Annotated in this window: 297 protein-coding genes, 4 tRNA genes, 1 other RNA gene, 8 pseudogenes and 2 riboswitches; of the genes and pseudogenes, 159 read left to right on the top strand and 151 right to left on the bottom strand. The window is 73.8% G+C overall.

Annotated elements, in window-relative coordinates:
• Nucleotides 1-144 precede the first annotated feature (144 nt).
• The 3 genes from ACZ4K2_RS23470 to ACZ4K2_RS23460 all read right to left on the bottom strand — a co-directional run bounded on the left by ACZ4K2_RS23470 (nt 145) and on the right by ACZ4K2_RS23460 (nt 2,190).
• Nucleotides 145-510, bottom strand: a complete 366-nt coding sequence (locus ACZ4K2_RS23470) for an Rv2175c family DNA-binding protein (RefSeq protein WP_467469380.1) — start codon at nt 508-510, stop codon at nt 145-147.
• Between the two features lie 64 nt (nt 511-574).
• Nucleotides 575-1,807 (bottom strand): NAD(P)/FAD-dependent oxidoreductase, encoded by a 1,233-nt coding sequence (locus tag ACZ4K2_RS23465; RefSeq protein ID WP_467469378.1) that lies wholly within the window; start codon nt 1,805-1,807, stop codon nt 575-577.
• Nucleotides 1,808-1,839: 32 nt separating this feature from the next.
• Nucleotides 1,840-2,190 carry an avidin-fold protein gene (locus ACZ4K2_RS23460; RefSeq protein WP_467469376.1) on the bottom strand — a complete coding sequence of 117 codons (351 nt, stop codon included), beginning with the start codon at nt 2,188-2,190 and terminating at the stop codon, nt 1,840-1,842.
• Nucleotides 2,191-2,243: 53 nt separating this feature from the next.
• Nucleotides 2,244-2,355, top strand: a riboswitch (TPP riboswitch).
• On the opposite strand from ACZ4K2_RS23460, the gene thiO reads away from it, so the two are divergent.
• From thiO to ACZ4K2_RS23430, 6 genes are all read left to right on the top strand, one after another.
• Nucleotides 2,353-3,522, top strand: a complete 1,170-nt coding sequence (thiO, locus tag ACZ4K2_RS23455) for a glycine oxidase ThiO (RefSeq protein WP_467469374.1) — start codon at nt 2,353-2,355, stop codon at nt 3,520-3,522. Its footprint overlaps the riboswitch before it by 3 nt.
• On the top strand, nt 3,519-3,731 hold the full coding sequence (gene thiS / locus ACZ4K2_RS23450) for a sulfur carrier protein ThiS (protein ID WP_467469372.1): 213 nt from the start codon (nt 3,519-3,521) through the stop codon (nt 3,729-3,731). Before thiO ends, thiS begins: the two co-directional genes overlap by 4 nt.
• Nucleotides 3,732-3,734: 3 nt before the next feature.
• Entirely contained in the window at nt 3,735-4,529 is a 795-nt protein-coding gene (locus ACZ4K2_RS23445) for a thiazole synthase (protein ID WP_467469370.1), read from the top strand.
• A 122-nt stretch (nt 4,530-4,651) separates the two neighbouring features.
• The gene (gene pknB / locus ACZ4K2_RS23440) at nt 4,652-6,589 is read left to right on the top strand and encodes a Stk1 family PASTA domain-containing Ser/Thr kinase (protein ID WP_467469368.1); all 1,938 of its coding nucleotides are present in this window, start codon (nt 4,652-4,654) and stop codon (nt 6,587-6,589) included.
• 57 nt (nt 6,590-6,646) lie between these two features.
• Complete coding sequence (locus ACZ4K2_RS23435) at nt 6,647-7,525, top strand: deoxyribonuclease IV (RefSeq protein WP_467469366.1); 879 nt, start codon at nt 6,647-6,649, stop codon at nt 7,523-7,525.
• A gap of 76 nt (nt 7,526-7,601) precedes the next feature.
• Complete coding sequence (locus ACZ4K2_RS23430) at nt 7,602-8,132, top strand: DUF4396 domain-containing protein (RefSeq protein ID WP_467469724.1); 531 nt, start codon at nt 7,602-7,604, stop codon at nt 8,130-8,132.
• Nucleotides 8,133-8,144: 12 nt separating this feature from the next.
• Here ACZ4K2_RS23430 and ACZ4K2_RS23425 read toward each other — a convergent pair whose 3' ends face one another.
• On the bottom strand, nt 8,145-8,777 hold the full coding sequence (locus ACZ4K2_RS23425; protein WP_467469364.1) for a sulfite oxidase-like oxidoreductase: 633 nt from the start codon (nt 8,775-8,777) through the stop codon (nt 8,145-8,147).
• 172 nt (nt 8,778-8,949) lie between these two features.
• Here ACZ4K2_RS23425 and bfr point away from each other — a divergent pair, with 172 nt between their 5' ends.
• Nucleotides 8,950-9,468, top strand: a complete 519-nt coding sequence (gene bfr, locus ACZ4K2_RS23420) for a bacterioferritin (protein ID WP_467469362.1) — start codon at nt 8,950-8,952, stop codon at nt 9,466-9,468.
• A 13-nt stretch (nt 9,469-9,481) separates the two neighbouring features.
• Here the strand turns inward: bfr and ACZ4K2_RS23415 are convergent, their stop codons facing one another.
• Both ACZ4K2_RS23415 and ACZ4K2_RS23410 read right to left on the bottom strand, forming a co-directional pair.
• Nucleotides 9,482-9,706: a (2Fe-2S)-binding protein gene (locus tag ACZ4K2_RS23415; protein ID WP_467469360.1), complete on the bottom strand. Its 225-nt coding sequence runs from the start codon at nt 9,704-9,706 to the stop codon at nt 9,482-9,484.
• A gap of 146 nt (nt 9,707-9,852) precedes the next feature.
• A complete protein-coding gene (locus ACZ4K2_RS23410) occupies nt 9,853-11,205 on the bottom strand; it encodes a class II 3-deoxy-7-phosphoheptulonate synthase (protein WP_467469358.1) in 1,353 nt (450 codons plus the stop codon).
• 106 nt (nt 11,206-11,311) lie between these two features.
• Here ACZ4K2_RS23410 and ACZ4K2_RS23405 point away from each other — a divergent pair, with 106 nt between their 5' ends.
• Nucleotides 11,312-11,368, top strand: coding sequence for a trp operon leader peptide (locus ACZ4K2_RS23405; RefSeq protein ID WP_361354747.1), 57 nt, complete (start codon nt 11,312-11,314; stop codon nt 11,366-11,368).
• Nucleotides 11,369-11,455: 87 nt separating this feature from the next.
• Nucleotides 11,456-13,318: an anthranilate synthase family protein gene (locus ACZ4K2_RS23400; RefSeq protein ID WP_467469356.1), complete on the top strand. Its 1,863-nt coding sequence runs from the start codon at nt 11,456-11,458 to the stop codon at nt 13,316-13,318.
• A 44-nt stretch (nt 13,319-13,362) separates the two neighbouring features.
• On the opposite strand, the gene ACZ4K2_RS23395 is transcribed toward ACZ4K2_RS23400, so the two are convergent.
• The 4 genes from ACZ4K2_RS23395 to ACZ4K2_RS23380 form a co-directional block, all read right to left on the bottom strand.
• Nucleotides 13,363-14,391 carry a 6-phosphofructokinase gene (locus tag ACZ4K2_RS23395; RefSeq protein WP_467469354.1) on the bottom strand — a complete coding sequence of 343 codons (1,029 nt, stop codon included), beginning with the start codon at nt 14,389-14,391 and terminating at the stop codon, nt 13,363-13,365.
• A gap of 108 nt (nt 14,392-14,499) precedes the next feature.
• Entirely contained in the window at nt 14,500-15,177 is a 678-nt protein-coding gene (locus ACZ4K2_RS23390) for a response regulator (RefSeq protein ID WP_467469352.1), read from the bottom strand.
• Complete coding sequence (macS, locus tag ACZ4K2_RS23385) at nt 15,174-16,409, bottom strand: MacS family sensor histidine kinase (RefSeq protein WP_467469350.1); 1,236 nt, start codon at nt 16,407-16,409, stop codon at nt 15,174-15,176. Before macS ends, ACZ4K2_RS23390 begins: the two co-directional genes overlap by 4 nt.
• 39 nt (nt 16,410-16,448) lie before the next feature.
• Nucleotides 16,449-17,198, bottom strand: a complete 750-nt coding sequence (locus ACZ4K2_RS23380; RefSeq protein WP_467469722.1) for a lysophospholipid acyltransferase family protein — start codon at nt 17,196-17,198, stop codon at nt 16,449-16,451.
• Nucleotides 17,199-17,315: 117 nt separating this feature from the next.
• Between ACZ4K2_RS23380 and ACZ4K2_RS23375 the strand changes: the two genes are divergently transcribed.
• Both ACZ4K2_RS23375 and ACZ4K2_RS23370 read left to right on the top strand, forming a co-directional pair.
• A complete protein-coding gene (locus ACZ4K2_RS23375) occupies nt 17,316-18,095 on the top strand; it encodes an alpha/beta hydrolase (RefSeq protein WP_467469348.1) in 780 nt (259 codons plus the stop codon).
• Nucleotides 18,088-18,714 carry a hypothetical protein gene (locus ACZ4K2_RS23370; RefSeq protein WP_467469346.1) on the top strand — a complete coding sequence of 209 codons (627 nt, stop codon included), beginning with the start codon at nt 18,088-18,090 and terminating at the stop codon, nt 18,712-18,714. The genes ACZ4K2_RS23375 and ACZ4K2_RS23370 overlap by 8 nt, the downstream gene beginning before the upstream one ends.
• A gap of 57 nt (nt 18,715-18,771) precedes the next feature.
• Here the strand turns inward: ACZ4K2_RS23370 and ACZ4K2_RS23365 are convergent, their stop codons facing one another.
• From ACZ4K2_RS23365 to ACZ4K2_RS23340, 6 genes are all read right to left on the bottom strand, one after another.
• Nucleotides 18,772-19,554 carry an endonuclease/exonuclease/phosphatase family protein gene (locus ACZ4K2_RS23365; RefSeq protein WP_467469344.1) on the bottom strand — a complete coding sequence of 261 codons (783 nt, stop codon included), beginning with the start codon at nt 19,552-19,554 and terminating at the stop codon, nt 18,772-18,774.
• A 125-nt stretch (nt 19,555-19,679) separates the two neighbouring features.
• Complete coding sequence (locus tag ACZ4K2_RS23360; RefSeq protein ID WP_467469342.1) at nt 19,680-20,633, bottom strand: ROK family glucokinase; 954 nt, start codon at nt 20,631-20,633, stop codon at nt 19,680-19,682.
• Between the two features lie 66 nt (nt 20,634-20,699).
• Nucleotides 20,700-21,179: a DUF5304 domain-containing protein gene (locus ACZ4K2_RS23355; protein ID WP_467469340.1), complete on the bottom strand. Its 480-nt coding sequence runs from the start codon at nt 21,177-21,179 to the stop codon at nt 20,700-20,702.
• A gap of 57 nt (nt 21,180-21,236) precedes the next feature.
• The gene (locus ACZ4K2_RS23350; protein ID WP_467469338.1) at nt 21,237-22,409 is read right to left on the bottom strand and encodes an ArsA family ATPase; all 1,173 of its coding nucleotides are present in this window, start codon (nt 22,407-22,409) and stop codon (nt 21,237-21,239) included.
• A 45-nt stretch (nt 22,410-22,454) separates the two neighbouring features.
• Entirely contained in the window at nt 22,455-22,898 is a 444-nt protein-coding gene (locus ACZ4K2_RS23345; protein WP_467469336.1) for an SRPBCC family protein, read from the bottom strand.
• A 121-nt stretch (nt 22,899-23,019) separates the two neighbouring features.
• The gene (locus tag ACZ4K2_RS23340) at nt 23,020-23,817 is read right to left on the bottom strand and encodes a metallophosphoesterase family protein (protein WP_467469334.1); all 798 of its coding nucleotides are present in this window, start codon (nt 23,815-23,817) and stop codon (nt 23,020-23,022) included.
• A gap of 297 nt (nt 23,818-24,114) precedes the next feature.
• On the opposite strand from ACZ4K2_RS23340, the gene ACZ4K2_RS23335 reads away from it, so the two are divergent.
• Nucleotides 24,115-25,911 (top strand): AMP-dependent synthetase/ligase, encoded by a 1,797-nt coding sequence (locus ACZ4K2_RS23335; RefSeq protein WP_467469333.1) that lies wholly within the window; start codon nt 24,115-24,117, stop codon nt 25,909-25,911.
• Nucleotides 25,912-25,974: 63 nt separating this feature from the next.
• Here ACZ4K2_RS23335 and ACZ4K2_RS23330 read toward each other — a convergent pair whose 3' ends face one another.
• On the bottom strand, nt 25,975-27,117 hold the full coding sequence (locus tag ACZ4K2_RS23330) for a glycosyltransferase family 4 protein (protein ID WP_467469331.1): 1,143 nt from the start codon (nt 27,115-27,117) through the stop codon (nt 25,975-25,977).
• Between the two features lie 137 nt (nt 27,118-27,254).
• On the opposite strand from ACZ4K2_RS23330, the gene ACZ4K2_RS23325 reads away from it, so the two are divergent.
• A complete protein-coding gene (locus ACZ4K2_RS23325) occupies nt 27,255-28,490 on the top strand; it encodes a glycosyltransferase 87 family protein (RefSeq protein ID WP_467469329.1) in 1,236 nt (411 codons plus the stop codon).
• A 4-nt stretch (nt 28,491-28,494) separates the two neighbouring features.
• Here ACZ4K2_RS23325 and ACZ4K2_RS23320 read toward each other — a convergent pair whose 3' ends face one another.
• The 5 genes from ACZ4K2_RS23320 to ACZ4K2_RS23300 form a co-directional block, all read right to left on the bottom strand.
• Nucleotides 28,495-29,682 (bottom strand): hypothetical protein, encoded by a 1,188-nt coding sequence (locus ACZ4K2_RS23320; RefSeq protein ID WP_467469327.1) that lies wholly within the window; start codon nt 29,680-29,682, stop codon nt 28,495-28,497.
• Between the two features lie 27 nt (nt 29,683-29,709).
• The gene (locus ACZ4K2_RS23315) at nt 29,710-30,723 is read right to left on the bottom strand and encodes a C40 family peptidase (protein ID WP_467469325.1); all 1,014 of its coding nucleotides are present in this window, start codon (nt 30,721-30,723) and stop codon (nt 29,710-29,712) included.
• A 239-nt stretch (nt 30,724-30,962) separates the two neighbouring features.
• On the bottom strand, nt 30,963-32,051 hold the full coding sequence (locus tag ACZ4K2_RS23310; RefSeq protein WP_467469323.1) for a C40 family peptidase: 1,089 nt from the start codon (nt 32,049-32,051) through the stop codon (nt 30,963-30,965).
• Between the two features lie 211 nt (nt 32,052-32,262).
• Nucleotides 32,263-33,606 carry an NYN domain-containing protein gene (locus tag ACZ4K2_RS23305; RefSeq protein ID WP_467469321.1) on the bottom strand — a complete coding sequence of 448 codons (1,344 nt, stop codon included), beginning with the start codon at nt 33,604-33,606 and terminating at the stop codon, nt 32,263-32,265.
• A gap of 45 nt (nt 33,607-33,651) precedes the next feature.
• Nucleotides 33,652-33,891, bottom strand: a complete 240-nt coding sequence (locus ACZ4K2_RS23300) for a hypothetical protein (RefSeq protein WP_225096775.1) — start codon at nt 33,889-33,891, stop codon at nt 33,652-33,654.
• Nucleotides 33,892-34,044: 153 nt separating this feature from the next.
• On the opposite strand from ACZ4K2_RS23300, the gene ACZ4K2_RS23295 reads away from it, so the two are divergent.
• Together ACZ4K2_RS23295 and ACZ4K2_RS23290 are read left to right on the top strand one after the other, a co-directional pair.
• Nucleotides 34,045-34,827 (top strand): rhomboid family intramembrane serine protease, encoded by a 783-nt coding sequence (locus ACZ4K2_RS23295; protein WP_467469319.1) that lies wholly within the window; start codon nt 34,045-34,047, stop codon nt 34,825-34,827.
• Nucleotides 34,824-35,105, top strand: a complete 282-nt coding sequence (locus ACZ4K2_RS23290; RefSeq protein WP_361251867.1) for an Lrp/AsnC family transcriptional regulator — start codon at nt 34,824-34,826, stop codon at nt 35,103-35,105. The genes ACZ4K2_RS23295 and ACZ4K2_RS23290 overlap by 4 nt, the downstream gene beginning before the upstream one ends.
• A 140-nt stretch (nt 35,106-35,245) precedes the next feature.
• Here the strand turns inward: ACZ4K2_RS23290 and ACZ4K2_RS23285 are convergent, their stop codons facing one another.
• From ACZ4K2_RS23285 to ctaE, 6 genes are all read right to left on the bottom strand, one after another.
• Nucleotides 35,246-36,607, bottom strand: a complete 1,362-nt coding sequence (locus tag ACZ4K2_RS23285) for an aminotransferase class V-fold PLP-dependent enzyme (protein ID WP_467469316.1) — start codon at nt 36,605-36,607, stop codon at nt 35,246-35,248.
• A 160-nt stretch (nt 36,608-36,767) separates the two neighbouring features.
• A riboswitch (SAM riboswitch) is annotated at nt 36,768-36,884 on the bottom strand.
• 74 nt (nt 36,885-36,958) lie between these two features.
• Entirely contained in the window at nt 36,959-38,023 is a 1,065-nt protein-coding gene (trpD, locus tag ACZ4K2_RS23280; RefSeq protein ID WP_467469314.1) for an anthranilate phosphoribosyltransferase, read from the bottom strand.
• A gap of 121 nt (nt 38,024-38,144) precedes the next feature.
• The gene (qcrB, locus tag ACZ4K2_RS23275) at nt 38,145-39,782 is read right to left on the bottom strand and encodes a cytochrome bc1 complex cytochrome b subunit (RefSeq protein WP_467469312.1); all 1,638 of its coding nucleotides are present in this window, start codon (nt 39,780-39,782) and stop codon (nt 38,145-38,147) included.
• Complete coding sequence (gene qcrA / locus ACZ4K2_RS23270; RefSeq protein WP_467469310.1) at nt 39,779-40,837, bottom strand: cytochrome bc1 complex Rieske iron-sulfur subunit; 1,059 nt, start codon at nt 40,835-40,837, stop codon at nt 39,779-39,781. Before qcrA ends, qcrB begins: the two co-directional genes overlap by 4 nt.
• Nucleotides 40,834-41,646: a cytochrome bc1 complex diheme cytochrome c subunit gene (qcrC, locus tag ACZ4K2_RS23265; RefSeq protein ID WP_467469308.1), complete on the bottom strand. Its 813-nt coding sequence runs from the start codon at nt 41,644-41,646 to the stop codon at nt 40,834-40,836. Before qcrC ends, qcrA begins: the two co-directional genes overlap by 4 nt.
• A 61-nt stretch (nt 41,647-41,707) precedes the next feature.
• On the bottom strand, nt 41,708-42,328 hold the full coding sequence (gene ctaE, locus ACZ4K2_RS23260; RefSeq protein ID WP_467469306.1) for an aa3-type cytochrome oxidase subunit III: 621 nt from the start codon (nt 42,326-42,328) through the stop codon (nt 41,708-41,710).
• A gap of 154 nt (nt 42,329-42,482) precedes the next feature.
• Between ctaE and ACZ4K2_RS23255 the strand changes: the two genes are divergently transcribed.
• The gene (locus ACZ4K2_RS23255) at nt 42,483-42,884 is read left to right on the top strand and encodes a response regulator (protein ID WP_467469304.1); all 402 of its coding nucleotides are present in this window, start codon (nt 42,483-42,485) and stop codon (nt 42,882-42,884) included.
• 107 nt (nt 42,885-42,991) lie between these two features.
• On the opposite strand, the gene ACZ4K2_RS23250 is transcribed toward ACZ4K2_RS23255, so the two are convergent.
• The 4 genes from ACZ4K2_RS23250 to ctaC all read right to left on the bottom strand — a co-directional run bounded on the left by ACZ4K2_RS23250 (nt 42,992) and on the right by ctaC (nt 47,502).
• Nucleotides 42,992-44,251, bottom strand: a complete 1,260-nt coding sequence (locus ACZ4K2_RS23250) for a L,D-transpeptidase (RefSeq protein WP_467469303.1) — start codon at nt 44,249-44,251, stop codon at nt 42,992-42,994.
• A 163-nt stretch (nt 44,252-44,414) separates the two neighbouring features.
• Nucleotides 44,415-44,813 (bottom strand): cytochrome c oxidase subunit 4, encoded by a 399-nt coding sequence (locus tag ACZ4K2_RS23245; RefSeq protein WP_467469301.1) that lies wholly within the window; start codon nt 44,811-44,813, stop codon nt 44,415-44,417.
• Nucleotides 44,810-46,543 (bottom strand): aa3-type cytochrome oxidase subunit I, encoded by a 1,734-nt coding sequence (ctaD, locus tag ACZ4K2_RS23240; protein ID WP_467469299.1) that lies wholly within the window; start codon nt 46,541-46,543, stop codon nt 44,810-44,812. The genes ACZ4K2_RS23245 and ctaD overlap by 4 nt, the downstream gene beginning before the upstream one ends.
• Nucleotides 46,540-47,502 (bottom strand): aa3-type cytochrome oxidase subunit II, encoded by a 963-nt coding sequence (ctaC, locus tag ACZ4K2_RS23235; RefSeq protein WP_467469297.1) that lies wholly within the window; start codon nt 47,500-47,502, stop codon nt 46,540-46,542. The genes ctaD and ctaC overlap by 4 nt, the downstream gene beginning before the upstream one ends.
• A gap of 305 nt (nt 47,503-47,807) precedes the next feature.
• Between ctaC and ACZ4K2_RS23230 the strand changes: the two genes are divergently transcribed.
• Entirely contained in the window at nt 47,808-49,184 is a 1,377-nt protein-coding gene (locus tag ACZ4K2_RS23230) for an aminotransferase class V-fold PLP-dependent enzyme (protein ID WP_467469295.1), read from the top strand.
• Nucleotides 49,185-49,207: 23 nt separating this feature from the next.
• On the opposite strand, the gene ACZ4K2_RS23225 is transcribed toward ACZ4K2_RS23230, so the two are convergent.
• Nucleotides 49,208-50,185 (bottom strand): carbohydrate kinase family protein, encoded by a 978-nt coding sequence (locus ACZ4K2_RS23225; RefSeq protein WP_467469293.1) that lies wholly within the window; start codon nt 50,183-50,185, stop codon nt 49,208-49,210.
• A gap of 129 nt (nt 50,186-50,314) precedes the next feature.
• Between ACZ4K2_RS23225 and ACZ4K2_RS23220 the strand changes: the two genes are divergently transcribed.
• Together ACZ4K2_RS23220 and ACZ4K2_RS23215 are read left to right on the top strand one after the other, a co-directional pair.
• Nucleotides 50,315-50,524, top strand: coding sequence for a hypothetical protein (locus ACZ4K2_RS23220; RefSeq protein ID WP_467469291.1), 210 nt, complete (start codon nt 50,315-50,317; stop codon nt 50,522-50,524).
• A 100-nt stretch (nt 50,525-50,624) separates the two neighbouring features.
• The gene (locus tag ACZ4K2_RS23215; RefSeq protein ID WP_467469289.1) at nt 50,625-52,148 is read left to right on the top strand and encodes a hypothetical protein; all 1,524 of its coding nucleotides are present in this window, start codon (nt 50,625-50,627) and stop codon (nt 52,146-52,148) included.
• A 121-nt stretch (nt 52,149-52,269) separates the two neighbouring features.
• Here ACZ4K2_RS23215 and ACZ4K2_RS23210 read toward each other — a convergent pair whose 3' ends face one another.
• Entirely contained in the window at nt 52,270-52,626 is a 357-nt protein-coding gene (locus tag ACZ4K2_RS23210; RefSeq protein ID WP_030951236.1) for an iron-sulfur cluster assembly accessory protein, read from the bottom strand.
• 264 nt (nt 52,627-52,890) lie between these two features.
• Between ACZ4K2_RS23210 and nadA the strand changes: the two genes are divergently transcribed.
• The gene (gene nadA / locus ACZ4K2_RS23205; RefSeq protein ID WP_467469287.1) at nt 52,891-54,075 is read left to right on the top strand and encodes a quinolinate synthase NadA; all 1,185 of its coding nucleotides are present in this window, start codon (nt 52,891-52,893) and stop codon (nt 54,073-54,075) included.
• Between the two features lie 223 nt (nt 54,076-54,298).
• On the opposite strand, the gene ACZ4K2_RS23200 is transcribed toward nadA, so the two are convergent.
• A complete protein-coding gene (locus ACZ4K2_RS23200; RefSeq protein WP_467469285.1) occupies nt 54,299-54,979 on the bottom strand; it encodes a response regulator in 681 nt (226 codons plus the stop codon).
• Nucleotides 54,976-56,193, bottom strand: a complete 1,218-nt coding sequence (locus ACZ4K2_RS23195) for a sensor histidine kinase (protein WP_467469284.1) — start codon at nt 56,191-56,193, stop codon at nt 54,976-54,978. The genes ACZ4K2_RS23200 and ACZ4K2_RS23195 overlap by 4 nt, the downstream gene beginning before the upstream one ends.
• A 233-nt stretch (nt 56,194-56,426) precedes the next feature.
• Between ACZ4K2_RS23195 and ACZ4K2_RS23190 the strand changes: the two genes are divergently transcribed.
• Entirely contained in the window at nt 56,427-57,797 is a 1,371-nt protein-coding gene (locus ACZ4K2_RS23190; protein WP_467469282.1) for a DUF3616 domain-containing protein, read from the top strand.
• Nucleotides 57,798-57,809: 12 nt separating this feature from the next.
• Here the strand turns inward: ACZ4K2_RS23190 and pspAA are convergent, their stop codons facing one another.
• Nucleotides 57,810-58,088: a PspA-associated protein PspAA gene (gene pspAA / locus ACZ4K2_RS23185; RefSeq protein ID WP_467469280.1), complete on the bottom strand. Its 279-nt coding sequence runs from the start codon at nt 58,086-58,088 to the stop codon at nt 57,810-57,812.
• Nucleotides 58,089-58,120: 32 nt separating this feature from the next.
• On the bottom strand, nt 58,121-58,900 hold the full coding sequence (locus ACZ4K2_RS23180; protein WP_467469278.1) for a PspA/IM30 family protein: 780 nt from the start codon (nt 58,898-58,900) through the stop codon (nt 58,121-58,123).
• A gap of 256 nt (nt 58,901-59,156) precedes the next feature.
• Between ACZ4K2_RS23180 and ACZ4K2_RS23175 the strand changes: the two genes are divergently transcribed.
• The 3 genes from ACZ4K2_RS23175 to ACZ4K2_RS23165 all read left to right on the top strand — a co-directional run bounded on the left by ACZ4K2_RS23175 (nt 59,157) and on the right by ACZ4K2_RS23165 (nt 61,731).
• Entirely contained in the window at nt 59,157-59,786 is a 630-nt protein-coding gene (locus tag ACZ4K2_RS23175) for a DUF3043 domain-containing protein (protein ID WP_467469276.1), read from the top strand.
• 83 nt (nt 59,787-59,869) lie between these two features.
• Nucleotides 59,870-60,604, top strand: coding sequence for a class I SAM-dependent methyltransferase (locus ACZ4K2_RS23170; protein WP_467469721.1), 735 nt, complete (start codon nt 59,870-59,872; stop codon nt 60,602-60,604).
• 56 nt (nt 60,605-60,660) lie between these two features.
• Nucleotides 60,661-61,731, top strand: a complete 1,071-nt coding sequence (locus ACZ4K2_RS23165) for a S1C family serine protease (protein WP_467469274.1) — start codon at nt 60,661-60,663, stop codon at nt 61,729-61,731.
• A gap of 33 nt (nt 61,732-61,764) precedes the next feature.
• Here ACZ4K2_RS23165 and ACZ4K2_RS23160 read toward each other — a convergent pair whose 3' ends face one another.
• Nucleotides 61,765-61,974 carry a hypothetical protein gene (locus ACZ4K2_RS23160; protein ID WP_467469272.1) on the bottom strand — a complete coding sequence of 70 codons (210 nt, stop codon included), beginning with the start codon at nt 61,972-61,974 and terminating at the stop codon, nt 61,765-61,767.
• An 80-nt stretch (nt 61,975-62,054) separates the two neighbouring features.
• Here ACZ4K2_RS23160 and ACZ4K2_RS23155 point away from each other — a divergent pair, with 80 nt between their 5' ends.
• On the top strand, nt 62,055-63,257 hold the full coding sequence (locus ACZ4K2_RS23155; RefSeq protein WP_467469270.1) for a bifunctional adenosylcobinamide kinase/adenosylcobinamide-phosphate guanylyltransferase: 1,203 nt from the start codon (nt 62,055-62,057) through the stop codon (nt 63,255-63,257).
• Nucleotides 63,258-63,281: 24 nt separating this feature from the next.
• Here the strand turns inward: ACZ4K2_RS23155 and ACZ4K2_RS23150 are convergent, their stop codons facing one another.
• The gene (locus ACZ4K2_RS23150; RefSeq protein ID WP_467469268.1) at nt 63,282-64,265 is read right to left on the bottom strand and encodes a class I SAM-dependent methyltransferase; all 984 of its coding nucleotides are present in this window, start codon (nt 64,263-64,265) and stop codon (nt 63,282-63,284) included.
• Nucleotides 64,266-64,398: 133 nt separating this feature from the next.
• Here ACZ4K2_RS23150 and cobT point away from each other — a divergent pair, with 133 nt between their 5' ends.
• The 3 genes from cobT (at nt 64,399) to ACZ4K2_RS23135 (ending at nt 68,187) form a co-directional block, all read left to right on the top strand.
• Nucleotides 64,399-65,511, top strand: coding sequence for a nicotinate-nucleotide--dimethylbenzimidazole phosphoribosyltransferase (cobT, locus tag ACZ4K2_RS23145; RefSeq protein ID WP_467469266.1), 1,113 nt, complete (start codon nt 64,399-64,401; stop codon nt 65,509-65,511).
• A 108-nt stretch (nt 65,512-65,619) separates the two neighbouring features.
• Nucleotides 65,620-67,428 (top strand): phosphatidylglycerol lysyltransferase domain-containing protein, encoded by a 1,809-nt coding sequence (locus tag ACZ4K2_RS23140; protein ID WP_467469264.1) that lies wholly within the window; start codon nt 65,620-65,622, stop codon nt 67,426-67,428.
• Between the two features lie 24 nt (nt 67,429-67,452).
• Complete coding sequence (locus ACZ4K2_RS23135; RefSeq protein WP_467469262.1) at nt 67,453-68,187, top strand: hypothetical protein; 735 nt, start codon at nt 67,453-67,455, stop codon at nt 68,185-68,187.
• Here the strand turns inward: ACZ4K2_RS23135 and ACZ4K2_RS23130 are convergent.
• Nucleotides 68,127-68,891: a hypothetical protein gene (locus tag ACZ4K2_RS23130; RefSeq protein WP_467469260.1), complete on the bottom strand. Its 765-nt coding sequence runs from the start codon at nt 68,889-68,891 to the stop codon at nt 68,127-68,129. The two genes, ACZ4K2_RS23135 and ACZ4K2_RS23130, sit on opposite strands and share 61 nt — an antisense overlap.
• A 60-nt stretch (nt 68,892-68,951) precedes the next feature.
• Between ACZ4K2_RS23130 and ACZ4K2_RS23125 the strand changes: the two genes are divergently transcribed.
• The 8 genes from ACZ4K2_RS23125 (at nt 68,952) to ACZ4K2_RS23090 (ending at nt 80,743) form a co-directional block, all read left to right on the top strand.
• The gene (locus ACZ4K2_RS23125) at nt 68,952-69,737 is read left to right on the top strand and encodes an adenosylcobinamide-GDP ribazoletransferase (RefSeq protein ID WP_467469258.1); all 786 of its coding nucleotides are present in this window, start codon (nt 68,952-68,954) and stop codon (nt 69,735-69,737) included.
• Nucleotides 69,738-70,086: 349 nt separating this feature from the next.
• Nucleotides 70,087-71,622: a leucyl aminopeptidase gene (locus ACZ4K2_RS23120; RefSeq protein ID WP_467469256.1), complete on the top strand. Its 1,536-nt coding sequence runs from the start codon at nt 70,087-70,089 to the stop codon at nt 71,620-71,622.
• A gap of 334 nt (nt 71,623-71,956) precedes the next feature.
• Nucleotides 71,957-73,345: a dihydrolipoyl dehydrogenase gene (lpdA, locus tag ACZ4K2_RS23115; RefSeq protein WP_467469254.1), complete on the top strand. Its 1,389-nt coding sequence runs from the start codon at nt 71,957-71,959 to the stop codon at nt 73,343-73,345.
• A 63-nt stretch (nt 73,346-73,408) separates the two neighbouring features.
• Entirely contained in the window at nt 73,409-75,271 is a 1,863-nt protein-coding gene (sucB, locus tag ACZ4K2_RS23110; RefSeq protein WP_467469253.1) for a 2-oxoglutarate dehydrogenase, E2 component, dihydrolipoamide succinyltransferase, read from the top strand.
• 207 nt (nt 75,272-75,478) lie between these two features.
• Nucleotides 75,479-76,102: a GntR family transcriptional regulator gene (locus tag ACZ4K2_RS23105; RefSeq protein ID WP_467469251.1), complete on the top strand. Its 624-nt coding sequence runs from the start codon at nt 75,479-75,481 to the stop codon at nt 76,100-76,102.
• A gap of 271 nt (nt 76,103-76,373) precedes the next feature.
• The gene (gene aceE / locus ACZ4K2_RS23100; RefSeq protein ID WP_467469249.1) at nt 76,374-79,076 is read left to right on the top strand and encodes a pyruvate dehydrogenase (acetyl-transferring), homodimeric type; all 2,703 of its coding nucleotides are present in this window, start codon (nt 76,374-76,376) and stop codon (nt 79,074-79,076) included.
• A 106-nt stretch (nt 79,077-79,182) separates the two neighbouring features.
• Entirely contained in the window at nt 79,183-80,166 is a 984-nt protein-coding gene (locus ACZ4K2_RS23095) for a helix-turn-helix transcriptional regulator (protein WP_467469247.1), read from the top strand.
• A gap of 58 nt (nt 80,167-80,224) precedes the next feature.
• On the top strand, nt 80,225-80,743 hold the full coding sequence (locus ACZ4K2_RS23090; protein ID WP_467469245.1) for a DUF4240 domain-containing protein: 519 nt from the start codon (nt 80,225-80,227) through the stop codon (nt 80,741-80,743).
• A 36-nt stretch (nt 80,744-80,779) separates the two neighbouring features.
• Here ACZ4K2_RS23090 and ACZ4K2_RS23085 read toward each other — a convergent pair whose 3' ends face one another.
• Nucleotides 80,780-81,100 carry a hypothetical protein gene (locus tag ACZ4K2_RS23085; protein WP_467469243.1) on the bottom strand — a complete coding sequence of 107 codons (321 nt, stop codon included), beginning with the start codon at nt 81,098-81,100 and terminating at the stop codon, nt 80,780-80,782.
• Nucleotides 81,101-81,327: 227 nt separating this feature from the next.
• Here ACZ4K2_RS23085 and ACZ4K2_RS23080 point away from each other — a divergent pair, with 227 nt between their 5' ends.
• Complete coding sequence (locus ACZ4K2_RS23080) at nt 81,328-82,053, top strand: dienelactone hydrolase family protein (RefSeq protein WP_467469241.1); 726 nt, start codon at nt 81,328-81,330, stop codon at nt 82,051-82,053.
• Between the two features lie 265 nt (nt 82,054-82,318).
• Here ACZ4K2_RS23080 and ACZ4K2_RS23075 read toward each other — a convergent pair.
• A pseudogene (locus ACZ4K2_RS23075) lies at nt 82,319-83,059 on the bottom strand (peptidoglycan recognition protein family protein); the annotation flags it as partial.
• Between the two features lie 301 nt (nt 83,060-83,360).
• Here ACZ4K2_RS23075 and ACZ4K2_RS23070 point away from each other — a divergent pair.
• On the top strand, nt 83,361-84,545 hold the full coding sequence (locus ACZ4K2_RS23070; protein ID WP_467469239.1) for a MarP family serine protease: 1,185 nt from the start codon (nt 83,361-83,363) through the stop codon (nt 84,543-84,545).
• Nucleotides 84,546-84,548: 3 nt separating this feature from the next.
• On the opposite strand, the gene ACZ4K2_RS23065 is transcribed toward ACZ4K2_RS23070, so the two are convergent.
• Nucleotides 84,549-85,037 (bottom strand): GNAT family N-acetyltransferase, encoded by a 489-nt coding sequence (locus ACZ4K2_RS23065; RefSeq protein ID WP_467469237.1) that lies wholly within the window; start codon nt 85,035-85,037, stop codon nt 84,549-84,551.
• Between the two features lie 66 nt (nt 85,038-85,103).
• Here ACZ4K2_RS23065 and ACZ4K2_RS23060 point away from each other — a divergent pair, with 66 nt between their 5' ends.
• Both ACZ4K2_RS23060 and ACZ4K2_RS23055 read left to right on the top strand, forming a co-directional pair.
• Nucleotides 85,104-86,000: a TIGR01777 family oxidoreductase gene (locus ACZ4K2_RS23060; RefSeq protein ID WP_467469235.1), complete on the top strand. Its 897-nt coding sequence runs from the start codon at nt 85,104-85,106 to the stop codon at nt 85,998-86,000.
• Nucleotides 86,001-86,179: 179 nt separating this feature from the next.
• Nucleotides 86,180-87,553 carry an NAD(P)/FAD-dependent oxidoreductase gene (locus ACZ4K2_RS23055; protein ID WP_467469233.1) on the top strand — a complete coding sequence of 458 codons (1,374 nt, stop codon included), beginning with the start codon at nt 86,180-86,182 and terminating at the stop codon, nt 87,551-87,553.
• 373 nt (nt 87,554-87,926) lie between these two features.
• On the opposite strand, the gene ACZ4K2_RS23050 is transcribed toward ACZ4K2_RS23055, so the two are convergent.
• Entirely contained in the window at nt 87,927-89,396 is a 1,470-nt protein-coding gene (locus ACZ4K2_RS23050; protein ID WP_467469231.1) for a regulator, read from the bottom strand.
• Nucleotides 89,397-89,636: 240 nt separating this feature from the next.
• Here ACZ4K2_RS23050 and lipB point away from each other — a divergent pair, with 240 nt between their 5' ends.
• The 6 genes from lipB to ACZ4K2_RS23020 all read left to right on the top strand — a co-directional run bounded on the left by lipB (nt 89,637) and on the right by ACZ4K2_RS23020 (nt 95,096).
• On the top strand, nt 89,637-90,434 hold the full coding sequence (gene lipB / locus ACZ4K2_RS23045) for a lipoyl(octanoyl) transferase LipB (RefSeq protein ID WP_467469230.1): 798 nt from the start codon (nt 89,637-89,639) through the stop codon (nt 90,432-90,434).
• Between the two features lie 116 nt (nt 90,435-90,550).
• Nucleotides 90,551-91,516 (top strand): lipoyl synthase, encoded by a 966-nt coding sequence (gene lipA / locus ACZ4K2_RS23040; protein WP_467469228.1) that lies wholly within the window; start codon nt 90,551-90,553, stop codon nt 91,514-91,516.
• A gap of 228 nt (nt 91,517-91,744) precedes the next feature.
• A complete protein-coding gene (locus ACZ4K2_RS23035) occupies nt 91,745-91,966 on the top strand; it encodes an SCO2195 family GlnR-regulated protein (RefSeq protein WP_467469226.1) in 222 nt (73 codons plus the stop codon).
• A 60-nt stretch (nt 91,967-92,026) separates the two neighbouring features.
• The gene (locus ACZ4K2_RS23030; protein WP_467469225.1) at nt 92,027-92,728 is read left to right on the top strand and encodes a DUF4191 domain-containing protein; all 702 of its coding nucleotides are present in this window, start codon (nt 92,027-92,029) and stop codon (nt 92,726-92,728) included.
• Nucleotides 92,729-92,852: 124 nt separating this feature from the next.
• Nucleotides 92,853-93,971 carry a right-handed parallel beta-helix repeat-containing protein gene (locus tag ACZ4K2_RS23025; RefSeq protein WP_467469223.1) on the top strand — a complete coding sequence of 373 codons (1,119 nt, stop codon included), beginning with the start codon at nt 92,853-92,855 and terminating at the stop codon, nt 93,969-93,971.
• Between the two features lie 129 nt (nt 93,972-94,100).
• A complete protein-coding gene (locus tag ACZ4K2_RS23020) occupies nt 94,101-95,096 on the top strand; it encodes a methyltransferase (protein ID WP_467469719.1) in 996 nt (331 codons plus the stop codon).
• A gap of 73 nt (nt 95,097-95,169) precedes the next feature.
• Here ACZ4K2_RS23020 and ACZ4K2_RS23015 read toward each other — a convergent pair whose 3' ends face one another.
• The 7 genes from ACZ4K2_RS23015 to ACZ4K2_RS22985 all read right to left on the bottom strand — a co-directional run bounded on the left by ACZ4K2_RS23015 (nt 95,170) and on the right by ACZ4K2_RS22985 (nt 100,396).
• A complete protein-coding gene (locus tag ACZ4K2_RS23015) occupies nt 95,170-95,502 on the bottom strand; it encodes a TcmI family type II polyketide cyclase (protein WP_467469221.1) in 333 nt (110 codons plus the stop codon).
• 19 nt (nt 95,503-95,521) lie between these two features.
• Nucleotides 95,522-96,001 carry an SRPBCC family protein gene (locus tag ACZ4K2_RS23010; RefSeq protein WP_467469219.1) on the bottom strand — a complete coding sequence of 160 codons (480 nt, stop codon included), beginning with the start codon at nt 95,999-96,001 and terminating at the stop codon, nt 95,522-95,524.
• 1 nt (nt 96,002) lies between these two features.
• On the bottom strand, nt 96,003-96,257 hold the full coding sequence (locus tag ACZ4K2_RS23005; RefSeq protein WP_161297628.1) for an acyl carrier protein: 255 nt from the start codon (nt 96,255-96,257) through the stop codon (nt 96,003-96,005).
• Nucleotides 96,258-96,348: 91 nt separating this feature from the next.
• Entirely contained in the window at nt 96,349-97,593 is a 1,245-nt protein-coding gene (locus tag ACZ4K2_RS23000; RefSeq protein ID WP_467469217.1) for a beta-ketoacyl synthase N-terminal-like domain-containing protein, read from the bottom strand.
• Between the two features lie 7 nt (nt 97,594-97,600).
• Entirely contained in the window at nt 97,601-98,860 is a 1,260-nt protein-coding gene (locus tag ACZ4K2_RS22995; RefSeq protein ID WP_467469215.1) for a beta-ketoacyl-[acyl-carrier-protein] synthase family protein, read from the bottom strand.
• A complete protein-coding gene (locus tag ACZ4K2_RS22990) occupies nt 98,857-99,270 on the bottom strand; it encodes a cupin domain-containing protein (protein WP_467469717.1) in 414 nt (137 codons plus the stop codon). The genes ACZ4K2_RS22995 and ACZ4K2_RS22990 overlap by 4 nt, the downstream gene beginning before the upstream one ends.
• Before the next feature lie 52 nt (nt 99,271-99,322).
• On the bottom strand, nt 99,323-100,396 hold the full coding sequence (locus ACZ4K2_RS22985; RefSeq protein ID WP_467469213.1) for a SchA/CurD-like domain-containing protein: 1,074 nt from the start codon (nt 100,394-100,396) through the stop codon (nt 99,323-99,325).
• A gap of 204 nt (nt 100,397-100,600) precedes the next feature.
• Here ACZ4K2_RS22985 and ACZ4K2_RS22980 point away from each other — a divergent pair, with 204 nt between their 5' ends.
• Nucleotides 100,601-102,256, top strand: coding sequence for an FAD-dependent oxidoreductase (locus ACZ4K2_RS22980; RefSeq protein WP_467469211.1), 1,656 nt, complete (start codon nt 100,601-100,603; stop codon nt 102,254-102,256).
• A gap of 82 nt (nt 102,257-102,338) precedes the next feature.
• On the opposite strand, the gene ACZ4K2_RS22975 is transcribed toward ACZ4K2_RS22980, so the two are convergent.
• On the bottom strand, nt 102,339-102,806 hold the full coding sequence (locus ACZ4K2_RS22975; RefSeq protein ID WP_467469209.1) for an RDD family protein: 468 nt from the start codon (nt 102,804-102,806) through the stop codon (nt 102,339-102,341).
• 209 nt (nt 102,807-103,015) lie between these two features.
• Here ACZ4K2_RS22975 and glnA (ACZ4K2_RS22970) point away from each other — a divergent pair, with 209 nt between their 5' ends.
• The 6 genes from glnA (ACZ4K2_RS22970) (at nt 103,016) to ACZ4K2_RS22945 (ending at nt 108,477) form a co-directional block, all read left to right on the top strand.
• A complete protein-coding gene (glnA, locus tag ACZ4K2_RS22970) occupies nt 103,016-104,425 on the top strand; it encodes a type I glutamate--ammonia ligase (RefSeq protein WP_467469208.1) in 1,410 nt (469 codons plus the stop codon).
• A gap of 175 nt (nt 104,426-104,600) precedes the next feature.
• A complete protein-coding gene (locus tag ACZ4K2_RS22965) occupies nt 104,601-105,590 on the top strand; it encodes a GlxA family transcriptional regulator (RefSeq protein WP_467469206.1) in 990 nt (329 codons plus the stop codon).
• A gap of 108 nt (nt 105,591-105,698) precedes the next feature.
• Nucleotides 105,699-105,956 (top strand): SCO2583/SCO2584 N-terminal domain-containing protein, encoded by a 258-nt coding sequence (locus tag ACZ4K2_RS22960; protein ID WP_467469204.1) that lies wholly within the window; start codon nt 105,699-105,701, stop codon nt 105,954-105,956.
• 167 nt (nt 105,957-106,123) lie between these two features.
• Nucleotides 106,124-107,044, top strand: coding sequence for a zinc metalloprotease HtpX (gene htpX, locus ACZ4K2_RS22955; protein WP_467469202.1), 921 nt, complete (start codon nt 106,124-106,126; stop codon nt 107,042-107,044).
• Nucleotides 107,045-107,047: 3 nt separating this feature from the next.
• Complete coding sequence (gene pspAB, locus ACZ4K2_RS22950; protein WP_467469201.1) at nt 107,048-107,632, top strand: PspA-associated protein PspAB; 585 nt, start codon at nt 107,048-107,050, stop codon at nt 107,630-107,632.
• A 62-nt stretch (nt 107,633-107,694) separates the two neighbouring features.
• On the top strand, nt 107,695-108,477 hold the full coding sequence (locus ACZ4K2_RS22945) for an alpha/beta hydrolase (protein ID WP_467469199.1): 783 nt from the start codon (nt 107,695-107,697) through the stop codon (nt 108,475-108,477).
• Between the two features lie 208 nt (nt 108,478-108,685).
• Here the strand turns inward: ACZ4K2_RS22945 and ACZ4K2_RS22940 are convergent, their stop codons facing one another.
• Nucleotides 108,686-109,000 carry a hypothetical protein gene (locus ACZ4K2_RS22940; RefSeq protein ID WP_467469197.1) on the bottom strand — a complete coding sequence of 105 codons (315 nt, stop codon included), beginning with the start codon at nt 108,998-109,000 and terminating at the stop codon, nt 108,686-108,688.
• 221 nt (nt 109,001-109,221) lie between these two features.
• Between ACZ4K2_RS22940 and ACZ4K2_RS22935 the strand changes: the two genes are divergently transcribed.
• The 11 genes from ACZ4K2_RS22935 to ACZ4K2_RS22885 all read left to right on the top strand — a co-directional run bounded on the left by ACZ4K2_RS22935 (nt 109,222) and on the right by ACZ4K2_RS22885 (nt 119,866).
• Nucleotides 109,222-109,590: an arsenate reductase family protein gene (locus tag ACZ4K2_RS22935; protein ID WP_467469195.1), complete on the top strand. Its 369-nt coding sequence runs from the start codon at nt 109,222-109,224 to the stop codon at nt 109,588-109,590.
• A 238-nt stretch (nt 109,591-109,828) separates the two neighbouring features.
• Nucleotides 109,829-110,860, top strand: coding sequence for a glutamine synthetase (glnII, locus tag ACZ4K2_RS22930; protein ID WP_467469193.1), 1,032 nt, complete (start codon nt 109,829-109,831; stop codon nt 110,858-110,860).
• 307 nt (nt 110,861-111,167) lie between these two features.
• The gene (locus ACZ4K2_RS22925) at nt 111,168-111,290 is read left to right on the top strand and encodes a hypothetical protein (protein ID WP_467469191.1); all 123 of its coding nucleotides are present in this window, start codon (nt 111,168-111,170) and stop codon (nt 111,288-111,290) included.
• A 119-nt stretch (nt 111,291-111,409) separates the two neighbouring features.
• Entirely contained in the window at nt 111,410-112,024 is a 615-nt protein-coding gene (locus ACZ4K2_RS22920; protein ID WP_467469189.1) for a winged helix-turn-helix domain-containing protein, read from the top strand.
• 60 nt (nt 112,025-112,084) lie between these two features.
• On the top strand, nt 112,085-113,128 hold the full coding sequence (locus tag ACZ4K2_RS22915; RefSeq protein ID WP_467469187.1) for an NAD-dependent epimerase/dehydratase family protein: 1,044 nt from the start codon (nt 112,085-112,087) through the stop codon (nt 113,126-113,128).
• 31 nt (nt 113,129-113,159) lie between these two features.
• Nucleotides 113,160-114,434 (top strand): sensor histidine kinase, encoded by a 1,275-nt coding sequence (locus ACZ4K2_RS22910; protein WP_467469185.1) that lies wholly within the window; start codon nt 113,160-113,162, stop codon nt 114,432-114,434.
• Entirely contained in the window at nt 114,419-115,072 is a 654-nt protein-coding gene (locus ACZ4K2_RS22905; RefSeq protein ID WP_467469183.1) for a LuxR C-terminal-related transcriptional regulator, read from the top strand. Before ACZ4K2_RS22910 ends, ACZ4K2_RS22905 begins: the two co-directional genes overlap by 16 nt.
• Before the next feature lie 115 nt (nt 115,073-115,187).
• On the top strand, nt 115,188-117,089 hold the full coding sequence (locus ACZ4K2_RS22900) for a hypothetical protein (RefSeq protein ID WP_467469181.1): 1,902 nt from the start codon (nt 115,188-115,190) through the stop codon (nt 117,087-117,089).
• A 75-nt stretch (nt 117,090-117,164) separates the two neighbouring features.
• Nucleotides 117,165-118,064 carry a metal-dependent hydrolase gene (locus ACZ4K2_RS22895; protein WP_467469180.1) on the top strand — a complete coding sequence of 300 codons (900 nt, stop codon included), beginning with the start codon at nt 117,165-117,167 and terminating at the stop codon, nt 118,062-118,064.
• Complete coding sequence (locus ACZ4K2_RS22890; RefSeq protein ID WP_467469178.1) at nt 118,064-119,113, top strand: PDR/VanB family oxidoreductase; 1,050 nt, start codon at nt 118,064-118,066, stop codon at nt 119,111-119,113. Before ACZ4K2_RS22895 ends, ACZ4K2_RS22890 begins: the two co-directional genes overlap by 1 nt.
• Before the next feature lie 36 nt (nt 119,114-119,149).
• A complete protein-coding gene (locus tag ACZ4K2_RS22885; RefSeq protein WP_467469176.1) occupies nt 119,150-119,866 on the top strand; it encodes a TetR/AcrR family transcriptional regulator in 717 nt (238 codons plus the stop codon).
• On the opposite strand, the gene ACZ4K2_RS22880 is transcribed toward ACZ4K2_RS22885, so the two are convergent.
• The 7 genes from ACZ4K2_RS22880 to ACZ4K2_RS22850 all read right to left on the bottom strand — a co-directional run bounded on the left by ACZ4K2_RS22880 (nt 119,863) and on the right by ACZ4K2_RS22850 (nt 131,310).
• Entirely contained in the window at nt 119,863-120,228 is a 366-nt protein-coding gene (locus ACZ4K2_RS22880; RefSeq protein WP_467469175.1) for a 5-carboxymethyl-2-hydroxymuconate Delta-isomerase, read from the bottom strand. The two genes, ACZ4K2_RS22885 and ACZ4K2_RS22880, sit on opposite strands and share 4 nt — an antisense overlap.
• A gap of 32 nt (nt 120,229-120,260) precedes the next feature.
• On the bottom strand, nt 120,261-125,672 hold the full coding sequence (gene pulA / locus ACZ4K2_RS22875; RefSeq protein ID WP_467469173.1) for a pullulanase-type alpha-1,6-glucosidase: 5,412 nt from the start codon (nt 125,670-125,672) through the stop codon (nt 120,261-120,263).
• A 156-nt stretch (nt 125,673-125,828) separates the two neighbouring features.
• Nucleotides 125,829-125,960, bottom strand: coding sequence for a hypothetical protein (locus ACZ4K2_RS22870; protein ID WP_467469738.1), 132 nt, complete (start codon nt 125,958-125,960; stop codon nt 125,829-125,831).
• A 147-nt stretch (nt 125,961-126,107) separates the two neighbouring features.
• Nucleotides 126,108-127,841 (bottom strand): glycoside hydrolase family 13 protein, encoded by a 1,734-nt coding sequence (locus ACZ4K2_RS22865; RefSeq protein ID WP_467469171.1) that lies wholly within the window; start codon nt 127,839-127,841, stop codon nt 126,108-126,110.
• Between the two features lie 159 nt (nt 127,842-128,000).
• Nucleotides 128,001-128,912: a sugar ABC transporter permease gene (locus ACZ4K2_RS22860; protein WP_467469169.1), complete on the bottom strand. Its 912-nt coding sequence runs from the start codon at nt 128,910-128,912 to the stop codon at nt 128,001-128,003.
• A gap of 19 nt (nt 128,913-128,931) precedes the next feature.
• Nucleotides 128,932-129,936, bottom strand: coding sequence for a carbohydrate ABC transporter permease (locus ACZ4K2_RS22855; RefSeq protein WP_467469167.1), 1,005 nt, complete (start codon nt 129,934-129,936; stop codon nt 128,932-128,934).
• 99 nt (nt 129,937-130,035) lie between these two features.
• On the bottom strand, nt 130,036-131,310 hold the full coding sequence (locus ACZ4K2_RS22850) for an extracellular solute-binding protein (protein ID WP_467469166.1): 1,275 nt from the start codon (nt 131,308-131,310) through the stop codon (nt 130,036-130,038).
• A gap of 378 nt (nt 131,311-131,688) precedes the next feature.
• Here ACZ4K2_RS22850 and ACZ4K2_RS22845 point away from each other — a divergent pair, with 378 nt between their 5' ends.
• Nucleotides 131,689-132,723: a LacI family DNA-binding transcriptional regulator gene (locus tag ACZ4K2_RS22845; protein WP_467469164.1), complete on the top strand. Its 1,035-nt coding sequence runs from the start codon at nt 131,689-131,691 to the stop codon at nt 132,721-132,723.
• A gap of 68 nt (nt 132,724-132,791) precedes the next feature.
• The gene (locus ACZ4K2_RS22840) at nt 132,792-133,622 is read left to right on the top strand and encodes a phosphatase PAP2 family protein (protein WP_467469162.1); all 831 of its coding nucleotides are present in this window, start codon (nt 132,792-132,794) and stop codon (nt 133,620-133,622) included.
• Here ACZ4K2_RS22840 and ACZ4K2_RS22835 read toward each other — a convergent pair.
• Nucleotides 133,610-136,624, bottom strand: a complete 3,015-nt coding sequence (locus ACZ4K2_RS22835; protein ID WP_467469160.1) for a bifunctional [glutamine synthetase] adenylyltransferase/[glutamine synthetase]-adenylyl-L-tyrosine phosphorylase — start codon at nt 136,622-136,624, stop codon at nt 133,610-133,612. The two genes, ACZ4K2_RS22840 and ACZ4K2_RS22835, sit on opposite strands and share 13 nt — an antisense overlap.
• Before the next feature lie 258 nt (nt 136,625-136,882).
• Nucleotides 136,883-137,773 (bottom strand): DUF72 domain-containing protein, encoded by an 891-nt coding sequence (locus tag ACZ4K2_RS22830; protein WP_467469158.1) that lies wholly within the window; start codon nt 137,771-137,773, stop codon nt 136,883-136,885.
• A 127-nt stretch (nt 137,774-137,900) separates the two neighbouring features.
• On the opposite strand from ACZ4K2_RS22830, the gene ACZ4K2_RS22825 reads away from it, so the two are divergent.
• Genes ACZ4K2_RS22825 through ACZ4K2_RS22815 form a run of 3 tightly spaced genes read left to right on the top strand, consistent with a single transcriptional unit; the run spans nt 137,901 to nt 141,059 of the window.
• Nucleotides 137,901-138,788 (top strand): alkaline phosphatase family protein, encoded by an 888-nt coding sequence (locus tag ACZ4K2_RS22825; protein ID WP_467469156.1) that lies wholly within the window; start codon nt 137,901-137,903, stop codon nt 138,786-138,788.
• 1 nt (nt 138,789) lies between these two features.
• On the top strand, nt 138,790-140,043 hold the full coding sequence (locus ACZ4K2_RS22820) for an MFS transporter (protein ID WP_467469155.1): 1,254 nt from the start codon (nt 138,790-138,792) through the stop codon (nt 140,041-140,043).
• Nucleotides 140,040-141,059 (top strand): TolB family protein, encoded by a 1,020-nt coding sequence (locus tag ACZ4K2_RS22815; RefSeq protein WP_467469153.1) that lies wholly within the window; start codon nt 140,040-140,042, stop codon nt 141,057-141,059. The genes ACZ4K2_RS22820 and ACZ4K2_RS22815 overlap by 4 nt, the downstream gene beginning before the upstream one ends.
• A 209-nt stretch (nt 141,060-141,268) precedes the next feature.
• On the opposite strand, the pseudogene ACZ4K2_RS22810 reads toward ACZ4K2_RS22815, so the two are convergent.
• Both ACZ4K2_RS22810 and ACZ4K2_RS22805 read right to left on the bottom strand, forming a co-directional pair.
• Nucleotides 141,269-141,755 (bottom strand): annotated as a pseudogene (locus ACZ4K2_RS22810) (GNAT family N-acetyltransferase).
• Between the two features lie 69 nt (nt 141,756-141,824).
• A complete protein-coding gene (locus ACZ4K2_RS22805) occupies nt 141,825-142,139 on the bottom strand; it encodes a hypothetical protein (RefSeq protein WP_467469151.1) in 315 nt (104 codons plus the stop codon).
• Between the two features lie 126 nt (nt 142,140-142,265).
• Between ACZ4K2_RS22805 and ACZ4K2_RS22800 the strand changes: the two are divergent.
• Nucleotides 142,266-142,430 (top strand): annotated as a pseudogene (locus tag ACZ4K2_RS22800) (carboxymuconolactone decarboxylase family protein); the annotation flags it as partial.
• Between the two features lie 127 nt (nt 142,431-142,557).
• On the opposite strand, the gene ACZ4K2_RS22795 reads toward ACZ4K2_RS22800, so the two are convergent.
• Nucleotides 142,558-143,460, bottom strand: coding sequence for a hypothetical protein (locus ACZ4K2_RS22795; protein ID WP_467469149.1), 903 nt, complete (start codon nt 143,458-143,460; stop codon nt 142,558-142,560).
• A gap of 541 nt (nt 143,461-144,001) precedes the next feature.
• Complete coding sequence (gene glnA / locus ACZ4K2_RS22790) at nt 144,002-145,363, bottom strand: type I glutamate--ammonia ligase (RefSeq protein ID WP_467469147.1); 1,362 nt, start codon at nt 145,361-145,363, stop codon at nt 144,002-144,004.
• 308 nt (nt 145,364-145,671) lie between these two features.
• Here glnA (ACZ4K2_RS22790) and ACZ4K2_RS22785 point away from each other — a divergent pair, with 308 nt between their 5' ends.
• Entirely contained in the window at nt 145,672-146,856 is a 1,185-nt protein-coding gene (locus tag ACZ4K2_RS22785) for a globin domain-containing protein (RefSeq protein ID WP_467469715.1), read from the top strand.
• 112 nt (nt 146,857-146,968) lie between these two features.
• Here ACZ4K2_RS22785 and ACZ4K2_RS22780 read toward each other — a convergent pair whose 3' ends face one another.
• On the bottom strand, nt 146,969-147,415 hold the full coding sequence (locus ACZ4K2_RS22780) for an RrF2 family transcriptional regulator (RefSeq protein WP_467469145.1): 447 nt from the start codon (nt 147,413-147,415) through the stop codon (nt 146,969-146,971).
• A 138-nt stretch (nt 147,416-147,553) separates the two neighbouring features.
• Here ACZ4K2_RS22780 and ACZ4K2_RS22775 point away from each other — a divergent pair, with 138 nt between their 5' ends.
• The 3 genes from ACZ4K2_RS22775 to ACZ4K2_RS22765 all read left to right on the top strand — a co-directional run bounded on the left by ACZ4K2_RS22775 (nt 147,554) and on the right by ACZ4K2_RS22765 (nt 151,041).
• Nucleotides 147,554-148,231, top strand: a complete 678-nt coding sequence (locus tag ACZ4K2_RS22775) for a DUF3105 domain-containing protein (RefSeq protein WP_467469143.1) — start codon at nt 147,554-147,556, stop codon at nt 148,229-148,231.
• A gap of 11 nt (nt 148,232-148,242) precedes the next feature.
• A complete protein-coding gene (locus ACZ4K2_RS22770) occupies nt 148,243-148,860 on the top strand; it encodes a DUF305 domain-containing protein (protein WP_467469713.1) in 618 nt (205 codons plus the stop codon).
• Between the two features lie 234 nt (nt 148,861-149,094).
• Nucleotides 149,095-151,041, top strand: a complete 1,947-nt coding sequence (locus tag ACZ4K2_RS22765) for a S53 family peptidase (protein ID WP_467469141.1) — start codon at nt 149,095-149,097, stop codon at nt 151,039-151,041.
• A gap of 74 nt (nt 151,042-151,115) precedes the next feature.
• On the opposite strand, the gene ACZ4K2_RS22760 is transcribed toward ACZ4K2_RS22765, so the two are convergent.
• Both ACZ4K2_RS22760 and ACZ4K2_RS22755 read right to left on the bottom strand, forming a co-directional pair.
• The gene (locus ACZ4K2_RS22760; RefSeq protein WP_467469139.1) at nt 151,116-151,397 is read right to left on the bottom strand and encodes a DUF397 domain-containing protein; all 282 of its coding nucleotides are present in this window, start codon (nt 151,395-151,397) and stop codon (nt 151,116-151,118) included.
• Complete coding sequence (locus tag ACZ4K2_RS22755; RefSeq protein ID WP_467469711.1) at nt 151,369-152,202, bottom strand: helix-turn-helix domain-containing protein; 834 nt, start codon at nt 152,200-152,202, stop codon at nt 151,369-151,371. Before ACZ4K2_RS22755 ends, ACZ4K2_RS22760 begins: the two co-directional genes overlap by 29 nt.
• Before the next feature lie 162 nt (nt 152,203-152,364).
• On the opposite strand from ACZ4K2_RS22755, the gene ACZ4K2_RS22750 reads away from it, so the two are divergent.
• The gene (locus tag ACZ4K2_RS22750; protein WP_467469137.1) at nt 152,365-152,586 is read left to right on the top strand and encodes a hypothetical protein; all 222 of its coding nucleotides are present in this window, start codon (nt 152,365-152,367) and stop codon (nt 152,584-152,586) included.
• Nucleotides 152,583-152,969, top strand: a complete 387-nt coding sequence (locus tag ACZ4K2_RS22745; RefSeq protein ID WP_467469135.1) for an ATP-binding protein — start codon at nt 152,583-152,585, stop codon at nt 152,967-152,969. The genes ACZ4K2_RS22750 and ACZ4K2_RS22745 overlap by 4 nt, the downstream gene beginning before the upstream one ends.
• Before the next feature lie 92 nt (nt 152,970-153,061).
• Here ACZ4K2_RS22745 and ACZ4K2_RS22740 read toward each other — a convergent pair whose 3' ends face one another.
• From ACZ4K2_RS22740 to ACZ4K2_RS22700, 9 genes and pseudogenes are all read right to left on the bottom strand, one after another.
• Entirely contained in the window at nt 153,062-154,588 is a 1,527-nt protein-coding gene (locus tag ACZ4K2_RS22740; protein ID WP_467469133.1) for a chitinase, read from the bottom strand.
• A gap of 270 nt (nt 154,589-154,858) precedes the next feature.
• Nucleotides 154,859-156,013 (bottom strand): MFS transporter, encoded by a 1,155-nt coding sequence (locus tag ACZ4K2_RS22735; protein ID WP_467469709.1) that lies wholly within the window; start codon nt 156,011-156,013, stop codon nt 154,859-154,861.
• Nucleotides 156,013-158,082, bottom strand: coding sequence for a recombinase family protein (locus tag ACZ4K2_RS22730; RefSeq protein WP_467469131.1), 2,070 nt, complete (start codon nt 158,080-158,082; stop codon nt 156,013-156,015). The genes ACZ4K2_RS22735 and ACZ4K2_RS22730 overlap by 1 nt, the downstream gene beginning before the upstream one ends.
• Nucleotides 158,083-158,517: 435 nt before the next feature.
• Nucleotides 158,518-159,273 (bottom strand): EamA family transporter, encoded by a 756-nt coding sequence (locus ACZ4K2_RS22725; RefSeq protein ID WP_467469129.1) that lies wholly within the window; start codon nt 159,271-159,273, stop codon nt 158,518-158,520.
• Between the two features lie 158 nt (nt 159,274-159,431).
• Nucleotides 159,432-159,566, bottom strand: a pseudogene (locus tag ACZ4K2_RS22720) (IS256 family transposase); the annotation flags it as partial.
• A gap of 374 nt (nt 159,567-159,940) precedes the next feature.
• Entirely contained in the window at nt 159,941-160,177 is a 237-nt protein-coding gene (locus tag ACZ4K2_RS22715) for a hypothetical protein (protein ID WP_467469127.1), read from the bottom strand.
• A 165-nt stretch (nt 160,178-160,342) separates the two neighbouring features.
• Entirely contained in the window at nt 160,343-161,401 is a 1,059-nt protein-coding gene (locus ACZ4K2_RS22710; protein WP_467469125.1) for an endonuclease/exonuclease/phosphatase family protein, read from the bottom strand.
• 182 nt (nt 161,402-161,583) lie between these two features.
• Nucleotides 161,584-162,219 carry a TetR/AcrR family transcriptional regulator gene (locus ACZ4K2_RS22705; RefSeq protein ID WP_467469123.1) on the bottom strand — a complete coding sequence of 212 codons (636 nt, stop codon included), beginning with the start codon at nt 162,217-162,219 and terminating at the stop codon, nt 161,584-161,586.
• A 75-nt stretch (nt 162,220-162,294) separates the two neighbouring features.
• Nucleotides 162,295-163,881, bottom strand: coding sequence for an MFS transporter (locus ACZ4K2_RS22700; protein WP_467469121.1), 1,587 nt, complete (start codon nt 163,879-163,881; stop codon nt 162,295-162,297).
• A 225-nt stretch (nt 163,882-164,106) separates the two neighbouring features.
• On the opposite strand from ACZ4K2_RS22700, the gene panB reads away from it, so the two are divergent.
• The 6 genes from panB (at nt 164,107) to ACZ4K2_RS22670 (ending at nt 169,895) form a co-directional block, all read left to right on the top strand.
• On the top strand, nt 164,107-164,973 hold the full coding sequence (panB, locus tag ACZ4K2_RS22695; protein WP_467469119.1) for a 3-methyl-2-oxobutanoate hydroxymethyltransferase: 867 nt from the start codon (nt 164,107-164,109) through the stop codon (nt 164,971-164,973).
• Between the two features lie 252 nt (nt 164,974-165,225).
• Nucleotides 165,226-166,761, top strand: coding sequence for a zinc ribbon domain-containing protein (locus tag ACZ4K2_RS22690; RefSeq protein ID WP_467469117.1), 1,536 nt, complete (start codon nt 165,226-165,228; stop codon nt 166,759-166,761).
• A gap of 34 nt (nt 166,762-166,795) precedes the next feature.
• On the top strand, nt 166,796-167,176 hold the full coding sequence (locus tag ACZ4K2_RS22685; RefSeq protein ID WP_467469116.1) for a hypothetical protein: 381 nt from the start codon (nt 166,796-166,798) through the stop codon (nt 167,174-167,176).
• Between the two features lie 15 nt (nt 167,177-167,191).
• Nucleotides 167,192-167,944 (top strand): zinc ribbon domain-containing protein, encoded by a 753-nt coding sequence (locus ACZ4K2_RS22680; RefSeq protein ID WP_467469114.1) that lies wholly within the window; start codon nt 167,192-167,194, stop codon nt 167,942-167,944.
• Nucleotides 167,945-168,051: 107 nt separating this feature from the next.
• Complete coding sequence (locus ACZ4K2_RS22675) at nt 168,052-169,077, top strand: ATP-binding cassette domain-containing protein (RefSeq protein WP_467469112.1); 1,026 nt, start codon at nt 168,052-168,054, stop codon at nt 169,075-169,077.
• Nucleotides 169,074-169,895, top strand: coding sequence for an ABC transporter permease (locus ACZ4K2_RS22670; protein ID WP_467469110.1), 822 nt, complete (start codon nt 169,074-169,076; stop codon nt 169,893-169,895). Before ACZ4K2_RS22675 ends, ACZ4K2_RS22670 begins: the two co-directional genes overlap by 4 nt.
• Before the next feature lie 13 nt (nt 169,896-169,908).
• Here ACZ4K2_RS22670 and ACZ4K2_RS22665 read toward each other — a convergent pair whose 3' ends face one another.
• Together ACZ4K2_RS22665 and ACZ4K2_RS22660 are read right to left on the bottom strand one after the other, a co-directional pair.
• Nucleotides 169,909-173,151 carry an ATP-binding protein gene (locus tag ACZ4K2_RS22665; protein WP_467469108.1) on the bottom strand — a complete coding sequence of 1,081 codons (3,243 nt, stop codon included), beginning with the start codon at nt 173,149-173,151 and terminating at the stop codon, nt 169,909-169,911.
• Nucleotides 173,152-173,163: 12 nt separating this feature from the next.
• Complete coding sequence (locus ACZ4K2_RS22660) at nt 173,164-173,577, bottom strand: DUF6578 domain-containing protein (protein ID WP_467469107.1); 414 nt, start codon at nt 173,575-173,577, stop codon at nt 173,164-173,166.
• A gap of 108 nt (nt 173,578-173,685) precedes the next feature.
• On the opposite strand from ACZ4K2_RS22660, the gene ACZ4K2_RS22655 reads away from it, so the two are divergent.
• On the top strand, nt 173,686-174,489 hold the full coding sequence (locus tag ACZ4K2_RS22655) for a site-2 protease family protein (RefSeq protein WP_467469105.1): 804 nt from the start codon (nt 173,686-173,688) through the stop codon (nt 174,487-174,489).
• Here ACZ4K2_RS22655 and ACZ4K2_RS22650 read toward each other — a convergent pair.
• The 3 genes from ACZ4K2_RS22650 to ACZ4K2_RS22640 all read right to left on the bottom strand — a co-directional run bounded on the left by ACZ4K2_RS22650 (nt 174,479) and on the right by ACZ4K2_RS22640 (nt 176,554).
• On the bottom strand, nt 174,479-174,664 hold the full coding sequence (locus ACZ4K2_RS22650; protein WP_467469103.1) for a hypothetical protein: 186 nt from the start codon (nt 174,662-174,664) through the stop codon (nt 174,479-174,481). The genes ACZ4K2_RS22655 and ACZ4K2_RS22650 overlap by 11 nt on opposite strands.
• A gap of 74 nt (nt 174,665-174,738) precedes the next feature.
• On the bottom strand, nt 174,739-175,443 hold the full coding sequence (gene npdG, locus ACZ4K2_RS22645) for an NADPH-dependent F420 reductase (protein WP_467469102.1): 705 nt from the start codon (nt 175,441-175,443) through the stop codon (nt 174,739-174,741).
• Nucleotides 175,444-175,480: 37 nt separating this feature from the next.
• Entirely contained in the window at nt 175,481-176,554 is a 1,074-nt protein-coding gene (locus ACZ4K2_RS22640; RefSeq protein WP_467469101.1) for a sialidase family protein, read from the bottom strand.
• A gap of 107 nt (nt 176,555-176,661) precedes the next feature.
• Between ACZ4K2_RS22640 and ACZ4K2_RS22635 the strand changes: the two genes are divergently transcribed.
• Nucleotides 176,662-177,258: a hypothetical protein gene (locus ACZ4K2_RS22635; protein ID WP_467469100.1), complete on the top strand. Its 597-nt coding sequence runs from the start codon at nt 176,662-176,664 to the stop codon at nt 177,256-177,258.
• 103 nt (nt 177,259-177,361) lie between these two features.
• On the opposite strand, the gene ACZ4K2_RS22630 is transcribed toward ACZ4K2_RS22635, so the two are convergent.
• The gene (locus ACZ4K2_RS22630) at nt 177,362-177,595 is read right to left on the bottom strand and encodes a hypothetical protein (RefSeq protein WP_467469099.1); all 234 of its coding nucleotides are present in this window, start codon (nt 177,593-177,595) and stop codon (nt 177,362-177,364) included.
• 58 nt (nt 177,596-177,653) lie between these two features.
• On the opposite strand from ACZ4K2_RS22630, the gene map reads away from it, so the two are divergent.
• Complete coding sequence (gene map / locus ACZ4K2_RS22625) at nt 177,654-178,511, top strand: type I methionyl aminopeptidase (RefSeq protein ID WP_467469098.1); 858 nt, start codon at nt 177,654-177,656, stop codon at nt 178,509-178,511.
• Between the two features lie 150 nt (nt 178,512-178,661).
• On the top strand, nt 178,662-179,309 hold the full coding sequence (locus tag ACZ4K2_RS22620; RefSeq protein WP_467469096.1) for a biliverdin-producing heme oxygenase: 648 nt from the start codon (nt 178,662-178,664) through the stop codon (nt 179,307-179,309).
• A 22-nt stretch (nt 179,310-179,331) separates the two neighbouring features.
• Here ACZ4K2_RS22620 and ACZ4K2_RS22615 read toward each other — a convergent pair whose 3' ends face one another.
• Nucleotides 179,332-180,021 (bottom strand): PhzF family phenazine biosynthesis protein, encoded by a 690-nt coding sequence (locus ACZ4K2_RS22615; RefSeq protein WP_467469094.1) that lies wholly within the window; start codon nt 180,019-180,021, stop codon nt 179,332-179,334.
• A gap of 211 nt (nt 180,022-180,232) precedes the next feature.
• Here ACZ4K2_RS22615 and efeO point away from each other — a divergent pair, with 211 nt between their 5' ends.
• The 4 genes from efeO to ACZ4K2_RS22595 are packed head-to-tail and all read left to right on the top strand — an operon-like array spanning nt 180,233 to nt 184,470.
• The gene (gene efeO / locus ACZ4K2_RS22610) at nt 180,233-181,366 is read left to right on the top strand and encodes an iron uptake system protein EfeO (protein ID WP_467469092.1); all 1,134 of its coding nucleotides are present in this window, start codon (nt 180,233-180,235) and stop codon (nt 181,364-181,366) included.
• Between the two features lie 16 nt (nt 181,367-181,382).
• Nucleotides 181,383-182,642, top strand: a complete 1,260-nt coding sequence (gene efeB, locus ACZ4K2_RS22605; RefSeq protein WP_467469090.1) for an iron uptake transporter deferrochelatase/peroxidase subunit — start codon at nt 181,383-181,385, stop codon at nt 182,640-182,642.
• Between the two features lie 3 nt (nt 182,643-182,645).
• Entirely contained in the window at nt 182,646-183,518 is an 873-nt protein-coding gene (gene efeU / locus ACZ4K2_RS22600; RefSeq protein WP_467469088.1) for an iron uptake transporter permease EfeU, read from the top strand.
• Entirely contained in the window at nt 183,478-184,470 is a 993-nt protein-coding gene (locus ACZ4K2_RS22595; protein WP_467469086.1) for an SCO2278 family lipoprotein, read from the top strand. The genes efeU and ACZ4K2_RS22595 overlap by 41 nt, the downstream gene beginning before the upstream one ends.
• A gap of 71 nt (nt 184,471-184,541) precedes the next feature.
• Here ACZ4K2_RS22595 and ACZ4K2_RS22590 read toward each other — a convergent pair whose 3' ends face one another.
• The 5 genes from ACZ4K2_RS22590 to ACZ4K2_RS22570 form a co-directional block, all read right to left on the bottom strand.
• Nucleotides 184,542-185,279 (bottom strand): bifunctional DNA primase/polymerase, encoded by a 738-nt coding sequence (locus tag ACZ4K2_RS22590; protein WP_467469084.1) that lies wholly within the window; start codon nt 185,277-185,279, stop codon nt 184,542-184,544.
• Nucleotides 185,280-185,444: 165 nt separating this feature from the next.
• On the bottom strand, nt 185,445-186,059 hold the full coding sequence (locus tag ACZ4K2_RS22585; RefSeq protein ID WP_467469082.1) for a TetR/AcrR family transcriptional regulator: 615 nt from the start codon (nt 186,057-186,059) through the stop codon (nt 185,445-185,447).
• A gap of 30 nt (nt 186,060-186,089) precedes the next feature.
• Nucleotides 186,090-187,067 carry a small ribosomal subunit Rsm22 family protein gene (locus tag ACZ4K2_RS22580; protein ID WP_467469080.1) on the bottom strand — a complete coding sequence of 326 codons (978 nt, stop codon included), beginning with the start codon at nt 187,065-187,067 and terminating at the stop codon, nt 186,090-186,092.
• 73 nt (nt 187,068-187,140) lie between these two features.
• Nucleotides 187,141-188,322 (bottom strand): serine hydrolase domain-containing protein, encoded by a 1,182-nt coding sequence (locus ACZ4K2_RS22575; RefSeq protein WP_467469078.1) that lies wholly within the window; start codon nt 188,320-188,322, stop codon nt 187,141-187,143.
• On the bottom strand, nt 188,262-189,563 hold the full coding sequence (locus tag ACZ4K2_RS22570) for a multidrug effflux MFS transporter (protein ID WP_467469076.1): 1,302 nt from the start codon (nt 189,561-189,563) through the stop codon (nt 188,262-188,264). Before ACZ4K2_RS22570 ends, ACZ4K2_RS22575 begins: the two co-directional genes overlap by 61 nt.
• Before the next feature lie 209 nt (nt 189,564-189,772).
• On the opposite strand from ACZ4K2_RS22570, the gene ACZ4K2_RS22565 reads away from it, so the two are divergent.
• Complete coding sequence (locus ACZ4K2_RS22565) at nt 189,773-190,531, top strand: SDR family oxidoreductase (protein ID WP_467469075.1); 759 nt, start codon at nt 189,773-189,775, stop codon at nt 190,529-190,531.
• Between the two features lie 247 nt (nt 190,532-190,778).
• Here ACZ4K2_RS22565 and ACZ4K2_RS22560 read toward each other — a convergent pair whose 3' ends face one another.
• Together ACZ4K2_RS22560 and ACZ4K2_RS22555 are read right to left on the bottom strand one after the other, a co-directional pair.
• Nucleotides 190,779-191,975: a D-alanyl-D-alanine carboxypeptidase family protein gene (locus tag ACZ4K2_RS22560; protein WP_467469073.1), complete on the bottom strand. Its 1,197-nt coding sequence runs from the start codon at nt 191,973-191,975 to the stop codon at nt 190,779-190,781.
• 151 nt (nt 191,976-192,126) lie between these two features.
• Nucleotides 192,127-192,216, bottom strand: a pseudogene (locus tag ACZ4K2_RS22555) (nuclear transport factor 2 family protein); the annotation flags it as partial.
• Between the two features lie 194 nt (nt 192,217-192,410).
• On the opposite strand from ACZ4K2_RS22555, the gene ACZ4K2_RS22550 reads away from it, so the two are divergent.
• Nucleotides 192,411-192,956, top strand: coding sequence for a DoxX family membrane protein (locus ACZ4K2_RS22550; protein WP_467469071.1), 546 nt, complete (start codon nt 192,411-192,413; stop codon nt 192,954-192,956).
• A gap of 90 nt (nt 192,957-193,046) precedes the next feature.
• On the opposite strand, the gene ACZ4K2_RS22545 is transcribed toward ACZ4K2_RS22550, so the two are convergent.
• The 4 genes and pseudogenes from ACZ4K2_RS22545 to ACZ4K2_RS22530 all read right to left on the bottom strand — a co-directional run bounded on the left by ACZ4K2_RS22545 (nt 193,047) and on the right by ACZ4K2_RS22530 (nt 195,869).
• Entirely contained in the window at nt 193,047-193,604 is a 558-nt protein-coding gene (locus ACZ4K2_RS22545; RefSeq protein ID WP_467469069.1) for an NADPH-dependent FMN reductase, read from the bottom strand.
• A 117-nt stretch (nt 193,605-193,721) separates the two neighbouring features.
• An RNA gene (gene rnpB, locus ACZ4K2_RS22540) (RNase P RNA component class A) lies at nt 193,722-194,126 on the bottom strand.
• A 118-nt stretch (nt 194,127-194,244) separates the two neighbouring features.
• Nucleotides 194,245-194,991: pseudogene (locus ACZ4K2_RS22535) on the bottom strand (DMT family transporter); the annotation flags it as partial.
• Nucleotides 194,992-195,047: 56 nt separating this feature from the next.
• Nucleotides 195,048-195,869 (bottom strand): AraC family transcriptional regulator, encoded by an 822-nt coding sequence (locus ACZ4K2_RS22530; RefSeq protein ID WP_467469067.1) that lies wholly within the window; start codon nt 195,867-195,869, stop codon nt 195,048-195,050.
• Between the two features lie 177 nt (nt 195,870-196,046).
• Between ACZ4K2_RS22530 and yaaA the strand changes: the two genes are divergently transcribed.
• Nucleotides 196,047-196,829: a peroxide stress protein YaaA gene (gene yaaA / locus ACZ4K2_RS22525; RefSeq protein WP_467469707.1), complete on the top strand. Its 783-nt coding sequence runs from the start codon at nt 196,047-196,049 to the stop codon at nt 196,827-196,829.
• A 95-nt stretch (nt 196,830-196,924) separates the two neighbouring features.
• Nucleotides 196,925-197,587 carry a bifunctional 4-hydroxy-2-oxoglutarate aldolase/2-dehydro-3-deoxy-phosphogluconate aldolase gene (locus ACZ4K2_RS22520; RefSeq protein WP_467469065.1) on the top strand — a complete coding sequence of 221 codons (663 nt, stop codon included), beginning with the start codon at nt 196,925-196,927 and terminating at the stop codon, nt 197,585-197,587.
• Here ACZ4K2_RS22520 and ACZ4K2_RS22515 read toward each other — a convergent pair.
• The 3 genes from ACZ4K2_RS22515 to ACZ4K2_RS22505 are packed head-to-tail and all read right to left on the bottom strand — an operon-like array spanning nt 197,559 to nt 200,530.
• A complete protein-coding gene (locus ACZ4K2_RS22515) occupies nt 197,559-198,881 on the bottom strand; it encodes a bifunctional RNase H/acid phosphatase (RefSeq protein ID WP_467469063.1) in 1,323 nt (440 codons plus the stop codon). The two genes, ACZ4K2_RS22520 and ACZ4K2_RS22515, sit on opposite strands and share 29 nt — an antisense overlap.
• A 21-nt stretch (nt 198,882-198,902) precedes the next feature.
• Entirely contained in the window at nt 198,903-199,646 is a 744-nt protein-coding gene (locus ACZ4K2_RS22510; protein WP_467469705.1) for a zinc ribbon domain-containing protein, read from the bottom strand.
• Entirely contained in the window at nt 199,643-200,530 is an 888-nt protein-coding gene (locus ACZ4K2_RS22505; RefSeq protein WP_467469061.1) for a Nif3-like dinuclear metal center hexameric protein, read from the bottom strand. The genes ACZ4K2_RS22510 and ACZ4K2_RS22505 overlap by 4 nt, the downstream gene beginning before the upstream one ends.
• Nucleotides 200,531-200,717: 187 nt before the next feature.
• On the opposite strand from ACZ4K2_RS22505, the gene ACZ4K2_RS22500 reads away from it, so the two are divergent.
• Together ACZ4K2_RS22500 and ACZ4K2_RS22495 are read left to right on the top strand one after the other, a co-directional pair.
• Complete coding sequence (locus ACZ4K2_RS22500; protein ID WP_467469060.1) at nt 200,718-201,911, top strand: hypothetical protein; 1,194 nt, start codon at nt 200,718-200,720, stop codon at nt 201,909-201,911.
• Nucleotides 201,912-202,007: 96 nt separating this feature from the next.
• Nucleotides 202,008-202,166 carry a hypothetical protein gene (locus ACZ4K2_RS22495; protein ID WP_467469058.1) on the top strand — a complete coding sequence of 53 codons (159 nt, stop codon included), beginning with the start codon at nt 202,008-202,010 and terminating at the stop codon, nt 202,164-202,166.
• Nucleotides 202,167-202,592: 426 nt separating this feature from the next.
• Here ACZ4K2_RS22495 and ACZ4K2_RS22490 read toward each other — a convergent pair whose 3' ends face one another.
• From ACZ4K2_RS22490 to ACZ4K2_RS22480, 3 genes are all read right to left on the bottom strand, one after another.
• On the bottom strand, nt 202,593-203,450 hold the full coding sequence (locus ACZ4K2_RS22490; RefSeq protein WP_467469056.1) for a MaoC/PaaZ C-terminal domain-containing protein: 858 nt from the start codon (nt 203,448-203,450) through the stop codon (nt 202,593-202,595).
• Nucleotides 203,451-203,771: 321 nt separating this feature from the next.
• Nucleotides 203,772-204,590: a hypothetical protein gene (locus ACZ4K2_RS22485; RefSeq protein WP_467469054.1), complete on the bottom strand. Its 819-nt coding sequence runs from the start codon at nt 204,588-204,590 to the stop codon at nt 203,772-203,774.
• The gene (locus ACZ4K2_RS22480) at nt 204,590-205,129 is read right to left on the bottom strand and encodes a SigE family RNA polymerase sigma factor (RefSeq protein ID WP_467469053.1); all 540 of its coding nucleotides are present in this window, start codon (nt 205,127-205,129) and stop codon (nt 204,590-204,592) included. The genes ACZ4K2_RS22485 and ACZ4K2_RS22480 overlap by 1 nt, the downstream gene beginning before the upstream one ends.
• A 284-nt stretch (nt 205,130-205,413) precedes the next feature.
• Here ACZ4K2_RS22480 and ACZ4K2_RS22475 point away from each other — a divergent pair, with 284 nt between their 5' ends.
• The 4 genes from ACZ4K2_RS22475 (at nt 205,414) to ACZ4K2_RS22460 (ending at nt 209,744) form a co-directional block, all read left to right on the top strand.
• Nucleotides 205,414-207,156 (top strand): MFS transporter, encoded by a 1,743-nt coding sequence (locus tag ACZ4K2_RS22475; protein WP_467469051.1) that lies wholly within the window; start codon nt 205,414-205,416, stop codon nt 207,154-207,156.
• 89 nt (nt 207,157-207,245) lie between these two features.
• Nucleotides 207,246-207,896: a class I SAM-dependent methyltransferase gene (locus ACZ4K2_RS22470; protein ID WP_467469046.1), complete on the top strand. Its 651-nt coding sequence runs from the start codon at nt 207,246-207,248 to the stop codon at nt 207,894-207,896.
• Between the two features lie 22 nt (nt 207,897-207,918).
• On the top strand, nt 207,919-208,839 hold the full coding sequence (locus ACZ4K2_RS22465; protein WP_467469044.1) for an N-acetylmuramoyl-L-alanine amidase: 921 nt from the start codon (nt 207,919-207,921) through the stop codon (nt 208,837-208,839).
• Between the two features lie 83 nt (nt 208,840-208,922).
• Nucleotides 208,923-209,744, top strand: a complete 822-nt coding sequence (locus ACZ4K2_RS22460) for a hypothetical protein (RefSeq protein ID WP_467469042.1) — start codon at nt 208,923-208,925, stop codon at nt 209,742-209,744.
• Nucleotides 209,745-209,860: 116 nt separating this feature from the next.
• Here ACZ4K2_RS22460 and ACZ4K2_RS22455 read toward each other — a convergent pair whose 3' ends face one another.
• Entirely contained in the window at nt 209,861-210,424 is a 564-nt protein-coding gene (locus tag ACZ4K2_RS22455; RefSeq protein WP_467469040.1) for a hypothetical protein, read from the bottom strand.
• A gap of 141 nt (nt 210,425-210,565) precedes the next feature.
• Between ACZ4K2_RS22455 and ACZ4K2_RS22450 the strand changes: the two genes are divergently transcribed.
• Nucleotides 210,566-210,856: a hypothetical protein gene (locus ACZ4K2_RS22450; RefSeq protein ID WP_467469039.1), complete on the top strand. Its 291-nt coding sequence runs from the start codon at nt 210,566-210,568 to the stop codon at nt 210,854-210,856.
• Between the two features lie 70 nt (nt 210,857-210,926).
• Here ACZ4K2_RS22450 and ACZ4K2_RS22445 read toward each other — a convergent pair whose 3' ends face one another.
• From ACZ4K2_RS22445 to ACZ4K2_RS22435, 3 genes are read right to left on the bottom strand one after another with little or no spacing between them, the layout of a single operon-like run.
• Nucleotides 210,927-211,994 carry a prenyltransferase/squalene oxidase repeat-containing protein gene (locus ACZ4K2_RS22445; protein WP_467469037.1) on the bottom strand — a complete coding sequence of 356 codons (1,068 nt, stop codon included), beginning with the start codon at nt 211,992-211,994 and terminating at the stop codon, nt 210,927-210,929.
• Nucleotides 211,991-212,737 (bottom strand): class I SAM-dependent methyltransferase, encoded by a 747-nt coding sequence (locus ACZ4K2_RS22440; RefSeq protein ID WP_467469035.1) that lies wholly within the window; start codon nt 212,735-212,737, stop codon nt 211,991-211,993. Before ACZ4K2_RS22440 ends, ACZ4K2_RS22445 begins: the two co-directional genes overlap by 4 nt.
• On the bottom strand, nt 212,731-214,161 hold the full coding sequence (locus ACZ4K2_RS22435; protein ID WP_467469033.1) for a glycosyltransferase family 4 protein: 1,431 nt from the start codon (nt 214,159-214,161) through the stop codon (nt 212,731-212,733). The genes ACZ4K2_RS22440 and ACZ4K2_RS22435 overlap by 7 nt, the downstream gene beginning before the upstream one ends.
• A 217-nt stretch (nt 214,162-214,378) precedes the next feature.
• Between ACZ4K2_RS22435 and ACZ4K2_RS22430 the strand changes: the two genes are divergently transcribed.
• Entirely contained in the window at nt 214,379-214,999 is a 621-nt protein-coding gene (locus tag ACZ4K2_RS22430) for a TetR family transcriptional regulator (RefSeq protein ID WP_467469031.1), read from the top strand.
• Between the two features lie 328 nt (nt 215,000-215,327).
• Here the strand turns inward: ACZ4K2_RS22430 and ACZ4K2_RS22425 are convergent, their stop codons facing one another.
• From ACZ4K2_RS22425 to ACZ4K2_RS22410, 4 genes are all read right to left on the bottom strand, one after another.
• The gene (locus ACZ4K2_RS22425) at nt 215,328-215,714 is read right to left on the bottom strand and encodes a hypothetical protein (RefSeq protein ID WP_467469029.1); all 387 of its coding nucleotides are present in this window, start codon (nt 215,712-215,714) and stop codon (nt 215,328-215,330) included.
• Between the two features lie 25 nt (nt 215,715-215,739).
• A complete protein-coding gene (locus tag ACZ4K2_RS22420) occupies nt 215,740-216,252 on the bottom strand; it encodes a hypothetical protein (RefSeq protein WP_467469028.1) in 513 nt (170 codons plus the stop codon).
• Nucleotides 216,253-216,284: 32 nt separating this feature from the next.
• Entirely contained in the window at nt 216,285-216,659 is a 375-nt protein-coding gene (locus ACZ4K2_RS22415) for a hypothetical protein (RefSeq protein WP_467469026.1), read from the bottom strand.
• A 351-nt stretch (nt 216,660-217,010) separates the two neighbouring features.
• A complete protein-coding gene (locus ACZ4K2_RS22410; protein ID WP_467469024.1) occupies nt 217,011-217,604 on the bottom strand; it encodes a helix-turn-helix domain-containing protein in 594 nt (197 codons plus the stop codon).
• Nucleotides 217,605-217,850: 246 nt separating this feature from the next.
• Between ACZ4K2_RS22410 and ACZ4K2_RS22405 the strand changes: the two genes are divergently transcribed.
• From ACZ4K2_RS22405 to ACZ4K2_RS22360, 10 genes are all read left to right on the top strand, one after another.
• Entirely contained in the window at nt 217,851-218,906 is a 1,056-nt protein-coding gene (locus ACZ4K2_RS22405; protein WP_467469022.1) for a hypothetical protein, read from the top strand.
• A 542-nt stretch (nt 218,907-219,448) separates the two neighbouring features.
• Nucleotides 219,449-220,654 (top strand): prenyltransferase/squalene oxidase repeat-containing protein, encoded by a 1,206-nt coding sequence (locus ACZ4K2_RS22400; protein WP_467469703.1) that lies wholly within the window; start codon nt 219,449-219,451, stop codon nt 220,652-220,654.
• On the top strand, nt 220,651-221,301 hold the full coding sequence (locus ACZ4K2_RS22395; RefSeq protein ID WP_467469020.1) for an SCO2322 family protein: 651 nt from the start codon (nt 220,651-220,653) through the stop codon (nt 221,299-221,301). The genes ACZ4K2_RS22400 and ACZ4K2_RS22395 overlap by 4 nt, the downstream gene beginning before the upstream one ends.
• A gap of 412 nt (nt 221,302-221,713) precedes the next feature.
• A complete protein-coding gene (locus tag ACZ4K2_RS22390) occupies nt 221,714-222,883 on the top strand; it encodes a CbiQ family ECF transporter T component (protein ID WP_467469701.1) in 1,170 nt (389 codons plus the stop codon).
• On the top strand, nt 222,880-224,649 hold the full coding sequence (locus ACZ4K2_RS22385) for an ABC transporter ATP-binding protein (RefSeq protein WP_467469018.1): 1,770 nt from the start codon (nt 222,880-222,882) through the stop codon (nt 224,647-224,649). Before ACZ4K2_RS22390 ends, ACZ4K2_RS22385 begins: the two co-directional genes overlap by 4 nt.
• On the top strand, nt 224,646-225,503 hold the full coding sequence (locus tag ACZ4K2_RS22380) for an ECF transporter S component (RefSeq protein ID WP_467469016.1): 858 nt from the start codon (nt 224,646-224,648) through the stop codon (nt 225,501-225,503). Before ACZ4K2_RS22385 ends, ACZ4K2_RS22380 begins: the two co-directional genes overlap by 4 nt.
• A 332-nt stretch (nt 225,504-225,835) precedes the next feature.
• A complete protein-coding gene (locus ACZ4K2_RS22375; protein ID WP_467469014.1) occupies nt 225,836-226,240 on the top strand; it encodes a lytic transglycosylase domain-containing protein in 405 nt (134 codons plus the stop codon).
• A 362-nt stretch (nt 226,241-226,602) separates the two neighbouring features.
• Nucleotides 226,603-227,295 (top strand): YoaK family protein, encoded by a 693-nt coding sequence (locus ACZ4K2_RS22370; protein ID WP_467469012.1) that lies wholly within the window; start codon nt 226,603-226,605, stop codon nt 227,293-227,295.
• A 386-nt stretch (nt 227,296-227,681) separates the two neighbouring features.
• Nucleotides 227,682-229,052, top strand: a complete 1,371-nt coding sequence (gene proP / locus ACZ4K2_RS22365) for a glycine betaine/L-proline transporter ProP (RefSeq protein WP_467469010.1) — start codon at nt 227,682-227,684, stop codon at nt 229,050-229,052.
• A gap of 516 nt (nt 229,053-229,568) precedes the next feature.
• Complete coding sequence (locus ACZ4K2_RS22360; protein ID WP_467469008.1) at nt 229,569-230,240, top strand: O-methyltransferase; 672 nt, start codon at nt 229,569-229,571, stop codon at nt 230,238-230,240.
• Between the two features lie 31 nt (nt 230,241-230,271).
• Here the strand turns inward: ACZ4K2_RS22360 and ACZ4K2_RS22355 are convergent, their stop codons facing one another.
• The 3 genes from ACZ4K2_RS22355 to ACZ4K2_RS22345 all read right to left on the bottom strand — a co-directional run bounded on the left by ACZ4K2_RS22355 (nt 230,272) and on the right by ACZ4K2_RS22345 (nt 232,357).
• Nucleotides 230,272-230,673, bottom strand: a complete 402-nt coding sequence (locus ACZ4K2_RS22355) for a hypothetical protein (RefSeq protein WP_467469006.1) — start codon at nt 230,671-230,673, stop codon at nt 230,272-230,274.
• Nucleotides 230,674-230,876: 203 nt separating this feature from the next.
• Nucleotides 230,877-231,671 carry a hypothetical protein gene (locus ACZ4K2_RS22350; protein WP_467469004.1) on the bottom strand — a complete coding sequence of 265 codons (795 nt, stop codon included), beginning with the start codon at nt 231,669-231,671 and terminating at the stop codon, nt 230,877-230,879.
• A 5-nt stretch (nt 231,672-231,676) separates the two neighbouring features.
• Nucleotides 231,677-232,357, bottom strand: coding sequence for a hypothetical protein (locus ACZ4K2_RS22345; RefSeq protein ID WP_467469002.1), 681 nt, complete (start codon nt 232,355-232,357; stop codon nt 231,677-231,679).
• A gap of 161 nt (nt 232,358-232,518) precedes the next feature.
• Between ACZ4K2_RS22345 and ACZ4K2_RS22340 the strand changes: the two genes are divergently transcribed.
• A complete protein-coding gene (locus ACZ4K2_RS22340; RefSeq protein WP_467469000.1) occupies nt 232,519-233,040 on the top strand; it encodes a GNAT family N-acetyltransferase in 522 nt (173 codons plus the stop codon).
• On the opposite strand, the gene ACZ4K2_RS22335 is transcribed toward ACZ4K2_RS22340, so the two are convergent.
• Nucleotides 233,027-235,069 carry an MFS transporter gene (locus ACZ4K2_RS22335; RefSeq protein WP_467468998.1) on the bottom strand — a complete coding sequence of 681 codons (2,043 nt, stop codon included), beginning with the start codon at nt 235,067-235,069 and terminating at the stop codon, nt 233,027-233,029. The genes ACZ4K2_RS22340 and ACZ4K2_RS22335 overlap by 14 nt on opposite strands.
• Nucleotides 235,070-235,199: 130 nt before the next feature.
• Between ACZ4K2_RS22335 and ACZ4K2_RS22330 the strand changes: the two genes are divergently transcribed.
• Nucleotides 235,200-236,222, top strand: coding sequence for a peptidoglycan-binding domain-containing protein (locus ACZ4K2_RS22330; protein ID WP_467468996.1), 1,023 nt, complete (start codon nt 235,200-235,202; stop codon nt 236,220-236,222).
• Nucleotides 236,223-236,244: 22 nt separating this feature from the next.
• On the opposite strand, the gene ACZ4K2_RS22325 is transcribed toward ACZ4K2_RS22330, so the two are convergent.
• Both ACZ4K2_RS22325 and ACZ4K2_RS22320 read right to left on the bottom strand, forming a co-directional pair.
• Entirely contained in the window at nt 236,245-236,913 is a 669-nt protein-coding gene (locus tag ACZ4K2_RS22325) for an HAD-IA family hydrolase (RefSeq protein WP_467468994.1), read from the bottom strand.
• A gap of 334 nt (nt 236,914-237,247) precedes the next feature.
• Nucleotides 237,248-237,829 carry a TMEM165/GDT1 family protein gene (locus tag ACZ4K2_RS22320; protein WP_467468992.1) on the bottom strand — a complete coding sequence of 194 codons (582 nt, stop codon included), beginning with the start codon at nt 237,827-237,829 and terminating at the stop codon, nt 237,248-237,250.
• Between the two features lie 389 nt (nt 237,830-238,218).
• Between ACZ4K2_RS22320 and ACZ4K2_RS22315 the strand changes: the two genes are divergently transcribed.
• Nucleotides 238,219-238,863 carry an HNH endonuclease family protein gene (locus tag ACZ4K2_RS22315; protein WP_467468990.1) on the top strand — a complete coding sequence of 215 codons (645 nt, stop codon included), beginning with the start codon at nt 238,219-238,221 and terminating at the stop codon, nt 238,861-238,863.
• Nucleotides 238,864-238,939: 76 nt separating this feature from the next.
• Here the strand turns inward: ACZ4K2_RS22315 and ACZ4K2_RS22310 are convergent, their stop codons facing one another.
• The 3 genes from ACZ4K2_RS22310 to ACZ4K2_RS22300 all read right to left on the bottom strand — a co-directional run bounded on the left by ACZ4K2_RS22310 (nt 238,940) and on the right by ACZ4K2_RS22300 (nt 240,662).
• Nucleotides 238,940-239,554, bottom strand: a complete 615-nt coding sequence (locus ACZ4K2_RS22310) for a DedA family protein (RefSeq protein WP_467469699.1) — start codon at nt 239,552-239,554, stop codon at nt 238,940-238,942.
• A 128-nt stretch (nt 239,555-239,682) separates the two neighbouring features.
• Complete coding sequence (locus ACZ4K2_RS22305; protein WP_467468988.1) at nt 239,683-240,138, bottom strand: DoxX family protein; 456 nt, start codon at nt 240,136-240,138, stop codon at nt 239,683-239,685.
• A 260-nt stretch (nt 240,139-240,398) separates the two neighbouring features.
• Nucleotides 240,399-240,662 carry a DUF2277 family protein gene (locus ACZ4K2_RS22300; protein ID WP_467468986.1) on the bottom strand — a complete coding sequence of 88 codons (264 nt, stop codon included), beginning with the start codon at nt 240,660-240,662 and terminating at the stop codon, nt 240,399-240,401.
• Between the two features lie 92 nt (nt 240,663-240,754).
• Between ACZ4K2_RS22300 and ACZ4K2_RS22295 the strand changes: the two genes are divergently transcribed.
• A complete protein-coding gene (locus ACZ4K2_RS22295; protein WP_467468984.1) occupies nt 240,755-241,654 on the top strand; it encodes a ketopantoate reductase family protein in 900 nt (299 codons plus the stop codon).
• A gap of 87 nt (nt 241,655-241,741) precedes the next feature.
• On the top strand, nt 241,742-242,077 hold the full coding sequence (locus ACZ4K2_RS22290; RefSeq protein ID WP_467468982.1) for a hypothetical protein: 336 nt from the start codon (nt 241,742-241,744) through the stop codon (nt 242,075-242,077).
• Nucleotides 242,078-242,153: 76 nt separating this feature from the next.
• Here the strand turns inward: ACZ4K2_RS22290 and ACZ4K2_RS22285 are convergent.
• A tRNA-Val gene (locus tag ACZ4K2_RS22285) sits at nt 242,154-242,225 on the bottom strand.
• Between the two features lie 160 nt (nt 242,226-242,385).
• Here ACZ4K2_RS22285 and ACZ4K2_RS22280 point away from each other — a divergent pair.
• Both ACZ4K2_RS22280 and ACZ4K2_RS22275 read left to right on the top strand, forming a co-directional pair.
• Nucleotides 242,386-243,780, top strand: a complete 1,395-nt coding sequence (locus ACZ4K2_RS22280; protein ID WP_467468980.1) for a hypothetical protein — start codon at nt 242,386-242,388, stop codon at nt 243,778-243,780.
• Between the two features lie 81 nt (nt 243,781-243,861).
• Nucleotides 243,862-244,452 (top strand): DUF4383 domain-containing protein, encoded by a 591-nt coding sequence (locus ACZ4K2_RS22275; protein WP_467468978.1) that lies wholly within the window; start codon nt 243,862-243,864, stop codon nt 244,450-244,452.
• A gap of 35 nt (nt 244,453-244,487) precedes the next feature.
• Here ACZ4K2_RS22275 and ACZ4K2_RS22270 read toward each other — a convergent pair whose 3' ends face one another.
• From ACZ4K2_RS22270 to ACZ4K2_RS22260, 3 genes are all read right to left on the bottom strand, one after another.
• The gene (locus ACZ4K2_RS22270; RefSeq protein WP_467469697.1) at nt 244,488-245,585 is read right to left on the bottom strand and encodes an amidase domain-containing protein; all 1,098 of its coding nucleotides are present in this window, start codon (nt 245,583-245,585) and stop codon (nt 244,488-244,490) included.
• A 186-nt stretch (nt 245,586-245,771) separates the two neighbouring features.
• Entirely contained in the window at nt 245,772-247,070 is a 1,299-nt protein-coding gene (locus ACZ4K2_RS22265; RefSeq protein ID WP_467468976.1) for a polysaccharide deacetylase family protein, read from the bottom strand.
• Between the two features lie 43 nt (nt 247,071-247,113).
• Nucleotides 247,114-249,198: a transglycosylase domain-containing protein gene (locus ACZ4K2_RS22260; protein ID WP_467469695.1), complete on the bottom strand. Its 2,085-nt coding sequence runs from the start codon at nt 249,196-249,198 to the stop codon at nt 247,114-247,116.
• 293 nt (nt 249,199-249,491) lie between these two features.
• On the opposite strand from ACZ4K2_RS22260, the gene ACZ4K2_RS22255 reads away from it, so the two are divergent.
• Nucleotides 249,492-249,710 (top strand): FmdB family zinc ribbon protein, encoded by a 219-nt coding sequence (locus ACZ4K2_RS22255; RefSeq protein ID WP_467468974.1) that lies wholly within the window; start codon nt 249,492-249,494, stop codon nt 249,708-249,710.
• Here the strand turns inward: ACZ4K2_RS22255 and ACZ4K2_RS22250 are convergent.
• Genes ACZ4K2_RS22250 through ACZ4K2_RS22240 form a run of 3 tightly spaced genes read right to left on the bottom strand, consistent with a single transcriptional unit; the run spans nt 249,707 to nt 254,158 of the window.
• Nucleotides 249,707-250,519 carry an HAD family hydrolase gene (locus ACZ4K2_RS22250; RefSeq protein ID WP_467468972.1) on the bottom strand — a complete coding sequence of 271 codons (813 nt, stop codon included), beginning with the start codon at nt 250,517-250,519 and terminating at the stop codon, nt 249,707-249,709. The two genes, ACZ4K2_RS22255 and ACZ4K2_RS22250, sit on opposite strands and share 4 nt — an antisense overlap.
• Nucleotides 250,519-252,963, bottom strand: a complete 2,445-nt coding sequence (locus ACZ4K2_RS22245; RefSeq protein ID WP_467468971.1) for a phosphoribosyltransferase — start codon at nt 252,961-252,963, stop codon at nt 250,519-250,521. Before ACZ4K2_RS22245 ends, ACZ4K2_RS22250 begins: the two co-directional genes overlap by 1 nt.
• 28 nt (nt 252,964-252,991) lie before the next feature.
• Nucleotides 252,992-254,158 carry an HpcH/HpaI aldolase/citrate lyase family protein gene (locus ACZ4K2_RS22240; protein WP_467468970.1) on the bottom strand — a complete coding sequence of 389 codons (1,167 nt, stop codon included), beginning with the start codon at nt 254,156-254,158 and terminating at the stop codon, nt 252,992-252,994.
• Nucleotides 254,159-254,332: 174 nt separating this feature from the next.
• On the opposite strand from ACZ4K2_RS22240, the gene ACZ4K2_RS22235 reads away from it, so the two are divergent.
• Entirely contained in the window at nt 254,333-255,139 is an 807-nt protein-coding gene (locus tag ACZ4K2_RS22235; RefSeq protein WP_467468968.1) for a TerD family protein, read from the top strand.
• A 51-nt stretch (nt 255,140-255,190) separates the two neighbouring features.
• On the opposite strand, the gene ACZ4K2_RS22230 is transcribed toward ACZ4K2_RS22235, so the two are convergent.
• From ACZ4K2_RS22230 to ACZ4K2_RS22205, 6 genes are all read right to left on the bottom strand, one after another.
• Nucleotides 255,191-255,925, bottom strand: coding sequence for a TerD family protein (locus ACZ4K2_RS22230; protein ID WP_467468966.1), 735 nt, complete (start codon nt 255,923-255,925; stop codon nt 255,191-255,193).
• Nucleotides 255,926-256,013: 88 nt separating this feature from the next.
• Nucleotides 256,014-257,153, bottom strand: a complete 1,140-nt coding sequence (locus ACZ4K2_RS22225; protein ID WP_467468964.1) for a DUF475 domain-containing protein — start codon at nt 257,151-257,153, stop codon at nt 256,014-256,016.
• 72 nt (nt 257,154-257,225) lie between these two features.
• Nucleotides 257,226-257,804, bottom strand: coding sequence for a TerD family protein (locus tag ACZ4K2_RS22220; protein ID WP_467468962.1), 579 nt, complete (start codon nt 257,802-257,804; stop codon nt 257,226-257,228).
• 95 nt (nt 257,805-257,899) lie between these two features.
• The gene (locus ACZ4K2_RS22215; protein WP_467468960.1) at nt 257,900-258,475 is read right to left on the bottom strand and encodes a calcium homeostasis/redox stress adaptation protein; all 576 of its coding nucleotides are present in this window, start codon (nt 258,473-258,475) and stop codon (nt 257,900-257,902) included.
• A gap of 136 nt (nt 258,476-258,611) precedes the next feature.
• The gene (locus ACZ4K2_RS22210) at nt 258,612-259,070 is read right to left on the bottom strand and encodes a peroxiredoxin (protein ID WP_467468958.1); all 459 of its coding nucleotides are present in this window, start codon (nt 259,068-259,070) and stop codon (nt 258,612-258,614) included.
• 130 nt (nt 259,071-259,200) lie between these two features.
• Nucleotides 259,201-259,638 (bottom strand): DUF3052 domain-containing protein, encoded by a 438-nt coding sequence (locus ACZ4K2_RS22205; RefSeq protein ID WP_467468956.1) that lies wholly within the window; start codon nt 259,636-259,638, stop codon nt 259,201-259,203.
• 406 nt (nt 259,639-260,044) lie between these two features.
• Between ACZ4K2_RS22205 and aceE (ACZ4K2_RS22200) the strand changes: the two genes are divergently transcribed.
• Nucleotides 260,045-262,792 (top strand): pyruvate dehydrogenase (acetyl-transferring), homodimeric type, encoded by a 2,748-nt coding sequence (aceE, locus tag ACZ4K2_RS22200; RefSeq protein ID WP_467468954.1) that lies wholly within the window; start codon nt 260,045-260,047, stop codon nt 262,790-262,792.
• A gap of 177 nt (nt 262,793-262,969) precedes the next feature.
• Nucleotides 262,970-263,845 (top strand): potassium channel family protein, encoded by an 876-nt coding sequence (locus ACZ4K2_RS22195; protein ID WP_467468953.1) that lies wholly within the window; start codon nt 262,970-262,972, stop codon nt 263,843-263,845.
• Here ACZ4K2_RS22195 and ACZ4K2_RS22190 read toward each other — a convergent pair.
• Both ACZ4K2_RS22190 and ACZ4K2_RS22185 read right to left on the bottom strand, forming a co-directional pair.
• Nucleotides 263,842-264,147 carry a small hydrophobic protein gene (locus ACZ4K2_RS22190; protein WP_467468951.1) on the bottom strand — a complete coding sequence of 102 codons (306 nt, stop codon included), beginning with the start codon at nt 264,145-264,147 and terminating at the stop codon, nt 263,842-263,844. The two genes, ACZ4K2_RS22195 and ACZ4K2_RS22190, sit on opposite strands and share 4 nt — an antisense overlap.
• 258 nt (nt 264,148-264,405) lie before the next feature.
• Nucleotides 264,406-266,025 (bottom strand): MFS transporter, encoded by a 1,620-nt coding sequence (locus tag ACZ4K2_RS22185; protein WP_467468949.1) that lies wholly within the window; start codon nt 266,023-266,025, stop codon nt 264,406-264,408.
• A gap of 114 nt (nt 266,026-266,139) precedes the next feature.
• Between ACZ4K2_RS22185 and ACZ4K2_RS22180 the strand changes: the two genes are divergently transcribed.
• The 3 genes from ACZ4K2_RS22180 to ACZ4K2_RS22170 all read left to right on the top strand — a co-directional run bounded on the left by ACZ4K2_RS22180 (nt 266,140) and on the right by ACZ4K2_RS22170 (nt 269,060).
• Entirely contained in the window at nt 266,140-266,775 is a 636-nt protein-coding gene (locus ACZ4K2_RS22180) for a TetR family transcriptional regulator (RefSeq protein ID WP_467468947.1), read from the top strand.
• Between the two features lie 152 nt (nt 266,776-266,927).
• Entirely contained in the window at nt 266,928-268,145 is a 1,218-nt protein-coding gene (locus ACZ4K2_RS22175) for an alpha/beta hydrolase (RefSeq protein WP_467468945.1), read from the top strand.
• A gap of 66 nt (nt 268,146-268,211) precedes the next feature.
• Entirely contained in the window at nt 268,212-269,060 is an 849-nt protein-coding gene (locus ACZ4K2_RS22170; protein WP_467468943.1) for a DUF4429 domain-containing protein, read from the top strand.
• A gap of 39 nt (nt 269,061-269,099) precedes the next feature.
• Here ACZ4K2_RS22170 and ACZ4K2_RS22165 read toward each other — a convergent pair whose 3' ends face one another.
• Entirely contained in the window at nt 269,100-269,564 is a 465-nt protein-coding gene (locus tag ACZ4K2_RS22165; RefSeq protein ID WP_467468941.1) for a MerR family transcriptional regulator, read from the bottom strand.
• Nucleotides 269,565-269,657: 93 nt separating this feature from the next.
• Between ACZ4K2_RS22165 and ACZ4K2_RS22160 the strand changes: the two are divergent.
• Nucleotides 269,658-269,998: pseudogene (locus ACZ4K2_RS22160) on the top strand (GNAT family N-acetyltransferase).
• A gap of 19 nt (nt 269,999-270,017) precedes the next feature.
• Nucleotides 270,018-270,839 (top strand): serine hydrolase domain-containing protein, encoded by an 822-nt coding sequence (locus tag ACZ4K2_RS22155; RefSeq protein ID WP_467468939.1) that lies wholly within the window; start codon nt 270,018-270,020, stop codon nt 270,837-270,839.
• 18 nt (nt 270,840-270,857) lie between these two features.
• Here the strand turns inward: ACZ4K2_RS22155 and ACZ4K2_RS22150 are convergent, their stop codons facing one another.
• Nucleotides 270,858-271,514 (bottom strand): pirin family protein, encoded by a 657-nt coding sequence (locus tag ACZ4K2_RS22150; protein ID WP_467468937.1) that lies wholly within the window; start codon nt 271,512-271,514, stop codon nt 270,858-270,860.
• 141 nt (nt 271,515-271,655) lie between these two features.
• Here ACZ4K2_RS22150 and ACZ4K2_RS22145 point away from each other — a divergent pair, with 141 nt between their 5' ends.
• The 5 genes from ACZ4K2_RS22145 to fabF all read left to right on the top strand — a co-directional run bounded on the left by ACZ4K2_RS22145 (nt 271,656) and on the right by fabF (nt 276,656).
• Entirely contained in the window at nt 271,656-272,861 is a 1,206-nt protein-coding gene (locus ACZ4K2_RS22145; protein WP_467468935.1) for a PucR family transcriptional regulator, read from the top strand.
• A gap of 89 nt (nt 272,862-272,950) precedes the next feature.
• Nucleotides 272,951-273,898, top strand: coding sequence for an ACP S-malonyltransferase (locus ACZ4K2_RS22140; protein ID WP_467468933.1), 948 nt, complete (start codon nt 272,951-272,953; stop codon nt 273,896-273,898).
• A 16-nt stretch (nt 273,899-273,914) separates the two neighbouring features.
• Nucleotides 273,915-274,979, top strand: coding sequence for a beta-ketoacyl-ACP synthase 3 (locus ACZ4K2_RS22135; RefSeq protein WP_467468931.1), 1,065 nt, complete (start codon nt 273,915-273,917; stop codon nt 274,977-274,979).
• A gap of 80 nt (nt 274,980-275,059) precedes the next feature.
• Nucleotides 275,060-275,308, top strand: coding sequence for an acyl carrier protein (locus ACZ4K2_RS22130; protein ID WP_467468929.1), 249 nt, complete (start codon nt 275,060-275,062; stop codon nt 275,306-275,308).
• Between the two features lie 85 nt (nt 275,309-275,393).
• The gene (gene fabF, locus ACZ4K2_RS22125) at nt 275,394-276,656 is read left to right on the top strand and encodes a beta-ketoacyl-ACP synthase II (protein ID WP_467468928.1); all 1,263 of its coding nucleotides are present in this window, start codon (nt 275,394-275,396) and stop codon (nt 276,654-276,656) included.
• Between the two features lie 79 nt (nt 276,657-276,735).
• Here the strand turns inward: fabF and ACZ4K2_RS22120 are convergent, their stop codons facing one another.
• A complete protein-coding gene (locus ACZ4K2_RS22120) occupies nt 276,736-277,230 on the bottom strand; it encodes a DUF3145 domain-containing protein (protein ID WP_467468926.1) in 495 nt (164 codons plus the stop codon).
• A 255-nt stretch (nt 277,231-277,485) separates the two neighbouring features.
• Between ACZ4K2_RS22120 and ACZ4K2_RS22115 the strand changes: the two genes are divergently transcribed.
• Together ACZ4K2_RS22115 and ACZ4K2_RS22110 are read left to right on the top strand one after the other, a co-directional pair.
• Entirely contained in the window at nt 277,486-278,370 is an 885-nt protein-coding gene (locus tag ACZ4K2_RS22115) for an SGNH/GDSL hydrolase family protein (protein ID WP_467468925.1), read from the top strand.
• Nucleotides 278,371-278,781: 411 nt separating this feature from the next.
• The gene (locus ACZ4K2_RS22110) at nt 278,782-280,026 is read left to right on the top strand and encodes a pyroglutamyl-peptidase I (protein ID WP_467468923.1); all 1,245 of its coding nucleotides are present in this window, start codon (nt 278,782-278,784) and stop codon (nt 280,024-280,026) included.
• Here the strand turns inward: ACZ4K2_RS22110 and ACZ4K2_RS22105 are convergent.
• The gene (locus ACZ4K2_RS22105; protein ID WP_467468922.1) at nt 280,016-280,804 is read right to left on the bottom strand and encodes an EI24 domain-containing protein; all 789 of its coding nucleotides are present in this window, start codon (nt 280,802-280,804) and stop codon (nt 280,016-280,018) included. The two genes, ACZ4K2_RS22110 and ACZ4K2_RS22105, sit on opposite strands and share 11 nt — an antisense overlap.
• A gap of 39 nt (nt 280,805-280,843) precedes the next feature.
• Nucleotides 280,844-281,281 (bottom strand): MarR family winged helix-turn-helix transcriptional regulator, encoded by a 438-nt coding sequence (locus ACZ4K2_RS22100; RefSeq protein WP_467468921.1) that lies wholly within the window; start codon nt 281,279-281,281, stop codon nt 280,844-280,846.
• Nucleotides 281,282-281,369: 88 nt separating this feature from the next.
• Here ACZ4K2_RS22100 and ACZ4K2_RS22095 point away from each other — a divergent pair, with 88 nt between their 5' ends.
• Nucleotides 281,370-282,368 (top strand): NADP-dependent oxidoreductase, encoded by a 999-nt coding sequence (locus ACZ4K2_RS22095; RefSeq protein WP_467468920.1) that lies wholly within the window; start codon nt 281,370-281,372, stop codon nt 282,366-282,368.
• Nucleotides 282,369-282,461: 93 nt separating this feature from the next.
• Entirely contained in the window at nt 282,462-282,881 is a 420-nt protein-coding gene (locus ACZ4K2_RS22090; protein WP_467468918.1) for an organic hydroperoxide resistance protein, read from the top strand.
• A gap of 146 nt (nt 282,882-283,027) precedes the next feature.
• Here ACZ4K2_RS22090 and ACZ4K2_RS22085 read toward each other — a convergent pair whose 3' ends face one another.
• Nucleotides 283,028-283,486 (bottom strand): RrF2 family transcriptional regulator, encoded by a 459-nt coding sequence (locus ACZ4K2_RS22085; protein WP_467468916.1) that lies wholly within the window; start codon nt 283,484-283,486, stop codon nt 283,028-283,030.
• A gap of 73 nt (nt 283,487-283,559) precedes the next feature.
• Here ACZ4K2_RS22085 and ACZ4K2_RS22080 point away from each other — a divergent pair, with 73 nt between their 5' ends.
• From ACZ4K2_RS22080 to ACZ4K2_RS22055, 6 genes are all read left to right on the top strand, one after another.
• The gene (locus ACZ4K2_RS22080) at nt 283,560-286,514 is read left to right on the top strand and encodes a beta-galactosidase (RefSeq protein WP_467468914.1); all 2,955 of its coding nucleotides are present in this window, start codon (nt 283,560-283,562) and stop codon (nt 286,512-286,514) included.
• Nucleotides 286,515-286,674: 160 nt separating this feature from the next.
• The gene (locus tag ACZ4K2_RS22075) at nt 286,675-287,304 is read left to right on the top strand and encodes a toxin-antitoxin system, toxin component family protein (protein ID WP_467468912.1); all 630 of its coding nucleotides are present in this window, start codon (nt 286,675-286,677) and stop codon (nt 287,302-287,304) included.
• The gene (locus ACZ4K2_RS22070; RefSeq protein ID WP_467468911.1) at nt 287,301-288,575 is read left to right on the top strand and encodes an MAB_1171c family putative transporter; all 1,275 of its coding nucleotides are present in this window, start codon (nt 287,301-287,303) and stop codon (nt 288,573-288,575) included. The genes ACZ4K2_RS22075 and ACZ4K2_RS22070 overlap by 4 nt, the downstream gene beginning before the upstream one ends.
• A gap of 367 nt (nt 288,576-288,942) precedes the next feature.
• The gene (locus tag ACZ4K2_RS22065; protein WP_467468909.1) at nt 288,943-289,539 is read left to right on the top strand and encodes a hypothetical protein; all 597 of its coding nucleotides are present in this window, start codon (nt 288,943-288,945) and stop codon (nt 289,537-289,539) included.
• 59 nt (nt 289,540-289,598) lie between these two features.
• Nucleotides 289,599-290,660: a MerR family transcriptional regulator gene (locus ACZ4K2_RS22060; protein WP_467468907.1), complete on the top strand. Its 1,062-nt coding sequence runs from the start codon at nt 289,599-289,601 to the stop codon at nt 290,658-290,660.
• A gap of 136 nt (nt 290,661-290,796) precedes the next feature.
• The gene (locus ACZ4K2_RS22055) at nt 290,797-292,242 is read left to right on the top strand and encodes an acyl-CoA synthetase (RefSeq protein ID WP_467468905.1); all 1,446 of its coding nucleotides are present in this window, start codon (nt 290,797-290,799) and stop codon (nt 292,240-292,242) included.
• Nucleotides 292,243-292,314: 72 nt separating this feature from the next.
• Here the strand turns inward: ACZ4K2_RS22055 and ACZ4K2_RS22050 are convergent, their stop codons facing one another.
• On the bottom strand, nt 292,315-295,920 hold the full coding sequence (locus ACZ4K2_RS22050; RefSeq protein ID WP_467468903.1) for a S8 family serine peptidase: 3,606 nt from the start codon (nt 295,918-295,920) through the stop codon (nt 292,315-292,317).
• Between the two features lie 224 nt (nt 295,921-296,144).
• On the opposite strand from ACZ4K2_RS22050, the gene ACZ4K2_RS22045 reads away from it, so the two are divergent.
• From ACZ4K2_RS22045 to ACZ4K2_RS22020, 6 genes are all read left to right on the top strand, one after another.
• On the top strand, nt 296,145-296,558 hold the full coding sequence (locus tag ACZ4K2_RS22045; RefSeq protein ID WP_467468901.1) for a CU044_2847 family protein: 414 nt from the start codon (nt 296,145-296,147) through the stop codon (nt 296,556-296,558).
• Nucleotides 296,555-298,297, top strand: a complete 1,743-nt coding sequence (locus tag ACZ4K2_RS22040) for a VMAP-C domain-containing protein (RefSeq protein ID WP_467468899.1) — start codon at nt 296,555-296,557, stop codon at nt 298,295-298,297. Before ACZ4K2_RS22045 ends, ACZ4K2_RS22040 begins: the two co-directional genes overlap by 4 nt.
• 28 nt (nt 298,298-298,325) lie before the next feature.
• Nucleotides 298,326-299,357, top strand: coding sequence for an AAA family ATPase (locus ACZ4K2_RS22035; RefSeq protein WP_467468897.1), 1,032 nt, complete (start codon nt 298,326-298,328; stop codon nt 299,355-299,357).
• Entirely contained in the window at nt 299,347-303,330 is a 3,984-nt protein-coding gene (locus tag ACZ4K2_RS22030) for an SAV_2336 N-terminal domain-related protein (protein WP_467468895.1), read from the top strand. Before ACZ4K2_RS22035 ends, ACZ4K2_RS22030 begins: the two co-directional genes overlap by 11 nt.
• 161 nt (nt 303,331-303,491) lie before the next feature.
• Complete coding sequence (locus ACZ4K2_RS22025) at nt 303,492-304,529, top strand: rod shape-determining protein (RefSeq protein ID WP_467468893.1); 1,038 nt, start codon at nt 303,492-303,494, stop codon at nt 304,527-304,529.
• Between the two features lie 184 nt (nt 304,530-304,713).
• Nucleotides 304,714-305,469: an ANTAR domain-containing response regulator gene (locus ACZ4K2_RS22020; RefSeq protein ID WP_467468891.1), complete on the top strand. Its 756-nt coding sequence runs from the start codon at nt 304,714-304,716 to the stop codon at nt 305,467-305,469.
• A gap of 147 nt (nt 305,470-305,616) precedes the next feature.
• Here ACZ4K2_RS22020 and ACZ4K2_RS22015 read toward each other — a convergent pair whose 3' ends face one another.
• The 4 genes from ACZ4K2_RS22015 to ACZ4K2_RS22000 all read right to left on the bottom strand — a co-directional run bounded on the left by ACZ4K2_RS22015 (nt 305,617) and on the right by ACZ4K2_RS22000 (nt 307,538).
• On the bottom strand, nt 305,617-306,906 hold the full coding sequence (locus tag ACZ4K2_RS22015; RefSeq protein ID WP_467468889.1) for a serine/threonine-protein kinase: 1,290 nt from the start codon (nt 306,904-306,906) through the stop codon (nt 305,617-305,619).
• A gap of 231 nt (nt 306,907-307,137) precedes the next feature.
• Nucleotides 307,138-307,211, bottom strand: a tRNA-Ile gene (locus tag ACZ4K2_RS22010).
• A gap of 175 nt (nt 307,212-307,386) precedes the next feature.
• Nucleotides 307,387-307,459 (bottom strand) — tRNA-Asn (locus tag ACZ4K2_RS22005).
• A gap of 6 nt (nt 307,460-307,465) precedes the next feature.
• A tRNA-Asn gene (locus ACZ4K2_RS22000) sits at nt 307,466-307,538 on the bottom strand.
• Nucleotides 307,539-307,697: 159 nt separating this feature from the next.
• Here ACZ4K2_RS22000 and ACZ4K2_RS21995 point away from each other — a divergent pair.
• The 4 genes from ACZ4K2_RS21995 (at nt 307,698) to ACZ4K2_RS21980 (ending at nt 313,434) form a co-directional block, all read left to right on the top strand.
• On the top strand, nt 307,698-308,003 hold the full coding sequence (locus tag ACZ4K2_RS21995; RefSeq protein ID WP_467468887.1) for a YtxH domain-containing protein: 306 nt from the start codon (nt 307,698-307,700) through the stop codon (nt 308,001-308,003).
• Between the two features lie 160 nt (nt 308,004-308,163).
• Entirely contained in the window at nt 308,164-309,615 is a 1,452-nt protein-coding gene (locus tag ACZ4K2_RS21990) for an FGGY family carbohydrate kinase (protein ID WP_467468885.1), read from the top strand.
• A 160-nt stretch (nt 309,616-309,775) separates the two neighbouring features.
• On the top strand, nt 309,776-311,509 hold the full coding sequence (locus ACZ4K2_RS21985; protein ID WP_467468883.1) for an ABC transporter ATP-binding protein: 1,734 nt from the start codon (nt 309,776-309,778) through the stop codon (nt 311,507-311,509).
• Nucleotides 311,509-313,434, top strand: coding sequence for an ABC transporter ATP-binding protein (locus ACZ4K2_RS21980; RefSeq protein ID WP_467468881.1), 1,926 nt, complete (start codon nt 311,509-311,511; stop codon nt 313,432-313,434). Before ACZ4K2_RS21985 ends, ACZ4K2_RS21980 begins: the two co-directional genes overlap by 1 nt.
• 38 nt (nt 313,435-313,472) lie before the next feature.
• Here the strand turns inward: ACZ4K2_RS21980 and ACZ4K2_RS21975 are convergent, their stop codons facing one another.
• The 4 genes from ACZ4K2_RS21975 to ACZ4K2_RS21960 all read right to left on the bottom strand — a co-directional run bounded on the left by ACZ4K2_RS21975 (nt 313,473) and on the right by ACZ4K2_RS21960 (nt 319,462).
• Nucleotides 313,473-314,654: an RNA polymerase sigma factor gene (locus ACZ4K2_RS21975; RefSeq protein WP_467468879.1), complete on the bottom strand. Its 1,182-nt coding sequence runs from the start codon at nt 314,652-314,654 to the stop codon at nt 313,473-313,475.
• A 205-nt stretch (nt 314,655-314,859) separates the two neighbouring features.
• Complete coding sequence (gene dnaG, locus ACZ4K2_RS21970) at nt 314,860-316,770, bottom strand: DNA primase (RefSeq protein ID WP_467468877.1); 1,911 nt, start codon at nt 316,768-316,770, stop codon at nt 314,860-314,862.
• Nucleotides 316,771-316,817: 47 nt separating this feature from the next.
• The gene (locus ACZ4K2_RS21965; RefSeq protein ID WP_467468876.1) at nt 316,818-318,083 is read right to left on the bottom strand and encodes an NAD(P)/FAD-dependent oxidoreductase; all 1,266 of its coding nucleotides are present in this window, start codon (nt 318,081-318,083) and stop codon (nt 316,818-316,820) included.
• A gap of 104 nt (nt 318,084-318,187) precedes the next feature.
• Nucleotides 318,188-319,462, bottom strand: coding sequence for a deoxyguanosinetriphosphate triphosphohydrolase (locus tag ACZ4K2_RS21960; protein ID WP_467468874.1), 1,275 nt, complete (start codon nt 319,460-319,462; stop codon nt 318,188-318,190).
• Between the two features lie 159 nt (nt 319,463-319,621).
• Here ACZ4K2_RS21960 and ACZ4K2_RS21955 point away from each other — a divergent pair, with 159 nt between their 5' ends.
• From ACZ4K2_RS21955 to ACZ4K2_RS21935, 5 genes are all read left to right on the top strand, one after another.
• Entirely contained in the window at nt 319,622-320,305 is a 684-nt protein-coding gene (locus tag ACZ4K2_RS21955) for a SanA/YdcF family protein (protein ID WP_467468872.1), read from the top strand.
• Nucleotides 320,306-320,407: 102 nt separating this feature from the next.
• Entirely contained in the window at nt 320,408-321,238 is an 831-nt protein-coding gene (locus ACZ4K2_RS21950; RefSeq protein ID WP_467468870.1) for an arylamine N-acetyltransferase family protein, read from the top strand.
• Nucleotides 321,239-321,389: 151 nt separating this feature from the next.
• A complete protein-coding gene (locus tag ACZ4K2_RS21945) occupies nt 321,390-323,039 on the top strand; it encodes a M4 family metallopeptidase (RefSeq protein ID WP_467468868.1) in 1,650 nt (549 codons plus the stop codon).
• Between the two features lie 364 nt (nt 323,040-323,403).
• Nucleotides 323,404-323,952: a hypothetical protein gene (locus tag ACZ4K2_RS21940; RefSeq protein WP_467468867.1), complete on the top strand. Its 549-nt coding sequence runs from the start codon at nt 323,404-323,406 to the stop codon at nt 323,950-323,952.
• A 121-nt stretch (nt 323,953-324,073) separates the two neighbouring features.
• Entirely contained in the window at nt 324,074-324,727 is a 654-nt protein-coding gene (locus ACZ4K2_RS21935; protein ID WP_467468865.1) for a class F sortase, read from the top strand.
• A 3-nt stretch (nt 324,728-324,730) separates the two neighbouring features.
• Here ACZ4K2_RS21935 and ACZ4K2_RS21930 read toward each other — a convergent pair whose 3' ends face one another.
• Entirely contained in the window at nt 324,731-325,075 is a 345-nt protein-coding gene (locus tag ACZ4K2_RS21930) for a winged helix-turn-helix transcriptional regulator (RefSeq protein WP_467468863.1), read from the bottom strand.
• Nucleotides 325,076-325,174: 99 nt separating this feature from the next.
• Between ACZ4K2_RS21930 and ACZ4K2_RS21925 the strand changes: the two are divergent.
• Nucleotides 325,175-326,050 (top strand): annotated as a pseudogene (locus ACZ4K2_RS21925) (NAD(P)-dependent oxidoreductase); the annotation flags it as partial.
• Between the last annotated feature and the right edge of the window lie 122 nt (nt 326,051-326,172).

Below are 326,172 nucleotides of genomic sequence, written 5' to 3'. Positions count from 1 at the left end.
GGGCAGTGTTTGGGGGGGGGGGTGTGGTGGGGGGGGGGGGGGGTGGGGGGGGGGGGGGGCCCCCGGGGGGGGGGGGGCCGGGGGGGTGGGGGGGGGGGGGGGGGGGGGGCGCGCCCCCCCCGCCACCCCCTGCCGCGGATCGGCTCAGACGGCGAGCGCCTGGGCCCGGCGCTTCACCTCCGTGCCGCGATTCTCGCTCAGGGCCTGCGCGGGCGTGCCCGGCAGGGTCGGGTCGGCGGTGAAGAGCCACTCGATCATCTCTTCATCCGTGAAGCCGTCGTCCCGCAGGAGCGTCAGGGTGCCGGACAGGCCCTTGACGACCTTGTCCCCGTCGATGAAGGCGGCGGGGACGTGCAGCGCCCGGTTCTCACCACGGCGTACGGCGATGAGCTGGCCGTCCTTGACCAGCTGCCGCACACGTGTCACCTCGACGCCGAACTGTTCGGCGATGTCGGGGAGGGTGAGCCAGGCGGGGACGAGAGCATCGATCTTTGCGTCAATCTCGGTCACGGGAACAAGCCTGCCATCCCCCACCGGCAGTCGGAAGCCAGGCGGGTCCACCTGGGAGGACAAGCTAGTCGGTGGTGGCGTCCTTGAGGGGGCGCGCGGGGTCCGCCAGGGCCTCGGGGTCCAGGTGCCGGCCCGCCTCGATCAGGCGGCGCCCCTGGGTCAGGTCGCGCGGGCGGCCGACGGCCAGCAGGGCGACCAGGCGGGGCCCGCGCAGCCAGCACACCGACCAGGCGGGGCCCGCCGGGTCGCCGCGCCACACCGTGCGGTCGGCCGCGCGGTGGTGCCCGGCGTACTGCACGAACCGGCCGAACTGCTCGGACCAGAAGTACGGCACCGGGTCGTAGCGGGCCGGGGTCTCGCCGAGGATGTTCGCCGCGACCGTGCGCGGCCCCTGGAGGGCGTTGTCCCAGTGGTGGACGACGAGCCGTTCGCCGTAGCGGGCCGAGGGGAAGGACGCGCAGTCGCCGACGGCGTACACGTCCGGCAGGGACGTGCGCAGCCGGGCGTCGGCGAGCACCTCGCCGTGCGCGCCCAGCTCGATGCCGGAACCCGCCAGCCAGCCGGTGGCGGGACGGGCGCCGATGCCGACGACGACCGCGCCCGCGGGCAGCCGGGTGCCGTCGGCGAGCACGACCGCGCCGGGCTCGACGCGCTCCACGCGCGCGCCGGTGAGCAGTTCCGTGCCGCTGTCGGCGTACCAGGCGGCCATGGGCGCGGCGACCTCGGCGGGCAGGGCGCCGGCCAGCGGCCGGTCCGCGGCCTCCACGACGGTCACCGCGCAGCCGGCCTCGCGGGCGGCGGTGGCGAACTCGGCGCCGATCCAGCCGGCGCCGACGACCACGATGTCGTGCTGCCGGGCGAGCACCGGCCGCAGCCGCTCCGCGTCGTCCAGGGTGCGCAGCAGGTGCACCCCGGGCACGCCCTCGGTGCCGGGCAGGGTGACGGGTTCGGCGCCGGTGGCGACGACCAGGACGTCGTAGGACACCGGGCCCGCCTCGGTGTCCAGTTCGCGCGCCCCGGCCCGCAGGGCCCGCACCTCGCAGCCGAGCCGCAGCTCGACCCGGAGGGACTCGAAGTCCACGTCGAAGGCGGATCCCTCGGCCTTGCCGAGCAGGACCGCCTTCGACAGCGGCGGCCGGTCGTAGGGCTGGTGCGGCTCGGCGCCGATGACGGTCACGCGGCCGTCGAAGCCCTGTTCCCGCAGGGCGACCGCGGTCTGCACCCCGGCCACGCCCGCGCCGACGACGACCACGTGCCGCCCTGGTGACGTGCGCTCTTCCGCTGTCTGCTCGCTCACCGGATCACCTTAGACACATGACGTTCCGTCAGTCAGGGGGCGGGCTCGGTGACCTGCTCCACAACGCTCGTGCCGGAGCCCGGCCCGGACTCCCACTCCCAGCTCTCCGCCAGCCGCACCCGCCCGTCCGGCAGCTCCTCGACCGTGGACACGCAGTGCCCCGAGGCGGTCGTCCCGTCGGTCCTGAGCTGCACGTACCGGAAGTCCAGCCGGTCGCCCTCGCGGGTGCCCACCAGATGGCCGCGCACGACGTCGCCGCCCGCGTACTCGGCCCAGACGGCGCCGGCCTCCTCGTGGTAGACGAACCGGGTGCCGGTGCCCACCTGGCCCGGGGCCTGGTCCGACACGGGGGCGAAGTGCAGTCCGTCGAGCGACCGGGTCATGCGGTGGGGCTCCCTTACGGGTGAGGAGGGGTCCGGGCTAGGGTGGCCACCGTACAAGCACTCGCGGGAGCCCGGACGCACCGGGCTGAGAGGGAGGCTGGCGGCCTCCGACCGTACGAACCTGATCCGGGTCATGCCGGCGAAGGGAGGGGCTGGACGCCCATGTCGTCACGTACGTCCGACGTCCTCGTCATCGGGGGCGGGATCATCGGCCTGGTCACGGCCTGGCGCGCGGCGCAGCGCGGGCTCGCCACGACCGTGCTGGACCCCGAGCCCGGGGGCGGTGCCGCGCAGGTGGCGGCCGGGATGCTGGCCGCGGTCACCGAACTGCACTACGGCGAGGAGACCCTGCTCGCCCTGAACCTGGAGTCGGCCCGCCGCTACCCGGCGTTCGCCGCCGAGCTGACCGAGCTGACCGGGCACGACCTCGGCTACCGCCGCTGCGGCACCCTGGCGGTCGCGCTCGACGCCGATGACCGCGCCCACCTGCGCGAGCTGCACGCGCTCCAGCAGCGCTCGGGCCTGGCGGCCGAGTGGCTGAGCGGGCGGGAGTGCCGGCGGCTGGAGCCGATGCTCGCCTCCGGGGTGCGCGGGGGGCTGCGGGTCGACGGCGACCACCAGATCGACCCGCGGCGGCTGGCGGCGGCCCTGGTGGCCGCGTGCGAGCGGGCCGGCGTGGTCCTCCACCGCGGCTGGGCCGAGCGGCTGGACGTGGTGCGGGACCGGGCCGCGGGGGTCACCGCGGCGGACGGCACGGTGCTGCGGGCGGAGCAGGTGGTGCTCGCCGCCGGCAGCCTGAGCGGACGCCTCGCCGGTGTGCCGGAGGAACTGCTGCCCCCGGTGCGGCCGGTCAAGGGGCAGGTGTTGCGGCTGACCGTGCCGCGCCGGTACGCGCCGTTCCTGAGCCGGACCGTGCGCGCCGTGGTGCGCGGCGGCCACGTCTACCTGGTGCCCCGGGAGAACGGGGAGCTGGTCGTCGGCGCCACCAGCGAGGAACTGGGCTGGGACACCACGGTGACGGCCGGCGGGGTGTACGAGCTGCTGCGCGACGCCCACGAGCTGGTGCCCGGCATCACCGAGCTGCCGCTCACCGAGACCCGGGCCGGGCTGCGCCCCTGCTCCCCGGACAACGCGCCGCTGCTCGGGCCGTCCGGCCTGCCCGGGCTGCTGCTGGCCACCGGCCACCACCGCAACGGTGTCCTGCTCACCCCGGTCACCGGGGACGTGCTGGCACACACCCTGGCCTCCGGGGAGCTGCCCGAGGAGGCCCGCCCGTTCACCCCGCGCCGGTTCGGCCGCGCGCCGATGGCACCGCTGGAGCAGCCCGCATGAACCCTTCCGTCACGATCTCCGTCAACGGCGCGCCTCGCCGGGTCGCCGCCGGCACCGCGCTGGACACCCTGGTGCGGACGCTCACCGCGGCGCCGCGCGGAGTGGCCGCCGCCGTCAACGAGACCGTCGTCCCGCGCGCGCAGTGGGCGGCGACCGCCCTCGCCGAAGGCGACCGCGTCGAGGTCCTCACCGCCGTGCAGGGGGGCTGAGCCATGGCCGACGATCCCCTGGTCCTCGGTGGACTGACCCTCGCGTCCCGGCTGATCATGGGCACCGGCGGGGCGCCCAGCCTGGAGGTGCTGGAGCGGTCGCTGATCGCGTCCGGCACGGAGCTGACGACCGTGGCCATGCGCCGGACGGACCCCTCCGTGCACGGCTCGGTGCTGTCGGTGCTGGAGCGGCTCGGGATCCGGGTGCTGCCGAACACCGCGGGCTGCTTCACCGCGGGCGAGGCCGTGCTGACCGCCCGGCTGGCCCGGGAGGCGCTGGGCACGGACCTGGTCAAGCTGGAGGTCATCGCGGACGAGCGGACCCTGCTGCCGGATCCGGTGGAGCTGCTGGAGGCGGCGGAGACGCTGGTCGACGACGGGTTCACGGTGCTGCCGTACACCAGTGACGATCCCGTGCTGGCACGGCGACTGGAGGACGTCGGCTGCGCGGCGGTCATGCCGCTGGGCTCGCCGATCGGCTCCGGGCTCGGCATCCGCAACCCGCACAACTTCCAGCTGATCGTGGAGCAGGCCCGCGTGCCGGTGATCCTGGACGCGGGGGCCGGTACGGCCTCCGACGCGGCGCTGGCGATGGAGCTGGGCTGCGCGGGGGTGATGCTGGCGTCGGCGGTGACGCGGGCGCAGGAGCCGGAGCGGATGGCGGCGGCGATGCGGCTCGCCGTGGAGGGGGGCCGGCTGGCCCGGCTGGCGGGGCGCATCCCGCGGCGGTACCTCGCGCAGGCGTCGTCCCCCGCGGCGGGCCTGGCCGCGCTGGACCCGGAGCGGCCCGCGTTCTGACCGGCGGCGCCCCCGCCCGCGGGCGGGGGCGGCGTGTGCCGCGTCACAGGTCGGCTTCAGTCCTGCCCCGATGCCGGTGGGCGGGGCCGGCCCGGCGGCGCCCCCTCGTAGACTCGCCTCTCGTGGATACGACCCTTCAGGACCCCCTCGTCGGGCAGGTGCTCGACGGCCGGTACCGCGTCGACGCGCGGATCGCGGCCGGCGGGATGGCCACGGTCTACCGGGCCCTGGACACCCGCCTGGACCGTGTGCTCGCGCTGAAGGTGATGCACCCGGCGCTCGCGTCCGACGGGGGCTTCGTCGACCGGTTCATCCGGGAGGCGAAGTCCGTCGCCCGGCTCGACCACCCGAACGTGGTGCAGGTCTTCGACCAGGGCACCGACGGGTCGTACGTCTACCTGGCGATGGAGTACATAGCCGGGTGCACCCTGCGGGACGTGCTGCGCGAGCGCGGCGCCGTGCAGCCGCGGGCCGCGCTGGACGTCCTGGAGCCGGTGCTCGCCGCGCTGGGCGCCGCGCACCGGGCGGGGTTCGTGCACCGCGACATGAAGCCGGAGAACGTGCTGATCGGCGACGACGGCCGGGTCAAGGTCGCCGACTTCGGGCTGGTGCGCTCCGTGGACTCGGTGACCAGCACGACCGGCGCGGTGCTCGGGACCGTCTCCTATCTCGCGCCCGAGCAGATAGAGCAGGGCACCACGGACCCGCGCGTCGACGTGTACGCGTGCGGTGTGGTCCTGTACGAGATGCTCACGGGCGCGAAGCCGCACTCCGGGGACTCCCCGGCCCAGGTGCTCTACAAGCACCTCCACGAGGACGTGCCGCCGCCCTCGGACCTCGTGCCCGGGCTGGCCCCGGAGCTGGACGGGCTGGTCGCGTCCGCCGCCGCGCGCGTCCCGGACGACCGGCCGCGCGACGCCGTGGCGCTCCTCGCCCTGACCCGCGGGGCCCGCGCCACGCTGACCGACGCGCAGTTGGACGCGCTGCCGCCGCGGTCCCTGACCGCGGCGCACGACAACGCCGAGGACCGCACGAGCGTGATCCCGCGCGCGCTGACCGTGCCCCGGCCGCTGCCGGTGCACGAGGACGTGCCCGGGGGCGGCGCCGGGGACGGCATCGACCGCACGGCCCGCTTCGGGAGCCCGCCCGTGCCGCCGCGCTACAGGCCGGCCCGGCCCCGGCACGCGCTGCTGGCGCTGATCACGGCCGTGCTGGTGGTCCTCGGTGTGGGCACCGGGATCTGGTACATCAACTCCGGCCAGTTCACCAAGGTCCCGCCGCTGCTGACGAAGACCGAGGCGCAGGCGCGGGACCGGCTGAAGTCGGCGGGTCTCGACGTCGGCCGGGTCAGGCGCGCCTACAGCGACACCGTCGAACGGGGCACGGTGATCGGCAGCGACCCGGCGCCGGGCGCCCGCATCCGCGGCCACGACTCGGTGACGCTGACGGTGTCGCTGGGGCCGGAGACGGTGAACGTGCCGAACGTCGAGGGCCGGCCGCTCGCCGAGGCGCGGGCACGGCTGAAGGCGGACGGGCTGGAGCCGGGCATGGTCACCCGCGAGTTCAGCGACGACGTCGAGCGGGGCGCGGTGATCCGCACGGCGCCGGACGCGGGCACCCGGCGGCACGCCGGCTCGGCGATCGCCCTGGTCGTCGGCAAGGGCAGCCCCATCGACCTGCCGGACGTCACCGGTGACGACCTGGCGGACGCGAAGGCGGAGCTGACGGACCTCGGGCTGAAGGTGCGGGTCGCCGGCCGGCGGGTCAACTCGGAGTTCGACGCGGGCCGGGTCGCCGTGCAGGCCCCGGGCGAGGGCGGCCGGGCCGCCGAGGGCGACACCGTGACGCTGACGGTGTCCAAGGGCCCGGAGATGGTCGAGGTCCCGGACGTGGTCGGGGACAGCGTGGACGACGCGCACCAGGCGCTGGAGGACGCGGGCTTCGACGTGGACGAGGACCGCGGACTGCTCGGGCTGTTCGGCGACACCGTGAAGAAGCAGTCGGTGGACGGCGGCGACGAGGCGCCCAAGGGGTCCACGATCAAGATCACCATCCGGTGACCGGGGTCACCGGGGACCGCGGTCCGGGCGCGGGGGCGGGCGTGACACCCTGAACGGGTGAGTTCCGTCCAGTCCCCCCTCCCCCGCAATCCCGTCGGCGGCCATGTGCCCGTGGCCGGCGGTCTGCACTCCGTCGGGCTGTCCTATGCCCGGGAACTGAAGGCGGAGACCGTGCAGGTCTTCGTCGCCAACCCGCGCGGCTGGGCCACGCCCGCCGGGAACCCGCGGCAGGACGAGGCGTTCCGCGCGGCCTGCGCCGAGGAGTCGGTCCCGGCGTACGTGCACGCCCCGTACCTGATCAACTTCGGCTCGCACACCGAGGCGACCGTGGAGCGGTCGGTCGGGTCGCTGCGGCACTCGCTGCGGCGGGGCCGGGAGATCGGCGCGCTGGGTGTGGTGGTGCACACCGGGAGCGCGACCGGCGGCCGCCCCCGGGAGGTGGCGCTGAAGCAGGTGCGCGAGCACCTGCTGCCGCTGCTGGACGAGCTGACCCACGACGACGATCCGTTCCTGCTGCTGGAGTCGACGGCCGGCCAGGGTGCCTCGCTGTGCTCGCGCACCTGGGACTTCGGGCCGTACTTCGAGGCGCTGGACGCCCATCCGAGGCTGGGCGTGTGCCTGGACACCTGCCACATCTTCGCCGCGGGGCACGACCTGGCCGGGCCGGGCGGCATGCACGAGACCCTGGACCTGCTGGTGGACACCGTGGGTGCGGGGCGGCTCAAGCTGATCCACGCCAACGACTCCAAGGACGTGGTGGGCGCGCACAAGGACCGGCACGAGAACATCGGCTCCGGCCACATCGGCGAGGACGCGTTCCGGGCACTCATGACCCACCCCGCGACCGAGGGCGTCCCGCTGGTCATCGAGACGCCCGGCGGCAAGGAGGGGCACGCGGCGGACGTGGCGCGGCTGAAGGCACTGCGCGCTTCCTGACCCGTTGAGGAATACCCCCAGGGGGTATACGGTTCCTGTGGACGACAGGAACCGCCACTCGGCATGGGGGAAGACCATGGACCACTCCGCGCACACCCATGAGCACCACGAGGCGCACGGGCACCACGAGACGCACGGCGGACACGGGCGGCACCACGGCCACGCGCCCGCGGCCACCTGGCAGGCGGCCGCCCAGGCCACCCTGCACTGCCTCACCGGCTGCGCCATCGGCGAGGTGCTCGGCATGATCGTGGGCACGGCCCTCGACTGGGGCAACCTGCCGACGATGGTGCTGGCGATCGCCCTGGCCTTCGTCTTCGGCTACTCGCTCACCCTGCGCGGGGTCCTGCGCGCCGGCGTCGGCTTCCGCACGGCCTTCCGGGTGGCCCTGGCCGCCGACACCCTGTCCATCGCCGTGATGGAGCTGATCGACAACGGGGTGATCGCCGTCTGGCCGTCCGCCATGGACGCCACGCTCGGCGACCCGCTGTTCTGGATCTCGCTGGCGATCTCGCTCGTGCTCGCCTTCGTGCTGACCACCCCGGTCAACAAGTGGATGATCGGCCGGGGCAAGGGCCACGCGGTGGTGCACGCCTACCACCACTGAACCGGCCGGGGATCAGAGCTCGGGGCCCTCCCCGGGCTCCTCCTGGTAGGAGTAGCGCTGCTCCTTCCAGGGGTCGCCGACGTTGTGGTAGCCGCGCTCCTCCCAGAAGCCGCGGCGGTCGGCGGTCATGTACTCCACGCCCCGGACCCACTTGGGGCCCTTCCAGGCGTACAGGTGCGGCACGACCAGCCGGACCGGGAAGCCGTGCTCGGCGGTGAGCAGTTCCCCGTCCTTGTGGGTGGCGAAGATCGCCCGGTCGGAGGAGAAGTCCGACAGCCGCAGGTTCGAGCTGAAGCCGTACTCCGCCCAGACCATCACATGGGTGACGTCCGGCGCCGGCGGGGCCAGGTCCAGGACGGCGCGGGCCGGCACGCCACCCCACTCCGCGCCGACCATGCTGAACTTGGTCACGCAGTGCAGATCGGCCACCACGGTGGTGTACGGCAGGGCGGTGAACCCGTCGTGGTCCCAGGTGCGCTTGCCGCCGTCGGCGGTGGCGCCGAAGACCCGGAACCCCCAGCGCTCGGGCCGGAACTTCGGGACGGGCCCGTAGTGCGTGACCGGCCAGCCGCGCTGGAGCCGCTGACCCGGCGGAAGCTCGGCGCCCGCCCCCGCCCCCGTCCCTCGCTCCACCGGATGACCCATGTATCCATCCTGACAGACCCCGGGCGGTGCCCCCGACCACCATCCGGCGAATGGGATATACGGCAACATAAGCCGCTTGTGCACTAAGTATGTACTTACTGGACGATCTTCGCTGGCAGTGCCATCATGCGGCGCTATCGACTGCCACAGTTGTCCGGAAGGAGCCCGACGCATGCAAGGCGACCCCGAGGTCATCGAACTGCTGAACGAACAGCTGACCGCCGAGCTGACCGCGATCAACCAGTACTTCCTGCACTCCAAGCTCCAGGACCACCGGGGATGGACGAAGCTCGCCGAGTACACCCGGGCCGAGTCGTTCGACGAGATGCGCCACGCCGAGCTGCTCACCGACCGCATCCTGCTCCTGGACGGCCTGCCGAACTACCAGCGGCTGGGCCACCTCCGGCTCGGGCAGAGCGTGACCGAGATGTTCCAGGCCGACCGGCAGATCGAGGCCGAGGCCATCGACCGGCTGCGCCGGGGCGTCCAGGTGATGCGCGAGAAGGACGACATCACGTCGGCGAACGTCTTCGAGGCGATCCTGGCCGACGAGGAGCACCACATCGACTACCTCGACACCCAGCTGGAGCTCGTGGAGAAACTGGGCGAGGCGCTCTACCTGTCGACCGTGATCGAGCAGAGCCAGCCGGACGCCTCGGGACCGGGCACCGGCGGCTTCTCGACCCACTGAGCGGCCCCGGACGCTAGGCGGCGTCGTCCAGCGGTGTGAGCGCCGGGGCGCGCCGCTCGATCAGCTCCCGGCGGGGGCAGGCGCCCCGGCCGAGCACGGCCTGGATGCGGCGCACGCACGAGCCGCAGTCGGTTCCGGCCTTGCAGGCGCCGGCGATCTGGCGCGGGGTGCCGGCGCCGTTCTCCGCATGCTGCAGGACCTGCTGCTCGGTGATTCCGAAGCAACTGCAGACGTACACGCGGTTCACCTCCCGACGGGATCGCTGTGGTGCCGTCCCGGTTTCTCGGTGAGGCAAACCTAACCTTACCTACCCCGCCGCTCCCGTGAAAGGCCGGGGGCGCGGATCCGATGTGATCCGCGCCCCAGGTGTTCACCCGTTCCGGGTCACTGGTCCCGGTACATCTCCGCCACGAGGAACGCGAGGTCCAGCGACTGGCTGCGGTTCAGCCGCGGGTCGCAGGCCGTCTCGTAGCGCTGGTGCAGGTCGTCGACGAAGATCTCGTCGCCGCCACCCACGCACTCGGTGACGTCGTCGCCGGTCAGCTCCACGTGGATGCCGCCCGGGTGGGTGCCGAGCTCCTTGTGGACCTCGAAGAAGCCCTTGACCTCGTCGAGCACGTCGTCGAAGCGGCGGGTCTTGTGCCCGGAGGCCGCCTCGAAGGTGTTGCCGTGCATCGGGTCGGTCACCCAGGCGACCGTGGCGCCGGACGCCGTCACCTTCTCGACCAGCTCGGGAAGCCGGTCGCGGATCTTGTCGGCGCCCATCCGGACGATGAAGGTCAGCCGGCCCGGCTCCCGCTCGGGGTCGAGGCGGTCGACGTAGCGCAGCGCCTCCTCGGCCGTGGTGGTCGGGCCGAGCTTGATGCCGATCGGGTTGCTGATCCGCGAGGCGAACTCGATGTGCGCGTGGTCGAGCTGCCGGGTGCGCTCACCGATCCACACCATGTGCCCGGAGACGTCGTACAGCTTGCCGGTGCGGGAGTCGACCCGGGTCAGGGCGGACTCGTAGTCCAGCAGCAGCGCCTCGTGGGAGGCGAAGAACTCGACGGTCTTGAACTCCTCCGGGTCCGTCCCGCAGGCCCGCATGAAGTTCAGCGCGTTGTCGATCTCCCGCGCGAGCTGCTCGTAGCGCTGGCCCGACGGCGAGGTCTTCACGAAGTCCTGGTTCCAGGCGTGCACCTGGCGCAGGTCCGCGTAGCCGCCGGTGGTGAAGGCGCGCACCAGGTTCAGCGTGGACGCCGACGCGTGGTACATGCGCTTCAGGCGCTCGGGGTTCGGGATGCGGCTGGACTCGGTGAAGTCGAAGCCGTTGACGGAGTCGCCCCGGTACACCGGGAGCGTCACGCCGTCGCGGGTCTCGGTCGGCTTGGAGCGGGGCTTGGAGTACTGCCCGGCGATCCGGCCGACCTTCACCACGGGCACGGAGGCCGCGTAGGTCAGGACGGCGCCCATCTGGAGCAGCGTCTTCAGCTTGTTGCGGATGTGGTCCGCGGACACCCCGTCGAACGCCTCGGCGCAGTCGCCGCCCTGGAGGAGGAACGCCTCTCCCTTGGCGACGGCCGCCAACCGGGCGCGCAGCTGGTCGCACTCGCCCGCGAAGACGAGCGGCGGATACGACTCGAGGTCCGCGATCACTGCGCGCAGAGCCTCGGGGTCGGGGTACTCGGGCTGCTGCGCCGCGGGCAGGTCTCGCCAGGTGTTGCCAGCGCTCGCGCTGGTCTTAGCGTTCACGGTCACCCCGTAAACACTACGGGGTCGTGTCGAATGTTTTTCCCTCCGGCTCGAAGGGTGAGACGGGGTGATTGACGGGTGGACGACATGCGGGTGCGGTAGGGTTCCCGGCATGTTCGCGCTTTCGACCCGTAACTGGTGGTGGACCGCTTCTCCGGCGGCCCGCTGATCGCGCGTACCAAGACTTCGCGAAGGCCGCCCGAGGGGCGGCCTTCGGTGTTTTCCGGGGTCGTTCCTCCGCATCGGAAGAGGAACCATGGACCTGGCACGACTGCTGCACGACCCCCGCCCCTTCGCCCTGCTCCGCCGTCGCGCCCCGGGCCGCGAGGAGCACCCGGTGGAGGTGCTGATCGGCCCGGTGACCAGCCGGGAGCGGCTCGCCGACCTGCCCGGCGAGGGGCTCGCCCTCGTGCCGTTCCGGCAGCTGCGCGAGCGCGGCTTCGACGTCCGCGACGACGGCACCCCGCTGCTGGTGCTGACCCCCGAGGAGTCGTACGAGGTCCCGCTCGACACCGCGCTCGCCGCGCTGCCGGCGCACGAGGTGCGGGTGGAGGGCGGCGGCTTCGACGTCGGCGACGAGGAGTACGGCGAGATCGTCGGCCGGGTGCTGCGCGAGGAGATCGGCCGGGGCGAGGGCGCGAACTTCGTGATCCGGCGCACCTACGAGGGCGCGATCCCCGGGTTCGGCCGCGCCGACGCGCTGGCGCTGTTCCGCCGGCTGCTGGCGGGCGAGCGGGGCGCCTACTGGACGTTCGTGGTGCACACCGGGGACCGGACGCTGGTGGGCGCCAGTCCCGAGGTGCACGTGCGGATGTCCGGCGGCACCGTCGTGATGAACCCGATCAGCGGGACGTACCGCTATCCCGCCGAGGGGCCGACCCCCGAGCACCTGCTCTCCTTCCTGGCCGACGGCAAGGAGATCGAGGAGCTGTCGATGGTCGTCGACGAGGAGCTGAAGATGATGTGCACCGTCGGCGACATGGGCGGGGTCGTCGTCGGGCCGCGGCTGAAGGAGATGGCGCACCTCGCGCACACCGAGTACGAGCTGCGCGGGAAGTCCTCGCTGGACGTGCGGGAGGTGCTGCGGGAGACCATGTTCGCGGCGACGGTGACCGGATCGCCGGTGCAGAACGCGTGCCGGGTGATCGAGCGGCACGAGTCCGGGGGGCGCGGCTACTACGCCGGCGCGCTCGCCCTGCTCGGGCGGGACCCCGGCGGCGCGCAGACCCTGGACTCCCCCATCCTGATCCGCACCGCCGACATCGGCGCCGACGGCCGGCTGCGCGTTCCGGTCGGGGCGACCCTGGTGCGCGGCTCCGACCCGGCGGGTGAGGTGGCGGAGACCCACGCGAAGGCGGCCGGCGTGCTGGCCGCCCTCGGGGTGCGGCCGGCCCGGCCGCGCCGGGAGCGGGACCGGCCCCGGCTGGCCGACGACCCGCGGGTGCGGGCCGCCCTGGACGGCCGGCGCGCCGCGCTCGCGCCGTTCTGGCTGCGGATGCAGGAGCGGTCCGGCTCCCTCACCGGCCACGCCCTCGTCGTCGACGCCGAGGACACCTTCACCGCGATGCTCGCCCACGTGCTGCGTTCGGCCGGGCTCGACGTGACCGTCCGGCGGTTCGACGAGCCGGGGCTGCGCGAGGCGGTGCTCGCGCACGAGGGGCCGCTGGTCCTCGGGCCCGGGCCGGGCGACCCCGGCGACCTCGCCGACGCCCGGATGCGGGGGCTGCGGGGCCTGACCGCGGAGGTGCTCGGGGCGCACCGGCACGGTGTGCTCGGCGTCTGCCTCGGGCACGAGCTGATCGCGGCGGAGCTGGGCCTGGAGATCGTGCGCAAGGACGTGCCGTACCAGGGCGCGCAGACCGGGATCGACCTGTTCGGGCGCCGGGAGACCGTCGGCTTCTACAACAGCTTCGCCGCCCGCTGCGACGACGAGGCGGCGCGGGAACTGGCCGCGCACGGCGTCGAGGTGAGCCGCGCGGAGAACGGCGAGGTGCACGCGCTGCGCGGGCCCGGCTTCGCGGGCGTGCAGTTCCATCCGGAGTCGGTCCTCACCCTGAACGGCGCGGCCGTCGTGGGGGAGCTGATCGGCGGGCTGCGCGGGGCGGACACGGTGCGGTGAGGCGGGGGCCCGGGGACCGCGCGGTCCCCGGGCCCGGGCCGGGGTCAGCCGAAGAACACCCCGGCCTCCTCGTACAGCTTCGGGTCCACCGTCTTCAGCTTCGCCGTGGCCTCCGCGATCGGGACGCGCACGATGTCGGTGCCGCGCAGGGCGACCATCTTGCCGAAGTCGCCGTCGTGGACGCAGTCGACGGCGTGCAGGCCGAAGCGGGTGGCGAGCCAGCGGTCGAAGGCGCTGGGGGTGCCGCCGCGCTGGATGTGCCCGAGGACGGTGGTGCGGGCCTCCTTGCCGGTGCGCCTCTCGATCTCCTTGGCGAGCCACTCGCCGACCCCGGACAGCCGCACGTGCCCGAAGGAGTCCTGCGACTGGTCCTTGAGCACCACCTCGCCGTCCTTGGGCATGGCGCCCTCGGCGACGACGACGATCGGGGCGTACGACGCCCTGAAGCGCGAGGTGACCCAGGCGCACACCTGGTCGAGGTCGAAGCGCTGCTCGGGGACGAGGATGACGTTGGCGCCGCCCGCGAGCCCGGAGTGCAGCGCGATCCAGCCGGCGTGCCGCCCCATCACCTCGCAGACCAGCACCCGCATGTGGGACTCGGCGGTGGTGTGCAGCCGGTCGATGGCCTCGGTGGCGATGTTGACGGCCGTGTCGAAGCCGAAGGTGTAGTCGGTGGCGGACAGGTCGTTGTCGATGGTCTTCGGCACGCCGACGCAGGGCACGCCGTACTCGCCGGACAGACGCGCGGCGACCCCCAGCGTGTCCTCGCCGCCGATCGCGACGAGGGCCTCGACCTCCTGCTTGGCGAGGTTGTCCTTGATGCGGCGGATTCCGCCCTCCACCTTGAGCGGGTTGGTCCGCGAGGAACCGAGGACGGTGCCGCCGCGCGGCAGGATGCCGCGCACCGCCGGGATGTCGAGGCGGACCGTGTCGTTCTCCAGTGGACCCCGCCAGCCGTCCCGGAAGCCGACGAAGTCGTAGCCGTACTCCTGCACGCCCTTGCGCACGATGCCCCGGATGACGGCGTTGAGCCCGGGGCAGTCGCCGCCTCCGGTCAGTACTCCGACTCGCATGAAACGTCCCTTCGCCGCGCTTGTCTGACGCCTGGTCACGCTAATGGTGATGCGCGTCACACCGGGAGGGGCAGGAAGGGTGAATCGGGCGCGCTGCCGTAATCCGGACTACTCGTCGTCGAGTCCGCGTTCGATCGCGTACCGCACCAGTTCCACCCGGTTGTGGAGCTGGAGCTTGCCCAGGGTGTTCTGGACGTGGTTCTGCACCGTGCGGTGGGAGATGACGAGGCGTTCGGCGATCTGCTTGTAGCTCAGGCCCTTCGCCACCAGCCGCAGCACCTCGGTCTCCCGGTCCGTCAGCCGGGGCGCGCCCGGCTCCCCGGCGTCCGGGGCGGGCGCGGGCTCGGCGGCCAGCCGCCGGTACTCGCCGAGGACGAGCCCGGCGAGGCCGGGCGTGAACACCGCGTCGCCGACGGCGGTCCGGCGCACCGCGTCCAGGAGTTCCCCGGTGGAGGCCGACTTCAGCAGGTAGCCGGTCGCGCCCGACTTCACGGCCTCCAGCACGTCCGCGTGCTCACCGCTCGCCGAGAGGACGAGCACGCGCAACGCCGGGTTGTGGCCGACCAGTTCCTTGCAGACCTGGACACCGGGCTTGGCGGGCAGGTTGAGGTCCAGCACGAGGACATCGGGCGCGGCGGCCCGGGCGCGGCGGACCGCCTGCTCGCCGTCGCCGGCGGTGGCGACCACCTCGAAGCCGGCCTCCGCCAGGTCGCGGGCGACCGCGTCACGCCACATGGGGTGGTCGTCCACCACCATGACCCGGATCGGCTCCTGCTGCTGTGTCATCGCTGCTCCGCCTTCCTCCCCCGCGCCCGCTCGGCGCCCCTGGGTACCGACAGTTCGACTTCCGTGCCCTGCCCCGGCACCGAGACGATCTCGGCGCTGCCCCCGAGGTCGCGCAGCCGGCCCCGGATCGACAGGGCCACCCCGAGCCGGCCCTCGCCCTCGGCCTGCGCGAGCCGGCCCTCGGGGATGCCGGGGCCGTCGTCCCGGACGGTGACGACGATCCCGTCCGGCTCGTCCTCCACCAGGATCCAGGCGCGGGCCCCCTCCCCCGCGTGCCGGCGCACGTTGTCCAGGGCGGCCCCGACCGCGGCGGCCACCTCGCGGGCCGCGGCCGGCGGCAGCAGCACCGGGGCGCCGGGCTCGGCCAGGCTGACCCGGGCGCCGGCGCAGGGGGCGAGCAGCGCGCGCAGGTCGACGGGAGCGCCCTCCCCGTCCTCGGCCGGCTCCTCCACCATCCGCACGACGGCGCCCTCGGCCAGGTCCTCCGAGAGCCGGGACACCGGCACCAGGCCGCCCGACACCAGCGTCCGCAGGGCCACTTCCTGCTCCCCGGCGAGCCGGCCCAGCTCGGCCGCCTCCCCGCCGAGGGCCGTGCCCCGGCGCTTCACCATCGCCAGCACCTGGAGCACGCCGTCGTGGATGTCCCGGGCCAGCCGCTCCCGCTCCCGGGTCGCGGCCTCGATCTCCAGCGCGCGGGCGAGCGTGCGCTCGGAGGCACGGGCCACCTCCACGACGTAGCCGATGGCGATGGAGGCGACCCAGACGAGGAGCACGTTGTGCACGGTGTCCCGCGCGGGGTGGCCGCGCTCGACCAGGTTGACCACGGCCACGGCCGTGGAGGCGACCGCCGCCCAGCGCCAGCCGCCCTTGAGGGCGTAGGCCAGCACCGCGCCGGCGGTCCATATCGACGGCAGGGTGGGGCCGCCGCCCGCGATCCGCGCGGGGTTGTCGGCGACCGGCGTGAGCAGGATGCCGGCGAGGGCGACCGTCAGGTCGGCGGCCAGGAAGCGCCGGGTGCAGCTCGCCGCGCCCGCGAGCCTGGGCAGGGTGGCGAGGGTCCACACGGCGAGGACGGCGTAGTAGCCGACGGCGACCCAGGGCCGCACGAAGTGGTCGTACGCGGTGGCGCACAGGCCGATCGCGTACAGCATGGTCAGGACGCGGTAGGCGGCGAGCGCGCGCCACAGCGGCAGCTCGACCGACATCCGCATGACGCGCTCGCGCTTGGGCATGTCCCCCGGCCCCCCGGTCCTCCCGGTCCTCGGTCCCGCCTAGGAGCCGGCCTGCTTCTTCCCGGACCGCTCCGCCCGCTCGGCCTTCTCCGCCTTCTCGGCTTCCCTGGCCGCCTTGGCCGCGTCCGTGAGCTGCCGCTTGGCCGCGGTGGCGTACATGTCGACGTACTCCTGGCCGGAGAGCTTCATGATCTCGTACATGACCTCGTCGGTCAGGGCCCGCAGCACGAACCGGTCGTGCTCCATGCCCTGGTAGCGGCTGAAGTCCAGGGGCTTGCCGATGCGGATGCCGGGCCGCATCAGCTTCGGCATCACCTTGCCGGGCGGCTGGATCTTCTCCGTGTCGATCATGGCGACCGGGATGACCGGCGCGCCGGTGGCGAGCGCCACGCGCGCCAGGCCGCCGGGCTTGCCCCGGTACAGCCGGCCGTCGGGCGAGCGGGTGCCCTCCGGGTAGATGCCGAACAGCTCGCCGCGTTCCAGCACCTCTATGCCGCTCTTCACCGCCGCCTCACCGGCACCGCGCGCCCCCGAGCGGTCCACCGGGAGCTGGCCGACGCCCTTGAAGAAGGCCGCGGTGAGGCGGCCCTTCACGCCGGGGGTGGTGAAGTACTCGGCCTTGGCGATGAAGGTGACCTTGCGGTCCAGCATCGTCGGGAGGAAGAACGAGTCCGAGAAGGACAGGTGGTTGCTGGCCAGGATGGCCGGGCCGGTGGCCGGAATGTTCTCCAGGCCCTCCACCCAGGGCCGGAAAGCGACCTTCAGCGGTCCGCCGATGGCGACCTTCATCGTGCCGTACAACACCCGTGTGCCTCCTGATTGCGTCGAGGAGACCTTAACCCGCAGGACCGTCAATGAGCCCGACGGCCCTGGTCGGTGTCCGTGCGGTCGCGTACGGTGAAGCACATGCCAGTTCTCCCCGGAGCAGAGCCGTACCGCCACGAGGGCGTAGAGGTGGGGGTCCTCCTCTGTCACGGCTTCACCGGCTCTCCCCAGTCGCTGCGCCCCTGGGCGGAGCACCACGCGGCGCACGGCCTGAGCGTCTCCCTGCCGCTGCTGCCCGGGCACGGCACCCGCTGGGAAGATATGCAGCTCACGACCTGGCAGGACTGGTACGCCGAGGTGGACCGGGAGCTGCGGGCGCTGACCGCGCGCTGTTCCCGGGTGTTCGTCGCGGGCCTGTCGATGGGCGGGGCGCTGGCCCTGCGGCTGGCCGCCCGGCACGGCGAGCGGGTCGCGGGCACGGTGGTGGTCAATCCGGCGAACAAGGTGCACGGCCTGTCCGCGTACGCCCTTCCGGTCGTCCGGCACCTCGTCCCCTCGACGCGGGGGATCACCAGCGACATCGCGCGCAAGGACGCGGAGGAGCTGGGGTACGACCGGGTGCCGCTGCACGCGGCCCACTCGCTGCGGAGCTTCCTGCGCCGGCTGGACGGCGAGCTGCCCCGGGTCACCCAGCCCTTGCTGCTGCTGCGCAGCGCCCGGGACCACGTCGTCCCGGCGGCCGACTCGGCGCGGGTGCTGAGCCGCGTGTCGTCCTCGGACGTCACGGAGATCGTGCTGGAACACAGCTACCACGTCGCGACGTTGGACGTGGACGCGGACCGGGTCTTCGAGGAGAGCCTCGCCTTCATCGGCCGGCTCGCACCCGGTGTCGGCAAGGAAGGGACGGCCGCAGTTGGCTGAGCACGACTCCGACCGCGAGGACCATCGCGAGGACCGCGAGGGACGCGAGCCGGACAAGCAGGAGGTGCCGTTCGACGAGGACGCCGCCTGGCGGGCCATCGTCGCCGGGTACGGCCAGGAGCCGCCGGATCCGCCGGGTGCCCGGCCGTTCCGGTCGGTGGAGGACCTCGCCCTGCCGGAACCGGAGCCCGCGAAGGAGACGGTGAAGGACGCGGTGAAGGACCAGGAGGACGAGTCGCGGCGCGATCAGGACGACTCCGCCGGCCGGCGGCCCCCCAGCCCGCTGGGCGGTTCGGTCTCCTTCGCGCCCGGTGTCGGCCCGCGCGACTTCTCGCTCGCCGAGCCCTCAGACGACGACTTCGACGAGAGCGACGAGGGCCACTTCGTACCGCCGGAGCCGCCGCCGCTGCCGGCCGCGGACACGACCGCCAGGTTCGCCTGGCTCGGGGTGGTCGGCGGTCCCGTGCTGCTCCTGCTCGCGGTCGTGTTCGGCTGGGAGATGACGTGGTGGCTGGCGACCGCCGGCATCGGCGGCTTCCTCGGCGGCTTCGTGACGCTGGTGACGCGGATGCGGACGGACGACGAGGACGGCGACCCGGGCCGCGGGGCCGTGGTCTGACGACAGGCGCGGTCCGGGCCCCGCGGGGGTCCCCCGGGGTCCGCGCCACCGCACCGCTCAGGCGGCCGGGACGCGCAGGGCCGCCAGCACCGGGAGGTGGTCCGTGGCCGCGATCAGGTCGGCCCGGGCGACTCCCGGCCGGTCCCCGCCGTCCTTGCGCCCGGACGGGTCCGGGAGGGCCGGGGGGACGCCGCAGCCGAGCACCTCGATGCCCTGGGTGGCGAAGATCGCGTCGATCCGCTGACGGGGGTCGGCCGGGGTGGAGGTGAACTCGCCGCCCCAGGGCGCGGTGGCCCGGCAGTCCTGGAGCTCGGTGGCGAGGCGGCGGAAGGTGCGCCCGTCGGGGCGTTCGTTCAGGTCGCCGCCGACGACGGCGTGCCGGACGCCGAGTCCCGCGAGCCGGTCCAGGAGCAGGCCGCCCTGCGCGTGGCGCTCGTTCCCCTCCAGGCCGAGGTGGCAGCTCACCACACCGAGCCGGGCGGCGCCGAAGCGGACCACCGCGGTGGCGAGGCCGCGGCGGTGCAGGCCGGGGGTGAGCGGGAGGAGCACGTCCTCCGTGCGTTCGACGGTGGCGCGCAGCCCGCACAGGACGGCCGGTCCGGCCGCCGTACCGCCACCGGTGAGGATCACCTGGCCGGAGGCGGCGGCGAGCCGGGCGAGTCTCTTGCGCCAGCGGAAGAACCGCGGGGCCTCCTGGAGCAGCACCAGATCGGGGGCGCAGGCGGTGATGACGCGGGCCAGGGCGTCCGTGTCGTCCCGCATCGAGCGGATGTTGTAGCTCAGCACCCGGATGACGGCCGAACCGTCGGGTTCTGTCGTGGAGTTGGGGAGCAGCGCCATGTGGATCAATGTACGCCCCGCCGCTCGGGCCGCGCGGCGGGTGCGCGGCCGGCGGTGCGCCGCGGCCGGTCGCGCGGCTCCCCGCTCCCCGGGCGGCCGGTGCGGCGCGGCCCGGGGAGCGGACGTCACATGATCGGGTCCGGCTCCCGGGCCAGGTCCGCCGCGCCCACCAGGCCGGCCTTGTTGCCGAGCCGGGCCGCGATCACGTCGGCCACCGGGCGCCAGTTGCCGCCCACCAGCCAGCGCTTGTACGACTTGCGGATCGGGTCGAGGACCAGGTCGCCCTCGTCGGAGAGCCCGCCGCCGACGATGAACGCCGACGGGTCGAAGAGGGAGGCCAGGTCGGCGAGGCCGGCGCCGGCCCAGCGGGCCAGCTCGCGGTAGGAGTCGACGGCCACCGGGCAGCCCTGGCGGGCGGCCATGGAGATGTGCTTGCCCTCGATGCCGTCGGGGGTGCCGTCGCCGAGCCCGAGCAGCACCTCGGCGCGCTCGGGGGTGGCGTTGGCGCGCTGCTTCGCGTAGCGGACGAGGGCGCGGCCCGAGGCGTACTGCTCCCAGCAGCCCTGCGAGCCGCAGCCGCACAGCAGGCCGTCCGGGACCATCCGGATGTGGCCGAACTCCGCGGCCACGCCGAAGTGACCGCGGCGCAGCTTGTTGCCGATGATGATGCCGCCGCCGAGGCCGGTGCCGAGCGTGATGCAGATGACGTTGCGGTGCCCCTTGCCCGCACCGAACCGGTACTCGCCCCACGCGGCCGCGTTGGCGTCGTTCTCGACCACCACCGGCAGGCCGGTACGGGCCTCGACCTTCTCCTTGAGCGGCTCGTTGCGCCAGTCGATGTTGGGCGCGAAGTACACCGTGGAGCGCTGCCGGTTGACGTAACCGGCGGCGCCGATGCCCACCCCGACGATCTCGTGCCCCGCACGCGCGCCCGCCACCGCAGAGGCGATGGCGTCTACGATGGCCTCGGGCGTCGTGGGAGTCGGCACCTTGAAGGTCGAGAGGATGTTGCCTTCCTCGTCGACCACGCCGGCCGCGATCTTCGTGCCGCCGATGTCGACGCCGATGGTGAGTCCCATGAATCCCTCAGTTCGGTCGAGCTCCGATACGGCCCACCGTACCGGAGGCCCCGCCGGGCGAGGGCTTCAGTCCAGGTCGATGCGTTCCCCGGGACCGGTGCCCTCGCCGCCGTCGGGCCGGTCGGGCCGGCCGGCCTCCGGGTCGGCCGTGCGGGCGGTCCAGCGCTGCTCCTGGCCCTGGACGGCGGAGCGGTAGGCGGCGAGCAGTTCGCCGCCGGCCGCGGCCAGGTGGTCGAAGACGTCCGGGTTGCGCTCCACGACCGGCTCCACGACGGCCTTCGCCTGCTGGACGACCTGCCGCACCACCTGCTCGGCGGCGGGTCCGGCGAGGCCCCCGAGGAGCGGTGACCGCAGGCCGGACAGCTTGTCGGCCACCGTGTCCATCAGCCTTCTCAGTTCCTCCGCCGCCGAGCCGGGCGGCGGGCCGTGCTCGGTGTGCCGGCGGGCCTTCTCGGCGGCGAGGTCCTCGGCGCAGGCCGTGGCCCAGGCGTCGGAGTCGGCCGCCCGCGCCTCGTCCGGTTCGGGTGCGGGACGCTCTTCGCTCATGGCGGGCTCCTGACTACGGTTCGCCTTTACGACGGTACCCGAACGGGGGTCTTCCGTTCACCGTCCGGCGCCGGGCCACAGGTCCGGGTCCGGGGCGAAGCGGACGCGCAGTTCGCCCTCGCGCAGTCCGGCGCCTGCGACGGTGCAGCGGCGCAGGACGGAGGGCAGCGGAACGATCCGGCGGAACGGGCCCGCCGTGATCAGGAGCTCGTCGCCGCGCCGGACGAGGTCCAGTCCGTCCCGGGTGGCGCCGGGCAGCGGCAGGTGCCAGACCAGCACGCCGTCCTCGGCGATGCGGTCGGTGACGGGCCACTCGACCGGGCCGGGCGCCGGATCGACGGCGGGCACGGCGAGGGCGGTGAGGTCGTCGGGCCCGTGCGGGTCCCGGCCGAGATGCGGGACGGGGTGGACGCCGTGGGACTCCTCCCAGTCGGCGAGCGTCTTGCGCTGCTGGGCGAGGAGCCCGGCCAGCCAGCCGTCGGGGGCGGCCTCGGGCAGGGTCCGGTTGGCGATCAGGGCCTCGGTGCGCAGGCCGCGCAGGGCCAGGCCGAGGGCGGCGCTGCGGACGGCGTCGGCGCCGGCCGGGCCGGGTTCGGCCACCAGGCGCACGGCGGTGCCCCGGTCGGTGAGGACGGCCTCCACGGCGGCCAGTTCGACGTCCCAGCGGGCCGCGGTCTCGTAGAGCCAGTCGGCGGGCATGGGGACGCCGGCCAGCCGGCCGAGCACCGGGCGCAGGGCGCGGGCCGCCTGCCGTTCGGGCGGCAGGAGGCGGCGCAGGTAGCGGCGGAGCTCTTCGGGCAGGCCGAGCAGGGCGAGGGCCTGCGGGAGGGGCGGCAGGTCGACGACGAGGAGGTCGTACCGGTCGCAGAGGGCCGCGTCCCGCAGCGCGCGCAGGAGGGAGAGTTCCTCGGCGCCGGGCAACGGGGTGACCTCCTCGGCGTCCAGCCGTGCGGCGCCGAGCAGGTCGAGCACGCTCGCGGCGCGGTCCTGGAAGGCGGTGAGGTCCTGCCGGAAGCGCTCGGTGGCGTCGGGCCGCCAGACCGTGAGGCGGGGGGCGGCCTCGGCCGGGGCCGGTCCTGTTCCGGTGCCCAGTGCCGCGCCCGGGGTGTCGGTGCGGTCGGCGCTGAGGAGGAGAGTGCGGGCGCCGTCGGCCGCGGCGCGCTGTGCGGTGGCGGCGGCGATCGTGGTTCGTCCGCTGCCGCCCGGGCCCGTGATCAGGATGGTGCGCATGACGGTGAACGCTACCGCCGCGCGGGGAGGGCGGGCCGGGGGCGGTTACTTCCCGCCCGTCTCGACCCTCTTCTTCAGGCCGGCCAGCGCCCGGTCGATGACGACCTTCTCCGCCTTGCGCTTGATCATGCCGAGCATGGGGATCTTGACGTCGACGGTGAGGGAGTAGGTGACCCGCGTCCCGCCCGCGCCCACCGGCTCCAGGAGGTAGGAGCCGTCCAGGGAGCGGAGCATCTGGGACTTGACGAGGGTCCAGGAGACCTCGCGCTCGCCGGTCCAGGTGTAGGCGAGGGTCTGGTCGTCCTTGATGGCGCCGGCGTCCATGACGAGGCGGACCCGCTCGGCGCGGCCCCGCTCGTCGGCGGCGAGGACCTCCGCCTCCTTCACCTCGCCGGTCCAGTCCGGGTAGCGCCCGAAGTCGGCGATCACCGCCATGACGTCGGCCGGGGCCGCCTCGATCGTGATGCTCGAACTGGTGTGTTCCGCCATCGCCGTGGCTCCTCCGGATGCGGCCGTGTTGCGAGGTCCGTGCGCGCCGGGCTGCGCACGTGTGTGCAGCGTGAAGGCTACCGCGCCGCCGACCTGCCGCCTTCACCCCGTCCGCGGGGCCTCACCATTCGAGCCGCCAGGGGGTGCCGGTGGCGGCGAAGTGGCCCACGTTCACGCACTCGGTGGCGCCGATCCGCATCCGGCGCGCCAGCGGCTGGTGCACGTGCCCGAACAGGGCGTAGCGCGGCCGGGTGCGGCGGATGGCGTCGAGCAGGGCCAGGCTGCCCCGCTCGAAGCGGCGGGCCACGGTGTCGTAGACCAGTTCGGGCACCTCCGGCGGGATGTGGGTGCACAGCACGTCGACCTCGCCGACGGCCTCGATCTTCGCCGCGTACTCCTCGTCGTCGATCTCGTACGGCGTGCGCATCGGGGTGCGCAGGCCGCCGCCGACGAAGCCGAAGGTCCACCCGCCGATCTCCACCCGCCGGCCGTCGAGGACCGTGGTGCCGGGGCGGGCGTACTCCGGCCACAGCGCCGGCATGTCGACGTTGCCGTAGGTGGCGTACGTCGGTGCGGGGAAGGCGGCGAACAGCTCGGCGTACTGCCTGCGCACCGCCCGCTCCACGGCCGTGGCCCGGTCGGCGCCGATCCCCGCCCACAGCCGGGCGCCGAACTCGCGGGCCTCGGCGAAGCGCCGGGCGGTGCGCAGTTCCACGATGCGGTCGGCGTTCTCCGTGCCGAAGAGGTCCGGGAAGATGCCGCGGGAGTGGTCGGCGTAGTCGAGGAAGAGGACGAGGTCGCCCAGGCAGATCAGCGCGTCGGCGCCCTCGCCGGCCCGGGCCAGGTCACGGGCGTTGCCGTGCACGTCGCTGACCACGTGTACCCGGGTCCGCCGTCCGGCGGCGCGTGAGGATGCCATGGCGATCAAGGGTAGGCGTGTGCGACCAGGGTGAACAGTGCCGGTCGGACCTGCGGTTACTGGCCGGTCCGTTCGGCCGTGGACTACTGTGCGCGAAGGAGAGCCCACGCATGTGACGCAGCGAACATCTGACCGGGACCCCCTGTCGTAGACGCCATACCGGCGGGTAACGTCCGGGCAGTCCAGTCGTGCTCTGGATTTCAGCCACCGAAGTACCCGAGCACTTGCCCGAGCCTTGGACCGCACCGTCGCATCGCACAACGTCGTGGCGCCGGCGCCCTATGAGGAGCAGCAGTCTTGCGCGAGTTCAGCCTTCCGGCTTTGTACGAGGTCCCCGCGGACGGCAACCTGACCGACATCGTCCGGAGAAACGCCGCGCAGCACCCCGACGTCGCCGTCATCGCCCGCAAGTCGGGCGGTGCCTGGCTGGATGTGACGGCCCGGGAGTTCCTGGCCGAGGTCCGCGCCGCCGCCAAGGGCCTCATCGCCACCGGGGTGCGGCCGGGCGACCGGGTGGGTCTGATGTCCCGCACGCGCTACGAGTGGACGCTCCTCGACTTCGCGATCTGGAGCGCGGGCGCGGTCACCGTGCCGGTGTACGAGACCAGTTCCCCGGAGCAGGTGCAGTGGATCCTGTCCGACTCGGGCGCGACCGCCTGCGTGGTGGAGCTGGACACGCACGCGGCGGCCGTGGAGTCGGTGCGCGAGTCGCTGCCCGCGCTGGAGCACGTCTGGCAGATCGAGGCCGGGGGCCTGGCCGAACTGGACCGGCTCGGCCGGGACGTGCCGGACGAGACGGTGGAGGAGCGCGGTTCGCTCGCCCGGGCCGACGATCCGGCGACCATCGTGTACACGAGCGGCACGACCGGGCGGCCCAAGGGCTGCGTGCTCACCCACCGCAGCTTCTTCGCCGAGTGCGGCAACATCGTGGAGCGGCTGCGCCCGCTGTTCCGCACGGGCGAGTGCTCGGTGCTGCTCTTCCTGCCGCTCGCGCACGTCTTCGGGCGGCTGGTGCAGATCGCGCCGATGATGGCGCCGATCAAGCTGGGCTGCGTCCCGGACATCAAGAACCTCACGGACGAACTGGCCTCGTTCCGGCCGACCCTGGTCCTCGGCGTGCCCCGGGTCTTCGAGAAGGTCTACAACTCGGCGCGGGCGAAGGCTCAGGCGGACGGCAAGGGCCGGATCTTCGACCGGGCGGCGGACACCGCGATCGCCTACAGCAAGGCACTGGACAGCCCCTCGGGCCCGTCGTTCGGCCTGAAGGTCAAGCACCGGATCTTCGACAGGCTGGTCTACGGCAAGCTGCGCGCGGTCCTCGGCGGCCGGGGCGAGTACGCCATCTCGGGCGGCGCCCCGCTGGGCGAGCGGCTCGGCCACTTCTTCCGCGGCATCGGCTTCACGGTGCTGGAGGGCTACGGCCTGACCGAGTCCTGTGCGGCGACCGCGTTCAACCCCTGGGACCGGCAGAAGATCGGCACGGTCGGGCAGCCGCTGCCCGGCTCGGTGGTGCGGATCGCGGACGACGGCGAGGTGCTGCTGCACGGCGAGCACCTGTTCAAGGAGTACTGGAACAACCCGGGCGCGACGGCGGAGGCGCTGGCCGACGGCTGGTTCCACACCGGTGACATCGGCACCCTCGACGAGGACGGCTACCTGCGGATCACCGGCCGGAAGAAGGAGCTCATCGTCACGGCGGGCGGCAAGAACGTCGCCCCGGCCGTGATCGAGGACCGGATCCGGGCGCACGCGCTGGTCGCGGAGTGCATGGTGGTGGGCGACGGGCGGCCGTTCGTGGGCGCGCTGGTCACCCTCGACGAGGAGTTCCTGGGCCGGTGGGCCGCCGAGCACGGCAAGCCGGCGGGCTCCACCGCGGCGTCTCTGCGGGACGACCCGGACCTGCGCACGGCGGTCCAGACGGCCGTGGACGACGGCAACGCCGCGGTGTCCAAGGCGGAATCGGTGCGGAAGTTCCGCATCCTGTCCTCCCAGTTCACGGAGGAGTCGGGCCACCTCACGCCGTCGCTCAAGCTCAAGCGGAACGTGGTGGCGAAGGACTACGCGGACGAGATCGAGGCGCTCTACGCGAGGTGACCCGGCCGCCTCGGGGGCGGCACGGGCAGACGCCCCGCTTCCGGCCGGCGGGGGAGCCGGAGTTCAGAGGAGGGTCTCCAGCTTCTCCGCCAGCAGGTCCCAGCGCCACTTCTCCTCGACCCACTCGCGGCCGCGCTCGCCCATGCGCCGGCGCAGCCCGGCGTCGCCGAGGAGGGCCGTGATGCGGTCGGCTGCCTCCGCCGGCTCGCCGCCGCGGACCACCCAGCCGGTCTCCCCGTCCAGCACCGCGTCCGGCGCGCCGCCGGAGTCGCCCGCGACGACCGGCAGGCCGGTGGCCGACGCCTCCAGGTAGACGATGCCGAGCCCCTCCACGTCCAGGCCGCCGCGCCGGGTCCGGCAGGGCATGGCGAAGACGTCCCCCGCGCCGTAGTGCGACGGCAGCTCGGACCAGGGCACGGCACCGGTGAAGCGGACCGAGCGGGCGACCCCCGTCTCGCGGGCGAGGCGGCGCAGGTCCGGTTCGTAGGGGCCGCCGCCGACGATCAGCAGCACGGCGTCGGGCTCGGCGGCGAGGATGCGGGGCATGGCCCGGATCAGGGTGTCCTGGCCCTTGCGCGGCACCAGGCGGGAGACGCAGACCACGACCGGCCGGTCGGTGAGGCCGAGCCGCTCGCGGACCTCGGCGCCGCCGGAGCCGGGGTGGAAGGTCTTCTCGTCGACGCCGGGCGGGAGCTGCACCATGCGGGCGGCCACCGCCGGGGGCAGGACGCCGGCGATCCGGGAGCGGGTGTACTCGCCGAGGTAGGTGATCGTGTCCGTGGACTCGCCGATCCGGCGCAGCAGCCCCCGGGCGGCGGGGAGCTGGGCCCAGCCGGCCTCGTGCCCGTGGGTGGTGGCCACCAGCCGGCCGGCGCCGGCCCGGCGCAGCGCGGGCGCCATCAGGCCGAGGGGGGCCGCCGCGCCGAACCACACCGAGGTGCAGCCGTGCTCGCGCAGCAGTCCGGCCGCCCGCCGGGTGGCCTGCGGGGTGGGCAGCAGCATGGTCGTGCGGTCGCGCACCACGGGGAAGGGCTGCTCGGCGTCGAAGGCCGCGGTGGCCTCGGCACCCTCCCGGCCGCGCTTCCAGGTGGAGGCGTAGACGACCAGCCTGCCGGGGTCCAGGCGGAGGGCCATGTTGTGCAGGAACGCCTGGATGCCGCCCGGCCGGGGCGGGAAGTCGTTGGTGACGATGAGGGTCTTGTGCATTTGCCGCCGACCCTACCGAACGGGCCCTTACCCGGCCGGGCGCGGCCGGGTCCGTGGCATGCGTGGCGGGCCGCAGGACAATATGGTCGCTCGAAGCGGATTCGAACGGCACGGGCGTCGGACGGCAGGGGGACCACGTGGAGACGAAGGCCACCAGGCGGCCTCCGACAGCGCTGCTCGCGGCCTGGGCCGTCACCCGCGTGCCGCTGCTGCTGTTCGTGTTCCGGGTGTACGCCTTCCCGGGCCCGGACGTCACCTCGGACGTGTCGGTGATCTACCGCGGCTGGTACGAGGTGCTGCGCCAGGGAACGTTTCCGCTGGACGACGTGACCTGGCAGTACCCGCCCGCCGCCGCCCTCGCGGTCCTCTCCCCCGCCGCCCTGCCGTTCCTGTCGTACGCGCACGCCTTCTTCGTGCTGGCCTGCCTGGCCGACGCCGTCGTGCTGGCCCTGCTGCGGTACGCCGGGCGCGGCGCCGGACGGTCGCCGCGCGGGGCCTGGCTGTGGGTGGCGGGCGTACCGCTGCTCGGGCCGACCGTGTACGCCCGCTACGACGTGCTGGTGACCGCGGTGGCCGTCGCCGCGCTGCTGGCGGGGGCCCGGCACCCGCGGGTGATGGGCGCGCTGGCCGCGTTCGGGGCGCTCCTGAAGGTCTGGCCGGCGCTGCTGCTGGCCGGCGCCGTGCGGCGGCGGGCCTGGGCGTCGGCGGCGGTGACCGCGGCCGGTGTCGTGCTGCTGTTCGCGGTGTCCATGCCGGGCGCCTTCGCGTTCCTGACCTTCCAGCGGGACCGGGGCACCGAGGTGGAGTCGCTGGGCGCCCTGGTCTTCCACGTGGCCCGGCACTTCGGCTGGGAGGGCCAGGTGCTGCTGAACTACGGCTCGATCGAGTTCCTGGGCCCGGGGGTGGACCGGGCCGGCACGGTCGCGCTGGCGCTGACCGGGGTGGCGTTCGGCTGGCTGCTGTTCTGGCGGCTGCTGGCGGGCCGCCCGGCCCCGCACGTCCTCGCCGACGCGGCGCTCACCGCGGTGCTGCTGTTCACGGTGACCAGCCGGGTGCTCAGCCCGCAGTACCTGGTGTGGCTGATCGGCGTCGCGGCCGTCTGCCTCACGCACCGGGCGAGCCGCATGACCGCACCCGCGCTGATGATCGTGCTCGCGTCCCTGCTGACGGTCCTGGAGTTCCCGGTCGGCTTCTCGCACGTGGTGGCCAGCGACTGGTACGGCATCACGTTGCTGGCCCTGCGCAACGGCCTGCTGGTCGCGGCCACGGTCACGGCGGCCCGCCGGCTGTGGCGCTCGACCGTCGCGCCGGCCGCCTCCGCGCCCTTCCCGCCGCGCTCCACCCGGACCGAGGAGACGCCGGTCTCCTCCTGACCCGTCAGCCGAGCTGCCGCGTGACGTACTCCCGCCAGCGGGCGGTGAACTCCTGCGGGGTCGTCCCGAGCACCTTCTCCAGCGCCGCCGCGACCGCGCCCGCGCGCCCGCCGTGGGCGCCGACGGCCCGGTAGAAGGCGCCGAGGCGGGCCGGGCCCCACTCGTCGGCGATCATCCGGCAGGCCAGCCAGCCGCTCTCGTAGGCCCGCGCCAGCTTCCCCGGCTCGCCGGTGAAGCCGAAGTCCGCGTCCGCGGGGAGTTCCCCGGGCACCTCGCCGTCCCGCACGGCGCGGCCGAGCTCCGGCGCAACCTCCTGCGCGCTCCGGCCGGTGCCGAGGTAGCCGATCCAGTCGGCGTACCCCTCGGACAGCCACAGCGGGGTGGCGGCGGTGGTGTCGCGCCGGGTCGCGACATGCGTGGTCTCGTGGGTGACGACGACCTGCTTGCCGACGTCCCCGAGCACGGCGTACGCCTCCGGGTTGACCACCACCCGGTCCGCGGGCGCCCGGCCCGGACCGCCCGCCTCCCCCGTGGTGACGGCCGCGATGCCCCGGTACTCGGCGGCGGGCGAGCCGAGCAGGGCCGCCATGCCCGCCAGGGTGCCCGGGACGAGGACGACGACCCGGCGGCTCCAGTCCGTGCCCCACGCCCGGGAGACGGCCGGGACCGCGCCGTCGGCCAGCCGGGCGAACTCCCTGAGCCCGGCGGCGGACCCGCCGGCGCCCAGCACCAGGCTGTGCGCGCCCCGGACCGCGGTGACCGTGCCCTGGTCCCAGAGCTGCTGCCCGGCCTTCCTCGCGGGCCGGTCGGCGGTGACGTACCAGCGGCCGTCGGCGGTGCGGCCGAGGGTCAGGGTGCGGCGGGCGTCGACGGGCGCCCGGTCGTAGCCGGCGACGCGGTAGCGCAGGTCGGCGTCGGCGGTGGCCCCCGAGGAGGTGCGGCGCACGGCGGTGACGCGGTATCTCCAGGCGGCCAGCGGGAGGGCGCGCAGCCGGACGTACTCGGTGCGGGTGCCCGTCGCGCCGTACGCCGTCTCGTCGTGGCCGAGCAGGGCCGCCGAGCGCTGGTCGAGCACGTGCTGCACCTCGGTGCGGGCCGGGTCGCCCGCGGCCCCGCCGCCGCAGCCGGCGAGGGGCAGGAGCAGGCACAGTCCCACCGCCCCGATGCTCCACACCCGTCTGCGACCAGCCACTTCCCGATCGTACGGCGAGCGGCGGGGTCAGGGCCGGGTGACCGCGGAGACCGGCATCATGCCGACCGGGTCGTAGCGGACCGGAGCGCCGGGGTAGGGCGCGTGGATGACCTGGCCGTGCCCGGCGTACATCGCGACGTGGCTGGCGTCGGCGCGGTAGACCACCAGGTCGCCGGGGCGGGCCTGGGAGAGCGGGACCCGCCGGCCGGCGAACCGCTGCTCCTGCGAGGTGCGCGGCAGGTGGACGCCGGCCCGCGCGTACGCCCACTGCATCAGGCCCGAGCAGTCGAAGCCGGAGGGGCCGCTGGCCCCCCACACGTACGGGCGGCCGAGCGCGGCACGGGCGGCCGCCAGGGCCGCGGCGGCGCGTCCCCGGGGTGCGTCGGCGCCGTCCGGGCCGGCCAGTGCGGGGCGGCTGCCGCGGGAGGCCCGCTCGTACGCGGCGCGTTCGGCGGCGGACAGCGCCTCGACGAGCTGCCGGGCCCGGGCGAGCTTGCGCTCCACGGTCCGCTTGTGGGCGGCCACGGCCCTGCGGCTGCGCTCCAGTTCGGTGAGCTTCCCGGCCGCCTCCGCGCGCTCCTGGGCCAGGTCGCGCAGCGCGGACTCCAGCTCGCGGAGCCGGCCGGCCTGCCGCTCGCCGATGCGGTCGAGGGTGGACGCCTTGTCGAGGTAGTCCTCGGGGTCGGCGGCGAACAGCAGGGCGACCGCCGGGTCGATGCCGCCGGCGCGGTACTGGGCGCCGGCCAGCGAACCCAGTTGTCCGCGCAGGTCGTTGACGCGTTGCTGCTGCCGGGCGAGGTGCTCCTGGGCCGCGCGGACCTCCCGGCGCAGCACGCCGGCGCGCTCCGCGGCCCGGTCGTACGCCTGGGTCGCCTTCTCGGCCTCCACGTACAGGCGGTCCACCTCGGCCCGGCCGCCGGTGCCCGGCGCGGCCTGCGCGGGTACGGCGCCGAGCGCGGCCGCCGCGGCCGACAGCACGCTGAGGGCGGCTGCGGCGCCGCGGTCGAATCCGGACGGTGCAAGGCGGCGATGGGACCCCACGGCAGTCCTTCTGCTGGCGGACACAGACCGTTTCCCCGGCACGCCGGGGGCGGGGAGGCGCCGGCGCCGGGGAAACGCGGCAGACAGTAGCCGTGCGGACGGGTCCGGGCCAAAGACGCGGGAGTCAACACACGCTGACGCCCCGCCGCTGACGCAGGTCACCGGCGGGGCGTGGGGTCGGTTCCGCATCCGGTGATTCACCCGTTCGGGCGCTTACCGGGTCCGGGTGCCGCGGGTCCTCAGACCCGGACGCCGAACATGAACGGGCCACCGATCGTGGTCATCGACTCGTACCGGACGACCGTGCCGGTGCGCGGGGCGTGCAGGATCTGGCCGTTGCCCGCGTAGAGGCCGACGTGGTGCAGGTCGTTGAAGAAGAAGACCAGGTCGCCGACCTTGAGGTCGCCCTGGTTGTAGATCCGCGTGCCGATGTTCGCCTGCGACTCGGAGGTGCGCGGTATCGAGACTCCGGCCTGGGCGTAGGCCCACGAGGTCAGGCCCGAGCAGTCGTAGGACGAGGGCCCGGTGGCGCCGTAGACGTACGGCGAGCCGATCTTGGTCTGGGCGGCGGAGAACGCCGCCGAGGCGCGGCCGGAGGCGGGCGGCGCGTCGGGCGTCGGCGTCGTCTCGCTGCCGCTCCCGTTCCCGCTCCCGTTCTCGTGCAGCTCGACGCGCTCGGTGGAGGAGCGGCTGGCGCGCTGCTGCTCCTCGGCGAGCTGCTGCTTCTCCTTGGCCGTCAGGGTGTTCAGGAGCCGCTGCGCCTCGGCGAGCTTGCCCTGGACTTCCTTCTTCTTGTTGCCCAGTTCGGTCCGGGTGGCCGAGAGGTCCTTGAGCTTGTCGCTCGCCTCGGCCCGCTCCTGGGCGAGTTCGCGCTGCTTGTCCTGGATCTTCTTCAGCGCGTCGACCTGCTGGCTGCTCAACTGGTCGAGCGTGGAGGCCTTGTCGAGGAAGTCGTCCGGGTCGGAGGAGAGGAAGAGCTGGACCGAGGAGTCGATCCCGCCGGAGCGGTACTGCGCGGTGGCCAGCGAACCCAGGCCGTCGCGGAGCTTGTTGAGCTCCTGCTGGCCGCGGGCGACGTTGTCCTGGATGGCGGAGACGTCCTTCTGCAGCTTCTGCTGCTTCTCCTTGGCGCCGTTGTACTTCTCGGTCGCCTGCTCGGCCTGCTCGTAGAGCTTGTCGACCTTCGCCTTGACCTCGTCCTTGCCGAGCTTCTCGCTCGGCGCGGCGTTGGCGGCGTTGGCGCTGAGCGCGACGGCAGCTGCGGCAGCGGTGGTGAGCACGGTCACGCGAGTGCGGCTCGGCTGCTTGGGTCGACGATGGGACGCCACGGAGGACGAACTCCTTCTTGTGAGTGATCACCCGTTCGGAGGTTCGAGCCCAGACCATAGTGACCCGGTTGTGATCAGTTCAAATCCTCGGGCGAAAAACCCCGTCACGCAATGCATTCTTTGCACACAACTCACCAGCGGTCACGCACGGTTGACGCTACGTTGCGTGACGTTCCGGCCGATTCGGGCCATACCCACTCCGGTCGGACGTTCAGGACAGCCGCTTCAGCAGCACCGCGGAGGCCACCGGCCGGGCCCCGGCCCGGGCGACCCCGTCGGCCACCTCCCGGTCGGTGGAGGCGACGATGACGGGACGCCCCGGCGGCTCGGCGCGCACGAGCTGGCGGATCAGCTCGTCGGCCGTGACGCCCGGCTTGGAGAACAGCACCCGCACCCCGCGCGGCGGCGCGAGGAGCACCGGCGCGGCCAGTTCGGCGCCGTCGAAGACGCACGTCACCTCGGCCCCGGTCTGCGCGGCGAGCGCCGAGAGCTGGCCCAGCAGTCTGAGCCGCTGCTTCTCCAGCGGCATCTGCGGATAGCCGGTCTTGGTCACGTTGTAGCCGTCGACCACCAGATGCGCCTGGGGCAGCGCGAGGAGCTGGTCGAGGATGGCCGGATCGTTCTCCGACAGGGCGCGCGCCGCGATGTCCTTCGGGGTCATCCGCCCCGGTTCGACCGCGTCCACCGTCTCGGCCGGGCGCACCGACACCGGCGGCAGGGCGAGTTCGCGGCGCAGCCCCTGGGTCGCGTCCAGCAGGGTGTCGAGCAGCAGGCGCACCCGCATGTCCTCCACGCTGCGGCCCTCCCGGACCGCCCGGCGGGTGGCCTCGAGGCCGGCCTCGGCCTCGCCGAGGCGGGCCTTGAGCCGCCGGGTCTCGCTCTCCGCCGCCGACACCTGGGCCTGCGCCTCGGCGCGCACGGCGTCCGTCTCCGCCCGCGCCTTGCGCAGCGCGGCCTCGCCGCGCTTGACGTCGCTGTGGGCCGCGCGCAGTTTCCGGTGCAGCGCCTCGGCTTCCCTCTTCGCCGACTCCAGCTCCCCGCGCAGCCGTTCGGTCTCGGCGCGGGTGTGGTCGCGGGCCTGCGCGAGCTGGACGCGCAGCCGCTCCAGCTCCGCCCGGCTCTCCTCGTCGGCCCGCTCGGCGTCCGCGCGCTGGGCCTCCTCGCCGGCCGCGGCGACCAGCTTCACCCAGCCCCCCGGGCGCAGTACGTAGGCCGCGGCCGCCACGTCGAGCGGGTCCGCGGCCGGGGGCGGGGAGCCGGAGTCGAGGGCGCCGGCGAGTTCCGGCTGCGCCTCTCTGAACTTCTCCCCGATCCGCTGCCGGAACAGCGGTTCGGTCTCCAGGGCCGCCGCCATCGCGTTGCCGGCGAACTTCGCCCGGCGCGTGGGGGTGAACCGGGCGTACTGCCGCAACTGGGCGGGCAGTTCCGCCAACGTCAGGCCGCCGAAGCCGTCCGCGACGATCTGCACCACCCGCCGGCGCACGCCGTCGGGCAGCGGACGGTCAAGCACCTCGGCGGTGCCGTCGCCCGGCCCCCCGCCTGCGGTCTCCACCATCCGTCACACCCCAATGTCCAAGAGCCTCTCCGGGGGCCGCTCCGCTCAGGAGTCGGCGCCCGGCCTGTCCACGAGTTCCACCTGGTCCACCGCGTTGCACCAGCGGCACCGCACCGATTCGATGGTCTCACTGACCACCTCGCGCTCCTCCACCGTCGGCTCCCCGGCGAGGTCGAGGTGGACGTACTCGACGACCTTCGACGAGCGGGTGACGTCGAACCGGGTCAGATTGCCGCACAGGGTGCAGCGCCACCGTGTCGTGGCCGTCGGCAGGGGAACCGTCATGGTGACTGTCCGCATCCTTCTCGTCTCGGTCCGCGCCGCTCCCCGACGCGTGTGGCTCGTAACCCTACGGCCTGGCGGGTACTCACCGCCCGCCCGTCCACGGCGGCGAGGCGGTCTGTGCGGTTGCGTCCGGTTACGTCATGCTCTGTAGTCATGATCAGCACCTGGAGCACGGCGGCCGGCCGGACCCTCAGAGCGGTCCGGGGCACCTCGGCGCCCGTCACGTACGGCCTCATCGCCCTGTGCTGCCTCGTCTTCGCCCTCGGCCCGGCCTCCGGGCTGGTCCCCGGGTACGGCTCCGGCGGGGCGCTGCTCGCCGCGCAGCGGGCGTACTTCCGGCACTGGGGGGTGGTCCCCGCCGAGCTGTTCGAGGGGCCGGCCGGGGCGGCGCTCACCCCGGCGACCGCGCTGTTCGTGCACGGGAGCTGGGTCCACCTGCTCGGCAACATGCTCTTCCTCCTCGTCTTCGGGGCGATGACCGAGGAACGGATGGGCCGTGTCGAGTTCACCCTGTTCTACGCCGGCTGCGGGTACCTGGCCCTGCTGGGCTACGCGGCGGCCAACGCCACGTCCGAGCAGTCGCTCGTCGGCGCCTCGGGGGCGATCTCGGCGGTCCTCGGAGCGTTCCTCTACCTGTTCCCCCGCGCACGCGTGACCAGTCTCCTGCCGTTCCTGTTCTTCCTGCCGCTGCGCTTCCCGGCATGGGTGGTGCTGCCGTTCTGGGCGGCCGTGCAGTGGCTGGCGGCGGGGCGCGCCTCCGACGGGCCCGGGGTGGCGTACCTGGCCCACCTGGTGGGGTTCGGGCTGGGCTTCGGCTACGCCTGGGCGCGGTACGGCGGGGGGCGGGGCGGCCTCGGCAGGACGGGGCCGGGGAGCGGGAGGGCTAGAGTGAAAGCCGCCCCAGCTCCGGTCACCCAGGGAGAGAGACAGCCGTGATCACCGCGATCGTTCTGATCAAGACCAGCGTGGACCGGATCCCCGAGATCGCGGAGCGGATCGCCGCGCTGGAGAGCGTCAGCGAGGTCTTCTCGGTCACGGGCACCTACGACCTCATCGCCATGGTCCGGGTCCGCCGGCACGAGGACCTCGCCGAGGTCATCCCGGGCCGCATCAGCAAGATCCCCGGCGTCGAGGGCACCGACACCCACGTGGCGTTCCGCACGTACTCGCAGCACGACCTGGAGGCCGCGTTCGCGATCGGCCTCGACAACTAGGGTCTGCTCGACCTCCGGGGTCTTCCGCCCGGCCGGGGCCGGGTCCGGGTCCGGGTCCGCGACGGCCGGCCCGGCCCGGGGGCCCGTCCGTGCCGCCGTACGGGCCGGCGGCACGGGAAGTCGGCGGGGACCGCGCGTGCTCAGACCGCCGGGACGCAGCGGCCCTCCTCCGTGCGGTACCGCCACTTGGCGCCGTCCCGGACCAGTTCCCGCACGGCGCTCACGAAGCGCTCGACGTGCTCGTCGGGGGTGCCCGCGCCGAAGCTGACCCGGATCGCGTTGAGGGACTTCTCGCCGGGCGCCGCCTCGGGGGCACCGCACTCGCCCTGGGTCTGCGGGTCGCTGCCGAGCAGGGTGCGGACCAGCGGGTGGGCGCAGAACAGGCCGTCGCGGACGCCGATGCCGTACTCGGCGGAGAGCGCGGCGGCGAAGTGGGAGCTGTTCCAGCCCTCGACGACGAAGGAGATGACCCCGACGCGCGGGGCGTCGTCGCCGAACAGGGACAGCACGCGCACCTCCGGCACCTCCGCCAGGCCGGCCCGCACCCGGGCGATCAGCTCCCGCTCGCGGCCCACCAGGCGGTCCCAGCCGGCCTCGGTGAGCGCCTTGCAGGCCGACGCGATGGAGTAGGCGCCGATGACGTTCGGCGAGCCGGCCTCGTGCCGGGCCGCGCTGTCGTGCCACTGAACGTCCACCCCGCCGTCCTGCCGCCGGGTGACGCTGCGGCTGGCGCCGCCGCCCGCGAGGTACGGCTCGGCCGCCCGGAGCCAGTCGGCCCGGCCGGCGAGGACGCCGGAGCCGAAGGGGGCGTACAGCTTGTGGCCGGAGAACGCGACCCAGTCGACGTCCAGTTCGCGGATGTCCACGGGGTGGTGCGGGGCGAGCTGGGCGGCGTCCAGGACGATCCGGGCGCCGTGCGCGTGCGCGGCGGCGGCCAGTTCGCGCACCGGCCACAGCTCGCCGGTGACGTTGGAGGCGCCGGTGACGCAGACCAGGGCGGGGCCGTGCGGGTCGCGGGCGGCCAGGGCCCGCTCCAGGGTCTGCACGGCCTGGCCGGGGGTGCGCGGGGCGTCGAGGTAGGTGACCTCCGCGTCCTGCCAGGGCAGCAGCGAGGCGTGGTGCTCGGTCTCGAAGACGAAGACCCGGCAGCCCTGCGGCAGCGCGCGGGCCAGCAGGTTGAGGGAGTCGGTGGTGGAGCGGGTGAAGACCACCTGGTCCGCCGGGCGGCAGCCGAGGAACTCCGCGACCGTCCGCCGGGCGTTCTCGAACAGGTCGGTGGAGAGCTGGGAGAGGTAGCCGGCCCCGCGGTGGACGCTGCCGTAGTAGGGGGCGTACGCGGCGACGTCGTCCCAGACGCGCTGGAGGGCGGGGGCGCTGGCCGCGTAGTCGAGGGCGGCGTAGGTGACTTCGCCCCCGGTGACCAGCGGCACGGTGACATCTCGCCCCAGAACGGGCAGAGGGGTGCAAACGGACTGGTCGGAGGCAGCGGTGGAGACAGACATGGCGGAACTCCCGTGACAGGAAAGCGAGAACGCGCGTGACGCGCGGAAGGGAAAAGGGTGCGCGGAGGCGGGGCTCTGCGGCCCTAACGCATTCGCTTGCTCACGGGAGACTCCTCGATGACCAGGATCCCTGGCCCCACACTTGCAGAAGTGTGCGAGGGATCCGCGCTTGCCGTGGACCCTGCTGTCCACGGCCTGGTCTTCACCCGGGGCACCCCGCCACGGACGGAGGGTTGCCGGACAGTCGGCCGGGGCCTCATGACTGTCACTCATGACCTGGTAGGGGAACCTACGCCAAGTGATCGCCGCCCCGCAACCCGTGTCCGGATCGCGGGACGGAGACCGGCGGCGTCACGCGTTGCTGGCCGCCACCCAGCGGTCCAGCGTGCGCCGGGCGGCACCGGAGTCGATCGACTCGGCGGCCAGCGCCATCCCCGCGCGGAGCTGCTCGGCCAGCGGCGCGTCCGTCGGCCGCAGGGCCACCAGCGCCGCCGCCGAGTTCAGCAGGACGGCGTCCCGTACGGCCCCCTGCTCGCCGTCGAGCAGCCGCCGGGCGACCTCCGCGTTGTAGGAGGCGTCGGCGCCGCGCAGGGCGTCCACGGGGACGAGGCCGATGCCGACGTCGCGCGGGTCGAAGACCTCCTCCGTGACCTTGCCGTCGCGGACCACCCACACCCGGGAGGTGCCGGTGACGGTCAGCTCGTCCAGGCCGTCGTCGCCGCGGAAGACCAGGGAGGAGTTGCCGCGTTCGGCGAGGACGCCGGCCACGATCGGCGCCATCCGGGGGTCCGCCACGCCGACGGCCTGCGACCGCACCCGGGCCGGGTTGGTCAGCGGACCGAGCACGTTGAAGGTGGTCCGGATGCCGAGCTGCGAGCGCGCCGGGGCGACGTGGCGCAGCGACGGGTGGAACCGCACAGCGAAGCAGATGGTGATGCCGGCCTCCTCGGCGACCTCGGCGACCCGCCGGGGGGTCAGGCTGAGGTTGATCCCGAGCTTCTCCAGGACGTCGGAGGAGCCGGAGGCGGAGGACGCGGCCCGGTTGCCGTGCTTGACGACCTTCGCGCCCGTGCCCGCGACCACGATCGAGGACATGGTGGAGATGTTCACCGTCTTGGCGCCGTCGCCGCCGGTGCCGACGATGTCGACGGCCGGGCCGGGCACCTCGATCACGTTCGCGTGCGCGTACATCGTCCGCACGAGCCCGCTGATCTCCTCGACCGTCTCGCCCTTGGCCCGCAGCGCCACCATGAAGGCGGCGATCTGCGCGTCCGTCGCCTCCCCGCGCATGATCAGGTCCATCGCCCAGGCGGTGTCGTCGGCGGCCAGGTCGCGGCCCTCCAGCAGGCCGTTCAGCAGGACGGGCCAGGAGCGGCCCGCCGCGGTGTCGCCTCCAGCGGGGGTCACAGCGCTCATCAGCCGCTCCTCGTAGACAGTCCTGAAACGTCGTACACCACCCTATCCAGACCGGGGCACGGGGAAGGGCCCCGTCCGGGGTACGGACGGGGCCCTTCTGCGTGGCGTGGCGACGCGGTGATCAGTGGTGGCCGTGGCCGCTGGTGATCTCCTTGTACTCGTCGACGGTCGGCTTCGGGATCTGGTTGTCCTCGCCGTAGTAGGCGTCGGACAGCCTGGCCCGCAGCTTCTCGCCGGCCGGCACCTTGCGCTCGACACCGTTCTCGTCGACCGTGGGGCCGATCTCGGCCGGCTCGTACTGGTGGTGCGCGGTGAGGGTGTGCAGCTGCTCCTGGCTGAGCGGCTCGTGGACCTCGATGAACTCACCGTGCGGCAGCCGCTTGATGATGCCGGTCTCGCGACCGTGCAGCACCTTGTCGCGGTCGCGGCGCTGCAGACCCAGGCAGATCCGCTTGGTGACGATGAACGCGATGACCGGTCCGGCGAAGAAGAAGATCCGGACGAACCAGGTGACGGCGTTGATCGACAGGTGGAAGTGCGTGGCCCACAGGTCGTTGCCGCCGCCGACCAGGGTGATCATGTAGATCGTCACCCAGGCGACACCGAACGCGGTACGGGTCGGGGCGTTGCGCGGGCGGTCCAGGATGTGGTGCTCGCGTTTGTCGCCGGTGATCCAGGACTCGATGAACGGGTAGACCGCGATCGCCGCCAGGACCAGCGGGAAGAGCACCAGCGGGATGAACACGCCGAGGACCAGCGTGTGACCCCAGAAGTCGATCTCCCAGCCCGGCATGAAGCGGATCAGACCCTCGGCGAAGCCCATGTACCAGTCGGGCTGGGCGCCGGTGGACACCTGGTCCGGACGGTAGGGGCCGATGGCCCAGATCGGGTTGATCTGGGCGACCGCCGCGATGGCCGCGATCACACCGAAGACCAGGAAGAAGAAGCCTCCGGCCTTCGCCATGTACACCGGCAGCAGCGGCATGCCGACGACGTTCTTCTCGGACTTGCCGGGACCCGCGAACTGCGTGTGCTTGTGGTAGAAGACCAGGATCAGGTGCGCCACCATCAGGCCGAGCATGATGCCCGGCAGCAGCAGGATGTGGATCGAGTAGAACCGGGCGACGAAGTCGTGGCCGGGGAACTCTCCGCCGAACAGGAAGAACGACAGGTACGTGCCGACGATCGGCACGGACAGGATCGCGCCCTCCATGAAGCGGACACCGGTGCCGGAGAGCAGGTCGTCCGGGAGCGAGTAACCGGTGAAGCCGGTGAACATGCCCAGGGCGAACAGCAGGAAGCCGAACAGCCAGTTGATCTCACGCGGCTTGCGGAACGCGCCGGTGAAGAACACGCGCATCATGTGCACGAACATGCCGGCGAGGAAGATCAGCGCGGCCCAGTGGTGGATCTGCCGGACCAGCAGACCACCGCGCACGTCGAAGGAGATGTGCAGGGTCGAGCTGAACGCCTCGGACATCAGCTGTCCCTGGAGCGGGACGTAGCTGCCGTGGTACTCCACCTCGTTCATCGACGGGTGGAAGAACAGCGTCAGGTACACACCCGTCAGGATGATGATGATGAAGCTGTACATGCACACTTCGCCCAGCATGAACGACCAGTGGTCGGGGAAGATCTTGCGCATGTTGGCCTTGGCCAGGGAGTAGATCCCGAGCCGGCCGTCGGCCCAGTCGGCGATCCGCTCGCCGGCCGGGGCCTTCCCGCGAGAGCGGGACGTCTCGTTCGCAGCAGTACTCATCCGCGCTCCCAGAATGCAGGACCGACGGGCTCCTCGAAGTCGCCGAGCGCCTGGAGGTAACCCTCGCTGTCCACACCGATGCGCAGCTGCGGCAGGGCGTGGCCGGCGGGGCCGAAGATCACTCGGGCACCGTCGGAGAGGTCGAAGGTGGACTGGTGGCACGGGCAGAGCACGTGGTGCGTCTGCTGCTCGTACAGGGAGATCGGGCAGCCGACGTGGGTGCAGATCTTCGAGAAGGCGACGATGCCCTCGTGCGACCAGTCCAGCTCGCGCTTGTCCTTGATGTTGCCCGGCTGGAGCCGGACGATCATCAGGGCGGCCTTGGCGATCTCCGTCTGGAAGTCCTCCTGGGTCTCCTCCATGCCGTCGGGCATGGCGAAGGTGAGGGAGCCGACGGCGACGTCCTCGGGACGCAGCGGCTGGTTCGTGTTCATGTTGACCAGGCGCTTGCCCTTGGCCCACAGCGTGTGCCGCAGCGAGGTGCCGGGCAGCGGGCCGAGGTCGCGCAGCAGCATGACGCCGGAGAGCGGCACCAGGGCCAGCGCGCCGAACATCGTGTTGCGGATCAGCTTGCGGCGGCCGAGCGCCGACTCCTTGGCGCCCTGCTTGAAGTCCGCGTGGACCTTCGCCCGGACCTCGGGGGAGGCCTCGATCGGGTGACGGTCGGCGGCGACCTCCACGTCGGACATCAGGGTGCGGGCCCAGTGGACCGCGCCCGCGCCGATGCAGAACAGCGCCACGCCGAGGGTCAGGCCCAGCGCGAAGTTCAGCGCGTTGATGTGACCGATCGGGAAGACGAAGACCGACTTGTCGTGCGGGATCGCCACGTAGGCGGCGATGAAGCCGATGGTGGCCAGCATCGACACCGTGAACAGCAGGGCGACCATGCGCTCGGACCGCTTGGCGGCCCGCTCGTCGATGTCCTGGATCCGGTGCTCGTGGGGCGGCAGACCGGGGTCCGCGAACGGGTTCTCCTCGTCCGCGATGCCCACCGCGCCGTGCGCGTGGTCCTGCTCAGCGGGCAGGTTCTCTTCTGGAATGTCTTGGCTACTCATGACTTCTTGGCCTTTGCGGTCCGAGCGGCGACCCAGACGGCGACCGCGATCAGCGCGCCGAGGCCGAAGATCCAGGCGAACAGACCCTCACTGACCGGCCCGAGGCCGCCCAGCTCCAGACCGCCGGGGTTCTCCGTCTTGTCGCCGTTGACCGCGTTCAGGTACGCGATGATGTCCTTCTTGTTCTTCTCCGACATCGTGGTGTCGGGGAAGGACGGCATGTTCTGCGGGCCCGTCTGCATGGCCTCGTAGATGTGCTTCGGAGCGACACCCGCGAGGTTCGGCGCGTACTTGCCCTCGGTCAGGGCGCCGCCCTTGCCGGTGAAGTTGTGGCACTGCGCGCAGTTGGAGCGGAACAGCTCGCCACCCTTGGCGATGTCCGCGCCTTCGGGACCGTACTGCTGCTTGGTCGGCACGGCCGGGCCGGCGCCCAGCGACGCCACGTACGCGGCGAGCTGGTCGATCTCCGGCTGGGTGTAGACGACCTTCTTGCGCGGGATCTGCGCCATCTGGGAGGTGGACGCCGGCATGCGGCCGGTGCCGACCTGGAAGTCGACCGCGGCGGCGCCGACACCGACCAGGCTCGGGCCGTCGGAGGAGCCCTGGCCACCGGTGCCGTGGCAGCTGGCGCAGCCGACCTGGTAGAGCTTCTTGCCCTCCTTGATGGTCAGGGACTGGGAGGATTCATCGGCCTGCGCCTTGCCCGCGGGCGCGAACGCGGCGTACAGCCCCCCAGTGGCCGCCAGCGCGAGGAGTAGGACGACGACCGCCGCCAGCGGATGGCGTCGTCGTGCGGAGAGCTTTTTCACGGATTACCCCGGTGTCAGGATCTTCTGCGTCGGTGCTTCTGGATGTGCGGGAGCGGTCCCGCTACTTGATCAGGTAGATCGTGGCGAAGAGGCCGATCCAGACCACATCGACGAAGTGCCAGTAGTAGGACACGACGATGGCGGCGGTCGCCTGCTCGTGAGTGAACCTCTTGGCCATGTAGGTACGGCCGAGGACCAGCAGGAAGGCGACGAGGCCGCCCGTCACGTGCAGGCCGTGGAAGCCGGTGGTCAGGTAGAACACCGAGCCGTACGGGTCGGAGGAGAGCGAGATGCCGTCCTTCTTCACCAGCTCGGTGTACTCGTAGATCTGACCGCCGATGAAGATCGCACCCATGATGAAGGTGAGGATGAACCAGCCACGGAGCTTCTTCACGTCGCCGCGCTCGGCCGCGAACACGCCGAGCTGGCAGGTGAGGGAGGAGAGCACCAGGATCGTGGTGTTCGTGGCGGAGAACGGCACATTCAGCGCCTCCGCCATCTCCTTCCAGTGAGCCGGTCCGGTCACCGACCGGAGGGTGAAGTACATCGCGAAAAGGGCCGCGAAGAACATCAGCTCGGAACTCAGCCAGATGATGGTTCCGACGCTGGTGAGGTTCGGCCGGTTGACCGACGGGTGCGCGTGCCCGGTATCTACTGTCGTTGCTGTCGCCACGACCGACATTATGTCGGTCGCTTATCTCGCGCTCACTCCGGGGGGTGCCGTTCGGAGTGTTGCCCCCCGCCGAACCGGTGCTGACGTGGTCTTCATGGGAGTAGCATCCGCCCGAACGGCCTTGTCCGTCCCGTCCGTACGACGCCGACGTCCCGGAGGAACAATGCAGCCGACCGCCACCGTGCTGGTCTACAGCGACGACTCCAACACCCGTGAACAGGTACGGCTGGCCACCGGGCGCCGCCCGGCCGCGGACGTGCCCCTGGTCGAGTTCGTGGAGTGCGCGACCCCCGAGGCGGTGCTGCGGGAGCTGGACAAGGGCGGTATCGACGTCTGCGTGCTGGACGGCGAGGCCGTGCCGATGGGCGGCATGGGCATGTGCCGGCAGATCAAGGACGAGGTGTTCGGCTGCCCGCCGGTGCTCCTGCTGATGGGCCGGCCGCAGGACGCCTGGCTGGCCACGTGGAGCCGGGCCGACGCGGCCGTGACGCTGCCGGCCGACCCGGTCGAGTTCGCCGCCGCCCTGGCCGCCCTGCTGCGGCGCAAGAGGCTGCTGAGCGCCTAGGGGACCGGGGCGCGCGCGCCTGCCGGCCCCCTGGGGCCGGTGGGGCCCGCCGGACGGCGGCCGCACCGCGCCCCCGGCCCCGCTCCCCTCGTGCCCCTCGCGCGCGCTCACAGGGCCGCTGGCTGGATCCTCAGCGCGTCCCCCGGCGCGGGGCCGTCCGGGGGGACGTCGGTCAGGGCGCTGCCGGTGCGCCACTTCGCCCAGCCGACGTTCCAGTCGCCGAACCCGTTGCCGAAGGGCTCCATGGGGTCGCCGTTGGAGTTGACGACCTTGACGATGTCCCCCGGGCGGATGTGCTCGAAGAACCACGAGGCGTTGGACGTGCTCATGCCGGTGCAGCCGTGGCTGACGTTCGCCGAGCCCTGGGACCCGACGGACCAGGGGGCGGCGTGGACGTACTCGCCGGACCAGGTGACCCGGGTGGCGTAGTAGACCGGCAGGTCGTAGGAGTCGGAGCTGCCCTCGGCGATGCCGACGGTGGTGCCGCGCATCCGTACGAAGTACTGCTTCTCCAGCACCACCTTGACGCCGTTGCGGGTCTCGAAGCCGGGCTTGCCGGTGGTGACCGGGATCTGCTCGACCTCCTGCCCGTTCCTGAAGTAGGTGAGCTGGTGCGTGGCGGCGTCCGTGACCGCCTCGACCCGCTCGCCCGTGGTGAACGTCAGGGCCTTGGCCGGGCCGCCCCAGAGCCGGTCGCCGACCTTCACGCCGTTCAGGTTGCTGTGCACCCGGACCGTCGTGTGGGCGGGCCAGTACTCCTTCGGGCGGAAGTGCAGCTCCTTGTCGCTCACCCAGTACCAGGAGCCGGTCACGGCCGGCACGGAGTCGACCCGCAGGGCGCGCTCCACGACGGCGCGCTGCGCCTTGCTCTTGACCCCCTGGGCGAGTTGGGCCGTGACAGGCTGTCCGACCCCGTAGGTGCCCGGGCCCGGCCCGAACGTGACGCCCAGGCGCTTCTTGCCGCCGGGCCGGCTGGTGTCGAACGTGAGGACCTTGCGGCCGGGCGCCCCGTCCTCGTCCTCGGTGCTCACGGTGAGCGTGTAGTGGGCGTCGGCGGCCAGCGGGGAGGTGCTGTGCCAGCGGCTGCCGTCCGCGGTCAGTTCGCCCGTCACGTAGCGCCCTGTGGAGTCCTGGGCGGTGACGTCCGTGATACGGCCCTCACCGCTGTTCGCGGTGACCTCCAGGGGCTTGTCCGGATCGGCCCGCTTCCCCTCGCCGGGGCCGTTGAAGGAGATCAGGTCCGCTGCGTCGTACGGCCTGGCCGACAGGGGGTTGCCGTCCGAACCGCAAGCGGTGACGCCCGCACCGAGGGCGGTCACCAGCAGGGTGCAGCTGACGACGGTGCGGGTCCGCGCAGTGTGGTTCATATGATCACGCTATGAGATGGAGAGACTACTGGCACGGTGGGTAACTCGTACGAGTGAACGGCGCTCCGGCAGAGGGCGGATCAGGGGGTGCCCGCGGGTACGACGACGGGAGCCCGGACCCTCCGTCAGGAAGGTCCGGGCTCCCGGTGTGTGCGCTGCGCTGCTACTGGGTGCGGTTCTCACCGTGGTAGTACTCGAACACCCAGCCGAACAGACCGATCACGATGAACGGGGCGGAGAAGTAGATCAGCCACCAGCCGACCGCGATGCTGAGGAAGGCGATCGCGCCGCCGAAGCCCAGCATGAGCGGCTGCCAGCTGTGCGGGCTGAAGAAGCCCAGCTCGCCCGCCTCGTCCGCGACGTCGGCCTCCTTGTCGTCCTGGGCGCCCGCGTCGACCCGCCGGGCGGTGAAGCCCAGGTAGAAGCCGATCATGACGCTCAGGCCGAAGGCCAGGAACAGCGCGGTGGTGCCGGCCGGCTCCTTCGACCACACGCCATACACGATGGCCATGATCAGGATGAAGACGCTCAGCCAGATGAACATCCGACCCTGGATCTTCACTTGCCGGCCTCCTTGCTGCCCGCGACGGCGGTGCCGTGACCGGCGTGCTCGAGCTGTTCGAGCGCGGCGATCTCAGGGTGGTGCAGGTCGAACGCCGGGGATTCGCTGCGGATCCGCGGCAGGGTGAGGAAGTTGTGCCGCGGCGGCGGGCAGGAGGTCGCCCACTCCAGCGAACGGCCGTAGCCCCACGGGTCGTCCACGCCGACCGGCTTGCCGTACTTGGCCGTCTTCCAGACGTTGTAGAGGAACGGCAGGATCGACAGGCCCAGCAGGAAGGAGCTGATGGTCGAGATCGTGTTCAGGGCGGTGAAGCCGTCGGCCGCCAGGTAGTCGGCGTAACGACGGGGCATGCCCTCGGCGCCCAGCCAGTGCTGGACCAGGAAGGTGCCGTGGAAGCCGACGAACAGCGTCCAGAAGGTGATCTTGCCGAGCCGCTCGTCCAGCATCTTGCCGGTCATCTTCGGCCACCAGAAGTGGAAGCCGGAGAACATCGCGAACACGACCGTGCCGAACACCACGTAGTGGAAGTGCGCCACCACGAAGTACGAGTCCGAGACGTGGAAGTCCATCGGCGGCGAGGCCAGGATGACACCGGTCAGACCACCGAACGTGAAGGTGATCAGGAAGCCGACCGCCCAGAGCATCGGTGTCTCGAAGGACAGCGAGCCCTTCCACATCGTGCCGATCCAGTTGAAGAACTTCACGCCGGTCGGGACCGCGATCAGGAACGTCATGAAGGAGAAGAACGGCAGCAGCACACCGCCGGTGACGTACATGTGGTGGGCCCACACGGTCACGGACAGACCGGCGATCGCGACGGTCGCGGCGATCAGACCCATGTAGCCGAACATCGGCTTGCGGGAGAAGACCGGGATGACCTCGGAGATGATGCCGAAGAACGGCAGCGCGATGATGTACACCTCTGGATGGCCGAAGAACCAGAAGAGGTGTTGCCACAGGAGCGCGCCGCCGTTGGCCGCGTCGAACACATGGGCACCGAATTTGCGGTCCGCCTCCAGGGCGAACAGCGCGGCGGCCAGGACCGGGAAGGCCAGCAGGACCAGCACGGCGGTCAGCAGCACGTTCCACACGAAGATCGGCATGCGGAACATGGTCATGCCGGGCGCGCGCATGCAGATGATCGTGGTGATGAAGTTGACCGCACCGAGGATCGTGCCGAAGCCGGAGAAGGCCAGACCCATGATCCACATGTCGGCGCCGATGCCCGGCGAGCGGACCGCGTCCGACAGCGGGGAGTAGGCGAACCAGCCGAAGTCGGCCGCGCCCTGCGGGGTGAGGAAGCCGCCGACCGCGATGGTCGAGCCGAACAGGTAGAGCCAGTAGGCGAACATGTTCAGCCGCGGGAACGCCACGTCGGGCGCGCCGATCTGGAGCGGCATGATCCAGTTGGTGAAGCCGGCGAACAGCGGCGTCGCGAACATCAGCAGCATGATCGTGCCGTGCATCGTGAACGCCTGGTTGAACTGCTCGTTCGACATGACCTGCAGGCCCGGCCGGGCCAGCTCGGCGCGCATCAGCAGCGCCATGACGCCGCCGATCAGGAAGAACGCGAACGAGGTGACCAGATACAGCGTGCCGATCGTCTTGTGGTCGGTGGTCGTCAGCCACTTCACCACGCTCTTGCCGGGCTGCTTGCGCCGTACCGGCAGCTCGCCGGAGTACGAGCCGTCAGCTGCCGCAGCACCCTGGGGTTCGTTGAGGATGCTCACAGGTTGTTCGTCTCCCGGTTCTTCTCGTGGCTCGTCTGCGCGATGCCGGCGGGAATGTAACCGGTCTGCCCCTTCTTGGCCAGGTCCTTGAGGTGCTGCTCGTAGCGCTCGGGGGAGACGACCTTCACGTTGAACAGCATCCGGGAGTGGTCGACGCCGCAGAGTTCCGCACACTTGCCGAGGAAGGTGCCCTCCTTGTTGGGGGTCACCTGGAAGGCGTTGGTGTGGCCCGGGATGACGTCCTGCTTCATGAGGAAGGGCACCACCCAGAACGAGTGGATGACGTCACGCGAGGTCAGGACGAAGCGGACCGTCTTGCCCTTGGGGAGCCAGAGCGTCGGACCGGGGTTGCCCGTCTGCGGGTTCCGCGTGCCGGGCGTGCCGACGTCGTAGACGCCGCCGGCGTTCGCCGGGAACTCCTTCTTGAACCGGTCCGGAATGGCGTCCAGGTTCTTGTCGGTCTTCGCGTCGCCGGAGGAACCGGGGACGCTCTCGACGTAGTTGAAGCCCCAGCTCCACTGGAAGCCGACCACGTTGACCGTGACGTCGGGCTTCTTGTCGGTGAGGCTGAGGAGCTTCGACTCGTCCCGGGCCGTGAAGTAGAAGAGCACCGAGATGATGATGATCGGGACCACCGTGTACAGGGCCTCGATCGGCATGTTGTACCGGGTCTGCGGAGGAACCTCGACCTTGGTGCGGCTGCGCCGGTGGAAGAAAGCACTCCACAGGATCAGGCCCCACACCAGCACGCCGACGGCGAGCGCGGCAGCCCAGGAGCCCTGCCACAGGGAGAGGATCCGCGGAGCCTCTTCCGTGGTCGGGGTGGGCATGCCAAGGCGGGGGAAGTCCTTGTATGTGCAACCGGTTGCGGTCGCCAGGACCAGGCCCGCGGTCAGTGCCTGCAGCAGCTTCCGCCGCATCGGGCGCCGCGGCGAGCGGTCGGAGCCGTTGGGACTCACGTAGCGCCTTCCCGAGAGTCTCGCCCGCGCGGTCGGCTGCGGCCTTCTCGCTGGTCGGTCGCCGCCCTGCGTCGGGCAGGGGTTTGGATGTTTATGCGGACCAAACCCTAGCCGACGCTCTCCGAGGGTTCGCGGGGAGGGGGGCATACGCGTCGCCTGTCACCCTGTTGGGGTGGGAACGGGCTCGGAGCGGGCGCCGATTAGCTCGGGTTGTCCGGTTTCGGGGCCCCGGCGCGGACCGCATCGTGGCTGGTCGCGCCGCTCCCGAGGCTCCGGCACCGGGCCGGGCGTTCTACCGTTGCCGTGTGTCCTACTTCGACGCCGCCTCCGCCGTCCCCCTCCATCCCGTGGCCCGTCAGGCGCTCCTGGCCTCCCTGGACGAGGGGTGGGCCGACCCCGCCCGTCTCCACCGGGAGGGCCGTAGGGCCCGGATGCTGCTCGACGCCGCGCGGGAGGCGGCCGCCGAGGCCGTCGGGTGCCGGGCCGACGAGGTCGTGTTCACCCCGTCCGGGACCGCGGCCGTGCACGCCGGCGTCGCGGGGGCGCTGGCCGGGCGGCGCCGGGTCGGACGCCACCTGATCGTGTCGGCGGTCGAACACTCCTCCGTACTCCGTTCGGCGGAGCTGTTCGAGGCCGAGGGCGGGACGGTCGGCCGGGTGCCGGTCGACCGGACCGGCGCCGTCGATCCGTCGGCGTACGGGGCCGCGCTCGGCCCGGGGACCGCGCTGGCCTGCCTCCAGTCGGCCAACCACGAGGTGGGCACCGTGCAGCCGGTGGCCGAGGTGGCCGAGGTGTGCCGGGCCGCCGGGGTGCCGCTGCTGGTGGACGCGGCGCAGTCGCTGGGCTGGGGGCCGGTCGAGGGCGGCTGGTCGCTGCTGGCGGCGAGCGCGCACAAGTGGGGCGGCCCCTCCGGGGTCGGGCTGCTCGCCGTCCGCAAGGGGGTGCGGTTCGCCGCCCGGGGAGCGCTGGACGAGCGGGAGTCGGGCCGGGCGCCCGGCTTCGAGAACATCCCGGCGATCGTGGCGGCCGTGGCCTCGCTGCGCGCGGTGCGGACCGGGGCGGCCCAGGAGGCGGCCCGGCTGCGGGAGCTGACGGACCGGATCCGGACGCGGGTGCCGGAGCTGGTGCCGGACACGGAGGTGGTCGGCGACGCCGGGCGCCGGCTGCCCGGGATCGTCACCTTCTCCTGCCTCTACGTCGACGGCGAGGCGCTGCTGCACGAGCTGGACCGGGCGGGCTTCTCGGTCTCCTCCGGTTCCTCCTGCACCAGCAGCACGCTGACGCCCAGCCATGTGCTGAAGGCGATGGGGGTGCTGAGCGAGGGGAACGTGCGGGTCTCCCTGCCCGCTGGTGCGGCCGGGGAGGACGTGGAGCGGTTCCTGCGGGTGCTGCCCGGTGCGGTGGCCGGGGTGCGGGAGAAGCTCGGGGCGCCGGCTCCCGCGGCGGCCGTCCGGGCCGCGGCGCTGGTCGTCGACTCGCTGGGCAAGCGGTGCCCGATCCCGGTCATCGAGCTGGCCAAGGTGATCGGGGACGTGCCGGTGGGCGGGACCGTCCGGGTCCTCTCCGACGACGGTGCGGCCCGCCTGGACATCCCGGCCTGGTGCGAGATGCGGGGGCAGGAGTACGTCGGAGAGGAACCGGCCGAGCGGGGCGCGGCGTACCTGGTGCGCCGGGTGGTCTGAGGGAGCCCGGGCGGGGCGGTCCCTCAGCCGCCGATGTGGGCGCGGACCTCCTCGCCGGCCTCGTCCCCGTACGCCTTCACGAACCGCTCCATGAAGTGCCGGCGCCGCAGGTGGTACTCCTGCGTGCCCACGGTCTCGATGACCAGCGTGGCCAGCATGCAGCCGACCTGCGCCGCGCGCTCCAGCGGGACGCCCCAGGCCAGGCCGGACAGGAAGCCGGCGCGGAAGGCGTCGCCGACGCCCGTGGGGTCGGCCTTGCGCTCCTCCTGCGCGCAGCCGACCTCGATCGGGTCCTCGCCGGTCCGCTCGATGCGCACGCCCCGCGAGCCGAGCGTGGTGACCCGGTGGCCGACCCGGTCCAGGATCTCGGCGTCGCTCCAGCCGGTCTTGGTCTCGATCAGGCCCTTCTCGTACTCGTTGGAGAAGAGGTACGTCGCGCCGTCCAGCAGGAGGCGGATCTCCTCGCCGCCCATCCGGGCGATCTGCTGGGAGAAGTCGGCGGCGAACGGGATCCGCCGGGAGCGGCACTCCTCGGTGTGGCGGAGCATGGCCTCGGGGTCGTCGGCGCCGATGAGGACCAGGTCGAGGCCGCCCACGCGGTCGGCGACGGTCTTCAGCTCGATCAGCCGGGCCTCGCTCATCGCGCCCGTGTAGAAGGAGCCGATCTGGTTGTGGTCGGCGTCGGTGGTGCACACGAAGCGGGCGGTGTGCAGGGTCTCGGAGATGCGCACCGAGTCCGTGTCCACACCGTGCCGGTCGAGCCAGGCGCGGTACTCGTCGAAGTCGAAGCCGGCGGCGCCGACCAGGACGGGCCGGGTGCCGAGCTGGCCCATGCCGAAGGCGATGTTCGCGCCCACGCCGCCCCGGCGTACGTCCAGATTGTCCACCAGGAAGGAAAGCGAGACCGTGTGCAGCTGGTCCGCGACGAACTGGTCGGCGAAACGGCCGGGAAAGGTCATGAGGTGATCGGTGGCGATGGAGCCCGTGACTGCGATGCGCACGTCGGCATTCTCCTGCGGGAGGCTGGGTTGACAGTTCACGCTACCCGCTCGGGGCCCGCCGCTGAAGCTGGCAAAACTACCCGATAGTAGATCTTTCTTCGCAGTCGGTGCCATGCCTACGGTTCGGGCATGACGAACTTCGAGATCGCCCCCTCCGCCCCGGCCGGGTCCGACGGCGGGCTCGCCGCCCTGCGCGGCGACTGCGCCCGGATGGCCCCGCACTGGGCGGTCCCGCGGAACGCGGAGTCCCGGCCCGTGCCGCCCTCGCGCATCCACGGGGTGAGCGTGCCGACGCGGTCGGCCCGGCTGCTGGACGCGATGTCCGACTACGGCGACTGACCCGCGGGCTCGTCCGCGGGGAACCGCGCGCTCCCCTCCCGCGTCCCACCGGCGTTCCCGCGCGCGGACCGCGGGACCCGAGCCGGCGAGGAGCGATGCGGTGAACACCGAGCGGTCTGGGAACCCCGGGAACCCCGGGAACGCGGAGGTTCCGGAGGCATCCGAAGGACGGGCGGGCCGGACCGGGCGGCGGCGGTCGCCCGCCGCCGTCGTGGCCGTCGCGGCGGCCGTCCTGCTGGTGGGCGGCGGTGGCGCGTACGTCGCCGCGGAGGGCGGCCCGGGCGGCGGTGCGGGCGGACCGGCCGCCTCCGGCGGGGGCGCCACTCCCCCGCCGCTCGCGCTGGACGGCTGGGTGAAGGACGGCACCGGCGGCATCGCGCCCGGTGAGCCGGACCCCTACGGCACCCGGTACGTGGCGGCGGGCGAGCTGCCGGACGGGCCCGGCTCGGCGCCGGTGTACGAGCCCGCGGCCGAGGTGGGCCGGGGCCGGGTGGCCCGGCTGGCGAAGGCGCTCGGCCTGGACGCGGCGCCGGTCGCCGAGGGCCGGAGCTGGCGGGTCGGCGGCCGGGACGGCTCCGGTCCGCGCCTCCTGGTCGACCGGGACGCGCCGGGGAACTGGACCTACAGCCGGTACCTGCCCGGCACCGACAACTGCCGCAAGGTGACCGTCTGCGCCCAGGACCCGGGCGCTCCGGCCGGTGCCCCGGTGAGCGCGGCGGAGGCCGAGCGGGTGGCGGCGCCGGTGCTGCGGGCGGCGGGCCTGGCGGACGCGCGGGTGGACGCGGGCCGGGTCCAGGGCGCCCAGCGCGTGGTCGACGCCGATCCGGTGGTCGGCGGACTGCCCACGTACGGCTGGACGACGGGGCTGACCGTCGGCCGGGACGGCGAACTGGTCGGCGGGCACGGGCTGCTGAGCGCTCCCGTGCGGGGCGGCACGTACCCCGTGGTGGGCGCCGCGAAGGCGCTGGAGCTGCTGAACGGGCCGGCGGCGGGCGGGCACCGGATGGGGATCGGCGGGTGCGCGAGCCCGGTGCCGCTGAAGGACCGGCTGGAGCGGCCGTGCGGCGCGGACACCGGGGCGCCGAAGGCGGCGCCGGAGCCGGCCGGGGACACGGTCACGGTCGAGGAGGCGGTGTTCGGGCTGGCCGCGCAGTCCGTCGGCGGGCGGCAGACGCTGGTGCCGTCCTGGCTGTTCCGGGTGCGCGGGACCGCGGCGGCGGAGGGGTTCACGGTGACGTACCCGGCGGTCGACCCGCGGTACCTGGCGTCGGCGTCCGCGCCCCCGGCCCCGGCTCCTTCCGGCTCCGCGGCGCCCGGGCGGGGCCGGGACGTCCCGGTGGCCTCGTACGCGGCCGACGGGCGGACGCTGCGCCTGGGGTTCTCCGGCGGGGTGTGCGCCGACTACCGGGCGTCGGCGCGGGAGAGCGGCGGGCGGGTGACCGTGACGGTGACCGAGACGCCCTGGCCGGACCGGGTGTGCGTGCTGGTCGCCAGGGAGTACGAGAGGACCGTGCGGCTGGACGCGCCGCTCGCGGGGCGGGCGGTGGTCGGGGCGGACGGCGCCGCGGTCCCGGAGGCGGAGCCGGGCGCGCGGCTCACGGAGTCGTCGGCGCGGCTGCGCTGATCCGCGTTCCGGGCCGGTGACACCCCCGGGCACACGAGGGCGGCGGCCCCCCGGGACAGGGGGCCGCCGCCTCGTTCGGATCCTCGGGCCGCCGGGACGTCCGCCCGGCCGGCCGAGCCCGTCAGCTGAAGGAGTCGCCGCAGGCGCAGGAACCGGTCGCGTTCGGGTTGTCGATCGTGAAGCCCTGCTTCTCGATCGTGTCCACGAAGTCGATGGACGCGCCGCCCAGGTAGGGAGCGCTCATCCGGTCGGTGACGACCTTGACGCCGCCGAAGTCCTTGACGACGTCGCCGTCGAGGGAACGCTCGTCGAAGAAGAGCTGGTAACGCAGGCCGGAGCAGCCACCGGGCTGAACGGCGACGCGCAGCGCGAGGTCGTCGCGGCCTTCCTGGTCGAGCAGTGCCTTCACCTTGGCCGCGGCGGCGTCACTCAGGATGATGCCGTCGGTGGCGGTGCTGGTCTCGTCCGATACGGACATCTACATCTCTCCCGGGTTGTACGGAGACTGCTTGCCGACGAGTGCAACCGGCTCGTCCGCGGATTCATTCCGCGCCGGGCATTCGCTTGGTCGCGTTCTTTCTTCCTTCCTCATGCTCGCACATGCCCGGTCGGCCGGACAGCGACCCGATGCGGGGCCGCGACGGGATTCACGTCACATGGACGCTATGGCCGTCGTCAAAGTGACGTGAACCGGATATGATAGATAGCGTCAGTTAGACGAAAACTAGAAAGGGTGCGTGTCGTGACCACCGCCCAGACCCCGGAGCTCGACGTGCAGCCGACTCCGCTCGCCCTGCTGCTGCTCGGCCGCGAGGCCGACCCGAAGAGCGAGCGGGGCGTCGAGTGCCCCGGTGACCTGCCGTCTCCGTCCGACCCCGACCTGGTCGAGCGTGCCCGTGCCGCCAAGGAGAAGCTCGGCGACAAGGTCTTCGTGCTCGGCCACCACTACCAGCGCGACGAGGTCATCCAGTTCGCCGACGTCACGGGTGACTCCTTCAAGCTGGCCCGGGACGCCGCCGCGCGCCCGGAGGCCGAGTACATCGTCTTCTGCGGTGTGCACTTCATGGCCGAGTCGGCGGACATCCTGACGTCCGACGCCCAGAAGGTCGTCCTGCCCGACCTCGCCGCCGGCTGCTCCATGGCCGACATGGCGACGGCCGAGCAGGTCGCCGAGTGCTGGGACGTGCTGACCGAGGCGGGCATCGCCGAGCAGGTCGTGCCGGTCTCGTACATGAACTCCTCGGCCGACATCAAGGCGTTCACCGGCAGGCACGGGGGCACCATCTGCACCTCGTCCAACGCCAAGCGGGCCCTCGACTGGGCGTTCGAGCAGGGCGAGAAGGTCCTCTTCCTGCCCGACCAGCACCTGGGCCGCAACACCGCCGTCCGCGACATGGGCATGTCCCTGGACGACTGCGTGGTCTACAACCCGCACAAGCCGAACGGCGGCCTGACCGCCGAGGAGCTGCGCGCGGCGAAGATGATCCTGTGGCGGGGCCACTGCTCGGTCCACGGGCGCTTCAGCCTGGAGTCGGTGAACGACGTCCGCGCGCGCATCCCCGGCGTGAACGTCCTGGTGCACCCCGAGTGCCGGCACGAGGTCGTGGCCGCGGCGGACCAGGTCGGCTCGACCGAGTACATCATCAAGGCGCTCGAAGCCGCCCCGGCCGGTTCCAAGTGGGCCATCGGCACCGAACTGAACCTGGTCCGGCGTCTGGCGAACCGTTTCGCCCCGGAGGGCAAGGAGATCGTCTTCCTCGACCGGACGGTCTGCTTCTGCTCGACCATGAACCGCATCGACCTGCCCCACCTGGTCTGGACCCTGGAGTCCCTGGCCGAGGGCACCCTGGTCAACCGGATCGAGGTCGACCAGGAGACCGAGGCGTTCGCCAAGCTGGCCCTGGAGCGGATGCTCGCGCTGCCGTAACGCGCCCGGCGCACGACCGAGGCCCGGTCCCCCGCGCGGGGGACCGGGCCTCGGTGCGGCCGGTGCCGTAAGACGCCGGCCGGTTCCCGTTCCCCGACAGCGGCGGGGGACGCAGGTGAGCGCCCACGCCACCACCCTGGGCCATGTCGGGCGGCCGGATCGTAGCCCCCTGGTCCATTTCCCGGCCGCCCGCTACTGCGCGCGCAGTACACGCGGGTGGAGGTCACTCCATCCTCGGACGTACCAGCCCCGACTCGTACGCGATCACCACGAGCTGCGCCCGGTCCCGCGCGCCCAGCTTGGCCATGGCCCGGTTGACGTGCGTCTTCACCGTCAGCGGGCTGACCGCGAGGCGTTCGGCGATCTCGTCGTTGGAGTGCCCGCCGGCCACCTGGACGAGGACCTCCCGCTCCCGGCCGGTGAGCGCGCCGAGCCGTCCGAAGCGGGTGGGGTCGAGGCCGTCGCCGTCGTCGCCGCGGGCCAGGAAGCGGGCGATCAGGCCCTTGGTGGCGGCCGGGGACAGCAGCGCCTCGCCGCCGGCCGCGACCCGGATGGCACTCAGCAGCTCCTCGGGCTCGCTGCCCTTGCCGAGGAAGCCGGAGGCCCCGGCGCGCAGTGCCCGGACCACGTAGTCGTCCACCTCGAAGGTGGTCAGGATGACCACGCGGACCTGCGCGAGGGAGGGGTCCGCGCTGATCAGCCGGGTGGCGGCGAGACCGTCGGTGCCCGGCATCCGGATGTCCATGAGGACGACGTCCGGGACGTGCTCCCCGGCCAGCCGGACCGCCTCGGCGCCGTCGGACGCCTCGCCCACCACCTCCATGTCGGACTCGGAGTCGACCAGCACCCGGAACGCGCTGCGCAGCAGTGCCTGGTCGTCGGCGAGCAGGACACGGATGGTCATACGGGATCCCCCTGGGCGGTCGTCGTCCTGACCGGCAGGATCGCATGGACGCGGAAACCGCCGCCGTAGCGGGGGCCGGTGGTCAGCGTGCCGCCGAGGGCGGTGACCCGCTCGCGCATCCCGAGCAGTCCGTGGCCGCCGCCGGTCTCCGGCCCGCCGGCCCCGCCGGGGCCGTCGTCCAGGACGGTGATCTCCACGTCCGCTCCGGCGCGCACCACGCTCACCTCGGCCGCGGCCCCGGAGCCCGCGTGCTTGCGCACGTTGGTCAGCGCCTCCTGGACGATCCGGTAGGCGGCCAGGTCGACGGCGGCGGGCAGCTCGGCGCCCTGGTCGGGGCGGGCGACGGAGACCGGCAGGCCCGCGCTGCGGAAGGTGCCGGCCAGCTCCTCCAGCCGGCTCAGCCCCGGGGCGGGCTCGGTCGGGGCCTCCGGGTCGCCGGACTGCCGAAGCAGGCCGACCGTGGCGCGCAGCTCGTCCAGCGCGCTGCGGCCGGCCTCGCGGACGTGCGCGAGGGCCTCCTTGGCCTGGTCGGGCCGCCGGTCCATGACGTGGGCGGCGACTCCGGCCTGCACGTTCACCAGGGCGATGTGGTGGGCGACGACGTCGTGCAGGTCGCGGGCGATGCGCAGCCGCTCCTCGGCGACCCGGCGGCGGGCCTCCTCCTCGCGGGTGCGTTCGGCGCGTTCGGCACGGTCCCGGATGGCCTGGACGACCGCGCGGCGGCTGCGTACGGCGTCGCCGGCGGTGGCGCCGATGCCGGTCCAGGCGAGGAGGCCCAGGTTCTCCTGGGCGTACCAGGGCAGCGGCCCGGCGAGCATGGCCGCGGCCGTCAGCACGGTCATGGTGAGCAGGCCGAGCCGCCAGGTGGTGGGGCGGTCGGTGGTGGCGGCGACGGTGTAGAGGGCGACCACGGCGCACATCGCGACCGGGGCGCGCGGGTCGCCGGTGACCAGCTCGACCAGGGAGACCGTGCCGGTGACGGCGAGGACCGTCCGGGGCGCGCGGCGGCGCGGGACGAGCGCCGCCGCGCCGGCCAGCATCAGCAGGAGGCTGAGGACGGCGGGGGTGTGCATGCCCCAGCTGACGCCGTGCTCGTCCCGGGGCACGGCGAAGGAACCGGCGACCATGCAGACCAGCACGCCCGCCGCGATGGCCGCGTCCAGCGCCAGCGGGTGGGCCCTGAGGCGGCACCGGGCGCGTTCGAGAGTGCTCACACCAGGAACAGTACGGCGCCCCCGCGGTGCCGGGCAGGGCCCCGAGGGGGCGCGGGAGGCCGCGCGGCCGGCCAGCGGACGCCCGCCGCGGGGGCCCGCTCCCCCGGCCGCGGCCGGCCGCGCCGCGCGCTGTTGGGCGCGCCGACGGCGAACCGACCGCCGCCCGTCGGACGCAGTTGGCCGGGCCTGCCCAGCCTCCTCCTGGACACCGTCCCGTCGACGAGAGGCACCCCATGCGCCACCGCACACCGCTCTGCGCCGTCGCCGCCCTCACCTTCCTGTCGGCCGCCGCGGCGGCCGCTCCCGCGCGGGCGGCCTCCTACGGCACCCCCACGATCAGGCTGTCGGCCGCCTACCTGTCCGGTGCGGTCGGCGGCAGCGGCGACCCGGCCGTGACGGTGACCGTCGCGCAGAGCGGCGCCGACGCCTCCGCGCTGACGGTCGCCGCGACCGCGAGCAGCCGCGGCGAGGTGGCCGGCGCCGCCGACGTGCGGGTCACGGGCACCGGCGGCAGCCGGACGGCCGCCGTCACCGCGCACGCCCGGGGCTACACCGACCTCACGCTGAAGGTGACCGGGCTCGGCGGCGGAACGGCCACCACGACCCTGCACTACGCGGCGTCCCCGGCCGTCCTGAACGGCGCCGACGCCCGCTACCTCACGGGCGCGGCGGACGCCTCCGCGGCCGTCGACGCCGGCGGCGGCCACGTCCTCGTCGCCGACGACGAGGACAACACCCTGCGGCTGTACGACGGCGCCGTCTCCGGTGCGCCGGTGCGGAGCTGGGACCTGGGCGCGGCGCTCGGCGCCGGCAAGGAGGTGGACATCGAGGGCGCGGCCCGCGTCGGGGACACGGTCTACTGGACGGGCTCGCTGGGCAACAACAAGGACGGCGAGTACAAGCCGGACCGCAACACGGTGTTCACCACGACCGTCTCGGGTTCCGGCGCCGCCACCCGGCTCACCTTCGGCACCGCCGGGCACCGGCTGCGCGACGACCTGGTGGCCTGGGACGAGGCGAACGGCGGCCGGTACGGTTTCGCCCGCGCGACGGCTCCCGGGCAGACCCCGAAGCAGGCCGACGGCTTCAACGTCGAGGGGCTGGAGTTCGCCCCCGGCTCGGCCACCACCGCCTACGTCGGCTTCCGCGCCCCGCTGGTGCCGCCGCGGGCCGGCGGCAAGGCCCTGCTCGTGCCGGTCACGAACATGGACCAGGTGGCACGCGGTACGAAGGCGGCCATCGGCACGCCGGTCGAGCTGGACCTCGGCGGGCTGTCCGTCCGGGACCTGCGCCGCGACGCGCAGGGGCGGTACCTGATCCTGGCCGGGTCCTTCGCGGCCGAGGACAACAGCGCCCCGTACGCCCTCTACTCCTGGGACGGGGTCGCCGGGCACCAGCCGGTGAAGGCGCTTGACCTGCCGACGGCGGACGCGGGCGGCTGGGAGTCCGTGGTGTCCGTGCCCGACCTGACCGCCCCCGGCGCCCGGGTGCGGCTGATCACCGACAACGGGTCCGCCGACCTCTACGGCGACGGCACCGAGGCCAAGGACCTCACGCACCCGGAGTGGCGCAAGTCCCGCAGCGCCTGGTTCACGCTGGGCTGACCGGCGCCGGGCTCAGCCCGGGATCAGCCCCTCGTCGCCGAGCAGCCTGCGGACCTCCTCCAGCGTCGCCCCGGGCGAGGGCAGGATCAGCCCGGAGGGTTCCAGCGAGTCGTCCGGCAGCGGGGTGCCGAGCCGGTGGACGGCGTCGAGGAGAGCGGTGAGCGTGCGGCGGAAGCCCTCGCCGTCGCCGCTCTCCATCTCCGCCATGAGCTCGTCGTCCAGTCTGTTCAGCTCGGCGAGGTGGGCGTCGTCCAGCCTCACCTGGCCCTCCCCCATGATCCGTACGATCACGTCGGCCTCCTCGGCTCGGGCCCCGGCGCCGGCTACTGCTTGTCGAAGCGCGGGGTGTCCTGCGGCTGCTGCTGGACCTGCCCCTGACCGGCGCCGCCCTCGATGGCCTGCTGCGGGGAGCCGCCGGCCAGCTCGGCCTTCATGCGCTGCAGTTCCAGCTCCACATCCGTACCACCGGAGAGCCGGTCCAGCTCGGCCTGGATGTCGTCCTTGTGCATGCCGGACTGGTCGTCCAGGGCGCCGGAGGCGAGCAGTTCGTCGATGGCGCCGGCCCGGGCCTGGAGCTGGGCGGTCTTGTCCTCGGCGCGCTGGATGGCGAGGCCGACGTCGCCCATCTCCTCGGAGATGCCAGAGAAGGCCTCGCCGATCCGGGTCTGGGCCTGGGCGGCGGTGTAGGTGGCCTTGATGGTCTCCTTCTTCGTGCGGAAGGCGTCCACCTTGGCCTGCAGGCGCTGGGCCGCCAGGGTGAGCTTCTCCTCCTCGCCCTGGAGCGTCGCGTGCTGGGTCTCCAGGTCGGTGACCTGCTGCTGGAGGGCGGCGCGGCGGGACAGCGCCTCGCGGGCCAGGTCCTCGCGGCCGAGGGCGAGCGCCTTGCGGCCCTGGTCCTCCAGCTTGCCGGACTGCTGCTGCAACTGGTTGAGCTGGAGCTCCAGGCGCTTGCGGCTGGTCGCCACGTCGGCGACACCGCGGCGCACCTTCTGCAGCAGCTCCAGCTGCTTCTGGTAGGAGTAATCGAGGGTCTCGCGCGGGTCCTCGGCCCGGTCAAGGGCCTTGTTCGCCTTCGCGCGGAAGATCATCCCCATACGCTTCATGACACCGCTCATGGGCTTCGCGCGCCCCCTTCTGACGGACTCCGGCTCACAGATCCTGCGACAGGACCCACAGTACGGGCCCTGCTTCCATTACCGCACTGTTCGCGGGGTGATGCGCTCATCCCCGAGGACGACTGCGGACCGCACCGCTCCGGCGTGAGGAGTAGGTGATCCCACCCGGCGTGGGTGCGCGCCCCCCTTCCCTCCTCTAGGGACGCCCGGTGTTGCCGGATCGTTCCCCACCGGGCTGGGGTCCATGCGGGTGCAGCCCGTACCCTTGGGTTTTGTGTTCCGTAGCCGTGCCAAGGAAGAGAAGGCCCCGACCGCCGACAAGGCGCAGGTGACCCTCTCCAAGCAGCCCCGTGACCCGCAGGCCCCCAAGGGTCGGCCCACGCCCAAGCGCAGTGAGGCCCAGACCCAGCGCCGCAGCGTCGCCCAGACCCCGACGAACCGCAAGGAGGCCGCGAAGCGCCAGCGCGAGGACCGGCGGCAGGCCATGGCCCGCCAGCGCCAGGCGCTGGCCAGCGGCGACGAGCGCTACCTCCCGGCCCGGGACAAGGGCCCGGTCCGCAAGTTCGCCCGGGCCTGGGTGGACTCCCGGTACAACATCGCGGAGTTCTTCCTGCCGCTCGCCGTCGTGATCCTCGTGCTCAGCGTGGTGCGGGTGCCGGCGGTCCAGAGCATCGCCCTGCTGCTGTGGCTGGTCGTGATCGTGCTGATCGTGCTGGACGCGGCGGTCAGCGGCCTGCGCCTGCGCAAGCGGCTCGCGGAGCGCTTCCCGAACGAGAACACCCGCGGCGCGGTCGCCTACGCCCTGATGCGCTCGCTCCAGATGCGCCGGCTCCGGCTGCCGAAGCCGCAGGTCAAGCGCGGGGAGCGACCCTGAGCGCAGACGCTTTCACCGGGGGTGCGGCCGGGGCCCGGACGGGCTGCGCCGGCGCTCTGCGCGAGGTCGTGGCGCAGGAGCTGGTGACCCGGCAGCTCGACGAGCAGATGGCCGGGCGGTTCCCGGTGGGCCGGCGGCTGCGGGTGCTCGACGTGGGCATGGGCCGGGGCACGCAGGCGCTGCGGCTGGCCCGGCTCGGTCACCAGGTGACCGGGGTCGAGCAGGACACCGCGCTGGTCGACGCGGCCCGCGAGGCCGTGGCCCGGGAGCCCGAGGGCATCCGGGAGCGGGTCCGGCTGGTGCAGGGCGACGGGCGGGACACCGGTGTCCACTTCCTGCCGGGCAGCTTCGACGTCGTGCTGTGCCACGGCGTCCTGATGTACGTCGAGGAGCCCGACCCGCTGGTGGCGGGTCTGGCCCGGATGCTGGCGCCGGGCGGTCTGCTCTCCCTGCTCGTCCGCAACGGCGACGCGCTCGCCATGCGGCCGGGCCTCGACGGTGACTGGGCGGCCGCCCTGGCCGCCTTCGACACCGTCCGCCTGCCGCACGCCCGGACGGACCCGGACGGCGGGGCCCCGGTCCGCCCCGGCCCCGGTGTCCGGGCGGACCGGCTGGCGGCCCTCACCGCCACGCTCGACGGCATCGCCGCCCCGCTGCACGCCTGGTACGGCGTGCGGGTCTTCACGGAGACGGCCGCGGACGACGCGCCGGTCCCGGACGACCTGGCGGCGCTGCTCGCCGCCGAGGAGCGGGCCGGACGCACGGATCCCTACCGCCGGGTGGCCGCGCTGCTGCATCTGTGCGGGGTACGCGGCTGAGCCCGTTCGGGGCAACAGCGCGGGCCGGGTGATCACGGCGCGGTGAGACTCGGGGCATGGACGCTTCCTCTCCTGCCCCCCGCGCTTCCCGTACGGCGGTCCCCGCCGCCGCGCTGCTGTGCTGCGCGGCCCTCGCCGGGGGCTGCACCGCACCCGCCGGGCGGGACGCCCCGGTCACCGAGCGGGCGGTCGCGCCGCGGGCCGCGACCGATCTCCAGGACCAGTACCTGCGGGTCATCAAGGAGGCCCTGCCGTCGGTCGTGCAGATCGAGGCGAGCCGCGACCTGGGCTCGGGGGTGGTGTACGACGACAAGGGGCACATCGTCACCAACGCGCACGTGGTCGGGACGGAGAAGACCTTCCGGGTGACCACGGCCAGCAGGCAGGAGCCGCTCACCGCGAGCCTGGTGTACTCCTACCCCGAGCAGGACCTCGCCGTGATCAAGCTGGACAAGGTGCCGGGCGGACTGAAGCCGGCGGTGTTCGGGGACTCCGACAAGGTGGAGGTCGGCCACATCGTGCTGGCCATGGGGTCGCCGCTCGGGCTGTCGTCCAGCGTGACCCAGGGCATCGTGTCGGCCACCGGGCGGACCGTCAGCGAGGGCGGCAGCGGCGGCGGCACGGGCGCGACGATCGCGAACATGGTGCAGACGTCGGCCGCGATCAACCCGGGCAACAGCGGTGGGGCCCTGGTGAACCTCGGCGGGCAGGTGATCGGCATCCCGACGCTCGCCGCGGCCGACCCGAACCTCGGGGGCAGCGCGGCGCCCGGCATCGGCTTCGCGATCCCGGCGTCGATGGTGCGCACGGTCGCCGGCCAGATCGTCCGGACCGGCAAGGTCGTCGACTCCGGGCGGGCGGCCCTCGGCATCACCGGGCGGACGGTCGTGGACGCCGGCTACCAGCCGGCCGGGGTGGCCGTGGTCAGCGTGCAGAACGGCGGCGCGGCCGACAAGGCGGGGCTGCGCCCGGGCGACATCATCACCGGGATGGGCGGCCGGCCCGTCACCACCATCACCTCGCTGTCCGAGGCGCTGGCGGGCGACCGGCCGGGCCGGCGGACCTCCGTGACGTACCGGCGCGACGGCACCGAGAAGACCGTCGAGGTGACCCTGGGCGAGCAGTGAGGAGGGAGCCCCTCCTCACCCCGCCCCGGACGGTCAGGCGTCGGCGTGCAGGCTCATCGGCCCGTAGATCTCGGCGCTCTCCTCGAACAGGCGCACCTGGTCGGCCCCGCCCTCCTGGAGGTCCTTCCAGTGCTCCCCGATCCAGGACTCGGCATCCCCCTGCGTGGTGAACTCCTCGGGCTGCACGGCGGGCTGGACCTCCGTCCCGTCGGCCTTCTCGAACCGCCACGTCCATGCCGTCATGTGGTTCCTCCTTCGACGCAACACCTGCTGGCAGCCTAGCCGGAAGCGCAAGAGCTGCCGGGACAGGCGAAAATCGGTGCGTGGAAATCACTCTGCTCGGTACCGGTGCCCCCGCGGGACTGCCTCGCCCCGACTGTTCCTGCGCCGCCTGCGCGAGCGCGCTCGGGCCGGACGCGCGGGCCGCCACCGCGGTGCTCGTCGACGGCACGCTGCTGCTCGACCTGACGCCGGGCGCGGCGTTCGCGGCGGCGCGCGCCGGGCAATCGCTGGGCGGAGTACGGCAGGTGCTGCTGTCGCACCCGCACGACGGTCCCGCGGTGGAGGTGCCGGCCGGGCTGCCGCAGCCGGGGCGGGTGCCGGACGGTCGGGAGCTGGCGCTGCTGACGGGGCATCGGGTGCGGGCGGTGGCGATGGACGCGGGCGGCACCGGGTACGCGGTGACCGGGCCGGACGGGCAGCGGCTGCTGTACCTGCCGCCGGGCGGGGCGCCGGCCGGTCTGGAGGAGACGGCGGCGGAGCCGTACGGCATGGTCCTGGCGGACGTCACGGGCCGCCCCGACGCGCTCGCCCGGCTCCGCGCGGTCGGCTCGGCGGGTCCCACGACGGACGTCCTCGCCGTCCACCTCGGCCACGACGTGCCGCCCGGCCCGGAGTTGCGGCGCCGGCTGGCCGCGGCCGGGGCGCGGGCGGTGCCGGACGGGACGACGCTGGTGGTGGGGGCGTACGAGGAGGTGCCGGACGTGCCGCGCCGGACGCTGGTGCTGGGCGGGGCGCGCTCGGGCAAGTCGGTGGAGGCCGAGCGGCGCATGGAGACGTTCCCGGACGTGCTGTACGTGGCGACCGGCGGGACGCGCGGCGGGGACACCGAGTGGGCCGCCCGGGTGGCCGTGCACCGGGAGCGGCGGCCGGGGTCGTGGCGTACGGCGGAGACGACGGACCTGGTGCCGCTGCTGGCCGGGGACGGCCCGCCGCTGCTGATCGACTGCCTGTCGCTGTGGCTGACGGACGTGATGGACGCCGTGGGGGCGTGGGACGACGCGGAGTGGGCGGGCGGCGGCGAGAAGGCGCTGCGGGAGAGGGTGCGGGAGCTGACGGAGGCGGTGCGCGGCACCCGGCGGACCGTGGTGGCCGTGTCCAACGAGGTGGGGTCGGGCATCGTCCCGGCGACCGCCTCCGGCCGCCGCTACCGGGACGAACTCGGCCGTCTGAACGCGGCGTTCGCCGGGGAGTGCGAGCAGGTGCTGCTGGTCGTGGCGGGTCAGGCGCTGGTGCTGCGGGGCTGACCGGGCCGCGGTGCGGGACGGCCGTCAGCGGCGGTCCTTGCGCGCCACGATCCGGTAGGCGTTGGCGAACGGCGTGCGGCGCAGCAGGGGGGCCAGGAGCTGGTCCAGGGCCCAGGCCAGGTCCAGCAGGGGGGTCGCCGCCCAGCGGACGAGCGGGTGGGCGTGGGCGAGGGCCAGCGCGACGGCGGCCGAGAGGTCCCAGGGGACGTGCGGTGCCGTGCGGTCGGTGACGAGGACCGTGCAGCCGAGGCCCTCCAGTTCCGCCCGCAGGTTGGCCGGGGGCGGCAGGTGCAGGTGGCGCGGCGGGCCGTACGGGAGCCACCACCTGCCCAGCAGCCGGGCGAACGCGCAGCGCGGGTCGGGTGCTTCGACGACCAGGTGGCCGCCGGGGCGCAGGACGGTGAGCGCGGCGCGGAGTTCGGCGCGCGGGTCGGGGGCGTGCTCCAGGTGGTGGAAGAGGGTGACCACGTCGTAGCGGGCGCGCAGCCGGGCCGCCGTGCCGGGGGTCGTCAGGTAGCCGCGGTGCGCCTCCTCCACGCGGCCCTCCAGGAGGGCCTGCTCGACCCGGGCCGTGGGGTCCAGCCCGTCGAAGCTGGTGTAGGGGAAGAACTCCCTGGCCGCCTCGGGGAAGCCGGCCAGGCCCGTGCCGACGTCCAGCCAGCTCTCCGGTTCGCGCAGGCCGGACAGCCGCCGTGCGGTGGCGCGCTGCCGGCGCCGGACCGCGCGGGCGGAGCGGACCTGGACGGTGAACTCCTCCCACTGCCTCTCGTAGGCGTCCCGGTGGAAGAAGGCGAACCCCTCCGCGGTGAGCCGGGGGTTCTGGAAGGCGTGGGCGCAGTCGCGGCACTCGTCGAGGGCGAAGGTGCCCGGCCGGTGCCGCAGCGGGTCGGGGGCGCGCATCCGGGTCCGCAGGTTCCGGGAGCCGCACCAGGGGCAGGTCGCGCGGCGCGGTTCCAGGAAGGGGTCGTGGGCGGTGCTGATCTGCGGGGTGAGGGTCGAGGTCGGCATGGGCGGCTCCCTGTGCGACATTCCGCTGCAAACCGGAACGTATGGGATGCCGGTCCGGGGTGCAACGACGCGGTGGGTGTGGGGTGGCGATGTGGCGCGGGAGCGTTCGTTCACGAGCGGTACTGTTCGGCGAATGAGCAGCCTGAATCTGGACGACTTCACCGATCTGATCGAGCGCCCGGACGGGGGCGTGCGCCGTGACGCCGAAGCCTGGCGGGAGCGCCGGATCGTGCCGCCCGGGGCGCTGGGCCGCCTCGACGAACTGGGCGAATGGCTGGCCGCCGCGCGGGGCGAGGTGCCCGTGCGGCCGGTCGAGCGGCCGCGGGTGGTGCTGTTCGCCGGCGACCACGGTGTCGCCGGGCTGGACGTGTCGGCGCGGCCCGCGGGCGGTGCGGAGCAGCTGGTGCGGGCGGTGCTGGAGGGCGCGAGCCCGGTGGCGGTGCTCGCGCGCCGGCTGGAGGTGCCCGTGCGGGTGGTGGACATGGCCCTGGACTGCGCGCCGGAGGCCTTCCCGAAGGACGTGGTACGGCACCGGGTGCGGCGGGGCAGCGGCCGCATCGACGTCGAGGACGCGCTCACCCCCGAGGAGGCCGAGGCCGCGCTGCTGGCCGGGATGGCGGTCGCCGACGAGGAGGCCGACTCCGGGACCGATCTCGTGGTGCTCGGCGACATCAGCGTGGGCGGGACCACCCCGGCGGCGGTGCTGATCGCCGCGCTGTGCGGCACCGACGCGTCCGTGGTGACCGGGCGGGGCGGGCTGGCGATCGACGACCTGACCTGGATGCGCAAGTGCGCGGCGATCCGGGACGCGCTGCGGCGGGCCCGGCCGGTGCTCGGGGACCAGATGCAGCTGCTGGCGGCGGTGGGCGGAGCGGACCTCGCGGCGATGACCGGGTTCCTGCTCCAGTGCTCGGTGCGGAAGCTGCCGGTGCTGCTCGACGGGGTGGTGGTGGCCGCGTGCGCGCTGGTCGCCCAGCGGATCGCGTTCCGGGCGCCGGACTGGTGGCTGGCCGGGCACGACAGCGGGGAGCCGGGGCAGGCGAAGGCACTGGACCGGATGGCCCTCGAACCGCTGCTGGAGCAGGGGGTGCGGGTCGGCGAGGGCGTGGGCGCGCTGCTGGCACTGCCGCTGGTGCGCAGCGCGGCCGCCCTGGCGGCGGAGCTGCCGGAGCGACCGGACGCCGAGGAGGAGCCGGAGGCCGCTCCGGAGCCGGGTGCCGGGACCGGCCCCGAGGAGACGGTCTGACCGACGGCACCCGCGGCCCTGCGCCGGGGGCCGAGGTTGGCCGGAGGACGATGGCGCCGGGGCGGAAAGGTGTGGTTCACCGGGATCGCGCCCATATGATCCTGCCCCATGGAAGATGCCCGAATTGCGGTGGCGCGGCGCGCGGAGGCCGAGGGGACGGGTGGGCGGCCGGACGAGCGGGCGGGGCGGTCCGCCGGGGTCTCCCGGCGGGCCGCCGCCTTCGCCGTCTGGTACCTGCGCACCGTCGCCTTCGTCAACTTCCTCAGCGCCGTGTGGGTCTCGCTCGGCCAGGACGTCCGGCGGCACAACCAGGACGACTTCTTCACGCCGTACCTGCTGACGGCGGGCTTCGCCTCCGGGGTGTTCACGGCCTTCCTGGCGATCACCATGCGGCGCCGGAAGCGGGCCTCGTGGATCCTCAACCTGGTGGTGAGCGGCCTGTTCCTGGCGCTGTTCGCGTGCGCCATGGCGTTCCCGGAGATCCGCCGGTACCCCCAGAACTGGATCTCCCTGGCGCTGACGGCCGCCTTCGTGGGCGCGCTGCTCGCCGGCCGCCGGGAGTTCTACGCCAAGGGTGACCGGTCCAACCCCCGCCTCGCGGCCACGGTGGCCGTGGTCGGCGGCCTGGCGGCCAGTCTGCTGGCCGGGCTGCTGGTCACGGTCACCGACGAGGCGCCGGACGCGTCCCGCTCGACGTTCCCCGAGCGCTGGCACTACGGCACCCTGCGGCTGATCTCCGTCGCGGCCGAGGAGTCCCGCTTCCCCGGGATCGACCCGCCCAACTGGGCCAACGTGGCCGTCAACGTGCTCAGCACGCTCCTCGTCCTCGCCGTGCTCTACGCCGCCTTCCGCTCCCGGCGGGCCGTCGACCCGCTCACCGCCGACGACGAGGAGCGGCTGCGGGCACTGCTGGAGCGGCACGGCGACCGCGACTCGCTCGGCTACTTCGCGCTGCGCCGGGAGAAGAGCGTGGTGTGGTCGCCCACCGGGAAGGCCGCCGTCGCCTACCGGGTCGTCGGCGGGGTGAGCCTGGCGTCCGGCGACCCGCTCGGCGACCCCGAGGCCTGGCCGGGGGCGATCGGGCCCTGGCTGGCCGAGGCACGGGCGCACGGGTGGATCCCGGCGGTGATGGGCGCGGGCGAGGAGGCCGGGACGGTGTACGCCCGGCACGGCCTGGACGCGCTGGAACTCGGGGACGAGGCGATCGTGGAGGTCGCCGAGTTCACCCTGGAGGGGCGGGCGATGCGCACCGTCCGGCAGGCGTACAACCGGGTGCGCCGGGCCGGGTACGAGGTGCGCGTCCGGCGCCACGAGGACGTCCCGGCGGACCGGATGGCGTACCTCGTCGCACGCGCCGACGACTGGCGGGACGGCGCCACCGAACGCGGCTTCAGCATGGCCCTCGGCCGGCTCGGCGACCCCGGGGACGGCCGGTGCGTCATGCTGGAGTGCACGGACGCCGAGGGGCGGCTGCGGGCGCTGCTGTCCTTCGTGCCGTGGGGCCCGCACGGACTGTCCCTGGACCTCATGCGGCGGGACCGCGACTCCGACAACGGGCTGATGGAGTTCATGGTCATCGAACTGCTGCGGCGGGCCCCCGAGATCGGGATCACGCAGGTGTCGCTCAACTTCGCGATGTTCAGGTCGGTCTTCGAACGCGGTGCGCGGCTCGGCGCCGGACCGGTGCTGAGGCTGTGGCGGTCGCTGCTCAGCTTCTTCTCCCGCTGGTGGCAGATCGAGTCGCTGTACCGCGCCAACGCCAAGTACCGGCCCATCTGGGAGCCGCGGTTCCTGCTCTTCGAGAAGAGCGCGGACCTGCCGCGCATCGGCCTCTCCTCGGCCCGCGCGGAGGGGTTCCTGGAGGCGCCGGGGCTGCCGAAGTGGCTGCACCGCAGGCACCTGGACACGCATCGCTGACCGCACGGGGACGAGGGACGCTCGATGGGAACGCTCGCCCGCTGGGCCCGCGCCGAATGGGGGCCGCTGTACGCCGCCGTACGCGGCCCGCTGCGCGCCCGCGGTCTGCCGGCGGCCCCGATGACGTGCGCGGCGGTCGCCCTGACGGCGTGCCTGCAGTACGCGCAGAACCAGCCGTGGGGTTACCTGCCCGTCCAGGACCTGGGCACGGTACGGGCCGCGGATCCGCTGTGGCAGGCCCTGCTGCGCACCCCCCTGTCGCTGTTCGTGCCGGCGCCGGACCTGCCGGTGTGGGGCGCGCTGGCGCAGGTCCTGCTGGTGTTCGGGATCGCCGAGGTGTGCCTGGGCCGGTGGCGCACGCTGGCCGTCGCCTACGCCGCCACGCTCGCCGGGACCCTGTACGCGCGCCTCGGGATCTCCCTCGGGCCGCACGCCCCGTTCGGGCTGCCGTGGACCGACGCGTGGGTGGTGGACACCGGCCCGTCGGCGGCGGTCGTCGGGCTCGCGGTGTTCGTGGGCTGGCGGTACGGGGCCTACGCGACGGCGGGCGCGGTGACGGCGGCCATGGTCGTCGAGGTGCTGCTGAAGGAGAACCTGGCGGGCAAGGAGCACCTGGCCGCGCTGACGGCCGTGGGCCTGCTGTGCCTGGGGACGGCCCTGCGGTACCGGCACGGGGACCGGCCGCGCCCCGCCCGCCCTCAGCGCTTGTCGGGCAGGTGCGCGGGGCGGGGGTCGGGCTTGCCGCCGATCCAGTCCTGAACGGCGCGGCGCGGCCGTTCCCAGCGGCGGTCGTGCCGGTAGGCGCGCAGGGCCGCCTTGGCGCGGGCGCGGGGGCGGCCGCCGTAGAAGCGGCGGGCCCACGGGGAGCCGGGGCGGGCGAGCCGGACCGCGCCGACGGCCGCGACCAGCGGCACGATCGCGCCGATGACCGCGATCCGGGTCTTGCCCTTGCCGAGGGCGACGAGCGCGAAGACGAAGTTCCCGGCGATGGTGGCGGTGGCGCTGCCGCGGTCCTGGAGCTCCTGCTGCGTCAGGTCGCTGACGCCGAACGGCGAGAAGCCGGCCAGCAGCAGTCCGACGAGGGCGGCGGTGAGCACGACGGCCTCGACGCTCTTGCGGCCCTCCGCGCTCCAGTAGACGTCGTCGAGGTGCAGGATCAGCGCGAACTCGTCCAGGACGAGGCCCGCCCCCGTGCCGAAGAGCACGGCCGCGACGGCACCGCCGGCGCCGTGCCGGTCGCTGGCGACCGCGCCGAAGCCGCCGACGACGGTGAGGACGACCCCGGGGACGACGTGGTGGATGTGCAGCCCGCCCGCCCTGACGTTGCCGAACGGCCCCCGGCCGGCGCGGATCAGCCGGGTGATGACGCGGGTGACGACGAAGGTCAGCACGAAGGCCCCGAGGGCCAGGAGCAGCGGGAGTTTGCCCGGCTCGATGATGTTCCGCAGCCACCAGTGCCCCATATGCGCACCTTATCCCCGGGTGCGGGCGGGGGCCCCGGAACCGCCGGGTAACCTGCGCCGGTGCTCAAGTCCTCCCCCACCGACGGTCTCCGCTTCGCCTTCGGCACGCTCACCGTGCTGCCCGTCCGGGTGCGCCGCTGGGACCGGGAGGCCGCGCGCGCCGGAATGCTGAGCGCCCCGGTGGCCGGACTGGCCGTCGGCGGCTGCGCGGCCGGGCTCGGCCTGCTGCTGCTCGCCCTCGGCGCCGGCCCGCTGCTCGCCGCGGTCGCCTCGGTGGCGGTGCCCGCCGCGCTCACCCGCGGGCTGCACCTCGACGGGCTCGCCGACACCGCCGACGGGCTGGGCAGCGGCAAGCCCGCCGAGGACGCCCTGCGGATCATGAAGCAGTCGGACATCGGGCCGTTCGGCGTACTCACCCTCGTCCTGGTGCTGCTGGCCCAGACGGCCGTGCTGGCGCAGCTCTACGGCGCCTCGTGGGCGCGGGGCGCGCTGGCGGCCGTGGTCTCGGCGGTCGCTGCCCGGATCGCGCTCACCCTGGCCGCCCGCGCCGGGGTGCCGGCCGCCCGCCCGGAGGGGCTGGGGGCGGCCGTGGCCGGGGTGGTGCCGAGGGCGGCCGCGCTGGCCGTCACGGCGGCCGGGGTGGCGGCGGCCGGGGCGGCGGGCGCCTGCCTCGGCGGGTACGACGCGCTGCGGACGGCCGCCGCGACGGCCGTCGGCGCCGCCGTCGCCGAGCTGCTGCTGCGGCGCTGCGTGCGGCGGTTCGGCGGGGTGACGGGCGATGTGTTCGGGGCGGTGGCGGAGACCGCCGCGACCGCCGCGCTCGCCCTGCTGGCGCTCGGCCGCTGACCGGCCCGGGCCCGTCGGCGGGGGTCCGCGCGGCCATCCCGGGACCGTCCCACGGGTCCGCGCGCCTCCCGCGAACCGGTGGCCGGGGTGCGGCGGAACCCGGCGGGCGCGCCCCCGGCCGCCCGGGCACAGGGGCCGGAAATGGCCGCGTCGCCACGCCTGGGTGAACACCCGAAGGAATGAGCGAACCGACGCACGCGCGTAGTCTCGTCCCGGGGGTTCGCCGACAGGGTGAAGGCCCCGGTTGCCACCTGTCCCCAGGCCTGGACCTAGGGTCGGCTCTCGGGCCCGGTCGACCCACCCCATTTCGGCCACCGCAACTTCACATCGGAAGCGAGATCTCACCACCGTGACTGCTCTGACTCTCAGCACCTCCGCGGCGCCCGGCCTGCGGGCCGACGCGATCGTGATCGGTGTCGCCAAGGGCGCCCAGGGGCCCGTCGTCGCGCCGGGCGCCGAAGCCGTGGACAAGGCGTACGACGGCAAGCTGGCCGGCACCCTGGAGACGCTCGGCGCCTCGGGTGCCGAGGGCGAACTGACGAAGCTGCCCGCGCCCGCCGGGTTCAAGGCTCCGCTCGTGATCGCCGTCGGCCTCGGCCCGGTGCCCGACGCGGACGAGGACGGCGGCTACGACGCCGAGGCGCTGCGCAAGGCCGCCGGCCTGGCCGCCCGCGCGCTCACCGGGTCCAAGAAGGCGGTGTTCGCGCTGCCCGTGGACGGTTCCGGCGCGCTCGGCGCGATCGGCGAGGGCGTCCTGCTCGGCGCGTACTCCTTCGACGCCTACAAGGGCGAGGCCGCCGGCAACGGCAAGGCCGGGAACGGCAAGGCGCCGCTCGCCGAGGCCGCGCTGCTCGGCGGCAAGCCGCGCGACGCCGCCCACAAGGGCGCGCTCGCCCGCGCGGCCGCGGTCTGCGAGGAGCTGAACCGCGCCCGCGACCTGATCAACATGCCGCCGAACGACCTCACCCCCGCCGCCTTCGCCGGCATCGCGCAGACCGCGGCCAAGGAGCACGGCGTCAAGGTCCAGGTGCTCGACGAGAAGGCCCTGGTCAAGGGCGGTTACGGCGGCATCCTCGGGGTCGGCGGCGGCTCCGAGGCCGCCCCCCGCCTGGTGAAGCTGTCGTACAAGCACCCGAAGGCGGACAAGCACCTGGCGTTCGTCGGCAAGGGCATCACCTACGACTCGGGCGGCATCTCCCTGAAGCCGGCCGGCCACAACGAGACGATGAAGTGCGACATGAGCGGTGCCGCCGCCGTGTTCGCCGCGGTCGTCGCCGCCGCCCGCCTCGGCCTGCGGGTGAACGTCACCGGCTGGCTGGCGCTCGCCGAGAACATGCCGTCCGGCTCCGCCTTGCGCCCGGGCGACGTGCTGCGCATGTACAGCGGCAAGACGGTCGAGGTCCTCAACACCGACGCCGAGGGCCGGCTGGTCCTCGGCGACGCGCTGTGGGCGGCCTCGCAGGAGAACCCGGACGCGATCGTGGACGTCGCCACGCTGACCGGCGCGATGATGCTCGCCCTCGGCAGCCGGACGTTCGGCGTCATGGCCAACGACGACGCGTTCCGCACCACGCTGCACGAGGCGGCCGAGGAGGTCGGCGAGCCGGCCTGGCCGATGCCGCTGCCGGAGCACCTGCGCAAGGGCATGGAATCGTCCGTGGCCGACATCGCGAACATGGGCGAGCGGTGGGGCGGCGGCCTGGTCGCCGGCCTGTTCCTGCGCGAGTTCGTGGGCGAGGGCATCACCTGGGCGCACCTCGACATCGCCGGCCCGGCGTTCAACGAGGGCGGCCCGTTCGGCTACACGCCCAAGGGCGGCACCGGCACCGCCGTGCGCACCCTGGTCCGGCTGGCCGAGCTGACCGCCGAGGGCGACCTGGGCTGAGCCGTCCGGCTCCCCCGGCACGGCGTCGGCGGGGGCGCGGGGACCGTTCGTACGGCTCCCCGCGCCCCCGCGCCGGCCGTCGGCGGCACCCGCGCCGCGGGCCGCGGACCGGCCGCGGCCCCGCGCCCCCGGCCCGCGCGCACCCCCGTTCCGGCGCGAACGTGGGGTGTCTCACACTCCAGCCCGGCGTCTCGTCCGCCCCGAACAAGTGCAAAGATGGAGCCCGGCAGGACAGGGCCCCCACCCAAGGGCCGAAGCATCGAGCGGCCGGACACCAGCCGCCAGCCGGTCATCGCCGACCGGCGTACGGCGCACATGCATGGAGGAACGTGACGTGGCGAACGACGCCAGCACCGTTTTCGACCTAGTGATCCTCGGCGGTGGTAGCGGTGGTTACGCCGCGGCCCTGCGCGGGGCGCAGCTGGGTCTGGACGTCGCCCTGATCGAGAAGGACAAGGTCGGCGGCACCTGCCTGCACAAGGGTTGCATCCCCACCAAGGCCCTGCTCCACGCCGGGGAGGTCGCCGACCAGGCCCGCGAGAGCGAGCAGTTCGGCATCAAGGCCACCCTGGAGGGCATCGACGTCCCGGCCGTCCACAAGTACAAGGACGAGGTCATCTCGGGCCTGTACAAGGGCCTCCAGGGTCTCATCGCCTCCCGCAAGGTGACGTACATCGAGGGTGAGGGCCGGCTGTCCTCCCCCACCTCCGTCGACGTCGACGGCCGGCGTGTCCAGGGCCGCCACGTCCTGCTGGCGACCGGCTCCGTGCCGAAGTCGCTGCCGGGCCTGGAGATCGACGGCGACCGCATCATCTCCTCCGACCACGCCCTCGTCCTGGACCGCGTGCCGAAGTCCGCGATCATCCTGGGCGGCGGCGTCATCGGCGTCGAGTTCGCCTCCGCGTGGAAGTCCTTCGGCTCGGACGTCACGGTCATCGAGGGCCTGAAGCACCTCGTCCCGGTCGAGGACGAGAACTCCTCCAAGCTCCTGGAGCGCGCGTTCCGCAAGCGCGGCATCAAGTTCAATCTGGGCACGTTCTTCCAGAAGGCCGAGTACACCCAGGACGGTGTCAAGGTCACCCTGGCGGACGGCAAGGAGTTCGAGGCCGAGATCCTGCTCGTGGCCGTCGGCCGCGGCCCGGTCTCGCAGGGCCTGGGCTACGAGGAGCAGGGCGTCGCGATGGACCGCGGCTACGTCCTGGCCGACGAGTACATGCGCACCAACGTCCCGACCATCTCCGCCGTCGGCGACCTCGTCCCGACCCTCCAGCTCGCGCACGTCGGCTTCGCCGAGGGCATCCTGGTCGCGGAGCGCCTGGCCGGCCTGAAGGTCGTCCCGATCGACTACGACGGTGTTCCGCGGGTGACGTACTGCCACCCGGAGGTCGCCTCCGTCGGCATCACGGAGGCCAAGGCCAAGGAGGTCTACGGCGCGGACAAGGTCGTCTCCGTCAAGTTCCCGCTCGGCGGCAACGGCAAGAGCCGGATCCTGAAGACCGCGGGCGAGATCAAGCTCGTCCAGGTCAAGGACGGCGCCGTGGTCGGTGTCCACATGGTCGGCGACCGCATGGGCGAGCAGGTCGGCGAGGCTCAGCTGATCTACAACTGGGAGGCCCTGCCGTCCGAGGTGGCCCAGCTCATCCACGCCCACCCGACGCAGAACGAGGCCCTCGGCGAGGCGCACCTGGCGCTGGCCGGCAAGCCCCTCCACATGCACGACTGACGCTTTCCGTCTTCGGGCGCGACGACACAGACTTCCGCAATTTCGTTAGGAGCAACCGAAACCATGGCGGTTTCCGTAACCCTTCCGGCGCTCGGCGAGAGCGTCACCGAGGGCACTGTCACCCGCTGGCTGAAGGCCGAGGGCGAGCGCGTCGAGGCCGACGAGCCGCTGCTCGAGGTCTCGACCGACAAGGTCGACACCGAGATCCCCTCCCCGGCCGCCGGTGTGCTGGCCTCCATCAAGGTCGCCGAGGACGAGACCGTCGAGGTCGGCGCCGAGCTGGCCGTCATCGACGACGGCACGGGTGCGCCCGCTGCCGCCCCGGCCGCCGAGTCCGCTCCGGCCGCCGAGCCGGCCCCGGCCGCCGAGCCGGCCCCCGCGCCTGCCGCCGAGGCCCCCGCCGCCGAGGCCCCCACCGAGGCTCCGGCGCCCGCCGCCGAGGCCGCCCCGGCCGGTGGCGCCGAGGGCACGGACGTGGTCCTGCCCGCGCTCGGCGAGTCCGTCACCGAGGGCACCGTCACCCGCTGGCTGAAGTCGGTGGGCGACTCCGTCGAGGCCGACGAGCCGCTGCTCGAGGTCTCCACGGACAAGGTCGACACCGAGATCCCGGCGCCCACCGCGGGTGTGCTGCTGGAGATCGTGGTCGGCGAGGACGAGACCGCCGAGGTCGGCGCCAAGCTCGCCGTCATCGGCGCCCCGGGTGCCGCCCCGGCCGCCGAGGCCGCCCCCGCCGCCCCGGCTCCGGCCGCCGAGGCCCCCGCGGCTCCGGCGCCCGCTCCGGCCCCGGCCGCCGAGGCCCCGGCTCCCGCCCCGGCCCCGGCTCCCGCGCCTGCTCCGGCCCCGGCTCCGGCCCCGGCTCCGGCCGCCGCCGCGCCTGCCGCCGCCCCGGCCCAGCCCGAAGTGCCGGCCCCGGCGCCCGCCCCGGCTCCGGCGCCCGCCCCGGCCCCGGCTCCGGTCACCCCGGCCACCGCGCCGACCTCCCCGACCGCCACCCAGGCGACCGACGAGGGCGCGTACGTCACCCCGCTGGTGCGCAAGCTCGCCGCCGAGAACGGCGTCGACCTGGCCGGCGTCAAGGGCACCGGCGTCGGCGGCCGCATCCGCAAGCAGGACGTCCTCGCCGCCGCCGAGGCCGCGAAGGCCGCCCCGGCTCCGGCCGCCGCCCCGGCCGCCGCGAAGAAGGCCCCCGCGCCGGAGGCCTCCCCGCTGCGCGGTCAGACCGTCAAGATGCCGCGGATCCGCAAGGTCATCGGCGACAACATGGTCAAGGCGCTGCACGAGCAGGCGCAGCTGTCGTCGGTCGTCGAGGTCGACGTCACCCGTCTGATGAAGCTGCGCGCCCGGGCGAAGGACTCCTTCGCGGCCCGCGAGGGCGTCAAGCTCTCCCCGATGCCGTTCTTCGTCAAGGCCGCCGCGCAGGCGCTGAAGGCCCACCCGGTCATCAACGCCAAGATCAACGAGGCCGAGGGCACGATCACCTACTTCGACTCCGAGAACGTCGGGATCGCGGTGGACTCCGAGAAGGGCCTGATGACCCCGGTCATCAAGCACGCCGGCGACCTCAACATCGCGGGCATCGCCAAGGCCACGGCGGAGCTGGCGGGCAAGGTCCGGGCCAGCAAGATCACCCCGGACGAGCTGTCCGGCGCGACCTTCACGATCTCCAACACCGGCTCGCGCGGCGCGCTGTTCGACACGATCATCGTGCCGCCGGGTCAGGTCGCGATCCTCGGCATCGGTGCCACGGTCAAGCGCCCGGCCGTCATCGAGACCGAGGAGGGCACGGTCATCGGCGTCCGCGACATGACCTACCTGACCCTCTCCTACGACCACCGTCTGGTGGACGGCGCCGACGCGGCCCGTTACCTGACGGCCGTCAAGGCGATCCTGGAGGCGGGCGAGTTCGAGGTCGAGCTCGGCCTCTGACCTTCCCCCTGATCGGGCAGTACGGCACCCCGTCCGGAGCTATTCCGGGCGGGGTGCTCGTGTTTGTCGGCACACTGAGCGTGTAAGGCTCGTCTCACCTGCGCAAAAGCATCCCCATGCGCCCTGCCCGCGCCACGTACCGGCCGTATTGTCTAAACGTCAAAGCCCCCGGGGGCCGCAGGCCGGCCCCTCCCTAAGGAGCCCCTCATGACCGCGCCCGTCGTCCACTCGCTGCGCGAGCAGATCCGCGAGCACATCGTGGAGGGAATCGTCAGCGGGCGCTGGCAGCCGGGTGAGCGCATCGTGGAGCGCCGGATCGCCACCGAACTGGAGGTCAGCCAGACCCCGGTCCGGGAGGCCCTGCGCGAGCTGGAGACCCTCCGCCTGATCGAGTCCGCCCCGAACAAGGGCGTACGCGTTCGCAATCTGACCGCGGCCGATCTGGAGGAGAGCTACCCGGTCCGGGCGGGCCTGGAGGCCATCGCCGCGGAGCTGGCGGCCGAACGCCTCGCGGAGGACTGCTCGGCCCTGGAACCGCACGTGGCGGCCCTGTACGAGGCCGACCGCGACGCCGACGGCACCGCCCAGGTCCGGCACACCGTCGGCTTCCACCGCGAGCTGGTCCGGGCGGCCGACAACTCGGTGCTGCTGCACACCTGGGAAGGGCTGGGCATCGAGGTCTTCACGGCGCTGTCGATCCGCTGGCTGGGCACGGTCCAGCAGTCGTACGCGGAGGAGCACGAGGAGCTGGTGCAGGCGTTCAAGCGCCGGGATCCCCGGATCGCCGAGCTGGTGAAGGCGCACGTCCTGGGCTGCGCGCCGCGCGCCTGACCCAGTCGAGCGCCCCCTCGCTCACCTGGGAAAACAGGGCGAAAGCTGATCAAATTCACGGCACCGGGTGCCTGTCGGCCAGGCACCCGGTGCCGACTTTCTCGGAATCGAGAGGTTTTGCCCCTCAACCCTTTGATCGATCATCGATCAGGGAGTTACAGTCGCCGACGGACTCCTACCGAGGTCCGCTGCCCTGTCCTGCCAAAGACACAAGGGCACCCCTGAACCCTTACCGATGAGGGAACCCCCTTCGACTGAGGAAGGCGGCGACATGACCGACCCCAACGCCATCCAGCCGAGCGCGCTCGACCAGCTCCCGGACCGCGACCCCGAGGAGACCGCCGAGTGGCGGGCCTCCCTCGACGCCGTCGCCAGGGAGGCCGGGCCGCACCGGGCCGCGTACCTGATGCGGCGGACGCTGGAGCGCGCCGAGGCGGGCGGCATCGCGCTGCCGAAGCTCCTCGAGACGGACTACGTCAACACCATCCCCACCTCCGCCGAGCCCGGCCTGCCCGGTGACCCGGAGATGGAAGCCCGCATCACCGCCTGGAACCGCTGGAACGCGGCGGCCATGGTGACCCGCGGCAGCAAGCACGGCGTCGGCGGCCACATCGCCACCTTCGCCTCCGCCGCCTGGCTGTACGAGACGGGCTTCAACCACTTCTTCAAGGGCAAGGAGGGGGACGGCTCCGGCGACCAGCTCTACATCCAGGGCCACGCCTCCCCCGGCATCTACGCCCGCGCCTTCCTCGACGGCCGTCTGAACGAGGCGCACCTGGACAACTTCCGCCAGGAGGCCGGCGGCAACGGCCTGCCGTCGTACCCGCACCCGCGCCGGCTGCCCTGGCTCTGGGAGTTCCCGACCGTCTCCATGGGCCTCGGCCCGCTGTCGGCGATCTACCAGGCGCGCTTCAACCGCTACCTCACCAACCGCTCCATCAAGGACGTCTCGGCGTCCCACGTGTGGGCGTTCCTCGGCGACGGCGAGATGGACGAGCCCGAGTCGACGGCGGCCCTCGCGCTCGCCGCCCGTGAGGAGCTGGACAACCTCACCTTCGTCATCAACTGCAACCTGCAGCGCCTCGACGGCCCGGTCCGCGCCAACTTCAAGATCGTGCAGGAGCTGGAGGCCCAGTTCCGCGGCGCCGGCTGGAACGTCATCAAGACGCTGTGGGGCACGGCCTGGGACGAGCTGTTCCAGCTCGACACCACCGGCGCGCTGGTACGCCGGCTGCGCGAGGTACCGGACGCGCAGATCCAGACGTACCAGACCCGCGGTGCCGCCTACATCCGCGAGGACTTCTTCGGCAAGGACCCGGCGCTCGCCGACATGGCGAAGCTGCTGAGCGACGACAAGATCCTCGAGTGCTTCCACCTGTCCCGCGGCGGCCACGAGGCCCGCAAGGTCTACGCCGCGTACAAGGCCGCCGTCGAGCACAAGGGCGCGCCGACCGTGATCCTGGCCCAGACGGTCAAGGGCCACACCCTCGGCGAGGGGTTCGCGTCGAAGAACGCCAACCACCAGATGAAGAAGCTGACGGTGGACGAGTTCAAGACGATGCGCGACCTGCTGGAGCTGCCGATCAAGGACAGCGACTTCACCGACGGCGTGGTGCCCTACGGCCACCCGGGCGCCGACTCCCCCGAGGTCCGCTACCTCCAGGAGCGCCGCGCGGCCCTCGGCGGTCCGGCCCCGGCCCGCCGCACGCAGCCGCTGCCCGCGCTGCCCGCCCCCGCCGAGAAGGCGTTCGCCTCCTTCGACAAGGGCTCCGGCTCGCAGAACGTGGCCACCACGATGGCCTTCGTCCGTCTGGTCAAGGACCTGGTCCGGGACAAGGAGACGGGCAAGCGCTGGGTGCCGATCGTCCCCGACGAGGCGCGCACCTTCGGCATGGAGAGCCTCTTCCCGTCCCTCGGCATCTACTCGCCCAAGGGCCAGACGTACGAGCCGGTCGACCGCGACCAGCTCATGTACTACAAGGAGGCCAAGAACGGCCAGATCCTCAACGAGGGGATCACCGAGGCCGGTTCCATGGCCGACTTCATCGCCGCGTCCAGCGCGTACGCGACGCACGGCGAGGCGATGATCCCGTTCTACATCTTCTACTCGATGTTCGGCTGGCAGCGCACCGCCGACCAGATGTGGCAGCTCGGCGACCAGCTCGGCCGCGGCTTCCTCGTCGGCGCGACGGCGGGCCGGACGACCCTCACCGGTGAGGGCCTCCAGCACGCCGACGGCCACTCCCCGGTCATCGCCGCGACCAACCCGGCCGCGCTGACGTACGACCCCGCGTTCGCCTACGAGATCGCGGTGATCGTCCGGGACGGTCTGCGCCGGATGTACGGCGAGGCGAAACCGGGCGAGGACCAGAACGTCTTCTACTACCTGACGGTCTACAACGAGCCGATGCCGCAGCCGGCGAAGCCGTCCGGGCTCGGCATCGACGAGGGCATCGTCAAGGGCCTGTACCGCTTCAACACGGCCGAGTCCGCGGGCGTGAGCGCTCCGGCCAACGCCCCGCGCATCCAGCTCCTGGGCTCCGGCACGGCGATCCACTGGACCCTGGAGGCGCAGAAGCTGCTCGCCGAGGAGTGGGGTGTGGCCGCCGACGTGTGGTCCGCGACCTCCTGGTCGGAGCTGCGCCGGGACGCGATGGAGGCCGACGCGGCGCTGCTGCGCGGCGAGGAGCGGGTGCCCTACGTCCGCCAGGCGCTCCAGGGCGCCGAGGGCCCGGTCCTCGCGGTCTCGGACTACATGCGCCAGGTCCCGGACCAGATCGCGCAGTGGGTCGAGCAGGACTGGTCCTCGCTGGGCGCCGACGGCTTCGGCCTGTCGGACACCCGTGAGGCCGCCCGCCGCCACTTCGGCGTCGACGCGCAGTCGATCGTCGTCGCGGCCCTGGCCCAGCTCGCCCGGCGCGGCGAGGTCAAGGCGACGGCGGTGAAGGAAGCCCGCGAGAAGTACGGGCTGTAGTCACCGGGTTCGGAGAAGTCGGGGAGGGGGGACGGCGGCCGCCGTCCCCCCTCCCCGACCTTCCCCGACGGTTCTTCCGGCAGTGCCTCCCGGCATGATGAGGGGCATGCGTGCCGCCCGCCTGATCAAGATGGTGCTCCTCCTCCAGTCCCGCCCGGCCATGACCGCCGCTGAGCTGGCGCGGGAGCTGGAGGTATCGGAGCGGACCGTGACGCGGGACGCGCAGGCGCTGTCGGAGGCGGGGGTGCCGGTCTACGCCGACCGGGGGCGGGCCGGCGGGTACCGGCTGGTCGGCGGGTACCGGACGCGGCTGACCGGACTGGCCAGGAGTGAGGCCGAGGCGCTGTTCCTGAGCGGGGTGCCGGGGGCGCTGCGGGAGATGGGCCTGGAGGACGCGGCGTCGGCGGCCCGGCTGAAGGTCTCCGCCGCGCTGCTGCCCTCGCTGCGGGACGCGCCGGACACGGCCGCCCGGCGGTTCCACCTGGACGCGCCCGGCTGGTTCCGGGAACCGGAGACGCCCGCGCCGCTGCCGGCGCTCGCCGAGGCGGTGTGGGACGACCGGTGCGTGACCGCGCGGTACCGGCGCACGGACGGCGAGGTGGAGCGGCGGCTGGAACCGTACGGGCTCGTGCTGAAGGCGGGCGTCTGGTACCTGTGCGCGCGGGTCGCCGGGAGCGGTGCCTTCCGTACCTACCGCATCGACCGGTTCACCGCGGTCGGCCCCGGCGGGGAGCGCTTCGACCGCGACCCGGACTTCGACCTGGCCGGGTTCTGGGCGGACCAGGCCGAGCGGTTCGCCCGGTCGATCCTGCGCGCCGAGGTCGTCGTACGGCTCTCCCCGGAAGGCGTGCGGCGCCTCCCGCACACCGTCGACCCGCTCGGCGCGCGGGAGGCGCTGGCCGGGGCGGGCGCGCCGGACGCGGCGGGCCGGGTGACGGTGACGCTGCCCGTGGAGTCCGAGGAGGTCGCGCACGCCCAGCTGACGGCACTGGGGCCGGAGGCGGAGGTGCTGGCGCCGGCCGGGCTGCGGGAGCGGTTCGCGGCGGACGCGGCCCGGACCGCCGCGCTGTACCGCCGTACGGAGGGCTGACGGTCGGGCCCGCACTCCGGGTGCGTCCCACCGGCCGAGGCCCGATGCTGGAGCCGTGATGGACGAGACGGAGTTCTGGGAGCTGATCGACGCCAGCCGCGAGGCCGCCGACGGCGACCCCGAGGAGCAGGCCGACGTGCTCGTGGCCCGGCTCCTGCGGCTGGACCCGGAGCGGGTGCTGGACTTCGGCCGTCACTTCGAGGCCCGGTACAACCGCGCCTACCGCTGGGACCTGTGGGGCGCGGCCTGGCTGCTGCTGGACGGGTGCAGCGACGACGCGTTCGACTTCTTCCGGTGCTGGCTGATCGGCCAGGGCCGGGAGGTCTTCGAGGGCGCGCTGCACGATCCGGACGCGCTGGCCGGGCTGCTCGGCGAGTTCGACGAGGAGATCGACGGCGACGGCGAGGAGCTGGGGTACGCGGCGGACGAGGCGTACGAGCAGCTGACCGGCACCGTCGCGCCCGACCTGGGCATCCCCCCGGCCCCGGCCGAGCCCGAGGGCACGGCGCTCGACCTGGAGGACGACCGCGCGCTGGCCCGGCGGTTCCCCCGCCTGTGGGAGCGCTTCGGAACCTGACCCCGGCCCCGGGCGCGTGCGGGGACGCGCCTTGCGTCAGTGCCACCTGTCGTAGGCGACGAGCACGGCCCTGATGCCGTCCTCCCAGCTCTCGAAGACCCCCCGGAGCATCGTGAGCGACACCGGCGGCTCCGTGTCCACACCGTCCATCACGAAGGGGTTGCAGAGTTCGCCCGACGTCCCGGTCCCGACCACCTGCCCCACCCTGGTGAACCCGCAGTCCCCCGGGTCCGGATCGGTGCACACGAAGACGTAGACCTCCACGTCGTCCTCGTCGGGCGAGACCAGGAACAGGCCTCGCCGCTTCACCTCGTCCCGCATGCGGCGATCGATCTTCGACACGTCCAGGGATGCCATCGCCCCACTCCGTCCGGTCTGCCGGGGCCACCCGGGCGGTGGCCGATGACAGTGTGGGCCGCGGGGAGGAACGGCGACAACAAGCCTGCGCCAAGTCGGCCGGAACGGGCCCGCGCACCGCGCGCCGGACCGCGGCGGGGTGGTCGCGGAGCACGCCGGAGGCCTGCCTTCTGCGGGCGGCAGAACACCGGCCCGACCGGGCTCGACGATCACTACAGTCCAGGCTCATGACGACGGTTACCACGCGCACGATCGCATACGCGGCCGACGGCCTGACGATGATCGGGCACCTCGCGCTCCCGGCCGGTGCCGACCGCCGGCCCGCGGTCCTGGTCGGGCCCGAGGGGATGGGGCTCAGTGACGTCGAGCGCCGCCGGGCCGACGCGCTCGCCGAACTGGGGTACGTGGCCCTGGCCTTCGACCTCCACGGCGGACGCTATCTGGGCGACCCCGAGGAGATGCTGGCCCGTTGCCTGCCGCTGCTCGCCGACCCCGACCGGATGCGGGGCATCGGCCGCGCGGCGCTCGACGTGCTCCGCGCCGAGCCGCGGACCGACCCGGCCCGGATCGCCGCCATCGGCTACGGCACCGGGGGCGCGATCGCGCTGGAACTCGGGCGCGACGGCGTCGACCTGCGCGCGATCGCGACGGTCAACGGACTGATCACGGGCCGGCCGGGCGAGACGGCGCGCATCCACTGCCCGGTGTGGGCCGGGGTCGGGTCGCAGGACCCGATCATGCCGCCCGCGCAACGGGAGGCGTTCACCGCGGAGATGCAGGCCGCGGGCGTCGACTGGCGCCTCACGGTCTACGGCGGCGCCCTGCACGCCTTCCATCACCCGCCGGTCGACCACACCGTGCTCCCCGGCGTCGGCCACCACCCGCGGCACGCGCGGCGCGCCTGGCGGGACGTCGTCGACCTGCTCGCCGAGTGCCTGCCCAGGACGGAGTGATCCCCTCGGACGGTCCCCGGGGCTAACCGGTGGCCGTCGGCTTCCCGGAGCCGCTCGCCGTACCCGTGCCCACCGGCTTCTCCTTGCCCACCGGCTTCTCCTTGCCCACGGGTTTCCCGGAGCCCGTCGGGGCCCCCGACGGCTCTCCCGATCGCGTCGGGGTTCCCGATTCCTTCGGGGTTCCCGATCCCGTCGGGGTTCCCGTGGGCGGGTGGGTTCCCGTGGGCGGACGGGTCCCCGTAGGCGGGCGGAGGCGTGTGGGGGGACGGCCCTGGAGGGCGGCGGCCCGTTCCCGGATGGCCGGGAGGAGGGCGCGGAGGGCCGCGCCGGGGCAGTCCGTCCGGAAGCCGTCCTGGTGGCCGGCGACGGCGGGCAGGGCGACGGCGGCGCCCGACCGGTAGCGGCTCAGGCCGCTGCTGGAGACGAGCCGGGTCCGGCCGCGCGGGTCGACGTCGCCCAGCCCGAGCTTCCAGGCGGTCAGGGCGACGATCGCGTCGGTCATGGCCCGGGGCACGGGGACGCCGGTAGTGAAGGTGCCGAGGGCGGCGATGCCCGCGGTGCGGCGGTTGAAGCCCTGGGCGTGCGCGCCGATGACGGCCCGGTCGACGCCCCCGGCGCGGCCCTCGTAGATGGTGCCGCAGCGGTCGACGAGGAAGTTGTAGCCGATGTCGTCCCAGCCCCGGGTGCCGGTCTGGCCGTCGTACAGGTGGCGGATGATGCTGGGCGCGTCGGCGCACGGGTAGCCGTTGGGCGAGTCGGTGTGGTGGAGGAAGACGGCGACGACCCGGTCGTCGTAGCGCGGCGGCGGCTGGGTGCGTCCGCCGGGGCGGCCCAGCCACACGGAGCGCGGCACGATCCGCGGCCGGGCCGCGCGGTGGACCGTCGGCGGCCGGGCCGCGGCGGCGGGACGGTCGGGGCGGGGCGCGACGGCCGCTCCCTCGACGGCACGGGCGCACAGCGCCAGGACGACCACGGCCAGTACTCCCGGCAGGTACCCGAGCGGCACGCGTATCGCGCGGAGTGTCCGTGCGGTACGCGTGTGCCGGGCCCCCGGGGCTTTACGGACGACACGCATGACCCCACTCTCGGGTCGCCCCGCCGCGCCCGCGATGTGCGCTGTGCCACCTGGTGGAACCATCGTCCCGGTCCGGGTCGTTTCCGGGGATACAGACCTGCGTGGCCGGATCCGCCGTCCGGTGGCCGCCCGGCCCGCGCGGGTGACCGGCGGGCCGGCGGCGTCCGGTGACGCCCCGTCGGCAGCGATCCGTACCGATCCGTGCCGAGGGGGCCGACAGAAAGGCTGCTCCGTGGACCTGCTCGATCTGGTGCTGGCGCTGGTGATCGTCCTCTACGCGGTGTCCGGGTACCGGCGCGGCCTGGTGGCCGGCTGTGTCTCGCTGGCCGGGTTCGTGGGCGGCGCGGTCGTCGGCGTGTGGGTACTGCCGTGGGTGACGGGCCAGGTGGCGCGCGGGTCGGCGACGGCGACGGTGCTCGCGGTGCTGACGGTGCTGCTGCCCGCGGCGGTGGGGCACGAGGTGGCGGGCCGGCTGGCGCTGCGGCTGCGCGGGGGGCTGGACCGGGGCCCGCTGCGGGTGGTGGACGGTGTGGGGGGCGCGGCCGCGAACGCGGTCGCGGTGCTGGTGGTGGCCTGGGTGGCGGCGAGCGTGCTGGCCGCGGCCCCGTCGGTGCCCCTGACGACGGCGATCCGGAACTCCACGCTGCTGGGCGCGGTGCAGGACGCGATGCCGCAGACCACGCCCGCGTGGTTCTCGCGGGCCACGTCCGCGCTCACCGAGGCGGGTTTCCCGCAGGTGTTCAACCCGTTCGAGAACGAGTCGACGGCGCGGGTGGCGCGGCCGGCCGGGGACAGCGTCACACCGGCCGCGACGGACGCGGCCCGGCTGAGCACGGTGAAGATCGAGGGCGCCGCGGGCACCGAGGGGCGTGAGGGCAGCGGGTTCGTCTTCGCGCTGGAGCGGGTGATGACCAACGCCCACGTGGTGGCCGGCATCGACCGGCCGGGGGTGCGCGTCGGCGGGGTCGGGCGGACGTACGGGGCCCGGGTGGTGCTCTTCGACCCGGACCGGGACGTGGCGGTGCTCTACGTGCCCGGTCTGCGCGCCCCGGTGCTGCGGTTCGACCCGGCCGCGGCGCGCGGGGACGCGGCGGTGGTGGCGGGCTATCCGCAGGACGGCGGCCTGAGCCTCCAGGCGGCGACGGTCGCGAGCCGGGTGCGGGCGACCGGCCAGAACATCTACAGCGACCGCACGGTCACCCGGGAGATCTACTCGGTCCGGTCCACGGTCCGGCCGGGCAACTCCGGCGGACCGCTGCTGACCACGGACGGCCGGGTGTTCGGGGTGGTCTTCGCCCGCTCCACCTCGGACGCCGAGACGGGGTACGCGCTGACGGCGGACGAGGTGGCGGGCGACGCCCGGCGCGCGCAGACGGCGACCGCCCCGGTGGACACCGGCCGGCTGGTCAGTTCCTGACGGTCACACGCGCCGGCCCATGGACACGTCGTCGACGTAGACGCCGTCGAGCAGGAACTCCCCGGGCTGCACCCCCTCGACGGCGAACCCCTCGGCCTCGTACAGGGCGCGGGCCGGGGCGTTGTGCCCGAGGACGCGCAGGGTCAGCCGCCGTGCCCCGCGGACCCGGGCCTCCCCGACGGCGGCCCGGAGCAGCGCGCGCCCGACTCCCCGCCCGCGCGCCTCCTCGGCGACGGCGAGGCCCTGGATCTGCAGGACGTGCGCGTTGGTGGCGAGCGGGGTGGGCCGGGCGAGGCGGACGTAGCCGACGACCCGGCCGCCCGCTTCGGCGACCAGGTAGTCCTGCGGGAGGTGGCGCTCGTCGAAGAACGACCCGTAGGGCGGCTCCGGCCGCGGGGTCACGGCGTGCAGGGTGGACCAGGTGGCCCGGTCGAGGGCGGCGAGTGCGTCCTCGTCGTCGGCCACGGCTGTGCGTATGTACGGCTCCGGCATGACGATCACCCTACGGCGGACGGCCGGCGCGTCCCATCGGGGTGCGCGCCGGGGCATGCTGGGGCCATGGAGCGTATGCGAATCGCCGTGGCCGGCGCGTCCGGGCTCATCGGCAGCGCCCTGGTGCGGTCCCTGACCGCGGACGGGCACGAGGTGGTACGGCTGGTGCGGCGGGCGAGTGAGGGACCGGGAGAGGTCTGCTGGGACCCGGAGCGGCAGTACGTCGACGCGGCCGGGCTGACCGGGTGTGCGGCGGTGGTCGATCTGGCCGGGGCCGGGATCGGGGACCGGCGCTGGACGCCGGCGTACAAGCGGCTGCTGCGGGACAGCCGGGTGCTGGGCACGGCCGCGCTGGCGGAGGCGGTGGCCGCGCTGCCGGAGCCGCCGCGGGTCTTCGTCAGCGGCAGCGCGATCGGCTTCTACGGCGACACCGGCGACCGGGTGGTGGACGAGGACGCCCCGCCGGGCGACGGCTTCCTGCCCGGGCTGTGCGTGGAGTGGGAGGAGGCGGCGGCGCCCGCGCAGGAGGCGGGGGTGCGGACGGTGTTCCTGCGCACGGGGCTGGTGGTGGCGCGGGGCGGCGGGGCTTGGGGGCGGCTGTTCCCGCTGTTCCGCGCGGGGCTCGGGGGCCGGCTGGGGGACGGGCGGCAGTACTGGTCGTACATCGCGCTGCACGACGAGGTCGCCGCGATCCGCCACCTCATCGACGGGGACGACCTCGCCGGGCCGTTCAACCTGACGGCACCGCGGCCGCTGACCAACGCGGAGATCACGGCGGCGATGGCGCGGGTGCTGCGCCGCCCGGCGCCGTTCGCGGTCCCGGCGCCGGTGCTGCGGGCGGCGCTGGGCGAGATGGCCGGGGACGTGCTGGGCAGCCAGCGGGTGGTGCCGAAGCGGCTGCTGGAGTCGGGGTTCCGGTTCGCGTTCCCGGGCATCGACGACGCGATCCGTGCGGCACAGTGAGCCGGATGACAACACCGGCGAACAGAAGTGACCGTATGCGACCTCCATGCGACCGTGCCCTGTTGATGCGCGACCCCTACTGACCGATCGCGGCCCTACTCTCGTCCCGAACTCCGGTATCCCTGGGGCCCGTCGGGGAGGGACGTCCCCAACGGCCGCGCAACCACAGGAGGGGCCTCGTGCTTGAGCCCGCGTACCAGGTGGACGTTGTCATCGTGGGAGCCGGAGTCGCCGGCCTCTCGGCGGCCCATCGGCTGACCAGCGCAGGAGTCACCACCGCGGTCCTGGAGGCCGCCCCGTACACCGGCGGCCGCATGTCGACCGAGAAGGTCGACGGCTTCCGGCTCGACCGCATCGGGCAGTTGCTGACCACGTGCCGTCCCGAACTGCGGCCGGCGCCGGGGCTGGACGCGCTGAGCGTGCGCCGGTTCGCACCGGGCGTCCTGCTGCACCGCGACGGGCGCACCCAGCGTGCGCTCCCCCCGGCGGGGGGCGGGAGCGCACGGGGCGCACGCGGCGCACTGCATGTGGTGCGCGCCCTCGCGAACGCCCCGCGAAACACGGCGGCCGTGCCGGGACGGACCGCCGCGCCGGTGGGCGGCGCGGTGGACCAGGCCAGGCTCGGCGCCGCGCTCGGCCGGATCGCGTCGACCCCGGTCGAGCGGATCCTGGCCCGCCCCGAGCTGCCGGCCGCGCAGGCGCTCGCCCGGCGGGGGCTGCCGGCGCGCACCGTCGACGGCTTCCTGCGCCCGCTGCTCGCCGCGCTGCTGTCCGACCCGGAGCTGACCACGTCCAGCCGGTGCGCGGACCTGGCGCTGCGGGCCTTCGCCGGCGGCCGGCTGTGCGTGCCGGAGGGCGGCGCGGAGATGCTGCCGGAGCTGCTGGCCCGGGCGCTGCCGCCGGGCACCGTGCACACCGGGGTGCGGGTCACCTCGGTGTCCACCACCTCGGTGGCCACCGCCGAGCACGGGGTGATCCGCTGCCGTGCGGTGCTGCTGGCCACCGACGCGCGGGCGGCGGCGGAACTGCTGCCGGGGCTGCGGGTGCCGGACTTCCACCCGGTGACCGTCCTGCACCACACCACCGACGACACCGCGGTGGCCTTCCCGACCGGCACCTCGCTGCTGCTGGACGCCGACCGGGGCGGCCCGGTGGCGCACACGGCGGTGCTCAGCAACGTGGACCCGAGCCGGGTGCCGGCCGGCCGGGTGCTGATCTCCTCCACGGTGCTGGGCCGGCCGCCGGAAGGCGTCGACACCGCCGTGCGCATCCACCTCGCGCGGCTCTACGGCACCTCGACGCGCCGCTGGGAGACGCTGGCCGTGCACCACACCCCGGAGGCGGTCCCGGTGATGCGCCCGCCGCACGACCCGCGCCGGCCGGTACGGCTGCTGGCGGGGCTGTACGTCTGCGGCGACCACCGGGACACCGGCACGGTCCAGGGCGCCCTGCACTCCGCCCGCCGGGCGGCCGCGGCGATCCTGACCGACCTGGGCGCGGCGGGCTCGATGCACGGCGCGGACCCGGCCCCCACCCTGCCCCGAGCGGCCTGAGCCCCCGTCACACGCCCGGCCAGGACCGTCCTCCGGGCACCCGACGGCCCCACGTCCGGCACCACACCGCCGCCACGGTGAACCCCCCGCGCCACCCGGTCGGGCCCCCACACTCCCCCGGGCGGCGCGAGGCCCCACCGCGCCGCCGACCACGAGAACCCTCCGGGCACCCGACGCGACACCGGCCGGTCGCTGCCGTCGCGCACCACCCGGGCCCGGGGCGGGCGTGCGGCACCCCTGGCGCGCACCGGCCCCACCAGCCCACGCCCAGACACACGACGGCCCCGAACCGGCCCCTAACCGCGACGCGCCCGCACCCCGGCCCGGCACCACCGGCGCGGGCGGAAGCCGGGGCGCGGGCGTGGACGACGGGTCAGCCCAGGGCGGCGACCTTTTCCCGGTACCCCCGTACCGGTGCCGCGTCCCGGTAGGGCTCCAGGCGGCGTTCGAAGTCCCGCACGTACTCCACCGCGCGGGCGGACCGCATCTCCGCGGCCTGTCCGGCGGCCTCCGCGGCCAGCGCGCACGCCAGGTCGAGTTCGCCGAGGCCGAGCCGGGCGGTGGCGAGGACGACCCGGCAGAACAGCCGGCTGCGGGCGTGACCGGCCCCCCGCAGCTGGAGGGCGCGCTCGGCGTGCTGCGCGGCGGCCCGGTACTGGTGGAGGTCCCGGTGGCAGTGCCCGAACTCGTCGGCGAGCTGCGCCGCGTCGAAGAACCCGGCCCAGTGCGGCACGTCGTCGCCGGGCCGGGCCGCGTCCAGGGCGCGCTCGGCCCGGACCAGCGCGGCGGTGCACGCCCGCACCTCCCCGAGGACCCCGTGCGCCCGGGCCTCGGAGGCGTGCAGCAGCGCCTGCACGACCGGCGGCGCGCCGGTGCCGACGCCCTGCTGGGCGACCCGGGTGAGCTGGACGGCCTCCCTGCCGTGGCCGAGGTAGACGGCCTGGCGGCTCATGGTGACCAGGACGTAGGAGCCGTACGCCCGGTCGCCGGCCGCCTGGGCGAGGCGCAGGGCCTGCACGAAGTAGCGCTGGGCGAGCCCGTGCGCGGCGATGTCGTACGACGTCCAGCCCGCGAGCCGCGTCAGGTCGGCGGCGGCTCCGAACAGCCGGCGGCCGGTCTGCTCGTCGTAGCTGCCGCGGAGCATCGGCTCGCACTCGTGCTCCAGGTAGCGCACCAGCGCCTGGCGGGCGTGGCCGCCGCCGAACCTGTCGTCGAGGGTGCGGAACAGCTCGCCGACCGAGCGCAGCGCGGCGATGTCCCCGCCGCCCACCCGGTGGCCGGAGGCACGCCCGGCGTTCCCGCGCACCCGGGCGGCGAGCGCGGGCCCCTGCTGCGGCTGGGACCTGGCCCCGCCGGGCCGGCCCTGCGGCGGCACCCGGGGCGCGGGCTCGCGGGCCACCCGGTCGTCGGCCTTGCCGATCAGCCAGTCCCGGCTGGGCACGACCAGCCCGGCCGGGGTGAAGGCGATCTTGCGCAGCTCGGCGTGGCTGCCGGAGTCCTTGCGCCACAGCCCGCTGACGATGTCGACGGCCTCCTCCGGGGTGGCCGCGAACTCCAGGCCCGCGTACACCGGTGCGCAGGCGTCCAGGCCCAGGTCCTGGGCGGTGAGCCGGCGCCCGAGCCGGCGGGTGAACACCTCGGCGATGAGGGCGGGGGTCGTGCCCCGCGGCTGCTGGCCGCGCAGCCAGCGGGTGACCGAGGTCTTGTCGTATCTGAGGTCCAGCCCGTGCTCCAGGCCGAGCTGGTCGACGCGACGGGCCAGACCCGCGTTGGAGAACCCCGCTTCTGCGATGAGCGCGGCGAGCTGGCGGTTGGGGGTGCGCTGCGCGGGTCGGTCCGTCATCTGCGGTGCGGTCTCCTGCCTTCCGGGCCTCTGATGTGCCCGGATTGCCTTTGAGCAGCCCTTATGGCCTCACGAACGGCGCGAATGTAGCGGAGAGTGAGCAGACGATCGCACGCTTCCCCGACCATTCATCCGATCGTGTGAGGAACGCCCTCGAAGCTGACGTACGCCGGTCGGACGTACAGTGGCGTGGGCGCGTCACGCGCCTGACACGCCGGTTCGCTGAGGGAGGCGCTTGCCGTGAGTGAGTTGCGGTTCGTCCGCATGGGGTTCGGCGCGCAGGCCGTGGACTACCAGGTGGCCTGGGACGAGCAGCGCCGGGTGCACGCGGCCCGGTTCGCCGACGAGGTCCCCGACACGGTGATCCTGCTGGAGCACCCGCCGGTGTACACGGCGGGCCGGCGCACCGCGGACAGCGAGCGCCCGCTGGACGGCACCCCCGTCGTCGACGTGGACCGCGGCGGCAAGATCACCTGGCACGGCCCGGGCCAGCTCGTGGGGTACCCGATCCAGAAGCTGCCCCGCCCGGTGGACGTGGTCGCGCACGTGCGCCGCCTGGAGGAGGCCCTCATCCGCACCTGCGCCGACTTCGGCCTGGAGACCACCCGGATCGAGGGCCGCAGCGGGGTGTGGGTGCTCGGCGACCCGGTCGAGCGGCGGCCGGCGCTCGGCGGGCTGTCCCTGGACTTCGACCCGCGGCTGGCCGACGAGGAGTTCGACCCCCGCCTCAACGGCCCCGAGTACGCCCCCTCCAACGCCGGCCAGCGCCGCGAGGACCGGAAGATCGCCGCGATCGGCATCCGGGTCGCCAAGGGCGTCACCATGCACGGCTTCGCCCTCAACGTGAACCCGGACACCAAGTGGTTCGACCGGATCATCCCGTGCGGCATCCGCGACGCGGGCGTGGCCTCCCTCGCCGACGAGCTGGGCCGGGACATCACCATCGAGGACGTCCTGCCGGTCGTCGAGCGGCACCTGGCGGACATCCTGGAGAACGCGGACCTGAGGCCGCGGGAGATCGACAGGGCGACCGCCTGACCGCGGGCCGTCCGGGAATGCGCCCCGCGTCCGCGAGGTTGGCCTGGGCGGCAGGGCGCGAAGAGCACGGGCGTACCCTGGTGTGCGCCGAGGAATCAGAGCTTAGGGAGCCGGTCGTGTCCGCAGTCGCACCCGACGGACGCAAGATGCTGCGCCTGGAGGTCCGCAACAGCCAGACCCCCATCGAGCGCAAGCCCGAGTGGATCAAGACCCGGGCGAAAATGGGCCCCGAGTACACGAAGATGCAGAGCCTCGTGAAGAGCGAGGGGCTGCACACGGTCTGCCAGGAAGCCGGCTGCCCGAACATCTACGAGTGCTGGGAGGACCGCGAGGCGACCTTCCTCATCGGCGGCGACCAGTGCACCCGGCGCTGCGACTTCTGCCAGATCGACACCGGCAAGCCCGAGGCGCTGGACCGCGACGAGCCGCGCCGCGTGGGCGAGTCCGTGACCACCATGGACCTGAACTACGCCACCATCACCGGCGTCGCCCGCGACGACCTGGCGGACGGCGGCGCCTGGCTGTACGCCGAGACGGTGCGCCAGATCCACGCCCAGACGGCGGACCGCGCGGACGGCCGTACCAAGGTCGAGCTGCTGGCCCCCGACTTCAACGCGGTCCCCGAGCAGCTCGCGGAGGTCTTCGAGTCCCGCCCCGAGGTCTTCGCGCACAACGTCGAGACGGTCCCCCGGATCTTCAAGCGGATCCGCCCCGGCTTCCGCTACGAGCGCTCCCTGAAGGTCATCACCGAGGCCCGCGACTTCGGCCTGGTGACCAAGTCGAACCTGATCCTCGGCATGGGCGAGACCCGCGAGGAGGTCGGCGAGGCGCTGCGGCAGCTGCACGAGGCCGGCTGCGAGCTGGTCACGATCACCCAGTACCTGCGCCCGTCCGTGCGGCACCACCCGGTGGAGCGCTGGGTCAAGCCGCAGGAGTTCGTGGAGCTGAAGGAGGAGGCCGAGCAGATCGGCTTCTCCGGTGTCATGTCCGGCCCGCTGGTGCGGTCCTCGTACCGCGCCGGGCGCCTGTACCGGATGGCCGTCGAGAAGCGCGGCGCGTACGTCGCGGCCCAGGCGGTCTGAGCCCAACGTGTGAATTCCCGCACAAGAACCTACCGGCCGGTAACAGCCGGCTCGACGCGGTCCTGACCGTCCTCGCTGATGAGGGCGTCCGTCAGGGCCGCGTCGGCGTTCCGGCGCCGCGCACCGGGCTTTCACCCGTGTTTGACCGGTCCGACATGTCCTGGTAACACCGATCAGTGACCCTGGTGTCACACCCCGCATCTCCACCGCTCCGAGGGGACCCCGATCATGCAGGCCGCGCCCGTCTACGACGTCTCGCCGAAGGTCACACGCGCCACCGCCATCCCGTCCTTCACCACCGCCCTCCGCGCCGTCGAGTCCCTGCTGATGAGCGGCGGCCAGCGCACCGCCCGCCGCAACGCCTGGAACTCCGTCCTGGAGGACCGCCGCCGCGCGAGGGCCCGGGTCGAGGCCCAGCAGGTCCTGGAACGGGCCGCCACCCGCTCCTGACGGCCGTCCGCCGGGCACTGCCGTCGTCCCGCGCTCCCTGGGCCACGTAGACTTCGTGGCATGGCGAGGAAGGAACCCGCGGCGGACGCCGCGAATGCCGGGCGACTGAAGCAGATCGCCCTCACGTACAAGATGACCCGGAAGGCCGACAAGACGATCGGCCTCGTACTCGCGGCCGTCGCCATCGGCACCCTCGGTGTCTTCCTCGCGATCGGCTTCCTGATCGGCCACCCGGTCTACCTGGGGATCTTCGGCCTGCTGATCGCCCTGCTGGCGGCGGCGATCGTGTTCGGCCGCCGGGCCGAGCGGGCCGCGTTCGGCCAGATGGAGGGCCAGCCGGGTGCGGCGGCGGCCGTACTGGACAACATCGGCCGCGGCTGGACGACGACTCCGGCGGTGGCGATGAACCGCAGCCAGGACGTGGTGCACCGGGCGGTCGGCAAGGCCGGCATCGTGCTGGTCGCCGAGGGCAACCCGAACCGGGTGAAGAGCCTGCTGGCCGCCGAGAAGAAGAAGATGAACCGCATCGTCGCCGACGTGCCGGTGCACGACGTGATCGTCGGCAACGGCGAGGGCCAGGTGGAGCTGAAGAAGCTCCGCACGACCATGCTGAAGTTCCCCCGTGTGCTCGCCGGCCCGCAGGTGACCGCCACCAACGACCGGCTGCGGGCCATGGGCGACCTGATGAGCAACATGCCGTTGCCGAAGGGGCCCATGCCCAAGGGCATGAGGATGCCGAAGGGCGGCCCCCGGGGCCGCTGACCGGCCCGCCCCACTCGTTCCGAGCGCCCCCACGGGGGCGCTCCGGCGTTTCCGGGCCCGCTGACACGCCGCCGGACGGAGCATCCGGCCGGTAATCAGCTCATGCGCTCCTAGCCTTCACGGTGTGACAAAACGCCAAATTACGTACCTCGCGTGCACCGCCACCCTCGTCGGTGCGTTCCTCGGCACCACCCCCGCGTCGGCCGCCCACCACACCCTCGTGGTGCGTCCGGGCCAGTCGATCCAGAAGGCGGTGGACGCCGCCCGGCCCGGCGACACCGTGATCGTGCTGGCCGGCACCTACCGCGAGAGCGTCACGGTGAAGACCTCCGGGCTGACCCTGCGCGGCGTGGGGCGGAGGACCGTGCTCCAGCCTCCCCCCGGCACCACGGCCGCGTCCGGCACCAAGGCCGCGTCCGGCACCGGGGCCTTTGCCGGCCGGGCCGTCGTCCCCACCTGCCGTGAGGCGGGCAACGGCATCTGCGTCGTCGGCGGGAAGGACCGGGCGCTCACCGACGTCACCGTCGCCGACCTGCTGGTCACCGGCTTCGCCAAGACGGGCGTGTGGGCCATGGGCACCGACCGGCTGACCGTGAAGCGGGTGACCGCCGACGGCAACGGCCAGTGGGGCATCGCCCAGGAGCACTCCACCCGCGGGGTGTTCCGCTCCAACACCGCCCGGCGCAACGGGGACGCGGGCCTCTTCCTCGCCAACAACGTGAAGGCCGAGGAAGGCGCCGCGGACAGCCGGGGCACCCGGGTCACGGGCAACCACCTGGAGGCCAACCGGATCGGCCTGACCGTCCGCCGGCTGCGGGACCTCTCCGTCACGCGCAACCACGTCACCGGCAACTGCACGGGCGTGTTCGTCGTCGGCGACGAGAACAGGCCCAAGGCGGGCGCCCTGACCGTCAGCCGCAACCTCGTCGAGCGCAACAACAAGTACTGCCCCAAGACCGCCCGGCTGCCCTACCTCCAGGGCTCCGGCATCGTCCTGACCGGCGTCGAGAACTCCCTCGTCACACGGAACACGGTCGTCGGCCACTCCGGCGCGTCCCCGCTCTCGGGCGGCATCGTCCTGTTCAAGAGCTTCGTGGGCGCCACCAGCGACCGGAACCGGATCACCGGCAACCGGCTGGCGGGCAACTCCCCCGCGGACCTCGTCAACCAGGAGGCCGCCAAGCACGGCAACGCCTTCGACGGCAACGCCTGCCGGGCCTCCCGGCCCGCGGGCCTGTGCTGACCGGACGGCCGTAACCCGACCCACGCACGGACCGACCCACGCACGGAAGGAAGGCGGCACATGACCGCACCATCCCCCTCGCTCCCGGCTCCGGCGGAGCAGGGCGCACCCCCCTCCCCCCTGCCGTCGATGCGGCTGCGCGAGCTGGTGTTCGGGGCCGCCTGCGCCGCCGCCGTCCGCGCGGCCGCCCGGCTCGGCGTCGCCGACGCGCTCGGTGACGCCCCGATGACCGTGGAGAGCCTCGCGACCGCGGTGCGCGCCGAGCCCGGGCCGCTGCGCCGGCTGCTGCGCACCCTGTCCTGCTACGGCGTCTTCGCCGAGCGGCCCGACGGGACGTTCGCGCACACCGGGATGTCCCGGCTGCTGCGCGTGGACGACCCGGACAGCCTGCGCGACATCTCCCTGTGGTGCACCGAGTCCTGGACCTGGGACGCCTGGCCGAGGCTGGACCAGGCGGTGCGCACCGGCCGCAACGTCGTCGAGGACCTGTACGGCAAGGAGTTCTTCGGCTACTTGAACGAGGACGCCCCGGAGTCGGCGGACGTCTTCAACCGGGCGATGACGACCTCCAGCGAGCAGTCGGCGCGCGACGTCGCCGCCCTGCTGGACCTGTCCGGCGCCGGCTCGGTCGCGGACCTGGGCGGCGGCCAGGGGCACGTGGTGGCCAGCCTGCTGGACAAGTACCCGGCGATGCGGGGCTACCTGCTCGACCTGCCGCGCGTGGTGGGCAACGCCCTGCCGCGGCTGCGCGAGGGCGGGGACCTGGCCGGCCGCACGACCGTCGTGCCCGGCGACATCCGCGAGGCGGTCCCGGTCGAGGCCGACGTCTACATCATCAAGAACATCCTGGAGTGGGACGACGGGTCCACCGCCCGGCTGCTGCGCAACGTGGTCGAGGCGGGCGGGCCCGGCGCCCGGGTCGTCGTCATCGAGAACCTCGTCGACGACACCCCCTCGATGCGGTTCAGCACCGCCATGGACCTGATGCTGCTGCTGAACGTCGGCGGGGCCAAGCACACCACGCGGAGCATGACGGAGCGGCTCGGGGCGGCGGGCCTGGAGGTCGGCGACGTCCGGCCGGTCAACCCCTACCTGCACGCGTTCGACTGCCGCGTCCTCGGGTAGTCCGCCCCTCTCGGCGCACCGGTGCCGGGTCCGCGTCGCACGCGGGCCCGGCACCGGTGGTCCGGACGAGGGGTCAGGCGCCGGCCTCGCGCTCCCACAGGTAGAAGCGCTGTGCCATGGCGTCCTTCGGGGACCGCCAGGTCTCCGGGTCGTACGCGCTGACGTACGCCGACAGCCGCTCGCTCACCTCCCTGAACTCGGGGTGCGAGGTGACCTGGGCGATGGCCGGGCCGGGCTCGCGCTCGGCCTCGATGAGGTGCATGTACACATCGCCGAACTGGAAGAGGCTGCGCCGGGTGACCCCGATGAGGTGCGGCAGCTCTCCCCGGTCGGACTCCGCGAACACCTTGGCGATGCCGGGGGCGGAGCCCGGGGCCATGCGGGCGACGATCAGGGCCTGGTGCACGGTCGTCTCCTCGTCCGGCTCAGTCGGCCAGGGCCGGGGCGGGCCGGTGCCCGGCCGCCGCCTGCTCGATCTTGTCCCGGATCAGGGCCAGCTGGACCTTGGAGTTCCTGTTGATGTTGTCGGTCATCCAGTCGTCGTCGACGGGGGCGTCCGGCTTCATCGCGAAGTCCTGCGTCCAGACCATGCGGGTGCCGGCGGGGACCTCCTCGTAGCGCCAGTGGATGTCCATGTGGGCGAAGGGCCCGGTCTCGACCCGGCGCGCCCTGACGGTGAGGGTGCCGCGGTCCGGCTCGCGCTCGGAGACCCAGCTCCACACGGTGCCGTTCTCGTCCGGGTGCATGGTCAGCCGGAACGTCGTCCGGTCGCCCTCGCGCTTGAGGATCTCCACCGAGGCGTACTCGCTGAAGAGCTGCGGCCAGCGCTCCAGGTCGTTGGTCATGTCCCAGACCAGGTCCAGCGGGGCGGCGATGGTGATCTCGTTCTGGGTGTGTCCTGCCATCTCAGGCTCCTGCCATCAGGGTGGTGTTGACGAGGTTGAGGAACTGCTGCGGCGTCTTGCAGCGCTCCGCGTCGACCGGCATCGGGGTGCCGTGCGTGTTCTCCAGCTCGCCGACGATGCCGAGCAGGCCCAGCGAGTCGACGCCGAGGACGTCGAACCCGGTCTCCGGCTTGTCCACGAGCTGCTGCGGGCTGACGGTGACCCCGGCGGCCTTCTTCATCAGAGCGGCGAGCTCTTCCACGGTGATCTGCGGCATGTGCCTTCCTCCTCTGCTGTTCTCACAGCCTTTTCTGTCGTTCGCCTTTTCTGTCGTTCACCCGCGGGCGCCGCTGCCGGCGCCCTCCGGTTCACCCGGCGCCGCCGCGTCGCAGCACCAGCGCCGAGTTCGACCCCATGAGCCCGCGGCTGAGGACCAGTGCCGTCCGCAGTTCGGCGACGCGGGCGGTGCCCGTCACGAGGTCGATGTCGTGGCAGACGTCGAAGACGTTCGGCGTCGGCGGGATCAGGCCGTGCTCCATCGCCAGCACGGCCGCCGCGGTGTCCAGGACGGGGGCCGCGCAGTACCCGCGGCCGGTCCCGGTCTTCGGGGCGGTGACCGGCACCCGGGTGCCGTGCCCGCCGAGGGCGTCGGCGAGGGCCAGCGCCTCGGCCCGGTCCGCCTCCGGCACCCCGAGGGCGTCGGCGAAGACGACGTCGACCTCCTCGGGGGCGCAGCCGGCCTCGCCGAGGGCCTGCCCGATGGCGTGGGCGAGGCCCTCCCGGGAGTCCGCCCAGCGGGAGGCGCCGGTGAAGGTGGCCGCGTGGCCGGCGACGACCGCGCGGATGTCGGCGCCGCGGTCCCGGGCGGCGTCCGCCGCCTCCACGACGAGCATCGCGCCGCCCTCGGCCGGCACGAAGCCGCACGCGCCCTCCGTGAACGGGCGGTAGGCCCGGGACGGGTCCTCCTCGTGGCTCAGCTCCGCATAACCGAGCTGGCAGACCATCGAGTACGGCGCGAGGGGCGCCTCGGTGGAGCCGGCGACGATGACGTCGGTACCGCGCCGCACCGCCCGTGCCGCGTGGGCGAGGGCGTCCAGGCCGCCGGCCTCGTCGGAGGCGACGACCGAGCAGGGGCCCTTGAAGCCGCGGCGGATGGAGACCTGGCCGGTGCTCGCGGCGTAGAACCAGGCGATGGACTGGTACGGCCCGACGAACCGGCTGCCCTTGCCCCACAGCCGCTGCAGTTCGCGCTGGCCGAACTCGCCGCCGCCGGACCCGGCGGCGGTGACCACGCCGATGGAGTACGGCGCGTCGGGGATGCTGCCCGGCCCCAGCCGGGCGTCGTCCAGCGCGAAGTCGGCCGCTGCCATGGCGTAGTGGGTGAAACGGTCGGTCTGGACGAGGAAGCGCTCCTCGATCGTGGCCGCCGGGTCGAAGGCGCGGACCTCACCGGCCACCTTGAGGGGAAGGTGCTCGCAGCCCTCGCGGGTGACCCGGTCGAGGACGCTGAGGCCCTCCTGGGTCGCCTTCCAGAAGGTGTCGGTGCTGGTGCCGTTGGGCGCGACCACCCCGATGCCGGTGACGGCCGCCTGCCGGTCCTTCGGTTCGCTCATCGTGTCCTCACTCCCTCGGCCGGGTCAGGATCACCGCGGACTGGAAGCCGCCGAACCCGCTGCCCACGGACAGCACGCTGTTCAGCTTCCGTTCGCGGGCCACGCGCGGGACGTAGTCCAGGTCGCACTCGGGGTCGGGGATCTCGTAGTTCGCGGTCGGCGGTACGACCTGCTTGACCAGGGCCAGTACGCAGGCGACCAGTTCGATGGCCCCGATCGCCCCGAGGGAGTGCCCCACCATGGACTTGATGGAGCTCATCGGGGTGTCGTAGGCGTGGTGGCCGAGCGCCCGCTTCACGGCGGCCGTCTCGTGCCGGTCGTTCTGCCGGGTGCCGGAGCCGTGCGCGTTGACGTAGTCGATCGCCGTCGGGTCGAGCCGCGCCTGGCCGAGGGCGGTCTCGACGGCTCGCGCCATCTCCAGGCCCTCCTTGGTCAGGCCGGTCATGTGGTAGGCGTTGCCGAAGGTGGCGTAGCCGCCGAACTCGCAGTACACGTGCGCACCGCGGGCCCGGGCGTGCTCCAGCTCCTCCAGCACGAGCACCGCGCCGCCCTCGCCCATGACGAAGCCGTCACGGTTGTTGTCGAAGGGCCGGGAGGCGTGGGCGGGGTCGTCGTTGTTCGGCGACGTGGCCTTGATCGCGTCGAAGCAGGCCATGGTGATCGGGGATATCGGGGAGTCCGAGGCGCCCGCGATGCATATGTCCGCCCGGCCCTCCTGGACGGTGTGGAAGGCGTACCCGACGGCGTCCAGGCCCGAGGTGCAGCCGGTGGACACGGTCTGCACCGGCCCCTGGGCGCCGAAACGTTCCGCCACCGCGGAGGCCACGGTGCTCGGCGAGAACGCCCGGTGCAGCTGCGGCTCGGCCTCGCCGGGGTCGACGTCCCAGCGCTGGCCGCGGTGGCTGACGAGGACGTAGTCGTGCTCCAGGCGGGTGGTGCCGCCGACGGCGGTGCCCAGGGAGACGCCGACCCGCCAGGGGTCCTCCCGGGCGAGGTCGAGACCGGAGTCCTTCACCGCCTCCGCCCCCGCGACCAGGGCGAACTGGATGTACCGGTCCGCCCCCTGGACCTGCTCGGCGTCCAGGCCGTACGCCGCGGGATCGAAGTCGCACTCGGCGGCGATCCGGGACCGGAGCCCGGCCGGGTCGAAGAACGTGATGCCCCGCGTCGCGGTACGGCCTTCGGCGAGCAGATCCCAGAACGCCGGGACGCCGATGCCGCCCGGAGCGACGACGCCTATGCCGGTGACCGCCACGCGCCGGCTCATGACCGGACCTGTTCCCGCTCGGCGGTGGCGGCGCCGGACGCCGTCTCCTCGGTCCCCTCCGTGTCGACGTGGCCGAGCTCCGGGCGCGGGGCCAGCGGGCCCAGGTGGAAGACGAGCCGCGCCTCCACCCGGCCGGTGTTGCGGAAGCGGTGGCGCATGCCGATCGGGATCAGCAGCCCCTGCTCCGGCCGCAGCGGGTGCGGCTCGCCGTCCAGGTCGACCTCCAGGTCGCCGCACACGGCGTAGACGAACTCCTCGGAGTACGGGTGGTAGTGCTCCCCGATGCGGTCACCGGGGCGGATGAGGGCGACGCCCATGAAGCCGCTGGTGGAGCCCACCGTCGCCGGGGTCAGCATGGCGCGCAGATCACCGCCGCGCCGGGTGTTGGGCGGGACCTCGCTGAGGTCCACGAACTTGGGAAGGTGCAGGGTCACGGCATTCCTCCGTTGGTGGGCTCGCCGGTCAGGCGTCGGGCGAGCGGCGGTCGGTGACGAGGTCCATGCCTACGGGCTCGCCGTCCAGCAGGGAGGCCAGCGCGGCCCGGCGCCCGGGCTCCGGCAGCGTGGCGGCCGCGCCGGGGCGTACGTCGATCAGCCGTACGACGACGTCGTCGCGGTGGAAGATCGTGCTGCGCAGGACCGGGCTGTCCGGGTCGTCCGCCGCCGCCTCGTCCTGCTGGGCGAGCAGCTCCGCCAGCCGCATCCCGGCGTCGGGCCGGGCCGGGTAGCACAGGGCCAGCCGCTCGCCCTCGGTCAGCTCGTCCGCGGTGACGTGGTGCACGGCGGGCAGCGCCGCCCGGGTGAAGAACACCCGCGCGGACTCCTGGTCGTCGAGGTCCCGGTCCTGCTCCAGGTACGGGTTGATGGCCTCCTCGACCGCCCGCACCTCGGGCTGCCGGGCGACGTGCCGGAGCGCCGCGAGCAGGTCGCCGCGCACCTCGATGGCCCGCACGACCCGGTTGCCGTGCATGAACAGGGAGGTACGGCAGAGCCGGGTGGTCTCGTCGACCTTCGCCTCGGGCGAGGCGTAGTCCGCGAGGATCCGCTTCACCTCCGCCTCGCTGCCCGGCCGCACCGTGAAGGTCAGCGCGTGCCGGATGACGCCGTCACCGATCCGGGGGGACGTCTGCAGCCGGCGGCGCGACGAGGCGGCGGCCTCCCCGCCACCCGTCTCGCGGACGATGTGGAAGCGCAGCGACCGGGTGTCCCGGACGCAGTTGTGCAGCGGCTCCACCATGTGGACGTGTTCCTCGCTGTTCACCCAGGTGAGGAACGGCGGAGCACTCTCCCACTCGCTCGTGATGAGCCATTGGGAGGGGTTCTCGATCGACTGGCACAGCTGGTCGCTGACGTGACCGGGCACCTGCGCCACCTGGTTGCACAGCTGCTCGTAGGCCTCCAGGAACTGCTGCTGGGCGCCGTCGTAGACGTCCACGAGCAGGACGACACGGAGGCGGGAGCCGTCGAACACGGACTGGGAGACCCGTTTCGACTGGCGCGTCAACTGGTCCGAGAGCTTTTCCGACATGGTGGTCATGCTGCGCACATCTCCTTCACGGGGGCAGAGGCGGACGCCGGCGGCCGAATGACGCGACGTCAGCGCTTCTTGATCCTGTGCCTCTTCCCCCGGTGCGCGCGACTCGCGTGAACCACGTGGGTGATTGCGCACGCGAAAGGCGTCCCAGAGGGCACACAAACAGCAATGCGCCCCCGCATCCCCACCCCTGTCCCTGGAGCCCTGATGCAGCAGAAAGCCGACCACCAGGTACCCGTCCTCGTCGTGGGCGGTTCCCTGGTGGGCCTGTCCCTCTCCCTGTTCCTGGGCCGTCTCGGCGTACCGCACATGCTCGTCGAGCGGCACTCGGGTACCTCGATCCACCCGCGTGGCCGAGGCAACAACCTGCGCACGATGGAGCTGTTCCGGGTGGCCGGCCTCGAACCGGACATCAAGGCGGCGGCCTCGCTGCTCGCCGGCAACCACGGCATCCTCCAGACGCCCACCCTGGCCGGGGACGCCGGCGAATGGCTGTTCCGGCACATCGACCCGGGCGGCGGGCTCGCCAGGTTCAGCCCCACGGGATGGTGCCTGTGCAGCCAGAACGACCTGGAGCCGGTGCTTCTGAAGGGGGCCCGCGCGCTCGGCGGCGACCTGCGCTACTTCCACGAGCTGGAGTCCTTCGCACAGGACCCCGAAGGAGTGACGGCGTTCGTCCGGGACCGGGACGGCGACGAGCTGTACACCGTCCGGGCGGACTACCTGGTCGCCTGCGACGGCCCGCGCAGCCCCGTCCGGCGCCGGCTCGGCATCGGGCAGAGCGGCCCCGGCGACCTCTTCGCCAACGTGAGCGTCACCTTCCGCTCCAAGCTGCTCGCCGAGACCGTCCGCGACCGGCACTTCATCTGCTGCTACCTCACCGACCCCGACGCGGACGGCGCCCTGCTGCCCGTCGACAACAAGGAGCACTGGGTCTTCCACGCCCCCTGGCACCCCGAACACGGCGAGCGGCTGGAGGACTTCACCGAGGAACGGCTCCAGCGGCACATCCGGCTGGCGGTCGGCGTCCCCGACCTCGACGTCGAGATCACCGGCAAGGCGTCGTGGCGCGCCGCGGAGCGCGTCGCCGAGCGGTACACGGCCGGCCGGGTGCTGCTCGCCGGCGACTCCGCCCACGAGATGTCCCCGACCGGGGCCTTCGGCTCCAACACCGGCATCCAGGACGCGCACAACCTGGCCTGGAAACTGGCCGCCGTCCTCGACGGCTGGGCCGGCCCCGGCCTGCTGGAGACCTACGACACCGAGCGCCGGCCCGTCGCCCTGGCCACCAGCGCCCGCGCCTCGGCCCGCTCCGTGGAGCACAGCCACCCCGGCTTCGCCCCGACCCCGGGCGTCGGGGGCGGGCCGCGCAGCGGCATCCTCCCGGTCGTCCTCGGCTACCGCTATCCGGAAGGCGCCGTCCTGGACGCCGACCCGGCCCGGCCGGTCGTACCCGACGACGTGCGGCTGACCGGGGAGCCGGGCACCCGGGCCCCGCACCTGTGGCTGCGCCGGGCGGGCGAACGGTTCTCCACGATCGACCTCTACGAGCGGGCACCGGTGCTGCTCTGCGACGCGGGTACGGCCGCGGGCGGGGCCTGGCACGCGGCAGCCCGGCGGGTCGCGGAGACGGAGGGGGTGCCGCTGGAGGCGTACCGGATCGGCACGGCAGCGGACGCCTGCCTCACCTACGACGGGGACGGGCCCGCGGGCGGCGACTGGGCGGCGGCGCACGGCACGACGGCCGACGGGGCGGTGCTGGTACGGCCGGACGGGTTCGTGGCCTGGCGCTCCGCCGGGGCGGCAGCGGACCCCGAGACCCGGCTGCGCGAGGTGCTGGCGGCGGTGCTGCGCCGGAGCTGAGCGGCGGCGCGGACACGGCGAGGGCCCCCCGCACCGGCCGGTGCGGGGGGCCCTTCGGGGCCTGCGGCGGGCGGTCCGCCCGTCAGATGCGGACCTCGACCGTCTTCGCGAGCCGGTCGTGCAGCCCGCGGCCGTCGCGGTCCCAGACCAGCGCGGGGATCGCGAGGCACAGCAGGACGGTGCGCAGCAGGGCGCGCCCGGGGCTGACGGTGCCGGTCTCCAGGGCCACCACCCGGATGCCGAGGAGGCGCTTACCGGGGGTGAAGCCGATCGTGCCGACGGTCAGGGCGCTCAGCAGGAAGAAGATGCCCAGCGCCCAGTTGCTCGTGGCCGGGCTGTAGCCGTGCGTGATCAGGCCGAGGGCGATCAGCACGCACAGCGCCCAGTCCACGGCGAGCGCGCCGAGCCGCCGTCCGGGCCCGGCGATCGAGTGGGGCCCCTCCTGCGGGAGACCGAGCTGCTCGCCCCGGTAGCCGAAGTCGGCGCCCGCCTCCTCCATGGCCGCGCGCGGTCCGGAGAGCCACGATCCGATTGCCTGCCTGTTGTCCACCCGTCCACGGTACTGCGCCCGGTTTCGGGCACTACGCGCAGGGGGGCGTCCGGGCTACGGTGGACGGGTGACCGGTTAACTTCTGCGAAACAAATGGGTCACGCCCGGGAAATCACCCGTACCTAGGGTCGGACCAGCGTGTGCCCCCGCACTGGCCGCACGAACGATCTACCACCCCGGCGCGGACGGTCGGGAGTAGGAGGAGCTGGATGTTCCAGAACGCCGACGACGCCAAGAAGTACATCGCGGACGAGGACGTCAAGTTCGTCGACGTCCGCTTCTGCGACCTGCCGGGCGTCATGCAGCACTTCACGTTGCCCGCCGAGGCGTTCGACCCCGACGACGAGCAGGCCTTCGACGGGTCGTCGATCCGCGGTTTCCAGGCCATCCACGAGTCGGACATGGCCCTGCGCCCCGACCTGTCCACCGCGCGCATCGACCCGTTCCGCCGGGACAAGACGCTCAACATCAACTTCTTCATCCACGACCCGATCACGGGTGAGCAGTACTCGCGCGACCCGCGCAACGTGGCGAAGAAGGCCGAGGCGTACCTGGCGTCGACCGGCATCGCCGACACCGCCTACTTCGGTCCCGAGGCCGAGTTCTACGTCTTCGACTCGGTCCGCTTCTCGACCGGCGCGAACGAGTCCTTCTACCACATCGACTCCGAGGCGGGCGCCTGGAACACCGGCGCCGTGGAGAACAACCGCGGGTACAAGGTCCGCTACAAGGGCGGCTACTTCCCGGTGCCGCCGGTCGACCACTTCGCCGACCTGCGCGCCGAGATCTCCCTGGAGCTGGACCGGCAGGGCCTGAAGGTCGAGCGCCAGCACCACGAGGTGGGCACCGCCGGGCAGGCGGAGATCAACTACAAGTTCAACACCCTGCTCGCCGCCGCCGACGACCTCCAGCTCTTCAAGTACATCGTGAAGAACGTGGCCTGGCGCAACGGCAAGACCGCGACCTTCATGCCGAAGCCGATCTTCGGTGACAACGGCTCGGGCATGCACGTGCACCAGTCGCTGTGGACCAACGGCGACCCGCTGTTCTACGACGAGGCCGGTTACGCGGGCCTGTCGGACACCGCCCGCTACTACATCGGCGGCATCCTCAAGCACGCCCCGTCGCTGCTGGCCTTCACCAACCCGACGGTGAACTCGTACCACCGCCTGGTGCCGGGCTTCGAGGCGCCGATCAACCTGGTGTACTCGCAGCGCAACCGCTCGGCCGCGATGCGCATCCCGATCACCGGCTCGAACCCGAAGGCCAAGCGCGTCGAGTTCCGCGCCCCGGACTCCTCCGGCAACCCGTACCTGGCCTTCTCCGCCCTGCTCCTGGCGGGTCTGGACGGCATCAAGAACAAGATCGAGCCGGCCGAGCCGATCGACAAGGACCTCTACGAGCTGGCTCCCGAGGAGCACGCCGGCGTGGCCCAGGTCCCGACCTCGCTCGGCGCCGTCCTGGACGCGCTGGAGGCCGACCACGAGTTCCTCCTCCAGGGCGACGTGTTCACGACCGACCTGATCGAGACGTGGATCGACTTCAAGCGCACCAACGAGATCGCCCCCCTCCAGCTCCGCCCGCACCCGCACGAGTTCGAGCTGTACTTCGACGTGTGACGGACGCCCCCGCGTGCCGCCGAGGCCCCGCCGCTCCCTCGGGAGTGGCGGGGCCTCGGCCCGTCGCGGGGTCCCGGACGGCCGGTGGGGCGGCCCGGGTGGTGGGGGCTCGTGTAGCTTGCGGGTCCGGATGTGTGCGGGGCGCCGGCTCCGTGCCGGACGGGGGGGAAAGCACATGGGCGGGGTCCGCCGCTTCATCGTCGTGATGCTGTTCGACGGCGTCGACCTGCTGGACGTCACCGGGCCGCCTGAGGTGTTCGCCCTGCTCCGGCGGGAGACCGGGGAGGACACCGGGTACGAGGTCGCCCTGGCCGCCGAGACCATGGACCCGGTCACCACCGCCGCCGGGGTCCGCGTGCTGCCCGACCTCACCTTCGACGAGGCGTCCCTGAGGGCGATCGACACCCTGCTGGTGCCCGGCTCGGTGGAGGTCGACGAGGAGAGCCGGGTGCACGCCCTGACCGATCCGGCCGTCGTCGCCCGGGTGCGGCAGCTCGCCGACCGGACCCGGCGCGTCACCTCCGTCTGCGTGGGCGCCCACCTGCTCGCCGCCGCCGGGCTGCTGGACGGCAGGCGGGCCACCACCCACTGGTCGACCGCGCAGCAGCTCGCCGCCGACCACCCCGAGGTGGAGGTGGACGCCGACCCGATCTTCATCCGGGACGGCGAGGTGTGGACCGGCGCGGGCATCACCGCCTGCCTGGACCTGTCCCTCGCCCTCGTCGCCGAGGACTACGGCGAGGCGATCGCCCTGCGGGTCGCCCGCCAGTTGGTCATGTACCTGAAGCGGCCGAGCGGGCAGAGCCAGTTCAGCGTGCCCGTGGAGCCCGTGTCCACCACCCGGCGCATGGCCGAGCTGCGCCACTTCGTCACCGAGCGCATCGGCGAGCCGCTGACCGTGGCCGACCTGGCCGGGCACGTCCACGTCAGCGAGCGCCAGCTCACCCGGATCTTCAAGACGGAACTCGGCATGACCCCGGCCGCCTACATCGAGGCGGCCCGCGTCGAGGTGGCCCGCAACCGGCTGGAGACCTCGGACGACACCCTGGAGCGGGTGGCGACCGCGTGCGGCTTCGGCACCTCCGACACCCTCATCCGGGCCTTCCGCCGCAAGCTCGGCACGACGCCCACGGAGTACCGGGGCCGGTTCCGCCGCTCCGGCTGACCGCCCGGCCGGTTTCGGTACCCCCGCAACCTTTCCCGCTTCCCAGACTTCCTATTGTCGGGGGATCATCCCTCCGGACTTCGTCGGACGAGAGAAGGATGAACGGGGATGGCGGAACAGGACGACTACGAGCACGAGTTCGATCACACGTGGGTGAACGCGGCCGAGCACAAGGAGCCCTCCGCCCGGGCCCGGATGCTCGCCGCCCGCTGGCGGGACAACCCGCCCGACCCGGCCCCCTTCCGCGCCGACCCCGAGTACACCGCCCCGCGCCGCTCGTCGTGGGTGTCGACTGCCGTGGTGCTGGGCTGCGTGGCCGTGGTGATCGTCCTGCTGGGCTACGCGCAGCTCCGGTCCCCCTACTAGGAGTCGCCCCGTCCCCCGGGCGGGGCGCGCCGGGCCGGCCGGCGGCGGTCCGCCGGTCACGCCCGGGGACCTTTTGCCTGGCCTGGGGCCGTTCGGCACCGCCCCATGGGAATCGGCAGGTGCACACTGGACAGCGGGACGAGTGCCTGACTGCGGGGTGATGCGAGATGCGGAGCCGGTTCCGGAGCGATCGGCGGCTGACCGTGCGGATGGGTCTCACGCTCTTCCTGCTCGGGCTGCTGTACGTGGGGTTCGTCGCCGCCCTGATCGTGCTGCTGAAGTCGTGGCTGCTGGTCGTCGTCCTGATCGGGGCGATGTTCGTGGCGCAGTTCTGGTTCTCCGACCGGATCGCCATGTTCGCGATGCACGGCCGGGTGGTGGAGCGCGAGGAGTATCCCGGGCTGCACGCGGTCGTGGACCGGCTGTGCGCGATCGCCGACATGCCCAAGCCGGTGGTCGCCGTGTCCACGTTGGACATGCCGAACGCGTTCGCGACCGGGCGCAACCCCGACCACGCCGTGGTCTGCGTGACCACCGGCCTGCTGCGGCGGCTGGAGCCGGCGGAGCTGGAGGGCGTGCTCGCGCACGAGCTGTCGCACGTGGCGCACAAGGACGTCGCCGTGATCACCGTGGCGTCCTTCCTCGGGGTGATCGCCGGGCTGGTCGTGCGGTTCGCCTTCTACTCGCAGGTGCTCGGCGGGGGCCGCCGGGACCAGAACACCGCCGCCGTCTTCGCCGCCGTCCTGGGTGTCTCGGTGGCCGTGTACGCGCTCAGCTTCCTGCTGATCCGGGCGCTGTCCCGGTACCGGGAGCTGGCGGCCGACCGCGCGGCGGCCCACCTGACCGGCCGCCCCTCGGCGCTGGCGGCGGCGCTCACCAAGGTCTCCGGGGAGATCGCCCGGATCCCGACCAAGGACCTGCGGACGGCGCAGGCGTTCAACGCGTTCTACTTCACCCCGGCGACCGGCCGGGAGCCCGGCATCGAGCGGTTCTTCTCCACCCACCCGAGCCTGGAGCAGCGGCTGGAGCAGCTCGGCCGGATCTCGGCGGAGCTGGGCGAGGCCGCCGCGCCCGGAAAGGCGGGGTGACCGGTGGGGCTGCTGGACATCCTGCTGGGCCGCACCAAGCCGGTCACGCCCGACCTCGACCGGCTGTTCGCGCTGCCGTCGGCGGCGGTGACGCTGGAGGCGGCGGCCGGCTTCACGCCGACCGGTGACGGTGCGGTGTGCTTCGCCACCGTGGAGGGGCCGGCGTTCGAGCAGACCCACCGCGAGGTGCAGGCGCTGCTGGACGCGGACACCGACCGCACCGGCCCGCCGGTGGAGCTGCGCCGGGACGGCTACGGCTACACCTGGCTGGTGTCCCGGCGCTCCCCCGACCAGCTTCCGCAGCTCGTCAACGATCTGCACGCGGTGAACAGCTCGCTGGAGGTCAACGGCTTCGGACCGCAGCTGCTGTGCTCCCTGGCCGCGTTCACGGACGGCACCGGCCGGAAGCTGGCGCTCGTGTACCTCTACAAGCGCGGCACGTTCTACCCGTTCGCCCCGCTGCCGGGTGCCGCCGAGCGCCGGGACACCCCGCTGGAGCTCCAGCTGAGGGCGGCGCTCGGCGACGACCTGCGGATCGAGCAGGACCTGAGCCGCTGGTTCCCGGTGTGGGGCGCCCCCGGCCTGTGACGACCGGGGAGGCCGGTGCGGGCGGGTTCCCGGCCCGGGGCGGCCGTGAGTGAATGACCCGCATGGACGAACTCACCGGTTTCGCTCACGCGTACGACGGCGAGCTGCTCAGCGGCGCGAGTGCCGGCCCGCCCGGCCGGGCCACGGCGGTGCTGCTGCACGGCGCGGGCAACGGCAGCAAGGAGCGGCTCCTGCCGTTCCTCGCCGACTTCGCGGGCCAGGGCTGCCGGGCGCTGGCGTTCGACTTCTCCGGGCACGGCGACAGCACGGGCGCGCTCGCGGAGCTGAGCCTGCGCCGGCGGTACGAGCAGGCGGTGGCGGTGCTGGACGCGCACGTCCCGGCGGACGAGCCGCTGGTCCTGGTCGGGTTCAGCATGAGCGGGCAGACGGTGGCGGACCTCGTCCGGCACTACGGGCGCCGGGTGGCGGCGGTCGGTCTGGGCGCGCCCGCCGTCTACGCGGCCGAGGCCTGGGAGGTCCCGTTCGGCAACGGCGACGGCCGCTTCTCGGAGCTGATCCGCACCCCGGACAGCTGGCGGGGCTCCCCCGCCCTGGCGGCGCTCCGGTCGTACGGGGGCCGGGCGGTGCTGGCGGTACCGGGCACGGACCGGGTCATCCCGCCGGAGGTGACCGGGGCCGTGCAGGAGGCGCTGTCGGCCCGGGCCCGGTTCACCCGCTTCGGGCTCCCGGCGGCGGACCACTTCCTCGGCCTGTGGTTCCGCGACCACCCCGAGGACCGGCGGGCGTTCGTGACGGCACTGCTGGACGGGCCGGCCCCGGCGGGGACACCGGCCACCGGCGGCACCGGCGGCCGTACGGGCGCAGACCCGGGGGCAGACGCGTGAAGTGAACGGGCGGGGCGGCGGCGTGACCGAACGGCGGCCCCGGCCGGCCCATGCCCGCGGCGCCCCCGGGCAGCCCCGCGCCCGCGGCCGGCACCGGGACGGACCGTGGGCGCCGGTGCCCGTGGCATGACCGCACCGGCACGGGCACCCGCGGCACGACGGTGCCGGGCGCCCCGCCCGGACGGCGGGGCGCCCGGCGGTCCGCCGCTCAGCGCGAGTAGCGCAGCAGCGCCCGCACCATGTGGCACGTGGTGTCGGACGGGGGCCGCATCCCGATCCGCTCGGCCGTGCCGCGGATCGTCTCGTTCCGGGCCTGGTTCGGCAGGTACACCCCGGAGTCGAGCAGGGCGATGGCGAGGCGCATGGCCTTCAGGCGCCGGTTGTGCGAGACGTACCACTCACGCGGCCGTCCGGCCGGCAGCGGCCTCTTCGCCACGGGCTCGTAGGGCGAGTCGAACAGCACGGAACGCTTGGCGGTGGACTGGGTCGGCGAAGGCTTCGGCTTCAGGACGGCAGCGGGCACGGGCATCCTCCTGTCGCGGTCAGGACGAGCGCCGCGAGACCCGGCGCCCATCCTCGAACACTGCTTCCATTCTACCGGCGGGCACTGACAAACGGGGGTCCCCGGACAGTGACGAACTCCCAGGTGAGATAAGGATTTGGCGCTCCGTCACGGCCGGTGAGGATGGGGCTGCCGAGGTGGCGGAAAATCGAACAGAGGGGATGCCGAGTACCGTGTCCCGCATGGAGATCTGGATCAATCCGGCCTGCTCGAAGTGCCGCAGCGCGATCAGCCTGCTCGACGCCGAGGGCGCCGAGTACACCGTCCGGCGCTACCTGGAGGACGTGCCGAGCGCGGACGAGATCAGGGAGGTGCTCGGCCGGCTGGGCCTGGAGCCGTGGGACATCACCCGCACCCAGGAGGCGGACGCCCGGGAACTGGGCCTGAAGGACTGGCCGCGGGACGAGCGGGCCCGTGACCGGTGGATCACCGCGCTCGCCGAGCACCCCCGGCTGATCCAGCGCCCGATCATCACGGCGGACGACGGGACGGCCCTGGTGGCGCGCGGCGAGGAGGCCGTGCGCGAGGCCCTCGGGCACGGCAGGGGCTGAGGCACCGTCGACCACGCCTGTGCGGACCTGGGTTCGGGCCCGGGTGCCGCCGCCCGGTCCGGCTCCCGGTCCGTGTGAGGTGCGGCACGGAAAGCCCGGGTAACACGGGGTTCACATACGGGCAACGGGCGGGAAACGGCCTGTTGACAGGCTGCGGGACAGATCGAGCGGCGCGCCGGTGCCGCAGCGCCGCAGCACCCGCAAGCGCACCCGACCCACCCCCGAAGGAAGTGGCCCCGTGACCTTCAAGGCCGAGTACATCTGGATCGACGGCACCGCACCGACGGCGAAGCTCCGTTCCAAGACGAAGATCGTCACGGGTGCGTTCGGCGGTCTCGACACGCTTCCGGCCTGGGGTTTCGACGGCTCCTCCACGAACCAGGCCGAGGGCCGCTCCTCGGACCTCGTGCTCAAGCCGGTCTTCACCTGCCCGGACCCGATCCGCGGCGGCGACGACATCCTCGTGCTGTGCGAGGTCCTGGACACCGGCATGGACCCGCACCGGTCCAACACCCGTGCCGCGCTGGCCGAGGCCGCCGGGCGGTTCGCCGCCCAGGAGCCGATCTTCGGCATCGAGCAGGAGTACACGTTCTTCGACGGCTCCCGTCCGCTCGGCTTCCCCGAGAACGGCTTCCCGGCCCCGCAGGGCGGCTACTACTGCGGTGTCGGCGCCGACGAGATCTTCGGCCGTGACGTCGTCGAGGCCCACCTCGACAACTGCCTGAAGGCCGGTCTCGGCATCTCCGGCATCAACGCCGAGGTCATGCCGGGCCAGTGGGAGTTCCAGGTCGGCCCGCTGTCCCCGCTGGAGGTCTCCGACCAGCTCTGGGTGGCCCGTTGGCTGCTGTACCGCACCGCCGAGGACTTCGGCGTCTCCGCGACCCTGGACCCGAAGCCGGTCAAGGGCGACTGGAACGGCGCGGGCGCGCACACCAACTTCTCCACCCGGGCCATGCGCGAGGGCTACGACGCGATCATCACCGCGTGCGAGTCGCTCGGCGAGGGCTCGAAGCCGCTGGACCACGTCAAGCACTACGGCGCCGGCATCGACGAGCGCCTGACGGGCCTGCACGAGACCGCCCCGTGGGACGAGTACTCGTACGGCGTCTCCGACCGCGGCGCCTCGGTGCGCATCCCGTGGCAGGTCGAGAAGGACGGCAAGGGCTACATCGAGGACCGCCGCCCGAACGCCAACGTCGACCCGTACGTGGTGACCCGCCTGCTGGTGGAGACTTGCTGCGCCGCGCTGGAGAAGGCCGGCCAGGTCTGATCCGTCCGCCACCGTGAGAGGGGCGCCCGCCGTGCGACGGCGGGCGCCCCTCCGGCGTACACGGGCGCCCCTCCGGCGTTTCCGGGGGCGCCGCCGGGGCCCGCGGCACCGCCCGGCCGCCCGCCGGCCGGGCGCGACTGTCCGGATACCGAGACGGCATTCCGGCCACGCCGAAGCCCGCTCAACTCCCTGACCAGGGCGGTAAGGCGGTGCACGGGGTGGACACGGTACCGGTTTCCGGCCAAGCCCCCGTCCAAGCAGTGAGAGGAGTCTCCTGCCCGGCGCGCGCCTCTGCTTCAATGGGCCCATGGCCGGCTTCCAGCAGATCACCGCGACGGGTCGCGACGACCTCGAGCCGTTCTGGCCTTCCCGTCAGCACCACGACTTCGACCGTGTGTGTTGCCGCGCGATCAGCGCGCGGGCCTTCTAGAGCCGTTCACCCCGGCCTCCGGCCAGCGCGAAACGACGTACGTCCCCGGCGCGCCCGACCACGAATCGCGGCCGTCGCTCCCGACCGACGATCTCCTCGCGCGAAAGAGCTGACCTCTCATGGCGACTTCCCGTCCCCTCTCCACCGCCACCCTCCCCGCCCCCGCCCCGAACGGCACCCGGCACCGGCTGCGCGCCGTCGACCGGGACGAGGACTGGGGCCGCACCGGCCCGGCCGCCGCCGAGGACCCCGGGCAGGACGTCCGGGACCTCCTGCCGCCGGGCGCCACCTGGCTGCCCGCGCCCCAGCACACCCTGCCCGTCCTGCCGGGCCGGCCGCCGATGGTCGGCTACCTGGTGCTGGTCCCGGCCGACCAGCGGCCCCCGTTCCTGCCGGTCGCGGTCCCGGACCGGCCGGAGACACCGGCGGGCCCGGGCACCGACCCGCTGGTGCGGATCGACCCCGTGCAGCGCACCGCCGGCGTCGACGGCCGCGAACTCGACCTCACCTACCTGGAGTTCGAGCTGCTCGCCCATCTGGTGGCGCACCCGCACCGGGTGCACACCCGCGACCAGCTCGTCACCACGGTGTGGGGCTACGGCCACGTCGGCGACGGCCGCACCGTCGACGTGCACATCGCCCGGCTGCGCCGCAAGCTGGGCGCCCAGCACCGCCAGGCGATCCAGACCGTGCGCCGGGTCGGCTACAAGTACACCCCGCCGACCGGCCGCTGACCGCTCTGCCCGCGGCAGAGTGTCCCTCCGCCGCGGGCCCGGACGGGCAGGATCACCGGCATGAGGCTTCTCGTGCTGGGCGGTACGGAGTTCGTGGGGCGGGCCGTCGTGGAGGCGGCCCTCGGGCGCGGCTGGGAGGTGACCGTCTTCCACCGGGGGCGGCACCGGCCGCCGCCCGGGGTGCGGGCGCTGCACGGCGACCGCACCGCGCCCGGCGGGCTCGCCGCGCTCGCGGCGGACGGCGGCGAGTGGGGCGCGGTGGCCGACACGTGGTCGGCCGCCCCGCGCGCCGTGGACGAGGCGGCCCGGCTGCTGGCCGGCCGGGCCGGACGGTACGCGTACGTCTCCAGCCGGTCGGTGTACGCCTGGCCGTGGCCGCCCGGGGCCACCGAGGACGCCCCGCTGGTCGACGGCGCCGCCGACGCCGGGGCGCGGGGCTACGCGCGCGACAAGCGCGGCGGCGAACTGGCCGCCGTCGGCGCGTTCGGCGCGGCGCGCTCGCTGCTGGTCCGGGCCGGCCTCGTCCTCGGCCCGTACGAGAACGTCGGCCGGCTGCCCTGGTGGCTGACCCGGATCGCCCGCGGCGGCCCGGTCCTGGCCCCCGGCCCGAGCGGGCTGCCGGTCCAGTACATCGACGCGCGCGACCTCGCCGACTGGCTGATCGGCGCGGTGGAGCGCGGTCTGGGCGGGCCGTACAACCTGGTGAGCCCGCCCGGCCACACCACCATGGGCGAGCTGCTCCGGGCGTGCGTGCGGGTCACCGGCGCGGACGCGGAGCTGCGCTGGACGGACCCGGAGGTGATCCTGGGCGCCGGGATCGAGCCGTGGACCCAACTGCCGGTGTGGGTGCCGCCGGACGGCGAGATGTACGACGCGGTGCACCGCGCGGACGTGTCCCGGGCGCTCGCGACGGGGCTGGTGTGCCGGCCGGCAGGCGAGACCGTCGCGGACACCTGGCGGTGGCTGACCGGGATCGGCGGTGCGGCGCCGCTGCGGCCGGACCGGACGGCCGCAGGCCTCGACCCGGAGGTGGAGGCCCGGGTGCTGGCCGCGGCCGGGGGTGTACCCGGCACCACCCCCGAAGAGGCGGCTCCGGACCACTGACGCGGCCGCGGCCGTCCACCAGACTGGCGCCATGAACACGGACCCGGACAACGTCGGCCCACGCGCCCGGACCAGGGCGGTGGTGCTGGCCGGCGTGCGGGGGCTGGTGCTGGCCCTCGCGGTGCTGCCCTGCGGTGTCGCCTTCCTCGCCCTCACCCTCGTCTCCCTCGCGCTCGTGCCGCTCGGCGTCGGCCTCGTCACCACCCCGGCGCTGCTGGCCGGCGTGCGCGCGCTGGCGGACGCCCGCAGGCGGCTCGCGGCCGAGTGGTGCGGCATCCGGATCCCGGCCGCGTACCGGCCGGTGCCGCGGGACGCCCGCCCCTGGACGCGCACCGCCGCCCTGCTGCGGGACCCGCAGGTGCGGCGGGACGCGCTCTGGCTGCCGGTGGACATGACCGCGGGTTTCGTCACCGCGCTGGCCCCGGCCGCGCTGCTGTTCTTCCCGGCCGAGGGGTTCCTGCTCGCGGCCGGGCTGTGGCGGGCGTACGTGCGCGGTCCGGGCGATGTCGTCTGGTACGCGTTCGTGCCGGTCACCGGCCAGGCCACGGCCTTCGCCGCCGCGCTGCTCGGCGCCGCGGTCCTCGTCATCGCCACGCGTTTCGCCCCGCTCCTGCTGAGCGCGCACTTCCGGCTCGTGCGGGCGGTGCTGGGCGGCGGCGCCGAACTCGCCGAACGCGTCCGGGTGCTGACCGAGACCCGGCGGGACGCGGTGGACGTCTCGGCCGCCGAACTGCGCCGCATCGAGCGGGACCTGCACGACGGCGCGCAGGCCCGGCTGGTCGCGATGGGCATGGACCTCGGCACCGTCGAGGTGCTGATCGAACGCGACCCGGCGCAGGCGAGGAAGCTGGTCGCCCAGGCCCGCCGGAACTCCGCACAGGCCCTGGAGGAACTGCGCGACCTGGTGCGCGGCATCCATCCGCCGGTCCTCGCCGAACGCGGGCTCGGCGACGCCGTACGGGCGCTGGCGCTGCGGCTGCCCCTGCCCGCGGAGGTGACCGTGGAGCTGCCCGGCCGCGCGGACGCGCCCGTCGAGTCGGCCGCCTACTTCGCCGTCGCCGAGGTGCTGACCAACGCCGCCAAGCACTCCGGCGCCGACCGGGTCCGGATCGGCCTGCGCCACGGCGAGGGCCGGCTGCGGATCGACGTCACCGACAACGGGCGGGGCGGCGCGGTGCCGGTGCCCGGTTCGGGCCTGGCCGGGATCGAACGCCGGCTCGGTACATTCGACGGCGTCCTGGCCGTCAGCAGCCCCGTCGGCGGCCCCACCATGGTGACCATGGAGATCCCGTGCGTGTTGTCCTAGCCGAAGACCTGTTCCTGCTGCGCGACGGGCTGGTGCGGATGCTGGAGGCGTTCGGCTTCGAGATCGCGGCGGCCGTCGAGTCCGGTCCCGAACTCACCCGTGCGCTGGCCGAGCTGGAGCCCGACGTCGCCGTGGTGGACGTGCGCCTGCCGCCCACGCACACCGACGAGGGACTGCAGTGCGCGCTCGCCGCCCGCCGGGCCCGGCCCGGGCTGCCGGTGCTGGTCCTGTCCCAGCACGTGGAGCAGTTGTACGCGCGCGAGCTGCTCGCCGACGGCGACGGCGGGATCGGCTACCTGCTGAAGGACCGGGTGTTCGACGCGGAGCAGTTCACCGACGCCGTACGGCGGGTGGCGGCGGGCGGTACGGCGATGGACCCGCAGGTGATCCGGCAGTTGCTGTCCCGCCGGTCCGCGGGCGACCCGCCGTACGGGCACCTCACGCCGCGCGAGCGGGAGGTGCTGGAGCTGATGGCGCAGGGCCGGTCCAACGCGGCCATCGCGGCCCAACTGGTGGTGACGGAACGGGCGATCGCCAAGCACACCTCCAACATCTTCGCCAAGCTGGGTCTCGAGGTGTCGGACGACGACAACCGGCGCGTGCTGGCGGTGCTCGCCCACCTCGACCACGGCCGCTGAGCCACCGGCCCGCCGGTTCCCGCTCCTCTCCGGTACCTCCCGTGCCCGCTCCCGGGGCCGGTGTCCGCGGGCGGGGCCGCGGTGACCAACCACCGTCCGGCTCGTTCTCGTTGACGTGCAGTCACAGGATGCAGCCCCGCGTCACGCGCCCGGCCCCGGCCCCGGCCCCGTCGACGTCGAGCGGGCCGAGGCCGCGCTCGTCGAGCACTACCCGCGGCTGGTCCGGCTCGCCTACCTGGTGCTGCCGCCGGGTCCCGACCGCGGCCGCCGGGTGCTGACCGCACACGCCCTCGTCCAGCGCGCCCTGCCCCGGGGGAGCGGGCGGGCGGCCGCGATCCCGGCCCAGTCCACCGGCCGGGACGCCGACCCCGGGTACGCGTACCTGCGCGAGCGCGTCCTGCGCGCGGCCCTGGCGGCGGCCCGCGGCCGCGGGGGCCCGCGCCGTCTGGCCCCGCTCCCCCGGGTGTGGGGCCTGCGGCTGTTCCCGCGCTCGGGCGGCGCCGACGAACTCGCCCTGGACCAGCGGCTGTCCGCCCTGTCCGGCCCGGCCCGCGCCGCCTACGTCCTGCGCGACCTGGAGCGGCTGCCCGACGGAGACGTCCGCGCGCTGCTCCGCGCCGCCGGGGCGGCCGATCCGCGCTCCGCGCTGGCCTCGGCGGACAGCGTGCCCGCGCAGCCGGGGCTGCTCGACTCGCCCGAGTTCGACCCGTGCTCGCTCCAGGCCCGGCCCACCGATCTGACGCGCCGCCGCCGGCGCACCAGGGCCGCCCTCGCCGCGGCCGCCGCGCTCGCGGTGGGCGGCGCGCTGGTCGCCCTGCCGGGCGGCGGCTGGGGCCCCGACGGCGCCGCCGCGCCCGTCAGCGCCGGGAACCCGGCCGCCGAGGCCGCCCTGGACCCCGGCAGGCTGACCCGGACCGCCCCCGGCGCCTGGCGGACCTCGGCCCGCACCGACTTCTCCGTGTGGCCCGCGCGCGGCCCGCTCACCGGCGACGACGCCCTGCTGCGCCGCGCCCTGGCCGTCTGGGCCCGCCCCGGGGAGCGGGTCCGCGTCTCGGCGACCCCCGGCACCCAGACGGGCGGCCCGGCCGGCCCGCCCCAACTGCTCTACGCGGGCCCGGTGGACGCCGCCCGTGTGGTGATCCTCCACGACGGCCTGCGCGTCGTCCGGTACGCGGAGCCGAAGGACGGCGCGCAGGGGGCGGCCCTGGACTTCGCCCGGGCCGACGGCGCCGCGGACGCCGGTGCGGGCGCCCTGGTGCTGGGCCGCTCCGACGGCAACGTCCGCTACCTGCTGGCCCCGTGGGTGACCCGGGCGGCCCAGCGGGACCTGGTGAAGCCGGACGCGGCGCCGGCCCCGCTCGCCCTCGCCGACGGTGTCACCGCGCCGCTGGCCAGCTCCGCCATGCGGCCGGGCGCCTGCACCTCCTGGAACGCGCTCGAGCTGACCGACGCCTCCGGCACCCGGCTCGTCACCGACCTCGGCGAGCTGGTCCCCGCCCACCTCACGGCCGGCCGCCCCGGCTCGCCCCGGGAGGCGTCCGGCGGCGAGGGGCTGCGCGCCTGGGCGCCGTTCGCCTGCTCCCTGGCGGCCGACCGCTCGGCCGGCGTCCGCGGCGTCAACGCCTGGACCTACGCCGAGCAGCCGCTGCCCGACGGCAGCGGGTCCGGTACCTGGGTGTGCACCCGGGCGGAGACCTGGCGCGGCTCCGGCACGGTCACCCTGGCCCAGTTCAAGACGCCCGGTGGGCCGTCCGGCACGGCCGTCGCCCGGGCCACGGACGTGCCGGCCTGCGGGGCGCGCGACCCGCACGTCCTGGCCGGGGTGCTGTGGAAGTCGGCGGCCGGCGACTGGTACCTGCTGGCGGCGGGCAGCGCCGACACCGCGTCGATCCGGGCGACCGGCGGGGTCACCGCGACCGGGCGGGGGCCGCTGCTGGCGGCCCGGGCCGAGCAGGGGGCGCGGGCCGACCTGGCGGGCACCCTGACGGACGGGCGGAGGACCGGCGGGCTGCGGTGACGCTTGTTGACACTCGCGTAAACAAGCTGCGGCCCGGGGGTTCTCAGGCGCCCTACCCGCCAGTACATTGACGCCATGTCTCACAAGCAGCCCCGGCCGGTGGCGTCCGAGCGCGTCGCGCTCAAGGCCCGCAACGTGTCCTTCTCGTGGGAGGACACGCCGCTGCACTGGGTGCCCGGCGACCCGTTCACCACGCACACCATCAACGTGCTGCACCTGCTGCTGCCGGCCGGTGAGCGCTGGTTCGTGCACGTGTACAAGCAGGCGCTGCCGCTCATCCGGGACGACCGGCTCCGCGAGGACGTCCTCGGGTTCATCGGCCAGGAGGCCATGCACTCCCAGGCGCACGACGAGGTGCTGCCGCACCTGCGCGAGCAGGGGCTCGACCCGACGCCGTACACCGCGCAGGTCGACTGGCTCTTCGAGAAGCTGCTCGGCGACCGCACCCTGCCGCCGGGCCGGGCCCGCCACTGGTGGCTGCTGGAGCGCGTGGCCCTCATCGCCGCCATCGAGCACTACACCGCGTTCCTCGGCGACTGGGTGCTCAACGCGGCCGAGCTGGACCGGCGCGGCGCCGACCCGACCATGCTGGACCTGCTGCGCTGGCACGGCGCCGAGGAGGTCGAGCACCGCTCGGTGGCCTTCGACCTGTTCCAGCACCTCGACGGCGGCTACCGGCGCCGGGCGCGAACCTGGGCGACGGCCTTCTCGGCCCTGGTGTTCCTGTGGCAGCGCGGGATCCGCTTCTTCCTGGCGAACGACCCGACGCTCACCGGCGCCAAGGCGTCCTTCCTGGACTTCCACCGGCGCGGCCGGCAGGGCATGCTGCCCGCCACCGGGGACATGCTCAGGTCCATCCCGCGCTACCTGGGGCGCTCCTACCACCCGTCCCGGGACTGCTCCACCGCCCAGGCCGTCGCCTACCTGGCCGGCTCCCCCGCCGCGCTCGCGGCCGAGAAGCGGGCGGCCGCCTGATGCCCGGGCTGCGCGCCGCCGCCCTCGTCACGGGCGCCGCCCTGCTCACCCGCCGGGCCCTGCGCCGCCGGGTCACCCGCTCCCCGCTGTGGCCGCTGCCCGCCCTGGACCCGCCGGTCTCCGGCCGGCCGCGCTCACGGTCGCTGAAGCTGCTGCTCACCGCGCACGAGACGATCGCCGACGGGGTCGTACGGCTGCGCCTGGAGGGGGCCGGGCTGCCGCGCTGGGAGCCGGGCGCCCATCTCGACCTGGTGCTGCCGTCGGGACTGGTGCGGCAGTACTCCCTGTGCGGCGACCCCGGGGACGCGTCCGCCTACACGGTCGCCGCCCGGCTCGTGGCGGACGGCCGGGGCGGCTCCCGCGAGGTGCACGAGCAGCTCGCCGAGGGCATGGAACTGGAGGTGCGCGGCCCGCGGAACCGGTTCCCGCTGGCGGACGCGCCCGCGTACGTGTTCGTGGCCGGCGGCATCGGCATCACCCCGATCCTGCCGATGCTGCGGGCCCTGCCGGCGGGCGCCGACTGGCGGCTGCTGTACGGCGGGCGGACCCGGGCCTCGATGCCGTTCCTGCGGGAGGTGCGCGCACTCGCCGGGGACCGGCTGACCGTGGTGGCCGAGGACGAGGACGGACGGCCGGACCTGGCCGCCCTGTTCGCGGACACGGCCGAGGGGACGGCGGTGTACTGCTGCGGGCCGCAGGGGCTGGCGGAGGCGGTGGAGGCGGCACTGCCCGAGGGGGCCGCGCTGCACCTGGAGCGGTTCGCGCCGCGCCCGGGCGCCGGCGGCGACACCGGGTTCGAGCTGGAACTGCGCCGCAGCGGGCGCACGCTGACCGTCCCGGCCGGCTCCAGCGTCCTGGCCGCCGTACGCGGGGAGCTGCCGGACGTCGCCTACTCCTGCGAGCAGGGGTTCTGCGGGACCTGCCGGCAGCGGGTGCTGGAGGGCGGGATCGAGCACCGGGACGAGCTGCTGACGGACGCGGAGCGGCACGACTCCATGCTGATCTGCGTGTCCCGGGCCCGGGGTGGACGTCTGGTGCTCGACATGTGAACACGGGCGGCCGAATGCGATCGGTAAGGTGTTCGCATGAGTACCGGGGTTCGCCGCAGGATGAACGTCGAGGAGCGACGGCAGCAGCTGATCGGTGTCGCCCTCGACCTGTTCAGCCGACGCTCGCCCGACGAGGTCTCCATCGACGAGATAGCGACCGCCGCGGGCATCTCCCGGCCGCTCGTCTACCACTACTTCCCGGGCAAACACAGCCTGTACGAGGCCGCGTTGAAGCGCGCGGCGGAGGATCTCGCGAGCCGGTTCACCGAGCCGCACGAGGGCCCGCTCGGCGGCCGGCTGCTGCGCGTCATGCGCCGCTTCTTCGACTTCGTGGACGACCACGGCCCCGGTTTCTCGGCACTGATGCGCGGCGGCCCGGCCGTGCCGGCGGACGGGACCGGCGCCAGGGACCGCGTCTCGGCCACCCAGGCGCTCATCGACTCCGTCCGGCAGGCCGCCTACGAGCAGGTGCTCGCGCACCTCGGGGTGGCCGAGGCGTCGCCGCGGCTGGAGCTGGTGGTCCGCTCGTGGATCTCGCTCGTCGAGGCCACGGCGCTGATCTGGCTGGACGGTCGGCGCATCCCGCGCGCCGAGCTGGAGGTCCAGCTCGTGCACGACTTCGCCGCGCTGGCCGCCGTGAGCGCCGCCCACGACGCGGGCATGGCCGCGCTGCTGCGCACCATGGCCGCGGACGAGCCGGCCGACGGCCCCTTCGCGGACCTGCTCGGCCGGCTCACCGCCCTCGCTCTCTAGGAGCGGTCGTACTTCCGGTAGGACGGGTCCAGGTCGCGGATCTCGGCGGAGGCGTGCACGGCGAACGCCGTGTCCGCCACGTGCCCGCGGAGCGATTCCAGGACCGCTTCCGTGAGCCTCGCCTTCGTCTCCTCGCTGCGGCCGGCGAGGAGCCCGATCGTCACGTGCACGACGGCGTGCCCGCGCGCCCCGGGGTCCTCGTAACCGAACGCCGTGCACCCGCTCGGCCGGAAGAGCGTCTTGCACGCCCCCGGCTTCGCTGCCGCGATCTCCACGGTCGCCTCGTGCAGCGCCCGTGCGAAGCCGGCGCGGTCGAAGGCGTTCTCCATGGTGTCGGAGTAGTCGACGGTGATCTGCGGCATGGGTGCTCCTGTTCTACGGCAACGGCCTCACCCTAGTTCTTCGCCCGGGTGAAGACCGCCACGGTCCGGGCGGGCACGGTGAAGGTGCCCGAGCCGGCCGCGTAGGCGGCGCCCTTCACGACCGGGTCGGAGCCCGCGGCCTGCACCGGGTGCAGCCGGTAGCCGGTCCCGGCGAGGTCCCCGATCCGCTGCTCCTGCCGCTGCGGGGTGGCGTTGAGGACCACCACCAGGTTGCCGAGCCGCATGGTGATCACACCGGGCGTCTCGTCCCGGCCGGAGAGCGGGAAGGACAGCTCCCGCTGCACCCGGGCGGCCGTGCCGAGCGAGAACGCCGGCTCGCTCGTGCGGATCCGCAGCAGGTCCCGGTACGCGGCCGAGGCGCCGGTGATCTGCGGGCAGCCGACCCGGACCGAGGCCAGCAGCGGCCGGGCGTACTCCCACTTGGCCCGGTTGTCGGCGGCCGGGGGCAGCCCCCGGCCGAACCCGTTGCCGTCGGCGCAGTTCCAGTGGACGGCGTTGAACCAGTCCCCGCTGTCGAAGGAGTTGCGGTCGAGGGACTTGGAGCGCAGCAGGTCGGTCCCCGCCTGGGAGAGGGCCGGCCCCTGCGACAGGGCGGCCGTGGCCATCGCCAGGACCTGCATCCGGGCCCGGTCGGACGCGGAGGTGTCCTTCGGGAGCTTGAAGGCCAGGGCGTCGAACAGCGTCTCGTTGTCGTGGGCGTCCACGTAGGCGAGCGCGTCGCCGGGCGCGTCCGCGTAACCGGCGGGCGAGCCGTTGTAGTCGACCCCGGCACCGGTCACCTCCCGGCCGTCGGTGCCGGTGAAGCGGAACCTCGCCAGGTTGCCGGTCAGGCCGACCTTGATCAGATCCTGGTAGTGCAGCAGCCGGGCCTTCTGCTCCTCGGGCGTGCCGTTCGCCGCCGACCCGTTGGGGTCGGTGTACAGGCCGGACGCGAAGCCCTGGACGCCGGGGTCCTCGTCGAAGGGGCCGCCGCCGCGCACCGCGTCCCGGGCGCGGTCGGAGAAGGTGGCGATCCGGGTGCCGGCCATGTTCTTCTGCGTGGCCTGCACGAAGCGGGCGTCGTCCGCGACCTCGCCGAAGTTCCAGCCCTCGCCGTACAGGATGATCTTCTTGCCGTCGACGCCGTCCGCGGCGGGCGTCAGCGCGTCCAGGGCCTTGCGGACGGCCAGGATGTTGGCCTTGGGGTGGTGGCCCATGAGGTCGAAGCGGAACCCGTCGACCTTGTACTGCTTCGCCCAGGTGACGACGGAGTCCACCACCAGCTTGCCCATCATCGCGTTCTCGGTGGCGGTGTTGGCGCAGCAGGTGCTGTCGGCCACCGAGCCGTCGGCGAGGAGCCGCTGGTAGTAGCCGGGCACGATCCGGTCCAGGACGGAGGTGGCCGCCTGGCCGCTCGCGGCCGTGTGGTTGTAGACGACGTCCATGACGACCCGCAGCCCGTCCTGGTTGAGCGCCTGGACCATCCTGCGGAACTCGACCGTGCGGGCCGTGCCGTCGGGGTCGGTGGCGTACGACCCCTCGGGGACCGTGTAGTGGAACGGGTCGTAGCCCCAGTTGTAGGCGTCCTCGGCGGCGATCCGCGCGACGCAGCCCTGCTGCCGGTCGGAGTCGGCCGGGTAGGAGGCCAGGTCGCAGTCGGTGGTCGCCTGGTCGGCCTTCCGCTCGGGGATGGTGGCGATGTCGAAGGCGGGCAGCAGGTGGACGTAGGAGGTGCCGGCCCCGGCCAGGGCCCGCAGGTGCTTCGAGCCGTCGCTGTCGCTGTCGGTGAAGGCCAGGTAGGTGCCCCGGTCCCGGGCCGGGACGGTCCGGTCGGCGGCCGAGAAGTCCCGGATGTGCAGCTCCTGGATCTGCGCGTCCTTCAGCGGTACGGCCTCGGGCTTGCGCAGCGCCGCCCAGCCGTTCGGGGAGAGCGACCTGTCGTTCAGGTCGACGACGAGGCTGCGCGCCGAGTTCGCGGTCAGGGCGACCGAGTAGGGGTCGGTGACCTCGTTGGTGACCACCTCGCGCACGCTGGGCGCCCAGACCTTCACGACGTACCGGTAGGGCTTGCCCTTCCAGGAGGCCGGGCCGGTGACGGACCAGACGCCGGTGGTGTCGTCACGGCGCATGGGCACCGCGGAGCCGCCCAGTTCGAGGTGGACGCTCTGCGCGGTCGGCGCCCAGACGGCGAGGGTCGGCCTGCCGCCGTGGAAGGTCGGTCCGAGGGCTGCCTTCGTCGCGCCGGGGTACAGGTCGTCCAGCACGCCGGCGATCTGCACGCCGGTCGCGGCCAGGACGGCGCCGTTCGCGGCGCGCTGGGAGGCCACGAGCTGGCCTCGCAGCGCCGCGCGCACCCGGCCGCGGTCGCGCGGGTCGACGGACCAGGCGGTGTAGTCCTTCAGGTGCGGGAACTTCGCCTTCTGGGCGTCGGTGAGCGCCGTCCTGGTCAGGCGCAGCCAGTGCTCGTCGTCGCTGGTCAGCGTCCCGTCCTTGACGGCGATGGAGCCGTCGCGGGAAGAGAGGAGCTGGGTGGAGGCGGCGCCGTCGGCGCCGTTCCAGGCGACGGTGTCCCGGTCGATCCAGACCGCCTCGGAGGTGGTCGGGTCGAGGGCGGCCGCGCTGCCCGCGGGCTGCGGCAGCAGGTGCTTCTCCTGGCCGTTCAAGAGCCACACCTCGTGTCCGTCGGCCTTGAGGTCCAGGGACCGGTCGGTCGGCAGGTCCTTGTCGTCGCCCTTGTGGACGATGTAGCCGAGACTGGTGGCACCCTCGGTGAGCGGCACCTCGAAGACCGCGCCATAGGCGTCAGTCTTCACCGGCTTCAGGGGGTCCGACCAGTCGGTGGGGTGCGCGGCGCCGGTCCAGACGTGCAGGCCCCAGCCGTCGTAGTTCCCGTCGGCGCGGTGGTAGTGGAGGACCGCCTTGCTCGTGTCCTGGCCCGGGTGGTCCGGCTTCTCGGTGAGCACGCCGTCCTCGCCCTGCTCGATCCAGACCTCACCCGTCCTGGTGACGTCGATGGACCGGTCGGCGGAGACGTCCTTGTCGCCGTCCTTGTCGACGACCAGGAAGCCGACCTCGGAGGCGCCGGGCTTGAGCCTGACGTAGGCGAACGCGCCGTAGGAGTCGCGGCCCACGAAGGGGTGGCCGGCGGGCCACTGGGTGGCCTCGCCGTCGGCGAGGTCGCCCCAGGCGTACAGGCTCCAGTCGGCGTAGTCGCCGTCGGTGCGCTTGTAGTGGACGATCGCGTAGTCCCGGGAGGAGGCCGTGGGGACCTCCGGGGCGGGCGGGGTGCCGGTGGTGCCGCCGGCCGTGGCGCTCGCGGTGCGCCCGGCCGGGTCGATCACGACGGCCTTGTAGCGCAGGGCGGTGCCCGCGGGGACGTCCTCGCCGATGGCCTGGGTGACCTTGTAGGGGGCGTGGTCGGCGGAGCCCAGCGTCCGCCACCGGCCGTTGCCGACCTGGGCGGCGAAGACGACCCGGTCGAGCCGGTCGCCGGCGACGTCGGCGGTGAGTTCCACGGTCCCGGTGGCCCCGGCGGCCGGGGCCCGGAGGGTGATCGCGGGCTTGCCCGCGGGCACCGCGAGGGCGGCGGCCGCCTTGTAGACGACGGCGGAGCCGGCCGGGACGGTGACGGTGATCCGGCGTTCCCCGTCCGAGGTGAGGGTGCCCGAGGCGCCGTGGATCCCGCGGTACGCCATGTCCGCGGACCCGGTAGCGAACGTGGCGGTCCTCGGCCCGTCCGCGTTGTTGAAGGCGACGACGTACTCCTGGCCGGACTTCGCGTCGGTGCGGGTGACGGCGTAGACGCCGGCGCCGTCGGCCGCGTACCGCTCGGTCTGCACCCCGTCCGTCAGGGCGGGGTCGGCCCGGCGGAGCCGCGCGAGGCCGGCGATCTGCCGGTAGAGCGGCGCGCCCGTGTCGTACGCGGCGCTCGCGTGGGTGCGGCCGGTGCCGATCTCGTCGTCGTCGAGGTAGTCGGCGACCCGGGAGGCGAACATGGTCTGGCGGGCGTCCTTGTCGCCGCCGGAGCCGGTGAAGCCCTGCTCGTCGCCGTAGTAGACGACCGGGTTGCCGCGGCTGAGGAACATCAGCTCGTTGGCGAGCCGGTCCTTGCGCAGCAGTTCGGCGTCGGTCGCGTGCGGGTTGTCCTGTTTCAGGAAGTACCCGATGCGGCCCATGTCGTGGTTGCCGAGGAAGGTGACCTGCTCGTAGGCGTTGGCCTTGTCGGTCGTGTACTTGTAGTCGTCACCGAAGACGTCCGCGAGCCGCCGGGCGCTGCCGCCCTGGGAGGCGTAGGCGCGGGCCGCGTCCTGGAAGGGGAAGTCGAGGGTGGCGTCGAGCCGGCCCTGGGTGACGTAGGGGGACGTGACGGAGGTGTCGGCGGAGTACACCTCGCCGAACATGAAGAAGTTCTTCCGTCCGTGCGCGGCCGCGTACCTGTCCAGCGCGGTCGCCCACTGCGTCCAGAACTCCGTGTTCACGTGCTTCACGGTGTCGATCCGGAAGCCGTCGACGGCGAAGTCCCGCACCCAGCGCTGGTAGATGCGCTCCATGCCGCGGACGACCTCGGGGCGCTCGGTCCACAGGTCGTCGAGGCCGGAGAAGTCGCCGTAGGTCGTGGACTCGCCGGCGTAGGTCGAGTCGCCCCGGTTGTGGTACATCGCCGGGTCGTTGAGCCAGGCGGGGACCTTGGTGCCCGCGGTGGCGCGCGGGGTGCGGGGGAAGGAGGCGGCGTCGACGGCGGGGAACTTCCGGCCGCCGGACGCGTAGTCGGCGTCGTCGAAGGGCCGTCCGTCCCGCGTCAGGTACGGGAAGGCGCCCTTGGAGAGGTAGTCGTAGGACTTCTCCCGGTAGTCGACGACGTCCGCGGTGTGGTTGGTGATGACGTCGAAGAAGACCTTCATGCCCTTGGCGTGGGCCCCGGAGATGAGGGTCCGCAGGTCCGCGTTGGTGCCGAAGTGCGGGTCGACCTGGGTGAAGTCGGTGATCCAGTAACCGTGGTAGCCCGCGGAGGCGTTGCCGCCGGTGCCCTGCACGGGCCGGTTCTTGAAGATCGGCGCCAGCCAGATGGCGGTGGTGCCGAGCCCCTTGATGTAGTCGAGCCCGCGGGTCAGGCCCTTGAGGTCGCCGCCCTGGTAGAAGCCCTTGTCGGTGGGGTCGTAGCCGGTGCTGAGGCGGGAGCCGGTCAGTCCGCCCCGGTTGTTGGCGGCGTCCCCGTCGGCGAAGCGGTCCGGCAGGACGAAGTAGAACTGCTCACGGGTGGCGTCGTGCCGGGCGGGCTGGGCCGCGAGGACCGCGTCGGAGGGGGGCGCGGGCGGGGCGGGGGCGGCGGCGTGCGCCGCGAGGGGCTGCACGAGGGCGGCGGCGAGGGCGGCCGCGGTCAGCGCGGCGACCCTTCTCGGGAGTGCGGTACGGCGCGTGCGGGGCGCCGGCCATCTCGGTATCACAGGCGGTAACTCCTTGCGATTACGGCTCTTTCGGGTCCGACCCCTGCGCCTCGGCGCGGCTGCGCTGCCGGGCGCCCGCGCGACCGTACCGCCCGACGAAAGGTTGCAGCAAGAGTCTTGCAATCATCGGCAAGAGCTTGCACCGGAGGGGTGCGGTCAGCGGCCGGACTTGCCCGCGTGGAAGACACCGGCGCACTCCCTGGCCACGGAGGCGTACCTCCACTCGAACAGGACGGCGGTGACGTCCTTGGTGCCGGGCGGCGAGGCCGCCGTGCTTGTTGGGTTCATGCCAACCAGGCCGGCGGCCGTGAGGGTGACCGCCGCGGAGAGGGTTCTGCGCTTGCGGAAACTTGCGGTGACGCAGATGGTAGAGGCCCGCCGCCCGAAAGGCAGCGGGCCGTGGGGAAGCCGTCGCAAGAACTCCCGGGCGGACCGTCAGACGGCCGTCGACCACCAGACCGTGGTGTCGGCCGGCAGCTTCGCCTCGCCGTCCGCCTCGGTCACCTCGTCGCTGGCGAGCAGGACGCGGCCGTGCGCCGGGATCGTCACGGACTCGCCGGTGGTGTTCGCGACGCACACGAACTCGCCCCGCCGGAAGGCCAGGACGCCCTCGGGCGCCCGCAGCCACTCCACCGCGTCACCCGCGCCCAGGTCCGGCTGGGACCGGCGCAGCCGCAGCGCCGAGCGGTACAGCTCCAGCGTCGAGCCGGGGACGCCGGTCTGCGCCTGAACGCTCAGCCCGGCCCAGGCGGACGGCTGCGGCAGCCAGCTGCCCCCGCTGCCGAAGCCGTAGGAGGAGCCCTCGCGGGTCCACGGGATCGGCACCCGGCAGCCGTCGCGGAAGCCGTCCTGGCCGGCTCCCCGGAAGTACGCCGGGTCCTGGCGCGCCTCGTCGGGCAGGTCCACGACGTCCGGCAGGCCCAGCTCCTCGCCCTGGTAGAGGTAGGCCGAGCCGGGCAGGGCCAGCATCAGCAGGGTGGCCGCCCGGGCGCGGCGCAGGCCCAGCTCGCGGTCGCCGGCCGTGCGGATCTGGGTGCCGAGGCCCGGCGGGTTGGCGAAGCGGGTGGCGTGCCGGGTGACGTCGTGGTTGGACAGCACCCAGGTGGCGGGGGCGCCGACCGGCCGCATGGCCGAGAGCGTGCGGTCGATGACCGCGCGCAGCTCCCCGGCGTCCCACTCCGTCGCCAGGTACTGGAAGTTGAACGCCTGGTGCAGCTCGTCCGGGCGGACGTAGCGGGCGGTGCGCTCCACGGTCGGGGTCCACGCCTCGGCGACGAAGATCCGCCCGCCGGTCTCCCGTCCCCGCCCTTCCGCGGCGGGCGCTGCGGGCCCCATCGCGTCCGCGTACTCGTCGAGGACGGTGCGCCACTGCCGGTAGATCGCGTGCACGCCGTCCTGGTCGAAGAACGGCATGACGTCGTTGCCCAGCAGCTTGAGCTGGTCGTGGGAGCCGAGGTCCGGCAGGCCCGCCGCCTTGACCAGGCCGTGCGCGACGTCGATGCGGAAGCCGTCCACCCCCATGTCCAGCCAGAAGCGCAGGATGGAGCGGAACTCGTCGGCGACCGCCGGGTGGTCCCAGTTGAAGTCGGGCTGCTCGGGGGCGAAGAGGTGCAGGTACCACTCGCCCGGGGTGCCGTCCGGTTCGGTCACCCGGGTCCAGGCGGGGCCGCCGAAGATGGACTCCCAGTCGTTCGGCGGGAGTTCGCCGTCCTGCCCCTTGCCGGGCCGGAAGTGGTAGCGCTCCCGGAGGGGGGAGCCGGGGCCCTCGGCGAGGGCCCGCTTGAACCACTCGTGCCGGTCGGAGGAGTGGTTGGGGACCAGGTCCACGATGACGCGCAGGCCCAGCCCGTGCGCGTCGCGGATGAGCGCGTCGGCGTCGAGCAGGTTGCCGAACATCGGGTCGACGGCCCGGTAGTCGGCGACGTCGTAGCCGGCGTCGGCCTGCGGGGAGGCGTAGAAGGGGCTGAGCCACACCGCGTCGACGCCGAGGTCGCGCAGGTGGGACAGGCGGGAGCGTACGCCTTCGAGGTCGCCCATGCCGTCACCGTTGCCGTCGGCGAAACTGCGCGGGTAGACCTGGTAGATGACCGCGTCCCGCCACCAGTCGCGGCGGTCGGCGACGGTCGCGGCGGTGTGGCGGGCCGGTGCGGCGGAGTGCTGCTGGCTCATGGCGTCCTTGGTACGTGTCTGGTTCGTGGTGGGCGGACGGTGGGCGGCGGCGCCGGGGGGACGGCTGCGGGGCGGACCGCGGTGACTGCGGGGTCGGATGGACACCGCGGCCCGCCCACCCGCGCGACGCGGCGCGCGGGGGTCCCGCTCCGGCGGGCGTCAGCCCTTGGTGCCGCCTGCGGTGAGGCCGGTGACGAGGTTCTTCTGCACGAGGTAGAAGAACACCGTCACGGGTATCGCGATCAGCACCGCGGTGGCGGCCATGTAGTTCCACTGGGCGTCGTGCTCGCTGACGAAGGTCTGCAGACCGACGGCGAACGTGTACTTGGAGTCGTCCAGCAGGAAGGTGGTCGCGAACGCGACCTCGCCGACGGCGGTGATGAAGGTGTAGAAGGCGGCCACCGCCAGGCCCGGGCGGGCCAGCGGGAGGATCAGCCGGAAGAAGGTGCCGAAGGGGCTGAGCCCGTCCACGCGCCCGGCCTCGTCGATCTCGAAGGGGATGGTGTCGAAGTACCCCTTGAGCAGCCAGGCGCTGTACGGGATGGCGGTGGAGCAGTTGACGACGATCAGCGCCCAGTAGGTGTCGATGAGGCCGAGGTCGCTGAAGATCTCGTACATCGGCACGATCAGGATGGCGATCGGGAACGCCTGGGTGAGCAGCAGGACCCACATCAGCTGCTTGTAGCCGGGAAAGCGCATGCGGGAGACCGCGTAGCCGGTGGTGGCGGCCACCAGGACGCCGATGAGCGTGGTGCCGAGGGCGACGATCATCGTCGACCTGAACCAGTCGAGAAACCCGGTGTGCCGGAGCACGAAGCCGTAGTTGGAGAAGGTCGCCTTGCCCGCGATGCCGCCCGGGTGGAGGTAGTCCTCCTTGTCCGGGCCGAGGGACAGGTAGCACAGCCAGGCCACCGGGGCCAGGGCGATGAGGCCGGCGACGGCGAGTCCGCCGTGCAGGAGGGCGGCGCCGAGCGGGCCGCGCTCGCCGCGCCGGCGCACGCGCCGCCGGGACGCGGCCTCGGGGGCGGGCTCGGGGGCGGTGGCGGTCGTGTCCAGGGTCGTGGTGCTCATGGCGGCGGCTCCTGCGGCGTCAGACGGCGAACTGGTCATTGCGCTTCAGCCAGCGGAAGTAGAAGGAGGTGAAGACGGTCAGGATCGACAGCAGCAGCACGCCGTACGCGGCCGACTGGGCGAAGTCGCGCGGCTGCTGGCCGAAGCCGAGCTGGTAGGCCCAGGTGACGAGGATCTGGGCGTCCGGGGCGGAGTTCTTGCCGAACAGCAGGAAGATGATGACGAACTGGTTGAAGGTCCAGATGACGCCGAGCAGCACGACGGTGGAGCTGACCGCGCGCAGGCCGGGCAGGGTGACGTGCCGGAAGCGCTGCCAGGCGCTCGCGCCGTCCATCTCCGCGGCCTCGTAGAGCGTGGAGTCGATGGACTGCAGGCCGCCGAGCAGGGACAGCATCATGAACGGCACACCGCACCAGGTGTTCACCATGATCGCGGCGAACCGCTGCCAGAAGGTGTCCTCCAGCCATTCCGGCTGGGGCAGGTGGAGCGCGCCGAGGAGCTGGTTGAGCACGCCGGAGTCGGCGAGCATGATCCGCCAGGAGAAGACGGTGACGAAGGTCGGCACGGCCCAGGGCAGGACGAGCAGCAGCCGGTAGGCGGTGCGGCCGCGCAGCTTCTGCTGGAGCATGAGCGCGAGGCCGAGGCCGATGGAGTAGTGCAGGGCCACGCAGGCGACCGTCCAGAACACGGTCCACAGGAAGTGCGACCAGAACCGGTCGTACGCCGTCGGGCCGAACAGGATGTCCTGGTAGTTGTCGAGGCCGATGAACTTGTAGGTGGCGTCGATGTGGTTGACGCCGATCGTGCGCGCCGAGTTCAGGCTGTCGGCGTCGGTGAGGGTGAGGTAGAAGCCCCTCGCCAGCGGGTAGCCCACGAGGACGCCGAGGACGACGACCACCGGGGCGATCATCGCGTAGGCGTACCAGTATTTCTGGAAGCCGTTGCGGATGCGCTGCCCCGGCCCGGGCCGGGGCGCGCGGTCACCGCGGCGCTCGCCGGTCGCGCGGTCGATGGCGACTGTCATGGTTCGACACCTTCAAAGGATCAAGGAGTTGGGCTGGGCACGGGGCGGTGGCCGCCGGATCCCCCGTGGGACACGGGAGGAACCGGCGGCCACCCGGGCTCACTTGCTGAACTCGGACACGAGCTTGGAGATGGCCAGCTCCGCGTTGTCCAGGCCCTTGTCCAGCAACTCCTTGCCGCTGGCGACCTTGGGCAGCTCGGAGTCGAGCGGGCCCCACAGGGAGCTGTACTCGGGCAGGGCCGGGCGCGGCTGGGCGGCGGACAGGACGCCCTGGTAGCCGGCGATGCCGGGGTCGGCCTTGACCTTGTCGGTGTAGGCGTCGGAGCGGGTGGGCAGGGTGGAGTTCTTCAGGGCGACGGCCTCCTGGGCCTGCACCGAGGTCATGAACTTCACGAACTTCAGGGCCGCTTCCTGGTGGGCCTTGTCCGAGCCGGCGTAGACCGAGAGGTTGTGGCCGCCGGTCGGGGCGCCCGCCTTGCCGCTGGAGCCGGCCGGGACGGTGGCGATGCCGAGGTTGGCCTTGTCCGCGAAGGCGCTGCCCTGGTAGAAGTTCGTGATCTCCCAGGGGCCCTGGATGATCGCGGCGACCTTGCCGTTGACGAACGCGTCCTGGATGTGGGCGTAGGCGTCGGCGGTGGCGTCGGCCTTGTGCAGGCCCTTGCCGGAGAACAGGCTCAGCCAGGTGCCGTAGCCCTTCTTCGCGGCGGCCGAGGCCACGGTGATCTTCTTGGCGGCGGCGTCGACGGTGTCGGTGCCCTCGCCGTGCAGGAAGGGCTGGGCGTAGTAGGCCTGGGTGGAGCCCCAGTAGCCGTCGACCCCGGTCCTGTCCTTGATCCTGGCGGCGTCGGCCTTCAGCTCGTCCCAGGTCTTGGGGGCCTCGGTGATGCCGGCCTTCTTGAACAGGGCCTTGTTGTAGACCAGGGCGAGGGTGTCGGTGACCAGCGGGACGCCGTAGGTCTTGCCCTCGTACTGGGCCTGCTTGATCAGGTTCGGCTCGAACTCGGCCTGGTCGGCGAGGGCCTCGGTGCCGTCCAGCGGCAGGAAGAAGCCCTTCTTGGCGAAGGCGGGGGTCCAGCCGACCTCGGAGCGCAGCACGTCCGGGGCGCCCTTGGCGCCGGCGGCGGTGTCGAACTTGTTCTGCGCCTGGTCGAAGGGCACGTCGACGTACTTGACCTTGATGTCCTTGTGGGCAGCCTCGAACCGCTGCACCAGGGCCTTGTACGTGGGCGCCTCGTTGGTGGCGTTGGAGGTGTCCCACCAGGTGATGGTGACCGGGCCGTCCGACTTCCCGCTGTCGCTGTCGCTGTCGCCGCACGCCGTCGCCGTGAGGGCGAGGGACGCCACCAGCGCGGAGGCCGCTATGCCACGCCGCATGAGTTCTCCTTGAGGGTTCAAGCCCGAGTGGTGCAGGGAGCGGTCCCGTCCGCCCCTGCGACTTGCCGACTGCGCCGTTGCCGCGGCCGGGCGACTGGGAACGTAACAGCGATGTAAGCGTTGCGAAAGACCTTGCAGAAAAAAAGTGCAAGAGGACACGGCGGTCACCCGCCCGTGACCGGTCGCCGACCCCGGTGTGGCCCGGTGATGACGGGGCTGAGCGGCGGGGACGACACTTGTGCAAGACTCTGCAAGCTCTTGCCAGCATGAATCCGAGGGAGCGCGATGACGCAGCAACCCACGGCAGGCCGCGCGCCCGCCCGTGCCCGGCGACCGGCCGGTGTGCAAGGCGAGATACGACCGGTACAGTCCAGTGGCGTGACCACACGGCTTGCCGACATCGCCGCGCAGGCGGGGGTGAGTGAAGCGACGGTCAGCCGGGTCCTGAACGGGAAGCCGGGCGTCGCCGCCACCACCCGCCAGTCCGTGCTCGCCGCCCTGGACGTACTGGGCTACGAGCGCCCGGTGCGGCTGCGGCAGCGCAGCGAGGGGCTAGTCGGCCTGATCACGCCCGAACTGGAGAACCCGATATTCCCGGCCCTGGCCCAGGTCATCGGCCAGGCGCTGACCCGCCAGGGCTACACGCCGGTGCTCGCCACGCAGACCCCGGGCGGGTCGACGGAGGACGAGCTGACCGAGATGCTGGTGGACCGCGGGGTCGCGGGGATCATCTACGTCTCCGGGCTGCACGCGGACACCACGGCGGACATGGGGCGCTACGAGCGGCTGCGGGCGCAGGGCGTGCCGTACGTGCTGGTGGACGGGTTCTCGCCGAAGGTGCAGGCGCCGTTCATCTCCCCCGACGACCGCGCGGCGATGTCGCTCGCGGTGACGCACCTGGTCTCGCTCGGGCACACCCGGGTCGGGCTGGCCCTCGGGCCCCGGCGGTTCGTGCCCGTGCAGCGCAAGATCGAGGGCTTCGTGCGGGCGGTGCAGGACCGGCTCGGGCTCGACGCCGGGACCGTGGAGACGGAGCTGGTGCAGCACTCGCTGTACACGCTGGAGGGCGGCCAGGCGGCGGCGAACGCGCTGATGGAGCGGGGCTGCACGGCGGTGGTCTGCGCCAGCGACATGATGGCGCTGGGCGCGATACGGGCGGCCCGGCAGCGGGGCCTGGAGGTCCCCCGGGACGTGTCGGTGGTCGGGTTCGACGACTCGCCGCTGATCGCCTTCACCGATCCGCCGCTGACCACGATCCGCAAGCCGGTGCCGGCCATGGGCCAGGCGGCGGTGCGCACGCTGCTGGAGGAGATCGGCGGGACCCCGGCGCCGCACAGCGAGTTCGTGTTCATGCCGGAGCTGGTGGTGCGCGGTTCGACCGCTTCCGCACCGCACGCGCACCGTATGTCGTAGAAGGTGCGCCTTCGACCCATCCTTGGGATGATCGGCCGAAGAATCCTTTTCTGGCAGACTTTGCGCCTATGAGTGACTCGACCGTGACAGCGACGGATGGTCGCGCGGAGGTGGCCGGTCCGCGGTCCGTCACGGACGAGCACGGGCCCGGCCCGTCGCGCCGGCCGCGGCTGTGGTTCGAGATCCTTCTGGTCGCGGTGAGTTACTGGACGTACTCGCTGGTCCGCAACGCCGTACCGGAGCAGCGGGCCGCCGCGCTGCGCAACGCGGAGCTGATCCGGGGCGTCGAGCACGCGCTGGGGGTCGGCGTCGAGCAGACGGTGAACCATGCCCTGAACTCGGTGACTTGGCTCATCGTGGGGATGAACTACTACTACGCGACGCTGCACTTCGTCATGACGCTCGGGGTGCTGGTGTGGCTGTACCGGTGGCACCCCGGCCGGTACGCGGCGACCCGGCTGGTGCTGTTCGCGACCACGGGCGTGGCCCTGCTCGGTTACTACCTGTTCCCGCTCGCCCCGCCCCGGCTGATGCGCGGCGGGCGGTTCGTGGACACCGTGATGGTGCACCACACGTGGGGCTCGATGGCCTCCGGCGACCTCAAGCACATGTCGAACCAGTACGCGGCGATGCCGTCGATGCACATCGGCTGGTCGCTGTGGTGCGGCCTGACGATCTTCGCGCTGGCGTCGGTGCCGTGGGTGCGGGCGCTGGGGCTGCTGTACCCGGTGACCACCCTCCTGGTGATCGTCGCCACGGCCAACCACTTCTGGCTGGACGCGGTGGGCGGGGTGCTCTGCCTCGGCGTCGGCTTCGCGGCGGCCCGGGCCTGGTACGGCAGGCTGCCGTACCCGCTGCCCCGGCCGGGCCGGCCGCCCGGCACCGCTCAGTCCGCGTAGAACAGCTCCTCCATGACCGCGCGGGCCCGGCGGGCGGTCCGGCGGTACGCGTCCAGCATGTCCCCCGCGTGCCCGGCGCCGTACCCCAGGTAGCGGCCGACGGCGGCCAGCTCGCGCGGGTCGTTCGGGAAGGTGTCCCCGGCCCGGCCGCGCACCAGCATGACCGCGTTGCGCACCCGGGTGGCCAGCACCCACGCCTCGTCCAGGATCTCCGCGTCCCCGGCCGCCAGCAGCCCGGCGTCGCGGGCGGCGGCCAGGGCCCGGCGGGTCCGGGTGGTGCGCAGGCCCGGCTCGCGGTGGGCGTGGCGGAGCTGGATCAGCTGGACGGTCCACTCGACGTCGGACAGGCCGCCGGGGCCGAGCTTGGTGTGCAGCTTGGGGTCGGCGCCGCGCGGCAGCCGCTCGGACTCCATCCGGGCCTTCAGCCGGCGGATCTCGCGGACCGACTCGTCCGAGAGGCCGGCCGCCGGGTGGCGCAGCGGATCGATCAGCTCGACGAAGCGCCGGCCCAGCTCCTCGTCGCCGGCCACCGGCTCGGCCCGCAGCAGCGCCTGGGACTCCCAGACCAGGGACCAGCGGCGGTAGTACGCCTCGTACGACTTCAGGGTGCGCACCAGCGGGCCCGACTTGCCCTCCGGGCGCAGGCCGGCGTCGATGAGCAGCGGCGGGTCGGCGCTGGGGAGCTGGAGCAGGCGGCGCATCTCGGCGACGACCTTGTGGGCGGCGGCGGACGCCTCGTGCTCGTCCACGCCGTCCTGCGGCTCGTGCACGAACAGCACGTCGGCGTCGGAGCCGTAGCCCAGCTCGTGGCCGCCGAAGCGGCCCATGCCGATGATCGCGAACCGGGTGGGCAGGGTGTCGCCCCAGCCGTCCCGGACGACGGCGCGCAGGGTGCCGGCGAGGGTGGCCCTGGTGAGGTCGGAGACGGCCGCGCCGACCCGGTCGACCAGGGCGCCCTGGTCGGCCTCGGCGGGGCTGGTCTCGGTGCCGTAGGAGCCGACGATGTCGGCGGCGGCGGTGCGGAACAGCTCGCGGCGGCGGACGCCGCGGGCGGCGGTGACGCCCTGCACGGCGTCCTCGGCGCGGCGCACGGCCGCCAGGATCTCCTGTTCGAGCTGCGTCCGGTCGCGGGGCGCGAGGCCGCCGCCCAGCGCCGCCGGGCCCACCCCGGCGCCGTCGCCGAGCAGGGCGACCGCCTCGGGGGCGCGCAGCAGCAGGTCGGGGGCGAGGCGGCCGGCCGACAGGACGCGGGCCAGGTTCTCGGCCGCCGCGCCCTCGTCGCGCAGGAGGCGCAGGTACCAGGGCGTCTTGCCGAGCGCGTCGGAGACCTTGCGGAAGTTCAGCAGGCCGGCGTCCGGGTCGGCGGAGTCGGCGAACCAGCCGAGGAGGACCGGCAGCAGGGTGCGCTGGATGGCGGCCTTGCGGGTCACGCCGGAGGCGAGGGCCTCCAGGTGGCGCAGGGCGGCGGCCGGGTCGGCGTAGCCGAGGGCCACCAGGCGTTCGCGGGCCGCCTCGGGGCGCAGCCGGGCCTCGCCCGGGGCGAGTTGGGCGACCGCGTCGAGCAGCGGGCGGTAGAACAGCTTCTCGTGCAGCCGGCGCACGACGCCGGTGTGCCGCCGCCACTCGCGGTTCAGCTCGGCCGCGGGGTCGGAGCGCAGGCCCAGGGAGCGGCCGAGCCGGCGCCGGTCCTCCTGCGACTCGGGGACGAGGTGGGTGCGGCGCAGCCGGTAGAGCTGGATGCGGTGCTCCAGCAGGCGCAGGAAGCGGTACGCCTCGTCCAGCCGGGCGGCGTCCTCGCGGCCGACGTAGCCGCCGGCGGCGAGCGCCTGGAGGGCGTCCAGGGTGCTGCCGCTGCGCAGGCCGGGGTCGGCGCGGCCGTGCACGAGCTGGAGGAGCTGGACGGCGAACTCGACGTCGCGCAGGCCGCCGGGGCCCAGCTTCAGTTCGCGGTCGATCTCGGTCACGGGGATGTTCTCGACCACGCGGCGGCGCATCTTCTGGACGTCCGCCACGAAGTTGTCGCGGTCCGCCGCCTTCCAGACCAGGGGTTCGAGCGCGTCGACGTAGGCCTGGCCGAGGTCCGCGTCGCCCGCCACCGGGCGCGCCTTGAGGAGGGCCTGGAACTCCCACGTCTTGGCCCAGCGCTGGTAGTAGGCGACGTGGCTGATGAGGGTGCGCACGAGCGGGCCGTTGCGGCCCTCGGGGCGGAGGTTGGCGTCCACCGGCCAGATGGAGCCCTCGACGGTCGTCTCGGAGCAGATCCGCATCAGGTGCGAGGCCAGTCTCGCCGCGGCCTGGAGGGCCTTGGCCTCGGGGACGCCCTCGGCCGGTTCGGCCACGAAGATCACGTCCACGTCCGAGACGTAGTTCAGCTCGTGGCCGCCGCACTTGCCCATCGCGATCACCGCGAGGCGGCAGGCGGCGGCGTCCTCCGGGGCGGCGCGGCCGGCGAGGGCCAGGGCCGTGCGGAGGGTGGCGGTGGCCAGGTCGGCGAGTTCCGCGGCGGTCTCGGCGACGCCCGTGGTGCCGCAGACGTCCCGGGCGGCGAGGGAGAGCAGGCAGCGGCGGTAGGCGACGCGCAGGGCGACCGGGTCGGCGGCCCCGGCCAGGCCGCGTTCGAACTCCGCGATGCCCGGGTGCAGGTCGTGCGGCTCGTACGTGACCAGGACCTGCCAGTCGCCGGGGTGGCGGGCCAGGTGGTCGGCGAGGGCGGCGGAGGCGCCGAGGATGCCGAGGAGGCGGTCGCGCAGGGGCTTGGCCGCGATGAGGGTGTCCAGCAGTTCGCGGTGCGCGGTGGCGTCCCGCTGGGCCTCCAGGAGGCGGGCCAGGCCGTGCAGGGCGAGGTCGGGGTCGGCGGTGGCGCCCAGGGCCTCCAGGAGGACCGGGTCGTCGCGGACGGCGCCCAGTTCGGGCCCGTCGAGGAGGCGTTCGGCGGCGGAGGGGTCGGTGAAGCCGTGCCGCAGCAGACGGGTGAAAGTGCTGCTCCTGCGCCCCGGCGTCATGTCCGCGGACTCCCCTCGGCTCGCATCGTCGTCCTTGGCCAGAGCCTAACCGGAGGGACCGGGCGCGGCCCGGTCCCCGGGGGGCGCGGTGGGGCGCGGACGCCTGCGCACGGCGCGAGAAGTCACACCGGGCGCCGCCCACCCACCGCGGCCGGCCGCACGGGGAGCGCACGGGCCCTGCGCCCGTCTGGACCCCCGGGGCCGCCGGGCCGCCGCGGGATCCGGCCGGGCACCCGCGGGCCGGCGCCGCGCCGGGTCTCAGTCCCGTTCCGGCTCCCGGGTGCCCGGCCTCTGGTGGGGGACGGTGCCGCCCAGCAGGGCCCGCAGGGTCTCGGCGGCCCTCGGTGCCGCGTCGCCGCAGCAGTTGTTGAACAGGACGTGGACCTCGTCCGCGGCCGCCGCGAGGGCCCGGACGCGCGGCAGCCACTCCATGAGTTCCGGCTCGGTGTAGGCGTGGCGGAAGCGGTCCTCCTTGCCGCCCGTGCCCCAGTGCGGGCTGCGGCCGTGGAAGCGGACCACCGAGAGGCGCGCGGTGGTGACCGGCGCGTGCGGGGGCATGGACGTCGGCAGGCCCTGGACGGTGTCGACGGCCACCGCCGTGGCGTCCAGGTCGCGGAGGAAGGCGGCCGTGCGGCCGGCCCGGCCGGGGTGCCACCAGGCGGGGTCGCGGAACTCCACCGCGAACGGCCAGCCACGGGCGCGTTCCCGGGCCGTGCGGAGGAACGCCTCGGCCGCCGGGCCGGGGGCGAGGGAGGGCGGATACTGGAAGAGGAGCGTGCCCAGGCGGCCGGCGTCGCGCAGGGGGGCGAGCGCCTCGGCGTAGCGGGCCCAGACCTCGGCGCGCAGCGACTCGTCCCGGGGCCGGCCGCGCAGGTCCGCCGGGAGCGCGGCCGGGCGGGTGGGGTGGCCGGTGAGGAGGGAGAACGCCTTGACGTCGAACCGGAAGCCGGCCGGCGTGCGCTCGGCCCAGAGGGCGGTGGTGCGGGCACTCGGCAGGGCGTAGTACGCGGAGTCCGCTTCCACCAGGGGGAAGCGGGTCGCGTAGTGGCGCAGGCGCTTCTCGGGGTCGCGGTGACCCGGTGGGTACCAGCCGCTGCGGAGCAGCGCCGGGTCGGTCCAGCCACAGGTGCCGATGAGGATGTCCGCCATGGAGGCGCAGGTACCCGCCGTTCATCCGGTCTTCACCCCCGGGGTTGGGCGTGGTGGGCTGCGGGAATGTTGGCGTGTGCATGCTCTGTCCGCACCGCCAGCCGTCCATCCCACACCGGAGGTTGATGTGTCCGGCAGTTCCGTGTACCGCCGTGCCCGTACCGTCGTGGCCGCCGCGGCCGCCCTGGCCGCGGCCGCGGTCGGGGTGTGGACCGGGGTAGGCGAGGGGTCCGCGCACGCCGCGGGCGCCGTGCCCAGCCCGGACCACGTCGTCGTCGTGGTCTTCGAGAACCACGCGTACAGCCAGGTCATCGGGTCCTCCAGCGCGCCGTACATCAACTCGCTGGCGACGGGGGGCGCCAACCTGTCCCAGGCGTACGCCGAGACCCACCCGAGCCAGCCCAACTACTTCGCGCTGTTCTCCGGCTCCACGCAGGGCGTCACCGACGACAGCTGCTACACCCCGGGCTTCTCCTCGGCGCCCAACCTCGCCTCCGAGATGATCGCCGCCGGGCGGAGCTGGGCCAGTTACAACGAGACCCTGCCGAGCCAGGGCTCCACGACGTGCAGCAGCGGCAAGTACGCGCGCAAGCACAACCCCTGGTTCGGCTTCGGCAACGTGCCGACGTCGAGCGCGAAGACCTTCGCGCAGTTCCCGACGGACTACTCGACGCTGCCGCAGCTGTCGTTCGTGGTGCCGAACCTGTGCAGCGACATGCACGACTGCTCGGTGTCCAGCGGCGACACCTGGCTGAAGAACAACCTCGGCGCCTACGCGTCCTGGGCCAGGACCCACAACAGTCTGCTCGTCGTCACCTTCGACGAGGACAACCGGCTCAGCGGCAACCGCATCCCCACCGTGCTCTACGGCCAGCCCGTCACCCCGGGGGCCGGCTCGTCCACCACGTACAACCACTACGACCTGCTGCGCACCCTGGAGGACACCCAGGGGCTGACCACGCACGCGGGCAACGCGGCCGGCGCCAAGGACATCACCGGCATCTGGGCGTCCTGACGTGTACGTAGCGGACAGCCGTGCCAGTACGTCCGCTCACGGTGCCGTCCGGCCTCCCGCCGGGCGGCGCCGTGCCGCGGTCGCGCCGACCGTGCTCGCGCTGGGGACGGTGAGCCTGGTCACCGACGTGTCGTCGGAGATGGTGACGGCGGTGCTGCCGCTGTACCTGGTGACCGGGCTCGGCCTGTCCCCGCTGGGCTTCGGCCTGCTGGACGGCATCTACAACGGGTTCTCGGCCCTCGTACGCCTGGTGGGCGGGCACTTCGCCGACCGGGGCGGCGGGCGGCACAAATGGGTCGCCGGGCTCGGCTACGGCATCTCGGCCGTGTGCAAACCGCTGCTGCTGCTCGCGCACTCGCTGACCCCGATCGGGTTCGTGCTGGCCGCCGACCGGACGGGCAAGGGGCTGCGGACGGCGCCCAGGGACGCGCTGATCTCGCTGTCCAGCACGCCGGAGACGCGGGGCCGCGCCTTCGGGGTGCACCGGGCGATGGACACGGCCGGGGCCCTGCTGGGCCCGCTGGTGGCGTTCTGGATCCTGCGGGCCACCGTGGACGGCTACGACGCGGTGTTCACCGTCAGCTTCTGCGTCGCCGTGGCCGGCCTGCTGGTGCTGGTCCTGTTCGTGCCGGGCGGGCGGGGCGGCGCGGCCCCGGCCGAACGGCCCACGCTGCGCGCGGCCCTGACCCTGCTGCGCCGCCGCGGCCTGCGCCGGATCACCGTCTGCGCGCTGCTGCTGGGCCTCGCCACGGTCAGCGACTCCTTCGTGTACCTGCTGCTCCAGCGCCGCCTCGGGGTCCCCGACCGCTGGTTCGCGCTGCTCCCGCTGGGCACGGCCGCCGCCTTCCTGCTGCTGGCGGTGCCGCTCGGCCGGCTCGCGGACCGGGCCGGCCGGTGGACGGTGTTCCTGGCCGGCCACGGCGCCCTGCTCCTCGCCTACCTCCTGCTGCTGACCTCCTGGCACGGCGCGGGCCTGCCGTACCTCGTGCTGGCCCTGCACGGCGCGTTCTACGCGGCCACCGACGGGGTGCTGATGGCGGCGGCCTCCGGCAGCGTGCCCGAGTCGCTGCGCTCCTCGGGGCTGGCCCTCGTGCAGACCGGGCAGGCGCTGACCCGGTTCGCCTGCTCGCTGCTGTTCGGCGCGGCCTGGACGGTGTGGGGCGACCGGGCGGCGCTGGCGGGCGCGGCGCTGGCCCTGGCCGGGTGCGCCGCGTTCTCCTGCACCCTGCGTCCCGAGGAGACGGTGACCGCATGACCGTACGCAACCGTGTACTGATCCTGGTCTCGGCCCTCGCCGTGCTGGCGGCGGCCGGGCTGGCCTCGGTGCTGCACGCCTCCGCGCGGGCGGACCGCCGCAACCACACCCAGGCGGGCGGACCGCGGGTGACGTCCGGGGCGGTGGCGCTCGACCGGTCCGGGCGCCTGGTGTTCCGCAACATGGCCTGGGGACCGCACCGGGACGAGCTGACGAGCGTGCCGGCCGCGGACCCGGACGGCCCGCGCACCGCCTCCGGCGTCAAGTGCTTGCGGTTCCACACCGCCGCGGGCACCGGGGTCTGCCTCCAGGCCGTGCACGGCCCGGTCTCGGACACCTACCGGGCGCTGGTCCTCGACGCGCGCCTGCACACCCTGGAGCGCTACGACGTGCCCGGCATCCCCTCCCGTGCCCGGGTCTCCCCCACCGGGCACTTCGCGGCCTGGACGGCGTTCGTGGGCGGTGACTCCTACGCCGGCACGGACTTCTCCACGCGGGCGTCCGTGGTGGACACCCGCACCGGGGAGCTGATCCCGTCCCTGGAGTCCTTCCGGATCGTCCGGGACGGGCGGCCGTACCGGGCGGCGGACGTCAACTTCTGGGGCGTGACCTTCGCCGGCGACGACCGCACGTTCTACGCGACGCTGGCGACGAAGGGCCGGACGTACCTGGTCCGCGGCGACCTGCGCGCGCGTACGGTCACCACCCTGCGCACCAACGTGGAGTGCCCGTCGCTGTCGCCCGACGGCACCCGGATCGCGTTCAAGAAGCGGGTGGCGGGGCTCCCGAAGGACGCCCCCTGGCGGCTGTACGTCCTGGACCTGCGCACGATGCGGGAGACCCCGCTGGCGGAGCCGCGGAGCGTGGACGACCAGGCGGTGTGGCGGGACGCCCGCACGGTCGTGTACGCGCTGCCCGGCGACTACGGCGCCGACCTGTACGAGGTCCCGGCCGACGGCTCGGGCGCCCCGCGGCGGATCAGCCCGGCCGCGGTGTCGCCCGCGTACGTGGGGTAGCCGGCGGGCGCGGGGCGCTCGTCGTGCGTGCGTGGCCGTCGTGCGTGGGGTGGCCCGTCGTGCGTGGGGTGACCGTCGTGCGTGGGGTGGCCCGGTACGTGGGATGGCCGGGTACGTGGGGTGGCCGGATACCGCTGCCGTCGGCGGGCCGCGCTCCGCCGGGGGCGCGGCCCGGTCACGCGGGTGCGCGGTCCGGGGCTCCGCCCGCGTCACGGCAACGAGCGCGTCAGCCACGCCACTTCACCGCTGTCCTCCACGGTGACGCGGTCCCGCTCGAACCCGAGCTTCTCCAGGACGCGGAGCGAGGGGGTGTTCCAGGTGCCGACGGTCGACCAGAGCCGTCGCCGCCCGGTCGCCGCGGCGGCGCCGAGCACCGCGGCGGCCGCCTCGGTGGCGTAGCCGCGCCCGTGCGCGTGGCCGGAACAGCTCGTAGGCGATCTCGGGCTCCTCCAGGGTGGAGCGGCCGACGACGAGCCCGCAGTAACCGATGAAGTCGCCTTCGGCGCGGCGCCGGACGGGCAGCAGGGCGATCCCCGTCGCCGCCGTCGCGGTCAGCTGCCGCGCGATGAGCGCCCGGGTGTGCTCGACCGTGGGCGTCCCGTTGCCGCGTTCGCTCTGCAGGGCGCTCAGGCCGGCGGCGTCCGACTCGGCCCACGGCCGCAGTACCAGCCGCTCGGTCCGGAGGTGGAACGCCATCGTCTCGTACGCGGAACCGTCCACGCCCCTCCTCGGCCGACGGGTCGGGCTCGGACTCCGGACGGAGCGTCAGGAGGTGCGGCCGCCCCGCCGCCTGCCGCCCGTCAACTGGCTCGCCCCCAGCAGGAGGACGCCGCCCACCAGGAGCCCGCTCCCCACGAAACTCCCGCGCGCCCGCGCGCCGGGGTCGTCGAACGCGTACAGGAGGGCCGCCTGCCAGCACAGGGCGAAGGAGACCACCACCTGGCCCCAGCCGTAGAGGCGGACCCGGCGCACCCGGCGCCGGTTCACGGGGAGCAGCCAGCCACGGCTGATCGCGGCCACCCCGGAGACGCCGATGAGCAGCCCCACCAGAACGGAGAACGCGGCGATGCCGACCCTCATGGTCCCTCCCTGCCGGGCCCTCGCCGGGCCCCACCGTGATCATGGCATCGGCGGCGGCCCGCGTCCACGCCCCGGACACCGGACACCGGGCGCCATGGCTCCCCCGGCCGCCGGTCGGCCGTGGCCGGTGAGAGGGTCTCCGACGAGCTGTACGCGCAGGCAGCCGAGCACTACGAGGCCAAGGCGTTCGCCACGCTGATGTTCGCCATCGGCCAGGTCAACTTCTTCATCCCCGTGGCGCTCATCGCCAAGCCGGTGCCCGGCAGGTCGTTCACCGACCCGTGGCAGTGAGACCCAGGTGGCCGGCCACCCCCCGCGGCCGGCCCGCCCGGCCCTACAGCACCGGCACACGGGCTCAACGCCGCCGCCGACCACGTCCAGGCAACCGAGGCTGACGGGCCCTCATGAACGATCGAGGCTAGTTGATGCGCTTGCCCACGAAGGAGTTGTCGGGGAAGGCGCCACTCCTCGTGCCGTCCCACCTGACGTTGATGGTGAAGGAGTTGGCCGTGGCGTTGACGGCCGGTGTCACCTGGGAGGGGGCCGGAGTACCCGCCGGGCGCGTCCACGGGCCGAAGTGGAGACCGCCGTCCGTGGAGAGGCTCTCCCAGACGTATCCGTCGTGCCCGATGCAGGCGATCAGCACGCGCTGCTGTTCGGTGTATCCGGGCTGACCGGGACTGACGACGGTGTTCTGGTTTCCCTGCCTGGCTGCCCCCACGCCGCTCTCGCAGACGGCGCCGCTGTCCACCTGTGTCTCGCCGGTGACCGTGCCGTTCGCGGTGCTCGTCACCCGCCACACGTGGTTGTCGGTGCCGGTGATGAAGGAGCGCATCACGGCCTCGTAGCGCTCCGTCCCGTAGACGGCGATCTGGCTGTCGCCCTCGATGTCCCGCGCGTTCGTCGAGAGCACCGCGTGGCTGCTCACGGTCCAGCCGCCCACGGGCGTCACCACGCCGTTGCGGAGGTACAGGTTCATCACGCTGATCTGGCGGTACTGGTTCGGCGCATCGATGAAGAGGCCTCCCGCGATGACCGTCGGCAGGGGGGCGCCGATGGCGTTGGCGCCGGCCGGGAGGCGAACCCAAGGGGACCAGAAGTTGGCGGATCCGCTGTTGACCTGGCTGTACCAGATCTCGCCGTCGAGTCCCCTGACGAGGACCATGGCGCGCCCGGCAGGCCATTCGACGATGCGGGGCGGGGACGTGGTCCGAGTGGACTGGTCGCCACCGAGGGGGTTCCAGCCGCCCCCGTTGTAACGGAACCACACGTTGTTGTCGGTACCTCTGGTGACCTCGTACGTGGCGCCGTTGATGATCACCGAATAGATGCCGGAGTACCCCCTCGCGCTCCCGCCGACATTCGACCAGTCCGTTTCGGCAGCCGCCGCGGAACCGGCCACGCCTATCAGGAGCACGAGGCTTCCGGCGATTGCGGCGAAAGACGCAGCCGATCTGCGGGAAAGCCACCCGAGTGAAAACAGCACGACAACTCCCTCTCACGCAAGCGGCGCGCGGAGAAGACGAGCCGGTACGGCCCGGTCACCCGGTGACGGGCGGTTCCGCGGGGCAGCTCGCCAGGCGTACAAGGAAACTTCCTGTCTGCGTACGGCAGTCACCGTAGCGACTGCGCGGCGGGACGGTTGCTCGTGCGTGCAGGTCCTCTGTTCCGAGCGTGCACACGTCGCAGAGGGGACAGAGTCGTGAGGTCCGTCATGGTCGTTGCGGGACGGTGGCGGCCGGCATGGTCAGGGCGCCGATTCGGTGTCGGACGGCTCAGGGGCACCGAGACGCGTGTGGCCGACCGCGACGAGCGGTCGGCCACACGGGGTGATCAGCGCCTGATACCGGCCTGACCTGCGCCTACAGCACCGGCAGGTTCTTGCGCAGTTCGAAGGCGGTCACCTCGGAGCGGTACTCCTCCCACTCCGACCTCTTGTTGCGGAGGAAGAAGTCGAAGACGTGCTCGCCCAGGGTTTCCGCGACCAGGTCGCTGCTCTCCATCAGGGTCAGGGCCTCGCCGAGGTTCTGCGGGAGGGGTTCGATGCCCATGGCGCGGCGCTCGGCGTTGGAGAGGGCCCAGACGTCGTCCTCGGCGCCCGGCGGAAGCTCGTAGCCCTCCTCGATGCCCTTGAGGCCGGCGGCCAGCAGGACGGCGTAGGACAGGTACGGGTTGGTGCCGGAGTCCAGGGAGCGGACCTCCACGCGCGCGGAGCCGGTCTTGCCGGGCTTGTACATGGGGACGCGGACCAGGGCGCTGCGGTTGTTGTGGCCCCAGCAGATGTACGACGGGGCCTCGCCGCCCGCGCCGGCCGTGCGCTCGGAGCCGCCCCAGATGCGCTTGTAGGAGTTCACCCACTGGTTGGTGACCGCGGAGATCTCCGCCGCGTGCCGCAGCAGGCCCGCGATGAAGGAGCGGCCGACCTTGGAGAGCTGGTACTCCGCACCCGACTCGTAGAAGGCGTTGCGGTCGCCCTCGAAGAGGGAGAGGTGGGTGTGCATGCCGGAGCCGGGGTGCTCGGAGAAGGGCTTCGGCATGAAGGTCGCGTGCACGCCCTGCTCCAGCGCCACCTGCTTCATGACCAGCCGGAAGGTCATGATGTTGTCGGCGGTGGAGAGCGCGTCGGCGTAGCGCAGGTCGATCTCCTGCTGGCCGGGGGCGCCCTCGTGGTGGGAGAACTCCACCGAGATGCCCATCGACTCCAGCATGGTGATCGCCTGGCGGCGGAAGTCCATGCCGACGTTGGTCGGGGTGTGGTCGAAGTAGCCCGAGTTGTCGGCCGGGGTGGGGCGGGAGCCGTCCAGCGGGCGGTCCTTCAGCAGGAAGAACTCGATCTCCGGGTGGGTGTAGAAGGTGAAGCCCAGGTCGGAGGTGCGGGCGAGGGCGCGCTTGAGGACGTACCTCGGGTCGGCGAAGGACGGGGAGCCGTCCGGCATGAGGATGTCGCAGAACATGCGGGCGGTGCCGGGGGTCTCCGCGCGCCACGGCAGGACCTGGAAGGTGGACGGGTCGGGCTTGGCGATCATGTCGGACTCGTACACCCGGGCGAAGCCCTCAATGGCGGAGCCGTCGAAGCCGATGCCCTCGTCGAACGCCTGCTCAAGCTCGGCGGGGGCCACGGCGACGGACTTGAGGAAACCCAGCACGTCCGTGAACCACAGACGTACGAACCGGATGTCACGCTCCTCCAGCGTCCGGAGCACGAACTCCTGCTGCTTGTCCATCTTCCGCTTCCCCATCCTTGCTGGTCAGGCCGCCTGTCCCCCGCGCCGCGGGAGGCGTTCGGGCACCTGAGCATCCCACCACAACACCGTTTCGCGCGCGTTGCGGACATTGATCGCCCGAGCGTCCCCGCCCGGAACGCCTCCCGTACGGCAGGTGTACTGCGCTCCAGCCCATCTTGCCTGCTCGCACCGCCATCCGTAACGGCCGATCGGCCCCCCGTGGTGAGCTACGCCACTCCCCTTTAATTTGCATCTCAAATGCAACTTTCCATAGCGTGCTGATCAGCCAAGTCCTCCTAGGAGTCGCGATGCTGACCGAGCAGTCCGCAGCCACCGTCCGCGCCACCCTGCCCGCCGTGGGCGCGGCCATCGGCGAGATCACCGAGCGCTTCTACGCCCGGCTCTTCGACGCCCATCCCGATCTGCTGCGGGACCTGTTCAACCGGGGCAACCAGGCCGCAGGCATCCAGAAGCAGGCCCTCGCGGGCTCCATCGCGGCCTTCGCCACGCACCTGCTGGAGCACCCGGAGCAGCGGCCGGACGCCATGCTGGGCCGGATCGCGCACAAGCACGCCTCGCTCGGCGTCGCGCCCGGGCAGTACGCGGTGGTCCACCAGCACCTCTTCGCCGCGATCGCCGAGGTCCTCGGCGAGGCCGTCACGCCGGAGGTGGCCGCCGCGTGGACCGAGGTGTACTGGCTGATGGCGAACGCGCTCATCGCCGTCGAGAAGCGGCTCTACGAGGAGAGCGGCGGCCCCGGCCCGCGCGCGTGGGAGGTCGTCGAGCGGTTCGAGGAGACGGCGGACGTCGTCACCTTCCGGGTGCGGCCCGCGGACGGCGGCCCGGTGGCCGGGTTCCGCGCCGGGCAGTACGTCTCCGTCGGCGTCACCCTGGCCGACGGGGCCCGGCAGATACGCCAGTACAGCCTGTCCGGGGCGCCGTCCGGGACGCTGCGCCAGTTCAGCGTCAAGCGCGTGCCCGGCGGCGCGACGCCCGAGGGGGAGGTCTCGAACCACCTCCACGCGCACGTGCGGCCCGGCGACGTCCTGGAGCTGTCCGAGCCGTACGGCGACCTCGTCCTGGACGCCGGCGCGGACGCCCCGCTGCTGCTCGCCTCGGCGGGCATCGGTGTGACCCCGATGGTCGCGATGCTGGCCGACCTCGCCGCCACCGGTCACCGGGGCCCGGTCACCGTCCTGCACGGCGACCGCTCGCCCGCCGACCACGCCCTGCGGACCGACCACGAGGCGTACGCCGGCAAGCTGGCGGACGCCGCCGTGCACTTCTTCTACGAGCGGGACGCCGGTCCGGAGCACCGCACCGGCCTGGTCGACCTGGCCGACGTCACCGTGCTCCCGGGCACGCGCGCGTACCTGTGCGGTCCGCTGCCCTTCATGCGCGCGGTCCGCGGCATGCTGATCGAACGGGGCGTGGCCCCGGCCGACATCCACTACGAGGTGTTCGGCCCGGACCTGTGGCTGGCCCGGGGCTGAGCCCGCCTGCCTGCCGATACGAAGGGGCGCCCCCGTGGCCGGACGGCTGCGGGGGCGCCCCTTCGTGTCGCGGGCGGCGGGGGCAAGGGTGCCGGACCCGCCCCCGTGGCGGTCAGGCGGTGCCGGGCGGGTGGCGGGAGATGCCCAGCAGCAGCGGGCCGGTCGGGTCGTCGACGATCTCGGAGACCGTGATCGGGTCCAGCGCCGCGTAGAACGCCTGCTGGGCCCGGCGCAGGGCGCCGCGCAGACGGCAGGCGGAGCGCAGCGGGCAGGGGGTGGCGCCCTCGCACTCGACCACGTCGCCGTCGCCCTCGAAGGTGCGGACCACCGCGCCGACGGACGCCGTGCGGCCCCGCTGGGTCAGCGACAGGCCGCCGCCCCGGCCGCGGCGGGCGTCGACCAGGCCCAGGTGCTGGAGTTCGGCGACGATCTTGGCCGTGTGCGTGTAGGGCACGCTCATGTCGGCGGCGACCTGGCGGGTCGTGGGCGTGGCGTCGGCGGTCACGGCCAGGCGCATCAGGACGCGCAGGGCCAGGTCGGTGGAGCGCAGCAGACGCATACCCCCGAGGGTAAATAATGCGCATGCCGGCTTCAAATTATCCGTGGCCGTGCCCTGTCTACGGCGGCACGCCCTTCGCGCACTACGATCAGCGGGCGCCACCGTCCCCGTCCGTTCCCTTCCCGAAGGACACGTCTCATGGGTTCCGGCAAGAACAGCAGCACCGCGGCGCGCTCGGCGCGCATAGAGGAGATGCGGCGCGCCGAGCGCGCGCGCGACCGCCGTAACCGGATCCTCTCCATCACGGCCGCCGTGGTGGTCGTCGCCGGCCTCGTCGTCGGCGGAGTGGTCCTGGTGGACTCGCAGAAGGACAAGACGGACTCGGCCGCGAGCGGCGACGGCAAGGGCTCCGGCGACTCCGGGCACTTCACCACCGGTGCGGACGGGGTCAAGACCTGGTCGGGCAAGCTGTCCCGGACCCATGTGACCAGCAAGGTGACGTACCCGATGCACCCGCCGGTCGGCGGCAACCACAACCCGGTCTGGCTGAACTGCAACGGCGACGTCTACACCGAGGCGGTGCCGGACGAGAACGCCGTGCACGCGCTGGAGCACGGCGCGGTCTGGGTGACGTACACCGGCAAGGTGCCGAAGGCCGACGTCGACGCGCTCGCGGCGAAGGTGAAGAAGACGCCGTACTCGCTGATGAGCCCGTACGAGAACCAGGGCGCCCCGCTGCTGCTGTCGGCCTGGGGCCACCAGGTGGCGGTGAAGAGCGCGAAGGACCCGGAGGTGGACAAGTTCTTCGCCACCTACGTGCAGGGGCAGCAGACGCCCGAGCCGGGCGCCTCCTGCACCGGTGGGGTCATGAAGTGAGCCGGCGCCACATGGGCTGGGTCGCCGGGACCGCGGCGGCGGCGCTCGTCGCGGCCGGCGCGATCACCTACGCGGTCGCCGAGGACGGCGGCTCGTCCGCCGCGAGCGCGCCGGCCGCGGACTCGGCCGACGCCGGCTTCGCGCGGGACATGTCCGTCCACCACCAGCAGGCCGTCGAGATGTCGTACATCGTGCGGGACCGCACGAAGAACGAGGAGGTGCGGCGGCTCGCGTACGACATCGCGCAGACGCAGGCCAACCAGCGCGGGATGATGCTGGGCTGGCTGGACTTGTGGGGGCTGCCGAAGGTGTCGGCCGATCCGCCGATGACCTGGATGGGCATGGGCGACATGCCCGCCGGCCAGGACGGCGCGCTGATGCCGGGCATGGCGACGAACGCCGAGATGAAGAGGCTCCAGTCGCTCGACGGCAGGCGGGCGGAGGTGCTCTACCTCCAGCTCATGACCGACCACCACAAGGGCGGTGTCCACATGGCGGAGGGCTGTGTCGCCAAGTGCGCCGTCGGCGTGGAGAAACGGCTCGCGCAGGGCATGGTCGAGGCGCAGCAGTCGGAGATCGAGCTGATGGCGGGGATGCTGAAGGAGCGGGGTGCGCGGCCGCGTCCGTGAACAGGCGGCAGGCCGTTCCGTTACGCGACCGTAAGGGACGAAAGGCGCAATTCGCCCCGATCGACGGCTACTTGAGCTTCTCTTGACTTCCGCGTTCCCCTGGCATGAACGGTTCATCGCCAGAGTGGCCCCCATCGTGTGATCCATTCGCCGGCCACCGCCGCCGCGGGCCGGCCCGCGGAGCCGCGACGTACCAGCCACTACGTGCATGCGAACCGCATCGCAGGGGGTTCTATGAGATCCAACCGCGCCACCGTGCGCGCCGGCGTGAGCATGGCAGCGACACTGCCCATGATCGCCGGCGCGCTGGCGATGGGCATACCCGCGGCGCACGCCGCGGACGGCCCGTCCCGTGACGTGCTGAAGGGCACCAGGCCGCTCTGGGCCACGGCCCGGGCGGACAAGGGCGCCACGGCGGACGACGCCCGGGTCGAGGCCCGTGTCTACCTGGCCGGCAAGGACGCGGCCGGACTGGCCGCCTACGCCAGGGCCGTGTCCGACCCCGCCTCGCCGCTCTACGGCAAGTACCTGAGCGCCGGCAAGGCGCAGGCCCGCTTCGGCGCCACCGGGGCGCAGGTCGCCGCGGTCACGTCCTGGCTGAAGTCGGCCGGTCTGACCGTCACCGCGGTAACCCCGCACTACGTCGCCGTCTCCGGTGACGTGGCCGCCGCCGAGAAGGCGTTCGCCACCCAGCTCCACAACTTCGGCAAGGGCTCGAAGACCTACCGGGCCCCGGTGCGGGCGGCTTCCGTCCCGGCCGGTCTGAAGGGCGCCGTCCTCACCGTCACCGGCCTGGACAGCGCGCCGCACATCGCCCACCACGACGACCAGCTCCCGCCGCCGGACGCCGTGTTCAAGAACGCCGGGCCGTTCTCCTCGTACTACGGCCAGCGGATCGCGACCACGCTGCCGGACGCGTACGGCCGGAAGATCCCTTACGCGGTCCGGGGCTACAACGGCAGGCAGCTCCGCGCCGCCTACGGCGCGGGCGCGTACACCGGCAAGAAGGTCCGGATCGCGATCACGGACGCCTACGCCTCGCCGACCATCGCCTTCGACGCGGGCACCTACGCGAAGAAGAACGGTGACGCGGCCTGGAAGACCGGCCGGCTCCACCAGGTGCTGCCGAAGAACTACACGAAGACCGAGGAGTGCGGCGCGGCGGGCTGGTACGGCGAGGAGACCCTCGACGTCGAGGCCGTGCACGCGGTCGCGCCGGCCGCGGACGTCACCTACGTGGGCGCGGCCTCCTGCTACGACGACGACCTGCTCGACTCGCTGAGCAAAATCGTCGACAAGCACCTGACCGACATCGTCTCCAACTCCTGGGGCGACGTCGAGGCCAACCAGACGCCGGACCTCGCGGCCGCCTACGACCAGGTCTTCCAGCTCGGCGCGGTGCAGGGCATCGGCTTCTACTTCTCCTCCGGTGACGACGGCGACCAGGTCGCCAACACCAAGGTCAAGCAGGTCGACACCCCGGCCAACTCGGCGTGGGTGACCGCCGTCGGCGGCACCTCGCTGGCCGTCGGCAAGGGCGACGGCTACCTGTGGGAGACCGGCTGGGGCACCGAGAAGGCCACGCTGTCGGCCGACGGCAAGAGCTGGGCCGGCTTCCCCGGCACGTTCACCTCGGGCGCGGGCGGCGGCACCAGCAGGACCGTGCCGCAGCCGTACTACCAGAAGGGCGTCGTGCCGAAGGCGCTGGCCACGGCCAACAGCGCCGCCGGCAACCGCGTCGTCCCGGACATCGCGGCCGTCGCCGACCCGAACACGGGCTTCCTGGTCGGCCAGACCCAGACCTTCCCCGACGGCACGGAGCGGTACAGCGAGTACCGCATCGGCGGCACCTCGCTGGCCGCGCCGGTGATCGCGGCGGTCCAGGCCCTGGCCCAGGAGGCGCGCGGCGGCAAGGCGCTCGGCTTCGCCAACCCGGCGATCTACTCGCTGTACGGCAAGAAGGGCGTCTTCCACGACGTCACGGACAACCCGGTCGGCCACGGCCTGGCGGTCGCCCGCGTGGACTTCGCCAACGGCCTGAACGCCAAGGACGGCCTGCTGTACTCGGCCCGCAGCCTGGGCAAGGACAGCTCGCTGTCGGCGGTCAAGGGCTACGACGACGTGACGGGCGTGGGCTCGCCGTCGACCGGCTACGTGAAGTCGTACGCCGCGAAGCGGTGACGCTCCGCTGAGTGGCGGGGGGGGCGTGGGGTCCTGGTGACCCCACGCCCCCTTCGCGTGGCCCGCGTGGTCCGCTACGCCGACTTGACCGAGTCGAGGAAGGGGAGCCAGGCGGCGGGGGTGAGCAGGAGGACCGGCCCCCGGGGCGCCTTGGAGTCGCGTACGGGTATGACACCGGGGACACCGGAGGCGACCTCCAGACAGTTGCCGCCGTCCCCATTGCTGTGGCTCGACTTTCGCCAGAGGGCGGCGCCGGGGAAGTCGCCTGCTACTTCGACGCATTCCCCGCCGTCGCCGTTGCTGTAGCTGCTCTTGAACCAGAGAGCGTCACTCAAGTCGATTCGGGTGCTTACCATTTCGGAAGTCCTCTGCCGCTGATTCGATCAAGGCGAGGGACCTGTCCGGTGACAACGCGACGGCCCTGAGCCGATCGTATGCCTTGCGGTACTGCTTCACGAGGGCCGGATCATCGATGGTGTCCCCGCTGTAGGACGCCTCGGTGTAGACCAGCGGGGGTGCGTCCGGGAACGTCATGACCATGATGGATGCGGCCATCAAAGGATACGCCCCGCACGTCCGCGGGAGGATCTGCGGAGTGATCCGTCGCCGCTCGGCCAACGTCACGATCCGGTCGATCTGCTCGGCCATTTCCAGGGGCGGGAGGAGCGGGTCCGTGATGAGCGACTCGTGCAGGATCGCCCAGTACTCCGGGACGGAGTGCTCCTCATCGAAGATGTGCGCGCGGGCCAGTCGGGCCACGACCTTCGCCTCGACCCACTCGTCCGAAGCCGCCGGATGGGCCGCCCGGACCAGCCCCCGCGCGTACGGAGCGGTCTGCAGCAGCCCGGGCAGAGCGGCGGGGGACCACAACTCGATGGACTCCGCGTACTTCTCCGCCTCCAGTACCTTCTCGAAGTAGGCCGCATGCGGCCCCCGGCGCGCCCTCCGCACATCCTCGCAGTGCCGTTCGAAGAAGCCGTCCGTGCCCAGGACCCGGTCCGCGTGCCGGGCCAGGTCGAGCGGCATCCTGCGCTCACCGCGCTCGATGTCGCTGAGGTAGGTCTTGCCGTAGAAGCTGCCTTCGAGGAACGCCTCCAGCGACAGGCCCGCCGCCTCCCGCTGCCACCGCAGCTCCTTGCCGTAGAAGGTCGGGACACTCATCGAGCCGTCGATGTCCTTGCCCTTGGCCACGTACTCACCGCCGTAACTCACCGTGCCGATTCCACTGTTCGCGCCGCGGACGCGAACCGTCTTCCACGGTAGCGACGCGGACGACATTCTGTGAGGTGTTCGTCACACACAGCACAGAAGGTTGCCCCCGCCATGCCGGACCACTCCCCCACCGCCCACGACGTCGTCCGCTGCGTCGAGGAACTCCGCGCCGCCCTCGCCCGGCACGGCATCACGCTGCCGTCCCTCACGGCGGACCTGCCGAGCTTCGCGGGCTCGTACACGCCGCCCGCCGGGCTCGTCGCGCTCGGGAACTGCAACACGGCCACCGCCCGCGCCCTGACCGCCGTGCTGCGCGAGGCGGCCGCCGAGTGACCACGCCGCTGGAGTTCCGCCTGCTCGCCACGCCCGAGGCCGCGCCGGACCTGCGCCGCCGCCTGCGCGACCACTGCTTCGACGTACGGCTGTGCGCCACGGAGCTGCTGACCAACGTCATCGACCACGTCGGCGAGGGCACCCCGGTGACCGTGCGGGTCACCGGTACGGCCGCGGGGCCCGGACGCACCCGCATCGAGGTGACCGACCCCGGAACGCACGCGCTGCCCGTCCTGCTGCCCGCCACGCGGACGCGGGAGTCGGGCAGGGGGCTGGCCCTCGTGGACGCGCTCGCCGAGCGGTGGGGCGTGGAACGGGGGCCGGACCGCAAGACGGTGTGGTGCGAGCTGGCCACCGGGGGCGAGGCGCCGGCACATGGGTGAGCGGCCCGGAGCCGCGCCCTCGGGGGCGGGTTCCGGGCCGCTCGGCGGCCGGGTCGGCGGTGGGGTCGGGACCCGGCCTTCAGTGGGGTGGGTCAGCAGGCCCCGAGGTCCTGCCAGACGCCCCACTGGCCGGTGCTGCCGGGCTCCTCGCCCTGCGTCCACCACTTGGCCTTCCAGTTGTGGCCCTTGTAGGAGACCTGCTGGCCTCCGGTGTACACCGTCTCCTTGGCCCACGCGGCGGACGTGCACTGGTTGCCGGAGCCGCCCGTGACGGTCAGGGAGTAGGTCGCCGAGTGGCTGCCGGCGGCGCCCGTGCCGGTCACGGTGACCGTGTAGGTGCCCGAGGCCGCGGCCGAGGTGGTGGCCAGGGTGAGCGTGGAGCTGCCGCCCGCGGTGACCGAGGTCGGGCTGAGGGAGGCGGTGACGCCCGCCGGGGCACCGCTGACGCTGAGCTGGACGCTCTGGGCGTCACCCTGCGTCACCGCCGTCTTCACGGTGGCGGTGGCGGACTGACCGGCCGTCACGGTCCCGGAGGCCGGGGTGAGCGAGACGGAGAAGTCGTTGGTCGGGTTGGTGGTGCCGCCACCGGTGAACGGGGCGAAGATGTGCGAGAAGTCCCAGGTGTTCTGCGCGATGCCGGAGCAGTTGTCCGCCGCCGCTCCGCCCGGGCAGCCGCCGTTGTCCCGCTGGAGCGCCCAGAAGGACAGCGTGTTGATGCCCTTGGCGACCGCCCAGTTGTACACGGTACGGGCGTTGTCCAGGGTGAACGTCTCCGCCGGGCCGAAGTCGTCGACGCCCGGCATCTCGGTGACGCCGACCATGTTCCAGAGCTGCGCCGGGGTCTTGCTCGGGTAGATCTGCGCGAGGAAGTCGTACAGGCCCTGGGCGGCGGTCTGGGTGTCCTTCGCCATGTCGTGGGCCTGGTTGTCGTAGTAGTCGAACGTCATGAGGTTGACGACGTCTACCCGGGTGCCGTTGCTCACCGCGTTGCGCAGCAGCGCCTTGCCGTTGTCGGCGAGGCCGCGGGTGGTGGTGGGCAGGGTGTAGGAGATCTCCACCTTGCGCCCGTTGGCCGCCGCCCAGTCCTGGACGATCTTGATGGCCTTGTTGCGGCGGTCGATGCCGGCGGTGTTGTCGAGCGAGTCGATCTCGATGTCCATGTCGAGCCGCGAGATGTCGTAGGTCGTGATGACCTTCTCGTACGCGGCGGCGATCTGCTGGACGTCGGTGCAGCTGTCGGCGATCTCGGTGCCGGTGGTGTCGGCCGTGTAGCCGCCGAACGACGGGATGACGTCGCCGCCCTTGGACTGGATCGTCTTGATGTCCGCGCCGAAGGTCGAGGCGGCGATCGGCATGCTCGTGTCGCCGTTCCAGTACGGCGTGCAGGAGCCCTTGGTCGCGGTCTGCAGGAACGCCATCGTCAGGTGCTTGGCGCCCGACGCGGCGGAGAGGGCGGCGGGGCTCTCGCCGGTCCACGCTTCGAAGTAGGGGGCGAAGACGTGGCTGGGGAGGGGCGTGGCGGCCTGGGCGGTGCCGGTTCCCGTGAGGGCGAGGCCCACCGCGGCCGCCGTGGTGGCGGCCGCGGTGACGGCCGCGCGAATGGAACGCACGAGTCTCATGTCAGTCCCGGTGTGTGGAGGGATGGAGCAAAATCCTTGAGCGGGGAGGGTGTTGCCGACTAGAGGGATACGCCCGCCACAGCCCTGGGTCAATGGTCTGGACCAAGAAGGGACTAGACCAATTCGGGGCGCTCGGACGCCCTGTGCCTGCACAGGGCACCGAACGGTGGACTAGACCACCCGTGAACGCCCCGCCAGGTCACCACACCGGTGCCGCGGCTCGACCCCCGCCGCGGCAGCGTCCTGACGCCCCCTCGGGTGCCCCCCGCCTCAGCGGTGCAGCGCCCCGGAGTCCTGCGGCACGTGGGACGTGACCACCCGGCCCGCCGACGGGGCCTCCCGGCGGCGGTCGACCGCGTACGCCACGCCCGCCACCCCGAGGCCCAGCACGGCCAGGGCGGCGCCCGCGAGGGCGGGGGAGGTCGCGCCGAATCCGGCCGCCAGGGCCAGGCCGCCGATCCAGGCGCCCCCGGCGTTGGCCAGGTTGAAGGCCGCCTGGTTGGCCGAGGAGGCCAGGGAGGGGGCCGCCGCGGCCTTCTCCATCACCATGAGCTGGAGCGGGGACCCGGTGACGAACGCCGCCATGCCGAGCAGGGCCACCGCCGGCGCCGCGCTCCCCTGGGCCCGCATCAGGAGCGGGAAGAGGGCCAGGACCGCCGCGAGGGAGGCCAGGCCGCCGAAGAGAGTGGCGCGCAGGGAGTGGTCCGCGAGCCGGCCGCCCAGCAGGTTGCCGGCCGTCGCCCCGACCCCGAACAGGGCCAGCAGCAGCGTCACGTTCGCCTCCGCGAAGCCGGCCGCGTCCGTCAGCATGGGTGTCACGTAGCTGTAGGCCGCGAAGAGCGCGCCGAAGCCCGCCACCGTCGTGCCGAGGGCCAGCCAGACCGGCAGGGAGGTCAGGGCGGCCAGTTCGCCGCGCAGGCCGGCCGCGGTGGCCGCGTGCTCCCGGTCGCGCGGGACGAGCAGGGCCAGCGAGGCGATCGCCGCCAGGCCGATCGCGCTCACCGCGAGGAACGTGGCGCGCCAGCCGAAGTGCTGGCCCATGAGGGTGGCGGCGGGCACACCGGCGACGTTGGCGACGGTCAGGCCGAGGAACATCAGCGACACCGAGCGGGCCTTGCGCTCCGGCGGGACCATCGCCGTGGCGACGACCGCGCCGACACCGAAGAAGGCGCCGTGCGGCAGGCCGCTGACGAAGCGGGCGGCCAGCAGGGAGCCGTTGCCGGGGGCGAGGGCGGAGAGCGCGTTGCCCACCACGAACAGCGCCATGAGGGCCATCAGGACCGTGCGGCGCGGCATGCGCGCCGTCAGCGCGGCCAGCAGCGGGGCGCCGATCACGACGCCCAGCGCGTACGCCGACACCAGGTGCCCGGCGGCGGGGATCGAGATGCCCAGGTCGTCCGCGACATCGGGCAGCAGCCCCATCATCACGAACTCGGTCGTGCCGATGCCGAACGATATCCCAGCTTCGAGCGTCGCTCGGGGTCTAGGACCAACTCCGGAATCAGCTCGCCCTTGATCTTCAAGGGCGGGACCTTGCTCGCCTCTTCGAAAATGGGCCCGCCCGGCTCATCGGCCAGACGCTCCATGATCCGCTCCCAGATGCCGGCCTTGTCCCAGCGCTTCCAGTACGTCTTGACGGACTCGTGAGCCCCGTACTCCTCAGGGAGTTCGGGCCAGCGGCACCCAGTGCGGGCCTTGTAGAGCAACCCGGACAGGATCTGCCGGGCCGTGAGCTTGCGGTAGGCGCGGTCCTCTGCGATGTCCTTGACCTTCACCCAAGCCTCATCGGTCAGGTGCGGCACCACACGGCCGGTGTCGGCGAACCACTTCATCAGGGAGCACGGAGACCCGGCCCGGCCGCTGGCCGGGTTGGCCTTGACTGTGACCTTGATGTCCAGCACCGCCAGGAAAGTAGCCCGCTGGGCGGCGGTCAGGTGACTCAGCCGGTCCTCGGCCGCCTCGGCCAGGGCTCGCAGGCCCTGCACTCGCTGATCAAGCGCCTGAGCCTCCCTCTGCCATGCTTCGGCTTCCGAGCGCAACCGCTGCAACTCGATCAGCTCAGCCTCAAGCGGAGCCACGGCCTTCTCCGCGGCCTTCTGCGCCTCAGTTTTGGACAGGCCACGGCGGATGGCGCGGGCCACTGCCGTGGCCTCCGTCGCCTCAATGATGTCGTCCTGCTCCTGGATCTGCTGGTCCAGGCCCGCAATCCGCGCCGCATAGTCGACCTTTTGGGCGGCTGTGGCGCCCACCCAGCGGCGGGCAAGATCCTCAAGGCGCTCGGCATCCCCCAAGAAGGCGGAGACCTCACTCCATACACGCTCTTCGATGGCCTCCGCATCGATCACCGAGCAGGAGCAGACGGGAGCGCCCGGATAAGCGGGTTCCTTGCCCTTGCAGCGGTAGTAACGGGCCGTCTTGCTCTTCCAGCCCTGCCCCGTGTACGCGGCCCCGCAGGGGCCCGTGAGGCGGTTAGAGAGGGTGTACACGGCGACCTGAGTCGCCGGCGCCCGCTTGACCCTGGCCCGCTCCGCCACATTCCGCAGCTCCACCACTTCTTCAGAGGTGAAGATCGGCGGAAGGTCGATCACGACCGTATCGCCGTAGATGGGCTGGCCGTCTGGCCCGACCTTTGCGCTCTTCCCTCCGCGGCTGGTGTTGCGCCAGACGACTTGGGCATTCAGTCGGTCCTCGTCCAGCAGCATGGAGAAGAAGACCCGGACGTTCCACGGGCTGCCTTCGCGGTTGAACAGCTTCTCGGCGTTGAGCTTGGTGACCGTCTTCTGACGGTCACCGTTGAAGTCGATGAACAGATCACGGCCGCGGCGCAGCACCGCCGCCTCATGTACCGTCGTGCACGACTCGGGAGAATCGCACTCGTCCACGATCAGGCGGGACTCACCCTTCTTGCCTTGGTTTTCAATGCGGTATCCGTAGCGAACCTTGCCGCCGGTGTACCCGCCATCCTCGGCCTTTTCTTGGATGCCGCCCTGTGTGCGATCCCGGATCGTGATCAGTTCGTCTTCAGCTCGGTCGGCAGCCTTGCGCATGCGCGACCGGCCTTCATCGGTGGTGTTGTCGTAGTCGCCCTTGACTACGGCTGTGAAGACCCCGAGGTCTTCCAGCTCCCACACCCAAGGCCAGAAGGCCCTTCGCTTACGGCCGATGGCACGGTCTTCGTAGACGCAGACAAGATCGAAGGGGCGCGGCGTCTGGCGCGCGAGCCCCATCAGGTTCCGAAGGTCAGGCCGGCGGTCGGCCTCCAGGCTTCCGCTGTACCCCTCATCGGCGAAGACGCCGACCAGGGCCCAGCCCTTCTTGCTGATGTGCTTGACTACGCGCTTGCCCGTATAGGCGATGCCGTAGCCCTTCTTCTGGTCCTCCGTGGACACTCGGAGATAAGTAACGGCTCGTAGTTGGCCGGGCTCAGCCGCCTTGATCACAGCCTCGATGGACAGCAGCAGCCGCTGCCGCTCGTCTGTGAGAATCTGGTTCACGTCAGCCCCTTCGCGACTGGCCATGTGATCCAGGGAGGGCCTGCAAAACGTTCCCGGGATCACCCATGTGGCGGCATAATGCCGTCTGGTCGTCCGGCCGGGGCGCGAAGAGCGTGTCCAACACCCATGCGAGTGCAGCCGGGTTGGGCTTGTCGCTCACTGTCCAAGTGATGTCGACCTTCGGTTCCGGCTTGTCCTCGACCATCTCGCACAACTGCTCGCCGGCTGCGGCGGCGCGTGCCAGCCTCTTCCCGTCCTGCTCGGCTGCTCCCTACTGACCCGCCGGGTGCGCGTGACAGACGATGTCGTCACGGAGGCAAGCAGGTAGCCGAGAGAGACGCCGCGGTGCGGCGCCTGGCCGCGATCGGCCAGATCTCCTACGGGCCCCAGGAGCCGACCCGTACGGTCGTCCTGGGGCCGTTCTTCGCCCCGCGGTTAGTAGCCACGGAGAAGCACCGAGGGCCTGAAGAAGGCCCCGCCCAAGCTGATCAAACCCACCTGCTCGCCGCCCTGGTCCTGAAGGAGATGTACGACCCGGCCGTCACCACGGCCAAGGCCGAGATCAGGGCAGAGACCAGATCCGGAGGTTGCTTTCCCGGTGTGGCGGGCGTGCGGAGTGTCGGCGCTGTAGCCGATGGCGGAGAGCAGGGCCAGCGCGATGCCCATATAGGGGCGGGGCCCGGAGACTGGGTGCGCGATCAGGAGCAGCAGGCCGAGCAGCGCGGTTCCGATCGCGGCGGTGCCGCGCTTGGTGAGCCGCTCTTTCAGAAGGGCGTGGGCTCCGGCGCTGACCAGGATCGGGCTCGCGCCGAGGGTGACCATGGTGCCGAGGGCGAGCCCGGCGTTGTGGACGGCGCCGAAGTAGGCCGTCTGATAGGCCGCCAGGGCGACGCCGGTGAAGACGGCGGTGCGTCGGCATGGCGTGGGCCGGACGTCGGCAGGTTGCCGGAAGCGGTGGGCGGTCAGGACGGCGGCCGCGATGGCGAAGCGCCAGAACGACACGGCGATGGGGCCGAGGCCGCTGGTGCGGAAGAGTTCGGCTGCTGCCGCGCCGCCTGCGCCCAGGCGATGGCGGCGGCGGAAACGGAGAGCAGGCCACGCCGAAGCGGCGTGAGGGCGTGCGTGATCATGTGGTGCGTCTCCACGATGGATGGCCGGAGGGGGTCCGCTTGGTGTGCGGGCGGCATCCATCGCCCCGGCGGCTGTGCGGCCGGGGTCAGGACTGGTGTGCGCCGCCCGCTAGCGGACGGGCGGCGGCGAGATCGTGAAGCGCATGCGGGAACCCTGGCGTGGCCGCTTCGGCGGGTGCGACGGCTTTCCGTGGTGGACGGGCTGGGGCAGCGTCTTCGTCAGGCTGCTGCGGCCTCGGGGCGTTCGACGAGGTGGCCGTTCTCGAAGCGGGCCCCGGCGCGGACCAGGGGAAAGAGAGGGGCTCCGGTGATCGCGCGCCAGCGGGCCTGGCCGGACTCGACGAGCTTGAACACTGCATCTTGACCGGGCAGAGATCGCATCCTTGGCCCGGTCCCATCGGCGCTGCGTGGCAGCCGACGGGCTGGGCCGGCAGACCGACGAGGGCGCCCATCGCGCCTTCGGCCAGAGCCAGCCGATCCGCGCTCTGTTCCTCTTGATCGCCCTCAGGGGGTGCTTGATCAGTTCAACCAGTACGGCACCGCTGACATGACGAAGGCGGCCAGGATGATCAGCTTCTGTGGTCGGGCCGCGACGCCGACCCGTCGGGCGACTCACCCGCAGATGCACCGGACTCGGTGGCACCGATGGCAGACGGGCACGATGAGCATGCGGTCGCTCCGTCGCTCTCGCGGCGGGCCAGCTTCAACTCCCGCCGCAGTCGTTCGTTCTACTGGACCAGGCGGTAGCGGGCCCGGCTGGAGCCGGCCTCGTGGCCGCGCTTGTACGCGGCTTCGATGTGTTCCGCAAAACTGTCGCACGCGATCTGCTCCAGGTGCGGGCTCTGCTGGGTGACCGCCTGGACGGTCCGACGTAACTCCTGCCTCCAGTGCGGCTCGGGCACGGTTCCTCCCATGACGAAGGCCCCCGCCGAAGCAGGAGCCTTGGTGTTGTGCTGGTCAGGCAACCAGATCCATCTAGAACTCAATCCTCACGTGCGCAGGCACCCACGGCGAGGGCGAGCAGGGCCAGGGGCATGAGGGGCCTTTCGGAGCGGAGTGCGTGACGGGTTCGGATCCCGCAGTAAGTTCCCGAACGGAACAAAAGCTCCCAGGCCCGGTATTCCGGCAGGTTACGACTCTGTGTCCAGCTTCACACGGGCCGCCACCGGCAGGTGGTCGCTGTCCGTGCGCGGCAGCGTCCAGGAGCTCTCCGGCTCGACCCCCCGGACCAGGATCTGGTCGATGCGCGCCATCGGGAACGACGCGGGCCAGCTGAAGCCGAAGCCGTTGCCCGCCGCGCCCTGCGTGGAGCGCAGCTGCGAGGTGACGGCGTTGAGCGAGCGGTCGTTCATCGTACCGTTGAGGTCGCCGAGCAGGATCACCCGCGCCTGGCTCTCGCGCTTTATCGCCTCACCGAGCGCGTCGGCGCTCTTGTCCCGCTGCCGGGCGGTGAAGCCGGCCTCCACCTTCACCCGCACCGAGGGCATGTGGGCGACGTACACGGCCACCGGGCCCTCGGGGGTGGCCACGGTCGCGCGCATCGCACGCTTCCAGCCGAGCCGGATGTCCACGGCCCGCACGTCCGTCATCGGGTACTTGCTCCACAGGCCGACCGTGCCCACCACCGCGTGGTGCCGGTACGTCGGCGCGAGCGCCTTCTCGTACACCGGGACGGCGGAGGCGGGCAGCTCCTCCAGGGCCAGCACGTCGGCGCCGGAGGCGGCCACCTCGGTGGCGGTCTCGGCCGGGGCCGGGTTGCCGGCGTTCACGTTGTGGGTGGCCACCATGAGGTCGTCGGCGGCGCCGGCGCCGCCCGACTTGTCGGTCAGCAGGCCGCCGAAGGTGTTCAGCCACACGATCCCGGGCAGCACCGCCGCCACCAGCGCGGTCGCCGACTTCCGGACGAGGCCGAGCACCAGCAGCACCGGGACCGCGAGGCCCAGCCAGGGCAGGAACGTCTCGGTGAGACTGCCGAGGTTGCCGACCCGGTTGGGGATGTGCGAGTGCACCAGCATCACCAGGGCGAGCAGCAGGGCCAGCGCGGCGAGGACGGCGCCGCGGCGCCAGACGCCCGGATCGCCCCGCCAGCCGGCGGACAGGCGGCCCGCGAGGCGCCGGAACCGGGTTCCCGGTCGCCCGGGGCCCGAACCGCCGTCCGCCGTCTCCGTCATGTACGCCTGCTGCGCCATACCGTCTGCCTCACTGCCCGCCGTGCACACCGTTCGCCCCCCGTTCACTTCCGACCCTAGGGGATGATCGGTCCCGTTCCCGCCGTCCCGTGACGGCCGTACGGAAGACGAGGACGAGCGAGCCGGTGGATGAGGTTCCGGTCAGCCCCGGGACGGGCGCCGTCTGTGACGAAACACGCACATCACCGCGGCGCGGCCGTCGGGCTGACGGGCCGTAGGCCGGCCAGGACGGTGTCGACGATGTGTTCGGCGAGGCCCTCGGGCAGGCGGGTGTCGGGGCGCAGCACCGAACGGACCACCATCGGGCCGACGAACAGGTCGTTCGCCAGGTCCACGTCGACGTCCGGCCGGAGTTCGCCGTCGCGCTGCCCGCGGCGCAGCACTTCCAGGACGAGGGCGCGCCGGGGCGCTATGACGTTCTCGTGGTAGGCGTCCCAGACCCTGGGGTTGGACTTCATCTGGGCGTACACGTTGTGCAGCAGCGCCGAGGAGCGGCTGGCCAGTCCGCGCCGGCGCAGGTTCTCCAGCAGGACGACGAGGTCGTCGCGCATGGAGGTGCCGGGGAGTTCGGGTTCGGGCGGCTCGGCCGCGCGGACCACGTCGACGAACAGCTCCTCCTTGCCGCTCCAGCGGCGGTAGATGGTGGCCTTGCCGACCCCGGCGGTGCGGGCGATCCGCTCGATGGACAGCTCGGCGAGGGGCACGCCCTCCTCCAGGAGCCGCATCACGCCGTCCAGGATGGCGCGCTCCGCGGCTTCGCTGCGCGGCCGTCCCCGCGCCGGGGTGTCCGGCCGCTGCCGGCTGCCGGCAAGGCTCACGTCGTCTCCGTCCTCTCGCCGGGCCGTGGGAACCGTCCCGCGGCACCCGTCCCGCCCGCGCACCGCCGCGCGGGCTCAGTCCGCCGCGGCCACCAGGTGCTGCTCCTTCTCCCCTGCCCGGCCGGTCGGCGGCCTACCCGGCAGGAAGAGGGCGGTCACCAGGGCGCCGACCAGCGCGACGCCCGTCCCGCACAGGGCGGTGACGTGCATGGCGTGCAGGAAGGCGTCGTTGGCGGGGCCGATCAGGGCCTCGCCCCGCGGGCCGAGCTTCTCGGCGACGCCGAGCGTGGCCTCGATGGACTCGGCGGCGGTGTCCCGCAGGCCCGGCGGCAGCAGCCCGAGCCGCCCCTCGATGCCGTTGCGGTACGAGGCGGCGAGGACCGAGCCGAGGACGGCGATGCCGAGGGCGCCGCCGACCTGGCGGAAGGTGTTGCTGAGCGCGGAGGCGGAACCGGCCTTCTCCCGGGGCAGCGCCTGCATGATCACGACCGAGGTCGGGGTCATGATGTGTGCCATGCCGGTGCCCATGACGAAGAAGACGACCTCCAGCAGCCAGATCGGGGTGTCGGTGTCGAAGATGGTGAACGTGGCGAGCGTGGCGGCGATCAGCAGCAGTCCGCCGGTGGTGGTGGCCTTGTTGCCGAACCGGTCGACCAGCAGCCGGGCCCGGGGCGCGAAGACGAGCTGGGCGACGGCGAGGGGCAGCATCAGCACGCCGGACTCCAGCGGGGAGTAGCCGCGCACGCTCTGGGTGTAGAAGACGCCGAAGAAGGTGACGCCCATGAGCGCGAAGAAGACCAGGGCGATGGCGCTCATGGCGGCCGAGAAGACCTTGTCGCGGAAGTAGCCGACGTCGAGCGACGGGTGGTCGCTGCGCTTCTCGAAGACGACGAAGGCGACCAGCACGGCGAGGCCGGCGACGATCGTCCCCAGCACCTTCGCGTCGGTGAAGTCGGCCAGCTCGCCGCCCTTGATGATGCCGTAGACCAGCAGCACGAGGCCGACGACGGACAGGACCACGCCGACGGGGTCGAGGCGGCCGGGCCGCGGGTCGCGCGAGTCGGGCACCAGCCAGACCATCAGCACCAGCGCGACGATCACGATGGGCACGTTGACGAGGAAGACCGAGCCCCACCAGAAGTGGTCCAGGAGCGCCCCGCCGGTGATCGGTCCGATGGCGATGGCGAGGCCGACGCCGCCGGCCCAGATGCCGATGGCCTTGGGCTGCTCCTCGCGCTCGAAGACGTTCATGAGGACGGCGAGGGTGGCGGGCATCACGAAGGCGGCGCCGAGGGCCATCAGCGCGCGGTAGGCGATGAGCTGGCCCGGCGAGCCGGACTCGGCGGCGAGCGCGGAGCCGATGCCGAACACGGCGATGCCGCCGAGCAGCACCTTCTTGCGGCCGAGGCGGTCGCCGATGAGGCCGGCGGTGAACAGCAGGCCGGCGAAGACGAGGGTGTAGGAGTTGATCGCCCACTCGATCTGGCTCTGGCTGGCGCCGAGGCCGGTCGGCGCCGGGGTGGCGATGGTCTTGATCGCGACGTTCAGGATCGAGTTGTCGAGCACCACGATGAGCAGGCTCAGCATCAGGACGCCGAGGATGGCCCAGCGGCGCCCGTGTATCGCTTCCGGTACACGGGAGGCGGGGACGGTACGTGTCATGTCTCCGAGCGTATGAGCCTTTCGATACGACACCGTCTCGTATCTGGTTCCTTTACCAAGCCCTTACGCGGCGCCCGGTTGCGCGAGGGCCCCGGAAGGGTGTTCCGGGTGCCGGGCGGGGAACAGGGGGGAGCCCCTCTGGCCCTGGATGGCACGAGGTGCCACCATGGAGGTGATCCGGGGACGCCGTCAGGGTGCCTCGAGATGACTGAAGGAGCCGTTGCCATGACGCAGCTTTCGGCTGCCCAGAACAAGCCCTCCGACGGCAGCAAGGCGCTGTACGGGGGGAAGGGCACCCGCCGCATCACCGTCCGCGACATCGCCCTCGCCAAGGAGCGGGGCGAGAAGTGGCCCATGCTCACCGCCTACGACGCGATGACCGCGTCCGTGTTCGACGAGGCCGGGATCCCGGTCATGCTGGTCGGCGACTCGGCGGGCAACTGCCACCTCGGGTACGAGACCACCGTGCCCGTCACCCTCGACGAGATGACCATGCTGGCGGCGGCCGTCGTACGCGGCACGCAGCGCGCCCTGATCGTCGGCGACCTCCCGTTCGGCTCCTACCAGGAGGGCCCGGTGCAGGCGCTGCGCTCGGCGACCCGGCTGGTGAAGGAGGCCGGGGTCGGCGCGGTCAAGCTGGAGGGCGGCGAGCGCTCGCACGAGCAGATCCGGCTGCTGGTGGAGTCCGGCATCCCGGTGATGGCCCACATCGGCCTGACCCCGCAGTCCGTCAACGCCATGGGCTACCGGGTGCAGGGCCGCGGCGAGGAGGCGGCCCAGCAGCTCCTGCGCGACGCGAAGGCCGTGCAGGACGCGGGCGCGTTCGCCGTGGTGCTGGAACTGGTGCCGGCGGAACTGGCGGCCGAGGTGACCCGGGTGCTGCACATCCCCACGGTCGGCATCGGCGCCGGGCCGCAGACGGACGCGCAGGTGCTCGTCTGGACCGACATGCTGGGACTGACGGCGGGCCGGGTGCCGAAGTTCGTCAAGCAGTACGCCGACCTGCGCGAGGTCATGGCCGGCGCGGCCAGGGCGTTCGCCGAGGACGTCGTCGGCGGCGCGTTCCCGACGGAGCAGCACTCCGTCCACTGAGCCACGGCCGCACCACGGACAGCCCGCCGATCCTCCCCCGTCGGCGGGCTGTCCGCCGTCCGGCGGCCCGCCCGCCGGGACCGCGCCCGGCGACCCCGCACAGTCAAGCCGTGGCCACAACTCCCGTCCTTGGCAACGGATTTGAGGGAGATCATGTAACGGAGTGGCGTCGAAACCCCCCTGGGACCAGCCGTCCCCCCGCACCGGTGGTGCACTGAACGGTGTGGGGCGTCTCACACCGGGGGAGCCACGATGACCCAGACGCAGACGATCTGTTCCGGCTGTTCCACCGCCACCGTGCCCGGGGCGGCCTTCTGCGGCACGTGCGGGGCCGCGGTGGCCGCCGCGGACCGGGTGGACACGGCACGCACCGCCCGCCGCCTCGCCGTCCCCCGCTGGACCGGCGGCCGGGACCTCACCCGGTACATGTGCGCGGCCGCCTTCCTGGACCGGCAGTACGCCGACTCCCTCATCCGGGACGTCGCCGCCGAGCCGCACCTGGGCGTGGCCCCGGCCCCCGGGTGCGACGTGTCCGTGGTGCTGCGGTACGCCTACGAGGCCAACGCCCGCCGGCACGCCCGGGACCTGGTCCTGGCGGCCGAGTTCCTGATGCTGGCGATCGGGCTGCTGGCGCTGGGCAGCGGCCTGACCGTGTTCCTCATGCTCGTGCTCGCCTGGCTGACGACGCTGGTGTTCGCGCTCTCCACCCACTACGGCGAACGCCTCCAGCAGCTCAGACCGGACCGGTTCGACCCCCAGCGCGCGCCGCTGCCGCCGAACGAGTCCGCCGCGCGGCGGCTGCGCCAGATCGAGGAGTACGCGCAGGGCGACCTCACCGTCTACAGCGGCTTCTCCCCGTTCACCGGCTACGGCCAGCAGCTCGACTCCTGGTCGCTGACCTTCGACGTGACCACCTCGGGGCGCGAGGGCGTGCGGCCGCGGGAGTTCGACGTCGCGGACCTGTACGCCCACATCGCCCGCCGGGTGGGCGAACTGTCGTTGCCCTGCCTGGAACTGGAGGAGCGGGTGTTCGTGGAGGGGTCGGCGCTGCTCGGCGACACCCGCTTCCTGCCCGACCCGCTCGGCCGTCCGCTCCCCCGGCTCGCGCCCGGCGTCCTCGACGCGCTGAAGCGGTCCCCGGAGGAGACCGCCCGCGCCTACCTCGTCACGCACTCCTCGGGCTGGGGCGGGGAGCTGGTCACCTCGGTGTTCCTGCGGCTCGTGCGCTCGGACTCCAACCTGTTCGTGGAGGCACTGCCCACCGTGCTCTGCCCGTTGCAGGACCGCTACCGGACCATCGACTCCCTCATGCCCCACCCCTCGCCGCGCGAGTTCCTCGCACTGCTGCTCCAGACCCTCGCCAGCACGCCGTTCGTGCTGCTCGCCTCGCCGGCGCGGGCGGTCTCGGGCTTCTTCCCGGACTTCCGGATGCGCGGCCGGCTGAAGAAGCAGCGCCGGCAGATCACCCGGCTGGGGATGTTCGACTACGGGGCGCGCCAGAGCGTGCGGCAGCTCGCCTCCGCAACGGACCACCGGCGGTACTTCCAGAAGGTCGACTCCGGCATGGTGCTCAAGACCGTCGACCGGCGGATCCTGGACGCGCTGGTGGAGTTCGCCGAGGAGCACGACATCGACGCGGGCGATCTGATCAAGCGTCAGGAGACCATCATCAACAACGGGATCATCGCCTCCGCGGGGGCGAGGGTCGAGTCGAGCGCGGTGGCCTCCGGCGACCGGTCGCGCATCTCGACCGTCCTGAAGAGGATCCCGCGGCCCAACACGGACTGACAGCGACGGCGAACGAGGACGAACGGGGACCGACATGGACGGACGCGTCAACAAGGGCGTCATCGCCACGGGGAACGCCCGGGTCGGCAACGCGGCGGTGGCGAGCGGCGACAACGCGCGCGTCGACTTCCGCGCCACCGGGCGGGAGGAGGAGCAGGCCGCAGGCCGCCCGGCCACGCCCGAGGAGATCAGCGACCTGCTGGCCCGCTTCATCGAGGAACTGCGCCGGTCGGAACACCCGGAACGGGACGACCTGGCGGAGTTCGCGCAGGACGCGCGCGAGGAGCTGGCCGCGCCCGAACCCCGCGCGGGGAAGCTGCGCCGGGTCGCGACGGCGCTCGTGGACGCCGTGCCCGGCTTCGCCGCGCTGGCCTCCCTGGCCGTGACCATCGAAGAAGCCGTCCGCGGGCTGTAGGCGGAGGGCGGGGCCATGCACTTCTGCGTTCACTGCGGCGTGCGCGTCGAGGACGCCACGCAGCCGGCCTGCCCGAACTGCGGGGCACCACGCGCCCCCGGGCAGCCGGCCGGGACCGGCGACCGGGGCGCGTACGTGCGCGTCGGCGCCACCCGCCTGCCGCCCTGGCTGCCCTGGGCCCTGGTGGCCGTCCTGGCGGCCGGGGGCGTGTCGATCGGGGTGGCCGTCGCCGGCGGCTCCGACGACTCCACCTCCGGCGGCCCTCCCGCCGGACTGGTGTCCACCGAGGCCACGTACGACGGCACGGGCGGCACCCCGTCCTCCGACGGCGGGGCCGACCCGGCGCAGACCTACCCCGGCGACGACACCTCGTACGACGACGGCTCGTACGGGGGCGGCTCCTCCGACGGCGGTTCCTCCGGCGGCGGTTCCTACGACGGCTCGGACACCGGGACGAGCGAGACCCCGTCGGCCACCCCGGAGGCGAGCGAGGTCGTCACGGACTACTACGACCACATCAACGCCGGGAACTACTCGGCGGCCTGGGACATGGGCGGCTCCCGCCTCTTCAACGGCGCCTACTCGGACTGGGTGGCCGGCTTCTCCTCCACCGCGCACGTCGACGTCACCGCCACCGACAGCGGCTACGGACAGGTGAGCGCCGAGATCCGGGCCACCCAGACCGACGGCACCGTGCGCGTGTTCCGGGGCACCTACAGCGTGTCGGACGGGGAGATCACCGGCGCCGACATCCGGCAGGTGTCGTAGCGGCCCGTCCGCGCCCCGGCCGCCGCACGGGCCGCCGACACGGACCGCGCGGACCCTGTAGGCGGTCTGTCGGTGGTTTGTCGGCCGGGGCTGGCACCTTTCTCGGCATGACGCGAAACGACAAGAACCCCGCCGGCGGACGCTCCGCCGTGACCGTACGGGGGCTGGTCAAGCACTACGGCGAGACCAAGGCGCTGGACGGTGTCGACCTGGACGTGCGCGAGGGCACCGTGATGGGTGTGCTCGGGCCGAACGGCGCCGGCAAGACCACCCTCGTACGGATCCTGTCCACCCTGATCACGCCGGACGCCGGGCAGGCCACGGTGGCCGGGTACGACGTGGTGCGCCAGCCCCGCCAGCTCCGCCGGGTCATCGGGCTCACCGGCCAGTACGCGTCGGTCGACGAGAAGATCCCGGGCTGGGAGAACCTGTACCTGATCGGCCGGCTGCTGGACCTGTCCCGCAAGGACGCCCGCGCCCGCGCCGACGAGCTGCTGGAGCGGTTCTCGCTCACCGAGGCCGCCCGGCGCCCGGCCGGCACCTACTCCGGCGGCATGCGGCGCCGGCTGGACCTGGCCGCCTCCATGATCGGCCGGCCCGCCGTGCTGTACCTGGACGAGCCCACCACCGGTCTCGACCCCCGCACCCGCAACGAGGTGTGGGACGAGGTGAAGGCGATGGTCGGCGACGGCGTCACCGTGCTGCTCACCACCCAGTACATGGAGGAGGCCGAGCAGCTCGCCTCCGAGCTGACCGTGGTGGACCGGGGCAAGGTCATCGCCAAGGGCGGCATCGAGGAGCTGAAGGCCCGCGTCGGCGGCCGCACCCTGCGGGTACGCCCGGTCGACCCGCGGGAGCTGCGCCCGCTCGCCGGGATGCTGGACGAGCTGGGCATCACCGGGCTCGCCAGCACCACCGTGGACCCGGTGACCGGCACCCTGCTGGTGCCGATCCTCAGCGACGAGCAGCTCACCGCCGTGGTCGGCGCGGTCACCGCGCGCGGCATCACGGTCTCCTCCGTCACCACCGAACTGCCCAGCCTGGACGAGGTGTTCCTGTCCCTCACCGGCCACCGCGCCAGTGCCCCGCAGGACCCCGCGCCCGCCGACGACCGCCAGGAGGTCGCCGTATGAGTTCCGCCACCCTCTCCCCCGCCGCCGCGAAGGCCGACGCGCCGATCCCGCTCCGGGCCCACCTGCGGCACACCGGCGCGCTGGTCCGCCGCAACCTGCTGTGGATCCGGCAGGACCCGGAGTCGATGTTCGACGCCATCCTGTTCCCGGTCGTCTTCACCCTGCTGTTCGTGTACGTCTTCGGCGGCTCCATCGGGCAGTCGCTGGGCGGCGGGCAGGACCAGTACGTCCAGTACGTGGTGCCCGGCCTGATGGCCATGATGGGCATGAACATGGCCCAGGGCGTGGGCACCGGCTTCAACCAGGACTTCAACTCCGGCGTCATGGACCGCTTCCGCTCGCTGCCCATCGGGCGCGGCTCCGTGCTCTTCGCGAAGATCGCGGTGGAGCTGATGCGGATGCTGTTCGCGACGCTGGTCCTGCTGGTGGTCGCCCTGCTGGTGGGCTACGACGTGCACAGCTGGAGCGGTCTGCTGGGCTCCGTGGCGCTGTCCGCGCTCTTCGGCTCGGCGCTGATGTGGGTGTTCCTGACCCTCGGCGTGATGATGAAGAGCGCCCAGTCGGTGCAGGCGATGGGCTTCCTGGTGCTGATGCCGCTCCAGTTCGGCTCCTCCATCTTCGCGCCGACCTCGTCGATGCCGGGCTGGCTCCAGGCGTTCACCGACTACAACCCGCTGTCCGCGCTGGCCGACTGCGCGCGCGGGCTGATGGAGGGCGGCGCGATCACGCGCCCGCTGTGGGTGACGCTGATCTGGTCGGTGGGCCTGACCGCGATCATGGCGCCGGTCGCCGTCCACAAGTTCCGCACCAAGAGCTGACGTCCGCCGTTCGTCACACCAGGGCGGTGGCCTCCACGAGGGAGAGGCCACCGCCCTCGGCGTACGCGGCGCGGTACGCCGGGGCGTCGAGGGTCTCCCGGATGCGGGCCTCGGTCATGGCGTGGCTGCGCCGGTCCGTCCCGGTGGCCACGTGGCCGGGCGGCAGCAGCGCGTGCGCGGCGGCCAGGCAGCGGGCGGCGTCGGCGGCGCGGTCGCGGGCGAGGGCCATCGCGGCCACGGCCAGGCAGCTCGAATTGAGCTGCGGGGAGATGGCCTCGGACAGCGGGTCGGTGGCGAGCGCGAGCGCCCTGCGGGCCCCGGCGAGCGCCTCCTCGGTCCGTCCGTCCAGGGCGTCCAGCCACGCCTCCTGGCACAGGAGCATGGCGTCGAAGACGACGACGAAGTGGGCGATGGGCAGTTCCTCGCGCAGCAGCCGCAGGTGCTCGCGCGCCTCCGCGGTGCGGCCGGTCAGGCCGAGCCAGCCGGCGAGGAAGAGGCGCGCCATCGGCATCGCCTCCTGCGGGGTGCCGTCCTGGCTGGCGATGACGTCCCGGAGCATCCGCTCGCCGCGTTCGGGCTCGCCGGCCTCCACCAGCACGCCGCCGAACCGGGAGCGGAGCACGGCCACCTGGGCGCGCGCGCCGAGGCGTTCGGCGTGCTCGACGGCGGCCTGGTAGTCGGCGGCGGCCTCCTGGTAGGCGCCCTGGCGCTCGTGGGCCTCGCCGCGGGCGGACAGGGCCTCGGTGACGCCCCAGTCGTCGCCGAGGCGGCGGTAGATCTCCAGGGACTCGTCGGCGTCGCGGGTGGCGTCGCCCGCCCAGTCGGTGCGGTTGGCCCGGAAGTTGGCACGCAACTGGAGCACGCCCGCCAGCTCCCACTCGAAGCCCGGGGTCTGACGGCAGGTGCGCACGCAGGCGTCCACGATGGCGTGCAGCCGGTCGACGCCGCCGGTCAGCAGGACGGCGAAGAACCACAGCAGGCCCGGGGCCCGGCAGGTCTGCGGCATGCCGGGCTCGTAGACCCGGGTGACCACGCGCAGCTTCTCCCGCGCCCCGGGGGCGTGCCAGCTGTCGATCTCGGTGTCCGTGCAGGCCAGGTGGGCCAGGTGGACGCCGCGCCGGGCCTCGGCGAGGATCTCGCCGGTGTAGGGGGGCGGGTCGTCGGTGCAGCGCCGCCACACCGGCTGCGCGCGGCGCACCGGTTCGGCGAACGGGTCGGGGCCGAGCGCCATCACCTCCCGGCACCAGGTGCGGGTCTCCACCCGCTGGTCGCGCATCTGCCAGAACCAGAGCAGGGAGAGGATCAGGCACAGCGCCTCCTGCTCGTCACCGAGGGCGACGGCGTGCCGGAGCGCGGTGCGCAGGTTCTCGTACTCCGTCTGGAACCGGTCGATGGCGGCGCGCTGCCCGGGTCCGCGCAGCAACGGGTCGGTGGTGCGGGCGAGTTCGCGGAAGTACGTCAGGTGGGCGCGCTCGGCGGCGGTGCGGTGCCCGGTCTCGGCGAGCCGCTCGGCGGCGTACTCGGCGACGGTCTCCAGCAGCCGGTAGCGCATCCCGCCGTCGGCGGCGGGGGCGGCCACCACCAGGGACTTGTCGACCAGCGAGCCGAGCGCGTCCAGCGCGGCCGGTCCGCACACGGCCTCGGCGGCGGCCAGGTCGCAGCCGCCGGCGAAGACCGACAGCCGGGCGAGGACGTCCCGTTCCCCGGCGTCCAGGAGGTCCCAGGACCAGTCCACCACGGCCCTGAGGGTCTGCTGGCGGGGCAGCACGGTCCGGCTGCCGGAGGTGAGCAGCCGGAAGCGGTCGTCGAGCCGGTCGGCTATCTGGCGGGGGGACAGCATCCGCAGCCGGGCCGCGGCCAGCTCGATGGCGAGCGGCAGCCCGTCCAGGCGGCGGCAGATCTCGGCGCACGCGCCGGGGTCGTCAACGGTGCGGAAGCCGGGGCGGGCCGCCGCACCCCGGTCGGCGAGCAGCCGCAGCGCGACCGGCTCGGGCAGCGGCTCCACGGGCCGTACCAGCTCCCCCGGTACGCCGAGGGGCTCGCGGCTGGTGGCGAGGACGGTGAGCTCCGGGCAGCGGGCCAGCAGGCCCTCGGTGAGCCGGGCGGCGGCGTCGACGACGTGCTCGCAGTTGTCCAGGATGATCAGCATCCGGCGGCGGCCGCAGTGCTCGACGAGCCGTTCCAGGGGGTCGCGGCGCCGGTCGGCGACCGCGCGCATGCCCTCCACCCCGGCGCTGTGCAGCACGGTCTCGCGGGCGCCGATCGCGGTGAGCACGGCCTCCGGTACGGCCCCGGGGTCGTCCACGGGGGCCAGCTCGGCGAGCCACACCCCGTCCCGGACGGTGTGCCGCACCGCCTCGGCGGCCTCCTGGGACAGCCGGGTCTTCCCGGCGCCGCCGGGTCCGAGCAGGGTGACCAGGCGGGCGCGGGCGAGGTCGGCGCCGATGGCCCGGATGTCGCTCTCCCGGCCGACGAAGGAGGTGAGCCGGGCGGGCAGGTTGCCCGGACCGGGCCCGGCGTCCGCCGGTTCCTCGCGCAGCAGCTCGGCGTGGAGGGCGCGCAGTTCGGCGCCGGGGTCGGAGCCGAGCCGGTCGGCGAGCAGGCGTCGTACGTCCGCGTAGGCGGCGAGGGCCTGGGCCGGGCGGCCGGCGTCGCGCAGGGCGCGCAGCCGCAGCGCCTGGAGCGGTTCGTCCAGCGGGTGGTCGTCGCACAGGGCGGTCAGTTCGGGCAGCGACTCCTCGGCCCGGCCGAGGGCGAGGGCGGCGGCGTGCCGGGCGCGCCGGGCGTCGAGGCGGCGGCTCTCCCAGCGGGCCGCCTCGGCGGTGCGGTCGGGCAGGTCGGCGAGGGCGGGCCCCTGCCACAGGGCGAGGGCCTCGTCGAGGAAGGCGGCGGCCTTGGCCGGGTCGCCGTCGGCGAGGGCGGTGAGGCCGTCGCCGGTCAGCCGGTCGAAGCGGGTCAGGTCGACGTCGTCGGGCGCGGCGGTGAGCCGGTAGCCGCCGTCGGCTGAGGCGACGGCGGCGGCGCCGAGGGCCCGCCGGAGCCGGCCGACGAGCGCCTGGAGCGCACCGGCGGCGTCGGCGGGCGGGTCGGCGCCCCACACCTCGTCCACCAGCACGCCCGCCGGGACGGTGCGGCCGGCCCGCAGGGCGAGCACGGTCAGCAGGGCGCGCAGCCGCGCCCCGCCGGCCGGGACGGCCGTGCCGTCGGGGCGGATTGCCTGGGTGGTGCCGAGCAGCCGATAACGCACGGGCTCCATTGTCCCCGAGGCTCAGCGGGGGTCACGGGCGGTGGGGACCTCCAGGGTGACGAGCACGCCGGCCTGCTCGCTGCCGCGCCGCGGCCCGGCCCCCGGGGGTCTCTCCGCACCGCCGAACCACCGGGGGCAGCGGTCGACCGGCTCCAGCGACCACGCGCCCGGGACCGGTGCGTAGTCACGCGAGTCCGGTGCGGTCCCGGCGTACTCCTGGGTCACCAGCTCGATGGCGCGGACGCGGCCGGCCGTCCGGGGCGTGCGGTCGCCGTGCAGCTCCACCCACGCCCCGGCGCCGTACCGCCCCGGGCCGGCGCCGTCCGCGGCCCCGGCCACGGAGACCAGCGGCCAGACGGCCTCGTCGCCCACGCCGAACGGCCGGCCGCAGCACTCCATCTGCCAGCTCTCGTAGAACACCCTCAGCAATGCCATCCCCCCAGCCTCCGGGAACCGATCGGCCACCGCGAGGCGTTTTCCCCTCGTGTCGGCGGCCGGTACGGTCGCAGTTCCCGACCGTCCCGGCCGTACAGGAGTCCGACCATGACCACCGCCACCACCCGTCACGGCGACCGGCAGGTCAGTCCCGTGTTCCTCGGCATCCTCGCCGTGACGGCGGTGACCGGCTGGGCGACCTGGACCGGGTTCGCCGCGCAGCCGGGCATCGCGGTCTTCCTGTTCGTGACCGCGGCCTGGATCGTCTCCCTGTGCCTGCACGAGTACGCGCACGCGCGCACCGCCCTGCACGGCGGGGACATCACGGTCGGCGCGAAGGGCTACCTGACGCTGAACCCGCTGAAGTACACGCACGCGCTGCTGAGCATCGTGCTGCCGGTGCTGTTCGTGATCATGGGCGGGATCGGCCTGCCCGGCGGCGCCGTGTTCATCGAGCGGGACCGGATCCGGGGCCGCTGGCGGCACAGCCTGATCTCGGCGGCGGGCCCGCTGACGAACGTGCTGTTCGCGGCGGTGTGCACGGCCCCCTTCTGGCTGCACGCCCTGGACGGCGTGCCCGCGGACTTCCGGTTCGCGCTGGCGTTCCTGGCACTGCTCCAGGTGACCGCGGCCCTGCTGAACTTCCTGCCGGTGCCGGGCCTGGACGGCTACGGGGTGATCGAGCCGTGGCTGTCGTACAAGCTGAAGCGGCAGGTGGAGCCGTTCGCCCCGTTCGGGCTGCTGTTCGTGTTCGCGCTGCTGTGGCTGCCGTCGGTCAACGCGGCCTTCTTCGACGTGGTCGACTCGATCCTGCGCGCGCTGAACGTGGACGACTTCTCGCAGTACTGCGGTCAGGACCTGTACCGGTTCTGGCAGGACGGCAACGAGTACTGCTCCGCGGTCAGCTCGTGACGGACGGGCCGCGGGCGGCCTTCGCGCGCTTGACGTAGTACCACGTCATGTTGGAGGACAGGCCGGCCAGCAGCACCCAGACCACGCCCAGCCAGCTGCCCTGGGCGAAGGAGACGACCGCCGCGGCGACGGCGAGGACGCAGACGACGAGGGTGTAGAGGGCGATGCGGGGCATGGTCGGTCGGCTCCTGTCGGGGACACTGTTCGGAACTGCTTCGCCGACCAGTGTCCCCCATCGCCCCGGGCGGCTCACACGTCGGTGACGCGGAGCCCGGCGTGCGCCTTGTACCGGCGGTTGACGGAGATCAGGTTCGCCACCAGGGACTCGACCTGGTGGGCGTTGCGCAGCCGGCCCGCGAAGACGCCCCGCATGCCGGGGATGCGGCCGGCCAGCGCCTGCACGATCTCCACGTCGGCGCGCTCCTCGCCGAGCACCATCACGTCGGTGTCGATCCGCTCGGTCCGCGGGTCCTGGAGCAGCACGGCCGACAGGTGGTGGAAAGCGGCGGTGACCCGCGAGTCCGGCAGCAGCGCGGCGGCCTGCTCGGCGGCGCTGCCCTCCTCCGGCTTGAGGGCGTAGGCGCCCTTCTTGTCGAAGCCGAGCGGGTTGACGCAGTCCACGACGAGCTTTCCGGCCAGTTCCTCGCGCAGGGACCGGAGCGTCTCGCCGTGGCCGTCCCACGGGACGGCCACGATCACGATGTCGCTGCGGCGCGCGGTCTCGGCGTTGTCGGCGCCCTCGACGCCGTGGCCGAGTTCCGCGGCGGCGGCCCGGGCGCGCTCGGCGGAGCGGGAGCCGATGATCACCTTCTGGCCCGCCCCGGCGAGCCGCCGGGCCAGTCCCTTGCCCTGCGGGCCGGTACCGCCGAGCACGCCGACGACGTGGCCGGAGACGTCGGGCAGGTCCCAGGGGTCCTTGGCGGGGGCCTTCTGTGCGCTGTCGCTAGAGGTCATGGCCCGACTCTACGTGCGCGTCCGGGAGGGTACCGGGTCAGGTCAGCCGGTGCACGGGGACCCGGCGGAAGGTGATCGTCTCGTAGGTGCCGAAGTCGCCCGTCTCGTACAGCAGCCCGAGCGTGTCCTCGTCGACGCGGACCAGGTCGGAGTAGGCGGCGGGCAGCCCGTCCACGGTGAACGCGGTGCGCCAGGTGGTGCCGCCGTCGTCCGAGGCGCGGATCGTCATCAGGGCGCGGGCGGCGGGGTCGGCCGGGCCGGAGAACAGCAGCAGGTCGGGGGCGCGGAGCTGGAGCACGGAGCCCTCGCAGACCGGTGCGGTGAGCCCGGCCTGCGGCCGGAAGGGCTTCACGAGGGTCCGCCCGCCGTCCCGGGAGTGGGCGTCGGCGCGGTTGCCCGGGGACGGCGAGTCGTTGCGGGTGTTCAGGTAGACGCGTCCGTCGGGCAGTTGTGCGGCGGTGGTCTCGTTGACGTTGACGTAGCCGTCGGTGTTCTCGTCCAGGTAGCCGAGGTACCAGCGCTCGCCGCGGTCGTCGCTCAGCAGGCAGTGCCCGCTGTTGTACCGGGCCTCGGCGCCGGTGTCGGTGCCGGTGGGCGGCACGGTGTGGTTGGCCGGGACGAGGACGCGGCCGGAGGCGAGCTGGAGGGCGTGCCCGGGGGCGGTGGCGTACCAGCGCCAGCCGGGCCTGCGCACCTGTGCGGTGATCTCCCTCGGCGCGGACCAGCCGGCGCCGTCGTCGTCGCTGTGCTGCACCCACACCCGGCGGCCGTCGGCGTCCGGGACCCGCCCGCGCAGCACGGCCGCCTCGGTGGCGGAGGCGGCGGCCCGCATGTGCACGAGGAGGACGCGGCCGGTGTCGAGGACGACGGGGGCGGGGTTGCCGGCGAGGTCCGTGCCGTTGCGGGCGGCGACCTGGAGCGGGCCCCAGGTGCGGCCGCCGTCCGTGGAACGTTTCAGCACGATGTGGATGTGCCCGTGGTCGGCCGCGGAGGCGACCCGGCCCTCGCAGAAGGCGAGCAGGGTGCCGGCTCTCGTGGCGACGACCGCGGGGATGCGGAAGCTCGCGTAGCCCTCGTGGCCCGCGCGGAACGGGACGGTCACCTCGGTCATCGGGCGGCTCCTCACGACCTGTGGCTGGGCCGCCACCTTCCCCAGGTCGGGCGAATTCGGGGTGAACTCCGGGTCACGGGTGTCCGGTTGCGGCAGGATGCGGGCGCATGGACGCCGTACGGGTCGCATGGCTGCGGGAAGTGCTCGCCGGGACGGAGTGGCTGGGGGCCACCCGGAGATTCGCGGGCGTGCTGCGTGGCTCGGTGGTGGCCCACGGCGGCGGGCTGCTGCTGGCGGGCACGCCGGAGTACGAGCCCTGGCACCTGGCGGCGCACCTGGTGGACGAGGCGGCCTGGTCCGGGACGCCCGAGCTGGCGCCGACGCTGGTACGGCACCACGCGCGCCCGTCCGATCCCGCGCACCTGGCGGTCGGGCCGGGCCGGATCGCGGCGGCGCGGCGCGGGGAGACCCTGCTGGTCGTGGCGCCCGAGGAGCCGGCGCCGCTGCTGGAGCGCGTCCACTCGGCCCGGCGGGCCGGGGTCACGGTGCTGACCCTGGGCGCGGGCGGGGGCGAGCTGGCCGCGATGGCGCACGAGGCGCTGGCGGTGCCGGCGGGGGCCGAGCTGGACCTGGACACCGTCCAGCACCTGGTGAGCGCGGCGGCGGGCGAGAACGCGGGCCCGCCGGGGCCCCGGCGGGGCTTCCGGGACCGCCTGTCCCGCCTGGCGGAAGCCCTGATGGCACCCCCGCCGTCCCCTTGGTGACCCGGTTCCCCCGGACCCGCGGGCCTTCCCGCGAGCCGCGTGCCCGCCGGGGCCCGCGGGTGTCCACCAAGAACAGGCCGGGGTCCGCCGGGCGGGCCGGGGGTCAGCCCTCGTCGGGTTTTCCGCCGGACTGCGCGTCGTGCCAGCGCGGGTCGTTCTCCCACTGGAGGTTGCGCTCGGCGGCGGTCTCCATCGCGTGCCGGGCCTCCTCCGGGGAGGCGTACGGCCCGAACCGGTCCTTGGCCGGGCAGTCCGGGCCCTCCTCGACCTTCTTGTGCTCCAGGCAGTAGTACCACTCGCCCGGCTTGCCGGCGGTGTGCTTCTTGAACAGGGCCATGGGCAGCTCCTCTCGCCACCGACATGTTCCCCCATGTCCGCTCGATAGACTCGCCGGCATGTCTGGCCAGTCGCTGCTCGTCCCAGGGGAGCTGTCCCCCACCCGTCCGGTCCCCGGAAACATCCGCCGCCCCGAGTACGTCGGCAAGCCCGCGCCGGCGCCGTACACCGGGCCCGAGGTGCAGACCCCCGAGACCATCGAGGCGATGCGGACCGCCGGCCGCATCGCCGCGCAGGCCATGGCGGAGGCCGCGAAGATCATCGCGCCCGGAGTCACCACGGACCGGCTCGACAAGGTGGCCCACGACTTCATGTGCGACCACGGGGCCTACCCGTCCACGCTCGGCTACCGGGGCTTCCCGAAGTCGCTGTGCACCTCGGTCAACGAGGTCATCTGCCACGGCATCCCGGACTCGACGGTGCTGCGGGACGGCGACATCGTCAACCTGGACGTGACGGCGTACATCGGCGGGGTGCACGGCGACAACAACGCCACCTACCTGGTCGGGGACGTGGACGAGGAGTCCCGGCTGCTGGTGGAGCGCACCCGCGAGTGCCTCGACCGCGCGATCCGGGCCGTGAAGCCCGGCCGGCAGATCAACATCATCGGCCGCGTCATCGAGTCGTACGCCAAGCGCTTCGGCTACGGCGTCGTCCGCGACTTCACCGGGCACGGCATCAGCTCGTCGTTCCACTCCGGGCTGATCGTCCCGCACTACGACAGCCCGCACGCGACGACGGTCATGCAGCCGGGGATGACGTTCACGATCGAGCCGATGCTGACGCTGGGCACCCACGAGTACGACATGTGGGACGACGGCTGGACGGTCGTGACGAAGGACCGCAAGCGGACCGCGCAGTTCGAGCACACGCTGGTCGTGACGGACCGCGGCGCGGAGATCCTCACCCTGCCCTGACCCCGCTCCCGGTCACCGCCCGAGGCCCGCTCCCGGACGGGAGCGGGCTTTCTCCGGTACGGTTTTACCGACAGACTGTCGGGAAGGTTGCCGACACATGGTCGGCAAGGACCATTGACTTAGGTAAGCCTTACCTTAGAGGATGCGCGCATGGACCCCTTCTCGTCCCTCATCCGCACCGCGTCGCACGCCCAGCACGTGGAGGCGGAGACCTCGACGTTCATGAGCGACCTGCTCGGCGGCCGGCTCGGCGTCGACGCCTACGCGCGCTACACCGAACAGCTCTGGTTCGTCTACGAAGCGCTGGAGAGCACGGCCGGACGGCTGGCGGCGGATCCGGTGGCCGGCCCGTTCGTCCGCCCGGAGCTGTTCCGGCTGCCCGCGCTGGAACGCGACCTGGCGCACCTGCGGGGACCCGGCTGGCGGACGGAACTGGCCGCCCTGCCCGCGACCCGGGCGTACGCGGACCGGGTGCGGGAGTGCGCCGAGCGCTGGCCCGGCGGCTACGTCGCCCACCACTACACCCGCTACCTCGGCGACCTCTCCGGCGGCCAGATCATCCGGGACCGGGCCGAGCGGACGTGGGGCTTCGCGCGCAAGGGCGACGGCGTCCGTTTCTACGTCTTCGAGCGGATCACCAACCCGGCCGCGTTCAAGCGGGACTACCGGGACCTGCTGGACGCGATAGCGGCGGACGACCTGGAGAGGCAGCGGATCGTGGCCGAGTGCAAGGCCGCGTTCGCCCTGAACACCGGGGTCTTCCGCGCGCTCGAAGAGGAGTTCCCGCTCTCGGCCTGAGCCGGGCCGGGACGCGGGGCGCTCAGCGCTCCAAGGACACCCGGCCGCCGACCTCCACCCACCCGTGCGGCTGCGGCGCGGTGAGGATCTGCGAGCCCCGGCCCTGGACGACGTTGAGGGCCCGGCCGAGCCGGTCGGTGAGGAGCAGGGCCGCCGCGCCGGTCGCCTCGTCCTCGCCGGCGCCGGCGCCGTCACCGCGGCCGGGGAAGGCGCGGGCGCGGACGCGGCCGGCCGCCTCGTCCTCCCAGGCCCAGGCGAACAGGCTGCCCGGCACCCCGTCCGGGCAGGCCCCCGCCCCGTCCCGCCCGTCCGGCGGCGGCACGTCCGGCGCGTCCACCTCGGCGGCGCTCCCGTACCGGCGCAGGGTGCGCGGCGGCACCCACTCCGCGCGGGCCTCGATCCAGCTGAACTCGCCGTCCAGCCGGGCCCCGACGACTCCGGCGGGCGTGAGCAGTTCCGGCACGTCGAGCAGCCAGGCCGCGCCCACGCAGGGGTGGCAGGCGAAGGGCAGGCGCCGGGCCGGCGTGTAGATGTCGATCACCCCGCGCTCGGGGTCGTCCACGAACACGGTCTCGCCGAAGCCCAGTTTGGCCGCCAGTTCCTGCCGCTCGCCCCGTCCGGGCAGCGCCGAGCCGTCGCGGACGACGGCCAGCTCGTTGCCGTAGCCGCCGTTCGGTCCGCAGAAGACACGGAGTACGTCGTAGTCGGTCACCGGGAGAGGATCAGCCCACGCTCGGGACGAAACGGGCACTTTTGCCGTTCTTTGCCATGCCGTGACACCCGTGTCGGGACACCGTGATCAAGCCGTTTCCGGGACTCGACGCTGAGAGCTGAATCACGGACCCGGCCGGCATCGGTGAGGTAAGCCTCATGTAAGTTAGGGCAGCCTCACTAGAACTAGACCAGATCCGCTGGGAGCCCGCATGCGAGCCGTCCGACTGACCGTCACCGCCGTCGCCACCGCGGCTGCTCTGACCGCCCTCTCGGCCTGCACCGCGAAGAGCGACGCCGAGGACGGCAACGCCATCCGGGTCACGGCCGCCGACTCGACGTGCGACACCTCGGCGAAGTCGGTGCCGGCCGGCCAGGTCACCCTGAAGATCGAGAACAAGGGGTCGAAGGCCACCGAGGTCGAGATTCTGTTCCCGGACGACCGGATCGTCTCCGAGAAGGAGAACATCGGCCCCGGCACCAAGTACACGCTCACCGCCGAGGTGAAGGCCGGCGCGTACGAGATAGCCTGCCGGCCCGGCATGAAGGGCCACGGCGTCCGGCAGAAGCTGACCGTCACCGGCGGCGGCACCGCCCGGCGCGACCCCGGGCTCGACCGGGCCGTCGCCGACTACCGCCAGTACGCCCAGGACCAGGCCGACGAGACGCTGCCGAAGGCCGCCGCCTTCGCCAAGGCCGTCCAGGCCGGCGACCTGGCCGCCGCGAAGAAGGCCTACGCCCTCTCCCGCCTCGGCTGGGAGCGCACCGAGCCGGTCGCCGAGTCCTTCGGCGACATCGACCCGAAGGTCGACGTCCGCGAGGACGGCCTGGAGGACGGCCAGAAGTGGACCGGCTGGCACCGGCTGGAGAAGGCCCTCTGGCACGACAAGAAGATCGGTGCCGAGGAGAAGGCCCTCGCCGGCCGGCTGGTGACCGACCTGAAGGACTGGCAGAAGCGGGTCGGCACGGCGGAGATCACCCCGACCTCCATGGCCAACGGCGCCAAGGAGCTGCTGGACGAGGTCGCCACCGGCAAGGTCACCGGTGAGGAGGACCGCTACGCGCACACCGACCTGGTCGACTTCAAGGGCAACGTCGAGGGCGCCCAGAAGGCGTACGAGCTGCTGAAGCCGGTCGCCGCGAAGAACGACCCGGCGCTGGCCGAGGAGCTGGACAAGCAGTTCGCGGCGCTGGACGCGCTGCTGGACAAGTACCGCTCCGACAAGACGTCGTACGACTTCGTCTCCTACGACAAGGTCACCCCGGACCAGCGCAAGGAGCTGTCGGACGCGGTGAACGCGCTCGCCGAGCCGCTGTCCAAGCTGGCCGCCGCGGTCGTCAAGTAGGCAGGGGGCACGATCGATGACCGAGACCCAGCGGAGCAACCCGTCGCGCCGGGCGCTGATCGGCTGGGGCGGCGCCGGGCTCGCGCTCGGGGCCGCCGCGGCCGGCGGGGCCGTGGCGATGACCCGCACGGGCGACGACGTGGACCCGGTGGCCGCCGAGACCGGCGGCGCGGTGGAGTTCCACGGCGTCCACCAGGCCGGCATCGCCACGCCCGTCCAGGACCGGCTGCACTTCGCCGCGTTCGACGTGAAGACCGAGGACCGCGACGCGTTCGTCCGGATGCTGAAGGACTGGACGCAGGCGGCCCGCCGGATGACCGCGGGCAAGGCGGTCGGCGAGGGCGCCTACGGCGGGCTCGCCGAGGCCCCGCCGGACGACACCGGTGAGGCGCTCGGGCTCGCCCCGTCCCGGCTGACGCTGACCATCGGGTTCGGGCCCTCGCTGTTCGACCGGTTCGGACTGGCGGACCGGCGGCCCGCCGCCCTGGTCGACCTGCCCCGGTTCCCCGGCGACAACCTGGACCGCTCCCGCACCGGGGGCGACCTGTGCGTGCAGGCGTGCGCCGACGACCCGCAGGTCGCCGTGCACGCCATCCGCAACCTGGCCCGGATCGGGTTCGGCAAGGTCGCCATCCGCTGGTCCCAGCTCGGCTTCGGCAAGACCTCCTCGACCACCCCGGGCGCGCAGACGCCGCGCAACCTCATGGGCTTCAAGGACGGCACCCGCAACATCGCCGACACCGAGACCGACCGGCTGGACCGGTTCGTGTGGGCCGGCGACGGCGACGGCGGCCCGAAGGCGGCCTGGATGACCGGGGGTTCGTACCTGGTCGCCCGGCGCATCCGGATGAACATCGAGACCTGGGACCGGGCCTCGCTCCAGGAGCAGGAGGACGTGTTCGGCCGCGACAAGCGCGAGGGCGCGCCGGTCGGCAAGGCCAAGGAGCACGACGAGCCGTTCCTGAAGGCGATGAAGCCCGACGCGCACGTGCGGCTCGCGCACCCCGACTCCAACGACGGGGCCACGATCCTGCGCCGCGGCTACTCGTTCACCGACGGCACCGACGGCCTCGGCCGGCTCGACGCCGGCCTGTTCTTCCTCGCCTACCAGCGGGACGTGCGCAAGGGCTTCATCCCGCTGCAACGCAGGCTGTCGGTCCACGACGCACTCAACGAGTACATCCAGCACGTCGGTTCGGCGGTCTTCGCGGTGCCGCCCGGAGTCCGCGACGCGGACGACTGGTGGGGCCGCACCCTGTTCTCCAAGGAGGCGTAGCCCGTGTTCTCCAACTACCTGATCGGCCTGCGTGAAGGGCTGGAGGCGTCGCTCGTCGTCTGCATCCTGATCGCGTACCTGGTCAAGACCGGCCGCAGGGACGCCCTGAAGCCGATCTGGATCGGCATCGGCATCGCCATCGCGATCGCCATGGGCTTCGGCTGCGCCCTGGAGTTCGGCTCGCAGGAGCTGACGTTCCAGGCGCAGGAGGCGCTCGGCGGTTCGCTGTCCGTCATCGCCGTGGGCCTGGTGACCTGGATGGTGTTCTGGATGCGGCGCACCGCCCGGCACCTGAAGTCGGAGCTGCACGGCAAGCTGGACGCCGCCCTCGCCCTGGGTACGGGCGCGCTGGTCGCCACCGCGTTCCTCGCCGTCGGCCGGGAGGGCCTGGAGACCGCGCTGTTCGTGTGGGCGTCGGTGCACGCCGCCTCCGACGGCACCCCGCGCCCGCTGGTCGGCGTCGCGCTCGGCCTGGCCACGGCCGTGTTCCTCGGCTGGCTGTTCTACCGGGGCGCGTTGAAGATCAACCTGGCCAAGTTCTTCACCTGGACCGGCGGCATGCTGGTCGTGGTCGCGGCGGGCGTGCTGGCGTACGGCTTCCACGACCTCCAGGAGGCCGACTGGGTCCCGGGCCTGACCGACCTGGCGTTCGACATCAGCGGCGTCATCCCGCCGGACAGCTGGTACGGCACGCTGCTGAAGGGCGTGTTCAACTTCCAGCCGGACCCGACGGTCGTCCAGGTCACGGTGTGGGCGCTGTATCTGGTCCCGGTGCTCGCGGTGTTCCTCTCCCCGGTAGGGTTCGCCTCCGGGAAGGGGAAGGTGAAGGAGCCCGATGACCAGGGAACGCGGCCGTCGACGGCCTCGCAGGCGTGACCGCACCGTACTCGTGGCGGCCTCGCTGGCCGCTCTCTCGCTGACGCTGGGCGGCTGCGTGGTGGTGCACGGGGAGCGGGTGGTGCTCCCCGGTGCCACCCGTGCCGAGGCCGCCGCGGCGGTCGGCGCGTTCACCGCCGCCTACAACAGGGCCGACAAGGGCTACGACAGCTCCGCGGACGCGCCCTACGTCACCGGAGCCCTCTCCGACATCGACGCCGCCCGGCTGAAGGCCGGCCGCCGCAACAGCCCGTCGGGGAACGCGCGGCACACCCCGCTGAAGCTGACGGACGTGCGGATCACCATCCCGAAGAAGGCCGGCTGGCCCCGCTGGTTCGTCGCCGACGCCGAGGCCAACAAGGGCGGCGACTCCCGCTGGGTGCTGGTGTTCACCCGCGGCGGCCTCGACGAGCGCTGGCAGGCTGCCTACCTGACGCTCATGGCGCCCGGGACCGTGCCCCGGTTCAGGACGGACGAGGACGGCTGGGCCGAGGCCGTACCGGCCGGCACCACACGGCTGGCCGTCCGCCCGGACCGGCTGAGCAGGACCTACACGGATTACCTGCGGGACGGCGGGAGCGCCTTCGCCGAGGGCCGCGACACCAGCGGGCTGCGCGCGGACCGCGCGAAGGCCGCCAGCAAGCCGGGGCTGGTCCGGCAGTTCATCGACGAACCGCTCACCCACGGCGACTACGCGCCGCTCGCGCTGCGCACGGCGGACGGCGGGGCCCTGGTCTTCTTCGCCACGCACCACTACGAGAAGCAGACCGCCTACAAGGGCGCCACCGTGCCGATCCCGAACGACGGTGTGCGGGCCCTGATCAAGGGCGAGGTGAAGCAGTCCCTGACGCTGGAGTCGGTCGCGGGCGAGGCCGCGCTGGACCCGGCGGGCGGCGGCCCGGTCCGCATGCTGGGGCGGGTCCAGGGCCTGACGTCCGCGCAGGGCGGCTGAGCCGCCGGAGCGCGGTGCGCGGACGCGGCCCGGCCGCGCAGCCGGACCGGCCGTCAGGTGCTGCGGGGGCCTCAGTGCCGCAGGGGCCAGGCCGGGCCCTGGGGGCCGCTCCCGGTGCCCGCGTGCCGGGCGCAGGCGTCGGTGAGCACCTCCAGCAGGCTCAGCGGGTCGGGCAGCGGATGCTCGGGCCCGCGCACCCAGCGCACCCGGCGGTCGTCGTCGCCGGGCAGCCGGGCGGGCGGCACGAGGACGTAGGAGCCCCGGCAGTGCCAGCGCAGGCCGGGGTGCTCGTCCATCGTCTCGGGGTGGCAGTCCAGCTCGCAGGGCCACCACTCGTCCTCGTCCTCGGGGGTGCCCCGGGTGAGGGTGAAGAACAGCGCGCGGCCGTCGTCGCTCTCGGCGACCGGGCCGACCTCGACGCCGGAGCCGAGCAGCCGGTCCAGGGCCTCCCGGCCGGCCTGGAGGGGGACGTCCAGGACGTCGTGCACCATGCCGGTGGCGGTGATGAAGTTCGCCTGCGGCTGGTGCCGGGCCCAGTGCTCGATCTGGGCGCGGTCGGTGGTGGACTGCGTCTGCCAGGCGAAGGACACCGGGTGCCGGGCCGGGGTGGGGCAGCCGACGCGGTCGCAGGAGCAGCGGTAGCCCGGCGCGGGGTGCGCGGCGGGGGCGAGCGGCAGGCCCGCGCCCGCGGCGGCGAGCAGCAGGGGCTCACGGTCGCCGTCGTCGGCGGCCTCCTTCGGGCGGCGTCCGCGCAGCCATTGGGAGAGTTTGCCCTGCCGGCCGGCCCGGCCGCCGAACGTCGCGCTCATCTATCGCCTCAGTCTGGTGGTCGCTCCGCGGAAGTACGGACAGCATGCCTCATCGTCGCACCTTCCCGTGCCCCGGGGGGCGGGGAGGACGGGTCGGGCGGAATCGGGCGAGACGCCGCTCACACCCGCCGGCCGCCGCCCGCCGGGCCTCGGCCGGCGGTGCGCTCAGCGCGCCGCGATGCCGTGCAGGGCGTACTCCACCAGGGTGTCGGTGTAGTCGTGGGAGATCGGCCCGGTGTGCTGGAGCCAGCGCTGGGCGAGGGGCGAGACGAAGAGTTCGAGGGCGATGCGGGGGTCCACCTCCCGGCGTACGGCCCCGGCGTCCTGGGCCGCGCGCAGCCGGTCGACGTAGAGCTGGAGCTGCGGTTCGAGGAGCTTGGCCACGAAGGCGCGGCCGAGCTTCTCGTTGACCAGACCCTCCGCGGCCAGGGCCCGCGCGGGGGCTTCGAAGCGCGGGTCGAGCAGCTCGTCCACCGTGGCGCGCAGCACCTCCTTGAGGTCGGCGGCCAGGTCGCCGGTGTCCGGGATGGCGTACGGCTCCTGCCCGGCGTCCCGGGCCGCCTGCTCGCCGAGGTCGAGGAAGGCCTCCAGCAGCACGTCGGCCTTGGACGACCACCAGCGGTAGATGGTCTGCTTGCCGACCCCGGCCCGGGCGGCGATGCCCTCGACGGTGGTCCTGGGGTAGCCGTTCTCGCCGACCAGGGAGAGGGCGGCGGCGTAGATCGCCCGGCGGGACTTCTCGCTGCGGCGGGTGGCGTCGGGGGTGGGCTTGTCGACCATGGGGACGAAAGTAACAAGCGGCCGGGGCGGCTACCGCACGGAGTCGGGCGGCGGCCACGCATCGCCCCAGTCGGCGTCCCGGGCCGCCTTGTACAGGTCGCCGTGGCGCTTGGTGACCGTGGCCCGGCGCAGCCGCTCCTCGGCCTCGCACAGGTCCAGGAGCACCTGGCCCTTGCGGATCTGCGGGCGCCGGACGACCCGGGCGGGGGCCGGTTCGGCGGGCAGCCGGGTGGCGGCGACGTAGGAGAACTTCTCGTCCTCGTAGGCGAGCGAGCCGCCCTTGACCCGGCGGTGCAGGGAGGAGCGGCCGACCCGGGCGGAGAAGTGGCACCAGTCGGTGCCGGGCACGATGGGGCAGGCTGCGCTGTGCGGGCAGGGGGCGGCGATCCGGAACCCGGCCCGGACCAGCCGGTCGCGGGCCTCGATGACGCGCTCGTACCCGGCCGGGGTGCCGGCCTCGACGATCACGACGGTCCGGGCGGCGCCGGCGGCGGCGTCGACGAGGGCCGTCCGGTCGGCCGCGGAGAGTTCGTTGAGGACGTACGACACGGTGACCAGGTCGGTGTCGTCCAGGGTGAGGCCGGCGCCGATCCGGGCGCGCTGCCAGCGGGCGCCGCGCAGGCCGGGGTGGGCGGCGGCGAGCTCGCGGCCGAGGGCGAGGGCGGGCTCGGCCCAGTCCAGCACGGTGACGGCACGCTCGCCCGGCCAGGTCTCCGCGACCGCCCAGGTGGCGGCGCCGGTGCCGCCGCCGATGTCGACGTGCCCGCCCGGCGTCCAGCCGGGGACGGCGTCGGCGAACGCCGCCAGCGCGGAGGCGACCGCCTCGAAGGTGGCGGGCATGCGGTAGGCGGCGTACGCGGCGACGTCGGCGCGGTCGCGGAGGATCGGCGCGTGGGTGGGGGTGTCACCGCGGTAGTTGGCGATCAGCCGGTCGACCGCTCCGGCCGCCTGCCGGGGCGGAATGCCGTCGAGCAGCTCCGCGAGGGCGCTACGGAGGGTGTCGTTCACCTGCCGATTGTATGGCCGCGGGGATGGGTGGTGGGCCGGGCTGTCCCGGTCGGACCGGCCGGGCCGGCCCGGGTCAGACCACCGCTCGGGCCAGGAGCGTCGCCAGGCGGGCTCTGGGGGTGTTGTCCGGGGGGCGGCGCCTGGGGTGGACGGTGTTGGCCAGCAGGACCAGGAAGGTGTCCGTCGCCGGGTCGACGACCAGGGAGGTGCCGGTGAAGCCGGTGTGGCCCGCCGCGCCGCGGCCCGCCAGCTCGCCCATGAACGACGGCTGGTCCAGGGCGAAGCCCAGCCCGGGCGGGGAGAGCAGCAGCTCGGTGAAGTCGGGCCCGAGGATGCGCGCGGGGCCGTAGGAGCCGCCGCAGAGCAGGGCGCGGCAGAAGGCGGCGAGGTCGGGGGCGGTGGAGAACAGGCCCGCGTGACCGGCGATGCCGCCGAGGGCCCAGGCGTTCTCGTCGTGCACGACCCCCCGCAGCATGCCCCGGTCGGCCTTGGCCCACGGCAGGCGCTGGTCCTCGGTGGCCGCGGCCCCGGGGCGCGGTCCGAAGGCGGTGGCGGTCATGCCGAGCGGCCGGGTGATGCCCTCCTGCACAAGGACGTCGAGGGTGCGGCCGGTGATGCGTTCCAGCACGGACTGGAGCAGGAGCATGTTCAGGTCGGAGTACACGTACCGTCCCGGCGGGCCCACCGGCGCCTCGGCGCGCAGCAGGTCCAGCCGGCCGGCGTCGTCCGCGCAGCCGTACAGGGGGAGTTCGGGGCGCAGCCCGGAGGTGTGGGTGAGCAGTTGCCGGACGGTCACGCCGTACACGGCGGCGGCGTGGAAGTCGGGCAGGTAGTCGCCGACGCGGGCGTCGATGCCGAGGGTGCCGCGCTCGATCTGCTGCACGGCGGCGACCGAGGTGAACAGCTTGGTGAGGGAGGCGAGGTCGAACGGCGTGCCGACGGTGGCCGGCACCCGGGCGGCGGGCGGCAGTTCGACGCCGGTGTCGGTCACGGGGTCATGGGCGGCGTAGCGCACCGCCCAGCCCGCGGCCGCGGCCACGGCGATCACCGGTCCGCGTCCGGCCAGCACGACGGCGCCGGCCGCCCAGGGGCGCGGACCGGTGGTGAGGGCGTGCACCTCGGCGACGATCCGGTCCAGCCCGACGGGGTCGAGGCCGGCCCGCTCCGGTGTGCCGACGCGCAGTCTCGGTGCGCTCAGTTCCCGTCTCCCTCCGACCCCGCACGGGTGGTGTCCCGTGTCGCCCAGGGACGGCACATTCCCACGAAGCAGGCCGCCGCGACCAGTGCCCCGGCGAGCTGGACCACGGCCATGGGCACGGCGGTGCGCTCCCCGGCGACGCCGACGAGCGGCGAGGCGACCGCGCCGACGAGGAACGAGGTGGTGCCGAGCAGCGCGGAGGCGGAGCCGGCGGCGTGCCGGGTGCGCATCAGGGCGAGGGACTGGGCGTTGGGCAGGGTGACGCCCATGGCCGACATCAGCACGAACAGGGCGACGGCGACCGGGACGAGGCCGGCCTCGCCGAAGACGCCCGCGGCCAGCAGCAGCAGCGCGGTCGCGGCGAGCACGATGACCGCCAGGCCGGCCGCGAGGACCTTGTCCAGGCTGACCCGGCCCACCAGCACCTTGCCGTTGACCTGCCCGGCGATCATCAGGCCGATCGAGTTGACGCCGAAGAGCAGGCTGAAGGTCTGCGGGGAGGCGCCGTAGATCTCCTGGACGACGAACGGCGAGGCGGATATGTAGGCGAAGAGCGCGGCGAAGGCGAAGCCGCCGGCCAGCATGTAGCCGGTGAAGGGCAGGTCGGCGAGGAGGCCGCGCATGGCGTGCAGGGCCTGGCCGACCCCGCCCTCGTGCCGGTCGGCGGGGGGCAGGGTCTCGGGCAGCCGCCGCCAGACGACGGCGGCGAGCAGCACGCCGACGACCGTGAGGACCACGAACACGCCCCGCCAGTCCGTCACCCGGAGGATCTGCCCGCCGATCAGCGGGGCCGCGATCGGGGCGACCCCGGAGATCAGCATGAGGGTGGAGAAGAAGCGGGCCATGGCCACGCCGTCGTAGAGGTCGCGGACGACGGCCCGGGCGATGACGATGCCGGCCGCCCCGGCGAGCCCCTGCGCGAGGCGGAAGGCCACCAGGGTCTCGACGTCGGGCGCGACGGCGCACAGGGCGGTGGCGAGGACGTAGACGGCGAGGCCGGCCAGGAGCGGGCGGCGGCGGCCCCAGCGGTCGCTCATCGGGCCCACGACGAGCTGGCCCAGTGCCATGCCGGCCAGGCAGGCGGTCAGGGTGAGCTGGACGGTGGCGGCGGAGGCGTGCAGGGAGCGGGTGACCTCCGGCAGGGACGGGAGGTACATGTCCATCGCGAGCGGGGGCGTGGCGGTGAGGCCGGCGAGGAGGAGGGTGACGAGCAGGCCGGTGCGGCGGGTGGCGGCCGTCGGTGGGGCGGTGGACGTGTGCTCCGCCCCCGGTGTCGGCGCCGCCGCGTGCTCGGGCATGTGTTCCTCCTGCTCGTTCCGGGCGAACACCCATGCTCTCAGCTCGTACACGCCGCCGAGGCACACACGGGCGAGGACGGCGGGCGGGGGCCGCCCGCGGCGGACGGGGCCGCCGGCGCCGGGTGCGCGGACGCGTCCCGCCCGGCCCGGTAACCGTATGGCGGACATGTGATTCCGTATCCCGGACTCCGCGCCTAGGCTGCGGAACCATGACTGACAGGCAGACGAAGATCGCGGTGGTCACCGGGGCCGGTTCCGGCATCGGCCGGGCCGTCGCCGCGGAGCTGCTGGGCCACGGCTGGTCGGTGGCGCTGGCGGGCCGGCGGACCGGGGCGCTGGAGGAGACGGCGGCGCTGGTCCCCGGGGCCGCCGCGCTCGCCGTGCGCACCGACGTGACCCGGCCCGAGGACGTGGCGGCGCTGTTCGCGGCGGCCGTGGAGCGGTTCGGCCGGGTGGACCTGCTGTTCAACAACGCGGGCACGTTCGGCCCGGGCGGGGTGCCCGTGGAGGACCTGGACCACGACGCCTGGCGGCACGTGGTGGACACCAACCTCACCGGGGCCTTCCTGTGCGCCCAGGCGGCGTACCGGCAGATGAAGGAGCAGGAGCCGCAGGGCGGCCGGATCATCAACAACGGCTCCGTCTCGGCGCACGCGCCCCGGCCGCACTCGGTCGCCTACACGGCGACCAAGCACGCGCTGACCGGTCTGACCAAGTCGCTGTCGCTGGACGGGCGGCCGTACCGGATCGCGGTCGGCCAGCTCGACATCGGCAACGCGGCGACCGACATGACGACCCGGATGCAGGCCGGTGTGCTCCAGGCGAACGGGGAGGTAACCCCGGAACCGGTGATGGACGTGGCCGACGTGGCGCGCACGGTACGCCACATGGCCGAACTGCCGCTGGAGGCGAACGTGCAGTTCGCGACGGTGATGGCGACGACGATGCCCTACATCGGGCGCGGCTGACCGGGCTCCGCCCGCGCGCACAAGCGGAGGTGGGACATCCGCGGTATTGCGACCGCTCCCGGCCGTGTGCTCAACTCTCCTCCACACGAGCTTCACAGTTGGAGCACGGAAGTTCCGCAGCCACTCCGAGGGGGGAGGCGGCGGCCGTTCCACCGGACCGGTGTCGGGGGCCGGATCCCGCGGCGACGCCCGCGGGCCGCACTCCGGTGGGTGGAACGGCCGCCGCGCACATCCACCGCCCGGCCGGTCAACTCCCCCGCGTGCCCTCGCCGTCGGCCGTTCCGCCGCCCGTGCCGTCGGCCGTCGTGCGCGCCCGGCGCCGGCGCAGGGCCCAGGTCCAGGCCCCGGCGCCCAGCAGGGCGACCGCCCCGGCCGTGCCCCCGGCCAGGTACCCTGCCGAGCCGCCGCCGCCCGCGGAGCCGGGCGCACCGGCCGCCGGCCTCGCGGTCTTCGGCCCGGCCGCGGGGGTCGCGCCCGCCCCGCCCTCGCCGAGCGGTTCGACGAGCGTGCCCACGGCCCGCGCCGAACGCCCGTGCGTGAAGCCCCAGTCGAGCAGCGCGGCGGTCTGCTCGTAGACGGCGTTGCCGCCGGCCCGCGGGTGCATCACGGTGACCAGGAGGGTGCGCCCGCCGCGGGTGGCCGCACCGGTGAAGGTGTTGCCGGCGTGGCTGGTGTAGCCGTTCTTCACACCGATCAGGCCGTCGTACGCCTTCAGGCCCCATGACCCGGTCAGCAGCCGGTCGGTGTTCTGGATCTGGAAGGTCTTCCTGCCGCCCGCCGGGAAGTCGGCGGTCCGGGTGCCGCAGTAGCCGCGGAAGCCGGCGTCCCGCAGGCCGTGGCGGGCGAAGAGCGTGAGGTCGTACGCCGAGGAGAGCTGCCCCTTGTGGTCGAAGCCGTCGGGACTGACCACATGAGTGTCCAGGGCCTGCAGCCGCGCCGCCCTGGCCTGCATCTCGGCGACCGTCCGCGCGAGGCCGCCGTTCATGCGGGACAGCACGTGCACGGCGTCGTTGCCGGAGCGCAGGAACACGCCCTGCCACAACTGCTCGACGGTGTACGTGATACCGGGCTTGATGCCGACCAGGCTGGAGCCGGCCGGGACGTCGGCGAGGTCGGCCTCGGTGACCCGGTACCGCCGGGCGCGGTCGAACTTCCCCAGCACGGTGTCCGCGAACAGCATCTTCAGGGTGGAGGCGGGCGCGAGCCGCCGGTGGGCGCCGAACGAGGCGAGGACCTCACCGCTCGCGCAGTCGGCGACGAGCCACGAGCGGGCGGTCAGCTTCGTGGGCAGGCCGGTGGCACCGCGCACCTGGACGCCGGCGCGGGCCAGCCGCGCGCCGCCGACGACCGTGGCCGCGGCGGCCTCGGTGGCCGTGGACAAGGGGAGGGCCGCTGCCGTCAGACCGAGGAGGGCACGCCGGCCGAGCCAGGAGGATTCACGCACCCGGGGACCGTACACCGCGGCGGGCGGGCGGACCGCGCGCCGGGGGCGGCACGGCTCGGAATGCGGCGAGTGCGGGAAACTTCCCTGGTCAGCCCGGTTGCCCCGGTCCGCGCCCGACCGGCCGGCCGCCCGTCACCCGCGTGGGTCCGGCTCACGCCTGACCGGTCTCGAACCGGAGGATCCGCCCGTCACCGCCGACCGTGAAGCTGCACTTGGTGCGCGGCTCGCCCCAGGTGTCACCCTGACCGCCGGGTCGCTGAGCCTGGCCGGCCGAATCGTCATGGCGTCAGGTTCACACCGCCTCCCCCGGCCCGCCACCCGAACGGCGGCCAGGACGCGCCGGACGGCGCCGCCGGTGCGAGGGTGGAGCCGCGGGAGCGACCCGCCCGCGCCGTCCGCCCGTGTGCCTGTGCGCCTGTCTGCCGGGGAGCCGCCGTGAGCTGTTACGACCGACGTGATCTGGGACTGCTGCTGCTCCGGCTGGGCACCGGCGGGGTGCTGGCGGCCCACGGCGCGCAGAAGCTGTTCGGCTGGTTCGGCGGGCACGGCCTGGAGGGCACGGGCAGGTTCATGGAGTCCGTCGGCTACACGCCGGGCAAGCTGAGCGCCACGGCGGCGGGGCTCGCGGAGGCGGGCGGCGGCGCCCTGCTGGCACTGGGCCTGGCGACTCCGGCGGCGGGCGCGACGGCGGCCGGGGCGATGGCCGGGGCGGCGGCGGTGCACACGCCCAACGGCTTCTTCGCCCAGGAGGGCGGGTACGAGCACGCGGCGAGCCTGGGTCTCGCGGCAGCCGCGCTCGCCGTCGCCGGTCCCGGCCGGCTCTCCCTCGACCACGCCCTCTGGCACGTCCTCGACCGCGGCTGGATGGTCCCGGCCGCCCTCGGCGCGGCGGCGGCGGGGACGGCCGTGGTGGTGGGGGCGCGCGCCTGCCGGGTGCGGCGCGACGCGGAGGGCGAACAGGAGACCCTCTTCGAGGAGTGAGGCGGCGGGACGCCCGCCGGCACCTCGCCGCCGACGCGTCCCGTCCCGCGCTCGTCCCGCCGGCACCGGGTCGCGGACCCGGGGCGCCGGTCAGGGGGCCAGGCTGCCGTCGGCCTCGCGGGCCCCGGCGACGGCGGCGGCGAGGTCGTCCAGGAGACCGGCCAGGGCCGCCCGGGTCGCCTCGTCGGTGACCCGGCCGTCCGTGATCTTCAGGGTCGCCTGGGCGACGCCCAGTTCCCGCGGGATCACCCGGGCCCCCATCATGGCGAGCGTCTCGGCCAGCCACGCTCGGGCCCGGGCGCCGCCGGTCACCGCGGGGGACGCGCTCGCCAGGGCCACCGGCTTGCCGTCGACCTCGCCGCCGCCGACCAGCCACTCCAGGGCGTTCTTCAGCACGCCCGAGGTGCCGTGGGCGTACTCCGGGGTCACGATCAGCAGGCCGTCCGCCGCGCCGACCGCGGCCCGCAGTCCGGCCACGACGCCGGGCAGCGCGGTCATCTCGACGTCGGCGTCGAAGAAGGGCAGGCGGCCCAGGCCCGGGTCGAGGGTGAGTTCACGCGGGGGCAGCGTCAGTTCCGCCGCCGCGCGCAGCACGGCCGCGTTGAGCGACCCGGAGCGCAGGCTTCCGCACAGACCGAGGATCTTCATACCGGTCAGCCTATGTTTCCCGAGGACCCCGGCAGGACGGAATGCGCCCCGCAGGGGGCGTCGGGACGGCGGCCTCGACCACCGTGGGCGACGGCGAACCGGAGGAGCGGGGAGCGGCAGACGAGTCGGGCTGTACGCCGGGTTCTGTTCCCCGGGGTCCTCGCGGGCCCCGGGGCGACGGCCATCCATCTAGGGCCGGCGTTGCCGCCGGCCTCGTGCGGTCTACCCGCGGACTCGGGCGGGCAGCCCTCGATCGTCCGCGCAGGGCGCTTTTCACGGCGCCCCTCTTGACCTTGCTCCGGGTGGGGTTTACCTAGCTGCCCAGGTCACCCTGGGCACTGGTGGTCTCTTACACCACCGTTTCACCCTTACCGAGGACCGAGGTCCCCGGCGGTCTGCTTTCTGTGGCACTGTCCCGCGGGTCACCCCGGGTGGCCGTTAGCCACCACCCTGCCCTGTGGAGCCCGGACGTTCCTCGGGAAGCCCCCTAGGGGGACTCCACGCGGCCGCCCGCCCGGCTCGTCTGCCGTGCCGACCATGGTACCGGGCGCCCGGGGCGGCGCGGACCGGCGGCGGCCGTCGCCAGGACCGACCCGGCCAGGATGAGCGCGAAGGCGGCCAGCACGGGGAGCGTGAGCGGCTCGGAGAGGAACGCGGCTCCCGCGGCGACCGCCACCGCCGGGTTGACGTAGGTGATCACCGTGGCCCGGGTCGGACCGGCCTCCCTGATCAGTTCCAGGAAGGCCACGAAGGCCACGGCGGTGCAGATCACGCCCAGCGCGGCCAGTGCCGCCAGCACGGTCGGCGCGGGCAGGGCGGCGGGGCGGGTCAGGGCGGCGGCGGGGGCGTAGACCAGGGCGGCCAGGGTGAGGCAGGCGGCCGTCAGGTGCAGGGACGGGACGTCCTTGAGGTGGCGGGCGGCGATCAGCGGGGCGATGGCGTAGCCGAGGACCGTCAGCAGGACCTCCGCCAGGGAGCGGGCGTCGCCGCCGGTGAGGTGCGGGAGGGTCAGGACGGCCACGCCGGCCAGCCCCAGGGCCAGGCCCGTCACGCGGCGGGCCCCGAGGTGTTCGGTGTCCCCGAGCAGCCGGGCCACCAGGACGCCCACGATCGGCACGCCCGCGACCAGCAGACCCGCCGTCGAGCTGGACAGGTGCCGTTCGGCGTCGGTGAGGGTGAACCAGGGGCCCATGATCTCCAGGCAGGCGAAGGCCAACAGGGGGCGCCAGTGGGCGCGCAGCACGGCGGCGAAACCGGCCCGGCGCAGCGCGAGGGGCAGCAGCAGGGCCGCACCGACCGCGCAGCGCGTGAACACCACCACCGGCGGGGACACCGCGTCCACCGCCACCTTGATCAGCAGATAGGGGATGCCCCAGACCACTCCCATGAGGGAGAACAGCAACCAGCCGCGTGCGCTCATGGGGGTGAGTCTCGGCCGCGCGGTCACCCGGCGTCTTGAACGCTGTTGCGGTAGGCCGCCGGGGTGACGCCGAGCACCCGGCGGAACCAGCGGGTCAGGTGGGCCTGGTCGGCGAAGCCGACGAGGGGCGCCACCTCGGCGGGGCGCAGGCCGCTCTCCAGCAGTGCGCGCGCCTTGGCCACCCGGTGCTGGGCGAGCCAGGCGTAGGGGGGTATGCCCATCGTCGTGCGGAAGGCGCGCAGCAACTGGTACCGGGACAGGCCGAGGTCGGTGGCGAGCAGGGCCAGGGAGGGCGGGTCGGCCGCCTCGTCGGCGAGGCGGTCGCGGACCGTGCGGGCTATGGCGTGGGCGCCGGGCACGCGGCCGGGGGCCGGTCGCGCCGTGGAGTGGCGGTGGGCCAGGGCGGTCAGCAGCCAGGGCAGGACCGACTCGGCCTGGAGGGGGTCGGGGCGGACGCTGAGTTCGGTGTGGGCGGTGCGCAGGGCCGCGGCCAGCGCGGGGTCGTCGACGAGGGGTTCGCGGAAGTGCGGCAGGCCGTCGAGGGTGCCGTCGGCGAGCAGGGCCGGGGCGGCGTACAGGGCGCGGTAGGCGTAGCCGCCGGCGGGGTCGCCGGGGCCGCCGGTGTGCACCTCGCCGGGTTCCAGCACGACGATCGTGCCCGGGCCGGTGCGCAGGTGCCCGCCCCGGTAGTCGATGACCTCCAGGCCGCCGACGCAGACCCCGATCGTGTACTCGTCGTGGGCGTGCGGGGCGTACACGTGCCGGCGGAAGCTCGCCGTGAGCAGGTCGAGCGGGGGTCCGCAGCGGCCCAGCCGGGCCCGCGTCCACCGTGCCAGTTCCCCCATGAGCCGTCTCCCTCCGTCGTGCCGGCCGCCGTGCCGCCCGCTCGCGGTGCAACGCCGCCGGGCCCCGCTTCCATGCCGCGCCCCGGGGCCGGGGCGGCCGTGGGCCGGTGAGACGGCCGGCCGCCGCCCCGCCGGTGCGCCGTACCCTGGCGCAGAGGTCTACGTGAGGAGTACGTGTTGCTGGTCCTGCTGCCGCCCTCCGAAGGCAAGGCGAACCCGGGCGAGGGCGCCCCGCTGGAGCTTCGGTCGCTGTCCCTGCCCGGGCTCACCGCCGCGCGGGAGGCCGCGCTCGGAGAACTGGTGGAGCTGTGCTCCGGCGACGAGGAGAAGGCCCGCGAGGTGCTCGGGCTGAGCGAGGGACTGCGCGGCGAGGTCGCGAAGAACGCCGGGCTGCGCACGGCAGGCGCCCGCCCCGCCGGGGAGATCTACACCGGGGTCCTCTACGACGCCCTCGGCCTGGCCACGCTGGACGCGGCCGCGGCGCGGCGCGCGGCCGGGTCGCTGCTCGTCTTCTCGGGCCTGTGGGGCGCCGTGCGGGTCACGGACCCGATCCCCTCCTACCGCTGCTCGATGGGGGTGAAGCTGCCGGGGCTCGGCGCGCTGGCCGGGCACTGGCGGGCGCCGATGGCCGAGGTGCTGCCCGAGGCGGCCGGGGACGGCCTGGTGCTGGACCTGCGGTCCGCCGCGTACGCGGCGGCCTGGCGCCCCAAGGGCGGGGTCGCGGGGCGGACGGCGACCGTGCGGGTGCTGCACGCCCCGACGCGGAAGGTCGTCAGCCACTTCAACAAGGCGACGAAGGGCCGGATCGTGCGCGGCCTGCTGACCGCGGAGGCGGTGCCGCGGGACCCGGCCGAGCTGGTGGAGGCGCTGCGCGAGCTGGGGTACGCGGTGGAGGCGGAGGCCCCCGGCAAGGCCGCCAAGGCGTGGTCGCTGGACGTGCTGGTGGACGAGATCCACTGACGGCCGGGGCACCTGGGCCTGCCTGGACGCCCTAGCGCATTGCAACATGCGCAACGGTCGTTGCGAGTGTTGCGGTCGCTGGGCACGATGTGGACATGACCTCGCCGGTGCCCTCCCCGTCCGCCGCCTCCGTGCTGGATCTCGCCCCCGTGCTGCCCGTGGTGGTGCTCGCCGACGCCGCCGACGCCGTGCCGCTCGCGCGGGCACTGGTGGCGGGCGGGCTGCCCGCGATCGAGGTGACGCTGCGGACCCCGGCCGCGCTGGACGCGATCCGGGCGATCGCCGCCGAGGTCCCCGGGGCCGTGGTCGGGGCCGGCACGGTGATCACGCCGGAGCAGGTGGCCGCGTGCACGGCGGCCGGGGCGCGGTTCCTGGTCAGCCCGGGCTGGACCGAGGCGCTGCTGGACGCGATGCGCGGGTCCGGGGTGCCGTTCCTGCCGGGGGTGTCGACCGCCTCGGAGGTGGTGGCGCTGCTGGAGCGCGGGGTGCGGGAGATGAAGTTCTTCCCGGCGCAGGCGGCGGGCGGCACGCCCTACCTGCGGTCGCTGGCGGGGCCGTTGCCGCAGGCCCGGTTCTGCCCGACCGGCGGCATCGGCCCGGCCACCGCCCCGGAGTACCTGTCCCTGCCCAACGTCGGCTGCGTCGGCGGCAGTTGGATGGTCCCGGCGGACGCGGTGGCCGCCGGGGACTGGGGCCGGATCGAGGAGCTGGCGCGGGCCGCGGCCGGGCTCAGGGACGCAGGTGGGACGTGTCGTTGAAGAGCCGTACGCTCGCGTTGCCGTCCGCGTAGTACGCCACCGCCGACAGGGAGGCCGCCGAGAGTTCCATCCGGAACAGCGACTCGGGCGGGGCGCCGAGGGCGAGCCGTACGAAGGTCTTGATCGGCGTGACGTGGGTGACCAGCAGGACCGTGCGGCCCGCGTGGGCGGCGACCAGTTCGTCCCGGGCGGCGGCTATCCGGACGGCGGTCTCGGTGAAGCTCTCGCCGCCGCCGCTGGGGCGGGCCTCCGGGTCGGCGAGCCAGGCGTCCAGGTCCTCCGGGTGACGCTCGCGGACCTCGCCGAAGGTCAGGCCCTCCCAGGCGCCGAAGTCCGTCTCGCGCAGTCCGTCGTCGACCGTGACGTCCAGCCCCAGGCGGGCGGCGACGATCCCCGCGGTCTCACGGGTGCGGGCGAGGGGGCTGCTGACGACGGCCTGGATCGTGCCGCGCCGCGCCAGGGACTCGGCGACGCGGCGGGCCTGCTCCCGGCCGGTGTCGGAGAGGGAGGGGTCGGTGCCGCCGCTGCCGGAGAAGCGTTTCTGGGGGGTGAGCGCGGTCTCGCCGTGGCGCAGCAGGACGAGGGTGGCGGGGGCGCCGAGGTCGGGCGCGGCGCCCCAGCCGGGCGTCGAGACGCGCGGCTCGGCGGTGGAGTCCGCGCCGCCGGCGGCGGACCCCTCCCCGCCCGTACCGGAAGCCCGCCGCTCGGCGGGGACCGTGCCGTGGGGTTCGGCGGGGGCCGGTGCGGCCGCCGCCCGGCGTCCCGCGAGCGCCGCCCGGGCCTTCGCCGCGCCCGCGGTGGCATCGCCGGGCGGGCCCGCGGGCTCCGGGACGGCCGGCGGGGTGTCCAGCGCGGCACGCGAGTCGGACGGCGACCACTGCCCGCCCTTGGCGCCCGCGTCCATCGCCTCGTTGGCCAGCCGGTCCGCGTGCTTGTTGCGCTCCCGGGGCATCCACTCGTAGCTGACCTGGTCCGGCGGGAAGACCGCCCTGGCCTGGGCCGCCAGCGGCTTCATGTCGGGGTGCTTGATCTTCCAGCGGCCCGACATCTGCTCGACGACGAGCTTGGAGTCCATCCGGACCCGGACGGTCGCGGTGGGATCCAGGGCGTGGGCGGCGCGCAGGCCCGCGAGGAGGCCCCGGTACTCGGCGACGTTGTTCGTGGCGACGCCGATGTACTCGGCCGCCTCCGTCAGGGTCTCCCCGGTCTCCGGGTCCAGCACCACGGCCCCGTAACCGGCGGGCCCGGGATTCCCCCGTGACCCGCCGTCGGCCTCGACAACGAACTCCCTCACCCCGACAGCCCTCCCCTTGTCCTAAAGGCCCGACTCCGCCGTACGCACCAGGATGCGGCGGCAGTTCTCGCAGCGGACCACCGTGTCCGGCGCCGCCGCGCGGATCTCGCTCAGCTCGGTGATGGCCAGCTCCTGCCGGCAGCCCTGGCAGGTGCGGGCGTACAGCTTGGCCGCGCCGATGCCGCCCTGCTGCTGACGCAGCTTGTCGTACAGCTTCAGCAGGTCGGCGGGGACGGAGGCGGCGACGACCTCGCGCTCCTTCGTCACCGCCGCGGCCTCGGCGTCGAGTTCCCCGAAGGCGGCGTCCCGGCGCCCCGTGGCGTCGTCGATCCTCGACTGCACCGAGGCGACCCGCTCGGTCAGCTCGGCCACCCGCTCCTGCGCGCTCTCGCGGCGCTCCATGACCTCCAGGACCACGTCCTCCAGGTCACCCTGGCGCTTGGCGAGGGAGGCGATCTCGTGCTGGAGGTTGGACAGGTCCTTCGGCGAGGAGACCGCGCCGGAGTCCAGGCGCTTCTGGTCGCGGGCGGCGCGCTGGCGCACCTGGTCGACGTCCTGCTCGGCCTTGGTCTGCTCGCGGGCGCAGTCGCTCTCCTCGGTCTGCGCGGCCACCAGCAGGTCGCGCAGCTGCGTGAGGTCCTTCGTCAGCGCCTCGATCTCGGCGTGCTCGGGCAGGGACTTCCGCTTGTGCGCGAGCTGCTGGAGGCGGACGTCGAGGGCCTGGACGTCGAGGAGGCGGATCTGGTCGGCGGGCGCGGCGTTCAGTTGGGGGCTCCCGTGGTATCGGAAGAGGCGCGCGAGGCGCTCGTGGGCAGGATGGGGGTGCTGGACGCCGCGTGGGCGGTCCAGGGGTCGGTGACCGTCTTGGAGACGTGGACGCGCAGGTCCCAGCCGTGACGGTCGGAGATCTCGTCGAGCTGGCTCGCGGCCAGCTCGCACCAGGGCCACTCGGTGGCCCAGTGGGCCGCGTCGAGCAGCACGAGGGAGCCGTGGGCCACCGCCTCGGAGGCGGGGTGGTGGCGCAGGTCGGCGGTGAGAAAGGCGTCGGCACCGGCCGCGCGGACCTGGTCGAACAGGCTGTCGCCGGAACCGCCGCTGACGGCGACCGTGCGGACGACGGCCTCCGGGTCGCCGGCCACCCGGATGCCCTGCGCGGTGGCGGGCAGCCGCTCGGCGGCGCGTTCGGCCAGCTCGCGGACGGTGAGCGGGTGGTCGAGTTCGCACACCCGGCCGAGGCCCCGGCGCCCGCTCGGGTCGGTCGGGTCCGGCACGAGGGGCCGTACGACCCGCAGGTCCAGCGCGCCGGCGAGGGCGTCGGAGACTCCCGGATCGGCGGTGTCGGCGTTGGTGTGGGCGACGTGCAGCGCGATGTCGTTCTTGATCAGCGTGTGCACGACGCGGCCCTTGAAGTGCGTGGCCGCCACCGTCGTCGTCCCGCGCAGGTACAGCGGGTGGTGGGTGACCAGCAGGTCGGCGCCGAGCCGCACCGCCTCGTCGACGGTCTCCCGCACGGGGTCGACGGCGAACAGGACCCGGGTGACCTCCTGGTCGGGGTCGCCCACGACGGTGCCGACCGCGTCCCAGGACTCGGCCCGCTCGGCGGGCCACAGGTTCTCCAGAGCGGCGATGACTTCAGACAGACGGGGCACGGGGAAAGGCTACCTGGCCGTTCGGCGGGGCTGTACCGCATGCGTCCGCTTCGCCCCCGCTCAGCACACACGCCCCGGTTTCCTCGGGTGAATCGCTTCTGCGCCATCCTTATGTGTGAAGCCGCCGTCAGCCGATCCCCCGCCCCCGTGTCCGAAAACTAGCTTCGTCGCCGGAGGTGACCGAACGATGACGGCCTGTGCGATCGAACCCGCGCCGACCGGTACGGCGAGCGGTGGGGCGGGGTGCGCCATCACGGCGGACGGCGCGTACGCCGCCCGGCTCGCGCCGGCGGACGGCTGCTGGTTCCCGGAGCGCTGGACCCTGGACGGACCGGAGCCGTACGCGGTGCCGCTGCGCGGCAGCCAGCCGGAGGAGCCCGGGACCGGGCTCCAGCCGATGGGCGACGGCCGGGTGCTGATCCACCGGCCGGTGGACGGCCGGCACGCCTTCTCGCTGCTGTACCCGACCGGGCCCGGCACCGGTGAGCTGCCGCTGGGCGCGGTGCGGTGCCCCGAGCCCGGCACCCGGCTCACCCTGCTGCCGCCGGCCCCGGGGGGTGTGCGGGCGTACGCACTCGCCGCCGGGCCGCGCTCCGGCACGGTGTGGCTGGTGGCGGGCGGGGCGGGCGGCCCGGAGCGGCTCGCCGAGGTGCCGGGGCGCTGCTCGGGCGGGGTCTGGCTGGACCGCGACGGACGGCTGCTGGCGCTCGACCGGGAGCTGGGCGGGCGCACCAAGACGGTCGTGGTGGACCTGGAGCGCGGCGGCGCGGTCTCGCCGCTGCTCCAGATCGCGGACGGCAGCGACGACCGGCTGCTGCTCGCCGACCCCGACAGCGGGCTGCTGCTGATCTCCTCCGACGCGCCCTCGCCCGGGCGGGAACGGTTGGGCTGGGGGGTGCTGGGCAGTTCCCTGCCGGTGCGGTTCCCGCGGTCCCTGCGGCTGCCGGAGTGCGCGGTGACGCCGTTCGCGATCCAGCCGGGGCAGGTGCTGACGCCCGAGCACTGCGCGGTGGCGCTGCGTCTGGAGGGGGCCTTCGGCACCTGGGTGGGCTCCTGGCGGCCCGCCGAGCGGCGGGTCCTGCACCTGCCGGCACCCGAGGGCTGGCTGGCGGGGTGCGGACGGTGGACGGAGGACGGGGTGCTGCGGCTGCCGTACGCGACGCGCGCGACCCCGTGCGGCGTGGCGGACCTGACGCCACCGCGGGCCCGGCCGCCCGAGCCCGCCGGGCGGCCGGCGGAGCCGCGGCCACCGGTGACGGAACCGGTTCCCCCGATGACGGAAGCGGTCCTTCCGGTGACGGAACCCGGTCCTCCGGCACCGGCCGCGCCCCGTCCGGTACCGCTGCAACAGGCACCCCTGGGGCGTCTTGTAACGAAGTAGTGCCAGCCGGCGTGTGCGCCTTTATCCGGCCCGTGGTGCGCCGGTTACACTCGCCCGGCTGTACGAATGATCATGTTGACGGGGTGAAAACATCCGATGAGCGACACCAGCACCACTGAATCGCTGTCTGCCGACTCTTCCAAGACCGCCGGCCACGGCCGGCACCGGGGCCCGGTCGCGGCCCAGGAGGGCGAGTCGTCTCCGCACGGCCGGCACCGCAAGCCGGTCCAGGAGACCGCCGAGGCGGCTGCCTGACGGCAGTGCGGAAGTCCGAGCGAGGGGGCGCCCACCCGGGTGTCCCCTCTTTCCGCCTTCCCCGGTCTCTCGTTTCCGTCTTCCCCGGTCTCTCGCCCTCCCGGCCGCGTGCCTCCCGGCCGCGTGCCTCCCAGTCGGGCCGCCTCCCCGGCCGGGTCGCCTCCCCGGCCGCTTGCGTCGGCCGCGGGGTGCCGGTCGTCAGCCACGAGGCCCCGGTGTGCCCGCCCGCGCGTCGGCCACGGGTGCGGTGGGCCCGGCGGGGCGTCGGCCGCGGGTGCAGGTGGGCCCACGGGTGCCGGGGGGTTCGCCGCGCCGGCCGATCTTCGTGCGGTTCGGCTGCGCGCATGGTGCGGCTCCTCTCGGGAGGCGGCGGTTTCCGGCGTGCTGCCGGAAGCGCCGGCCGGAAGTGACGGTCAGGCGTGACGGTCAGGCGTGCTCGACGACGGTGTCGGTGAGCACCGGGGCGTCGTCCCGGTCCACGGCGCCCACCGCGACCCGTACCCGCCCCGGCGCGCGCCACATGCGGATGCGCAGGGTCTCGCCGGGGAACACCACCCCGGCGAACCGGGTGCCGTAGCCGCGCACCCGGGTGACGTCACCGCCGAGCAGCGTGTCCACGACCGCCTTGAGCGTGATGCCGTAGGTGCACAGCCCGTGCAGGATGGGCCGGTCGAAGCCGGCGCGTTCGGCGAAGCCGGGGTCGGCGTGCAGCGGGTTCCAGTCGCCGGAGAGCCGGTAGAGCAGGGCCTGGTCCTCCCGGGTCCGGCGCTCGACGGTCCGGTCGGGGTCGCCGGCGGGCGGGCCGAGCCGGGTGGAGGGGCCGCGGTCGCCGCCCCAGCCGCCTTCCCCGCGCACGAAGATCCGGGCGTCGGCGGTCCACAGCGGGCCGTCGGCGTCGGCCGCCTCGGTGCGCATGACCAGGACGGCCGCCGTGCCCTTGTCGTAGACGGCGGCGATCCGGCCGGTGGTGGTGGCGCCGCCCCGCGCCGGGACCGGGCGGTGCAGGGTGAGGCTCTGCCCGCCGTGCAGAACGCGTGCCAGGTCGACGTCGACGCCCGGCACCGACAGCCCGCTGATCACCCCGGGCGAGCCGTTCCCCGCGACGGTGGCGAAGCTCGGCAGGACGTGCAGCCGGGACTCCAGGACGTAGCGCAGTTCGCCGGGGTCGGTGGCGGGCCGGCCGGCTCCGATGCCGAGGTGGTAGAGCAGGACGTCCTTGTGGTCCCAGGTGATCTCGCCGGTCCGGGGTTCGGCCGCGAGGGCCTTCGCTGCGTCGATGGGCATGGGGCTCCTGAGACGGTGACGGCGGAAGACCCCGGCGCGGACGTCCGCACCGTCGGCCGCACCGGGGTCGCTGCGGATCGTTCTAGAACGCGTTCCAGTCCGGCGCCCCTTGTATAACCCAGCGCTCCGCACTTGTGAAGGCTCCTGCCGCCACGTCAGCCGAGGGGCCCGCGCCGCGACACCCCGGCACCTTCCGGCCACGAGCGGGCGGCAGGCAGGCCGGGGGCCGAGGGCTTGCCCAAGGCCGGTGCCCCCGACCGGGCGGAGGCCGTACGGGCGGGCCTACGGCAGGACCGGCTGCCAACACCCCTCCGCCACGCGTCACTTCGTCACCTTCGCGTCCTGGTAGGCGGTCCCCTCGGGCGCGAGGCAGACGAACCAGTTGCCTCCCGGGTATCCGGCCACCGGGCGGATCAGCGCGTTGCCGTCCGGGGTGGCGTTCGCGGCGCCCGCCGGTCTGGCCATGGTGATGGTGCCGTCCTTCCAGCGGCACGTGACCTCCTGGGCGGTCTTCGCCACATGGCCGATCACCAGCCGGTCCGGGGCGGTGGGGCCGGGCTCCCCCAGGGGGGCCGCGGCCGCCTGGAGATCGGCGCCCGAGAGGCGGTCGGCGCGCCGGGCCGTGTCGAACATGGTCATCAGCGCGGGGCCCTCCCCGTAGGACCGGAACGAGTAGTACGACGCCTTGCCGATCAGGTCGTCCTTATCCACGTACGGCAGGTAGCCCATCCGCTTCATCGCGTCGTACTGCCCGTCCGCCTCGTGCGCGTCCCGCGGCGCGCCCCACACCTGGACCCAGACCCGCCACCGCTTCCCGTGCTCGGTGCCGCGCGCCAGCTCCGTCTGCCGCGGCGCGTACACGTGCCGCTCCTCGGCGGAGGCCGGCCCCGTCGCCGCCGGCGCCACCCGGTCCCGCCGCTCCCCGGGCAGCCCGGCGAAGGCCAGCGTCGCCCCGGTCGAGCCCGCCAGCACCAGCGCCGTGGCGGCCCCCACCGCCCAGCGCCGCGCCCTGCGCCGCCGGCCGCCGCGGATGACCGCCTGGACCGGGGCTATGCCGATCTCGACCTCGTCCGCCGCGTCCGCGAGCAGGAAGGCGATGTCCGTCTGCGTCATGTCGTGGTTCTCCCGGTCCCCGCTCATCACTTGCGCCCTCCCTGCATCACCGTCTGCGCCAGTTCCGGTATGGCCCGCAGTTTCGCGATCCCCTTGGCCGCGTTGCTCTTGACCGTGCCGACCGAACAGCCCATCGCCTGCGCCGTCTGGGTCTCCGTCAGGTCCTCCCAGTAGCGCAGGACGACGGCCTCCCGCTGCCGCGCGGGCAGCCGGGCGAGCGCCGTGAGCAGCGCCCCGCGGTCGTCGGCCTGGGCGATCCGGTCGCCCGTGTCGGCCACTTCGCGCACCAGGCCGGAGTCGTCCCGGGGCGCCAGGAACTCCCGCAGTTTCCTGCGGTGTCTGCGCGCGTGTGCGTTGATCATCACGCGCCGCACGTACGCGTCCGGATCGTCGGCCGCGCCGACCCTGCGCCAGGCCACGAAGACCTGTTCGAGTGTCGACTGCACCAAGTCCTCCGCGGCGTGCTGCTCCCCCGTGAGAAGAAATGCCGTACGCATCAACCGCGGCCAGCGGCCGACCACGAAGCTCTGGAACTCCTCGTCCCGGTTCTGCCTGCCGTCCCCCATGGGCACCTCCTAGATGTCAAAAGGAGTCCACGGACCGCCCGAACCGTTGCCCCGTCCGGCGCGACTCGTCGAATCGTCCCGCGCCCACACCGCTCGCGGCAGCGCCCCCACCGGTACCGCCGACCGGCCGACCCACCGGTTCCGCCGACCGGCCGGCCCGCTGACGCCACGTCAGTAACCCATGGATGGGTCAAGACTTCATTAGGGACCCGAAGCAACGGAATAGTTGCCTGTGCATACGAGGTTTACCCGGCACTCATCACACGGGGAAGGCCTCACACTCCATGACAGACACGTCGACCGACCAGTCCGCCCGCGCGGCGGGCGGCGCGGTGGTGCCGGTGCTCGCCTTCGCGGGCATCACCGTCGCGGTGATGCAGACACTGCTCGTGCCGGTCATCAAGGACCTGCCGCAACTGCTGGGCACCGCCCCGAGCAACGCCACCTGGGTCCTGACCTCGACCCTGCTGTCCGGTGCCGTGGCCACTCCGATCATGGGCCGGCTCGGCGACCTCTACGGCAAGCGGCGCATGCTCGTCCTGAGCCTCGCCGTGATGGTGGCCGGCGCCCTGGTCAGCGCGCTCACCAGCCAGCTCCTCACCATGATCGTGGGCCGGGCCCTCCAGGGCTTCGCCATGGGCGCGATCCCCCTCGGCATCGGCCTGATGCGGGACATGCTGCCGCGCGAACGGCTCGGCTCGGCCATGGCCCTGATGAGCTCCTCGATCGGCGTCGGCGGCGGCCTCGCCCTGCCCGCCGCGGCCCTCGTCGCCCAGCACTCCGACTGGCACACCCTGTTCTACGGCGCCGCCGGCCTCGGCGCGCTCGCCATCGCCCTCACCCTGCTCGTCGTCCCCGAGTCGCCGATGCGCGCCGCGGGCACCTTCGACCTGACCGGCGCCCTGGGCCTGTCCACCGGTCTGGTGCTGCTCCTGCTGCCCGTCACCAAGGGCAGCGACTGGGGCTGGTCCTCCGGCACCACGCTCGGCCTGTTCGCCGCGTCCGTCACCGTGCTCGTCCTGTGGGGCCTGTTCGAACTGCGCGTCCAGGCGCCCCTGGTCGACCTGCGCACCACCGCCCGCCCGGCCGTCCTCTTCACCAACCTCGCCTCGATCATGGTCGGCGTGGCGTTCTACGTCGTCTCGCTCGTCCTGCCCCAGCTCCTCCAGCTGCCCGCCGCGACCGGGTACGGCCTGGGCCAGTCGATGGTCGTCGCGGGCCTGTGCGTGGCCCCGCTGGGTCTGACGATGATGTTCACGGCGCCGGTCTACGCCCGCCTGTCGGCCCGCTACGGCCCCAAGGTCACCCTGATCATCGGCCTGCTGATCATCGCGGTCGGCTACGGCGGCGGCCTCGGGCTGATGGACGCGGCCTGGCAGACGATCGTCACCTCCGTGGTCCTCGGCGCAGGTATCGGCCTCGCCTACTCCTCGCTGCCCGCGCTCATCATCGGCGCGGTCCCGGCCTCGGAGACCGGCGCGGCCAACGGCCTGAACACCCTGATGCGGTCCATCGGCACCTCGGTGTCGAGCGCCGTCATCGGCATGGTGCTGGCCAACACGGCGAACGACGTGGGCGGCGTAGCGATCCCGACCATGCACGGTTTCCGCGTCTCCTTCCTGATCGCCACCGCCGCGGTCGCCGCCGGCCTGCTGCTGGCGCTCTGCCTGCCGAAGGCCCCGCGCCCGGCCCGGCACACTCAGCTCCGGGCGAGCAGCGAGGAGGACGCGGTGCTGGAGCGGGCCGAGGAGGCGCTGCGCGGCTTCCGCGGCCGGGTCCTCGACGCCGGCGGCGCCCCGGTCGCCCGGGCCAAGGTCACCCTGATCGACCGGCACGGACGGCAGGCGGGCGCGACCGTCTCCGGCGAGGACGGCGGCTACGCGCTCGCCGTGCCGGCCCGGGGCGCGTACGTGCTGGCCGCGCGGGCGTCCGGCCACGGCCCGCTGGCCTCCTCGGCCTCGCACCCCGGTGAGGAGCGCGCCGTGGACCTGGACCTCTCGCTGCCCGGGGAGAGTGTGAGCGCCTAGGTGTACTGACCCGCACCCCCTGTCCCCGCGCGGCCGGGGCGTGCGGCAGCATGGGCGGCCGGACTGTCGTACGACCTGGAAGGCCGCCCATGCCCACCGCCCCCAAGCCCGAGATCCTGGCCGCGTTCGAGGCGGCCAAGGGGTTCATGCCCGTGGACGAGGGGCTGGCGCTGTACGCGGCGGCGGTGGAGGCCGGCGCCCTGGGGCTGCCCCTGCTGGAGGTCGGCACCTACTGCGGGCGCTCCACGATCCTGCTCGCCGACGCGGCCCGCGCCGCCGGGGTCACCGCGCTGACCGTCGACCACCACCGGGGCAGCGAGGAGCAGCAGCCCGGCTGGGACTACCACGACCCGGAGACGGTCGACCCGGCGACCGGCCTCATGGACACGCTCCCCTCGTTCCGCCGCACCCTGTTCCGGGCGGGCCTGGAGGAGCACGTGGTCGCCGTCGTCGGCCGTTCCCCGCAGATCGCCCGGATCTGGAACGCGCCGCTCGGCCTCGTGTTCGTCGACGGCGGCCACACCGACGAGCACGCGGGTGCCGACTACGAGGGCTGGGCGCCGCACGTGGCCGGGGGCGGCCTGCTGGTCATCCACGACGTCTTCCCGCATCCCGAGGACGAGTTCACGGGCCAGGCGCCGTACCGCGTCTACCTGCGGGCCCTCGGATCCGGGGCGTTCACGGAGGTCTCGGCGACCGGCTCGCTGCGGGTCCTGCGGCGCACCGGAGCGGGTATCTGAGGCCCCGGTTAGAGTCGCAGACGTGTCCCCCACAGACCCCGACCTCGATCCCCCGCGCGCCCGCAGGTCCCGGCGCGGCCCGCTGACCGTCGCCCTCGCCGTGCTGGTGCCCGGCGCGCTGCTCGGCTGGACGGTGTACCAGACGGCGGGCGGCGACGGGCCCGGCGGCGCGGACCGGGCGGCCGCCCCCGGCGCGTCCGCGGCGGTCTCCGCCCCGGCGGTCCCCCGCGACGACGGCAAGGCGTCCGCGCCGGGCGCCGCCGGGCCGCTCGCGGGCAAGGTCGTCGTCGTCGACCCGGGCCACAACCCGGGCAACTTCCGGCACCCGGCCGAGATCGACCGCTCCGTGGACATCGGCACCCACCGCAAGGAGTGCGACACCACCGGGACGTCCACCGACGACGGTTACAGCGAGGCCCGTTTCACCCTCGACCTGGCGCACCGGCTGCGCACGCTGCTGCAACGGCAGGGCGCCACGGTGCGGTTGACCCACGACGGGGACAGCCCGTCCTGGGGGCCGTGCGTGGACGAGCGGGCCCGGATCGGCAACACCGCGCACGCGGACGCGGCGATCTCGCTGCACGCCGACGGCTCCGCCGCGGGCAACCGGGGCTTCCACGTCATCCTGCCGGGGGCCGTGCACTCCGGCGCCGCGGACACCCGCGGGATCGTCGCCCCGTCCCGCGCCCTCGGGACGCGCGTCGCGGGCGGTTACCTGCGCGAGACGGGCGAACCGGCCTCCAACTACCTGGGCGGGGGCACCGGCCTCGTCACGCGCACGGATCTCGGTGGTCTCAATCTGTCAACGGTTCCCAAGGTGTTCATCGAGTGCGGCAACATGCGCGATAGCAAGGACGCGGCACTGCTGACCAGCGGCGCCTGGCGGCAGCGGGCCGCGCAGGGGATCTCCGAGGGAATCGTGAGTTTCCTGCGCGGTTCCTGAACGGGCGCGGAACCGGCCGGACAGCCGGATCTTGCGGACGATAGTGTCCTACCGACGACGAGACGACCTACGAAGGACCTGAAGTGAATATCCGCTCCCTCACTAGAGGCGACGGCGTGGTGATCGGAGCAGCGGTGGTGCTGTTCATCGCGTCGTTCCTCAGCACGTTCGACAGCGACGGCAAGGACGTCCCCAACGCCTGGGACAACCTGGGCCTCCTGATGAGCATGTACGTCGGTGGCATCATCGGCGCGGTCCTGATCGTCCTCGCTCGTGCCCTTCCGCAGCCGCGCAAGGTCCTCGGCCTGGAGCTCGGCCAGGCGGGTGTCGCCCTGTCGGTCTTCGCCGTGTGGACGGCGTTCTGGACGATCGTCGACCCGCTGGGCTCCTTCGACCAGTTCGACCAGTTCGACGTCGGCGCCGGGGGCGGTCTGATCCTGGGTCTCGTCGGCGCGCTGCTGCTGGCCGCCGGCGCCGTCGCCACGCCGCTCGTCCCCGCGCTCCAGGCGCCGCTGCTCCCGGCTCCCAAGCCGGCCGCCCCGCAGCCCTACGGCGCCCAGCCGTCCGGCGGTTACGGCTACCCGGGCGCCCAGCCGCAGCAGCCGTACGGCGCCCAGCCGCAGCCGGGCCAGCCGTTCGGCCAGCAGCAGCCGGCCGGGCCGGGTGCGCCGACGCCGGGTCCCGCGGCGACGCCGGCCCCGGCCGGGGACTTCTCGCCGTTCTGGTTCGCCGTGCCGATGGCCCGCCCGCTGTTCGGGGAGGACGGCTCGCCGAACCCGATCGCCGAACTGACGCCGGGCACCTGGTACCTGGCCGTCGAGCAGCGCGGTGGCGCGCTGGTCGCGCAGACCCAGGACGGCCGCCGCGGCGTGCTGCAGGACACCTCCGGCATCCAGCGCGGCTGAGCCCGCACGGCGCCGAACCGGCCCCTCGCCCTCGCGGGCGGGGGGCCGTTGCCGTGCGGGCTTCTCTTCCACGGGAGTTGACCGGGCGTCAGGCGGCGGCGAGGGACTGACGGACCCTAACCCTTGGTGAGCTGGGAGCCCGAGGGCACCTGGTCCTTGACCGGGGCGCCGGCGTCCTTCCCCGCGTCCTTGACCTTGCCGATGACGTCGTCGAACATGCCCGCCGCGTTCCCGTCGCCCTGCCGCAGCTTGGCCGGCAGGTCCTTCAGGGCGGCGATGCCGCTGCCGAGCGGCGCCAGGGCCTTGGCCAGCGCCGGGTCGCCCTCGGCGTTGCGCTTGGCGGCCTTGAGCCGGTTGTAGGTGAAGGCGCCGGCGAGACCGGCCTTGACCAGCGCCGTCTTGCGGCCCTTGGCGCCCTTCTTGAACTTGCCGGCCTTCCAGGGCTTGACGATCCACTGGTAGGTGGCGCCGGCGGCGAGCCCGGCGTTCGCCACGAACCGGGTCTTGGCGAGCTTCTGGCGCTCGACGGACGTGGTCGGGCTGGGCGAGGCGGCGGCCTGCTGGGGCTGCGCCGCGCTCTCCTTCGTACTGCTCTTCTCGCTGCCGCAGGCCGTGGCACCGGCCACCAGGGCGCAGCACAGGGTGAGCGCCACGAAGAGGCGCCGTATCGGTACGGGCACGAGGTCCTCCGAACGTGTCCTCCCCGAGCGGTCTGTTTCCTCCCGGCAGCCTCGCGCACGGCGGCCGTGTGCGCCACTCGGGGGACGCCGTCCGGGCGCCCGGCCTTGTTTCACCGCCCCGGAAGCGGCAATCCGAAGGGCATGTCTCGATATCGCACTGGCGCGAATCAGGCCGGCACGGTCATCGCGGTCGTCGCCGACGTCATGGCCTTCATACTCGGCCTGTGGATCCTGATGTACCTGCTGGACGCGAACCCGGCCAACAGCCTGGTCCAGTTCGTCCACGACGCGGCCTCCTGGCTGGCCGGCTGGTCCCACGACCTCTTCACGTTCGACGAGGCGTGGGCGCGGGTCGTCGCCGGTTACGGCCTCGCCGCCGTGGTGTACCTGTTCATCGGCCACGCCATCGCCAACCGGATGCAACGGCACTGAACCGCCGGCGGCGCGCGCCGGTACACGCGCGCCGCCGGGCGGCCGTGGCCCGGCTCCCCGCCGAGAGGCCTCAGCAGCAGTCGGGGTCGAGGCCGACGGGCAGGTGCTCGCCGCCGAAGACCGCGCACGTGGCCTCGTGGCCGCCCAGCGCGGCCACGGCCAGCAGCAGGGAGCCCGCCGTCCAGGTGGTCAGTTCGCGGGGCCAGACCGCGTCGTCCTCGAAGACGTAGCCCGTCCAGTACAGACCCGTCCCGGGGTCGCGCAGGTGCTGGATGGACTGGAGGATCTCCAGGGCCCGGTCCGACTCGCCCATCGCCCACAGGGCCAGGGCGAGTTCGCTGGACTCGCCGCCAGTCACCCAGGGGTTGGGGACCACGCACCGCACGCCGAGTCCGGGGACGACGAACCGGTCCCAGTCCTCCTCGATGCGGGCCTTGGCCTCCGCTCCGGTGAGGGCGCCGCCGAGGACCGGGTAGTACCAGTCCATCGAGTAGCGGCCCTTGTCGAGGAAGCGCTCGGGGTGCCGGCGGATCGCGTGCCGCAGCGCCCCGGTGGCCAGCTCCCAGTCGGGCTGCGCCTCCTCCCGCTGCTCGGCGATCGCGAGCGCGCAGCGCAGCGCGTGGTGGATCGAGGAGCTGCCGGTCAGCAGGGCGTCGGCCGAAGGGGTGCCGTCGTCCTCGCGGCGCCAGCCGATCTGGCCGCCGGGCAACTGGAGCCGCAGCACCCACTCCACGGCCGCGTAGACGTACGGCCACATGCGGTCCAAAAACGTGTCGTCGCCCGTGGACAGGTAGTGGTGCCAGACGCCGACGGCCAGGTAGGCGACGAAGTTGGACTCGCGGGCGCGGTCGGTGACGTCGTCGTGGGCGCCGTCGGCGTAGGCGGCGTACCAGGAGCCGTCCTCGTTCTGGTGCCGGGCGAGCCAGGTGTACGCCCGCTCGGCCGCCTCGTGCTCGCCGGCCGCGTCCAGGGCCATGGCGGCCTCGGTGTGGTCCCAGGGGTCCAGGTGGTGTCCGCGGAACCACGGGATCGCCCCGTCCTCACGCTGCACGGCGAGGATGCCGGCGACGGTCGCGGCGGCCTGCCCGGCGGTGAGGACCCCGGGCAGGACGAGGTGTTCTGTCCGGGGGGTGGTCACTCGCTGCCCGCCCCTCCGGTCGGCGACGGCAGGTGCGGCTTGGTCGCGTAGACCACGAAGCTCTTGCCGATCAGCGGGTTGAGCGCCTGTTCGGCGACCCGCGTGGCGAGCGGCTTCTTCATGATGTCCCAGACCAGCAGCTTGTGGTACGCCCGCACCGGCAGCGCCTTGTCGTTGTCGACGCCGAAGGCGCACTTCAGCCACCAGTAGGGCGAGTGCAGGGCGTGCGCGTGGTGGCTGCCGTACGGCTTCAGGCCGGCCTCGCGGACCTTCGCGACCAGTTCGTCCGCCTTGTAGATGCGGATGTGGCCGCCCTCGACCTCGTGGTAGGCGTCGGACAGCGCCCAGCAGACCTTCTCGGGGCCGTAGCGCGGCACGGTGACGGCGATGCGCCCGCCCGGCTTGAGCACGCGCACCATCTCCGCGAGGACGCCCTTGTCGTCGGGGATGTGCTCCATCACCTCGGAGATGACGACGACGTCGAAGGACTCGTCGGGGAACGGCAGGGCGAGGGCGTCGCCCTCCATGGCGGTGGCGGTGGCGCCCGCGGGGGCCTCCCCGGCCTCCTCCATCGCCGCGAACCACCGGGCGACCTCGCGGATCTCCTCGGCGTTGCGGTCCAGGGCCACGACCCGGGCGCCGCGCCGGTAGCACTCGAAGGCGTGCCGGCCGGCCCCGCAGCCGAGGTCCAGGACGCGGTCGCCCGGGGCGAGCGGGAACCGGGAGAAGTCGACGGTCAGCACGTGGCCCTGCTTTCGGAGGAGACGCCTGCAACACTTGCCGGGGACGCGGCGCGGCCGGGGGCCGGGGCCGCGGCCCGGCGGGGGCCCGCCGCGCGGGCGATGGCCTCGCGGTAGTGGGCCACCGTCCCTTCCGCGGCGCGGGCCCAGGTGAACTTCCGCAGCACCCGCTCGCGGCCGGCCCGGCCGAGCCGGGTGCGCAGCTCCGGGTCGTCCAGCAGCCGGACCAGGGCGGCGGCCAGCGCGCCCGCGTCGCCGGGGGGTACGGCCAGACAGGTCTCGCCGTCGCGGCCGGCGACCTCGGGGATCGCGCCGCCCGTGGTGGCCACGAGCGGGGTGGCGGTGGCCATGGCCTCGGCGGCGGGCAGCGAGAAGCCCTCGTAGAGGGAGGGCACGCAGGCCACCTCGGCGGAGCGGATCAGGTCGACCAGTTCGGCGTCGGAGATGCCCTTGACGAATTCGACGGCGCCGTGGAGGCCGTACCGCTCGACCGCCTGGGCGACCGGGCCCTCCTCGGGGCGCTTGCCGACGACGACGAGGTGGGCGCCCGGGTACTCGGTGCGCACCTTGGCGAGCGCCTCGACGAGGTACACGAGGCCCTTGAGCGGCACGTCCGCGCTGGAGGTGGTGACGATGCGGCCCGGCACCACGGGGACGGCGGGATCCGGCGCGAACAGGTCGGTGTCCGCGCCGATGTGGACGACGTGGACGCGGTCGTCGCGGACGCCGAGGTGATCCACGATCTCCTGGCGGGAGCTGCCGGAGACGGTGAGGACCGAGGGCAGCCGGCGGGCGACGCGCTTCTGCATGCGGGTGAAGGCGTACCAGCGGCGCACCGAGCAGCGGCGCTGCCAGGTGCCGGCCGCGTCCAGCTCCAGCCGCCGGTCCACGGTGATCGGGTGGTGGACCGTGGTGACCAGGGGCGCGCCGACGTCACCGAGCAGGCCGTAGCCCAGGGTCTGGTTGTCGTGCACGACGTCGAACCGGCCGCGCCGCGCCCGCAGGTACCGGCGGGCGCGCAGGGAGAAGGTCAGCGGCTCGGGGAAGCCTCCGGTCCACATGGTGGAGACTTCCAGGGCGTCGATCCAGTCCCGGTACTCGTCCCGCTTCGGGGTGCGGAAGGGGTCGGGCTGGCGGTAGAGGTCGAGGCTCGGCAGCTCGGTCAGGGTGAGGCCGGGGAGGCCCTCGTCGAGTACGGGGTACGGCTGGGAGCCGATGACCTCCACCCGGTGCCCGAGGCGGGCCAGCTCGCGTGAGAGGTGCCGTACGTAGACGCCCTGGCCCCCGCAGAACGGGTTCCCCTTGTAGGTGAGGAGCGCGATGTCGAGCGGCCGCTCGTCCCCGCTCTCGGCCGCGCTCGGGCGGGAGGGACCCCCACCGGACGCGGGTTCCTCCTGGGCACCCGCTTCCCGGGCCTCAGCGGTCACTCCGTGCCCCCTTCTGCCTGCACTCCCGCGAGACTACGACGGGACGCTAATCTAGAACAAGTTTCAGACTTGATCGTCCAGAAGCTCTGAATCTACCGGCAGGTAGGGATGCTGTGAGCAGTGGGTCGGGTGATTCGCGCCACGACGGGCGGCCCTGCCGGGCCGGGTGATCACGAGCCCTGTGGACACCCTCACCGACTGTCACGGAACGGGACCCATGCCTGCGGAAGCCAGTACCTCGCGCCCGGCCGCCCCGCCCCGCACCGCGCGGCAGGAGGCCCGCCGCCGCCGGATCCTGCGCGCCAGCGCGGAGCTGGCGAGCCGGGGCGGGTTCGACGCCGTGCAGATGCGCGAGGTCGCCGAGTCCTCCCAGGTGGCCCTCGGCACGCTGTACCGCTACTTCCCGTCGAAGGTGCACCTGCTGGTCGCCACCATGCAGGACCAGTTGGAGCGCATGCACGGCACGCTGCGCAGGAAGCCGCCCGCGGGGGACACGGCCGCCGAACGGGTCGCGGAGACCCTGATGCGCGCGTTCCGGGCGTTGCAGCGGGAGCCCCACCTGGCCGACGCGATGGTCCGGGCGTTCACCTTCGCCGACCGCGGCGTCTCGCCGGAGGTCGACCGGGTCTCCCGCCAGACGACGGCGATCATCCTGGACGCGGCGGGATGGGAGCACCCCGGCGCCGAGCAGCTCTCGGCGGTCCGGGTCATCGAGCACACCTGGCACTCGGCCCTCGTCACCTGGCTCTCCGGCCGGGCCTCCATCGCCCAGGTGCGGACCGACATCGAGACGGTGTGCCGCCTGATCGACCTGCCGGCCCGGCCCGGCTCGGTCTGACCGGCGCCGCGCTCCGGGCGGTCGCGGGCACGGAGAAGACCTACGAGACGGGTTCCCTTCGCCGGTATGGTCCGGATCAGGTGCTGGGGGTCGCCGTCCGGCCCTGCTGCTGCCTTCCGGCCTCTCAGCCCTACCGTCGCCGTCGGCCCCGGCGGATGCTCGCGCGTCTCGCCCGAGTCGGCTACTCCGGTCGGACTCCCTCACTCGCCTCGTAGGCTGCTTCCAGAATAAACCCGGACATCCCTGACAGAACCCCCCAGTTCCGACCATTTCCCACCGCCGACCAGAAGGACCCGGGTCACTCAGCCGTGGACACGTGGCCAAGAGCTCATCGAGCTGGATCGCGCGCCGCTCCCCAGGGGAGCGACAACTCCTCGAGAGGGAGTCGGGAGAGCGTGAGCGCGAGATCTTCCCGGCGAAACTCGAGTCCGGCCGTGAGGAGGATGCGCGTATGCCTGTCCAGCGCCTCGATCAATGCGTCCGGGAATCCCAGGCGTTGCGGGACGGCCCAGGCGTCGCCCGGAAGGATCTTGTCCAGGTCGTCTTCCCGCACGCTCCGCTGCACGTGCACGGACAGCGGCTTGTGCGCCCCGAGTGGTCCTCTCGCGGACCGCTCCACCCGTCGGATGATGCGACTCCCCGCGAGTTCGAGAGCATGCAGTACCGCCATTTCCGCGACAGCGGTGCACAGGATCCGGTGGTCTTCGTCCCGCATGGCCCCTCCGATCACGATCCGGCCCTCACCGACGTGTGACTTCGACGGGGTGTGCGCCCGACTCCGCCCAGGCCTTCACGAACCACTGCCCGATGTCGGTCAGCCGCCACGAGTCCATGGGCGTCCCCTCGCCGGCGGCATGCGGTTCCTCGGTGACCTCTATGTAGCCGTCCGCCTCCAGAAACCGCAGACACGCGCGTTCCGAGGCCGGATGCTTGAAATGCGCGCCTCCGTACAGCATGAAGACCTGCAGCCAGAAACGCTCCGCCCGCGTGTACCTGTCATTGGCCCAGGCAAGACGAGCCTTCAGCACACGCAGGTCATGGGAGGGGATGAGCCCGACGGTGTGCTGATGATGATGCGCCGCGCAAGCCCGGAGCAGGTTGCCGAAGACATCGGGCCCTCCCTTCGCGCGGTCCCAGATGTGGCAGTCCTCCTGGGCCGGCATACGGCACTGGGCAAAAGGGCAGACCCCGCCCACTTCCAGTCGGAGATCGCGCTTCAACGCGGCGGGCAGGTCGGGACGAGAGGTGTTCATTCCAGTTACCAAGGACCTTGAAATAGACGTCTCTACGCTGATTCCAGCATCCGCCTGCCCTGGATGACGGCCGCCCTGGGCCAGGAACAGGCACCGCAGCGCTCCAGCCAGTTGTACGGTGACGCGTCCTTGGCCGCCTGCTCACTCATGCGCCTGAAGTTCCGGCGATCGCGAACACGTCCGCACGGCGCGTCGGCCGAATGGTAAATGGTCAGCTCGGGTCCGGGCGTCCACCGCACCAAGCAGGGCATTCTCTTGCCGTCCCGCGCGGCCTTGGCCGCCTTCCGGACGATCTCCTGCAATTTCTCGTCCGCCTCGGCGTGCAGGCGCACCACCGCCCTGTGGGTCTCGTCCAGGATCTTCTCCCGCTCCTTCTTCAGGCTCTTTAACAACTCGTCATCGGCCACAACTGCCCCTAACAGCCCGGGATCGCCTCGATGAATTATTACCTCGCCCGGCGGTCACCACGGGGCCGGATGACCGACTTCGATCTCTTCCGAAAGATTCACCTCATATATTTGCGTCCACGGCCTGTTTTGGAGCGCTCCAGGATCACATCGCCCTCCTACGGGTCGCGCGCGGCGCGGCAGGCGGGCGGTCAGGCCGGCGAGTCGGGATTCTGGCGGCCCGGCGCGGCTCCGGCCGGAGGGCGGCCCGGCCGACCCGGCCGGTCGCGGTGCCGCGCACCGGCCGGTCGAGGAAGCGCCTGGGGCAGTCCCGACGGGCGTGCGGCACCGGCCGCGAGGTCCGCGGGCCGCTCAGGCGCGGCCGGCGTCCCCCACCCGCTCCGACTCGATGATCATCTCGGCCAGGTCGGCCAGGGTGGCGAGCTGCCGGGCGTTCATCCGCGGGGCCCGGGCGGCCAGCCGTACCAGTCCGCTCTCGCGCAGCCGCCGCAACGGGTCCGCCTCGGCCTCCAGGCCCTGGAGCACCGGCTGGAGCGCCTCGTGCAGCGCCTCCGGTTCGTCGGCGGTGAAGAAGCCCGCGGGCAGGCCGAAGAACCGGCGCAGCCGGTCGACGTGTTCCAGGCTCGGCATCCCGCTCTTGCGCCACTCGCTCAGCCACTGCCGGCTGGTGCCGGCGATCCTGGCCAGCTCGTCCAGCGAGTACCGCTTGCCGTCCGGCCGGCGCCGGCTCTCCCGGACGAAGTCCAGGCGCTGGCGCACGCGCTGGGCGAGGCAGGTCTCGGTGGCCCGGCCGCCGGAGAGCAGTTCGACGACGGTGCCGACGGGGATGCCGGTGCGGTACGACAGGCCCGAGACGTCCAGGGCCTCCGGCAGCCGACCGGGACGACCGGTCAACTCGCCGAGCCGGTCCAGGACATCGGCCAGCGCGGCGTGGGCGTCACTCACCGAGGTCCCCCTGGGCGTGTCATCCGTTCGGCGGCTGGGCGCGAGGCTACCCGCTCCCCCCTGCGGCGACCAGACGCGACAAGGGCTCCTGCACAAATGCGCAGCTATCGTTGACAGTTGACGGTGCGGTGGGTGAGGATCACGGTACGGAGAGCAAGATCCGACCCGCCTCGGGTGCCGCCTATGGGGGAGCGGCACCGGGGGCGTTCTCGTCCTCCGTCCCTCCGAGGGAAGGTCCAGGCATCCATGGCGCAGCCCGTCGTCCTGCTCGGGGCCGGCCCCCGGGACGGCTGCGGAGAGTTCCCGCTGGCGCGGCTCGCCGCGGTCCGGCCGGTGCTCCTCATCGATCCGGATCCGCCCGCCTGGACGCACCCGTACCTGGCCGGCCGGCTCGCGGTCGACCCGGCCGGGGAGGTTCCGACGGCCGAGGCGGTGCTGCGGTACACGGCCGGGGAGGCCGTCGGCGGGGTGCTGACCTGGTCCCCGGAGCACCTGGTGACCGCCGCGTGGGTGGCCGGCCGGCTGGGTCTGCCGGGTCTGCCGCCCGAGACGGCCAGGGCCTGCGCGGACCCCGTCGCGCTGCGGGCGCTGCTGGCCCGCCACCGGGTGCCGGCGGCCGGGGACGAGGACACCGAGGAGGAGGCGGGGCCGCTGGTGTCCGCCGAGGCCGTCGTGCTGGACGACGAGGTCCGGATCGTCGCGCTGACCCGGACGACCCCGGGGCCGGCGCCCGCCCGGAGCCCGCTGCGGCACTGCGTCCACGCCCACGACGGGCTGCTGCACAACCGGTTCCTGCGCAGCTGCGTCGAGCGGGCCGTGCGCGTCCTCGGCCTGAGCCACACGGTCGCGCACCTCACCCTGCGGCTGACCTCCCGCGGCCCCCGCGTCCTGGGCGTCGCCCCGCACCTGCCCGGCGACCTGATCCCGCTGCTGGTGGAGCGGGCCACCGGGGTGGACCTGGTGGGGGCCGCGGTCGCCCTGGCCGCCGGCCACCTCCCGGACCTGACGCCGACCCGCCAGCGGGCCGCCGCCGTGCAGTTCGCCTACCCGGCCGCGACCGGTCTGCTGACCGACCTGCGGCTGGACCCGGCCGTCGAGCACGAGCCGGCCGCCGAGCGCATGGTGCTCACCCGGCGCTCCGGCGACGCGGTGACCGCGGCCCCGCGGGCGGGCCTCACCGACCGCCTCGCGCACTGGGTGGCGACCGGCGAGGACGCCGCGGAGTGCGAGCGGTCCCTGCGCCGCATGGCCCGCCACCTGACGGCCGCGGTGGCCCCGACGGCGGACACGTTCGCGGCCTGACCGCCCCGGGAAGTGCACCACGCCCGGCCCGCCTTCGTACCGCGCGCCGCCGGCCGGCCTCCGTACTCCACGTCGTCACCCGCCTCCGCGCCGCACGCCGTCCCCCCGCCTTCGTGCCACCCGCCGCCGGATCCCGTCCCTGCCGCCCGCCGCCGGGCCCCGTCCGCGCCACGTGCCGGCGGCCCCGTCCGTGCCGGTGCGGCCGACGGCCGTCGGCCGCGGGGTCGGGGGGGCGTGGTTCCGGTCACCGGGTGCGTGTGCCCACGGCCACCCCCCGGGCCGCGGGGGGCGGCCGGTAAGGTGGCGGAGTCGTCATCACACCCGTACGGGGGAAAGCCGGTGCAATTCCGGCGCTGACCCGCAACCGTGAAGCCGTCCCAGGACCTCCGGGGCGGTGAGCCGGACCGCCCCGGGCGGGACGTTGACCGGCTCGCGTGCGCAGGCGGCCCGCCGCGCACGGCACCGTCGAGGTTTATGGGGCCGAGCCGCGCGGGGTGTCCCGTGCGCTGCCCGGCTCCCCGCAGGAGAGGCAGTCGCCGACCATGAACGTCCGCCGCAGTGCCGCGGTTCTCGCCGCCGTAGGCGTGCTGGCCGCCGCCGCGCCCGCCACGGCCGCCGGCCCGTCCCCGTCCCCGAAGGCGACGGCCCCCTCGGGGCTGTACGGCAAGGGGGACCCGACGTACGACGGCGTGTGGCGGCAGTCGCTGACCCTGGTCGCCCAGCGGACGCTCGGCTACCGGCCGGCCGCCGAGGCCGTGGACTGGCTCACCGGGCAGCAGTGCGCCGACGGCGCCTTCGCCGCCTTCCGCGCCGCCCCCGAGACGCCCTGCGACGCCAAGGTCCAGGTCGACAGCAACAGCACGGCCGCCGCCGTACAGGCCCTGGCCGCGACCGGCGGACGGGGCGGCGCCGTGGCCAAGGCCGTGGACTGGCTGAAGTCCGTGCAGAACGCGGACGGCGGCTGGAGCTACTACCCGGGCGCCCCCAGCGACGCCAACTCCACCTCGGTCGTCATCGGCGCGCTGGCCGCGGCCGGCACGGACCCGGCGGGCGTCCGCAAGTCCGGCAAGTCCCCGTACGACGCGCTGCCCGCCTGGTCCATCCCCTGCGACCGTGACGGCGGCGGCGCCCTCGCCTACCAGCCGGACAAGAAGGGCACGTTGACCGCCAACGCGGACGCGACCGCGGCCGGTCTGCTCGGCGCGCTCGGCAAGGGCTTCGTGGCCGAGGCCGGCAAGGCCCCGGCGCAGGACGCCTGTGTCAAGGCCGGCCACCCGACCCGGGAGCAGGTCGCGGACAACGCCGGCGCGTACCTGGCGGCGGCCGTCACGAAGTCCGGGCACCTGGTGTCCACCCTGCCCGGCGCCAAGGACCAGCCCGACTTCGGCAACACCGCGGACGCCGTGGTCGCGCTCGCCGCGAACGGCCGGACCGAGCCGGCGAAGAAGGCGTACGCCTGGCTGGAGAAGAACGCCGGCCAGTGGGCGCCGCAGAGCGGACCGGCCGCGTACGCGCAGCTCATCCTCGCCGCGCACGCGATCGGGGAGCAGCCGGGCGACTTCGGCGGCACCAGCCTGGTCAGCTCCCTGAACGCGCTGGGCCCGGCCCCGCGGATGTCCTCCGAGCACCCGGACGAGGCGAAGGAGAAGGACTCCAAGACGGGCGTCTGGTGGACCGTCGGCGTCTGCCTCGTCGCCGGCATCGGCATCGGCTTCCTGCTCAGCGGCCGGAAGAAGCACCAGCGGTGACCGCCGTCCGCCGTGCCGTGCCCGCGCTCCTCGCCGCGCTGCTGCTCCTCGGCTCCGCCGGGCGGGCGGACGCCACCGGTTACCGCTACTGGTCGTTCTGGGACCGCACCGGCGGCCACTGGACGTACGCCACCCTGGGCCCGTCGTCCGCGCGGCCCGACGACGGCGCGGTGCAGGGCTTCCGGTTCGCGGTGAGCGAGGACTCCGCGCGGGCGAGCCGGCCGCGCGGCACGGCGGACTTCGGCACGATCTGCGCGGACACGCCCGCGCGGCCCGGGGCGAAGCGGGTGGCGCTGGTCCTCGACTTCGGCACGGACGCGGACGCGCCGTCCGGCGAGCGGCCGCCCGGCCGCCGCACGGTGTGCGCGCGGGTGCCGTCCGACGCCTCGACCGCGGACGCGCTGGCCGCCGTGGCCGGGCCGCTCCGGTACGACGCCAACGCCCTGCTGTGCGCGATCGCCGAGTACCCGCGGCAGGGGTGCGGCGAGCAGGTCGCGGCGGGGGGCGCCGCCGAGAAGGCGCCGGAGCAGTCCGGTTCGGACGGCGGCGGTCCCTCGCTGGGGCTGCCGATCGGCGCGGCGGCCGTCGCCCTGCTGGCGGGCGCGGCGGTGTGGCAGGCCAGGCGGCGGCGCGATGCGTCCGGGTGAGCACGGCCGGCCGGCCGACGGCGCACCGGACGGCGGGGAGAGCGGGCACGCGTGCCCCGGCGCACCGGACGGCGGGGCGGCCGGGCCGTCCCGCGGCTGCCGGGCCGCCGTGGCCGCCCGCGTTCCCGGCCCCGCGAAGCCGCCGGTTCCGGTGCGCCCCGGCGGCGGACCGACGAGCCTCGCCCGGCGCCTCAGGGGTGCCGGGGCGCTCCCGGGCGACAACGGCGGCGCGGCGGCGGGCGGTCCGGCAGCGGGCGGCGCGGACGAGTCCGTCGGCACCCCGCGGTCCGGAACAGGCGGTCCGGGCAGGTCCGTCGGCACCCCGCGGTCCGGAACGGGCGGTCCGGGCAGGTCCGTCGGCGCCCCGGGGCCGGACGCGGGCGGCCTCGCGCGCGCCGGGCGCCGGGCCGCCGTGCACCCCGGTGCCTGGTGGCTGTGGGCCCTCGCGCTCGGGACGGCCGCCACCCGCACCACCAACCCCCTCCTGCTCGCCCTCCTCATGGCCGCCTCCGCCTACGTCGTGGCGACGCACCGCTCCGCCGCCCCCTGGGCCCGTTCCTACGGCGCCTTCGCCCGGCTCGCCCTCGCCGTCGTCCTCGTCCGCGTCCTGTTCGCGGTGGCCCTCGGCTCCCCCATCCCCGGCACGCACACCCTGCTCACCCTGCCCGAAGTCCCGCTGCCGCACTGGGCGCAGGGCATCCGCCTCGGCGGCCGGGTGACCGCCGAGGCGGTCGTCTTCGCCGCCTACGACGGCCTCAAGCTCGCCACCCTCCTCGTCTGCGTCGGGGCGGCCAACGCCCTGGCCGCCCCGAGCCGCCTGCTGAAGTCCCTGCCCGGCGCGCTGTACGAGACGGGCGTGGCCGTGGTCGTCGCCCTCACCTTCGCGCCGCACCTGATCGCCGACGTCCGGCGGCTGCGCGCCGCCCGCCGGCTGCGCGGCCGTCCCGACCGGGGCGTACGGGGCCTGCTCCAGGTCGGACTGCCGGTCCTGGAGGGCGCGCTCGAACGCTCGGTGGCACTGGCCGCCGCGATGGAGGCCCGCGGGTACGGCCGGACCGCCGAGGTCCCCGCCCCGGTCCGCCGTACGACGGCCGCGCTCACCCTCGGGGGTCTGCTCGGCGTGTGCGCCGGGACGTACGGGCTGCTGACGGCCGAAGGGGGCGTGTACGGCCTGCCGCTGCTGCTCGCCGGGGTGGCCGCCGCGCTCGCGGGGCTGCGGCTGGGCGGCCGGCGCTCGCTGCGGACGCGGTACCGCCCGGACCCGTGGGACGCGCGCGCCTGGCTGGTCACCGGCTCGGGCGTGGCGGTGGCCGCGCTGCTGACGCTGGCCTCGGTGCGCGACTCGCGGGGGCTGCACCCCGGTGTCGTCCCCCTCGTCTCCCCCGCGCTCCCGCTCTGGCCCGCCGCGGCCGTCCTGCTCGGCCTGCTGCCCGCCTTCGCCGTCCCCCGGCCGGCCGCGGAGTCCGTCCCCCGGGCAACCACCGGGTCCGCCGCCCGGCCCACCACCGGGTCCGCCGCCCGATCCGCCGCCGGGTCCGTCCACCAGTCCGTCGCCCGGTCCGCGCCGAGGGAGCACCCGTGATCCGCTTCGAGGATGTCAGCGTGACGTACGAGGGCGCCGCCGGGCCCACCGTCACCGGTGTCGACCTGGAGGTGGCCGAGGGCGAACTGGTGCTGCTGGCGGGGCCGTCCGGGGTCGGCAAGTCGACCGTGCTGGGCGCGGTCAGCGGACTGGTCCCGCACTTCACCGGCGGCACCCTGCGCGGGCGCGTGACGGTGGCCGGCCGGGACACCCGTACCCACCAGCCGCGCGAACTCGCCGACGTGGTCGGCACGGTGGGCCAGGACCCGCTCGCGCACTTCGTGACGGACACGGTGGAGGACGAACTCGCCTACGGCATGGAGTCGCTGGGGCTCGCCCCCGAGGTGATGCGGCGCCGGGTGGAGGAGACCCTCGACCTGCTGGGCCTCGCCGGGCTGCGCGACCGTCCGATCGCCACCCTCTCCGGCGGGCAGCGGCAGCGGGTCGCGATCGGCTCGGTCCTGACCCCGCACCCGCGGGTGCTGGTCCTGGACGAGCCGACCTCGGCGCTGGACCCGGCCGCCGCGGAGGAGGTCCTGGCGGTGCTGCAACGGCTGGTGCACGACCTGGGCACGACGGTGCTGATGGCCGAGCACCGGCTGGAACGGGTGGTCCAGTACGCCGACCGCGTCGTCCTGCTGCCCGCCCCCGGCGCCGCCCCGGTCGCGGGCACCCCGCCGGAGGTGATGGCGGTCTCCCCGGTGTACCCGCCGGTGGTGGCCCTGGGCCGGCTGGCCGGCTGGTCCCCGCTGCCGCTGACGGTCCGGGACGCCCGCCGCCGCGCCGGTGACCTGAGGGAACGGCTGGCCGGCCGGGCCCCCGGGGACGCCTCCCCGGCCGCGGACGGCCACCCGAGCACACCCGTCGACGACCCGAGCACACCCGCGGGCCGCCCGAGCGCACCCGCCGGCGGGCCGGGGTCCGTTCCGGCGGCCGGGTCCTCCGCGGCCGGTACCGGGCGGGGGCTCCGGTTCCGCCTGCGCCGCCGTCCCGCCCCCGGCGCCGGGCCCGCGGCGGCCGTCGCCGAGGTCCGAGCCCTGTCCGTGCGCCGCGACGGCGTCCAGGCCCTCCGCCAGGTGGACCTGACGGTGACGCCCGGCGAGACGGTCGCGCTCATGGGCCGCAACGGCGCCGGGAAGTCGACCCTGCTCGGCTCGCTCGTCGGGCTGGTGGAGCCGTCGGCCGGGACCGTCCGGGCCGGTGGGCTGGTCCCCCACCGCACCCCGTCCGAGGACCTCGTGCGCCGGGTCGGACTCGTCCCCCAGGACCCCCGCGACCTCCTGTACGCGGACACGGTCGCCGCCGAGTGCGCCGCCGCCGACCGGGACGCGGGCGCCGCGCCCGGCACCTGCCGGGCCCTGGTGACCCGGCTGCTGCCGGACATCACGGACGGCACCCATCCCCGGGACCTGTCCGAGGGGCAGTGCCTGACGCTGGCCCTGGCCGTGATCCTGACCGCCCGCCCGCCCCTGCTGCTCCTCGACGAGCCGACCCGCGGCCTGGACTACGCGGCCAAGGCCCGCCTGGTCGGCGTCCTGCGCGAACTCGCGGCCGAGGGGCACGCGATCGTGCTGGCCACGCACGACGTGGAGCTGGCGGCGGAGCTGGCCCACCGGGTGGTGCTGCTCGCCGAGGGCGAGGTGATAGCCGACGGCCCGACCGCCGGGATCGTGGTGTCCTCGCCGTCGTTCGCGCCGCAGGTGACGAAGATCCTGGCCCCGCAGCGGTGGCTGACCGTGACCGAGGTGCGGGAGGCACTGGCGTGAACCGCCGCACCCCCCGGGTACACACTCCCCGGGTACGCACCCCCCGGGTACGCGCCGTCCGGCTCGGCCCCCGCTCGCTCGCCGCGCTGGCACTCACCAGCGCGGTGGGGGTGATGTCCTTCTGCTGGCCCTTCCTCGCGCCGCCCGCCTCGCGGCTCAGCGCCCACGCCCAGGACGCGCCCTGGCTCTTCGCCGGACTGCTGGTGCTGCTCGTGGCGGTGGTGGCGGCGACGATCTCGGAGTCGGCGCTCGGACCGAAGGCCGTGGCCATGCTCGGCGTACTGGCCGCGACGGGCGCCGCCCTGCGGCCGATCGGCGCGGGCACGGCGGGGATCGAGCCGATGTTCTTCCTCATGGTGCTCAGCGGCCGGGTGCTCGGCCCCGGCTTCGGGTTCGCGCTGGGCTCGGTGACCATGTTCGCGTCCGCGCTGCTCACCGGCGGGGTCGGGCCGTGGCTGCCGTTCCAGATGCTGTCCATGGGCTGGTTCACCATGGGCGCCGGGCTGCTGCCGGGCGCGCAGTGGCTGCGCGGCCGCGCCGAGCTGCTGGTGCTCGCCGGGTACGGGTTCCTCGCGGCGTTCGCCTACGGCACGGTCATGAACCTGGCCGGCTGGCCGTTCCTGGGCGGCTCGGCCTCCAACATCTCCTTCCACGCGGGGGCCCCGGTCGCCGCCAACCTCGCCCGCTTCGTCGCGTACTGCGTGGCCACCTCGCTCGGCTGGGACCTGGGCCGGGCCGTCTGCACGGTCGTGCTGACCCTGGCCGCCGGCCCAGCGGTGCTGCGGGCCCTGCGCCGGGCCACGCGGCGGGCCGCGTTCGAGACCGCGGTCACGTTCGACGCTCCCGCGGGGTGAGGCGGCGTGCGCGCGGGGTGAGCGGGCCGGTGAAGCACCCCACATGACGCACGTCACCTACGATCCGGGGCCGTAGCGGGAAATGCCCGGACCGCCCGCTCGTGCACCCCTGCTGACCTGGGCATTGAGACCCACGCCACAGAGCGGGCGTTTCTCGCCGATCCGGCCACAACTAGTAAAGGGGGGCATTGCGGACAGATTTCCGGCCTGCTTCTCTGGACGACGTCGCCAGGCGCCACGAGCCCATCCGGGCCGCGGCGCCGACGCATACGGCCGCAGCGCGCGGCCCGCCCCTGCGAGCGACCCCCCGTCCCCGACGCAAGAGGTTCTCCGTGTCCGTGTCCTTCATCAGCCGCATCGCCTCCCCGAAGAAGGTCCTCACCACCGCCGCCATGGCCGCCGCCGCCGGTCTGGCCCTGACCGCGGCGCCCGCCCAGGCGGCGCCGGCCTCCTCCGCCCAGGCGATCGCGCACCAGATGATCCCGGACGCCGCGCAGTACACCGCGTTCAGCAAGATCGTCCAGCACGAGAGCGGCTGGAACCCCTCCGCCACCAACAGCTCCTCCGGCGCCTACGGCCTGGTCCAGGCGCTGCCGGGCGCGAAGATGGCCTCCGCGGGCGCCGACTGGAAGACCAACCCGGCCACCCAGATCAAGTGGGGCCTGGACTACATGAACTCCCGCTACGGCAGCCCGGTGAAGGCCTGGAGCTTCTGGCAGGCCAACGGCTGGTACTGAGCCGGCCCCGGCAGGCCGCACCCGGCCGTCGCCACATCCCCACCCGCACCCTCGCCCCGCACCGGGCGAGGGTGCGCGCGCATGTCCGGACGGCGGCACCCGCCGACCGGACCGAGGGCCGCCGCGCGCGTACGACCGCCGAGGGGCGCCGCGCGCGTACGACCGCCGAGGACCGCCGAGGGCGTACGACCGCCGAGGACCGCCGAGGGCGTCCGCAGCCGGGCCGAGAGCCACCGCGCCGGGGCCCGAAGGTGCCGCCGCCGCTGGGCCGACCGGGCCGCTTTCCGCCGTTCCGGGCGTGTCCCGGGGCGCGCCCCGCCCGGTCCGGACGCAGGCTGCGCCGGGACACCCTCGGAGGAGCGATGACGACGCCGACGCCGACGCCCCCGGCGCGGGACCCGGAGACGCGCGGACTGCGGCTGGTGGCCGTACTGCTGGCGCTGACCGTGGTCAGCGGCCTGATCGACGCCGTCAGCTATCTGGGCCTCGGCCGGGTCTTCACCGCCAACATGACCGGCAACGTCGTCGTCCTGGGCTTCGCCGCGGCCGGCGCCCCAGGCTTCTCCGTACCCCACACGGCCACCTCCCTCGGCTGCTTCCTGCTGGGCGCGGCGACCGGCGGCCGGGTGGCGGCCCACCGCCGCCGGGGCCACCGCCGCACCTGGGCCCGGCTGGTGCTGGCGGCGGAGACGGCCCTGGTCGGCGCGTCGGCGGCGGTGGCGTTCGCCTGGCCGGGTGCCCCCGGCACCCGGTACGCCCTGATCGCCCTCACGGCCTTCGCGATGGGCCTGCGCAACGCCACGGTCCGCGGACTGCGCGTGCCCGACCTCACCACGACGGTGCTGACCATGACCCTGACCGGCCTGGCCGCGGAGTCCCGGCTCGGCGACCGCTCGGGCCACCGCTCCGCCCGCCGCACGGCCGCGGTGCTCGCGATGGCGGGCGGCGCCTGCCTGGGCGGGTGGCTGGTACCGCACTACGGGCTGGGCCTCCCGCTGCTGGTCGCGGCGCTGGCGTCCGGGGCGCTGGCGGTGGTGGCCTCCGGGAGGGAGTGACGTGGATGACGGCGGGCGGATCCGGCGGGCCGTCACCGGGACGGGCGGGAACCGGACAGCACGCGCCCGCCGGCGCGGGACCCGGCGCCGGCTCCGCCCCCCGGCCCGGCGCGACGTATGCACCTTTTCAACGGAAAGATGGGGGCCGGACAGGCGCGCGGTTGCACGCCGGGAGCGCGATAAGGGTCACATCAACCGGCAGGCATGACCCGGCGCGAATGGGCAGACGTACCTGCGTATCCGCTATTTAACTGCAGAGTGCACGCAAGTGCATACGGTATGTAAGGGGCAAGGGTCCCCCTATGGTCGTTTTTCGGCCCGGCGCACGTCACAGCCGCCGTCTCGGGCCCGTCCCTGTCCCCGTCGAAAGGTAGGCGAGCCCCGTTTTGGCGACCGCCGCTGTCACCCCGCATCTGAAGACCCGCCGGGCCGCCAAGGCCCGCGACGTCACCGTCACCGACCCCGCACTGGTCAAACGCGCCGTCAAGGCGGCCGCGCTCGGCAACGCGATGGAATGGTTCGACTTCGGCGTCTACAGCTACATCGCGGTCACCCTGGGCAAGGTCTTCTTCCCCTCGGGCAACCCGACCGCGCAGTTGCTGTCGACGTTCGGCGCCTTCGCGGCAGCCTTCCTGGTCCGGCCGCTCGGCGGCATGGTCTTCGGCCCGCTGGGCGACCGCGTGGGCCGCCAGAAGGTCCTCGCCGTCACCATGATCATGATGGCGGCGGGCACGTTCGCCATCGGCCTGATCCCGTCGTACGCGACGATCGGCGTCGGCGCCCCGATCATGCTGCTGGCCGCCCGCCTGGTGCAGGGCTTCTCCACCGGCGGCGAGTACGCGGGCGCGTCCACCTTCATCGCCGAGTACGCCCCGGACAAGAAGCGCGGCTTCTTCGGAAGCTGGCTGGAGTTCGGCACGCTCGCCGGCTACATCGGCGGCGCGGGCCTGGTCACGCTGATGACGGCCCTGCTGTCCTCGGACGACCTCACGTCCTGGGGCTGGCGCATCCCGTTCCTGATCGCCGGTCCGATGGGCATCATCGGCCTGTACCTGCGGATGCGGCTGGAGGAGACCCCGGCGTTCGCGGCGGAAGTCGAGAAGGCCGAGGCCGCCCGCCCCAAGGTGCCGCTGCGCGAGATGGTCGCGGGCCAGTGGAAGTCGCTCATGCTGTGCGTGGGCCTGGTGCTGGTCTTCAACGTCACCGACTACATGCTGCTGTCGTACATGCCGAGCTACCTCACCAGTGAGCTGAAGTACGACGAGACGCACGGGCTGCTGGTCGTGCTCGCCGTGATGGCGCTGATGATGATCGTCCAGCCGTTCGCGGGCGCCCTGACCGACCGGATCGGCCGCCGTCCGGTGATCGCGGCGGGCTGCGCGGGCTTCCTGTTCCTGTCCGTCCCGGCCCTGCTGATGATCCGCGAGGGCAGTCTGCTGGCGGTGGGCCTGGGCATGGGCGCGCTGGGCCTGCTCCTGGTGTGCTTCACGGCCGCCATGCCGGCCGCGCTGCCCGCGCTCTTCCCGACCCGGGTGCGGTACGGCTCCCTGTCGATCGGCTTCAACGTCTCGGTGTCCCTGTTCGGCGGTACGACCCCGCTGGTGGTCACCGCGCTGATCGGGGCCACGGGCAACATGATGATGCCCGCCTACTACATGATGGGCGCGGCCGTGATCGGCGGGTTTGCGGTGTGGCGGATGTCGGAGTCGGCGGGCCGCCCGCTGCCGGGTTCCGCGCCGTCGGTCGAGGGCCGATAGTCCCCTCCCGAACAACCCCTGATCGGCCCCGCGCCCCCTCCGGGCGCGGGGCCGATCGCATGCCCTGGTCCCCCGCCGGCGCCGGTGCCGCGGCCCCGCACCGCCGCAGGGTGGACGAGCGCCCGGCCCGCCGAGCCGGGGTGCCGGCCACCGGCGCCTCCCCCTGACGGCCCACGGCTGCCGGCCACCGGCGCCCGCGCCCGGCGACCCCCACCCGCCCCGCCCCCGGGAATGCCGACCGCGCGCACCCGCACCCGAACAGCCCCCGCCCGGAGTCCCCGGCCCCTGCCGCCCCACGGGCCTCCCCGCCCTCCCCCGGTGGCCACGAGCCGCGGCGGAGCGCCCAGGTTCCGTGCGGCCGTCGCGGTCGGCGAGGCCGGTCGCCGTACCGTTGCCCACGTCCGCCCGGGACTCCCTCGCCGCCTATCGCCCCGCCCGAGCCGCCCGGCTGAGACCATCGAACCGGGCAGGGCGATACAGCCTCCGGAAAGACTCTCGGGAAAGGCAGCAGACGCTATGAGTGGGCCGCAGCTCTGGGACGACGTGGACGACTACTTCACCAGCCATCTCTCACCGGACGACGACGCGCTGCGGGCGGCCCTGCGGGACAGTGAGGCCGCCGGGCTGCCCGCCATCGCCGTCACGGCCGCGCAGGGCAAGTTCCTCCAGCTCCTCGCCCAGGCGCAGGGCGCCCGGCACATCCTGGAGATCGGCACGCTCGGCGGGTACAGCACCATCTGGCTGGGGCGCGCCCTGCCCGAGGACGGCAGGCTGGTCTCGCTGGAGTACAGCGGCAAGCACGCCGACGTGGCCGTCCGCAACATCGCCCGCGCCGGACTGGAGCGGGTCGTGGAGGTACGCGTCGGACCGGCCCTGGAGACGCTGCCGAAGCTCGCCGACGAGAACCCGGCCCCCTTCGACGTGGTCTTCATCGACGCGGACAAGGCGAACAACGCGCACTATGTGGAGTGGGCGCTGCGGCTCGGCCGGGCGGGCAGCCTGATCGTCGTGGACAACGTGGTGCGCGGCGGGCTGGTGGCCGACGCGGGCAGCACCGACCCGGACGTGCTCGGCACCCGTGCCGCGATCGAGCTGATCGCCGGGCACCCGCGGCTGACCGGTACGGTCCTCCAGACGGTCAGCGGCAAGGGCCACGACGGCTTCGCGCTGGCCCGCGTGCTGGGCTGAGCCCGGAGCGGGCCACGGGTACGGGTGCCGTTCAGACCTCGTGGTAGAAGCCGACGTTCACGCTGCGCGGCGCGGTGCGGTCCTGCACGACGATCTCGCCGGACCCGCCGCGGGGCAGCCGGACGGTTCCGCCGTAGCCGACGGGCCGCGGGCCCTGCGGGTGCTGCCCGGAGACGATCCGGACCTCGGACGCCGGGTCCGGCTGCGAGCCGCGCAGCCAGGTGAGCTGCCAGGTGCCGTCCGGGCCGCAGCGGAACTCCAGGTGGACGCGGGAGACGAACAGCCAGTCCTCGGGGGTGACCAGCCGGCACGCCGCCGCGTCGCGGCCGACCCGCAGCACGGCGCCGGGCTCGCTGGGCGCCTCGGCCATGGTCATGCCGGCCGTGGCCCCCGCGTCCTCCCCGGAGACGGTGGCCATGGTGAGTTCGAGCACGAGCGTTCCCCCTGAACGTCCTGGTGCGGTGGGCGGATCGCCCTACCGCCGCCGCATGATAAAACGCCCGGCACGGTCCCGTCCGGCACAATGGCTCTCACGGCCGAACGAAAGCCGCCGGGCGTGCCGTCCGAGGGCCGTTGCCGGGGCATGCGAGTGGCGGCAGCGCGGGGCTGCCGCCACGGGCGGAGGGGGCGCCGGGGTCAGCCGTGCAGCAGGCGTCCGGCGAGTTCCCGGTAGTCGCGCAGGGCGAGCCGCAGTTGCTCCGTGTCGGTGCCGGGACCGCCGCCCTCGCTCTCCTCCCAGGACGTCCGCAGGGTGCGGCGGCGGCGCGTCACGGCCTCGGTGAACCGGGCCGCGATCTCCTCCAGCGTCCGGTCGGCCTGTTCGACGGCCGCCCTGGGCTCGTCCACGAAGCCGCCGACCAGCTCCCGCATCTGCCGCTCCCAGCGCTCGGTCTCCTCCTGCGCCAGCAGCGGTACGCCGGTGGACGCGGTGCCACCGGGGGCCGACGGCCAGGTGTCCCGGGCCGGGGAGTCGGTGGCGCCGGCCTCGCGCTGCCCGGTGCCGCCGGGGGCGGGCGCGGCGAGCCCGTTGTCGGGCATGACGCCCTCCTCCGCGGCCGCCACCCGCTCCGAGCGGTGGCTCGCGCCGAACCCGGCGCCGGTGCCCGTGCCGAGGTCCTCGGTGCCGGGGCTCAGTCCCTCGGTGCCGTGCCGCTGCCCGGCGTCCAGACCGTCCGCGCTCCCGGGCGCGGGGGCGCCCGCCGGTCCCACCGGCGGGCGGAGGGTGTCCCCGGGGACGCGGTCGTCACCGGTGAGGCCCGCCCGGCCCGCCGGGGGCTCTCCCGGCAGCCGTTGCGCGAACCCGGGCTCACGGGGCGTGTCCCGCCCCGGCGCCGCGTCCTCGGTCGTCCATGCCTCGCCCGGCGCGGCCTCGCCGGCCGGCCGCTGCGTGTGGCGCCGGGCGTCGTCCGGGCCGCCAATGCTGTCAGCCATGGCGCTCAGCTCTCCTTCGGTCGGCTGCGGTGCGTGGCCCACGGCGCGTGCGAGCGGGCGTGGGAGTGGTTGCCGGTCCCCTCGGCGGGGGCCGCGGCGCGGCCGGGGGCGCGGTGCCGCCCGGAGTCGGTGCTGGTCAGGTCGTCGAAGAGGGCACGCGCGCCGAGCAGCACCGAGCGCATCTCCTCAGTTCCGGTGCCGATCGCGCTCGTCCCGTCACCGCCGCCCGTGCGGGCCACCCGGTGCACCTGGCGGTAGCCGTCGACGTGGTGGGCGTGGTGCACGGAGAGCGCGTCGAGCTGCTCCTCGTACCGTCCGCCGTCGGGGTAGCCGCGCACCGCGGCCACCTCCGCGATCAGCCGGTCGGCCTCGGCCACCGCCTCCCGCGGGGAGTCGACGAAGCGCTCCTGGAGGGCCGTCCAGCGGTCCTCGTACCGCTGCCGCTCGGCGCCCTGCAGCGGGCGTTCGCGCAGTTCGCCGTGGCGCTCGACGCGTGCGGCCAGTTCGCGTTCGGCGGCCTTGGTGTCCCCGTCGTGCAGGGCCACCGCCCGCTCGTACTCGGGCCCGAAGCGACGCTTCAGGCCGGGCCCGCCGTGCCCTCCGCGACCGCGCAGCACCAGGGCGGCCGCGCCGAGGACCACGACCGCCGCGATCACGATCAAAAGAATGATCAGCCCTGTGGACATGGTTGCCTTCCGATTCGGACCGGCCCAGCCGGCCGGTTCTCCCTTCGGGTGACCCGGAAAACACCGCACAAACGGTCGCCGCGGGCAGCCCGGTGAGGACGCCGGCCGCACCCGCGGCCCGCCCGAATACGGTTGCGCGCGGCGGGGGCCGGCTCCCGACAATGACCGGCATGACATGGACGATCAGCGCCGAGCCGTACGACTCGCCCGCCGCCGCCGCGTTGTGGCGGGCGTACTACACGGAGGTCAGCGACCGCTGGTACCTGCTGCACGAGGGGCGGCGGACCGCGCCGGACGACCTGGAACGGGAGATCGCCGCCCACACCGGTGCCGAACTCGCCGCCCCCACCGGCCGGTTGCTGATCGGGCGGTACGACGGCAGGCCGGCCGGGTCGGCGGGCGTACGGCTGCTCGACCCGCGCACCGCCGAGCTGACCCGGGTGTTCGTGCTGCCGGGGATGCGCGGCCGCGGCGGGGCCCCGCGCCTCGTGGCCGCGGCCGAGGCGGCCGCCCGGGAGCTGGGCGCCCGCCGGATCGTCCTCGACACCCGCGGCGACCTCGTCGAGGCCCGCGCCCTGTACGCGCGCCTCGGCTACACCGAGACCGGCCCGCACAACACCGACCCGTACGCCGAGCACTGGTTCCGCAAGGAGCTGGGGTCCCGGGAGGTCAGCCGGGCCTGACGGCCCCGGCGCCGTTGCGCGGGCGTTCCCGCTCGGCGCCGCACAGCTCTCCGGTCAACTCGCGCACCAGCAGGGTGAGGTCGGCCGGCCGGTCCGGCCGCCACCAGTCGCCGAGCAGCTCGGCGAGGGACTCCTCACGGGCCTTGGCGAGCCGCTCGGCGACGGTCCGGCCGGTGTCGGTCAGGGTCAGGTCCAGGCCCTGCCGTTCGGCGAGGCGCCGCTCCTCGACCTGGCGGACGGCGGCCATCACCGCCTGGAGCGGGACCCCGCTGCGCTCGGCCAGCATCCCGGGTTCGACGGAGCCGTAGCGGCGGATGCGCAGCAGCATCCAGCCGGCGGCGGGCAGCAGGTCGTACCCGGCCCGTGCGGTGATGTCCCGGTAGACCTCGCGGCGGCCCTCGCGGGTGCCGAGCACGGACAGGGCCCGGCAGCACTCGTCGTGGGAGGAGCGCTGCACCGGGTTGGGCGGGATGGTCTCGGAGGCGTCCGGCGCGGTGACCGAGCCGCGCAGCGGGTCCTCCTTCAGGAACCAGGCCAGCAGGAAGCCGAGGAGGGCGACCGGCGCGGCGTACAGGAACACGTCGGTGATGGCGGAGGCGTACGCGTGCAGGGCCGCCGGGCGCAGCGCGGGCGGCAGGGCCGCGATGCCCCGCGGATCGGACGTCAGCGTGCCGGCGGTGACGCCGGGCGGCAGGCGCACGCCCCGGAAGGCGGCGGCGAGTTGGTCGGCGAGGCGGCTCGCGAAGACCGCGCCGAAGACGGCCACGCCGAAGGAGGCGCCGATGGAGCGGAAGAAGGTCGCGCCGGAGGTGGCGACCCCCAGGTCCTCGTAGGCGACGGCGTTCTGCACGATGAGCACCAGGACCTGCATGACCAGGCCGAGGCCCAGGCCGAGGACGAAGAAGGACGCGCCCATCGCGGCGGTGGGGCTGTGCTCGTCGAGCCGGTGCAGCAGGAGCAGGCCGAGGGCGGTGACGGCGGTGCCGGTCACGGGGAAGACCTTCCAGCGGCCGGTGCGGCTGACGATCTGCCCGGACACCGTGGAGGACAGCAGCAGCCCGGCCACCATGGGCAGCATGTACACGCCGGACAGGGTCGGGGAGATGCCGTGCACGACCTGGAGGAAGGTCGGCAGGTAGGTCATCGCGCCGAACATGGCGAAGCCGACGATGAAGCTGATCACGGCGGCGAGCGTGAAGGTGCGGATGCCGAACAGCTTCAGCGGCAGCACCGGCTCCGCGGCCCGCCGCTCCACGGCGACGAACGCCGCGGCGAGCAGGACGCCCAGCACGGACAGCCCGGTGACCTGTGCCGAGCCCCAGGCCCAGGTCGTCCCGCCGAGCGAGGCGACGAGGACCAGGCAGGTGGCGACCGCGGCGATCAGGAAGGTGCCGGGGTAGTCGATGACGTGGTGGGCGGAGCGGCGCGGCAGGTGCAGGGCGCCGGCGATCACCGCGAGCGCGACGATCCCGAGGGGCAGGTTGACGTAGAACACCCAGCGCCAGCCCAGGTGCTGGGTGAACACCCCGCCCAGCAGCGGCCCGAGCACGCTGGTCGTCCCGAACACCGCGCCGAACAGCCCCTGGTAGCGGCCCCGTTCGCGGGGCGGCACGATGTCCCCGACGATCGCCATGGACAGCACGATCAGCCCGCCGCCGCCCAGGCCCTGGAGCGCCCGGAAGGCGATGAGCTGGGGCATGTCCCGCGCCGTGCCGCACAGGGCCGAGCCGATCAGGAAGATCACGATGGCGGCCTGGAACAGCCGCTTGCGGCCGTACTGGTCGCCCAGCTTGCCCCACAGCGGGGTCGCGGCGGTCGACGCCAGCAGATAGGCGGTGACGACCCAGGAGAGGTGTTCGAGGCCGCCGAGGTCGCTCACGATGGTGGGCAGCGCGGTCGCCACGATGGTCTGGTCGAGGGCGGCGAGCAGCAGCCCCAGCAGCAGGGCGCCGATCGGGACCAGTACGCCGCCCGGCACGCGTTCGCCGCTCCTCGCGTCCTGTGCGGTGCCGTGCGTGTCCAGGGCCATGGAGACCTCCCGGGGCTCGGGTGCGTCCCTCCCATCGTGGTCGCTGTCACGGCATGCGGCCTGCCGAAGCCTTCGGGTGTGGCGGAGATGCGCATATTCTCTGAAGCTCCCGAGGGGGAGGGGGCCGAACGTGACTGCCGGACAGGGGGCCGCGTGCCCGGAGTGCGGGGCGCCGCGGGGCCGGGACCGCTCCCCGTCGTGCGCGTGCACGGCGCGGGCGGCCGAGGCGCTGCACGCGGCGCGTACGGCCGAGGCGGCAGCGGCGGAGGACTTCGATCCGCTGCGGATACGGCCGTACGTGGAGGTCCCGGACGCCTCCACGGCGTCGCCCCCGGACCGGGCCCCGGCGGCGGGAACGGGAGCACCGGGAGACCCGGCGGCGGACGCCGGACCGCCGGCCCCGCCCGGCCCCGCCACCGCCCCGCCGACGGACGTGACGGGGGCGCGGTCCGGCGGGACGGCCGGAACGAAGGAGACCGCCGGGACCGGCGAGGCCGACGAGACCACCGGGACGGAGTCCGCGCGGATCGGGCGGCGTGGGTCCCGTACCGTGCCGGCCGTCGCCGGGGGCGTGGGGGTGGCGGCCGTCGCGGCGGCCTGTCTCGCGCTGTTCTCCTACCACGAGCCCGCCCGGGGCCAAGCGGCCCAGGAGGTGCGGGCGAGCGTCCCGGCGGCGCCCACCCGGGCGTCCGCTCCGGCCACGGCACCGGCCCGGCCCGACGCGCCCGGCCCGCCGGTCCCCTCCCCCTCGGCGTCGCCGGACCCGGGCCCCTCCACGAGCACCGCGTCCGTGTCCGCCTCCCCGTCCGCGTCCGCGTCCGCTTCGGCGACGGTGCCGACCCCCACGGCCTCGCGCTGCGCCTCCGGCCCCGCCTCCCCCGGCCCGTCCGTGCCGGCGTCCGGCACCCCGCGCGCCACGCCCGCCGCGGCACCGGTGCTGCGGCGCGGGGACACCGGCTTGGAGGTGGCCGAACTGGAGCGGCGGCTGCGGCAGCTCAACCTCTACGGCGGCCGGATCGACGGCGTCTTCACCCGCCCGGTGGAGGACTCCGTACGCATCTACCAGCTCGCCCGGGGCGTCGTGGCCGACCCGCCCGGCGAGTACGGCCAGGCGACCCGCAAGAGCCTGGAGCAGGAGACCACGGACCCCTGAGCCCTCGGCGCCCGGGGCGCCGTCAGCCGAGGTGCAGCCGTACCGTGCCGTCGGCCCGTGCCTCGACCCGTACCCGGGTGAGGTCCGGCACGGCCACGTCCGGGTCGTGCCGGACGGCGCGCGGGCCGACGCCCACGACCCGCATCCCCGCGGCGCGCCCCGCCGCGATCCCGGCTCCGGAGTCCTCGAAGACGACGCAGTCGGCGGGGTCGACGCCCAGTTCGGCCGCGCCCTTGAGGAAGCCCTCGGGGTCGGGCTTGCTCGCGCCCACAGACTCGGCGGTGACGCGGACCGCGGGCAGCGGCAGCGCGGCGGCGCGCATGCGGGCGGTGGACAGGGCGACGTCGGCGGAGGTCACGAGGGCGTGCGGGAGCCCGGCCAGGGAGGCGAGGAAGGCCGTGGCGCCGGGGATCTCGATCACGCCGTCGGTGTCGGCGGTCTCCTCGGCGAGCATCCGGGCGTTGTCGGCGAGGTTCTGCTCCATGGGCCGCTCGGGCAGCAGGACGGCCATCGAGGCGTGGCCCTGCCGGCCGTGCACGACCTTCATCACCTCGTCGCCGTCCAGCCCGTTCCGCTCGGCCCAGCGCCGCCAGATGCGCTCGACCACGGCGTCCGAGTTGACGAGGGTGCCGTCCATGTCGAGCAGGAGGGCGCGGGCGGTGAGGACGGCGGGGGTGGCGGTGGCCGGCATCGGGCAGCTCCAGGAACGAGAGGGTCCCGTGTCGGGAGGGACGGCGGGAGGGACGCTGGGTGGGTGGTGGGAGGAACGCCGGGTGGGTGGTGGGAGGAACGCCGGGTGGGTGGTGGGAGGAACGCCGGGTGGGGTGGTCGGAGGGGCGGCGGGAGGGACCGTCGTGCCGGGTGGCGGGAGGGACAAGGCGGCCCCGCCCGCCGGTCAGGGAGAACGGGCGGGAGCCACTTTGTTTCCCCACGGTACAAAACGGGGGCCGGTCCCGCCACCACCCAGCGGCGAGGATTCATCCGCCGTTCAGCGCCGGTCCTCCCGCGACCGCGCACGGCACCCCTCAGCCGCGCACGGCCTCCCACAGGCTCCACACGCCGAGCGCCAGCATCACCAGGGCCGCGATCTGCGTGATCAGCCGCAGCGGCACCCGCTTCATCAGCGCCTTCCCGCCGACGATGCCGAGTCCGGCGACGGCCCACAGACCGAGCACGGCGCCGAGGCCGACGGAGAAGGGGTCGTCGTAGCGGGCGGCGAGGTTGGCGGTCATGATCTGCGTCAGATCGCCGAACTCGGCGACGAGGATGAGCATGAAGCCGGTGCCCGCCACCTTCCAGAAGGACTGGTCGGCGGGCTTCTGGACCTCCTCCTCGCCGTCGTCCTTCTTCAGCAGCAGCATCGCGGCACCGCCGAGGAAGAGGACGCCGGTGACGGCGTGCACGATCTGCTGGGGCAGCAGGGTGAGCACGCTGCCGGCCGCCACGGCGAGCACGACGTGCAGCAGGAAGGCGGCGGCGACGCCCGCGAACACGTACGAGGCGCGGTAGCGGGTGCCGAGGACCAGGCCGGCCAGCGCGGTCTTGTCCGGCAGTTCGGCGAGGAAGACGACGCCGAAGACGAGCGCCGTCACGGTGATGCTGATCAAGATTCCCTCAATCGGTCGGGCTGCCCCGCCGAGAGTGCGGTACGTCACGCGATGACACCTCGGCGCGGCAGCACACGTTCCGCCCGCGCCTTGGGGCACGGGCGTGCACTGCTTGCCGAAGGTCTCGCCGGCGGACTCGGTCGCGAGGTCCGCCTCCGGGCGCCGGCTCAGGCTCGCTGAGCAGTATGTCGACGGTCCGGCGAGGGGCTACTCCCCTTCTGCGCCTCCCATCGTACGGGATGTGAAAGTTCGGTCGTGAAACGCCCGTACGCCTTGTCGTGACATGAACGCGTCACTATTTTCTCACCGAGCGCTCACCCCCCGGCCACGCGGCCCCGCGAGCATTCCCTCGCTCGCGCCCACCATCCCCACCCCGCAAGGGAGTTCGCATGTCCAGGTTCTACGCGCGTCGACGGGTGAGCGTACTCGCGGCCCTCACCGGTCTCATCGCCTCCGCCGCCCTGTTCAACCCGCCGACCGCCTCCGCCGCCCTGCCCACGCCGGTCAGCGGCGCCACCGCCCGCGGCTACCTCGCCCAGCTCACCGTGGCCACCGAGAACCGCACCGGCTACCAGCGCGACCTCTTCCCGACCTGGATCACCATCTCCGGCACCTGCAACACCCGCGAGTGGATCCTCAAGCGGGACGGTTCGAACGTCGTCACCGACTCCGCCTGCGCCGCCACCAGCGGCACCTGGTACTCCCCCTACGACGGCGCCACCTGGAGCGCCGCCTCCGACGTCGACATCGACCACCTCGTGCCGCTCGCCGAGGCCTGGGACTCCGGGGCGGGCAAGTGGACCACCGCCCAGCGCCAGGCCTTCGCCAACGACGTCACCCGCCCCCAGCTCCTCGCGGTGACCGACAACGTCAACCAGGCCAAGGGCGACCAGGACCCCGCCACCTGGATGCCGTCCCGCACCGCGTACCGCTGCACCTACGCCCGCGCCTGGGTCCAGGTGAAGTACTACTACGGCCTCTCGGTCGACTCCGCCGAGAAGAGCGCGCTGACGAACTACCTGGCCGCCTGCTGAGGCCCGCGCCCCGCAGACGGCACCGAAGGGCCCGCGGCCGGCGTACGGCCGCGGGCCCCCGCCGCGTCCCGGTCCGTCAGGAGGCCGGTCTGCGGCGCATCAGGAAACCCGCCGCCGCGCCCGCCCCGAACAGCGCGGCCACCGAGACCCCGGTGGCCAGCCAGGTGGCGCCGAGCCACTGGGCGCCGTAGTAGCCGAGGGCCACGCTGTACGCGGCCCAGGACAGACCGGCCAGGGCCGACCACGGCACGAAGTCGCGGGCGCGGTGGTGGGCGGCGCCCGCGCAGAACGAGACGACCGAACGGCCGGCGGGGGCGAAGCGGGCGAGGACGACCAGTGCGCCGCCGCCCCGGGCGAGCGCGTCGCCGAGGCGCTCCTGCGCGGAGCTCAGCCGCCGGGAGCGGGCTATCGCCCGGTCCAGCCGCTCCCCGCCGCGCCAGGCCAGCCGGTAGGCCACCAGGTCACCGAGGAGCGAGGCGGTCGCCGCGGACAGGATCAGGGCCAGGATGTCCGGCACCTCGTGCGGGACCCGGCCCGTCGCCGCGCCGGAGCCTGCGGCGGCCGCCGTGGCCGCGGTGATGACCAGCACACCGCTGGGCAGGACCGGCAGGAACACGTCGAGCAGCACCGACACGGCGACCACTGCGTAGATCCAGGGTCCGCCGGCCAGCGCACCCACGGTTTCGAACACCACGACTCCCGTCACTCCCCCGTTGACAGCCATACAGCGTACGCCGGGGGTGCGACAGGAGGTTCGCGGGGGTGCGCCCGGCGATCACCCGGCGTCCGCGGGGTGACCGCCGGCGCGGGCCGGTGCGGTCAGGCCGCCATGAGGGGCTGCTCCGCCGCGGGCTCGCCGCCGGCCTTCGTCCGCCGGCCGATCAGCCCGTCCAGGGCGAAGGCGCCGGAGCCGGTGAAGACCAGCAGCAGGAACCCCCAGCAGAACAGCACCGGCAGTTCCCCGCCGTTCTCGATGGGCCACAGGGCGGCCCGCTGGTGGACGTCGAAGTAGGCGTACGCCATCGAGCCGGAGCAGATCAGCGCCGCCCCGCGGGTGCCGAGGCCGACCAGGACCAGGGCTCCGGCCACCACCTGGATCACGGCGGCGTACCAGCCGGGCCAGGTGCCGGCCGGAATGGTGCCGCCGTGGGTGCCCTCCGCGCCGCCGAGGACGCCGAACAGGGAGGCGATGCCGTGCGCGAAGAACAGCAGGGCGAGGACGGCCCGGAAGCCACCGAGGGCGTACGGCCGGGCGGCGTCGAGGTGAGCGGACATGAAGGGAGGACTCCTCTTCGGTCTTTGACGGACCGGCCGGGGACAGGGCCGGTCGCGGGGACGGCGGTACCGAACGGAGGCCCAGGTTAGGCGTCCCTAATGAGTACTTGCAAGTTCAACATTCAGCCGAGTGGGGAGATCCGGACGCACGACGTCCCGGGCACGCGGTGGCGCGCACCCGGGACGCAACTGTCCCTGCTGGTCGTCGAGTTGGGGTCACGGAGGTCCGGCGGTGACGGCCGTGCCCCCCGGCGGGGCGGTCAGTCCGACGGCACCTTTCGGCCGTCCGCGGCCACCGCGCCGCCCCGCGCGCGACGGCCCCGCACCTCCAGGGCGCCGAGCAGTTCCGCCGTGGCGCGGGCCACGGCGTCCACGGCGGCGTCGAACGCCTCGCGGTTGTGGGCGGCGGGGGCCCGGAAGCCCGAGACCTTCCGTACGTACTGCAGCGCGGCCGCGCGGATGTCGTCGTCCGTGGCCTCTTCGGGCAGCGCGGGTGGTCGCAGCGTCTTGATACTCCGGCACATGCCCCCAGTCTGGCGCGCGCCTGCGGCGCCTGCGAAGATCACCGCGAAGGCGGCCACCGACCTCCGGGGCCGACCGTCGAAGGGACAATTCCATGACGCACCGCTCCACCGTGGCCGTCCTCGGCCCCGGCGGCACCGGCGGCCTGCTCGCCGCGCTGCTCTCCCGCTCGGGCCACCGCGTGATCTGCCTGGCCCGGGAGTCCACCGCCGACGCCCTGCGCCGCACCGGCATCACGGTCCGCAGCGCGCAGTTCGGCGAGTTCACCGCCGCCGTCGAGGCGGACACCGAGCTGCGCGAGCCGGTCGACGCCTGCCTGGTCACCGTCAAGCACACCGCGCTCGGCGCCGCCCTCACCCGGATCCCGCCGGCCGTCCTCGGCGACGCCCTGGTCGTGCCGCTCCTCAACGGCGTCGAGCACCCGGCCGCCCTCCGCGCCGGCCACCGCCCCGACCGGGTCGCCCCGGCCGTGATCCGCGTGGAGTCGACCAGGACCGCCCCGGGCGTGATCGAACACGGCAGCCCCTTCACCGAGATCGACCTGGCCGGGGACGCCGTGCCCCGGGCCCGCCTCGACGCGCTGGCCGGCCTGCTCACCGCCTGCGGGGTGAGCACACGCGTGGCCGGGGACGAGACGGCGGCCCTGTGGGCCAAGATGGCGTTCCTCGCGCCGTTCGCCCTGCTCACCACCCGGTACGGCATCCCGCTCGGCGAGGCCCGCACACGGCACCGGGCGGAGCTGGAGGCGCTGGTCGCCGAGACCGCGCAGGTCGGCCGCGCCTGCGGCGCCCCGGTCGATCCGGCCCGGGCCCTCGCCCGGTACGACGCCTTCCCGCCGGCCGCCCGGTCCTCCATGCAGCGCGACGCCGAGGCGGGCCGCCCGCTCGAACTGGACGCGATCGGCGGTGCGCTGCTCCGCGCGGCGGCGCGGCACGGCATACCGGTACCGGTGACGGAACGACTGGTGCGCGAGCTGCGGGAGGCCGGGCACTGACCCCGCGGCCGTCCGTGCGGCCGGAACACCACGTCGGCCGCACGGACGAACTCGCCACCCAAAATCGAACAGGCGTACCATTGCCGGGTGGCTACGACCTCTGACTTCCCCAGTGACCTCCTCGCCGGCCAGGAGGAGCTGCATCAGGTCCGGGCCGAACTGTCGGCCCTGCTCAAGCGCTTGCCCTGGTCGGTCGAGCCGATGGACGGCTTCAGTGACGACACCGGCTGGCGGAAGGTGGAGCGGCCCGCCTCCCCCGGCTGGACGGAGGACGAGCAGGCCGAGGTGGAGAAGCTGCGGCGGCGCGAGCACGAGCTGGCGGTGTTCGTCACCACGCACCGCCACTGGGCCGAGGTCACGGCGGGTGAGCAGGTGGCGGCCCGGTCCCGGCTGAAGCACGCCCACGGGACGGCGGCCGGGTAACAGGAGAAGCGGGGGAACGGGAGAACAGGGGAGGGAAAACGCGCCGGCCCCCGGAGGACTCCGGGGGCCGGACCTGTGGGCGCGGACGGTTTCGAACCGCCGACATCCTGCTTGTAAGGCAGGCGCTCTACCCCTGAGCTACGCACCCGGGACAGGCCGACAGCCTACATGGCCCGGCGGGCCGCACCGCAAACCCTCCGCGCCGGAACTCCGGCACCGCGTACGGCGAACTGACCGGCCCGTGTGTTCGTCTACACCGGGTGGGAGAATGACACCACCCAGGGCGCACCACAGCACGGGAGAAGGATGTGACGGCCACACCGGGCACGCCAGCGACACCGCCGTATCCGAGGTCGTCCGCCGCCGGGGCCCGGGCCGGCCGCTCCGCGGTGCGTGACGTGGTCGCCCTGCTGGCCCTGCCGCTGTTGGCCGCGCCGGTGCTGGCCGGGTCGTTCGCGGGGGGCGGCACCCGGCGCTGGTTCGGCGGCCGGGCGGAGAACCAGCGGGCCGAGGCCCAGGCGGCGAAGGACGCGGCCGCGAGCGCCTTCTACGAACTCGACACCGCCCAGCGGGACCTGCGGATCTCGGTGGAGACGATCTCGGCGGTGGACGACTCCCCCGCCGCGCGGCGGGCCGTCGCCGGCTTCGAGGCGCTAGGGCAGCGGATCGACGAGGTGAGCCGGCAGTACATCGAGGCCGTCGACGCCCACGACCTGGACCGGGACGGGCTGGAGGCCGGCGCCGCCTCCCGGGCCCGCGCCGAGCTGACCGCGGCCAAGGACGAGCTGCTGCGGGCCCGGGAGGAGCTGGACCGGTTCGCCGGGTCGCTCGGGCCGCTGCTGGACAAGGCGGAGACCCGGCTCGCCCGGCTGGCGCCCGCCGTGGAGCGGGCCCGGCAGTCGCTGGTGGCCGCCGGCAACGCCCTGGACGCCGTACGGGAGCGGAACCTGCGGGCCGACGGGCTGGCCGCGCGGCTGGCGGCCCTGGCCCCGGAGCTGACCAAGCTGAACCAGGGTGCCGGGCAGCACGGGGCGCAGGCGACGCTGGAGCGGGCCGAGCGGGTGCAGCGGGAGGCCGGGGCGATCCGGGCGGAGGCCGAGCGGCTGCCGGAGCGGGCCGCCGAGATCGATCACCGGCTGGTGTCCCTGCGGACCCGGGCCCAGGCGCTGACCACCCGGGCCGGGCAGGTGGAGCCGGTGCTGAGCGAGCTGCGGCGCCGGTTCACCGCGGCCTGCTGGCAGGACCTCCAGCAGGTGCCCGGGCAGGCCGCGGAGAACGTGCGGCAGGCCGAGCTGAAACTGGGCCAGGCGCGGGAGGCGCGCGACGCCCAGCGGTGGCCGGACGCCACCGCGCTGCTGTCGACCGCACGGGCGCTGCTGGACGCCACCGACGACGCCGTGTCGGCCGCCGGTTCCAGGCTGACCAGCCTGAACGCGGTGCAGAAGGACCCGCAGGCGGAGATCGAGCGCACCCGGTTCGCGATCCGGGACGCGCAGCGGCTGGCCATGGCCGGCCGGACGACCCCCGATCCGCGGCACGCCCGGCCGCTGGACGACGCGGTGGCCCGGCTGGAGCGGGCGGTCGCCGCGCTGGAGGGGCGCCACCCCGACTACTGGCACTTCCTGACCGAGACGGACGGGGTGCGGCGGACGGTGGCGCGGGTGGTGGCGCAGATCCGCGACGAGCGGGGCGCCGGGCACTGATCCCGTGCGTGTTGCCGGTGGGCCCGGACAGGCGGATATTGAAGGGACGGACGGCCTCCACCAACGCCCGAGGGAGGCGACATGGCCGCACACGCGGTGCACACGCGACCACGCCGGCGGATGCAGCTCGACGAGCACCTGCCCGTCGACCACCGGCTGAACACGGTCTACCGGATCGGAGCGGGCCTGATCGGCGCCTTCCTGATCGCCTTCGGCATCCTCGGCCTGATCAACCGCATCGGCTTCTTCGACACCGGCGGCAACATGGTCGTCGGGCTGAACAGCAACGGGACGCTGAGCATCCTGTCGATCTGCATCGGCGCACTGCTGATGGTCGGGATGGTGATCGGCGGGAACGTCGCCTCGACCATGAACATGGTCCTCGGCGTGCTGTTCCTGCTGAACGGCTTCCTGTTCCTCGGCCTGCTGGACACCACGGGCAACTTCCTGGCCTTCCGGATCCAGAACGTGTTCTTCAGCTTCATCGTGGGCCTGCTGCTGATGACCTTCGGCATGTACGGCCGGGTCGGTTCGGTCCTGCCGCACGACAACCCGTACTGGAAGGCCCGCCACCCGGGGCACGGCGAGCCCGAGGGGCATGAGCACGAGACCGGCACACCGCCGGTGCGGATGCCCATGCCCGAGACGGACGAGACACACGGGCCGGACTGAGCCGACCCGCCCCCCGTCACCGCCTTCCGGGCCGGTCAGGTCCGGTAGGCGTAGAACGCCGCCTTCGGGTACGAGGCGACGAGGCTGGCCACCGACCGGTTGTAGGTGTTGGTCGAGTGGTACGTCACGTACGGCCTACCGCGGCTGTCACGGTTGGTGACGATCATCGAGTGGTCCTTGGACCCGTCCCGGTTGAAGTCCACCTGGAGCACGTCGCCGATGTCCATCTGGTAGACGTTGGCGAGGCTCGTGGCGCGCTTCGAGGACAGGGCGAACCAGGAGAACTCGTTGACCCCGACGAAGGAGTCCGACTGGATCTCCGAGTTGCCGAACCACTTGTGGAAGTCGTTCGTGTAGCCCGGGACGTGCTTCCAGCCGCCGGCCTTCAGGGCCTGGCTGACGAAGTTGGTGCAGTCGCCGCCGGCGCCCGCGCCGCTGAAGTCGGGGTAGGCCGGGTTGTACTTCTTCCAGTACTTGGTCGCGTAGGTGACCATGGCCTTGTAGTCGGACCCGGTCCCCGTCAGCTTCTTGCGGTTGGCGGGGGCGGGCCAGGTGGTGGCCGCGCGGGCCGCGCTCGGCGGACCGTCGACGGCGGCGGCCGGCGCCTTGCCGACGTCGGGCGTGGCGACCTGGTTCACCGCGAGGTAGCCCTGGTCGGTGTCCTTGATGCCGGTGAGCTGCCAGGTCCCGCGGTCGGCCGTGAAGGTCAGCTCGTGGTGGGCGGTGAAGCCGGTCGACTTCGGGCCCCCGGCGGGCGCGGTGCCGTAGGTCAGCGACGTGGTCTCGGTGACGGCGACCTTGGCGTGCCGGCCCTTCACCTGGGTCGCGTCGAGCGTGACCTGGGTGCTGCCGGCGCGGTACGTCTCGCCCAGCCGGGCGAGCCGGCCGCGGCGGCCGCGCAGCTCGTCCAGCGCCGACTTCTGCGCCTGGGTCTGCCCGCCGGACAGGCGCACGGCACCGGAGAAGCCGGAGGTGTGCCGGGTGTCGGCCGTGCCGGCGCCCTTCACGAGGGCCTGGGTGCGGTCGGTGAAGACCGCGTCGGCCAGCCGCTGGAAGGTCGCCTTGGTCTTCGCGTCCACGGTCGGGTCGTCTGTCACCGCCGCACCAGCGGACCAGTTCGGCACCAGGGCCACACCGGCGACCACCGAGGCCGCCGCCGCGGTGACTATGGCGGTACGGCTCCGCTTACGGCTCAGTCTTCTGGATTTCAATGATGTTCCCCTCTACGCCGGTACACATACCGGGAGGAGGCATCTTCGCACGGCCGCGACGGCGGTTGTGAAGGGGGTTGCACAAGTGGAACCCCCTGTGCTGACTTGTTACTTGACGACCGCGGACCAGTCCGGCGACTGGGCCGGATCGAGGCTGCGCAGGGCCGCCAGGGTCTGCGGTGTCTGGACGTCGAGCCAGTCGGCCAGCTCCTTGAACGACACGCACTTGACGCCCTGCCTGGTGCACACGTTCTTGACGACCTGGTCGATGGATTTCATGTAGATGCCGCCGTTCCAGTCCTCGAAGTGGTTGCCGATGAACAGCGGAGCGCGGCTGCCGTAGTACACGCGGTTGAAGCCGGCCATGTAGGAGTCGACGGTCTGCCGCTCCCACTCGGCGAACTTCTCGGGGTCGCCCTGGGTCTCGCCCTCGGACTGGTTGTACAGGAAGTTGAAGTCCATGGACAGACCCTGGAACTTGCCGCTCTCGTACGGCAGCATCTGGAGCGGGAAGTCCCAGATGCCCTTCTTCTTCGTCGGCCATATCTGGAAGTCGCCGGGCGAACTGGCGTCGTAGCGCCAGCCGTAGTCCTTGATGGCCTTGAGCAGGTTGGGCTGGCCCTCCAGGCAGGGCGCCCGGCCGCCGGTGACCTCCTTCTTGAAGTCGAAGGGCAGCGGCGGGACGTCCGTGAAGCCGGTGTTGGTCTTCCAGCGCTCCACGAAGGAGAAGAACTGGTCGATCTCGCTCTTCCACTGGGCCACGCTCCAGTCGCCGCCGCCCTTGGCGCCGCAGAAGTGGCCGTTGAAGTGGGTGCCGATCTCGTTGCCGTCCTGGTACGCCTTGCCCAACTGCTCGACCGTGGTGCGGATGTGGTCGTCGGTGGCGTAGTCGATGGCCGCGTCGCCCGCGCCGTGCATGGGGCCGTGGTACTGCGCCTTCTTGCTCTTCGGCAGCAGGTAGATGCCGGTGAGGAAGAAGGTCATGTGGGCCTTGTACTGCTTGGCCAGTTCCCGGTAGTGCGAGAACAGGCGGTCGGCGCCCTCCAGCGCGCCGTCCCAGGAGAACACCACGAACTGCGGCGGCTTCTCACCGGGCTTGAGCGGCTTCGGCACCAACTGGTGCTGCTGCGGCCCGGTGTCGGAGGTGGATCCGTCGCCGAGGATCCGGGTCTTGCCGTCCCACTCCGGGCTCGGGTCGGCCTTCGGCGCGGACGCGGGCTTCCGGTCCGCGGCGCCGGCCGGCGCGCTGCCGCTGCCGTCGGTGCCGGACAGCGCCAGGAACCCGGCCACGAGCGAGGCCGCGACGAGGAGCGCGGCCAGCGTCAGGACCTGTGGTCGGGTGACCCGGGGCAGGCTGCGGCTGCGGGGGGCTCGACGGCGGCCTGTCGACGACATCTTGCTGGGCATGCGCGGCTCATTCTGCGGGAGGGAGGAGGGGACGGGGCACGGCTCAGCCGATTCCCGTCGCGGCCGACCAGAGGGCGTAGGGGACGCTGTCGGCGGACGTACCGGCCAGGCCCTTGAGCGGCAGTGGCTCCAGGGACTTGGTCAGGTCGATCCGGTAGACGACGATCGCGGTGGACACGGATTCGGCGGTGCCGACGTACCAGGCGGCGGTGTCCTTCTCGGTGGTGCCGGCCTTCCCCAGCACCCCGGCCCGGCCGGCCGCCTCCGGGTGGGCGGTGCGGAAGGAGTCGGTGAGCGCCTCGGTGACCGCCCGGGCCACCGTGGCGCCGACCGCGCGCCGGGGTCGCGGGAGGTCGAGGGCGACCGGGGAGCCGTTGCGGGTGATCCGCTGCACCGCGTACGGCTCGGTGTGCAGGCCGCCGGCGGCGAAGGTGGCGTAGCCGCCGGCCATCCGGATCGCGCTGGGCGTGGAGTTGCCGAGGGACAGCGCGGGCACCTGCGGGCCGATGCTGGAGGGCAGCAGCCCGGACGCCTCCGCGGTCGCGCGCACCTTGTCAAGACCGGTGTCCATGCCGAGCTGCATGAACGGCGTGTTGACCGACTTGGCGAGCGCGTCGTGCAGGGTGATCCGGCCGTAGGACTTCCCGCCGTCGTTGTGCGCGGCGACCTTCCTGCCGCTGCGGTCCCAGTACGGCCCCTCGGGCGTGGTGACGGGCACGGCGTCGTCGCCGTCGTAGACGCTGTCCGGGGTGACCGGGGTGGCGGGTCCGCCCCGCGTCTTGTGCACGCCGTGTTCGAGTCCGGCGGCGTAGACGAACGGCAGGAACGCGGTGCCGGCGGGGACGGTGGTCGCGTTGGACTCGTTGTAGCCCTGCCGGCGGTGGTCGGGGCCGCCGTAGACGGCGAGGACCCGGCCGTCCGCGGCCACCGAGGCGCCGCCGTAGTGCCCGCTCCTCGCCTGAGCCGGGTGGTCCGTCCGGGCCTTTCGGCGGGCCGCGGTGACGGCGTCGGTGAGCGCGCCCTCCCGCTTGCGGTCGAAGGTCGTGTAGATCTGGTAGCCGCCGAGGTCGAACTGCTTGTCCGTCAGGTGGCCGGACTTCCTGGCGTACTGCGCCGCCAGCTCCACCAGGTAGTCGCTCTGCGCACCGGTGTTGTACAGCGGGTTGCTCTTGAGCGGCTCGGGGAAATGGGTGTAGGTCGCCCGCCGCTGCGGGGACAGCTTGCCGATCTTGACCATGCGGTCGAGGATCCAGGACCAGCGCTCCACCGCCCGGGCGTGGTTCGACTTGCCGAGGGTGGGGTCGTAGAGGCCGGCGCCCTTGAGCAGCGAGGCGAGCACGGCCGCCTCGGAGACGTCCAGCTCGCTGACGTCCTTGCCGTAGTAGGCCTGTGCGGCGCGCTGGATGCCGTAGCTGCCGCGGCCGAACCAGGAGGTGTTGAGATAGCCCTCCAGGATGTCGTCCTTGCTCATCTTGCTGTCGAGCTTGAGGGCGATCATGGCCTCGGTGAATTTTCGGCTTACCGTCTGGTTCTGTGTGAGATAAACGTTCTTCACGTACTGCTGGGTAATGGTGGAGCCGCCCTCGGTGTCCCCCTGCCCCAGCGTGCGGAACACCGCGCGGGTGAGGCCCTTGGCGGATATGCCCGGGTCCGAGTAGAAGCTCTGGTTCTCCGCGGCGAGCACCGCCCAGCGCACGTCCTCGGGTATGTCCTTCAGCGGCATCGCCTGCCGCTGCACCCAGCCCGTGCGGGCCATGGGCGTGCCGTCGGACCAGAAGTAGACGTTGTCCTGCTGGGTCGCGTACGTGTTCAGGTTGCTCGGTATGTCCGTCATCGCGTACGCGGTGACGAGGAACGCCCCCAGCAGGCCGAACGAGGTCAGCACGGCGCCGGCCCACTGGCGCCAGGAGGGCATCCAGCGGCGCCAGCCGGTGCGGCCGGGGCGCGGGTAGACGGGCTTCAGGCGGCGCGCGAACGGGAGCAGCGGGCCCAGCAGCCGGCCGGCCGCGGCCGCCACCGCGGCGGGCCGGGCGTTCCCCCGCCCGGCGGAGCGCGCGTCGCGGCGGCGCTCGGCCCGGCCGCCGCCCGGACCGGCCGGCGGCGGTGGCGGGGGCACGCGCAACTGCATGGTCTCGTCCGCCCTGAGAGCGTCGACTCTCAGGTGCAGGGTCTCGTCGGCGTCCACTGACTCCTGGCCACGGCCACCCCCCACGGGGCCGTCCTCCCCCTGCGACGCATCGGTCACGCCTGCGTCTCCCTCCGCACTCGTCCTGCTCGCGCGGGTGAGCTGAGCATCCTCGCCACGGCGTTCACAAATTATCAGCAACGTTTTCGAATGCTCTGCCCGTATGCCGGATGGAAAGCAACACTCAGGAAAAATTGAGGGACCGCGGATCGGGCGCCGGCGGTTAATCTGGGCGCATGCCTCGCTACGAGTACCGCTGCCGGACCTGCGGCGACACGTTCGAACTGAACCGCCCGATGGCCCGGTCCGCCGACCCCGCCGACTGCCCCGCGGGCCACGACGACACGGTCAAGCTGCTGTCGACGGTGGCCGTCGGCGGTGTCTCCGCCGCCCCCGCGCCCGCCCCGGGGGGCGGTGGGGGCGGCGGCTGCTGCGGCGGGGGCTGCTGCGGCTAGCCGGCTCCCCGGGCCGCGCGCAGGAACTCCCCGAGGATCCGCTCCCCCGCCAGCACCCCCCGATCCGGCAGCGCGCCGATCCCCGGCGCGCTCCAGCCGGTGTCGGCCAGTTCGCCGTGGCCGGGGCGCCAGCCGCGGTCGGCGGCCAGCAGCAGGTCGGCGTCGAGCAGCGAGTCCCCGGCGGCCAGGGTCAGTTCCGCGCCGGTGCGGCGGGCCACCTCGCGGACGGCCGCGCCCTTGGTGAGCGGCTTGGGGACGGCGTAGATCTTGCGGCCCTGGAGGGAGACCGTCCAGCCCCGCCCCTCCGCCCACGCCGCCAGCTCCTTCACCCAGTCGTCGGGCAAAAGTTCGCGCTCCACCACGAGGTAGGCGAACAGGTCCTCGGCGACCCGTTGCCTGCGCACCCACACCGGGTCCGCCGAGCGCAGCAGGTGCTCGCGGACCTCCGCCAGCGGTGCGCACTCGTCGGCGAGCCGGGCCTGCACGCCCGCGTGCCAGCCGGCGTCCGTGACCCCGTCCACCAGCAGATGGCCGCCGTTGGCGCAGATCGCGTACTTCGGGGGCGGGCCGGGCAGGTTGATCCGCTGGTACTGCTTGCGCGTACGGGTCGTGGCCGGCACGAAGACGGCCGCGTCCCCCAGCTCGGTCAGCAGCCGGGCCGCGGTCTCCGTCAGGTAGGAGAGCGGCCGGGCCTCGTGCACCTCCACGCACAGCAGCCGGGGCGCCCGCGCGTCCGGCATGGTCAGCGCCAGGGCCGCCGCGGAGTAGATGAGCGTACGGTCGAGGTCGCTCGCCACCAGAACCGGCATCAGCGGTTCACCGCCTTGCCGTCGGCGCCGGTGGCGCCCCGCGTGTACCGGGGGTGGATCAGCCCGACGCAGGTGTACGGCAGGTCGTCCACCTCCTCGACCGGCACCCCGCGCTGTGCGGCGAGCAGCCGGACGTGCTCCAGGTCGGCACTGGCCCCCGCCCGGGCGAGGATCTTCCACGGCACCCGGCGCAGCAGCACCCGGGTGGTCTCGCCGACCCCGGGCTTGACCAGGTTCACGTCGTGGATGCCGTACTCCTCGCTGATCCGCTCGACCGCTCGCCAGCCCGCCCAGGTCGGGGTGCGGTCGGTGGCCGGCAGTTCCTTGACCGCCTCCCCGACGGCGTCGGCGACCTCGGGGAAGCGGGCGGAGACGGCGTCCAGGAAGACCGTGGAGAGGTCGGCGCCCGCGAGTTCCCGGTAGAACTTCGCGCCGTGGAAGTCGTCCGGGCCGACCAGGTCGGCGCGCAGGACCGTCCGCGAGACGAGGCCGGAGACGGTCGAGTTGAGGCAGGCGGAGGGGATGAGGAAGTCCTCGCGGGTGCCGAAGGTGCGCACGCAGGAGCCGGGGTCGGCGAGCACGGCGATCTCCGGGTCGAATCCGGTCACGCCCTCCTCCGCCTCGAACTTGGCGACCGCGTCGGCGAGTTCGCGGCTGATGGCGCCCTTGCCGGTCCAGCCGTCGACGAAGACGACGTCCCGGGGGTCGTGGTGGGCGGCCAGCCAGCGCAGCGCCGTGGCGTCGATGCCCCGCCCGCGCACGATCGACACCGCGTAGTGCGGCAGGTCGAGGCCGTGCCGGAACCGGGCCCAGCGGCGCATCAGGATGCCGACCGGGGTGCCCGCGCGGGCCAGGGAGACCAGCACCGGGCGCGGCGACCGCTCGGTGAGGACGGTCTCGGTGACGACGCCGACGGCGTGGGCGAGCCGGTCGGCCGAGGCGTCGAGGGCCTCGTGGAACAGCTCCTGGTACGCCTCGCTGGGCTGGTACTCCACCGGCAGCGACTCGGCGTAGTGCGCGCCGCCCTGCTGGACGGCCTCCTCCCGCTCCTCGGTCGGCGCCTCCAGGGTGACGTGGGAGAGGTCCTGGAGCAGCCAGCCGACCTCCTCCGGCGGGTACGAGGAGAACGCGGGGCCGCGGAGGGGCTCGGGCATGGCCTGCCTTTCGGGAGCGGGCGCCGGCTCGGGGACGTGGGACGGGACGACCGCGAGCAGGACGTGCGGTGCGTGCGCGGCGAGGCGGGCCAGCAGGCCGTCGGGCGCGTGCAGGGCGGGGGTGTCGGCCGCGGAGTCGACCACGGCGACGACGGCGTCGAAGCCGGCTCCGGCGACGTTGTAGGCGTAGCGCTCGCCGGGGCCGTCGGCCGGGTCGTCGTGGGCGGGGAAGACCAGGCGGGTGCGGATCGCGTAGCCGGGGTCGTCGACCGCGAGGACGGGTGAGCGGGTGGTGGTGGAGAACCGCACCTCGGCGTCCGTGCCGCGCTCCAGTTGCCCGGCGATCCGCAGCGGGGCGTACATCAGCTCCTCGGAGCCGAGGACGAGCACCCGTCCGGCGCCGGCGGGCAGGGCCGCGGCCACGCGGCCGGCCATGGCGGGCAGCGCGGCCTCCAGGCGGGCCCGGTGGACGGGTGTGAAGCCGTGCCGGCCGCCGTCGGGCAGACCGCGGGGCCACTGCAGGTCGACGCGGGTCGCGGGGACGCGGACGGCCGTGCCGGGGGCGTCCGCGCACTCGTGCCGCGCGACCAGCTCCCGGCCCTTCTCCAGGACCCGCTCCGGCAGGTGCACGGTCCCGCGGGCGGCGGCGATCACGTCGACCCGCGCGCCGAGGCCCTCGGCGAACCGCCGCAGGCGTTCGGCGTCCCCCGGCGCGCGCATGTCGACCAGCGCCACCACCACGTACCGCCGCCGCGGATGGCGCCGGTGCAGGTCGCGGATGGTGTTCAGGACGGTGTTGCCGGTGGAGAACTCGTCGTCGACCAGGACCAGCGGCCCGGCGCCCGCGAGCAGCGCCGGGTCCGCGGGCAGCAGCAGGTGCGACGTGGCGTGCGAGTGCGACTCCTCGAAGCCGCCCGCGGGGGCGAGCCCGGCCACCGGCCGGCGCGTGGAGTGCAGGTACGGCGCCACGCCCACCCCGTCGGCCACCGCGTGCCCGAGTCCGGTCGCGGTCTCCGCGTACCCGAGGACGACCGCACCGGCCGCCTCCGCCTCGCCGAGCAGGTCGCGGACCCGGCGGCCGAGGCGCAGTCCGTGGCCGTAGACCACGGCGGGCGACTGCGGGACGTGCTTGCCCAGGACGTTCGAGACCAGCAGGTGGGCCCGCTTGGGGTTGCGCCGCAGCGCGAGCCCGAGCAGGTCCGTGAGCCCGTCGTCGCCCGCGAGCCGGACCCCGAGCCGCTCGGCGACCCAGCTGCCGGACCAGACCCCGTCGTTCACTGCGTTCTTCATGCGTTCCTTGGAAGAGAGGGCGGAAGGTTCAGCCGGATATTCCGGCGGCGAGCAGCTCCACGAAGCCGACGTCCTGGTCGGCGACGCCGAACACCTCGGCGCGCAGCATGGTCCGCTCCGCCCAGGCGCGGTGCGGCTTCACCTCGTTCATCTTGTTCGTGTAGGCCGACCTGAGTACACCCCCGCCGCCGCGTTCCGGCCGCAGGATGTCCTGGGCGTCGCTGAACTCCTCGTGGCTGACCACGGAGAGGGCGTGCACGGGCAGGACGTGGGAGGGGTGGATGCAGGTCTTGCCGAGCAGGCCGTTGGCCCGGTCCAGGGAGATCTCCCGGAGCAGCCCGTCCAGGGAGTGCTCGATGAGCTTCTGGCGCAGTTCGACGGCCCGCACCTCCAGGAAGGGGCTCTGCCGCAACTGCGGCTTGAACATGCGCTCCGAGGCACGGAAGTACTCCCAGACGGGGCCGGTGACGGTGAAGCCGGTGCCGTCGGCGCGGGCGAGCATGTTGACGACGTCGGCGATGACGGAGGCGACGACCTGGACGTCGTAGGCGGTCATGTCGGGGGCGCGGCGCAGGCCGTAGGAGGAGCAGAAGTCGGTGACGCCGAGGCGGAGGGCCAGCACCCGGTCGCGGTACTTGTCGACCGCGCGGAAGATGCCCTCCAGGGCGTCCACGCGCGACTCGCGGTAGAGCAGCTCGGGGGACTCCAGGACCGGCATGGCGAAGAGCCGCCGCCCGCTGCCGTTCTCGGCGTTGGTCAGGGCCTCCAGGAAGGGGATGCCGCGCTCCTCGGTGAACTTGGGCAGCACGAACCCGGAGAGCAGCCGCACGGCCGGGCCGAGGCGGCGGACCAGGTCCGGGATCTGCTCCGGGGCGCGCACCCGGATGAACAGCAGCGGGGGCTCCACGCCGGGCCGGGCGTCGAGGTCGGCGAACTGCCGGACGAGGTTCTCCTCGCCCGCCGCGACGTCCGCGTCGTCGATGGAGTCCTCCAGGCACAGCACCATCGAGACCACGCCGCTGCGGACCTGCTTGACGATGTCGTCGGCGAGCCGGGGCCGGGTGGCCGGGCTGTAGAGCGTGGCGCCGAGGGCCGCGGAGAGCAGCCGGGCCGGGGAGTCGGCCGTGAAGGCGCACGGCTCCTGGTGGAAGAGGCGCTGCCGTACCCCGGGGGCGAGGTGCCCGAAGTGACGCATGGAACTCCCTTGCGGTGCAGGCCGAGTCTGTGGGTTCGGTAAAGGGTGGCCGGTAATAGTACGTAGGGATGCATGTCGTGAGTTCCCTGCGGGCGTGAATATCCGGTGACCCGCCCGTGTCGGCGCCGCCGCCCCGCATTGTCGTGACCAGGACCGAGAGGGCAGGATGACCGCATGACGCACGCGATGCTGAAAGGGTCGAACGTCCCGCTGGAGGCCACCACGGTGCGCGCCGTGCTGCGCTGGACGCCCGGGCAGGACGTACCGGACGTGGACGTGTCGGCGCTGCTGCTGGGCCCCGACGGCCGTGTGCGCAGCGACGAGGACTTCGTCTTCTACAACCAGCCCCGGCACCCCTCCGGGACGGTGTGGCGGCTCGGCAAGAAGCGGGTCGCCGAAGGACTGACCGACTCGATCCAGACAGAGCTGTCCGGCGTCGAGCCGGGCGTCGGCCGGATCGTGCTCGTGGCCTCCGCGGACGGTGTCGCCTTCGACCGGGTGCCGGCGCTCTGTATCCACCTGCACGACGCGGCGGCCGCCGACGGGGAGCCGCTGGCCCGGTTCGACATCAGGCCGGAGACCGGCGCGGAGACGGCGCTGATCTGCGGTGAGCTGTACCGGCGCGGGGAGGGCTGGAAGTTCCGGGCGCTCGGCGAGGGCTACTCGAACGGGCTGAAGGGGCTCGCCACGGACTTCGGCATCTCGGTGGACGAGTCGGAGGCGGCGGAGGACCGGGACGCGGCGGAGCCGGCATCGCGGCCGCTGCCGCCGGAGCAGCCGACGTCCGCGCTGCCGGCGCAGCAGCCCGGGTACGGGTACCCGCAGCCGGCGTCGTCGGCGTCGTCGGCGTACGGCTACCCGCAGCCGGCCTCCGCGCAGCCCTCGTACGGCTACCCCGGGTCCCCGTCGGTGCCGGTGGGCGCCGATCCCGACTTCCGGCTGCCGCCGCAGGGTCCGCAGTTCATCGGGCGGGGCGCCTGAGGCCCAGGGAATCCAGCCGGGGGGCGGTCGCGGGAGGCCGCCCCGCGGTGTTCACCGGTCCGCCTTGGCCTTGTAGCCCCTGCCCCACTGCAGGCCCCAGCCGTAGAGGCGGTCCAGCTCGCCCTGGAAGCCGTAGACGAACTTCACCTCGCGGCGGACGATCAGTTCGTCCTTGACGTTCTCGATCAGCATCACGGCGCACGAGCGGGCCTGGGGGTGGCGCTCGTCCAGGCTGATCTCGACGCGCGGGCCGTTGCTCGGGTAGAGCGTGACGATGGCATGGGTGCGGTCGAAGGCGGGCGTCTGGTCGTAGATGTAGACGAAGACCAGCAGCCGTTTGATGGCTTCCCGGTGGTCGAGGTTGACGTACATCGTCTCGCCCGACCCGGAGCCGAACCGGTCGTCGCCGCTGAGCTTGATGTACGGCGGCGCGTTGACGTCTCCCAGATAGCCGCCGAGCGGCTGCACGACCCCCCGGGTGCCGTCCGTCAGCTCGTACAGGCAGCCGAGGTCGAGGTCGACGTTGACCATGCTCTGGCCGTGGCCGAGGATCTCCGGCGGTTTGAGTGCCTTGAAGGGGTGGCGCAGCAGGCTGGTGCGCTGGGCGCCGAAGTCGGTGGTCCGCATGCGCCAGGTGAGGTTCACGCGCAGGTTGCCCGTGGCCGCGCCCTGCTTGGTCAGGGACACCGCGGGGTGCCGCCTGGTCAGTTCTATGGCGTTGCTCGACGCGCTGCCCGAGTCGAAGTCGGCGGCGCGCCCGCCCAGCAGTCCGTCGAAGAATCCCATTACCGCCCCCATATGCCCGTCATGACGCCGTCGGGGCGGCCGGCCGTGCCGGCCGCCCCGCTCAGAGCGTTCCTCACCGTCCGGGCCGTCACACCCCGGAGGAGACCTCGGCCTTCGTGCCGGTGCCCTCGCCCGCCGCGGCCAGCGCGCGGTTGCGGCGGACCGAGGAGAAGAAGGACCAGGCGATCAGGACGACGCCGACCAGGCCGGTGACGACCTCGTTGATCTGGTACTGGATGGTGACCATGAGGATCACGGCCAGGGCGCCGATGGCGTAGTGGGCACCGTGCTCCAGGTAGACGTAGTCGTCGAGCGTGCCCTGGCGGACCAGGTACACGGTCAGCGACCGGACGTACATCGCGCCGATGCCGAGGCCGAGGGCCATCAGGACGATGTCGTTGGTGACGGCGAAGGCGCCGATCACGCCGTCGAAGGAGAAGGACGCGTCCAGGACCTCCAGGTAGAGGAACATGAAGAACGCGGCCTGGCCGGCCAGGACGACCGGCGATTTCTTCCTGCCGGTGCGGGCGGCCTCTTCCTCCTCCTCGTGTTCGCGTTCCTCGTCCTGCTCCAGCTTGTCCTCGAAGTAGCCGGAGAGGCCGCCGACGACCAGGTAGGTGATCAGCCCGGCGATGCCGGCGATCAGGACCGTCTGGGCCTTGTCCGCGTGGGCGCCGCCGTGCTGGTGGGCCTGGGTGGCGAAGGTGAAGGACGTGACGAGCAGCACGATCAGGGAGACGCAGACCGACAGCATGTCGACCTTGCCGAGCTTGGCCAGGGGGCGCTCGATCCAGCGCAGCCACTGGATGTCCCGGTCCTCGAAGATGAAGTCGAGGAAGATCATCAGCAGGAACATGCCACCGAAGGCGGCGATCGCCGGGTGGGCGTCGGTGACCAGCTGCTGGTACCGGTCCTTGTTGTTCAGGGCGAGGTCGACGGCTTCTATCGGGCCCATCTTCGCGCTGATGGCGACGATGACGACGGGGAAGACCAGCCGCATGCCGAACACGGCGATGAGCACGCCGACCGTGAGGAAGATCTTCTGCCAGAAGGCACTCATCTTCTTCAGGATCCCGGCGTTGACCACCGCGTTGTCGAAGGACAGCGAGATCTCCAGGATGGCCAGGATCGCCACGAGGCCGAAGGCGGTCCACCCCCCGTAGAAAGCCGCCGCGACCAGACCGAGCGCGGTGACCGCGAACGACCAGCCGAAGGTTTTGAGAAGCACTGGCTACCCCATCATCCGTGGGGGTCCCTCCCAGACCTGGTCTGGAGGGTTTCCCCCGCGCCGTACGCGGCTTTACGAAACGTTGACTCCGAAGTCTAGAGCGATGCCCCGCAGACCGGATGCGTACCCCTGACCGACCGCACGGAACTTCCACTCGCCCTGGTACCGGTACAGCTCGCCGAAGATCATGGCGGTCTCGGTGGAGGCGTCCTCACTGAGGTCGTAGCGCGCCAGTTCCTGGCCGTCGGCCTGGTTGACGACCCGGATGAAGGCGTTGGAGACCTGGCCGAAGGTCTGGCCGCGCTCGTCCGCCATGTGGATGGAGACGGGGAAGACGATCTTCTCGCACTGCGGCGGGACCTTGGCGAGGTCGACCAGGACCGACTCGTCGTCGCCCTCGCCCTCGCCGGTGAGGTTGTCGCCGGTGTGCTCCACGGAGCCGTCGGGGCTCGTGAGCTGGTTGTAGAACACGAACCACTCGTCGCCCAGCACCCGGTTGCCGGAGTCGCACAGCAGCGCGCTGGCGTCCAGGTCGAAGGGGGCGCCGGTGGTGGAGCGGGCGTCCCAGCCGAGCCCGATCAAGACGTTGGTGAGGTTCGGTGCGGCCTTGGAGAGGGAGACGTTGCCTCCCTTGGCGAGTGTGACGCCCATGGTCCTGGTCCTCCCCTGGTGGTGCTTCCCTGGTTGTCCTGCGCGTCCGGCGCCGCCCCGAACGGTGCGGCGCCGGACGCGGGGGCCGTGCGGCGTCAGACGTTGACGCCGAAGTCCTGCGCGATGCCGCGCAGGCCGGAGGCGTAGCCCTGGCCGATGGCGCGGAACTTCCACTCCGCGCCGTGCCGGTAGAGCTCGCCGAAGACCATGGCGGTCTCGGTGGAGGCGTCCTCGCTGAGGTCGTAGCGGGCGATCTCCTGCTCGCCGGCCTGGTTCACGACGCGGATGAACGCGTTGCGGACCTGGCCGAAGGACTGCTGGCGGTTCTCGGCGTCGTAGATCGAGACCGGGAACACGATCTTCTCGACGTCGGCCGGGACGCCGGCCAGGTTGACCTTGATCTGCTCGTCGTCGCCCTCGCCCTCACCGGTGAGGTTGTCGCCGGTGTGCTCGACCGAGCCGTCGGGGCTCTTGAGGTTGTTGAAGAAGACGAAGTGCTGGTCGCTGGCGACCTTGCCGGAGCTGTTCAGCAGCAGCGCGCTGGCGTCCAGGTCGAAGTCGGTGCCGGTCGTGGTGCGCACGTCCCACCCGAGACCGACGATGACCGCGGTCAGGCCCGGGGCCTCCTTCGTCAGCGATACGTTGCCGCCCTTGCTGAGGCTGACTCCCACGGGTCCTCCATGTGGTGTTCCGGGGCGGGCGCCCCGTCGTGCTTCGGATATGGGATCAACGTGCCGATCCTAATGACGGGTTCCCGCACCTCGCAGATCCGCGAGCGCCGGATCGGGGATGTCGGCCCCGGCCGGCTCACAGGGCGTCGAGCGCCTTCACGTAGTCGCCGAGGTCGCGGGCGTCCGGCAGGCCGTTGACGACGGTCCACCGCACGACACCCTCCTTGTCGATGACGAAGGTGCCCCGGACGGCGCAGCCCTTGTCCTCGTCGAAGACGCCGTACGCGCGCGACACGTCGCCGTGCGGCCAGAAGTCGCTGAGCAGCGGGTACTCCAGGCCCTCCTGCTCGGCGAAGACGCGCAGGGTGTGGATGGAGTCGTTGGAGACGGCGAGCACCTGGGTGTCGCGGTCGGCGAACTTCGGCAGGTTGTCGCGCACCTCGCACAGCTCACCGGTGCACACGCCGGTGAAGGCGAAGGGGTAGAAGAGCAGGACCACGTTCTTCTCGCCGTGGAAGTCGGCGAGCCGCACGCTGCGGCCGTGGTTGTCCTTGAGCTCGAAGCCGGGCGCTTTGTCGCCGACCTGGATCGCCATCGTCGTGCATCCCTTCGGTGGGCTGATCGGGTGAGCGCACAGCACACGCTCGGGTCCACCCTACGCAGCGATCACCGGGAGCCCCCGGACGGGCCGGGCAGAACCGGCCCGTCCGGGGGGACGACGGGGGTCACTTCTTGGACTTGGCCGCCTTCGGCGTCGCCAGGCGCGAGCCGCTCCAGTCCTTGCCGACGCTGACGCTCTTCGCCGCCGTCAGGCCGGCCGTCGTCGCGGCGTCCTGGATGTCGCTCGGTTCCACGTACCCCGAACGGCCGGTCTTCGGCGTCAGGAGCAGGATCGCGCCGCCTTCCTCGATGTACGTGGTGGCGTCCACCAGCGCATCCGTCAGGTCGCCGTCGTCGTCACGGAACCACAGCACGACGGCGTCGGCCACGTCGTCGTAGTCCTCGTCCATCAGATCGCCCTCGACGGCTTCCTCAATGGCCTCGCGGAGCTCCTGATCGACGTCGTCGTCGTAGCCGATCTCCTGGACCACCTGCCCGGGCTGGAACCCCAGCCTGGCGGCAGGGTTCGTCCGCTCCTCCGCGTGGTCCGCGGTCGCGCTCACGGGTTGCCTCCTGATCATGTTTTGGTGAATGTCTCAGCCACGCGCGTGCGCGAAGCATTGGCCGTAGTCCACACGGGCGGGACGGATCGCGCAAGTACCCGGCCGCCGGGACCGCCGAAACGGTGACGATCCTGGCCGTGTCGCCGCAACCCCTGGCACCGTATCGCGCTTTCGCACCACCCACATCACTCCGATGTGCCCGGTTTGCACAGTTCGGAATCATCCAGAGTCACGTTGCTCGAACAACTTTGCCAAGCACGTCACACCTCGGGCGTATCGTTGCGTTTTGACCGGTCGTGCCCCGCGGGCGCGGCAGCGGGGATGACGTACGCCTTCCCCAGGTACACGATGGGGAACGGTGTAGGCAGGTGCAACAGAACTGGCCCTCCGACAGGTAAGGAACAGCGTGGCTTCCGGATCCGATCGCAACCCGATCATCATTGGCGGCCTTCCGAGTCAGGTTCCTGACTTCGATCCCGAAGAGACCCAGGAGTGGCTCGACTCCCTCGACGCCGCCGTCGACGAACGCGGCCGGGAGCGGGCCCGCTTCCTCATGCTGCGCCTGATCGAGCGGGCCCGCGAGCGGCGCGTGGCCGTGCCCGAGATGCGCAGCACGGACTACGTCAACACGATCCCGACCAAGAGCGAGCCGTTCTTCCCGGGCAACGAGGAGATCGAGCGCAGGATCCTGAACGCGACCCGCTGGAACGCGGCCGTGATGGTCTCGCGCGCCCAGCGCCCGGGGATCGGCGTCGGCGGCCACATCGCCACCTTCGCCTCCTCGGCCTCGCTGTACGACGTCGGCTTCAACCACTTCTTCCGCGGCAAGGACGAGGGCGACGGCGGCGACCAGGTCTTCTTCCAGGGCCACGCCTCCCCGGGCATCTACGCGCGCGCGTACCTGCTCGACCGGCTCACCGAGGACCAGCTCGACGGCTTCCGGCAGGAGAAGTCGAAGTACCCGGACGGCCTGTCCAGCTACCCGCACCCGCGCTCGATGCCGGACTTCTGGGAGTTCCCGACGGTCTCCATGGGCCTCGGCCCGCTCGGCGCGATCTTCCAGGCGCGGATGAACCGCTACATGGCGGCGCGCGGCATCGCCGACACCTCCCGGTCGCACGTGTGGGCGTTCCTCGGCGACGGCGAGATGGACGAGCCCGAGTCGCTCGGCCAGCTCTCCCTGGCCGCGCGCGAGGGCCTGGACAACCTGACCTTCGTGGTCAACTGCAACCTCCAGCGGCTGGACGGCCCGGTCCGCGGCAACGGCAAGATCATCCAGGAGCTGGAGTCGGTCTTCCGGGGCGCCGGCTGGAACGTGATCAAGCTGATCTGGGACCGCACCTGGGACCCGCTGCTCGCGCAGGACCGGGACGGCGTCCTCGTCAACAAGATGAACACGACCCCGGACGGGCAGTTCCAGACCTACGCCACCGAGTCCGGCTCCTACATCCGCGAGCACTTCTTCGGCGGCGACCACCGGCTGCGCGCGATGGTCGAGAACATGACCGACGACCAGGTCCTGCACCTGGGCCGCGGCGGCCACGACCACCGCAAGATCTACGCGGCGTTCAAGGCGGCCAAGGAGCACGCGGGGCAGCCGACGGTGATCCTGGCCAAGACGGTCAAGGGCTGGACGCTGGGCCCGAACTTCGAGGGCCGCAACGCCACGCACCAGATGAAGAAGCTGACGGTCGACGACCTCAAGCGCTTCCGGGACCGCCTGCACCTCCCGATCTCCGACAAGGAGCTGGAGTCCGGCGCGCCGCCGTACTACCACCCGGGCCGGGACACCGAGGAGATCCAGTACATGCACGACCGCCGCCAGGGGCTCGGCGGTTACGTCCCGACGCGCGTGGTGCGCTCCCAGCCGCTCGCCCTGCCGGACGACAAGGCGTACGCGACCGTGAAGAAGGGCACGGGCCAGCAGTCCATCGCGACGACGATGGCCTTCGTGCGCCTGCTGAAGGACCTGATGCGGGACAAGGAGATCGGCCGGCGCTTCGTGCTGATCGCGCCGGACGAGTACCGCACCTTCGGCATGGACTCCTTCTTCCCGAGTGCGAAGATCTACAACCCGCTCGGCCAGCAGTACGAGTCGGTGGACCGGGAGCTGCTGCTCGCCTACAAGGAGTCGCCGACCGGCCAGATGCTGCACGACGGCATCTCCGAGGCGGGCTGCACGGCCTCGCTGATCGCGGCGGGCTCGGCCTACGCCACGCACGGCGAGCCGCTGATCCCGGTGTACGTCTTCTACTCGATGTTCGGCTTCCAGCGCACCGGCGACCAGTTCTGGCAGATGGCCGACCAGCTCGCGCGCGGTTTCGTCCTGGGCGCGACCGCCGGCCGCACGACCCTGACCGGCGAGGGGCTCCAGCACGCGGACGGCCACTCGCAGCTGCTGGCGTCCACCAACCCGGCGTGCGTCGCCTACGACCCGGCGTACGCCTACGAGATCGCGCACATCGTCCAGGACGGCCTGCGCCGGATGTACGGCAGCTCGCCGGAGCACCCGCACGGCGAGGACGTCTTCTACTACCTGACCGTCTACAACGAGCCCATCCGGCACCCGGCGGAGCCGGCGGACGTGGACGTCGAGGGCATCGTCCGGGGCGTCCACCGGATCGGCGCGGGCACGGGCGGCTCGATCCCGGCGCAGATCATCGCGTCGGGCGTGGCGGTGCCGTGGGCGCTGGAGGCGCAGCGCGTCCTCGGCGAGGAGTGGAACGTCAGGGCGGACGTGTGGTCCGCCACCTCCTGGAACGAGCTGCGCCGCGAGGCCGTGGCGTGCGAGGAGCACAACCTGCTGCACCCGGAGGAGGAGCAGCGGGTGCCGTGGGTGACGCGCAAGCTCGGTGGGGCCGAGGGTCCGTTCGTGGCCGTCTCCGACTGGATGCGGTCGGTCCCGGACCAGATCGCGCGCTGGGTGCCGGGCACCTACCAGTCCCTCGGCGCGGACGGCTTCGGCTTCGCCGACACCCGGGGCGCCGCGCGCCGCTTCTTCCACATCGACGCCCAGTCGATCGTGGTCGCGGTGCTGACGGAGCTGGCCCGCGAGGGCAAGGTGGACCGGTCCGTCCTCAAGCAGGCCATCGACCGGTACCGGCTGCTGGACGTCACGGCGGCGGACCCGGGCGCGGCGGGCGGCGACGCCTGACCGTCCCGGCGCGCCCGTGTCGCGGCCCGCGTCCCGGCCCGCGGCTTGCCGCGGGCCGGGACCGGCCGGCCTCGGGCCGCCGGGGGCCGGTGAGGGCCGAGCGCGCGAGGCCCCGTGCCCCCGCGGGGACGCCCGCCCGGGTGCCCGTCGGCCTTACTCTTTCTTTACTATCTGCTCATGGAGCACCTGTCGGCGCAGGGACGGTGGGAGCGGCACACGCAGCGGCCGCTGCTGGCGCTCGCGGTGGCCTTCGCCGCCGCCTACGCGGTGCCGATCGTGGACTCCTCGGCGGGCCGCTCCCGGACGGCCCTGTGCACGGCGGTGGAGTGGGTGGTGTGGGGCGCGTTCGCCCTCGACCACCTGGTCCGGCTGGCGCTCGCCCCGCGCCGCGGGGAGTTCGTCCGGCGGCACTGGCCGGACCTGTGCGCGGTCGTCGTACCGGCCCTGAAGCCGCTGCGGCTGCTCCGGCTGGTGTCCACGCTGCTGCTGGTGGGCCGGCGAGCGCGGATGGCGCCGCGGATCCGGCTGACCACCTACGTCGCCGGGGCCGTGATCGGGCTGCTGATGTTCGGCTCGCTGGCCGTGCTGTCGGCGGAGCGGGACGCGCCGCACGGGAACATCCGGACCCTGGGCGACGCCGTGTGGTGGTCGTTCACCACGATGACGACCGTGGGGTACGGGGACCACGCGCCGACCACCGGCCTCGGGCGGATGGTCGCGGTCGGGCTGATGCTGTCGGGCATCGCGCTGCTCGGCGTGGTGACGGCGAACATCGCCGCGTGGTTCGTCGCGCGGTTCGAGAAGGACGACGTCGAGGAGCTGCGGCAGACGGAGGCGATCGCCGCGCTGACCGAGGAGGTGCGGCTGCTGCGGGCGGAGGTCGCCCGGTTGGCGCAGCCGCCGGAAGGGACGCGGGGGACCGTGCGGCCCGCCCTCCGCGCCACGGCGGCCGGCGGACGGCCCCACCGTCGCGGTGGGGTGTCGCCGGCCGAGGCGGCCCGGCGGCGGGGCGCCGCCGGACAGCGCCGCGCCTCGCCGCCCGACCCTGCCTAGACGAGGCCGGGACCCCAGGTGGCCGCGCCCGCCAGGGCGACGAGGGCCAGCAGGGTGTCGATCGCGCCCAGGACCAGGGCCACCACGGCCGGGATGTTGCGGTCGGAGGACCACGTGCGGCCCATCGACTGCCAGCCGCAGAACATCGCGACGGGACCGAGGACGATCCCCAGCGCGAAGAAGCCGGCCACCGCGCAGACGGTGCCGATGATCCCGAGCGTCGCGCGGTCCGTCCCGGTGTGTTGCCACGTCCGGCCACGCGACCGGGGGTGTCCGCGCGTTTCGTTCCCGAAGCCTGCCATCATCAACTCCCTGGGGTCGGTGGACAGTTCGGCTTCGCGGTGCGGGTACCCCGGTTCGGCCGGGGCAGACCTCGCGCGCGCCGCCCCCTCCGGCGGCGCGCGCCGCGGCCCGGCCGTCTCCCCCGCACCGCGCAGGAGACGGTTCACTGTGACCCGCGGCGCCTGCCGGTGGCCGAAGAACGCCGGCCGGTCACCCCGATGGCCGAACTCCGCCGGGCGCGGGCGGCGGACACCGCGTCACCCGGCCCGGGAGCGGCGTCAGATGTGGCCGACGCCCGCGCCCGCCTCCGCGTTCGCGCCCCGCTTGGTGAGCAGCGCGACCAGCACGGCGACCGCCGCCACGCCCGCCGCCACCAGGGAGGCGAGGCTCATGCCGGAGATGAAGGTGTGGTGGGCCACCTCGGTGATCTTCTCGGCGATCGGCGCCGGGGTGCCCTCGGCGACGGGGGCGACGCCCTGCTGGACGGCCTCGGCCGCCTGGTGGAGCTGCTGCGGGGGCAGCTTCGGCAGCCCGGCGCCGGCCCAGTTGTCCGCGAGGGTGCTGTCGACCTTGGACGCCATCACCGCGCCGAGGACGGCCGTGCCCAGGCTGCCGCCGATCTGCATGGCCGCCTGCTGGAGGCCGCCGGCCACGCCGGACAGCTCCATCGGGGCGTTGCCGACGATGACCTCGGTGGCGCCGACCATGACCGGCGCGAGGCCGAGGCCGAGCAGGGCGAACCAGACGGACATCACGCCGCTGCCGGTGTTCTCGCCCAGCGTGGACATGCCGTACATGGCGATCGCGGTGACGGCCATGCCGCCCGCCAGCGGGATCCGCGGGCCGACCTTGGTGATCATCGCGCCGGCCAGCGGCGAGCCCACGATCATCATGCCGGTCAGCGGCAGCAGGTGCAGACCCGCGTCGATCGGGCTCATGCCGTGCACGTTCTGGAGGTAGAAGGTGACGAAGAACAGGCCGCCCATGAACGCGATGGCCATGAGGACCATCAGCACGACGCCCGCGGACAGCGGCACCGAGCGGAACAGCGCCAGCGGGATCAGCGGCTCGCGCACCCGCGTCTCCCAGAAGGCGAAGAGGCCGAAGCCGGCCACCGAGACCAGGATGAACAGCCAGGTCTTGCCGTCGCCCCAGCCCCAGGCCGGAGCCTTGATGAGCGCCCAGACCAGGCAGAACATGGCGCCCGAGAGCAGGCCGATGCCGAGCAGGTCGAAGGAGCGCGGGGCGTTCTCGGCGCGGTGGTCGAGCAGGATCAGCGCGCCCATCACGAGGGCGAGCACGCCCACCGGCACGTTGATGAAGAAGACCGACTGCCAGTTCACGTGCTCGACGAGGACACCGCCGAGGATCGGGCCGCCCGCGGTGGACGCGCCGATCACCATGCCCCAGATGCCGATCGCCATGTTGAGCTTCTCGGCCGGGAAGGTGGCCCGCAGCAGGCCGAGCGCGGCCGGCATCAGCAGGGCGCCGAACAGGCCCTGGAACACGCGGAAGGTGACGACCGCGCCGATCGTGCTCGACAGGCCGATGGCGCCGGAGGCCGCCGCGAACCCGGTCACGCCGATGAGGAAGGTCTGCCGGTGGCCGAAGCGGTCGCCGAGCTTGCCCGCGGTGATCAGGGAGACCGCGAGGGCGAGGAAGTAGGCGTTGGTGATCCACTGGAGCTGGGCCCAGCTCGCGTGCAGATCCCTGCCGATCGCCGGGTTGGCGATCGCCACGATGGTGCCGTCGAGGGCCACCATCATGACCCCGACGGCGACGGTGAGGAGGGTGAGCCACGGATGGCCGCGCAGCCCCGCGGCCGGGGTCGGCTCCGACGGGGCTGTCGACGCCTTGTCCCCCGGCCCCGGGGTGTCGATGGTGGTCTGACTAGTCATACTCCGAGGCTAGTGACAGCCACTGACAAACGACAAACCAAATCACCTGCCGGTGACTGACACGGCACGCTCACATAGGCTGAGCTGGAGGTACTTGCACGGAATGAGGGGCCATTGGAGACGCTGCGCGAACGGAAGAAGCGGCGTACCCGGCAGGCACTGCTGCGGGCCGCTCTCGAACTGTTCACCACCCAGGGGTACGAGCACACGACCATCGACGAGATCGCCGCCGCCGTCGACGTCTCGCAGCGCACCTTCTTCCGCTACTTCGCGGGCAAGGAGGACGCGGCCTTCGCGGTCCAGGAGATGACCGAGGCGGCCTTCGTGGCGGCCGTACGCGCGCGCCCGGCGCACGAGCCGCCGATGACGGCGCTGCGCCAGGCGCTCCTGGAGGGGTGGGACGCGATCCGCGAGGCCGTCGAGTCGGCCGTCCCGCTGGAGCTGCACCTGCGCATGTACCGGACGATCGAGTCCACGCCCGCACTGCTCGCCGCCCACCTGCGCCGCTCGGCGGCCACCGAGGAGACCCTCGCGCGCGTGCTGGCCGAGCGGGAGGGGGTCGACGTCGAGGAGGACCCCCGGCCCCGGCTGGCGGTGGCCGTCTTCGGCGGGGTGATGAGGGTCACCGAACGGCGCTGGTGCACCAGCGAGGACCTGGGTCTGCGCGCCATCCGCACGCTCACCGCGGCCTACCTCGATCAGGTGGGTTCGGCGCTCACGGGAAACTGGCGGGCGGCCCCCGACCGTTGACGGTGCGTCCGGCGGACGGCGGGCGTGGCGCACGGGTGAACCGGGCCGCCGGCACCCCCGGATGACCGGCACGGAACCCGCCGGCCACCGAAACGTGATCCCTGTCACTCGGTTCCCCCGAGACCCTCCCGTTCTCCTAGTGTGTCCTCCCAGTGACTTCCTTCGACACCTCCCCGCAACTCAACGTCTGGCGCGCCCTCCTCGCTCTGGCCGTGGTGTTCGTGATGCTCGCCACCACCGGCTGGACCGTGCTGCGCACGCACCGGGAGTCGTCGGCGCTGCAGACCTCGCTCGCCCGGTGGGAGCACGGCCGCCTGCACGGCCTGCCGTTGCCGGACCCCGGGGCGGGGCCGGTGCGCCTGAGCCGCTTCTTCGCCTCGCTCACCCCCCACGACGGCGACCGGCTCGCCCGCCGCTATCCGCTCGCGGTGGGCAACATGAACGGCGCCCCCGCCCCGCTGCGCTACCGGGCCAACCGCATCGCGCTGGACCAGGCCCGCGAGGTCGAGCGCGGACGCATGCGCGACAGCCGGCTCAGCGCGGCCGGCCAGCAGGACGCCGGCCGCCGCATGCACCGCTACGAGTCCCTGCTGAACCCCGGGCGGCAGATCCTGGCCTTCGACCCGCAGGGCTCGGGCCGGGTCGCCGAGGTGTTCGGCGACCTGACCGCGGCCGACCGGATCTCGGTGATCGTCCCCGGCGTGGACACCGACCTGCTCACCTTCCAGCGCACCAACCGCCCGTACAGCGCCCCCGTCGGCATGGCCAAGGCGCTGTACGGGGCCGAGCGGGAGGCGAGTCCCGGGACCCGTACGGCTGTGATCGCCTGGGCCGACTACACCTCGCCCGACGGGCTGGGGGTGGACGCGGCCACCGGGCTGCGCGCCGCGGAGGGGGCGGTCCGGCTGAACGCGCTGCTGCGCGGCCTGCCCGGCCGGGCCCCGGTGTCGATGTTCTGCCACAGCTACGGCTCGGTGCTCTGCGGGGTCGCCGCGCACGGCATGCCCGGCCGGGTCGCCGACGTGGCGGTGGCCGCGAGCCCCGGCATGCGCGTCACCGACGCCTCCCGCCTGGGCACGAAGGCCCGGGTGTGGGCCATGCGGGACGCCAGCGACTGGGTGCAGGACGTGCCGTACCTGGAGCTGGGCGGCCTCGGCCACGGCGCCGACCCGGTGGGCCCCGGTTTCGGGGCACGAGTGCTGTCGGCCCGGGACGCCCGGGGTCACAGCGGTTACTTCCAGCCCGGCACGGACAGCCTGCGCAACCTCGCCGGCATCGGCGTGGGCGCGTACGGCTCGGTGACGTGCGCACGGGAGGACGATGCGTGCCGGTCCGGTCTGTCCGGCACGACGACGGCCGGACGCGCGTAGAGACAGCAGGAAGTGCGGTCTGCGCGGGTGGCGACGGAGGAGCACGTGCCGCATACGATGAGCCGCATGGGTGACGTACTGGCGGGTTTTCATGCCGTCTGGGAGTTCGGGTCCGACTCCGTGCTCATCCGCTACGAACGGGGGATCCGAACACCGAAGCTGTTCCAGGCGCTCGGCGAGCGGCGCATCCCGCTGGCCGCGGTCGAGGACGTGACCCTCGCCCCCGGCAGACGCGGCACGGTCGTCCTGCGGCTGCGGCCGCGCCCCGGCGCCGATCCGCTGATGGAGGCGGCCGACGGTCAGCTCAAGGAGGGCGCCGACCCGTACCGGCTGGTGCTGCCGGCCGAGCGGGAGACCCTGGCCGAGTACTACGCCGACGAGCTGAAGGGCCTGCTGACCGAGTCCGGTCCGGCCGAGCGGCACCTGGTGGCCCCGCCCGAGGCCCCGCTCCAGTTCAAGGCGTACGACGGCAAGGCGTCCTTCGACGGGACGTCCGTGCAGTTCCGGTGGTCCTGGACGGGGGCGTCCTCGGCGAAGTGGAAGGCCGGCGACCAGAGTTACCCGGTCGCCGGCCTGTGCGGCCTGGAGTGGCGGTCGCCGGAGGTGTTCGAGGGGCACCTGCGCCTGCTGCCCCGCGACACCGGCACGGCCCGGCCGGCCCAGCCCGACCAGGACCCGGCCTCGGTGGTCTTCGGGCTGGGCTACGGGCCGGTGCACGAGTCGCTGCCGTTCGCCGCGGCGGTCCTCGCGGCCGTGCGCACCCGGGGGCCGGTGCCCGCGGTGCCGGCCCCGTCCCGGCGGGATCCCGCGGACATCGCCGAGCGGATCCGGCACCTCGGGGAGCTGCACCGGGCCGGGCTGGTCACCGACGAGGAGTTCGCCGGCAAGAAGGCGGAGCTGCTGGCGGAGCTGTGAGCCGCTCCCGGCGCCCGCGCGGCGCGCCCCCGGCGCAGGTCAGCGGGGGGTCGCCTCCGTCGCGTAGAAGCTGATCTTGCGGTCGAGGACGCCGAGCGTGTCGCGCAGCTCGGCGATCCGGCCCAGGACGTCCCGGCGGGTCGACTCCAGCAGGGCCCGCCGCTCCGCGTACGTCCCCTCGCCCTCCCGGACCAGCTCCGCGTACCGGACCATGTCCGCCACCGGCATGCCGGTCAGCCGGAGCTTGGTCACGAAGTCCAGCCAGTCGAGGTCGCGGTTGCTGTAGCGGCGCTGGCCGGTGTGCGAGCGGTCCACGTGGGGCATCAGGCCGATCCGCTCGTACCAGCGCAGGGTGTGCGCGGTGAGGCCGGTGAACGCGACGACCTCGCTGATCGTGTAGCGGTCCCGGCCGTCGGGGCGCGGGTGGCGCCGGGGCGGGGCGGAGCAGATGTCGGCGGGAGTGGCGTGCCCGGTGGCCGCTGGCGTGGTCTGCATCACCGTCATGCCCCCACGCTATGGCCTTCGAGTGCACTCCAGGCAAGCCGCTCCGGTGAGAAATCCGTGGGACACGGCGGACCGCCGGTCACCGTGCGGCCCATGAGTCTCGTACGCCGGGCCCGCCCCGGGGACGCCGAGGAAGTGCTGCGCCCGCGCCAGGTGATGATCGACTCCCTCCGGCCCGGAGGGGCCCACGGACCGGCCGACTGGCACGCGGAGTCGCTGCCGACGCCGCGCGAGCGGCTCACCGGGAGGACGGGACCTTCGCGGCCTTCGTCGCGGACCACCCCGAGCGGCCGGCGGCGCCGGCCGCGCCGGCCTGGTTCCGGGCGCGAGGCGCCGGGCACGTGCTGCTCAACGCCTCCCCCGAGGCCGAGCCGCTGTACGCCTCACTCGGCTTCACCCGGGATCCGGACCCGCCGCTGCGGCTGCCGCTGTGAGCCGCATAGGCTCGGGACCATGTCGTCGCAGAGCCTGGCACTGATCGAGAACTGGCCCGTCCCCACCGCCGCCGCGGGTGTCGTACGAGCCGACGGGAGCGTCCTCGGGACACACGGCCCCGTCGGGCACCGCTTCCCGCTCGCCTCCGTCACCAAGCCGCTCGCGGCCTACGCGGCGCTCGTCGCGTACGAGGAGGGCGCGATCGAGCTGGACGAGCCGGCCGGTCCGCCCGGGTCGACGGTCCGTCACCTGCTCGCGCACACCTCGGGGCTGGCCTTCGACGAGCACCGCACGACGGCCGCCCCCGGGGAGCGGCGGCTGTACTCCAACGCCGGGTTCGAGCAGCTCGGGAACCACATCGCCAAGGCGGCGGCCATCCCGTTCGGGGAGTACCTGCGGCAGGCCGTGCTGGAGCCGCTGGGCATGACGGCGACGTCGCTGGCGGGGTCGCCGGCGAAGGACGGGGTGTCGACCGTCGAGGACCTGCTGCGGTTCGCCGCCGAGGTGCAGGCGCCGCGGCTGCTGGACCCGCGGACGGTGGCGGCGGCGATGACCGTGCAGTACCCCGGCACCAAGGGCGTGCTCCCCGGGTACGGCCACCAGAACCCGAACGACTGGGGCCTCGGCTTCGAGATCCGGGACGGCAAGTCCCCGCACTGGACGGGCGGTTCGTCGTCGCCGCGCACCTTCGGCCACTTCGGGCAGTCCGGCACGTTCCTGTGGGTCGACCCGGACGCCGGGGCGGCCGCGGTCGCGCTGACGGACCGCGCGTTCGGCCCGTGGGCGGTCGAGGCGTGGCCGGCGTTCACCGACGCGGTGCTCGGGGAGCTGCGCGGCTGACGGGCGCGGCCCCGCCCGCTACCCGGCCATCTCCCACAGCAGCACCTCCGCCGGGGTGACGCCCACCGCCGCCAGGCCCGCCGCGTCCGTGACCCGGGCCGCGTCGCCGGGCCCCAGCTCCTCGCCCGCCAGCCGTACGGTGCCCCGCACCACGTGCGCGTACAGGTACGCCGCGTCCGGCACCGCGCCGCGCTCCCCCGGCGCCAGCCGGCGCACGTGCAGCACGGCGCCGGCGGCCGGGAGGGCGTACGCGGTGGGGCCGGCGGTGCCCCGGACCAGGCCGTAGGAGGGCTCCCCGCCGGGCTCCCGCGGGGCCAGCCACATCTGGACGAAGGTCAGCGGCACCTCGCCGTCGTTGCGCTCGGCGTGCCGCACGCCCGCCGCCGCGCTGAGGTGCTGGACGTCCCCGGGGCGCACCCGCGTCTCGCGGCCCGTCGAGTCGCGGTGGGTCAGCTCGCCCTCGACGACCCAGGTGACGATCTCGGTGTGGCTGTGCGGGTGCTCGTCGAAGCCGGCGCCGGGTGCCAGCCGCTCCTCGTTGCAGGCGATGAGCGCGCCGAACCGCAGGTTGGCGGGGTCGTAGTGGGGGCCGAAGGAGAAGGCGTGCCGGGTGTCGATACCGGACTCCCGGTCCCCTCCGCGGTAGCGCTCGCCGGCGCGCCGTACGTCGATCACGGGCACCACGGTAGCCCGGCGGGGCCGGCCGGCCGCGCCGCGGGGTGTCCGGCCGCCCGTATCCGCGCCCGGCACCCCGCAGGCCGCGGAGCACAACCCCGCCGACGCACTGCTCGGGCCCGATAAGGCAGTCTTGTCCCCGTGCCCGAACCCGAATCCCACAGCGGTGGTCCCGCAGCCCACGCCGTCCACCAGCACTCCGCGACCCTGAAGCGGCTGGAGAAGTCCTCCGGGAGTCTCGCCGCGCAGGCCATCGCGCGCATGGACGAGACCCTGCCGTGGTACCGGGCCATGCCCCCGGAGAACCGTTCCTGGATCGGTCTGGTCGCCCAGGCGGGCATCGCGGCCTTCACCGAGTGGTTCCGGCGCCCGGACGCGCCCCAGGCGATCTCCACGGACGTCTTCGGCACCGCCCCGCGCGAGCTGACCCGGGCCATCACGCTGCGGCAGACCGTGGAGATGGTGCGCACCACGATCGAGGTCATGGAGTCCGCCATCGACGAGGTGGCGGCCCCGGGGGACGAGAGCGTGCTGCGCGAGGCGCTGCTCGTGTACGCCCGGGAGATCGCGTTCGCCACCGCGCAGGTCTACGCCCAGGCCGCCGAGGCCCGGGGTGCCTGGGACGCGCGCCTGGAGTCGCTGGTCGTGAACGCCGTGCTCAGCGGGGAGGCGGACGAGGGCGCGGTGAGCCGGGCCGCGGCCCTCGGCTGGAACTCGCCGGACAACGTCTGCGTGGTGCTCGGGACCGCGCCCGACGGGGACAGCGAGCTGACCGTGGAGGCCATCCGGCGGGCCGCCCGGCACGCCAAGCTCCAGGTGCTCACCGGGGTGCTCGGGGACCGGCTGGTGGTGATCGCCGGCGGCAGCCCGAACCCGCTGGGTGTCGCGAAGTCGCTGATCGGGCCGTACGCGGCCGGACCGGTCGTCGCGGGTCCCGTCGTACCCGACCTGCTGGCCGCCACCCGGTCCGCGCAAGCCGCCGCCGCGGGGCTGAAGGCGTGTTCCGCCTGGCAGGACGCGCCGCGGCCGGTGCTGGCGGACGATCTGCTGCCGGAGCGGGCCATCGCGGGCGATCCGAGTGCCCGCGAGCAACTGGTGGAGGAGATCTACAGACCGCTGGGCGAGGCGGGCTCGGCTCTCCTGGAAACCCTGAGTGTGTACCTGGAGCAGGCGAGCAGCCTCGAAGGCGCGGCGAGGATGCTCTTCGTTCACCCGAACACCGTGCGCTACCGGCTCCGACGTGTGACTGACGTCACCGGTTGGTCGCCGTCGGATGTACGATCCGCGTTCACACTGCGGATCGCCCTCATCCTGGGGCGTCTGGCCGACGGTGAAGCCCCGGCATAGTGTTTTGTCGGGGGCCCACAAAAGCCCTCCGTGTTCTTCGTCCCTGTCCCCACGGGCGGCCGTGGCCGTCCCCAAGAGAGAGTGTGAGAGTGCTCGTACTCGTCGCTCCCGGCCAGGGCGCCCAGACGCCCGGCTTCCTGACACCCTGGCTCGACCTTCCCGGTGCCGCGGACCGCGTCGCCGCGTGGTCGGACGCCATCGGCCTGGACCTGGTGCACTACGGCACCCGGGCCGACGCCGACGCCATCCGTGACACCGCCGTGGCCCAGCCGCTGCTGGTCGCCGCCGGACTGCTGTCCGCCGCGGCGCTCGGCGGCGTCCCCGGGACCGCGCCGGGCGCGGTCGCGGGCCACAGTGTCGGCGAGTTCACCGCCGCCGCCCTCGCCGGTGTCCTGGACGACACGGCCGCCCTGGCCCTGGTCCGCAAGCGCGGGCTGGCGATGGCCGACGCGGCCGCGGTCGCCGAGACCGGCATGGCGGCGCTGCTGGGCGGCGATCCGGAGACGTCGGTCGCGCACCTGGAGAAGCTGGGCCTCACCCCGGCGAACATCAACGGTGCGGGCCAGATCGTCGCCGCGGGCACGCTGGAGCAGCTGGCCGCGCTGAACGAGGACAAGCCCGAGGGCGTCCGCAAGGTCGTCGCGCTCAAGGTCGCCGGCGCCTTCCACACCCACCACATGGCCCCCGCGGTGGAGACGCTGGACCGGGCCGCCGCGGAGCTGTCGCCCGCCGACCCCGCGGTCACCTACGTCTCCAACAAGGACGGGCAGGCCGTCGCGTCCGGCGCCGAGGTGCTGCGGCGGCTGGTCGGCCAGGTCGCCAACCCGGTCCGCTGGGACCTGTGCATGGAGACCTTCCGGGAGCTGGGCGTCACGGCGCTCATCGAGGTGTGCCCGGGCGGCACCCTGACGGGGCTGGCCAAGCGGGCCCTGCCCGGCGTCAAGACACTCGCCCTGAAGACCCCCGCCGACCTCGACGCCGCCCGTGAGCTCGTCGCGGAGGCGTCGACACCTGCCGCTGACGCGGCGGGCGCCTGACTAGGAGCCCGAGAGCATGTCGAAGATCAAGCCCAGCAAGGGCGCCCCGTACGCACGCATCCTCGGCGTCGGCGGTTACCGGCCGACCCGGGTCGTGCCGAACGAGGTGATCCTCGAGAAGATCGACTCGTCCGACGAGTGGATCCGCTCGCGCTCCGGCATCGAGACCCGGCACTGGGCGGGTCCCGACGAGACGGTCGCCGCGATGGCGATCGAGGCCTCCGGCAAGGCGATCGCCGACGCCGGCATCGACGCCGAGCGGATCGGCGCCGTGGTCGTCTCGACCGTCTCGCACTTCAGCCAGACCCCGGCCGTCGCGACCGAGATCGCCGACCGGATCGGCACCGACAAGGCCGCCGCCTTCGACATCTCGGCCGGCTGCGCGGGCTTCGGCTACGGCCTGACGCTCGCCAAGGGCATGGTCGTCGAGGGTTCCGCCGAGTACGTGCTCGTGATCGGCGTGGAGCGGCTGAGCGACCTGACCGACCTGGAGGACCGCGCCACCGCGTTCCTCTTCGGTGACGGCGCGGGCGCGGTCGTGGTCGGCCCCTCGAAGGAGCCCGCGATCGGCCCGACCGTGTGGGGCTCCGAGGGCGACAAGTCGGAGACGATCAAGCAGACCGTCTCGTGGGACCGGTTCTTCCCCACCGCCCGGCTCCGCCCGGCCGACGGGGGCGCCGGCGACCCGTTCGAGCCGCCCGTCGACAGCGAGGGCAACGTCAAGTTCCCCGCGATCACGCAGGAGGGCCAGGCGGTCTTCCGCTGGGCCGTGTTCGAGATGGCGAAGGTCGCCCAGCAGGCGCTGGACGCGGCCGGGATCACCGCGGACGACCTGGACGTCTTCATCCCGCACCAGGCCAACGTGCGGATCATCGACTCGATGGTGAAGACCCTGAAACTGCCGGAGCACGTCACGGTCGCCCGTGACATCCGCACCACCGGCAACACCTCGGCCGCCTCGATCCCGCTCGCGATGGAGCGGCTCCTGGCGACCGGGGAGGCGAAGAGCGGCGACACCGCGCTCGTCATCGGATTCGGGGCGGGTCTCGTCTACGCCGCGACGGTCGTTACCCTCCCCTAGGCACTCCGTGCCGGATCATGTGGTCCGGGTCGGATACAAATGCCACAAACCCGTCTGAACATCGAAGAAGGAGCGCCAACATGGCCGCCACTCAGGCAGAGATCGTCGAGGGTCTCGCCGAGATCGTGAACGAGATCGCCGGCATCCCGGTCGAGGACGTCCAGCTGGACAAGTCCTTCACCGACGACCTGGACGTCGACTCGCTGTCCATGGTCGAGGTCGTCGTCGCCGCTGAAGAGCGCTTCGACGTGAAGATCCCGGACGAGGACGTCAAGAACCTCAAGACGGTCGGCGACGCGACCGACTACATCCTCAAGCACCAGGGCTGACCCACCCGGTAGGCCGCAGGCCGCCAGGCCCCGCCACCCGGCGGTGGCGCCGTAGAATCCCGCATCCGTTGGAGAAAGAATTCCCGTGAGCCCGACCAATCACACCGTGGTCGTCACCGGTATCGGCGCAACCACACCGCTGGGTGGCGACGCAGCCTCGTTCTGGGCGGCCCTCGTCGCCGGCACGTCCGGTGTCGGCCCCCTGGAGCAGGACTGGGCGGCCCAACTGCCGGTCCGCATCGCCGCGCAGATCGCCGTCGAGCCGGGTGAGATCATCCCCCGGCCGCAGGCACGCAAGCTGGACCGGTCCGCGCAGTTCGCGCTGATCGCGGCCCAGGAGGCGTGGAAGGACGCCGGTTTCACCGCGCGGGCCGGTGAGGACCCGTCGGTGAACCCCGACCGTCTCGGTGCGGTCATCGCCTCCGGCATCGGTGGCGTGACGACCCTCCTGGACCAGTACGACGTGCTCAAGGAGAAGGGCGTACGCCGCGTCTCCCCGCACACCGTCCCGATGCTGATGCCCAACTCCCCGGCGGCCAACGTCGGGATCGAGCTGGGTGCCCGCGCCGGTGTGCACACCCCCGTCTCGGCCTGCGCCTCGGGCGCGGAGGCCATCGGGTACGCGATCGAGATGATCCGCACCGGGCGTGCGGACGTGGTCGTGGCCGGTGGCACCGAGGCGGCCATCCACCCGCTGCCCATCGCCGCGTTCGGCAACATGATGGCGATGTCCAAGAACAACGACGACCCGCAGGGCGCCTCGCGTCCCTACGACGCCGGCCGCGACGGCTTCGTGCTCGGCGAGGGCGCCGGTGTGATCGTGCTGGAGTCCGAGGAGCACGCGAAGGCCCGCGGCGCCCGGATCTACGCCGAGGCGGTCGGCCAGGGCATCTCCGCCGACGCCCACCACATCACGCAGCCGGAGCCGTCCGGCAACGGGATCGCGCACGCGCTGCAGAACCTGCTGGACGGCTCCGACCTGAAGCCGGCCGAGATCGTGCACGTGAACGCGCACGCCACGTCCACCCCGCAGGGTGACGTCGCCGAGATCAAGGCGCTGCGGAAGGTGCTCGGCGACGACGTCGACCACATGGCGATCTCCGCGACCAAGTCGATGACCGGTCACCTGCTCGGTGGCGCGGGCGGCATCGAGACCGTCGCGTCGATCCTGGCGCTGGTGAACCGCACGGCGCCGCCCACCATCAACCTGGAGAACGTGGACCCCGAGGTCGACGCGGACGTGGTGCGCGGTGAGGCGCGGTCGCTCCCCGAGGGCCGTATCGCCGCGCTGAACGACTCGTTCGGCTTCGGCGGGCACAACGTGGTCCTGGCCTTCCGGACCCTCTGAGAACGCCGGCGAAGGGCCCCCACCGGCCGGTGGGGGCCCTTCGCCGTGTGCGGGGTGCGGGCGGGCGGGTCCGCGGGGGTCACACGACCTGGTGCAGCCAGCGCACCGGCGCGCCCTCGCCCGCGTAGCGGAAGGGCTCCAGTTCGTCGTCCCAGGGCTTGCCCAGCAGCCGGGACAGCTCGGCCTCCAGGTCGGTCTCGCCCTTCCGGCTGCGCAGCAGGGCCGCGCGGAGGCGGTCCTCGGGGATCAGGATGTCGCCGTGGATGCCGGTGACGGCGTGGAAGATGCCGAGGTCGGGGGTGCAGCTGTAGCGCTCGCCCTCCGCGGCCGGGCAGGGCTCCGCGGTGACCTCGAAGCGCAGCAGGTGCCAGCCGCGCAGGGCGGAGGCGAGCTTGGAGGCGCTGCCGGCCTCGGCCTGCCAGGAGAACTCCGAGCGCCAGGTGCCGGGGGCCGCGGGCTGCCGGATCCAGTCGAGGCTGACGCGCGTGCCGAGCACCCCGGCGATGGCCCACTCGACGTGCGGGCACAGCGCGCGCGGCGCGGAGTGCACGTACAGGACTCCACGTGTCGTCACCGGAACCTCCGGGCAGAGCGGGCAATCTTGCGGACTGGCTGGGCGGCAGTGGCACGACGGCCGCGTTGATGGCGAGGCTACCTTGCGGCGGCGCAAGGAGTGTGACGTACCGTCGGTCCCGGCGCCAGGAAACCTCCGCCATTCACCCAGGGGGACGCTTGTGCGGGGGTGTGCCGTTCCCGGGCGCCCGGCCGGGAACCCGCGCACGTTGTCATAGGGGGAGTACCGGACCGTCGGACGAGGGGAACAGCTGGGATGCGGAAGCGGAGCCACCGGGCGCGGGCCGTGCTCGCCGTCGTGGCGGCGGTGGTGCTGGGTGCGGCCGGCTGCGACGGCGGCGACGGGGCCTCGGCGCGGCCGGACGGCGGCGGGACGCACACGGTCCGGCCGCCGGTGTGGGACCGCAGCCCGGACTCGATCGCCGCGGTGGGCGACTCCATCACCCGCGGTTTCGACGCCTGCACGGTGCTGTCGGACTGCCCGGAGGCGTCGTGGGCGACCGGCGACGACGCCTCGGTGGACAGCCTGGCGATGCGGCTGCTGGGCGCCCGGGGCGCGGCGGAGCACAGCTGGAACAACGCGGTGACCGGCGCCCGCATGGCCGATCTGCCGGAGCAGATGGAGCAGGCGATCGCCCACGACCCGGAGCTGGTGACGGTGATGATCGGGGGCAACGACGCCTGCCGGTCCTCGGCGTCGGCGATGACCCCGGTGGCCGACTTCCGCGCGGACTTCGAGGAGGCCATGGCCGCGCTGCGCTCGGCGCTGCCGAGGACGCAGGTGTACGTGGCGAGCGTGCCCAACCTGAAGCGGCTGTGGTCCGAGGGCCGGGCGAACCCGCTGGGCAAGCAGGTGTGGAAGCTCGGCATCTGCCCGTCGATGCTGGCCGACGCGGACGATCTGACCGGTAGGGCGATGCTGCGCCGGGACAGCGTGCAGCAGCGGGTGGTGGCGTACAACCGGGTGCTGCGGGAGGTCTGCGCCAAGGACCGCCGCTGCCGCTTCGACGACGACGCGGTGTACGACTACCGCTTCGGCACGGACCAGCTCAGCCACTGGGACTGGTTCCACCCGAGCAAGGACGGCCAGGCCCAGCTCGCGGAGATCGCGTACCGGAGGGTCACGGCGCGCACCGCGTGAGCCGGGTCCGTCCGGGCCGTGGACGGGGCGAGCCCCGGTCCGGGGGTCAGGATCCCGGGCCGGGGCTGCTCGTGGGGCCGCCGTCCCCGGCGTGCGGGGACCGTCCCGCCCCCGACGTTAATCGGCGCGGTGCGCCCGCGGCCGGTGATCGCCCGTCCGGCGGTGATCCCGTACGAACCCTTCACAAACGGTGGCGCCGGCCTCCGGGCTGGCGTGCCCCGCTCCCGCCCGCCGGCACGGCGGCCACGAGCTCGATCTCCACCTGGGCCCCCGGCCGGAACAGCCGCGACACCTCGAAGGCCATGCTCGTCGGCGGGGTGCACGCCCCGTGGCGCGGGTGGCCGCGCCGCGCGATACTGCCGCCGTCCACCGCACCACGCGCCCCACAGCGACGGAAGGACCCGGAATCCCTTGAGCCGTATACGTTTCCGCCTCGGCGCCCTCGGCCTGGCCCTGCTGACCGGCCTGTCCGCCCCCACGGCCGCGGCCCGTGCCGTTCCGGCGGCCCCCTCCCCCACCGTCGAGGAGCAGCGGCTCGACGGGCCCGTGCCGCGGGAGATCCTCCGGCGCTCCGGATTCGACGGCGCGGCCCGGGACTTCGGGCGGGCGCTGGCGGGGGCGCACTCCTACGCGCGGGCCCTCGGCGTCGTCGGCCGGGACGGCTCGGCGCTGTGGCGGCGGGCCGTGGACCGGGCGCAGGGGCGGGGGCCGGCCGGCGGCGACCTGAGCCGGGACGACGACCGGCCGCTGTACTGGGCGCGGTTGGCGATGACCCGCCAGGTGCGCACCTGGCGGCCGGGGTTCGCGCTGACGGACACGCGGCGCGCCGCCCTGCTGGACCGGCTGGAGCGCACCTCGCGCGGGCAGACCGACATCCGCTACCCGGCGAAGGGGCGCACGCACCGGATCCTGCTCACCGGCTTCGACCCCTTCACGCTGGACCGGGACATCCGCATCTCGAACCCGTCCGGGGCCGGCGCGCTCGCGCTGGACGGCACGGTCGTGCGGACCGCGAGGGGCCCGGCGCGCGTCGAGACCGCCGTGTTCCCGGTGCGCTGGCGGGACTTCGCCGAGGGCACGGTGGAGCGGACGCTGCGGCCGTACCTGCCGCGGGTCGACCTGTTCACCACCGTGAGCCAGGGCCGCGCCGGCCGGTTCGACGTCGAGCGCACCAACGGGGCCTGGCGCGGCGGCTTCCCGGACAACGACGGCGTCTCGCGCACGGAGACCGTCCCGGTCGCCGATCCGGCGTCGCAGCCGCAGTGGACGGTCACGACCCTGCCGTACGCCGCCGTCGCGGCCGCGCACACCGGCCGGTTCCCGGTGTACGACCACACGGAGGTGACGGAGATCCCGGCGGGCGGCACCGTGCCCGTCGTACGGCCGGACGGGCCGACCCCGGGTTCGACCGCGCGCGCCGGGGCGGGCGGCGACTACCTCTCCAACGAGATCGCCTACCGGGCCACCCTGCTGCGGGACCGGCTCGGGCTGCACGACAGGCTCCCCGGCGGGCACCTGCACACGCCGGTGCTCCGGTTCGGGCCGGGGAACACCACCGAGGTCACCGACCCCGAGTTCGTGCGGAACCGGCTGGACATCGTCGCGCAGGTGCGGGCCGTCCTGACGGTGGCGGCGGGGGCCACGCTCAGGAGGTGACCTCCTGGTCCCGCGCGGCACCGGCGTCCGCGCTCTCCTCGCCCAGCAGGTCGCGGGCGAGCAGCGTGGCGCCGGCGACCGCGCCGGGCATCAGGAACACCGCGACGAACGGCACCAGGAAGGCCAGGCCCAGGGGGGTGCCGAAGCCCCAGACCAGCGTCTTGCGGGAGCGGAGCAGGGCGAGGCGGGCGCGCAGCTCGACGCCCCGGCGCTGGAGGGCCACGGCGGCGAGTTCCTCGGTGAGGAAGAACCCGGTGACGAAGAAGCCGATCACGGGGACGACGGTCTGCCCGACGACGGGCAGGAAACCGAGGGCGAAGAGCAGCACGCCCCACACCGCGGCCCGGACCAGCACGCGCAGGCTGTCCCGGGCCGAGACCCACAGCTCGCGCCAGAGCGGGAGCTCCGACCGGGGGGCGGTGCCGTCGGGCGAGACGTCGGCGTCGACCTTCTCCGAGAGCGCCTCGTAGAAGGGCTGGCCGACCAGGAGGGTGACGGCCGTGAAGGTCAGCACGGCCAGCAGCAGGCCGAGGGCGAAGAGGACGGCGGTGAGGAACCCGCGGAACAGGCCCTGCCAGGGGCTCGCCCAGTCGTCCGCGAACGGGGTCGCCCAGGTGACGGCGGACTCGCCCCACACGGCGAGGGCGACCAGCGCCGCCGCGTAGAGCACCAGGGTTATCAGGCCGGGCAGCAGCCCGAACCCGAACTGGCGGCCGTGCCGGGCCACCCAACGCTGGCCGTCCACCAGATACCGGAAACCCACCCCTAGATCACGCATGGCCAGGACTTTACTGGCTCGGCCGGGCCGCACGGCCGCTCAGCCGGCCAGCATGCGGCGCAGCAGGTCCCGCAGGGAGCGCCGCTCCTCCTCGGACAGCCCGGCGAGCGGTTCGCGGGCGAAGTGGAGGCCCTCGCGCAGGTCCCGGGCCACCTGGCGGCCCTGCTCGGTGGCGGCGGCGACCTTCACCCGGCGGTCGGCCGGGTCGGGGCGGCGCTCCGCCAGGCCGCGGGCCTCCAGGCGGTCCACGATCCCGGTCACGTTCGACGGCTCGCACTTCAGCCTCTGGGCCAGCTTGCGCATGGGCAGCGGCTCCGCGGCGAGCAGGCTGAGGAGCCGGGCCTGCGGGCCGGTCAGGGTGTGCTCGGCCGCCGCCTCCTCGTAGTCCGCGTAGAACCGGGCCACGACGTCGCCGATCAGCTCGACGACCTCCATGGTGAGGGCGTCGGGGGGGCGGGATCTCGATGGGGTGGACATGCGCGCCAGGATACCCGGTTACTTGACATCCTGAAATATTCAGGCGCATGGTTGTTTCAGGTACTGAAGTAACTTCGAAAGGCCCCCCATGATCAACCGCGAGTGGCACCTGCTCAGCCGTCCCGTCGGCAAGCCCGTGCCCGAGGACTTCGCCCTGGTCGAGACCCCGGTCCCGGCCCCCGGCGAGGGCCAGGTGCTGGTACGGAACGAGTACCTCTCCGTCGACCCGTACATGCGCGGCCGCATGAGTGCGGCGAAGTCCTACGTCGCCCCCTTCGAACTGGGCGAGGTCATGCAGGGCGGCGCGGTCGGCGTGGTGGTCGAGTCGAACGCCGAGGGCATCGCGGCCGGCGACCACGTCCTGCACTTCCTCGGCTGGCGCGAGTACGCGGTGGTGGACGCCGCGCAGGCCGTCCCGGTGGACCCGCAGGCCGCGCCCCTGTCGGCGTACCTCGGCGTCCTCGGCATGACCGGCCTGACCGCCTACGCCGGCCTGCTGCGCACCGCCTCCTTCAAGGAGGGCGACGCGGTGTTCGTGTCGGGCGCGGCCGGCGCCGTCGGCAGCCAGGTGGGCCAGCTCGCCCGGCTCAAGGGCGCCTCCCGGGTCGTCGGCTCGGCCGGGTCCGACGAGAAGGTCCGGCTGCTGGTCGAGGAGTACGGCTTCGACGCGGCGTTCAACTACAAGAACGGCCCGGTCGCCGAGCAGTTGCGCGAGGCCGCGCCGGACGGCGTCGACGTGTACTTCGACAACGTGGGCGGGGACCACCTGGAGGCCGCCATCGGCTCCCTGAACCGCGGCGGCCGGATCGCTGTCTGCGGCATGATCTCGGTCTACAACGACACCGAGCCCGCCCCCGGTCCGCGCAACCTCGCGCGCCTCATCCAGACCCGCGGCCGGATCGAGGGCTTCCTCGTCGGCGACCACTACGACCTCCAGCCGCAGTTCGTCCGGGAGGTCGGCCCGTGGGTCGCCTCGGGCGCGCTGAAGTACCGCGAGACGGTGGCCGAGGGCATCGACAACGCCCTGGAGGCGTTCCTCGGGATGCTGCGCGGCGACAACATCGGCAAGATGGTCGTCAAGCTCTAGCCTTCACGGTTTTTTCGGTATGCGGTAACTTCTTTCCGAAACCGTCGCCGATCGTGGGCGCGAGTCGCGGCGGAACGAGGAGGAGAGAACCGCATGGCCATCACCCAGTCCGACGTCCTGTACACCGCCGTCGCCACCGCCGAGAACGGCCGCGACGGCCGGGTCACCACCGACGACGGCAAGCTCGACGTGGTCGTCAACCCGCCCAAGGAGATGGGCGGCAACGGCGCCGGAACCAACCCGGAGCAGCTCTTCGCCGCCGGGTACAGCGCCTGCTTCCAGGGGGCGCTGGGTGTCGTGGCCCGGCAGGAGGGCGCGGACATCTCCGGCTCGACGGTCACGGCCAAGGTCGGCATCGGCAAGAACGACGACGGTTTCGGGATCATCGTGGAGATCTCGGCCGCCATCCCGAACGTGGACGCGGCGACCGCCGAGAGCCTGGTCGAGAAGGCCCACCAGGTGTGCCCCTACTCGAAGGCCACGCGCGGGAACATCACCGTGACGCTCGTCTGACCTTCGTCGTCGCGCACAGCGGCAGCCGCATCCCGGGACGTGGGGTGCGGCTGCCGTCCGTCGCGGGCCCGCGAGCGCCGGCCGGGCGGGTCCCCGGCGTCGGCGGCGGGTGGGTGACGCACGGCGGGTTGACGGCGGGTCACCCGTCAGGGGTTCTCCCAGGCCGCCGGTTCCGCCGCCAGGGCGCGGGCCGGTTCGGGCAGCGCGTCCGACGCCAGGTCGGCGAGCGTGACGCCCTCCAGGATGCGGCGGACGTTGGCGCGCAGGGCGATCCACAGCGGCAGCAGGGGCCGGGCCGTGCCCGTGTAGGCCAGGTCCGTCGGGCGTTCGCCGCGCACCGACACGATCGGGCCGTCGACCGCCCGGATGACGTCCGCCACGGTGATCGAGGCCGCCTCCCGCGCCAGCCGGTAGCCGCCGCCCCCGCCCCGCCGGCTGTCCACCACCCCGGCGCGCCGCAGGTCGCCCAGGATGCCCTCCAGGAATTTATGAGGAATGTCCTGCGTGGCGGCGATTTCCTCTGCCTTCACGGGGCCGTTACCCTGCCGTACGGCCAGCTCCAGCGCCGCCCGTACCGCGTAATCCGCCCGTGCCGAGATCCTCATGGCTCCATTGTGGGGCGTGCCGCCGGAGAGAATGGCCGGACCCGCGCCCGCAAGCCCGCCCGGAGGATCCACCTTGGCGCTCAGCAGACGTACCTTCAGTGCCCTGGCCGGCTCCGCCGCGCTCGGTCTCGCCCTGGGCGGCAGCGGCGGCCCCGGGGCGTTCTCGGCGTACGCGGGCGGCAGCGCGCCGACCGGTCCGGCGCCGGGCCCGCCGGGCGCCGACGGGGTGCGGCACAGCATCGGGTACGACCGCCACTCGCTGCTCGTCGACGGGCGGCGGCTGGTGGTGTGGTCCGGCGAGATGCACCCCTTCCGGCTGCCGAGCCCGTCCCTGTGGCGCGACGTGCTGCAGAAGATGCGGGCGCACGGCTTCAACGCCGTCAGCATCTACGTGGCCTGGAACTACCACTCCCCCGCGCCCGGCCGGTACGACTTCTCCGGCGTCCGGGACCTCGACGCGTTCCTGCGCACGGCCGCCGAGACCGGGCTGTACGTCATCCTGCGGCCCGGCCCGTACATCAACGCCGAGGTCGACGGCGGCGGCTTCCCCGGCTGGCTGACCGCGACCCGGGGCACGGCCCGGACCGACGACCCGGTGTACCTGTCGCACGTCGACGAGTGGCTGACGCAGGTGAACCGGATCGTCCGCCGGCACCTGTACACGCAGGGCGGCGGCACCGTCCTGCTGTACCAGATCGAGAACGAGTACGACGCCCACACGCGGGACGCCACCGGCCGGAACTACATGGCCCACCTGTACCGCAAGGTGCGGGCCGACGGGATCGACGTCCCGCTGTTCCACAACGACAAGGGGCGCAACGGCTACTGGACCCCCGGCTCGTTCGGCACGGGCGGCGAGAAGGGCGGCTGGCTGTACGGGTTCGACGGGTACCCCTCGCCGTCCCAGCCCCCGCCGGACTGGGGGCACTACGGTCCCGGCGGGCCGAAGGGCGGGGCCACCGCCTCGCCGTCCACGCCCGGGTTCGTGCCCGAGTTCGGGGGCGGCTGGTTCGACCCCTGGGGCGGGGCCGAGTTCGACGGCAAGGGGTACGCCGAGTCGCGGCGCACCCGGGACGCGGCCTACGAGCGCCGCTTCTACCTGACCAACCTCGCCAACGGCCTCACCCTGCACAACGTGTACATGACGTTCGGCGGGACCTCGTGGGGCTGGCTGCCCGCGCCGGTCGTCTACACGTCGTACGACTACGGGGCCGCGATCGACGAGGCGCGGAACGTCACCGGCAAGATCGCCCCGATGCACCAGCTCGGCCACCTGCTCCAGCGCGTGCCCGACTTCGCCAAGCTGGACCGGGCGGCGGACGTGACGGCCCGGGGGCTGAGGGTCTACCACCTCACCAACCACGACACCGGCGCGCACGTGTACGTGGCCCGCAACGACGGCGCGGAGCCGGTCACCACCGACCTGCCGACCGCCGCCGGCCGGCTGCCGGTCACCGTGCCCGGCAAGGACGCCAGGCTGCTGGCCACCGGTCTGTCGCTGGGCAGCCGCACCCTGAAGTACTCCACCGCCCAGCCCATGCTGTGCCTGACGACGGGCCGGCGGGAGATCGCCGTGTTCACCGGGCGCCGGGACGACATGGCCGAGCTGGTGCTGAACTGCCCGGACGAACCGAACGTGGAGCGGCTGGACCCGGAGGCCGGGTGGGTCTACAACCGGGGCGAGCTGCACGTCAACGTGCCGCTGGGGCAGGGCGGGCTGACCCGGGTGCTGGTGCAGGAGGGCGGCAGCGACACCCCGATGGTGCTGCTCTTCGCCGACGACGACACCGCCGTCCGCCTGTTCCCGTACGACACCCCGTCGGGGACGCTCCTGGCGTACGGCATGACGCTGCTGCGCCACGCCGAGCTGCGGGGCTCGGAGGTCCACCTGACCGGTGACGTCACCGAGCGGGCGACCCTGGAGGTGTGGGCGCCGCGCGGCATCGACACGCTGGTGTGGAACGGGCGCCGGGTGGCCACCCGGGTCACCCGTTCCGGCAGCCTGATGACCACCGAGATGGTGCCGGACGTGCCCGAGGTGCGGCTGCCCGAGCTGGGCGGCTGGCGGATGCGGACGGAGAACCCGGAGGCGGGCCCCGGCTTCGACGACTCCGCCTGGCGGCGGGCCGACCGCACCTCGTCGTTCAGCACCACCGCGGTCCCGGGCGGCGGGCCGGTGCTGTTCGCCGACGACTACGGCTTCCACTACGGCGACGTCTGGTACCGCGGCACCCTCGACGGCACGTCCGGCGTCGAGGAGGTCTCGCTCGCCTACAGCACCGGGACCCAGGGTACGCTGATGGCGTGGCTGGACGGCGAGCCGCTGGGCACGCACCGGATGCCCGTGCCCCGCAAGGGCAGCACGGTCCGCCAGGGCACCTGGACCGCCACCGCGGCCTTCCCGGTGGCCGGCCGGCTGCGCTCCCCCGGCCGGCACGTGCTGTCCGTCCTCGTCCGGCGCATGCAGCACGACCAGGACGGCAAGGCGCTCGACACGCACAAGGCGGCCCGCGGCCTGACGGCGGTCACCTTCACCGGGGCGTCCCCCCGGGTGAGCTGGCGCATCCAGGGCGAGGGCCCCGCCGACCCGGTGCGCGGGCCGATGAACAACGGCGGCCTGTACGGCGAGCGGGAGGGCTGGCACCTGCCCGGTTTCCGGGACCGGGACTGGGAGGAGGTGTCCTTCCCGCGCGCCGCGCGGTACCAGGGCGTCACCTGGTACCGGACCACGTTCCGGCTGTCGGTGCCGGGGGACGTCGACGCGTCGGTCGGCCTGACCCTGGACGACGACCCGTACCGGGCCTACCGCGCCCAGATCTTCCTCAACGGCTGGAACCTGGGCCAGTACGTCAACGGGGTCGGCCCGCAGCACACCTTCGTCCTGCCCAACGGCATCCTGCGCACCCGGGGCACCAACACCCTCGCGCTGGCGGTGCTCTCGGAGTTCACCACGCTGTCGGGTCCCGGCTCGGCGCGCCTGACACTGCTCGGCCGGGCGACCGGCGGGGTGCGGGTGGACCCGGTCTGATCCGGTGCCCGGACCACCGGGCACCCGGGTCGTTTCCGATTGAACGACGGGCGTGCGCAGGCATGACGCGGACACGACCGGGCGCGTACCCTCGGACCACCCGTGACCGGGCCGAGGACGAGCGGACAGCCTGCGGAGGAACGCGGCAGGAGGGAGACCGATGGGCATCGCGGGCGCGCGCGGGCGGGCCGCACGGCTCGCGTCGCGGCTGCGCCGCCCCGGCTCCGGACCGGCGATGCGCTCCCTGGCCGGCGACCTCGCCGCCGCCGTCCGCGCCCGGCCGGAACCACCGGGCGGAGCCCGGGAGTTGTGCCGGGCGCTGTGCGAGGAGATGAGCGCCCTGCGCGCCGGACGGCCGGTCGAGCTGCGGTTCGAGCGGTTCCCGGACGAGATCGAGGTCACCGGACTGTGGGTCGAGTTCGCCGACTTCGACCTGGTCATCGTGGAGGAGCGGGCGGAGGCCGTACAGCAGGTCGTCATCCTCGGCCACGAGTTGTGGCACCTGCACGCCGGCCACCGGCACCACCACCCCGTCGGCGCCGCCGCGGCCCGCGCCCTCGCCGACGCGCCCGGCTGGCGGGGGGCGGCCCTCACGGTGGTCGCCCGCAACGGCTCCCGGGAGACCGACGAGGCCGAGGCCGACGACTTCGGGCACCGCCTGGCCACCCTCTTCCGGGACCACCTCGCCGGGCCCCGCACCGCCCCGCCGGACCCCGTACAGCGTTCCCTCGGCTACCGCGGCCGCGAACCCGCGCACCGGGCGCCCCGGGAAGGGGGAGCCCCGCGGTGACCCTCCCGGCGCTGGACCCCTCGGGTCTCCTCCGCCCGTTCTACATCTCCTTCTGGATCCCCACGGCCGCGCTCACCGCCGCCCTGGTGGTCAAGCTGCCGTCGATCATCCGGCTGTGGCGGGACCCGCTGCTGCGCGCGGTGGGCGGGGTGCTGCTGCTCGCCTGCGCGGTGTTCGTGTTCTGCACCCCGTCCACCATCGCCGGGGTCAACCGGCTGACCGGCGTGCCCAACCTCTCGGCGCCCTGGTGCTACTCGCTCATCACCGCGTTCTGCGGCGCCTGCCTGGCCCTCGTCATCACCTGGCGCAACGACCTGTCCGGCCGCCCGGCCGACACCCGCCGGGCGCTGCGCCGGGTGTGCGCGGCGTACTCGGCGGTGATCGTCGCCCTGTGGGCACTGTTCCTGCTCGCCGGACCGCACGAGGAGCGGGTGCGGGACCTGGACACCCACTACGCCGGCACGCCGTTCCTGCGCGAGGAGATCCTGCTCTACCTCGTCGCGCACGCCGCGGCCTGCCTGATCACCACGCGGCTGATCCGGGACTGGGTGCGCGCCGGGCGCCTGGACGCCTGGCTGCGCCGGGGCCTCACGCTGCTGGGCGCCGGGTACGCGGCGAACCTGGTCTTCGACGCGGCCAAGCTGACCGCCGTCACCGCGCGCTGGTGCGGGCGGGACCTGGACTGGCTGAGCACCGACCTCGCGCCGCCCGTCGCCGCGCTGTCCGCCATCCTGATCGCCGTCGGCTTCATCCTGCCGCACGCCGGCCAGTACCTGGACGGCCGCCGGCGGGTCCGGCTCGCCCACCGTGAACTGCGGCCCCTGTACCGGCTGCTGCGGCGGGCGAGCGGGGAGGGCGTGCCGTTCGCGCTGCGGGCCGCGCCCGAACTGCGGCTCACCCGGCGCGAGACGTTCATCCGGGACGCCCTGCTGCCGCTGGCCCGGCGCCTGGACACCGGTCTCGGCACCCGCTCGTACGACGCCGCGCTCGCGCTCGGCCACCCGCCCGAGCGGGCCCGCGCGCTGGCCGCCGCGGTGTGCGTCCTGGACGCCGTCGGGCCGGGGGACGGCTCCCCGGTGCCGCCCGGGCCGGCCGTCTGGCCCGACACCACGGGCCTGCTGCGGGAGATCGGGGCCGTCTCCCGGGCCCTCGGCCACCCCGGCGACCTGGCGGCGGTACGCGCCCGCGCGGCCGTCCCGGCGGGAGACGTCACCGCACCCCCCGAACCACGCACGCCCGCCCACGGGCCGGGCGGCCCGATCAGCCCGTGAACACCGGGCGCGCGGGGTTCTTGCCGACCGTTGGGCCGTACAGGCCGGTCAGGCTGTTCCGGTTGGTCAGGTCCGTCCCGCCGGGGGTGCGCGCTGTCCTGCTGGGCGGTCGCGTGGTCGGGTACAGCGCCCGTTCAGACCGGTCAGGGGCGTGCGATGTGCTGCGGGGCGGGCGCGTGGGCCGTCTCGACGCGGGCCCCGGCGGGGCGGGGGTTCGGGTGACGGCCGGCCCGTGAGCGCCGGGCGCGCGGGGTCCTTGCCGGCCGTGGGGCCGTGCAGCCCGTTCGGACCGGTCCGGCCGGTCAGGGCCGTCCCGGTGCGGGTCTCGGCGGGGAGCGTCCGGGGGGCCGGGCGACGGCCGGGCACCATGGGCGGCATGCGTCCCGACTTCCAGCTCGTGCTGCTGCGCCGCATGGCCGACCACAACCCAGACCTCGTCGAGGCCGCCCGGCGGCGGCTCGGCGCGTCGGCCGCCGACATGCGGGAGGCCAACAAACAGTGGCAGGCGATGGTCCGCTCACCGCGGACGCGGGGCGCCGCCGCCCGGTACCGCGCCGTCCTCGGCGAACCGGAGTCGGTCCTGCCCCGCCGCCTCGGCGACGTCGGCTGCGAGGCCCGGCGGTGGGCGCTGCCGCTCTGGCCCGACCTGCGCTTCGAGGTGCTCGTCGGACCCGACGGCGCGGTGTGGAACGAGTGGCTGGTCCGGGCGCCGGGCGCGGCCGCCCCGCGGCTGCGCACCCTGGAGGACCTGACGCCCTGGTCCTGCACGGTGGACGAGGCCGCCCGCGCCTTCGCCCCCGCCCGCCCGCTGGAGGGCACCGCCCCCACCCGGTGGGGGCTGGCCTTCACCGCGCCCGGCCGGGACGGCGCGCGGCACGAGGTGGTGGCCGAGTTCACCTGGGGGCTGCTCCAGCGCACGGCGGTCGTCGGCGGAACCGCGGGCTTCCCGCGGCGACGCGCTTGACCTTCCCCTTCGGGCAGGCCCCAGCATCGGTGGCGGACGACGAGGAACGCGAGGTGGGCATGGGGTTCCTGACTATCGGTGCCTTCGCGAAGGCCACCCGGCTGTCACCGAAGGCACTGCGGCTCTACGACGAGCTGGGGCTGCTGACGCCCGCCCGGGTCGACCCGGACACCGGCTACCGGTACTACGCCCCCGCCCAGCTCGAACCCGCCCGGCTGGTGGCCCGGCTGCGCCGGCTGGGCATGCCGCTGGCCCGGATCCGGGAGGTGTGCGCCCTGGACGCGGCGGACGCGGCCCGGGCGGTCCGGGCGTACTGGGCGCGGGTGGAGGCCGAGACCGCCGTACGGCGGGACCTCGCCGCGTTCCTCGTCGACCGGCTGACCGACGAGTCGAGAAGGGACACCGCCATCATGCTGGAACTGCGACACGCGGCCCGTACGGACCGCGGACACGTCCGCCCCGCCAACCAGGACACGGTGTACGCGGGCCGCAGGCTGCTCGCCGTCGCCGACGGCTTCGGCCCGGCCGGAGCCCCCGCGAGCAGCGCCGCCGTGGCCGCGCTGCGGGTCCTGGAGGACGGGCCGGAGCCGGCCGCGGGCGACGTGCTGAACCTCCTGGCGGACGCCGTGCGCGGGGCCGGCGCGGCCGTCCGGGGCCTCGCGGACGGCGACGCCGACGGCACCACCCTGACGGCGCTGCTGTGGACGGGCGCGCGGCTGGCCCTGGTGCACATCGGGGACTCGCGGGCCTATCTGCTGCGCGACGGCGGGCTGTTCCGCGTCACCCACGACCACAGTGTGGTGCAGTCCCTGCTCGACGAGGGCCGGCTGGCACCGGAGGAGGCCGCCGCGCACCCCCGGCGGGCGCTGCTGCTCAAGGCGCTGACCGGTGCCGAGGCGCCGGTGCCGGACCTGCGGCTGCACGAGGTCCGGCCCGGTGACCGGTACCTGCTCTGCTCCGACGGCCTGACCGCGGTCGTACCCGACGGCCGGGTCCGGCAGCTGCTCGCCGCCGCGCCCGGCCCGGACGCGGCGGCCGGCTCGCTCGTCGCCGCGGCGAACGCGGGCGGCGGCCCGGACAACGTGAGCTGCGTGGTCGCCGACGTCGTCACGGCGGCCTGACACCGGCGGCGCCCGGGCGGCCGGTCCCCGGCCCGGCGCGGGTCCCGGCGGCCGCTCTCGGAACGCCGCGCTCCTGGTGTAGGAAAGGTGCTGTCGTCCCGGCAGTCGGCACCGCCGACAGTAAGGAGTGCGCCCCGTGTCCTCTCTCTTCCCCGCCCTGGCGGGCGGTCCGGGCGAGCGGGTCGCCCTGCGGTTCGGGCCCCGGACCCTGTCCTACGGCGAACTCGGGGGCGCGGCGGGTGCCGTCGCCGCCCGGGTCGGGGAGGCGGGCCGGGTCGCCGTGTGGGCCACCCCGGAGCTGGAGACCGCCGTGGCGGTGACCGGTGTGCTGCTCGCCGGGGCGGCCGCGGTGCCGCTGAACCCGAAATCCGGTGAGAAGGAGCTGGCGCACATCCTTGCCGACAGCGCGCCCTCGCTGGTCCTCGCCGCGCCCGGTGCCGTGCTGCCACCGGTCCTCGGGGGCGTCCCCCGGATCGACGTCGACGTCGAGGCGGCCGGCACGGTCCCCGGGGAGCGGGCGGCGGACGGCGACCCCGCGCTGATCGTCTACACCTCCGGCACGACCGGTCCGCCGAAGGGCGCCGTCCTGCCCCGCCGGGCGCTCGCCACCACCCTGGACGCGCTCGCCGACGCCTGGCGGTGGACCGGGGACGACGTGCTGGTGCACGGGCTGCCGCTGTTCCACGTGCACGGGCTGGTGCTGGGCGTCCTCGGCCCGCTGCGCCGCGGCGGCTCGGTGCGGCACCTGGGCCGGTTCTCCCCCGAGGGCGTGGCCCGCGAGCTGAACTCCGGCGCGACCATGCTGTTCGGCGTGCCGACGATGTACCACCGCCTCGCCGAGGCCCTGCCGGACGATCCGGAGCTGGCCGGGGCGCTCGCGCGGGCCCGGCTGCTGGTCTCCGGCTCGGCCGCGCTGCCGGTGCACGACCACGAGCGGATCGCGGCGGCGACCGGCCGGCGCGTGATCGAGCGGTACGGCATGACGGAGACGCTGATGAACACCAGCGTGCGGGCCGACGGGGAGGCCCGGGCCGGGACGGTCGGGGTACCGCTGCCGGGCGTGGGGCTGCGGCTGGTGGAGGAGGACGGCACGGAGATCGCCGGGTACGACGGGGAGACCGTCGGCGAGATCCAGGTGCGCGGCCCGAACCTGTTCACCGAGTACCTGAACCGGCCCGACGCCACCGCCGCCGCGTTCACCGCCGACGGCTGGTTCCGCACCGGGGACATGGCGGTGCGCGAGTCCGACGGCTACGTCCGGATCGTCGGGCGCAAGGCCACCGACCTGATCAAGAGCGGCGGCTACAAGATCGGCGCGGGGGAGATCGAGAACGCGCTGCTGGAGCATCCGGGGGTGCGGGAGGCCGCGGTGACCGGGGAGCCGGACGCCGACCTGGGCGAGCGGATCGTGGCCTGGATCGTCCCGGCGGACCCCGGGGCCCCGCCGTCGGCCGGGGAACTGGCGGACCACGTGGCCCGGCGCCTCGCCCCGCACAAGCGGCCCCGCGTCGTCCGTCACCTGGACGCCCTCCCGCGCAACGACATGGGCAAGATCATGAAGCGGGCGCTGACCGGAGCCTGAGCGGCGGCTCCCCGGCGCGGGACGGCGGACCGCGCCGGGGGGCCGGGGTGTCCCGGGTGCCCTCGGGGGCGGCTACCGGACGGTGAGGGCGCGGATCGTCTCCTGGGTCACGGAGCCGCCGCGGTCGTCGTGGGCCGAGGCCCGCAGGGACACGTGGGCGGCGTCGCGGGGCACGGTCAGTGTGCCGTGGCCGCCCGCGGTCAGCGGGACCGTCCGCCAGGTCGCGCCGTCGTCGTACGACACCTCCAGCCGGGCGGCGGAGAGGGTGCCGGTGCCGGTCGCGCCCGCCACGTACCGCGCGCCGATCCCGACCGGTACCCGGTGCCCGGCGCGCACCGTGCCGGCGAGGTCGGTGGGGACGTCGTAGGAGAGGTTGACGAGCGGCAGGAGGGTCCAGCGGTCCTCCGGGGTGGCCGCCGACCGGAAGGTCCACTCGGTGTGGCCCCGCGTGGCGGGCTGCCACCGGGCGGGATCCAGGGCGGTGTCGGTGACCACCCGGTAGGTGTGCTCGTCGGCGGGCGCGTCCTCCACGTAGGCGGTGGAGCCGGTGCCGCGGTCCACGAGCGCGCCGTCCAGGTGGACGGCGATGGTCTGGGTCATCCCGCTGTCCTCGCCCCACACGTCGCCGAAGCCGGTGTGGTCGGGCCCCGAGTCGCCCCAGCCGGGGGTGTCGAACCGGATCCGGCCGCCGGCCCGCTGCTGGCCCCAGCCGAGCCCGGTGCCCAGCCACGGGTGCCACACCGGCCGGAACCAGTTCAGCTCCGGACGCGAGCCGCCCTCGTACCGCACCAGGCCGCCGCGCTCCTCCAGCGCCCCGTCGCGCGCGGTGACGGACTCGTGCCAGAGCTGGCCGGGGCCGGTGGAGACGTAGTCGGTGCGTTCGGCGGGCAGGGGGACGCGCTCCTGGAAGCCGAGGCCGATCGGGAAGGCGCCGGTGACCGAGTACCGGTACTCGCCGCCGCTCGCCGGCCGCGCCGCGTGGAACCGGACGTGTACGGCGGCCAGTTGCCGGGGGCCGGGCGCGTAGGTGAGGTCCCGGTCCGGGATCGCGCCCCGGTGGCCCTCGGACAGGTCGTACACGTACGGCGAGTCGGGGGTGCCGGTCATGTCGACCCGGCCGGCCGCGCGCAGGCGTGCCGCGTCGGCCCGGTCGACGGTGGCGATCTGCAACGGCCGGTCGGCGTTGTCGTCGGTGCCCCACCAGGCCGTCAGCCGGCCGGGCGCGTCGTCCGTCACGAACAGCGCCCTGGCGCCCGCGTCCTGGGCGGCCCGGGCCAGCGCGGCCGGGTCGGCGCCGTCGGCGAGGCGGGCGAGCACCGCCTTGCCGGCCACGCCGGTGAACGGTCCGTCGCCGACGTCGGCCAGTGCCAGCCGGGTGCGCCCGGCGAGCAGCGTGCCGCCCGCCTGCACGGTCGCCTCCCGGACGCCCCTGACCTCCAGCCTGGGCCTGGCCAGCCGCCAGACGGTCCGGTACTCGAAGGTGCCCTCGGTGACCCGCTCGGTGGGCGCGGCGAAGACGCTGTCGTAGGCCGCGGGCACCTGCACCGCGCCGAACAGGTCGGCGCCGCCGGCCCGCCGGCCGTACTCCATGAGCAACTGGTGCGTCTCCGTGGGCCGGTCCACGCGCGCCTCGACCCGGCGCAGCCGCCGGCCGTCCAGGGTGACCTCGCGGTCGCGGTCGAGGAGGATCTCCGGGGCGGCGAGGAGGCCGAGGCCGAGGGAGTCGGCGCCGTGCGCGCCGCGCACGTCGAGGAAGGAGGCCAGGCTGTACGTGCCCGGCTCCAGGCGCAGTTCGAGGGTGCCGGAGCCGCCGACGCGGGCGGGCAGGGCGTCCTCGCCCGCGGCGAGCCGCTGCACGGTGAGGTCGGCGGCCGCGGGCGTGCCGTCGCGGTCCTTCACGTGGACGGTGAGCGTGTACCGCTCCTCCTCCTTGACCAGCCCGAACACGGTGTGCGCGAGGGGCGTGCCGTCCGGCCCCGCGGCCACGATCCGCCCGCTCGTCTCGCCCACCGGCGCCTTGCCGGCGTCCCCGGTGACGGTGGTGGAGGCGGTGCCGTGGGCGGGGACGGTGAGGGCGTCCCGGGCCAGGACGGCGACGCCGTCGGGCGCGCCGCGCACCGACAGCCGCAGCGCGATCGGCCGGTCGGTCGTGTTGGTGTAGGTGACGGTCCGGGTGACCGGCTGGTCCGCGGCGTAGGGCCAGCGGTGGAAGCCGAGGTCGGCGCCGCCGGTGGCGGTGATGTCCGCCGCCACGGCGTCGGGCACGCTCACCCGCCCCGCGCCCAGGAGGTAGGCGGACGCGTCGAGCGGCCGGGAGCTGGACATGAGGGCGTCCTTGAGCCGGGCGCCGGTCCAGTCGGGGTGTTCCTCGGCGAGCAGGGCGGCCACTCCCGCGACCTGCGGGGTGGCCATGGAGGTGCCGCTCATGGAGGTGTAGTAGCCGCTGCCGGGGGTGAGTCGGGAGCGGGCGGCGAGGATGTCGACGCCGGGGGCGGAGAGGTCGGGCTTGAGGGCCTCGTCGCCGTACCGGGGTCCGGCGGAGGTGAAGTAGGCCGGCTGGTCGGCGGAGTCCACCGCGCCGACGGTGAGGGCGGCGTCGGCGGCGCCGGGCGAGCCGATGGAGGAGGGGGCGCCGGTGTTGCCCGCGGCGACGACGAAGAGCGCCCCGGTCTGCGCGGAGAGGGTGTTCACCGCCTGGGCCATCGGGTCGGTGCCGTCGCTCGGCTCCGTCGTGCCCAGACTCATGGAGACGATCCTGGCGTGCGCGTCCCGGACCGCCCACTCCATGCCGGCGATGATCTGGGACTCGCTGCCCGAGCCGCCGTCGCCGAGCACCTTGCCGACGGCGAGCGCGGCGCCGGGCGCGACGCCCTTCTCGGCCCCGCCGGAGGCGGCGCCGCTGCCGCCGACGGTGGAGGCGACGTGGGTGCCGTGCCCGTCGCGGTCGGCGACCTCCTGTCCGTCGACGAAGCTCCGGGCGGCGGTGATCCGGTCCTTCAGGTCCGGATGGCCGAGGTCGGCACCGGTGTCCAGGACGGCGACGGTGACGCCCTCGCCGGTCAGCCCGGACGCCCAGGCCGCCGGGGTGCCGATCTGGGCGTTGCTCGCGGCCAGGTCGGCGGTGACGCGCCCGTCCAGCCAGACCTTGTCGATGCCGGGCGTCCGGGTGAACGACCGCCAGAAGGCGCGTCCCCTCGCGGCTTCCACGGCGGCCCCGCGCAGGCTGGGCAGGGCGCGGGTCCGCTCGGCGCCGGCGGGGGTCGCGGTCCGGGCGTCGCGGTCGTAGGTGACGATCAGCGGCAGCCGGTCGGCGCCGGGGCCGGCGAGCCCCTGCCGGATCAGCCCGTCGACGTCGAACAGCCGCCGGTCCAGCGTGCCGGCCCGCAGGTACGGCAGCGCCTCGTCCGGTACGACGGTGAGGTGGCCGCCGCTCGACGTGGTCCGTACGGCGCCGGCGGCCCCGGGGGGCCGCCGCACGGTGACGGTTCTCCGGCCGTGACCGAGGCCGGTGACGGTCACCTCGTCGCCGGTGACGAGGGTGACGGTCGTGGGGGCGGCGGCGGTGCGGGGGTGCGTGACGACGGTCCCGCGCGCCGCCGCGGGGCCCGCCGGGAGCAGGGCGCCCAGCAGCGCCGCCGCCAGCAGTGCCGTCCCGTGTCCGACTGGTCTGGTACTCATCCGCGCCTCTTCTCGTGTGTGTCGAGCGTGCCGCGTGCTGGGACGAGTGTGATGTGCGTTTCCCCGAAGGGGAGTTGTCCGTTCCCGACGGAAGGGCGCACTGGCGGGTTCTCGCCAATCCGGGATGCGGACGGGCCACGCCCGTCCGGCGATGTGACACCGGAAGCACCGTCCGTAACATGGGAGTTGTCACACGTCACGGACGAGGGGGAGCGAGCGGCGCCATGGACGGCTTGGTGGAGTTCAGGACCGAGGACGGCGCGCTCGTCGTGGTGGAGGACGCCGGCAGCACCCGGTCGGGCGCCCGGCTCGTCTCGCGTGGCGACGGCCCCGCCCAGGCTGCGCGCACCTTCGAGGGAGCCCTGGAGGGCGTACGCGCGGCGGCGGACGCCGCGCTGCGCGTCTTCCGGGACGGCAGCCTGCGGCCCGACGCGGTGGAGATCGAGTTCGGCGTGCGGCTGTCGGCGGAGGCCGGTGCCGTCATCGCCAAGGGATCGGCGGAGGGCCACCTCGTCGTCAAGCTCGCCTGGGCGCCGGGGGCGGCCCCGGAACAGGCCCCCGCGGGCCGGGCCGCCACCGAGCCCGCGCCGGACGCCCGGGGCCAGGGGGCGCCGGATCCGGAGGCCGCCGCCCGGTGAGGAGCAGCGCCGCCTGGCACGCCCGGATCGACTGCGGCACCGAGGTGGGCGCCGGGTTCCTGGTCTCCGCCCGCCGGGTGCTCACCTGTGCCCACGTGGTCCGCCGGAGCGCCGCGGTGACCGTCACCTTCCCGCACGCCCGGGAGCTGGGCGAGCTGAACGCCTCGGTCGTCGCCCACGGCGGCTGGGCGGGCGCGGTCACCGACCCGGGCGACGTGGCCGTCCTCGAACTGGAGCGTGACGTGCCGCTCGCCCCGGCCGGGTTCGCGCCGCCCGGCGCCGCGTGCGCCGAGCCGTACCCCAAACTGGTCGCGTACGGCTTCCCCGAGGGCTACGACGAGGGCACGCTCGCCGAGTACCAGGCGGTGTCCGGCCAGTTGATCGCCGGCGAGTGGCTGGAACTGGTGGCGTGGAGCGGGTACGGGCAGCCGCTCGCGGGCGGTTTCAGCGGGGCGGCGGCGATGCTGCCGGACGGCACCGTGGCCGGCATGGTCACCGCGGCCCTGGACGCCCCGGACGTGCGCAAGGGCCGGATGCTGCCACCGGAGGTGATGGCCCGGTACTGGCCCGCGCTGGGCGAGCTGGTGCCCACCCCGGGCCACGGGGAGGACGTCCGCCGGCGGCTGCACGCCCTGCTGCGGCGGGCCGCGGCCGCATCCGGCGAGGTGGGCGATCCGAACCGGTTGTACGTGGACGCGGTGGGCGCCTTCGGACCGCCCCTGCCCCCGGGCGGCTTCCCCTCGCTGGAGGCGGCCGCCGGGTACGTGCAGTGGGAGGTGCCGGACCCCGAGGCGGTGACCCGCCTCGCCGACCGGCTCGGCGAACTGCTCGGCGCCGGACCGGCGTCCCCGGCCCCCGCGCCGCCGCCCGCCCGGCCGATGCCGCCGCAGGACCCGCCGGACCCGCCGGCCTGGTCCCCGGTCGTCGTCGAGATCGAGCACAGCGGCGCCGGTCCGGACCAGGTGACCGTGGAGGTGTCCGCGTACCGCGACGGCCGGCGCCGTCCGGTGGGCGCCGGGCGGCTGCCCCGCACCGGTGTGCGGGCCTACGTGCAGAGCCGCATCGACGAGGCCGTCGCCCATCTCGCCCCGGACGCCGACGAGCTGGTGACGTTCGTCCTGCCCCGCGAGTGGCTCAACGAGGCCGTGGCGCACTGGGAGTGCGGGGCGGACGACAGCACCCCCCTCGGCTGCGCCTACCCCCTGGTGGTGACCGACCGGGCGCGCCACCACAGCGGCCGGCTGCGCCACCAGTTGCGCAGGAAGTGGCGGCAGCTGGACCGGAGCGGCGGCGTCGAGGTGCACCGCGTGGAGTGCGGCACCCGGGAGCGGCCGCCGAGCCTGCGCAAGCGGCTGTGGGACGGCGACGCCGGACTCGCGGGTTTCGCGGCCCCGCCGACGACGGCGCGCCCGCACTTCGAGGTCGGTCTCACCGTCCCGGTGCCGGTGCTGCTGTGGTCCCGCACCGGCGGTGACTGCGCCGCGCACGGGGACGCCTCCTGCGCGGACGCCGGGTCTGGGGACCCCCCGTGCCCCGGCACCGCGTTCCTCGACCGGCTCACCGCCTCGCTCGCCGGCGTGCCGCCCGCCGAACTCCCCCGGCACGTGCTGTCCCTGCGGCTCACCGCGGACGCCGACGACGAGCCGGACCGGCACTGGGCGAGGGACCTGCAACTGCTCTGGGACGACCCGCGCTGCTTCCCTGAGCCCGCCGCCTCCCTGCACTCGCCCGTCGCCTGACCGACCGCACCCCCCACGGAGAGACCCCATGCCCCTGTGGCCCGTCTACACCGGTACGAACGAGCCGCACGACGGCATCGCCGAGCTGCCCGCCCCGCCGCCCTGGCGGGCCTTCGACGGCGGACCGGTGCTCCCGCCGCCGGACGCCGCCGCCGACGCCGCCGCCGTCTCCCCCGACCGCACCCACCGCGCCGAGACGTACCAGGCCACCCCGGAGACGGTCCAGCTCGTCAACGCGGCCCTGTACCTGCGCCGCCCGCTGCTGGTCACCGGCCCGCCCGGCACCGGCAAGTCCTCGCTCGCGTACGCGGTCGCCCGTGAGCTGCGGCTCGGCCCCGTGCTGCGCTGGAACATCACCAGCCGCAGCACCCTGCACGACGGCCTCTACCAGTACGACCCGCTCTCCCGGCTGTACGCGGCCCGGCAGGAGGCCGCCGGGCCGGTCCGCCCGCAGGACGACGACCGATCGGGTGCCGAGCACCACCTGCGCCTCGGCCCGCTGGGCACCGCCCTCCTGCCGTACGCCCGGCCCCGCGTGCTGCTCATCGACGAGATCGACAAGAGCGACCTGGACCTGCCGAACGACCTGCTGAACGTCCTGGAGGAGGGCCAGTACGAGATCCCCGAGCTGGTGCGGTCCGCCCGGTTCGAGCCGGAGGGCGTCGCCGAGGTGCAGGCCGACGGCAGCGACGAGCGGGTCCCGGTGGCCCGGGGCCGGGTCCGCTGCCGGGCGTTCCCGTTCGTCGTCCTCACCAGCAACGGCGAGCGCGAGTTCCCGCCCGCCTTCCTGCGCCGCTGCGTCACCCTTGCGCTGCGGCAGCCGGACGACCGGCACCTCGCCGAGATCGTCCGCGCCCACCTGGGCGAACCCGACGCCCACGCGCGGGCCCTGATCGACCGCTTCCTGTCCCGCTCGGGCGTCGGCGACCTGGCCACCGACCAGCTCCTGAACGCCATCTACCTGGCCCGCTCCGCCAACCTGGACGCGGGGTCCCTGGACCGGCTGGCCGAGCAGCTGATGCCGTACCTGGGGCAGACGGCGCAGTCCGATGCCTTCTGAACACCCCGCCTCCCGGGACCCCGTGGTCCGCCTGGCCGACGTCCTGGCCCGGGCGGCCCACGGGCCGCGCCCGACCCCCCTGGAACTGGCCGAACTGCTGTGGCTGGCCCGGCACCTGGAGCCCGGCGCCGACGACGCGGCACCGGACGGCGGGCCGGACGCGCCCGAGGTGACGGAACACCCCCCACCGCCACCGCCACCGTCGCCGCCGCCCGCGCCGCCATCGCCCGGACCGCCCCCGCGCGAACCGGCACCCGCCCCCGCCCCGGCGCCCGCGCCGCCCTCCCGGGTCCCCTTGCACCTGCCCGCCCGCCGCCCCGCGCCCGGGGGCGACCGGCCCCACACCACCGTCCTGGCCCCGGCGCCCCCGATGCTGCGCCACCCGCTCGCGCTGCAACGCGCGCTGCGCCCGCTGGGCCGCCGGACCGACGCCCCCACGGGCCACGAACTCGACGAGCGGGCGACCGCCGACCGCATCGCCCGGCTCGGCGTGGACCCGGCGTGGTGGCTGCCGGTCCTGCGCCCCGCCCGGGAACGCTGGCTGCGCCTGAACCTGGTGTACGACACCGGCCCGACCATGCCGGTCTGGCGGCCCCTGGTCCGCGAACTGCACACGGCACTCGCCCAGTCGGGCGCGTTCCGCACGGTCGTCCTGTACCGCGCCACCGCCGACGGCGGGGTGCGGGGGCCCGACGCGCTCGACGCCGCCGACGGCCGCACCGTCACCCTCCTGGTCAGCGACTGCATGGGCCCGCAGTGGAGGGAGGGCCCCGCCGGGACCCGCTGGTACGCCACCCTGCACCGCTGGGCGCGCCGGATGCCCCTGGCCGTCGTGCAGCCCCTGCCGGAGCACCTGTGGCGCGACACGGCCCTGCCCGCCACGCCGGGGCGGCTGTCGGCACCGCACCCCGCCGCCCCCACGGCGGCGCTCCGGTTCACCCCGTACGAGCGCGAGGACCGGGAGGAGGAGCCCGACGAGTGGCGCCTGCCCCCGGCGGGGTGCGCGCGGCCCGGGCCCGGCCCGGCCGGGGGCGTGCCGTCCCTGCCCGTGCTGGAGCCGGAGGCACGCTGGCTGGGGAACTGGGCCGCGCTGCTCGGGACGCCGGGCGCGGCGGAGTACCCCGGCGCGGTCGCCCGGCTGGACCGCCCGCTGCCGGCGGACGCCGAGGACCGTACGGACGTCGGGCTGCTCCCCGCCGGGGAACTGGTCCTGCGGTTCCGCGCGACGGCCTCCCCCGAGGCGTTCCGGCTGGCCGGCCACCTCGCGGTGGGGCGCCCCGACCTGCCGGTCATGCGCCTGGTGCAGGCCGCGGTCGAACCGGATCCGCGGCCCCGGCACCTGGCCGAGGTCATCCTCAGCGGCATGCTGACCGCCGTCCCCGGCGGTCCGCCCGGCTCCTACGCGTTCCGGGACGGCGTACGCGAGCTGCTGCTGCTCGGGCTGCCGCGCAGCGAGCGCAACCGCACCACTGAACTCCTGGGCAGGATCGGCGAGTTCATCGACCACCGAGCGGGCCGCGCTCCGGGCGAGTTCCGGGCGTCCGTGCCGTCCCCGCGGGGTGCGGCGACGGCCGCGGAGGACGACGCGTTCGCCACGGTCCGCGCGGACAGCGTGCGGCGGCTCGCGGCGGACGGCGCCGTGGGGCTCTTCGCGGGGCGGTACCGGCTGGTGCGCGAGACGGCCGGGGGCGCCGGCCGGGTCGCCGAGGACACCGGGAACGGCGACGCCCTCGTCGTGGTGCGCCGATACCCGGCGGGCGGGCCGCCGGGCCTCTTCACGCACCTCTGCCGGCGTCTGGGCGCGCTGCGCCACCCCGGGATCGCGCCGGTCCTGGACCACGGCTTCGCGGACGGCGCGCCCTACCTGGTCCGCGCGTTCGTACCCGGCCGGACGCTGCAGCAGCGCCTCACGGACCCTTCGGGCGGTCCGTCCGCCGACGAGGCCGCCGCGCTGCTGCCGCCGCTCGCCGAGGCGGTCACCGCCCTGCACGCGCAGGACGGGCCGCGCGGCGTGCTGAGCGCCCGGTCCGTCGTCCTCACCCCGGACGGGCCGGTGCTGACCTGCCTGGATTCCGCGCCGGTGGTCGAAGGCAGCCGTGCGCGGACGCTGCGGGCGCTCGGCGGGATCGTCCGGGCGCTGCGCCGGGACGGCCCGGACGCGCGCGCCGCCGAACTGGAGGCGGCCGCCGGCGCGCTGCTCTCCGGCGACCCGGAGGCCCAGCGCCGCGGCGTGGAACGGCTCCTCGCGCCGGGCGCGCGGCCCGGCCCCGACCGGGCGGCCGCGCCCGCCGTCCGGCCCGGCGGCGGACTGGAGATCCGGTTCAGGGCCGACGGGCTCACCGGCCGTCCGGAGGCCCGCATCACGCTGGAGGCCGCGGTGCACGAGATCCTCGTCCGCGGTTCGCTCGGCCCCCGCCAGTACGAGATGGACGTCCGCCCCGACGGCTACACGGTGCGTGTCGAGCCCGGCGCCTACGTCCTGCCCGTCCTCGTCGCCGTCCTGCGGGAACTGCCCCAGGCGCTCACCCGGCTGCCCGATCCGCCGCGGCTGCGGGTGACGTTCGGGCAGCCGCCCGTCCCGCCGCCGCGGACCGCCGCCGACGTCATGGTGGTGGTACCGCCCGCGCTGTACGACGACTTCGCCGCCAGCTCCGCCGCCCAGCGCGCGCCGCGCTTCCGTCCCCTCTTCCGCGACGGCGCCCCGGACAGCCCGCCGGCCGCGTGGTACTGCCCGCTCGGGCCCCGGGCGCGCGAGCCCGGGGAACGCGACCTGGTCCAGGGCCCCTTCATCACGCCCGACCTGCACGAGCTGGGCGTCCCCACGCCGGGCCGCACGGCCGTCGTGCACACCCGCGCCGACGGCCCGCTCGCCCTGCTCGACCCGATCCAGCCGTACGGCACGCGCCCGCCTCGTCCGGAGACGTACTACTCGGTCGACCTCACCCCGCACGAGGCCCGCCACATGGTGTCCCTGCCGAGTTCCGGCAAGGGCGCGTTCAAGGCCGCGGTGATGCTGTCCTGGCGCGTCGCCGACCCGGTCGCCTTCGTCCGCGCCGAGGTCACCGGCGTTCCCGGGCTGCTCCTGGCCCACCTGTGCGCCGCGGCGGGCCCCCTCACCCGCCGGCACCCGCTGCGCCGGGCGGGCGCCGCCCAGCGCGCGGTGAACGCGGGCGTGGACGACTGGCCGGTGCCGGGGCTCGCGGTGTCGTACACCGTGCAGCTCGCCCCCGAATGGGCGCCCGCGCCGGCCGCGGAGCCGCCGGTGCCCTCGCGCCGCCGGCTGTCGGCGCTCCTCGCCGACGCCGAGACGGTGCTGGTGGGCTTCGAGGGACCGCTCGCCCGGCTGTTCACGGCGCACACCGCGCGGGAGGCCGTACTGGACCTGCTGTCGGTCGTGGCCGACCACCGCGACCCGCAGGACGCGCTGACGGGCCGGCCGCTGCCCGTGGCGGGCGCCGCCGGCCGGGAGGCGTTCGCGCACCCGCTGGACCTGCTGCGGGCCTTCGCCCACGACCGGCTCGGCCCCCTGCTGCGGGCGCGCCTGGACGGCCTCGAACTGGCCGCCGTCCCGGACGCGCCCACCACGCACCGCTCCCTCGCGCTCGTCCGCGCCCTGCACGAGTCCGGCCGCCGGGTCTCGGTGGTGACGGACGTGTGCACCCCGGCCGTCCAGCGCTGCCTGGCGCCCTACCGGCTGCCCCTCGCGGGCGTCCACGGCCGCCGTGACGACCTCGGCCTGCTGACGCCGCACCCCGACTGCCTGCTGCGCGCCCTGGGCCCGCTGGACACCCCCGCCCGCAGCGGCGTCCTGATCAGTTCCTCGGTCGCCGAGCTGACCGCCGCCCAGCAGCTCGGCCTCCGCTTCATCGGATACGCCCCCACCTCGGCGGGGCGCCGCCGGCTGCGCGAGGAGGGCAGCGAGGTCACCGTCTCGTCCCTGGAGCCGCTGCTGGAGACCGCCCGCTCGCTCTGACCCGGCGACACGCCGGGGCCGCCGGGAAGCGGACCCGTTCGGCGGCGCCCCGATCGGCCCCCTCCACGAAGCGTCCGCGTCCGCCCCCGGGCCAGGATGCAGAGGAAGGGCAGCCCGTCGACCCGGGCACACCGAGGCCCGTGCACTGGAGAGGATCCGCCGTGACCGTCAGTCTGGAGAAGTTGCGCCGCTGCCACTTCGCCGTCGACCTGGGCGCGGCCCGCACCCGGGTGTACGTGAAGGGCGCCGGGCTCGTCGTGGACCAGCCCTCGACCGCCGCCGTGAACACCCGTACCGGCGCGCTCATCGCCGTGGGCGAGTTCGCGGAGCAGATGACCGGGCGCACCCCGGACTACATCAAGGTCGTACGGCCCATCTCCGGCGGCACGGTGGTCGACATCGAGATGGCCCAGCGCATGCTGCGGCACCTGCTCGGCGACAAGATGCGCCGGGCGCTGCGCCGCAAGCCCCGGCTGCGCGCGGCGGCCTGCGCCCCGTACGACGCGGACCCGCTGGCGCAGCGCGCGACGATCGAGACGCTGGTCGGGCTGGGGGCGCGGCGGGTCGAGCTGGTGGACACGCTGATCGCCGCCGCGGTGGGCTGCGGGCTGCCGGTGGAGCGGCCCGAGGCGACCATGATCATGGTGTGCGGCGCGGCGGCCACCCAGGTCGCGGTCCTCTCGCTGGGCTCCATCGTCCGGGCCGAGCGGATCCGGGTGGGCGGCGAGGCCGTCGACCACGCGATCGTGCAACACCTGCGGCACGAGCACAGGCTGATCCTGCCCACCCAGTCCGTCCGGCCGCTGCAACTGGCCCTGGCCGGCAACGGCCTCACCCCGCAGGGCCCGGAGTCGGCGGAGATCCACGGCCGCGACGTGGTCACGGGGCTCGCGCGCAGCGTCCGGGTGGACACCGCCGCCGTGCGCGACGCCATCCAGACACCGCTGACGGCCGTCCTGGACGGCATCGGCAAGGTGCTGCGCGAGTGCCCGCCCGACCTCGTGGCCGACCTCGCGGACCGGGGGATCACGATGGTCGGGGGCTCCGCGCTGCTGCCGGGCTTCGACCAGATGCTGCGGCAGGCCACCCACATGCCGGTGCACATCGCCGAGCGGCCCGACATCTGCGCGGCCCAGGGACTGGGCGCCATGCTGGAGGGCCGGATCGAGCCGCTGGTCCTGGACCCGCTGGCCGCCTGACCCGGAGCGCCGCGCACGACCGCCGCCGCCGGAGGCGGACCTCACGGTGCTCCGGCCCGCGCGACCGGCGCGACACACGCGACACGCGTGAAGGAAATGTTCCCCCTTGAAAGATATGTGTGGGTCCCGGCGTCGGGGGGCAGGCGAAAGGACGACGGACGAACGGCGCGGCAGGACGGAAGACATGACCTCAGCGGCACGCGCACCGCGCGAGGGGCGCTCGGGCGCCCTGACGGTCGACGTCCGCGCGGAGGGCGGCCGGGTCCTCCTCACCGCACGCGGCGAATTGGTCCACGGCTGCACGGAGACCCTCGCCGAGGCCCTGGCCGCCCTGCCCCCGGACACCGCACGCGTCGACCTGGACGTCTCCGGGGTGACCTTCCTGGACACGGCGGGGCTGGCGGTGCTGGACACGCTGGGCGAGTTCGGCCGCCGGCACGGCACATCGGTCGCCGCCACCGGTTGGCGGGGACAGCCGCGCCGGGTGCTGGAACTGGCGGACCCGGACGCCGAGGACCGGCCCGGACCCGGCTCGGCCCCGGACACGCCCGCCCGCTCGGCCTCCGCGGTGGCCCGGGAGCGCGCCGAGCAGCTCGAACTCCTGCGCCTGGAGATCGCGCAGTTGCGCCACGCGATGGAATCGCGCCCGGTGATCGACCAGGCCCGCGGCATCCTGATGGCGGCGCACGGCTGCACCCCGGACGAGGCGTGGGAGATCCTGCGGGAGGCGTCCCAGCGGTGCAACACCAAGCTGCGCCAGGTGGCGGCGGCGGTCACGGCGAGCGCGGCGCCCGACGGACCGGCTCCGCCCGAGGCGCTGCGGACGGCACTGGCCGCGGCGGCGGCCCGGCACGCCGGCCGGTTCAGTAGGGCAGTACTCTCCCGGACGGAGTCCTGCGGTCGATCTCCTGCCCGCGCGGGGCAGACGGTCGCCGGCTGACACGTACCCGGATCCGACGGTCCATCACGCCCTCCTCCTGCCGACATCACCCGGCGCTGGGCACCGGTAGGAGGTCCGTGCCCAGGAGACGGCCCGTTCAAGCCTGTACGGGCACAAGTCGTCTGCCGAGGACGGCGGTTACGGCGGCTACCGGCGCAGGTAGCGGGCGAGGACCTGGTCGAGCCGGGCCACCCAGTCGCGCAGCCGGGCCTGCCGGCGGGCGTTCAGCTCGCAGGAGTACGCCCCGCCGTCCCACAGCCGCACGGTGACCGTCAGGCGGTGGCCGCGCCAGGTGCGTTCGACGCGCAGGATCTCGTTCCACGGGAAGTCCGCGGTGACGCCGGAGAGTTCGAGCAGCACCCCGGCCGCGTTGACGACCACGCCGGCGCCGGCGTCGGCGAGCACCACCTCCGGGTCGGGGCCGGCGTACGGGTTGCCGTACGGGACCGGCGGCCCGAAGCCCCCGGAGCCGTAGGGGGCGGACGGGTGCGGTGGCGGGCCGGCCGGCGGCACGGCCGGTGCGTACGGCGGCGTGCCGGGCGGCACCGACGACGGTGACCCGGGCCGCGGGGGCGCGGCGACCGCCGGTGCGTGCGAGGGCGTCGCGGGTGCGGGTGCGGGCGTCGGCGGGCGCGGCGGGGTTCCGGGCCGGTCCGGGTCCGGGGCCGTGTCCGTCAGCAGGTCCAGCAGCGCGGTGGGCGTGGGCCGGGCGGCGGGTTCCTTGGCCAGGCAGGCCGAGACCAGGTCCACCAGGGCCGGGGGCACGGCGGTCACGTCCGGCGGCTCGTGCACGGAGCGGTACATCAGCCCCATCGGGGTGCCCTCGCCCCAGGCGCTGCCGCCCGCCGCCGCGACCAGGACCGCGCCGAGGGCGAACACGTCGGCGGCGCCGGTCACGTCGTGGCCGAGGGCCTGCTCGGGCGCGAGGAAGCCGGGCGTGCCGAAGGCGGTGCCGGTCGCGGTGAGGCGGTTGGACTCGACGGCGCGGGAGATGCCGAAGTCCAGGACACGCGGCCCGTCGACGGCCATGACGATGTTGCCCGGCTTGAGGTCGCGGTGGACCAGGCCGCAGGAGTGGATGGACTCCAGCGCCTCGGCGAGCGCGGCGGCCAGCGCCCGCAGCCGCGGCTCGTCCATGGCCCCCTCGGCGGCGAGCCGCTCCGCGAGGGTCGGTCCGGGGATGTAGGCGGTGGCGAGCCACAGCGGGTCGCCGTCGAGGGCGGCGTCGACCACCTGGGCGGTGTGGAAGCCGCCCACCGCGCGGGCCGCCTCGGCCTCGCTGCGGAAGCGCTCCCGGAAGACCGGGTCGGCCGCCAGTTCGGGCTTGGCCACCTTCAGTGCGACGGCCCGGCCACCGCGCGTGCGCGCGAGGTAGACCGTCCCCATACCGCCCTCGCCGAGCTTCCGTTCGACGAGATATCCCCCGATACGTTCCATCGAACCAGTATGGCCGCCCGGGTCCGTCCGGCAGGGGCGGCCACCGTGCGGGCGCCGTGCGGCCGGAAGAGGCGCTTCCCGAGGCTTCCAGGGGGGCGCGGGGGCCGTCCGCGTCCCGAGCGGACGGCTGGAGGGGCGGGCGGCCCTGGCCCGGCCGGGCGACTCCTCGGCGTGGCAGGTGGTCCGCGCCGCACCGCAGGTGAAAACGTTCCTGCGGCGAAGCGCTCGGAGTGGGGCGGGTGGGACTCGAACCCACGGCCGACGGATTATGAGTCCGCTGCTCTAACCGGCTGAGCTACCGCCCCATAGCGGCGTGTCGCGTACAAGTGTGCGCGCCGTCTGCCGCAGCATAGCCGCTCATACGATCTCCTGCTTCGGCTGGGCGACCCCCGCGCTGCTCACGACCTTGAGGACAGCGGCGCGGGCACGGCGGTTCCCGCGGACATGAAAAAGGACCCCATAGGGGGCCCTCGTTCAGCGCTCCCCCGACTGGACTCGAACCAGTAACCTGCCGGTTAACAGCCGGCTGCTCTGCCAATTGAGCTACGGAGGACCGAAGCTCCCCCGACTGGACTCGAACCAGTAACCTGCCGGTTAACAGCCGGCTGCTCTGCCAATTGAGCTACGGAGGATCGCCTCGATTGCATCGAACGCACCTACCCGGGTATTCGCCAGGGGGCGGGCGCTCGCTGCGACACATACATTAGCGCAAGCAGGGGGGTGCTCCGCCAATCGGTACTCCTCGGCGCCAGCGCCGCACCAGAGACTCACGCACGGGAAGGGTGGCAGCCATGCGCTACCGGCTCACGTTCATCGCCGGAGTGGCCCTCGGTTACGTCATCGGCACGAGGGCCGGACGCGAGCGCTACGAGCAGCTGAAGAAGTCGGCCCGGCAGATCGCGCAGAACCCCGCGGTCCGGAACACCGCCGAGACGGCGGCCCAGCAGGGCCGCATCTACGCCGGCAAGGCCCTCCACACGGTCGGCGGCAAGGTCGGGGACCACGTCCCCGAGTCCGTGGCGCAGCGCGTGCGCTCCCTGCGCGAGCGCGGCGGCAACGGCGCGGCGGTGGACGACTGGGGCACCAGCACCACTTAGGGAAGCCGCTTCGCGGGCGCGGGTGCGGGCCGTTGCGGCCGGCACCCGCGCCCGTCGTGTGCCCGTCGTGTGCCCCTCGTGGGCCCGCGGCGCGCCCGGCGCCTCGCCCGGGTTCCGGGGCGGGGCGACCCATGGGCGGCGATGCTGCAAAATTCTCCGCATGGGGATAGTCGCCGGCTTGGACAGCTCGCCCGATTTCACGCGCATCGTGGTCTGTGACACGGACACCGGCGCCGTACTCCGCCAGGGATACGCACCGCATCCGGTCGAGTCACCGGACGGCGCGCGTCCGAGTGACGTCGATCCGCAGGCCTGGCTGCTCTCCCTGGGCGAGGCGGCGGGCGGCGGCCTGCTGGAGGGCGTGCAGGCCATCGGCGTCTCGGCGCAGCAGAACGCGCTGATCCCGCTGGACGCCCAGGGCAACACCGTCCGCCCGGCGATGGCCGGCGGCGACAAGCGCGCCCAGGTGGCGGCGGCCGATCTGGTGGACGCGCTCGGCGGCCGGGAGGCCTGGGCCCAGGCGGTCGGCAGCGTGCCGCAGGCGGCCCAGCCGGTCACCAAGCTGCGCTGGCTCGCCAAGAGCGAACCCGAGAACGCGCTGCGCACGGCCGCCCTCCTCCAGGCCCACGACTGGCTCGTCTGGCAACTGCTGGGGCGGCCCGTACGGCGGACCACGGACCGCGGCGGGGCGTCCGGCACCGGGTACTGGTCGGCGGCCGCGGGCGCCTACCGGCCCGACCTGGTCGAGCTGGCGCTCGGCCACCAGGCGGTGCTGCCGGAGGTGATCGGCCCCGCCGAGGCGGCCGGTACGACCCCGGAGGGGCTGCTGATCTCCGCCGGGACCGGGGAGACCATGGCCGCCGCGTTCGGGCTCGGGATCGGGCTCGGGGACGCGGTCGTCTCGCTCGGGGCCTCCGGGTCCGTGATGGCCGTGCACCCCGAGGCGCTCACCGACCAGTCCGGGATGATCACCTCCCTCGCCGACGCCACCGGCATGCACCTGCCGGTCGTCACCACCCTGAACGCCGTGCGCACCCTGCGCGGCACCGCCGAACTCCTCGGCCTGCCCGACCTGGAGAGCCTGTCCGAGCTGGCGATGAAGTCCACGCCGGGGGCGCACGGCCTGGTGCTGCTGCCCTACCTGGAGGGCGAGCGGACGCCGAACCTGCCGCACACCGCGGGCACCCTCGCGGGGCTGCGGCGCGAGTCGATGAAGCCCGAGCACCTGGCGCGGGCCGCCTTCGAGGGCATGCTGTGCGGGCTCGCGGACGCGCTGGACGTGCTGCGCGGGCGGGGCGTGGAGGTGCGGCGGGTCTTCCTGCTCGGCGCCGCCGCCGAGCTGCCCGCCGTGCAGTCGGCGGCGCCCTCGCTGTTCGGCGCGCAGGTCGTCGTACCGCAGCCGGCGGACTACGCGGCGATCGGCGCGGCCCGGCAGGCCGCCTGGGCCCTCGGGGTGTCGCAGGGCACCCTCGATCCGCACACCCCGCCGGCCTGGCAGGGCGCGGCGGCCCAGGTGCTGGATCCGGGCGGGGAACTGGCCGTGGGTCAGGCGGTGCGGCACCAGTTCACGGCGGTGCGCGAACAGACCCACCCCGGGGCGTTCGCCTCATAGGGGCCAGAAGGCGCGAGGCGGCGCACAACACCACCGCTGCGCGGGGCGGCAGGAGAGGCGCGCCGGGATAATCGGTTGAGGTAACGCGGGTGGAGTGCCCGACGATAGGGGCCAAGGGCGACCGAACCAGCCCCCCTTCGCCGACTCCGAGAGACGTAGCGTGCTCATACGACTTCTGCGGACCTATCTCAGGCCCTACAAGAAACCCATCGCCCTCCTGGTGGTCCTGCAGTTCCTGCAGACCTGCGCCACCCTCTACCTGCCCACACTGAACGCGGACATCATCGACAAGGGTGTCGTGAAGGGGGACACGGACTACATCCTGTCCTTCGGCGCCCTGATGATCGGCATCTCGCTGGCCCAGGTCGTGTGCAACGTCGGCGCCGTGTACTACGGCGCCCGGACCGCCTCCGCGCTCGGCCGGGACGTCCGGGGTGCCGTCTTCGGCCGGGTGCAGTCCTTCTCCGCGCGTGAGGTGGGTCACTTCGGGGCGCCCTCGCTCATCACCCGTACGACGAACGACGTGCAGCAGGTCCAGATGCTGGCCCTGATGACGTTCACCCTGATGGTGTCGGCGCCCATCATGTGCGTGGGCGGGATCGTGCTGGCCCTCGGCCTGGACGTACCGCTGTCCGGGGTGCTGGTCGCGGTCGTGCCGGTGCTCGGCGTCTCCGTGACCCTCATCGTGCGCCGGCTGCGCCCGCTCTTCCGGTCGATGCAGGTCCGGCTGGACACGGTGAACCGGGTGCTGCGCGAGCAGATCACCGGCAACCGCGTCATCCGCGCCTTCGTCCGGGACGAGTACGAGCAGGGCCGGTTCGGGAAGGCCAACACCGAGCTGACCGACATGCAGCTCGCCACCGGCCGGCTGCTCGCCCTGATGTTCCCGATCGTCATGACGGTCGTGAACGTGTCCTCCATCGCGGTGGTGTGGTTCGGCGCCCACCGGATCGACAGCGGCGGGATGAACATCGGCGACCTCACCGCCTTCCTCGCCTACCTGATGCAGATCGTCATGTCCGTGATGATGGCCACCTTCATGTTCATGATGGTGCCGCGCGCCGAGGTCTGCGCCGAGCGGATCGAGGAGGTGCTGGGCACCGACTCCAGCGTCGTGCCGCCGACCGCCCCGGTCACCGAGCTGCGCCGCCACGGCCACCTGGAGATCCGGGGCGCGGGGTTCCGCTACCCGGGTGCCGAGGAGCCGGTGCTGAAGTCCGTCGACCTGGTGGCCCTGCCGGGCCGTACGACCGCCGTGATCGGTTCCACCGGCAGCGGCAAGTCGACCCTCCTCGGCCTCGTCCCCCGGCTCTTCGACGCCACCGAGGGCGAGGTCCTGGTGGACGGCGTGGACGTGCGGGAGGTCGAACCGCGGCTGCTCGCGAAGACCGTCGGGCTCGTGCCCCAGAAGCCGTACCTGTTCGCCGGGACGGTCGCCACCAACCTGCGCTACGGCAACCCGGACGCCACCGACGAGGAGCTGTGGCACGCGCTGGAGGTGGCCCAGGCCAAGGACTTCGTCGACAGGCTGGAGGGCGGCCTGGACGCGCCGATCGCGCAGGGCGGCACCAACGTCTCCGGCGGTCAGCGGCAGCGGCTCGCCATCGCCCGCACGCTGGTGCAGCGCCCGGAGATCTACCTCTTCGACGACTCCTTCTCGGCGCTCGACTACGCCACCGACGCGGCCCTGCGCGCCGCGCTGTCCCGGGAGACCGCCGAGGCGACCGTCGTCATCGTCGCCCAGCGGGTGGCGACCATCCGGGACGCCGACCGGATCATCGTGCTGGACGAGGGCCGCGTGGTCGGCACCGGCCGGCACGCGGAACTGATGGCGTCCAACGAGACCTACCGGGAGATCGTGCTCTCCCAGCTGACGGAAGCGGAGGCCGCCTGATGGCCGGGCCCATGGGACGAGTGATGGCCGGGGGACCCGACCAGCGCTCGATGGACTTCAAGGGGTCGGGCAAGCGGCTCGTCGCCCGGTTCGCTCCGGAACGGCTCACGATCTACGCGCTGCTGCTGTGCGTGGTCGTCAGCGTGGGCCTCAGCGTGATCGGCCCGAAGATCCTCGGCAAGGCGACCGACCTGGTGTTCGCCGGCATCATCGGCCGGCGGATGCCGGAGGGCGCCACCAAGCAGCAGGTGCTCGACTCCATGCGCGAGCGCGGCGACGGCCGCATCGCGGACATGCTGGGCGGCACGGACTTCACCCCCGGCGAGGGCATCGACTTCGACGCCGTCGGGCACGTCCTGCTGCTCGCGCTCGGCACGTTCCTCGCCGCCGGCCTGCTGATGGCGGTGGCGACCCGGCTGGTCAACCGGGCCGTGAACCGCACGATGTACCGGATGCGGGAGGACGTGCAGACGAAGCTCTCCCGGCTGCCGCTGTCGTACTTCGACAAGCGCCAGCGCGGCGAGGTGCTGTCCCGGGCGACGAACGACATCGACAACATCGGGCAGACGCTCCAGCAGTCGATGGGCCAGCTGATCAACTCGGTGCTGACCATCATCGGCGTCCTGGTGATGATGTTCTGGGTCTCCTGGCTGCTGGCGCTGGTCGCGCTCGTCACGGTGCCGCTGTCGTTCGTGGTCGCCACCCGGGTCGGCAAGCGGTCGCAGCCGCACTTCGTGCAGCAGTGGCGCACCACCGGCAAGCTGAACGCCCACATCGAGGAGATGTACACCGGCCACACCCTGGTGAAGGTGTTCGGCCGACAGGACGAGTCGGCGCAGCAGTTCGCCGAGCAGAACGAGGCGCTGTACGAGGCCGGGTTCAGGGCGCAGTTCAACAGCGGTGTCATGCAGCCGCTGATGATGTTCGTGTCGAACCTGAACTACGTGCTGGTGGCGGTCGTCGGCGGGCTGCGCGTGGCCTCCGGCGCCCTGTCCATCGGTGACGTCCAGGCGTTCATCCAGTACTCGCGGCAGTTCTCCATGCCGCTGACGCAGGTCGCGTCGATGGCGAACCTGGTGCAGTCGGGTGTCGCCTCGGCCGAGCGGATCTTCGAACTCCTGGACGCGGAGGAGCAGGAGGCCGATCCGGTGCCGGGCGAGCGGCCCGCGGAACTGCGCGGACGGGTCCGGCTGGAGCACGTGTCGTTCCGGTACGAGCCGGAGAAGCCGCTGATCGAGGACCTGTCGCTGACGGTCGAGCCGGGGCACACGGTGGCGATCGTCGGCCCGACCGGCGCGGGCAAGACCACGCTGGTCAACCTGCTGATGCGGTTCTACGACGTCTCCGGCGGCCGGATCACCCTGGACGGGGTCGACATCCGCCGGATGACCAGGGACGAACTGCGGGCGGGCATCGGCATGGTGCTCCAGGACACCTGGCTGTTCGGCGGCACCATCGCGGAGAACATCGCCTACGGCGCCTCGCGCGAGGTCACCCGGGGCGAGATCGAGGAGGCGGCGCGGGCCGCGCACGCGGACCGTTTCGTCCGCACGCTGCCCGACGGCTACGACACCGTGATCGACGACGAGGGCACGGGTGTCAGCGCCGGCGAGAAGCAGCTGATCACCATCGCGCGGGCCTTCCTGTCCGACCCGGTGATCCTGGTGCTGGACGAGGCGACGAGTTCCGTGGACACGCGCACGGAGGTGCTGATCCAGAAGGCGATGGCCAAACTCGCCGCCGGCCGCACGTCGTTCGTGATCGCGCACCGGCTGTCGACCATCCGGGACGCGGACACGATCCTCGTGATGGAGAACGGGTCCATCGTCGAACAGGGCGCGCACGCCGAGCTGCTGGCGGCGGACGGGGCGTACGCCCGGCTCTACAAGGCCCAGTTCGCCCAGGCGGTCGCCGAGGTGGACTAGGCGGGCACGGGGAGGCCGCCGCGGGGCGGCGGCCCCCCTCAGTCCAGGTAGCCCCTGAGCTGGTCCGCGAAGGCGTGGTCGCGGAGCTTGCTCAGCGTCTTGGACTCGATCTGCCGTATCCGTTCCCGGGTCACCCCGAAGATGCGGCCGATCTCCTCCAGGGTGCGCGGGCGGCCGTCGTCCAGCCCGTAGCGGAGCTGGACGACCTTCCGCTCCCGCTCCCCCAGCGTGGACAGCACCGCCTCCAGGTGCTCGCGCAGCAGCAGGAACGCCGCCGACTCCACCGGGCTCGCCGCGTCGCCGTCCTCGATGAGGTCACCGAGGGCGACGTCGTCCTCCTCGCCGACCGGGGCGTGCAGCGAGACCGGTTCCTGGGCGAGGCGCAGCACCTCGCCGACCCGCTCGGGCGACAGGTCCAGGTGGGCGGCGACCTCGTCCGCGGTCGGCTCCTGGCCGCGCTCCTGGAGCATCCGCCGCTGGACGCGGACGACGCGGTTGATCAGCTCCACCACGTGGACCGGGACGCGGATGGTGCGGGCCTGGTCGGCCAGGGCCCGGGACATGGCCTGGCGGATCCACCAGGTCGCGTACGTGGAGAACTTGTAGCCCCGGGCGTAGTCGAACTTCTCCACGGCCCGGATGAGCCCGAGGTTGCCCTCCTGCACCAGGTCGAGCATGGTCAGCCCGCGGCCGACGTACCGCTTGGCGACGGAGACGACGAGCCGCAGGTTGGCCTCGATGAGGCGCCGCTTGGCCATCCGGCCCATGACGACGAGCCGGTCCAGGTCGAGCGCCAGTTCGCCGTCCAGGTCGGGGGCGCTGCCCAGCTTCTCCTCCGCGAAGAGCCCGGCCTCCACGCGGCGGGCGAGCTCCACCTCCTCGGCGGCGGTGAGCAGCGGGATGCGGCCGATCTCGCGCAGGTACTGGCGGAACAGGTCGGCCGAGGGGCCCGCGGAATCGGCGCGGGCGGCGGCCGGCGCCTCGGCGGCCTCCTCGGGCTCTTCCGCGAACGCCTCGGCGGGCGGTTCCGTCGGTTCCACGGCCACCGCCTCCGGGTGCGGGACGGCCCGGCCCTGCGGGGGCACGGCTGCCAGGACGCCCGTCTCCGCGTCCGGCTCGTCCGCGCTGGTGCTGGTGCTGGTGGTGGTGCGGGTGGCGCTGGTGCTGCTGTCGGTCTGGGCGAGGGTCTGGGTCTGCACGAGGGCGACCTCCAGGATCATCGCTGCCGAGGGCGTGCGGCAGCGGTATGCGGGAGCGAGGAGTCGACGGCCTGCGCTCCGCGGACTCGGGCACCGCCACCCAGTGTGGGGTACGACACAACTCCGCCACGAGGGGCGTGCGGTGACTTTTTGCGTCCGCTCCGTGACGGGGTGGTTACTCAGCTCGTCGGACTATGCGACCGGCAACTGCGGGCCGCCGGGCGGGTCAGAGCGCCTCCGCGCCCCGGACCAGCAGCGCCTGGTCGTACTGCTGGAGGACCCACAGCTCGTTCTGCACGGCGGCCAGCCGGGAGGGGTCGCCGCCCGCGGCCAGGCGGGTCAGCTGGGACTGGATGTCGCGGATCCGGCGTTCCACGGCCCGCCGGCGGACCTGCACCAGGACCGTCCCGGCGTACGTCTCGTCCACCGTGCGCCGCAGGATCGGCTCGACGGCCAGCTCGGTCACCATGGCGCGGACCGTGTCGTCGGGCGCGGCCTCGCGGACCCGGACCAGGTACTCCTGCGGGTCCGGCACGCCGTACTCGGCGCCGCCCGACTCGGCGACGGCCTGGCGCACCGCCGCGTACGGCGGGGCCGTGAACTCGTCCACGCCGTAGGCGTCGAAGGCCGGGGAGACCAGCTCGGGGCGCTGGAGGGCGAGCTTGAGCAGCTCCCGCTCGGCGGCGTGGACGGGGTTGCGCAGGGTGAACGCCGGGCCGGCGGAGGCCGGGCGGGGGGCCTCGGCCCACTGCCGGCCGGCCGGCTGGGGGCGGCCCTGCTGCGGGTCGCCCTTGCCGCCGCGCTCCCGGGCCCAGCGGGCGAGCTGGGCCACCCGGCGGACCACGAACTGGGTGTCGAGGATGCCGAGCAGGCCGGCCAGCTCGACGGCGACCTCGTGCTGCGCGCCGCTGTTCTTGATCCGGGCGACGATCGGCGCGGCCTCGTCCAGCGCGGCCGCGCGGCCCGCCGGGGTGTCCAGGTCGTAGCGGTTCACGATCTGGCGCAGCGCGAACTCGAAAAGCGGGGTGCGGGGTTCGGTCAGGTCGGCGACGGCCTCGTCACCCTTGGCGAGGCGCAGCTCGCACGGGTCCATGCCGTCGGGCGCGATCGCGATGTACGTCTCCGCGGCGAACTTCTGGTCGTCCTCGAAGGCGCGCAGCGCGGCCTTCTGCCCGGCCGCGTCGCCGTCGAAGGTGAAGATCACCCGGGCGGAGCCGTTGTCCATGAGGAGCCGGCGCAGGATCTTGATGTGCTCGCCGCCGAAGGCCGTGCCGCAGGTCGCGATGGCCGTCGTCACACCGGCCAGGTGGCAGGCCATGACGTCGGTGTAGCCCTCGACCACGACGGCCCGGCTGGCCTTGGCGATCTCCTTCTTCGCCAGGTCGATGCCGTACAGCACCTGGCTCTTCTTGTAGATCGCCGTCTCGGGCGTGTTCAGGTACTTCGGGCCGTTGTCCGTCTCGTAGAGCTTGCGGGCGCCGAAGCCGACGACCTCGCCGCCGATGTCCCGGATCGGCCACATCAGCCGGCCCCGGAAGCGGTCGATCGGGCCGCGCCGGCCCTCCTGCGACAGCCCGGAGAGGACCAGCTCCTTGTCGCTGAAGCCCTTGCCGCGCAGGTGGCGGGTGAGGTGGTCCCAGCCCTGGGGGCTGTAGCCGACGCCGAAGTGGACGGCGGCGGCCTGGTCGAAGCCGCGCTCGGCGAGGAAGACCCGGCCGGTCTCGGCCTCGGGGCTGGTGGCGAGCTGCTCCGCGTACCACTGCGCGGCGATCTTGTGCGCCTCGACCAGGCGGATGCGCTCGCCGCGCTGGTGGGCCGGGTTGTACCCGCCCTCCTCGTACCGCAGGGTGATGCCGGCCTGGGCGGCCAGCCGCTCCACCGCCTCCGAGAAGGAGAGGTGGTCCACCTTCATCACGAAGGTGAGGGTGTCGCCGCCCTCCTGGCAGCCGAAGCAGTGGAAGAGTCCCTTGCTGGGGCTGACCTGGAAGGACGGCGACTTCTCGTCGTGGAACGGGCACAGGCCCTTGAGGTTGCCGCCGCCCGCGTTGCGCAGCTGGAGGTACTCGGAGACCACGGCGTCGATCGGGACCGCGTCCCGTACCGCCTTCACGTCCTCGTCGTTGATCCGTCCTGCCACGGGTGAATTCTACGGGGGCGCCGCGCCGGTCCGGGCGCCCCGTCGGGTCAGGGGACGAGACCGGCGAGCGGTACGTGCGGGTCGGAGAGCGCCTCCACGTTCACCTGGGCCCGGGAACGGACGAGGTGCTGGATCTGCTCTGTGACATCCCACACGTTCACGTTCATGCCGGCCAGCACGCGCCGTTCCTTCATCCAGAACGCGATGAACTCCCGCTTTCCGGCGTCGCCGCGGATCACCACCTCGTCGTACGAGCCGGGCGGGGCCCAGCCGCTGTACTCCATGCCCAGGTCGTACTGGTCGGTGAAGAAGTAGGGCACGCGGTCGTACACCGCCTCCCGGCCCAGCATCGAGCGGGCCGCGGCCGGGCCGCCGTTCAGCGCGTTCGCCCAGTGCTCGACGCGCAGCCGGGTGCCGAACAGGCCGAGCGGGAAGGAGGCGACGTCACCGGCCGCGTAGATGTGGGGGTCGGACGTGCGCAGCCGCTCGTCGACGAGGATGCCGCCGCCGTGCGCCCGGTCGGCGATCTCCAGACCCGCCGCCTCGGCGAGGGACACCCGCGGCGCCGCCCCGATGGCCGCGAGGACGTCGTGCGCCGGGTGCTCCTCGCCGTCGTCGGTGCGGGCCGCGAGGACCATGCCGTCCTGGCCGACGATCTCGGTGAGCCGCGCGCCGAAGTGGAACCGGACGCCGTGCTCGCGGTGCAGCTCGGCGAAGACGTTCCCCAGTTCGGGGCCGAGGACGCCGTGCAGCGGGGTCTGCTCCGGTTCGATCACCGTGACCTCGGCGCCGTACTGGCGGGCCGCCGCCGCGACCTCCAGGCCGATCCAGCCGGCCCCGGCGATCACGAGGTGCCCGTTGTCCCGGCCGAGGTGCTGCAGGACGTTCCTGAGGCGCTCGGCGTGCGCGAGGCGGCGCAGGTGGTGCACGCCCGCCAAGTCGGTGCCGGGAACCTCAAGGCGGCGCGGTTCGGCGCCGGTGACCAGCAGGAGCTTGTCGTAGCGGACGAGGGTGCCGTCGTCGCCGAAGCGGACCGTCCTGGCCGCGCGGTCGACGCGGTCCACGGTCTGGCCGAGGTGCAGCTCGACGTCGTGGCGCGCGTACCAGGACGGCTCGTGCACGAAGACGCTGTCGCGCTCGTCCTTGCCGAGCAGGTAGCCCTTGGACAGCGGCGGGCGCTCGTACGGGTGGTCGCGTTCGTCGCAGATCAGTATCACCCGTCCGCTGAAGCCCTCCGTCCGGAGCGTCTCGGCCGCCTTCGCGCCGGCGAGACCGCCTCCGACGATGACGAATGTCTGATCCGCGTCGACCACTTGATGCCTCCTCTTAAGGATGTCGCCACATGCGAGCGTCCCGCACGCGGCGTGCTGCGGGAAGAGGGAGTGACCCGATCAGGCCACGGCCGGTCACGTTCCCTCTACATATGCCCCGTCAGTCTCGCGTGCAGGGAGAGCGCGGAGGCGTCGGTGAGGGAGGCTATCTGGTCGACGATCACCCGCTTGCGCGACCGGTCGTCGTCCGCCGCGTCGAACAGCGCGCGGAACTGGGGGTCCAGGCCGTCGGGTGCGCGGGCGGTCAGCGCCTCGGCGAGTTCGGCGACGATCACGCGCTGCTCGGCGCGGAGCCGCTCCTGCTCGGCGCGCTGCATCACGTACCGGTCCGCGAGCGCCTTGAGCACCGCGCACTCCATGCGGGTCGCCCGGGGGACGACGAGCGCGGCGCCGTGGCGGGTGAGCCGGCCGGTGCCCCACGCGGCGCGGGTGGCGGTCTCGGCGGCCAGGCAGAACCGGCCGATGAGCTGGCTGGTGGCGTCCTTCAGCCGGGCCTGGGCGACCGCCGTGCCGTCGTACCCGTGCGGCCACCACTCGGCGTCCTGGAGCCGGTCCAGGGCCTCGGACAGCTCGGCCGGGTCGGTGTCCGCGGGGACGTACCGGCCGACGGCCACCGCGAACACGGCCTGCCGCTCGGGCTCGGCGTGCAGCAGGTTGGGGTCGATGTGGCCGGCGTGCAGGCCGTCCTCGACGTCGTGCACCGAATAGGCCACGTCGTCCGACCAGTCCATCACCTGGGCCTCGAAGCAGGTCCGGGTGCCGGGGGCGCCCTGCCGGGCCCAGTCGAACACCGGGCGGTCGTCCGCGTACACACCGAACTTCCGCGACGCGGGGTCGGCCGGGTGGGCGCCGCGCGGCCAGGGGTACTTGGTGGCGGCGTCGAGGGTGGCGCGGGTGAGGTTGAGGCCGACGGAGCCCTCCTCGGTGAACCGCTTGGGCTCGATGCGGGTGAGGAGCCGGAGGGACTGGGCGTTGCCCTCGAAGCCGCCGCAGTCGTCGGCGAACTCGTTCAGCGCGGTCTCGCCGTTGTGGCCGAAGGGCGGGTGGCCGAGGTCGTGGGCCAGGCAGGCCGCCTCCACCAGGTCGGGGTCGCAGCCGAGGGCCGCGCCCAGTTCGCGGCCGACCTGGGCGCACTCCAGGGAGTGGGTGAGCCGGGTGCGGGGGCTGGCGTCCCAGGAGGGGCTGCGGGTGCCGGGGGTGACGACCTGGGTCTTGCCCGCGAGGCGGCGCAGGGCGGCGGAGTGGAGGATGCGGGCGCGGTCGCGCTGGAAGGCGGTGCGGCCCGGGCGTTTGTCCGGCTCGGGGGCCCACCGTTCGAGTGAGGCCGGGTCGTACGCGGTCGGGGGTGCGGTGCCTTCCATGGTTCGACAGTACGGGCCCGCTGTGACATACGGGCGGTGCGGGTGCCCGTCCGGCGGCGGGGGCGGGTTCGCGGGCGGTCGTGCGCGGTCGTGTCGGGGGGCGAACCGGGCGGCGTCCGGGTGCGTCCTTCCCGGTCGGGACCGATCACAGGGGGCGGTATGGGGATCCGGGGACCGCGGCTGCCGCGCACGCGGGCCGGGTGGCGGCGGCTGGTGCAGGCGGTGATGGCCGGGTGCGTGCTGGCGCTGCTGCCGATGACCTGGCTGTACGTGTCGGCGACGGACCGGCTGCGGACGACGGCGGACGTGCCGCGCACCGAGGTGGCGATGGTGTTCGGGGCGGGGCTGTGGAAGGCGGGGCAGCCGTCGCCGTACCTCGCGCGCCGGCTGGACGCGGCGGCCGGGCTGTACCGGGCGGGGCGCATCGAGGTCGTGCTGGTCACCGGGGACAACAGCCGGGCGGACTACGACGAGCCCGACGCCATGCGCGCGTACCTGACCCGGCACGGGGTGCCGGGCGCGCGGATCGTCGCCGACTACGCCGGGTTCGACACCTGGGACTCCTGCGTCCGGGCCAGGAAGATCTTCGGGGTGGACCGGGCGGTGCTGATCAGCCAGGGCTTCCACATCCGGCGGGCGGTGGCGCTGTGCGAGGCGGCGGGAATGGCCTCGTACGGCGTCGGGGTCACGGACAAGCACGACGTGACCTGGTACTACGGCGGCGCTCGCGAGGTCTTCGCGGCGGGCAAGGCGGTGCTGGACGCGGTGTTCCGACCCGACCCGCGGTTCCTGGGGCCCGAGGAGCCGGGGATCGCGCGGGCGCTGGCGGCGGCGCGGGGGTGAGCGCGGGGGCCGTGGCGTCCCCGCGGGCTTAGGACCAGGGGCGTAGGGGGGCTCGGTCCGTGGGTCGCGGTGGGGGCGGGCGGGCTCGCGTAGGTTCGGGGCATGGCCGACACCGAGCAGTACGACCTCGACGCCTACCTCGACCGCATCGGGTGGCAGGGCGGGCGGCGGGCCGACCTGGCCACGCTGCGCGGCGTCCACCTGGCGCACGCGCTGTCGCTGCCGTTCGAGAACCTGGACCCGGTGCGGGGCTCGGCCCCCTCCCTCGCCCCCGGCGACCTGATGGCCAAGATGGTCCGCGGCCGGCGCGGCGGCTACTGCTACGAGCACAACACCCTGCTCCGGCTGGCCCTGGAGGCGCTCGGATTCCGGGTGACCCCGCTGGCCGCGCGGGTGGTGCTGGGCGCCGGGGCCCCGGAGAGCCGGCCGCGCACCCACGCGATGCTCAAGGTGGAGGTGGCGGGCGAGCCGGAGCCGTACCTGGCGGACGTCGGTTTCGGCGCATACGGCGCGCTGCTGCTGCCGGTGCCGCTGGCGGCCGGCGCCGAGTACGAGGGCGCCGGGCGCCGGCACCGGCTGGTCCGGCTGCCGCACCACGGGCCGCTGGAGCTGCTGGAGTTGCAGGCGTACGACGCGTGGGGCGGCGGCTGGGCCGGTCAGTACGCGTTCACCCGGGAGCCGTTCGCCGCCACCGACTTCGAGGTGTTCAACTGGTTCGTCGGCACCCACCCGCGGTCCCCGTTCACCCGCCGCCCCTACCTCCAGCGGACCACCGCGCAGCGCCATCTGTCCCTGGACGGGGATCTGTTCACCGAGACGCTCGCCGACGGCACGGTGTCCGAGCGGACCCTGACGGACGAGGCCGAGGCGCGGCGGCTGGTGACGGAGGAGTTCGGCATCGAGGTGCCGGCGGGGACCGCGCTGCTGGGCTGAGCCGCCGGCGCGTGAGGCGCCCGTGCCCGGCCCGCGCGCCGTTCCCGCCGCACCTCTCCATGAACAGGCTATGGACATGACATGTCATGCCCACTTAAATCTCGGTGACAGCGCCGCCCCCGCCTAGCCTGGCGCCTTCCCGAGGAGACGCATGAGCCGGATACGGCAGCACGTCCGAGGAACCCGTCGCACAGCCACCGCCGGTGTCGCCGTCGCCACCGCGACCCTGCTGGCCGTCAGTCTCTCCCCCGCCGCCCACGCCGACGGCAGACCGACCCGCGCCACCGCGGTCGAGCACGCGGCGTCGGCGCTCCTGGACCACGCGGCCGCCCTGGGACTCACCTCGTCCCAGGACACCGCCGTCCGCGACGTGATCGTGGACGGGAACGGCACCCAGCACGTCCGCTACGACCGCACCTACCGCGGACTGCCGGTCCTGGGCGGCGACTTCGTCGTCCACCTGGCGCCGGACGGCGGTTACCGCGGCGCCGACCGCGCCACCCGGCAGACGGTCGCCGTGCCCTCCGTCACCCCGGAGGTATCCGGCCCCAGGGCGGCCGGCCTGGCGGTGAACGCGCTGCGCGCGGCCCATCCCGGCAAGCCGCTGAAGCGGGTCGAGGCCAGGCCCGAGCTGGTGGTCGACGCCCTGCACGGCAGCCCGAGGCTGGCCTGGCGCACCAACGCCGTCGGCGCGGACTCGCTCGGCAACCCGGTCGCCCGCACCGTGCTGACCGACGCGCGCACCGGCGCGCGGATCGACGCCTGGGACAGCATCGAGACGGCGGCCGGCGACGGCGCGTCGCTGTACGGCGGGACGGTTCCGCTGTCGACCACCCAGTCCGGGTCGTCGTACCAGCTCAAGGACCCGACCCGCGGGAACACCTACACCGGCGACGCGGCGAACAAGACCGACCTGTGCATCTTCGGCATCTGCATCAGCCGGGCCCCGGCGACCGTGTTCACGGACGCCGACAACCACTGGGGCACGGGCACCACCGCCGACCGCGCCTCGGCCGCCGTCGACGCCCAGTACGGCACCGACACGACCTGGGACTACTACAAGAACGTCCACGGCCGCAACGGCATCGCCGGCGACGGCAAGGGCTCGTACAACCGCGTCCACTACGGCAGCAACTACAACAACGCCTTCTGGGACGACAGTTGCTTCTGCATGACCTACGGCGACGGTGACGGGACCACCTTCGGGCCCCTGGTCGCCCTGGACGTCGCCGGGCACGAGATGTCCCACGGCGTGACGTCCAAGACGGCCGCGCTGACCTACTCGGGCGAGTCCGGCGGGCTGAACGAGGCCACCTCCGACATCCTCGGCACGATGGTCGAGTGGTACGCCGGCAACTCCTCCGACACCGGCGACTACCTCATCGGCGAGAAGATCGTGAAGCCGGGCTTCGGCAAGGCGGCCCTGCGCTTCCTGGACAAGCCGTCCAGGGACGGCAGTTCGGCGGACTACTGGAGCTCGTCGGTCGGGAACCTGGACGTCCACTACTCCTCCGGGGTCGCCAACCACTTCGCCTACCTCCTCGCCGAGGGCAGCGGCGCGAAGACCGTCAACGGCGTCAGCTACGACTCCCCCACCTCCAACGGCTCCACGGTCACCGGCATCGGCCGGGACAAGGTGGGCCGGATCTGGTACCGGGCGCTGACGGTGTACATGACGTCCTCGACGAACTACCAGGGCGCGCGGACGGCGACCCTGAACGCGGCGAAGGACCTCTACGGCGCGGGCAGCGCCGAGTACAACGCGGTGGCCGCCGCCTGGAGCGCGGTCAACGTCGGCTGAGCCGACGGCGGACGAGGAGGCCGGTGCCCGGGCGGGCACCGGCCTCCTTCCGTGCGCGGACGTGCGGCGAGCAGTCCGGGCGCGCTCCGGTCCGCTCCGCTCCGGTGGGGCTGACGTGGCGTCACCCGTTCACCCGCAGCACCGCTCCATTCGTGTTCTTTTCCCACCACGGCCTCCTGGCGCCCCCGGTCCCGCCGCTGACCTGCCGGAACGCGCCGCGGGCTGGGCCGGGCGGGTGGCCGGGACGGCACCCGTTCGCCGTAGCCCCGGCCCGGCCCCGGGAAGCGAACCCGCCGCGGAGCCACTTATCTCGGTAGGGCAGGGGCGCACCCCTGGACGAGTCGGACAAGCTCTGGGGAGCACCATGCGACGCACTGCCCGTCTCCTGGCCGGTACCGCGCTCGCCGTGACCGCCGCGGCACCGGCGCAGGCCGCGCGGGACGCGGTCCGCCCGGCGGCCCACCCGCGGGCCGCCCAGGCCCCCCGCCTGGACGTGTACCCGGCCACCGTGACGCCCGGCGGCCAGGTCACGGTGAACACGGCCGCCTGCGGGGACCCGGGCGCCGGGACCGGGGACGCGGGCGCGCTCGGCGCCGGTACGTTCCCCCTGGCGCCCGGCGCGCACGCCGGTGAGGCGCTCGGCCGGTTCCGGGTGCCGCCGAGCGCGCAGCCGGGGACGTACGAGATCGTCGCCCGGTGCGCCGAGGGGGACCGGCAGGTGTCGGGCGACCTGGTGGTGGCGCTGACCGCGGCGCACGAGCAGGTGCAGCCGCGGGGAAGCGTGAAGACGGGGGTCGGCGGCGGGCTCGGCCGCGACCCCGTGCAGACCACGGCGGGTGTGACGGCGCTGGCCGTCGCCGCCGCGGGCGGTACCTGGCTCCTGCATCGCCGGGCGAGAGGCGACGGGATCTGACGGACACCCTCCGCTGTCCGTCCGCCGGTACCGCACATCCCGCCCCCTCCGGGTCCGACGCCCCTCGCGGCCCGGAGGGGGAGGGAACCCGAAGGGGATCCGCCCCGGGAGAGGGGTTCGCATGCGCAGGAGCGCCGAGCGCGCCGGGCGCGGCCGCGGCGCCCGGCTCGGCGACACCGCCATAGCCGCCGTCACCGTCGTGGCCCTCGGCTCGTCCGTGTGGCTGCTCGGCGGCACCGGCCCGCACACGCCGCCGCAGCCGGCCGCAGCCGAGGGCCGTCCCGACCCGGGCGGTGCGCGGCGCGCCGCCCCCGGCCTCGCGCCGTCCGTGCCGGTCCGCATCCGCATCCCCGCGATCCGCGTGGACGCGCCCCTGACCGGCCTGGCCCTCACCGCCTCCGGAAGCCTGGACGCGCCGCCCGCCGCGGAGAAGAACCTGGCCGGCTGGTACGAGGCCGGCACCACGCCCGGGGAGACCGGGACCGCGATCGTCGCCGGGCACGTCGACAACGCCGACGGGCCCGCCGTCTTCTACGACCTGGGCGCGCTCAAGCGCGGCGCCCGCATCGAGGTGGACCGCGAGGACGGCACCGTGGCCCTGTTCACGGTGGACGCGGTGGAGGTGTACTCGGCGCGCGCCTTCCCCGACGAGAAGGTGTACGGCGCCGCCCCGCGCCCCGAGCTGCGGGTCATCACCTGCGGCGGGGGCTACTCGAAGGCCACCGGCTACCAGGGCAACGTGGTGGTGTTCGCCCGGCTGACGGGCAGCCGCTGAGCCTCACCTCGGGGCCGGGTGCCGGCCCAGGACGTGCCGCTTCCCCCACGCCCCGAGCGGCGCCAGCGCCTCGTTGAGCTGGGTGCCGACCCCGGTCAGCGAGTACTCGACCCGGGGCGGCACCTCGTCGTACTCCTCGCGGTGCACGATGCCGTCGGCCTCCAGCTCCCGCAACTGCGCGGCGAGCACCTTCTCGGTCACCCCCGGGAGCAGCCGGCGCAGCGCGCCGAACCGGCACGTGCCCTCCCCCAGCGCCCACAGGATCGACACCTTCCACTTGCCGTCGATGACGTCCATCGCCGCGTCGGTCCCGCACACGTACGCCCCCGGCCGCCGTCCCACCGGCATGCTGCTCCCCCTCCTCGACCCGCACGCTTTCCCACCGGTAACCACCCACTTCGAAGTGCGTACTTCTGCGCGGCGGCCCCGCAGGTGAGCCTAGTCGCCATGGACGACAACTCCCCCGCCCCCGTTTCCCGTACCCCCCTGACCCTGCTCGGCACCGGAGCCATGGGCACCGCGCTCGGGCGGGCCTGGCTCGCCGCCGGGCACCCGCTGACCGTCTGGAACCGCACGCCGGAGCGCACGGCCGCGCTGACCGCCGAGGGGGCGGTGGCGGCCGGCAGCGCGGCGGAGGCGGTGGCCGCGAACCGGCTCGTCGTGGCCTGCCTGCTGGACGACGCCTCGGTGGGCGGCGCCCTGGCCGGCGCCGACCTGGCCGGCCGGGACCTGGTGAACCTCACCACCGGCACCCCCGCCGACGCACGTGCGCGCGCCGCCTGGGCCGGGGAGCGCGGCGCCCGCCTCCTGGACGGCGGGATCATGGCCGTACCGCCGATGATCGGCGCACCCGGCGCCTTCGTGCTCTACAGCGGCCGGCCGGAGGTGTTCGAGGAGCACCGGGACACGCTCGCCGTCCCGGCCGCCGCCGAGTACGTCGGCGCCGATCCCGGTCTCGCCGCGCTGTACGACGTGGCGCTGCTGAGCGGGATGTACGGCATGTTCGCCGGGATCACGCACGCCTTCGCCCTGCTGCGCGGGGCGGACGTGCCGCCCCGGGAGTTCGCCGCGCTGCTCGTGCCCTGGCTGAACGCGATGGCGGACGTCTCGCACGGCACGGCCGAGCGGCTGGAGTCCGGCGACCACACCTCCGGGGTGGTCTCCAGCCTGGCGATGCAGGTCGCGGGCAGCGGCACGCTGCTGCGCACCGCCGAGGAGCAGGGCGTGAGCACCGAACTGCTGTCCCCCTTCCTGGACCTGATGCGGCGCCGGCTGGCCGACGGGCACGGCGACGAGGACACCACCGGGCTGGTGGGGCTGCTGCGGACCCCGGGGGGCCCCCCCCCCCCGGGGGGGGCCCCCCCCCCCCCCCGCCGCGCCCCGCCCGCGTACGACCGCCGCCACGGGCCCCAGCGGCACGCAGATCAGAGCGGGCCGCAGGCGGC

Source organism: Streptomyces sp. NPDC025833, from assembly GCF_055558055.1.
Note: the sequence above shows the minus strand (reverse complement) of the source record. Positions and strands in the feature narration are given on the sequence as shown.

Coding starts and splice junctions, on each gene's coding strand:
- ACZ4K2_RS22835 (WP_467469160.1), bottom strand. CDS start 136,624: ATGACGCCGGGGCGCAGGAGCAGCACTTTCACCCGTCTGCTGCGGCAC.
- ACZ4K2_RS23340 (WP_467469334.1), bottom strand. CDS start 23,817: ATGGCATCCTCACGCGCCGCCGGACGGCGGACCCGGGTACACGTGGTC.
- ACZ4K2_RS22135 (WP_467468931.1), top strand. CDS start 273,915: ATGTCGAAGATCAAGCCCAGCAAGGGCGCCCCGTACGCACGCATCCTC.
- ACZ4K2_RS22805 (WP_467469151.1), bottom strand. CDS start 142,139: ATGAGGGTCGGCATCGCCGCGTTCTCCGTTCTGGTGGGGCTGCTCATC.
- ACZ4K2_RS22425 (WP_467469029.1), bottom strand. CDS start 215,714: ATGCGGGACGAAGACCACCGGATCCTGTGCACCGCTGTCGCGGAAATG.
- ACZ4K2_RS22325 (WP_467468994.1), bottom strand. CDS start 236,913: ATGCCGGCCACCGCCACCCCCGCCGTCCTCACCGCCCGCGCCCTCCTG.
- ACZ4K2_RS22155 (WP_467468939.1), top strand. CDS start 270,018: ATGTCGTCGCAGAGCCTGGCACTGATCGAGAACTGGCCCGTCCCCACC.
- ACZ4K2_RS21950 (WP_467468870.1), top strand. CDS start 320,408: ATGGCCGACACCGAGCAGTACGACCTCGACGCCTACCTCGACCGCATC.
- macS (WP_467469350.1), bottom strand. CDS start 16,409: ATGCCCAAGCGCGAGCGCGTCATGCGGATGTCGGTCGAGCTGCCGCTG.
- ACZ4K2_RS22400 (WP_467469703.1), top strand. CDS start 219,449: ATGAACGTCCGCCGCAGTGCCGCGGTTCTCGCCGCCGTAGGCGTGCTG.
- ACZ4K2_RS23395 (WP_467469354.1), bottom strand. CDS start 14,391: ATGCGAGTCGGAGTACTGACCGGAGGCGGCGACTGCCCCGGGCTCAAC.
- ACZ4K2_RS22995 (WP_467469215.1), bottom strand. CDS start 98,860: ATGAGCCGGCGCGTGGCGGTCACCGGCATAGGCGTCGTCGCTCCGGGC.
- ACZ4K2_RS22855 (WP_467469167.1), bottom strand. CDS start 129,936: ATGACAGTCGCCATCGACCGCGCGACCGGCGAGCGCCGCGGTGACCGC.
- ACZ4K2_RS23050 (WP_467469231.1), bottom strand. CDS start 89,396: ATGACGGACCGACCCGCGCAGCGCACCCCCAACCGCCAGCTCGCCGCG.
- ACZ4K2_RS23080 (WP_467469241.1), top strand. CDS start 81,328: ATGACGACGGTTACCACGCGCACGATCGCATACGCGGCCGACGGCCTG.
- ACZ4K2_RS22430 (WP_467469031.1), top strand. CDS start 214,379: ATGCCTGCGGAAGCCAGTACCTCGCGCCCGGCCGCCCCGCCCCGCACC.
- ACZ4K2_RS22345 (WP_467469002.1), bottom strand. CDS start 232,357: ATGTCCACAGGGCTGATCATTCTTTTGATCGTGATCGCGGCGGTCGTG.
- ACZ4K2_RS22985 (WP_467469213.1), bottom strand. CDS start 100,396: ATGACCACCATGTCGGAAAAGCTCTCGGACCAGTTGACGCGCCAGTCG.
- ACZ4K2_RS22780 (WP_467469145.1), bottom strand. CDS start 147,415: ATGCGTCTGCTGCGCTCCACCGACCTGGCCCTGCGCGTCCTGATGCGC.
- ACZ4K2_RS22210 (WP_467468958.1), bottom strand. CDS start 259,070: ATGGCGATCCAGGTCGGCGACAAAGCGCCCGGCTTCGAGCTCAAGGAC.
- ACZ4K2_RS23020 (WP_467469719.1), top strand. CDS start 94,101: ATGCGGCTGCGCGAGCTGGTGTTCGGGGCCGCCTGCGCCGCCGCCGTC.
- ACZ4K2_RS22295 (WP_467468984.1), top strand. CDS start 240,755: ATGACGCACCGCTCCACCGTGGCCGTCCTCGGCCCCGGCGGCACCGGC.
- ACZ4K2_RS22775 (WP_467469143.1), top strand. CDS start 147,554: ATGGGTTCCGGCAAGAACAGCAGCACCGCGGCGCGCTCGGCGCGCATA.
- ACZ4K2_RS23065 (WP_467469237.1), bottom strand. CDS start 85,037: ATGCCGGAGCCGTACATACGCACAGCCGTGGCCGACGACGAGGACGCA.
- ACZ4K2_RS23035 (WP_467469226.1), top strand. CDS start 91,745: ATGCAGGCCGCGCCCGTCTACGACGTCTCGCCGAAGGTCACACGCGCC.
- ACZ4K2_RS22115 (WP_467468925.1), top strand. CDS start 277,486: ATGCGGAAGCGGAGCCACCGGGCGCGGGCCGTGCTCGCCGTCGTGGCG.
- qcrB (WP_467469312.1), bottom strand. CDS start 39,782: ATGAGTACTGCTGCGAACGAGACGTCCCGCTCTCGCGGGAAGGCCCCG.
- efeO (WP_467469092.1), top strand. CDS start 180,233: ATGCGAGCCGTCCGACTGACCGTCACCGCCGTCGCCACCGCGGCTGCT.
- ACZ4K2_RS23190 (WP_467469282.1), top strand. CDS start 56,427: ATGCGCCACCGCACACCGCTCTGCGCCGTCGCCGCCCTCACCTTCCTG.
- ACZ4K2_RS23330 (WP_467469331.1), bottom strand. CDS start 27,117: ATGCACAAGACCCTCATCGTCACCAACGACTTCCCGCCCCGGCCGGGC.
- ACZ4K2_RS22340 (WP_467469000.1), top strand. CDS start 232,519: ATGACCGGCATGACATGGACGATCAGCGCCGAGCCGTACGACTCGCCC.
- ACZ4K2_RS22735 (WP_467469709.1), bottom strand. CDS start 156,013: ATGATGGGGCTGCTGCCCGATGTCGCGGACGACCTGGGCATCTCGATC.
- ACZ4K2_RS22840 (WP_467469162.1), top strand. CDS start 132,792: ATGAGTGACTCGACCGTGACAGCGACGGATGGTCGCGCGGAGGTGGCC.
- ACZ4K2_RS23345 (WP_467469336.1), bottom strand. CDS start 22,898: ATGGCGGAACACACCAGTTCGAGCATCACGATCGAGGCGGCCCCGGCC.
- ACZ4K2_RS22870 (WP_467469738.1), bottom strand. CDS start 125,960: ATGAACCCAACAAGCACGGCGGCCTCGCCGCCCGGCACCAAGGACGTC.
- ACZ4K2_RS23095 (WP_467469247.1), top strand. CDS start 79,183: ATGCGTGCCGCCCGCCTGATCAAGATGGTGCTCCTCCTCCAGTCCCGC.
- ACZ4K2_RS22260 (WP_467469695.1), bottom strand. CDS start 249,198: ATGCAGTTGCGCGTGCCCCCGCCACCGCCGCCGGCCGGTCCGGGCGGC.
- ACZ4K2_RS23425 (WP_467469364.1), bottom strand. CDS start 8,777: ATGGGTCATCCGGTGGAGCGAGGGACGGGGGCGGGGGCGGGCGCCGAG.
- ACZ4K2_RS23300 (WP_225096775.1), bottom strand. CDS start 33,891: ATGACGGTTCCCCTGCCGACGGCCACGACACGGTGGCGCTGCACCCTG.
- ACZ4K2_RS22910 (WP_467469185.1), top strand. CDS start 113,160: ATGAACACGGACCCGGACAACGTCGGCCCACGCGCCCGGACCAGGGCG.
- ACZ4K2_RS22335 (WP_467468998.1), bottom strand. CDS start 235,069: ATGGCCCTGGACACGCACGGCACCGCACAGGACGCGAGGAGCGGCGAA.
- ACZ4K2_RS22305 (WP_467468988.1), bottom strand. CDS start 240,138: ATGTCCGCTCACCTCGACGCCGCCCGGCCGTACGCCCTCGGTGGCTTC.
- ACZ4K2_RS22980 (WP_467469211.1), top strand. CDS start 100,601: ATGCAGCAGAAAGCCGACCACCAGGTACCCGTCCTCGTCGTGGGCGGT.
- ACZ4K2_RS22255 (WP_467468974.1), top strand. CDS start 249,492: ATGCCTCGCTACGAGTACCGCTGCCGGACCTGCGGCGACACGTTCGAA.
- ACZ4K2_RS22050 (WP_467468903.1), bottom strand. CDS start 295,920: ATGAGTACCAGACCAGTCGGACACGGGACGGCACTGCTGGCGGCGGCG.
- ACZ4K2_RS22235 (WP_467468968.1), top strand. CDS start 254,333: ATGACGCACGCGATGCTGAAAGGGTCGAACGTCCCGCTGGAGGCCACC.
- ACZ4K2_RS22060 (WP_467468907.1), top strand. CDS start 289,599: ATGGGGTTCCTGACTATCGGTGCCTTCGCGAAGGCCACCCGGCTGTCA.
- glnA (WP_467469147.1), bottom strand. CDS start 145,363: ATGGACAAGCAGCAGGAGTTCGTGCTCCGGACGCTGGAGGAGCGTGAC.
- ACZ4K2_RS22360 (WP_467469008.1), top strand. CDS start 229,569: ATGAGTGGGCCGCAGCTCTGGGACGACGTGGACGACTACTTCACCAGC.
- ACZ4K2_RS22230 (WP_467468966.1), bottom strand. CDS start 255,925: ATGGGATTCTTCGACGGACTGCTGGGCGGGCGCGCCGCCGACTTCGAC.
- ACZ4K2_RS22405 (WP_467469022.1), top strand. CDS start 217,851: ATGGCGCAGCCCGTCGTCCTGCTCGGGGCCGGCCCCCGGGACGGCTGC.
- ACZ4K2_RS22895 (WP_467469180.1), top strand. CDS start 117,165: ATGTCTCACAAGCAGCCCCGGCCGGTGGCGTCCGAGCGCGTCGCGCTC.
- ACZ4K2_RS22565 (WP_467469075.1), top strand. CDS start 189,773: ATGACTGACAGGCAGACGAAGATCGCGGTGGTCACCGGGGCCGGTTCC.
- ACZ4K2_RS22020 (WP_467468891.1), top strand. CDS start 304,714: ATGACCTCAGCGGCACGCGCACCGCGCGAGGGGCGCTCGGGCGCCCTG.
- ACZ4K2_RS22530 (WP_467469067.1), bottom strand. CDS start 195,869: ATGGGGGAACTGGCACGGTGGACGCGGGCCCGGCTGGGCCGCTGCGGA.
- ACZ4K2_RS22640 (WP_467469101.1), bottom strand. CDS start 176,554: ATGACCGAGGTGACCGTCCCGTTCCGCGCGGGCCACGAGGGCTACGCG.
- ACZ4K2_RS22590 (WP_467469084.1), bottom strand. CDS start 185,279: ATGAGCGCGACGTTCGGCGGCCGGGCCGGCCGGCAGGGCAAACTCTCC.
- trpD (WP_467469314.1), bottom strand. CDS start 38,023: ATGAGCGCTGTGACCCCCGCTGGAGGCGACACCGCGGCGGGCCGCTCC.
- ACZ4K2_RS23005 (WP_161297628.1), bottom strand. CDS start 96,257: ATGCCGCAGATCACCGTGGAAGAGCTCGCCGCTCTGATGAAGAAGGCC.
- ACZ4K2_RS23360 (WP_467469342.1), bottom strand. CDS start 20,633: ATGGGACTCACCATCGGCGTCGACATCGGCGGCACGAAGATCGCGGCC.
- ACZ4K2_RS23295 (WP_467469319.1), top strand. CDS start 34,045: ATGATCAGCACCTGGAGCACGGCGGCCGGCCGGACCCTCAGAGCGGTC.
- ACZ4K2_RS22635 (WP_467469100.1), top strand. CDS start 176,662: ATGGACGCCGTACGGGTCGCATGGCTGCGGGAAGTGCTCGCCGGGACG.
- ACZ4K2_RS22765 (WP_467469141.1), top strand. CDS start 149,095: ATGAGATCCAACCGCGCCACCGTGCGCGCCGGCGTGAGCATGGCAGCG.
- ACZ4K2_RS22165 (WP_467468941.1), bottom strand. CDS start 269,564: ATGACGGTGATGCAGACCACGCCAGCGGCCACCGGGCACGCCACTCCC.
- ACZ4K2_RS22100 (WP_467468921.1), bottom strand. CDS start 281,281: ATGTCCACCCCATCGAGATCCCGCCCCCCCGACGCCCTCACCATGGAG.
- ACZ4K2_RS22700 (WP_467469121.1), bottom strand. CDS start 163,881: ATGACACGTACCGTCCCCGCCTCCCGTGTACCGGAAGCGATACACGGG.
- ACZ4K2_RS22850 (WP_467469166.1), bottom strand. CDS start 131,310: ATGCGGCGTGGCATAGCGGCCTCCGCGCTGGTGGCGTCCCTCGCCCTC.
- ACZ4K2_RS22660 (WP_467469107.1), bottom strand. CDS start 173,577: ATGGCATTGCTGAGGGTGTTCTACGAGAGCTGGCAGATGGAGTGCTGC.
- aceE (WP_467469249.1), top strand. CDS start 76,374: ATGACCGACCCCAACGCCATCCAGCCGAGCGCGCTCGACCAGCTCCCG.
- ACZ4K2_RS22095 (WP_467468920.1), top strand. CDS start 281,370: ATGATCAACCGCGAGTGGCACCTGCTCAGCCGTCCCGTCGGCAAGCCC.
- ACZ4K2_RS22595 (WP_467469086.1), top strand. CDS start 183,478: ATGACCAGGGAACGCGGCCGTCGACGGCCTCGCAGGCGTGACCGCACC.
- ACZ4K2_RS22740 (WP_467469133.1), bottom strand. CDS start 154,588: ATGAGACTCGTGCGTTCCATTCGCGCGGCCGTCACCGCGGCCGCCACC.
- ACZ4K2_RS22450 (WP_467469039.1), top strand. CDS start 210,566: ATGTCTCGATATCGCACTGGCGCGAATCAGGCCGGCACGGTCATCGCG.
- ACZ4K2_RS23165 (WP_467469274.1), top strand. CDS start 60,661: ATGGACGCTTCCTCTCCTGCCCCCCGCGCTTCCCGTACGGCGGTCCCC.
- ACZ4K2_RS23220 (WP_467469291.1), top strand. CDS start 50,315: ATGACGAACTTCGAGATCGCCCCCTCCGCCCCGGCCGGGTCCGACGGC.
- ACZ4K2_RS23430 (WP_467469724.1), top strand. CDS start 7,602: ATGGACCACTCCGCGCACACCCATGAGCACCACGAGGCGCACGGGCAC.
- ACZ4K2_RS22485 (WP_467469054.1), bottom strand. CDS start 204,590: ATGAGCGGGGACCGGGAGAACCACGACATGACGCAGACGGACATCGCC.
- ACZ4K2_RS23400 (WP_467469356.1), top strand. CDS start 11,456: ATGGACCTGGCACGACTGCTGCACGACCCCCGCCCCTTCGCCCTGCTC.
- ACZ4K2_RS23445 (WP_467469370.1), top strand. CDS start 3,735: ATGGCCGACGATCCCCTGGTCCTCGGTGGACTGACCCTCGCGTCCCGG.
- ACZ4K2_RS22710 (WP_467469125.1), bottom strand. CDS start 161,401: ATGGCGCAGCAGGCGTACATGACGGAGACGGCGGACGGCGGTTCGGGC.
- ACZ4K2_RS22370 (WP_467469012.1), top strand. CDS start 226,603: ATGACGACGCCGACGCCGACGCCCCCGGCGCGGGACCCGGAGACGCGC.
- ACZ4K2_RS22920 (WP_467469189.1), top strand. CDS start 111,410: ATGGCGACTTCCCGTCCCCTCTCCACCGCCACCCTCCCCGCCCCCGCC.
- ACZ4K2_RS22935 (WP_467469195.1), top strand. CDS start 109,222: ATGGAGATCTGGATCAATCCGGCCTGCTCGAAGTGCCGCAGCGCGATC.
- ACZ4K2_RS22350 (WP_467469004.1), bottom strand. CDS start 231,671: ATGGCTGACAGCATTGGCGGCCCGGACGACGCCCGGCGCCACACGCAG.
- ACZ4K2_RS22090 (WP_467468918.1), top strand. CDS start 282,462: ATGGCCATCACCCAGTCCGACGTCCTGTACACCGCCGTCGCCACCGCC.
- ACZ4K2_RS22830 (WP_467469158.1), bottom strand. CDS start 137,773: ATGGCGGACATCCTCATCGGCACCTGTGGCTGGACCGACCCGGCGCTG.
- ACZ4K2_RS22315 (WP_467468990.1), top strand. CDS start 238,219: ATGTCCAGGTTCTACGCGCGTCGACGGGTGAGCGTACTCGCGGCCCTC.
- ACZ4K2_RS22035 (WP_467468897.1), top strand. CDS start 298,326: ATGCCCCTGTGGCCCGTCTACACCGGTACGAACGAGCCGCACGACGGC.
- ACZ4K2_RS22685 (WP_467469116.1), top strand. CDS start 166,796: ATGGACGGACGCGTCAACAAGGGCGTCATCGCCACGGGGAACGCCCGG.
- ACZ4K2_RS22680 (WP_467469114.1), top strand. CDS start 167,192: ATGCACTTCTGCGTTCACTGCGGCGTGCGCGTCGAGGACGCCACGCAG.
- ACZ4K2_RS21960 (WP_467468874.1), bottom strand. CDS start 319,462: ATGGAAGGCACCGCACCCCCGACCGCGTACGACCCGGCCTCACTCGAA.
- ACZ4K2_RS22190 (WP_467468951.1), bottom strand. CDS start 264,147: ATGGCAGGCTTCGGGAACGAAACGCGCGGACACCCCCGGTCGCGTGGC.
- ACZ4K2_RS21930 (WP_467468863.1), bottom strand. CDS start 325,075: ATGCCGGTGGGACGGCGGCCGGGGGCGTACGTGTGCGGGACCGACGCG.
- ACZ4K2_RS22085 (WP_467468916.1), bottom strand. CDS start 283,486: ATGAGGATCTCGGCACGGGCGGATTACGCGGTACGGGCGGCGCTGGAG.
- thiS (WP_467469372.1), top strand. CDS start 3,519: ATGAACCCTTCCGTCACGATCTCCGTCAACGGCGCGCCTCGCCGGGTC.
- ACZ4K2_RS23000 (WP_467469217.1), bottom strand. CDS start 97,593: ATGAGCGAACCGAAGGACCGGCAGGCGGCCGTCACCGGCATCGGGGTG.
- ACZ4K2_RS22195 (WP_467468953.1), top strand. CDS start 262,970: ATGGAGCACCTGTCGGCGCAGGGACGGTGGGAGCGGCACACGCAGCGG.
- ACZ4K2_RS22620 (WP_467469096.1), top strand. CDS start 178,662: ATGGACCCCTTCTCGTCCCTCATCCGCACCGCGTCGCACGCCCAGCAC.
- ACZ4K2_RS21945 (WP_467468868.1), top strand. CDS start 321,390: ATGAGCCGGATACGGCAGCACGTCCGAGGAACCCGTCGCACAGCCACC.
- ACZ4K2_RS22105 (WP_467468922.1), bottom strand. CDS start 280,804: ATGCGTGATCTAGGGGTGGGTTTCCGGTATCTGGTGGACGGCCAGCGT.
- ACZ4K2_RS22890 (WP_467469178.1), top strand. CDS start 118,064: ATGCCCGGGCTGCGCGCCGCCGCCCTCGTCACGGGCGCCGCCCTGCTC.
- ACZ4K2_RS23130 (WP_467469260.1), bottom strand. CDS start 68,891: ATGGGGCACTGGTGGCTGCGGAACATCATCGAGCCGGGCAAACTCCCG.
- ACZ4K2_RS23200 (WP_467469285.1), bottom strand. CDS start 54,979: ATGACCATCCGTGTCCTGCTCGCCGACGACCAGGCACTGCTGCGCAGC.
- efeB (WP_467469090.1), top strand. CDS start 181,383: ATGACCGAGACCCAGCGGAGCAACCCGTCGCGCCGGGCGCTGATCGGC.
- ACZ4K2_RS23030 (WP_467469225.1), top strand. CDS start 92,027: ATGGCGAGGAAGGAACCCGCGGCGGACGCCGCGAATGCCGGGCGACTG.
- ACZ4K2_RS22965 (WP_467469206.1), top strand. CDS start 104,601: ATGGGCGGGGTCCGCCGCTTCATCGTCGTGATGCTGTTCGACGGCGTC.
- ACZ4K2_RS22655 (WP_467469105.1), top strand. CDS start 173,686: ATGACCACCGCCACCACCCGTCACGGCGACCGGCAGGTCAGTCCCGTG.
- ACZ4K2_RS23135 (WP_467469262.1), top strand. CDS start 67,453: ATGGGAACGCTCGCCCGCTGGGCCCGCGCCGAATGGGGGCCGCTGTAC.
- ACZ4K2_RS22570 (WP_467469076.1), bottom strand. CDS start 189,563: ATGCCCGAGCACGCGGCGGCGCCGACACCGGGGGCGGAGCACACGTCC.
- ACZ4K2_RS22690 (WP_467469117.1), top strand. CDS start 165,226: ATGACCCAGACGCAGACGATCTGTTCCGGCTGTTCCACCGCCACCGTG.
- ACZ4K2_RS22725 (WP_467469129.1), bottom strand. CDS start 159,273: ATGGATGCCGCCCGCACACCAAGCGGACCCCCTCCGGCCATCCATCGT.
- ACZ4K2_RS22065 (WP_467468909.1), top strand. CDS start 288,943: ATGGGCGGCATGCGTCCCGACTTCCAGCTCGTGCTGCTGCGCCGCATG.
- ACZ4K2_RS22490 (WP_467469056.1), bottom strand. CDS start 203,450: ATGCCCATCGACGCAGCGAAGGCCCTCGCGGCCGAACCCCGGACCGGC.
- ACZ4K2_RS22075 (WP_467468912.1), top strand. CDS start 286,675: ATGGGCATCGCGGGCGCGCGCGGGCGGGCCGCACGGCTCGCGTCGCGG.
- ACZ4K2_RS22185 (WP_467468949.1), bottom strand. CDS start 266,025: ATGACTAGTCAGACCACCATCGACACCCCGGGGCCGGGGGACAAGGCG.
- panB (WP_467469119.1), top strand. CDS start 164,107: ATGACGCAGCTTTCGGCTGCCCAGAACAAGCCCTCCGACGGCAGCAAG.
- ACZ4K2_RS23140 (WP_467469264.1), top strand. CDS start 65,620: ATGGAAGATGCCCGAATTGCGGTGGCGCGGCGCGCGGAGGCCGAGGGG.
- ACZ4K2_RS22670 (WP_467469110.1), top strand. CDS start 169,074: ATGAGTTCCGCCACCCTCTCCCCCGCCGCCGCGAAGGCCGACGCGCCG.
- ACZ4K2_RS23250 (WP_467469303.1), bottom strand. CDS start 44,251: ATGAACCACACTGCGCGGACCCGCACCGTCGTCAGCTGCACCCTGCTG.
- ACZ4K2_RS22675 (WP_467469112.1), top strand. CDS start 168,052: ATGACGCGAAACGACAAGAACCCCGCCGGCGGACGCTCCGCCGTGACC.
- ACZ4K2_RS22015 (WP_467468889.1), bottom strand. CDS start 306,906: ATGGAACGTATCGGGGGATATCTCGTCGAACGGAAGCTCGGCGAGGGC.
- ACZ4K2_RS23180 (WP_467469278.1), bottom strand. CDS start 58,900: ATGAAGCGTATGGGGATGATCTTCCGCGCGAAGGCGAACAAGGCCCTT.
- ACZ4K2_RS22245 (WP_467468971.1), bottom strand. CDS start 252,963: ATGAAGAACGCAGTGAACGACGGGGTCTGGTCCGGCAGCTGGGTCGCC.
- ACZ4K2_RS22925 (WP_467469191.1), top strand. CDS start 111,168: ATGGCCGGCTTCCAGCAGATCACCGCGACGGGTCGCGACGACCTCGAG.
- ACZ4K2_RS22300 (WP_467468986.1), bottom strand. CDS start 240,662: ATGTGCCGGAGTATCAAGACGCTGCGACCACCCGCGCTGCCCGAAGAG.
- ACZ4K2_RS22585 (WP_467469082.1), bottom strand. CDS start 186,059: ATGGTCGACAAGCCCACCCCCGACGCCACCCGCCGCAGCGAGAAGTCC.
- ACZ4K2_RS22770 (WP_467469713.1), top strand. CDS start 148,243: ATGGGCTGGGTCGCCGGGACCGCGGCGGCGGCGCTCGTCGCGGCCGGC.
- ACZ4K2_RS22915 (WP_467469187.1), top strand. CDS start 112,085: ATGAGGCTTCTCGTGCTGGGCGGTACGGAGTTCGTGGGGCGGGCCGTC.
- ACZ4K2_RS22250 (WP_467468972.1), bottom strand. CDS start 250,519: ATGCCGGTTCTGGTGGCGAGCGACCTCGACCGTACGCTCATCTACTCC.
- ACZ4K2_RS23210 (WP_030951236.1), bottom strand. CDS start 52,626: ATGTCCGTATCGGACGAGACCAGCACCGCCACCGACGGCATCATCCTG.
- ACZ4K2_RS22650 (WP_467469103.1), bottom strand. CDS start 174,664: ATGCCCCGCATCGCCCTCTACACCCTCGTCGTCTGCGTCCTCGCCGTC.
- ctaE (WP_467469306.1), bottom strand. CDS start 42,328: ATGTCGGTCGTGGCGACAGCAACGACAGTAGATACCGGGCACGCGCAC.
- ACZ4K2_RS22665 (WP_467469108.1), bottom strand. CDS start 173,151: ATGGAGCCCGTGCGTTATCGGCTGCTCGGCACCACCCAGGCAATCCGC.
- ACZ4K2_RS22240 (WP_467468970.1), bottom strand. CDS start 254,158: ATGCGTCACTTCGGGCACCTCGCCCCCGGGGTACGGCAGCGCCTCTTC.
- ACZ4K2_RS23355 (WP_467469340.1), bottom strand. CDS start 21,179: ATGAGCGAAGAGCGTCCCGCACCCGAACCGGACGAGGCGCGGGCGGCC.
- ACZ4K2_RS22030 (WP_467468895.1), top strand. CDS start 299,347: ATGCCTTCTGAACACCCCGCCTCCCGGGACCCCGTGGTCCGCCTGGCC.
- ACZ4K2_RS23365 (WP_467469344.1), bottom strand. CDS start 19,554: ATGGCGCTGCTCCCCAACTCCACGACAGAACCCGACGGTTCGGCCGTC.
- ACZ4K2_RS22960 (WP_467469204.1), top strand. CDS start 105,699: ATGGCGGAACAGGACGACTACGAGCACGAGTTCGATCACACGTGGGTG.
- ACZ4K2_RS22220 (WP_467468962.1), bottom strand. CDS start 257,804: ATGGGCGTCACACTCGCCAAGGGAGGCAACGTCTCCCTCTCCAAGGCC.
- ACZ4K2_RS23085 (WP_467469243.1), bottom strand. CDS start 81,100: ATGGCATCCCTGGACGTGTCGAAGATCGATCGCCGCATGCGGGACGAG.
- ACZ4K2_RS23150 (WP_467469268.1), bottom strand. CDS start 64,265: ATGCCGACCTCGACCCTCACCCCGCAGATCAGCACCGCCCACGACCCC.
- ACZ4K2_RS23380 (WP_467469722.1), bottom strand. CDS start 17,198: ATGAAGGTCGCCATCGGCGGACCGCTGAAGGTCGCTTTCCGGCCCTGG.
- ACZ4K2_RS21995 (WP_467468887.1), top strand. CDS start 307,698: ATGCGCTACCGGCTCACGTTCATCGCCGGAGTGGCCCTCGGTTACGTC.
- ACZ4K2_RS23350 (WP_467469338.1), bottom strand. CDS start 22,409: ATGCGCACCATCCTGATCACGGGCCCGGGCGGCAGCGGACGAACCACG.
- ACZ4K2_RS22815 (WP_467469153.1), top strand. CDS start 140,040: ATGACCGTACGCAACCGTGTACTGATCCTGGTCTCGGCCCTCGCCGTG.
- ACZ4K2_RS23175 (WP_467469276.1), top strand. CDS start 59,157: ATGCGGGTGCAGCCCGTACCCTTGGGTTTTGTGTTCCGTAGCCGTGCC.
- glnA (WP_467469208.1), top strand. CDS start 103,016: ATGTTCCAGAACGCCGACGACGCCAAGAAGTACATCGCGGACGAGGAC.
- ACZ4K2_RS23160 (WP_467469272.1), bottom strand. CDS start 61,974: ATGACGGCATGGACGTGGCGGTTCGAGAAGGCCGACGGGACGGAGGTC.
- ACZ4K2_RS23460 (WP_467469376.1), bottom strand. CDS start 2,190: ATGACCCGGTCGCTCGACGGACTGCACTTCGCCCCCGTGTCGGACCAG.
- ACZ4K2_RS23010 (WP_467469219.1), bottom strand. CDS start 96,001: ATGGCAGGACACACCCAGAACGAGATCACCATCGCCGCCCCGCTGGAC.
- ACZ4K2_RS23060 (WP_467469235.1), top strand. CDS start 85,104: ATGGAGCGTATGCGAATCGCCGTGGCCGGCGCGTCCGGGCTCATCGGC.
- ACZ4K2_RS22275 (WP_467468978.1), top strand. CDS start 243,862: ATGGCCGCACACGCGGTGCACACGCGACCACGCCGGCGGATGCAGCTC.
- ACZ4K2_RS21935 (WP_467468865.1), top strand. CDS start 324,074: ATGCGCAGGAGCGCCGAGCGCGCCGGGCGCGGCCGCGGCGCCCGGCTC.
- ACZ4K2_RS21980 (WP_467468881.1), top strand. CDS start 311,509: ATGGCCGGGCCCATGGGACGAGTGATGGCCGGGGGACCCGACCAGCGC.
- ACZ4K2_RS23390 (WP_467469352.1), bottom strand. CDS start 15,177: ATGACACAGCAGCAGGAGCCGATCCGGGTCATGGTGGTGGACGACCAC.
- bfr (WP_467469362.1), top strand. CDS start 8,950: ATGCAAGGCGACCCCGAGGTCATCGAACTGCTGAACGAACAGCTGACC.
- ACZ4K2_RS23305 (WP_467469321.1), bottom strand. CDS start 33,606: ATGGTGGAGACCGCAGGCGGGGGGCCGGGCGACGGCACCGCCGAGGTG.
- htpX (WP_467469202.1), top strand. CDS start 106,124: ATGCGGAGCCGGTTCCGGAGCGATCGGCGGCTGACCGTGCGGATGGGT.
- ACZ4K2_RS22480 (WP_467469053.1), bottom strand. CDS start 205,129: ATGGGGGACGGCAGGCAGAACCGGGACGAGGAGTTCCAGAGCTTCGTG.
- ACZ4K2_RS21990 (WP_467468885.1), top strand. CDS start 308,164: ATGGGGATAGTCGCCGGCTTGGACAGCTCGCCCGATTTCACGCGCATC.
- ACZ4K2_RS23375 (WP_467469348.1), top strand. CDS start 17,316: ATGCCAGTTCTCCCCGGAGCAGAGCCGTACCGCCACGAGGGCGTAGAG.
- map (WP_467469098.1), top strand. CDS start 177,654: ATGTCTGGCCAGTCGCTGCTCGTCCCAGGGGAGCTGTCCCCCACCCGT.
- cobT (WP_467469266.1), top strand. CDS start 64,399: ATGAGCAGCCTGAATCTGGACGACTTCACCGATCTGATCGAGCGCCCG.
- ACZ4K2_RS22170 (WP_467468943.1), top strand. CDS start 268,212: ATGGGTGACGTACTGGCGGGTTTTCATGCCGTCTGGGAGTTCGGGTCC.
- sucB (WP_467469253.1), top strand. CDS start 73,409: ATGGCGGTTTCCGTAACCCTTCCGGCGCTCGGCGAGAGCGTCACCGAG.
- ACZ4K2_RS23255 (WP_467469304.1), top strand. CDS start 42,483: ATGCAGCCGACCGCCACCGTGCTGGTCTACAGCGACGACTCCAACACC.
- ACZ4K2_RS22470 (WP_467469046.1), top strand. CDS start 207,246: ATGCCCACCGCCCCCAAGCCCGAGATCCTGGCCGCGTTCGAGGCGGCC.
- ACZ4K2_RS22880 (WP_467469175.1), bottom strand. CDS start 120,228: ATGCCGCAGATCACCGTCGACTACTCCGACACCATGGAGAACGCCTTC.
- ACZ4K2_RS22500 (WP_467469060.1), top strand. CDS start 200,718: ATGACGGCCTGTGCGATCGAACCCGCGCCGACCGGTACGGCGAGCGGT.
- ACZ4K2_RS21955 (WP_467468872.1), top strand. CDS start 319,622: ATGGGGATCCGGGGACCGCGGCTGCCGCGCACGCGGGCCGGGTGGCGG.
- npdG (WP_467469102.1), bottom strand. CDS start 175,443: ATGACCTCTAGCGACAGCGCACAGAAGGCCCCCGCCAAGGACCCCTGG.
- ACZ4K2_RS22860 (WP_467469169.1), bottom strand. CDS start 128,912: ATGAGCACCACGACCCTGGACACGACCGCCACCGCCCCCGAGCCCGCC.
- ACZ4K2_RS22755 (WP_467469711.1), bottom strand. CDS start 152,202: ATGAGTGTCCCGACCTTCTACGGCAAGGAGCTGCGGTGGCAGCGGGAG.
- ACZ4K2_RS21975 (WP_467468879.1), bottom strand. CDS start 314,654: ATGATCCTGGAGGTCGCCCTCGTGCAGACCCAGACCCTCGCCCAGACC.
- ACZ4K2_RS23285 (WP_467469316.1), bottom strand. CDS start 36,607: ATGTCTGTCTCCACCGCTGCCTCCGACCAGTCCGTTTGCACCCCTCTG.
- ACZ4K2_RS22265 (WP_467468976.1), bottom strand. CDS start 247,070: ATGCCCAGCAAGATGTCGTCGACAGGCCGCCGTCGAGCCCCCCGCAGC.
- ACZ4K2_RS22475 (WP_467469051.1), top strand. CDS start 205,414: ATGACAGACACGTCGACCGACCAGTCCGCCCGCGCGGCGGGCGGCGCG.
- qcrA (WP_467469310.1), bottom strand. CDS start 40,837: ATGAGTAGCCAAGACATTCCAGAAGAGAACCTGCCCGCTGAGCAGGAC.
- ACZ4K2_RS22495 (WP_467469058.1), top strand. CDS start 202,008: ATGAGCGACACCAGCACCACTGAATCGCTGTCTGCCGACTCTTCCAAG.
- ACZ4K2_RS22865 (WP_467469171.1), bottom strand. CDS start 127,841: ATGAGCCAGCAGCACTCCGCCGCACCGGCCCGCCACACCGCCGCGACC.
- ACZ4K2_RS22420 (WP_467469028.1), bottom strand. CDS start 216,252: ATGAACACCTCTCGTCCCGACCTGCCCGCCGCGTTGAAGCGCGATCTC.
- ACZ4K2_RS22630 (WP_467469099.1), bottom strand. CDS start 177,595: ATGGCCCTGTTCAAGAAGCACACCGCCGGCAAGCCGGGCGAGTGGTAC.
- ACZ4K2_RS22045 (WP_467468901.1), top strand. CDS start 296,145: ATGGACGGCTTGGTGGAGTTCAGGACCGAGGACGGCGCGCTCGTCGTG.
- ACZ4K2_RS21940 (WP_467468867.1), top strand. CDS start 323,404: ATGCGACGCACTGCCCGTCTCCTGGCCGGTACCGCGCTCGCCGTGACC.
- thiO (WP_467469374.1), top strand. CDS start 2,353: ATGTCGTCACGTACGTCCGACGTCCTCGTCATCGGGGGCGGGATCATC.
- ACZ4K2_RS22520 (WP_467469065.1), top strand. CDS start 196,925: ATGACCTCGCCGGTGCCCTCCCCGTCCGCCGCCTCCGTGCTGGATCTC.
- ACZ4K2_RS22760 (WP_467469139.1), bottom strand. CDS start 151,397: ATGGTAAGCACCCGAATCGACTTGAGTGACGCTCTCTGGTTCAAGAGC.
- ACZ4K2_RS22130 (WP_467468929.1), top strand. CDS start 275,060: ATGGCCGCCACTCAGGCAGAGATCGTCGAGGGTCTCGCCGAGATCGTG.
- ACZ4K2_RS22545 (WP_467469069.1), bottom strand. CDS start 193,604: ATGAAGATCCTCGGTCTGTGCGGAAGCCTGCGCTCCGGGTCGCTCAAC.
- ACZ4K2_RS23105 (WP_467469251.1), top strand. CDS start 75,479: ATGACCGCGCCCGTCGTCCACTCGCTGCGCGAGCAGATCCGCGAGCAC.
- ACZ4K2_RS22750 (WP_467469137.1), top strand. CDS start 152,365: ATGCCGGACCACTCCCCCACCGCCCACGACGTCGTCCGCTGCGTCGAG.
- ACZ4K2_RS23090 (WP_467469245.1), top strand. CDS start 80,225: ATGGACGAGACGGAGTTCTGGGAGCTGATCGACGCCAGCCGCGAGGCC.
- ACZ4K2_RS22945 (WP_467469199.1), top strand. CDS start 107,695: ATGGACGAACTCACCGGTTTCGCTCACGCGTACGACGGCGAGCTGCTC.
- ACZ4K2_RS22785 (WP_467469715.1), top strand. CDS start 145,672: ATGCTGACCGAGCAGTCCGCAGCCACCGTCCGCGCCACCCTGCCCGCC.
- ACZ4K2_RS22885 (WP_467469176.1), top strand. CDS start 119,150: ATGAGTACCGGGGTTCGCCGCAGGATGAACGTCGAGGAGCGACGGCAG.